This window comes from Enterobacter sp. SES19, from assembly GCF_011765665.1.
Classification (GTDB): Bacteria; Pseudomonadota; Gammaproteobacteria; order Enterobacterales; family Enterobacteriaceae; genus Enterobacter; species Enterobacter pseudoroggenkampii.
In genome coordinates this window covers 3,784,499-4,241,136 of record NZ_CP050320.1, presented here as the reverse complement: position 1 = coordinate 4,241,136, position 456,638 = coordinate 3,784,499, and the positions used below count along the sequence as shown (strand labels likewise).

The 456,638-nt window shown below is 56.5% G+C and carries 439 protein-coding genes, 6 tRNA genes, 2 other RNA genes, 6 pseudogenes and 1 riboswitch (2 of these 454 running past the window's edge); of the genes and pseudogenes, 265 read left to right on the top strand and 188 right to left on the bottom strand.

Features of this window, described 5'->3' with window-relative positions:
- From mlaF to murA, 7 genes are all read left to right on the top strand, one after another.
- On the top strand, nt 1-789 hold the 3' portion of the coding sequence (mlaF, locus tag GXP72_RS20250) for a phospholipid ABC transporter ATP-binding protein MlaF (RefSeq protein ID WP_024906354.1). 24 nt of this gene lie to the left of the window's left edge; only the last 789 of its 813 coding nucleotides appear in the window; its start codon lies off the left edge, out of view; the stop codon is at nt 787-789.
- 7 nt (nt 790-796) lie between these two features.
- A complete protein-coding gene (gene mlaE / locus GXP72_RS20245; RefSeq protein WP_010436044.1) occupies nt 797-1,579 on the top strand; it encodes a lipid asymmetry maintenance ABC transporter permease subunit MlaE in 783 nt (260 codons plus the stop codon).
- A 4-nt stretch (nt 1,580-1,583) separates the two neighbouring features.
- Nucleotides 1,584-2,132 carry an outer membrane lipid asymmetry maintenance protein MlaD gene (mlaD, locus tag GXP72_RS20240; RefSeq protein WP_208763297.1) on the top strand — a complete coding sequence of 183 codons (549 nt, stop codon included), beginning with the start codon at nt 1,584-1,586 and terminating at the stop codon, nt 2,130-2,132.
- 18 nt (nt 2,133-2,150) lie between these two features.
- Nucleotides 2,151-2,786 (top strand): phospholipid-binding protein MlaC, encoded by a 636-nt coding sequence (gene mlaC, locus GXP72_RS20235; protein ID WP_024906356.1) that lies wholly within the window; start codon nt 2,151-2,153, stop codon nt 2,784-2,786.
- Nucleotides 2,786-3,079: a lipid asymmetry maintenance protein MlaB gene (gene mlaB, locus GXP72_RS20230; protein ID WP_024906357.1), complete on the top strand. Its 294-nt coding sequence runs from the start codon at nt 2,786-2,788 to the stop codon at nt 3,077-3,079. Before mlaC ends, mlaB begins: the two co-directional genes overlap by 1 nt.
- A gap of 126 nt (nt 3,080-3,205) precedes the next feature.
- Entirely contained in the window at nt 3,206-3,460 is a 255-nt protein-coding gene (gene ibaG / locus GXP72_RS20225) for a BolA family iron metabolism protein IbaG (protein ID WP_008501458.1), read from the top strand.
- A gap of 50 nt (nt 3,461-3,510) precedes the next feature.
- Complete coding sequence (gene murA, locus GXP72_RS20220; protein WP_024906358.1) at nt 3,511-4,770, top strand: UDP-N-acetylglucosamine 1-carboxyvinyltransferase; 1,260 nt, start codon at nt 3,511-3,513, stop codon at nt 4,768-4,770.
- A gap of 60 nt (nt 4,771-4,830) precedes the next feature.
- On the opposite strand, the gene sfsB is transcribed toward murA, so the two are convergent.
- Both sfsB and ispB read right to left on the bottom strand, forming a co-directional pair.
- Complete coding sequence (sfsB, locus tag GXP72_RS20215) at nt 4,831-5,118, bottom strand: DNA-binding transcriptional regulator SfsB (protein ID WP_024906359.1); 288 nt, start codon at nt 5,116-5,118, stop codon at nt 4,831-4,833.
- A gap of 230 nt (nt 5,119-5,348) precedes the next feature.
- Complete coding sequence (gene ispB / locus GXP72_RS20210) at nt 5,349-6,320, bottom strand: octaprenyl diphosphate synthase (RefSeq protein ID WP_208763296.1); 972 nt, start codon at nt 6,318-6,320, stop codon at nt 5,349-5,351.
- A 257-nt stretch (nt 6,321-6,577) separates the two neighbouring features.
- Between ispB and rplU the strand changes: the two genes are divergently transcribed.
- The 4 genes from rplU to cgtA all read left to right on the top strand — a co-directional run bounded on the left by rplU (nt 6,578) and on the right by cgtA (nt 9,419).
- Entirely contained in the window at nt 6,578-6,889 is a 312-nt protein-coding gene (gene rplU, locus GXP72_RS20205) for a 50S ribosomal protein L21 (RefSeq protein ID WP_003025032.1), read from the top strand.
- A gap of 19 nt (nt 6,890-6,908) precedes the next feature.
- Complete coding sequence (gene rpmA / locus GXP72_RS20200; protein ID WP_004385076.1) at nt 6,909-7,166, top strand: 50S ribosomal protein L27; 258 nt, start codon at nt 6,909-6,911, stop codon at nt 7,164-7,166.
- Between the two features lie 96 nt (nt 7,167-7,262).
- Entirely contained in the window at nt 7,263-8,228 is a 966-nt protein-coding gene (locus tag GXP72_RS20195) for a DMT family transporter (protein ID WP_014833443.1), read from the top strand.
- A 15-nt stretch (nt 8,229-8,243) separates the two neighbouring features.
- The gene (gene cgtA, locus GXP72_RS20190; protein WP_023333597.1) at nt 8,244-9,419 is read left to right on the top strand and encodes an Obg family GTPase CgtA; all 1,176 of its coding nucleotides are present in this window, start codon (nt 8,244-8,246) and stop codon (nt 9,417-9,419) included.
- Between the two features lie 34 nt (nt 9,420-9,453).
- Here cgtA and pmrB read toward each other — a convergent pair whose 3' ends face one another.
- From pmrB to dacB, 3 genes are read right to left on the bottom strand one after another with little or no spacing between them, the layout of a single operon-like run.
- Nucleotides 9,454-10,497, bottom strand: coding sequence for a two-component system sensor histidine kinase PmrB (pmrB, locus tag GXP72_RS20185; RefSeq protein WP_208763295.1), 1,044 nt, complete (start codon nt 10,495-10,497; stop codon nt 9,454-9,456).
- A complete protein-coding gene (gene pmrA / locus GXP72_RS20180; protein WP_024906362.1) occupies nt 10,494-11,156 on the bottom strand; it encodes a two-component system response regulator PmrA in 663 nt (220 codons plus the stop codon). The genes pmrB and pmrA overlap by 4 nt, the downstream gene beginning before the upstream one ends.
- Before the next feature lie 2 nt (nt 11,157-11,158).
- Nucleotides 11,159-12,592, bottom strand: a complete 1,434-nt coding sequence (gene dacB, locus GXP72_RS20175; protein ID WP_032650378.1) for a serine-type D-Ala-D-Ala carboxypeptidase — start codon at nt 12,590-12,592, stop codon at nt 11,159-11,161.
- A gap of 228 nt (nt 12,593-12,820) precedes the next feature.
- On the opposite strand from dacB, the gene greA reads away from it, so the two are divergent.
- The gene (gene greA / locus GXP72_RS20170) at nt 12,821-13,297 is read left to right on the top strand and encodes a transcription elongation factor GreA (RefSeq protein ID WP_014171793.1); all 477 of its coding nucleotides are present in this window, start codon (nt 12,821-12,823) and stop codon (nt 13,295-13,297) included.
- A 151-nt stretch (nt 13,298-13,448) separates the two neighbouring features.
- Here the strand turns inward: greA and yhbY are convergent, their stop codons facing one another.
- Nucleotides 13,449-13,742 (bottom strand): ribosome assembly RNA-binding protein YhbY, encoded by a 294-nt coding sequence (gene yhbY, locus GXP72_RS20165; protein ID WP_003861814.1) that lies wholly within the window; start codon nt 13,740-13,742, stop codon nt 13,449-13,451.
- A gap of 127 nt (nt 13,743-13,869) precedes the next feature.
- On the opposite strand from yhbY, the gene rlmE reads away from it, so the two are divergent.
- The 6 genes from rlmE to GXP72_RS20135 all read left to right on the top strand — a co-directional run bounded on the left by rlmE (nt 13,870) and on the right by GXP72_RS20135 (nt 19,462).
- Nucleotides 13,870-14,496, top strand: coding sequence for a 23S rRNA (uridine(2552)-2'-O)-methyltransferase RlmE (gene rlmE / locus GXP72_RS20160; RefSeq protein WP_003861812.1), 627 nt, complete (start codon nt 13,870-13,872; stop codon nt 14,494-14,496).
- A gap of 102 nt (nt 14,497-14,598) precedes the next feature.
- Entirely contained in the window at nt 14,599-16,533 is a 1,935-nt protein-coding gene (gene ftsH / locus GXP72_RS20155) for an ATP-dependent zinc metalloprotease FtsH (RefSeq protein ID WP_208763294.1), read from the top strand.
- Nucleotides 16,534-16,631: 98 nt separating this feature from the next.
- Entirely contained in the window at nt 16,632-17,480 is an 849-nt protein-coding gene (gene folP / locus GXP72_RS20150) for a dihydropteroate synthase (protein WP_024906364.1), read from the top strand.
- A complete protein-coding gene (glmM, locus tag GXP72_RS20145; RefSeq protein ID WP_024906365.1) occupies nt 17,473-18,810 on the top strand; it encodes a phosphoglucosamine mutase in 1,338 nt (445 codons plus the stop codon). Before folP ends, glmM begins: the two co-directional genes overlap by 8 nt.
- Before the next feature lie 223 nt (nt 18,811-19,033).
- Nucleotides 19,034-19,366, top strand: a complete 333-nt coding sequence (gene secG, locus GXP72_RS20140; protein WP_023309338.1) for a preprotein translocase subunit SecG — start codon at nt 19,034-19,036, stop codon at nt 19,364-19,366.
- Nucleotides 19,367-19,375: 9 nt separating this feature from the next.
- Nucleotides 19,376-19,462 (top strand) — tRNA-Leu (locus GXP72_RS20135).
- A gap of 153 nt (nt 19,463-19,615) precedes the next feature.
- Here the strand turns inward: GXP72_RS20135 and argG are convergent.
- The gene (gene argG, locus GXP72_RS20130; protein ID WP_208763293.1) at nt 19,616-20,962 is read right to left on the bottom strand and encodes an argininosuccinate synthase; all 1,347 of its coding nucleotides are present in this window, start codon (nt 20,960-20,962) and stop codon (nt 19,616-19,618) included.
- A 287-nt stretch (nt 20,963-21,249) separates the two neighbouring features.
- On the opposite strand from argG, the gene GXP72_RS20125 reads away from it, so the two are divergent.
- The 11 genes and pseudogenes from GXP72_RS20125 (at nt 21,250) to mtr (ending at nt 34,934) form a co-directional block, all read left to right on the top strand.
- A tRNA-Met gene (locus tag GXP72_RS20125) sits at nt 21,250-21,326 on the top strand.
- Nucleotides 21,327-21,533: 207 nt separating this feature from the next.
- Nucleotides 21,534-21,986: a ribosome maturation factor RimP gene (gene rimP / locus GXP72_RS20120; protein WP_014833432.1), complete on the top strand. Its 453-nt coding sequence runs from the start codon at nt 21,534-21,536 to the stop codon at nt 21,984-21,986.
- A 28-nt stretch (nt 21,987-22,014) separates the two neighbouring features.
- Complete coding sequence (gene nusA, locus GXP72_RS20115; protein WP_003861798.1) at nt 22,015-23,517, top strand: transcription termination factor NusA; 1,503 nt, start codon at nt 22,015-22,017, stop codon at nt 23,515-23,517.
- Nucleotides 23,518-23,541: 24 nt separating this feature from the next.
- Entirely contained in the window at nt 23,542-26,229 is a 2,688-nt protein-coding gene (gene infB, locus GXP72_RS20110; protein ID WP_048992084.1) for a translation initiation factor IF-2, read from the top strand.
- A gap of 89 nt (nt 26,230-26,318) precedes the next feature.
- Nucleotides 26,319-26,723, top strand: a complete 405-nt coding sequence (gene rbfA, locus GXP72_RS20105; protein WP_003024988.1) for a 30S ribosome-binding factor RbfA — start codon at nt 26,319-26,321, stop codon at nt 26,721-26,723.
- Nucleotides 26,723-27,673 carry a tRNA pseudouridine(55) synthase TruB gene (gene truB, locus GXP72_RS20100; protein ID WP_148770242.1) on the top strand — a complete coding sequence of 317 codons (951 nt, stop codon included), beginning with the start codon at nt 26,723-26,725 and terminating at the stop codon, nt 27,671-27,673. Before rbfA ends, truB begins: the two co-directional genes overlap by 1 nt.
- Nucleotides 27,674-27,827: 154 nt before the next feature.
- Nucleotides 27,828-28,097 carry a 30S ribosomal protein S15 gene (gene rpsO, locus GXP72_RS20095; RefSeq protein ID WP_003861789.1) on the top strand — a complete coding sequence of 90 codons (270 nt, stop codon included), beginning with the start codon at nt 27,828-27,830 and terminating at the stop codon, nt 28,095-28,097.
- A gap of 242 nt (nt 28,098-28,339) precedes the next feature.
- Nucleotides 28,340-30,536: pseudogene (gene pnp, locus GXP72_RS20090) on the top strand (polyribonucleotide nucleotidyltransferase).
- A gap of 50 nt (nt 30,537-30,586) precedes the next feature.
- Nucleotides 30,587-31,471 (top strand): lipoprotein NlpI, encoded by an 885-nt coding sequence (nlpI, locus tag GXP72_RS20085; protein ID WP_023309331.1) that lies wholly within the window; start codon nt 30,587-30,589, stop codon nt 31,469-31,471.
- Between the two features lie 180 nt (nt 31,472-31,651).
- Complete coding sequence (locus GXP72_RS20075) at nt 31,652-33,547, top strand: DEAD/DEAH family ATP-dependent RNA helicase (RefSeq protein ID WP_024906370.1); 1,896 nt, start codon at nt 31,652-31,654, stop codon at nt 33,545-33,547.
- Between the two features lie 142 nt (nt 33,548-33,689).
- The gene (mtr, locus tag GXP72_RS20070) at nt 33,690-34,934 is read left to right on the top strand and encodes a tryptophan permease (protein WP_032650487.1); all 1,245 of its coding nucleotides are present in this window, start codon (nt 33,690-33,692) and stop codon (nt 34,932-34,934) included.
- Between the two features lie 84 nt (nt 34,935-35,018).
- Here mtr and GXP72_RS20065 read toward each other — a convergent pair whose 3' ends face one another.
- The 3 genes from GXP72_RS20065 to GXP72_RS20055 form a co-directional block, all read right to left on the bottom strand.
- On the bottom strand, nt 35,019-36,026 hold the full coding sequence (locus GXP72_RS20065) for an LLM class flavin-dependent oxidoreductase (RefSeq protein WP_047959535.1): 1,008 nt from the start codon (nt 36,024-36,026) through the stop codon (nt 35,019-35,021).
- Nucleotides 36,027-36,104: 78 nt separating this feature from the next.
- The gene (locus GXP72_RS20060) at nt 36,105-36,983 is read right to left on the bottom strand and encodes a U32 family peptidase (RefSeq protein ID WP_208763292.1); all 879 of its coding nucleotides are present in this window, start codon (nt 36,981-36,983) and stop codon (nt 36,105-36,107) included.
- A gap of 7 nt (nt 36,984-36,990) precedes the next feature.
- Nucleotides 36,991-37,986: a peptidase U32 family protein gene (locus GXP72_RS20055; RefSeq protein ID WP_023309326.1), complete on the bottom strand. Its 996-nt coding sequence runs from the start codon at nt 37,984-37,986 to the stop codon at nt 36,991-36,993.
- A 211-nt stretch (nt 37,987-38,197) separates the two neighbouring features.
- On the opposite strand from GXP72_RS20055, the gene GXP72_RS20050 reads away from it, so the two are divergent.
- Nucleotides 38,198-38,722: an SCP2 domain-containing protein gene (locus GXP72_RS20050; protein ID WP_024906374.1), complete on the top strand. Its 525-nt coding sequence runs from the start codon at nt 38,198-38,200 to the stop codon at nt 38,720-38,722.
- On the top strand, nt 38,716-39,219 hold the full coding sequence (locus tag GXP72_RS20045; RefSeq protein ID WP_023309324.1) for an N-acetyltransferase: 504 nt from the start codon (nt 38,716-38,718) through the stop codon (nt 39,217-39,219). Before GXP72_RS20050 ends, GXP72_RS20045 begins: the two co-directional genes overlap by 7 nt.
- On the opposite strand, the gene GXP72_RS20040 is transcribed toward GXP72_RS20045, so the two are convergent.
- Nucleotides 39,206-39,535, bottom strand: coding sequence for a GIY-YIG nuclease family protein (locus tag GXP72_RS20040; protein WP_155267914.1), 330 nt, complete (start codon nt 39,533-39,535; stop codon nt 39,206-39,208). The two genes, GXP72_RS20045 and GXP72_RS20040, sit on opposite strands and share 14 nt — an antisense overlap.
- Nucleotides 39,536-39,549: 14 nt before the next feature.
- Between GXP72_RS20040 and GXP72_RS20035 the strand changes: the two genes are divergently transcribed.
- A complete protein-coding gene (locus tag GXP72_RS20035) occupies nt 39,550-39,984 on the top strand; it encodes a YhbP family protein (RefSeq protein WP_024906376.1) in 435 nt (144 codons plus the stop codon).
- On the opposite strand, the gene GXP72_RS20030 is transcribed toward GXP72_RS20035, so the two are convergent.
- Nucleotides 39,964-40,482 (bottom strand): type 1 glutamine amidotransferase domain-containing protein, encoded by a 519-nt coding sequence (locus tag GXP72_RS20030; RefSeq protein WP_023333577.1) that lies wholly within the window; start codon nt 40,480-40,482, stop codon nt 39,964-39,966. The two genes, GXP72_RS20035 and GXP72_RS20030, sit on opposite strands and share 21 nt — an antisense overlap.
- 128 nt (nt 40,483-40,610) lie before the next feature.
- On the opposite strand from GXP72_RS20030, the gene GXP72_RS20025 reads away from it, so the two are divergent.
- Together GXP72_RS20025 and GXP72_RS20020 are read left to right on the top strand one after the other, a co-directional pair.
- Nucleotides 40,611-41,255 carry an NAD(P)H-binding protein gene (locus tag GXP72_RS20025; RefSeq protein WP_024906377.1) on the top strand — a complete coding sequence of 215 codons (645 nt, stop codon included), beginning with the start codon at nt 40,611-40,613 and terminating at the stop codon, nt 41,253-41,255.
- A gap of 40 nt (nt 41,256-41,295) precedes the next feature.
- Complete coding sequence (locus GXP72_RS20020) at nt 41,296-42,333, top strand: permease (RefSeq protein WP_090418856.1); 1,038 nt, start codon at nt 41,296-41,298, stop codon at nt 42,331-42,333.
- A 66-nt stretch (nt 42,334-42,399) separates the two neighbouring features.
- On the opposite strand, the gene dolP is transcribed toward GXP72_RS20020, so the two are convergent.
- Genes dolP through GXP72_RS20000 form a run of 4 tightly spaced genes read right to left on the bottom strand, consistent with a single transcriptional unit; the run spans nt 42,400 to nt 46,112 of the window.
- The gene (dolP, locus tag GXP72_RS20015; protein ID WP_024906379.1) at nt 42,400-42,975 is read right to left on the bottom strand and encodes a division/outer membrane stress-associated lipid-binding lipoprotein; all 576 of its coding nucleotides are present in this window, start codon (nt 42,973-42,975) and stop codon (nt 42,400-42,402) included.
- A 9-nt stretch (nt 42,976-42,984) separates the two neighbouring features.
- Nucleotides 42,985-43,575, bottom strand: coding sequence for a DnaA initiator-associating protein DiaA (diaA, locus tag GXP72_RS20010; protein WP_003861754.1), 591 nt, complete (start codon nt 43,573-43,575; stop codon nt 42,985-42,987).
- 21 nt (nt 43,576-43,596) lie between these two features.
- A complete protein-coding gene (locus GXP72_RS20005; protein ID WP_090418853.1) occupies nt 43,597-43,992 on the bottom strand; it encodes a YraN family protein in 396 nt (131 codons plus the stop codon).
- Nucleotides 43,950-46,112, bottom strand: coding sequence for a penicillin-binding protein activator (locus GXP72_RS20000; protein ID WP_090418850.1), 2,163 nt, complete (start codon nt 46,110-46,112; stop codon nt 43,950-43,952). The genes GXP72_RS20005 and GXP72_RS20000 overlap by 43 nt, the downstream gene beginning before the upstream one ends.
- A 62-nt stretch (nt 46,113-46,174) precedes the next feature.
- Between GXP72_RS20000 and rsmI the strand changes: the two genes are divergently transcribed.
- Complete coding sequence (gene rsmI, locus GXP72_RS19995; protein ID WP_045331026.1) at nt 46,175-47,038, top strand: 16S rRNA (cytidine(1402)-2'-O)-methyltransferase; 864 nt, start codon at nt 46,175-46,177, stop codon at nt 47,036-47,038.
- A gap of 67 nt (nt 47,039-47,105) precedes the next feature.
- On the opposite strand, the gene GXP72_RS19990 is transcribed toward rsmI, so the two are convergent.
- The 9 genes from GXP72_RS19990 to kbaZ all read right to left on the bottom strand — a co-directional run bounded on the left by GXP72_RS19990 (nt 47,106) and on the right by kbaZ (nt 56,319).
- Entirely contained in the window at nt 47,106-48,995 is a 1,890-nt protein-coding gene (locus tag GXP72_RS19990; RefSeq protein WP_208763291.1) for an enterotoxin, read from the bottom strand.
- Between the two features lie 20 nt (nt 48,996-49,015).
- Nucleotides 49,016-49,888, bottom strand: a complete 873-nt coding sequence (gene kbaY / locus GXP72_RS19985; protein ID WP_048992574.1) for a tagatose-bisphosphate aldolase subunit KbaY — start codon at nt 49,886-49,888, stop codon at nt 49,016-49,018.
- 12 nt (nt 49,889-49,900) lie between these two features.
- Nucleotides 49,901-51,046: an SIS domain-containing protein gene (locus tag GXP72_RS19980; protein WP_208763290.1), complete on the bottom strand. Its 1,146-nt coding sequence runs from the start codon at nt 51,044-51,046 to the stop codon at nt 49,901-49,903.
- Nucleotides 51,047-51,292: 246 nt separating this feature from the next.
- On the bottom strand, nt 51,293-52,426 hold the full coding sequence (nagA, locus tag GXP72_RS19975) for an N-acetylglucosamine-6-phosphate deacetylase (RefSeq protein WP_208763289.1): 1,134 nt from the start codon (nt 52,424-52,426) through the stop codon (nt 51,293-51,295).
- A complete protein-coding gene (agaF, locus tag GXP72_RS19970; protein ID WP_208763288.1) occupies nt 52,423-52,857 on the bottom strand; it encodes a PTS galactosamine/N-acetylgalactosamine transporter subunit IIA in 435 nt (144 codons plus the stop codon). The genes nagA and agaF overlap by 4 nt, the downstream gene beginning before the upstream one ends.
- A gap of 16 nt (nt 52,858-52,873) precedes the next feature.
- On the bottom strand, nt 52,874-53,752 hold the full coding sequence (gene agaE / locus GXP72_RS19965) for a PTS N-acetylgalactosamine transporter subunit IID (protein WP_061716429.1): 879 nt from the start codon (nt 53,750-53,752) through the stop codon (nt 52,874-52,876).
- Nucleotides 53,742-54,521, bottom strand: coding sequence for a PTS N-acetylgalactosamine transporter subunit IIC (agaW, locus tag GXP72_RS19960; protein ID WP_061716430.1), 780 nt, complete (start codon nt 54,519-54,521; stop codon nt 53,742-53,744). The genes agaE and agaW overlap by 11 nt, the downstream gene beginning before the upstream one ends.
- A 10-nt stretch (nt 54,522-54,531) precedes the next feature.
- Entirely contained in the window at nt 54,532-55,005 is a 474-nt protein-coding gene (gene agaV, locus GXP72_RS19955; RefSeq protein ID WP_023333561.1) for a PTS N-acetylgalactosamine transporter subunit IIB, read from the bottom strand.
- A gap of 18 nt (nt 55,006-55,023) precedes the next feature.
- A complete protein-coding gene (gene kbaZ / locus GXP72_RS19950; protein WP_194266163.1) occupies nt 55,024-56,319 on the bottom strand; it encodes a tagatose-bisphosphate aldolase subunit KbaZ in 1,296 nt (431 codons plus the stop codon).
- 251 nt (nt 56,320-56,570) lie between these two features.
- Here kbaZ and GXP72_RS19945 point away from each other — a divergent pair, with 251 nt between their 5' ends.
- Nucleotides 56,571-57,374, top strand: coding sequence for a DeoR family transcriptional regulator (locus GXP72_RS19945; RefSeq protein ID WP_208763287.1), 804 nt, complete (start codon nt 56,571-56,573; stop codon nt 57,372-57,374).
- A gap of 45 nt (nt 57,375-57,419) precedes the next feature.
- Here GXP72_RS19945 and garD read toward each other — a convergent pair whose 3' ends face one another.
- Nucleotides 57,420-58,991, bottom strand: coding sequence for a galactarate dehydratase (gene garD, locus GXP72_RS19940; RefSeq protein WP_208763286.1), 1,572 nt, complete (start codon nt 58,989-58,991; stop codon nt 57,420-57,422).
- Between the two features lie 377 nt (nt 58,992-59,368).
- Between garD and garL the strand changes: the two genes are divergently transcribed.
- The 11 genes from garL (at nt 59,369) to GXP72_RS19885 (ending at nt 72,554) form a co-directional block, all read left to right on the top strand.
- Complete coding sequence (garL, locus tag GXP72_RS19935) at nt 59,369-60,139, top strand: 2-dehydro-3-deoxyglucarate aldolase (protein WP_024906391.1); 771 nt, start codon at nt 59,369-59,371, stop codon at nt 60,137-60,139.
- 21 nt (nt 60,140-60,160) lie between these two features.
- The gene (gene garR, locus GXP72_RS19930) at nt 60,161-61,051 is read left to right on the top strand and encodes a 2-hydroxy-3-oxopropionate reductase (RefSeq protein ID WP_024906392.1); all 891 of its coding nucleotides are present in this window, start codon (nt 60,161-60,163) and stop codon (nt 61,049-61,051) included.
- A 59-nt stretch (nt 61,052-61,110) separates the two neighbouring features.
- Nucleotides 61,111-61,488: RNase P RNA component class A (gene rnpB / locus GXP72_RS19925), an RNA gene on the top strand.
- A gap of 686 nt (nt 61,489-62,174) precedes the next feature.
- The gene (tdcA, locus tag GXP72_RS19920; RefSeq protein WP_008501504.1) at nt 62,175-63,095 is read left to right on the top strand and encodes a transcriptional regulator TdcA; all 921 of its coding nucleotides are present in this window, start codon (nt 62,175-62,177) and stop codon (nt 63,093-63,095) included.
- A 101-nt stretch (nt 63,096-63,196) separates the two neighbouring features.
- The gene (gene tdcB / locus GXP72_RS19915) at nt 63,197-64,186 is read left to right on the top strand and encodes a bifunctional threonine ammonia-lyase/L-serine ammonia-lyase TdcB (protein ID WP_024906393.1); all 990 of its coding nucleotides are present in this window, start codon (nt 63,197-63,199) and stop codon (nt 64,184-64,186) included.
- A gap of 9 nt (nt 64,187-64,195) precedes the next feature.
- Nucleotides 64,196-65,527, top strand: a complete 1,332-nt coding sequence (tdcC, locus tag GXP72_RS19910; RefSeq protein ID WP_024906394.1) for a threonine/serine transporter TdcC — start codon at nt 64,196-64,198, stop codon at nt 65,525-65,527.
- A 30-nt stretch (nt 65,528-65,557) separates the two neighbouring features.
- Nucleotides 65,558-66,766, top strand: coding sequence for a propionate kinase (tdcD, locus tag GXP72_RS19905; protein ID WP_048992631.1), 1,209 nt, complete (start codon nt 65,558-65,560; stop codon nt 66,764-66,766).
- A 15-nt stretch (nt 66,767-66,781) separates the two neighbouring features.
- Nucleotides 66,782-69,076, top strand: coding sequence for a formate C-acetyltransferase (gene pflB, locus GXP72_RS19900; protein WP_208763285.1), 2,295 nt, complete (start codon nt 66,782-66,784; stop codon nt 69,074-69,076).
- Nucleotides 69,077-69,225: 149 nt separating this feature from the next.
- Nucleotides 69,226-69,636 carry a hypothetical protein gene (locus GXP72_RS19895; RefSeq protein ID WP_024906397.1) on the top strand — a complete coding sequence of 137 codons (411 nt, stop codon included), beginning with the start codon at nt 69,226-69,228 and terminating at the stop codon, nt 69,634-69,636.
- Nucleotides 69,637-69,897: 261 nt separating this feature from the next.
- Nucleotides 69,898-71,229: an amino acid permease gene (locus GXP72_RS19890; RefSeq protein ID WP_208763284.1), complete on the top strand. Its 1,332-nt coding sequence runs from the start codon at nt 69,898-69,900 to the stop codon at nt 71,227-71,229.
- 20 nt (nt 71,230-71,249) lie between these two features.
- Nucleotides 71,250-72,554, top strand: a complete 1,305-nt coding sequence (locus tag GXP72_RS19885; protein ID WP_208763283.1) for a serine dehydratase subunit alpha family protein — start codon at nt 71,250-71,252, stop codon at nt 72,552-72,554.
- A gap of 72 nt (nt 72,555-72,626) precedes the next feature.
- Here GXP72_RS19885 and GXP72_RS19880 read toward each other — a convergent pair whose 3' ends face one another.
- Nucleotides 72,627-73,328 carry a pirin family protein gene (locus tag GXP72_RS19880; protein ID WP_023309295.1) on the bottom strand — a complete coding sequence of 234 codons (702 nt, stop codon included), beginning with the start codon at nt 73,326-73,328 and terminating at the stop codon, nt 72,627-72,629.
- A 104-nt stretch (nt 73,329-73,432) separates the two neighbouring features.
- On the opposite strand from GXP72_RS19880, the gene GXP72_RS19875 reads away from it, so the two are divergent.
- Nucleotides 73,433-74,335 (top strand): LysR family transcriptional regulator, encoded by a 903-nt coding sequence (locus tag GXP72_RS19875; protein WP_208763282.1) that lies wholly within the window; start codon nt 73,433-73,435, stop codon nt 74,333-74,335.
- Between the two features lie 41 nt (nt 74,336-74,376).
- Here GXP72_RS19875 and GXP72_RS19870 read toward each other — a convergent pair whose 3' ends face one another.
- The 11 genes from GXP72_RS19870 to GXP72_RS19820 all read right to left on the bottom strand — a co-directional run bounded on the left by GXP72_RS19870 (nt 74,377) and on the right by GXP72_RS19820 (nt 81,635).
- Complete coding sequence (locus GXP72_RS19870; protein WP_024906401.1) at nt 74,377-74,742, bottom strand: DUF805 domain-containing protein; 366 nt, start codon at nt 74,740-74,742, stop codon at nt 74,377-74,379.
- A 107-nt stretch (nt 74,743-74,849) separates the two neighbouring features.
- Nucleotides 74,850-75,836, bottom strand: coding sequence for a glutathione S-transferase family protein (locus GXP72_RS19865; RefSeq protein ID WP_024906402.1), 987 nt, complete (start codon nt 75,834-75,836; stop codon nt 74,850-74,852).
- A gap of 71 nt (nt 75,837-75,907) precedes the next feature.
- A complete protein-coding gene (locus tag GXP72_RS19860) occupies nt 75,908-76,300 on the bottom strand; it encodes a DoxX family protein (RefSeq protein WP_023309292.1) in 393 nt (130 codons plus the stop codon).
- Between the two features lie 210 nt (nt 76,301-76,510).
- Nucleotides 76,511-76,807 carry a YqjK-like family protein gene (locus tag GXP72_RS19855; protein ID WP_024906403.1) on the bottom strand — a complete coding sequence of 99 codons (297 nt, stop codon included), beginning with the start codon at nt 76,805-76,807 and terminating at the stop codon, nt 76,511-76,513.
- Nucleotides 76,808-76,809: 2 nt separating this feature from the next.
- Nucleotides 76,810-77,202, bottom strand: coding sequence for a phage holin family protein (locus GXP72_RS19850; protein WP_023333540.1), 393 nt, complete (start codon nt 77,200-77,202; stop codon nt 76,810-76,812).
- 1 nt (nt 77,203) lies between these two features.
- Nucleotides 77,204-77,509 carry a YqjD family protein gene (locus GXP72_RS19845; RefSeq protein ID WP_008503141.1) on the bottom strand — a complete coding sequence of 102 codons (306 nt, stop codon included), beginning with the start codon at nt 77,507-77,509 and terminating at the stop codon, nt 77,204-77,206.
- A gap of 31 nt (nt 77,510-77,540) precedes the next feature.
- Entirely contained in the window at nt 77,541-77,909 is a 369-nt protein-coding gene (locus tag GXP72_RS19840) for a DUF1090 domain-containing protein (protein ID WP_048992595.1), read from the bottom strand.
- A 142-nt stretch (nt 77,910-78,051) separates the two neighbouring features.
- Complete coding sequence (gene mzrA / locus GXP72_RS19835; RefSeq protein ID WP_208763281.1) at nt 78,052-78,435, bottom strand: EnvZ/OmpR regulon moderator MzrA; 384 nt, start codon at nt 78,433-78,435, stop codon at nt 78,052-78,054.
- Between the two features lie 2 nt (nt 78,436-78,437).
- On the bottom strand, nt 78,438-79,100 hold the full coding sequence (gene yqjA / locus GXP72_RS19830) for a DedA family general envelope maintenance protein YqjA (RefSeq protein WP_024906405.1): 663 nt from the start codon (nt 79,098-79,100) through the stop codon (nt 78,438-78,440).
- A gap of 344 nt (nt 79,101-79,444) precedes the next feature.
- The gene (gene exuR, locus GXP72_RS19825) at nt 79,445-80,221 is read right to left on the bottom strand and encodes a transcriptional regulator ExuR (protein ID WP_023309288.1); all 777 of its coding nucleotides are present in this window, start codon (nt 80,219-80,221) and stop codon (nt 79,445-79,447) included.
- Nucleotides 80,222-80,336: 115 nt separating this feature from the next.
- Nucleotides 80,337-81,635: an MFS transporter gene (locus GXP72_RS19820; protein ID WP_024906406.1), complete on the bottom strand. Its 1,299-nt coding sequence runs from the start codon at nt 81,633-81,635 to the stop codon at nt 80,337-80,339.
- 475 nt (nt 81,636-82,110) lie between these two features.
- Between GXP72_RS19820 and uxaC the strand changes: the two genes are divergently transcribed.
- Together uxaC and GXP72_RS19810 are read left to right on the top strand one after the other, a co-directional pair.
- Nucleotides 82,111-83,523 (top strand): glucuronate isomerase, encoded by a 1,413-nt coding sequence (gene uxaC / locus GXP72_RS19815; protein WP_208763280.1) that lies wholly within the window; start codon nt 82,111-82,113, stop codon nt 83,521-83,523.
- Nucleotides 83,524-83,540: 17 nt separating this feature from the next.
- Nucleotides 83,541-85,028: an altronate dehydratase family protein gene (locus GXP72_RS19810; RefSeq protein WP_208763279.1), complete on the top strand. Its 1,488-nt coding sequence runs from the start codon at nt 83,541-83,543 to the stop codon at nt 85,026-85,028.
- A 92-nt stretch (nt 85,029-85,120) separates the two neighbouring features.
- Here the strand turns inward: GXP72_RS19810 and sstT are convergent, their stop codons facing one another.
- The 4 genes from sstT to GXP72_RS19790 form a co-directional block, all read right to left on the bottom strand.
- Nucleotides 85,121-86,362, bottom strand: a complete 1,242-nt coding sequence (gene sstT / locus GXP72_RS19805) for a serine/threonine transporter SstT (RefSeq protein WP_061716439.1) — start codon at nt 86,360-86,362, stop codon at nt 85,121-85,123.
- A 237-nt stretch (nt 86,363-86,599) separates the two neighbouring features.
- The gene (locus GXP72_RS19800; RefSeq protein WP_148770286.1) at nt 86,600-87,568 is read right to left on the bottom strand and encodes a TerC family protein; all 969 of its coding nucleotides are present in this window, start codon (nt 87,566-87,568) and stop codon (nt 86,600-86,602) included.
- 251 nt (nt 87,569-87,819) lie between these two features.
- Nucleotides 87,820-88,818 carry a Gfo/Idh/MocA family oxidoreductase gene (locus tag GXP72_RS19795; protein ID WP_208763278.1) on the bottom strand — a complete coding sequence of 333 codons (999 nt, stop codon included), beginning with the start codon at nt 88,816-88,818 and terminating at the stop codon, nt 87,820-87,822.
- 70 nt (nt 88,819-88,888) lie between these two features.
- Nucleotides 88,889-89,392 (bottom strand): M48 family metallopeptidase, encoded by a 504-nt coding sequence (locus GXP72_RS19790; protein ID WP_047347756.1) that lies wholly within the window; start codon nt 89,390-89,392, stop codon nt 88,889-88,891.
- A gap of 208 nt (nt 89,393-89,600) precedes the next feature.
- On the opposite strand from GXP72_RS19790, the gene rlmG reads away from it, so the two are divergent.
- Nucleotides 89,601-90,737, top strand: coding sequence for a 23S rRNA (guanine(1835)-N(2))-methyltransferase RlmG (rlmG, locus tag GXP72_RS19785; protein WP_208763277.1), 1,137 nt, complete (start codon nt 89,601-89,603; stop codon nt 90,735-90,737).
- Nucleotides 90,738-90,856: 119 nt separating this feature from the next.
- On the opposite strand, the gene GXP72_RS19780 is transcribed toward rlmG, so the two are convergent.
- The 3 genes from GXP72_RS19780 to lsrR all read right to left on the bottom strand — a co-directional run bounded on the left by GXP72_RS19780 (nt 90,857) and on the right by lsrR (nt 95,649).
- Nucleotides 90,857-92,878, bottom strand: coding sequence for an NADPH-dependent 2,4-dienoyl-CoA reductase (locus GXP72_RS19780; RefSeq protein WP_090418805.1), 2,022 nt, complete (start codon nt 92,876-92,878; stop codon nt 90,857-90,859).
- A 185-nt stretch (nt 92,879-93,063) separates the two neighbouring features.
- Nucleotides 93,064-94,644, bottom strand: a complete 1,581-nt coding sequence (gene lsrK, locus GXP72_RS19775; protein ID WP_090418802.1) for an autoinducer-2 kinase — start codon at nt 94,642-94,644, stop codon at nt 93,064-93,066.
- 33 nt (nt 94,645-94,677) lie between these two features.
- Nucleotides 94,678-95,649, bottom strand: a complete 972-nt coding sequence (gene lsrR, locus GXP72_RS19770) for a transcriptional regulator LsrR (protein ID WP_003862617.1) — start codon at nt 95,647-95,649, stop codon at nt 94,678-94,680.
- Nucleotides 95,650-95,864: 215 nt separating this feature from the next.
- Between lsrR and lsrA the strand changes: the two genes are divergently transcribed.
- From lsrA to lsrG, 6 genes are read left to right on the top strand one after another with little or no spacing between them, the layout of a single operon-like run.
- Nucleotides 95,865-97,352 carry an autoinducer 2 ABC transporter ATP-binding protein LsrA gene (gene lsrA / locus GXP72_RS19765; protein WP_090418800.1) on the top strand — a complete coding sequence of 496 codons (1,488 nt, stop codon included), beginning with the start codon at nt 95,865-95,867 and terminating at the stop codon, nt 97,350-97,352.
- Nucleotides 97,349-98,380, top strand: a complete 1,032-nt coding sequence (gene lsrC, locus GXP72_RS19760; RefSeq protein WP_048992614.1) for an autoinducer 2 ABC transporter permease LsrC — start codon at nt 97,349-97,351, stop codon at nt 98,378-98,380. Before lsrA ends, lsrC begins: the two co-directional genes overlap by 4 nt.
- On the top strand, nt 98,381-99,358 hold the full coding sequence (gene lsrD / locus GXP72_RS19755) for an autoinducer 2 ABC transporter permease LsrD (protein WP_208763276.1): 978 nt from the start codon (nt 98,381-98,383) through the stop codon (nt 99,356-99,358). It abuts the gene before it with no gap.
- A 1-nt stretch (nt 99,359) separates the two neighbouring features.
- On the top strand, nt 99,360-100,361 hold the full coding sequence (gene lsrB / locus GXP72_RS19750) for an autoinducer 2 ABC transporter substrate-binding protein LsrB (RefSeq protein ID WP_023333523.1): 1,002 nt from the start codon (nt 99,360-99,362) through the stop codon (nt 100,359-100,361).
- Between the two features lie 11 nt (nt 100,362-100,372).
- Complete coding sequence (lsrF, locus tag GXP72_RS19745; RefSeq protein WP_048992618.1) at nt 100,373-101,260, top strand: 3-hydroxy-5-phosphonooxypentane-2,4-dione thiolase; 888 nt, start codon at nt 100,373-100,375, stop codon at nt 101,258-101,260.
- Nucleotides 101,257-101,550 (top strand): (4S)-4-hydroxy-5-phosphonooxypentane-2,3-dione isomerase, encoded by a 294-nt coding sequence (lsrG, locus tag GXP72_RS19740; protein WP_003862606.1) that lies wholly within the window; start codon nt 101,257-101,259, stop codon nt 101,548-101,550. Before lsrF ends, lsrG begins: the two co-directional genes overlap by 4 nt.
- Before the next feature lie 65 nt (nt 101,551-101,615).
- Here the strand turns inward: lsrG and GXP72_RS19735 are convergent, their stop codons facing one another.
- Together GXP72_RS19735 and GXP72_RS19730 are read right to left on the bottom strand one after the other, a co-directional pair.
- Complete coding sequence (locus tag GXP72_RS19735; RefSeq protein WP_208763275.1) at nt 101,616-102,464, bottom strand: dihydrodipicolinate synthase family protein; 849 nt, start codon at nt 102,462-102,464, stop codon at nt 101,616-101,618.
- 12 nt (nt 102,465-102,476) lie between these two features.
- Nucleotides 102,477-103,163, bottom strand: a complete 687-nt coding sequence (locus GXP72_RS19730) for a B3/4 domain-containing protein (RefSeq protein ID WP_090418788.1) — start codon at nt 103,161-103,163, stop codon at nt 102,477-102,479.
- A gap of 42 nt (nt 103,164-103,205) precedes the next feature.
- On the opposite strand from GXP72_RS19730, the gene GXP72_RS19725 reads away from it, so the two are divergent.
- A complete protein-coding gene (locus tag GXP72_RS19725) occupies nt 103,206-103,808 on the top strand; it encodes a helix-turn-helix domain-containing protein (RefSeq protein WP_048992625.1) in 603 nt (200 codons plus the stop codon).
- A 36-nt stretch (nt 103,809-103,844) separates the two neighbouring features.
- On the opposite strand, the gene ygjG is transcribed toward GXP72_RS19725, so the two are convergent.
- Nucleotides 103,845-105,224 carry a putrescine aminotransferase gene (gene ygjG / locus GXP72_RS19720; RefSeq protein ID WP_032650311.1) on the bottom strand — a complete coding sequence of 460 codons (1,380 nt, stop codon included), beginning with the start codon at nt 105,222-105,224 and terminating at the stop codon, nt 103,845-103,847.
- A gap of 435 nt (nt 105,225-105,659) precedes the next feature.
- On the opposite strand from ygjG, the gene GXP72_RS19715 reads away from it, so the two are divergent.
- Both GXP72_RS19715 and GXP72_RS19710 read left to right on the top strand, forming a co-directional pair.
- Nucleotides 105,660-107,180, top strand: coding sequence for a PAS domain-containing methyl-accepting chemotaxis protein (locus GXP72_RS19715; protein ID WP_090418784.1), 1,521 nt, complete (start codon nt 105,660-105,662; stop codon nt 107,178-107,180).
- A gap of 336 nt (nt 107,181-107,516) precedes the next feature.
- Nucleotides 107,517-109,076, top strand: a complete 1,560-nt coding sequence (locus tag GXP72_RS19710; protein WP_024906426.1) for a methyl-accepting chemotaxis protein — start codon at nt 107,517-107,519, stop codon at nt 109,074-109,076.
- Here GXP72_RS19710 and GXP72_RS19705 read toward each other — a convergent pair.
- Nucleotides 109,073-109,567 carry a PadR family transcriptional regulator gene (locus GXP72_RS19705; RefSeq protein ID WP_090418780.1) on the bottom strand — a complete coding sequence of 165 codons (495 nt, stop codon included), beginning with the start codon at nt 109,565-109,567 and terminating at the stop codon, nt 109,073-109,075. The genes GXP72_RS19710 and GXP72_RS19705 overlap by 4 nt on opposite strands.
- A 146-nt stretch (nt 109,568-109,713) precedes the next feature.
- On the opposite strand from GXP72_RS19705, the gene GXP72_RS19700 reads away from it, so the two are divergent.
- Nucleotides 109,714-110,478: a siderophore-interacting protein gene (locus GXP72_RS19700; protein WP_090418776.1), complete on the top strand. Its 765-nt coding sequence runs from the start codon at nt 109,714-109,716 to the stop codon at nt 110,476-110,478.
- On the opposite strand, the gene GXP72_RS19695 is transcribed toward GXP72_RS19700, so the two are convergent.
- From GXP72_RS19695 to GXP72_RS19670, 6 genes are all read right to left on the bottom strand, one after another.
- A complete protein-coding gene (locus tag GXP72_RS19695; protein WP_024906429.1) occupies nt 110,479-111,648 on the bottom strand; it encodes a DNA repair protein in 1,170 nt (389 codons plus the stop codon). It abuts the gene before it with no gap.
- 205 nt (nt 111,649-111,853) lie between these two features.
- A complete protein-coding gene (locus GXP72_RS19690) occupies nt 111,854-112,288 on the bottom strand; it encodes a hypothetical protein (protein ID WP_061716449.1) in 435 nt (144 codons plus the stop codon).
- Between the two features lie 211 nt (nt 112,289-112,499).
- Complete coding sequence (locus tag GXP72_RS19685) at nt 112,500-112,862, bottom strand: hypothetical protein (RefSeq protein ID WP_231103412.1); 363 nt, start codon at nt 112,860-112,862, stop codon at nt 112,500-112,502.
- Nucleotides 112,863-112,963: 101 nt separating this feature from the next.
- Nucleotides 112,964-113,326: a tlde1 domain-containing protein gene (locus tag GXP72_RS19680; RefSeq protein WP_071994439.1), complete on the bottom strand. Its 363-nt coding sequence runs from the start codon at nt 113,324-113,326 to the stop codon at nt 112,964-112,966.
- Nucleotides 113,327-113,338: 12 nt separating this feature from the next.
- Nucleotides 113,339-113,830 carry a type VI secretion system tube protein TssD gene (gene tssD / locus GXP72_RS19675; RefSeq protein ID WP_090418947.1) on the bottom strand — a complete coding sequence of 164 codons (492 nt, stop codon included), beginning with the start codon at nt 113,828-113,830 and terminating at the stop codon, nt 113,339-113,341.
- Nucleotides 113,831-114,101: 271 nt separating this feature from the next.
- Entirely contained in the window at nt 114,102-114,677 is a 576-nt protein-coding gene (locus GXP72_RS19670) for a phage repressor protein CI (RefSeq protein WP_024906433.1), read from the bottom strand.
- A 227-nt stretch (nt 114,678-114,904) separates the two neighbouring features.
- Between GXP72_RS19670 and GXP72_RS19665 the strand changes: the two genes are divergently transcribed.
- From GXP72_RS19665 to GXP72_RS19535, 26 genes are all read left to right on the top strand, one after another.
- Nucleotides 114,905-115,243, top strand: coding sequence for a DUF5347 domain-containing protein (locus tag GXP72_RS19665; RefSeq protein WP_024906434.1), 339 nt, complete (start codon nt 114,905-114,907; stop codon nt 115,241-115,243).
- Nucleotides 115,244-115,311: 68 nt separating this feature from the next.
- Nucleotides 115,312-115,539, top strand: coding sequence for a DUF2732 family protein (locus tag GXP72_RS19660; RefSeq protein WP_023309252.1), 228 nt, complete (start codon nt 115,312-115,314; stop codon nt 115,537-115,539).
- Complete coding sequence (locus GXP72_RS19655) at nt 115,539-115,760, top strand: TraR/DksA family transcriptional regulator (RefSeq protein WP_048028939.1); 222 nt, start codon at nt 115,539-115,541, stop codon at nt 115,758-115,760. Before GXP72_RS19660 ends, GXP72_RS19655 begins: the two co-directional genes overlap by 1 nt.
- 1 nt (nt 115,761) lies before the next feature.
- Nucleotides 115,762-117,951: a replication endonuclease gene (locus GXP72_RS19650; RefSeq protein ID WP_208763274.1), complete on the top strand. Its 2,190-nt coding sequence runs from the start codon at nt 115,762-115,764 to the stop codon at nt 117,949-117,951.
- Between the two features lie 109 nt (nt 117,952-118,060).
- Nucleotides 118,061-118,501 (top strand): DinI-like family protein, encoded by a 441-nt coding sequence (locus GXP72_RS19645; RefSeq protein WP_024906437.1) that lies wholly within the window; start codon nt 118,061-118,063, stop codon nt 118,499-118,501.
- A 178-nt stretch (nt 118,502-118,679) separates the two neighbouring features.
- Nucleotides 118,680-118,883, top strand: coding sequence for a tail protein X (locus GXP72_RS19640; RefSeq protein WP_024906438.1), 204 nt, complete (start codon nt 118,680-118,682; stop codon nt 118,881-118,883).
- A complete protein-coding gene (locus GXP72_RS19635; RefSeq protein ID WP_023309247.1) occupies nt 118,874-119,095 on the top strand; it encodes an HP1 family phage holin in 222 nt (73 codons plus the stop codon). The genes GXP72_RS19640 and GXP72_RS19635 overlap by 10 nt, the downstream gene beginning before the upstream one ends.
- Nucleotides 119,079-119,588, top strand: a complete 510-nt coding sequence (locus GXP72_RS19630) for a lysozyme (RefSeq protein WP_148768955.1) — start codon at nt 119,079-119,081, stop codon at nt 119,586-119,588. Before GXP72_RS19635 ends, GXP72_RS19630 begins: the two co-directional genes overlap by 17 nt.
- The gene (gene lysB / locus GXP72_RS19625; protein ID WP_208763273.1) at nt 119,585-120,010 is read left to right on the top strand and encodes an Rz-like lysis system protein LysB; all 426 of its coding nucleotides are present in this window, start codon (nt 119,585-119,587) and stop codon (nt 120,008-120,010) included. The genes GXP72_RS19630 and lysB overlap by 4 nt, the downstream gene beginning before the upstream one ends.
- Nucleotides 119,898-120,143: an Rz1-like lysis system protein LysC gene (gene lysC, locus GXP72_RS22755; protein WP_230581841.1), complete on the top strand. Its 246-nt coding sequence runs from the start codon at nt 119,898-119,900 to the stop codon at nt 120,141-120,143. The genes lysB and lysC overlap by 113 nt, the downstream gene beginning before the upstream one ends.
- Nucleotides 120,106-120,573, top strand: a complete 468-nt coding sequence (locus GXP72_RS19615) for a phage tail protein (RefSeq protein WP_208763272.1) — start codon at nt 120,106-120,108, stop codon at nt 120,571-120,573. Before lysC ends, GXP72_RS19615 begins: the two co-directional genes overlap by 38 nt.
- Before the next feature lie 112 nt (nt 120,574-120,685).
- Complete coding sequence (locus GXP72_RS19610) at nt 120,686-121,327, top strand: phage baseplate assembly protein V (protein WP_208763271.1); 642 nt, start codon at nt 120,686-120,688, stop codon at nt 121,325-121,327.
- On the top strand, nt 121,324-121,674 hold the full coding sequence (locus GXP72_RS19605; protein ID WP_090418761.1) for a GPW/gp25 family protein: 351 nt from the start codon (nt 121,324-121,326) through the stop codon (nt 121,672-121,674). The genes GXP72_RS19610 and GXP72_RS19605 overlap by 4 nt, the downstream gene beginning before the upstream one ends.
- A gap of 5 nt (nt 121,675-121,679) precedes the next feature.
- Nucleotides 121,680-122,588, top strand: coding sequence for a baseplate assembly protein (locus GXP72_RS19600; RefSeq protein ID WP_024906443.1), 909 nt, complete (start codon nt 121,680-121,682; stop codon nt 122,586-122,588).
- Nucleotides 122,581-123,111, top strand: a complete 531-nt coding sequence (locus GXP72_RS19595) for a phage tail protein I (RefSeq protein WP_090418755.1) — start codon at nt 122,581-122,583, stop codon at nt 123,109-123,111. Before GXP72_RS19600 ends, GXP72_RS19595 begins: the two co-directional genes overlap by 8 nt.
- Nucleotides 123,112-123,122: 11 nt before the next feature.
- Entirely contained in the window at nt 123,123-124,880 is a 1,758-nt protein-coding gene (locus tag GXP72_RS22750; RefSeq protein WP_244319931.1) for a phage tail protein, read from the top strand.
- Nucleotides 124,880-125,488, top strand: a complete 609-nt coding sequence (locus GXP72_RS19585) for a tail fiber assembly protein (protein WP_244319930.1) — start codon at nt 124,880-124,882, stop codon at nt 125,486-125,488. Before GXP72_RS22750 ends, GXP72_RS19585 begins: the two co-directional genes overlap by 1 nt.
- Before the next feature lie 154 nt (nt 125,489-125,642).
- Nucleotides 125,643-126,830: a phage tail sheath protein gene (locus GXP72_RS19580; RefSeq protein WP_090418752.1), complete on the top strand. Its 1,188-nt coding sequence runs from the start codon at nt 125,643-125,645 to the stop codon at nt 126,828-126,830.
- Between the two features lie 11 nt (nt 126,831-126,841).
- Nucleotides 126,842-127,360: a phage major tail tube protein gene (locus GXP72_RS19575; RefSeq protein WP_023309235.1), complete on the top strand. Its 519-nt coding sequence runs from the start codon at nt 126,842-126,844 to the stop codon at nt 127,358-127,360.
- 56 nt (nt 127,361-127,416) lie between these two features.
- Entirely contained in the window at nt 127,417-127,725 is a 309-nt protein-coding gene (locus GXP72_RS19570; protein WP_024906448.1) for a phage tail assembly protein, read from the top strand.
- 32 nt (nt 127,726-127,757) lie between these two features.
- Nucleotides 127,758-127,877, top strand: a complete 120-nt coding sequence (locus tag GXP72_RS19565) for a GpE family phage tail protein (RefSeq protein WP_023616176.1) — start codon at nt 127,758-127,760, stop codon at nt 127,875-127,877.
- The gene (locus tag GXP72_RS19560; RefSeq protein ID WP_208763270.1) at nt 127,870-130,143 is read left to right on the top strand and encodes a phage tail tape measure protein; all 2,274 of its coding nucleotides are present in this window, start codon (nt 127,870-127,872) and stop codon (nt 130,141-130,143) included. Before GXP72_RS19565 ends, GXP72_RS19560 begins: the two co-directional genes overlap by 8 nt.
- Before the next feature lie 17 nt (nt 130,144-130,160).
- Entirely contained in the window at nt 130,161-130,625 is a 465-nt protein-coding gene (locus GXP72_RS19555) for a phage tail protein (RefSeq protein WP_208763269.1), read from the top strand.
- A complete protein-coding gene (locus GXP72_RS19550) occupies nt 130,622-131,776 on the top strand; it encodes a phage late control D family protein (RefSeq protein ID WP_208763268.1) in 1,155 nt (384 codons plus the stop codon). Before GXP72_RS19555 ends, GXP72_RS19550 begins: the two co-directional genes overlap by 4 nt.
- Before the next feature lie 67 nt (nt 131,777-131,843).
- The gene (locus GXP72_RS19545) at nt 131,844-132,044 is read left to right on the top strand and encodes an ogr/Delta-like zinc finger family protein (protein WP_029741756.1); all 201 of its coding nucleotides are present in this window, start codon (nt 131,844-131,846) and stop codon (nt 132,042-132,044) included.
- Nucleotides 132,045-132,583: 539 nt separating this feature from the next.
- Entirely contained in the window at nt 132,584-132,757 is a 174-nt protein-coding gene (locus GXP72_RS19535; protein WP_081112021.1) for a PerC family transcriptional regulator, read from the top strand.
- A gap of 150 nt (nt 132,758-132,907) precedes the next feature.
- On the opposite strand, the gene GXP72_RS19530 is transcribed toward GXP72_RS19535, so the two are convergent.
- Nucleotides 132,908-133,399 (bottom strand): Hcp family type VI secretion system effector, encoded by a 492-nt coding sequence (locus GXP72_RS19530; protein WP_024906453.1) that lies wholly within the window; start codon nt 133,397-133,399, stop codon nt 132,908-132,910.
- A 293-nt stretch (nt 133,400-133,692) separates the two neighbouring features.
- Here GXP72_RS19530 and GXP72_RS19525 point away from each other — a divergent pair, with 293 nt between their 5' ends.
- Together GXP72_RS19525 and GXP72_RS19520 are read left to right on the top strand one after the other, a co-directional pair.
- A complete protein-coding gene (locus GXP72_RS19525; protein ID WP_244319929.1) occupies nt 133,693-133,995 on the top strand; it encodes a polymorphic toxin type 44 domain-containing protein in 303 nt (100 codons plus the stop codon).
- The gene (locus tag GXP72_RS19520; RefSeq protein ID WP_208763267.1) at nt 133,973-134,446 is read left to right on the top strand and encodes a hypothetical protein; all 474 of its coding nucleotides are present in this window, start codon (nt 133,973-133,975) and stop codon (nt 134,444-134,446) included. Before GXP72_RS19525 ends, GXP72_RS19520 begins: the two co-directional genes overlap by 23 nt.
- Before the next feature lie 355 nt (nt 134,447-134,801).
- Here the strand turns inward: GXP72_RS19520 and GXP72_RS19515 are convergent, their stop codons facing one another.
- The gene (locus tag GXP72_RS19515; protein WP_024906456.1) at nt 134,802-135,428 is read right to left on the bottom strand and encodes a DUF6338 family protein; all 627 of its coding nucleotides are present in this window, start codon (nt 135,426-135,428) and stop codon (nt 134,802-134,804) included.
- 313 nt (nt 135,429-135,741) lie between these two features.
- Nucleotides 135,742-135,817 (bottom strand) — tRNA-Ile (locus tag GXP72_RS19510).
- 125 nt (nt 135,818-135,942) lie between these two features.
- Between GXP72_RS19510 and mug the strand changes: the two genes are divergently transcribed.
- Nucleotides 135,943-136,449 carry a G/U mismatch-specific DNA glycosylase gene (gene mug, locus GXP72_RS19505; protein WP_024906471.1) on the top strand — a complete coding sequence of 169 codons (507 nt, stop codon included), beginning with the start codon at nt 135,943-135,945 and terminating at the stop codon, nt 136,447-136,449.
- Between the two features lie 96 nt (nt 136,450-136,545).
- On the opposite strand, the gene rpoD is transcribed toward mug, so the two are convergent.
- From rpoD to rpsU, 3 genes and pseudogenes are all read right to left on the bottom strand, one after another.
- Nucleotides 136,546-138,393: an RNA polymerase sigma factor RpoD gene (rpoD, locus tag GXP72_RS19500; protein WP_023309228.1), complete on the bottom strand. Its 1,848-nt coding sequence runs from the start codon at nt 138,391-138,393 to the stop codon at nt 136,546-136,548.
- A gap of 95 nt (nt 138,394-138,488) precedes the next feature.
- A pseudogene (dnaG, locus tag GXP72_RS19495) lies at nt 138,489-140,293 on the bottom strand (DNA primase).
- Between the two features lie 114 nt (nt 140,294-140,407).
- Complete coding sequence (gene rpsU, locus GXP72_RS19490; protein ID WP_001144069.1) at nt 140,408-140,623, bottom strand: 30S ribosomal protein S21; 216 nt, start codon at nt 140,621-140,623, stop codon at nt 140,408-140,410.
- A 236-nt stretch (nt 140,624-140,859) separates the two neighbouring features.
- On the opposite strand from rpsU, the gene tsaD reads away from it, so the two are divergent.
- Nucleotides 140,860-141,873: a tRNA (adenosine(37)-N6)-threonylcarbamoyltransferase complex transferase subunit TsaD gene (gene tsaD / locus GXP72_RS19485; RefSeq protein ID WP_032650276.1), complete on the top strand. Its 1,014-nt coding sequence runs from the start codon at nt 140,860-140,862 to the stop codon at nt 141,871-141,873.
- Nucleotides 141,874-141,960: 87 nt separating this feature from the next.
- On the opposite strand, the gene ureG is transcribed toward tsaD, so the two are convergent.
- The 10 genes from ureG to plsY all read right to left on the bottom strand — a co-directional run bounded on the left by ureG (nt 141,961) and on the right by plsY (nt 149,734).
- A complete protein-coding gene (gene ureG / locus GXP72_RS19480) occupies nt 141,961-142,578 on the bottom strand; it encodes an urease accessory protein UreG (protein ID WP_024906473.1) in 618 nt (205 codons plus the stop codon).
- Between the two features lie 9 nt (nt 142,579-142,587).
- Nucleotides 142,588-143,262, bottom strand: coding sequence for an urease accessory protein UreF (locus GXP72_RS19475; protein WP_090418741.1), 675 nt, complete (start codon nt 143,260-143,262; stop codon nt 142,588-142,590).
- Nucleotides 143,262-143,801, bottom strand: coding sequence for a HupE/UreJ family protein (locus GXP72_RS19470; RefSeq protein WP_090418738.1), 540 nt, complete (start codon nt 143,799-143,801; stop codon nt 143,262-143,264). Before GXP72_RS19470 ends, GXP72_RS19475 begins: the two co-directional genes overlap by 1 nt.
- A gap of 9 nt (nt 143,802-143,810) precedes the next feature.
- Complete coding sequence (gene ureE, locus GXP72_RS19465; RefSeq protein WP_090418735.1) at nt 143,811-144,275, bottom strand: urease accessory protein UreE; 465 nt, start codon at nt 144,273-144,275, stop codon at nt 143,811-143,813.
- A 9-nt stretch (nt 144,276-144,284) separates the two neighbouring features.
- Complete coding sequence (gene ureC / locus GXP72_RS19460; protein ID WP_208763266.1) at nt 144,285-145,988, bottom strand: urease subunit alpha; 1,704 nt, start codon at nt 145,986-145,988, stop codon at nt 144,285-144,287.
- Nucleotides 145,981-146,295, bottom strand: a complete 315-nt coding sequence (locus GXP72_RS19455; RefSeq protein ID WP_032650271.1) for an urease subunit beta — start codon at nt 146,293-146,295, stop codon at nt 145,981-145,983. The genes ureC and GXP72_RS19455 overlap by 8 nt, the downstream gene beginning before the upstream one ends.
- Nucleotides 146,296-146,305: 10 nt before the next feature.
- Complete coding sequence (locus GXP72_RS19450) at nt 146,306-146,608, bottom strand: urease subunit gamma (protein ID WP_025758533.1); 303 nt, start codon at nt 146,606-146,608, stop codon at nt 146,306-146,308.
- Nucleotides 146,609-146,618: 10 nt separating this feature from the next.
- A complete protein-coding gene (locus GXP72_RS19445; RefSeq protein WP_157189738.1) occupies nt 146,619-147,446 on the bottom strand; it encodes an urease accessory protein UreD in 828 nt (275 codons plus the stop codon).
- A gap of 116 nt (nt 147,447-147,562) precedes the next feature.
- A complete protein-coding gene (locus GXP72_RS19440) occupies nt 147,563-149,029 on the bottom strand; it encodes an MFS transporter (RefSeq protein WP_048990527.1) in 1,467 nt (488 codons plus the stop codon).
- 84 nt (nt 149,030-149,113) lie between these two features.
- A complete protein-coding gene (gene plsY, locus GXP72_RS19435; protein ID WP_023309216.1) occupies nt 149,114-149,734 on the bottom strand; it encodes a glycerol-3-phosphate 1-O-acyltransferase PlsY in 621 nt (206 codons plus the stop codon).
- A 107-nt stretch (nt 149,735-149,841) separates the two neighbouring features.
- Here plsY and folB point away from each other — a divergent pair, with 107 nt between their 5' ends.
- Nucleotides 149,842-150,210 carry a bifunctional dihydroneopterin aldolase/7,8-dihydroneopterin epimerase gene (gene folB / locus GXP72_RS19430; RefSeq protein WP_032645073.1) on the top strand — a complete coding sequence of 123 codons (369 nt, stop codon included), beginning with the start codon at nt 149,842-149,844 and terminating at the stop codon, nt 150,208-150,210.
- Nucleotides 150,211-150,315: 105 nt separating this feature from the next.
- A complete protein-coding gene (bacA, locus tag GXP72_RS19425; RefSeq protein ID WP_024906482.1) occupies nt 150,316-151,137 on the top strand; it encodes an undecaprenyl-diphosphate phosphatase in 822 nt (273 codons plus the stop codon).
- Between the two features lie 10 nt (nt 151,138-151,147).
- Here the strand turns inward: bacA and GXP72_RS19420 are convergent, their stop codons facing one another.
- The gene (locus tag GXP72_RS19420; protein WP_208763265.1) at nt 151,148-152,389 is read right to left on the bottom strand and encodes a multifunctional CCA addition/repair protein; all 1,242 of its coding nucleotides are present in this window, start codon (nt 152,387-152,389) and stop codon (nt 151,148-151,150) included.
- A gap of 60 nt (nt 152,390-152,449) precedes the next feature.
- Nucleotides 152,450-153,070 carry a TIGR04211 family SH3 domain-containing protein gene (locus tag GXP72_RS19415; RefSeq protein WP_024906484.1) on the bottom strand — a complete coding sequence of 207 codons (621 nt, stop codon included), beginning with the start codon at nt 153,068-153,070 and terminating at the stop codon, nt 152,450-152,452.
- Between the two features lie 229 nt (nt 153,071-153,299).
- Here GXP72_RS19415 and GXP72_RS19410 point away from each other — a divergent pair, with 229 nt between their 5' ends.
- The 3 genes from GXP72_RS19410 to hldE are packed head-to-tail and all read left to right on the top strand — an operon-like array spanning nt 153,300 to nt 158,949.
- Nucleotides 153,300-154,601: an inorganic triphosphatase gene (locus GXP72_RS19410; protein WP_208763264.1), complete on the top strand. Its 1,302-nt coding sequence runs from the start codon at nt 153,300-153,302 to the stop codon at nt 154,599-154,601.
- Nucleotides 154,602-154,622: 21 nt separating this feature from the next.
- Nucleotides 154,623-157,478 carry a bifunctional [glutamate--ammonia ligase]-adenylyl-L-tyrosine phosphorylase/[glutamate--ammonia-ligase] adenylyltransferase gene (gene glnE, locus GXP72_RS19405; protein WP_208763263.1) on the top strand — a complete coding sequence of 952 codons (2,856 nt, stop codon included), beginning with the start codon at nt 154,623-154,625 and terminating at the stop codon, nt 157,476-157,478.
- A 40-nt stretch (nt 157,479-157,518) separates the two neighbouring features.
- The gene (gene hldE / locus GXP72_RS19400; protein ID WP_048990517.1) at nt 157,519-158,949 is read left to right on the top strand and encodes a bifunctional D-glycero-beta-D-manno-heptose-7-phosphate kinase/D-glycero-beta-D-manno-heptose 1-phosphate adenylyltransferase HldE; all 1,431 of its coding nucleotides are present in this window, start codon (nt 157,519-157,521) and stop codon (nt 158,947-158,949) included.
- Nucleotides 158,950-159,028: 79 nt separating this feature from the next.
- Here the strand turns inward: hldE and ubiK are convergent, their stop codons facing one another.
- Entirely contained in the window at nt 159,029-159,325 is a 297-nt protein-coding gene (gene ubiK, locus GXP72_RS19395) for a ubiquinone biosynthesis accessory factor UbiK (RefSeq protein ID WP_008502963.1), read from the bottom strand.
- A 119-nt stretch (nt 159,326-159,444) separates the two neighbouring features.
- A riboswitch (FMN riboswitch) is annotated at nt 159,445-159,595 on the top strand.
- 106 nt (nt 159,596-159,701) lie between these two features.
- Between ubiK and ribB the strand changes: the two genes are divergently transcribed.
- Nucleotides 159,702-160,355, top strand: a complete 654-nt coding sequence (gene ribB / locus GXP72_RS19390; protein ID WP_010435670.1) for a 3,4-dihydroxy-2-butanone-4-phosphate synthase — start codon at nt 159,702-159,704, stop codon at nt 160,353-160,355.
- A gap of 32 nt (nt 160,356-160,387) precedes the next feature.
- Here the strand turns inward: ribB and zupT are convergent, their stop codons facing one another.
- Nucleotides 160,388-161,161, bottom strand: a complete 774-nt coding sequence (gene zupT / locus GXP72_RS19385; protein WP_024906487.1) for a zinc transporter ZupT — start codon at nt 161,159-161,161, stop codon at nt 160,388-160,390.
- 196 nt (nt 161,162-161,357) lie between these two features.
- Between zupT and ygiD the strand changes: the two genes are divergently transcribed.
- The gene (gene ygiD, locus GXP72_RS19380; protein ID WP_090418712.1) at nt 161,358-162,146 is read left to right on the top strand and encodes a 4,5-DOPA dioxygenase extradiol; all 789 of its coding nucleotides are present in this window, start codon (nt 161,358-161,360) and stop codon (nt 162,144-162,146) included.
- A gap of 93 nt (nt 162,147-162,239) precedes the next feature.
- On the opposite strand, the gene GXP72_RS19375 is transcribed toward ygiD, so the two are convergent.
- From GXP72_RS19375 to tolC, 3 genes are all read right to left on the bottom strand, one after another.
- Nucleotides 162,240-163,400, bottom strand: a complete 1,161-nt coding sequence (locus GXP72_RS19375; RefSeq protein WP_208763262.1) for a glutathionylspermidine synthase family protein — start codon at nt 163,398-163,400, stop codon at nt 162,240-162,242.
- A gap of 2 nt (nt 163,401-163,402) precedes the next feature.
- On the bottom strand, nt 163,403-164,071 hold the full coding sequence (locus tag GXP72_RS19370; protein WP_024906490.1) for a DUF1190 family protein: 669 nt from the start codon (nt 164,069-164,071) through the stop codon (nt 163,403-163,405).
- 194 nt (nt 164,072-164,265) lie between these two features.
- Nucleotides 164,266-165,753, bottom strand: coding sequence for an outer membrane channel protein TolC (gene tolC, locus GXP72_RS19365; protein ID WP_024906491.1), 1,488 nt, complete (start codon nt 165,751-165,753; stop codon nt 164,266-164,268).
- 204 nt (nt 165,754-165,957) lie between these two features.
- Between tolC and nudF the strand changes: the two genes are divergently transcribed.
- Genes nudF through parE form a run of 5 tightly spaced genes read left to right on the top strand, consistent with a single transcriptional unit; the run spans nt 165,958 to nt 170,366 of the window.
- Nucleotides 165,958-166,590 carry an ADP-ribose diphosphatase gene (nudF, locus tag GXP72_RS19360; protein ID WP_024906492.1) on the top strand — a complete coding sequence of 211 codons (633 nt, stop codon included), beginning with the start codon at nt 165,958-165,960 and terminating at the stop codon, nt 166,588-166,590.
- The gene (locus tag GXP72_RS19355) at nt 166,587-167,009 is read left to right on the top strand and encodes a DUF1249 family protein (protein ID WP_014833293.1); all 423 of its coding nucleotides are present in this window, start codon (nt 166,587-166,589) and stop codon (nt 167,007-167,009) included. The genes nudF and GXP72_RS19355 overlap by 4 nt, the downstream gene beginning before the upstream one ends.
- 27 nt (nt 167,010-167,036) lie before the next feature.
- Nucleotides 167,037-167,864 (top strand): 3',5'-cyclic-AMP phosphodiesterase, encoded by an 828-nt coding sequence (gene cpdA / locus GXP72_RS19350; RefSeq protein WP_024906493.1) that lies wholly within the window; start codon nt 167,037-167,039, stop codon nt 167,862-167,864.
- On the top strand, nt 167,864-168,445 hold the full coding sequence (gene yqiA / locus GXP72_RS19345; RefSeq protein WP_008502976.1) for an esterase YqiA: 582 nt from the start codon (nt 167,864-167,866) through the stop codon (nt 168,443-168,445). Before cpdA ends, yqiA begins: the two co-directional genes overlap by 1 nt.
- Nucleotides 168,446-168,473: 28 nt before the next feature.
- Nucleotides 168,474-170,366 carry a DNA topoisomerase IV subunit B gene (gene parE / locus GXP72_RS19340; RefSeq protein WP_032650257.1) on the top strand — a complete coding sequence of 631 codons (1,893 nt, stop codon included), beginning with the start codon at nt 168,474-168,476 and terminating at the stop codon, nt 170,364-170,366.
- Between the two features lie 83 nt (nt 170,367-170,449).
- Here the strand turns inward: parE and GXP72_RS19335 are convergent, their stop codons facing one another.
- Nucleotides 170,450-172,591: a TonB-dependent siderophore receptor gene (locus GXP72_RS19335; RefSeq protein WP_208763261.1), complete on the bottom strand. Its 2,142-nt coding sequence runs from the start codon at nt 172,589-172,591 to the stop codon at nt 170,450-170,452.
- 382 nt (nt 172,592-172,973) lie between these two features.
- Here GXP72_RS19335 and GXP72_RS19330 point away from each other — a divergent pair, with 382 nt between their 5' ends.
- Genes GXP72_RS19330 through GXP72_RS19310 form a run of 5 tightly spaced genes read left to right on the top strand, consistent with a single transcriptional unit; the run spans nt 172,974 to nt 177,635 of the window.
- Nucleotides 172,974-173,786, top strand: a complete 813-nt coding sequence (locus tag GXP72_RS19330) for an ABC transporter ATP-binding protein (protein WP_061714608.1) — start codon at nt 172,974-172,976, stop codon at nt 173,784-173,786.
- A complete protein-coding gene (locus GXP72_RS19325) occupies nt 173,783-174,766 on the top strand; it encodes an iron ABC transporter permease (RefSeq protein ID WP_208763260.1) in 984 nt (327 codons plus the stop codon). Before GXP72_RS19330 ends, GXP72_RS19325 begins: the two co-directional genes overlap by 4 nt.
- Nucleotides 174,763-175,803 (top strand): iron ABC transporter permease, encoded by a 1,041-nt coding sequence (locus GXP72_RS19320; protein WP_208763259.1) that lies wholly within the window; start codon nt 174,763-174,765, stop codon nt 175,801-175,803. Before GXP72_RS19325 ends, GXP72_RS19320 begins: the two co-directional genes overlap by 4 nt.
- 9 nt (nt 175,804-175,812) lie before the next feature.
- Nucleotides 175,813-176,763 carry an iron-siderophore ABC transporter substrate-binding protein gene (locus GXP72_RS19315; RefSeq protein ID WP_208763930.1) on the top strand — a complete coding sequence of 317 codons (951 nt, stop codon included), beginning with the start codon at nt 175,813-175,815 and terminating at the stop codon, nt 176,761-176,763.
- Nucleotides 176,760-177,635 (top strand): MurR/RpiR family transcriptional regulator, encoded by an 876-nt coding sequence (locus GXP72_RS19310; RefSeq protein ID WP_048990494.1) that lies wholly within the window; start codon nt 176,760-176,762, stop codon nt 177,633-177,635. Before GXP72_RS19315 ends, GXP72_RS19310 begins: the two co-directional genes overlap by 4 nt.
- Before the next feature lie 88 nt (nt 177,636-177,723).
- Here GXP72_RS19310 and GXP72_RS19305 read toward each other — a convergent pair whose 3' ends face one another.
- The 4 genes from GXP72_RS19305 to qseB form a co-directional block, all read right to left on the bottom strand.
- Nucleotides 177,724-178,038: a putative quinol monooxygenase gene (locus tag GXP72_RS19305; protein ID WP_008502984.1), complete on the bottom strand. Its 315-nt coding sequence runs from the start codon at nt 178,036-178,038 to the stop codon at nt 177,724-177,726.
- 31 nt (nt 178,039-178,069) lie between these two features.
- On the bottom strand, nt 178,070-178,651 hold the full coding sequence (locus tag GXP72_RS19300; protein WP_047650114.1) for an NAD(P)H-dependent oxidoreductase: 582 nt from the start codon (nt 178,649-178,651) through the stop codon (nt 178,070-178,072).
- A 105-nt stretch (nt 178,652-178,756) separates the two neighbouring features.
- Nucleotides 178,757-180,106, bottom strand: coding sequence for a quorum sensing histidine kinase QseC (gene qseC / locus GXP72_RS19295; RefSeq protein WP_208763258.1), 1,350 nt, complete (start codon nt 180,104-180,106; stop codon nt 178,757-178,759).
- On the bottom strand, nt 180,103-180,762 hold the full coding sequence (gene qseB / locus GXP72_RS19290; protein ID WP_061714467.1) for a quorum sensing response regulator transcription factor QseB: 660 nt from the start codon (nt 180,760-180,762) through the stop codon (nt 180,103-180,105). The genes qseC and qseB overlap by 4 nt, the downstream gene beginning before the upstream one ends.
- A gap of 138 nt (nt 180,763-180,900) precedes the next feature.
- On the opposite strand from qseB, the gene GXP72_RS19285 reads away from it, so the two are divergent.
- From GXP72_RS19285 to GXP72_RS19260, 6 genes are all read left to right on the top strand, one after another.
- On the top strand, nt 180,901-181,302 hold the full coding sequence (locus GXP72_RS19285) for a NirD/YgiW/YdeI family stress tolerance protein (protein ID WP_061714468.1): 402 nt from the start codon (nt 180,901-180,903) through the stop codon (nt 181,300-181,302).
- A gap of 118 nt (nt 181,303-181,420) precedes the next feature.
- Nucleotides 181,421-183,679: a DNA topoisomerase IV subunit A gene (parC, locus tag GXP72_RS19280; protein WP_024906504.1), complete on the top strand. Its 2,259-nt coding sequence runs from the start codon at nt 181,421-181,423 to the stop codon at nt 183,677-183,679.
- Between the two features lie 163 nt (nt 183,680-183,842).
- Nucleotides 183,843-184,580, top strand: a complete 738-nt coding sequence (plsC, locus tag GXP72_RS19275; protein WP_024906505.1) for a 1-acylglycerol-3-phosphate O-acyltransferase — start codon at nt 183,843-183,845, stop codon at nt 184,578-184,580.
- Nucleotides 184,581-184,638: 58 nt separating this feature from the next.
- On the top strand, nt 184,639-186,051 hold the full coding sequence (gene ftsP, locus GXP72_RS19270; RefSeq protein WP_208763257.1) for a cell division protein FtsP: 1,413 nt from the start codon (nt 184,639-184,641) through the stop codon (nt 186,049-186,051).
- Nucleotides 186,052-186,182: 131 nt separating this feature from the next.
- Nucleotides 186,183-188,357: a YgiQ family radical SAM protein gene (locus GXP72_RS19265; protein ID WP_032650245.1), complete on the top strand. Its 2,175-nt coding sequence runs from the start codon at nt 186,183-186,185 to the stop codon at nt 188,355-188,357.
- Nucleotides 188,358-188,466: 109 nt separating this feature from the next.
- The gene (locus tag GXP72_RS19260) at nt 188,467-188,868 is read left to right on the top strand and encodes a carboxypeptidase-like regulatory domain-containing protein (RefSeq protein WP_048990484.1); all 402 of its coding nucleotides are present in this window, start codon (nt 188,467-188,469) and stop codon (nt 188,866-188,868) included.
- 41 nt (nt 188,869-188,909) lie between these two features.
- On the opposite strand, the gene dkgA is transcribed toward GXP72_RS19260, so the two are convergent.
- Together dkgA and yqhD are read right to left on the bottom strand one after the other, a co-directional pair.
- Nucleotides 188,910-189,737 (bottom strand): 2,5-didehydrogluconate reductase DkgA, encoded by an 828-nt coding sequence (gene dkgA, locus GXP72_RS19255; RefSeq protein WP_061714471.1) that lies wholly within the window; start codon nt 189,735-189,737, stop codon nt 188,910-188,912.
- 105 nt (nt 189,738-189,842) lie between these two features.
- Nucleotides 189,843-191,006: an alcohol dehydrogenase gene (gene yqhD / locus GXP72_RS19250; protein ID WP_024906510.1), complete on the bottom strand. Its 1,164-nt coding sequence runs from the start codon at nt 191,004-191,006 to the stop codon at nt 189,843-189,845.
- A gap of 195 nt (nt 191,007-191,201) precedes the next feature.
- Here yqhD and GXP72_RS19245 point away from each other — a divergent pair, with 195 nt between their 5' ends.
- Entirely contained in the window at nt 191,202-192,101 is a 900-nt protein-coding gene (locus GXP72_RS19245) for an AraC family transcriptional regulator (RefSeq protein ID WP_032650243.1), read from the top strand.
- Between the two features lie 48 nt (nt 192,102-192,149).
- On the opposite strand, the gene yghB is transcribed toward GXP72_RS19245, so the two are convergent.
- Both yghB and metC read right to left on the bottom strand, forming a co-directional pair.
- Complete coding sequence (gene yghB / locus GXP72_RS19240; RefSeq protein ID WP_024906512.1) at nt 192,150-192,809, bottom strand: DedA family general envelope maintenance protein YghB; 660 nt, start codon at nt 192,807-192,809, stop codon at nt 192,150-192,152.
- Nucleotides 192,810-192,952: 143 nt separating this feature from the next.
- Nucleotides 192,953-194,140 carry a cystathionine beta-lyase gene (gene metC / locus GXP72_RS19235; protein ID WP_061714473.1) on the bottom strand — a complete coding sequence of 396 codons (1,188 nt, stop codon included), beginning with the start codon at nt 194,138-194,140 and terminating at the stop codon, nt 192,953-192,955.
- A gap of 251 nt (nt 194,141-194,391) precedes the next feature.
- On the opposite strand from metC, the gene exbB reads away from it, so the two are divergent.
- From exbB to GXP72_RS19220, 3 genes are all read left to right on the top strand, one after another.
- Nucleotides 194,392-195,123, top strand: coding sequence for a tol-pal system-associated acyl-CoA thioesterase (gene exbB / locus GXP72_RS19230; RefSeq protein WP_024906514.1), 732 nt, complete (start codon nt 194,392-194,394; stop codon nt 195,121-195,123).
- Nucleotides 195,124-195,127: 4 nt separating this feature from the next.
- The gene (exbD, locus tag GXP72_RS19225; RefSeq protein WP_024906515.1) at nt 195,128-195,553 is read left to right on the top strand and encodes a TonB system transport protein ExbD; all 426 of its coding nucleotides are present in this window, start codon (nt 195,128-195,130) and stop codon (nt 195,551-195,553) included.
- A gap of 273 nt (nt 195,554-195,826) precedes the next feature.
- Nucleotides 195,827-197,278, top strand: a complete 1,452-nt coding sequence (locus GXP72_RS19220) for a methyl-accepting chemotaxis protein (protein WP_061714474.1) — start codon at nt 195,827-195,829, stop codon at nt 197,276-197,278.
- Here GXP72_RS19220 and GXP72_RS19215 read toward each other — a convergent pair.
- Together GXP72_RS19215 and GXP72_RS19210 are read right to left on the bottom strand one after the other, a co-directional pair.
- The gene (locus tag GXP72_RS19215) at nt 197,275-197,721 is read right to left on the bottom strand and encodes a hypothetical protein (RefSeq protein WP_061714475.1); all 447 of its coding nucleotides are present in this window, start codon (nt 197,719-197,721) and stop codon (nt 197,275-197,277) included. The genes GXP72_RS19220 and GXP72_RS19215 overlap by 4 nt on opposite strands.
- A gap of 1 nt (nt 197,722) precedes the next feature.
- On the bottom strand, nt 197,723-198,127 hold the full coding sequence (locus tag GXP72_RS19210; RefSeq protein ID WP_048990472.1) for a hypothetical protein: 405 nt from the start codon (nt 198,125-198,127) through the stop codon (nt 197,723-197,725).
- A 103-nt stretch (nt 198,128-198,230) separates the two neighbouring features.
- On the opposite strand from GXP72_RS19210, the gene GXP72_RS19205 reads away from it, so the two are divergent.
- Both GXP72_RS19205 and GXP72_RS19200 read left to right on the top strand, forming a co-directional pair.
- The gene (locus tag GXP72_RS19205) at nt 198,231-198,734 is read left to right on the top strand and encodes a hypothetical protein (RefSeq protein WP_023309170.1); all 504 of its coding nucleotides are present in this window, start codon (nt 198,231-198,233) and stop codon (nt 198,732-198,734) included.
- Nucleotides 198,735-198,815: 81 nt separating this feature from the next.
- Entirely contained in the window at nt 198,816-199,304 is a 489-nt protein-coding gene (locus tag GXP72_RS19200; RefSeq protein WP_023333400.1) for a TIGR00645 family protein, read from the top strand.
- Nucleotides 199,305-199,365: 61 nt separating this feature from the next.
- Here GXP72_RS19200 and GXP72_RS19195 read toward each other — a convergent pair whose 3' ends face one another.
- Nucleotides 199,366-200,406: an aldo/keto reductase gene (locus GXP72_RS19195; protein ID WP_157189722.1), complete on the bottom strand. Its 1,041-nt coding sequence runs from the start codon at nt 200,404-200,406 to the stop codon at nt 199,366-199,368.
- 219 nt (nt 200,407-200,625) lie between these two features.
- On the opposite strand from GXP72_RS19195, the gene GXP72_RS19190 reads away from it, so the two are divergent.
- From GXP72_RS19190 to GXP72_RS19180, 3 genes are all read left to right on the top strand, one after another.
- The gene (locus GXP72_RS19190) at nt 200,626-202,173 is read left to right on the top strand and encodes a methyl-accepting chemotaxis protein (protein ID WP_208763256.1); all 1,548 of its coding nucleotides are present in this window, start codon (nt 200,626-200,628) and stop codon (nt 202,171-202,173) included.
- Between the two features lie 126 nt (nt 202,174-202,299).
- On the top strand, nt 202,300-202,554 hold the full coding sequence (locus GXP72_RS19185) for a hypothetical protein (protein ID WP_061714477.1): 255 nt from the start codon (nt 202,300-202,302) through the stop codon (nt 202,552-202,554).
- 202 nt (nt 202,555-202,756) lie between these two features.
- Nucleotides 202,757-203,029, top strand: coding sequence for a hypothetical protein (locus GXP72_RS19180; RefSeq protein ID WP_024906522.1), 273 nt, complete (start codon nt 202,757-202,759; stop codon nt 203,027-203,029).
- Nucleotides 203,030-203,148: 119 nt separating this feature from the next.
- Here the strand turns inward: GXP72_RS19180 and GXP72_RS19175 are convergent, their stop codons facing one another.
- Both GXP72_RS19175 and yghU read right to left on the bottom strand, forming a co-directional pair.
- Nucleotides 203,149-203,481, bottom strand: coding sequence for a glycine zipper domain-containing protein (locus GXP72_RS19175; RefSeq protein WP_008499797.1), 333 nt, complete (start codon nt 203,479-203,481; stop codon nt 203,149-203,151).
- Nucleotides 203,482-203,639: 158 nt separating this feature from the next.
- The gene (gene yghU / locus GXP72_RS19170; protein WP_008499796.1) at nt 203,640-204,506 is read right to left on the bottom strand and encodes a glutathione-dependent disulfide-bond oxidoreductase; all 867 of its coding nucleotides are present in this window, start codon (nt 204,504-204,506) and stop codon (nt 203,640-203,642) included.
- Nucleotides 204,507-204,751: 245 nt separating this feature from the next.
- Between yghU and GXP72_RS19165 the strand changes: the two genes are divergently transcribed.
- The 6 genes from GXP72_RS19165 (at nt 204,752) to gss (ending at nt 212,109) form a co-directional block, all read left to right on the top strand.
- On the top strand, nt 204,752-206,341 hold the full coding sequence (locus GXP72_RS19165) for an ABC transporter substrate-binding protein (RefSeq protein ID WP_208763255.1): 1,590 nt from the start codon (nt 204,752-204,754) through the stop codon (nt 206,339-206,341).
- A gap of 45 nt (nt 206,342-206,386) precedes the next feature.
- A complete protein-coding gene (locus GXP72_RS19160) occupies nt 206,387-207,340 on the top strand; it encodes an ABC transporter permease (protein ID WP_090418657.1) in 954 nt (317 codons plus the stop codon).
- 5 nt (nt 207,341-207,345) lie between these two features.
- Nucleotides 207,346-208,191, top strand: coding sequence for an ABC transporter permease (locus GXP72_RS19155; RefSeq protein WP_208763254.1), 846 nt, complete (start codon nt 207,346-207,348; stop codon nt 208,189-208,191).
- Nucleotides 208,184-209,161 (top strand): ABC transporter ATP-binding protein, encoded by a 978-nt coding sequence (locus GXP72_RS19150; protein WP_208763253.1) that lies wholly within the window; start codon nt 208,184-208,186, stop codon nt 209,159-209,161. Before GXP72_RS19155 ends, GXP72_RS19150 begins: the two co-directional genes overlap by 8 nt.
- Nucleotides 209,158-210,135 carry an ABC transporter ATP-binding protein gene (locus tag GXP72_RS19145; RefSeq protein ID WP_208763252.1) on the top strand — a complete coding sequence of 326 codons (978 nt, stop codon included), beginning with the start codon at nt 209,158-209,160 and terminating at the stop codon, nt 210,133-210,135. The genes GXP72_RS19150 and GXP72_RS19145 overlap by 4 nt, the downstream gene beginning before the upstream one ends.
- A 111-nt stretch (nt 210,136-210,246) precedes the next feature.
- Nucleotides 210,247-212,109, top strand: a complete 1,863-nt coding sequence (gene gss, locus GXP72_RS19140; protein ID WP_090418652.1) for a bifunctional glutathionylspermidine amidase/synthase — start codon at nt 210,247-210,249, stop codon at nt 212,107-212,109.
- A gap of 52 nt (nt 212,110-212,161) precedes the next feature.
- Here the strand turns inward: gss and pgaD are convergent, their stop codons facing one another.
- From pgaD to pgaA, 4 genes are read right to left on the bottom strand one after another with little or no spacing between them, the layout of a single operon-like run.
- Complete coding sequence (pgaD, locus tag GXP72_RS19135; protein WP_090418649.1) at nt 212,162-212,593, bottom strand: poly-beta-1,6-N-acetyl-D-glucosamine biosynthesis protein PgaD; 432 nt, start codon at nt 212,591-212,593, stop codon at nt 212,162-212,164.
- Nucleotides 212,590-213,921, bottom strand: coding sequence for a poly-beta-1,6-N-acetyl-D-glucosamine synthase (gene pgaC, locus GXP72_RS19130; RefSeq protein WP_208763251.1), 1,332 nt, complete (start codon nt 213,919-213,921; stop codon nt 212,590-212,592). Before pgaC ends, pgaD begins: the two co-directional genes overlap by 4 nt.
- Nucleotides 213,914-215,851 carry a poly-beta-1,6-N-acetyl-D-glucosamine N-deacetylase PgaB gene (gene pgaB / locus GXP72_RS19125; protein ID WP_208763250.1) on the bottom strand — a complete coding sequence of 646 codons (1,938 nt, stop codon included), beginning with the start codon at nt 215,849-215,851 and terminating at the stop codon, nt 213,914-213,916. The genes pgaC and pgaB overlap by 8 nt, the downstream gene beginning before the upstream one ends.
- Before the next feature lie 8 nt (nt 215,852-215,859).
- Nucleotides 215,860-218,298 carry a poly-beta-1,6 N-acetyl-D-glucosamine export porin PgaA gene (gene pgaA / locus GXP72_RS19120; protein WP_208763249.1) on the bottom strand — a complete coding sequence of 813 codons (2,439 nt, stop codon included), beginning with the start codon at nt 218,296-218,298 and terminating at the stop codon, nt 215,860-215,862.
- A 672-nt stretch (nt 218,299-218,970) separates the two neighbouring features.
- On the opposite strand from pgaA, the gene GXP72_RS19115 reads away from it, so the two are divergent.
- Together GXP72_RS19115 and GXP72_RS19110 are read left to right on the top strand one after the other, a co-directional pair.
- Complete coding sequence (locus GXP72_RS19115; protein ID WP_048990453.1) at nt 218,971-219,498, top strand: helix-turn-helix domain-containing protein; 528 nt, start codon at nt 218,971-218,973, stop codon at nt 219,496-219,498.
- Nucleotides 219,499-219,782: 284 nt separating this feature from the next.
- Complete coding sequence (locus tag GXP72_RS19110; protein ID WP_071994442.1) at nt 219,783-220,109, top strand: hypothetical protein; 327 nt, start codon at nt 219,783-219,785, stop codon at nt 220,107-220,109.
- Here the strand turns inward: GXP72_RS19110 and GXP72_RS19105 are convergent.
- Complete coding sequence (locus tag GXP72_RS19105) at nt 220,087-220,905, bottom strand: DUF4225 domain-containing protein (RefSeq protein ID WP_024906534.1); 819 nt, start codon at nt 220,903-220,905, stop codon at nt 220,087-220,089. The genes GXP72_RS19110 and GXP72_RS19105 overlap by 23 nt on opposite strands.
- A 321-nt stretch (nt 220,906-221,226) precedes the next feature.
- Between GXP72_RS19105 and GXP72_RS19100 the strand changes: the two are divergent.
- The 3 genes and pseudogenes from GXP72_RS19100 to GXP72_RS19090 all read left to right on the top strand — a co-directional run.
- A pseudogene (locus GXP72_RS19100) lies at nt 221,227-221,427 on the top strand (hypothetical protein); the annotation flags it as partial.
- Nucleotides 221,428-221,535: 108 nt separating this feature from the next.
- Nucleotides 221,536-221,988, top strand: a complete 453-nt coding sequence (locus GXP72_RS19095; protein ID WP_208763248.1) for an STM2901 family protein — start codon at nt 221,536-221,538, stop codon at nt 221,986-221,988.
- Nucleotides 221,988-222,305, top strand: coding sequence for a DUF1493 family protein (locus GXP72_RS19090; protein ID WP_024906537.1), 318 nt, complete (start codon nt 221,988-221,990; stop codon nt 222,303-222,305). The genes GXP72_RS19095 and GXP72_RS19090 overlap by 1 nt, the downstream gene beginning before the upstream one ends.
- 24 nt (nt 222,306-222,329) lie before the next feature.
- Here GXP72_RS19090 and tssD (GXP72_RS19085) read toward each other — a convergent pair.
- The 3 genes and pseudogenes from tssD (GXP72_RS19085) to GXP72_RS19075 form a co-directional block, all read right to left on the bottom strand.
- Nucleotides 222,330-222,810 (bottom strand): annotated as a pseudogene (tssD, locus tag GXP72_RS19085) (type VI secretion system tube protein TssD).
- 272 nt (nt 222,811-223,082) lie between these two features.
- Nucleotides 223,083-223,158, bottom strand: a tRNA-Phe gene (locus tag GXP72_RS19080).
- Nucleotides 223,159-223,253: 95 nt separating this feature from the next.
- Complete coding sequence (locus GXP72_RS19075) at nt 223,254-223,970, bottom strand: DUF554 domain-containing protein (RefSeq protein WP_090418639.1); 717 nt, start codon at nt 223,968-223,970, stop codon at nt 223,254-223,256.
- Between the two features lie 181 nt (nt 223,971-224,151).
- On the opposite strand from GXP72_RS19075, the gene GXP72_RS19070 reads away from it, so the two are divergent.
- Nucleotides 224,152-226,287 carry an ornithine decarboxylase gene (locus GXP72_RS19070; protein WP_208763247.1) on the top strand — a complete coding sequence of 712 codons (2,136 nt, stop codon included), beginning with the start codon at nt 224,152-224,154 and terminating at the stop codon, nt 226,285-226,287.
- A gap of 54 nt (nt 226,288-226,341) precedes the next feature.
- Here GXP72_RS19070 and GXP72_RS19065 read toward each other — a convergent pair whose 3' ends face one another.
- Nucleotides 226,342-227,034: a response regulator gene (locus tag GXP72_RS19065; RefSeq protein ID WP_090418633.1), complete on the bottom strand. Its 693-nt coding sequence runs from the start codon at nt 227,032-227,034 to the stop codon at nt 226,342-226,344.
- Nucleotides 227,024-228,649 carry a sensor histidine kinase gene (locus GXP72_RS19060; RefSeq protein ID WP_208763246.1) on the bottom strand — a complete coding sequence of 542 codons (1,626 nt, stop codon included), beginning with the start codon at nt 228,647-228,649 and terminating at the stop codon, nt 227,024-227,026. Before GXP72_RS19060 ends, GXP72_RS19065 begins: the two co-directional genes overlap by 11 nt.
- Before the next feature lie 345 nt (nt 228,650-228,994).
- Between GXP72_RS19060 and GXP72_RS19055 the strand changes: the two genes are divergently transcribed.
- The 8 genes from GXP72_RS19055 to citG are packed head-to-tail and all read left to right on the top strand — an operon-like array spanning nt 228,995 to nt 236,303.
- On the top strand, nt 228,995-230,356 hold the full coding sequence (locus GXP72_RS19055) for a 2-hydroxycarboxylate transporter family protein (RefSeq protein ID WP_032650157.1): 1,362 nt from the start codon (nt 228,995-228,997) through the stop codon (nt 230,354-230,356).
- Between the two features lie 17 nt (nt 230,357-230,373).
- Nucleotides 230,374-231,237 carry a fumarylacetoacetate hydrolase family protein gene (locus GXP72_RS19050; RefSeq protein ID WP_032650155.1) on the top strand — a complete coding sequence of 288 codons (864 nt, stop codon included), beginning with the start codon at nt 230,374-230,376 and terminating at the stop codon, nt 231,235-231,237.
- Nucleotides 231,238-231,247: 10 nt separating this feature from the next.
- A complete protein-coding gene (gene citC / locus GXP72_RS19045; protein ID WP_024906545.1) occupies nt 231,248-232,270 on the top strand; it encodes a [citrate (pro-3S)-lyase] ligase in 1,023 nt (340 codons plus the stop codon).
- Nucleotides 232,271-232,286: 16 nt separating this feature from the next.
- Nucleotides 232,287-232,580: a citrate lyase acyl carrier protein gene (gene citD, locus GXP72_RS19040; protein ID WP_090418625.1), complete on the top strand. Its 294-nt coding sequence runs from the start codon at nt 232,287-232,289 to the stop codon at nt 232,578-232,580.
- The gene (citE, locus tag GXP72_RS19035; RefSeq protein ID WP_029740740.1) at nt 232,577-233,452 is read left to right on the top strand and encodes a citrate (pro-3S)-lyase subunit beta; all 876 of its coding nucleotides are present in this window, start codon (nt 232,577-232,579) and stop codon (nt 233,450-233,452) included. The genes citD and citE overlap by 4 nt, the downstream gene beginning before the upstream one ends.
- Before the next feature lie 10 nt (nt 233,453-233,462).
- Nucleotides 233,463-234,986 carry a citrate lyase subunit alpha gene (gene citF, locus GXP72_RS19030; protein WP_208763245.1) on the top strand — a complete coding sequence of 508 codons (1,524 nt, stop codon included), beginning with the start codon at nt 233,463-233,465 and terminating at the stop codon, nt 234,984-234,986.
- The gene (citX, locus tag GXP72_RS19025) at nt 234,983-235,522 is read left to right on the top strand and encodes a citrate lyase holo-[acyl-carrier protein] synthase (RefSeq protein WP_024906547.1); all 540 of its coding nucleotides are present in this window, start codon (nt 234,983-234,985) and stop codon (nt 235,520-235,522) included. Before citF ends, citX begins: the two co-directional genes overlap by 4 nt.
- Nucleotides 235,500-236,303, top strand: coding sequence for a triphosphoribosyl-dephospho-CoA synthase CitG (citG, locus tag GXP72_RS19020; protein WP_090418622.1), 804 nt, complete (start codon nt 235,500-235,502; stop codon nt 236,301-236,303). Before citX ends, citG begins: the two co-directional genes overlap by 23 nt.
- 80 nt (nt 236,304-236,383) lie before the next feature.
- Here citG and GXP72_RS19015 read toward each other — a convergent pair whose 3' ends face one another.
- The 4 genes from GXP72_RS19015 to mutY all read right to left on the bottom strand — a co-directional run bounded on the left by GXP72_RS19015 (nt 236,384) and on the right by mutY (nt 240,343).
- A complete protein-coding gene (locus GXP72_RS19015; RefSeq protein ID WP_008499767.1) occupies nt 236,384-237,640 on the bottom strand; it encodes a nucleoside permease in 1,257 nt (418 codons plus the stop codon).
- Between the two features lie 218 nt (nt 237,641-237,858).
- Nucleotides 237,859-238,935 carry a membrane-bound lytic murein transglycosylase MltC gene (gene mltC, locus GXP72_RS19010; RefSeq protein WP_024906549.1) on the bottom strand — a complete coding sequence of 359 codons (1,077 nt, stop codon included), beginning with the start codon at nt 238,933-238,935 and terminating at the stop codon, nt 237,859-237,861.
- A gap of 56 nt (nt 238,936-238,991) precedes the next feature.
- Nucleotides 238,992-239,264: an oxidative damage protection protein gene (locus tag GXP72_RS19005; RefSeq protein WP_023309138.1), complete on the bottom strand. Its 273-nt coding sequence runs from the start codon at nt 239,262-239,264 to the stop codon at nt 238,992-238,994.
- 26 nt (nt 239,265-239,290) lie between these two features.
- Nucleotides 239,291-240,343, bottom strand: coding sequence for an A/G-specific adenine glycosylase (gene mutY, locus GXP72_RS19000; RefSeq protein WP_175557797.1), 1,053 nt, complete (start codon nt 240,341-240,343; stop codon nt 239,291-239,293).
- Nucleotides 240,344-240,487: 144 nt separating this feature from the next.
- Here mutY and trmB point away from each other — a divergent pair, with 144 nt between their 5' ends.
- From trmB to GXP72_RS18985, 3 genes are read left to right on the top strand one after another with little or no spacing between them, the layout of a single operon-like run.
- Nucleotides 240,488-241,207: a tRNA (guanosine(46)-N7)-methyltransferase TrmB gene (trmB, locus tag GXP72_RS18995; protein ID WP_023333355.1), complete on the top strand. Its 720-nt coding sequence runs from the start codon at nt 240,488-240,490 to the stop codon at nt 241,205-241,207.
- Nucleotides 241,207-241,533, top strand: a complete 327-nt coding sequence (locus GXP72_RS18990; protein WP_014885198.1) for a YggL family protein — start codon at nt 241,207-241,209, stop codon at nt 241,531-241,533. The genes trmB and GXP72_RS18990 overlap by 1 nt, the downstream gene beginning before the upstream one ends.
- A 56-nt stretch (nt 241,534-241,589) precedes the next feature.
- On the top strand, nt 241,590-242,306 hold the full coding sequence (locus GXP72_RS18985) for a DUF2884 domain-containing protein (RefSeq protein WP_024906551.1): 717 nt from the start codon (nt 241,590-241,592) through the stop codon (nt 242,304-242,306).
- Between the two features lie 61 nt (nt 242,307-242,367).
- On the opposite strand, the gene GXP72_RS18980 is transcribed toward GXP72_RS18985, so the two are convergent.
- From GXP72_RS18980 to GXP72_RS18955, 6 genes are all read right to left on the bottom strand, one after another.
- Nucleotides 242,368-242,730 carry an endonuclease domain-containing protein gene (locus tag GXP72_RS18980; protein ID WP_048029070.1) on the bottom strand — a complete coding sequence of 121 codons (363 nt, stop codon included), beginning with the start codon at nt 242,728-242,730 and terminating at the stop codon, nt 242,368-242,370.
- A gap of 64 nt (nt 242,731-242,794) precedes the next feature.
- Nucleotides 242,795-243,937, bottom strand: a complete 1,143-nt coding sequence (gene hemW, locus GXP72_RS18975) for a radical SAM family heme chaperone HemW (protein ID WP_090418619.1) — start codon at nt 243,935-243,937, stop codon at nt 242,795-242,797.
- Nucleotides 243,930-244,523: an XTP/dITP diphosphatase gene (locus GXP72_RS18970; protein ID WP_048991669.1), complete on the bottom strand. Its 594-nt coding sequence runs from the start codon at nt 244,521-244,523 to the stop codon at nt 243,930-243,932. The genes hemW and GXP72_RS18970 overlap by 8 nt, the downstream gene beginning before the upstream one ends.
- Before the next feature lie 3 nt (nt 244,524-244,526).
- Entirely contained in the window at nt 244,527-244,823 is a 297-nt protein-coding gene (gene yggU / locus GXP72_RS18965) for a DUF167 family protein YggU (RefSeq protein ID WP_090418616.1), read from the bottom strand.
- The gene (locus GXP72_RS18960) at nt 244,820-245,386 is read right to left on the bottom strand and encodes a YggT family protein (RefSeq protein WP_090418613.1); all 567 of its coding nucleotides are present in this window, start codon (nt 245,384-245,386) and stop codon (nt 244,820-244,822) included. Before GXP72_RS18960 ends, yggU begins: the two co-directional genes overlap by 4 nt.
- 21 nt (nt 245,387-245,407) lie before the next feature.
- Nucleotides 245,408-246,109 (bottom strand): YggS family pyridoxal phosphate-dependent enzyme, encoded by a 702-nt coding sequence (locus tag GXP72_RS18955; RefSeq protein WP_024906555.1) that lies wholly within the window; start codon nt 246,107-246,109, stop codon nt 245,408-245,410.
- A 17-nt stretch (nt 246,110-246,126) separates the two neighbouring features.
- Between GXP72_RS18955 and GXP72_RS18950 the strand changes: the two genes are divergently transcribed.
- Complete coding sequence (locus GXP72_RS18950; RefSeq protein WP_061714497.1) at nt 246,127-247,107, top strand: type IV pilus twitching motility protein PilT; 981 nt, start codon at nt 246,127-246,129, stop codon at nt 247,105-247,107.
- 10 nt (nt 247,108-247,117) lie between these two features.
- Here GXP72_RS18950 and ruvX read toward each other — a convergent pair whose 3' ends face one another.
- The 8 genes from ruvX to metK all read right to left on the bottom strand — a co-directional run bounded on the left by ruvX (nt 247,118) and on the right by metK (nt 254,177).
- Nucleotides 247,118-247,534: a Holliday junction resolvase RuvX gene (gene ruvX / locus GXP72_RS18945; RefSeq protein WP_021242076.1), complete on the bottom strand. Its 417-nt coding sequence runs from the start codon at nt 247,532-247,534 to the stop codon at nt 247,118-247,120.
- The gene (locus tag GXP72_RS18940; RefSeq protein WP_032645077.1) at nt 247,534-248,094 is read right to left on the bottom strand and encodes a YqgE/AlgH family protein; all 561 of its coding nucleotides are present in this window, start codon (nt 248,092-248,094) and stop codon (nt 247,534-247,536) included. Before GXP72_RS18940 ends, ruvX begins: the two co-directional genes overlap by 1 nt.
- Before the next feature lie 87 nt (nt 248,095-248,181).
- Complete coding sequence (gene gshB, locus GXP72_RS18935) at nt 248,182-249,129, bottom strand: glutathione synthase (RefSeq protein WP_024906557.1); 948 nt, start codon at nt 249,127-249,129, stop codon at nt 248,182-248,184.
- Between the two features lie 19 nt (nt 249,130-249,148).
- Nucleotides 249,149-249,880 (bottom strand): 16S rRNA (uracil(1498)-N(3))-methyltransferase, encoded by a 732-nt coding sequence (rsmE, locus tag GXP72_RS18930; RefSeq protein WP_024906558.1) that lies wholly within the window; start codon nt 249,878-249,880, stop codon nt 249,149-249,151.
- Nucleotides 249,881-249,931: 51 nt separating this feature from the next.
- Entirely contained in the window at nt 249,932-250,639 is a 708-nt protein-coding gene (endA, locus tag GXP72_RS18925) for a deoxyribonuclease I (protein ID WP_024906559.1), read from the bottom strand.
- Between the two features lie 94 nt (nt 250,640-250,733).
- A complete protein-coding gene (locus GXP72_RS18920) occupies nt 250,734-251,231 on the bottom strand; it encodes a SprT family zinc-dependent metalloprotease (protein WP_021242073.1) in 498 nt (165 codons plus the stop codon).
- Nucleotides 251,232-251,289: 58 nt separating this feature from the next.
- Nucleotides 251,290-252,687 carry a galactose/proton symporter gene (gene galP, locus GXP72_RS18915; RefSeq protein WP_024906560.1) on the bottom strand — a complete coding sequence of 466 codons (1,398 nt, stop codon included), beginning with the start codon at nt 252,685-252,687 and terminating at the stop codon, nt 251,290-251,292.
- 335 nt (nt 252,688-253,022) lie between these two features.
- Nucleotides 253,023-254,177 (bottom strand): methionine adenosyltransferase, encoded by a 1,155-nt coding sequence (metK, locus tag GXP72_RS18910; RefSeq protein ID WP_010435443.1) that lies wholly within the window; start codon nt 254,175-254,177, stop codon nt 253,023-253,025.
- A 479-nt stretch (nt 254,178-254,656) separates the two neighbouring features.
- On the opposite strand from metK, the pseudogene GXP72_RS22795 reads away from it, so the two are divergent.
- The 4 genes and pseudogenes from GXP72_RS22795 to speB all read left to right on the top strand — a co-directional run.
- Nucleotides 254,657-254,746: pseudogene (locus GXP72_RS22795) on the top strand (hypothetical protein); the annotation flags it as partial.
- A gap of 94 nt (nt 254,747-254,840) precedes the next feature.
- Nucleotides 254,841-254,972: an acid stress response protein YqgB gene (yqgB, locus tag GXP72_RS18895; protein ID WP_127312443.1), complete on the top strand. Its 132-nt coding sequence runs from the start codon at nt 254,841-254,843 to the stop codon at nt 254,970-254,972.
- 8 nt (nt 254,973-254,980) lie between these two features.
- A complete protein-coding gene (gene speA / locus GXP72_RS18890; RefSeq protein WP_024906561.1) occupies nt 254,981-256,957 on the top strand; it encodes a biosynthetic arginine decarboxylase in 1,977 nt (658 codons plus the stop codon).
- A 210-nt stretch (nt 256,958-257,167) separates the two neighbouring features.
- A complete protein-coding gene (gene speB, locus GXP72_RS18885) occupies nt 257,168-258,088 on the top strand; it encodes an agmatinase (protein ID WP_008499737.1) in 921 nt (306 codons plus the stop codon).
- A 51-nt stretch (nt 258,089-258,139) separates the two neighbouring features.
- Here speB and GXP72_RS18880 read toward each other — a convergent pair whose 3' ends face one another.
- Together GXP72_RS18880 and GXP72_RS18875 are read right to left on the bottom strand one after the other, a co-directional pair.
- Nucleotides 258,140-259,408: an OprD family outer membrane porin gene (locus tag GXP72_RS18880; protein ID WP_148769683.1), complete on the bottom strand. Its 1,269-nt coding sequence runs from the start codon at nt 259,406-259,408 to the stop codon at nt 258,140-258,142.
- A 210-nt stretch (nt 259,409-259,618) separates the two neighbouring features.
- A complete protein-coding gene (locus GXP72_RS18875) occupies nt 259,619-260,377 on the bottom strand; it encodes a M48 family metallopeptidase (RefSeq protein ID WP_021242066.1) in 759 nt (252 codons plus the stop codon).
- A gap of 272 nt (nt 260,378-260,649) precedes the next feature.
- On the opposite strand from GXP72_RS18875, the gene tkt reads away from it, so the two are divergent.
- The 7 genes from tkt (at nt 260,650) to GXP72_RS18840 (ending at nt 269,032) form a co-directional block, all read left to right on the top strand.
- Nucleotides 260,650-262,641 carry a transketolase gene (gene tkt / locus GXP72_RS18870; protein WP_032650139.1) on the top strand — a complete coding sequence of 664 codons (1,992 nt, stop codon included), beginning with the start codon at nt 260,650-260,652 and terminating at the stop codon, nt 262,639-262,641.
- Between the two features lie 341 nt (nt 262,642-262,982).
- Complete coding sequence (gene epd, locus GXP72_RS18865) at nt 262,983-264,002, top strand: erythrose-4-phosphate dehydrogenase (protein WP_023333324.1); 1,020 nt, start codon at nt 262,983-262,985, stop codon at nt 264,000-264,002.
- Between the two features lie 49 nt (nt 264,003-264,051).
- Nucleotides 264,052-265,215, top strand: a complete 1,164-nt coding sequence (gene pgk, locus GXP72_RS18860; protein ID WP_024906565.1) for a phosphoglycerate kinase — start codon at nt 264,052-264,054, stop codon at nt 265,213-265,215.
- A 92-nt stretch (nt 265,216-265,307) separates the two neighbouring features.
- Nucleotides 265,308-266,387: a class II fructose-bisphosphate aldolase gene (gene fbaA / locus GXP72_RS18855; protein WP_008499731.1), complete on the top strand. Its 1,080-nt coding sequence runs from the start codon at nt 265,308-265,310 to the stop codon at nt 266,385-266,387.
- A gap of 186 nt (nt 266,388-266,573) precedes the next feature.
- On the top strand, nt 266,574-267,428 hold the full coding sequence (gene mscS / locus GXP72_RS18850; RefSeq protein WP_024906566.1) for a small-conductance mechanosensitive channel MscS: 855 nt from the start codon (nt 266,574-266,576) through the stop codon (nt 267,426-267,428).
- Nucleotides 267,429-267,573: 145 nt separating this feature from the next.
- On the top strand, nt 267,574-268,209 hold the full coding sequence (gene argO, locus GXP72_RS18845) for an arginine exporter ArgO (protein WP_021242063.1): 636 nt from the start codon (nt 267,574-267,576) through the stop codon (nt 268,207-268,209).
- A 91-nt stretch (nt 268,210-268,300) separates the two neighbouring features.
- Entirely contained in the window at nt 268,301-269,032 is a 732-nt protein-coding gene (locus GXP72_RS18840; RefSeq protein WP_090418596.1) for an oxidative stress defense protein, read from the top strand.
- Nucleotides 269,033-269,074: 42 nt separating this feature from the next.
- Here GXP72_RS18840 and argP read toward each other — a convergent pair whose 3' ends face one another.
- Complete coding sequence (argP, locus tag GXP72_RS18835) at nt 269,075-269,968, bottom strand: DNA-binding transcriptional regulator ArgP (protein WP_008499727.1); 894 nt, start codon at nt 269,966-269,968, stop codon at nt 269,075-269,077.
- Between the two features lie 127 nt (nt 269,969-270,095).
- Here argP and rpiA point away from each other — a divergent pair, with 127 nt between their 5' ends.
- The gene (rpiA, locus tag GXP72_RS18830; protein ID WP_014885151.1) at nt 270,096-270,755 is read left to right on the top strand and encodes a ribose-5-phosphate isomerase RpiA; all 660 of its coding nucleotides are present in this window, start codon (nt 270,096-270,098) and stop codon (nt 270,753-270,755) included.
- A 266-nt stretch (nt 270,756-271,021) separates the two neighbouring features.
- Nucleotides 271,022-272,254, top strand: a complete 1,233-nt coding sequence (serA, locus tag GXP72_RS18825) for a phosphoglycerate dehydrogenase (RefSeq protein ID WP_024906569.1) — start codon at nt 271,022-271,024, stop codon at nt 272,252-272,254.
- Between the two features lie 103 nt (nt 272,255-272,357).
- On the opposite strand, the gene GXP72_RS18820 is transcribed toward serA, so the two are convergent.
- The 3 genes from GXP72_RS18820 to zapA form a co-directional block, all read right to left on the bottom strand.
- On the bottom strand, nt 272,358-272,954 hold the full coding sequence (locus tag GXP72_RS18820) for a 5-formyltetrahydrofolate cyclo-ligase (protein WP_090418593.1): 597 nt from the start codon (nt 272,952-272,954) through the stop codon (nt 272,358-272,360).
- A 24-nt stretch (nt 272,955-272,978) separates the two neighbouring features.
- Nucleotides 272,979-273,162: non-coding RNA, 6S RNA (gene ssrS / locus GXP72_RS18815), on the bottom strand.
- A 41-nt stretch (nt 273,163-273,203) separates the two neighbouring features.
- A complete protein-coding gene (gene zapA, locus GXP72_RS18810; RefSeq protein WP_006811891.1) occupies nt 273,204-273,533 on the bottom strand; it encodes a cell division protein ZapA in 330 nt (109 codons plus the stop codon).
- A gap of 168 nt (nt 273,534-273,701) precedes the next feature.
- On the opposite strand from zapA, the gene GXP72_RS18805 reads away from it, so the two are divergent.
- The 8 genes from GXP72_RS18805 (at nt 273,702) to GXP72_RS18770 (ending at nt 283,678) form a co-directional block, all read left to right on the top strand.
- Nucleotides 273,702-274,280: a YecA family protein gene (locus GXP72_RS18805; protein ID WP_024906571.1), complete on the top strand. Its 579-nt coding sequence runs from the start codon at nt 273,702-273,704 to the stop codon at nt 274,278-274,280.
- Between the two features lie 31 nt (nt 274,281-274,311).
- A complete protein-coding gene (gene pepP, locus GXP72_RS18800) occupies nt 274,312-275,625 on the top strand; it encodes a Xaa-Pro aminopeptidase (RefSeq protein WP_090418935.1) in 1,314 nt (437 codons plus the stop codon).
- Nucleotides 275,622-276,800 carry a 2-octaprenyl-6-methoxyphenyl hydroxylase gene (gene ubiH / locus GXP72_RS18795; RefSeq protein ID WP_090418590.1) on the top strand — a complete coding sequence of 393 codons (1,179 nt, stop codon included), beginning with the start codon at nt 275,622-275,624 and terminating at the stop codon, nt 276,798-276,800. The genes pepP and ubiH overlap by 4 nt, the downstream gene beginning before the upstream one ends.
- A gap of 12 nt (nt 276,801-276,812) precedes the next feature.
- Nucleotides 276,813-278,015 (top strand): FAD-dependent 2-octaprenylphenol hydroxylase, encoded by a 1,203-nt coding sequence (gene ubiI / locus GXP72_RS18790; RefSeq protein WP_024906574.1) that lies wholly within the window; start codon nt 276,813-276,815, stop codon nt 278,013-278,015.
- A gap of 397 nt (nt 278,016-278,412) precedes the next feature.
- Nucleotides 278,413-279,507, top strand: coding sequence for a glycine cleavage system aminomethyltransferase GcvT (gene gcvT / locus GXP72_RS18785; RefSeq protein ID WP_024906575.1), 1,095 nt, complete (start codon nt 278,413-278,415; stop codon nt 279,505-279,507).
- Nucleotides 279,508-279,530: 23 nt separating this feature from the next.
- A complete protein-coding gene (gcvH, locus tag GXP72_RS18780; RefSeq protein WP_008499718.1) occupies nt 279,531-279,920 on the top strand; it encodes a glycine cleavage system protein GcvH in 390 nt (129 codons plus the stop codon).
- A gap of 70 nt (nt 279,921-279,990) precedes the next feature.
- Nucleotides 279,991-282,864: an aminomethyl-transferring glycine dehydrogenase gene (gene gcvP, locus GXP72_RS18775; protein ID WP_024906576.1), complete on the top strand. Its 2,874-nt coding sequence runs from the start codon at nt 279,991-279,993 to the stop codon at nt 282,862-282,864.
- A gap of 70 nt (nt 282,865-282,934) precedes the next feature.
- Entirely contained in the window at nt 282,935-283,678 is a 744-nt protein-coding gene (locus tag GXP72_RS18770; protein WP_024906577.1) for an SDR family oxidoreductase, read from the top strand.
- Nucleotides 283,679-283,753: 75 nt separating this feature from the next.
- Here GXP72_RS18770 and GXP72_RS18765 read toward each other — a convergent pair whose 3' ends face one another.
- Nucleotides 283,754-285,187 carry a 6-phospho-beta-glucosidase gene (locus GXP72_RS18765; RefSeq protein WP_208763244.1) on the bottom strand — a complete coding sequence of 478 codons (1,434 nt, stop codon included), beginning with the start codon at nt 285,185-285,187 and terminating at the stop codon, nt 283,754-283,756.
- A 116-nt stretch (nt 285,188-285,303) separates the two neighbouring features.
- Nucleotides 285,304-286,035, bottom strand: coding sequence for a MurR/RpiR family transcriptional regulator (locus GXP72_RS18760; RefSeq protein ID WP_208763929.1), 732 nt, complete (start codon nt 286,033-286,035; stop codon nt 285,304-285,306).
- Nucleotides 286,036-286,300: 265 nt separating this feature from the next.
- Between GXP72_RS18760 and GXP72_RS18755 the strand changes: the two genes are divergently transcribed.
- Complete coding sequence (locus tag GXP72_RS18755) at nt 286,301-286,960, top strand: hemolysin III family protein (RefSeq protein ID WP_024906580.1); 660 nt, start codon at nt 286,301-286,303, stop codon at nt 286,958-286,960.
- A 99-nt stretch (nt 286,961-287,059) separates the two neighbouring features.
- Here the strand turns inward: GXP72_RS18755 and ygfZ are convergent, their stop codons facing one another.
- Entirely contained in the window at nt 287,060-288,040 is a 981-nt protein-coding gene (gene ygfZ / locus GXP72_RS18750) for a tRNA-modifying protein YgfZ (protein WP_157189698.1), read from the bottom strand.
- A 294-nt stretch (nt 288,041-288,334) separates the two neighbouring features.
- Here ygfZ and sdhE point away from each other — a divergent pair, with 294 nt between their 5' ends.
- Together sdhE and GXP72_RS18740 are read left to right on the top strand one after the other, a co-directional pair.
- The gene (gene sdhE, locus GXP72_RS18745; RefSeq protein WP_006178375.1) at nt 288,335-288,601 is read left to right on the top strand and encodes an FAD assembly factor SdhE; all 267 of its coding nucleotides are present in this window, start codon (nt 288,335-288,337) and stop codon (nt 288,599-288,601) included.
- A complete protein-coding gene (locus GXP72_RS18740; protein ID WP_023326024.1) occupies nt 288,582-288,992 on the top strand; it encodes a protein YgfX in 411 nt (136 codons plus the stop codon). The genes sdhE and GXP72_RS18740 overlap by 20 nt, the downstream gene beginning before the upstream one ends.
- A gap of 6 nt (nt 288,993-288,998) precedes the next feature.
- Here GXP72_RS18740 and fldB read toward each other — a convergent pair whose 3' ends face one another.
- Nucleotides 288,999-289,520 carry a flavodoxin FldB gene (gene fldB, locus GXP72_RS18735; RefSeq protein WP_023309099.1) on the bottom strand — a complete coding sequence of 174 codons (522 nt, stop codon included), beginning with the start codon at nt 289,518-289,520 and terminating at the stop codon, nt 288,999-289,001.
- A gap of 101 nt (nt 289,521-289,621) precedes the next feature.
- Between fldB and xerD the strand changes: the two genes are divergently transcribed.
- From xerD to lysS, 5 genes are all read left to right on the top strand, one after another.
- On the top strand, nt 289,622-290,518 hold the full coding sequence (gene xerD / locus GXP72_RS18730; protein WP_023309098.1) for a site-specific tyrosine recombinase XerD: 897 nt from the start codon (nt 289,622-289,624) through the stop codon (nt 290,516-290,518).
- 28 nt (nt 290,519-290,546) lie between these two features.
- The gene (dsbC, locus tag GXP72_RS18725; protein WP_090418572.1) at nt 290,547-291,260 is read left to right on the top strand and encodes a bifunctional protein-disulfide isomerase/oxidoreductase DsbC; all 714 of its coding nucleotides are present in this window, start codon (nt 290,547-290,549) and stop codon (nt 291,258-291,260) included.
- A gap of 5 nt (nt 291,261-291,265) precedes the next feature.
- Nucleotides 291,266-292,999, top strand: a complete 1,734-nt coding sequence (gene recJ, locus GXP72_RS18720; RefSeq protein WP_090418569.1) for a single-stranded-DNA-specific exonuclease RecJ — start codon at nt 291,266-291,268, stop codon at nt 292,997-292,999.
- 90 nt (nt 293,000-293,089) lie between these two features.
- Nucleotides 293,090-294,188 (top strand): peptide chain release factor 2 gene (gene prfB, locus GXP72_RS18715; protein WP_096059326.1). Its coding sequence is split into 2 segments (ribosomal slippage): nt 293,090-293,164 and nt 293,166-294,188, totalling 1,098 coding nucleotides; the frame shifts between segments, so codons are not numbered across the junction.
- Between the two features lie 9 nt (nt 294,189-294,197).
- Complete coding sequence (gene lysS / locus GXP72_RS18710; RefSeq protein WP_090418566.1) at nt 294,198-295,715, top strand: lysine--tRNA ligase; 1,518 nt, start codon at nt 294,198-294,200, stop codon at nt 295,713-295,715.
- A gap of 38 nt (nt 295,716-295,753) precedes the next feature.
- On the opposite strand, the gene idi is transcribed toward lysS, so the two are convergent.
- Entirely contained in the window at nt 295,754-296,296 is a 543-nt protein-coding gene (idi, locus tag GXP72_RS18705; protein ID WP_090418563.1) for an isopentenyl-diphosphate Delta-isomerase, read from the bottom strand.
- A gap of 163 nt (nt 296,297-296,459) precedes the next feature.
- Here idi and actS point away from each other — a divergent pair, with 163 nt between their 5' ends.
- The 3 genes from actS to GXP72_RS18690 all read left to right on the top strand — a co-directional run bounded on the left by actS (nt 296,460) and on the right by GXP72_RS18690 (nt 298,268).
- Nucleotides 296,460-297,203 carry an amidase activator ActS gene (gene actS / locus GXP72_RS18700; RefSeq protein WP_208763243.1) on the top strand — a complete coding sequence of 248 codons (744 nt, stop codon included), beginning with the start codon at nt 296,460-296,462 and terminating at the stop codon, nt 297,201-297,203.
- Between the two features lie 80 nt (nt 297,204-297,283).
- Nucleotides 297,284-297,357: transfer RNA gene (locus GXP72_RS18695), tRNA-Gly, on the top strand.
- 596 nt (nt 297,358-297,953) lie between these two features.
- Nucleotides 297,954-298,268, top strand: a complete 315-nt coding sequence (locus GXP72_RS18690; RefSeq protein ID WP_090418557.1) for a hypothetical protein — start codon at nt 297,954-297,956, stop codon at nt 298,266-298,268.
- On the opposite strand, the gene GXP72_RS18685 is transcribed toward GXP72_RS18690, so the two are convergent.
- From GXP72_RS18685 to GXP72_RS18670, 4 genes are all read right to left on the bottom strand, one after another.
- The gene (locus GXP72_RS18685) at nt 298,265-299,071 is read right to left on the bottom strand and encodes a DUF4225 domain-containing protein (protein WP_090418554.1); all 807 of its coding nucleotides are present in this window, start codon (nt 299,069-299,071) and stop codon (nt 298,265-298,267) included. The two genes, GXP72_RS18690 and GXP72_RS18685, sit on opposite strands and share 4 nt — an antisense overlap.
- A gap of 573 nt (nt 299,072-299,644) precedes the next feature.
- On the bottom strand, nt 299,645-300,652 hold the full coding sequence (locus tag GXP72_RS18680; RefSeq protein WP_139210902.1) for a hypothetical protein: 1,008 nt from the start codon (nt 300,650-300,652) through the stop codon (nt 299,645-299,647).
- Nucleotide 300,653: 1 nt separating this feature from the next.
- Nucleotides 300,654-301,751, bottom strand: a complete 1,098-nt coding sequence (locus GXP72_RS18675) for a DUF3696 domain-containing protein (protein WP_208763242.1) — start codon at nt 301,749-301,751, stop codon at nt 300,654-300,656.
- Complete coding sequence (locus GXP72_RS18670; RefSeq protein WP_090418551.1) at nt 301,744-302,946, bottom strand: DUF262 domain-containing protein; 1,203 nt, start codon at nt 302,944-302,946, stop codon at nt 301,744-301,746. Before GXP72_RS18670 ends, GXP72_RS18675 begins: the two co-directional genes overlap by 8 nt.
- Nucleotides 302,947-303,208: 262 nt before the next feature.
- Between GXP72_RS18670 and GXP72_RS22745 the strand changes: the two are divergent.
- Nucleotides 303,209-303,465, top strand: a pseudogene (locus GXP72_RS22745) (integrase); the annotation flags it as partial.
- A gap of 147 nt (nt 303,466-303,612) precedes the next feature.
- On the opposite strand, the gene GXP72_RS18665 reads toward GXP72_RS22745, so the two are convergent.
- From GXP72_RS18665 to GXP72_RS18645, 5 genes are all read right to left on the bottom strand, one after another.
- Complete coding sequence (locus GXP72_RS18665; protein ID WP_032648170.1) at nt 303,613-304,683, bottom strand: ABC transporter ATP-binding protein; 1,071 nt, start codon at nt 304,681-304,683, stop codon at nt 303,613-303,615.
- Nucleotides 304,676-306,445: an iron ABC transporter permease gene (locus GXP72_RS18660; RefSeq protein WP_023294491.1), complete on the bottom strand. Its 1,770-nt coding sequence runs from the start codon at nt 306,443-306,445 to the stop codon at nt 304,676-304,678. Before GXP72_RS18660 ends, GXP72_RS18665 begins: the two co-directional genes overlap by 8 nt.
- Nucleotides 306,446-306,525: 80 nt before the next feature.
- Nucleotides 306,526-307,614, bottom strand: coding sequence for an ABC transporter substrate-binding protein (locus GXP72_RS18655; RefSeq protein WP_090418548.1), 1,089 nt, complete (start codon nt 307,612-307,614; stop codon nt 306,526-306,528).
- A 168-nt stretch (nt 307,615-307,782) separates the two neighbouring features.
- Nucleotides 307,783-308,478 carry a response regulator gene (locus GXP72_RS18650; protein WP_024909323.1) on the bottom strand — a complete coding sequence of 232 codons (696 nt, stop codon included), beginning with the start codon at nt 308,476-308,478 and terminating at the stop codon, nt 307,783-307,785.
- Nucleotides 308,462-310,102, bottom strand: a complete 1,641-nt coding sequence (locus GXP72_RS18645) for a sensor histidine kinase (RefSeq protein WP_090418546.1) — start codon at nt 310,100-310,102, stop codon at nt 308,462-308,464. The genes GXP72_RS18650 and GXP72_RS18645 overlap by 17 nt, the downstream gene beginning before the upstream one ends.
- A 250-nt stretch (nt 310,103-310,352) precedes the next feature.
- Between GXP72_RS18645 and yjdI the strand changes: the two genes are divergently transcribed.
- Complete coding sequence (gene yjdI, locus GXP72_RS18640) at nt 310,353-310,583, top strand: 4Fe-4S mono-cluster protein YjdI (RefSeq protein WP_008499689.1); 231 nt, start codon at nt 310,353-310,355, stop codon at nt 310,581-310,583.
- Nucleotides 310,584-310,593: 10 nt separating this feature from the next.
- The gene (locus GXP72_RS18635; protein ID WP_008499687.1) at nt 310,594-310,866 is read left to right on the top strand and encodes a GNAT family N-acetyltransferase; all 273 of its coding nucleotides are present in this window, start codon (nt 310,594-310,596) and stop codon (nt 310,864-310,866) included.
- Between the two features lie 27 nt (nt 310,867-310,893).
- Here GXP72_RS18635 and GXP72_RS18630 read toward each other — a convergent pair whose 3' ends face one another.
- Nucleotides 310,894-311,505, bottom strand: coding sequence for a LysE family translocator (locus GXP72_RS18630; RefSeq protein WP_090418543.1), 612 nt, complete (start codon nt 311,503-311,505; stop codon nt 310,894-310,896).
- 115 nt (nt 311,506-311,620) lie between these two features.
- Between GXP72_RS18630 and GXP72_RS18625 the strand changes: the two genes are divergently transcribed.
- Nucleotides 311,621-312,091: an Lrp/AsnC family transcriptional regulator gene (locus GXP72_RS18625; RefSeq protein ID WP_090418540.1), complete on the top strand. Its 471-nt coding sequence runs from the start codon at nt 311,621-311,623 to the stop codon at nt 312,089-312,091.
- Between the two features lie 37 nt (nt 312,092-312,128).
- Here the strand turns inward: GXP72_RS18625 and GXP72_RS18620 are convergent, their stop codons facing one another.
- The gene (locus GXP72_RS18620; protein WP_024909319.1) at nt 312,129-313,358 is read right to left on the bottom strand and encodes an amino acid permease; all 1,230 of its coding nucleotides are present in this window, start codon (nt 313,356-313,358) and stop codon (nt 312,129-312,131) included.
- 119 nt (nt 313,359-313,477) lie between these two features.
- Nucleotides 313,478-313,939: a multidrug/biocide efflux PACE transporter gene (locus GXP72_RS18615; protein WP_090418932.1), complete on the bottom strand. Its 462-nt coding sequence runs from the start codon at nt 313,937-313,939 to the stop codon at nt 313,478-313,480.
- A gap of 105 nt (nt 313,940-314,044) precedes the next feature.
- Here GXP72_RS18615 and GXP72_RS18610 point away from each other — a divergent pair, with 105 nt between their 5' ends.
- The 7 genes from GXP72_RS18610 to GXP72_RS18580 all read left to right on the top strand — a co-directional run bounded on the left by GXP72_RS18610 (nt 314,045) and on the right by GXP72_RS18580 (nt 321,931).
- Nucleotides 314,045-314,911: a LysR family transcriptional regulator gene (locus tag GXP72_RS18610; protein ID WP_061714517.1), complete on the top strand. Its 867-nt coding sequence runs from the start codon at nt 314,045-314,047 to the stop codon at nt 314,909-314,911.
- A gap of 93 nt (nt 314,912-315,004) precedes the next feature.
- On the top strand, nt 315,005-316,183 hold the full coding sequence (locus GXP72_RS18605) for an acetyl-CoA C-acetyltransferase (protein WP_024909316.1): 1,179 nt from the start codon (nt 315,005-315,007) through the stop codon (nt 316,181-316,183).
- Nucleotides 316,184-316,418: 235 nt separating this feature from the next.
- Nucleotides 316,419-317,255 (top strand): 5-dehydro-4-deoxy-D-glucuronate isomerase, encoded by an 837-nt coding sequence (gene kduI, locus GXP72_RS18600; RefSeq protein WP_024909315.1) that lies wholly within the window; start codon nt 316,419-316,421, stop codon nt 317,253-317,255.
- Between the two features lie 63 nt (nt 317,256-317,318).
- On the top strand, nt 317,319-318,080 hold the full coding sequence (gene kduD, locus GXP72_RS18595; protein ID WP_024909314.1) for a 2-dehydro-3-deoxy-D-gluconate 5-dehydrogenase KduD: 762 nt from the start codon (nt 317,319-317,321) through the stop codon (nt 318,078-318,080).
- Between the two features lie 312 nt (nt 318,081-318,392).
- Entirely contained in the window at nt 318,393-319,808 is a 1,416-nt protein-coding gene (locus GXP72_RS18590; RefSeq protein ID WP_024909313.1) for a sugar porter family MFS transporter, read from the top strand.
- Nucleotides 319,809-320,023: 215 nt separating this feature from the next.
- Nucleotides 320,024-321,148, top strand: a complete 1,125-nt coding sequence (wzz(fepE), locus tag GXP72_RS18585) for an LPS O-antigen length regulator Wzz(fepE) (RefSeq protein WP_048990712.1) — start codon at nt 320,024-320,026, stop codon at nt 321,146-321,148.
- A 90-nt stretch (nt 321,149-321,238) separates the two neighbouring features.
- Nucleotides 321,239-321,931, top strand: coding sequence for an aspartate/glutamate racemase (locus tag GXP72_RS18580; protein WP_090418537.1), 693 nt, complete (start codon nt 321,239-321,241; stop codon nt 321,929-321,931).
- A 15-nt stretch (nt 321,932-321,946) separates the two neighbouring features.
- On the opposite strand, the gene GXP72_RS18575 is transcribed toward GXP72_RS18580, so the two are convergent.
- The gene (locus GXP72_RS18575; RefSeq protein ID WP_081758216.1) at nt 321,947-322,339 is read right to left on the bottom strand and encodes a helix-turn-helix domain-containing protein; all 393 of its coding nucleotides are present in this window, start codon (nt 322,337-322,339) and stop codon (nt 321,947-321,949) included.
- A 187-nt stretch (nt 322,340-322,526) separates the two neighbouring features.
- On the opposite strand from GXP72_RS18575, the gene GXP72_RS18570 reads away from it, so the two are divergent.
- Nucleotides 322,527-323,078, top strand: coding sequence for a flavodoxin family protein (locus GXP72_RS18570; protein ID WP_024909309.1), 552 nt, complete (start codon nt 322,527-322,529; stop codon nt 323,076-323,078).
- A gap of 19 nt (nt 323,079-323,097) precedes the next feature.
- Here the strand turns inward: GXP72_RS18570 and GXP72_RS18565 are convergent, their stop codons facing one another.
- A complete protein-coding gene (locus GXP72_RS18565; RefSeq protein WP_090418534.1) occupies nt 323,098-324,030 on the bottom strand; it encodes a LysR family transcriptional regulator in 933 nt (310 codons plus the stop codon).
- Between the two features lie 121 nt (nt 324,031-324,151).
- Here GXP72_RS18565 and lysA point away from each other — a divergent pair, with 121 nt between their 5' ends.
- Nucleotides 324,152-325,414: a diaminopimelate decarboxylase gene (gene lysA, locus GXP72_RS18560; protein ID WP_208763241.1), complete on the top strand. Its 1,263-nt coding sequence runs from the start codon at nt 324,152-324,154 to the stop codon at nt 325,412-325,414.
- On the opposite strand, the gene GXP72_RS18555 is transcribed toward lysA, so the two are convergent.
- Nucleotides 325,384-326,421 carry a LacI family DNA-binding transcriptional regulator gene (locus tag GXP72_RS18555; protein ID WP_032648146.1) on the bottom strand — a complete coding sequence of 346 codons (1,038 nt, stop codon included), beginning with the start codon at nt 326,419-326,421 and terminating at the stop codon, nt 325,384-325,386. The two genes, lysA and GXP72_RS18555, sit on opposite strands and share 31 nt — an antisense overlap.
- A 221-nt stretch (nt 326,422-326,642) precedes the next feature.
- Here GXP72_RS18555 and GXP72_RS18550 point away from each other — a divergent pair, with 221 nt between their 5' ends.
- The gene (locus tag GXP72_RS18550; RefSeq protein WP_090418525.1) at nt 326,643-327,128 is read left to right on the top strand and encodes a GNAT family N-acetyltransferase; all 486 of its coding nucleotides are present in this window, start codon (nt 326,643-326,645) and stop codon (nt 327,126-327,128) included.
- On the opposite strand, the gene galR is transcribed toward GXP72_RS18550, so the two are convergent.
- Nucleotides 327,089-328,105, bottom strand: a complete 1,017-nt coding sequence (galR, locus tag GXP72_RS18545) for an HTH-type transcriptional regulator GalR (RefSeq protein ID WP_090418523.1) — start codon at nt 328,103-328,105, stop codon at nt 327,089-327,091. The genes GXP72_RS18550 and galR overlap by 40 nt on opposite strands.
- 425 nt (nt 328,106-328,530) lie before the next feature.
- On the opposite strand from galR, the gene aas reads away from it, so the two are divergent.
- Both aas and lplT read left to right on the top strand, forming a co-directional pair.
- Nucleotides 328,531-330,690 (top strand): bifunctional acyl-ACP--phospholipid O-acyltransferase/long-chain-fatty-acid--ACP ligase, encoded by a 2,160-nt coding sequence (aas, locus tag GXP72_RS18540; RefSeq protein ID WP_090418521.1) that lies wholly within the window; start codon nt 328,531-328,533, stop codon nt 330,688-330,690.
- Nucleotides 330,683-331,876 carry a lysophospholipid transporter LplT gene (lplT, locus tag GXP72_RS18535; RefSeq protein ID WP_032648138.1) on the top strand — a complete coding sequence of 398 codons (1,194 nt, stop codon included), beginning with the start codon at nt 330,683-330,685 and terminating at the stop codon, nt 331,874-331,876. Before aas ends, lplT begins: the two co-directional genes overlap by 8 nt.
- A 93-nt stretch (nt 331,877-331,969) precedes the next feature.
- Here the strand turns inward: lplT and GXP72_RS18530 are convergent, their stop codons facing one another.
- The 3 genes from GXP72_RS18530 to mutH all read right to left on the bottom strand — a co-directional run bounded on the left by GXP72_RS18530 (nt 331,970) and on the right by mutH (nt 334,181).
- Nucleotides 331,970-333,010 carry an NADP(H)-dependent aldo-keto reductase gene (locus tag GXP72_RS18530; RefSeq protein ID WP_090418518.1) on the bottom strand — a complete coding sequence of 347 codons (1,041 nt, stop codon included), beginning with the start codon at nt 333,008-333,010 and terminating at the stop codon, nt 331,970-331,972.
- A gap of 131 nt (nt 333,011-333,141) precedes the next feature.
- Nucleotides 333,142-333,360, bottom strand: a complete 219-nt coding sequence (locus GXP72_RS18525; protein ID WP_008499668.1) for a YgdI/YgdR family lipoprotein — start codon at nt 333,358-333,360, stop codon at nt 333,142-333,144.
- Between the two features lie 128 nt (nt 333,361-333,488).
- Nucleotides 333,489-334,181 carry a DNA mismatch repair endonuclease MutH gene (mutH, locus tag GXP72_RS18520; RefSeq protein WP_032648136.1) on the bottom strand — a complete coding sequence of 231 codons (693 nt, stop codon included), beginning with the start codon at nt 334,179-334,181 and terminating at the stop codon, nt 333,489-333,491.
- 683 nt (nt 334,182-334,864) lie between these two features.
- Here mutH and rppH point away from each other — a divergent pair.
- From rppH to recD, 12 genes are all read left to right on the top strand, one after another.
- Nucleotides 334,865-335,395, top strand: coding sequence for an RNA pyrophosphohydrolase (rppH, locus tag GXP72_RS18515; RefSeq protein ID WP_013098553.1), 531 nt, complete (start codon nt 334,865-334,867; stop codon nt 335,393-335,395).
- Nucleotides 335,396-335,407: 12 nt separating this feature from the next.
- Entirely contained in the window at nt 335,408-337,654 is a 2,247-nt protein-coding gene (ptsP, locus tag GXP72_RS18510; protein WP_024909296.1) for a phosphoenolpyruvate--protein phosphotransferase, read from the top strand.
- A 193-nt stretch (nt 337,655-337,847) separates the two neighbouring features.
- Nucleotides 337,848-338,723 carry a prolipoprotein diacylglyceryl transferase gene (gene lgt / locus GXP72_RS18505; protein WP_023309046.1) on the top strand — a complete coding sequence of 292 codons (876 nt, stop codon included), beginning with the start codon at nt 337,848-337,850 and terminating at the stop codon, nt 338,721-338,723.
- A gap of 6 nt (nt 338,724-338,729) precedes the next feature.
- Nucleotides 338,730-339,524, top strand: a complete 795-nt coding sequence (gene thyA / locus GXP72_RS18500) for a thymidylate synthase (RefSeq protein ID WP_014885081.1) — start codon at nt 338,730-338,732, stop codon at nt 339,522-339,524.
- A gap of 183 nt (nt 339,525-339,707) precedes the next feature.
- Nucleotides 339,708-340,169 carry a prepilin peptidase-dependent protein gene (locus tag GXP72_RS18495; RefSeq protein WP_090418516.1) on the top strand — a complete coding sequence of 154 codons (462 nt, stop codon included), beginning with the start codon at nt 339,708-339,710 and terminating at the stop codon, nt 340,167-340,169.
- Nucleotides 340,163-340,723: a prepilin peptidase-dependent protein gene (locus tag GXP72_RS18490; RefSeq protein WP_048990556.1), complete on the top strand. Its 561-nt coding sequence runs from the start codon at nt 340,163-340,165 to the stop codon at nt 340,721-340,723. Before GXP72_RS18495 ends, GXP72_RS18490 begins: the two co-directional genes overlap by 7 nt.
- Complete coding sequence (locus tag GXP72_RS18485; RefSeq protein WP_024909293.1) at nt 340,720-341,121, top strand: DUF2509 family protein; 402 nt, start codon at nt 340,720-340,722, stop codon at nt 341,119-341,121. Before GXP72_RS18490 ends, GXP72_RS18485 begins: the two co-directional genes overlap by 4 nt.
- Entirely contained in the window at nt 341,106-341,429 is a 324-nt protein-coding gene (locus tag GXP72_RS18480) for a prepilin-type N-terminal cleavage/methylation domain-containing protein (RefSeq protein ID WP_024909292.1), read from the top strand. Before GXP72_RS18485 ends, GXP72_RS18480 begins: the two co-directional genes overlap by 16 nt.
- 12 nt (nt 341,430-341,441) lie before the next feature.
- Nucleotides 341,442-344,816, top strand: a complete 3,375-nt coding sequence (recC, locus tag GXP72_RS18475; RefSeq protein WP_090418513.1) for an exodeoxyribonuclease V subunit gamma — start codon at nt 341,442-341,444, stop codon at nt 344,814-344,816.
- A 140-nt stretch (nt 344,817-344,956) separates the two neighbouring features.
- Entirely contained in the window at nt 344,957-347,824 is a 2,868-nt protein-coding gene (gene ptrA / locus GXP72_RS18470) for a pitrilysin (protein ID WP_090418510.1), read from the top strand.
- Complete coding sequence (recB, locus tag GXP72_RS18465; RefSeq protein ID WP_090418507.1) at nt 347,821-351,363, top strand: exodeoxyribonuclease V subunit beta; 3,543 nt, start codon at nt 347,821-347,823, stop codon at nt 351,361-351,363. The genes ptrA and recB overlap by 4 nt, the downstream gene beginning before the upstream one ends.
- A complete protein-coding gene (gene recD, locus GXP72_RS18460; protein WP_208763240.1) occupies nt 351,360-353,180 on the top strand; it encodes an exodeoxyribonuclease V subunit alpha in 1,821 nt (606 codons plus the stop codon). The genes recB and recD overlap by 4 nt, the downstream gene beginning before the upstream one ends.
- Before the next feature lie 33 nt (nt 353,181-353,213).
- Here recD and argA read toward each other — a convergent pair whose 3' ends face one another.
- Nucleotides 353,214-354,545 carry an amino-acid N-acetyltransferase gene (gene argA, locus GXP72_RS18455; RefSeq protein ID WP_008499655.1) on the bottom strand — a complete coding sequence of 444 codons (1,332 nt, stop codon included), beginning with the start codon at nt 354,543-354,545 and terminating at the stop codon, nt 353,214-353,216.
- Nucleotides 354,546-354,772: 227 nt separating this feature from the next.
- Between argA and amiC the strand changes: the two genes are divergently transcribed.
- Nucleotides 354,773-356,026: an N-acetylmuramoyl-L-alanine amidase AmiC gene (amiC, locus tag GXP72_RS18450; RefSeq protein ID WP_032648118.1), complete on the top strand. Its 1,254-nt coding sequence runs from the start codon at nt 354,773-354,775 to the stop codon at nt 356,024-356,026.
- Nucleotides 356,027-356,113: 87 nt separating this feature from the next.
- Here the strand turns inward: amiC and GXP72_RS18445 are convergent.
- A tRNA-Met gene (locus GXP72_RS18445) sits at nt 356,114-356,190 on the bottom strand.
- A gap of 208 nt (nt 356,191-356,398) precedes the next feature.
- Between GXP72_RS18445 and mltA the strand changes: the two genes are divergently transcribed.
- Both mltA and tcdA read left to right on the top strand, forming a co-directional pair.
- Nucleotides 356,399-357,496 carry a murein transglycosylase A gene (mltA, locus tag GXP72_RS18440; protein ID WP_023309035.1) on the top strand — a complete coding sequence of 366 codons (1,098 nt, stop codon included), beginning with the start codon at nt 356,399-356,401 and terminating at the stop codon, nt 357,494-357,496.
- Nucleotides 357,497-357,571: 75 nt separating this feature from the next.
- On the top strand, nt 357,572-358,378 hold the full coding sequence (gene tcdA / locus GXP72_RS18435; protein WP_006811804.1) for a tRNA cyclic N6-threonylcarbamoyladenosine(37) synthase TcdA: 807 nt from the start codon (nt 357,572-357,574) through the stop codon (nt 358,376-358,378).
- Here tcdA and csdE read toward each other — a convergent pair.
- Together csdE and csdA are read right to left on the bottom strand one after the other, a co-directional pair.
- Nucleotides 358,369-358,815, bottom strand: coding sequence for a cysteine desulfurase sulfur acceptor subunit CsdE (csdE, locus tag GXP72_RS18430; protein ID WP_090418500.1), 447 nt, complete (start codon nt 358,813-358,815; stop codon nt 358,369-358,371). The genes tcdA and csdE overlap by 10 nt on opposite strands.
- A complete protein-coding gene (gene csdA, locus GXP72_RS18425; protein WP_208763239.1) occupies nt 358,815-360,020 on the bottom strand; it encodes a cysteine desulfurase CsdA in 1,206 nt (401 codons plus the stop codon). The genes csdE and csdA overlap by 1 nt, the downstream gene beginning before the upstream one ends.
- A gap of 192 nt (nt 360,021-360,212) precedes the next feature.
- On the opposite strand from csdA, the gene GXP72_RS18420 reads away from it, so the two are divergent.
- The 4 genes from GXP72_RS18420 (at nt 360,213) to rlmM (ending at nt 363,235) form a co-directional block, all read left to right on the top strand.
- Complete coding sequence (locus tag GXP72_RS18420; RefSeq protein ID WP_008499648.1) at nt 360,213-360,440, top strand: YgdI/YgdR family lipoprotein; 228 nt, start codon at nt 360,213-360,215, stop codon at nt 360,438-360,440.
- Between the two features lie 349 nt (nt 360,441-360,789).
- Nucleotides 360,790-361,707 (top strand): glycine cleavage system transcriptional regulator GcvA, encoded by a 918-nt coding sequence (gene gcvA, locus GXP72_RS18415; RefSeq protein ID WP_024909282.1) that lies wholly within the window; start codon nt 360,790-360,792, stop codon nt 361,705-361,707.
- Nucleotides 361,708-361,746: 39 nt separating this feature from the next.
- Nucleotides 361,747-362,142: a DUF423 domain-containing protein gene (locus GXP72_RS18410; RefSeq protein WP_023309031.1), complete on the top strand. Its 396-nt coding sequence runs from the start codon at nt 361,747-361,749 to the stop codon at nt 362,140-362,142.
- A complete protein-coding gene (rlmM, locus tag GXP72_RS18405; RefSeq protein ID WP_023309030.1) occupies nt 362,135-363,235 on the top strand; it encodes a 23S rRNA (cytidine(2498)-2'-O)-methyltransferase RlmM in 1,101 nt (366 codons plus the stop codon). The genes GXP72_RS18410 and rlmM overlap by 8 nt, the downstream gene beginning before the upstream one ends.
- 62 nt (nt 363,236-363,297) lie before the next feature.
- Here the strand turns inward: rlmM and xni are convergent, their stop codons facing one another.
- From xni to queF, 5 genes are all read right to left on the bottom strand, one after another.
- Complete coding sequence (gene xni, locus GXP72_RS18400) at nt 363,298-364,053, bottom strand: flap endonuclease Xni (protein ID WP_021241892.1); 756 nt, start codon at nt 364,051-364,053, stop codon at nt 363,298-363,300.
- Between the two features lie 112 nt (nt 364,054-364,165).
- Complete coding sequence (gene sdaB / locus GXP72_RS18395; protein ID WP_032648113.1) at nt 364,166-365,533, bottom strand: L-serine ammonia-lyase II; 1,368 nt, start codon at nt 365,531-365,533, stop codon at nt 364,166-364,168.
- Nucleotides 365,534-365,598: 65 nt separating this feature from the next.
- A complete protein-coding gene (locus GXP72_RS18390) occupies nt 365,599-366,894 on the bottom strand; it encodes an HAAAP family serine/threonine permease (protein WP_024909280.1) in 1,296 nt (431 codons plus the stop codon).
- 515 nt (nt 366,895-367,409) lie between these two features.
- Nucleotides 367,410-368,774, bottom strand: a complete 1,365-nt coding sequence (gene ppnN / locus GXP72_RS18385; RefSeq protein WP_008499641.1) for a nucleotide 5'-monophosphate nucleosidase PpnN — start codon at nt 368,772-368,774, stop codon at nt 367,410-367,412.
- A gap of 116 nt (nt 368,775-368,890) precedes the next feature.
- Nucleotides 368,891-369,733 carry an NADPH-dependent 7-cyano-7-deazaguanine reductase QueF gene (gene queF / locus GXP72_RS18380; protein ID WP_021241894.1) on the bottom strand — a complete coding sequence of 281 codons (843 nt, stop codon included), beginning with the start codon at nt 369,731-369,733 and terminating at the stop codon, nt 368,891-368,893.
- Between the two features lie 69 nt (nt 369,734-369,802).
- Here queF and syd point away from each other — a divergent pair, with 69 nt between their 5' ends.
- The 8 genes from syd to GXP72_RS18340 all read left to right on the top strand — a co-directional run bounded on the left by syd (nt 369,803) and on the right by GXP72_RS18340 (nt 378,129).
- Nucleotides 369,803-370,348: a SecY-interacting protein gene (syd, locus tag GXP72_RS18375; RefSeq protein ID WP_061714532.1), complete on the top strand. Its 546-nt coding sequence runs from the start codon at nt 369,803-369,805 to the stop codon at nt 370,346-370,348.
- Nucleotides 370,349-370,979: 631 nt separating this feature from the next.
- The gene (locus GXP72_RS18370; protein ID WP_023309024.1) at nt 370,980-371,309 is read left to right on the top strand and encodes a YqcC family protein; all 330 of its coding nucleotides are present in this window, start codon (nt 370,980-370,982) and stop codon (nt 371,307-371,309) included.
- A complete protein-coding gene (gene truC, locus GXP72_RS18365) occupies nt 371,306-372,082 on the top strand; it encodes a tRNA pseudouridine(65) synthase TruC (RefSeq protein WP_061714533.1) in 777 nt (258 codons plus the stop codon). The genes GXP72_RS18370 and truC overlap by 4 nt, the downstream gene beginning before the upstream one ends.
- Before the next feature lie 24 nt (nt 372,083-372,106).
- A complete protein-coding gene (locus GXP72_RS18360; protein WP_090418494.1) occupies nt 372,107-372,556 on the top strand; it encodes a flavodoxin in 450 nt (149 codons plus the stop codon).
- Nucleotides 372,557-372,863: 307 nt separating this feature from the next.
- Nucleotides 372,864-374,219, top strand: coding sequence for a galactarate/glucarate/glycerate transporter GudP (gene gudP, locus GXP72_RS18355; RefSeq protein WP_090418491.1), 1,356 nt, complete (start codon nt 372,864-372,866; stop codon nt 374,217-374,219).
- A complete protein-coding gene (locus GXP72_RS18350) occupies nt 374,219-375,559 on the top strand; it encodes an enolase C-terminal domain-like protein (RefSeq protein WP_061714534.1) in 1,341 nt (446 codons plus the stop codon). Before gudP ends, GXP72_RS18350 begins: the two co-directional genes overlap by 1 nt.
- Nucleotides 375,560-375,574: 15 nt before the next feature.
- On the top strand, nt 375,575-376,912 hold the full coding sequence (gene gudD, locus GXP72_RS18345; protein WP_208763238.1) for a glucarate dehydratase: 1,338 nt from the start codon (nt 375,575-375,577) through the stop codon (nt 376,910-376,912).
- A 77-nt stretch (nt 376,913-376,989) separates the two neighbouring features.
- A complete protein-coding gene (locus GXP72_RS18340; RefSeq protein WP_048990140.1) occupies nt 376,990-378,129 on the top strand; it encodes a glycerate kinase in 1,140 nt (379 codons plus the stop codon).
- 103 nt (nt 378,130-378,232) lie between these two features.
- Here GXP72_RS18340 and barA read toward each other — a convergent pair whose 3' ends face one another.
- Nucleotides 378,233-380,986 carry a two-component sensor histidine kinase BarA gene (gene barA / locus GXP72_RS18335; protein WP_208763237.1) on the bottom strand — a complete coding sequence of 918 codons (2,754 nt, stop codon included), beginning with the start codon at nt 380,984-380,986 and terminating at the stop codon, nt 378,233-378,235.
- Between the two features lie 57 nt (nt 380,987-381,043).
- Here barA and rlmD point away from each other — a divergent pair, with 57 nt between their 5' ends.
- The 5 genes from rlmD (at nt 381,044) to eno (ending at nt 388,725) form a co-directional block, all read left to right on the top strand.
- Complete coding sequence (gene rlmD / locus GXP72_RS18330) at nt 381,044-382,342, top strand: 23S rRNA (uracil(1939)-C(5))-methyltransferase RlmD (protein ID WP_032648099.1); 1,299 nt, start codon at nt 381,044-381,046, stop codon at nt 382,340-382,342.
- Between the two features lie 51 nt (nt 382,343-382,393).
- On the top strand, nt 382,394-384,625 hold the full coding sequence (gene relA, locus GXP72_RS18325) for a GTP diphosphokinase (RefSeq protein WP_024909268.1): 2,232 nt from the start codon (nt 382,394-382,396) through the stop codon (nt 384,623-384,625).
- Nucleotides 384,626-384,691: 66 nt separating this feature from the next.
- Nucleotides 384,692-385,483, top strand: a complete 792-nt coding sequence (gene mazG / locus GXP72_RS18320) for a nucleoside triphosphate pyrophosphohydrolase (RefSeq protein ID WP_208763236.1) — start codon at nt 384,692-384,694, stop codon at nt 385,481-385,483.
- Nucleotides 385,484-385,706: 223 nt separating this feature from the next.
- A complete protein-coding gene (gene pyrG, locus GXP72_RS18315) occupies nt 385,707-387,344 on the top strand; it encodes a CTP synthase (glutamine hydrolyzing) (RefSeq protein WP_023309013.1) in 1,638 nt (545 codons plus the stop codon).
- Between the two features lie 82 nt (nt 387,345-387,426).
- Nucleotides 387,427-388,725, top strand: a complete 1,299-nt coding sequence (gene eno, locus GXP72_RS18310; protein ID WP_024909267.1) for a phosphopyruvate hydratase — start codon at nt 387,427-387,429, stop codon at nt 388,723-388,725.
- A gap of 53 nt (nt 388,726-388,778) precedes the next feature.
- Here the strand turns inward: eno and GXP72_RS18305 are convergent, their stop codons facing one another.
- A complete protein-coding gene (locus tag GXP72_RS18305) occupies nt 388,779-389,888 on the bottom strand; it encodes an SDR family oxidoreductase (RefSeq protein ID WP_032648092.1) in 1,110 nt (369 codons plus the stop codon).
- Between the two features lie 358 nt (nt 389,889-390,246).
- Nucleotides 390,247-391,071 carry a MurR/RpiR family transcriptional regulator gene (locus tag GXP72_RS18300; protein WP_024909265.1) on the bottom strand — a complete coding sequence of 275 codons (825 nt, stop codon included), beginning with the start codon at nt 391,069-391,071 and terminating at the stop codon, nt 390,247-390,249.
- 165 nt (nt 391,072-391,236) lie between these two features.
- Between GXP72_RS18300 and GXP72_RS18295 the strand changes: the two genes are divergently transcribed.
- Genes GXP72_RS18295 through queE form a run of 3 tightly spaced genes read left to right on the top strand, consistent with a single transcriptional unit; the run spans nt 391,237 to nt 394,229 of the window.
- Nucleotides 391,237-392,796, top strand: a complete 1,560-nt coding sequence (locus GXP72_RS18295; RefSeq protein ID WP_208763235.1) for a maltose/glucose-specific PTS transporter subunit IIC — start codon at nt 391,237-391,239, stop codon at nt 392,794-392,796.
- Nucleotides 392,796-393,503: an N-acetylmannosamine-6-phosphate 2-epimerase gene (locus GXP72_RS18290; protein ID WP_024909263.1), complete on the top strand. Its 708-nt coding sequence runs from the start codon at nt 392,796-392,798 to the stop codon at nt 393,501-393,503. Before GXP72_RS18295 ends, GXP72_RS18290 begins: the two co-directional genes overlap by 1 nt.
- A gap of 54 nt (nt 393,504-393,557) precedes the next feature.
- Nucleotides 393,558-394,229, top strand: coding sequence for a 7-carboxy-7-deazaguanine synthase QueE (gene queE / locus GXP72_RS18285; protein ID WP_023333236.1), 672 nt, complete (start codon nt 393,558-393,560; stop codon nt 394,227-394,229).
- An 86-nt stretch (nt 394,230-394,315) separates the two neighbouring features.
- On the opposite strand, the gene queD is transcribed toward queE, so the two are convergent.
- Nucleotides 394,316-394,678: a 6-carboxytetrahydropterin synthase QueD gene (gene queD, locus GXP72_RS18280; RefSeq protein ID WP_014885039.1), complete on the bottom strand. Its 363-nt coding sequence runs from the start codon at nt 394,676-394,678 to the stop codon at nt 394,316-394,318.
- Between the two features lie 306 nt (nt 394,679-394,984).
- Between queD and cysJ the strand changes: the two genes are divergently transcribed.
- The 3 genes from cysJ to cysH are packed head-to-tail and all read left to right on the top strand — an operon-like array spanning nt 394,985 to nt 399,252.
- Nucleotides 394,985-396,790 carry an NADPH-dependent assimilatory sulfite reductase flavoprotein subunit gene (gene cysJ / locus GXP72_RS18275; RefSeq protein WP_208763234.1) on the top strand — a complete coding sequence of 602 codons (1,806 nt, stop codon included), beginning with the start codon at nt 394,985-394,987 and terminating at the stop codon, nt 396,788-396,790.
- Nucleotides 396,790-398,502: an assimilatory sulfite reductase (NADPH) hemoprotein subunit gene (gene cysI / locus GXP72_RS18270; RefSeq protein ID WP_032648087.1), complete on the top strand. Its 1,713-nt coding sequence runs from the start codon at nt 396,790-396,792 to the stop codon at nt 398,500-398,502. Before cysJ ends, cysI begins: the two co-directional genes overlap by 1 nt.
- 15 nt (nt 398,503-398,517) lie before the next feature.
- Nucleotides 398,518-399,252: a phosphoadenosine phosphosulfate reductase gene (cysH, locus tag GXP72_RS18265; protein WP_024909260.1), complete on the top strand. Its 735-nt coding sequence runs from the start codon at nt 398,518-398,520 to the stop codon at nt 399,250-399,252.
- A 117-nt stretch (nt 399,253-399,369) separates the two neighbouring features.
- Here the strand turns inward: cysH and GXP72_RS18260 are convergent, their stop codons facing one another.
- Complete coding sequence (locus GXP72_RS18260) at nt 399,370-400,413, bottom strand: aminopeptidase (protein WP_208763233.1); 1,044 nt, start codon at nt 400,411-400,413, stop codon at nt 399,370-399,372.
- 246 nt (nt 400,414-400,659) lie between these two features.
- Between GXP72_RS18260 and cysG the strand changes: the two genes are divergently transcribed.
- From cysG to rpoS, 13 genes are all read left to right on the top strand, one after another.
- Nucleotides 400,660-402,009, top strand: a complete 1,350-nt coding sequence (gene cysG / locus GXP72_RS18255; protein WP_175557799.1) for a siroheme synthase CysG — start codon at nt 400,660-400,662, stop codon at nt 402,007-402,009.
- A gap of 9 nt (nt 402,010-402,018) precedes the next feature.
- The gene (gene cysD / locus GXP72_RS18250) at nt 402,019-402,927 is read left to right on the top strand and encodes a sulfate adenylyltransferase subunit CysD (protein WP_006811770.1); all 909 of its coding nucleotides are present in this window, start codon (nt 402,019-402,021) and stop codon (nt 402,925-402,927) included.
- A gap of 9 nt (nt 402,928-402,936) precedes the next feature.
- Nucleotides 402,937-404,361, top strand: a complete 1,425-nt coding sequence (gene cysN / locus GXP72_RS18245; RefSeq protein WP_032648081.1) for a sulfate adenylyltransferase subunit CysN — start codon at nt 402,937-402,939, stop codon at nt 404,359-404,361.
- Nucleotides 404,361-404,966 carry an adenylyl-sulfate kinase gene (gene cysC / locus GXP72_RS18240; RefSeq protein ID WP_010434543.1) on the top strand — a complete coding sequence of 202 codons (606 nt, stop codon included), beginning with the start codon at nt 404,361-404,363 and terminating at the stop codon, nt 404,964-404,966. Before cysN ends, cysC begins: the two co-directional genes overlap by 1 nt.
- 58 nt (nt 404,967-405,024) lie before the next feature.
- Complete coding sequence (locus tag GXP72_RS18235) at nt 405,025-405,351, top strand: DUF3561 family protein (RefSeq protein WP_008499610.1); 327 nt, start codon at nt 405,025-405,027, stop codon at nt 405,349-405,351.
- A 166-nt stretch (nt 405,352-405,517) separates the two neighbouring features.
- Nucleotides 405,518-405,829: a cell division protein FtsB gene (ftsB, locus tag GXP72_RS18230; RefSeq protein ID WP_008499609.1), complete on the top strand. Its 312-nt coding sequence runs from the start codon at nt 405,518-405,520 to the stop codon at nt 405,827-405,829.
- Nucleotides 405,830-405,848: 19 nt separating this feature from the next.
- A complete protein-coding gene (gene ispD, locus GXP72_RS18225) occupies nt 405,849-406,559 on the top strand; it encodes a 2-C-methyl-D-erythritol 4-phosphate cytidylyltransferase (RefSeq protein ID WP_024909255.1) in 711 nt (236 codons plus the stop codon).
- Nucleotides 406,559-407,038 (top strand): 2-C-methyl-D-erythritol 2,4-cyclodiphosphate synthase, encoded by a 480-nt coding sequence (ispF, locus tag GXP72_RS18220; RefSeq protein ID WP_008499607.1) that lies wholly within the window; start codon nt 406,559-406,561, stop codon nt 407,036-407,038. Before ispD ends, ispF begins: the two co-directional genes overlap by 1 nt.
- Nucleotides 407,035-408,084: a tRNA pseudouridine(13) synthase TruD gene (gene truD, locus GXP72_RS18215; protein WP_048990162.1), complete on the top strand. Its 1,050-nt coding sequence runs from the start codon at nt 407,035-407,037 to the stop codon at nt 408,082-408,084. Before ispF ends, truD begins: the two co-directional genes overlap by 4 nt.
- The gene (gene surE / locus GXP72_RS18210; RefSeq protein ID WP_021241911.1) at nt 408,065-408,826 is read left to right on the top strand and encodes a 5'/3'-nucleotidase SurE; all 762 of its coding nucleotides are present in this window, start codon (nt 408,065-408,067) and stop codon (nt 408,824-408,826) included. Before truD ends, surE begins: the two co-directional genes overlap by 20 nt.
- Nucleotides 408,820-409,446, top strand: coding sequence for a protein-L-isoaspartate(D-aspartate) O-methyltransferase (locus GXP72_RS18205; RefSeq protein WP_157189659.1), 627 nt, complete (start codon nt 408,820-408,822; stop codon nt 409,444-409,446). Before surE ends, GXP72_RS18205 begins: the two co-directional genes overlap by 7 nt.
- Nucleotides 409,447-409,562: 116 nt before the next feature.
- Entirely contained in the window at nt 409,563-410,687 is a 1,125-nt protein-coding gene (gene nlpD, locus GXP72_RS18200) for a murein hydrolase activator NlpD (RefSeq protein WP_061714543.1), read from the top strand.
- A gap of 59 nt (nt 410,688-410,746) precedes the next feature.
- Nucleotides 410,747-411,739, top strand: coding sequence for an RNA polymerase sigma factor RpoS (gene rpoS / locus GXP72_RS18195; RefSeq protein ID WP_008499600.1), 993 nt, complete (start codon nt 410,747-410,749; stop codon nt 411,737-411,739).
- 52 nt (nt 411,740-411,791) lie between these two features.
- Here the strand turns inward: rpoS and GXP72_RS18190 are convergent, their stop codons facing one another.
- Nucleotides 411,792-412,172 (bottom strand): DUF4440 domain-containing protein, encoded by a 381-nt coding sequence (locus GXP72_RS18190; RefSeq protein WP_024909252.1) that lies wholly within the window; start codon nt 412,170-412,172, stop codon nt 411,792-411,794.
- Entirely contained in the window at nt 412,169-413,371 is a 1,203-nt protein-coding gene (locus GXP72_RS18185) for an MFS transporter (RefSeq protein WP_048990168.1), read from the bottom strand. Before GXP72_RS18185 ends, GXP72_RS18190 begins: the two co-directional genes overlap by 4 nt.
- Nucleotides 413,372-413,479: 108 nt before the next feature.
- On the opposite strand from GXP72_RS18185, the gene GXP72_RS18180 reads away from it, so the two are divergent.
- A complete protein-coding gene (locus GXP72_RS18180) occupies nt 413,480-414,367 on the top strand; it encodes a LysR family transcriptional regulator (RefSeq protein ID WP_208763928.1) in 888 nt (295 codons plus the stop codon).
- Here the strand turns inward: GXP72_RS18180 and GXP72_RS18175 are convergent.
- The gene (locus GXP72_RS18175; protein ID WP_024909249.1) at nt 414,364-414,771 is read right to left on the bottom strand and encodes a MarR family transcriptional regulator; all 408 of its coding nucleotides are present in this window, start codon (nt 414,769-414,771) and stop codon (nt 414,364-414,366) included. The two genes, GXP72_RS18180 and GXP72_RS18175, sit on opposite strands and share 4 nt — an antisense overlap.
- 171 nt (nt 414,772-414,942) lie before the next feature.
- On the opposite strand from GXP72_RS18175, the gene GXP72_RS18170 reads away from it, so the two are divergent.
- Genes GXP72_RS18170 through GXP72_RS18160 form a run of 3 tightly spaced genes read left to right on the top strand, consistent with a single transcriptional unit; the run spans nt 414,943 to nt 417,194 of the window.
- The gene (locus GXP72_RS18170) at nt 414,943-415,545 is read left to right on the top strand and encodes a non-oxidative hydroxyarylic acid decarboxylases subunit B (RefSeq protein WP_024909248.1); all 603 of its coding nucleotides are present in this window, start codon (nt 414,943-414,945) and stop codon (nt 415,543-415,545) included.
- Complete coding sequence (locus GXP72_RS18165; RefSeq protein ID WP_208763232.1) at nt 415,535-416,962, top strand: non-oxidative hydroxyarylic acid decarboxylases subunit C; 1,428 nt, start codon at nt 415,535-415,537, stop codon at nt 416,960-416,962. Before GXP72_RS18170 ends, GXP72_RS18165 begins: the two co-directional genes overlap by 11 nt.
- A 10-nt stretch (nt 416,963-416,972) precedes the next feature.
- Nucleotides 416,973-417,194, top strand: a complete 222-nt coding sequence (locus GXP72_RS18160; RefSeq protein WP_003862116.1) for a non-oxidative hydroxyarylic acid decarboxylases subunit D — start codon at nt 416,973-416,975, stop codon at nt 417,192-417,194.
- 139 nt (nt 417,195-417,333) lie between these two features.
- Here GXP72_RS18160 and mutS read toward each other — a convergent pair whose 3' ends face one another.
- Both mutS and GXP72_RS18150 read right to left on the bottom strand, forming a co-directional pair.
- Nucleotides 417,334-419,895, bottom strand: a complete 2,562-nt coding sequence (gene mutS / locus GXP72_RS18155) for a DNA mismatch repair protein MutS (protein WP_024909246.1) — start codon at nt 419,893-419,895, stop codon at nt 417,334-417,336.
- A gap of 113 nt (nt 419,896-420,008) precedes the next feature.
- A complete protein-coding gene (locus tag GXP72_RS18150) occupies nt 420,009-420,239 on the bottom strand; it encodes a SymE family type I addiction module toxin (protein WP_024909245.1) in 231 nt (76 codons plus the stop codon).
- Nucleotides 420,240-420,414: 175 nt separating this feature from the next.
- Here GXP72_RS18150 and GXP72_RS18145 point away from each other — a divergent pair, with 175 nt between their 5' ends.
- A complete protein-coding gene (locus GXP72_RS18145; protein ID WP_024909244.1) occupies nt 420,415-420,759 on the top strand; it encodes a nitrous oxide-stimulated promoter family protein in 345 nt (114 codons plus the stop codon).
- A 5-nt stretch (nt 420,760-420,764) separates the two neighbouring features.
- Here GXP72_RS18145 and GXP72_RS18140 read toward each other — a convergent pair whose 3' ends face one another.
- The 10 genes from GXP72_RS18140 to hypA form a co-directional block, all read right to left on the bottom strand.
- Nucleotides 420,765-421,985 carry an MFS transporter gene (locus tag GXP72_RS18140; protein WP_048993022.1) on the bottom strand — a complete coding sequence of 407 codons (1,221 nt, stop codon included), beginning with the start codon at nt 421,983-421,985 and terminating at the stop codon, nt 420,765-420,767.
- Between the two features lie 16 nt (nt 421,986-422,001).
- Nucleotides 422,002-422,763 carry an ABC transporter ATP-binding protein gene (locus GXP72_RS18135; protein WP_048993021.1) on the bottom strand — a complete coding sequence of 254 codons (762 nt, stop codon included), beginning with the start codon at nt 422,761-422,763 and terminating at the stop codon, nt 422,002-422,004.
- Complete coding sequence (locus GXP72_RS18130; protein ID WP_048993019.1) at nt 422,763-423,800, bottom strand: iron chelate uptake ABC transporter family permease subunit; 1,038 nt, start codon at nt 423,798-423,800, stop codon at nt 422,763-422,765. The genes GXP72_RS18135 and GXP72_RS18130 overlap by 1 nt, the downstream gene beginning before the upstream one ends.
- Nucleotides 423,800-424,798 (bottom strand): ABC transporter substrate-binding protein, encoded by a 999-nt coding sequence (locus GXP72_RS18125; protein ID WP_208763231.1) that lies wholly within the window; start codon nt 424,796-424,798, stop codon nt 423,800-423,802. The genes GXP72_RS18130 and GXP72_RS18125 overlap by 1 nt, the downstream gene beginning before the upstream one ends.
- Nucleotides 424,799-424,952: 154 nt before the next feature.
- Nucleotides 424,953-427,025, bottom strand: coding sequence for a formate hydrogenlyase transcriptional activator FlhA (gene flhA, locus GXP72_RS18120; protein ID WP_208763230.1), 2,073 nt, complete (start codon nt 427,023-427,025; stop codon nt 424,953-424,955).
- Nucleotides 427,026-427,082: 57 nt separating this feature from the next.
- Entirely contained in the window at nt 427,083-428,093 is a 1,011-nt protein-coding gene (gene hypE / locus GXP72_RS18115) for a hydrogenase expression/formation protein HypE (protein WP_208763229.1), read from the bottom strand.
- The gene (gene hypD / locus GXP72_RS18110) at nt 428,090-429,211 is read right to left on the bottom strand and encodes a hydrogenase formation protein HypD (RefSeq protein ID WP_208763228.1); all 1,122 of its coding nucleotides are present in this window, start codon (nt 429,209-429,211) and stop codon (nt 428,090-428,092) included. The genes hypE and hypD overlap by 4 nt, the downstream gene beginning before the upstream one ends.
- 2 nt (nt 429,212-429,213) lie before the next feature.
- On the bottom strand, nt 429,214-429,486 hold the full coding sequence (locus GXP72_RS18105) for a HypC/HybG/HupF family hydrogenase formation chaperone (protein WP_024909236.1): 273 nt from the start codon (nt 429,484-429,486) through the stop codon (nt 429,214-429,216).
- The gene (gene hypB / locus GXP72_RS18100) at nt 429,477-430,340 is read right to left on the bottom strand and encodes a hydrogenase nickel incorporation protein HypB (protein ID WP_208763227.1); all 864 of its coding nucleotides are present in this window, start codon (nt 430,338-430,340) and stop codon (nt 429,477-429,479) included. The genes GXP72_RS18105 and hypB overlap by 10 nt, the downstream gene beginning before the upstream one ends.
- A 3-nt stretch (nt 430,341-430,343) precedes the next feature.
- Complete coding sequence (hypA, locus tag GXP72_RS18095; protein WP_208763226.1) at nt 430,344-430,694, bottom strand: hydrogenase maturation nickel metallochaperone HypA; 351 nt, start codon at nt 430,692-430,694, stop codon at nt 430,344-430,346.
- 211 nt (nt 430,695-430,905) lie between these two features.
- On the opposite strand from hypA, the gene hycA reads away from it, so the two are divergent.
- From hycA to hycI, 9 genes are all read left to right on the top strand, one after another.
- On the top strand, nt 430,906-431,370 hold the full coding sequence (hycA, locus tag GXP72_RS18090) for a formate hydrogenlyase regulator HycA (RefSeq protein WP_208763225.1): 465 nt from the start codon (nt 430,906-430,908) through the stop codon (nt 431,368-431,370).
- A gap of 70 nt (nt 431,371-431,440) precedes the next feature.
- Nucleotides 431,441-432,049 (top strand): 4Fe-4S dicluster domain-containing protein, encoded by a 609-nt coding sequence (locus tag GXP72_RS18085; protein WP_023308971.1) that lies wholly within the window; start codon nt 431,441-431,443, stop codon nt 432,047-432,049.
- On the top strand, nt 432,046-433,860 hold the full coding sequence (hycC, locus tag GXP72_RS18080; protein ID WP_208763224.1) for a formate hydrogenlyase subunit 3: 1,815 nt from the start codon (nt 432,046-432,048) through the stop codon (nt 433,858-433,860). Before GXP72_RS18085 ends, hycC begins: the two co-directional genes overlap by 4 nt.
- A gap of 1 nt (nt 433,861) precedes the next feature.
- Entirely contained in the window at nt 433,862-434,785 is a 924-nt protein-coding gene (locus GXP72_RS18075) for a respiratory chain complex I subunit 1 family protein (protein ID WP_032648046.1), read from the top strand.
- A gap of 15 nt (nt 434,786-434,800) precedes the next feature.
- Nucleotides 434,801-436,510: a formate hydrogenlyase subunit HycE gene (gene hycE, locus GXP72_RS18070; protein ID WP_148769288.1), complete on the top strand. Its 1,710-nt coding sequence runs from the start codon at nt 434,801-434,803 to the stop codon at nt 436,508-436,510.
- Nucleotides 436,511-436,519: 9 nt separating this feature from the next.
- Entirely contained in the window at nt 436,520-437,062 is a 543-nt protein-coding gene (locus GXP72_RS18065; RefSeq protein WP_024909228.1) for a formate hydrogenlyase complex iron-sulfur subunit, read from the top strand.
- Complete coding sequence (locus tag GXP72_RS18060; protein WP_208763223.1) at nt 437,062-437,829, top strand: NADH-quinone oxidoreductase subunit B family protein; 768 nt, start codon at nt 437,062-437,064, stop codon at nt 437,827-437,829. The genes GXP72_RS18065 and GXP72_RS18060 overlap by 1 nt, the downstream gene beginning before the upstream one ends.
- A complete protein-coding gene (locus tag GXP72_RS18055; protein ID WP_208763222.1) occupies nt 437,826-438,236 on the top strand; it encodes a formate hydrogenlyase maturation HycH family protein in 411 nt (136 codons plus the stop codon). The genes GXP72_RS18060 and GXP72_RS18055 overlap by 4 nt, the downstream gene beginning before the upstream one ends.
- On the top strand, nt 438,229-438,684 hold the full coding sequence (gene hycI / locus GXP72_RS18050) for a hydrogenase maturation peptidase HycI (RefSeq protein ID WP_148769290.1): 456 nt from the start codon (nt 438,229-438,231) through the stop codon (nt 438,682-438,684). The genes GXP72_RS18055 and hycI overlap by 8 nt, the downstream gene beginning before the upstream one ends.
- 88 nt (nt 438,685-438,772) lie before the next feature.
- Here the strand turns inward: hycI and GXP72_RS18045 are convergent, their stop codons facing one another.
- Both GXP72_RS18045 and ascF read right to left on the bottom strand, forming a co-directional pair.
- Entirely contained in the window at nt 438,773-440,197 is a 1,425-nt protein-coding gene (locus GXP72_RS18045; protein ID WP_208763221.1) for a 6-phospho-beta-glucosidase, read from the bottom strand.
- An 18-nt stretch (nt 440,198-440,215) separates the two neighbouring features.
- Nucleotides 440,216-441,667, bottom strand: coding sequence for a PTS cellobiose/arbutin/salicin transporter subunit IIBC (ascF, locus tag GXP72_RS18040; RefSeq protein ID WP_061714559.1), 1,452 nt, complete (start codon nt 441,665-441,667; stop codon nt 440,216-440,218).
- Between the two features lie 214 nt (nt 441,668-441,881).
- Between ascF and GXP72_RS18035 the strand changes: the two genes are divergently transcribed.
- From GXP72_RS18035 to GXP72_RS18020, 4 genes are all read left to right on the top strand, one after another.
- Nucleotides 441,882-442,895 (top strand): LacI family DNA-binding transcriptional regulator, encoded by a 1,014-nt coding sequence (locus GXP72_RS18035; RefSeq protein WP_032648032.1) that lies wholly within the window; start codon nt 441,882-441,884, stop codon nt 442,893-442,895.
- 134 nt (nt 442,896-443,029) lie between these two features.
- Nucleotides 443,030-443,575 carry an electron transport protein HydN gene (hydN, locus tag GXP72_RS18030; protein ID WP_029739520.1) on the top strand — a complete coding sequence of 182 codons (546 nt, stop codon included), beginning with the start codon at nt 443,030-443,032 and terminating at the stop codon, nt 443,573-443,575.
- A gap of 5 nt (nt 443,576-443,580) precedes the next feature.
- Nucleotides 443,581-445,821 carry a carbamoyltransferase HypF gene (hypF, locus tag GXP72_RS18025; RefSeq protein ID WP_208763220.1) on the top strand — a complete coding sequence of 747 codons (2,241 nt, stop codon included), beginning with the start codon at nt 443,581-443,583 and terminating at the stop codon, nt 445,819-445,821.
- Complete coding sequence (locus GXP72_RS18020) at nt 445,799-446,821, top strand: HoxN/HupN/NixA family nickel/cobalt transporter (RefSeq protein ID WP_032648029.1); 1,023 nt, start codon at nt 445,799-445,801, stop codon at nt 446,819-446,821. The genes hypF and GXP72_RS18020 overlap by 23 nt, the downstream gene beginning before the upstream one ends.
- On the opposite strand, the gene GXP72_RS18015 is transcribed toward GXP72_RS18020, so the two are convergent.
- The 5 genes from GXP72_RS18015 to norV all read right to left on the bottom strand — a co-directional run bounded on the left by GXP72_RS18015 (nt 446,794) and on the right by norV (nt 453,253).
- Nucleotides 446,794-448,461, bottom strand: a complete 1,668-nt coding sequence (locus GXP72_RS18015) for an SgrR family transcriptional regulator (RefSeq protein WP_208763219.1) — start codon at nt 448,459-448,461, stop codon at nt 446,794-446,796. The genes GXP72_RS18020 and GXP72_RS18015 overlap by 28 nt on opposite strands.
- 132 nt (nt 448,462-448,593) lie before the next feature.
- Nucleotides 448,594-450,084, bottom strand: coding sequence for an N-acetylglucosamine-specific PTS transporter subunit IIBC (gene nagE, locus GXP72_RS18010; RefSeq protein WP_208763218.1), 1,491 nt, complete (start codon nt 450,082-450,084; stop codon nt 448,594-448,596).
- A 187-nt stretch (nt 450,085-450,271) separates the two neighbouring features.
- Nucleotides 450,272-450,430 carry a hypothetical protein gene (locus GXP72_RS18005; RefSeq protein ID WP_162837374.1) on the bottom strand — a complete coding sequence of 53 codons (159 nt, stop codon included), beginning with the start codon at nt 450,428-450,430 and terminating at the stop codon, nt 450,272-450,274.
- A gap of 244 nt (nt 450,431-450,674) precedes the next feature.
- On the bottom strand, nt 450,675-451,808 hold the full coding sequence (gene norW / locus GXP72_RS18000) for an NADH:flavorubredoxin reductase NorW (protein WP_208763217.1): 1,134 nt from the start codon (nt 451,806-451,808) through the stop codon (nt 450,675-450,677).
- Nucleotides 451,805-453,253, bottom strand: a complete 1,449-nt coding sequence (gene norV, locus GXP72_RS17995; RefSeq protein ID WP_208763216.1) for an anaerobic nitric oxide reductase flavorubredoxin — start codon at nt 453,251-453,253, stop codon at nt 451,805-451,807. The genes norW and norV overlap by 4 nt, the downstream gene beginning before the upstream one ends.
- Nucleotides 453,254-453,439: 186 nt before the next feature.
- Here norV and norR point away from each other — a divergent pair, with 186 nt between their 5' ends.
- Nucleotides 453,440-454,954, top strand: coding sequence for a nitric oxide reductase transcriptional regulator NorR (gene norR, locus GXP72_RS17990; protein ID WP_208763215.1), 1,515 nt, complete (start codon nt 453,440-453,442; stop codon nt 454,952-454,954).
- On the opposite strand, the gene gutQ is transcribed toward norR, so the two are convergent.
- Both gutQ and GXP72_RS17980 read right to left on the bottom strand, forming a co-directional pair.
- A complete protein-coding gene (gene gutQ, locus GXP72_RS17985; RefSeq protein ID WP_024907709.1) occupies nt 454,951-455,916 on the bottom strand; it encodes an arabinose-5-phosphate isomerase GutQ in 966 nt (321 codons plus the stop codon). The two genes, norR and gutQ, sit on opposite strands and share 4 nt — an antisense overlap.
- On the bottom strand, nt 455,909-456,638 hold the 3' portion of the coding sequence (locus GXP72_RS17980) for a DNA-binding transcriptional repressor (protein ID WP_024907708.1). The gene runs 44 nt beyond the window's last position; 730 of the gene's 774 nt are visible here — the last part of the coding sequence; its start codon lies beyond the right edge, outside the window; the stop codon is at nt 455,909-455,911. The genes gutQ and GXP72_RS17980 overlap by 8 nt, the downstream gene beginning before the upstream one ends.

Genomic DNA, 456,638 nt, shown 5'->3' with positions numbered 1-456,638 from the left:
GTCGATGTTCGCGGTGTGAGTTTTTCTCGCGCCAACAGATTGATATTTGATGATATTTCGTTGACCGTACCGCGTGGCAAGATCACTGCCATCATGGGGCCGTCCGGGATCGGTAAAACGACCCTGTTGCGCCTTATTGGTGGGCAGATCCCACCGGATAGCGGTGAAATTCTCTTTGATGGCGAAAACATCCCGGAGATGTCACGCTCGCGCCTGTATACTGTCCGCAAACGCATGAGCATGCTCTTTCAGTCTGGAGCCTTGTTCACCGACATGAATGTCTTTGATAACGTGGCCTATCCGCTGCGCGAGCATACCAGCTTGCCGCCTGAACTGCTGAAAAGCACGGTGATGATGAAGCTTGAAGCCGTCGGTTTGCGGGGCGCCGCGAAACTGATGCCTTCAGAGCTATCCGGGGGGATGGCGCGCCGCGCCGCGCTGGCGCGAGCCATTGCACTCGAACCTGATTTAATCATGTTTGACGAACCGTTCGTTGGACAGGATCCCATCACGATGGGCGTGCTGGTGAAGCTCATCTCTGAACTGAACAGTGCGCTTGGCGTCACCTGCATTGTGGTATCTCACGATGTACCGGAAGTATTGAGCATTGCCGATTACGCCTATATCGTGGCGGACAAAAAGATCGTCGCGCACGGTAGCGCCCAGGCGCTGCAGGAGAATTGCGATCCGCGCGTGCGGCAGTTCCTCGACGGTATTGCCGATGGCCCTGTGCCGTTCCGCTACCCGGCGGGCGACTATCGTGACGATTTACTGGGAATAGGGAGTTAAGCCACTCATGCTGTTAAATGCGTTGGCCGCTCTCGGACACCGTGGCATAAAAACCATCAGGACGTTCGGGCGTGCCGGATTGATGTTATTCAACGCGCTGGTCGGCAAGCCGGAATTCCGTAAGCACGCACCGCTGCTGGTGCGGCAGCTTTATAATGTCGGCGTGCTGTCGATGCTCATCATCATTGTCTCCGGTCTTTTTATCGGTATGGTGCTTGGGCTACAGGGCTATCTTGTTCTGACAACCTACAGTGCGGAAACCAGCCTCGGGATGCTGGTGGCGCTCTCGCTGCTGCGAGAACTGGGGCCGGTTGTGGCGGCGCTGTTGTTCGCCGGGCGTGCGGGGTCAGCATTAACGGCAGAAATTGGCCTGATGCGTGCGACCGAGCAGCTCTCCAGCATGGAGATGATGGCGGTCGATCCGCTACGTCGCGTGATCTCGCCGCGTTTCTGGGCTGGGGTGATCTCTTTACCGTTACTGACTATTCTGTTTGTCGCCGTGGGTATCTGGGGCGGTTCGCTGGTTGGCGTGCACTGGAAAGGCATTGACGCCGGTTTCTTCTGGTCCGCGATGCAGGACGCCATTGACCTGCGAATGGATCTGGTTAACTGCCTGATTAAAAGCGTGGTATTTGCCATTACGGTCACGTGGATTGCATTGTTCAATGGTTACGATGCCATCCCGACGTCGGCGGGCATTAGCCGTGCAACTACACGTACCGTCGTACATTCGTCGCTGGCCGTACTGGGTCTGGATTTTGTGCTCACCGCACTGATGTTTGGGAATTGAGTTCATGCAAACGAGAAAAAATGAAATTTGGGTCGGTGTATTCCTGCTTCTGGCGCTGCTGGCCGCGCTGTTCATCTGCCTGAGAGCGGCGGATATTACGTCTGTGCGCACCGAGCCGACGTATCGCATCTATGCCACCTTCGATAACATCGGCGGGCTGAAGGCGCGTTCACCGGTCCGTATTGGCGGCGTGGTGATCGGACGCGTAACGGACATTACGCTCGATGAGAAAACCTATCTGCCACGCGTCGCGATGGATATCGAAGAGCGTTATAACCATATCCCGGACACCAGTTCCCTTTCTATCCGTACTTCCGGCCTGCTGGGTGAACAATATCTGGCGCTTAACGTCGGTTTTGAAGACCCCGAGCTGGGAACGACTATCCTTAAAGACGGTAGCGTCATTCAGGATACGAAATCCGCGATGGTTCTGGAGGATATGATTGGTCAGTTCCTTTACAACAGCAAAGGGGATGAGAAAAAATCCGATGCATCCCCTGCGCAGAGCGAAGAGCATACCGACGCCGCACCGGCACCTGGTGCTGCGAATTAATTTCAGGAGAAGTCATTCATGTTTAAACGACTGTTAATGGTTGCCATGCTGGTCATCGCCCCTCTTACCGCTGCCCACGCTGCGGATCAGAGTAACCCGTACAAACTGATGGACGAGGCCGCGAAGAAGACCTTCGACCGCCTTACAAACGAACAGCCTAAAATTCGTGCTAATCCTGATTATCTGCGTGATGTCGTTGACCAGGAACTGCTGCCGTATGTGCAGATCAAATATGCGGGTGCGCTGGTGCTGGGACGTTATTACAAAGACGCGACCCCTGCGCAGCGTGAGGCCTACTTTGCCGCGTTCCGTGAATACCTGAAACAGGCTTATGGCCAGGCGCTGGCGATGTACCACGGTCAGACCTATCAGATTGCGCCTGAGCAGCCGCTGGGTGATGCGACCATCGTGCCTATCCGCGTAACGATCAACGATCCTAACGGCCGTCCGCCGGTTCGTCTGGATTTCCAGTGGCGTAAAAACAGCCAGACCGGCCACTGGCAGGCGTATGACATGATCGCCGAAGGCGTAAGCATGATCACCACCAAACAGAACGAGTGGAGTGACCTGCTGCGCACCAAGGGGATTGATGGCCTGACCGCGCAGCTGCAGTCCATTGCTCGTCAGAAAATCACGCTGGACGAGAAGAAGTAATGTCACAGCAACTCAGCTGGTCGCGTGAAGGCGAGACATTAAAGCTGTCCGGTGAGCTGGATCAGGATCTGCTGAACCCCTTATGGGATAAACGCCATGAGGCTATGCAGGGCGTGACGCTTATCGACTTAACCGACATCACACGGGTCGATACGGCAGGCGTTGCGCTGCTTGCCCATCTGGTTGCGGTAGGGAAAAAGCAGGGGGCGAGCGTCACGCTTCGCGGCGCGAGCGATAATGTCGTTACCCTGGCGCAGCTCTACAATCTGCCTCAGGACGTATTGCCTCGTTAATATTTTCAGTGCGTTACTTCCGAAAGCCCTGACAGTTTCATCGTCGGGGCTTTTTGCTTGTTTAAGACGACGCCACTTTGCTCTAAGATGTTGGGCTTGTTTTCACTATCAGATGATTAAGAACCCATGGAAAATCATGAAATCCAGACAGTGCTGATGAATGCACTCTCCCTTCAGGAAGCCCACGTCACTGGCGATGGCAGTCACTTCCAGGTTATTGCTGTGGGTGAGATGTTCGACGGTATGAGCCGTGTGAAGAAACAGCAGGCTGTGTACGCGCCGCTGATGGAATATATTGCGGATAACCGCATCCACGCCCTGTCGATTAAAGCGTTCACCCCGCAAGAGTGGGCACGCGATCGCAAACTAAACGGTTTTTGAGCTGAGGGCGACAGGCCCGCAGCACGGTTGAATTTATAAGAGAGCACACAATGGATAAATTTCGTGTACAGGGGCCAACGCGTCTCCAGGGCGAAGTCACAATTTCTGGCGCGAAAAACGCCGCGCTGCCAATCCTCTTTGCTGCGCTGCTCGCGGAAGAGCCGGTAGAAATTCAGAACGTACCGAAGCTGAAAGATATCGATACCACCATGAAGCTGCTCACCCAGTTGGGCACGAAAGTCGAGCGTAACGGTTCCGTCTGGATCGACGCCAGCAAGGTGAACAACTTCTCTGCCCCTTACGATCTGGTGAAAACCATGCGTGCATCCATCTGGGCGCTTGGCCCACTGGTGGCGCGTTTTGGTCAGGGGCAGGTCTCTCTGCCGGGCGGCTGCGCTATCGGTGCGCGTCCGGTTGACCTGCACATCTTTGGTCTGGAAAAACTGGGCGCAGAGATCAAGCTGGAAGAAGGCTACGTTAAAGCGTCCGTCAATGGTCGTCTGAAAGGCGCGCACATTGTCATGGACAAAGTGAGCGTGGGCGCAACGGTGACCATTATGTCTGCGGCGACGCTGGCAGAAGGGACCACTATCATCGAAAACGCCGCGCGCGAACCGGAAATTGTGGATACCGCCAACTTCCTCGTGGCGCTGGGTGCGAAGATCACCGGTCAGGGTACCGACCGTATCACCATCGAAGGCGTTGAGCGTCTGGGCGGTGGTGTTTATCGCGTTCTGCCGGACCGTATCGAAACCGGTACCTTCCTGGTCGCTGCCGCGATCTCTGGCGGTAAGATTGTTTGTCGCAACGCGCAGCCCGATACCCTGGATGCGGTGCTGGCGAAACTGCGCGATGCGGGTGCGGATATCGAAATCGGTGAAGACTGGATCAGCCTTGATATGCACGGCCAGCGTCCAAAAGCGGTCAATGTGCGGACGGCACCGCATCCGGCGTTCCCAACGGACATGCAGGCGCAGTTCACCCTGTTGAACCTGGTCGCCGAAGGTACTGGCTTCATCACAGAAACCATTTTCGAAAACCGCTTTATGCATGTACCGGAGCTGATCCGTATGGGTGCGCATGCTGAGATCGAAAGTAATACCGTGATTTGCCATGGCGTTGAGAAACTGTCAGGTGCTCAGGTGATGGCAACCGATCTGCGTGCGTCTGCAAGCCTGGTGCTGGCGGGTTGTATCGCGGAAGGCACAACGATCGTGGATCGTATTTATCACATCGATCGTGGTTATGAGCGTATCGAAGATAAACTGCGCGCGCTGGGTGCCAATATCGAGCGTGTGAAGGGCGAGTAATCGTTCCGGCAGCCCCCTGCCAGCAATGACCGGGGGGTTGCTGTTCCTGTCAAAAACGCATTACTTCTGCGGTTCTCTTTTTGCCTTTCTTTGGCGAATCATGCGCGTTCTGTCGATAAATTCATGGGTGATGGGATCGTGGTAGCGCGAAGGCCAAATCACCCACGGATGCGTATCCAGCGCCGTCGCGATGATTAATTCTCCCTTGGGCCAGGGGCGGGTGAGGGCGTTTGCCAGAGTTGAAGAACTCAGTCCATGGCGGCGGGACTCTGCTGCCAGTGAAGTGCCTCTTTTGCGCAGTGCGGCAATAATATCAGCCGTGTGCCAGTCGATAAATTTCGTATCCATAACACCGTCCTTAAGTTCGGATTCACCTACGCCGTTTCTTCTGAAACGACGGGGTTAATATACCCATTTCAAGCTTTTGTTCTAAAAAGTTCGCGTTACTTGAAGGGATATTCAGAATAAGACATGGCTTTATTCATGCGGTCTCTAAACCGATGGATTTACAGGAATACGTAATTTACAGGATTTTTCTGGAATCCCCCCGCCATGGTCGCGGGGAGAAACAAGGAGGGTTAACGGTCGCGCTGAACGGCGATGTGGGCAAGACCTATCAATGCCTCGCGCCAAAGGCTGTCGGGAATGACCTGGAGAGCTTCGATGGCTTTGTCGGCTTCTTCTTCCGCACGCTGCCGCGTCCATTCCAGCGATCCGCAGATAGCCATGGTTTCCAGCACAGGTTCCAGAAGATGGCGGCCATTTCCCTGCTCAATCGCTTCACGGATCATTTTCGCCTGTTCGGCTGTTCCGTTACGCATGGCATGAAGCAGCGGCAGGGTCGGTTTGCCTTCGTTCAGGTCATCTCCCACGTTTTTGCCGAGCGTCTCGCCGTCCGCACTGTAGTCCAGCAAATCATCAATCAGCTGGAATGCCGTACCCAGATAGCGACCATAGTCCTGCAGGCCTTTTTCCTGTGCTTCGGTACAGCCAGCCAGAATGCCGGAACACTGGGCCGCCGCTTCAAACAGGCGCGCGGTTTTGCTGTAGATCACGCGCATGTAGTTTTCTTCGGTGATGTCCGGGTCGTTGACGTTCATCAGCTGCAGCACTTCGCCTTCAGCAATGACGTTTACGGCTTCGGACATCACTTCCAGCACTTTCAGGGAGCCCAGACTGGTCATCATCTGGAAGGCGCGGGTGTAGATAAAGTCCCCCACCAGTACGCTGGCTGCGTTCCCGAACGCGGCGTTAGCCGTGGCTTTGCCACGACGCATATCCGATTCATCCACCACATCGTCGTGCAGAAGCGTCGCCGTGTGGATAAATTCGATGAGCGCTGCGATAGTGATGTGGGCATTTCCCTGATAACCAACGGCTCTGGCAGCCAGAATGGCGATCATCGGACGAATGCGTTTACCACCGCCGCTGACAATGTAATAGCCCAACTGATTGATCAGCTGGACGTCAGAGTTGAGTTGCTCCAGGATTGCTGCATTCACACCCGCCATATCTTGCGCGGTTAACTCGTTGATTTTTTCTAAATTCATCGCAAAAGCCGGGCTTTTTATCCTGTTGATCCCATCTTCAATGGGGTAACGAAGGGTTTCGGTTTATCAATAGTAGTGCTGATTGTACTGAAAAAACGGCTCAGATAAACGTTACCGTACGTGTTGTGTTTTTTTTCTTCATGTATTGACGGTAGCACTTGTCAAAGGCTCGCGTTTTGCGTAATATTCGCGCCCTATTGTGAATATTTATAGCGCACTCTGAATCATACGAGGATGTGCGCGGAAGCGGAGTTTATATGTACGCGGTTTTCCAAAGTGGTGGTAAACAACACCGAGTAAGCGAAGGTCAGACCGTTCGCCTGGAAAAGCTGGACATCGCAACTGGCGAATCTGTTGAGTTCGCAGAAGTTCTGATGATCGCAAACGGTGAAGAAGTCAAAATCGGCGTTCCTTTCGTTGATGGCGGCGTTATCAAAGCTGAAGTTGTTGCACACGGTCGTGGCGAGAAAGTTAAAATCGTTAAGTTTCGTCGTCGTAAGCACTACCGTAAGCAGCAGGGCCACCGTCAGTGGTTCACTGATGTGAAAATTACTGGCATCAGCGCCTAAGACCTGAGGAGAGATTTAAATGGCACATAAAAAGGCTGGCGGCTCCACACGTAACGGTCGCGATTCAGAAGCTAAACGCCTGGGCGTTAAGCGTTTCGGTGGCGAATCCGTTCTGGCGGGTAGCATCATCGTTCGTCAACGTGGTACCAAATTCCACGCTGGCAACAACGTAGGTTGCGGTCGTGACCACACTCTGTTTGCTAAAGCAGACGGTAAAGTGAAATTTGAAGTTAAAGGCCCGAACAACCGTAAATACATCAGCATCGTTGCTGAGTAAGGTTTTCTCGGTCCGGTAACGGATTAAAGCCCCGCACCCTGTTGCGGGGCTTTTTACATTGGAAACCCGGTAATTTTTTCTGTAGGGAAAACGGGCATGAAGCAGCAGGCCGGCATAGGAATTCTTTTGGCGCTCACCACCGCAATGTGCTGGGGTGCGTTGCCAATTGCAATGAAGCAGGTGCTGGAAGTGATGGAGCCGCCTACGGTGGTCTTTTATCGCTTTCTGATGGCCAGCATCGGCCTCGGGGCGATTCTGGCCGTCAAAGGTAAGCTTCCACCCTTGCGGCTCTTCCGTAAACCGCGCTGGCTGGTGCTGCTGGCTATCGCGACGGGCGGTCTGTTCGGTAACTTCATCCTGTTCAGCTCTTCCCTGCAATATCTCAGCCCCACGGCGTCGCAGGTGATTGGTCAGCTTTCACCGGTGGGCATGATGGTCGCCAGCGTCTTTATCCTCAAGGAGAAGATGCGCGGTACGCAGATTATCGGGGCGAGCATGCTGCTGTGCGGTCTGGTGATGTTCTTCAACACCAGTCTGATCGAGATTTTTACCCGCCTGACGGATTACACATGGGGTGTCATTTTCGGTGTGGGGGCAGCAACGGTCTGGGTGAGCTATGGCGTCGCGCAAAAGGTGTTATTGCGTCGACTTGCCTCACAGCAGATCCTCTTTTTGCTGTACACTTTGTGTACAATAGCATTGCTGCCATTAGCGAAGCCGGGTGTGATTACTCAGCTTAGCGACTGGCAACTGGCGTGCCTCATTTTTTGTGGGCTGAACACGCTGGTCGGTTATGGCGCGCTGGCCGAAGCGATGGCGCGCTGGCAGGCAGCACAGGTGAGCGCGTTGATCACGCTTACCCCGCTGTTTACGCTGTTATTTTCAGATTTGTTATCAATGGCCTGGCCCGATGTCTTCGTCAGACCGATGCTCAACCTGTTGGGTTATCTCGGTGCGTTTGTCGTGGTTGCGGGCGCGATGTATTCCGCCATTGGTCATCGTCTTTGGGGACGTTGGCGCAAAAATGAAGCGGTTGTAGTAGTCCCCCGCTCAGGCGAATGAGTTACGGAGAGTAAAATGAAGTTTGTTGATGAAGCGACGATCCTGGTCGTGGCTGGTGATGGCGGCAACGGTTGCGTGAGCTTCCGCCGTGAAAAGTATATCCCTCGTGGCGGTCCTGATGGCGGCGACGGTGGGGATGGTGGTGACGTGTGGCTGGAGGCGGATGAGAACCTCAACACGCTGATCGACTACCGTTTCGAAAAATCCTTCCGCGCTGAACGTGGCCAGAACGGCCAGAGCCGTGACTGTACCGGGAAACGCGGTAAAGACGTCACCATTAAGGTTCCGGTCGGTACGCGTGTGATTGACCAGGGAACCGGTGAAACCATGGGTGACATGACCAAACACGGTCAGCGCCTGATGGTAGCGAAAGGCGGCTGGCACGGTCTGGGTAACAGCCGTTTCAAATCTTCCGTTAACCGTACGCCGCGTCAGAAAACGATGGGTACCCCGGGCGATAAGCGCGACCTGCAGCTGGAGCTGATGCTTCTGGCTGACGTGGGCATGCTGGGTATGCCAAACGCCGGTAAATCAACGTTCATTCGTGCCGTCTCTGCGGCGAAACCGAAAGTGGCGGACTATCCGTTTACCACGCTGGTACCAAGCCTGGGCGTTGTCCGCATGGATAACGAGAAGAGCTTTGTGGTTGCCGATATTCCGGGTCTGATTGAAGGCGCTGCGGAAGGCGCGGGTCTGGGTATTCGCTTCCTGAAACACCTTGAGCGTTGCCGCGTACTGCTGCACCTCATTGATATCGATCCTATCGATGGTTCCGATCCGGTTGAAAACGCCCGCATCATCATCGGTGAGCTGGAAAAATACAGCGAAAAACTGGCGAATAAACCACGCTGGCTGGTCTTCAACAAGATCGACCTGATGGACAAAGCCGAAGCGGAAGCAAAAGCGAAAGCCATTGCTGAAGCGATGGGTTGGGAAGATAAATACTACCTGATCTCTGCGGCAAGCCAGGTTGGCGTGAAAGATCTGTGCTGGGATGTGATGACCTTCATCATTGAGAACCCAATCGTTCAGGCGGAAGAAGCCAAACAGCCTGAAAAAGTCGAATTCATGTGGGATGACTACCACCGCCAGCAGCTCGAAGAGCTGGAAGCGGAAGAAGACGATGAAGACTGGGACGATGACTGGGATGAAGACGACGAAGAAGGCGTCGAGTTCATCTACAAGCACTAATATCTGTCCAAAGCCCCCATTATGGGGGCTTTTTTTATTCCAGCGTCGCAGGCAGCCAGCAGCTGGCGATTAAACCGCCTTCAGCGCCATTCTCAAGCGTGAGCCTGCCGTGGTGAAGCTGGACGATGCGCTGCACGATGCTCAGCCCCAGACCGCTGCCGCCGTAGCGCTGGTCAAGACGGCGGAATGGCTCGGTAATGGACTGCCGGTGCGCTTCATCAATCCCTGGGCCCTGATCGATAACGCTGATCTGCGTCCCCCCGTCGACCTCGGTTAACGTCACTGTAATCGTTGTCCCTGCCGGGCTGTAGCGTCCTGCATTTTCCAGCAGGTTGCGCAGCATCAGGCGCAGGAGCACGGCGTCTCCCTGAACCGTGAGCGCGCTTTTAGCGGGCCAAATTATCGTATGCTCTTTGGCTTCATGACCCAGGCCGAGAGGTTCAATGATATTTTCCGTCCAGCTTACGGTTTCGTAGTGGCCGCTCGCCATTGCCTGTCCGGCCCGGGCCAGCATCAGCAGCTGTTCGACGGTATGCATGAGCTGATCGATACGGCTAATCAGCGTTGCCGCCTGTGGCGCACCAGACTGCGACATCAGCTCCAGATGGAGCCGGATACCGGCAAGAGGCGTTCGAAGCTCGTGCGCGGCGTCTGCAGTGAAGAGACGCTCCTGTTGAATGGTATTGTCCAGCCGGGCGAGGAGCTGGTTCAGGGAGGTCGTCACCGCGCCGATCTCTTCCATATCGGAATACATAGGAAGCGGGGTTAAGTTATCCGCCGAACGGTTAGCCAGGCTGACACGCAGTTTATTCAGGGGCCGGGTGATCCAGGTGACCGCCCAGAAGGAGAAGAGCAGGGTAAAACCGACCATCACCAGAGAAGGGACCAGCAGCGAGGCAATCGCCTCGCGGATCTCTTTCTCGACATGGTTATTACGCGCTTTTGCTGACAGCGTTTCACTGACCAGGAAACTAATCTGCTCACGGCTTTCATGCCACAGCCAGATGACGCTTATCAGCTGGAAAAATAACAGAATGACCGCCAGCAGCACCATCAAACGCCGACGCATGCTGTTCATTTCTGGCTCTCCAGGCGATAGCCAACGCCACGGACGGTTTTGATTCTGTCCTTGCCGAGCTTACGACGCAGGTTGTGAATGTGGACTTCAAGGGTATTTGACCCCGGATCGTCCTGCCAGGAGTAGATATCCTGCTGGAGCGTTTCTCTGTGCACCGTTTGCCCGCTGCGCATGATCAGACGCGTAAGCAAGGCGAACTCTTTTGGTGTTACCTCGACCGCCTGATCCTGGCGCAGTACCTGCTGGGTTTGCAGATTCAGCGTAATATCGCCGTCGGTCAGTAAGTTATCACTATGTCCCTGATAGCGGCGAATCAACGCTCGCACCCGAGCCTGCAGCTCCGCAAGCGCAAAAGGCTTCACCAGGTAATCATCTGCGCCTGCATCGAGACCGGTGATACGGTCTTCAATGGCATCGCGTGCCGTCAGGATCAACACCGGGTTGGCGATACCGCGGCGTCGCCACTGGCTGAGCAGCGTAGCGCCGTCTTTATCAGGCAAGCCCAAATCGAGGATCACCAGACTGTATTCGCCGCTCTGAATCAGGGCGTCCGCCTCCGCTGCGGTGCCGGCACAGTCGAGGGCATACCCTTCATTGGCCAGCCCCAGCGCCAGCCCTTCCTGCAATAACAGATCGTCTTCAACTATAAGTAGTTTCATCGCTAGTTATTCTGGTAGATGTCCTTATAAAGCCTGCTTTCGAAGCGAACAAGCGGAATACGACGATTGCGCTGGTCGGTCGGTTCGACGGCATAGCCGGAAAGATACTGCACGAATGCCATGCGTTGTCCGCTGGCGGTAGTGATGAAGCCTGCAAGGTTGTAAACCCCCTGCAGTGAGCCTGTTTTAGCGGATACTTTGCCATCCACACCGGCAGCGTGAAGCCCGGCGCGGTACTGCAGTGAACCGTCATGCCCGGCCAGCGGCAGCATTGAAATAAAGTTTAGCTCAGTGTCATGCTGTGCAATGTACTGAAGCACCTGCATCATCGTGGCCGGAGAGATCAAATTATGGCGCGATAGTCCGGAGCCATCGACAGCGATGGTATTACCCAGATCGATCCCCGCCTGCTGGCGCAGGATCTGCCGAACCGCGTCTGAACCCGCGCGCCAGGTTCCCGGCACGCCGAAACGGGCGTGACCAATCATGCGAAACACCGTATCGGCAATCATGTTGTCCGACTTTTTCAGCATAATTCGCAATAAATCGTGCAGCGGTGGAGACTGTTTGCTGGCGATGACCGTACCGGGCTGGTTGACCTGCGTCTGACGAAGCAGCGTGCCCGAGTAGGTTATTCCCGCTTGTTTCAGTTCATCTTTCAGGATGGCGCCCGCATAGCTTGCACCATCCTGTATCGCAAAGGCCAGCGGCAGCGGATCGGCGCGCTGGGTCAGGCAGCCGGTCAGCGTGAAGCGGTTAAGATCGCCTGGCACGACGTCCAGCTCACAATATTGCGCATCCGGGGAGCCTTTCGCCAGCGTGCGGACCTGGCTAAACATCGTGACCGGGTAGTAGGACGCTATGCGGATAAACGCTAAATCATCCGGCTTTGGCGCGCTGTAAAGCGAAACCGAAAAGCAGTTACGGTCGACAATCGCGGCGGCGGGCGGGGCGCTAAAGCACTGGGTCATGTCGTTCCACGGCCAGCCTGGGGCTTTATCGTGGCTGGCAAAGATGGACGTGTCGATCAGCACATTGCCATCAATTTTCTGCACGCCAGATTTTTTCAGCACCGCAACCATATTGCGGATATCCTGGCGCTTAAAGGTCGGATCGCCGCCAAAACGGGCGATAAGATCGCCTTTCAGTTCGCCACCCTCAACGTTACCTTTGGTTTCAAGAGTGGTCGTAAAACGGAAGTCAGGCCCGAGCTGGAGCAGGGCGGCGAGGGCGGTGATCACCTTTTGGGTACTGGCAGGCAGCGCCATCTGTTGACTGTGATAGTCAATCTCGGGAGCCTGTGCGCCAACCTTCTGCACCATCAGGGCAAGGTTCGCGCCTGCGGGGAGCTGATTAATGTACTCATCAACATTCGCGGCCTGGGCGGTGAACGTTATACTGGTAGTCAATCCGATGATAAATCTGGAAAATCGCATAATCTCGCGCTAACAACCCGAAAACAAACCGTCATACTACGGTGCATGGCACTGCAAAGTAAACGATGACCCATAGTGAACTTCGCGGTAAAATGCATATCAAATTGAAAAATTGCTGCTGACCTGGGGCATTGCACCCGGGTCGGTTTTCTTTTTGCTTCTTGCCCGCTTAGGGGGGCAGGAGCAGGGAACACTGCTCCCAACAGGAATGTTTAAGAGGTATAACAAATGCAAGCTATTCCGATGACCTTACGTGGTGCCGAAAAACTGCGCGAAGAGCTGGATTTCCTGAAATCCGTGCGTCGTCCTGAAATCATCGCCGCTATCGCGGATGCGCGCGAGCATGGCGACCTGAAAGAGAATGCTGAATACCACGCCGCGCGTGAGCAGCAGGGCTTCTGTGAAGGGCGTATTAAAGATATCGAAGCAAAACTGTCCAATGCACAGGTTATCGACATCACCAAAATGCCTAACAACGGGCGTGTGATCTTTGGTTCTACCGTGACCGTGCTGAACCTGGACAACGACGAAGAGCAGACCTATCGCATCGTGGGTGATGATGAAGCTGATTTCAAACAGAACCTGATTTCGGTGAACTCGCCGATTGCTCGCGGCCTGATTGGCAAAGAGCAGGACGATGTTGTCACCATCCGCACCCCTGGCGGTGAAGTAGAATACGAAATTATTAAGGTTGAATACCTGTAATTCGCTTCTCTACTAAGATGTTGATACATTGTAAAGAAAAGAAAAAGGCCGCGTAGCGGCCTTTTATCAACTCAAGGAGCATGGCATTTTGCTCGCCTGCTGACAGAAATCCCTCGTTTCACACAGAAAATGTGTTTAATTCAGGATATCCTTAACGTGGCAGCGAGATTTTACGCTCTTTAGACGGGCGGTAGAGCACCAGCGTTTTACCGATGACCTGTACATTACAGGCGCCGGTTTCGCGCACGATGGCTTCCACGATCAGGTTTTTAGTGTCTCTGTCTTCAGAGGCGATTTTCACCTTGATCAGCTCGTGGTGTTCCAGCGCTTGTTCAATCTCGGCAAGCACCCCTTCGGTCAAACCATTGTTGCCAAGCATCACTACAGGCTTGAGCGGATGTGCCAGACCTTTAAGGTGCTGTTTTTGTTTAGTACTCAGATTCATCGTATATTTTTGCTTACGTTGGGATTGAAAACGGTTCATTCTACCGCCATCTCCCTTATATCGCCAAATAGCTGCGTAGAAATTTACGTCACAGGCAAGCAACGATGAACCAGGACGGAAATGTTAAATGACAGGTAAAAAGCGTTCTGCCAGCTCCAGCCGCTGGCTCCAGGAACACTTTAGCGATAAATATGTTCAACAGGCACAGAAAAAGGGGTTGCGTTCCCGTGCCTGGTTTAAACTTGATGAAATACAGCAAAGTGACAAACTTTTTAAGCCGGGGATGACGGTTGTTGACCTCGGCGCGGCACCTGGCGGATGGTCCCAGTATGCGGTCACGCAGATCGGCGGAACGGGCCGAATCATCGCGTGCGATCTTTTACCAATGGATCCCATCGTCGGTGTCGACTTCCTTCAGGGCGACTTTCGTGATGAATTAGTGCTGAAAGCGTTACTTGATCGTGTAGGTGACAGTAAGGTCCAGGTTGTCATGTCAGATATGGCACCAAATATGTGCGGAACACCGGCGGTGGATATCCCCCGCGCCATGTATCTGGTGGAGCTAGCGTTAGAAATGTGTCGTGATGTACTAGCGCCTGGTGGTAGTTTTGTTGTGAAGGTGTTTCAGGGCGAAGGTTTCGAGGAGTATCTTAAGGAAATTCGCTCCCTGTTTGCGAAGGTAAAAGTTCGTAAGCCGGACTCTTCCCGGGCCCGTTCCCGTGAAGTGTATATTGTAGCGACCGGGCGAAAATGATAACCGGGAGATTTCAGACGAAAGTTTGAATGAAACTGGATATAGAGTATCCTGACGCTGTTTTTAACACAGTTGTAATATGAGGTTAATCCCTTGAGTGACATGGCGAAAAACCTAATACTCTGGCTGGTCATTGCCGTTGTGCTGATGTCAGTATTCCAGAGCTTTGGGCCCAGCGAGTCGAATGGCCGCAAGGTGGATTATTCTACCTTCCTGCAGGAGGTCAATCAGGACCAGGTTCGCGAAGCGCGTATCAACGGACGTGAGATCAACGTTACCAAGAAAGATAGTAACCGTTACACGACTTACATCCCGGTGAACGATCCTAAGCTGCTTGATAACCTTCTGACCAAAAACGTCAAGGTAGTTGGCGAGCCGCCAGAAGAACCAAGCCTGCTGGCTTCTATCTTCATTTCCTGGTTCCCGATGCTGCTTCTTATCGGCGTCTGGATCTTCTTTATGCGCCAGATGCAGGGCGGCGGTGGCAAAGGTGCCATGTCGTTCGGTAAGAGCAAGGCGCGTATGTTAACGGAAGATCAGATCAAGACCACTTTTGCAGACGTTGCCGGGTGTGACGAAGCGAAAGAAGAGGTCGGCGAACTGGTTGAATACCTGCGTGAACCGAGCCGTTTCCAGAAGCTGGGCGGTAAGATCCCGAAAGGCGTGCTGATGGTTGGCCCTCCGGGTACCGGTAAAACCCTGCTGGCGAAAGCCATCGCGGGCGAAGCGAAGGTGCCGTTCTTTACTATTTCAGGTTCTGACTTCGTTGAAATGTTCGTGGGTGTCGGTGCATCTCGTGTGCGTGACATGTTCGAGCAGGCCAAGAAGGCAGCACCGTGCATTATCTTCATCGATGAAATCGACGCCGTAGGCCGCCAGCGTGGCGCAGGTCTGGGCGGTGGTCATGATGAACGTGAACAGACGCTGAACCAGATGCTGGTTGAGATGGACGGCTTCGAAGGTAACGAAGGTATCATCGTTATCGCGGCGACTAACCGTCCGGACGTACTTGACCCTGCGCTGCTGCGTCCAGGCCGTTTCGACCGTCAGGTTGTTGTGGGTCTGCCGGACGTTCGCGGTCGTGAACAGATTCTGAAAGTTCACATGCGTCGCGTACCGCTGGCACCAGATATCGACGCGGCAATCATTGCGCGCGGTACTCCTGGCTTCTCCGGTGCGGACCTGGCTAACCTGGTCAACGAAGCAGCTCTGTTTGCCGCTCGCGGTAACAAGCGTGTCGTATCGATGGTCGAGTTTGAGAAAGCGAAAGACAAAATCATGATGGGTGCGGAACGTCGCTCCATGGTGATGACGGAAGCGCAGAAAGAGTCCACGGCATACCACGAAGCGGGTCACGCGATTATCGGTCGCCTCGTGCCGGAACACGATCCGGTGCATAAAGTGACGATTATTCCGCGCGGTCGTGCGCTGGGTGTGACCTTCTTCCTGCCTGAAGGCGACGCGATCAGCGCCAGCCGTCAGAAACTGGAAAGTCAGATTTCTACCCTCTACGGTGGTCGCCTGGCAGAAGAGATTATCTACGGTGTGGAACATGTTTCTACCGGTGCGTCCAACGACATCAAAGTCGCGACAAACCTGGCGCGTAACATGGTGACGCAGTGGGGCTTCTCCGACAAACTCGGTCCGCTGCTGTATGCAGAGGAAGAGGGTGAAGTCTTCCTGGGCCGTTCTGTGGCGAAAGCGAAACATATGTCCGATGAGACGGCACGTATCATCGACCAGGAAGTAAAATCTCTGGTAGAGCGTAACTATGCACGTGCTCGCCAGATCCTGAACGACAATATGGACATCCTGCATTCGATGAAAGATGCGCTCATGAAGTATGAGACCATCGATGCACCGCAGATTGACGACCTGATGGCGCGCCGTGAAGTGCGTCCGCCAGCAGGCTGGGAAGACCCAGGCGCTTCCAATAATTCTGACAACAATGGCACCCCGCGTGCGCCGCGTCCGGTTGATGAACCGCGTACGTCAAACCCGGGCAACACCATGTCAGAACAGTTGGGCGATAAGTAAGTTACTGCTGTTGACGCGTTTGTCTGTACCTCAAACCCTGGAGCTTGCTCCGGGGTTTTTCATTTCTGTTTAACCATATAGATATCAGGGATTTCGCCATGAAATTATTCGCTCAGGACTCGCATCTCGATCTCTCACATCCCCATGTGATGGGGATCCTGAATGTTACCCCTGACTCCTTCTCTGACGGCGGCACGCATAACACGCTTATCGAGGCGGTTAAGCACGCGAATTTAATGATTAATGCGGGTGCCACCATCATTGACGTTGGCGGCGAATCGACGCGTCCTGGTGCGGCTGACGTGTCTGTGGAAGAAGAGCTGGCGCGCGTCGTGCCGGTCGTTGAAGCCATCGCGCAGCGGTTTGAAGTGTGGATCTCCGTTGATACCTCCAAACCCGAAGTGATTCGTGAAGTGGCGAGAGTAGGCGCTCACATTATTAATGATATTCGCTCACTCACCGAGCCTGGCGCACTTGAAGCCGCGGCAGAGACGGGGTTACCGGTATGCCTGATGCACATGCAGGGCCAACCGAAAACCATGCAGGAAGCACCGAAGTATGACGATGTCTTTGCCGACGTGAATCGCTTCTTTATTGAGCATATTGCACGCTGTGAACGTGCAGGTATCCCAAAAGAGAAATTGCTGCTCGACCCGGGGTTCGGTTTCGGTAAAAATCTCTCCCACAACTATGCGTTGCTTGCGCGCCTGTCGGAATTCCATCATTTTGGCCTGCCGTTACTGGTGGGGATGTCGAGAAAGTCGATGATTGGGCAGTTGCTGAACGTGGGGCCGAGCGAACGCCTGAGCGGCAGCCTGGCCTGCGCAGTGATTGCGGCGATGCAGGGTGCGCACATTATTCGTGTCCATGACGTCAAAGAAACAGTAGAAGCCATGCGTGTGGTGGAAGCCACACTGGCAGCGAAGGAAAACAAACGCTATGAGTAATCGTAAATATTTTGGTACCGACGGTATCCGTGGGCGTGTAGGCGATGCTCCCATCACCCCTGATTTTGTCCTGAAGCTCGGCTGGGCTGCTGGCAAGGTACTGGCGCGTCATGGTTCACGTAAAATTATCATCGGTAAAGACACCCGTATTTCGGGCTATATGCTGGAGTCCGCGCTTGAAGCGGGTCTGGCAGCTGCCGGACTGTCCGCCTCCTTTACGGGCCCAATGCCAACGCCTGCAGTCGCGTATCTGACGCGCACCTTCCGTGCGGAAGCGGGGATTGTCATCTCGGCTTCTCACAACCCGTTCTACGACAACGGCATTAAATTCTTCTCCATTGACGGCACCAAGCTGCCGGATGACGTGGAAGAGGCGATTGAAGCCGAAATGGAAAAAGAGATCACCTGTGTTGATTCCGCAGAGCTGGGTAAAGCGAACCGTATCGTCGATGCGGCGGGGCGTTACATCGAATTCTGTAAAGGTACCTTCCCGAATGAGCTGAGCCTGGCTCATCTGAAAATTGTGGTGGACTGTGCAAACGGTGCGACCTACCACATCGCCCCGAATGTTTTCCGCGAACTGGGTGCGAAAGTGATCGCCATTGGCTGCGAGCCGGATGGTCTGAACATTAACGAGCAGGTGGGTGCAACTGACGTTCGTGCTCTGCAGGCGCGTGTTCTGGCGGAGAAAGCCGATCTCGGTATTGCGCTGGACGGCGACGGTGACCGCGTGATCATGGTCGACCACGAAGGTAACAAGGTCGACGGCGATCAGATCCTCTACATCATTGCACGTGAAGGTCTGCGTCAGGGCCAGCTGCGCGGCGGTGCGGTAGGTACGCTGATGAGTAACATGGGCCTGGAACTGGCGCTGAAACAGCTCGGTATTCCGTTCGTTCGCGCGAAAGTGGGTGACCGCTACGTGCTGGAAAAACTGCAGGAGAAGGGCTGGCGCATCGGTGCAGAAAACTCGGGTCACGTCATCCTGCTCGACAAAACTACCACTGGTGACGGTATCGTGGCCGCGCTGCAGGTGGTTGCCGCGATGGCGCGCAACCATATGAGCCTGCACGATCTGTGCAGCGGGATGAAAATGTTCCCACAGATCCTGGTGAACGTGCGCTTTACTGCTGGCAAAGGCGATCCGCTGGAAAATGAGAACGTCAAAGCGGTGATGGCTGATGTTGAAGCGGCTCTGGGCAGCCGTGGACGCGTGCTGCTGCGTAAGTCCGGTACCGAACCGCTGATCCGCGTGATGGTGGAAGGCGAAGACGAAGCGCAGGTCACCGAATTTGCGCACCGTATTGCGGATGCCGTGAAAGCTGCATAATCTTGCACGCTAAATGTTTAAAAAGGCGGCGTTTGCCGCCTTTGTTTTAAGCAATTCATGGCTTTTTGCTGTTTTTTTCCGCAGTTGATACAATGCGTCGAAAATGCCCTTGCGAAGGTGATTCGCTTTGGTTAGTATTCACACCCGCTTCAGTGGGAAACAAAAATCCTGCTAATTGGTCGAAGCATTGGTATGCGGCAAATCCGCAAGGAACAGGTTGATTATGTACGAAGCTCTTTTAGTTGTTTTCCTTATTGTAGCCATCGCTCTCGTAGCGCTGATTATGCTGCAGCAAGGTAAAGGCGCTGATATGGGAGCCTCCTTCGGAGCAGGCGCTTCCGGTACGCTGTTCGGTTCAAGTGGTTCTGCGAACTTCATGACCCGCACAACGGCGATTCTGGCTACGCTGTTCTTCATCATCAGTCTGGTGCTTGGCAATATCAACAGCAATAAGACCAGCAAAGGAAGCGAGTGGGAAAACCTGAGCGCGCCAGCGAAAACTGAGCAGACTCAGCCAGCTGCACCGGCTAAGCCAACCAGCGATATCCCGCACTAAGTATTCTGTACCGAGGTGGTGGAATTGGTAGACACGCTACCTTGAGGTGGTAGTGCCCTAACGGGCTTGTGGGTTCGAGTCCCATCCTCGGTACCAATATTCCAGAAGAAAGACGTCGAAAGACGTCTTTTTTTTCGTCTGTATATTGTGGTAGCGGGCAAAATGGCGGGTGGCGCTGCGCTTACCCGCCCTACAAATACCAAATAAAAAAGGCGCCTGTTGGGCGCCTTTTGCATGTCGTGCTGTCGATTACTTCTTATCGTTGTGTTCCAGATTTTCAACCTGCGGCAGGCCGTTACCGGAGCTGGCGGAGAGCAGGCCATTCTCAACATAGTTGAACAGCTTCTCACGTGTATCGGTGATGTCCAGGTTACGCATGGTCAGCTGACCAATACGATCGTCTGGTGAGAACACAGATTCACCTTTCTCCATAGTCAGACGCTCTGCTTTATAGGTCAGGTTGTCAGACACGGTGTTCAGGATTGAGTAGTCGTTACCGCGACGCAGTTCGAGGGTCACTTCACCGGTGATCGCGCTTGCCACCCAACGCTGCAGCGCATCACGCAGCATCAGCGCCTGTGGATCGAACCAGCGGCCCTGATACAGCAGTTTGCCCAGCTGACGGCCATGAGAGTGATACTGCTCAATGGTGTCTTCGTTGTGAATGCCGGTCAGCAGACGCTCGTAAGCGATGTGCAGCAGCGCCATTCCCGGGGCTTCATAAATGCCACGGCTTTTCGCTTCGATGATACGGTTTTCAATCTGATCGCTCATGCCCAGACCGTGACGACCGCCAATACGGTTAGCTTCCAGCATCAGCTCAACATCGTCAGAGAAGGTTTTACCGTTCAGCGCAACCGGATGGCCGCGTTCGAAACGCACGGTCACTTCTTCTGCCTGGATTTTGACGTTCTCGTCCCAGAACTTCACGCCCATGATCGGGTTAACGATCTTCACGCTGGAGTTCAGGAATTCCAGGTCTTTCGCTTCGTGCGTCGCACCCAGCATGTTGGAGTCGGTGGAATAGGCTTTCTCGACTGACATCTTATAGTCGAAACCGCAGGCGATCATAAACTCGGACATCTCATGACGACCACCCAGCTCGTCGATGAAGTCGGTGTCCAGCCACGGTTTGTAAATCTGCAGTTCGGCGTTGGTCAGCAGGCCATAGCGATAGAAGCGTTCGATATCGTTTCCTTTATAGGTGCTGCCGTCACCCCAGATGTTGACGCCGTCTTCTTTCATCGCCGCAACCAGCATGGTGCCGGTGACCGCACGGCCCAGCGGGGTGGTGTTGAAATAGGTCAGACCGCCGGTGGTGTTATGGAATGCACCACACTGAATAGCCGCGATACCTTCCGCGACAAGTTGCTTACGGCAGTCAATCAGGCGCGCGTTCTCTGCACCATACTCTTTAGCGCGACGAGGAATGGCATCATAGTCGTCCTCATCCGGCTGACCCAGGTTCGCAGTATAGGCATACGGAACCGCTCCCTTCTGGCGCATCCACAGCAGTGCAGCGCTGGTATCCAGGCCACCTGAGAAAGCGATGCCAATACGTTGTCCTACCGGAAGATGCTTGAGAATCGTCGTCATAGAATAAAACCCTGCTTGATTGACTGATTAGAGACCGCTTTCGCTCTCTTGTGCATTTTTATGCAAAATAAGTGAGTATTCATTTAATCATCTTTTGGCGAAGACCGGAAGAGAGTCATGCGTTTTTTGTAAAAATTTTGGTCTGATCGATCTGGCGGAAGTCGCCTTGACAGGTGGGGTCAACTATCAATATACTAAACGCCGATTTTACGTCCCGTCTTCGGTACCAAATCCCAGCATTATTTGCAAATTCTGTCCAAAACGCGTAGAATTTGCCACGTTTCAGGCGCGGGGTGGAGCAGCCTGGTAGCTCGTCGGGCTCATAACCCGAAGGTCGTCGGTTCAAATCCGGCCCCCGCAACCACTTTCCCATAAAGTTCTTTTTCAAATATACTGTGAAGACTTAGAGCCTTCGTAGCTGGATTTGAAAAAATTCTTTCGGAAAGTGCTCCAGGCCACAGTTGTGGCTATAGGGTTCAGTTATCTAAAGCCCCGATTTATCGGGGTTTTTTGTTATCTGACTACAGAATAACTGGGCTTTACGCCCTTTTTTTATGTCTTGGGGGTGGGCTTGTCCACATTAGAGCAAAAATTAACAGAGATGATTACTGCACCGGTCGAAGCACTGGGCTACGAACTGGTCGGCATCGAATTCGTTCGCGGCCGTACATCGACGCTGCGCATCTATATTGATAGTGAAGATGGCATCAATGTTGATGATTGTGCTGATGTCAGCCACCAGGTGAGTGCGGTTCTTGATGTTGAAGACCCGATTACCGTTGCGTACAACCTGGAAGTTTCCTCACCTGGCCTCGATCGCCCGATGTTCACGGCCGAGCACTATGTGCGCTTTACCGGTGAAGAAGTGGCTCTCGTTCTGCGTATGGCCGTACAGAACCGCCGTAAATGGCAGGGAATTATCAAAGCCGTTGATGGTGAAATGATCACGGTGACAGTCGAAGGCAAAGATGAAGTGTTCGCGCTGAGTAATATCCAGAAGGCGAACCTGGTTCCCCACTTTTAACAGTCTGGATTGAGGTGAAAAGCCCGCGATGAACAAAGAAATTTTGGCTGTTGTTGAAGCCGTCTCCAACGAGAAATCACTGCCGCGTGAAAAGATTTTTGAAGCGCTGGAAAGTGCACTGGCTACAGCAACCAAGAAAAAATACGAACAAGAGATCGATGTTCGCGTAGAAATCGATCGTAAAAGCGGTGACTTCGATACATTCCGTCGTTGGGTAATCGTAGAAGAAGTGACCCAGCCGACCAAAGAGATCACCCTGGAAGCCGCCCGTTTTGAAGACGAAAGTCTGAACGTGGGTGACTACGTTGAAGATCAGATTGAATCTGTGACCTTCGACCGTATCACCACCCAGACCGCTAAACAGGTTATCGTGCAGAAAGTGCGCGAAGCCGAGCGCGCGCTGGTTGTCGATCAGTTCCGCGATCAGGAAGGCGAAATCATCACCGGCGTGGTGAAGAAAGTGAACCGCGACAATATCTCCCTGGAGATCAAATCCGAAGGGTTGCCGGGTAACGCTGAAGCCGTGATCCTGCGTGAAGATATGCTGCCGCGTGAAAACTTCCGTCCAGGCGACCGTATTCGCGGCGTTCTGTACGCCGTTCGCCCTGAAGCGCGTGGCGCACAGCTGTTCGTGACCCGTTCTAAACCAGAAATGCTGGTAGAACTGTTCCGTATCGAAGTACCGGAAATCGGTGAAGAAGTTATCGAGATTAAAGCGGCGGCTCGCGATCCGGGCTCCCGTGCGAAAATTGCGGTGAAAACCAACGACAAGCGTATCGACCCGGTCGGTGCTTGCGTCGGTATGCGCGGTGCGCGTGTCCAGGCAGTGTCTACTGAGCTGGGCGGCGAACGTATTGATATCGTTCTGTGGGATGACAACCCGGCGCAGTTCGTGATCAACGCAATGGCTCCAGCTGATGTGGCGTCTATCGTTGTTGACGAAGACAAACACACCATGGATATCGCTGTTGAAGCGGGCAACCTGGCGCAGGCAATCGGCCGTAACGGCCAGAACGTACGCCTGGCGTCACAGCTGAGCGGCTGGGAACTCAACGTGATGACCGTTGATGACCTGCAGGCTAAGCATCAGGCTGAAGCCCATGCGGCGATCGATACCTTCACGAAATACCTGGATATTGACGAAGACTTCGCCACTGTTCTGGTTGAAGAAGGTTTCTCTACGCTGGAAGAACTGGCCTATGTGCCAATGAAAGAGCTGCTGGAAATTGACGGTCTGGATGAACCAACCGTTGAAGCCCTGCGTGAACGCGCTAAAAACGCACTGACCACCCTGGCACTGGCTCAGGAAGAAAGCCTTGGCGATAAGAAGCCGGCTGATGACCTGCTGAATCTGGAAGGTCTTGATCGTGCGATTGCGTTCAAGCTGGCTGCCCGTGGTGTTTGTACGCTGGAAGATCTCGCTGAGCAAGGCGTTGATGACCTGGCTGATATCGAAGGTTTAACCGACGAGAAAGCCGGCGAGCTCATCATGGCCGCACGTAATATTTGCTGGTTCGGCGACGAAGCGTAATAAACTGTAGCAGGAAGGAACAGCATGACTGATGTAACTGTAAAATCGCTGGCTGCTGAGATTCAGACCTCCGTGGACCGCCTGGTACAGCAATTTGCTGATGCAGGGATCCCGAAGTCCGCTGATGACTCGGTGACCGCGCAAGAAAAACAAACCTTGTTAACGCACCTGAACCGTGAACACGGCTCTACGCCTGACAAGTTAACGCTGCAGCGCAAAACGCGTAGCACGTTAAACATCCCTGGTACCGGTGGCAAAAGCAAATCGGTACAAATTGAAGTCCGCAAGACGCGCACCTTTGTAAAACGTGATCCGCAAGAGGCAGAACGCCTTGCCGCGGAAGAGCAGGCACAGCGTGAAGCGGAAGAACAAGCTCAGCGTGAGGCGGAAGCAGCCGCCAAACGTGAAGCAGAATTAAAAGCTGAACGTGAGGCCGCAGAAAAAGCGAAACGCGACGCAAGTGATAAAGTGAAGCGTGACGCTGCGGAAAAAGACAAAGTGAGCAATCAACAGACAGACGAAATGACCAAAACCGCCCAGGCTGAAAAAGCCCGCCGTGAAAATGAAGCTGCCGAGCTGAAGCGTAAAGCGGAAGAAGAAGCCCGCCGTAAGCTGGAAGAAGAAGCTCGCCGCGTCGCCGAAGAAGCGCGCCGTATGGCAGAAGAAAACGAGAAGAATGGTGTGAATACCGTTGAGCCGACTGAAGACACCAGCGACTATCACGTGACCACTTCTCAGCATGCGCGTCAGGCTGAAGATGATAACGACCGTGAAGTGGAAGGCGGTCGTGGCCGTGGCCGTAATGCAAAAGCTGCGCGTCCGGCGAAAAAAGGCAACAAGCACGCTGAATCCAAAGCTGATCGTGAAGAAGCACGCGCGGCTGTTCGCGGTGGTAAAGGCGGCAAGCGTAAAGGTTCCGCTCTGCAGCAGGGCTTCCAGAAGCCTGCTCAGGCCGTTAACCGTGACGTTGTGATCGGCGAAACCATTACCGTTGGCGAACTGGCGAACAAGATGGCGGTTAAAGGCTCTCAGGTCATCAAAGCGATGATGAAACTGGGCGCCATGGCGACCATCAACCAGGTGATCGATCAGGAAACCGCACAGCTGGTTGCTGAAGAGATGGGCCACAAAGTAATCCTGCGTCGTGAAAACGAGCTGGAAGAAGCAGTAATGAGCGACCGTGATACTGGCGCTGCGGCTGAACCGCGTGCACCGGTTGTGACCATCATGGGTCACGTTGACCACGGTAAAACCTCTCTGCTTGACTACATTCGTTCTACTAAGGTTGCCTCGGGTGAAGCGGGTGGCATTACCCAGCACATCGGTGCATACCACGTAGAAACTGACAACGGTATGATCACCTTCCTGGATACCCCAGGCCACGCCGCGTTTACCTCAATGCGTGCTCGTGGTGCTCAGGCGACGGATATCGTTGTTCTGGTTGTTGCCGCAGACGACGGCGTGATGCCACAGACCATCGAAGCTATCCAGCACGCGAAGGCTGCAGGTGTGCCAGTTGTGGTTGCAGTGAACAAGATCGATAAGCCAGAAGCGGATCCCGATCGTGTTAAAAACGAACTTTCCCAGTACGGTATCCTGCCGGAAGAGTGGGGCGGTGAAAGCCAGTTCGTACACGTGTCTGCGAAAGCGGGTACCGGTATCGACGAACTGCTGGACGCGATCCTGCTGCAGGCCGAAGTTCTGGAGCTGAAGGCCATCCGTAACGGTATGGCGAGCGGCGCGGTGATCGAATCCTTCCTGGATAAAGGTCGTGGCCCGGTTGCTACCGTTCTGGTTCGTGAAGGTACACTGCATAAAGGCGATATCGTTCTGTGCGGTTTCGAATACGGCCGCGTTCGTGCGATGCGTAACGAACTGGGTCAGGAAGTGCTGGAAGCGGGTCCGTCCATTCCAGTGGAAATCCTGGGTCTGTCCGGTGTTCCGGCTGCCGGTGACGAAGTGACCGTTGTGCGTGACGAGAAGAAAGCGCGTGAAGTGGCACTGTACCGCCAGGGCAAATTCCGTGAAGTTAAACTGGCTCGTCAGCAGAAATCTAAACTCGAGAACATGTTTGCCAACATGACCGAGGGCGAAGTTCACGAAGTGAACATCGTTCTGAAAGCCGACGTTCAGGGTTCTGTGGAAGCGATCTCCGACTCCTTGCTGAAACTGTCTACTGACGAAGTGAAAGTGAAGATCATCGGTTCGGGCGTAGGTGGTATCACCGAGACCGACGCTACCCTGGCTGCTGCCTCTAACGCTATCCTGGTTGGCTTCAACGTTCGTGCGGATGCGTCTGCGCGTAAAGTGATTGAATCCGAAAGCCTGGATCTGCGTTACTACTCCGTCATCTATAACCTGATCGACGAAGTGAAGGCCGCGATGAGCGGTATGCTGTCTCCTGAGCTGAAACAGCAGATCATCGGTCTGGCTGAAGTACGTGACGTGTTCAAATCACCGAAATTCGGTGCGATCGCGGGCTGTATGGTTACCGAAGGTAACATCAAGCGTCACAACCCAATCCGCGTACTGCGTGACAACGTGGTTATCTACGAAGGCGAGCTGGAATCCCTGCGCCGCTTCAAAGATGACGTTAACGAAGTCCGTAACGGCATGGAATGTGGTATCGGCGTGAAGAACTACAACGACGTTCGCGTTGGCGATATGATCGAAGTGTTCGAGATCATCGAAATTCAGCGTACCATCGCTTAATTACCGATTGTAAGCCGGGATCGCCTCGCGCCACCCGGCAATAATTTCAAAAAGGGGCTTTAGCCCCTTTTTTGTCTGGAGAATTTATTATGGCGAAAGAATTTGGTCGCCCTCAGCGCGTAGCGCAGGAAATGCAGAAAGAGATCGCACTCATTCTGCAACGTGAAATTAAAGACCCGCGCGTCGGCATGATGACCACCGTTTCCGGTGTCGAAATGTCCCGTGATTTGGCCTATGCCAAAGTGTTCGTCACCTTCCTGAACGATCAGGACGAAGCGGCAGTGAAAAACGGCATTAAAGCGCTGCAGGAAGCCTCTGGTTTCATCCGCTCCCTGCTTGGCAAAGCGATGCGCCTGCGTATCGTGCCTGAACTGACCTTCTTCTACGACAACTCGCTGGTCGAAGGTATGCGTATGTCCAACCTGGTGACCAGCGTGGTTAAACATGACGATGAGCGTCGTGTTAACCCGGCGGACGACAGCAAGGAGGACTGATGAGTCGTCCTCGTCGTCGTGGTCGCGACGTGCATGGTGTGCTGCTGCTGGATAAACCCCAGGGCGCTTCCAGCAACGACGTGCTGCAGAAAGTTAAGCGTATTTATAACGCCAACCGTGCGGGCCACACCGGCGCGCTCGACCCGCTGGCAACCGGCATGCTGCCGGTCTGTCTGGGAGAGGCGACAAAGTTTTCCCAGTACCTGCTCGACTCCGATAAGCGCTACCGCGTTATCGCTAAACTGGGCCAGCGCACGGATACCTCCGACGCGGATGGCCAGGTGGTAGAAGAGCGTCCGGTGACCTTCAGCGCGGAGCAGCTTGATGCGGCGCTGGAGAGCTTCCGTGGGGATACGATGCAGGTACCGTCGATGTATTCGGCGCTGAAGTATCAGGGGAAAAAACTCTACGAATATGCGCGCCAGGGCATTGACGTCCCGCGTGAAGCCCGTCCGATAACCGTGTATGAGCTGCTGTTTATTCGCCACGAAGGTGATGAGCTGGAGCTGGAGGTGCACTGTTCGAAAGGGACCTATATTCGCACCATCATCGACGACCTCGGTGAAAAGCTGGGCTGCGGCGCACATGTGATTTACCTGCGCCGTCTGGCGGTGAGCAAGTACCCGGTAGAGCGGATGGTGACCCTGGAGCAACTGCGCGAGCTGGTAGAACAGGCGGAAGCGCAGGGGATCGCGCCGGCAGATTTGCTGGATCCTTTGCTGATGCCGATGGACAGTCCGGCAGCGGACTTCCCGGTTGTTAATCTTCCTTTAACATCCTCCGTTTACTTTAAGAACGGCAACCCGGTTCGTACGGCGGAAGCGCCGCTGGAAGGACTGGTACGCGTGACCGAAGGCGACGAAGGGAAATTCATCGGTATGGGCGAAATGGATGGTGAGGGGCGCGTTGCGCCGCGTCGTCTGGTCGTCGAGTATCCGATCGAAGCATGACGGTGATGACGGCTCACCTTGCGATAAGCAGGGGAGACGAGTAGAATATCGCCGCTTAACGCCTGGTAAATTGTTTAACAATCTGCGGGGCGTACATGGGGTCGCTGAATTAGAGATCGGCATCCTTACATTCTTTATACTTTGGAGTTTGAAAATGTCTCTAAGCGTTGAAGCTAAAGCTAAAATCGTTTCTGAGTTTGGTCGTGGTACTAACGACAGCGGTTCTACCGAAGTTCAGGTTGCACTGCTGACTGCACAGATTAACCACCTGCAGGGTCACTTTGCAGAGCACAAAAAAGATCACCACAGCCGTCGTGGTCTGCTGCGTATGGTTTCTCAGCGTCGTAAACTGCTCGACTACCTGAAACGTAAAGATGTTGCACGCTACACCGCGCTGATCGAGCGTCTGGGTCTGCGTCGCTAAGTCTTGCGAGTTTCAGAAAAGGGGGCCTGATGGCCCCTTTTTTCAACCAGACGGCAGCAATTCACTGGAAACTATTGTATTGTTGCTATAAATGATCTTCATTGCAGAGGTTCGCGCGGCTAATGAGAGGCTTCACCCATGGGGGTGTTGGTTGTCATTAGTCGCGAGGATGCGAAGAAGGTCGGGTTAAATCGACAGCACACCGGTGGTGTGCTGTCAAACATTTAAGAAAGGACAGAACTTTGCTGAATCCGATCGTTCGTAAATTCCAGTATGGTCAACATACCGTCACGCTGGAAACCGGCATGATGGCTCGTCAGGCTACTGCTGCCGTTATGGTAAGCATGGATGACACTGCGGTATTCGTTACCGTTGTTGGCCAGAAAAAAGCTAAACCAGGTCAGGACTTCTTCCCGCTGACCGTTAACTACCAGGAGCGTACCTACGCTGCCGGTAAAATCCCGGGTGGTTTCTTCCGTCGTGAAGGCCGTCCAAGCGAAGGCGAAACCCTGATCGCGCGTCTGATTGACCGCCCGGTTCGTCCACTGTTCCCGGAAGGCTTCGTTAACGAAGTACAGGTTATCGCGACCGTTGTTTCCGTTAACCCGCAGGTTAACCCGGACATCGTAGCGATGATCGGTGCGTCCGCTGCCCTGTCACTGTCTGGTATTCCATTCAATGGTCCAATCGGTGCCGCGCGCGTTGGCTACATCAACGACCAGTACGTGCTGAACCCAACCCAGGAAGAGCTGAAAGAAAGTAAGCTGGACCTGGTGGTTGCGGGTACTGAAGCGGCTGTACTGATGGTTGAATCCGAAGCTGAACTGCTGAGCGAAGACCAGATGCTGGGCGCTGTGGTATTTGGCCACGACCAGCAGCAGATCGTTATCCAGAACATCAACGACCTGGTGAAAGAAGCCGGTAAACCACGTTGGGACTGGCAGCCAGAAGCGGCAAACGACGCGCTGAACGCACGCGTTGCTGCACTGGCAGAATCTCGTCTGAGCGATGCGTACCGCATCACTGACAAACAGGAGCGTTACGCTCAGGTTGACGTGATCAAGTCTGAAACTATCGCGACCCTGGTTGCGGAAGATGAAACGCTGGACGCTAATGAACTGAGCGACATCCTGCACGCTATCGAGAAAAACGTTGTTCGTAGCCGCGTACTGGCAGGCGAGCCGCGTATCGATGGCCGCGAAAAAGACATGATCCGTGGTCTGGATGTGCGTACTGGCGTTCTGCCACGTACTCACGGTTCCGCGCTGTTCACCCGTGGCGAAACGCAGGCGCTGGTTACCGCGACCCTGGGTACTGCACGTGATGCGCAGATCATCGACGAACTGATGGGCGAGCGCACTGACAGCTTCCTGTTCCACTACAACTTCCCTCCGTACTCCGTAGGCGAAACCGGTATGGTTGGCTCGCCGAAGCGTCGTGAAATTGGTCACGGTCGTCTGGCGAAGCGCGGCGTACTGGCCGTCATGCCAGAAGCAGACAAATTCCCGTACACCGTACGTGTAGTGTCTGAAATCACCGAATCCAACGGTTCCTCTTCCATGGCTTCCGTGTGTGGTGCCTCTCTGGCGCTGATGGATGCAGGCGTGCCAATCAAAGCCGCCGTTGCGGGTATCGCAATGGGCCTGGTGAAAGAAGGCGACAACTTCGTTGTTCTGTCTGACATTCTGGGTGACGAAGACCACCTGGGCGATATGGACTTCAAAGTAGCGGGTTCCCGCGAAGGTATCTCTGCACTGCAGATGGATATCAAAATTGAAGGTATCACCAAAGAGATCATGCAGGTTGCTCTGAACCAGGCTAAAGGTGCGCGTCTGCACATCCTGGGCGTGATGGAACAGGCGATTAACGCGCCGCGTGGCGACATTTCTCAGTTCGCTCCACGTATCCACACCATCAAGATCAATCCAGACAAGATCAAAGATGTTATCGGTAAGGGCGGTTCCGTAATCCGTGCGCTGACCGAAGAGACTGGCACCACCATCGAAATCGAAGATGACGGTACTGTGAAGATCGCAGCAACCGACGGCGAGAAAGCGAAATTCGCGATCCGTCGCATCGAAGAAATTACTGCAGAAATCGAAGTGGGCCGTGTCTACGCAGGTAAAGTGACCCGTATCGTTGACTTTGGCGCGTTCGTTGCCATCGGTGGCGGTAAAGAAGGTCTGGTTCACATCTCTCAGATCGCTGACAAGCGCGTTGAGAAAGTGACTGATTACCTGCAGATGGGTCAGGAAGTACCGGTGAAAGTTCTGGAAGTTGATCGCCAGGGCCGTATCCGTCTGAGCATTAAAGAAGCAACCGAGCAGTCTCAGCCAGCTGCTGCGCCAGAAGCACAGGCAGCAGAACAGCAAGGCGAGTAAGTTGCCATTTGCCCTCCGCTTTGCGGAGGGCCTATTATCAGGCAGGACGCCTTGTTAAGCCGCCGGGGGACAGGACGTTCATCCAATAGTTGTCTTCGGGAGTGGGAAATGAAGCCTTTTTTGCGCTGGTGTTTCGTTGCGACAGCTTTAACGCTGGCAGGATGCAGCAACTCTGCCTGGCGTAAGAGCGAAGTCCTCGCAGTGCCATTGCAACCGACTTTGCAGCAGGAAGTGATCCTGGCACGCATGGAACAAATACTTGCCAGTCGGGCTTTAACCGATGAAGAACGCGCACAGCTTTTATATGAGCGCGGAGTGTTGTATGATAGTCTCGGTCTGAGGGCATTGGCGCGAAATGATTTTTCACAAGCGCTGGCTATCCGACCTGATATGCCTGAAGTATTCAATTACTTAGGCATTTATTTAACGCAGGCAGGCAATTTTGATGCTGCCTATGAAGCGTTTGATTCTGTACTTGAGCTTGATCCAACTTACAACTACGCGCACTTGAATCGCGGTATCGCATTGTATTACGGCGGTCGTGACAAGTTAGCGCAAGATGATCTGCTGGCGTTTTATCAAGACGATCCTAATGATCCTTTCCGTAGCCTGTGGCTTTACATCGTTGAGCGTAAGCTCGATGAGAAGCAGGCAAAAGAGGCACTGAAACAGCGCTTCGATAAATCGGACAAGGAACAGTGGGGATGGAACATTGTCGAGTTCTACCTGGGCAACATTAGCGAAGCAACGCTGATGGAACGCCTCAAGGCGGACGCAACGGATAACACCTCGCTCGCTGAGCATCTCAGTGAAACCAACTTCTATTTAGGTAAGTACTACCTAAGTCTGGGGGATATGGACAGCGCTACGGCACTGTTCAAATTAGCGGTTGCTAACAACGTACACAACTTCGTTGAGCACCGTTATGCATTGTTGGAATTATCGCTCTTGGGCCAGGAGCATGACGACCTGGCAGAATCGGACCAGCAATAGCTGACGACATAAACATCAGCCCGTAATCTTTTGATTGCCATCACCTTAACTGGTGAGGGCGTTGTTGTTCGTCAATACACCTACTTTGAGCCGGTTCACACTTTTCAATGAAAATTGCTAATCATTTTCACGATGAGCTAAGTAGACTGGCCGCCATTGACATTGAGGCACTCGTACTACATGGCTGAATTCGAAACCACTTTTGCAGATCTGGGCCTGAAGGCTCCTATCCTTGAAGCCCTTAACGATCTGGGTTACGAAAAACCATCTCCGATCCAGGCTGAGTGTATCCCACACCTGCTTTCTGGTCGTGACGTGCTGGGCATGGCCCAGACTGGTAGCGGTAAAACTGCAGCATTCTCGCTGCCGCTGCTGAACAACATTGATCCGGACCTGCGTGCACCGCAGATCCTCGTTCTGGCCCCAACCCGTGAACTGGCTGTTCAGGTTGCAGAAGCCATGACGGAATTCTCTAAACATATGCGCGGCGTAAACGTGGTTGCCCTGTACGGCGGCCAGCGTTATGACGTGCAGTTACGCGCCCTGCGCCAGGGCCCACAGATTGTTGTCGGTACGCCGGGCCGTCTGCTGGATCACCTGAAGCGCGGTACCCTGGACCTCTCTAAACTGAGCGGTCTGGTACTGGATGAAGCAGATGAGATGCTGCGTATGGGCTTCATCGAAGACGTTGAAACCATTATGGCGCAGATCCCGGACGGTCATCAGACCGCGCTGTTCTCTGCAACCATGCCGGAAGCTATCCGTCGCATTACCCGCCGCTTCATGAAAGAGCCGCAGGAAGTGCGTATTCAGTCCAGCGTAACCACTCGCCCGGACATCAGCCAGAGCTACTGGTCTGTGTACGGCATGCGTAAAAACGAAGCGCTGGTACGTTTCCTGGAAGCGGAAGATTTTGATGCGGCGATTATCTTCGTTCGTACCAAAAACGCGACCCTGGAAGTGGCTGAAGCCCTGGAGCGTAGCGGCTACAACAGCGCAGCGCTGAACGGTGACATGAACCAGGCCCTGCGTGAGCAGACTCTGGAGCGTCTGAAAGACGGTCGTCTGGATATCCTGATTGCAACCGACGTGGCAGCACGTGGTCTGGACGTTGAGCGTATCAGCCTGGTTGTTAACTACGACATCCCGATGGATTCCGAGTCTTATGTTCACCGTATCGGCCGTACCGGTCGTGCGGGTCGTGCTGGCCGTGCGCTGCTGTTCGTTGAGAACCGCGAGCGTCGTCTGCTGCGTAACATCGAACGTACCATGAAGCTGACCATTCCAGAAGCGGACCTGCCAAACGCAGAGCTGCTGGGCAAACGCCGTCTGGAAAAATTCGCCGCCAAAGTACAGCAGCAGCTGGAAAGCAGCGATCTGGATCAGTACCGCGCGCTGCTGTCGCAGATTCAGCCTGTTGCTGAAGGCGAAGAGCTGGACATGGAAACCCTGGCTGCAGCACTGCTGAAAATGGCTCAGGGCGAACGTAGCCTGATCGTGCCGCCAGATGCGCCGATGCGTCCTAAGCGTGAATTCCGTGACCGTGACGATCGTTTCGAACGTCGTGGCGACCGTAACGATCGTGGCCCACGTGGTGACCGTCCAGAGCGTGGTGGTGAAGACCGTCCACGTCGTGAACGCCGTGACGCGGGTGACATGGAACTGTACCGCATTGAAGTGGGCCGTGATGATGGCGTTGAAGTTCGTCACATCGTTGGCGCGATCGCTAACGAAGGCGACATCAGCAGCCGTTACATTGGTAACATCAAGCTGTTCGCTTCCCACTCTACCATCGAACTGCCAAAAGGCATGCCGGGCGAAGTGCTGCAGCACTTTACGCGTACCCGCATCCTGAACAAGCCGATGAACATGCAGCTGCTGGGCGATGCACAGCCACGTCCTGACCGTGGCGGCGAACGTCGTGGCGGTGGTCGCAGCTTCGGCGGCGAGCGTCGTGAAGGCGGTCGCAGCGAAGGTCGCGGTGGTGAAGGTCGTCGTTTCTCCGGCGAGCGCCGCGAAAGCCGTGGCCCGCGTCGTGAAGAAGGCACCAGCCGTCGTCGTTTCGGTGACGCATAAGCCTTACGCTTCTGACGTAAAGTAAAATATACAGCCCCGATACATGCTATCGGGGCTTTTTTTATTCCCTTTGTACTCTTGTACTGGTACAGTGCGTCACATTAAAATGCAGAACCGCATGATTGACTGGAGAAAAGGCTGTATGGCGACACTAACCACCACCCAAACGTCACCTTCGCTGCTTGGCGGCGTGGTGATCATCGGCGGAACCATTATAGGTGCCGGGATGTTCTCCCTGCCCGTGGTTATGTCCGGTGCGTGGTTCTTCTGGTCGCTGGCTGCGCTGGTCTTTACCTGGTTCTGTATGCTCCATTCCGGGCTGATGATCCTCGAAGCCAACCTGAACTACCGCATTGGCTCCAGCTTCGACACCATCACCAAAGATCTGCTGGGCAAAGGCTGGAACCTGGTTAACGGGCTGTCCATCGCCTTTGTGCTCTATATCCTGACCTACGCGTATATCTCGGCGAGCGGTTCGATTCTGCATCACACCTTCTCTGAGATGTCGCTGAACGTTCCGGCGCGTCTGGCCGGGCTGTGCTTTGCGCTGGGCGTGGCGTTTATCGTCTGGATGAGTACCAAAGCGGTAAGCCGGATGACGGCGATCGTACTGGGTGCGAAGGTCATCACCTTCTTCCTGACCTTCGGCAGCCTGCTGGGGCACGTGACGCCCGCCACGCTGTTTAACGTTGCCGAAGTGAATACCTCCTACACGCCGTACCTGCTGATGACGCTACCGTTCTGTCTGGCGTCGTTCGGCTACCACGGCAACGTGCCGAGCCTGATGAAGTACTACGGCAAAGATCCGCGCACGATTGTGAAGTGTCTGGTCTACGGCACGCTGCTGGCGCTGGGGCTGTATGTGATCTGGCTGCTGGGGACGATGGGCAACATCCCGCGTCCGGAGTTTATCGGCATTGCCCAGAAGGGCGGTAACATTGACGTGCTGGTACAGGCCCTGAGCGGCGTGCTGAACAGCCGCAGCCTGGATCTGTTGCTGGTTATCTTCTCTAACTTCGCAGTGGCGAGCTCTTTCCTCGGCGTAACCCTGGGCCTGTTTGACTACCTGGCGGATCTGTTTGGCTTTGATGATTCTGCGATGGGGCGTTTCAAAACCGCGCTGCTGACCTTCCTGCCGCCGATTGTGGGTGGCCTGCTGTGGCCGAACGGCTTCCTGTACGCCATCGGCTATGCCGGACTGGCGGCAACAATCTGGGCGGCGATTGTGCCAGCGCTGCTGGCACGTAAATCACGTAAACGCTTCGGCAGCCCGAAATTCCGCGTCTGGGGCGGCAAGCCGATGATTGCGCTGATTCTGGTGTTCGGTGCTGGCAATGCGCTGGTCCACGTGCTGTCGAGTTTTAACCTGCTGCCTGTGTATCAATAAACAGAAAGCCCGGTGGCGCTGCGCTTACCGGGCCTACAGGGATCGCGTAGGCCGGATAAGGCGAAGCCGCCATCCGGCAAAAAACTACCCCACCAGCTCCTCTTTCACCTGCATCGCCAGCTCAAACGAATGCAATCGCGCCTGGTGATCGAAAATCTGGCCGTTAACCATAATTTCATCCGCCTGCGTTTCGCGCAGCACCGCCTCCAGCCCGTGACGCACTTTCGCCTTATCGCCTACCAGCGACATGCTCAGCGCCTGCTGAACGCCATACTGCTCTGACGCTGACCACAGCTGATGCATATTCTCCACCGGCGGCGGAAGCTGGCCCGTCTCACCGCGGCGCAGCTTCACAAACGCCTGCTGCATAGAGGTAAACAGGAATTCCGCGTCGCGATTGCTGTCGGCAGCAATGATGTTGATACACACCATCGCGTACGGCTTCTCCAGACGCTCGGACGGTTTGAAGTGCGTGCGGTAAAGATGCAGCGCCTGATGCAGCATATCCGGCGCGAAGTGCGAGGCAAACGCAAACGGCAGCCCCAGCTGTGCGGCCAGCTGTGCGCTGTAGAGGCTTGATCCCAACAGCCATACCGGGATCTTCTCACCGTAGCCCGGTACCGGGCGCACGTGCGGGTTCGGATCGCGCGCGTCGAACCAGTCCACCAGTTCGGCCACGTCGCGCGGGAAGTTATCGATATCGCCGCTCATATGGCGGCGCAGGGCGCGCATCGTTGGCTGGTCGCTGCCGGGCGCACGACCAAGGCCCAAATCGATACGGCCCGGATAGAGGGTATTCAGGGTGCCAAACTGCTCGGCAATCACCAGCGGGGCGTGGTTTGGCAGCATCACGCCGCCGGAGCCCAGGTGCAGAGTGGTAGTATTTGCCGCCAGATAACCAATCAGTACCGAGGTGGCGGCGCTGGCAATGCCCACCATGTTGTGGTGCTCGGCCAGCCAGTAGCGGTGATAGCCACGCTTTTCGGCCAGCTGAGCGAGATCGAGGGAGTGCGAAAAGGCTTCTCTTGCCGAGGAGCCTTGTGGGATCGGCGCCAGATCCAGCACCGAAAACGGAAGGGTTTTGTCAGTCATAACAGCTCACTTTGTCGACGGTCAATCTTTAATACTGCATTAAAAAATGATAACCATTGTTAACAAAGTGAGCCTTTTTTAGGCCTGCAGTTCCAGCCCGGCCAGACGCTTCCAGTAGCCGTTACAGTCGCTGTTTGCCGTCAGCGGCAGCGGAGCGGCGCCGTTTTCGTTGGCGCGGAAGGCATCCAGCATCGCAAACACGCCGGTATCCAGCGGCGACAGGCGCACCATATCCACCAGCCCGTCCATCGACGCCAGCTCGTTGCCGAGGTTATAGACATAGCCGCTCATGGTCTGAATGCCGTTGAGGACAAACACCTGCTGATTCTCCTGCGACAGCATGCTGCGCCCGTTCGGGTACTTAATGCAGCAGGTTTCGCACTCGTCTTTCGGACGGTCTTCCGAGCGCGCGGTAAAGCAGCGGGCAGAATAGGCCAGCGGCAGATGCCCATAGCTCAGCACTTCCACTTCAAACTGATTGCGAATGCCCAGCTCGTCGCACTGGTTAAGCAGGTTAGCCAGCCAGTCGCGGGAGAGCTCCACCGGCATGCACCAGCGCGTCATCCCCTGTTTGAGCAGCAGGCGCAGGGTCACGGCGTTATAGCAGTTCAGAGCATGCCCCGCGACAAACGGTAGCTTGCGTTCGGCGCACATATTCACCACGCCGAGATCGCTCGCTTCCAGCAGGAACTCGCCGTTTTCGACATAGCGCTTCAGCTCGCCCAGTTCAGAAGAGGCCTGCACCAGCGCAAGCGTCGAGAGCACCACCTGCTTGCCGCTGCCGGCCAGGCTTTTCGCCATGTCCAGCCAGTCGCCCACTTTGGTGGCGCGGCGCTTGCTGCACACCGCCTCGCCGAGATAAATCACATCGGCGCTGCTGGTGGCGGCCTGTTGGTAAAAATCTTCCAGCGTCTCTTTTGACCAGTAGTAGAGCACCGGTCCTAATGAATATTTCATGGTTATCTCACTGCCATTTACGGTGATACGCGCCAAGCGTGGTTTGCGTGCCTTCGGACATCGATCCGAGCGTCTCCATCCAGGCCTGCTGCGGAGCATAGTTCTGCGGGTCCGCCATGCAGCGGTCGATGGCCTGACGCCACACTTTCGCCACCTGGCTCACATAGGCCGGGCTGCGCTGACGACCTTCGATTTTCACCGAGGCAATATTGGCCGCCAGCAGTTCCGGCAGCAGCTCCAGCGTGTTGAGGCTGGTCGGCTCCTCCAGCGCGTGGTAGCGCTCGCCGTCGACCAGATAGCGGCCTTTACACAGGGTTGGATAACCGGCGTTTTCACCGTCCTGATAGCGGTCAATCAGCACCTCATTCAGGCGGGATTCCAGCCCCTGAGGGGTCTGCTGCCAGCGGACAAAGCGGGCAGGGGAGCAGGCTCCGACGGTATTCGGCGATTCACCGGTTAAATAAGAGGAAAGATAGCAACGGCCTTCGGCCATGATGCACAGGCTGCCAAAGGCAAAAACTTCCAGCGGCACTGGCGTGACGCGCGCGAGTTGCTTAACCTGATGAATAGAGAGCACGCGCGGCAGCACCACGCGAGCCACGTCAAAGTGTTGATGGTAAAAACGCACAGCTTCTTCGTTGGTGGCAGATGCCTGAACAGAGACGTGGCGCTCAATATGGGGATAGCGTTCTGCCGCATACTCAAGCATGGCGAGGTCGGCCAGGATCAGCGCATCGGCACCCAGCTGTGCCGCCATATCCACCGCGCGCTGCCAGCGGGCGTAGCCGTCAGGATGAGCAAAGGTATTGATGGCGATATGCAATTTGCGGCGGTGCTGGTGAACGAAGTTAACGGCTTCCTGAAGCTTTTTCTCCGTAAAGTTGAGGCCAGCAAAATGGCGGGCGTTGGTGTCATCTTTTAGCCCGATATAGACCGCATCGGCCCCATTTTCGATGGCCGCCTTAAGCGCCGGAAGATTTCCGGCAGGGCAGAGCAGCTCCATAATTTATCCTGATGTAGTCGATCGCAAAATTGTTAACGAGCTGGGATTTTAATTAACCCATAGGCGACAATTTTTGATTTAAGGCAGCTAATGGCGTATTGATGACACCAATAATGAGGTACGGCGGACGACGGTTTGTTGATTTACGCCGCTATGTTGCGCTTCGGATATGGCAAAATAGCAGGACTATAGATATCAGGGAGTAAAGCTCGTGCTGGATAAACTGCGTTCACGTCTCGTACAATTTGGTCCATCAATGCTGAGCGTGCCGGTAAAGCTGGCGCCGTTCGCGCTTAAACGTCAGGTGCTGGAGCAGGTCCTGAGCTGGCAGTTCCGCCAGGCGCTGCAGGATGGCGAGCTGGAATTCCTGGAAGGGCGCTGGTTGAGCATTGAGGTGCGTGATATCGGGCTGCGCTGGTTTACCTCCGTTGAGAATGACCAGCTAATCGTCCGCGAAACCGCCGAGGCGGATGTGAGCTTTAGCGCCAACGCCAGCGATCTGCTGATGATCGCCGCGCGTAAGCAGGATCCGGATACGCTCTTCTTCCAGCGCCGTCTGGTGATTGAAGGCGACACGGAGCTCGGTCTGTACGTGAAGAATTTAATGGATGCCATTGAGCTGGAGCAGATGCCGAAAGCGCTGCGCGTGATGTTAATGCAAATGGCAGATTTCGTTGAGGCCGGGCTGAAAACCCCGCCGGACGGTAAACACACTTCAGTAGGTGAGCCATGCTGATTCGAGTCGAAATTGGGATTGATGCGCCGGGGATCGATGCGTTGTTACGCCGCGCCTTTGCGAGCGATGCCGAAGCCCAACTGGTCCACGACCTTCGCGAAGACGGCCTGATTACGCTGGGGCTGGTTGCCACCGATGACGAAGGTCAGGTGGTGGGCTATGTTGCCTTCAGTCCGGTCATCGTTCAGGGCGAAGAGCTGCAGTGGGTAGGCATGGCACCGCTGGCGGTAGATGAAAGCTATCGCGGGCAGGGGCTGGCACGCCAGCTGGTCTATGAAGGCCTGGATTCGCTCAATGAGTTCGGTTATGCGGCCGTTGTCACGCTGGGCGATCCGGCGTTCTATGGCCGTTTAGGCTTTGAGCAGGCCGCGCATTACGATCTGCGCTGCCGCTGGCCGGGTACGGAATCCGCTTTCCAGGTGCACCGTCTGGCGGACGACGCGCTGAACGGCGTCAATGGTCTGGTCGAGTACCACGACCATTTCAATCGCTTTTAATCAGGCTCTCGCGTAGCGCCTCAAAGGAGCCGTCTCCGGTCACGAGGCGCTCTTTCTGGCGCTTCGTCAGCTGTTTGATGCGGTATTCCAGCCTGAGCGCCAGCGATCGGTCACCGACGGGCGCCGAAAAGGCGAGCTTTAATTCCCCTTTCCCCCGCAGCGCCTTTGCCCCTTTTCCCGTTTGATGTTGTAAAAAACGCCGCGCCACATCGGTGGTGATCCCGGTGTAGAGTGCGTTATCAGCGGTTCGGACAAGATAGAGAAACCAGCACACGGTAAACAGATTCAGTATGTTAAGGTGAACGCACCATAGCATGAGAGAGAACGAAAATGGAAACACTGGCCGCCATTAACCGCTGGCTGGCGAAGCAGCATGTTGTCACCTGGTGCGTCTATGACGAGGGGGAGATGTGGTGCGCTAACGCGTTTTACTACTACGATCCGGAGCGCGTCGCGTTTTATGTCATGAGCGAAGACAAAACGCGTCATGCGCAGATGACTGGCCTGCAGGCGAAGGTCGCGGGCACGGTGAATGGCCAGCCGAAAACGGTCGCGCTGATCCGCGGCGTGCAGTTCAAAGGGGAGATCCGTCGTCTGGATGGCGAAGAGAGCGACGCGCGCCGTAAGCTCTACACGCGCCGCTTTCCCGTTGCCGCTGCGCTAAAAGCCCCGGTGTGGGAAATCCGCCTCGATGAGCTGAAATTTACCGACAACACCCTGGGCTTTGGCAAGAAGCTGCACTGGTTACGCGCCGAGCAGGCGTAGCGCTTCGCGGTTAAACGCCGGGAGATCGTCCGGAGTACGGCTGGTGATCAGCTGATCTTTGTCGTTGACCACTTCCTGATCGTAAAACTCGGCGCCCGCATTTTTCAGATCGATAACGATCGGTTTCACCGCCGTGAGCTTACGCCCGCGTACAACCTCCGCGCTGATAAGGAGCTGCGGACCGTGACAGATGGCAAAGACCGGTTTGCCGGTAGAAACAAAGTCCCGGGTAAAGGTCACGAAGCGTTCGTCCCCGCGCAGGGAATCCGGGGAATGGCCACCGGGTAACAGCAGGGCGTCGAAATCTGAGGGGCTAACGTTATCGATAGTCTCATCAATAGTTACGGTCGCCTCGCCCTTATGGCCTGTCACCGTTTTGCCCGCCTCTTTCTCAATGGTGATGACCTCATGTCCCGCCTTGCGGAACGCCTCTGCAGGCGAGGTGAATTCTGAATCTTCAAACTCGTCGGTAATCAAGACTGCGATTTTCTTGCCCATGCTTCCTCCGTTGTTTTGGCTTCAGACTGATTTTTCTCCGCTTGTGGTAAATACTTACCTGTAACAGACTTCTAAGTGTGGTCGACGACGCTGAGTTCGCAAACGGACAATTCTGTAAAGGGGATACGATGAGTCAGGTATTGATTACCGGGGCTACCGGGTTAGTGGGCGATCATCTGCTGCGGCTGCTGATTCAGGATCGCCGCGTGAACTATATCGCCGCCCCGACGCGTCGACCGCTGGCAGATTTATCTGGCGTCTTTAATCCGCACGATCCTCAGCTGACGGACGCGCTGGCGCAGGTCCAGGATCCTATTGATATCGCCTTTTGCTGTCTGGGCACCACGCGACGGGAGGCGGGCAGCAAAGAGGCATTTATCCACGCCGACTATACGCTGGTGGTGGACACCGCGCTTACGGCGAAAAAACTGGGGGCCAGACATTTTCTGGTGGTCAGCGCGCTGGGCGCCAGTGCCGGATCGCCTTTCTTCTACAACAAGGTGAAGGGCAAGATGGAGGATGCGCTGATTGCGCAGAAATGGGAGCAGCTGACGATTGTGCGCCCTTCGATGCTGATCGGCCACCGGGACGAACGCCGCTTTAACGAGTCGATCCTGGCCCCGCTGTTTCGCATCCTTCCCGGCAACTGGAAGGCCATCGAGGCGCGGGACGTCGCGCGGGCGATGTTAAAAGAGGGACTGGCCCCGTCGAAAGCGGGCGTAAACATTATCCCTTCGGCAAAACTGCGTGAAATCGCGCAGGGCGAGGCGTAAACTCCCCCGGCTAATAACCTAATACTCTCCGGGGAATGCTATGACTGGTCAGTCTTCATCTCAGGCGGCAACACCTGTTCAATGGTGGAAGCCCGCACTCTTCTTTCTCGTGGTCATTATTGGCCTCTGGTACGTGAAATGGCAGCCGTACTACGGCAAAGCCTTCACCGCCGCCGAAACGCACAGCATCGGTAAATCTATTCTCGCTCAGGCTGAGTCCAGCCCGCTGCAGGCGGCGTGGGACTATGCCATGGTCTACTTCCTTGCCGTCTGGAAAGCCGCCGTTTTAGGCGTCATTCTGGGGTCGCTGATTCAGGTGCTGATCCCGCGTAACTGGCTGGTGAAAACCCTCGGTCAGCCGCGCTTTCAGGGCACGCTTCTGGGGACGATTTTCTCCCTGCCAGGCATGATGTGCTCCTGCTGTGCCGCGCCTGTGGCGGCAGGGATGCGCCGCCAGCGCGTGTCGATGGGCGGCGCGCTGGCGTTCTGGATGGGCAACCCGCTGCTCAATCCGGCGACGCTGGTGTTTATGGGCTTTGTGCTGGGCTGGCATTTCGCGTTCATCCGTCTGGTCGCCGGGCTGCTGACCGTGCTGGTGGTGGCGACGCTGGTGCAAAAACTGGTGAAGGATACTGCTGAAGAACCCGCAGCCGTTGAGCTGGACGTCAGCGAGCCGCAGGGCGGGTTCTTTGCGCGCTGGGGCAGGGCGCTATGGCAACTTTTCTGGAGCACCATCCCGGTCTATATCCTGGCGGTACTGGTTCTGGGGGCGGCGCGCGTCTGGCTCTTCCCGCATGCGGATGGTGCTATCGACAACACGCTGATGTGGGTCATTGCGATGGCCGTTGCAGGCTGCCTGTTTGTGATCCCAACGGCGGCGGAGATCCCGATTGTTCAGACCATGATGCTGGCCGGCATGGGCACCGCGCCGGCGCTGGCGCTGCTGATTACGCTGCCGGCGATCAGCCTGCCGTCGCTGATTATGCTGCGTAAGTCATTCCCGGCGAAAGCGCTCTGGCTGACCGCGGGGCTGGTGGCGTTGAGCGGGGTGATGGTGGGAAGTATTGCGCTTCTGTGAAAAACGCCCGGTGGCGCTACGCTTACCGGGCCTATAAAAAATCCCCTCAAGTGAGGGGATTTTTTTTTATTTAATGTAAGTAAACGCGGTGGTGACGTGCTTCACGCCGCTCACCCGGCTGGCGATATCGGCCGCCGCTTTCCCTTCACGGTCGGTCACCAGACCCAGCAGGAACACTTCACCGTTTTCAGTCGTCACTTTCACGTTGGAGGATTTCACTTGGTCCGAGCCCAGCAGCTGGGAACGCACTTTGGTGGTGATCCAGGTATCGGAAGAGGCATCACCCAGGCCAATTGGCTTGCCCTGACGCACTTCGTTAAACACCTCTGTGGTTCCTTCAACACCCATTGCGATTTGTTTCGCACGAGAGGCGAGTTCCATATTCGGCGCCTGGCCTGCCAGCAGCACTTTGCCCTGGTAAGCCGTCACGTTAATACGCGCCTCTTTCTTGATCTGTTCGTCTTTCGACAGCGCACTGTTGACGCGCAGCTCCAGCGTACCGTCATCCACCTGTGTCCCCACAGAGCGCGGATCGGTTGCCGCTTTGGTGCCTACTGCGGCGGTACCCACAACGGCCGCAGCGATACATCCCTGAAGCAGTAATGCAGACATAAGGACTGCGAGGGTCGATAAAGCCTTCATAAGAACTCCTTAATCATCCTGGTGAGGGAAAAGCGTGTTATCGATCAAGTCACATAAGCAGTTCACCGTGAGCATATGCATTTCCTGAATACGCGCGCTCCGGTGAGACGGAATGCGGATTTCCACATCCTGCGGCCCAAGCAGACCCGCCAGCTCACCCCCGTCATAGCCGGTTAAGGCCACGATGGTCATGTCGCGGGTGACGGCGGCTTCAACGGCTTTGACAATATCCCGGCTATTGCCGCGCGTAGAGATGGCCAGCAGCACATCTCCGGCATGACCCAGGGCTCGCACCTGCTTTGCGTAAATTTCGTCATGCAGACGATCGTTAGCAATCGCCGTTAAGACCACATTATCGGTATTAAGTGCAATGGCGGGTAAACTCGGGCGTTCTGTTTCAAAGCGATTGATCATGCTGGCAGCAAAATGCTGTGCGTTGGCGGCTGACGTGCCGTTGCCACAACAGAGGATTTTGTTGCCATTAAGCAGGGATTGCACCAGCGTCATTGCGGCACGCGAGATAGCATCCGGAAGGGCTTCCGCCGCGGCAATCTGAGTCTGGATGCTTTCTGTGAAGCACACTTTAATTCTTTCGAGCACGTTATCCCTTTTAAATCTTAATTATGCGTCTTCGCCAAAAGCGTTTTTAAGCCATTCGATTTCATTTCCGGTGAAGGCTATCACATCGAACCGGCAATCCACAGTATCAAAGCTCCCATTATGGCGGGCAAGCCACAAGTGGGCAGTCTGTAATAATTTATGTTGTTTGGCGAGCGTCACGCTGGCGGCAGCACCGCCAAAACGGGAGGACTGTCGAAAGCGCACTTCTACAAACACGATGACCTGACCGTCTTTCATGATCAGGTCGATTTCGCCGCCGCGCCCGCGGACGTTGGCGGCGATGAAATGCAGTCCTTTGCCTTCAAGCCAGCGACGCGCCCTTAACTCCCACGCATCGCCGGTCTGTTTGCGGCTTAACTGGCCGGGACGATCTGCCCCTGCTGGTATTTGAGCCATGATAACTTCCTGTTAATCACACAATCCTGAGTGGCGGTCAGATCGCCAGTGTTGCCGTTAAGCTCGAAGCCCGGCACCTGACGCATCTGGGTAAAGTGGTTCGCCAGCGCCCACGCATCAACCCCCATCGCATACAGACGGGCCAGCGAATAATCGTTACGTACGGTACTCAGCGCCTGCTGCATCAGCGCCGGGTTGCTGCCTGCCAGCATCGGGATTTCGCTGTACTGCAGACCGTCCATTTCCAGACGGAAATCCGGTCCCGCGGTGCCCTGCGCGCTGCGGGAGCTGGCGTAGAGCGTTGCGCCGCTCTGGCTGCCGTTACGCATCGCAATCATCGGTTTGATAAAGGCGATCTCCTGCGGCGTGGCAACGATATAAGCCGCATCCACTTTACCGCCACCGCTGATCTGCGCGTCGGTAGGTGGGGCAGGGATCGTCAGGCCGCCAATCGTCACGCCCTGCTGCTGTGGCAGGCTCGCGGTGACAGGACTGCCGTTAAGCGCGATGCCCGCCCCGCCGTTTACGCCAGCCCGCAGTTCAGAGACGGAACCGAATTTCTGCTGCAGCACCACGCCGCCGCCCAGCTTCTGCCACTCATCGGCAAAGGCATTGGCCACGCGATCGCCCAGCGCGCTGCGTGGGATGAGCAGCAGCGGAGCCTGCTTACCCTGCTCGTGAATATGACGCGCCGCATCGCGGGCTTCATCTTCAGGAGAGAGCGCGAAGTAGCAAATATTGGCCCGGTTCTGAACCTGCTCCGGCTGGTTGAGCGCCAGTACGTTCAGCGTGGTATTGCTCTTCATCAGCTCTTCCACGTTGTTTTTCAGCAGCGGACCGACAACGATGCTCGCCCCGTCCTGTTGAACCTGCGCCAGCACCTGATCAAGCGGCTGCGAACTGGTGTCGTAGATTTTCAACTCAGCGCCCGGATTGGCGCTGGTGGTTGCCACGGCCTGCGGCTGCGCGGCAGGTTGGGCCGCGGGTTGCGCAGGCTGCTGTTGAGGTTGTTCTGCTGTTGTGACAGGTGCAGGTGCCGCTTGCGTCTCGGCCGGAGCCTGGGTCGCAGGTGCTGTAGTAGCCGGTGCCGCTGTAGCTGGCGGCGTCGTCGGAGCCGTCACCGGGTTTTGCATCGTGCCCTGCGCCGACGCTTGCGCCGTGGTCAGGTCGCTGGTCTCTGCGGCAGATGGGCTGACAACATCATTCACGTTAGCCGCCTGGGCCGCCTGCGCGGGAACCGCGCTGCCGGTTACCGACGTCGTGCCGTTTTTCGCCGCTTCAAAGCCCTGCTGAATGGTGCGGCCAAACACCGCCGCCTGGCCGTTGAGCGGCAGCAGCAGAGCGATTTTGCTGGTAGACGCAGGCTTAAAGTTCTGCACGTTCACTAGCTGGGTTGGCAGCATTTTCGCGCCCGGGTTTTGCGGGTAGCGCGTCTGCCAATCCGTAATACCGGCTTTCAGCATCTTTGGATCGCTGCGGTTGTTAAACCACATCTGCTGCAGATCCAGCCAGCCCTGCAGGACGTTTTCATCGGCGTTGATGACCAGCGCCTGCGCCTGTTCCTGCGTCATCGACGCCAGCGCTTGCCAGGTGGCATCGATATTTTTCTGCTTATCGGCACCGCCAAGCAGTGGCTCTTGCGCGACGAGCGCGCGGAGCAAGGTCAGCGAAGGGCGTCCCTGCTCAGCGGTAATGCCCGCCTGCCAGAAGCGCGCCTGCTGATTTTTATCCAGCGCGCTCACGTCAATATCCCCGAGGATCTTCTTCGCGGCGGCGTAATCTTTCAGCGCGACTTTCAGCTCGGCAGAGAGCAGGCTCTGCTCACGACGCTGGGCGTCGTTAAGATCTTTTGGCAACTGGTTAAACAGCTCGGCTGCCCGCTGGGTTTTACCCTCTTTCAGCAGTGCACGAATGGCGAGTAATTGCCAGTTGGTCTTGGTATCATTTGAACTCTGCGACATTTGTTGCAGATAAAAGCCAGAATCAGCCTGAGCAGAACCCTGGAGATGGGCGGTGCTCTGGTCAGGTGCCTGGGTGCCACAGCCTGCAAAGATCAGGGCTGCCAGCAGAAGCGGCACGCTGCGCGTGGCTTTTTTTCGAAGAAACGTTAACGGTACCATACTGTATCCAGTGATTTTTTTTACGCAATGCTCAATATTAAATCGGCAATACGGACGAAACAATGAAACAACACGAAACGGCAGATAATTCTCAAGGCCAGCTTTATATTGTACCTACTCCTATCGGGAATTTGTCTGATATTACCCAACGTGCGCTCACCGTACTGCAAGCTGTTGATTTAATTGCTGCTGAAGATACCCGCCACACTGGCCTGCTGCTGCAACATTTCGCGATTAACGCCCGTTTGTTCGCTCTGCACGATCACAATGAGCAACAAAAAGCCGAAACGCTGGTGGCGAAGCTGAAAGAGGGGCAGAACATCGCCCTGGTCTCCGACGCCGGTACGCCGCTGATCAACGATCCTGGCTATCACCTGGTGCGTACCTGTCGCGAAGCCGGTATTCGCGTTGTGCCCCTGCCGGGTCCATGCGCTGCCATTGCTGCGCTGAGCGCCGCAGGTCTGCCGTCTGACCGTTTCTGCTATGAAGGCTTCCTGCCTGCCAAATCCAAAGGCCGCCGCGACGTCTTAAAAGACCTGGAAGCGGAACCGCGCACCCTGATTTTCTACGAATCCACACACCGCCTGCTGGAGAGCCTGGAAGATATGGTGACCGTCTGGGGAGAAGCCCGCTACGTGGTGCTGGCGCGCGAGCTGACCAAAACCTGGGAAACGATCCACGGCGCGCCGGTGGGTGAACTGCTGGCGTGGGTGAAGGAAGACGAAAACCGCCGCAAGGGCGAAATGGTGCTGATTGTCGAAGGGCACAAGGCGGAAGAAGACGCGCTTCCTGCCGACGCGCTGCGTACGCTGGCGCTGCTGCAGGCGGAACTGCCGCTGAAGAAAGCCGCTGCGCTGGCGGCAGAAATTCACGGCGTGAAGAAAAATGCGCTGTATAAGTATGCGCTGGAGCAGCAGGGGGAGTAAGTCCCTGACGCCTGTTTTGCCGGGTGGCGGCTGCGCCTTACCCGGCCTACAGAGCTTGATACACCTTTTAGTTAACTGGCATCGCCTCAAACACCAGCGTTTCCAGCGGCTGCAGTGTAATCACCACCGCATTTTTGTACGCCTCCGGTACGGTTGAATTACGGCCATACACCGCCTTCAGACTAAACTGCGCCGCGTTTCCTGTCGGGACTTCGAAATCTTTCGCCAAATCCAGGAAGTAGCTTTGCGGCTTATCCGACGGGTTACGCAAGCCGAGAATCGCTTTGTCCTTGCTCCAGGATGCCCAGCCGTAAACCTGCAGTGCGGTTGGATCACCACCAATCCAGTGCGTATCCACCAGCACGCTGGCGTTATCCCGCGACCACTTCGCCGCCTGTGCCAGGGTATCCCACTTCGCCTTGTTCAGCATTGACGGGGTGATATACAGCTCCTGCAACTGCGTGCCGGTGGCGAAGTAGCTCCAGACCTGGTCGGCAAAATCGCTGTCCGTTTGCACTTTCTCCAGCCCGTAATAGGCGTTTTCCGCGCTGACGATCCCGTGGTACATCAGCGAGTTCAGCGGGAACAGCGGGCCTTTGCGCACAATGGAGCGGTACGTTTCCGCATCGCGGTAGGTCATCCACTGCTGCACCGGCGTGCCGGGGCCGTACAGGTTGATGTCATCGCCCTGGCGCCAGATAGAATCGGCATAGAACAGCCAGGACGGGCTGGCGTTGGTACCTGTCGTCAGGTTGATAAACAGATTCGGGTTGGCGCTGCGCATGTTGTGCAGCAGGGCGATGGAGGCGTCAAAATCCGAGGCATACGGGCTGCCCTGGATATGCGCGTTGGCATTACCCATCCCGTCCAGTTTGAACGAGGTAATGCGTTCGTTTTTGATTAGCTTAACGATCTGCTCATTGAAGTTCTTAAAGTAGTTCGGCCCTGACAGCGCCAGCTTCCCGTCGACGGTTTCGAACCCATACTCTTTTGCATGCGAGACGCGAACGTCGCGCGGCTTGTTGTAGCCTCCCCACGGTGAGAGCCACAGTCCAACCGAGCTGTGCAGGCTGTCGGCTTTTTCCCGAACCTTGCCAAAACCGTTGCTGAATGCCGGGCCAAATAGCCAGCGCCCGGTAAGATCGTCCCATCCGTCGTCCAGCAGGAAGGCGTCCAGCGCCACGCCGCGTCCGGTAATAAACTCCTTATTCCACTCGTCCATCCGCCCCAGCACATCCTGCTCGGTGTAGGGATTGAAAAAGCCGATATCCATCCAGCTGTTGTAGTGCAGATAAGGCTTGTACGGTCGCGGACGAACGGCATCAATAAACTGGTTCACGCTGCGGCGCAGCTGGCTGATTTCCGGGAAAGTGCCGAACCAGGTGGTAAAGCTGACCGGCGACTCTGGCTGGATCGGCGTTTTCAGTTCTACGTTGAGATTGGTGGTCGCTTCATAGGCGTAAGTGTTAACGATGGGCTTGTCCGGCAAAATAAAGAATGAATCAGCAACGATCGGCGAGCTGTTAATCGCCCCGTCGACATAGGGGGCCTGAGACTGTTTTTTAGTCGGGAAGAAGGTAATTTTCGCCACGTCTCGCGGCTGGCCGACTGCGGCAATGGTGTAGTCGATGCTGGCGTATTTTCCCTTCACCAGGTTTAGCTTCACCGTCACGTTAAAGTCCGGATGGGTAAAGTCGATGACAATTGCGTTGTCCTGCTTTTCGACGTGCTTGATGGTGAAATCAGCGGTGTGGATTTTTGTTTCATCCGGCAGCGTCAGAAAGAACAGCTCCTGCGGCGTGAGCGGATGGTTAGCCTTATTGTCCTTAACCACTACCGTTGAGTTTGCGTCATCAAACGAGAGGGCAATATTGTCGTTATTGAGCGCGTAGTTCGCCGCCGCCGCGCTATGGGAAACGCACAGGGCCAGCACTGAGAGTGCGAAGATTTTTTTCATCAGCGTAAGCTCCTTTTTAATCAGGCTTCTGCCGGAAGCAGCAGCCGGTTTGCCGAGCCGCAAACGGCGATCTTGCTTCTGACCACCTCTTTCATGGCGTCCATGCCGACCCGCATATAGAAGCGCGGATCGTTACCCTGCGGGTTTTCGGCAAACCAGGCTTTAACCGCGTCAGAGAAGGCAATTTTCAGTTCGGTGGCCACGTTGACTTTGCACACGCCCAGTTCGATGGTGCGGCGCACATCCTCATCCGGCACATCGCTTGCGCCGTGCAGCACCAGCGGAACCGTGACCACTTCGCGAATTTCCGCCAGCCGCTGGAAGTCGATTTTTGGGCGCTTGGTATACAGGCCGTGCGCGGTGCCGATGGCGACGGCAAGGCTATCGACGCCGGTCAGTTCGACGAAGCGTTTCGCCTCCTGCGGATCGGTAAGGAACGCGCTTTCGGCGTCCACGCTCATGTCATCTTCCACGCCGCCCAGGCGGCCCAGCTCGGCTTCGACGCTGCAGTCGTTGAGGTGGCAGAAATCGACCACCGACTTCACCAGCTTCACGTTTTGTTCAAACGGATAGTGGCTGCCGTCGATCATCGCGCTGCGCACGCCCGCGTTGACCTTGCGGCGAATATCGTCCAGCGATTCGTGGTGATCGAGGTGCAGCGCCAGCGGCATGTCGTAGGTGTGGGAGTACGCGCTGCACAGGGCGTAGATCTCTTCCAGCGCAATATGCTTGAAGGTGCCCGGCGTGCCCGCGAGGATCACCGGCGATCGCATTTCGCTGCACACTTCGAGGATCGCCTGGATCGTCTCCGCGTTGTGGATGTTGAACGCCGGAACGGCGTAGCCTTTTGCCTGCGCGTCCAGCAGAAGATATTTCGTCGAGATAATACTCATAATCAGATCCTCTTAAGCCTGCCACGGATGAATAACAACGCCCTGCACCACGCGGTTGACCGTTCCGCTGGCGGATGGCGTATCGGGCGTATTGCCTACGCTGAGCGACTGGGTGAGTGCAAAGACCTGGGCATAGATCAGGAAGCAGAACGCCTGTTCCATATCGATAAACGGACGTGAAGGCGGCAGCAGAATGTGCGGACCCGCTTCAATGACCGGATCGTTTTCAGCGGCGATGGCGACGACGCGCATAGCCTGGCGATCGCGGCGCAGCTCGGCCAGCAGATCCAGATCGTACTGACGCGTATACGGATGGCTCGAGATAAACACCACCACCAGCGTTTCGTTATCCACCAGAGACTTCGGCCCGTGACGGAAGCCCGTCGGGGAATCGTAGAATGCCGCCAGCTTGCCCGCCGTCAGCTCCAGCACCTTCAGCGCCGATTCGCGCGCCGCGCCCTGCAGGCCGCCGCTTCCCAGATAGACGACGCGTTTCCACGGCTCGTTGCCAAAAACATCGTGGCTGAAATCGCCGAGCGAGGTGAGGATCGCCTGACAGCGATCGGCGACGTCGCGGAAGGTTTTACTGTTGATCGTCTCAGGGGCGAATACGGCCAGACAGCTCGCCATCATGGTAGTGATGCTGCTGGTCATCGCGAACCCTCGGTCGTGCGTTTCGGCAGGCATCAGCAGGGCATAAGCGTTATCGCTGTTAACGGCGTTCTGGTAGAGGCTCCCCGCCTCGTTGCAGGTAATCGACAGGTGGTAGCACTCTGGTACGAACTGGTTTGCCAGCTCGACGGCTGCGACGCTTTCCGGGCTGTTGCCGGAGCGGGCAAACGAAACCAGCAGCAGCGGATGCGCAGGGCTGAAGTAGTCCATCGGGTTCGTGACTAGATCGGTTGTTGGGACGGCAGTGAAGTTTTTCCCGGTGTAGCTCGCGAGCCAGGGAGAAACGATATCGCCGATAAAGGCGGACGTGCCCGCGCCGGTAAGGACGATCCGCAGATCGTGCTTGCGCAGCAGCGGCGTCAGGAAGCTGTCGATCGAAGCACGCAGGCTATCGATATTGTTGAGCGAGCGGATCCAGCTGGCAGGCTGCTGGCGGATCTCTTCCTCGGTCCAGGTGCCGGTTGCGGCGGTGGTAGTTTGTGGCATAACTCAGTCCTTAGTCGTGTGAATTCCACATCAGACGCTGGCAATCGTGTCGCTATCTTTCGTTTCGTTTCACTTGTTCACTTTAGCAGTTAAATAAAATCTATAGAAAAGAAATCGAAACTTCAATGAAAGAAAAGAAATAAAACGAAAAGTGTGATCGTGAAAGGAAAGGGAAAATTTAAGGAAAGGAAAAGAAAGGCCTTACGATCGGGTGCCGTAAGGCCAACAGGAGACACAATGAAAGGGCTAAAGGGGGAGAGCCTGGCCCTGAATCCAGATCTGCTGGAGGTACAAACCCCCGTCCAGCGCAATGATATTGGCGTGTTTACCCGGGGCTAAGGATCCGAGCTGACCGTCAACGCCAAGCAGCCGGGCAGGGTGTAGCGAGGCCATATGGATAGCGTCTTCGGCGGTTACGCCCGCATACTCCACCATATTCCTGACCGCGGCATCCAGCGACAGCGTGCTACCTGCCAGCCCGCCGGAGCCGGTTCGAACCACGCCGTTTTGCATTGAGACCTCTTCACCACAGAGCGTGTACCGTCCGTCCGGCATACCTGCCGCCTGCATGGCATCGGTAATCAGCACCACGCGATCCTTCGCGCAGCAACAGCATAAGCGCATCGCCCCAGGATGGACGTGGTGGCCGTCGGCAATTAGCTCCAGCCACGCCCGTTTGTCCGTCAGCCCTGCACCGACCATGCCGGGCTCTCTGTGGTGCAGCCCCGTCATGCCGTTGTAGCAGTGAACCAGCCCGTCGGCACCCGCATCAAACGCGGCGAGTGTTTGCCGGTACGTGGCAGCGCTGTGGCCCAGCATCACGCGTAAACCGCGCTGTTTAAGATGGTGGATCGCCTGCAGCGCGCCGGGTTTTTCTGGCGCGAGCGCCACTACCCGCAACGTGTTATGCGAGACGTCGATCAGTGCATCCAGCTCCATGATATTCAGTTCCCGGAATAACTCGGGCGGGTGCGCCCCTTTGTTCTGCGGCGTAAAGTACGGTCCTTCCAGGTAGCTGCCCAGGATCTGCGCCCCGGGGCCGCCCGACTGAGCGCGCCGGGCGATTCGCGCGAGCGCGCCGTGGATAGTCTCCAGCGGCGCGGTCACGGTGGTGGGTAAAAAGGCGCCCACGCCTTCGCGCGCTTTATGCATCGCGAGAATATCCAGCACGTCAGGCGCATCATCCATCACGTCCACGCCCGCGCCGCCGTGGACGTGCGTATCGATATACGCCGGGCAGAGCAGCTCTGCATCGCGCGACGTCACGCCTGCCGGGACAGGCTCAATAGCCGCAATCACGCCGTTTTCAATGCGTAGCTGGTGGTCATCCAGCCAGCCCTGTTCGGTAAGCACCCGCCTCGCGCGCAGCAGCTGGCTCATATCCCTTCCTCGGCAGGGGCTTCCTCGCGACAGCGTCCCAGCTCGTCTACGAGGCTCGTCAGGCCGCGGTGCCCGCACTCCAGTGCCTGCAGACGAAATGCTTCACTGCTTAATCCGTCGCGCTCCAGCACCATCTCCAGCAGCAGCTGCAGGTTGGTGCCGGTGATCACTTCACTGTCCGGCCGTTGCATGGCGAGCGTCGATGCCACGCGAAACGGCGTGCCGCCGAGCAAATCGGTGAGAAACACAATATCGTGCTCTGCATCGAGTTCGCTCACCGCCTGCTCAAGCTGAGCGGTCAGCCGCGCGGTGGTGGACGTTTCAGGAAAATCGATGGCGATAAACTGCGGCTGTTCGCCGAGGATCTGCTTCATCGCCTGCTCAAGCCCGCTGGCAAACCCGCCGTGACCCGTCAAAATAATGCCTAACATCGCAACCTCTTTGCTTTTACAGGAAGTGACAGAATTTACCGACAACGCCCAGCAGCACGGTGATACCAATCAGCCGCAGCGGGCTCCAGCCGCGACGCACCAGCCAGAACATGGTCAGGGTGTAGACCAGCGGCAGGAACGCGGGCATCAGCTTGTCGATAACGTCGGCCTGCAGTTTGACAACGGCATCACCTGCCTTGATTTCAAGCGTCGTATTGAGGCGGACGTAGGTTGCCACCAGCGCGCCGATCACCGTCATCCCGACGATAGACGCCGCGTGGCCGACCTTTTTGGTGTTGGCTTTAATCAGCGGGATGGCCGCCACGCCCATCCGGTAAGCGTAGTGCGCCAGGCCAAAACGCAGGCCGAGGTGCACCACGTTAAACAGCACGATAAAGACCACGGCCCCCAGAATCGACCCTTGCAGCGCCAGGCTGGCGCCGATACCACCGCAGATGGGCAGCAGGGTTAGCCAGAACATGGCGTCGCCAATACCGCCGAGCGGCGCGCCGACGGCAATTTTGGTGCTCTGGATACTGTTCACATCCTGCTTGGAGCGCTCCATCGCCAGAATGATGCCGATTACAAAGGTCACCAGGAACGGGTGGGTGTTAAAGAAACCCATATGGCCTTTCATTGCCCGCGCCAGGTCCCGCTTGTTGGTGTGGATCTTTTTCAACGCGGGTAGCAACCCGTACAGCCAGCCGGAGGCCTGCATACGTTCGTAGTTAAACGAGGCCTGCAGTAGCATGGAACGCCAGGCCACGCGGTTAATATCCTTTTTAGTTAACTCGGCACCGATGCTCTGGTCTTCGTAGACGTTTTCATTCACGCCGGTCAGCAGCGTCTCTTCGCGTTCAGACACGTCCGGCAGGGTGGTTTGGTTAGATGCCATCTTCGAATTCCTCTTTCTGGGCTACTGGAGCCGTCGGCTCAGGTGATTTACGCATCAGGTCGATCAGCGCCATCGCCAGCGCGGCCGCCGCAATCGCCAGCACCGGAAGCTTGAGCCAGGCGGCGGCGACAAAACCGATAATGAAGTAAGGGATGTAGACGTTTTTCATCATGATCTTCAGCAGCACGGCGAAGCCGATGGCTGGCATGATGCCGCCCGCGACGCCGAGGCCGTCAATCAACCGTGCCGGCAGAACATCAATGGCGGTTTTCGCATGTTCCGCACCGAAGTAGATCGGCAGGAACGCGCACAGAAAATAGAAGATGCCGAGCGCCAGCAGCGCAAGATAGTTAACCCGTTCAATACCGTGAGTATCAGCATTGGCCGCCATGCGATCGCAGCGTGACATCACGCCGGACATCACCGAGAAGAGGAACGTAATCCCCATTTGAACCGCAACGGCAAACGGGACGGCGACGCCAACGGCAACTTCTGGCTTCACCCCGGTGCTGATGGCAAATGCGGTACCCACGATGGTGCCGATAATGACGTTCGGCGGCTGGGCACCGGCGAGCGGGGCCAGCCCCATCCAGACCAGCTCTAACGTACCGCCGGTCAAAATACCGGTATGCAGGTCGCCCAGAATCAGGCCGACCAGCGGCCCGAGCACCACCGGGCGGTGCATGTGTGTTAACCCGTTAAACATATCCAGACCGGCGATAAAGGCGAGTATGCCCAACCCCAGCGCCTGCAACAGACTGATTTCCATTGTGAATCCCTCAGAGCAGTTTAAAGAGGTCCAAAGCAGTTTCTGTTGGAACGCCCTGAACGAAGCATTCCACACCGGCCGCTTTCAGGCCGTTGAACGCGGCGATATCGTTCGCGTCGACAGAGACCGTTTTGGCAATTTGTTGTTTGCCACTGGCGTAGTGCATGTTTCCGACGTTGATACGGGTGATGGGCACGCCGCCCTCAACCAGCTTCAGAAAATCGGCGGGTGATTTGCAGACCAGCAGGATTTTCTGGCGGTCAGCGGCGCGGTGAATGTTGTCGATCACTTTTTGCAGCGACCAGAAGCGCACGGCGATCCCTTCCGCGAGCACCATTTCCATCAGGTTCTGTTGAACCGGATCTTCAGCCACCTCATCGTTGGCGACGAGTACCAGGTTTGCCCCCGCAAACCCCACCCACTGCACGCCCACCTGACCGTGGATCAGGCGTTCATCAATGCGGCATAAGACAATGTTTGGCATAGCGCTTTCCTCTTTTTATTATGCGTTTTGCGTTGTTACGCCTTCGCAGGCGGCGTGGTACTGCTGGAGTATGTCCTGAATGTGGTCAATGATGAGTTCCCGTGGCGTTGACTTGAGAGCGCCCTCGCGAACTTTCCCGTACTGCAGCGGCAGGTACTGGCTGATCAGCGGCAGCGGAATGGGCTCGTCTGCCAGGTTACGCACCAGGCGTTCAAAGGCGTCGTCAATCTGACCGTCCGGCCAGTAGTAGCGCACGCGGTCAGAGTAGCTGTAGCCGCGCGCCAGGCGACGCGCGTTGCCGTCACCGTGGTAATGGCTTTGCCAGTATTCCGGGCGGTCGAGCATGACGTTTTCCAGTACGTGACGCAGGCCGGAGCTGGCTTTTGCCGGCAGCAGCTCCTCTTCTATGGCGGCCAGCGAGAACAGCGCTTCGCGCAGGGCGAAGGTCAGGGCAGGACCAACTTTCAGAATCGCAAAGTGATCGTTGACCAGCTTTCGCAGCGCCTGCGGCGTCTGGTAGTCGGTGGAGTGTGCTTCAAACACCAGCGTGTCGTAGGCTTCAACCATTTTGCTCAGGGCAACGGCTTTCTGCGGCTGATAGTCGCAGACGTGCGCATGGTCGAACTCCACGCCAGGCTGGACCACCAGGCCAATAATGCGCGGCCAGATGTTGCTTAAGCCTTCCTTTTCGAACGCGTGGCGGTGCGCTTCAAGCGTGGCGCGGGCCGCGTCTGGCGTGGTGACGGCAAGTTCGGTGAGCGTCTCGTGCGCGCCACCGGGAACCGGCACTTCCGTGCCGATAACGTAGACCAGATCGGATTCACCAAACTGCTCGCAACAGGTCGCTTCGGCAATCTTCGCCAGGCGTGCGGCGCGTCCGGCAACGATCGCGTCGGTCAGGGGAACCGGGTCGTCCGCGCAGGACATGCTGCAGTCGAGGTGGATCTTTTTGAATCCGGCAGAAACATAGCTTTTGATCAGATCGTCGGCATTTGCCATCGCCTGTTGCGCAGGCAGGTTTTGCCAGCGGTTAGGGCCCAGGTGATCGCCGCCGAGGATCAGCTGTGACGTCGGGAAACCGAGCGACTCGGCCAGCTGGCAGACAAACCCGTGAAAATCAGCGGGCGTCATGCCGGTATAGCCACCAAACTGATCCACCTGGTTGGAGGTGGCCTCGATCAACAGCGGGGATCGATGTGAATGCGCGTAACGAATTGCAGCTTCCAGTACCAGCGGATGTGCGGAGCAGACGGCGTAAATCCCGTTTGAATTCCCCCGTTTATGGTGTTCCACCATTTCTGTCAGATGTTTCACTTTCCTCTCCATTTCGGATGGTAATGATATTTATCTTTCGTTTTGTTTCATTTAATCCTGCATCATGGTGATCTAAAAATAAAACGAAAGATAATAGTTTTCCGATCTGTTTCACAAAAGAAACATAATGAAAGGTTTCAGCGCGGTGCCAGCTTGCGTATCGTCACTATGCAGGGCTTGCATTCCCGTAAAGGAAAGGCCTTAATAGGCAAAACGAAATGAAACGAAAGAATTTTGATTAAGGAGCTCGTATGAGCAGCACCGATTCATCCGCGGAAAAGCGCATCACCAGCACCAGTGAAAGGCGGGAGCAGATCATTCAGCGGTTGCGGGCGCAGGGAAGCGTACAGGTTAACGATCTGTCTCATCTGTACGGCGTATCGACGGTAACAATCCGCAACGACCTGGCGTTCCTGGAGAAGCAGGGCATTGCCGTTCGCGCTTACGGTGGGGCATTGATTTGCGAAGGCAACATGCCGGGCGCTGAGCCTTCCGTGGAGGATAAAAGCTCGCTGAATACGGCGGTGAAGCGCAGTATCGCGCAGGCTGCTGCCGCGCTGGTCAAACCCGGGCACCGTATTATTCTGGACTCCGGCACCACGACGTTTGAAATCGCCCGCATGCTGCGTCAGCACACGGATGTGATTGCGATGACTAACGGCATGAACGTGGCGAACGCGCTGCTGGAAGCTGATGGGGTGGAGTTGCTGATGACCGGCGGACATTTGCGTCGTCAGTCGCAATCCTTCTACGGTGACCAGGCCGAGCAGTCGCTACAGAATTACCATTTTGACCTGCTGTTCCTGGGCGTCGATGCCATTGATCTCGATCGTGGCGTGAGTACGCATAACGAAGATGAAGCCCGTCTGAATCGCAAAATGTGCGAGGTGGCGGAGCGTATTATCGTTGTCACTGACTCCAGCAAATTTAATCGCTCAAGCCTGCATAAAATCATCGATACGCAACGGATTGATATGATTATTGTCGATGAAGGTATTCCGGCGGAAAGTCTTGAAGGATTACGGAAAAGCGGGATTGAGGTGGTGTTGGTTTAAATTATTTTACCCTCTCCCTGGGGGAGAGGGCAGAGTGAGGGGAAGTCACGTCACCGGTGCCGGGTTAAACACCGCCAGCTGATTATGTAATCCCCACTGATCCGAAAAGGTTTTCTTCCGCCCGCTGGCGACATCCAGAATGAAGTGGAACAGCTTCCAGCCCACGTCTTCAATGCTCTCTTCTCCGGTGGCGATGGTTCCCGCGTTGATATCCATTAAGTCATACCAGCGGTTCGCCAGCGCGGTGCGGGTCGCCATTTTAATCACCGGCACCGCCATCAGGCCGTACGGCGTGCCGCGCCCGGTGGTAAAGACCTGCACCGTAATGCCGGATGCGACCTGCTGCGTGCCGCACACAAAATCGCTGGCCGGCGTTGCCGCGTAGATCAGTCCGCGTTTCGTCGGGCGCTGTCCCGGAGAGAGCACCTCTGCAATGGCGCTCTGCCCGGATTTGGCAATGGAGCCGAGGGCTTTTTCCACCACGTTCGCCAGGCCGCCTTTTTTGTTCCCCGGAGACGGGTTGGCGCTGCGGTCGGTTTTGCCCATATCGAGATAGCTATCGTACCAGGCCATCTCCTCAAGCAGGCGCTTGCCGACCTCTTCATTAACGGCGCGTGGCGTAAGCAGATGGATGGCGTCACGCACTTCGGTCACCTCGGAGAACATCACCGTGGCGCCGCAGCGAACAAGCAGATCGGACGCATAGCCTACCGCCGGGTTGGCCGTCACGCCGGAGAAGGCATCGCTGCCGCCGCATTGGGTGCCCACGACCAGTTCCGAGGCCGGACACGTTTCGCGCTGGCGGCGGTTGAGTTTGTCCAGATGTCGCTCTGCCACCTGCAGAATGTCATCGACCATTGAGCGGAAACCAACGTGGCGTTCGTCCTGCAGGCGCACGATACTGGCCTCGTCTGCCGGGATGGCTTTGACATCCTCGGTACCCTGCAGCAGGCGTTCTGGCTGCAATTTTTCACAGCCGAGGCCGATGACCATCACCTCGCCGCCAAAGTTCGGGTTGAGGGCGATATTGTGGATGGTCCGGATCGGCACCACGGCAGCGGGCGCGTTAATCGCCACGCCGCAGCCGTAGAGGTGGTTCAGGCCCACCACGCCGTCGACGTTCGGGTATTTTGGCAGCAGATCGCGTTCGATAATTTTCACCACGTAATCCACTACGCCCGCCACGCAGTGCACGCTGGTGGTAATGCCGAGCAGATTCTTGGTGCCGACGCTGCCGTCCGCATTGCGGTAGCCTTCGAAGGTATAGCCCTCCAGCGGAGGAAGCGGTTCCGGCACGCGGGTTGCCAGCGGAAGCGTGTTCAGCGGCGGCGCTTCTGGAAGTGCCACCAGCGACTCCTCAACCCAGCTACCCTGTGGTATAGCGCGAACGGCATAGCCGATGACTTCACCGTAACGTACGATTTCGCTATTAGCAGGGATATCCACCAGGGCGACTTTATGTCCCTGTGGAATATGCTCAATCAGTTCCAGCCCGTCCGGGAATCGAGTGCCCGCTTTTAAGCCATTGTCGTTGACAATAATCGCCACATTATCGATGTCGTGTACTTTGATATAAAACGCCGTCGGCGATGCCTGTCGAATTTCAATGTCGGCCATTGTTCACTATTCTCCAGCAAAGTGTCTGATAATAAATTCAGCCAATTTTCTAATGGTAGAAATAAATACGCGTCTTTCAGAAATAAAGCATGTCAGCATAGGGGATATTAAAATGTGATCTCGCTCGCTCCCGAACCCGTAATCCTTGATTCTGTGCATTAGCGCCCAGTGCTTTGTGCATATGCAAAAATTTTTATCAAAATATGCCGTAATACCTGAGCATTAAAACAATGTGCGGTCGCGGATGGCGTCTTATACTGAATGACGATTTTATCACGCCAGAATACGTCAGAATAATAAATATCATGCTGGCACGGTGTCTGAATGAATAAATAAAATGACACTGAAAAAGGCTGCGGAATAAAAAGGTAAATACGATGAGTAACGATATCTTCCCGAATAAATTTAAAGCGGCCCTCGCGGCGCACCAGATTCAGATTGGCTGTTGGTCCGCGCTGGCAAACCCAATCAGCACCGAAGTGCTGGGCCTGGCCGGTTTCGACTGGCTGGTGCTGGACGGCGAACATGCGCCGAACGATATCAGCACGTTTATTCCGCAGCTGATGGCGCTGAAAGGCAGCCACAGCGCCCCGGTGGTGCGTGTACCCACCAACGAGCCGGTGATTATCAAGCGTCTGCTGGATATCGGCTTCTACAACTTTCTGATCCCGTTTGTGGAGACGGAAGAACAAGCGGCGCTGGCCGTAGCCTCAACGCGCTACCCCCCGGAAGGGATCCGCGGCGTCTCCGTTTCGCACCGCGCCAATATGTTTGGCACCGTGCCGGACTATTTCGCGCAGTCCAACAGCAACATCACCATTCTGGTTCAGATCGAGAGCCAGCAGGGCGTTGATAACGTCGACGCGATTGCCGCCACAAACGGCGTGGACGGTATCTTCGTCGGCCCAAGCGATCTGGCTGCCGCCTTTGGCCATCTGGGCAACGCCAGCCACCCTGACGTGCAGCGCGCGATCCAGCATATCTTTGCCCGCGCCAAAGCACACGGCAAACCGTGCGGCATTCTGGCGCCGGTTGAGGCGGACGCCCGTCGCTATCTGGAGTGGGGAGCCACGTTTGTTGCCGTCGGCAGCGACCTCGGCGTATTCCGCTCGGCCACGCATAAATTAGCGGACGCTTTTAAAAAATAACCATCATTGAGGATACAGATTATGACGCTGAAAGTGGGTTTTATTGGCCTGGGGATCATGGGTAAACCAATGAGTAAGAACCTCATCAAAGCGGGTTACTCACTGGTGGTATCCGATCATAATCCACAGGCCGTGGCGGAGGTGATGGCGGCGGGCGCAGAAACGGCCACCACAGCCAAAGCGATTGCTGAGCAGTGCGACGTCATCATCACCATGCTGCCAAACTCACCGCATGTTAAAGAGGTCGCGCTGGGTGAAAATGGCATTATCGATGGCGCGAAGCCGGGCCTGGTGCTGATTGATATGAGCTCTATTGCGCCGCTCGCAAGTCGTGAAATCAGCGAGGCGCTAAAAGCAAAGGGCGTCGATATGCTGGACGCGCCGGTCAGCGGCGGTGAGCCGAAAGCGATAGACGGTACGCTGTCGGTGATGGTCGGCGGTGATAAAGCGGTTTTCGAGAGATTTTACGACCTGATGAAAGCAATGGCGGGCTCCGTGGTGCACACCGGGGAGATCGGGGCGGGTAACGTGACCAAGCTGGCAAACCAGGTGATTGTGGCGCTGAACATTGCCGCCATGTCCGAAGCGCTGACGCTGGCAACCAAAGCGGGCGTCAACCCGGACCTGGTCTATCAGGCCATTCGCGGTGGCCTGGCGGGCAGTACCGTGCTGGAGGCCAAAGCGCCGATGGTCATGGATCGTAATTTCAAACCCGGTTTCCGCATCGACCTGCATATCAAAGATCTGGCCAACGCGCTGGATACGTCACACGGCGTGGGCGCGCAGCTGCCGCTGACCGCGGCGGTCATGGAGATGATGCAGGCGCTGCGTGCCGATGGCCTGGGCACGGCCGATCACAGCGCGATTGCATGCTACTACGAAAAACTGGCGAAGGTGGAAGTGGCGCGTTAATCACGCCTTGCCCATACCTGAGGGTGACAGCGGCGCGCAAACCCTCTATACTGCGCGCCGAAGCTGACCAGACAGTCGCCGCTTCGTCGTCGTCCCTTTCGGGGGAGACGGGCGGAGGGGAGGAAAGTCCGGGCTCCATAGGGCAGGGTGCCAGGTAACGCCTGGGGGGGAAACCCACGACCAGTGCAACAGAGAGCAAACCGCCGATGGCCCGCGCAAGCGGGATCAGGTAAGGGTGAAAGGGTGCGGTAAGAGCGCACCGCGCGGCTGGTAACAGTCCGTGGCACGGTAAACTCCACCCGGAGCAAGGCCAAATAGGGGTTCACATGGTACGGCCCGTACTGAACCCGGGTAGGCTGCTTGAGCCAGTGAGCGATTGCTGGCCTAGATGAATGACTGTCCAACGACAGAACCCGGCTTATCGGTCAGCTTCAACTTCTTAGAAAACCCCGCTTCGGCGGGGTTTTTGCTTTCAGGGGGGGTAGGCTGGGTAAGCGCAGCGCCACCCGGCACCAGACAAACGACATCAATTCTCATATTTGCGACATTAAGCACATTTCACTGTTTTTACCCCTTCCGTATCGCTCCTGTGTCTGCGGACGATCGTCATCACAAAATTTCACGCTAAAAAACTCGCGATTTTCAGTATTGATAATTTGTTATGATTGTTATCTTAATGATCGCGAAACTTTTCTCGTTTGATATGCATACATTGAAATCAAATACATTTCTCCTGTGAATATGTGACGTATTCCACTCTTTTCCGCCAGCCTGAAAATTCGCGTCGGAAAAATTTGATAAATTGAAAGAATGTTTCAAACAAATAGCGGTTATTTATTGGTCTTTAATTGCCTGAAATATCGCCTTTATTGATTTTTTCCGGATGGTAAAATTTATCCGGGTTATCGCCATAAAATAAATTTATTACCGCTATTTTTGTTGATCAATATCAGCGTAGTAGCATATTTGTCTCTATTTATTCCTTTGATAAGTAAGCGTTTTTATGGTTTTTCGCTGTGCGTGATAAAGGGCCTGGAAAGCAAATTGTGAGTAACAGCACATACCCCTTCAAACATTATTGAGTAGAATTCACCCCGTCATAGGGAAATAAGTGCAGAATATTATGAACACTATTATTCTACCGAAAACACAGCACCTCGTGGTATTTCAGGAAGTCATTAAAAGTGGCTCCATAGGTTCTGCAGCAAGACAGCTGGGTCTGACGCAACCCGCCGTCAGCAAAATCATCAGCGATATTGAGTCCTACTTCGGTGTGGAAGTGATGGTGCGTAAAAACACCGGCGTAAAACTCACTGCTGCGGGCCAGGTTCTGCTCTCGTACTCAGAGTCCATCACCCGCGAAATGAAAAACATGGTGAGTGAGATTAACAGCCTGAGTTTCAGCACCGTTATGGACGTCTCCTTTGGTTACCCGTCGCTGATCGGTTTCACCTTCCTGTCCGAAATGATCAAAAAATTTAAGGAAGTGTTCCCGAAAGCACGCGTCTCGATGTATGAAGCCCAGCTCTCCTCTTTCCTGCCGGCCATTCGCGACGGTCGTCTGGATTTCGCTATCGGCACGCTGAGTGATGAAATGCTGCTGCAGGATCTGCACGTCGAACCGCTGTTTGAGTCCGAGTTTGTGCTGGTCGCCAGCAAAACGCGAACGTGCACCGGCCCGACGACACTGGCATCGCTCACGCACGAGCAGTGGGTGATGCCGCAAACCGATATGGGCTACTACAAAGAACTTCTGACCACCCTGCAAGACAATCACATCAGCATCGAAAACATCGTCCAGACCGATTCCGTCGTCACCATTTATAACCTTGTGCTGAATGCCGATTATCTGACGGTTATTCCCCGCGACATGATTGCACCGTTCGGTTCTGACCAATTTATTGTGCTGCCAGTGGAAGATGAATTACCCGTGGCGCGTTATGCCGCCGTGTGGTCAAAAAATTACAGGATTAAAAAATCGGCGTCAGTATTAGTTGAGCTGGCAAAACAATATTCGTCGATGAATATCGAAAGACGACGATGAATAATTAGTACCCATTTTAAAAACACCCAGAGCGTTAACGTCTTAACGCGCTGATACCCTGACTTTGCCTGAAAAGAATGAATTATTATAACGAGGATATTATGCATATTACCTACGATCTCCCGGTAACCATTGAAGATATTCAGGACGCCAGAAAACGACTGGCAGGAAAAATATATAAAACCGGTATGCCACGTTCGAATTATCTCAGCGAACGTTGTAAGGGCGAAATATTCCTGAAATTTGAGAATATGCAGCGTACCGGCTCGTTTAAGATCCGCGGCGCGTTTAACAAGTTAAGCTCGCTGACCGACGCTGAAAAACGCAAAGGCGTTGTCGCCTGCTCCGCGGGAAACCACGCGCAGGGTGTGTCCCTCTCCTGCGCCATGCTCGGCATCGACGGCAAAGTGGTGATGCCGAAGGGGGCACCGAAATCCAAGGTTGCCGCCACCCGCGACTACTCCGCCGAAGTGGTGCTGCACGGCGAGAACTTCAACGATACCATCGCGAAAGTGAGCGAAATCGTTGAGACGGAGGGGCGCATTTTTATTCCGCCTTATGATGACCCAAAAGTGATTGCCGGGCAGGGCACCATCGGCCTGGAAATTCTCGAAGATTTATACGACGTGGATAACGTCATTGTGCCTATCGGCGGCGGCGGATTAATTGCCGGGATTGCGACGGCAATTAAATCCATCAACCCGACCATTAATATTATCGGCGTACAGTCTGAAAACGTGCACGGAATGGCAGCCTCCTGGCAGGCAGGAGAAATAACCAATCATCGCGTTACCGGCACGTTAGCCGACGGCTGCGACGTCTCTCGTCCGGGGAAATTAACCTTCGAAATCGTTCGTGAACTGGTCGATGACATTGTGCTGGTGAGCGAAGACGATATTCGCAACAGCATGGTTGCCCTTATTCAGCGAAATAAAGTGGTGACGGAAGGCGCTGGCGCACTGGCTTGTGCTGCGTTATTAAGCGGCAAACTTGACCACTATATTCAGGGCCGCAAAACCGTCTGCATTATTTCCGGCGGCAATATCGACCTCTCCCGTGTTTCCCAAATTACCGGCTTCGTTGACGCATAAAGGTGACCTATGAGCAACACAGAAAGCATTATCGTTGGCCAGACAAAAACGTCCTCCTGGCGTAAGTCTGATACCACCTGGACGCTTGGCCTGTTTGGTACCGCCATTGGCGCAGGCGTGCTGTTCTTCCCCATTCGCGCAGGCTTTGGCGGATTAATCCCTATCCTGCTGATGCTGGTTCTCGCATTCCCGATTGCGTTTTACTGCCACCGCGCGCTGGCGCGTTTGTGTTTGTCCGGCAGCAACGTCTCCGGCAACATCACCGAAACGGTGGAAGAGCATTTCGGTAAAACCGGCGGGGTGGTGATCACGTTCCTCTACTTCTTCGCCATTTGCCCGCTGCTGTGGATTTATGGCGTCACCATTACCAACACCTTTATGACCTTCTGGGAAAACCAGCTCCAGCTGCCCGCGCTGAACCGCGGCGTGGTGGCGCTGTTCCTGCTGCTGCTGATGGCCTTTGTTATCTGGTTTGGTAAAGACCTGATGGTGAAGGTCATGAGCTTCCTGGTGTTCCCGTTTATCGCCAGCCTGGTGCTGATTTCCCTGTCGCTGATCCCTTACTGGAACTCGGCGGTGATCGACCAGGTCAACCTGAGCGATATCGCCTTCACCGGTCATGACGGCATTCTGGTCACCGTGTGGCTGGGTATCTCCATCATGGTCTTCTCCTTCAACTTCTCGCCTATCGTCTCCTCGTTTGTGGTCTCCAAGCGCGAAGAGTACGAGCCAACGTTCGGTAAAGAGTTCACCGAGCAGAAATGTTCCAAAATCATCGGTCGCGCCAGCCTGCTGATGGTGGCTGTGGTGATGTTCTTCGCCTTTAGCTGTCTGTTTACGCTCTCTCCGCAGAACATGGCGGACGCCAAGGCGCAGAATATTCCGGTGCTCTCTTACCTGGCGAACCACTTTGCGTCAATGTCCGGAACCAAATCGACGTTCGCGACGGTACTGGAATACGGCGCGTCTATCATCGCGCTGGTTGCTATCTTCAAATCCTTCTTCGGGCACTACCTGGGCACGCTGGAAGGTCTGAATGGCCTGATCCTTAAGTTCGGCTACAAGGGCGATAAGAAGAAAGTTTCTGTTGGCAAACTGAACACCATCAGCATGGTGTTCATCATGGGCTCCACCTGGGTTGTGGCCTACGCCAACCCGAACATTCTCGACCTTATTGAAGCCATGGGCGCACCAATCATCGCCTCTCTGCTGTGCCTGCTGCCGATGTACGCCATCCGCAAAGCCCCGGCTCTGGCGAAATACAAAGGGCGTACCGAGAACATTTTCGTTACCGCGGTCGGCCTGCTGACCATTCTGAATATCGTTTACAAACTGTTCTAACCCATTGCTCAGGAAGAGCGGAGTCACATGATGATTGAGTTTCCGGTTGTACTGGTAATTAACTGCGGTTCGTCCTCTGTTAAGTTTTCGGTGCTCGACGCCAGCAGCTGCGACGCCCTGATGACGGGCATTGCAGACGGCATCAACACCGAGAAGGCCTTTATTTCCGTGAACGGGGGTGAGCCGGCCAGACTGGCTCACCAGGACTACGAAGGGGCGCTGGCTGCCATCGCCCTGGAGCTGGAGAAGCGTGACCTGATGAGCAGCGTGGCCTTAATTGGCCACCGCATTGCGCACGGCGGCGACCTCTTCAGCGAGTCGACCCTGATTACGGAAGCGGTGATTGAGCAGATCCGCCAGGTCTCTCCGCTGGCGCCGCTGCATAACTACGCTAACCTGAGCGGCGTGGAAGCCGCAGAGCGCTTGTTCCCGGGCGTGCAGCAGGTCGCGGTATTTGATACCAGCTTCCACCAGACGCTGCCGCCGCAGGCGTATCTGTACGGATTGCCGTACCGCTATTTTGAAGAGCTGGGCGTGCGCCGCTACGGCTTCCACGGCACCTCTCACCGCTACGTGGCCGCGCAGGCGCATACGCTTCTCGGGCTGTCCCCCGATGACAGCGGCCTGGTGATTGCCCACCTCGGCAACGGAGCGTCCATCTGCGCGGTGCGCAACGGCGAAAGCGTGGATACTTCCATGGGGATGACGCCGCTGGAAGGGCTGGTAATGGGTACGCGCTGCGGCGATGTGGACTTCGGCGCGATGGCGTGGATTGCCCAGCAGACCGGGCAGTCGTTCGAGGATCTGGAGCGCGTGGTCAACAAAGAGTCCGGGTTGCTTGGGATTTCCGGCATCTCCTCCGATTTACGCACGCTGGAGAAAGCCTGGCACGCTGGCAACGAGCGGGCGCAGCTGGCTATCCAGACCTTCGTTCACCGTATAGCGCGACACATTGCCGGGCACGCTGCGTCACTGCACCGCCTCGATGGGGTGGTCTTTACCGGCGGTATTGGCGAAAACTCGACGCTTGTCCGCGCGCTGGTGGCGGAACATCTGAACGTGTTCGGCATCCGCCTCGACGACGCCAAAAATGCCCTGCCGGGCAGCGCGGGTGAGCGCGTGATCTCCACCGAGTCGTCCCGCGTTGCCTGCGCGGTGATCCCTACCAACGAAGAAAAAATGATCGCGCTGGACGCCCTCCGTCTTGGGAAGGTTACCCCGGCTGCGGCTTACGCCTGATAAAGCGAGAAACACATGAAAGTAACAATCGATACGGGCGTCGCGCCCTACAGCGACGCATGGGCCGGGTTTCGCGGTGAAGAATGGAAAAACGCCGTCAACGTCCGCGATTTTATTCAGCATAACTACACCCCTTATGAAGGCGATGAAGCTTTCCTCGCGCAGGCGACGCCAGCAACGACGGCGCTGTGGCAGAAGGTGATGGTCGGCATTCGCCAGGAGAATGCCACCCACGCTCCGGTGGATTTTGACACCAACATTGCCACCACCATTACGGCCCACGGGCCGGGCTATATCGACCAGGATCTGGAGACGATCGTCGGCCTGCAAACCGATAAGCCTCTCAAGCGTGCGCTCCATCCGTACGGCGGGATCAACATGATCCGCAGCTCGTTCGAAGCCTATGGCCGGGAGATGGATCCGCAGTTTGAATATCTCTTTACCGGCCTGCGCAAAACCCACAACCAGGGCGTGTTTGACGTCTATTCGCCAGAGATGATGCGCTGCCGTAAGTCCGGCGTGCTGACCGGCTTGCCAGACGGCTACGGGCGCGGACGTATCATTGGCGACTATCGCCGCGTGGCGCTGTACGGGATTGCTTATCTGGTGCGCGAGCGTGAACTCCAGTTTACGGATCTGCAGGGCAGGCTGGAGCGCGGTGAGGATCTGGAGGCGACGATCCGCCTGCGTGAAGAGCTGGCGGAGCATAAGCGCGCGCTGCTGCAGATCCAGCAGATGGCGGCGAACTATGGCTTCGATATCGCACGCCCGGCGATGAACGCCCAGGAAGCGGTGCAGTGGCTCTATTTTGCCTACCTTGCCGCGGTGAAATCCCAGAACGGCGGGGCGATGTCGCTGGGGCGCACGGCCTCGTTCCTCGATATCTACATTGAACGTGACATGCAGGCAGGAAGGCTGAATGAAGTCCAGGCGCAGGAGCTGATCGACCACTTCATCATGAAGATCCGCATGGTGCGCTTCCTGCGCACGCCGGAGTTCGACACGCTCTTCTCCGGCGATCCGATCTGGGCGACGGAAGTGATCGGCGGCATGGGGCTGGACGGGCGCACGCTGGTGACCAAGAACAGCTTCCGCTATCTGCACACGCTGCACACCATGGGGCCAGCACCTGAGCCGAACCTGACGATCCTCTGGTCTGAACAACTGCCGATCGCGTTCAAGAAATACGCCGCGCAGGTGTCGATCGTCACCTCTTCGCTGCAGTATGAGAACGACGATCTGATGCGCGCGGACTTCAACAGCGACGACTACGCCATTGCCTGCTGCGTCAGCCCGATGGTGATCGGCAAGCAGATGCAGTTCTTTGGCGCGCGCGCCAACCTCGCCAAAACGCTGCTGTACGCGATCAACGGCGGGGTGGACGAGAAGCTGAAGATCCAGGTCGGTCCTAAAACCGAGCCGCTGCTGGACGACGTGCTGGATTACGACACCGTGATGGCGAGCCTCGATCACTTTATGGACTGGCTGGCGGTGCAGTACATTAGCGCCCTGAATCTCATTCACTACATGCATGATAAGTACAGCTACGAAGCCTCGCTGATGGCGCTGCACGACCGGGACGTCTATCGCACCATGGCCTGCGGCATTGCCGGGCTGTCGGTAGCCGCGGATTCCCTGTCGGCCATTAAATATGCCACGGTGAAGCCGGTGCGCGACCATACGGGACTGGCAGTCGATTTCGTGATTGAAGGGGATTATCCGCAGTACGGCAACAACGACGACCGCGTGGACAGCATTGCCTGCGACCTGGTGGAGCGCTTTATGAAGAAAATTCAGGCGCTGCGGACCTACCGCAACGCGGTGCCAACTCAGTCGATCCTGACCATCACCTCCAACGTGGTTTATGGTCAGAAGACCGGGAACACGCCGGACGGACGACGCGGCGGCACGCCGTTTGCCCCAGGCGCGAACCCAATGCACGGGCGCGACAGAAAAGGGGCGGTGGCCTCGCTAACGTCGGTTGCCAAACTGCCGTTCACCTACGCGAAAGACGGGATTTCCTACACCTTCTCCATCGTGCCGCAGGCGCTTGGCAAGGACGAGCTGGTGCGCAAAACCAACCTGGTGGGGCTACTGGACGGGTATTTCCATCACGAAGCCTCTATTGAGGGAGGGCAGCATCTGAACGTCAACGTCATGAACCGGGAAATGCTCCTCGATGCCATCGCGCACCCGGAGAATTACCCGAACCTGACCATCCGCGTTTCAGGTTATGCGGTGCGGTTTAATGCGCTGACGCGCGAGCAGCAGCAGGATGTGATTTCGCGAACCTTTACCCACTCTATCTAAACGTGAGCTCTCATGCCCCCTCAATGCAGGGGGCCTTTTTTTGTCCGCTAAACATACAAAATTGTTTATATAATTACTCACACATATTCATCCGCTCTTGAAAAACAATACCCCTGCTTTTCCCTATAACAGCATGTAAGGACAGTAAGATGATGAAAATGACCCGTATTGCGCTGGTCGCCGCCTCGCTGGCAGTGTGTAGTTTTACGGCACAGGCCGCGAACGTTGAGGCTGCTCCGTCTCCATCGCAGGATCCGCTGGTGCAGCACCTGAAGCTCAGCAATGAGCAGGTTACGAAGATTGAAGGTCTGCATAAGCAGCTGGAACAAAATGTCAGCAAGATCCCGATGACGGGCGTGAAGGACGGCGCGCTGATCGACATGTTCCAGGCGGGCAAATGGGACGAAAGCACGGTGAAAAGCCAGCTTGCTGCCTTTAGCAAAATTGAAGAGCAGACCCGTTATTACCGCGTGAAATATTACTTCGACGTCAGCCAGGTTTTGACGCCGGAACAGCGTAAACAGATTAGAACGGATATGGCTAACGCGCTGGCTAACTGATTTCCTACCCGCGCATGGCGCGGGTTTTTATTTCTTGATCGGCGTCACTTTTAGAAAATTAGCTTTTAATATCCCACTTCAGAAGCAAAATTTCCTCCAGAAGCAGAATATCCTTATTAATGTTGTGACCTTTTTCTCCCGCTCTCCGGATATGATCTTCCCACACCAATAACACTCACCTGCAACCATCTGAATCGCAATCGCTGGCGATCGGAAACTAATAAAAACAACTGTTTACCCTACAAAATAAGCGAGTGCCCAATGGATACGGCAACAAACAGCAGTATGATTGTGAGTGATTCCCCCGCGGCAAGGCGGGCGGGAATGAGTGAAAGCGAGTGGCGAGAGGCGATTAAATTCGACAGCACCGACACGGGCTGGGTCATCATGAGTATTGGGATGGCTATCGGCGCGGGGATAGTTTTTCTCCCCGTGCAGGTCGGATTAATGGGGCTGTGGGTATTTTTGCTCTCATCAATAATCGGCTATCCGGCCATGTATTTATTCCAGCGTCTGTTTATTAATACGCTGGCGGAATCACCGGAGTGCAAAGATTACCCGAGCGTAATTAGCGGTTATTTGGGTAAGAACTGGGGCATCTTATTAGGCGCGCTCTATTTCGTGATGCTGGTGATCTGGATGTTTGTCTATTCCACGGCCATTACCAACGACAGCGCCTCGTATTTGCACACCTTCGGCGTGACCGACGGTTTGTTATCAGATAATCCGTTTTACGGTTTATGCCTGATCTGCATTCTGGTGGCCATTTCGTCGCGCGGAGAAAAGCTGCTGTTTAAAGTCTCCAGCCTGATGGTGCTGACCAAATTATTCGTGGTAGCCGCGCTGGGGCTGTCAATGATTGGCCTCTGGCATTTAGCCAACGTGGGCATGCTGCCGCCGCTGGGACTGTTGATTAAAAACGCCATCATTACGCTGCCCTTTACCTTAACCTCCATTCTGTTTATTCAGACCCTGAGTCCGATGGTGATCTCATACCGTTCACGGGAAAAATCGGTGGAGGTGGCGCGCCACAAAGCGCTGCGGGCGATGAATATTGCCTTTGGCATCCTGTTTGTGACGGTCTTTTTCTACGCCGTCTCCTTCACGCTGGCGATGGGGCACGATGAGGCGGTTAAAGCCTACGAGCAGAACATTTCGGCTCTGGCGATTGCGGCGCAGTTTATCAGCGGTGATGGCGCGGGCTGGGTCAAAATCGTCAGCGTGATCCTCAATATCTTCGCCGTGATGACCGCGTTCTTCGGCGTCTATCTCGGCTTTCGCGAGGCGACGCAGGGTATCGTCATGAACATCCTGCGCCGCAGAATGCCGGCTGAGAAAATCAATGAAAACGCCGTCCAGCGCGGGATTATGCTGTTCGCCATCCTGCTGGCCTGGAGCGCGATAGTCCTGAACGCGCCGGTGCTGAGCTTCACCTCCATTTGCAGCCCCATCTTCGGCATGGTGGGCTGCCTGATACCTGCATGGCTGGTCTACAAGGTGCCAGCCCTGCATAAATATAAAGGCGTATCGCTGGTGATTATCGTCATCACCGGACTACTGCTTTGTGTTTCTCCTTTCCTCGCATTCTCCTGAGGGTAATTAAGGTTGTAACGATGTCTGAGCAAACTCATCCTTTATGGAATCAATTTATTCGCGCGGTGCAGGAAGAAGTGAAGCCTGCCCTTGGGTGTACCGAACCCGTCTCTCTGGCACTGGCCTGTGCGATGGCCGCAGACTTTCTGCCGGGGGAGGTCACACGGATTGAGGCGTGGGTCTCGCCGAACCTGATGAAAAACGGGCTGGGCGTGACGGTACCGGGTACCGGTATGGTCGGGTTACCGATTGCGGCGGCGCTGGGCGCGATTGGCGGTAACGCGCACGCCGGACTGGAGGTGTTGAAAGATGCCACCGCCGATGCACTGGTCCGCGGCAAAGCCCTGCTTGAGGCAGGGCAAGTGCAGGTAAAACTGCAGGAGCCCTGTGATGAGATCCTCTATTCCCGCGCCTGCGTTCATGCCGGGGATCACTCGGCGATGGTGACCATCGCGGGCGGGCATACCCGGGTGGTGGAAGTGGTTTGCCAGGGGGAAACGCGCTTTACGCTTGACGATCAACGGTGCCAGACGAATGACGATCCGCTGGCGGTGCTTTCAACTACTACACTGTCGCAGATCCTGGAATTTGTTGAGCAGGTGCCGTTTGAGGCGATCCGCTTTATCCTGCAGGCAGGGCGGCTGAACGATGCGCTCTCCCGCGAAGGGCTCAGCGGGAAGTGGGGGCTGCATATTGGCGCAACGCTTGATAAGCAGCGCGCGCGCGGATGGATGGCGCAGGATCTGGGGTCAGATATTGTAATTCGTACCAGCGCAGCCTCGGATGCCCGCATGGGCGGCGCGACGCTGCCCGCGATGAGCAATTCGGGCTCTGGCAATCAGGGGATCACCGCCACTATGCCGGTTGTGGTCGTGGCTGAACACGTTCAGGCTGACGACGAAAGGCTCGCGCGGGCGCTGATGCTGTCGCATCTGTCGGCGATCTATATCCATTATCAGCTTCCGCGCCTGTCCGCACTGTGTGCGGCGACAACGGCGGCGATGGGCGCTGCGGCGGGTATGGCGTGGCTGATGGGTGGCACTTACCAGACCATCGCGATGGCGATTGGAAGCATGATCGGCGACGTCAGCGGGATGATCTGCGACGGGGCGTCAAACAGCTGCGCCATGAAGGTCTCAACCAGCGTCAGTAGCGCCTGGAAAGCGGTGATGATGGCGCTGGATGAGTCGGGCGTAACGGGCAACGAGGGGATTGTGGCGCACGATGTGGAGCAGTCAATCGCAAACCTGTGCGCGCTGGCGTGCCGCTCGATGCAGGCCACGGACCGGCAGATTATTGAGATTATGGCGAGTAAGGTGTCGTGAATTAATCCAACCCGTTACCCCTCACCCCGGCCCTCTCCCCAAAGGGGAGAGGGGTTGGGGTGAGGGGGATTTTTAAACCGGCAAATCAATCAGCAGCGCGCGCAGCGGCGTATCCGCCACCAGGGTGATATTCGCTTCATCACGAATAAACGCCCCGTCGCCGCAGGTTAGCGCTTCTTTCTCTTCCGTATGCGTCACCGCATGCACCGTACCGTGAATAGACTGCAAATAGGCGCGCGGGCCATGAAGCTGGAAGCTCGCCTGTTCACCTTTCTTCAGTTCGATATGGTGCAGCCACACCTGCTGACGCAGCTGCAGGCTACCTTTACTGCCATCCGGCGATGCAATCAGCTGTTGCTTATCGCCCGTTAAATCTAACTTCTGTACCAGCGGATTTTCCCGCTCAGGGCAGGCGTCCAGCCACAGCTGCATGCGGGTCAGCGTTTTGTCTTTGCTGAGGTTATGCTCGCTGTAGCTGATGCCCGGCTGCGTGGAAATTAACAATGCTTCGCCAGCCTTTGCCTGGACATGATTGCCCTCGCTATCGCGGTATTCTGCCTCGCCTTCCAGGATCAGGTTCAGGATATCGACTTTCGGGTACGTACGCGGCTGGAAGGAGGCGCCCGGGGCGAGCACTTCCTGGTTCAACACGCGCAATGAAGCGTAACCGAGGAGTTTAGGGTCAAAGTAGTGTCCAAAGGAAAAGGTGTAGCGGGCCTGCAGCCAACCGAAATCGGCTTGTCCGCACTGTTTAGCTGTTCTTGTCGTAATCATAAACTTGACCTCTCTTTACACTAAAACAATGGTAAAGGTATGGACGCTGCATTGTTAGCCAGATATTCTGCCTGGTATGTTCAAATTTCCTGAATGAGAACGAGATGGCTAAAGAGAGAGCATTGACGCTTGAGGCGCTTCGCGTCATGGACGCGATTGACCGGCGCGGCAGTTTTGCGGCGGCGGCCGATGAACTGGGGCGCGTTCCGTCTGCGCTGAGCTACACCATGCAGAAGCTGGAGGAAGAGCTGGACGTGGTGCTGTTTGACCGCTCCGGCCATCGAACAAAATTCACCAACGTCGGGCGGATGCTGCTGGAGCGTGGCCGCGTGCTGCTGGAGGCGGCGGACAAGCTCACGACGGACGCCGAAGCGCTGGCGCGCGGCTGGGAAACCCATCTGACGTTAGTTACCGAAGCGCTGGTGCCGTCAGAAGCGCTGTTCCCGCTGGTGGACCGCCTGGCAGCGAAGGCCAATACGCAGCTGTCGATCATCACCGAGGTGCTGGCAGGGGCGTGGGAGCGTCTGGAGACGGGCAGGGCGGATATCGTCATTGCGCCGGACATGCACTTCCGCTCATCGTCAGAAATAAACTCGCGCAAGCTCTACAGCGTGATGAACGTCTACGTTGCCGCCCCCAACCACCCGATTCACCTGGAGCCGGAGCCGCTCTCTGAAGTCACGCGCGTGAAGTATCGCGGCGTGGCGGTCGCGGATACCGCGCGCGAGCGTCCGGTGCTGACGGTGCAACTTCTGGATAAACAGCCTCGTCTGACGGTGACCTCACTGGAAGACAAACGGCAGGCGCTGCTGGCAGGTCTGGGCGTGGCGACGATGCCGTACCCGTTTGTGGAAAAAGATATTGCAGAAGGGCGACTGCGGGTCGTGAGCCCGGAGTATACCAGCGAAGTGGATATCATTATGGCGTGGCGTCGCGACAGCATGGGCGAAGCCAAATCATGGTGCCTGCGCGAAATACCCAAACTTTTCGCCCACCACAATAAATGAACGAGTAGGCCCGGTAAGCGTAAGCGCCACCGGGCGTTATTTTACGCGCCGACCTTAGGATCGGGGCCAAAGCGGTTTTCGCCCGGCGTCCCGCTCTGGCAGTTGAAAATCAAAATCACGATCCAGCCCACAATCGGGATCAACAGCAGCAATAGCCACCACGCTGAACGATCGGTGTCGTGCAGTCGACGGAACAGCACCGCCCATGATGGCAGCAGGACCAACAGGCCATAAATGGTGGTCAGCACGCCTTCACCGCCAGCCCGCTCCCAGCCGAGAATTTTATCCACAATGCCCAGCACCATGACGAGGATGAAGTTCACCAGAACGAACATCCAGTACTCTTTGCGGCGGGCGCGGCCACCAAATCCAATGTAGTTGCGCAGTACTTTTAAATACCAGTCCATTTTTCCTTGCCTCAATAGTCGGTCAATCACTTGTTTTTTAAGCAATCAAAGTAAGGATAGATGGAGATTGTGAATTAAAAAAGGGCATCTATTGATGCCCTTAATATTTATCCAAAACGGACGTCGCGCCCGTGAGGTTCATTCAGATCCTGCCACGGCCCAATGGAGATAATGCCCGTCGGGTTGATGGTTTTGTGGCTGCGGAAATAGTGGGTGCGAATATGGTCGAAGTCGACCGTCTCCGCGATGCCCGGCATCTGGTAGATGTCGCGCAGGAAACCATACAGGTTCAGGTAATCGCTGATGCGGTGCTTGTCGCACTTAAAGTGGGTGACATAGACCGGATCAAAGCGAACCAGCGTGGTCCACAGGCGAATGTCCGCTTCCGTGAGGCGATCGCCCGTCAGGTAGCGATGCTTGCCCAGGAGCTGTTCCAGGCGTTCAAGCGATTCAAACACTTTTCCAACCGCTTCGTCATACGCTTCCTGGCTGGTGGCGAAACCGGCCTTATAGACACCGTTGTTGACGTTGTCGTAAATCCAGCTGTTCAGCTCATCAATCTTATCGCGCAATTCAACCGGGTAGTAATCCCCGGCGCGGGCGCCGTGGGCATCAAATGCGGTATTGAACATGCGGATGATTTCCGCAGACTCATTGCTGACAATCGTCTGGTTTTTCTTGTCCCACAGCACCGGCACGGTCACGCGACCGGTGTAATGCGGATCGGCGCGCAGATAGAGCTGGTACAGGAAATCGTGGTGATACAGTTCGTCGCCGGTCGCCGCAGGGAAATCACTGTCAAACGTCCAGCCGTTTTCCAGCATCAACGGGTTGACGACGGAAACCGGAATGAAGGATTCAAGACCTTTAAGCTTGCGCACGATCAGCGTGCGGTGGGCCCACGGACAGGCAAGGGAAACATAAAGATGATAACGGTCTTTCTCAGCCGCGAAGCCGCCTTCACCGCTAGGGCCTGGCGCACCATCGGCGGTCAGCCAGTTACGGAAGGCCGAAACAGAGCGTTTAAAGCGACCTCCGGTGGATTTGGTGTCATACCAGACATCCTGCCAGACGCCGTCTACGAGTTGTCCCATTTTTTCTCCTCCGTCAGATAGCAAAAGCGAGGAGATGTCTCCTCGCTTTGTGTTCATTCAGTATAGCGTGCTTACCATTTCTTATTCAGAACGCGGTCGATGCTGTATGCGCCCGGGCCAGTGACGGCCAGCAGCAGGAAGCCACCCGCGATGGTCAGGTTTTTCATGAACATCAGAGAGTTCACGCCTTCCGCAAAGTTGCTGTGGAAGATGAACGCCGTCAGCACGGTGAAGCCTGCAGTAAACAGCGCGGTGGTGCGGGTCAGGAAGCCGAACAGGACTGCCAGGCCGCCGCCGAACTCAAGAAGAATGGTCAGTGGCAACAGGAACCCCGGAACGCCCATGGCTTCCATATACTGCTGGGTACCCGCATAACCAGTGATTTTTCCCCAACCTGCCACGATGAACAGAATTGGCATCAGAATACGCGCTACCAGTACACCAACATCTTCTAATTTTTTCATTTTACTCTCCAGGAAACCACATCAGCGGCTGAACGTTATTTGTCTGCAATTCCGGGTAGATACCGCGTCGTTGCTGTCGATGGAGAGGATAATAAACGGGGCGGGTGGCAATTGTTAGCAAGGAAAACTGTCAATCTTCTTCAAAGATATTGAGTAAGGGAGGGGGAGAGAATTTTGCCGGGTAAGGCGTAGCGCCACCCGGCGAGAAGGCTAGCGTAATTGCTGCTGCCGCAACGTTGCTTTCACCAGACGCCAGGCGCTCCATGCACCAAATCCACGACGCGCCCAGCGGATCAGCATATTTGGATGACGAACGGACCAGATAGCCATCACGCTGCTGCCGACCAGCGCCCATGAACGCAGGCTCAGGACGGTATTCCAGCCCCGGTCAAACCGTCGCGTCGCGTCAATCCAGTCGCGACGGCTGGCAGACAGGTCCAGCCGTTGCTGCTGGATCTGGCTTAGCAGGTACGCTTTTCGCTTTTGACGTTCGGCTTTACCGCTCACGGCTAGTCATCCTCCAGCAGGGCGCGATCGTTCGCCAGCTCCTGACGCGTATGGCGCAGGAATGTGGACTTGCGCGCTTTACGCAGCGTCCAGATACCGCCGATCAACGCGGCGACCAGCAGAACGACGGTGGTGGCAATCATCGCGTTAAGACGATACTGCGGGTCAATGGCCCAGATGATTAACACCATCAGGCTCATCAGGCCAAACGCGGCGAAGAGCATGGTCAGCCCGAGCATCAGCAGCATCTGGAAGAGGTTCGCTTTCTCCTCTTCCAGCTCGACCACTGCCAGCCGGACGCGCGTTTCGGCAATCCCGACCAGCGTCGTTAAAATACGCTGGCCGATGCCGAGGACGTTGTTAGCAGGCCCTTGTGCGTGACGAGGATCTTCCATATCAACGACGCGTCAGCAGGACACCCAGTACCACACCCACTGCGGCACCAATCCCTACACCCGTCCATGGATTATCACGCACATATTCGTCCGCGCGGGCAGCCGCTTCACGGGTTTGTTTCGCCAGTGCATCACCGGTTTCACCCAGGCGATAACGGCTCTCCTTCAGCGCTTGCTCCGCCTTGCTGCGCAGCTTGCTGACCTCTTCTTTTGACTTGTCAGCAGAGGAGTTCAGCACCTCTTCAAGGGTATCGGCCAGGGATTTCAGTTCAGCGCGCAGATGTTCAGACGTCGTATCTTTTGACATGATTCTCTCTCCTGTTGAGATTTCCGTTAACTCAATAATCGCGAGCTTCCAGCGCTTTCAGGTCGTCCTGCGCTTCTTTCAACTTCTTCTCGCGCTTAGCAATTTTTTCCGCATCCCCTTTCTCTTTCGCTTCCTGCAGGTCGCGACGGCGCTCGGCTATCTCGTCCTTCTGTTCAGCGATTTTCTTCTGGTGGTCGGCACGAAGCTTGCTGTCTGAACAGTTCGCTTTCACTTCGCTCAGCGCTTTTTTAAGACCATCAACACGGTGCTGATTGTTATGCTTTTCGGCATAACCGATCTCACGCTGAATATCCTGTTCTTTCTCCTGACAGAGAGAGTTTGCGAAGGATGCTGTGCTTAAAGAAAAAAGGGCCAGAGCCAGAGTAATGCGGAATTTCATTATCGAAACCTTCCATTGTGTTGCGGCTTGAGCCGCTATCCAAAGTTATGCGGAGTACATCGAGGGGTGCTCCGCGTACTTAAGCATAGTAAGTAAACGGGGGATTCACCAAAGTGAGTGAAAAGATTCGGAATCCTGGAAGTTATCCAAACCGATGCGACGTATCGCGAATCAATGAGAGCCAGGCAGCTGGCTGGCTCTCATCTTCCTGCTGAGCAATGATATACCCGCGCGGCAGCGTACGATCGAGAACCACTTTCGCGGCGGCACTTTGCGCACGGGAATCAAACTTGATCAGTAAAACATCGTCCTGCGGGGTGATGCTCTTAAAGCGGATCCCGTTCGCATCCAGATGATGCCAGACAGAAAAACCGTCAGGCACGCTGGCACCCTGGTTTACCGGGCGGATGGCCAGCGTCGATTCCTGATGCGAAAGCGCGCTCCAGGCCAGCAGCAGGGCGCTGAGCACCACCAGCGTAATCATGGCAAAGGCAAAACGGCGCAGAGCGAGCGGTGAGATAACCATCGTCAGCCTCTGGCTCCGTATTTCTTTTTCCACAGGACGACCAGGGAGCCGATCAGGCCGAAGACCAACAGAACCACAGGCAGCAGCATCAGGCAGGACATCAGCTGGTCTTCATATTTCATAAAGACCGGCGTTTTACCCAATGCATAGCCCAGCGTCGTCAGAATAAGCACCCATAACAGACCGCTCATCCAGTTGAAGAACTGGAAGCGCGTGCTGCTCAATCCCGACAGCCCGGCAATGGTGGGCAACAGGGTGCGAACAAAGGCAATAAAGCGGCCAATCAGCAGCGCGGAAAGCCCGTGCTTATGGAAAAGGTGGTGCGCCCGCTGGTGATAATGTGCAGGCAGGTGCGAGAGCCAGTTCTGGACGATTCGGGTATTGCCCAGCCATCTTCCCTGGATATAGCTCACCCAGCAGCCGAGGCTGGCCGCGACGGTCAGTAATAAAATGGTGTGTGGAAACGCCATCGCCCCTTTGGCACACAGCACGCCGACAAGCACCAGCAAACTATCACCGGGCAGGAAGGCAGCAGGCAGCAAACCGTTCTCAAGGAACAGGATCATAAACAAGACGAAATAGAGCATGCCAATCATGGAAGGGTTGGCCAGCGTTTCAAAATCCTGCGCCCAGAGGGCATGCAGTAGTTGGGTCAAAAGTTCCATTCAGTGTTCCTGGAAATCGGTTAACGTCACGCCTGTTATCCGGGACAAACAGCACGGCGACATTGTTGTGATTTCATTATGGTCGCTCGCGGACACATTGCGGTGTGGCCAACACTGTTCCCTGTTTATTGGCTGGTTAGCAAGCACTAACTTACAAAATAAGGAATTGAATCCAATTGTAACAAAGCCCAACGTTCTGCGTCACAGAATTTGCAGGGGTGAGTTGATTTTGGCGTAAGCCCAGGAAGTGAGCGAGGGGATTTACAAAGGCTGACACTATATATGTTTTGCTTACCCATGTAAGCCGGAAGGCGCAACGTAGCGCCTGCCAGCAGAAAGGTCATCTATTTTGCGGCACTGGATGCCGTATCGAGATGAACAACGGGATTGTCGGCGAAAAGATAGCGGTCAGCGTTAAATTCGAAGTCATCGCTGGTTTCGTTGAACAGCATCTGCTTGGTGTTTTCCAGGTGCTGCCACATCGCCAGCTTAGCGGCATGCGGGTCTTTACGAATCAGAGCCTTAAGGATTTGATCGTGATCGTCACACCAGTTGTCGACGGTACGGGAATCGATATGGTCGTGCAGTTTTTTCCAGTACGGGTTGTGAACGCGCTGAGTCCACATTTTTTCTACGATTGCCGCCAGCGCCGTATTTTGGGTTGCCAGGGCGACCTGAACGTGGAACTGCAGATCCCACTCTGAATCGCGGAAACATTTTTCCTTACGGGCATTCTCCTGGATCTCCATCAACTTCATGATGTCCTGCTTGGTCACCTGCGTCGCCGCAAACTCGGCAATATTGCTTTCGATCAGCTGGCGAGCCTGGAGCAGCTCAAACGGGCCATAGCTGGCGAATTCCAGACTTTCGTCCGCGACGGGAGAGTGTTTCGGCAGATTAGAAATCACGTGAATGCCGGAGCCTTTGCGTACCTCAACGTAACCTTCCACTTCGAGCATGATAATCGCTTCACGCACCACGGTGCGGCTCACACTTTTTTCATCCGCGATAAAGCGCTCGGCGGGAAGTTTATCACCGACAAGATAGACCCCTTGCTCGATGCGATCTTTCAGCTCGGCAGCAAGTTGTTGATATAAACGACGTGGTTCGGTGATTTCCATATGCGCTCCAGGCAGGGTACGGCAGATGATTTGTTATACCACTTTTGCGTGCCACTCTCCAGATTTTGCCATTAAAAAAGCCGCCCGGAGGCGGCTTCGGTGAAACGCATTTTCGCTAACTCTGCGTCGCCGGTTTCCCGAGGGACTCTTTCGCCAGCTCTTCTGCCGATTTGCTTTTCAACACCGTCCAGATCACTACCGCCCCCAGCAGGTCGAAAATAGCCAGCACGGCGAACAGCGGGCTGAAGCCGATGGTATCCGCCAGCGCGCCGACCACCAGCGCAAACATCGTACTCGCGGTCCAGGCGGCCATCCCGGTCAGGCCGTTGGCGGTGGCCACTTCGTTGCGGCCGAAGACGTCAGACGAGAGCGTAATCAGCGCGCCGGACAGGGACTGGTGCGCAAAGCCACCGATGCACAGCAGGGCAATGGCGACGTACGGGCTGGTGAACAGGCCGATCATACCGGGGCCAATCATCAGCAGCGCGCCCATGGTGACGACCATCTTACGGGAAACAATCAGGTTCACCCCAAACCAGCGCTGGAACAGCGGTGGCAGGTAGCCGCCCACGATACAGCCCAGGTCAGCGAACAGCATTGGCATCCAGGCGAACATCGCGATCTCTTTCAGGTTAAAGCCGTAGACTTTAAACATGAACAGGGGGATCCACGCGTTAAAGGTGCCCCAGGCCGGTTCAGCCAGGAAACGCGGCAGGGCGATACCCCAGAACTGACGGGTGCCCAGGATCTGCCAGACGGTCATTTTTTTGCCGTTGTTGGTCTGATGCTGCGCTTCCTGACCACCAATGATGTATTCGCGTTCTTCTTCGGAGAGCTTTTTCTGATCGCGCGGGTGTTTATAGAAAATCAGCCACGCCATTGCCCAGGCAAAGCTCAGCACGCCAGAGATGATGAACGCCATCTGCCAGCTGTGCATCACAATGGCCCACACCACCAGCGGCGGTGCAATCATTGCCCCGATGGACGAGCCCACGTTGAAGTAGCCGACCGCAATGGAGCGCTCTTTTGCCGGGAACCACTCGGAGCTGGCCTTCAGGCCTGCCGGGATCATTGCGGCTTCTGCCGCACCGACCGCACCACGCGCCAGCGCCAGTCCACCCCAGCTGCCTGCCAGCGCGGTGGCACCGCAGAACACCGCCCAGGCGATGGCGAAGAAGGCATAACCGATTTTGGTACCGAGAATGTCCAGCACATAGCCAGCAACAGGCTGCATGATGGTATACGCCGCGGAATAGGCGGCAATGATGTAGGAGTATTGCTGCGTGGAGATATGCAGCTCTTCCATCAACGTTGGCGCTGCAGCTGCCACGGTGTTACGCGTCAGGTAACCCAGCACGGTGCCTAACGTCACCAGTGCGATCATATACCAACGTAACCCTTTAATTTTACGCATCTAAAACCTCATCGTTATGTTATGTCCGCGCCAGAGCACGGCAACCTCTCAACCGTTTCCGGGAGCAGTTGTGTAACGGGAGGGGCGTAGCGGGAGCATGTCCCGGAACGGCCCGAACCTTGCCATAAGTAAGCGTGCATAAGTCGGTATCCGTACCGTTAAACCCGATGCCTCTCACACCGGTAATGCATTCCGTCGGCTTAGCGTTTGCGACGGCGAAAAGATAACTTGTCATACAACTTTAAAAGGTGAGTGACATCACAAATGTATGATTCTTTGTAGGGACATTAATCGCTGCGCACAAAGCCAGTAATGGCGCGGCCTGTAGAAGGGTTTACGCCATTGAGGGTAATTTATTTGTTGGTGTTTATTGATCTCACTCACGAAAAAAGCTTCGGTGGGTGGAAATTGGTGTGATAACTTTGCAGCATATGAACATACGCTTTCTGACGCTCCCGTAATGAGGAAGACGATAATGACGCCGTTTATGACCGAAGATTTTCTGTTGGATACCGAATTTGCTCGCCGCCTGTATCATGACTACGCAAAAGACCAGCCGATTTTCGACTACCACTGCCATTTACCGCCGCAGCAGGTTGCCGAAAATTACCGTTTCAAAAACCTGTATGACATCTGGCTGAAGGGTGACCACTACAAATGGCGTGCCATGCGCACCAACGGCGTCGCTGAGCGCCTGTGCACCGGCGATGCGACCGACCGCGAGAAGTTTGACGCCTGGGCGGCGACCGTTCCGCACACCATCGGCAACCCGCTTTATCACTGGACGCACCTTGAGCTGCGTCGTCCGTTTGGCATCACCGGCAAACTGCTCTCCCCAACGACCGCCGATGAAATCTGGGATCGCTGCAATGCGCTGCTGGCGCAGGATAACTTCTCCGCGCGCGGCATCATGAAGCAGATGAACGTGAAGATGGTGGGTACCACCGACGATCCGATTGATTCCCTGGAACATCATGCCGTCGTCGCCAAAGAAACCTCTTTTGATATCAAAGTGCTCCCAAGCTGGCGCCCGGACAAAGCCTTCAACATTGAGCAGGCCACGTTTAACGACTACATGGCGAAGCTGGCGGAAGTGTCCGATACCGACATTCGCCGTTTCGCCGATCTGCAAACCGCGCTGACCAAACGTCTGGATCACTTCGCGGCGCACGGCTGTAAAGTCTCTGACCACGCGCTGGACGTCGTGCTGTTCGCGGAATCAAACGAAGCCGAGCTGGACAGCATCCTTGCGCGTCGTTTGTCCGGTGAATCGCTTAGCGAGCACGAAGTGGCGCAGTTCAAAACGGCGGTGCTGGTGTTCCTCGGCGCGGAATACGCGCGTCGCGGCTGGGTACAGCAGTACCACATCGGCGCGCTGCGCAATAATAACCAGCGCCAGTTCAAACTGATCGGCGCGGACGTGGGCTTTGACTCCATCAACGACCGTCCGCTGGCGGAAGAGCTGTCCAAACTGCTGAGCAAACAGAATGAACAAAACCTGCTGCCAAAAACCATCCTGTACTGCCTGAACCCGCGCGATAACGAAGTGCTGGGCACCATGGTCGGCAACTTCCAGGGCGAAGGGATGCCGGGCAAGATGCAGTTTGGTTCCGGCTGGTGGTTCAACGATCAGAAAGACGGCATGGAGCGTCAGATGACGCAGCTGGCGCAGCTTGGTCTGTTGAGCCGCTTTGTCGGCATGCTGACCGACAGCCGCAGCTTCCTGTCCTATACCCGTCATGAATATTTCCGCCGCATTCTGTGCCAGATGATTGGCCGCTGGGTGCACGCAGGCGAAGCGCCGGCGGATATCCAGCTGCTGGGCGACATGGTGAGAAACATCTGCTTTAACAATGCGCGTGACTACTTCGGCATTGAACTGAACTAAGGCCGTTTGAGGTTGATATGCAATACATCAAAATCCATTCGCTGGATAACGTGGCCGTCGCGCTGACGGATCTCGCTGAAGGCGACGTGGTGACCGTTGATAACCAGAGCGTCACCCTGCGTCAGGCGATTGCTCGCGGACACAAGTTTGCCGTGAAGCCTCTCGCGAAAGGGGACAACGTCATTAAGTACGGTCTTCCGATTGGGCATGCGCTGGCGGATATCGTGCCGGGTGAACATCTTCATTCCCATAATACCCGCACCAATCTGAGCGATCTGGACGAGTACAGCTATCAACCTGATTTACCTGGGGCACAAGAGCAGGCGGCGGATCGTGACGTGCAGATCTACCGCCGCGCCAGCGGCGACGTGGGGATCCGCAACGAGCTGTGGATCCTCCCGACCGTCGGCTGCGTGAACGGGATTGCGCGTCAGATCCAGACGCGCTTCCTGAAAGAGACCAACAATGCCGAAGGCACCGACGGCGTGCATCTGTTCAGCCACACCTACGGCTGCTCTCAGTTGGGGGATGACCACATTAACACCCGCACCATGCTGCAAAACATGGTGCGTCACCCGAACGCAGGCGCGGTGCTGGTGATTGGCCTGGGCTGCGAGAACAACCAGGTGGACGCCTTCCGCGAAACGCTGGGCGAGTTTGACCCTGAGCGCGTGCATTTTATGGTGTGCCAGCATCAGGACGATGAGGTGGAAGCGGGCGTTGAGCAGCTTCATCAGCTGTATAACGTGATGCGCCACGACAAGCGCGAGCCGGGCAAGCTGAGCGAGCTGAAGTTTGGGCTGGAGTGCGGCGGGTCTGACGGCCTGTCCGGTATCACCGCCAACCCGATGCTGGGCCGCTTCTCGGACTATGTGATCGCTAACGGCGGCACGACGGTGCTGACCGAAGTGCCGGAAATGTTCGGCGCGGAACGTATTCTGATGAGCCACTGCCGCGACGAAGAGACGTTTGAGAAAACCGTCACCATGGTGAACGACTTCAAACAGTACTTCATTGCTCACAATCAGCCGATTTATGAAAACCCGTCTCCGGGTAACAAAGCGGGCGGGATCACCACGCTGGAAGAGAAATCCCTCGGCTGCACCCAGAAAGCGGGCGCGAGCCAGGTGGTTGACGTTCTGCGCTACGGCGAGCGCCTGAAAACCCACGGTCTGAACCTGCTGAGCGCACCGGGCAACGATGCGGTCGCCACCAGCGCGCTGGCGGGTGCCGGCTGCCACATGGTGCTGTTCAGCACCGGGCGCGGCACGCCGTACGGCGGTTTTGTGCCGACGGTGAAAATCGCCACCAACAGCGAGCTGGCGGCGAAGAAAAAGCACTGGATCGACTTTGATGCGGGCCAGCTGATCCACGGCAAGGCGATGCCGCAGCTGCTGACGGAATTCGTGGACGCGATTGTGGAATTTGCAAACGGCAGGCAGACCTGCAACGAGAAGAATGACTTCCGCGAGCTGGCGATCTTTAAGAGTGGTGTGACGCTTTAATCGGTGCGGCCTGATGCCCTCACCCTGGCCCTCTCCCACGGGGAGAGGGTACAAACACTAAAAACGGCAACCTCAGGGTTGCCGTTTTGCTGTTAACCTCGCAGGGCGTTCTTCGCTAAACGCGCGTCTTCCGCCTGGCACACGGCGGCGGTAAACATCACGTCGGTGGAGGAGTTGATCGCGGTTTCGCAGGAATCCTGCAGCACGCCGATGATAAAGCCCACCGCAACCACCTGCATGGCGATCTCGTTCGGGATGCCGAACATATTACAAGCCAGCGGGATCAGCAGCAGGGAACCGCCCGCCACGCCGGATGCGCCGCAGGCACACAGCGAGGCTACCACGCTCAGCAGCAGCGCGGTTGGCAGATCCACCGGAATACCCAGCGTATGCACCGCGGCCAGCGTCAGCACCGTGATGGTGATGGCCGCTCCCGCCATATTGACGGTCGCACCCAGCGGAATGGATACGGAGTAGGTATCGCGGTCCAGATTCAGCTTCTCACACAGCGACATGTTGACCGGAATGTTTGCCGCCGAGCTGCGGGTGAAGAAGGCGGTCACGCCGCTTTCGCGCAGGCACATCAGCACTAGCGGGTACGGGTTACGACGGGTCTGCAGAAACACCAGCAGCGGATTAATCACCAGTGCCACGACGGCCATACAGCCAATCAGCACCAGCAGCAGCTGCGCATAGCCCCACAGCGCGCCGAAACCGGTGGTAGCCAGCGTGGATGCCACGAGGCCAAAAATACCAATCGGCGCAAAGCGGATGACCACCGTCACGATAAAGGTCACGGCGTGAGAAAGGTCGTTAACCAGGTTTTTGGTCGTATCGTTGCTGTGGCGCAGAGCGAAGCCCAGGCCGACGGCCCATACCAGAATCCCGATGTAGTTCGCGTTGATAAGCGCGTGGATCGGGTTGGCAACAATGCTCATCAGCAGGCCGTGCATCACCTCAACAATGCCCGCAGGTGGGGTAATGTCGGTAGCGCCGGTGGTCAGCTGCAGCGTGGACGGGAAGATAAAGCTCACCACCACGGCCGTCAGGGCCGCAGAGAAAGTCCCCAGCAGGTACATCCACAGAATCGGGCGAATATTGGTTTTTTGCCCTTGCTGGTGGTTGGCGATTGAGGCCATCACCAGGGTCAAAACCAGAACCGGCGCGACCGCTTTCAGCGCGCCGACGAACAGCGTGCCGAGCAGGCCAGTGGCCTCGGCGGCAGGTTTTGAGATCAGTGCCAGCGCGACGCCGAGCACCAGTCCAACCAGTATTTGCTTAACAAGGCTGCCGCGCGACAGGCGCGCAAGCAGGCCCGATGAGGTTGTCGTCATGAGTGTTCCTTAAGTGAAATTGCGTTCCATCCCGGATGTGCTCTTAGTCACATTTATGTCCGGATGTAAGTAAATGTTTGCCTGGTCGAGTATAGGGAAAGTGTCTTGGGAGGGAAGCGTAAAATGCTGGATTTTACGTGGTGCGTCATGTTTTTTAACTACTGCGTTACAAATGTGTGTTCACCCTCTCCCTGTGGGAGAGGGCCGGGGTGAGGGCATCACCCCGCACCGAACGTTTTACTCCACCTGCTGCTTCTTATCGTGCTGGCGGTTAACCCAGGTATTGATAATCAGCGTCACGATCAGAATGCCAAACACCACGCCGAGCGAAATGGCGATCGGGATATGGTAGAAATCGACGATCAGCATCTTGATACCGATAAACACCAGGATCACCGACAGACCGTACTTCAGCATCGAGAAGCGCTCCGCCGCGCCCGCCAGCAGGAAGTACATCGCACGCAGGCCGAGAATGGCGAACAGGTTTGAGGTCAGGACGATGAACGGGTCGGTGGTCACCGCGAAGATAGCCGGGATGCTGTCTACGGCGAAAATCACGTCGCTCAGCTCAACCAGAATCAGCACCAGCAGCAGCGGGGTGGCAAACAGCAGGCCATTCTTGCGCACGAAGAAGTGCTCGCTCTCAATCTTGTCGGTCATGCGCAGGTGTCCACGGAGCCACTTCACCAGCGGGCGATCGCCAATCGCAGAGCCGTCCTCTTTCGCCAGCGCCATTTTGACCCCGGTGAACAGCAGGAACGCGCCGAAGACGTACAGCAGCCATTCGAACTGGGTAATCAGCCAGCTGCCGGCGAAGATCATTATGGTACGCAGGATAATCGCCCCCAGCACGCCGTAGACCAGCACGCGGCGCTGCAGGGCAGCAGGCACGGCGAAGTAGCTGAACAGCATCAGCCAGACGAAGACGTTATCCACCGCCAGGGCTTTTTCAATCAGATAACCGGTGAGGAAGGCGAGGGCCTGAGGATCGGCAACCGCGCGGCCTTCGGTCGAGGCCAGATACCACCAGAAGGCGGCACAGAACAGCAGGGAGAGGGTGACCCACACCAGAGACCAGGCCGCAGCCTGTTTGATGCTCATGCCGTGTGCGCCGCGACGCCCCTGCAAAAAGAGGTCGATCGCCAGCATGATGAGCACGACAACCGCGAATCCGCCCCACAACATTGGAGTGCCGACAGAATGCATACTATTTTCCTTACACATAAAAAACAAAAACGGCCATGGTCAGAAGACGATAGCCGTTAGCTTTTTATGCATAGACCTCGCCTTCCGGCAAGGTCTCACTTACAACCACGAGGGTTGCCCGGCGACCGGATGCGGTATTGCACGCATCGTAATGACGATCCACCGGCGAAGAAGTTACTCCCCTTTGCAGGTAACAAAATATGTCAGACCATCGGTTTCGTCAATGGTCTGCACCGTTTCATTACACAGCTTTACGCGATCGCTTCCGCGCTGATGCCGTCTGCCGGGAACACCACGCCGGTCTGGCGGCGGATCTCCGTTTGCAGCTTCGCCGTGGTGCGGCTCACCGCCAGGCCAGGGTGATTCACTTCGTTGTCTTCCACCAGACGGGCGAAGACCTCTGCCTCATAGAGCATAGTGTTAATATGCTGAGGCTGCGTCAGCTCCTGCGCTTTGCCGCCGCGCGGCACAAAGCTCACTTTCTGACACTCGGAGATCTTCTCGATAACCAGCGAGCCCGCCTCGCCCTGAATTTCGCTCGGCAGCACGGAATCGCTCACCTTGGAGTGCTGCAGCGTGACGCTGAAATCACCGTAATCCAGCACTACGAGTCCGTGCGCATCCACGCCACTCTCCAGCAGGCTGGCGGTGGCCGTTACGCCGTGCGGTTCGCCCCACAGGGCCACGGCAGAGGCCAGACAGTAGAAGCCGATATCCATAATCGAACCGTTAGAGAAGGCCGGGTTAAAGGTATTCGGGTTCTCGCCGTCCAGATAGCGCTGGTAGCGCGACGAGTACTGGCAGTAGTTGATAAAGGCTTTACGCACTTTGCCAATTTTCGGCAGGGACTGCTGCAGCAGCAGGAAATTCGGCAGGCTGGCGGTTTTGAACGCTTCGAACAGCACCACCTGATTTTCGCGGGCAAGCGCAATGGCCGCTTCCACTTCCTGGATATTCGACGCCAGCGGCTTCTCGCAAATTACATGCTTTTTGTAGCTGAGAAACAGCTTTGTCTGCGGGAAGTGCAGGGAGTTTGGGCTGGCGATATAGACCGCGTCAATGGCGTCGCTTTGCGCCATCTCATCAAGCGAAGTGAAGAGATGCTCAACGAGGTAGTCGTTAGCAAAACTCTGCGCCTGCTCAAGGCTGCGGGAATAGACTGCGGTAAGTTTAAGTTTGCCGGTTTCGTGGGCGGCGTCGACGAACTGGCGCGTGATCCAGTTCGTACCAATGACTGCGAAACGTATCATAAACGTTTACGTACTCCGTAGCGGGGAACCTTTAGCCACTGTAGCACGTCATCATGACAATTCGCGTGCGCTATTCCGCATTACTATTTAACGATAAATGCGTAAGCCACAGGCGGGTATCAAACTCCAGCTGATGGTACTGCGGCTCCATGTGGCAGCACAGGGAATAGAACGCTTTGTCGTGCTCTTTCTCTTTCAGATGCGCCAGCTCATGGACGACGATCATCCGCAGGAACGCTTCCGGCGCGTTACGGAACACCGTCGCGACGCGGATTTCGGCCTTCGCCTTCAGCTTGCCGCCCTGCACGCGGGAGATGGCGGTGTGCAGGCCGAGCGCGTTTTTCAGCACGTGGATCTTGTTGTCGTACATCACCTTGTTGATCGGCGGCGCGCTCTTCAGATACCGGCTTTTCAGATCCTGCGTATACTGCCAGAGGGCCTTATCGGTCGCGAAATCGTGCGTGCCGGGATAGCGTTTTTCCAGCACCGCACCGAGCTTCTGCTCGGCAATCAGGCTGCGAACCTGAGTCAGTAAATGCTCCGGATAGCCCTGGAGATAAGTAAGTTGGTTCATCAAGAGCCCAAATTAATGCGAAAACGGGTATACCCTTCATCCTTCACGTTGTCTCTGCGTTGGCTGCGTCTGCTCACCCCAGTCACTTACTTGTGTAAGCTCCTGGGGATTCTCAGACTTGCCGCCTTGATACAACTTGAATGATTTTGGGTATATACTCACGCACCCTTTTCAGGGATACGCCAAATTTTACCATTCAGGAGGGCCGATGAGCCACTTAGACAACGGTTTCCGTTCACTCAACCTTAAACGTTTCCCGGAAACGGACGACGTTAACCCGCTTCAGGCGTGGGAAGCGGCGGATGAATATCTGCTGCAGCAGTTGGATGAGACTGAAATCCGCGGCCCGGTTTTGATCCTGAATGACGCGTTTGGCGCGCTGGGATGCGCCCTGGCGGAGCACACGCCATACAGCATCGGCGATTCCTACCTGAGCGAGCTGGCGACGCGTGAAAACCTGCGCCATAACGACATCGAAGAGTCCAGCGTGAAGTTTCTCGACAGCACCGCGGACTACCCGCAGGCGCCCGGCGTGGTGCTGATCAAAGTGCCAAAAACCATGGCGCTGCTGGAGCAGCAGCTGCGCGCGCTGCGTAAGGTCGTGACGCCGGATACGCGCATCATCGCGGGTGCCAAAGCGCGCGATATCCACACTTCGACGCTCGAGCTGTTCGAGAAAGTCCTCGGCCCGACCACCACGACGCTGGCCTGGAAAAAAGCGCGCCTGATCAACTGCACCTTCAGCGCACCGGAGCTGGCCGACGCGCCAGAAACGCTGAGCTGGAAGCTGGAAGGGACAGACTGGACCATCCATAACCACGCGAACGTCTTCTCCCGCACCGGTCTGGATATCGGCGCGCGCTTCTTTATGGAACATCTGCCGGAAAATCTGGAAGGTGAGATTGTCGACCTGGGCTGCGGCAACGGTGTGATCGGCCTGACGCTGCTGGCGAAGAACCCGGAAGCCAGCGTGGTGTTCAGCGACGAGTCGCCGATGGCGGTGGCCTCCAGCCGTCTGAACGTGGAAACCAACATGCCGGACGCGCTGGACCGCTGCGAGTTTATGATCAACAACGCGCTGTCTGGCGTAGAGCCGTTCCGCTTCAACGCGGTGTTCTGTAACCCGCCGTTCCACCAGAAGCACGCCCTGACGGATAACGTTGCGTGGGAAATGTTCCACCACGCGCGCCGCTGCCTGAAAATCAACGGCGAGCTGTACATCGTGGCGAACCGCCACCTGGACTACTTCCACAAGCTGAAGAAGATTTTCGGCAACTGCGTCACCATTGCGACGAACAATAAGTTTGTGGTGCTGAAGTCGGTGAAGCTGGGACGTCGTCGTTAAGATTGGGTATGTGCGGCCTGATGCCCTCACCCCGACCCTCTCCCACAGGGAGAGGGAGCAAACATTAAAAACGGCAACTGGGTTGCCGTTTTGCTTTTACCCCGCTGCCCGGCAATGTTCTAGATCATCAGAGCTAATTTCGTCCCCTGCGCAATCGCGCGCCGCGCGTCCAGCTCCATCGCCACGTCGCACCCGCCAATCAGATGCACCGTTTTACCGGCTTCGCGCAGCGGATCCGCCAGATCGCGCTTTGGCTCCTGCCCGGCACATAAAATGACATGATCCACGCGCAGCAGCTGCGGTTCGCCGCCGATCGTGACGTGCAGACCCTCGTCGTCGATCTTCTCATAGCTCACCGCCGGGATCATCTTCACCCCGCGCGAGAGCAGGGTGGCGCGGTGGATCCAGCCCGTGGTTTTACCCAGCCCTTCGCCCGGCTTGCTGGCTTTACGCTGCAGCATCACGATCTGGCGCGGGCTTTTCGGCAGCTGCGGTCCTTCCGGGCGAAGCCCGCCGGACTGGTTCAGACTGGTGTCGATCCCCCATTCCACGCAAAATTCAGCAATGTTCTGGCTGGTGGCCTCGCCCGGCTGGCTTAAGTACATAGCGGTATCAAAACCGATCCCGCCGCAGCCGATAATCGCCACCTTCTCGCCAACCGGCGTTTTGTCTCGCAATACATCCAGATAGCTCAACACCTTCGGATGATCGATACCCTCGATCGCAGGCGTGCGCGGTACGATCCCGCTCGCCAGGATCACCTCATCGAAATCAGTCAGATCCGCTGCGTGGACAAACTGGTTAAGCCGCAGCTCGACGCCCGTCAGCTCGATCATCCGGCGGTAGTAGCGCAGCGTTTCGTAGAACTCCTCTTTGCCGGGGATCTGTTTGGCGATATTAAACTGCCCGCCAATCTCCCCCAGCGCATCAAACAGCGTTACGCTGTGCCCGCGCGAGGCGGCATTGACCGCAAACGCCAGCCCCGCCGGGCCTGCGCCCACCACGGCCAGGCGTTTTTTATTGACTGCCGGAACGACCGGCATTTTGGTTTCATGGCAGGCGCGTGGGTTAACCAGGCATGAGGTGACCTTGCCGACGAAGATCTGATCCAGGCAGGCCTGGTTACAGCCGATGCAGGTGTTGATTTCATCCGCACGGCCGCTTTGCGCTTTGGACAGCAGCTCGGCATCGGCAAGGAACGGCCGCGCCATTGAGACCATGTCGGCGTCGCCGCGTGAAATCACATCGTCCGCCACCTGCGGATCGTTAATGCGGTTGGTGGTGACCAGCGGAACAGACACTTTCCCTTTCAGCCTGCGCGTCACCCAGCTGAACGCCGCGCGCGGCACCGGCGTGGCGATGGTCGGGATGCGCGCCTCGTGCCAGCCGATGCCGGTGTTGATAATGGTGGCACCTGCGGCTTCAATCGCCTGCGCCAGCTGCACGGTTTCATCGAACGTTCCGCCGCCTTCCACCAGGTCGAGCATCGACAGGCGGAAGACGATAATAAAATCAGCCCCTGCACGTTCGCGCACCGCGCGCACCACCTCCACGGCAAAGCGCATCCGGCGGGCATAGTCGCCGCCCCATTCGTCTTCACGGTGGTTGGTGCGGGCGGCGAGAAACTCGTTGATCAGGTAGCCTTCTGAGCCCATCACCTCAACGCCGTCGTAGCCCGCCTCGCGCGCCAGCGCCGCGCAGCGGGCGAAGTCGTCAATCAACGCCAGGATCTCGTCGTGGGTGAGGGCGTGAGGTTTAAAACGGTTAATCGGTGCCTGAAGAGCCGATGGCGCGACCAGATTCGGCTGATAGCTGTAGCGTCCGGTGTGCAGAATTTGCAGGGCGATTTTGCCGCCCTCGCGGTGTACCGCGTCGGTCACAATGCGGTGGTGCGGCAGCTGTGACGCATCGTTCAGGACCGCGCCGCCCTCCATGCCCACGCCGGAAGGGGCAGGGGCCACGCCGCCGGTGACGATCAGCGCCACCCCGTGGCGTGCGCGCTCGGCATAGAAGGCTGCCAGACGCTCGGCCCCGTCCGGGTGCTCCTCCAGCCCGGTGTGCATCGACCCCATCAGCACGCGGTTTTTGAGTGTGGTGAACCCCAGATCGAGGGGGGCGAATAACGACGGGTAGCGGCTCATAGTCTCTTCCAGTGTAAAATTATTGTTATGTGGTCGGATGAGTTACTAATTTAGCCAGCGGCAGCAGAAAGGTAAAAGCGGGATCGAATGATTGTGATAGATCTCAAAGAACTTCCCCGGTGGCGCTGCGCTTATCGGGGCTACAAAACCCCAGGACAGATAAGCGTAGCGCCATCCGGCGTTATTTACGGCGCCGCTGCCCGCACCAGCCCCGGTGCCTGCCACATCGATGTCGTCAGCCCGCTGTCCACCAACCCAAGCTGGTCCGCATATACCGCCTGCCATTTCTGCATCATGCCGTCGTACAGCTCGCGATGTATCGGGTTTGGCGTGAATTCGCGGCTCCATTTCACCAGCCGCTCGCCCGTCGAGGCCATATCGGCAAACAGCCCTGCGCCAACGCCTGCCGCAATGGCGCAGCCCAGCGCCGTCGCCTCCTTCACTTCCGGCACGCGCACCGGCAGGCCGGTGACGTCGCTGAGGATCTGGCTCCACAGCGCGCCTTTCGAACCGCCACCGGCAAACACCAGGCTCTCAAACGTCACGCCGGAGAAGCGCGAAATCTGCGCCAGGTTGCAGGCCGAGACGATCGCCGCGTTCTCCTCCAGTGCGCGGAACAGCGTCGCTTTATTGCATTTTTCCGGGTCGATGGAGAGGTTAATAAACGACGGCGCGGCGTGGTACCACTGCTTAAAATGCATGGCGTCGGAGAAGATCGGCATCACCCCGTGTGAACCCGCCGGCACGCGGCTGGCCATCTCTTCCAGCAGGGAGTAGGTGTCCATCCCCATCCGCTCGGCAATCAGCTTTTCCTCCGCGCAGAAGGCGTCGCGGAACCAGCGCATGGTCAGCCCGGTAAAGAAGCTGATCGACTCCGCCTGCGCCATGCCGGGGATAACGTGCGGGTTGACGCGGATGTTCATCTCGGGGTCGGTGCGCACCTGCGGCAGATTCACCACCTGCTGCCAGAAGGTGCCGCCCAGCACCGCCGTCTGCCCGGCGCGAACCACGCCCAGCCCCAGACAGCCCAGTTGCACGTCGCCGCCGCCCATGACGACCGGCGTGCCTTCGCGCAGGCCGCTTTGCTGCGCGGCCTCTTTGGTGATAGCGCCCAGCACGGTGCCGGTCTCTTTCACCGGGGAGAGAATATCGGCGCGCAGCCCGGCCATGTCGAGCAGCGCCGGACGCCAGTCGCGGGAGAAGAGATCCAGCATGCCGGTGGTGCCCGCGTTAGACGGGTCGACCGCCAGCTCGCCGGAGAGCTTCGCCGCCAGCCAGTCGCTGATCATGGTGATGGTCGCGGCCTTGCGGTAAATATCCGGACGATGGTGTGCCAGCCACAGCAGGCGCGGCATGGCGCTCAGCGCCAGCGTCTGCCCGGAAACGTCATACACTTCGGATTCAAAACGATAGTCGTGGATCTCTTTGAGTTCGGCCACCTCGCGGCTGGCGCGGGCGTCAACGTTGGCGCAGGCCCAGATGGCCTCGCCGTTGCGGTCGTAAAGCACGATCCCTTCGCGCATGGAGCAGCATGCAACGGACTGAATGTCCGCCGCGCCCAGATTCGCGCGCGACAGCGCCTGATGAATGCACTGGCAGGCCAGCTGCCAGTTGGTCTCGAGGTCGAACTCCATCGACCCCGGCACGTTCTCTACGTTCAGATGCTTCCACTCGGCCTGGCCGACGGCAATCTGGTTGCCCTGCAAATCGAAAATCACGGCGCGAACGCTACCGGTCCCTGCATCTAACGCTAAAAGGTAACTCATGAGCTTGCCTCGTTGTTAGCGCAGGGCGGGCTCTCATTTGGCCAGAGCCAGCACCGCGCGGGCTGTCGTCTCCTCCGTCACCAGGCCATTGATACGGCGACCCTTCAGTGCGGCATAAATCGCATCGGCTTTCTCTTCCCCTCCGGCCACGCCAACGATGGTGGGCAGCTGCGCCAGCTCATCAAGCGAGACGCCGAGTAATTCTTTATGGATCTCCAGCTCCTCGACGCACTCCCCTTCGGCATTGAGGAAATAGCCGAGAATGTCGCCGACCGCGCCTTTGCGGGCGTACATCAGCTGTTCACCTTCGCTGATATAGCCGGATCGCAAGATCGTGGCGTCACGGCGCTGGTTCACCGACCCAATGCCGACCACCGCCACGTCGGCAGCGGTGGCGGCGAGGATTACGTCCCGCACGCTGGTCTCGCGTTTTAAGATCCCGGCCACCTCGGCGGATGACACGCGAAGCGGGGCGGGGATCATGCTGACGCTGCATGCCGCGTCCAACTGGCCGATACCGGTCATATACGGCCCGACGCCGCCGGAGAGCGTCACCAGGCGGATCTGCTGCGAGCTGATAAAGCCGCTCAGGTGCTGCAGGCTGCTCATGGTGGTTTCACCAAACCCCACCGCCAGCAGCTGGCCGGGCTCCAGTACGCCCATCAGCGACTGCGCCGCGCCAATGCCGAGCCGCACGTTCATCGGCGGCGTATTCAGGGCGGGCATCACGCGCACCAGCTTCAGGCCAAAGCGCTGCTGTAGCTCGGTCTCCAGCGCCAGGCAGCCCTCGTAGCGGGAGTTGATCTGCACGCGGATCACCCCGGACTGACGGCCCTTCTCCAGCAGGCGGGAGATTTTTAATCGCGGCAGCCCGAGCCGCTCGCCGATATCGTTTTGGGTCAGCCCGTCGTGGTAGTAGCACCAGGCCACGCGCGCCACCAGCTCCTCTTCCGCCAGTGCCAGCCCGGCAAACCGTCCTTCTTCCGCAGTGCGTTTATCGCTCATAGTTGAACTCTTATAAAAATTTAGATCATATGTTCGTGATGGCGCGAAGGGAAAGTGTGAGCCACGCGACAAAACGGATCATTTCGATCGGTTCTGGTTTATCTGAATCTCAATCGGTAAAACTGTGATCCCTGCACGGTTGTAAATATAGTTCACCGTCTACGCTTTTGAACATTATTAAATCTAAAAATCATTTGTTCAATAGCGGAGCGATGATGAACTCACTTCTCGACGCGCGGAATATCAGCAAGCAGTTCTCAGGCGTGCCGGTTCTTAAAGGCATTGATTTCACGCTGCTTGCGGGCCAGGTGCACGCCCTGATGGGCGGAAACGGCGCGGGAAAATCGACGCTGATGAAAATCATCGCCGGGGTCGAGACGCCGGACGGCGGTGAACTTTCCGTCGAGGGGCAGTCATATGCGCGGCTGACGCCCGTACAGGCGCACAGGCTTGGCATTTACCTCGTGCCGCAGGAGCCTCTGCTGTTCCCCAACCTGACGGTGCGGGAAAACATCCTGTTCCGCCTGCCGCGCGAGCGCGATCTAGAAAAGTGCCTGGCGGAAAAACTCCAGCAGCTGCAGTGCCAGCTTAACCTCGACGCTACCGCCAGCACGCTGGAAGTGGCGGATCAGCAGATGGTGGAAATCCTGCGGGGCCTGATGCGCAACGCCAGGATCCTGATCCTCGACGAACCCACAGCCTCCCTCACGCCGGGTGAAACCGAACGGCTGTTCCGCCAGATCCGCGCCCTGCAGGCACTCGGCGTCGGGATTGTTTTTATCTCCCATAAGCTGCCGGAAATTCGCGTGCTTTCGAGCCACGTCTCGGTGATGCGCGACGGCGCGGTGGTGCTGAGCGGCGAAACCGCGCAGTTTGACGACAGCGCCCTGATTGCCGCCATGACGCCGGTAAGCCGGGAGAAATCCCTCAGCGATACGCAAAAGCTGTGGCTGGCGCTGCCGGGCAACCGCCGCACCCAGCCGCAGGATTTCCCGGTGCTGCGCGTTGACGATCTTACCGGGGAAGGCTTTATCGATCTCAGCCTTGAGATCTATGCCGGGGAGATCGTCGGCCTGGCCGGGCTGGTGGGATCCGGGCGCACCGAGTTTGCGGAAACGCTCTACGGCCTGCGGCCGGTACGTGGCGGCCGCATCTGGCTGGAGAACCAGGAGATTGCCGGCGATCCGGTAAGTTCACGCCTGGAAAAAGGGCTGGTCTACCTGCCGGAAGACAGGCAGGTGTCCGGCCTGTTCCTCGACGCGCCGATCCGCTGGAACACCGTGGCGCTGAACGAGCCGTCGCTCTGGCAGCAGCGCAAGCGGGAGTCTGCGGTCGTGGAGCGCTATCACCGGGCGCTGGGGATCAAGCTCAACCATGCGGATCAAACCGTGCGCACGCTCTCCGGCGGCAACCAGCAGAAGGTGCTGCTGGCGCGCTGTCTGGAGGCCAATCCTTTATTACTGATCGTCGATGAACCGACGCGCGGCGTGGACGTCTCGGCGCGCGCCGATATCTACCAGCTCATCAAAAGCGTGGCGGCGCAGAACGTGGCGGTACTGATGATCTCAAGCGATCTCGATGAGTTTCCGGGCCTCGCGGACCGCGTGCTGGTGATGCATCAGGGCGTACTCAGCGGCGAGCTGCCGCGCCATGCCGTCAGCCTCGACAGAATGATGGCGCTGGCGTTCGGAGGGCAAGCATGAAGACCTTACTGAAAAACCGCGAGCTGAGCGCGTTTCTCGCCATTCTGGCGCTGTTCGCCGTGCTGGTGGCGCTCAATCCGTCCTACCTGAGTTTGCAGACGCTGGGGATGATCTTCGCCAGCTCGCAGATCCTGATCCTGCTGGCGATCGGCGCGGCGCTGGTGATGCTGACCCGCAATATCGACGTCTCCGTGGGTTCAACCGTCGGGCTCTCCGCCATCGCCGTCGGCGTGGCGCTGAACGGCGGCTACAGCCTGCCCGTTTCCATCCTCTTCGCGCTCACGGTTGGCGCGCTGGCCGGGTTATTCAACGGGTTTCTGGTGGTGGGGCTGCGCATCCCGGCGATTGTCGCCACCCTCGGCACGCTGGGGCTGTACCGTGGAGCGATGCTGCTCTGGACGGGCGGAAAGTGGATTGAAGGGCTGCCGCCGGGGTTGAAATCGCTCTCTGAGCCTGCGGCCATCGGCGTGTCGCCCCTTGGTATGGTGGTGTTGATTATCGTGGTCACCGGCGCGTGGACGCTGTCGCGCACCGCGTTCGGGCGTGATTTTTACGCGGTGGGGGATAACCTCGCTGCCGCGCGGCAGCTGGGCGTGGCGGTGAACCGCACCCGCATGATCGCCTTTACCCTCAACGGCGTGCTGGCGGCCTGCGCCGGGATCGTCTTTGCCGCGCAGATTGGTTTTGTGCCCAACCAGACCGGCAGCGGGCTGGAGATGAAGGCCATCGCCGCCTGCGTGCTCGGGGGGATTTCGCTGCTGGGCGGCACGGGCACGCTGGTTGGCGCGCTGCTCGGCGCCTTCTTCCTGACCCAAATCGACACCGTGCTGGTGCTATTCAGGCTCCCGGCCTGGTGGAACGACTTTATCGCCGGGCTGGTGCTGCTGGGCGTCCTGGTGCTCGACGGGCGTCTGCGCCAGGCGCTGGCGCGCCATCAGCGGGCGCTGAAGTACGGTCGCTTCCAGCCGGGTAACAGAGGGGGGAAGCACGTCACCCCGTTTCCCAAACGCAAAAAAGAGGTGGCGTAAATGAGGCTTAACTGGGAAAGCGCGCTGCTCATTTTGCTGGTGCTGGAGATCCTGCTCTTCGGCGCCATCAACCCGCGCATGCTCGACATCAACATGCTGCTGTTCAGCACCAGCGACTTCATCTGCATCGGCATTGTGGCGCTGCCGCTGACGCTGGTGATCATCAGCGGCGGGATCGACATCTCCCTCGGCTCGACCATCGGCCTGTGCGCGATTGCGCTGGGGGTGATGATGCAGGCTGGGTGGCCGATGGCGGTCGCCGTTCCGCTGACGCTGCTGCTGGGACTGCTGTGCGGGCTGGTAAACGCGGCGCTGATCCACTACACCGGCATCAGCCCGCTGGTGATTACCCTCGGCACGCTCTACCTCTACGGCGGCGGGGCGCTGCTGCTCTCCGGCATGGCGGGAGCCACGGGCTACGAGGGCATCGGCGGCTTCCCGGACAGCTTCACGGCATTGGCTAACCTCACGGTGTTTGGCCTGCCGATCCCGCTGGTGCTGTTCGCGGTGATTACCGTCTTCTTCTGGCTGATTACCCACCGCGGGCGCTTTGGTCGTCATCTGTTTTTGATTGGGCAGAATCCTCGCGCGGCACGCTATGCGGCGCTGTCGGTGAACGGCATGCCCTACGCGCTGTACGGCCTGGTGGGCGTAGCCTCCGCGGTTGCCGCGCTGGTGATGGTCTCCTATTTCGGCTCCGCGCGTTCGGATCTGGGGCGCGATTTACTGATGCCCGCGCTCACCGCCGCCGTGCTCGGCGGGGCCAATATCTACGGTGGTTCAGGTTCGGTTGTCGGTACGGCGCTGGCGGCGCTGTTGGTGGGGTATCTGCAGCAGGGTTTACAGATGGTCGGCATCCCCAACCAGGTGTCGAGCGCGCTGTCAGGGGCGCTGCTGGTTGTGGTGGTGATGGGACGTTCGCTGAGTCTGCACCGCGAGTGGGTGCGTTCTCTCTTTAGAAAACTATCCGGAGCGTAAGATGAAAACAAAACTGTTCGTCCTGGCAATGGCCCTCAGCTTCGCTTCGGCGCAGGCGGCGGACCGCATTGCCTTTATCCCGAAGCTGGTGGGCGTGGGCTTCTTCACCAGCGGCGGCAACGGCGCGAAAGAGGCGGGGAAAGACCTCGGTGTGGACGTCACCTACGACGGCCCGACCGAGCCGAGCGTCTCCGGCCAGGTGCAGCTGATCAATAACTTCGTCAACCAGGGCTATAACGCCATCATCGTCTCCGCCGTGTCGCCGGACGGCCTCTGCCCGGCGCTCAAGCGCGCGATGCAGCGCGGCGTCAAGGTTCTGACCTGGGACTCCGACACCAAACCGGAGTGCCGCAGCATCTATATCAACCAGGGAACGCCGGAACAGCTGGGCGGCCTGCTGGTGGAGATGGCGGGCAAGCAGGTCACCAAACCGAATGCCAAAGTGGCGTTCTTCTACTCCAGCCCCACCGTCACCGACCAGAACCAGTGGGTGAAAGAGGCGAAGGCCAAAATCGAGAAAGATCATCCCCAGTGGCAGGTCGTCACTACCCAGTTTGGCTATAACGACGCCACCAAATCGTTGCAAACCGCCGAAGGGATCTTAAAAGCGTATCCGGATCTGGATGCGATCATCGCCCCGGATGCCAACGCGCTGCCGGCCGCTGCGCAGGCGGCGGAAAACCTGAAGCGCGAAGGGGTGGCGATTGTCGGGTTCAGTACGCCGAACGTGATGCGTCCGTACGTTGAGCGCGGCACGGTAAAAGCTTTCGGCCTGTGGGATGTCGTACAACAGGGCAAAATTGCGGTCAATGTCGCCGATCGTTTGCTGAAAAAAGGCGATCTTAACGTCGGCGACAGCGTGGACGTAAAAAATATCGGGGCGCTGAAGGTCGAGCCGAACAGCGTGCAGGGTTACCAGTATGAGGCGAAGGGCAACGGCATCGTGCTGCTGCCGGAGCGGGTGGTGTTCACCAAAGAGAACATCAGCAAATACGATTTCTGACGGGGGAGCAAATGGCTGATTTAGACGATATCAAAGACGGTAAGGATTTTGGCATCGGCACGCCGCAGGTCAACGTGCCGTTCACGCTGAAGGGCTGCGGCTCGCTGGACTGGGGCATGCAGTCCCGCCTGGCACGCATCTTCAACCCTAAGAGCAACCGTACGGTGATGCTGGCCTTTGACCACGGCTACTTTCAGGGGCCGACCACCGGCCTTGAGCGTATCGATCTCTCCATCGCGCCGCTGTTTGGTGAAACCGACGTGCTGATGTGCACCCGCGGCATCCTCAGGAGCCAGGTGCCAGCCGCCACGAACAAACCGGTGGTGCTGCGCGCCTCCGGCGGTAATTCGATTCTGGGCGAGCTGTCGAACGAGTGCGTGGCGGTGGCGATGGAGGACGCGCTGCGCCTGAACGTCTGCGCGGTGGCGGCGCAGGTGTACATCGGCAGTGAGTTTGAGCATCAGTCGATCAACAACATCATCAAGCTTGTCGATGCGGGCGCGCGCTACGGCATGCCGACGCTGGCGGTGACGGGGGTCGGTAAAGAGATGGCGCGTGACGCGCGCTATTTCTCGCTCGCCAGCCGCATCGCCGCCGAAATGGGGGCGCAGTTCGTCAAAACCTACTACGTGGACGAGGGCTTTGAAAAAGTGACCGCCAGCTGCCCGGTGCCGATTGTGATCGCCGGGGGCAAAAAGCTGCCGGAGCACGAGGCGCTGGAGATGTGCTGGCGTGCGATAGATCAGGGGGCATCCGGCGTGGACATGGGGCGCAACATCTTCCAGTCCAGCGCGCCGCTCGCCATGCTGAAGGCGGTGAAAAAAGTGGTTCACGAGAACTGGAATGCCCGCGATGCGTTCCAGTTCTGGCAGGAAGAGAAACAGGGAGAAGCAAAATGAACGTGACGCTGGTTGAAATCAACATTAAGCCCGAGCGGGTGGACGAGTTTCTGGAGGTATTCCGCGCCAACCACGAGGGGGCAATCAAGGAGCCGGGAAACCTGCGCTTTGACGTCTTGCAGGATCCGCGGGTGAAAACCCGGTTCTTTATCTACGAAGCCTACAAAGACGAAGAGGCGGTGCTGGCGCATAAGCAAACGCCGCACTATCTGGCGTGCGTGGATAAGCTTGAGGAATTGATGTCGGAGCCGCGCAAGAAACGCAGTTTTGTGGGGTTGTTGCCGGAGTAGCGGTACGGGTAAGAGGTTGTGTTGATTTTGTAGGCCGGGTAAGCGTTAGCGCCACCCGGCATTGTTCAGGCCAGCGCCAGATCCGCAAGTATCGCAGCAAGCGCTTCGCGCGGCTCACCCTGAATAGCCTGAAGCGGGAAGGGGAGCGCGGGTGTTTCCACTTTCCCCAGCATTTCTGCCGCTGCCGCTACCACCCGCAAGCTGCCGTATCGACGGAACAATTCCCACAGCGGCTCCAGCCGCTCGGATTGTGCCGCCTCTTTCGAACGGGCAATCGCCAGCGCTGTTTGCGGAAACAACCCGCCGACCACCGAGTACCAGACGTCAAACCCGGCCTGCAGGGCGGAGGCCGCTCGCCAGTCGCCGGCGATACCCAGCGTGACGGTATCAGGAAGACGAGCCCGTACCTGCGACAGGTCCTCCGCCACGCGGCCAAGCTTTATGGAGCCTATATTCGGCAGGGCCGCGGCGGCAAATAACAATTCATCGCTAAACGAAAAACCGGTCGTGGCGGGATTATCGTAAATGCACAGCGGTACGGAGATCTGGCGGGTCACCGTTTCATAGAGATTAAACACTTCGTCTTCCGTTAATCGCTGGTACGACACGGGCGCCAGCAGCAAGCCGGAGACACCTGCCGATTGCGCGTCGTCAGCCAGACGCAGAATATCGTCCAGCCGTAATGCGCCAATGCTGACGATGACCGGAATGTCATCAGCATGCGCCGCCGCGCAGCGTGCGATCCGACCGCGCTCTTCTACGGTCAGATAGGCATAGCTTCCCGTTGAGCCGAGAATGCCCAGAGAATCCACGCCAGCGTCGACCAGGGGGCGCAGAAGATTGATGGAGGACTGCTCGTCAAACGTCCCCTCTTTCAGGGGGGTTAACGGAAAAGCGCTTAATCCGTGAAACATCGTGTTGTCCTCTTACAGCGTCAGCATCTTAACCTGAGCCGTGGCCCCCGGCATCAGCCGCTGCAGGTTGTTGACCAGCTCTTCTCCCGCCTCTTCCAGTGCCGCAAGCGGCATCGACGGCAGGCTTTCAAGAATAAACCACATAGATTGCGCCTGGCTGTCCAGACGGGTACGCACCCCCTGTCGCCAGTTCCAGCGGCGGCAGGTGACGCCGAGGTTGTCGCGCCAGATAACCTCGTCAGGTTCCGGATGTTCTACCACTGGTTGTCCCTCTTTTAAAGTATCAAACGGCTCGCTGCCGTCGGCCAGCGTCAGACGCGGCGCACCCGAGTACGCCGCGAGATTTTCCCCACCCACCGGAATGGCATAGCGAATGCTCACCGCGTTATAGATATCCACCACCGGATCCAGCGACGGCAGCGAACCGTCTTTCAGTACCCGCTTGCGCAGGGCCGCGGCGGAACAGGGCGTGCGTTTCGGTTTCGCGCCGAAGGCTTTAAACACCTCATCCCAGTCTGAAAGGTGTGCATCAGCCCACGGCACATCATCATTCAACATCTGCTGACAGGCCTGCGCCAGCGCGGCGGGCGCTACCTCCGGGTGGGTAATCGGCCCAGCTTCAACCAGAATGCTCAGCGCCCGAAAGCCTGGGGCAATCCCGGCAAGACGCGAATCTATTGACGGCGTAACGAGAGACATAAATAATCCTGTATTGACTGTTTTATACCATGGTAGTGACCAATGACTGATAAAGTCAATATAATGACTGATTCGGGTGCCGATGTTGCCCAGGTAAGCCTGGCCGTGGCGAACCGCATTCGCAACTGGCGTAAAGAGAAAAAGCTGTCGCTGGACGAGCTGTCCCGCCGCGCCAGCGTCAGCAAAGGGATGCTGGTGGAGATCGAAAAGGGCGCAGCCAATCCCAGCATCGCCATTTTGTGCAAGCTGGCCGCCGCGCTCGGCATCTCCGTGGCGGATATCGTCAACGTCTCCAGCGAGCCGCTGGTACATGTTATCGAAGAAGAGGCGATTCCGGTGCTGTGGCAGGGCGCGCTGGGTGGACGCGCCAGACTGCTGGCGGGTACCGCGGGACCTGACATGATTGAGTTATGGCAGTGGGAGATGCAGCCGGGAGAACGGTTTACCTCTCCGGGGCACCCGGCGGGAACCTTTGAGCTGCTGCACGTAAACGAGGGCGTGTTAACGCTGACGGTGGATGAGACGGTGACCCAGGTTAACGCTGGTGCGTCGGCGGTGGCGAAAACGGAAGCGTCGCACGGCTACGCCAATGAAAGCGATACCGTGCTTCGCTTCACCATGACGGTGGCGGAGTTTCACCGATAAAAAACTGCCGGGTAGCGTAACGCCACCCGGCGTTGATTACGCCTCTTCCACGCTCACCCGCAGCGCTGCCAGCGCTTTACGCGCCGCTTTCAGCACCTGCTCACACTGCTCAATCGTCAGCGTCAGCGGCGGTTCAATGCGGATGGTTTTCGAGTTGTTGAGCGTTCCGGCCACCAGCACCCGCTGGCGGAACATCTCGCTCGCGAAGCTGTAGCCGGTTTCGTTATCAACAAACTCAATCGCCATCAGCATCCCTTTCCCACGCGCGTCCTGCACCAGGTCCGGATACTCCCGGCCTAGCTGACGGAAGCCGTCCAGCAGCATGTCGCCTTTCTGCTCCGCCTGCGCGGGCAGGTTTTGCTCCAGCAGCACGTTAATGGTCGCCAGAGCGGCCGCACAGGCCAGCGGGTTACCGCCAAAGGTGGTGGTATGCAGGAACGGATTGTCGAACAGCACCGAGAAGACCTCCTCGGTGGCCACCGTCGCGCCAATCGGCATCACGCCGCCGCCGAGCGCCTTCGCCAGGCACAGGATGTCCGGCTGCACGTTCTCGTGCTCGCAGGCAAACATCTTGCCGGTGCGCCCCATCCCGGTCTGGACTTCGTCGAGGATCAGCAGCGCGCCAAACTCATCGCACAGCTGACGCACGGCGGGCAGATAGCCCTGCGGAGGGAGGATCACGCCGCCTTCGCCCTGAATCGGCTCCAGGATCACCGCCGCCACGTCATCGCCGGTTTTGCGGCATTCGCTCAGCGCGGTGCGCATGGCGTTGATGTCGCCAAACGGCACGTGGCGGAAGCCCGGCAGCAGCGGCATAAACGGTTTGCGGAAGGTGGATTTGGCGGTAGCAGACAGTGCGCCCAGGGATTTCCCGTGGAACGCGCCGCTGGTGGCGATAAAGGTGAATTTCCCGCGCGGCGACTGGTACGCTTTGGCGAGTTTAATCGCCGCTTCGACCGATTCCGTGCCGCTGTTGCTAAAGAAGCTGTACTTCAGTTTGCCGGGCGTTAAGGCCGCCAGCGTTTTCGCGAGCATGGCGCGAAGCGGGTCGAGCAGTTCCTGGCTATGGAGAGGTTGTTTCGCAAGTTGATTCTGTACGGCGGAAACCACAACTGGATTACGGTGCCCCACGTTGAAAATTCCAAAACCTCCCAGGCAATCGATAAACTCCTGTCCCTGGGTGTCGACAAGCGTGTTCAGACTTCCCGCTTGCCACTCTACGGCTCCGTAATCCCCGCCGGCGGTAACAGATTTGCGATACTCCAGAAACCCTGGATTGACGTGCTCTTTAAAGTAATCGATGACCTCTCGGTTAAGTTGTTTCATCTCCTCATGATCGAGCGTTCGCTTCTCAATGAGATTCAGTGCGTGCGCGGTACAGGCAAGAGCCGAGGCGCTGGAAGGTAACCTGTTCAAAATGTGCTCCCGGGGATCGCGTATCACATGATACTGAGTTAAGTATTGCAGGGATTACGCCACTTCAGATGACTTAACGAAAATCGGGATAAACGCCAGGTTAAAATAATGTTGCACAATATTTAATCATGCCGGAGCAACCGAAACGGGTTTTAGCGGTACAGGAAAGAGAGGATAAATGAGGACGGAAACGCGCAGCTGCACTAAAGAAGTGCATTCGCTGCAACTTAAGTGGGCGTTAACGGGTCATGCTTTACAGGTAATTTCTTTACGAAAGTATTTGAAATCAATGAATTAAAAAATCGTACAAAAAGTATGGTTTAAGTCAAATCTGCGATCTCCATCAAGTTTAACAACTAAAGATAAATTGTTTACCGCCGAAAAAACATTGACCCACAAAATTAACATTCAAATAACCTGCAAGGGATGCCCACGATGTCCTCTCCAACCTATGTCACCCAGAATGAATATCCTCTGGACGATGACACCACCTTAATGTCTACAACAGACGTCCACAGCTACATCACCCACGCCAACGACACCTTTGTGCAGGTGAGCGGCTACCAGCTCGATGAGCTGACGGGCCAGCCGCACAATATGGTACGCCATCCCGATATGCCAAAAGCCGCGTTTGCCGATATGTGGTACACGCTGCAGCAGGGCGAGCCGTGGAGCGGGATTGTTAAAAACCGGCGCAAAAACGGCGACCACTACTGGGTGCGTGCGAATGCGGTACCGATGGTGCGCCGCGGGCAGGTGACGGGCTATATGTCCATTCGCACCAAAGCCACAGCGGAAGAGATTGCCACCGTGGAGCCGCTCTACCGGGCGCTGAACGACGGGCGCTGTAAAAAACGTATTCATAAAGGGCTGGTGGTCGGAAAGGGCTGGCTGGGCAAACTGCCGGCAATGCCGCTGCGCTGGCGCGTGCGCAGCGTGATGGCGGTGCTTTTTGCCGTACTCGCCGCCACGCTGGTCGCGACCTCCGCCGGGTGGATGCCGCTTGCCGCAGCCGCGCTGGTAATGCTGCTGGGGACGCTGCTGTTTGAGCAACAGATTGTCCGCCCGGTAGAGAATGTGGCGCAACAGGCGCTGAAGGTCGCAACCGGCGAGCGCAACAGCGTGCAGCACCTGAACCGCAGCGACGAGCTGGGGCTGACGCTGCGTGCGGTCGGGCAACTGGGCCTGATGTGCCGCTGGTTAATCAATGACGTGTCGAGCCAGGTGGTGAGCGTCCGTGACGGCAGCGACAGGCTGGCGCAGGGGAATGAAGATCTGAACGATCGGACGCGTCAGACCGTGGCGAACGTGCAGCAGACCGTCGCAACAATGAACCAGATGGCCGCGTCCGTTCAGAGTAACTCCGAAACCGCCGCCGAGGTGGACAAACTCTCGGTGGCCGCGAGCAGCGCGGCAACGAAAGGGGGCAACGCGATGCAGACTGTCGTTAAAACCATGGATGACATTGCCGACAGCACGCAGCGAATTGGCTCGATTACCTCCCTGATTAACGATATCGCTTTCCAGACCAATATTCTGGCGCTAAACGCGGCGGTTGAAGCAGCAAGGGCAGGGGAGCAGGGTAAAGGGTTTGCCGTGGTCGCGGGTGAAGTCCGTCATCTCGCCAGCCGCAGCGCCAGTGCGGCTAATGATATTCGTAAACTCATTGATGCCAGCGCCAGCAAGGTGCAGTCCGGCTCTGAGCAGGTACACGCCGCAGGCCGTACGATGGATGATATCGTTGTGCAGGTGAAAAACGTGACGCAGCTTATCGCCCAGATCAGCCACGCGACCTCCGAGCAGGCAACCGGACTGTCAGAGTTGACCCGCGCGGTGGCTGAACTCGACAGCATCACGCAGAAAAACGCCGACCTGGTCGAGGAGAGCGCCCACATTTCTGCGATGGTGAAGCATCGCGCCGGACGCCTTAAGGATGCGGTGACTGTGCTCCATTGAGTCAATAATGTTCCGGAAAAGCCGTTTATTCCGTAAGGAATAAGCGGCTTTTTATTTTCTGGTTGTGACTATTAATGTATTTTATTGTTAAGTTCATATTAAATAACTAAAGAAAGTGCCTCAGTTATTTATTCCTGCCTAAGTCAGTTCTTCAGAATCCTGTTTCAAAAATACCTCGTTTGACGGTCTGGTAACGATCGATGAAGCAATATTAATAGCCTACACCTATGCATTGTGAGGGTTATGAAATAAAAAAACGATCAAAGTCATAAAGTTAGCAAATTCGTTACCGATAACAGCGATCGTCTGAGAAATAATCACATCGATGGAGAAAATATGTTCTTACATGACGTAAAGATCGGCACGAAATTATTTCTGGCGTTTGGATTCTTTATTGTCCTGATGGCGATCAGCGCGAGCCTGTCTCTGCTGAGTCTGAACCGGGCTAATAACGGGATGCAATCCATTATTACCAGTGATTATCCGACCACGGTAAAAGCGAACCAGTTAATCGATAACTTCCAGGAATTTATTAGCACGCAACAGCTGATGCTGCTGGATGAGCAGGGTACCTACACGGGGCAATCGCAGCAGCGCCTGAAAGAGATCAGCGAGCACATCACGGTGATCCTCGGCGAGCTGAACAACGCGCTGCAGGATCAAAAGTCTCAGCAGGTGCTGGCGGATATCCGCAGCGTGCGCCAGCAGTATCTGGACTCGCGCTACCGCATTTTGCAGGCGGTGCAGAACAACAATCGTGCGGGCGCTATTCAGGAGATGATGACCACCACCCTCGCCGTGCAGCAGGCTTATAAAGCGAAGGTGAAGGAGCTGATTACGATTCAAAACAGCGAGATGCAGAGTGCAGGGGCGCAGGTAGAAGGAGATTTCAGGTCTAACCGCCTGCTGCTGATCCTGATCACGCTCTTTAGCGTCGTGGCAGGCAGCCTGATTGGCTGGTTTATCGTGCGCGCTATCACACGTCCGCTCGGCGAGGCGGTGCATTTTGCAAAAGCCATTTCAGAGGGCGATCTGACGGGAAGCATCACGCCGCACGGCAAAGACGAAACGGGTCTGCTGCTGCATGCGCTGATGGAGATGAAGACGCGACTGTTGGACATTGTGCAGCAGGTGCAAACCGGCTCGGAGAATATCTCCAGCGCAGCCGCGCAGATTGTCGCCGGGAACCAGGATTTGGCCGCGCGCACGGAAGAGCAGGCAAGTTCTGTCGAACAGACCGCTGCCTCGATGGAGCAGATCACCGCGACGGTGAAAAATACTGCCTCGCATACCGGGGAAGCGACCAACCTTTCGGCCGATGCCGCCACGGTGGTCAAAAACAACGGTGAGATGATGAAGCAGGTGACCAGCAAAATGCGCCTGATTAACGAAACATCGAACCGGATGTCCGACATTATCGACCTGATCGACGCCATTGCGTTCCAGACCAACATTCTGGCGCTGAACGCGGCGGTGGAAGCGGCGCGCGCCGGCGAGCACGGACGCGGCTTTGCGGTGGTGGCCGGTGAGGTTCGCCAGCTTGCCCAGAAGAGCGCGTCGTCTGCCAGCGAAATCCGGGAGCTGATTGAGAGCTCCACCAGCCAGACCCAGGACGGGATGAACCTTGTCGAAAAAGCGAGTGGGCTGATCAACGGGATGGTGGGTAACGTGGAGGAGATGGACGTGATTCTGCGGGAAATTCGCCAGGCCAGCCACGAGCAGACGGAAGGTATCTCGCAGATTAACAGCGCGATTGGCCTGATTGATGCCACCACCCAGCAGAACTCCGCGCTGGTGGAGGAGTCTGTAGCTGCAGCGGCATCGCTTAACGAACAGGCGATGCACCTGAAAGAGCTGGTACGCGTCTTCCGCGTGAGCGAGCACGCGCCGGCTTAATCCAGCTGGGAGATCTCCAGCGCCGCGCGGTCAATCACGCCGATAATCTGCTTAAGCTGCGCGTCGCTGAGCTCTCCCTGATTCACCTTCAGGTCTAACACCGCTTTGAAGTTATCCAGCGCCCGCTTCATCTGCGGGTTTTTGCGCAGCTGAAAACCGACGCTGCGCGCTTTGATACGCACCTGGATCTGTTCCAGCTGTTCCCGGTTTTCATCCAGCCAGCGCTGTCCTTCAGCGGTAATCGCAATGCGCTTACGCCCGCTCTCTTCTTCCGTAATGGTGATAAAGGTCTGATCCTGAAGATAATCCAGGGTTGGATAGATGACGCCCGGGCTCGGGGTGTAATTCCCCTGGGTCAGGTTTTCAATCTCTTTGATCAGTTCGTAGCCGTGGCTCGCGCTACGGGTCAGGATATCCAGAATCACCAGCCGCAGATCGCCGTGGCCGAAAAAGCGCGGTCGGCGCCCGCCGCTGTCGTGTTCGTGTCGCATAACAGGTCCTTTAATTGATATATCTAAACTATATCTAAGATATATTCAGATGCAATCTAAAAGATCTTGCATTTTTCCTTATTAGTAATCATTATCATTTGAAAATTGATTTAGATATATCGTATTAACCAGCAAAGGGTCTAAAAATGGCATCTACCCGTTATCCACAGCGTGTTCGTAATGACCTGCGTTTTCGCGAGCTGACGGTGCTCCGCGCTGAGCGCGCCAGCGCGGGTTTCCAGCGCATTGTTTTAGGCGGCGAGGCGCTGGAGGGCTTTAGCTCCCGCGGTTTCGACGACCATACCAAAGTCTTTTTCCCGGCACCCGGGACGACGTTTACGCCGCCGGTGGTCACCGATGAAGGCATCGACTGGGGCGACGGCGTGCGTCCGCAGGCGCGCGACTATACGCCGCTCTACGATGAGGCAAATCATGAACTGGTTCTCGATTTCTTCATTCATGACGGCGGCATTGCCAGCAGCTGGGCGGTCGAGGCGAAAGCGGGCGACAGGCTGACCATCGGCGGCCCGCGCGGTTCGCTGGTGGCGCCGGAGGATTACGCCTGGCAGCTGTACGTGTGCGATGAATCCGGCATGCCCGCGCTGCGTCGACGTTTAGAAAGCATTGCTAAACTGCCGGTTCGCCCGGAGGTTCATGCGGTCGTGACGGTCGGGGACGAATCTTATAAAGACTATCTGGCGCACCTGAGCGGGTTCAATATCACCTGGGTGGTGGGCCATAGCGAGCAGGCGGTCGCAGAACATCTGACGGCGCTGACCGTTCCGGGGGAAGACTACTTCATCTGGCTGACCGGGGAAGGGAAGGTGGTGAAAACGCTGAGCCGTCAGTTTGAAACCGACGCGATTGATCCGCAGCTGGTGCGTGCCAGCGCATACTGGCACGCCAAATAATCAGGCGGCGGAATCCAGCTGCGCTTCGTTCACCTGATGTTCGAGCGAGGCGCGGACCTCGTGCAGCGCTTTCTCCTGCTGAGCGAAGTACGCTTCCATATTATTGAGCGACGAGACCAGCAGCCAGGACTCCTCTTTCTCCAGTTCCGCCAGCTCGTTCACTAAAATGTCGATTTGCTCGCGGACCTGCGCCATTTTTTTGCGGATACGTTCCAGATCGTTCAGCCTGTCGCTGGCCATCAATGGCTCGAAGCCCTGTTGCAGGCGGGCCACCAGCGAGCGAATGGCTTTCACATCGCCGCGCTGCTTCGCCTGGTTAAGCTGCACCATCATGCTGTTGGCTTCTTCTTTCAAATCGTCCGCCACGAGGTCCGGGTGGCAGAGCTTGCTCGCCTGCCGCCAGAGGCGCTTGAGCTCGTTCTGGTCTTCTTCCGAAAGATGCTTACCTTTGCGCAGCCGCACTTCGGCATCGTGATGCTGTTCGCGATACTTCTCGTACTCTTCGTTCGCCTCGTCGCGCGCCTGACGCGCAGGCTCCTCTTCGCGCGTTAAGCCGCTCTCCAGCTCCAGCGCTTCGGCCAGCAGGTTGGCAATCAGATTGCTTTGCTGTTCCAGATGCTTACGCGCCTCAGCGGCCTGGACGGAGTCGGCCGGGAGATCGCGCCAGCGCTGGGTGAGCGTCGCCAGCACCTCTACCGCCTGCGCCATATAGTGCTGGCAGCGACGGTAATCTTCCTCGCGACGACGCGCTTCCGCCTGCTGACGACGCAGGTTTAGCTCCGCCAGGGTTTTACGCAGGGCGAGGATCTGCTGCATCAGCGGCCCAAGGCGGGAAAAATAGAGATCGTTAAACTCATCAAGCTGCTGCACGCGGGCGTTGCGGCGGTCAATCAGATCGCGCAGACGCTCTTCCAGCGCCTTCAGCTCCAGCTTGCTGGCGGCCACCTGCGGGTCGCGCCACGGGGTGACGGCGCGCTGGCCCTGCAGCCAGGCGGTAATGGCCGCCATGGCCGCGGTGTAGTTCTTCTCCTCAAGCGCCACGACGATTGCCTGTAGCTCATCGTCAAACGCTTCATTTTTCAGGCGTGTCAGCTGGCTCTGGATGATGTCGTCATCTTCCAGTTCAATGGCATTTTTAATGATTTCTAGCCGTTTGATCGGTGTGCTCATGATGCCTTTCGCTTTGGCGCTTAAGTATTTGAGTTAAGGTTAGTTGTTGTAAAAGCTACAGGAAATAATACACACGGATGATGATCGGCGCGATGGGGGATTTCTTTAGTTTTGCAGTTTGTGAGGTGGGGAAGTGAGCAGGAGCCTGTAAGGTGGAGGGTGAGGATAGCTCCGTTTCCTGCTCTACCTGTGAAACCATTCTTGGCTATGGGCTTTGCAATTCCTTCAACGCGCCTTGTGCGGCATTCTCAATCTGATTGCAGAACGCTTTACCGCCTTCGGGACAGCTATCCGTGGCGTTTCTCACGACTTTATCGAGCTCGCGATCGTTCGTGGTCGTATCGATGTGATTAATCATCCATGACTCAAAAGCGCGATCGTTTACAGATAGCTGCATGAGTTGATGGGAGGTTTTCCAGTTGTCGGCTAACAGCCCGACAATAGTCGCTGATATCCCTTCTGCGATATATCCCTCATCACACTGTCTGTAATTTTTGTAAAAAGAATGGATGCCTTGCCAGTCCTGAATGGCAGAGGCTGCGTTATCTGCCTTGTCCATTTCTTCAACAGAAGTACAGTCATTTGCATAAGCCACGTGCGATATCACTAACATAATCAAAAACAGCTGCATCGTTTTCATATCAAGTTCATTCCCGGTGGGATATAGATATTTTCAAATTTCTGCGTCGCACTCATAGCCGAGCAGCCGCTGTTATTTGATACGGTGATGGTTGAAAGGGAGGATTTAGCCATGTGCTCTTTTATTTTTGGATAAACTGGAGTGATATGTAGTTTATTATTTAATGGTTCAAAGATTAAGCGCTCAGAAAAACGCTTGTTATAATATGATGCTAACGTTTTGAGTCCTTATCCTTTTCTTGCTTAACCTCATTGATTACATCGAGCATATTGCTTAAGCATTCTCTTGCTGGGGAGCCCGCTTTCTCCAATGCTGGTTTAGCCTTTGCTAAATAGGTTTCAACCTCCGCATTAGTGCTGTGTATCATCATCGGTATGCTACATATCAAAGTGGTTCCAAACCGTTGCTGTAAAGGGTCTGGGTTCAACTCAAATTGATTGGTGACATTCAGCACTAATTCTGGGGCGCGGATAAGCGCCATGCTGATGGCGGTCGCCAACTGTTCAGCATGCTCGTCATCCAGATTATCACCAGTGCTTTTAATCTTCGCTGGTAATGCCTGAATAGCTGCCATGTCAGCGCTGGACACCAGCTTAATATAGGTTATCCAGTCACTCTCTGACGCTATACAGGAAGCCGTAAGAATGCAGGTAATTAGAGAAAACACGTACTTTTTCAACGAACTACCTCAAGCGTACGATCTGACGAAAGAATTATTTTAGAGCGAATGTGAGGTCCCATGATAATGCAGCCCTCTGATGCAAAACCAGGAATGGCTGGTGCCTTTTTCTCACCATGGATGCGAAACAGCGATCGCCCATAGCTCTCACCAGAGGTTTGTTTGAGGTTAATTGTCATTGGCCCCCTTGAGGATGTATGGCCTCCTATGCGATACGTTCCGCGTGGTAATGGTCCCATCCCCTTAACGTGCTGACGGTCTGGATTATTTTTGTTTGTCAGGTTTCCGGAATACCCTGTGCCAATAAGTTTACCTTTATGCCACAGTTCACCGGTACTTTGGTAGTAGGTCCATGCCATGAGCTATTCCCCTTATGCCGCGCTGCGTTCTTTCCAGCTATCGGAATGGACAATGTTACCGTCCAGATATTTCCATGTTATTTTTTCATATGTCATTTCTATGGCTTCCATATGATCATAATGTGTGAAGTCGGGATCCTTCACATCTTCCATATAAGGCACAATGCAGGTAATACGTGCATTTTCCATAAAAATATTAAAATATTCTTCTTCCTGCCCTGCGTGGTTGATTCGATAAATTTTTAGCTCAGCAGATTTAAGAACACTCCCCGTACTAACGATCTGATAAAGGTAAGGACTTGAGACGTCTTGCGCTTTTGTAAAAACAAAGGGAGAATGTTGGCGTGTGGCTGTTATTTTTCCGGAGTAATCATCTGTAGGTATCTCTACGCCGTGTGACAGTCCGGTTATTTCAATGCTACCTTCGCGTCTATGTACATCAACGCTACCTTTTAACTGTTTCCCTTCTTCGCTGTAAAGCCAGAGATAAACTGGTATAGCCATTCTGGTTAACTCCATTTATTTAATTAATTTCTCTGACCTTACTCCTTCATGATTTTTCTGTTTGTAATATTTCGTGTCACTACAGTTACATGCATTCATTGGTTGAATGAAGTAATAAAAAATATAATTTAAAAACATATATTTTTTTATGAGTGTTATAAGCCTGATTAAACAAGAACAGAGAAGCGAATTATACGGACATATAATTCGCTTCTCTGTATCGGTTTATCTTGCGGCAGATCCACAGCCACGAGGGGGGGATGAAACATCCTCAGCTTACTTCGCTATAGATCCCCACCACACGCCCTACCGTTTTAATCTCGTCGATACCGCACTCAAACGGAACCTTGCCGCCCGCCACGTGAAGTTTTTTACCCGGCAGCAGCGTCAGGTCGCGGATGCTGGCGGTGCCTTCAATCTCAACCAGCCACAGGCCGTCGGTTAACGATGCGTCTTTTTCGATAAAGTGCAGCTTCCCCTCCGCCCGGACGGCGATGCCGCGCGCCAGCGGTTTGCTAAAGAAAGCAGAGTCTATACTCAAAATGGAATTTTCTTCCAGTCTCCCGTCACTGAGTGTGAATGTCGAAACTGAAACGGGATCGCCCGGCACGGGGTGACCTTCAAACTGCGCCCCTTGGCCGGTCATCAGCCAGCGAAGGCTGGCGCCGGTGTCCAGCGCGCACTGAACCGCAAAGTCGTAAGAGACGGTACCGCGCGCGTAGCGGTTCTGAAGCGAGCTGGCGGCGATATTAAAGTGCCGGGCCAGCTGGATTTTCTGCGTGAAACCATATACCTGACAGATTCTATCGAGTAACTCTTCATTATTCACTTGAGAATCTAAGATCAAAATATATTCCTTTGGGTGTTTACTAATACTCAATTGGGTATTAATATCATTGCAAATTCGGGCAATCAGCGGCAGACGTTGGCAAACAGAGGCTAATGATTGCAGACAGTATCAAAATGGGAATCATGCAGCATGGCTTCTGAAATCGCAATCATCAAACGGTGGAAAAAACCGTGCTGTACCCGTTTTCAGCACATTAGCGTGCGTGAATTTATGCGAGGGGTGATATGGCGATAGAAGCTGCCCGTGCAAGGGTTCCACTTAGCGTGGGAGCGCGTCTTAACGGGCTTAACCACGTCGCTGAACTGCGCGCCCGATACGGGAGCGATAGCGGAAAAGAGCTGGCGCGGTTTATGGCCGAGCTGCGCGATAAGCGCGATCCCTGTTTTGAGGAGAACTGCAGGGCGCTGGCCGCCCTCTTTTTCCTTGCGAGATTACCCGTCGCCCGTCATGAGTGCGATATCAGCGAGCTGACGACCGAAGAGAAACGGGCGCTGATTAACGCCATGAACCATTTTCGTGCTGTTGTGAGTTTATTTCCTGAACGGCTGACCATGCCGATATAACCCAACCCAAAAACTAATGGCGTAAACCCGCCGGGCATCCTTTTGCCTGAATTTAAGGAGAACGCGTGATGCGAAACAGTGAAAACCGCCCTTATCCGATCGGAAGTGAAGAACTGAAACGCCTGCTGGCAGAGGCAAAAACGGAGGAACGATGCGCGCGAGCCCTCGCGGTCTCCCTGCGCCTGGAGGCGCTGGCGAGCCATATCTACAAAACCGGTATGAGCGGAGAGGACGTTGCCGAACTGCTGTGCCACGAAGCGGCTCGCTACGAGCGTGAATCACAGGAGCTGCACTGATGGCCGATTTTATCGATCTTGCCCAGGCGCGCGAACAGGAAGACAGAGAGCGCCACATTAATAGCGCCCGCAGACGACCCGCATCGCCTTCGCGTTTCTTCTGCGAGGAGTGTGAGGCTCCAATACCGCAGGCGCGCCGTATGGCGGTGCCCGGTGTGGCCCTGTGCGTAACCTGCCAGGAGATCGCAGAGATGAAAAATAAACACGTCCGGGGAGGATGAGTTGGCGACGTCATTTGCTTATCCGTGGAATGCCCCACGGTCGGCCATTGCCAGCCCTTATCTCACCCATGCCCAACAGCAGCGCCGCGATCGCCTTTTCGCGGAGCTGAAGCAGGCAAGAATGGCTCTTTCACAGCAGCCTGACTGCGTGCGTTTTGAGGTCTGGCGCGCGGTTGACGCCCTCGAACAGCATCGTGGCAGCCCGCAGGCTAACGCCTTTTTGATCCGCTTCTGCAAAAGAATGTTACCTCGCCTGCGGCGGGTCTCTGAACGCTATGCCTGCGCAGGTTTGCATGAAGCAGTCTCCCGAGCCGTGTTTGACGGCCATTTCGATACCCAGCTTCTGCAGTACCTTGCCTCGCGAATGGTCGAACTGGTTGCCCGCTATAACCGTCTGCCGGATATGTCCCGCGCGGACATCGACCTGCTGGCCGCCGATATCGCCAGCTTTATTCGCGGCGAGCTGGCGAATATTAACGATGCTGAGATGGGCGAATACCAGACGCTGTACGTCTGGTATCAGCGCGCCGGACTGATCGCCCGCCAGTTCAACGTGTCGCCTCCGCACTGGGAGCGCGTGTCGAAGATGTGTTTCGACAAAGATGACGTTGCCGCGGCGGTGATCCGCATGTTTTCCGAGGCGTGGTGGCGCGGGCGTCTGCGTCGGGTCGCGGCGGCCTGGCGCGAGCATTTGCAGATTGCCCTCGGCAACGTCAGCAAACGGAGAACGGCGTATGCGAGCAAACGCTGCGTGACCGAGTGGCGCGAGCAGAAGCGCCGCACCCGCGAATTTCTCAAGGGCATGGAGCTGGAAGATGAAGAGGGCAACCGCATTAGCCTGATTGAAAAATTCGATAGCTCGGTGGCCAACCCGGCGATACGACGCTGTGAACTGATGACCCGCATTCGCGGGTTTGAAAATATCTGTGAGGCGCTGGGCTATGTGGGCGAGTTCTATACCTTAACCGCGCCCGCGCAGTATCACGCGACGCTGAAATCAGGTTACCCCAACGCGAAGTGGAACGGGGCCAGTCCGGCGGAGACGCAAGGCTACCTCACCCGGCTGTGGGCGCGCATCCGCGCAAAGCTCCACCGTGATGGGATCCGTATTTTCGGTATCCGCGTTGCGGAACCCCATCATGACGGTACGCCCCACTGGCACATGCTGATGTTTATGCTGCCGGAAGATGTCGAATGCGTTCGTCGGATTATCGGAGACTACGCGCGGCAGGAGGATGCCGTTGAGCTGCAGAGCGAAAGCGCCAGACAGGCGCGCTTTCACGCGGACGCGATCGATCCGCAGAAAGGCAGTGCTACCGGCTATATTGCCAAATACATCTCAAAGAATATCGACGGCTATGCGCTCGATGGCGAGACCGATAGCGAAAGCGGTGGGCTGCTGAAGGAGACGGCGTCCGCCGTGTCGGCCTGGGCGGGGCGCTGGCACATTCGCCAGTTTCAGTTTATCGGCGGCGCGCCGGTAACGGTCTACCGCGAGCTGCGACGTCTGGCGGATCCCGAGGCCGCGAGCGGTCTGAGCGTTGAGTTTGCTGCCGTCCAGGAGGCTGCCGACGCCGGCGACTGGGCGGGATACGTTACTGCACAGGGCGGCCCGTTTGTGCGTCGCGATGATTTACAGGTGCGCACCCTGTATGAGCCGGGCGCCGGGTTTAACCAGTACGGCGAAGAAACGGTTCGCATCCGCGGCGTGTACGATTCTGCCGTTGGCGCGGGCAGCCCAATTATAACCCGACTCACGCAGTGGAAAATTGTGCCGAAGCGGGCCGCGGATCTTAAGGACGCACCTGTATCCTCTCGGAGTTCTGTCAATAACTGTACGCAGACCGATCTTTCTCAACCCCTCAGCAGGCGTGCGAGGCGGGCGTTAACCGAACGCATCAAATTCATCCGCCCTGGCGCGTCGTCGCCCATCGTCTTCGCGAGCGACCCGCAGAACGGGGTTCCGGAGAAGGTGATCGATGAGATACGGCTCGCCACCGGAATCGCCATCAGCCGTGGAGAGGCCCTGCATCTTATGGCTGGCGGCGTTAGCCGCTTTAACGACAAATGGTGCAGAGGCGCAGCTGACGGATCGCTCTTTCCGGCAGCGCGTTCTTATCAGCACAAGGCGCGGAAAATCCTTGAACGTATTGGCTATTTAACGGATCTCTTTGCTCAGAGAGCCCGCTAATCTCCATCCATATCATGTACATACCGTGAAGGGTTCTGATTTTTCGCTTCACTCTTTTTATGAATACGTGCTACTGTATGTTTATACAGTATCTCGTGGTGGAGGTTGTGTGGACAGAGAGTTGAACGAGCAGGTCATGATTGAACGCGTCGAGATGATTGCGCGACTGACGACAGAAGGAACATGTCAGGAAAGAGATCGTGAGATTGCCCTGAATTTGATTGCTGAGATTGCGCGGGGAAATTTAATCAAGAACAACGCATTTACCGTTGTTTTCTCAGCATCGCCTGTTCCGGAACGAATCAAAAAAGAGGGTAACGTTCGGGTGAACATTACGCTCGATAAAGATCAGCAGATTGGCCATGCCGTCGTTGAAGCCTTTCAGTGCGAACTGACCCGCAGAATACGATCCCTGTTTCCGTCATCGCGGGTGAGCGTGAAAATAGGATCGGTGACGGGAGTCGAGCTCCAGGGGCTTGAAGGAGAGGCCGATCGCGAAATGCTGGATAATATTCTCCGGGAAGTCTGGGAAGACGAGAGCTGGCGTTAGCCCAGCGTCATAGCCCGAACGTACACCCTCATTCAGATTTTGCGCTTTCGTCGACCCACGCTTCGCTGCTTGTGGACGGTCTGTTGTGTCCGAGATTGTCCATCCGTCAGCGATAGCGAAAAGACCGCCGGCCCGGGAAACTCTACAGTACCTGGTAACCGGATGTTGGGAGCGTCTGATGAAGATCTATGCAATGCAGGGGGACACGCTTGATGCCGTTTGCGCCCGCTATTATGGGCGCACGGCTGGCGTCGTAGAAGCCGTTCTGAAGGCCAATCCTGGCCTCGCGGAGTCAGGCGTTATTTTGCCTCACGGCACGCCGGTAGAGATGCCGGAGGTGAATAGCGCCCCCACCAAAGAATCCGTAAACCTATGGGACTGAGCCTGGAGAAAATCACCACGGTTATCGCCTACTGGCTGGCCGTGGCGCTGGCCTGGTTCGGGGCGATGTCTCCTGAAAAGGTTGCGCTGTACGTGGGGAGCCTTTGCGCCATTTTTACCGCGCTGACGAATTACTGGTTTAAGCGCAAAACCTGGCGCTACCTCCAGTCTCTGGGCCTCGATAAGAAGAGCATTCGTGAACTCAATCATTAAGCGTTGCAGCGTCGCCGGCGTGCTGGCCCTGGCGGTGCTGATGCCTGACTTTCGATTACTGAAAACCTCCCCGGAGGGGCTGGCGCTGATTGCCGATCTCGAAGGATGTCGCCTCTCGCCCTACCGGTGCAGCGCTGGCGTATGGACGTCAGGCATTGGCCACACGGCAAACGTCGTGCCGACGCGGGACATTACCGAGCGTGAGGCCGCGGTAAATCTGGTCGCTGATGTGCTCAACGTTGAGCGTCGTCTGGCGGCGTGCGCGCCGGTGGAGATGCCGCCGCGGGTCTACGACGCGCTGGTGAGTTTTTCCTTTAACGTCGGCGCAGGCGCCGCCTGCCGTTCGACTCTGGTCTCCTTTATCAAACGTAAACAGTGGTCACAGGCGTGCGGGCAGCTTACCCGCTGGGTGTACGTCAACGGCGTCAAAAATACCGGGCTGGAAAACCGTCGTGTCCGCGAGCAGGCCTGGTGCATGAAGGGGCTGCCATGAGAGTCCTCATGCTGATGCTGGCCGGACTGCTGGCGATCGCGCTGTGGCTTCGTCATGACAACCAGACCCTGTCCCGTTCTTTAGCCACGGCCAACCGGGTCGCCAGCGAGCAAAAAACGGCCCTCGCCACGCTTAACCAGCAGCTGTCCCTGTCGCAGCGGATGGCCAGAGCAAATGAAAACGCCCAGGTCAGGCTCCGTGAGGAGCTTGTTACTGCGGGCGAGGAGAGGGCAAGACGGGAAGCGACTATCGGGAGATTACTCAATGAAAATGAAGCGTTACGCCGCTGGTATACCGCTCAGCTGCCTGATGCTGTCCGCAGGTTGCACACCCGCACCGCCTGTGCCTCCGCAGCCCATTGTTTACAACGCCTGCCCGAAGGTGAGCCGCTGCCCGATGCCGGGAAGCGAACCCGCCACTAACGGCGATCTCAGCGCGGATATTCGCAGGCTGGAATACGCCCTTATCGCCTGCGCGCTGCAGGTTGAAACCATTAAAGACTGTCAGGATAAACTCGATGCACAAACTCAAGAGCCTGCGTCAGGCATTAATTGACGCGATCCCCCAACTGAATGCCAACCCGGAGCGCCTGCAGATGTCGGTCGGCAGCGGCAATATTGACGCCCGACTGGCCTCCTCGCTCTCCTTTGAAAAGCGTTATGCGCTAAACGCGAAGGCTAGCGGTTTCACCGGCGACAGCGAGGGATTTTTTGTCCCGGTGCTGGCCTGGCTGCGGGAAAACCAGCCGGACATTTTTACCCTCGATGACGGACGCAAAAACGGATACACCTTCACGATCGTCTTAAACGATGACGATACGATGGATATCACCATCAGCGTGCAATTGACCGAGCGCATTCTTGTTTCCCAGGATCAGGGCGCTCTGCACGCGACCTATTCCCCGGAGCCGCCGCTGCCGGAGCCCGTCACGCGTCCGAAGGCGTTGTACATCAACGGTGAGCTGGTCAGCCAGTGGGAGGACTAAGCTCCCCACGCTGAAGGCCGCCAGCCGCCTGTTGTCTGGACCGCTTGTTGTATCATCCCGCAGAAAACCCCGTCTCGTTGCTGCCGTTCGTCCTGAACGGCATTCTCTTCTCATGAATACATTAACTTCCATGAACGGTATCGCTCGCGCGATCCGCAACCTGATTCGTATCGGTGTTGTGACCGACGTTGACCTCAACAGAGGGCTTTGTCGTGTCCAGACCGGCGGGATGAAAACCACCTGGCTGAACTGGCTAACCTGCCGTGCGGGACGTTCGCGCGTGTGGTGGGCCCCTTCCGAGGGAGAGCAGGTGCTGCTGCTGGCCATCGGCGGTGAGCTGGATACCGCCTTTGTGCTGCCCGGCATTTTCTCTGACGACCATCCGGCGCCGTCCGGGTCGCCTGACGCGTTCCACGTCGCGTTTCCGGACGGCGCGGTGATCGAGTACGAACCCGGACGCGGGGCGCTGACGGTTTCAGGCATTAAAACGGCCGACATTACCGCCTCTGAATCGCTGACCGCCACCGTGCCGGAGGTACGGGTGACGTCAACGTCCCGCATCACGCTGGATACGCCTGAAGTGGTGTGTACCAACAAGTTAATTACCGCCTCGCTGGAAGTGCAGAAGGGCGGGGTGATGACCGGAAATATTGAGCATTCCGGCGGTAAATTCACCTCCAACGGGGTGCAGGTGGACAACCACGCGCACGGCAGTGTGCAAAGCGGCGGAAGCTGGACTAAGGGGACACAATGACGGTGCGTTACAGGGGGATGAACAGGCAGACCGGGCTGAGCATTTCAGAGGCTGAACACATTCGGCAAAGCGTGCGCGACATCCTGGTCACGCCGATTGGTTCGCGGGTCATGCGGCGGGATTACGGCTCGCTGCTGGCGGAGATGATTGACAGGCCGCAGAGCCCGGCGCTGCGCCTGCAGATCATGGCCGCATGCTATTCCGCCATCCAGAAATGGGAGCCGCGGATAAGCCTGACGGCCATCACTTTCGAGCGTTCGGAGAACGACGGGACGTTGTATGTCGATATCACCGGCACGCGCCCGATCTCCGGACAATCCTTTTCTATCACCATTTCACTGAGTTAAACGCTATGGCTATTGTTGATCTGAGCCAGCTCGCCGCGCCTGATGTCGTGGAGGAGGTGGATTATGAAACGCTGTTGGCAGAACGAAAGGCCACCTTTGTCTCCCTCTATCCGGAAGAGGAGCGAGAGGCGATTGCACGGACGCTGACCCTGGAGTCAGAGCCGATTGTGAAGCTGCTGCAGGAGAACGCCTACCGGGAAGTCATCTGGCGCCAGCGGGTTAACGAGGCTGCACGGGCGGTCATGTTGGCCTACGCGGCGGGCAGCGATCTGGACCAGATTGGGGCAAACGCGAACCTTGCGCGTCTGACTATTACCCCTGCCGACGACACCACGTTACCGCCCACTCCGGCTGTGATGGAGTCCGATACCGACTTTCGTCTGCGCATCCAGCAGGCGCCGGAAGGGCTGAGCGTGGCCGGTTCGACGGGCGCGTATCAGTTCCATGGCCGCAGTGCAGATGGCCGGGTGGCAGACATTTCCGTCATTAGCCCACAGCCGGCAAACGTCACGGTCTCCGTACTCTCCCGGGAGAATAACGGCATAGCGTCTGAGGAACTGCTCGCCATTGTTCGCAATGCGCTGAACGATGAGGATGTCAGGCCCGTCGCCGACCGGGTGACCGTCCAGTCGGCCAATATTGTCGACTACAGCATTGAAGCATCGCTTTTCCTTTTTCCCGGCCCCGAAAGTGAACCGGTACTCAATGCGGCAAGAGCCCGGTTACAGGCCTACATCACGGCTCAGCATCGGCTGGGACGCGATATCCGCAAGTCCGCCATTTACGCGGCCCTTCATGTGGAAGGGGTGCAGCGGGTGGAACTGACCGCACCCGCGGCTGACATCGTGCTTGATGAAACGCAGGCCTCATGGTGCAGCCACTACAGCGTAATCGTGGGGGGAAACGATGAGTAATACACGCCTGTTACCGGTTGGCTCATCGGCGCTTGAGGTCGCTGCGGCGCGCGCCTGCGCGGACATCGAAAATACGCCGGTTCCGCTGCGCCATCTCTGGAGTGCGGATACCTGTCCGGCGAATTTGCTTCCCTGGCTGGCGTGGGCGTTTTCCGTTGACCGCTGGGATGAGAACTGGCCGGAGGCCACCAAACGGGAGGTGATCCGCGCCGCGTGGTTTATTCATGCCCACAAGGGAACGATAGGCGCTGTACGTCGCGTGGTGGAGCCGCTTGGCTATCTGATTAACGTTACCGAGTGGTGGCAAACCAACGATCCGCCCGGCACCTTCCGCCTTGATATCGGCGTACTGGACACGGGCATCACTGAGGAAATGTATTACGAAATGGAGAGGCTTATTGCCGATGCGAAGCCTGCCAGCCGCCACCTTATTGGCCTGAATATCATCCAGGACATACCGGGTTATCTCTATACCGGCGCCCTGAGCTATGACGGCGACATCATCACGGTTTATCCCGGATAAGTGAGAGCACTATGACAGTGAAATATAAAACGGTTATCACCAAAGCCGGTGCCGAAAAACTGGCTGCCGCGACCGTCCCGAACAAGAAGAAAGTGAATTTTACCACGATGGCCGTGGGTGATGGTGGGGGGACATTACCTGTTCCCGATGCCAGTCAGACGAAACTCGTCAATGAGGTTTGGCGTCATGAACTGAACAGAATCAGCCAGGACAACAAGAATCAAAATTATGTGATCGCGGAATTGCTCATCCCACCAGAAACTGGTGGTTTCTGGGTGCGAGAAATGGGACTCTATGACGACACCGGCACACTGATTGCTGTCGGTAACATGGCGGAAAGCTATAAGCCACTGCTGGCCGAGGGGTCAGGCCGAGCACAAACCGTGCGTATGGTGGTTATGGTGAGCAATATCGACTCGATCGAGCTTTCGATAGATACCTCACTGGTCATGGCAACCCAGGATTATGTCGACGATAAGCTCGCAGAGCATGAGGCGTCACGCAGGCATCCTGATGCCACGACTAAGGAAAAAGGGTTTACACAGCTCAGTAACGCAACCGACAGTGCGTCTGAGTTGCTCGCAGCAACGTCGAAAGCGGTCAAGGCGGCATATGATCTTGCAGCCGGAAAATATACGGCTCAGGACGCGACCACGGCGCAAAAGGGTATCGTTCAGCTCAGTAGCGCAACCGACAGCGCGTTTGAGTCTCTTGCGGCCACACCAAAGGCCGTGAAGGCGGTCAGCGATGATATTAAAACGCTGAAAAACAGCCTCGGCGATGCTGCTTTTAGGAATATAGCTGATAATGCTTCAGGGGCATTAATTCCAGTGGGATATAAGGGGAATTTTAAATCCGAATGTAACCACGGAGTGCTTGATTTTGCGACATACCCATTTGTTGTAGGGGAGTCATTGTTTATTGATGTGCGTGGATGCACTAACATCCCGCCGTTTCTGAATCAAGACTTTTATTATATTGAGGTTATTTGTGCGACTAGCCCGGCGCAGGGGGGAAGGGTTAACAGACCTTTAATTCAATTTGTAAGCTACACAAATTCGACGCAGGTTCTAGCCATTCGCGAAGATGATGGTACTAACATTGGATGGCGATATTTTAGCACTGTGCAATATGATTCTAGCGGTAAAACAGTTACGACGCCCGGTTCAATAAGAGCATTTAATGGCGCGACTGAGCTTTCTCAAAATGCAATCTTTATCCGTGGCGAAAACAATAAGCATCTTTGGTTCTTTAGAACTGATAATCAAGAGGCGGGACTTGTTTACGCTGGTGATGATAAAGTGCTTCGCTTGCGCGGTGGAGGTGGCCCGTCACTTAATATCTCTCCTGACGGAAGTGTTGTTGCAGGTGGTTACTTAGGTGCGCTCGCTGATATTCACTCAAATCGCAATATTAGCAGTGATGGATTTATTCAATCTGCTGCAGGGTTATATGACACTCCCGGTGTGCGCGTATATTCACCTAACAATCCGCCACCGAAACAGGACTTGAGCCCTTATGCAACAACCGCATGGGTTCAGGGAGGTTTTGCGACGCCTGCGTGGACTATAGCAAGCTTCCTTCAAGGAGGGCTCAGGCTTGCATCGGCGGGAGTTGCTACAAACGGCAATAATGATAATGAATTTGCATATGCACCAAATGGAACTGTAGTGACTGCTGTGCAGCAAAAAACGAATTACACAGCGGTACAATATCGCTCCCTTCAATATAACATCGGTGGAAACTGGTACACAGCGTGGGTGGCTTAATGACAATGCAATCAGGTGTATTCGAAAAATATAATCCGTTAGACAAATGGGGAGAGTATACTGCTGCGAAAGTGGCTAAACTTTCACAGGAGGAACTTGAGCTATATTATATTGCGAAATCTCCAGTTATGAATGTTATTTTTCTGAAAGATGAGAATGGCAATGACTGGTATCAGTGGCTAAAGAGACTTTCAAAAGAAACGCTTAAGATATCTTTTAATCCAGAATCAAAAGAAATTATTCACTTCTCTTACGATGCTAGCGCTATTTTTCCTATTAATCAGATTGTCGTGGAAGTTGAACCAGACAATGTGCCTGATGAATTTACTAATGCTGGAAATAATGCGCTAGGTGGCGCGTTTATTTTTGATGATGGGAAGATAACCCTTGCTCCAGTGGAGCATCGGGTAGAAGCACAACGCAAAAAACTGGAACTGTTAAAACAGGCAAATAATGCGATTGCCATGCTTCAGGATGCGATTGAGCTGGATATGGCGACCGAGGAAGAAGCTGCGAAACTGCAGAAGTGGAAAAAATTCCGTGTGTTATTGAACCGCGTTGACGTGAGTAAACCGGACTGGCCTCCATTACCAGATACAGAGATATGAGTCAGCAAGATCGTGCCATTGCCTGACTAAACCCAAACCCTCCATCCGGAGGGTTTTTCGTTTGTTGTGTAATCCTTTCCCCAACCCCAATACGTCGCATCAATCACGCACTCCACAGACAATAGCCTCACCACTAAACGAAGGAGTTAACCGGATGGGCGACTATCACCACGGCGTGGAAGTTATCGAAATCAACGATGGCACCCGCACCATTTCCACCGTCTCGACGGCAATCATCGGTATGGTCTGTACGGCCAGCGATGCTGACGACAAGACATTTCCTTTAAACGAGCCCGTGCTCATTACCAACGTGCAAAATGCGATTGCGAAAGCCGGTAAGGCGGGGACGCTGTCCGCTTCTCTGCAGGCGATCGCTGACCAGTGTAAACCGGTTGTCGTTGTTGTTCGCGTGGCTGAAGGCACCGCTGAAACACCGGAAGAGGCGCGCAAGCAGACCGTTTCCAACATCATCGGTACCACCGATGAAAACGGTAAATATACCGGCCTGAAGGCGCTTCTGACTGCGAAAACGGTAACCGGCGTTAAGCCACGTATTCTCGGCGTCCCGGGGCTGGATTCTCAGGAAGTGGCGACCGCACTGGCCGCGATGTGCCAGAGCCTGCGCGCGTTCGGCTACGTCAGCGCATGGGGCTGTAAAACCATCTCTGACGCGATCAACTACCGCAAAAACTTCAGCCAGCGCGAGCTGATGGTTATCCATCCTGATTTTCTGGCATGGGATACCACCACGAACGCAACGACGACGGCCTGGGCAACCGCCCGCGCGCTTGGCCTGCGCGCCAAAATCGACCAGACAATCGGCTGGCATAAAACCCTGTCAAACGTTGGCGTCAACGGCGTTACGGGCGTAAGCGCCTCTGTCTCCTGGGATCTGCAGGAACAGGCTACCGATGCGAACCTGCTTAACCAGGCGGGCGTCACCACGCTGATTCGCAACGACGGCTTCAAATTCTGGGGTAACCGTACCTGCTCAGACGATCCGTTATTCGTCTTTGAAAACTACACCCGTACCGCGCAGGTGCTGGCCGATACCATGGCGGAAGCGCACGCGTGGGCGATGGATAAACCCATCACGCCAACGCTTATCCGCGACATCGTTTCCGGTATTAATGCCAAGTTCCGCGAGCTGAAAACCAACGGCTATATCGTCGACGGCTCCTGCTGGTATGACCCTGAGTCTAACGATGCATCAACCCTGAAAGCGGGGAAACTGTATATCGATTACGACTACACCCCTGTCCCGCCGCTGGAAAATCTGACCCTGCGCCAGCGCATCACCGATACCTATCTGGCAGACCTGTCTGATTCGGTTAATAGCTAAGGAGCTGCAGCATGGCGTTACCACGCAAACTTAAATACCTGAATATGTTCAACGATGGCCTGAGCTATATGGGCGTTGTTGAGTCTGTGACCCTACCGAAGCTTACCCGCAAGCTGGAGAAGTATCGCGGCGGCGGTATGCCAGGCTCGGTCTCTGTCGACCTCGGTCTGGACGATGATGCCCTGGCGCTGGAGTGGACCGTTGGCGGTCTGCCGGACGCCGCGCTGTGGGCGCAGTATGCCTCTCCGGGCGCGGACAGCGTGCCGCTGCGCTTTACCGGCTCTTATCAGCGCGATGATACCGGCGAAATCTCCGCCGTCGAAATCGTCATGCGCGGCCGTCATAAAGAGTTCGATGGCGGTGAAAACAAGCAGGGCGAGAGCGGCACCACCAAGATGTCCACCGAGTGCGCGTACTACCAGCTGACCATTGATGGCAAAGAGATCATCGAGATCGACATCATCAACATGGTGCTGAAAGTCGACGGCGTCGATCGTCTGGCAGAACACCGTAAGGCCATCGGCCTGTAACCCTTTAACCGGCCGGGATTACCGGCCGGTGAGTTAACTTTCTGAAGAGTAAAGAAATGGAAAATATCAACGAGACCGCCATGCACGAAAGTGAAAACCCACATATCGTCACGCTTGATAGCCCCGTTCAGCGCGGTGAGCAGAAAATTGAACAGGTGACGGTTTCTAAACCCAATGCGGGAACCCTGCGCGGGGTATCGCTGGCGTCGCTGGCGCAATCTGACGTCGATGCGCTGATTAAGGTGCTGCCGCGAATGACCTCTCCGGCGCTGACCGAGCATGAGGTTGCGCGCCTGGATGCCTGCGATCTGCTCTCTTTTGCCGGTAAGGTGATCGGTTTTTTGTCACCGGCTTCGGCTCGCTGAAATTTCCCGAAAATCTGTCGGTCGACGATCTGATGGCGGATATCGCGGTGATCTTTCACTGGCCGCCGTCAGAACTGTACTCCCTTAGCGTGACCGAACTCCTCTTATGGCGCGAAAAAGCGCTGCAGCGAAGCGGAAACCACCATGAGTAATAATGTCAGTCTTCAGGAGCTGCTTAAGGCAGTCGACCGGGCAACCCGACCGCTTAACGCTCTCCAGAACGCCAGCGTCACTCTCGCAAGCGATATCCACGATTCGCAGACGGCTTTGGGGGCGCTTGATGAGCAGGCGGGGCGTATTAACGGCTTCAGGAAAGCAAACGCCCAGCTCTCCGTGACGGAGCAGTCGCTTGCTCAGGCGAAACAACAGGCAGCGGCGCTGGCGGTGCAGCTTAAAAACACGCAAAACCCTACCCAGGCACAGGCTGATGCGCTGTCCGCAGCCCGAAAATCGGCGGCCGACCTTAAGCTTGAGTACAACAGCTTACGCTATTCGGTACAGCGGCAGCGCACTGAACTTGCCCAGGCGGGAGTCAACACGCGTACGCTCTCGTCGGATGAGCGTCGTTTACGAACTCACATCAGCGAAAAAACGCAGCAGCTTAACCGACAGCGGGATGCGCTGGCCCGCGTCAACCAGCAGCAGGAGCGGCTGAGTACCGTTCAGAATCGCTACGAGTCAGGCAAACGCGTTACCGCGCGGGTGCGCCAGCTTGCGAATGCGGGTGTGGGCATGGCCAAAGCGGGCTTTGACCAGACGTCCCGCTTTATGGCGCCAGGCATCAGCGTTGAAAAGCAGATGTCGGCCATTCAGGCAAACCTTGGCCTGGCGAAGGGGGATTCCCGGCTTGAGGCGATTCGCCAGCAGGCGCGGGAGGTCAGTGCCAGGACCGGAGTACCTGCAGATACGGTCCTTCGGGCACAAACCGAACTTACTCGTTCAGGCTATGACGCCGATGGGCTGCTTGCGGCCACCGCGCCAACGGTCAACCTCAGCCTGGCGGGGAATGTCGACGCGGCTAACGCGGCCGATATGATCGCCAGCACGCAGGCCGCGTATAGCCTGGCCGATGCGGATGCGGGACGCATCGCAGATGTGCTTACACGCGGTTTTACCTCTTCGAATACCAGCCTCGCTGAGATGGTGGCGGCCGTCACCTCTGCAGCGCCCGCTGCGGATGCCGCCGGTATGGGGCTTGAAGAGACCACCGCGCTGCTGGGCGTTCTGGCGGAAAAAGGGATGAAAGGCGCCGCCGCCGGGGACGCGCTCAGCGCGATGTTGCGCCATGTTCAGTCTCCGGATGCCATAAAAGCCTCGGGGGCGCTGGCTTCCGCCGCGGGTGATGGATCGCTTGATGAAAAACGCCAGCAGTTGCAAGGGGCGAAGGGCAGTACCGCGCTCGCGGCTTCCGTGCAGACCGATAATCTTGACGGCGATATCAACCGATTCCAGGCCGCGTGGAACGGGTTGAAGATTGATGTATTTGATAAAGCGGATGGCGCTCTGCGTAACCTGATAACAACCGCAACCGGCTGGCTTGGCACGGCCTCCCTTTGGGTGAATGCCAACCCTGAGCTGACGCAGACCCTCGCCAGCGTTGTTGTCGGCGCGCAGGCGTTTGCTGGCGTACTGGGTGGCGTAGGCACGGTTCTCGGCCCGGTTCTGACGGGCGTCAATATGGTTATCACCGCGGCCGGGATGTTAGGAACGGTATTCAGCGTGGTGGGCGGCGCCATCATGACGGTGCTGGGCGCACTTAGCTGGCCGGTGATTGCCCTTGGCGCGGCGATTGCCGCCGGCGCCTTACTGATTTTCAAATACTGGGAGCCCATCAGCGCCTTCTTTGGCGGAGTGATGGAAGGGCTTTCAACGGCTTTCGCACCGCTGGGTGCGCTGTTCTCACCAGTGATGACGGTATTTGACGCTATCTCGGAGAAGCTGGGCGGTATCTGGCAATGGTTCACCGACTTAATCACGCCGATCAAGGCGACGCAGGAAACGCTGGATGGCTGTAAAAACGCTGGCGTGATTTTTGGTCAGGCGCTGGGCGATGCGTTAATGGCACCGCTTGATCTCTTTAACAGCCTGAGCGGCAAGGCCAGCTGGCTGCTGGAGAAACTCGGTCTTATCAAAAACGAGTCGGGCGATCTCGACGCCGCTGCGGCAAAAGCAGAAGCGGCATCTTCACCGGCGGGCAGCGCTTATATTCCGGGCACGGGGATCTCTGGCGTCGGCCTGGGGTATCAGCCAACCCTCGTGCCGGGAGGACGCTCTTACGTCGATCAGAGTAAAAGCGAATACAACATCACGCTGCAGGGGGGCACGGCTTCAGGAACGGATCTGACGCGTCAAATCCGGGAGACAATAGATAGCATTGAACAGGATAAAGCGAGACGGCAGCAAGCCAGCTTTATGTAAGGTTGAGGAGAGAGAAAATGTTAATGGTGCTGGGTCTGTTTGTCTTTGAACGACGAACCTTACCCTATCAGACAATGCAGTTTACAAAGGATTATCGCTGGGTGTCCAACAATCGGATCGGGAAACCTAAAGCCTGGCAGTACCTTGGCGAAGGCGAGACATCTTTTACCCTCTCCGGACTGCTTTACCCTGAGCTCACGGGAGGGCGGCTTTCCCTCAAGGCGGTTGAGCTGATGGCGAATGAGGGGCGGGCATGGCCGTTGATAGACGGTACCGGCATCATTCACGGCATGTTTATCATTGAAAAAGTCACGCATACGCATTCGGATTTTTACAGTGACGGTACCGCCCGAAAAATTAATTTTACGCTGGAACTGAAACGCGTGGACGAATCGCTGATGACGATGTTTGGCGATCTGAGAACCCCGGTCGAAGAGCTGGTGACGAGCGCACGTAATAGCATTGGAGGGCTGGTGGGATGATTACGGAAATGAATATCCGGGCGGGTGGGAAAATCGCCCCTGATTTTATGCTTAAGCTTGACGATCGCGATATCACACAAAATTTCAGCCATCGTCTTATCAGTCTGAGCATGATCGACAAACGTGGACTGGAAGCCGATCAGCTGGATATTCAACTGGATGATTCCGACGGGCTGTTAGACTTGCCGGCCCGGGGGGCAAAGCTCTCCTTATGGCTGGGATGGGAGGGAACCCCGCTCCAGCCGAAAGGGAACTTTACGATCGATACAATTGAATTTCGGGGCGCGCCGGACACGCTGACCATTCGGGGATGCAGCGCTGATTTTCGTGGAAAGCTAAACGTGCGGCGCGAACAGTCGTGGCATGACACGACGATCGGCGCGATAGTCAATACTATCGCTCAGCGTAACCAGTTAACTGCCAGCGTTGCGGCGGGACTTTCATCGATTGCTATTTCTCATATCGATCAGTCTCAGGAGACCGATGCTGCGTTTCTCACCCGCCTGGCCGAACGTAATGGTGCCTTTGTTTCAATCAAAGCCGGCAAGGTTATTTTTATGAAAGCGGGGCACGCCGTGACGGCCAGCGGCACGCCGATCCCCTTAATGATGATTGAGCGTGGGGACGGCGATAAGCACCTTTTTTACGTTGCCGATCGTGAAAACTATTCCGGCGTGACGGCCAAATGGCTGCAAACGCGCGACCCAAAACAGCAAAATACTCAATTGAGTATTAATCGTCTGCCTGAGGGGCAAGCGACAGAGGGGCTGCAGCACCCGGAAGCCGCCGTGCCGATTGCAGAACCAGGAGGCAAGGAGCAGAAGCCGCAAGAGAGGCTGGTAGGATCGGCGGAAAACGTATTTGAGCTCACCACGGTGTATGCCTCTGAAGAGCAGGCTCTCAGGGCCGCAGAGGCGAATTGGCGCGCGCTGCAGCGGGGTACCGTGAATTTTTCTATCCAACTGGCGCTGGGGCGAGCCGATCTGTACCCCGAAACGCCGGTATTGGTAAACGGTTTTAAACGCGTCATTGACGAGCAGGCGTGGATCATCAGCGAGGTGGTGCATACCCTCAACGATAGCGGATTTACCACGCAGCTTAAGCTTGAACTGAATGCCACTGACGAAAAATTTATTGTTGATAGTGAGTAATACAGTTGCTATTGGTTTTATTTTGGGTATTATTGATTCACAAAATGTGAATCAAGTGGAGGGGTACATGTTTCATTGTCCTAAGTGCAAGCATTCAGCGCATGCGCGTACCAGTCGCTATCTAAGTGAAAATACCAAAGAGCGCTATCACCAGTGCACCAATGTGGACTGCAGCTGTACGTTCGTGACGATGGAGTCCGTGGAGCGCCTGATTGCGACTCCCGGTGCCTCTGAACGTGTCCGCACGGCTTCGCTGAACCACGGTTAGCGACTGCGTCACCGGCTCAAAAAAGCCACTCAATCGAGTGGCTTAATCATATGATTCTACAGCTAAAATTTGGTGGCTCCTGCTGGACTTGAACCAGCAACCTGGCGATTATGAGTCCCAATTTAAAGTCTTATAAAACAATACTTTACTTTTTAAATTTGTTGTTGCATCGAATAATTTCAAATATGAAAGCATAGTGAATAGGTCTGCTGCCATTTTGCTGCCAATGATGCCTATAAAAAAAGATAATCGCCAAAACCAATCATAAAGGAGCCGAACAGCGAAAACACAGTGTTATACCAGTAGAAGTAGATAGGTGTTTCGGATCGGTAGATGTAGTAATTTTCATATGTGCCTTTATACCAGCCGACGAAGACCCCACTTCTAAGAGCTTTTGCTGAATGAAAAATCATCCACAATCCGCAAAGAAGTACACAGGTCAATACTAATAATGTATCCCATTCCATAGCTTGTCTTATAAAAATAACGCCTTAAAAAAGTGTTAGTGGGTTGAGCAATGTCGCTTCATTCAGGTGGTCATGTGCAAAGTGAGCGTAGCCGAGAAACTCGAAAATTTGGAGCTATGGAGACGCGCTGCAACGCGCTGGCTTGAGGTGATGTATTTGCCAGACCAGACCGATAAAACGCGCGCAGCGGCAGCGGTACGCCGCAATAACTGCCAGAGAATGCTTAACAGCATAAAGCATGATTAAAATACCCCAAACGTATAAGAAGTGCGGAGAGCCGGCACCGGGTGATCGAGCGGGGTATTGCTATCGAGGGAGGCTACGTGCTGGCAGACCCAGGGGGCGAGAGAATTGGCACTAAAAACAATATAGGGCGGATTAACCGCCCCCTTTTTTTTACGCTGTTACACGCTCGTTCCATGCGTCTGAATATTGGACGTTCCCATCGCAATACTTCCAGGTGATCCGCTCATAGCGCAGCTGTACGCCCTCATTATGATTATGCATCTGTAAACCTGGCTCTTTGCAGTTATGCATAACTGGGTTAATGCTGACTACCCGCACATTCTCAAGCAGCATGTTGAAATACTCGACCTCTTGCCCCGCGTCGTTGATTCTGTACCACTTAATTTCAACGCTTTTAAGCGTCTGGCCGGTTGCTACCGCTTTATAGAGATACGGGCTGGAGCTATCAAATTCTTTCTCGATCATAAGCGGCGCATGTAAGCGTGTACCCGTGATTTTGCCCGTGTTGCTATCGGTTGGAACAAGCAAGCCGTGACTAAAAGAGAGAATTTCTACGCTACTTTCACGATCCTGAACATCTACAGACCCCCTGATCAGGTTGCCGCCATCGTCTTTAAGCCACATGTAAGCTGGAATAGCCATTTTTAAAACTCCATTTTATGAGGGTAAACCCTCATTAAACGGCTAAAACCGGATCGCAGGTGATACAAATTATGTTATCGGTATGAGTGATTAAAACGCGTTAATTATTGATATTAATAATAAAAATGATTGATTGATCTCAAACAGTACCGTGCAGCGCCGTTGCTCTTATGTTGCTGGTTTTGCCAGGCAAAAGGGAATAACGATGGCATGTATACCGATTTACCCGCCCCGCGGGCTGGAAATTTTGCGCGAACATTAGGCTCGCGCGGGCGCGTCACGGAGTCCAGGATATGGCTACCCCGCTTACGTATACGTGGTTTTATGAGCGAGTAAGAAACGGCGGGATGTGGGATTACAAACAACAAAAACGGGCTTACGCTGACTTCGGGAATTTTCATTACGGCGCAGTGGGTTATGCAGCGTGCATACCTGCAAAGATTTTGCTTATTGCCGCCGGCGCGGCGCAGTGGAAAGCCGGCACATCAAGACCAGAGTGGGGGAATTTCACGGGGGCCCCGCCGTTTGGTGATGATCCGATGGACCAATTTTGGATAAAGCAAGGCATAGACTATGTTAAGCAGCACCACTATTAGGGCGTTTAAGGCGTTGCATTGGGTGGCTACAATTACGATGGCCATCGTGATCGCTGGGTACTGTTATTTCCAGCATATACAGCGTTTAACTGTTAGTGATCGGCTTTATGAAGTTCGCCAGCTCACGTCCCGGACCTGGTTATACATTACTGAGTATGACGGCTCGAACATGACCACGGGGGAAGTGTATCGTTATTTTTTAGCGAGCAAGATTGACGGCGATCCGCTGGTAGCTCTCGAAAAACAACATATCGCGCCCACGCTTACAGCGAACACCGCCCGCGCGAAAGTTGACGGCATAGGCAACAATATCTCATTTACTGTTTATGGCACCGTGTACAGCTTTACAACGTCCGCATTTTTTTATGATGCTGAAGGAATAGCGGCCGCGCCGTCAATCGACTTAACGGCCCGTGGCGAGGGCTGGGACAAGGGGAAATTTAGTCGATAGATAAATATTTATTTAAAAATCCCTTGCGGTCGGGTCAATGACCCGATGAGCCGAGTGTAGTGAAGATCTAACTGCGCACAAGTAAAGGGTAACTTGAAAAGCCCGCTCAACCAGTTGGTCTGCGGGCTGTGTAGTATTACCGGGTTCATTGCTGACTGAAATTATTTGACTAACTAATGACTAGCAGTTGAATCAACGCTTTTTAGGTGGTGGAGAAACCTGTTGTGTCTGTTGAGTTTGGCTTGGTGGTTGATACCCGTTATTTTGCTGGTTTGGTCTACTAGTTGGTTGGTGACCCTTGTTCACTGGTTGCCAGCCGTCATTGGCAAACCCTGGTTTGTTGACTGGTTTTTCTTCAGACATTTTTCGTCTCTTTATTACTGGTTGTAGGTACTTGCAACTTAATAAACTCAACACTTTCGATTTCATTAGTCAATATTATAATGCCTAATGTATCGGTCAGTTCATGATCGAAGTCGCCATCGCTATCCAAAGCCCAATGTTTTTCTAAGTAGAGTTGCTCTGGTTCAGGCCTGCTTGATGCAAAAGAGTTGTAGCTATATAAACCGCCATATTTTTTCCCATTTTTAAGTGTTACTAAAACCCAGCAACATTGGTTCGTTGAGAAAAAATAGTCCCAGGCACGCCCCATGGGATGAGGGAGTATCTGCCTGATTCGATTGTTCTGTCGAATCTTCAGCAGGAGTATGGGTAAAAGAACAGGAATAATCACTAGGACTGAGAGATAAAAAATATAATACCAAAATGGATGCGAATCGATAATCTTATTTGTTTCAATGAAATAAATGGGTATCAGCAAAAAGGAATAGTTAATGCAACTGTATGAAACTACATCAATAAGCATTTTGGAAGTGTCGTTATCTGCGGCTGGATGGAAGAGCCGATAAACTCTCATGCTGATGAAGCCTGGCATAATAAAAAGTACGAATAAAAGTAGTTTACCTTTTTCAAGTACGTCCACAGTCGTTCCTTCAGGAGGTAAAATTTCTTGAATGGCTAAAAGTAAGGATTATAGCCTTTCTTCTGAAGCTCTAGCATCAACACTCTGCTTGTTTTTTAGACAGTGTAAGCAGGTTTCTAAATGATGTTGAGACTTTTTTTTACATTCTTTGCACTTGATGAAGACCATGTAAATCACTTTTTGTGTATCTGAGCCGTGAGCCATTCCCTGGTAAGGGAGAATGTAAGGGGACAAAAAGGGGACAATGGGTGCAGAAATAAAAAAACCACTCAGTGGGTGAGTGGCTTAATCATATGATTCTAAAACTAAAATTTGGTGGCCCCTGCTGGACTTGAACCAGCGACCAAGCGATTATGAGTCGCCTGCTCTAACCACTGAGCTAAGGGGCCGTGGCGGTGAATTATAAAGTAACTCCCCGCAGCAATCCAGCCATTCACACCTGCCTGCTGTTTTTATAAACAACGCATAATCAATCCTTTATACTTCCCTGACGATGTATCGAGCGGGAGTAAAGATGATCAACGATATTCTGGCCCCTGGCCTGCGGGTGGTGTTCTGCGGAATTAACCCGGGCAAGTCCTCGGCGCACACCGGTTTTCACTTCGCCCATCCGGGGAATCGCTTCTGGAAGGTGATCTACCAGGCCGGGTTTACCGACAGGTTACTCAAGCCTGAAGAGGAGCAGCATCTGCTGGATACGCGCTGCGGCATTACCATGCTGGTCGAGCGGCCGACGGTACAGGCGAGTGAGGTCAACCTGCATGAGCTGCGCAGCGGCGGGCGGGAGCTGATCAAGAAGATAGAGGATTATCAGCCGGCCGCGCTGGCGATCCTCGGCAAGCAGGCCTACGAGCAGGCGTTTAGCCAGCGCGGGGCTAAGTGGGGTAAGCAGAGCATCATGATTGGCGTTACGCAGGTGTGGGTGCTGCCAAATCCAAGCGGGCTCAACAGGGCGACGCTGGATAAGCTGGTAGAGGCGTATCGGGAGCTGGATGAGGCCCTGATGGTTCGGGGGCTTTAATCCTCTGCGGCCTGATGCCCTCACCCTGGCCCTCTCCCACAGGGAGAGGGAATAAAAAAAGCTCCCCGAAGGGAGCTTTTTCACGGTCAGGACAGGTTAGTCGTCCAGGAAGCTACGCAGCACTTCAGAGCGGCTTGGATGACGCAGCTTACGCAGCGCCTTCGCTTCGATCTGACGGATACGTTCGCGGGTAACGTCGAACTGTTTACCCACTTCTTCCAGCGTGTGGTCGGTGTTCATATCAATACCGAAACGCATACGCAGGACTTTCGCTTCACGGGCGGTCAGGCCGGCCAGGACGTCGTGCGTTGCGGCACGCAGGCTCTCGGTGGTGGCAGAGTCCAGCGGCAGCTCGAGGGTGGTATCCTCGATGAAATCACCCAGATGCGAATCTTCATCATCACCGATTGGTGTTTCCATGGAGATTGGCTCTTTGGCGATCTTCAGCACTTTACGGATCTTGTCTTCCGGCATCAGCATGCGCTCGGCCAGCTCTTCCGGCGTCGGCTCGCGGCCCATCTCCTGCAGCATCTGGCGGGAAATACGGTTGAGCTTGTTGATGGTCTCAATCATATGCACCGGAATACGGATGGTGCGCGCCTGATCCGCGATAGAGCGGGTGATCGCCTGACGGATCCACCAGGTTGCGTAGGTGGAGAACTTGTAACCACGACGGTATTCAAACTTATCTACCGCTTTCATCAGACCGATGTTGCCTTCCTGAATCAGATCCAGGAACTGCAGACCGCGGTTGGTGTATTTCTTGGCGATAGAGATAACCAGACGCAAGTTCGCTTCAACCATCTCTTTCTTCGCACGGCGGGCTTTTGCTTCACCGATGGACATACGACGGTTGATATCTTTAACCTGCTCGATGGTCAGGCCGGTTTCTTCTTCAATCTGATGCAGTTTCTGCAGGCCGCGATGCACATCGTCCTTCACGTCGTGCAGTTTTTCAGACCATGGCTTGTTCATCGCGATAGCCGCGTTGAACCAGGTTTCGCTGGTTTCGTTGCCGGTGAAGAGGGTGATGAAGTTCTTCTTCGGCATTTTGCACTGCTCAACACACAGCTTCATGATGATGCGTTCCTGGGTACGTACGCGATCCATCATCACGCGCATGCTGTTTACCAGGTAGTCGAACTGTTTTGGCACCAGGCGGAACTGTTTGAATACTTCAGACAGTTTCAGGATCTCTTCCTGTGCGGCAGCATGGCTGCGGCCTTTCGCTTTGATGGTGTCACGCGTCACTTCGTACTGGGTACGCAGCTCGGCAAACTTCTCACGCGCCAGCTCCGGGTCGATGCTGTTGTCATCATCCGCGGTGTCGTCGTCGCTCTCTTCCTCATCTTCGTCTTCGTCATCATCCATCTCTTCCTGAGACAGTTCAGAACCGACGTGAGTGGCGGTAGGCGCCATATCTTCTTCAGCGTTCGGGTCGACAAAACCGGTGATCAGGTCAGACAGGCGCGCTTCTTCCGCTTCAACGCGATCGTACTGCTCCAGCAGATAGGTAATCGCTTCCGGGTACTCGGCAACAGAGCACTGAACCTGGTTGATCCCGTCTTCGATGCGTTTTGCGATGTCAATTTCGCCTTCGCGGGTCAACAGTTCAACGGTACCCATTTCGCGCATGTACATGCGGACCGGGTCAGTGGTACGCCCGATTTCAGATTCCACGCTGGACAGTACCTGTGCAGCAGCTTCTTCCGCATCTTCGTCAGTGTTGTTGGAGGTTTCAGCAAGCAACAGATCATCGGCATCCGGTGCTTCTTCCATCACCTGAATGCCCATGTCATTGATCATTTGGATGATGTCTTCGATTTGATCTGAATCGACGATATCTTCCGGCAGATGGTCATTGACCTCGGCATAGGTCAGATAGCCTTGCTCCTTACCACGTTGGACAAGAAGTTTCAGCTGTGACTGCGGGTTTTGCTCCATAAGACGGTATCCACACTTAATTCGTTTGATTGGTGTCGGCGATGGGGCTGCCAACCTTTAAAGCGAGGGCGTACTTATATTTTTGCCGCTGCCTCTCAGTGCGGCTGCCGGGGGCTTCCCGATCGATATTCGGCACTTAAGCCGTTAAATTTCTTTATTTCTTCGCCAGTTCCTGGTTAATCATCCAGAGCTCCCGGCGTTCTTCGCTGCTTAAACCGTGTGTGCGCTCGCGAGCTATCAACTCTTCCTGGCGCAGCTCAAGCATCGAATCAAACATATGGTTGAGTGAGTCGGTGAACGTTTTTTCTGCAATATCCTTATCTGCTATATCGTCCCACATCGACAATTTTTCAAGGGTAGCGGCCTCTTTTGTGCCGCGATAATGTTCTAAAAGTTGTCCGGTGGTCAGACCTGGCTGTGATAAACACGTGTTGACCAGTTCTGAAAATAAGCCAAGCCCGGGCAATTTTTCGTGGTTCAAACCCGCCAGCGACGGCACCTGTGGCGCCAGTTCGGGGTTTTGCACCAGTAACCCTATCAGTATACGCATGGTTGTGCGTTTTAGCTGAGGCGCGGGGCGAACCGCGCCGTTTTCAGCCTGTTTAGGCATTAAACGTTCAAGCTGGCTGTCATCCAGAATGCCGAGCTTGTTGCCTAACTCCTGACGCAGATAGATGCGCAGCGTTTCGCCGGGCACCTGACTGATTAACGGCAGCGCCAGCGTGCTGAGCTGCGCGCGCCCGTCAGGGGTACTCAAATCGACCTGCGGCATCAGGCTGTTAAACAAAAACGTGGAGAGCGGCTGAGCCTGCTCCATCCGCGCTTCAAACGCCGCTTTACCCTCTTTACGCACCAGCGTATCCGGGTCTTCACCGTCGGGCAGGAACATAAAGCGCAGCTGACGCCCGTCGGTCATATAGGGTAGCGCGGTTTCCAGCGCGCGCCAGGCGGCGTCGCGTCCGGCGCGGTCTCCGTCGTAACAACAAATCACGTTGTTGGTCACGCGGAACAGCAACTGAATGTGATCCGCTGTCGTGGACGTTCCTAACGACGCCACCGCGTAGTTGATGTCGTACTGCGCCAGCGCAACGACGTCCATATAGCCTTCGACGACCAGAAGACGCGGAGGTTCCGCGTTATCCTGCTGCGCCTCATAAAGACCGTAAAGCTGGCGGCCTTTATGGAAAATATCGGTTTCCGGGGAGTTGAGGTACTTCGGCAGGGCATCACCCAGCACGCGACCACCAAAACCAATTACCCGGCCTCGCTTGTCGCGGATTGGGAACATCACCCGTTCGCGGAAGCGGTCGTAGCTTCGTCCCTGGTCGTTGGTGACCAGCATGCCTGCATCGATGAGAGATTTACGATCTTCGCTATTGCCGCCAAAACGCTTTAACACGTTGTCCCAGCCGGGAGGGGCGTAGCCAATAGCGAAACGCGCAATGACATCGTCGCTCAGTCCGCGCTTGTTCAGATACTGACGCGCAGGCTCAGCCGCAGAGTGCTTAAGAGACTGTTGGTAAAACGAATTCAGGCCATCCATCAGTTGATACAGCGTTTGCCGTTGATGGCGCTCGATCTGACTTGGCCCACTGCCTGCTTCATACGGCACTTCAAGGTTATGCATCGCCGCCAGCTCTTCGACGGTTTCAACGAACTCGAGCTTGTCGTAGTTCATCAAAAAATCAACGGCATTACCGTGTGCGCCACAGCCGAAGCAATGGTAAAACTGCTTTTCACCGTTTACGGTGAAGGAGGGGGTTTTTTCGTTATGGAACGGACAGCACGCATGGTAATTCTTGCCCTGCTTTTTCAGCTTTACCCGCGCGTCGATGAGATCGACGATGTCGGTTCTGGCGAGCAGGTCATTGATGAAAACGCGTGGGATTCTTCCGGCCATATGCCCCAAAATTTAAGCGACTTATAAACGAAAACAAGCCGCGCATTCCTTCCGGAAGCACGGCCTTACGACTATTACTCTGTCTGTCAATTGAGGGCTGAGGCCCTCAACCAATTAGTACAGACGAGTACGGCGTGCGTTTTCGCGAGCCAGTTTCTTCGCGTGACGTTTCACAGCGGAAGCTTTAGCGCGCTTACGTTCGGTCGTTGGTTTTTCATAAAACTCACGACGACGAACTTCAGCCAGAACACCTGCTTTCTCGCATGAACGTTTGAAGCGACGCAGTGCTACGTCGAACGGCTCGTTTTCACGTACTTTAATTACCGGCATGTAACTCTCACCTTTAATAAATTCGGTTTGCCGCTGGCATCAACGCCAGCTTATTTCAAAATGGTGCGGAATTTTACTGCAAATGCTGCTGCTTTGTAAAGCACCGATGCGATTTTGAAAGGGACTTTAATAAGGGTGAGGAGTATACACGAGCCTTCTTCCTGGGGCGAACAAAGTTTTACATCAACCCGCCCAGGCTCTACACTGCGCGGTATTGAAACGAGGTAAAACAAGTCATGCGTGTACTGGGTATTGAAACATCCTGCGATGAAACCGGCATCGCCATTTACGACGACGAAAAAGGGCTTCTGGCCAACCAACTGTATAGTCAGGTGAAATTGCACGCTGACTACGGCGGCGTCGTGCCTGAACTGGCCTCTCGTGACCACGTGCGTAAAACGGTTCCCCTGATTCAGGCGGCGCTGAAAGAAGCAGGATTAACGGCAAAAGAGATTGATGCAGTGGCGTATACCGCAGGCCCGGGCCTGGTCGGTGCGCTGCTGGTTGGCGCAACGGTTGGCCGTTCGCTGGCGTTCGCGTGGGATGTGCCAGCGATCCCGGTTCACCATATGGAAGGGCACCTTCTGGCGCCGATGCTGGAAGAGAATCCGCCTGAATTTCCGTTTGTGGCGCTGCTGGTCTCCGGCGGTCACACGCAGCTGATTAGCGTAACGGGCATTGGCAAATACGAGCTGCTGGGCGAGTCAATCGACGATGCCGCCGGTGAAGCGTTCGACAAAACCGCCAAGCTGCTGGGACTCGATTACCCTGGCGGGCCGATGCTGTCGAAAATGGCGTCACAGGGAACGGAAGGGCGCTTTGTCTTCCCGCGCCCGATGACAGACCGTCCGGGGCTGGACTTCAGCTTCTCCGGGCTGAAAACCTTCGCGGCCAATACGATCCGCAATAACGATGACAGCGAGCAGACCCGCGCCGATATCGCCCGCGCGTTTGAAGACGCAGTGGTGGATACGCTGATGATCAAGTGCAAGCGCGCGCTGGATCAGACCGGCTTCAAGCGTCTGGTGATGGCGGGCGGCGTGAGTGCCAACCGTACGCTGCGCGCGAAGCTCGCCGAGATGATGCAAAAGCGTCGCGGGGAAGTGTTCTATGCCCGTCCGGAATTCTGTACCGATAACGGGGCAATGATCGCCTACGCGGGTATGGTGCGCCTGAACGCTGGCGCAACGTCCGACCTGAGCGTGTCCGTGCGTCCGCGCTGGCCGCTGGCGGAACTGCCTGAGGCGTGAGTTTTTTTGTCCGGTGGCGCTGCGCTTACCGGGCCTACGGTTTTGTAGGCCGGGTCAGGCGAAGCCGCCACCCGGCAACAAACCGCACTACACCCGCAGCATCCCTTTCTCTTCCAGAAACGCAATAATCGTCGCTAAACCGTCCCCCGCCTTCAGGTTGGTAAAGGTCCATGGACGCTCGCCGCGCATGCGGTTGGTATCGCGCTCCATCACCTCCAGCGACGCACCGACGTACGGCGCGAGATCGGTTTTGTTGATCACCAGAAAATCGGATTTGGTGATCCCCGGCCCGCCCTTGCGCGGGATTTTTTCCCCTTCGGCCACGTCGATCACGTAAATAGTCAAATCCGCCAGCTCCGGGCTGAACGTCGCGCTCAGGTTATCCCCGCCGCTTTCAACGAAGATCAGATCCAGATTGCCGAACTTCTCGCTGAGCGCTTCCACCGCCGCCAGGTTCATTGAGGCGTCTTCGCGGATAGCGGTATGCGGACAGCCGCCCGTCTCCACGCCCACGATGCGCTCCGGCGCCAGCGCGCCCGCCTCGGTCAGAATGCGCTGATCCTCTTTGGTGTAGATATCGTTGGTCACCACCGCAAGATGATAGGTATCGCGCATCGCCTTGCAGAGCGCTTCCAGCAGCGCGGTTTTGCCCGACCCTACCGGGCCGCCTACGCCCACGCGCAGGGGATGTTTGTAATCAGCCATATTGACTCCTCAGGAACGGAATAGTCGAGAATATTGGGTTTCGTGGCGCGCGGAGGCGATGGCGGACAGCGGCGTTGCTGCCCCCAGCGCGTCGTCGCGACGTAAAAATGCCTGTTCAAAACCAGCGGCGTAGCGATCGCTCAGTTCGATAATCAGCTGCTGTGCGGCCTGCTGCCCAAACGGCACCAGCTTGACGCCTGCCATCACCGCGCTCTCAATCCAGCTGTAGCCAAGGCTCAGCGCCAGCTCGCGCACGCTAATGCCCCAGCGTACGCCGAGCCAGGCCATGCCGCAGAGCTGGCTTTGCATAAACAGCGGCAGCCATTCGGGCGGACAGTCAGGTTCCCAGCTCTTAATCAGTCGCGTAAAGGCCGCCCCACGGTTGCGCTCCTCTTCGCGCAGCTCGCGCGTTTCACGGCAGGCGAGAAGGTATGCCGTCCAGCGTTTTGCATTTGTAAGAGAGGATTGCTCACAGGCCTGATAAAGACGGATAAACAGCGGCAGATCGACGCAGAAAAAGCTCTGCTCAATCTGCTGTATTTGCCAGCGTTTAAAGGCCCCGGCGTCCGTGACCCAGCCCGCCTCAACGGCCCACTCCAGCCCCTGCGACCAGGTAAACGACCCGACCGGCAGGCTGCTGCTGGAGAGCTGCATCAGGCGCAGCCTCTGGCGGGCGTGCTCCATCAGCTCATCAGCGCCAGCAGGGCGGAGACAATCAGCCCGCCGCCGAAGGTTTTACGCAGACCGTCGTGACGGCGCAGCAGCAGCCCTGCGGCAAAGCTGGCGCACAGCACCGCGGCGCTGGCCAGCATAAAGCCGCTGGTGAAGAGCCAGAAGCTGTGGCCGGACATCTCCACGCCGTGCGCCCAGCCGTGGAACATCGCCAGGGCAGGCACCGCCAGCAGCAGACGATTTTCCGTTTTAAACATCATCACGCCGCTGACCGCCAGCGAGGCGATAATCAGCATCTCCATGCCGCTGAAGCCGCCGAGCAGGCTGCCCGCAATAGCGCCGACAAGCATCATCCCGAGGGTGGCAAACGGCAGCAGGAGCTTGCGGCCGCTCAGCGCCGAGAGCACGCCTGCACCGGTCAGCATCAGGAGATGATCGAGCCCGGTCAGCGGGTGGAGAAAACCGGCCTGAAAGCTGTCGGCGCCGTGGCCGGGATGCGCGAGCGCGGGAACGGAAAAAGCCAGCAGTAACAGCGGTAAATACTTGCGCATGATGGATCCTTAATGTGAATGAGCGTGAGAATGGCCGTGGCTGTGGGCACCGCTGGTATAAGCGCCCGCTTCCGGTTCAAACGGCAGGCTGGCGTAGCCCACGTCCAGCCCGAACTGGCGCAGCATGTCGTCGAGAACGTGGTCGTGGTGATAGCGCAGCTCGCCGGGCATGATCTGCAGCGGCACGTGGCGGTTGCCCAGGTGGTAGCAGGCGCGGGCGAGCAGGAACGGATCGGCGCAGCGCACCACGGAGACCGACTCCGGGGCGGCGATCACTTCGATCACCTCGCTGCCGTCGTCGGTAGTCAGCAGGTCGCCCCCGCGCAGCAGCAGGCCGCGCGGCAGCATCAGCCCGGCTTCGCGGCCGTCGTTCAGCGCCACGCGGGCGCGGCTTTTCACCCGCACGTCAATCGGCAGCGTGACGCTGGCGGTAGTCTGATGCGCATGGTCCAGGCGTTGGGTTAAATAGATCATCATCACTCCTCAAAACAGGAAATAGCGTTGCGCCATCGGCAGAACGTCAGCCGGTTCGCTGGTAATCAGTTCGCCGTCAACACGCACCTCGTAGGTTTGCGAGTCGACGGTGATATTCGGCTGCAGGCCGTTGTGGATCATGTCCGCCTTTTTCACCGTCCGGCAGCCTTTTACCACCGCGGTGGCGCTTTGCAGGTTGAGCTGCTGCGGGATGCCGTTCGCACTGGCCGCCTGCGAGACAAACGTCAGTCGGGTGGCGTGGCGCGCGGCGCCCAGCGCACCAAACATCGGGCGGTAATGCACCGGCTGCGGCGTGGGGATTGAAGCGTTGATATCCCCCATTGGCGCGCAGGCGATCATCCCGCCCTTGACGATGGTGGCGGGTTTGACGCCGAAGAACGCCGGGGACCAGACCACCAGATCCGCCAGCTTGCCCGCCTCAATCGAACCCACTTCATGGGCGATACCGTGGGTCAACGCCGGGTTAATGGTGTACTTGGCGACATAGCGCTTCACGCGGAAGTTATCGTTCTCGCCTGTCTCTTCCGGCAGCGCGCCGCGCTGGACCTTCATGCGGTGCGCGACCTGCCAGGTGCGGATAATCACTTCCCCGACGCGGCCCATGGCCTGAGAGTCTGACGAGGTGAGCGAGAACGCGCCGATATCGTGCAGCACGTCTTCAGCGGCGATGGTCTCCCGGCGAATGCGGGATTCTGCAAACGCCACGTCCTCGGCGATATCCGGGTCGAGGTGATGGCAAACCATCAGCATGTCGAGATGCTCGTCGATGGTATTGACCGTGTAGGGCAGCGTCGGGTTGGTGGAAGAGGGCAGAATATTCGGGTGCGCGCAGGCAGTGATGATATCCGGCGCGTGGCCACCGCCCGCCCCTTCGGTGTGGAAGGTGTGGATGGTGCGCCCGCCAATGGCGGCCAGCGTATCTTCGACAAACCCGGACTCGTTCAGCGTGTCGCTGTGCAGCGCCACCTGAATGTCCATCTCTTCGGCCACCTCCAGCGAGCAGTTGATCGCCGCAGGCGTCGCGCCCCAGTCTTCGTGGATTTTCAGCCCGATAGCGCCCGCGGCAATCTGCTCGCGCAGGGCGTCCGGACTGGAGCCGTTACCTTTGCCGAGCAGGCCGATATTCACCGGCAGCGTATCGGCAGCCTGCAGCATGCGGGCGATATACCACGGTCCCGGCGTGCAGGTAGTGGCGTTGGTGCCCGCCGCGGGTCCGGTGCCGCCGCCGATCATGGTGGTGACGCCGGAGACCAGCGCCTCTTCCGCCTGCTGCGGGCAGATCCAGTGGATGTGGGTGTCGATCCCGCCTGCGGTGACGATCTTCCCTTCGGCAGCGATGACTTCGGTTGCGGCACCAATCGGGATCGTCACGCCGGGCTGAATGTCGGGGTTGCCGGCTTTGCCGACGGCAAAAATCCGCCCGTTCTTGACGCCGATATCGGCTTTCACGATCCCCCAGTGATCGACGATCAGCGCGTTGGTCAGCACCAGATCCACGCAGTCGTCTGCGGTCATCTGCCCCTGGCCCATGCCGTCGCGGATCACCTTCCCGCCGCCGAACTTGACCTCTTCGCCGTAGATCGTGAGATCGTCTTCCACTTCGATCCACAGCTCGCTGTCGGCCAGCCGCACTTTATCCCCGGTGGTGGGGCCAAACATATCGGCATAGGCCTGGCGTGAAATCTCAGCCATGTTTCACCTCGCCCATCACCTCGCCGCGAAAGCCGACAATGCGCTGCGCACCTGCGACCTGAACCAGCGTCACTTCCCGCTTCTGGCCGGGCTCGAAGCGCACGGCGGTGCCCGCTGGGATGTTCAGCCGGTAGCCTTTGGTGGCTTCCCGATCGAACTTCAGCGCCGGGTTGACCTCGTAAAAGTGGTAGTGCGATCCGACCTGGATCGGCCTGTCGCCGTGGTTTTCGACAATCACGGCTTGGGTTTCGCGCCCGACGTTGATCGCAATCGCGCCGGGCTGGATCTGATATTCGCCAGGGATCATCATGTGCTCCTTAGACGATCGGGTTATGGACGGTGACGAGCTTCGATCCGTCCGGGAAGGTGGCTTCGACCTGAATATCCGGGATCATCTCCGGGACGCCCTCCATTACCTGGTCGCGCCTCAGGACGTGGCGGCCTGCCTCCATCAGCGCGGCGACGGTTTCACCATCGCGCGCGCCTTCCATGATGAAGGCGCTGATCAACGCGACCGATTCCGGGTAATTGAGCTTTACCCCGCGCGCAAGGCGGCGTTCGGCAACCAGCGCAGCGGTGAACAGCAACAGCTTGTCTTTTTCTCTGGGGGTCAGTTCCATAACGTTTCTCTTATGTCTGCCAGATACGCGGCGAACAGGCGGTTTTGGTGGTGAGAAGCGGGCGAAGCGACTGCCAGACGTCGCGCATCACCCGCTGACAAATCAGGTTGTCGTGGGAGAGAAAACGCACCGACAGCAGGTCATCGGTGAGCGTTGCACCTGCATAATTTTCCAGCGGTGCGAGGCGTTCACGCACCGCCTCGAGATGTTCTTCCTGGGCAGGGTAGAACAGCAGCGTGCCGAGCCACGGATGCCCGGCGACGGGCGTGAGATCGCCGTCGCTAAGGTGCTGACGCTCAATCAGGCGCGGCTCGTCATCTACCCACACCTCAAGACGGCTCTCCAGCGTGCCGTGGCTGAAGGTTTCGTTTATCACCGGGCGGCCCAGGCAGTACAGCTCCCACGTCAGCAGCGTGCTGGAGGCCTTCAGGTGGAAAACGGAGCGCAGCGCGGCATTCGCGCCGGGAAAAATAATCGTGTCCTGCGGCAGCCACTCCAGGGTGGAATCTTCCTCGAGATAAAAATGCTGATTCAGGCGAGCCTGTGGGCCGCTGCTGCGATAGAACTTGCTGGCGCCGGGCATGGTGATAAGCGCATGGCTTTTGGCGTCCAGACGCACGGTGATATCCAGCGTATCGCCGCCCACAACCCCGCCTGGCGGGTGCAGCAGATAAAGGTGGCAGGTTTCCCCTTCGGGGTAAAACGGACGTTGAACGGTGAGCGGCCCGACGTGGTGGGCGGAGTGCAGGAGGGTTTTCTCAGGGGTGTGACAAAACTGCAGGGCAAGCGATGCCTGCCAGCCTTTGTACGAATTATCAGTGACCTGAGCTGCTAACATGCTGCATCCATTTCCACACCATCGGGATATGTTTCAGTATGCCCTGGCGGAAATGAAGGCTGTCATATGAGTCGCTTATGGATAAAAAACCGGCTCTTATGAGCCGGTTTGCGGGACTAGCGGTAATCCTCCGCATCCACATCATACCCGGAAGGCTCCCAGCGGATTGCCAGCAGCGAGGCCAGGCCGATAAACGGCGCCAGCGCAATCACCCAGAACACGGCGGTATCCAGCGAGGCGACCAGCAGCGGGAACAGGAACAGCGACAGCGTCGAGCTGCTGCGCATCAGCGTCTGGTTGAGACCCACACCCACGCCGCGCAGCGAGGTCGGGTAGCTCAGCGAGGCGAACGTCATGGTATGCGCGCCCGGGCCAAAGCCCTGACCGAACAGGAAGAGCGCCAGCATCGCCACGGCAAGCACGCCTTCTGTGGCGCCTTCAGGGCGGCCAATCAGCGCCAGTCCCAGCAGCGCGACCAGCTGGCAGGCATAACCCGCCAGCGACATCCGCCAGGCGCCGAAGCGCGGCACGTAGCGTACCGCCAGCAGTCCGCCAACGAAGGCAAACAGCAGGTTAAGCGCCAGAGAAATGAGAATGGTGGTGAGCATCGACTGGACAAAGAAGCTGGAGATGATCACCGGCAGACCAAACGCCACCGCGTTATAGGCAAACGAGGAGACGACGGACAGCAGCGTGGCGAGCGTCGTGCGGCGTAAGTAGATCCCGCGGAACAGGTTCAGATAGTTTGACCATTTCGCTTTATTCACGACAGGTGCGGGCTGGCTGAGCGCGTCCTGCGGCACGTGGGCATTGATGTTATACGACTGGCGTAAAATGGACGCCGCCTCTTTCAGGTTACCCTGATTCGCCGCCCAGACCGGCGATTCGCTCATATAGCGGCTGCGGATGGCGATAATCACCAGCGCGGGCACCGCGCCAAAGCCGAGAATCAAACGCCACAGCCAGTCGCTGTGGCTTTCCGGCAGCACGGCGTAGAAGAAAAGCACCAGCAGGTAGGAGATACTGATGGCGGCATACCAGGTGGGGCACCACATCGCGACGCTGGAGGCCTTATTGCCGGGCCCTTTCAGCCTGGCGAACTCGCTTAAAAACGCCATCGCTACGGGAAGATCGATCCCGACCCCGAGCCCCATCACAAAGCGGGCGCCCGCGAGCACATATTCGTTCGGAGCCAGTGCACAGGCGATAGCGGCCACCACGAAGAACACCATATCAGCCATAAACACGCGGTAGCGCCCGATTTTATCCGTGAGATAGCCGCCAAGCAGCGCCCCGACAATGGCGCCAAAGGTAATGGCCGAGGCCACCATACCGGTACCGGCGGGCGTCAGGTTAAATTCGCGGGTGATGTCTTTAATGCCGAATGCCAGCGCGCCCAGATCGTAGGCATCGAGGAAAATGCCGCCCAGCGCGATACCGACTACGATACGGGCGTTTGCCCGGCCCTGGGAACCGTCATTAACGAGGCGTGATACATCCGATGCACTGCGCACCCACTGGATGTCGCCATCAGGGGGAATACCTGCCGTTGAAAGGGGAGTAGATTCTGTGATTTCAGCCATTTTCTTCTTATGCGGTTGTGTTGTGTCCCTAACAGTTACCACAGGCAGAAGGTGACCAAAATCACATTTGGCTATAAGGCATAACTAACCCTTCGGAGCGTCTTTTTTCTTTCTCTTGAGCTTCGTCCAGATTTTGGTCTCCTGACGACGCCACAGGCGCTGGATATTGTCGTGATGACGCAGCAGGATAAGACAGGAGAGCATCGACACCGGGAAGGTAAACTGGGGTTTGAACCACCAGACGTAGAACGGGGCGATCAGCGCGCTGACGATGGCGCCCAGCGACGAATAGCCGCTCAGCAGAATGGTCAGAAGCCAGGTCCCGGCCATGACGCCGGTTAAGTCCCAGCCGATGGGGGCAATGGCACCAAAGGCGGTCGCCACACCTTTGCCGCCTTTAAAGCCGAAGAATACGGGCCAGATGTGGCCGACGCAGGCAGCAATAGCAATGAGCCCCAGCCAGAACGGCGTGACGCCCAGCGCATACGCGCCCCAGACGGGTAGCATCCCTTTCAGAACATCAAAAATCAAAACCGCTACGGCTGCTCCCTTGCCGCCAATTCGTAGTACGTTGGTCGCCCCCGGATTCCCGGAACCATTTTCACGCGGGTCAGGTAACCCGGCAATGCGGCAGACCAGAATGGCGCTGGAGATTGAGCCGCAAAGATAGGCGAGGAGGATCATTCCAGGCGCGATTGCACTCATAACGCTGTTCCGTTTTGAAAATGTATCTGTATTCTCAGCATCTGTGGATAATACGCATAATTCGCCGGAAGTGGTATCCGGTTTAGCCAAAAAGCAGGCAGGTCGTGATGGATATTGTATTTATAGAGCAACTTTCGGTAATCACCACTATTGGTGTTTACGACTGGGAACAGACCATCGAGCAGAAACTGGTGTTCGATATCGAAATGGGCTGGGATAACCGCAAATCGGCAAAAAGCGATGACGTGAACGACTGTCTGAGCTATGCCGACATCAGTGAAACGGTCATCAACCATGTGGAAGGGCAACGTTTTGCGCTGGTCGAACGGGTGGCTGAAGAAGTCGCAGAATTGCTGCTGAAAAAATTTAACTCACCGTGGGTGCGCATCAAGCTGAGCAAGCCGGGCGCGGTGGCGCGCGCCGCCAACGTTGGCGTCATCATTGAGCGTGGCACAAATCTGAAAGGCAAGAATTAACGTCATAATTGCTAAACCAATTTAGGTTATACCGGTCTCAGGACTGTATCTTATCGGTTGTCCGTATGGGACACCGTTTTTTTATATCTTTTTAGGGGTTTATAGATGAGCGATATGCACTCGCTGCTGGTGGCGGCAATACTGGGTGTGGTCGAAGGATTGACGGAGTTTTTGCCGGTGTCCAGTACGGGCCATATGATTATCGTTGGCCATCTGCTGGGCTTTGAAGGCGATACCGCCAAAACGTTCGAAGTGGTGATCCAGCTGGGTTCGATTCTGGCGGTGGTGGTGATGTTCTGGCGCCGTCTGTTTGGCCTGATCGGCATCCATTTTGGCCGTCCGCCGCAGCACGAAGGGATGAGTAAAGGTCGCCTGTCGCTGATCCATATTCTGCTCGGGATGATCCCTGCGGTGGTGCTGGGCCTGGTTTTCCACGACGCCATCAAATCGCTGTTTAACCCAATTAACGTGATGTACGCGCTGGTGGTGGGGGGCTTCCTGCTGATCGCCGCGGAAGTGCTGAAGCCAAAAACGCCGCGCGCGGAAGGTCTGGACGATATGACGTATCGTCAGGCGTTTATCATTGGCTGCTTCCAGTGTCTGGCGCTGTGGCCGGGCTTCTCGCGTTCAGGCGCAACCATCTCCGGCGGGATGCTGATGGGCGTAAGCCGTTACGCCGCGTCAGAGTTCTCGTTCCTGCTGGCGGTGCCGATGATGATGGGCGCCACTGTACTCGACGTCTATAAGAGCTATCACTTCCTGACGGCTGGCGACATTCCGATGTTCGCCGTCGGCTTCATCACCGCGTTTATCGTGGCGCTGATTGCCATCAAAACCTTCCTGCAGCTGATTAAGCGTATCTCGTTTATTCCGTTCGCGATCTATCGCTTTATCGTCGCGGCTGCAGTGTACGTGGTCTTCTTCTGACCGATGGCCCTCAGTCTTTTGGCTGAGGGCAATGCTTTTCTTTCCAGTCAGACACCGCCTGAATTCGCCGTTTCGTGAGTTCTTCACGAATTTCCGGTCCTTTGAATCCCGCCTCGACAACGTCCTTCGTGGGCACCGCTTTCGCCACCTCCCAGGCTTTACGCAGTAAACGTCCCTGCGGGTAATCGCACGCTTCAAACCCGGTACGCCCGCGCACGTCAGCTTCGCTGGTCAGCGCGATTTGCTCTACGCGCTGGGGTTTGCGCCAGGCGTCGATATTATCGAAAAGCTTAACGATGGTGGCCGGTTTCAGGATGGGGAAGGTGTGGATCAGATCGTGGAATTCGGCCACCAGTTTCGCCAGATCGCGGATCTCGTTCGGCACGCGCAGACGCTGGCACAGCCCCTCGACCAGCTTCACCCCTGCCGGACCGTGCCCGTGGTGGCGAGGCCAGAATTCTTTTGGCGTTAAGCCTTTGCCGAGATCGTGGCACAGGGTGGAAAAGCGCACGTCCACGTCAGGGCTGAGCATGGCCGCCATGCTCAGGGTCATCAGGATGTGTACGCCGGTATCAATTTCCGGGTGCCATTTTGCCGGGGCAGGTACGCCAAACAGCGCGTCTATTTCCGGGAACAGCACCTTCAGCGCGCCGCAGTCGCGCAGGACCTGGAAAAAGACCTGCGGGTTACGCGTGGTGAGCGCATTTTCCGTCTCTTTCCAGACGCGCTCTGGCGTCAGGTGTTCAAGCTCGCCCGCCTCGGTCATGGCGGTCATCAGCGCCATTGTCTCATCGGCAATACGGAAACTGAGATGGGCGTAACGCGCGGCAAAGCGCGCCACGCGCAGCACGCGGAGCGGATCTTCAGAAAACGCCGGGGAGACGTGACGTAAAAGACGGTTGCGCAGATCGTCCTGACCGCCATAGGCGTCAACGATCTGCCCGTGCTCGTCCTGCGCCAGCGCGTTGATGGTGAGATCGCGGCGCAGGAGATCTTGCTCCAGCGTCACGTCCGGCGCGGCATAGCAGGTGAAGCCCGTATAGCCCGAGCCCGATTTCCGCTCGGTACGCGCCAGAGCATACTCTTCACGGCTTTTCGGGTGCAGGAACACGGGAAAATCGCGGCCTACCTGCTGGTAGCCCGCGTCGAGCATCTCTTCAGGGGTGGCGCCAACCACCACCCAGTCTTTATCTTTGACCGGCAGACCTAACAACGCATCACGTACCGCACCACCGACCAGATAACTCTTCACGCCCAACTCTCCCGTTTTCTCTTTTCCAGAATGATACGTAAGTCTGGCAGAGAAGACGAATTAGTTCATCCAGCGGTCTTTACGCTTACGGCTTGGGATCAGATGCGGCAGGACCAGACCCAGTACCAGACCCACGCCCAGCACGCCACCGCCATACATAAACCACTGCATGATAATGGTGCGCTGTTTGTCGTCGAGCTGCAGGTTGGCGGCATTCACTTTCTTCTGCGCGACAATCAGCTCGTTTTTCAGTTTCTGGTTCTCTTCTTTCAGGCCGTTAATCACACCGTCGCTTTGCGCCACTTTCTGCTGCATTTCAGCGGTGCGCTGGTTCCAGGTGCCGTCGATGTTGTTCAGCTTGTCGGTCAGGGTCTTCACCTGGTTTTCCAGATCCGGCACGCGCGTGCGCAGGCTTGGCACGGTGCTCAGCTCTTTCAGCGGGATCCAGGAAGTACGACCGGTACTGTCGCGAACCTGACCGTAGTTGGTGTCCGCATTGGTTTGTAACAGGGTGACTTCCTCGCCGGCATTTACCGTGCCCACGAGGCGATAATTATCTCCGGGGCCACTGCGTACCCAGGTGTTCAGTTCGTCAGAAACGTAACGCTTTTCTTCAGCGTGCACGGCGGTTGCGGCGCTAAAAGCGAGTAAAGTAAGTCCAATCAGGCGTAATTTAAGCATCATTAGTCGTTATTTTCATAAATAGTGGAACGATAGTAGTGGCAACAGTGTCTCTACGCAAAGCATTCGTCAGCAATCAGAATCATCTGTGTCACGACTCTACACATTTACGCCCGACAAATTGCTCATTGCATGGCAATTTGGCGCAAAATACTATGTACTGACAAACAAATGGCGAGGAAGTTCGCCCTCATTGACGCGTCTGTGACGCACGCAAAAGTACAAGGCTATGGCACAAGAAATCGAATTAAAGTTTATCGTCGAAAAAGACAGCGTTGACGCACTCCGCCAGCATCTGCATACGCTTTCCGGCGAACACCATGCACCGGTACAGCTGCTTAATATCTATTACGAAACGCCAGACAACTGGCTGCGCCGCCACGATATGGGGCTGCGTATCCGCGGCGCGGTCGGGCGCTACGAGATGACGATGAAAATTGCCGGTCGCGTGGTCGGCGGTTTACATCAGCGCCCGGAATACAATATCGACATCAGCAAGCCAGAACTTGAGCTGGAACGTTTCCCGGCGGAGGTCTGGCCGGAAGGCGAACTGCCTTCCACGCTGGCGGAACAGGTACAGCCGCTGTTCAGCACCGATTTCTGGCGCGAAAAATGGCTGGTGACGGAAGGCAAAAGCCGCATCGAAATCGCCCTCGATCTGGGGGACGTGAAGGCGGGTGAGTTCCATGAACCGATTTGCGAACTGGAGCTTGAGCTGCTGGAAGGTGACGCAAATGACGTGCTGAAGCTGGCGCGCAGGCTGGTAAACCAGTCCGGATTACGTCAGGGAAGCCTGAGTAAAGCCGCGCGAGGTTACCATCTGGCCGCCGGAAATGCGCCGCGCGTGCTGAAAGAGACGACCATTTTGCACGTTGCGCCGAAAGCCAGCGTTGAACAGGGTCTGGAAGCCGCGCTGGAGCTGGCGCTTTCTCAGTGGCAATACCATGAAGAGCTGTGGGTGCGGAATGTGAAAAACGCCAAATCCCACGTGCTGGCGGCGATTGCTCTGGTGCGCCATACCCTTGCGCTGTTCGGCGGTATTGTTCCTCGCAAAGCGAGCGCTCACTTACGTGACCTGCTGACGCAGACCGAAACGCTGATGCTCTCCGATGTCTCGGCGCAAACGGCGATCTACAGCCCGCAAACCGCCACGGCAAAACTGGCGCTGACCGAGTTTCTGGTGACGCGCGGCTGGCGCGCCTTCCTGGATGCGAAAGCAGAGGCCAAAATCGCGGAAAACTTTAAGCGTTTCGCGGATATTCATCTTTCCCGTCATGCCGCTGAACTGAAGAGCACCTTTGCCTATCCGCTCGGCGATAAGTATGGCGATCAGCTTCCCCGTCTGTCGCGCAACATCGACAGCATGCTGCTCCTTTCCGGTGCCTACGACGGGCCACAGGCGCAGGCGTGGCTGGAAAACTGGCAGGGGCTGAAGCATGCCATCGAAACCCGCCAGCATATTGAGATTGAGCATTTCCGTAACGAGGCCATTTCGCAGGAGCCGTTCTGGCTGCACAGCGGAAAACGTTAACTCTGGCAAGGAACCCCTAAAATGCCGCTTTCTTCACCGTTACAGCAGCAGTGGCAGACCGTGTGCGAACGTCTGCCTGAGTCATTACCGGCGTCATCGTTAAGCGAGCAGGCGAAAAGCGTGCTCGCCTTCAGTGATTTTGTGCAGGAAAGCATCACCGCCTACCCGGACTGGCTGATGGAGCTTGAGAACGCACCGCCGCAGGCGGACGAGTGGCGGCACTATGCCGGCTGGCTGCATGCCGCACTCGAAGACGTAGCGGATGAGACGACGCTGATGCGCGTCCTGCGTCAGTTCCGCCGTCGGGTGATGGTGCGCATTGCCTGGGCTCAGGCGCTGGAGCTGGTGAGCGAAGAGAGTACGCTGCAGCAGCTAAGCGAGCTGGCGCAAACGCTGATTGTCGCCGCGCGCGACTGGCTCTACGCCGCCTGCTGTAAAGAGTGGGGCACGCCGTGCAGCGAGGAAGGGGTTCCTCAGCCGCTGTTGATTCTGGGGATGGGCAAGCTGGGCGGCTGCGAGCTGAACTTCTCCTCCGATATCGACCTGATTTTTGCCTGGCCTGAGAACGGCTCCACGCGCGGCGGCCGTCGCGAGCTGGACAACGCCCAGTTCTTTACCCGTCTCGGTCAGCGTCTGATTAAGGCGCTGGATCAGCCCACGCAGGACGGTTTTGTTTACCGTGTGGACATGCGCCTGCGTCCGTTTGGCGACAGCGGCCCGCTGGTGCTGAGCTTTGCCGCGCTGGAAGATTATTACCAGGAGCAGGGGCGCGACTGGGAGCGTTATGCGATGGTTAAAGCGCGGATCATGGGCGACAGCGACGACGCCTACGCCAACGAGCTGCGCGCCATGCTGCGCCCGTTCGTGTTCCGTCGCTATATCGACTTCAGCGTCATCCAGTCCCTGCGCAATATGAAAGGGATGATCGCCCGTGAGGTTCGCCGTCGTGGGCTGAAGGACAACATCAAGCTTGGCGCGGGCGGCATTCGCGAAATCGAATTTATCGTCCAGGTCTTCCAGCTGATTCGCGGCGGGCGTGAGCCGTCGTTACAGTCCCGTTCACTGCTACCGACGCTGAGCGCCATCGAGCAGCTGCACCTGCTGCCGGACGGCGACGCGCAAACCTTGCGCGAGGCCTATCTGTTCCTGCGTCGTCTGGAAAACCTGCTGCAAAGCATCAACGACGAACAGACCCAGACCCTGCCGGGGGATGACCTTAACCGGGCGCGTCTGGCCTGGGGGATGCGCGTGGACGACTGGTCAACGCTGACCGAACGGCTCGATGCCCATATGGCAGGCGTGCGCCGCATCTTTAACGAACTGATCGGTGATGACGAAAGCGAATCGCAGGACGATGCGCTCTCCGAGCACTGGCGCGAGCTGTGGCAGGATGCGCTCCAGGAAGATGACACCACGCCGGTGCTGACGCACTTAACCGACGACGCGCGCCATCGCGTGGTGGCGCTGATCGCCGATTTCCGTCTTGAGCTGAACAAACGCGCCATCGGCCCGCGCGGCCGTCAGGTGCTGGATCACCTGATGCCGCACCTGCTGAGCGAGGTCTGCTCGCGGGCGGATGCGCCGGTGCCGCTGTCGCGCATGATGCCGTTGCTGAGCGGGATCATCACGCGTACCACGTACCTTGAGCTTTTGAGCGAGTTTCCGGGGGCGCTGAAGCATCTGATTACGCTCTGCGCCGCCTCGCCGATGGTGGCCAACAAGCTGGCGCGCTATCCGCTTCTGCTGGATGAACTGCTCGACCCGAACACCCTGTATCAACCCACGGCGACGGATGCCTACCGGGACGAGCTGCGTCAGTATCTGCTGCGCGTGCCGGAAGAAGACGAAGAGCAGCAGCTGGAGGCGCTGCGCCAGTTTAAGCAGGCCCAGATGCTGCGCGTGGCGGCGGCAGACATCGCCGGAACGCTGCCGGTGATGAAAGTGAGCGATCACTTAACCTGGCTCGCGGAGGCGATCATCGACGCGGTAGTGCAGCAGGCGTGGGTGCAGATGGTGGCCCGCTACGGCCAGCCGAAGCACCTTGCTGACCGTGAGGGGCGAGGGTTTGCCGTGGTCGGTTACGGCAAGCTTGGCGGCTGGGAGCTGGGATACAGCTCCGATCTGGATTTAATCTTCCTGCACGACTGCCCGGTTGACGTGATGACCGACGGCGAGCGCGAGATTGACGGGCGTCAGTTCTACCTGCGCCTGGCGCAGCGCATCATGCACCTGTTCAGCACCCGCACCTCGTCGGGCATTTTGTATGAAGTCGATGCGCGCCTGCGTCCGTCCGGCGCGGCGGGCATGCTGGTGACCTCAACGGAATCCTTCGCCGATTACCAGAAGAATGAAGCCTGGACGTGGGAGCATCAGGCGCTGGTGCGCGCCCGCGTGGTGTATGGCGATCCGCAGCTCAAAACGCAGTTCGATGCCATCCGTAAGGACGTCATGACCACCTCACGCGAGGGCAGTACGCTGCAGACCGAAGTGCGCGAGATGCGCGAGAAAATGCGCGCGCATCTCGGCAATAAACACCGCGATCGTTTTGATATCAAAGCCGACGAGGGCGGGATCACCGATATTGAGTTCATTACCCAGTATCTGGTGCTGCTCCACGCCCACGACAAGCCGAAGCTGACCCGCTGGTCTGATAACGTGCGCATTCTGGAACTGCTGGCGCAAAACGACATCATGCACGAACAGGAGGCGCAGGCCTTAACCCGCGCCTACACGACGCTGCGCGACGAGCTTCATCACCTGGCGCTGCAGGAGGAACCGGGGCACGTGGCGCTGGACTGTTTCACTGCTGAACGCGCTCAGGTAACGGCCAGCTGGCAGAAGTGGCTGGTGGAACCGTGCGTAACAAATCAAGTGTGATATTATCGCGCGCAAATTGTGAATCTTTCTGGAGTCAGGAATGAAAGTAACACTGCCAGAGTTTGAACGTGCTGGGGTAATGGTTGTTGGGGATGTGATGCTGGATCGCTACTGGTATGGACCGACCAGCCGCATCTCTCCGGAAGCACCGGTACCGGTGGTAAAGGTCGACACCATTGAAGAGCGTCCCGGCGGCGCGGCAAACGTGGCGATGAACATTGCCTCTCTGGGCGCGCACTCGCGTCTGGTGGGCTTGACCGGCATCGACGATGCGGCGCGCGCGCTGAGTAAGTCGCTGGCGGACGTGAACGTGAAGTGCGACTTCGTTTCGGTTCCGACCCACCCGACCATCACCAAGCTGCGCGTGCTGTCTCGCAACCAGCAGCTGATCCGCCTCGACTTTGAAGAAGGGTTCGAAGGCGTTGATCCCGAGCCGCTGCACGAGCGCATTAACCAGGCGCTGGGCAATATCGGCGCGCTGGTGCTGTCCGACTACGCGAAAGGCGCGCTGGCGAGCGTGCAGACGATGATCCAGCTGGCGCGTAAAGCCAGCGTGCCGGTGCTGATCGACCCGAAAGGCACCGACTTTGAGCGCTATCGCGGCGCGACGCTGCTGACGCCAAACCTCTCCGAGTTTGAGGCGGTGGCGGGCAAGTGCAAAACCGAGGAAGAGCTGGTTGAGCGCGGCATGAAGATCATTGCTGACTTTGAGCTGTCCGCGCTGCTGGTGACCCGCTCCGAGCAGGGGATGACGCTGTTGCAGCCGGGCAAGGCGCCGCTGCATATGCCAACCCAGGCGCAGGAAGTGTACGATGTGACCGGTGCCGGTGATACGGTGATCGGCGTGCTGGCGGCGACGCTGGCCGCAGGAAACTCCCTGGAAGAGGCGTGCTACTTCGCTAACGCCGCGGCGGGTGTGGTCGTTGGTAAGCTCGGTACCTCAACCGTTTCCCCAATCGAGCTGGAAAACGCGGTGCGCGGCCGTGCGGACACCGGTTTTGGCGTCATGACCGAAGACGAGCTTAAAGTGGCCGTCGCCTCCGCGCGCAAGCGCGGTGAGAAAGTGGTGATGACCAACGGCGTGTTTGACATCCTGCACGCGGGTCACGTCTCCTATCTGGCGAATGCGCGCAAGCTGGGCGATCGCCTGATTGTGGCGGTCAACAGCGATGCGTCGACGAAACGCCTGAAGGGTGAAACGCGTCCGGTGAACCCGCTTGAGCAGCGGATGATCGTGCTCGGCGCGCTGGAAGCGGTGGACTGGGTGGTGTCGTTTGAAGAAGACACGCCGCAGCGCCTGATTGCCGGTATTCTGCCGGACCTGCTGGTGAAAGGCGGGGATTACAAGCCGGAGCAAATCGCGGGCAGCGAAGAGGTCTGGGCCAACGGCGGCGAGGTGATGGTGCTCAACTTTGAGGACGGGTGTTCCACCACCAACATCATCAGGAAGATCCAGAAAGACAGTCAGTAAAAAAAACGGGCCAGTTGGCCCGTTTTTTTTTCACCCTCTCCCTGTGGGAGAGGGCTGGGGTGAGGGCATCAGGCCGCACTTACTCCTGGTTATCCACCGGCGGAATAGCCGGTGCCGGTTTCACTTCTTCCGGCGCATTGCGGTTTTCCAGCTCGGTCAGACGCTGTTCCAGCAGCGCCAGCTTCTCGCGGGTGCGCAGCAGAACCTGGGTCTGCACGTCAAATTCTTCACGGCTGACTAAATCAAGGCGAACCAACTGCGCCTGCAGCGTCTGGCGGATTTTCTTCTCAACGTCATCACCAAATTCACGAATGCCTTTTGGCATAGATTCATGAACCTGACGCGCGATCTGCTCAATTTTTTTCGGGTCAATCATTGTCGTTTCCCTTGATGGAAAGGTGTTAGTGTCCATTGTAGCGCGTCATGCCCGGGGTAAACAAAATTGTTTGATGCTTATGCATTGCCCAGGATAATCAATAGCGTTATAGTTATCTCGCTTATTCTCAGGGCGGGGCGAAATTCCCCACCGGCGGTAAATCAGCGTGACGCTGAAAGCCCGCGAGCGCTTTGGGTTAATTCTCAAAGGTCAGCAGATCCGGTGTAATTCCGGGGCCGACGGTTAGAGTCCGGATGGGAGAGAGTAACGATCCAGTCGGGCATGGGCCCGCTCACGTTATCTTTTTGCCGCTTATACGGCGCTCCTAAGACTGCCCTGATTCTGGTAACCATAATGTTAATGAGGTTTTTTTACCATGAATCAGACGCTACTTTCCTCTTTTGGCACTTCAACTCAACGTGTTGAACATGCACTGGATGCACTGCGCGAAGGCCGCGGTGTGATGGTGCTTGACGATGAAAACCGTGAAAACGAAGGCGACATGATTTTCGCCGCCGAAAACATGACCGTTGAACAGATGGCGCTGACCATCCGTCACGGCAGCGGCATCGTATGCCTGTGTATTACCGAAGATCGTCGTAAGCAGCTCGAGCTGCCGATGATGGTCGAAAACAACACCAGCGCCTTTGGTACCGGTTTTACCGTGACTATTGAAGCGGCGCATGGCGTGACCACCGGTGTGTCTGCGGCTGACCGTCTGACCACCGTACGTGCCGCGATTGCTGATGGTGCGAAGCCATCCGATCTGCATCGTCCAGGCCACGTCTTCCCACTGCGCGCGCAGGCGGGCGGCGTCCTGACCCGCGGCGGTCACACCGAAGCGACCATCGACCTGGTGACGCTGGCGGGCTTCAAACCTGCGGGCGTGCTGTGTGAACTGACCAACGATGACGGCACCATGGCGCGCGCGCCGGAGTGCATCACCTTTGCGCGTCTGCACAACATGCCGGTGGTCACGATTGAAGATCTGGTGGAGTATCGCCAGGCGCACGAGCGCAAAGCCAGCTGATAATAAAAACGCCGGGATATCCCGGCGTTTTTTTACCCGATTCCTGCGGTCTGCAGCAGAACCAGGCTTAATCCCATCACCGACATTCCGCACAGCACGCCATAGCTGGGGTTGTTGTTAGGATCTATCTCCTTCGCCAGCGGCATCAGTTCATCCACCGAAAGTGCAACCATGATCCCGGCTACCGCTGCCATAATCGCCGCCATCACTACCGGGGAGACCAGGCTACCAAGGATCAGCCAGGCCAGCACGCCGCCAAGGATTTCGGCCATCCCGGAAATACCTGCCCAGAACACTGCGGTGCGTTTCGAGCCCGTGGCGGCGTAGACCGGACCGGCGACGGCCAGTCCTTCAGGAATATTGTGTAAGGCGACCGCCAGCGCGATGCCAAAGCCCATTTCCAGATTGCTGCTGGCCGTCACGTAGGTGGCGACCCCTTCCGGGAAGTTATGCAGGCTGATGCCCAGCGTCAGCAGAACCGCCGTTCGCTTAATATTCCGCGGCATGGGCGTTACGTTTTTCTGCATTAAATCCTGCGGATGCGCGTGCGGCAGCATCCGGTCGAGGGCAAAGTACCCCAGCAGGCCAAAAACAAACATGCCGTAACCCAGCAGCGGAGACATGCCTTCTGTGCCCAGCGCGGCAGGCAGCATCTCCATCAGGGAGATGAGCAGCATGATCCCGGCAGCAAAGCCCAGCGAGAAGGCCAGCACGCGGTTAGAGGGCTTTTGACCAAGTACGCCGAGGATCGCACCGATAAAGGTCGCAGCGCCCGCGAGTATGGTCAGGATCAAGGGGACTGACATGCATAACTCCTTGTGATAATGATTCTCATTAATATAAATGATTCATTTCTGGCAAAGCGAGGGGCGAACCACGGCTTTACACATTCCTTACATTCAAATTTCCTGATGATGATCTTCACGCTTATCTGCGTTCATCTTTGCCGGATTGCGCGTAATGTAGCACCATTAAATTGACACCTTCTGTAAGGATATCACCATGACTTCTTCCCGTATGCCAGCCCTGTTTTTAGGTCACGGCAGCCCTATGAACGTTCTGGAAGACAACGTCTATACCCGCGCATGGCGTAGCCTGGGCGAGACGTTGCCGCGTCCAAAAGCGATTGTGGTGGTATCCGCGCACTGGTTCACCCGTGGAACGGGCGTGACCGCCATGGAAGCGCCAAAGACCATTCATGATTTTGGCGGCTTCCCGCAGGCGCTGTATGACACGCACTATCCAGCCCCCGGCTCGCCTGAGCTGGCACAAAGGCTGGTGGATCTGCTGGCGCCTGTCCCTGTAACGCTGGATAAAGAAGCCTGGGGTTTTGACCACGGCTCGTGGGGCGTGCTGATTAAAATGTATCCTGATGCGGATATCCCGATGGTGCAGCTGAGCATCGACAGCACCAAACCGGCCGCCTGGCATCTGGAGATGGGCCGCAAGCTGGCAACGCTTCGTGATGAAGGCATCATGCTGGTGGCAAGCGGCAACGTGGTGCACAACCTTCGTACGGCGCGCTGGCACGGTGAAAACACGCCATATCCATGGGCGACCGCTTTTAACGACTACGTTAAAGCGAACCTGACCTGGCAGGGTTCGGCTGAGGAGCATCCGCTGGTGAACTATCTGGATCATGAGGGCGGTTCGCTCTCTAACCCGACGCCGGAACACTTCCTGCCGCTGCTGTACGTGCTTGGCGCGTGGGATGGTCAGGAGCCGGTTACGATCCCGGTCGACGGGATTGAGATGGGGAGTCTGAGTATGCTGTCGGTGCAGGTGGGGTAATAAAAGCAAAACGGCAACTTCAGGTTGCCGTTTTTAGTGTGTGCACCCTCTCCCTGTGGGAGAGGGCTGGGGTGAGGGCATCAGGCCGCAGTCTTACTCCACAAAAATATGCGGATAGAACCGCGACAGATCCTGCGTGATCAGCGCGCGATCTTCGCGAATGCCAATTCCGGCCGGTTGATCGTTGATGAGCCAGCTGCCAATCAGCGTATAGCTGTCGCCAAACTTCGGCAGCGGATAGAATTCCTGGACGATCATCCCTTCTTCGCCGTACGGCCCTTCAACCGCTTCCAGCGTCTTACCGTTTTCGATAATCGACACGTTCGCGCCTTCGCGGGAGAAGATCGGCTTAACGACGTATTTCTCCATTTGCGGGTAATTATCTTCCGCAAAATACGCGGGCAGCAGGTTCGGATGGTTCGGGAACATCTCCCAGAGCATCGGCAGCAGGGCTTTGTTAGAGATAATGCTCTTCCAGGCCGGTTCCAGCCAGCGCACGCCAGCATCTTCCAGCTTGGTGGAGAACATCTCGCGCAGCATATACTCCCACGGGTAGAGCTTGAACAGGTTGCTGATCACCTGGTCCTGCGTATCCGTAAACTGACCTTTTTCACCCAGGCCGATATCCTCGATATAGAGGAACTCGGTCGCCACCTCCGCTTCGGCAGCGCAGTCCTGCAGATACTGAACCGTGCCACGGTCTTCTTCCGTGTCGCGGCAGCAGGCAAGATGCAGCAGGTTGAAGCCAAACTGCTCGCGCAGCTCGGCGAAGCGCTCGATCAGCTTCTCCTGCAGGCTGTTGAACTGGTCGCTGCCTTCCGGCAGGTTTCCGGCATTGGCCTGGTCTTCCAGCCAGATCCACTGGAAGAACGCCGCTTCGTACAGGGACGTTGGGGTATCGGCGTTGTTTTCCAGCAGCTTAGGCTCGCCTTTGCCGTCCCATGCCAGATCCAGGCGAGAGTAAAGCGAAGGCTGATTCGTTTTCCACGACTGGCGGACAAAGCTCCAGGTGTGCTTCGGAATGCGGAACTTTGCCATCAGCTCGTCGCTGTCGATGACCTTTTCCACGACCTTCAGGCACATCTGATGCAGCTCGGCCGTCACCTCTTCCAGCTTCTCAACCTGGGCCAGCGTGAGCTTGTAGTAAGCGTCTTCACACCAGTACGGCTCGCCGTACATGGTGTGGAAGTTAAAGCCGTACTCGGTGGCTTTCTCGCGCCAGTCCGGGCGTTCGGTGATACTGACTCGTTCCATGATCAGCCGCCCATTGAGCGAGTAGAGGAGGTGCCTGTCGCACTGCGCTGCATGCTGGTCTGCTTCGCCACCGATTCACCAAACCCGCCGCGGGTGATGGTGCTGGTCGTCGCAGGTTTCGGCGCCATTGCCGTTTTCGGTACCGTCACGGTGCGGCCAGGCGTCGCTGCGCCGTAGCCTTTACCGCTGGCATCGGTATATTGACCGTAAGCCGGACTGGCCGGGTTTTTCGAGCTAAACAGCGGCTGCTGCTGGTAGCCTGCACCGCCGCCCATCAGGCGACCCATCATGTAGCCTGCCATCAGCGGCATCCAGAAGCTGCCGCTGGACTGCGCCTGCGCCTGATTTTCAGGTGCGGTGCTGGCCTGGGCCGGTGCCTGCTGGCACTGACCTTCACCGAATTCCGCCACGCAGTCTTCGCGTGAGGCATATTTCGGCGCGGTACGTTCTGCTTCTTTCAGCGCGCTCGTATAAGCCGTTTTACACTCGGCGGCTTTGCCGGTTGCGGCAGAGCAGTCGTCTGCGTTTTGATACAGCGAAACCGTTTCGTCATTTTTCTCACAGCCTGCCAGCATAAAGACAGCCGTGACCGCCAGCGCAACAGGGGTGAGGTGACGCGCGTTCCAGCTCTTGCGGAACGAAGCGTGATTTATAGATTTTGTCCGTTTCATCTTTGTCTTCCAGGACCCAGTGGTAATAACGCTCAGGATAGAGGATGAGTGGTTGAAAATGAAGCGAAGAGGGGCGGAATCAGGGGGATCTTTACGTTGGCTTACGTTCGGATGTGATTTTGCGCCGGGTGGCGCTGCGCTTACCCGGCCTACGATTCAGTAGGCCCGATAAGCGAAGCGCCATCTGGCAATGCTTAATTACGGAACGGATTATTGCCCTTGCTGGCAGGCGCTGTGGTGCGTGCGGCAGCGGGCTGTGCAGCAGGGGTGTTGCTGTTAGCGTTGAAGTTATCAACCGCGGCAACCTGATCAGGATTCTCTGGTGCAACGCTCTCCGGAGAGGTGGAGACCGGCTTGCCCAGTGCGCTGTTCAGCATCTGCAGGTCTTGCTCGTTCAGCGTACCCAGAGCCTGCTTAATGTTCAGCTGGTTAATCAGGTACTGATAACGCGCGCTGGAGAGCTGCTGTTTCGCGTTGTACAGCGTGGTGGTCGCATCGAGCACGTCAACGATAGTACGTGTACCGACCGAGTAACCCGCTTCCATCGCGTCCAGAGAGCTCTGTGCAGACACAACGGCCTGTTTATAGGCGTTGATGCTGCTGATTGAGGCGTTCACGTTGTTGAAGGATGAACGTACGGTCTGCACCACGTTACGATGCGCGCTTTCCAGCTGCTCGCTCGCGCCAACAAAGTTGTACTGCGCCTGTTTCACCTGAGAGTTGACCTGACCGCCCTGGTACAGCGGCAGAGAGAAGCTCAGGCCCACCTTGTTCTGGCCCATATTGCTGTCATTATAACCCTGCGAATTGGCACCATTCGTTTTAGAACCACTGTAGGTGGTGTCAGAGATGCCGGTAGAGGCGCTCAGGCTCAGGGTTGGCAGATGACCGTCCTGCGCCTGACGAATTTGCTCGCGGGCCAGGTCCTGGCTCAGACGCGCCTGCAGCAACGTCAGGTTGCGGTTTTCCGCCTCTTTCAGCAGGGCGTTAACGGCCTGCGGCTTATCCGTTTTGAAGCTGTCGACGTTCAGAGACGCCAGCTCAGGATAATAATTCCCGGTGACCTGACGCAGGGATTCCAGCGCGTTATCGAGGTTGTTACGCGCGGTCACTTCGTTGGCCAGCACGGTGTCGTACTGTGAACGGGCGTTCTGCACGTCGGTGATCGCCACCAGGCCCACGTTGAAGCGCTGGGTAGTTTGATCTAACTGGCGGTAAATCGCCTGTTTCTGCGCTTCGGTGTAGGAGAGTGCGTCAATCGCGCTCAGCACGTTGAAGTACGCCGTGGCCGTGTTCAGGATCAGCGTCTGCTGGTCGGTCTGATAGGTCACATCCTGGATGCCTGCGCTTTTTTCCTGCAGGGTCAGGGCACGCCATTTGGACATATCAAACAGCGTCTGTGTTAATTGCAGTGAGGCGCTGGTAGCATTGGAGTTTACGCCGTTAGCGTCGCGGAAACCGTTGCTGTAGGTATAATCTGCACCTAACCCTAACTGTGGCAGCAAGGGGCTACGCGCTTCGTTAATCTTTTCAAACGCAGCATCACGATCGGCCGCTGATTTACGTAAATCAGGGTTGCCCAGACGTGCCTGCTGGTAGACCTGTAACAGGTTTTCCGCCTGGCTCATTGCACTGAAGCCCGTCAGGCTCAGGCCGATAAGGATGGGGAGCAATTTCTTCATTTGCATTCCTTGTTGTGAAGCAGTATTAGCGCTGATCTAATTAAAAAATAATTGCCGATTCTAACAGAATCTTCCATACCAAAAGGTTGGCGTTACGTGCCATCTGGCGGTAATTTGCACCAATCTACCATATAGCCTTACAAACGGCAGCCAAACAGCCTTGAAATTCACAATTTCATCACCATTGCTACCAGGACTCGACTCATGCAAAAACCAGATAAGTTGCCCGTGACTTTCGCCAAAAACGATGTAGAAATTATTGCACGAGAAACGCTTTATAGCGGTTTTTTTTCAATGGATCTTTACCGTTTCAGGCATCGCCTGTTTAACGGGGAAATGAGCGGCGAAATCAGACGCGAAATTTTTGAGCGCGGGCATGCGGCAGTCTTGCTACCCTTTGACCCAGTGCGTGACGAAGTTGTGCTGGTGGAGCAGATCCGCATCGCCGCTTATGACGTCAGTGAGAGCCCGTGGCTGCTGGAGATGGTGGCCGGGATGATCGAAGAAGGCGAGTCGGTCGAGGACGTCGCCCGGCGCGAGGCGCTGGAAGAGGCGGGGCTGGTGGTCGGCCGCACAAAACCGGTGCTGAGCTATCTGGCAAGCCCGGGAGGCACCAGCGAACGCTTATCCATAATGGTGGGCGAAGTGGACGCCACGACCGCAGAAGGCATTCACGGTCTGGCTGATGAAAACGAAGATATTCGGGTTCATGTGGTAAGCCGGGAACAGGCTTACCAGTGGGTAGAAGAGGGGAAAATCGACAACGCAGCATCTGTCATCGCCCTGCAATGGCTACAGCTGCATTATCAGACATTACGAAACGAGTGGAAAAAATGAAGCGCTATACGCCTGACTTCCCAGAAATGATGCGCCTGTGCGAAACCAATTTCGCACAATTGCGCCGCCTGCTGCCGAAAAACGACGCACCCGGCGAAACGGTAAGCTATCAGGTGAGCAACGCGCAGTATCGATTAACGATAACAGAATCAACGCGCTACACTACGCTGGTGGAGATTGAGCAAACGGCACCCAGCATTAGCTACTGGAGCCTGCCGTCGATGACGGTACGTCTCTATCACGACGCGATGGTCGCTGAAGTGTGTTCAAGCCAGCAGATCTTTCGCTTCAAGGCGCGGTATGATTACCCGAATAAAAAGTTGCATCAACGCGACGAAAAGCATCAAATTAACCAGTTTTTAGCCGACTGGCTAAGATATTGTTTAGCACATGGAGCAATGGCGATTCCGGTTTGTTAGCGTCATAAACCTACCTAAGGACACCATTTGGAAAGCCTGTTGAACCTGACTGTTGCTGGTGGGGCGCCAGTCAGGATATTACAAATCACCGATACCCACCTTTTTGCCGAAAAGCATGAAACGCTGCTGGGGGTGAACACCTGGGAGAGTTATCAGGCGGTACTGAGCGCCATTCACGCTGAAAACCGTGCATGCGATCTGATTGTCGCAACGGGCGATCTGGCGCAGGACCAATCTTCCGCGGCCTACCAGCATTTTGCTGAAGGCATCGCGAGCTTTAGCGTGCCTTGCGTCTGGCTGCCAGGCAACCACGATTTCCAGCCCGCCATGTACAGTTCTCTTCAGGATGCGGGTATTTCTCCGGCGAAATGTGTTTTTGCGGGTGAACAGTGGCAGATCCTGCTGCTGGACAGTCAGGTGTTTGGCGTCCCGCACGGTGAATTAAGCGAGTTTCAGCTCGACTGGCTTGAGACCAAACTGGCTGCTGAACCTGAACGTCATACGCTGCTGTTGCTTCATCATCACCCTCTGCCGGCGGGCTGCAGCTGGCTCGATCAGCACAGCCTGCGCAACTCCGCGGCGCTGGATCGCGTGCTGGCGAAGTTCCCGCGGGTGAAAAATCTGCTGTGTGGGCATATTCACCAGGAACAGGATCTCGACTGGAACGGGCGCCGCATGCTGGCGACGCCGTCGACCTGCGTTCAGTTTAAGCCGCACTGCGCCAACTTTACGCTGGATACCATCGCGCCAGGCTGGCGCTGGCTGGAACTGCATGCCGACGGCACGCTGACCACGGAAGTCTGCCGTTTGACCGGTGCAAAATTCCGCCCGGATACCGCTTCAGAAGGCTATTGATGTCTACGCTCCTTTATCTGCACGGATTCAACAGCTCGCCACGCTCCGCAAAAGCGACACAGTTTCGCCAGTGGCTGAGCGAGCATCACCCCGACGTTGAGATGATTATCCCTCAGCTGCCGCCTTACCCGGCAGAGGCCGCGGAGATGCTGGAATCCATTGTGCTTGCGCACGGCGGCGAAACCTTTGGTGTGGTCGGTTCATCCCTGGGCGGGTATTACGCCACCTGGCTCTCGCAATGCTTTATGCTGCCCGCCGTTGTGGTTAATCCGGCGGTTCGGCCATTTGAGCTGCTGCGGGACTTTCTTGGCGAAAACGAGAACCCCTACACGGGCCAGCAATATGTGCTAGAGTCACGCCATATTTACGATCTCAAAGTTATGCAGGTCGACCCGCTCGAGGCGCCGGATCTCATCTGGCTGCTCCAGCAGACGGGAGATGAAGTGCTGGATTACCGCCAGGCAGTGGCGTATTACGCCTCCTGCCGCCAGACTATAGAAGAGGGCGGAAACCATGCTTTCACGGGCTTTGAGAATCATTTCACCCAGATTGTCGATTTTCTTGGACTGCACAGCCACTGACAATCAATGCGAATTGCTAGTTTAAATCATGACGCAAACCTATAACGCTGATGCCATTGAGGTCCTCACCGGGCTTGAGCCGGTTCGCCGCCGCCCGGGGATGTACACCGATACGACGCGCCCAAACCATCTGGGCCAGGAAGTTATTGATAACAGTGTGGACGAAGCGCTGGCGGGCCATGCCAAACGCGTTGACGTCATCCTGCACGCCGATCAGTCGCTGGAAGTCATTGACGACGGGCGCGGCATGCCGGTGGATATCCACCCGGAAGAGGGCGTCCCGGCCGTTGAGCTGATCCTCTGTCGTCTGCATGCGGGCGGCAAGTTCTCCAACAAAAACTACCAGTTCTCCGGCGGCCTGCACGGCGTGGGGATTTCCGTCGTCAACGCCCTATCAAAACGCGTGGAAGTAAACGTCCGTCGCGACGGTCAGGTGTACAACATCGCGTTTGAGAACGGCGAGAAGGTGCAGGATCTGCAGGTTGTCGGGACGTGCGGCAAACGCAACACCGGCACCAGCGTTCACTTCTGGCCTGACGAAAGCTTCTTCGACAGCCCGCGCTTTTCCGTTTCCCGCCTGACGCACCTGCTGAAAGCCAAAGCGGTGCTGTGTCCGGGCGTGGAAATCACGTTTAAGGACAACGTCAACAACACCGAGCAGACCTGGCGTTACGAAGATGGCCTTAATGACTATCTGTGCGAAGCGGTAAACGGCCTGCCGACGCTGCCGGAAAAACCGTTCGTCGGCAATTTCACCGGCGATACCGAAGCGGTGGACTGGGCGCTGCTGTGGCTACCGGAAGGCGGCGAGCTGCTGACCGAAAGCTACGTTAACCTGATCCCGACCATGCTGGGCGGTACCCACGTCAACGGCCTGCGTCAGGGGCTGCTGGACGCGATGCGCGAATTCTGCGAATACCGTAACATCCTGCCGCGCGGCGTGAAGCTGTCGGCGGAAGATATCTGGGATCGCTGTGCCTACGTGCTCTCCGTGAAGATGCAGGATCCGCAGTTTGCCGGTCAGACCAAAGAGCGCCTGTCGTCACGCCAGTGCGCGGCGTTCGTTTCCGGCGTGGTGAAAGATGCGTTTACCCTGTGGCTGAACCAGAACGTGCAGGCGGCAGAAATGCTGGCGGAAATGGCCATTTCCAGCGCCCAGCGTCGTCTGCGCGCCGCCAAGAAAGTGGTGCGTAAAAAGCTGACCAGCGGCCCTGCGCTGCCGGGCAAGCTGGCAGACTGTACCGCGCAGGATCTCAACCGTACCGAGCTGTTCCTCGTGGAAGGGGACTCGGCGGGTGGATCGGCCAAGCAGGCGCGCGATCGTGAATATCAGGCGATCATGCCGCTCAAGGGTAAGATCCTGAACACCTGGGAGGTCTCGTCTGATGAAGTGCTGGCCTCGCAGGAAGTCCACGATATCTCGGTGGCGATCGGCATCGATCCGGACAGCGACGATCTGAGCCAGCTGCGCTACGGCAAGATCTGTATCCTCGCGGATGCGGACTCCGATGGTCTGCACATCGCCACGCTGCTGTGCGCGCTGTTTGTGAAGCACTTCCGCACGCTGGTGAAAAACGGTCACGTCCACGTGGCGCTGCCGCCGCTCTACCGTATCGACCTCGGCAAAGAGGTTTACTACGCGCTGACGGAAGAAGAGAAAGCGGGCGTGCTGGAACAGCTGAAGCGTAAGAAGGGCAAGCCTAACGTGCAGCGCTTTAAAGGGCTGGGCGAGATGAACCCGATGCAGCTGCGCGAAACCACGCTGGATCCGAACACGCGCCGCCTGGTGCAGCTGACGATCAGCGACGAAGACGAACAGCAGACCAACGCTATGATGGATATGCTCCTTGCCAAGAAACGTTCGGAAGACCGACGTAACTGGCTACAGGAGAAAGGCGATATGGCGGATATTGAGGCCTGATGCCCTCACCCTAACCCTCTCCCACAGGGAGAGGGAATGGATCGTAGGCCCGGTAAGCGTTAGCGCCACCGGGCTTTTTTACGTCAAAACTCCATCTTCACCGTCAGCTGCACTTCGCGCGGGTCGCCAATCTGGTTACCCAGATTGTTGGTTGCGATAGATGAGGTGTAGTAAGTCTTATCAAACAGGTTCTTCACGTTCACCTGCAGCGTCACCGGATACTGCAGCTTCATCTTATACGCCGCAAACGCATCCGCCACGAAATAGCCCGGCAGATAGTAATCCGCACCGTTGGTTGCGGAACGACGACTCACGCCGTGCCCGCCGCCGCCCAGCGTCAGGGTATTCCCGGCAAACGCATTATGAATGTCGTAGGTCAGGAACAGGGAGCCGGTATGGCGCGGCACGTTCGGCAGCGGTTTTCCCGCATAGTCCGGGTCTTCCAGCACCTTCGCGTCGGTATAGCCATAGCTGGCGATGATATTGGTGTTCTCGGTCAGCGATCCGGCAAGATCCACCTCCACGCCCTGGGAGCGCACGCGGCCCGCCGTTTTGGCGATGGTTTCACCCCCCACGCTTTCGTTGTACAGCACGTTGCGTTTATGAATATCAAACAGCGCGATATTGGCGGTAACCCCGTCGAACAGGTCGAACTTTGCGCCCACTTCGTAAGCATTCGACGTTTCCGGCGGCAGGTCGCCGATGTAGCTCGCAATGGACGACTGCGGCATAAACGTCTGCGAGTAGTTGGCAAACAGCGAGACCGCTGGCGTGAGCTTATAGACCAGCCCCAGCTTCGGCGTCCACTGTTCGTCACGGCTGTCGGTGTTGACGTTGAACGGGCGGCCTTTGCCCGCGTACTGGGTGTAATACTGATAGCGCATCCCGGCGACGGCGATCCACTTATCGGTCAGGTACAGGGCATCCTGCGCGTACGCAGAGTAGCTTTCCTGCTTGAGCGTCTGGTCGCTGTCGGACGCCGACACGGTGGTGCATTTGCCGAGATTGCCATACGTCGGGTGATAGATATTGAAATCCTTCACGTTTTTACAGCGCATCATATCTGTGCGCAGCAGATCGTAATTCTCATACGACACGCCGGTCAGGATCTCATTGTAAAAGCCCGCAATATCGACATTCCCCTGCAGATCCGCACGGGTGCTGTGCATGCGCTGGGTCGAGCCCTGGGTCGCATCCACGCGGCGGGTCAGGTTGCCGGTTTTTGAATCGTAGGCCATCACGCGGGCCTGGTTATCGCTGTATTTGTCCTGGCTGTAGCTGTAGTCAAACTTCGCGGTCCACTGGCTGTTGAGGCGATATTCCGCGTTGAGCTGAGCGAGGTCGGACTGGCCGTCGGTGATGTTAAACGGCTCGTCAAAGCGGGTTTTGCGATCGACATCGACGGCCTTTTTAGTGTTGAGATCGAAGATCGTTCCGCGATCGAACGGCGTCTTATAGTCACGATGCGAATAGAGCACGGTCACGGTGGCATCGTCGCCAAACCAGGTGAGCGACGGAGCGATAAAGGTGCTGCGTTCGGTGCCGAAATTACGCCAGTAATCCTCGTCCTGATATTCGCCCGTGAGGCGATACGCCAGGCGCGTGCCGTCAATCGGGCCTGTCACATCGACCTGTCCGGTGCCGCCGCCAAAGCTGGAAGAGGTGGCAGAAATCGAGCCGCCGAAGGTTTTCTCCGGGCGTTTGGTGACGACGTTGATCAGGCCGCCCGGGTCGAGAATGCCGTACAGGGTCGAGGCCGGGCCTTTCAGCACCTCCACGCGCTCCGTTGCGGCATTGAAGCTGCGCGGCAGGACGGTGCGCAGACCGTTGGTCATGATTGACCCGTCGCGGTTCGCGCCAAACCCGCGGCGCACAAAGGCATCCTGCGTGCCGCCCAGGGTGTTGGTCTGCACCACGTTGCTGACGTTATAGAGCGCTTCGTCCAGCGTGGTGGCGTGCTGATCCTCCAGCACTTTATCGCTGACGGTATTCACCACCTGCGGGATATCCAGCATCGGCATGTTGGTTAACGTCGCGGTGGAGGTATTCAGCGGCTGGTAGCCGTTGGTGGCTTCCGCGGCAGTATTTGGATCGGCGGTGACGGTAAGCGTTTCGCCGTCTTTAGCCGCGGTGGTGTCTGCTGCCTGCACCAGCGGCGCCATAAACAGCAGTGAAAAGAGCGCGCGCCCTTTTACCCCAGAGAGTGAAGGTGTGAACGTAGCCATTACATCTGTTATCCCGAAATATACCGCGAATGCGTTCGCGGCAAACTGTGTGAGTCATTGCCCTTTACGGTCTGTCCGTTAGCCGGAAGTGGCATCGGACATGTAATTGAGAATCATTCAACCATGCGGGAATGTAGTAGTAAATGGAAAAAAGAAAAAATCGACTACAGCGTTTAAACGTGCGGATAAGCGCAGAGGGATGTTAATTAACTTATTGAAATTAATGTTTTTATAAACCTTAATGCGTTCATCTTTACTCTGGGTTACCCCTGATTTATTCAGGGTGTTTCTTCGCTTGACTACTACATGGCGCAGCGTCAAACTCTCAAAAGAGAATGAGTTTTATTTTTATTTGTTGGTTTTTCATTACGTTGGCGTTCACGTGGCTCACAACACACACAAACCGGGTCTGGTTCTGGAGAACCTCTCTGCGGGCTATCAGAAAAAAATCATCGTTGATGATATCTCCCTTGCCATCCCGCAGCAGAAAATGACGGTGCTGGTAGGGGCGAACGGCTGTGGGAAATCCACGCTGTTGAGCACTATCGCGCGGCTGCTGCAGCCGCTGGGGGGAACCGCGCTGCTGGACGGTAAAGCCATTCATGAGCAGCCCACCAAAGCGGTCGCCCGTCAGCTTGGCATTCTCCCGCAGTCTCCGCTGCTGCCGGAAGGGTTAACCGTTTTTGAACTGGTCTCGCGCGGGCGCTTTCCCTGGCAAAACGTTATGCGCCAGTGGAGCGACGAGGACGAACTGGCGGTGGAAGAGGCCCTGCGCCTGACCGGCACGGCAGAGTTTGCCCATATGCCGGTGGAAAGCTTGTCCGGCGGCCAGCGTCAGCGCTGCTGGATCGCCATGGCGCTGGCGCAGCAAACGCCGTATATCCTGCTTGACGAGCCGACGACGTATCTCGATCTCCGCTACCAGGTGGAGATCCTGGAGCTGCTGCACGCCCTGACCCGCCAGCACGGGCGTACGGTGGTGGTGGTGCTGCACGATCTCAACTTCGCCGTGAACTACGGCGATTCGCTGGTCTTTTTACGCCAGGGAAAAGTTGAGGGCGTATTGCATGAGGGCGATGCCTGCACGCCGGAGCTGATCAAAGCGGTGTTTGATGTGGACGTGCATATGTCCCTAAACCCGTTGACCGGCAAGCCGTTCTTTATGCCGTTTCGGCAGGGCGCTGTTCAACCATGATGCGCTCCTCTCTGGCCTTCCTGATTTTTACATTGCTGCTGGCGCTGGGCGCGATTGTGCATCTTGGCATCGGGGCGCGGTTTATTTCTCCCCGAACGGTGGTGGAGGCATTCTTCCATTTCGAACCGCGCAATTTCGACCATAACGTCATCATCAGACTACGACTGCTGCGCCTCTGCGCCGCGATGGTGACGGGCGCCGCGCTCGGCGTGGCGGGCGTGCTGCTGCAGTCCGTGATCCGCAACCCGCTCGGCGAGCCGCATATTCTGGGACTCAACGCCGGGGCTGCGCTGGCGGTGGTGATTACCAGCGCGCTTGGGCTGTCGCTGCCGTTTGGTCGCCCGCTGATTGCCGCCGCCGGTGCCGCCGCGCTGTTTCTGCTGGTGCTGATGTTTTCCTCGTCCGGTCGCACCGGACTTACTCCGATGAAGGTCACGCTGTGCGGCGTGGCGATGTCGGCGTTTGCCTCGTCGATTACCGCCGCGGTGTTAATCCTCGATGAACAGACGCTGCTCGCCATGCGCACCTGGCTGGCGGGTGATATCGCCGGAGTCAATGCGCAGACGCTCCAGAGCGCCCTGTGGGCGGCATCCGCCGGTTTTGTTCTCGCTATCGGGCTGTCGCCCTCGCTCAACATGCTGGCGCTGGGAGACCGGATGGCGCAGGGGCTTGGCGTGTCGCTGCTGAAAACCCGCCTGCTCGCCCTGCTGGCCATCGCGCTGCTCTGCGGCGCGGCCGTCTCTGTCGCCGGGCCGATTGGCTTTATCGGCCTTGTGGTGCCGCAGCTCATCCGCCGTCTGGTGTCGGTCGATTTGCGCGTGATGGTGCCGCTGTCGGCCCTGTGCGGCGCGCTGGCGTTGCTGCTGGCGGATATCGCTGCCCGCACGCTGTTTACCCCCTGGGAGCTGGCAACCGGCATCATGACGGCCCTGGTCGGCGCACCCGTGTTCATCTTTATGGCGTCGAGGATGTTCAAATGAACCGGGCCGGACTCCGCGCGATCCGCGTTGGCTACCTGTCGGCGCTGGTTCGTCCGAAGGCGCTGGCGTACCTGTCGCTTTTCGCGCTGGCGGCGCTAAGTCTGCTGGGCTTTGGCCTGACGCACGGTTCTCTACCCATTCCCGCCTCTGCCATCGGGCGCGCGCTTTTTTCGCCTGAAAGTCTGACGGCCGAGACGCGCTACGTCGTGATGGACATCCGCCTGCCGCGCCTGCTGATGGCGATACTGTGCGGCGCCATGCTCGGCATGGCAGGGGCGACAATGCAGTCCATCACCCGCAACGGTCTGGCTGACCCCGGGCTTATCGGCGTGAAGGAGGGCTGTAGCGCGGCGGTACTGCTGCTGATTTTTCAGTTCCCGGCGCTGGGCCTGGCCTGGCGTCCGCTGGTCGGCATGGCCGGCGGGCTGCTCACCGCGCTGCTGGTCATCGCCCTGGCGCGCGATATCTCGCGTCCGCGGTTCATCCTGATCGGTATCGGCGTGTCATGGGCGTTTGCCGCGGCAATGGGCGTCTTTATCACCACCGCCGACGTGCGCGACGTGCAGACGGCGATGCTGTGGCTGGCGGGAAGCCTGCACGCGGCCAACTGGACGCTGGTAGGGCTGGCCGCGCTCTGGACGGCTCCCGCGTTTGCGCTGCTGCTGTTTACCGCGCGGGCCGCGGACGTGGCGTTGCTTGGCAATCAGGCCGCCGCAGGTCTTGGCGTGCGCACAACCCGGCTGGCGCTGCTGCGGGTTCTCGCCCCGGTGGTGCTGACGGCGGCCTGCGTCTCCTGCGTGGGCAGTATTGGCTTCGTGGGGCTGATTGCTCCGCACATGGCGCGCCTGCTGCTGCGCGGTGGGCAAACCGCGCTCCTGACGGGAAGCGCCGTGCTGGGCGCGCTGCTGGTGCTGCTGGCGGATAACGTCGGACGTCTGGCATTCCTCCCGCTGCAGCTGCCGGCGGGGATTGTAATTTCATTGATTGGCGGACCGTTTTTCCTGCTGCTGCTCTGGCAGCGTCGGGACAGATTTTAGGGGACTATGATGCGCATACTGTTTTCGATGCTGTTGCTGGTGGGGTTCGCGGTGAGCGCGGCGGAGCCGACGCAGGTATTTACCGACGATTTGGGACGCAAGGTCGCTGTGCCGGTTCATCCGAAGCGGATTGTTTCATTACACGATCTGGATATCACCATTCCGCTGATTGAGCTTGGCGTGCCGCCGGTGGCGAGCCATGGCCGCACGCGGCCGGACGGCAGCCACTTTCTGCGCTCCAGCGGCATGCTGACCGGCGTCGACTTCGATAATTCCGATATCAAATTTATCGGCACGGCCGATATCGACATCGAAGCCATCGCCGCCGCAAAGCCTGACCTGATCGTTACCGAGCCGACCCGCAACACCCCGGTGGAACAGCTGGAAAAAATTGCCCCGACGGTAAGCATCGATCATCTCGACGGCGGCGCGCCGGAGATCTACCGCAAGCTGGCTCAGCTGACGGGAACGCAGGCGCGGCTCAAGGTTCTGGAACGGCGCTATCAGGAGCAGATTAAGGCGCTGAAGGCGACAATTGATACCAGCAAGGTGACCGTGTCCGTGATCCAGGCTAATCAGGGGAAAATCAACGCCATGCACAGCTACCACTCGCTGGGCCGCGTGCTGCGTGACGCCGGATTCAAATTCCCGCCGCTGATTGAGTCTATTCCGGAAGGGGGGCGGATTGACGTCAGCGCCGAGCGCCTGCCGGAGCTGGATGCCGATTTCGTCTTCGCCACCTGGCGCGGGGATACGGGCGGTAAACCGCAGGACGAGCTGGCGGCGATGGATGCGGTCATGCCGGGCTGGTGTCAGTTCCTGAATGCCTGCCGAACCGGGCGCTACGTGCTGATCTCGCGTGAAGAGGCGATCTCGAATTCGTTCGCGTCATTAGGGCTGATGGCCGCGCAGGTGCAGTCGCAGATTGCCGGGCGTCCGCTGCCGGAGGCGTCACGGTGATCCGAAGAGTCGATGTTTACGGTGAGCGATTCCGCTCGCGGGCGCATCAGCTGACGCCGCGTCTGCTGCAGGTCGCACGCTATATCCATGACAACCGCGAGGCGGTGATGGAGCAGACCGCCATGGAGATTGCCGCCGTATTGAAAACCTCGGACGCCACGGTAGTCCGCGCCATTCAGGCGCTGGGGTTCGCCGGGCTGCGCGATCTCAAGCAGACGCTGGAGCAGTGGTTTGGCCCAGTGGTCACCTCCAGCGAAAAGATGTCCACCACGGTGAACACGCTCGCCAGCGACGTTAACGCGAGCATTGATTTCGTGCTTGAGGGGCATCAGCACACCTGCGAGGTGTTATCCGAGCCCCACAACCGCTACGCGATGGCGCAGGCGGTCTCTCTGCTGGCGCAGGCGAGGCAGGTCGCCATATTTGGCATTGGTGCATCCGGCATTCTGGCCGAGTACACAGCCAGGCTTTTCAGCCGTATGGGGTTACCCGCCACGCCGCTTAACCGTACCGGGATCGGGCTTGCCGAACAGCTGATTGCGCTTCAGCGCGGCGACGTGCTGGTAATGATGGCGCAGAAATCCGCGCACCGGGAGGGGCAAACCACCCTGCGTGAAGCAAAACGTCTGGGCATTCCCACCATCCTGCTGACCAACGCCCTTGATTCGCGTTTCAGTAAGGAGGCCAGCGTGGTGATCCACGTTCCGCGCGGCGGCGAAAAGGGCAAAATCCCGCTCCACGGCACGGTGCTGCTGTGTCTGGAGATGATCATTTTATCCGTCGCCTCCACCGAGCCGCAGCGCACCATTAAGTCAATGAAGCGCATCAATGAGCTCCATCGCGGGTTAAAGCCGGGGAAGAAAAGCAGCTAAAAACAACAAAGCCCGGTGGCGCTAGCGCTTACCGGGCCTGGATCTGTTCTCCCTCTCCCTTGGGGAGAGGGCCGGGGTGAGGGGAAACTTAAACCCCTTGCTCCAGAATACGGATGTGGGTTTCCAGCACGTCACCCTTCACCGCGTCGCTCCATGCTTTCATGTGCGCGGTCTGCAGATGCGCTTCAAGATGCGCGACGGTTTCCCACTGCTCAACCATGATGATCGAGTCTGGCGCGGTCGCCTGGAAGCTGGCGTCAGTGGCGGCATCCACCATCGGCGCGTAGCCGTGGCAGCCTTCTTCTTTCAGTACGGTCGGGATAATTTTCGCGAACTGATCCAGCACCGCCTGGCGGTGATGTTGACCTGGACGAGTACGGATTTCTGCGATAACGGTAAGCATGTTTACTACTCCTTTAATTCCAGGCTACCAGTTAAGCAAAAATTTCCGCGAGATGCTTGCGATATTCTGCGATATAGCTCGGGACATCAGGCATTTTAATCACGTCGTTGACGATAAACGTCGGCAGCGGATCCATGCCCAGGAACTGATTCGCCTTGTGGAACGGCAGGTACGCACCGTCCACGCCCACGCCTTCGAAGAACTGATCTTTCTCGGTGAAGGCTTCCAGCGGCGCGTTCCAGGTCAGTGACAGCATATATTTTTTGCCCTGAATCAGACCGCCTGAACCGTATTTTTTGGACGCGTCAGAGCGGGTGCGACCGTCGCTTGCATACAGTGAGCCGTGACCTTCGGTGAACACGTCGTCCATGTATTTTTTTACGGTCCACGGCGCGCCCATCCACCAGCCTGGCATCTGCCAGATCACCACGTCAGCCCACAGGAAGTTCTGCACTTCGGCTTTCACATCGTAGTTGCTGTCTGCACGCACGACCTTAACATCATGCCCGGCGTCACGCAGGAAACCATCCGCGACCTCGGTCAGGGTGTCATTTAGCTGGCCTTTAGAGTGCGCAAATTCTTTTGCACCGTTAATAATCAGAATGTTGCTCATTATTTGTCCTCGACGATGAGAGTATGCCGGGTATTCTACGCGCGAGGACGGAGCGGAAAAATGAGCAAAATGTGCAAAGTCTTTTGCGTTAAACGCAATAATTCCTTACCAGATGACCTTCGCTTCAAAACCACCTTCAGGGGCATTGCTCAGCGAGACGCGCATCCCGTGCAGGGCGGCGATGCGTTTTACGATGGATAATCCCAACCCGCTGCCCGTGGCATCCTGACCCGGCGGACGATAAAAGCGCTCGCCGATGCGCGCCAGCGCGTCCGGTGAAATCCCGGGACCGTTGTCGCGCACGCTAAAGCTACGCGCGTCCAGCGTCACGTCCACCACGCTGCCGTGCGGGCTGTAGCGAATCGCGTTATCCAGCAGGTTGCGCACCAGCAGGCTCAGGAGCAGCGGCTGGCCCGTACGTGTAACCTCTGGTGCATGGATATTCAGGCGAACATCAATGCCCGCCTGCTGCGCCGGATGCCAGATATCCAGCACCGCCGACTGCAGTAGATCGGCAAGCGTTATCGGTTCGACATCGTCCAGGTTGTCCAGCGAGTCCAGACGCGACAGCGTGAGGAGCTGATCCACCAGCCGGGAAGCGCGGTCGATTCCCGCATGCAGCTGCGCCAGCGCTCTTTCCCGCGCCTGCGGATCGTCCTGCGAGAGCTGCGCCACGTCAGTTTGCACCTTCAGGGCCGCCAGCGGGCTGCGCAGCTCGTGGGCGGCATCGGACGTGAAGCGGCGCTCGCGGGTCATCATCTCCTGGGTGCGCGCGAAGAGATGATTCAGCGCGTCGAGCAGGGGGCGTACTTCTGTTGGTACGCCCTCCGTCGGCAGGTTATCTGTGGCATCCGGCGAGCGGGAGCGCAAGGTCTGCGCCAGTTTTTTCAGTGGCTTCAACTCCCGACTGAGGAGGAGAACCAGCAGCAGCAACATCACGGGCAGCGCCACCAGCCAGGGGGTCAGCTGTGAGCTGACCACGTCCAGCGCCATATCCTGGCGGTACTCCCACTCCTGACCGACCACCACGCGGTACTTCCCGTCGGGTGAGGTCAGCCACAGGAAACGCCATTCGTCGTTGTCGTCCTGGAGCTGCCCGTTAGCAAACCCGTCGCGGCGATAGTGGTACGGAATATCGCGCCCGTTCTCGCCGTCGTTGAGGAGCATTTTGCCGTCGACAGCGTAAATGGCGAAAGCCAGCGCGTCGTCATCCAGACGACCATGCTTCACTTTTTTGGGGATCTCACGCATGCGTTCGGGGGCGCGGATCTCGTCAAGATCCATCGTCAGCAGCCGTTTGGCAAACAGCATCTGCTGCGTGTCGAAGAGCTTATCCAGCTTGTGGGTGGTCTGCTGCCAGGCCACCAGGCTGGCGGCAAACCATGCCGTCAGGGAAAGCGCTAAAAAAAGGAGCGTCAGGCGCAGCTTCAGGCTCAGGCGTTGCGTCAGCTTCATGCGTCACCCAGGATATAGCCGATGCCGTGCACGGTGCGGATAAACTCGCTGCCAAGCTTGCGGCGCAGATGATGAACGTGCACTTCGATGGCGTTGCTGGAGACGTCGTCGTCCCATGTATACAGTTTTTCCTCGATAAGCTTTCGCGGCAGCACCCGACCCGCGTTACGCATTAACAGCTCCAGCAGCGCGAACTCTTTCGGCTTGAGCGTCAGCGGCTCACCGTCCAGCGTGGCGACGAGTCGGGTCGGATCGAGCGTGACCTTACCGTGGCGTAGCTCGCTACGCGTCTGGCCGTGACTGCGGCGGACTAGCGCCTCGAGGCGGGCACCCACTTCAATCAGCGCGAACGGCTTGCAGAGATAATCATCCGCGCCAAGACGCAGCCCTTCCACGCGCTGGTTAAGCGCATCCCGCGCAGTCAGGATCAATACCGGCTCGCTGCGCCCGCTTTCGCGCCACGCGCGCAGGATGTCCAGACCGTCGATTTCCGGCAGCGTCAGATCCAGCACCACGGCATCATAGGGCGCAGAAGCGAGCGCGGCCTGACCGGTTTTACCGTCGGTAAACCAGTCCACGCTAAAGCCCATTTTGCTTAACCCCGCCTTGATACCGTCACCGATTAACCTGTCGTCTTCTACCAGTAAAATGCGCATGTTCCCTCCTTGATGCCGTCAGTAAACCCTCTGTAAGCGCCTGCTGTACAGCAATAATAAATAAATTTTTCCCTTAAGAAGTTGTTAAGGATTACCCTGTTTAATGGACTGCGAAACCAGATTAAAGGGAGAGTTAATATGAAAAAATTCGCTGCTATTGCCGCCATCATGATGATGACCACTGCCCCCCTTTTTGCCGCGCAGGGCGGATTTAACGGCCCGTCTGCCGCACAGACCCAGACCCAAACGCAGGCAGGCGGTTTTGTCGATAATGACGCCAACCTCACCACCGCGGTGAAGGTGAAAGAGATGAAGGACGACAGTTGGGTGAAGCTGCGCGGGAACATCACCCAGCGCCTGTCCGATGACCGCTACACCTTCCGCGATGAGACCGGCACGGTGAACGTGGAAATTGACCACAAGCGCTGGAACGGCGTGACCGTCACCCCTCAGGATAAAGTGGAAATCCAGGGCAAGGTCGATAAAGAGTGGAACGATTTTGAAATCGACGTGAAGCAGGTCATTAAGCTGAACAAATAACCCGGAAAGGGCCGCATAAGCGGCCCTTTTTCTTTGTGACTCAACTCGCCAGATAAGGTAGTATCTGCGGCAATATTGCCTGAAACCCTTCGGTTTCTGAGTTGAGGAATCACACGTAATGAGCGATATGGCAGAGCGCCTCGCGCTACATGAATTCACGGAAAACGCCTACCTGAACTACTCCATGTACGTCATCATGGACAGGGCGTTGCCGTTTATCGGGGATGGCCTGAAGCCCGTTCAGCGCCGCATCGTCTATGCGATGTCCGAGCTGGGGCTGAACGCCACCGCCAAGTTCAAGAAATCCGCCCGTACCGTCGGTGACGTGCTGGGTAAATATCATCCGCACGGCGACAGCGCCTGCTATGAAGCGATGGTGCTGATGGCCCAGCCGTTCTCTTACCGCTACCCGCTGGTGGATGGCCAGGGGAACTGGGGTGCGCCGGACGATCCGAAATCCTTCGCGGCGATGCGTTATACCGAATCCCGTCTGTCTAAATATGCCGAAGTGCTGCTGGGCGAACTGGGTCAGGGAACCGTTGACTGGGTACCGAACTTCGACGGTACGCTGCAGGAGCCGAAGATGCTGCCTGCGCGTCTGCCGAATATCCTGCTGAACGGCACCACCGGTATTGCGGTCGGTATGGCGACGGACATTCCGCCGCACAACCTGCGTGAAGTGGCGAAAGCCGCCATCACCCTGATTGAGCAGCCGAAAGCCTCGCTCGACGATCTGCTGGATATCGTGCAGGGTCCGGATTTCCCCACCGAAGCCGAAATCATTACCTCGCGTGCGGAAATCCGCAAAATCTACCAGAACGGTCGCGGCTCCGTGCGCATGCGCGCGGTGTGGAATAAAGAAGACGGCGCCGTGGTGATCACCGCGCTGCCGCATCAGGTTTCCGGTGCCAAAGTGCTGGAGCAGATCGCCTCCCAGATGCGCAATAAAAAGCTGCCGATGGTGGACGACCTGCGCGACGAGTCTGACCACGAGAACCCGACCCGTCTGGTGATTGTGCCGCGCTCCAACCGCGTGGACATGGAGCAGGTGATGAACCACCTGTTTGCCACCACCGATCTGGAAAAAAGCTACCGCATCAACCTGAACATGATCGGCCTCGACGGACGCCCGGCGGTGAAAAACCTGCTGGAGATCCTCACCGAATGGCTGACGTTCCGCCGCGATACGGTACGCCGTCGTCTGAACCATCGTCTGGAGAAAGTGCTTAAGCGCCTGCATATCCTTGAAGGTTTGCTGGTGGCGTTCCTCAATATCGACGAGGTGATTGAGATCATCCGTACCGAGGACGAGCCGAAGCCCGCCCTGATGTCGCGCTTTGGCATCAGCGAAACCCAGGCCGAAGCGATCCTCGAGCTGAAGCTGCGCCATCTCGCCAAACTGGAAGAGATGAAGATCCGCGGCGAGCAGAACGAGCTGGAAAAAGAGCGCGATCAGCTGCAGGCGATCCTCGCGTCCGAACGCAAGATGAACACCCTGCTGAAGAAAGAGCTGCAGGCCGATGCCGACGCCTTCGGCGACGACCGTCGTTCTCCGCTGCACGAGCGCGAAGAAGCGAAGGCGATGAACGAGCACGACATGCAACCGTCCGAGCCGGTGACCATTGTCCTGTCGCAGAGCGGCTGGGTGCGCAGCGCCAAAGGCCACGATATCGACGCGCCGGGGCTGAGCTACAAAGCGGGCGACAGCTTCAAAGCGGCGGTGAAAGGGAAGAGCAACCAGCCGGTGGCGTTTATCGACTCCACCGGCCGCAGCTACGCCATCGACCCGATCACGCTGCCTTCCGCGCGCGGGCAGGGCGAGCCGCTCACCGGCAAGCTGACGCTGCCGCCGGGCGCGACGGTTGACCATATGCTGATGGAAGCCGATGACCAGAAGCTGCTGCTGGCGTCCGATGCGGGCTACGGCTTTATCTGTACCTTTAACGATCTGGTTTCCCGCAACCGTGCCGGTAAGGCGCTGATTAGCCTGCCGGACAACGCTCACGTGATGGCGCCGCTGGTGATTGAGAACGAAAGCGACATGCTGCTGGCGATCACCACCGCCGGACGTATGCTGATGTTCCCGGTCAGCGATCTGCCGGAGCTGTCGAAAGGCAAGGGCAACAAGATCATCAACATCCCGTCGGCGGAGGCCGCGAAAGGCGAAGATGGCCTGGCGCACCTCTTCCTCCTGCCGCCGCAGAGCACGCTGACCATTCACGTCGGCAAGCGCAAAATCAAGCTTCGTCCGGAAGAGTTACAGAAAGTGGTGGGTGAGCGCGGTCGCCGCGGCTCGCTGATGCGCGGTCTGCAGCGCATCGACCGCGTGGAGATTGACTCTCCTGCACGCAGCACCGCGGGTGACAGCGAAGAGTAATGTCGTGATACCCCCCTCTGTCCGGAGGGGGAATTTCAATAAAATTTCCCGTAAAATCGTTGTTAATTCGTGCGTTGCGATTAACAATACGCGCTCGTAATAAAGTCCTTACCTGGCCACAGGTGAAGTATAATTGTCAGCTGTTGGGGCTTCAGAGGTCGCTATGCTATATATTGTTCGTCTTATTCTTACCGTTATCTACTGTATTCTGGTCTGTATTTTCGGCTCTATTTACTGCCTGTTCAGCCCGCGTAATCCGAAGCATGTCGCCACCTTTGGCCATATGTTCGGGCGCCTTGCACCGCTGTTTGGTCTGAAGGTTGAAAAACGTCTGCCGGAAGGGGCGGAGAATTTCGGTAACGCCATCTATATCGCCAACCATCAGAACAACTACGATATGGTGACGGCCTCTAATATCGTGCTTCCACCGACCGTGACGGTGGGCAAAAAAAGCCTGCTGTGGATCCCGTTTTTTGGTCAGCTGTACTGGCTTACCGGTAACCTGCTGATCGACCGTAACAACCGTGCAAAAGCGCATAGCACCATTGCGGAAGTGGTGAATCATTTTAAAAAGCGCAAAATTTCAATCTGGATGTTCCCGGAAGGGACGCGTAGCCGCGGCCGCGGCCTGCTGCCGTTTAAAACCGGTGCGTTTCATGCCGCAATTGCGGCAGGTGTTCCAATTATTCCTGTGTGCGTTTCCAATACTTCGAATAAGATTAATCTTAACCGCCTGAATAACGGGCTGGTGATTGTCGAAATGCTGCCACCCGTCGATACCAGCAAATACGGTAAAGATCAGGTGCGCGAGCTGGCCGCGCACTGCCGTGATCTGATGGCTGAGCATATTGCGCTGCTCGACAAAGAAGTCGCAGAGAGAGAAGCCGCCGGTAAGATTTAATCCGGCGTTGAAGGGAAAACGAATTCCCGCGTTGTTAGTCGTTTCAGATGGAGCTTATATGTCACTCAGTCGGCGTCAGTTTATTCAGGCTTCGGGGATCGCCCTTTGTGCGGGTGCGATGCCGCTGACAGCCAGCGCCGCCGGGCAGCAACAGCCGCTGCCTATTCCGCCACTCATTGAATCCCGTCGCGGTCAGCCGCTTTTTCTGACGCTGCAGCGCAGCCACTGGTCCTTTACCCAGGGGACGCGTGCACCCGTCTGGGGCATTAACGGACGTTACCTTGGGCCGACCATTCGCGTGTGGAATGGCGATGACGTAAAGCTCATCTACAGTAACCGCACCCCTGAAAATGTCGCCATGACCATCAGCGGCCTGCAGGTGCCTGGCCCGCTGATTGGCGGCGCGGCGCGAATGATGTCCCCCAGCGCCGACTGGGCGCCCGTTCTGCCGATTCGCCAGAGCGCGGCAAGCCTGTGGTATCACGCCAACACGCCTAACCGCACGGCGCAGCAGGTCTATAACGGCCTGGCCGGAATGTGGCTGGTGGAAGATGAGGTCAGCAAATCCCTGCCGATCCCGAACCACTACGGCGTGGATGACTTCCCGATTATCATACAGGACAAACGTCTGGATAATTTCGGTACCCCGGAATACAGCGAACCGGGCAGCGGCGGCTTCGTTGGCGATACGCTGCTGGTAAACGGCGCGCAGAGCCCGTTTGTCGAAGTGTCCCGTGGCTGGGTGCGCCTGCGTCTGCTCAACGCGTCTAACTCGCGCCGCTATCAGCTGAAAATGAGTGATGGCCGTCCACTGCACGTAATTTCCGGCGATCAGGGCTTTTTACCGGCGCCGGTTTCCGTCAAACAGCTGGCGCTCTCGCCGGGTGAACGTCGCGAAGTGCTTATTGATATGACCAATGGGGATGAAGTGTCTGTCACCTGTGGCGAAGCGGCCAGCATTGTTGACCGTATTCGCGGGTTCTTTGAACCGTCGAGCATACTTGTCTCGACCCTGGTGCTGACCCTGCGTCCAACCGGTCTGCTGCCGCTGGTGACCGACAGCCTGCCAATGCGTCTGCTGCCGCAGGAGATCATGAGCGGCTCGCCGGTGCGCAGCCGTGATATCAGCCTGGGCGACGATCCGGGGATCAACGGCGCGCTGTGGGACGTCAACCGCATCGACATCACCGCGCAGCAGGGCGCCTGGGAGCGCTGGACGGTTCGTTCGGATATGCCGCAGTCGTTCCATATTGAAGGGGTGTCATTCCTGATCCGCAACGTCAACGGCGCGATGCCGTTCCCGGAAGATCGCGGCTGGAAAGATACCGTCTGGGTGGACGGTCAGGTCGAACTGCTCGTCTACTACGGTCAGCCTTCGTGGCCGCACTTCCCGTTCCTGTTCCACAGCCAGACGCTGGAGATGATGGACAGGGGCTCGGTAGGGCAGATGCTGATCAATCCGGCGCCGTAAATTGCTTTTCTCCCTCTCCCTGTGGGAGAGGGCTGGGGTGAGGGCAACAGCCCGCATAATACCCCTTCATTTCCCACATTGATCCAGCGTATAATCCCGCTCCTTTTGTCTATTTTTTCTTCGGAAGCATTATGAGCGCAATTTCCCTGATCCAGCCGGATCGTGACCTCTTCTCCTGGCCCCAGTACTGGGCGGCCTGCTTTGGACCGGCGCCGTTCCTGCCGATGTCCCGGGAAGAGATGGACCAACTGGGCTGGGACAGCTGCGACATTATTCTGGTCACGGGCGATGCCTACGTTGACCACCCGAGCTTCGGCATGGCCATCTGTGGCCGCATGCTTGAGGCGCAAGGTTTCCGCGTGGGGATCATCTCCCAGCCTGACTGGAACAGCAAAGACGACTTTATGCGTCTGGGTAAACCCAACCTGTTCTTCGGCGTGACCGCAGGCAACATGGACTCGATGATCAACCGCTATACCGCCGACCGTAAGCTGCGTCATGACGACGCCTACACGCCGGATAACGTGGCGGGTAAACGCCCCGACCGCGCGACCCTGGTCTATACCCAGCGCTGCAAAGAAGCCTGGAAAGACGTCCCGGTGATCCTGGGCGGCATCGAGGCGAGCCTGCGCCGTACCGCGCACTACGATTACTGGTCTGATACCGTTCGCCGCTCGGTGCTGGTGGACTCCAAAGCCGACATGCTGATTTACGGCAACGGCGAGCGTCCGCTGGTGGAAGTGGCGCACCGTCTGTCGCAGGGTGAGCCGGTGAGCAGCATCCGTGACGTGCGCAATACCGCCATCATGGTGAAAGAGGCGCTGCCGGGCTGGCGCGGTGTGGATTCCCGCATCATTGATATGCCGGGCAAAATCGACCCGATCCCACACCCGTACGGTGAAGATCTGCCGTGTGCCGATAACAAGCCGGTTGAGCCGAAAAAAGCGGAAGCGAAGGCTATCGTCGTGCAGCCGCCGCGCCCGAAACCGTGGGAAAAGACCTACGTGTTGCTGCCGTCCTACGAGAAGGTGAAAGCCGACAAGGTGCTCTACGCGCACGCGTCCCGTATTCTGCACCATGAAACCAACCCAGGCTGCGCCCGCGCGCTGATGCAGAAGCACGGCGAGCGTTTTATCTGGATCAACCCGCCGGCCATCCCGCTCTCCACCGAAGAGATGGACAGCGTCTTTGCGCTGCCGTACAAGCGCGTGCCGCACCCGGCGTACGGCAACGCCCGCATCCCGGCGTATGAGATGATCCGCTTCTCGATCAACATCATGCGCGGCTGCTTCGGCGGATGCTCCTTCTGCTCCATTACCGAGCACGAAGGGCGTATTATTCAGAGCCGTTCGGAAGAGTCGATTATCAATGAGATCGAAGCGATTCGCGACACGGTGCCGGGCTTTACCGGTGTGATTTCTGACCTCGGTGGCCCAACCGCCAACATGTACATGCTGCGCTGCAAGTCGCCGCGCGCGGAGCAAACCTGTCGTCGCCTCTCCTGCGTCTATCCGAGCATTTGCGAGCACATGGACACCAACCACGAGCCGACGATTAACCTCTACCGCCGCGCGCGCGATCTGAAGGGCATCAAGAAGATCCTGATCGCTTCCGGGGTACGTTACGACATCGCCGTGGAAGATCCTCGCTACATCAAAGAGCTGGCGACGCATCACGTCGGCGGCTATCTGAAGATTGCGCCGGAGCATACCGAAGAAGGCCCGCTGTCGAAGATGATGAAGCCGGGCATGGGCAGCTATGACCGCTTTAAAGAGCTGTTCGACACCTACTCGAAGCAGGCGGGCAAAGAGCAGTATCTGATCCCGTACTTCATCTCCGCCCACCCGGGCACGCGCGATGAGGACATGGTGAACCTGGCCCTGTGGCTGAAGCAGCGTCGCTTCCGTCTGGATCAGGTGCAGAACTTCTATCCATCACCGCTCGCCAACTCGACGACTATGTATTACACCGGCAAGAACCCGCTGAGTAAGATTGGCTATAAGAGTGAAGAGGTGGTGGTGCCGAAAGGGGATAAACAGCGTCGTCTGCACAAGGCGCTGCTGCGTTACCACGATCCGAAAAACTGGCCGCTGATCCGCCAGGCGCTGGAAGAGATGGGTAAAAAACATCTGATCGGCTCGCGCCGCGACTGCCTGGTACCGGCCCCGACGCTGGAGGAGATGCGCGAAGCGCGTCGCCAGAACCGCAATACGCGCCCGGCGCTGACCAAGCACACGCCAATTGTGCATCAGCGTTCGAACGGTGGGGCGGGAACGAAGAAGAACGTAAAACGTAAGATCGGTTAAACCTGTAACAATGCCCGGTAGCGCTGCGCTTACCGGGCCTACAGGTCAGCGCGTAGGCCGGGTAAGGCCCGCCACCCGGCTTTTTCTGCATAAGGATAGGAGGCCCAAAATGAAAATAAGGAAGTTAACAGGAACGATGCTGATTGGCCTGACGTTATGCGGTTGTGTAATGCACCGCCAGACACAGCCAGAAGTGGAAGGACGTCTAATCGACAGCGCAGGTAAGCCAGTCTCTGGCGCTAAAATAACATTAGAGAGGGAGCAAACGCTTTCTGACGACAACGGTCGTTTTGCTTTTCAGAGCCAGCATGAGTGGATCTTTTTTCTGCCAATAGGTCCGATGGACTGGATTTATCACACCCCGCTCCAGATAAGTGTCAACGGAAAGGAATATGATGCAGAAGCAGGCGGAGGTCTCGGTGGGCCACATAAACTTGAAGGGAAAGCGTATAACGTTATTTGCACATTGCCTGATCTTCCCGGAGAAGCGAGATGTCAGTCCGGTTTATAGATTAAAACGAGCCCGGCGGAAGACCAGGCTCGTTTTAGGTATTACCCGCCAAACTGATCCGGGTCCGGCCCAAGCCGCTTACCCTTATCCAGCTTCGCAATCTCACCCAGCTCGTCTTTGTCCAGACGGAAATCCCAGACGTCGAAGTTCTCGGCGATGCGTGACGGCGTGACTGATTTCGGTATCACCACCAGGCCGTTGTCCAGATGCCAGCGAATGACGATCTGCGCCGGACTTTTGCCGTATTTATCCGCCAGTTCGCGAATAATTTTTTGATCGAACACGCCCTGGCCACCCTGCGCCAGCGGGCTCCAGGACTCGGTCTGGATTTTATGCGTGGCGTTCCAGGCGTGAAGCTGACGCTGCTGCAGCAGCGGGTGCAGCTCGATCTGGTTAATGACAGGCGCGACGCCCGTCTCGTCAATCAGCCGCTGCAGGTGATGAACCTGGAAATTACAGACGCCGATGCTTTTCACCAGCCCCTCTTTCTGCAGTTCAATCATCCCTTTCCAGGCATCAACGTAGTGATCGATAGCCGGAACCGGCCAGTGCATCAGCCAGAGATCGACGAAGTCGAGCTGGAGTTTTTCCAGGCTCTGTTCCAGGGCTTCGCGGGGACGTTTTTGGTCGTCGTTCCAGAGTTTAGTGGTGATGAACAACTCATCGCGAGGGACACCGGCGCTGGCCAGTGCGGTACCCACGCCGTCCTCGTTTTTGTACGCGGCGGCAGTGTCAATCGACCGGTAGCCGACTTCCAGGGCTTTATGAATGGCGGAGACGACCTCGTCGTTACCGGCTTTCCATACACCTAGCCCCAACTGGGGCATCACGTTGCCGTCCTGCAGCTTGATTACGGTTTGGTTTGCCATTTTTCCTCCTTCAGGTGCGCATCGCCGGAGGGTTCCTCCGGCGATGGGGTGTGCATTAAGTCTGGACGAAATGTCAAAAAACGAAAGTCGGGGGGACAAAAACGCTTAGCGTGCCGCCTCGTAAATACGACGGCTGACGTCCAGCGTGATGTCGCCGTGCTCGCCCAGATGGGTCATACCGTGCTCTTCGAGTTTCGCCAGCAGGGCAGGGATAGAGCTGCCGTCCAGGCCGTAGCCAGACAGACGCGTTGGCACGCCCAGACCTTCAAAGAAGCTGCGGGTCGCTTCGATGGCGGCATCAATACGCGCATCGTCAGAACCCTCGGTGATGTTCCACACGCGTTCAGCGTACTGCAGCAGCTTGGCGCGTTTGGTGTCGCGTTTTTCGTTCCACAGGGCAGGCAGCACAACGGCCAGCGTCTGAGCGTGGTCCAGACCGTGCATTGCCGTCAGCTCGTGGCCCAGCATGTGGGTTGCCCAGTCCTGCGGCACGCCAGCCCCGATCAGGCCGTTTAGCGCCTGCGTGGCGGCCCACATTACGTTGGCGCGAACGTCGTAGTTTTCCGGCTCTTTCAGCGCTTTCGGACCTTCTTCGACGAGAGTCAGCAGAATGCCTTCCGCGAAGCGATCCTGAATTTTGGCATTTACCGGATACGTGACGTACTGCTCAACGGTATGAACAAAGGCGTCGACCACGCCGTTCGCTACCTGACGCGCAGGCAGGGTGTAGGTGTAAACCGGGTCCAGAATGGCGAACACAGGCTGAACGTGTTCGTTCATGAATGCTTGTTTGTCACCGGTGGTTTTACGGGAGATCACCGCGCCCTTGTTGGATTCAGAACCGGTGGCCGGCAGGGTCAGCACGGAGCCCATCGGGATAGCGCTTTTGATGTCGCTGCCGCGGGTTTCCAGAATGTGCCATGGATCGATGCCGTCAGCGTAGTGCGCTGCCGCCGCGATGAATTTGGTACCGTCCAGCACGGAGCCGCCGCCGACCGCCAGCAGGAAGGTGATGTTTTCTTCGCGGGCGATTTTCACCGCGTTCATCAGCGTTTCGTAAGACGGGTTTGGCTCGATGCCGCCGAACTCACGCACGTCCAGACCGTCCAGCGCGCTGTAAACCTGATCCAATACGCCGGTTTTTTTCACGCTGCCGCCACCGTAGGTGATCAGCACGCGGGCGTCAGCAGGGATCTGCGCGCGCAGATCGGCGATAGCGTCTTTACCAAACAGAATGCGGGTTGGGGTGTGAAGATTAAAGTTGTTCATTGCTCGTTCCCTTTAGTGGGTGAAAAACCGTGGTGGCGCAGAGGGCGACCTGATGCTGCTCATTGTGGCCGCCCGGGGCTACGCCCTCAATGCACATTCCTGCCGATGTCTTGCCCATTTCTACAGAGCGCTGGAGAAAGCGCGGAAAACAACGCACACTGTCAACGTCGAAAACCGCACCCGGAGTAATGCAAGATGAACCGTGAGGCTATCTGCCAGCAGCTCACTGCGCAGATTAAAAGACTGATAGATAACGAAAATGGCGTCAGTGGCCTGCTTCCTGACATTCGCCTGCTTTATGGCACGCAGCCAGGGACGCGCACGCCGGTCATGTATCAGCCGGGCATCGTTTTTCTCTTCTCGGGCCATAAAATTGGCTATATCAACGAGCGCGTGTTCCGCTACGACACCAACGAATATCTGCTTCTGACGGTACCTTTACCCTTCGAATGTGAAACCTTCGCGACAGAGGCGGTTCCGCTGGCCGGTATTCGCGTCAACGTCGATATTCTTCAGCTGCAGGAGCTGCTGATGGAGATAGGTGAAGACGAGTTCTTCCAGCCTTCGATGGCGTCAAGCGGGATTAACTCGGCGACGCTGTCGGAAGAGATCCTCTGCGCCATTGAGCGTCTGCTGGACGTGATGGAGAGGCCGCTGGACGCGCGCATTCTGGGCAAGCAGATTATCCGCGAAATTCTCTACCACGTGCTGCTGGGCCCGGGGGGCGGAGCGTTACTGGCCCTGGTGAGCCGACAGACCCACTTCAGCCTGATAAGCCGCGTGCTCAAGCGTATCGAGAGCCAGTACACCGAAAACCTCAGCGTCGACCAGCTGGCGGCGGAAGCGAACATGAGCGTCTCGGCGTTTCACCATAATTTTAAATCGGTGACCAGCACCTCGCCGCTGCAGTACCTTAAAACCTACCGGCTGCATAAGGCGCGGATGCTGATGATCCACGACGGCATGAAGGCCAGCGCGGCGGCGATGCGGGTGGGCTACGAAAGTGCGTCGCAGTTCAGTCGGGAGTTTAAGCGCTATTTCGGCGTTACGCCGGGAGAGGATGCGTCACGTATAAGAACGATGCAGGGAGTCTGACGAAAAACGTAGGCCGGGTAAGCGATAGCGCCACCCGGCTTTGTTGAATTATGCGCTGCAGTACTTCTTCTTAATCACCACCGCGATAGTCCCCACCAGACCCGCCACCAGCAGGAACATCGGCAGCACCATCAGGAAGGTCATCACCTGATCTTCGTGGTGTTTCACGAAGGGGATCATATTCAGCGCGTAGCCGAGCGTCGTCACCACGCCAACCCACAGCAGGGCGCTCAGCCAGTTGAAGAACTGGAAGCGGCGGTTCGACAGGCCGGAAATGCCCGCCATCGTCGGCAGAAGGGTGCGAACGAACGCCAGGAAACGCCCCGCCAGCAGCGCCAGCAGGCCGTGCCGGTCAAACATGCAGGTCGCACGCTGATGATATTTATGCGGCAGCTGCGCCAGCCAGCTTTTGACGACGCGCGTGTTCCCCAGCCAGCGGCCCTGCAGATAGCTCAGCCAGCAGCCCAGGCTGGCTGCGGAGGTAAGGATAACCATCGTTGGCGTGAAGTCCATGACGCCTTTACCGATTAACGCCCCGGCAAGTAAAAGCAGGCTGTCACCGGGTAAAAACGAGGCTGGCAGTAATCCATTTTCCAGAAACAGAGTTGCGAACATCACGAAATAGACGATACCGACGACGTGAGGATCCGCCAGCGCGGCAAAATCGTGGTGCCAGAGCGCCGCGATAATATCTTGAATAACAGCCATGGACTTTCCTGTGGAACAGCAGATATAGCGCTATTGTACTCCCTTATTCGCCCGTCGGGTTTGATCCCGGGCGCAACTCATGCAGACTTTTCCGCTTGCGGTGTCCACAAAAGCGTCCAGGGAGTACATTTTCAGCCAGCACTCTACACGATACGCTCGAACCCTGCTGCTAAATCCGCAATCAGATCGTCAACATTTTCTAAACCGATATGCAGTCGAATCAGGGTACCGCTGAAGTCCACGTCGCCACCGGGGCGCAGGGCCGCAATCTGTTCCGGCTGGTTAGCCAGGATGAGGGATTCAAAACCGCCCCACGAGTAGGCCATGCTGAAGAGGGTAAAATTATCCAGATAGCTTGCCAGCTCGTCATTATTCAGCCGTTTTTTCAGCACAAACGAGAACAACCCGCTGCTGCCTGTAAAGTCACGCTGCCAGAACTCATGGCCTTTACTGCCGGGTAGCGCGGGGTGATTCACGCGCTCAACCTGCGGATGCTGCGCCAGCCATTCGGCCACCTTCAGGCTGCTTTCATGGTGCTGACGCAGGCGAACCCCCAGCGTGCGGATGCCCCGGCTGGTCATGTAGGCCGTGTCTGCGTCCACCATTTGCCCCATCAGGTAGGCGTTTTCACGCAGCTGATCCCAGCAGCGCGCGTTGGAGACCGCCGTGCCGATCATGCCGTCAGAGTGGCCAATCAGGTACTTCGTCGCCGCCTGAATCGAGATATCAATGTCGAAGTCCAGCGCTTTGAACAGCACGCCTGCCGCCCAGGTGTTGTCGATCATAACGATCGCCTCTGGCGCTTTGCTGCGCACGGCCTTCACGATAGCCGGCACGTCGTGAACTTCCATGGTGAGCGACCCCGGCGATTCCAGGAACACAATGCGCGTGTTGGGCTGAATAAGTTCGGCAATACCTTCACCAATCAGCGGGTCGAACCAGCCGGTGGTCACGCCGAGCTTGCTGAGAATTTTGGTACAGAAGTCCTGGCTGGGTTCGTAGGCGGTGTTGGTCATCAGGATGTGATCGCCCTGTTCCACGAACGCCAGAATGGTGTTGGCGACCGCAGCCGCTCCGCACGGGAACAGCGCGCAGCCTGCGCCGCCTTCCAGCTCGCACATCGCCTCCTGCAGAGAAAAATGGGTTAGCGTGCCGCGACGGCCATAAAACAGACCGCCTTTCGCGCGGTTGCGCGTGGCGATTTTTTTCTCCTCAACGGTATCAAACACCAGCGAGGAGGCGCGTTGAATCACGCTGTTGACCGATCCCTGAGTATATTTTTTGCTGCGTCCTGCCTGTACCAGCGTGGTATCAAGATGCTTCTTTGTCATGTTCGCTAACCCTGTTTTTATACGTCTGGACGTCCAGACTACCACGATTGGAAAAAACTGCACCCGCAGGCTTATCGAATAAGCAGAAAATATTAGCAAAAAAACGCATAAGAAATTTTTACTGCGTAAGCGCAAGGAAAGTGAACGAAAATTGCGGCACTATGCAAATACTAATGAGAACTACTATCAATTCGACGACGTTTTGATATTATTACGTTCAGATTTTGTGATTTGCGTCCTGGAGATACAGAGTGGGTAATAATTTGATGCAGGCGGATCTCTCCGTTTGGGGCATGTATCAGCATGCTGACATCGTGGTTAAGATTGTGATGATCGGCCTGATTCTGGCGTCCGTTGTCACCTGGGCTATCTTCTTCAGCAAGAGCGCCGAGCTGCTTTCGCAGAAGCGTCGTCTCAAGCGGGAACAGCAGCAGCTGGCTGAAGCCCGCTCTCTGGATCAGGCTTCAGACATGACCTCATCCTTCCACGCGAAAAGCCTTACCACCCTGCTCGTGAATGAAGCGCAGAACGAGCTGGAACTCTCCGCGGGCAGTGAAGATAACGAAGGCATCAAAGAACGTACCGGTTTCCGCCTGGAGCGTCGCGTGGCGGCCGTTGGCCGACACATGGGGCGCGGCAATGGTTATCTGGCGACCATCGGGGCGATCTCACCGTTTATCGGCCTTTTCGGTACGGTCTGGGGCATCATGAACAGCTTTATCGGTATCGCGCAGACCCAAACCACCAACCTGGCGGTTGTGGCCCCGGGTATCGCAGAAGCGCTGCTGGCGACGGCGATTGGTCTGGTCGCGGCGATTCCGGCGGTGGTTATCTATAACATCTTCGCGCGCATGATTGGCAGCTACAAAGCCACGCTGGGTGACGTTGCCGCGCAGGTTCTGCTGCTGCAAAGTCGCGATCTCGACCTGAATGCCAGCTCGGTTAAGCCGGTGCACGCGGCGTCCAAACTGCGCGTGGGTTGATAGTATGGCGATGCGTCTAAACGAAAATCTGGACGATAACGGTGAAATGCATGAGATCAACGTGACGCCGTTTATCGACGTTATGCTGGTTCTGCTGATTATCTTCATGGTGGCTGCGCCGCTGGCGACGGTGGATGTGAAGGTAAATCTGCCTGCCTCATCCAGCCAGCCCCAGCCGCGCCCGGAGAAGCCTATCTACCTGTCGGTGAAGGCGGATAAATCCATGTTCCTCGGCAATGACCCGGTGACGGCCGACTCTGTCATCCCGGCCCTGGATCAGCTTACGGGCGGTAAGAAAGACACCACGGTCTTCTTCCGTGCGGATAAAACCGTTGATTATGAAACCATGATGAAGGTAATGGACACGCTGCATCAGGCGGGTTACCTGAAGATTGGGCTGGTCGGCGAAGAAAAAGCGGCCAAAAAATAGAACGAAAGCTGGCGAAAGCCAGCTTTTTTGTTTTCTGCCACGCAACATCGTTATTATTTTCTGCTGTATATCCCCATTCTTCATATTTCCTTATCAATAAAGCAATAATTAATAATCCATTGATAGTTAAGAAAATATCAGTATTCGGCTGAGCCATTAAAATATATCGTTGGCTGAAATGGCGTCGGGGAATATCCCCACTACGCTTAAAAAAGATAATAAAAACAAACCTTCTTCGAAGGCTCTTTTCACCTGCACAGCAAGAGACTCCCTATGGCTACGATGACATGGCTGTATCCGCACGCGCCTCAAAACGATCTGTTTTCGCTTTCTGCCATTCGACGACGCGCCGACAGGCTAATACTGGTGCTCATCTGGTCGCTGTGGGCCATCTCGCTGGGGGTGGGCTATATCAACGAGAATATCGTGCAGGGGGCGATTATTGGCACCTCTCTGGCCTGTTTATCGACGCTGCTGACGCTGTTGTTTCCCGGCGCGCTGTTGCTCCGCCTGAGCTCTGCGTTTGTGCTAATGGCATTTTCCGCGCTGCTGATTCATCTGGGCGAAGGCGAAACTGAATACCATTTTTCGGTTTTTGTCCTGCTCTCCGCGCTCCTTGCCTGGCGAGACTGGCGCCCGCTGGTGATGGGGGCGGCGGTCATCGCGTTACATCATCTGGTGTTTAACTATCTGCAGGAGAACGACCTTTACGGCGTCGTGGTGTTCATGCACACCGGCTTTCATATGGTGGTTTTCCACGGGCTGTTTGTGGTGGTCCAGACCGCAATTCTGGTTCTGCTGGCGATACGAATGGAGCAGGACGCCCGCTCGGCGAGCGAGGTGGCAAGGCTGGCGGGGGTGATCAACCGTGAACCGGGGTACCTCACGCTGGCCGTCGATGCGGTCCCCGCAGAGTCTTCCTTTGCCCGCACGTTCAGCCTGACGCTGGGCACCATGCGCGCCACGCTTGAGCAGGTTAGCGCCAATATTGGGCAACTGCTGGAGGCATCCCGCGCGTTGGGACAGCGCAACAGCGCGCTGTCGGAACGTACCGATCACCAGGCAAGTTCGCTGGCGACGGCGGCCAGTGCGATGGAACAGTTAAGGGCTGTCGCCACCCTGACCAGTGAAAAAGCAAGCCAGGTCAGGGAGGTGGCGTTCAGCACCAGTAACGTGGCGGAGCAGGGGGGCCATAACGTACGGCAGGCGATTGCGGCGATGGAGCACATTCGCGAGGAGTCGCAGCGCATTTACGCCATTCTGGAGTTGATCGACGGGATTGCGTTCCAGACCAATATTCTGTCGCTCAACGCCTCGGTCGAGGCTGCCAGAGCGGGCGAACATGGCAAAGGCTTCGCGGTGGTTGCCTCGGAAGTGCGCGTGTTGGCCCAGCGCAGCGAGGGGGCTGCAAAAGATATCCGCCAGCTTCTGACCGCATCGCAGGCAACCACGCTGCAGGGCGTCGAGCAGGTTGAACAGGCGGGTATGACAATGAAGTCGATCATTGAGAGTATCGAAGGGCTTCGCTCTCTGCTGGAGGAGCTGTCGCAGATGAGCGAGCAGCAGCGGGCGAGCATTGCGCAGATGAACGACAGCATTGCCAGCATCGATGCCAGCGTGCAGGAGAACGTGCGTCACGTAGCGCAAACAGTGCAGGTGGCTGAAGCGCAGCGCCAGCAGACGGGTCAGTTAAAAGAGGCGATTGCCGTATTCAGATTTAATTAGCGTTGCGGTTCGGAAGGGGCGCTGGCACCAGACGCCAGCGCGTCTTCATCAAGCGCCACGCAGGTGACGTTTGAGGTACGGAACTCACCGTCTGACAGCTTGCGCGTCAGGCGCAGGGTGGCGATTTCTCTGGCAAGCAGATACTGGTAATTGGCCTCGAGGCGACCCAGAAGCTTCTCTTTCAGCTCTGGCCGCTGTTCCATGATGGTGTTCATCACGGCACCGTAAATTTCTTCTTTGACCTGTAGCGGATAAATTTCACGGCGATTCTGCCATTTCAGCCGCACCAGCGTTGCCGGGATCGATACCAGGTCCTGGGTAATACGCGTCATCTCGTCATTTTTTGTGTTTCGCAGCGCATCGAGATTTTGCTTTAAGATAAATTCATCACTTTTCTTATCATCTAAAGTCAAATAAACGTCGTTGTTTTTAACTTCCTTCACGTTAATCCTCCCCAAGGCTATAAAAAATTGGGTTGTTTTTTTCGCGCGTAATTAAGTTAAGCCAAATTTCATTGCCCGCTTTGTTAATTTCTTCGGTTTTCTCGGCCAATATTTGACTTAGTTTCTGGGCATCTATTTCACCCTCGGCCTGCAGGTCATTCAGCAGGTGGACAAAGGCTTCAATTTTTATGGCGCGAAATAAGCGGTCTTTTATATGGCGATCGTGCTCTTCCAGCAACATATTTCGGGATTTGCCAGTTCGGGAAACACCAATTAATATATCGGGCTCGAAATCAGAGAGCTTTCTTTTCCCCTGAGTGAAACTGGCCTCTTTTTCTGCTTCCGTCGGTTGCTGTTCCACAGGCGTGATGTGGTACTTAGCCGGGACGAGATAGTCGGGCAGCATTTTCAATTTCCTTTAATTTCAACAGGGTGGGGTTGGTAAAGGCGTGAGATTCGTTGACAATATCATGAGGCAAATTTAAAATCAAAAAAAATGGAGCCTACCCATGAACAGCATCTTTTTTACGGTCATCACATTACTATTACTGACCGCTGGTGTTCTTTTATTGATGCAGGAGTTCAATAAAACGAAAGTGTCGAAAGACACCAGTGAACCCCCGCAACCTGAACTGATGACAAAAGAGGAAGGTGAAGACCATTTCTCTGTATTGATGAACTCCGTTACGCCGGTCTGGTACTGGCGGGTGAACCACGAATATATCGACTTTTTACACGCGACAATTAAGCGCATGAAAATGTCGGAAATTAATGATACGCCCGGACTGTTTGAGGCGCAGCGTCGCTGTAGCGACCTGAATTCAGCCGTGTATAAATATTATGACAATATCAAAAAACGCTGCCTTAACGGCGAGAAGGTCTCTTATTCCGATCTGGACGTATTAAATTTGCGGCAGTGTTTTCGCGAGTTCAGTCTGGAAGCCTATCCTGAGCTGGTGGCGCTTGTCTGGCCGGAGTACGCCCGTCCCGAGGTTAACCCGGACAACGTCTGAGTGGCGTACTGTTGAGTTATTGCAAACAGTCAGCGCCGTTGAGATATACTGGGCGCTGGTTTCTTTTGCAAACAGGACTTTATGGAACGCTTTTTTGAAAATGCCATGTACGCCTCTCGCTGGATACTGGCCCCCGTCTATTTTGGCCTTTCGCTGGCGCTTGTCGCGCTGACGATTAAGTTCTTTCAGGAAATCCTGCATGTTCTGCCGAACATTTTTTCCATTGCCGAAGCGGATTTGATTCTGGTTCTGCTGTCGCTGGTGGATATGACCCTGGTGGGCGGGCTGCTGGTGATGGTGATGTTCTCCGGCTACGAGAATTTTGTCTCCCAGCTTGATATCGACGAGCGTAAAGAGAAGCTCAGCTGGCTGGGCAAAATGGATGCGTCATCGCTGAAGAATAAAGTGGCCGCGTCGATTGTGGCGATCTCCTCTATCCACCTGCTACGCGTGTTTATGGACGCGAAGAACGTGCCGGATAACAAACTGATGTGGTACGTCATTATCCACCTGACGTTTGTGCTCTCTGCGTTTGTGATGGGGTATCTGGATAAGATCAGTAAGAAGTAATTCCCCCTCACCCTAACCCTCTCCCACAGGGAGAGGGCCGGGGTGAGGGCATCAGACCGCACTATTTATCCGACGACGCCTGCCACAGATTCAACTCCCCATCCGCAACATGCTGGTCAATCCGCTTGAGTTCGTCCTCCGTAAAGCGCAGGTTTTCCAGCGCCTGAACATTCTCTTCCAGCTGTTCCGGGCGGCTTGCGCCAATCAGCACGGACGTCACGCGCGCATCTTTCAGCAGCCAGCTTAGCGCCATCTGCGCCATGGTCTGACCGCGCGCCTGCGCCATTTCACTCAGTAAACGCAGGCTGTTCAGGTTGGCTTCGGTCAGCATTTTTTCGTTCAGACCACGGACTTTCTTGCCTTCACGCTGCATGCGTGAATCTTCAGGAATACCGTTCAGGTATTTTCCGGTCAGCAAACCCTGCGCCAGCGGGGTAAAGGCGATACACCCCGTACCGTTTGCTTCCAGCGCATCCAGCAAACCGGTCTTATCGACCCAGCGGTTGAGCAGGTTATAGGACGGCTGGTGGATCAGCAGAGGGATCTTCCACTCGCGCAGCAGCTCGGCCATTTTTTGTGTGCGCCCGGTTGAGTAGGAGGAAATGCCCACATACAGCGCTTTCCCACTCTGCACGGCGTGGGCCAGCGCGGCGGCCGTCTCTTCCATCGGCGTGTTTTCATCCACGCGGTGGGAATAGAAAATATCCACATACTCGACGCCCAGGCGCTTCAGGCTCTGATCGAGGCTGGCGAGCAGATATTTGCGGGAACCGCCCGAGCCGTACGGCCCTGGCCACATGTCGTAACCCGCCTTGGTGGAGATAATCACCTCGTCGCGGTACGCGGCGAAGTCCTCACGCAGCAGGCGGCCGAAATTCTCTTCCGCGCTACCCGCCGGAGGTCCGTAGTTATTGGCGAGATCGAAATGGGTGATGCCGAGGTCGAAGGCTTTGCGCAGCAGCGCGCGCTGGGCATCAAGAGGCTGAACGTGGCCGAAGCTGTGCCACAGTCCCAGCGACAGCGCAGGAAGGCGCAGACCGCTCTTTCCACAGTAGCGGTACTGCATATGTTCATAGCGGGTAGCGTCAGGGTACCAGGACATGATGTCTCCTTTTCTTATCGATAATTTTTTGAAACGTCGTTTTCATTCTGAACTTATCACATCACTAAGCGCGAAGATAATGGTTAACGGCGGCTGTGCGACCAGTGAAGCCACGCTAATTAAAAATGATCACAAAACGTTATAATTTCCCTCGTTCCTGCCGATAACGAGAGTAGTACTCGCCTCTGGGCGAACTCACCCTCACGGCAAGGAAGACTTATGAATATGCTCCGTAATTTCACGATCCGTTTCGTCATGCTGGCGATTCTCGGGATCTTTTGTTTAATGTGGGCGGGTGTGGGGCTGTACAGCACCTGGTCCCTGTCTCGCGTGACTGATGGCAATGAAGTCGATCGCCAGCTGGTTAAACAGATGACGGTACTCAGCCAGGGTAACGATCAGTATTTCCGCTTTGTGACCCGTCTGAGCCGCGCAATGGAAGTTAAAGCCGCAGGCGGCACGCCGGATTTGGCCTCTGCCCAGCAGGCGCTGGATAACATGGGCAAGAAGCTGGCCGAGATGAAAGCCATTTCTCCAGGCCCAATGGATGAGCAGATCTCTTCCCGGGTGATCGGCACCTGGCAGGCGCTGCTTGAACAGGGCGTGACGCCGCAAATGCAGCAGGCGAAGCTGGGCGCGCTGGACGGCTATCGTCAGCAGGCCAACAACGTCACCCCACCGCTGAGCCGCGCGTTCGGCGCGGCGGCTGAAGAGTTCAACAATGCTGCCGCGAAGTCGCTCGACAGCACCCGCGTGGTGGTGGATAGCCTGACCAGCATGACCCGCACGGTGATTATCGTCGCCACGATTCTCGGCCTGCTGATCCTGCTCTTCACCGACCGCTACCTGGTGGCGATGCTGGTCAAACCGCTGGATCGCATTCGCCAGCAGTTCCGCCAGATTGCCCAGGGCGATCTCAGCCAGCCCATTGAGCCGTTCGGCCGCAACTGCGTGGGGCAGCTGGTGCCGCTGCTGAGCGCCATGCAGGACAGCCTGCGCGAAGCGGTCAGCACGATCCGCTCCGGCAGTGAGAATATCTGGCGCGGCGCGACGGAGATCTCCAGCGGTAACAACGATCTCTCGTCTCGTACCGAAGAGCAGGCGGCTGCGCTGGAAGAGACGGCAGCCAGCATGGAACAGCTGACCGCCACGGTGAAGCTGAACGCGGAAAGCGCGCGTCAGGCAAGCCAGCTGGCCGATGTGGCCTCTACCACTGCCAGCCGCGGCGGCTCGCTGGTGGAAGAGGTGGTGACCACCATGAGCGGGATTTCGGAAAGCTCGAAGAAAATTGCTGAAATCACCAACGTCATTAACAGCATTGCCTTCCAGACCAATATTCTGGCACTCAATGCGGCGGTTGAAGCGGCGCGCGCGGGTGAACAGGGCCGTGGTTTCGCGGTAGTGGCAGGCGAAGTCCGCAACCTGGCAAGCCGCAGCGCCAATGCGGCCAAAGAGATTGAGGGGCTGATTACCGACTCCGTTTCCCGCGTGGAGCAGGGGGCGAAGCTGGTGGGCGACACCGGCACCACCATGGATGCGATTTTGCGTGACGTGACGGAAGTGACGACCATTATGAAGCAAATTGCCTCTGCCTCTGAGGAGCAAAGCAAGGGCATTTCGCAGGTCGGGGTTGCCATTACCCAGATGGACGGCGTTACCCAGCAAAACGCCTCGCTGGTGGAGGAGGTCTCCGCGGCGGCGGCGGCGCTGGAGCGCCAGACCGAAGATCTTCAGCGCTCGGTGCAGAAGTTCCGCCTGACGGCATAACGCAGCGTTGCAAGGCCGTCTTGTGCGGCCTTGCATTATTAACGTCTTCCTCTCCAGCTCGCGCTGAAACTGCTATTCTTTTGCTAACCCCCTGACGTTCTGGGCTCTCTTCTATGAGGTGTTGCTATGAACAGATCGTTATCTGTCGTCCCTGTTCTCTCTTTCATTTTTCTGATGCTGTTTTCGGTTTTTGCCAGTGCGACCCAGCAGGCGCAGGAACGGCGCGTGGCGCGTGATGTCAGGCAGGAAACCCGCGATGCGTCACGGCAGGTGAAGCAGACCTGCGTGGCAAACAATAACCAGAGTAATCACGACTGCCGCCAGGACAAGCGTCAGATGAAACAGTCCGGACGGCAAAAAGCGCGGGATATTAAGTATTAACATAACAGGTGAGGCGGCATGCAAGCGTATTTCTTGCCGCCTTTTTAAAAAACGTAAGTCAATATTTTTTAAATATTAAAGTATTTGCTTGTAACAATATATTTGGCATTTTCTGCACATTCCAGAACATGAAAATTAATATTGTCTTAAGATTCAGTCGACATAATGAATTATCTTCTTGATACCGGAAATAATTCAATTTATGAAAAACCGTATTATTTTATTTGCTGCCCTGGCAGGTTTTGCCGTGTTCAATACAGCGATGGCCCAGAGCGTCACGGTCGATGTCCCTGCCGGGTATAAGGTCGTGATTGTTCCGCAGTCAGCCACGGTTCCTGAGGCGGTAAGCGTTGCGCCTGCACCTGCACAAACAACGTATGCCGCCCCTGCACCGGTCTATCATCCGCGTGCACGCCATGTGGCGAGCGTGGCGGAAGGGATGGTGATTGAGCATCAGTATGACGATCACCATTGATGTATTCCGGGTGACATTTCTGGCCATAAGTTGAGGGCAAATAGTCGTGATTGGGTGCAGGGAGTTATTACTGAACAGTCATGAGGCCGGGCACGCGCTGCGACGCCCGGCGAAGTTTATCAGTGCGTCGCTTCACCAATCAGCGCGCCCGTTCCCGCGCCAACGGCCGCACCTTTCAGCACGCTCTTGCCGGTAACCGCTGCGGCACCTGCGCCCACGGCAGCACCTACCGCACCACCTTTACGCGCGGCTTTACCTTTGTCGCCGTTTTTGAACATGGCACCGGTGCCTGCGCCAACAACGGCACCGCCAACGGTCGATTTCAGATCTTTACCCGTCGCCGCGCCAATGGCTGCGCCTGCTACCGCGCCAGCGGCGGTTTTGTCGATGGCCATTCCCGAGGTGGAAAAAATGAGGGCGCTGATAACCAGCGTTGTTTTAATAAGTTTCATAACAGATCCTTTGTGACTGCTGTCGGTTGATACGTTGCTTCTCACTCTGAGGTGAGAAAAACGCACAGATAGTGCCAGCAATACCGGCTCAACCTTTAGGCCAATCATGCCCTGAGCAAGGATCTCTGTTGCCGGGCGGCGAACCGCCCGGCTAGTCGTCACGCCTGACGTTTGTCTTCTGTATTGGTCTCGAAGTCGCTCGCCGCGTGGCGTTCGTGGAGCTGCTCGTTCAGCTCGCCGCTGGTGCGGTTAACGATACGTCCGCGCTTAACGGCATGGCGGTTCGCCACGTCTTTCGCCCAGCGCTGCACGTTGGTGTACTTTTCTGCGTCGAGGAACTCGGCGGCGTTGTACACGCTGCCCAGCGCCACGCAGCCGAACCACGGCCAGATGGCGATATCCGCGATGGTGTACTCCTCACCCGCCACGTAGCGGCCGCGCGCCAGCTGTTTATCCAGCACGTCGAACAGGCGTTTGGCTTCCATGGTGAAGCGGTCAATCGCGTACTCGATTTTCACCGGGGCGTAGTTGTAGAAGTGGCCAAAACCGCCGCCGAGGAACGGCGCCGCACCCTGGAGCCAGAACAGCCAGTTCAGCGTCTCGGTGCGTCCCGCCGGATCTTTCGGCAGGAAGTGGCCGAACTTCTCCGCCAGATAGAGCAGAATATTGCCGGATTCAAATACGCGCGTTGGCGGGTTCGTGGAGTGGTCACGAAGCGCCGGTATTTTCGAGTTCGGGTTCACCTCAACGAAGCCGCTGGAGAACTGATCGCCCTCGCCGATGCGGATCAACCACGCGTCGTACTCCGCGCCCGTCACGCCCAGCGCCAGCAGCTCTTCGAGCATGATCGTCACTTTCTGGCCGTTCGGTGTTCCCAGCGAGTAGAGCTGCAGCGGGTGCGAACCGACAGGTAGATCTTTCTCATGGGTCGCGCCGGAAATGGGGCGGTTGATGTTGGCGAACGCGCCGCCGTTGTTCTTTTTCCATTCCCACACTTTTGGTGGCTGATACGTGTTGTCTGACATGTTGGCCTGCCTTTTGAGTGATGTGTTGAGGCAGTGTAGCAGGAGATTTGTGAAGCGTTTAACCAACTGAGCGTAATCGATCTGCCGCTATTCCTTCCGGCGCTTATATATATCAAATCTGGCATAAGCTTAATCGAAAATCGCATTTTCATAATTAATGCGTAAACGGATAAAGCTGCATATGATGCTTCAACATAAATAAAAGATGCAGTAATAAACACTTTATAAGGCAAGGAGTTAGTGAGATGCGCAAGCTTCTGTTATCGGCAGTGGTCGTTTCGCTCGCGTTAGGCCTGGCGGGCTGTGATGATGCGAAAAATAAAGAGACCAATACCCCCCCTGCGGCAAAAAGCGACGCGCCAAAAGAGGGCGGTTCGCTGATTATCGGTATTACCTCCGGCGACCCGTTAGCCGTTAATCCGCTCTATGCCAGTGACCGTACGACGTTAACGATCATGCAGGCGCTCTATGCCCCGCTCTATAGCTTCAACAACGGTAAGATCGAGTGGGGCCTGGCGGAAAGCCTGACGCCCTCCGCCGACAACCTGAGCTATACCCTGATGTTAAAACCCAACCTCAAATGGCAGGACGGACAGCCGCTGACGGCGGACGACGTGGTCTTTACGTTCAATAAGCTGCTGGATGCCAAACAGCACAGCTTCTTCCGCAGCATGTTCACCTACGGCGATAAGCCGGTACAGGTAAGCAAGGTTGACGAGCGCACCGTTAAGTTCACCTTACCGCAGGTCAGCGCGGCCTTTACCGGCACGCTGGTTCAGATCTACCCGATTCCGCAGCACGTGTTCGCAGGTGAAGGTGACCTGGAAAAGAGCAGCAAAAACGATGCGCCGGTAGGCTCCGGGCCGTTCAAATTTAAAGAGTACCGCGCCGGGCAGTATTACGCCCTGACCCGTTTTGACGATTACTGGAACGGCAAAGCGAAGCTTGATTCGGTTACCTACCGTTTCGCCAAAGACAGCAACGCCGCCAACCTTGCGCTGCAAAACGGTGAAATCAACCTCAAGATGGTTGACCCGCAGGACGTGAATCGCCTGAAAAATACCGGTAAGTTTGACTTCGTGGTCTATCCGGAAGGCCGCCTGGCCTATATGACGTTCAACCAGAACGTGCCGGTGATGAAGAGCAAAGCGCTGCGTCAGGCCATCGCGTATGCCATCAACAAAGACGAGCTCACCCAGACCGCGTTTACCTCGCTGGACTACGCTAAACCGGCGACCTCGTTCCTGACGCCCGATACGCTTTACAAGACGGATGACGTTGAACAGTACAAATTCAATCTGCAAAAAGCCAAAGAGCTGCTTAAAGCGTCCGGCGCGCCGGACAACCTCAAGCTGCGCCTGGCGTATGTGAACACCAACAAAACCCAGGAGAGCATGGCACTCTATATTCAGCAGGCGCTGAAGGCGATTGGGGTGAACGTGGAGCTGATGCCGCTGGACTCCAACGCCATGTCTCAGCGCAGCCTTGATATGAACAACACCGCGTGGGAGCTGAACCTGGGCGGCTACATCATGGGCTCCGAGCCGGACGGTTACAAATCGCTGTTCATGAGCAACGAAGCCTATAACTACGCGCACTACAAAAATCCGCAGTTTGATGCCCTGTGGGATAAAGGCGCCGTGGAAACCGACGCCGCGAAACGTGCCGATATCTACAAGCAAATTCAGCAGACCGTGGCGAACGACATGACGTACTACCCGATTGCCTATACCAATGCGACCGTCGCGGTGGACAAGCGCTTCGGCGGCACCCAGGAGGCAGAGCCGAAACCGGTCTATCTGTTCCAGGATCTGTCAAAAATCTATCAGAAATAAGTGATTGCCCCGGCCGTCAGGTCGGGGATTTTGTAAGGGCATGTCGTGAACACACTCCTCACGCGTCGGCTGCTGCAGCTGCTGCCGATGCTGTTCTTTATTTCACTGGTGGCGTTTTTGCTGGTCAAACTTGCGCCCGGCGATCCGGTGGCGGCGTACATTACGCCGCGCATGGCCCCGGAAGATATCGAACGTATTCGCCAGAGCCTGGGGCTGGATAAGCCCCTGGTCACGCAGTACGTCCTGTGGCTGAAAAACGTCCTGCAGGGCGATCTCGGCTATTCGCTTATCTACCACCGCCCGGTGCTGGAGATGATCGGCGAACGCATTCCTGCCACGCTGGGGCTGATGGGCGCGTCGCTGCTGATGGCGATCGTGCTGGCGATCCCGCTGGGCCTGCTGGCGGGGGCATTTAAGCACCGCTGGCTGGATCACGTGCTTAACTTGTTCGCCTATATCGGCATCTCGGTGCCGATTTTTTGGTTCGGCATCTTGCTCATTACGGTCTTTGCCGTGCAGCTTAACTGGTTCCCCAGCATGGGTATGCGCACCATCGGCATGGAAGATAACGCGCTGGACGTGCTGCGTCACGGCGTGCTGCCGTGTATTGCCCTCACGTTCTACAACCTTTCCAGCTACGTGCGCTACATCCGCTCCAACACCATCTCGCAGCTCTCGGCCGACTACGTGCAGACCCAGCTGGCCTACGGCGCCACGCGTTCCGGCATTCTGTTCCGCCACGTGCTGAAAAATGTGCTGCTGCCGGTGATTACCCTGTTCGGCCTGTCGTTCGGTGAGCTGATTGTGGGGGCCTATGTGACGGAAAGCGTCTTCTCGTGGCCGGGGATGGGGCTGCTCGGGATCCAGTCGATCGCCTCGCTGGACTACCCGCTGATCATGGCGATCATCATGCTCTCGTCGATGATGCTGATCGTCGGTAACCTGATCGCCGATCTGCTTTATCGCTTCGCCGATCCCCGCATTCGTACGCTGAGGTAACCCGGATGAGCAGACGCTGGCAGCAGGTTCGTCACCAGCTGCGCCGCAACCGTCCGGCGCAGTTCTCCCTGTTTGTGCTTTTTATTTTCGTTGTCGCCGCGCTCTGTGCGGGCCTAAGTCCGTACGATCCGGATCGGATGGCGCTCGGCGCACGCACGCTACCGCCGGATCCCGCACACTGGTTCGGCACCGACGAGTATGGCCGCGACTACTTCACCCGCGCGCTGTATGGCGGCCAGATCTCCCTGATGGTCGGTTTTCTCGCCATGCTCTTTTCCACGCTTATCGGCACGGTGGTAGGAACGGTGAGCGGCTATTTTGGAGGCTGGCTGGATAACCTGATGATGCGCGCCGTGGATATCCTGATGGCCATTCCGGCCTTCTTCCTGCTGCTGGTGGTGAATGCTTACCTCAAGCCGGGCGTGGATAACATCATTCTGATCATCAGCCTGCTGACGTGGATGAACATGTCGCGGCTGGTGCGCGCAGAAACCTTATCGGTGAAAGAGCGCGAGTATGTGCTTTATGCCCGCGCGTCGGGGGAAAACCCGCTGCGCATTATCGTGCGCCACATTATTCCCGGCGTGCTGCCGACCATTATCGTGGCCGCCACGCTCAATATCGCCTCGGCCATTCTGATGGAGTCGACGCTCAGCTTCTTAGGGCTGGGCGTGCAGGCACCGGCGGCATCGTGGGGAAGCATGCTCAACAACGCGCAGTCTTATATTGGCGAAGCGTCGTGGCTGGCGATGTTCCCCGGCATTTTGATCCTGCTGACGGTGTTCAGCTTTAACGTGCTGGGCGATGTGTTCCGTACCGCCTTTGAGCCAGGAGCGAATCGCGATGAGTAACTTATTAGCGCTTGAGAACCTGCAAACCACCTTCCGCACACGCGAGGGCGAGGTTCACGCGGTGCGCGGCGTGAGCTTTCAGGTGCAGCCGGGAGAACTTGTCGGCATCGTCGGCGAGTCGGGCTGCGGGAAAAGCGTCACCTGTAAGTCGATCATTCAGCTTCTGGGGAATAACGGACGGATAACCGGCGGCAGCATTCGCTTCCAGAATGACGATCTGGCGCAGAAAACCCCGGAGCAGATGCGCGCCATTCGCGGCAACGAGATCGCGATGATTTTCCAGGATCCGATGACCGCCCTGAACCCGGTGCTGACCATCGGCAAACAGATGGCGGAGATCCTGATGCGCAATAAAGGACTGACCAAAAAAGCGGCCAAAGCGGCGGCTATCGCCATGCTGGAACAGGTGGGCATTACTGAGGCTGAACGCCGATACGACCAGTATCCCCACGAGTTCAGCGGCGGGATGCGCCAGCGGGTGATGATCGCGATTGCGCTCTCCTGCAACCCGAAGCTTCTTATTGCCGATGAGCCAACCACCGCGCTGGACGTGACCATTCAGGCGCAGATCCTGCGCCTGCTGAAAAGCCTGCAACAGCAGACCCAAACCGCGATTCTGCTGATCACCCACGATCTCGGCGTGGTGGCGCAGGTCTGCAGCCGCGTGGTGGTGATGTACGGCGGGCTGGTGATGGAGGAGGGTAGCGTGGAGGACATTTTTTATCGCCCTGCGCATCCTTACACCCAGGGGCTGCTGGCCTCGCTGCCGCGCCCGGATGAGGTTAACCAACGCTTATCGCCCATCGAAGGCGCGCCGCCCGGCCTGCTTAACCCGCCGCCGGGCTGTCCGTTCGCGGAACGCTGCCCGAAACGCATGCCCCAGTGTGAACGGCAGCCCGCATTTTACACCGCCGGAGAGGGGCATCGCGCCGCCTGCTGGCTATGGGCCGATAAGGAGATTCAGGCATGAGTGAACAACAGGCGCCATTAGTGAGCGTTCGTGATCTGCGCAAACATTATCAGCTTAACGGTGGTTTGCTGCGTAAAGGCGTGGCCGTGAAGGCGGTTGATGGCGTGAGCTTTGATATTCAGCCCGGCGAGACGTTTGGCCTGGTGGGAGAGTCCGGCTGTGGGAAATCCACCCTCGGGCGCGCCATCCTGCGCCTTTTCGATATTACCTCTGGCGAGATCCACTTTGCCGGGCAGGCGATCGCTCACGCCCGCGAAAGAGAGCTCAAGCCGCTGCGTAAGCGGATGCAGGCGATTTTTCAGGATCCTTACTCCTCGCTCAACCCCGGTATGACGGTGCGACAGCTGGTAGCCGAGCCGATGCAGATCCACGGCTACAGCCGCGAAGAACAGCGGGAACGTACGGAAACGCTGCTCTACAAAGTGGGGCTTAAGCAGGAGCACCTTGAGCGGTTCCCGCATGAGTTCAGCGGCGGGCAGCGCCAGCGCATCAGCATTGCCCGCGCGTTGTCCGTGCGTCCTGAATTTGTGCTGTGCGATGAGCCGCTTTCGGCGCTGGACGTCTCGGTGCAGGCGCAGGTGGTGAATATTTTGCAGGATCTGCAGCAGGAGCTGGGGCTGACCTATCTGTTCATCGCCCACGATCTCTCCATGGTGCGCCATATCTCCAGCCGCATTGGGGTGATGTATCTCGGTAAACTGGTGGAGGTGGCCCCGGCCAATGAACTGTATCAGCGTCCGGCGCACCCCTACACCCGCGCGCTGCTGGCGGCGGTTCCCCGGCCCGATCCGCGCATCCGCAATCTCGAAGACGCCACCCTGCGCGGCGACATTCCAGGCCCCACGTCCGCGCTGCCGGGCTGTAAGTTCTGCAGCCGCTGCCCGCACGCCATGCCGGTTTGCCAGACGCAGGAGCCTGCCATGCGGGAGATTGCGCCAGGGCATTTCGCGGCGTGCTGGTTGTTTAACGTGTAATTAATGCCCCACGCAGGTGTATGATAAATGCCCCTCTGTCAGGTTAATTACAACGTGCAGACGACGACAACCCTTAAAAAAATTGCCGCCTGCCTGTTTTAGGTTGGATACATGCGTAAAGGAAAGTTAAGCAGTGATGCGCCATTCGGGACATTGTTAGGCTATGCGCCCGGTGGCGTGGCGATTTACTCTTCAAATTACGGCAGTCTGGACCCGCGCAACTACCCGCAAGACGCGGATTTTCGCAGCTATATTGGCAACGAATACATGGGCCACAAGTGGCAGTGCGTTGAGTTTGCCCGCCGTTTCCTGTTTCTCAACTATGGCTTCGTGTTTACCGACGTCGGCATGGCGTGGGAGATCTTCTCCCTGCGCTTTTTGCGTCAGGTGGTGAACGATAACATCCTGCCCCTTCAGGCTTTTGCTAATGGCTCAAAACGCGCGCCGCGCGCCGGGGCGCTGCTGATCTGGCAAAAGGGCGGCGAGTTTCACGAGACCGGCCACGTGGCGGTGATCACCCAGCTTCTGGACGATAAGGTGCGTATCGCCGAGCAGAACGTGATTCACTCTCCGCTGCCGCTCGGGCAGCAATGGACGCGCGAGCTGCGTCTGAGCGTGGAGAACGGGTGTTATACGATCCATGACACTTTCAACGACACGGAGATCCTCGGCTGGATGATCCAGACCGACGACACGGAACACAGCATTCCCCAGCCGGAAATCGACGGCGAACTGCTGAAAATCAGCGGCGCGCGGCTGAAAAACAGGCGTCAGTTCGACGGAAAATGGCTTAACGAAAATGACGCATTGCAGCAGGCGTATATCCGCGCCAACGGCCATGTGATCAACAAAGATCCCTGCCAGTACTTCACCATTACCAAAAGCGCCGAGCAGGAGCTGATCAAGGCCACCAACGAACTGCACCTGATGTACCTGCACGCGACGGACAAGGTGCTGAAAGACGACAGTCTGCTGGCGCTTTTCGACATCCCGAAAATCCTCTGGCCGCGCCTGCGCCTCTCCTGGCAGTGGCGTCGTCACCATATGATCACCGGTCGTATGGATTTCTGCATGGATGAGCGCGGGATCAAGGTCTACGAGTACAACGCGGATTCCGCCTCCTGCCATACCGAGGGCGGGCTGATTCTCGAAGAGTGGGTGAAAAACGGCTATCGCGGCAACGGGCATAACCCGGCGGAAGGGCTGCTGGAAGAGCTGACCGGCGCCTGGAAGCACAGCCACGCGCGGCCGTTTGTCCACATCATGCAGGACAACGATGTCGAAGAGGACTATCACGCGCTCTTTATCCAGCGTTCGCTGATGCAGGCCGGGTTTGAAACCAAAATCCTGCACGGGCTGGGGGCGCTGAGCTGGGATGCCGCCGGACAGCTGATTGACGACGAAGGTCGCCACGTCAACTGCGTGTGGAAAACCTGGGCGTGGGAGACGGCGATAGAGCAGATCCGCGAGGTCAGCGAAACCGAATACGCCGCCGTGCCGATCCGGACCGGACATCCTGAAGGCGAGGTGCGCCTGATTGACGTCCTGCTGCGCCCGGAGGTGCTGGTCTTTGAACCGCTGTGGACCGTCATTCCCGGCAACAAGGCGATTCTCCCGGTACTGTGGCAGCTGTTCCCGAACCACCGTTACCTGCTCGACACCGATTTTGAGGTTAACGATCTGCTGAAGCAGACCGGCTATGCCGTCAAGCCGATTGCCGGACGCTGCGGCAGCAATATCGACCTGATTAGCGCCCAGGACGAACTGCTGGATAAATCCAGCGGCAAGTTTGTCGACCGTAAAAACATCTACCAGCAGCTGTGGTGCCTGCCGAAGGTCGACGGCAAGTACATTCAGGTCTGCACCTTCACCGTGGGCGGGAACTACGGGGGTACCTGCCTGCGCGGCGATGACTCGCTGGTGGTGAAGAAAGAGAGCGATATCGAGCCGCTGATTGTGGTGAAAGATAAGTAGTTGACTCCCGCGAGAAAAAAGCCCCCGCTGGGTATCCTGCGGGGGCTTTTCGTTACTGTTCTTCCTCTTCCTGTCCGTTGATCTTCAGATCGATGATGCGGCCAATCTGGTCATGATAGACCGTCAGCAGGTTGTACTGGCTCATCTCGGAGATGATCTGCGGTGAGACATTAAAGCTGCGGGCCAGCTCCTCCTGGTGAAAATAGCCCGGCTGACGCCGCCTCACGTGGGCGCGGCGGCGGTTGTACTGATACCACAAAATCAGCAGCCAGCCGTTGAGCGCGGCGAACAGTAAATAGATCAACACCGTATTAAAGGACGCAATAATGACGCCCCAGCGGTGGTCGCTCTCATCGGTGAGCTGCATCCAGAGCCGGGCATACAGGAAAAACAGAAAGCCTCCCCACGCCACCAGCGTTAACGCGGCATCGAAAACACGTGGCAATAGCCGATGTTCGGTCAAAATTAAGGTATTTTCGTTCATTGAATGCTTCCTTTTCCCCGGTCCGGACTGATCCAGCGCGCGCGGGCACGCTGGCGTTTAAGCATGACTTTTGGAAATGCGACGAGGGTGGTGAACAGGCCAATCATCCAGTACACCATCGGGAACCAGATCACCCAGAAAAGCGAGCTGGCTACCTTCCGTTCATAGCGCCTCTCGATGTACAAACTGACCAGGAACTGCAGGAGGCACATCACGCCCAGCAGCAGCCCGGTAAACTCCGGTGGAAAAAGGCTCTCCACGGTCAGCCTGGCAGGAACAGGGGCGATATGGCTGAGGATAAATAACAGCACCGTCATCGCGTACGCGAAGGCCCACAGCGTTGACAGGGCATACTCAAGAAACAGGGGCCACATGCGGTGATGCTCCCAGCGCACAATCCTGCGCAGGTTGACCAGAAACACCTCCGCGCCGCCCTGGGCCCAGCGCAGACGCTGTTTCCACAGACCCTTGAGCGTCTCCGGCATCAGGATCCAGCACAGCGCCCGCGGCTCGAAAAAGATATCCCAGTGGCGCAGCTGGAGCTTCCAGCTGATGTCGATGTCTTCGGTGATCATGTCCGGGCTCCAGTACCCGACGTCCGCCAGCGCCTGTCGGCGAAAGGCGGCAATAACGCCCGAGACGGTAAAGACCCGGCCATAGATCCGCTGCGTCCGCTTGATGAGCCCAATAATCGATGAGAACTCGCCCACCTGGATGCGACCAATCAGCGTGGAGCGCGTGCGAATACGTGGATTGCCGGTGACTGCCCCAACGTGGGGATACTGAATCAGCGGTGCCACCAGATACGCTGCCGTATCGCGATCGAGCAGGGCGTCACCGTCAATGCAGACCAGCAGATCGCCCCGGGCCGCCGCTGCCCCGGCTTTGAGCGCCAGCGCCTTCCCCTGGTTCTCCGCGAGGTTAATCACCCGCAGGCGCGGATGTTCCTGCGCCAGAGCCTGCAATACCTCCGCCGTGTTGTCAGACGAACCGTCGTTGATGGCGATAACTTCTATATTTTCATACCGCTGATCCAGCGCGGCGCTGATGGTCTCCCGGGCATTTCGTCCCTCGTTAAAGCAGGGGATCAGAATGGAGATGAGCGGCTCACCGGCGAGCGTCGGCGCGGGCGTGTCTTTATCCCACGACCAGTGGCGTTCAAGCTGAAACCAGAAATAGAGGCCGCCGGTTATCCAGAGCACCGACATGAACAGCGGCCAGAAGAACACAAAATCCAGAATCAGCTCACCGGTAAAGAGGGCGGCCACGCCTAACGGCAACCCGAATACCAGACATAAAATAGAAAAGGCGATAATGCGATCAGTCATTGTCAGGATACCAGTACGAAGAAAATACAGGCCTGATACGTGAGATATCAGGTTGGTTGTTGATGAAATCATCGGGGTAGTAGCCGTAGTTTTTGACGCCGTTCAGCTGGAGCACGCGCATCCACTGTGCCAGCTGGCTGTCGGAAACGGCGCGCGGCGGTTGCTTATCCCAGTCTCTGGCCTGCAGCTCGAAAATGGTTTTATCGAGCGCGCCGGGACGCGTGGCGACCGCTTTAACCAGACGCGTCAGCCAGGCATCGCTTTCGTCTACCGGGACGGACTCCATCAACGGCATGGCCATCGGCACCGTCCAGTCATACTCCGCCAGAAAATCGTCAAGATTCTGCGCGAACCACGCCTCGCTTTCGGGCTGCAGAATGGGTAAGGCGAACATATTGCGCGCGGTTTTTATCTGCGGGCCACGGATATGCTTCACCGCCAGGCTCAGGGCGTGGGTAAACCCGATAAGCAGTTGGCTCTTCTGGCGAGTCGTGTCCTGCCCGGCATCGTCCACGTCCGTCAGCACCGCATCGTCATGAAACAAAATCCCATTGAAGCTGGCATAGCGGGACAGATCTTCATAGATGTCCGTCACCTGCTGGCGCACCTGCGGGTCCCACGGGGAGAGCCGGATATAGGGCTCGGTGGCCTCGCTCAGTTGGCCTGTCTGGCGATCCCGGCGCTGCACGCGCGGCAGAGCAGGATCGAGATCGAACGAGAGCACCGGCATCCACGCGAAGACTTTCACGCCCGCGCGGGTTTGCAGCTGCCAGGAGACAAAATTAAAGAGATCGGCCCGGACCGGCAGCTGGCGGTTGGGAAAATAGAGCGCCTTGATCCTGCCGTCGCCCTGCGGGTCGGCAAACGCCTGCAGGAAAACATGGCTGATTTTCATGTCGTAGACCCGCTGGATCAGCCTGTTGATATTTTGAGTCTGCTGGGCCGGATCGGGATCGTAAACGTAGTCGAGATCGACGTGCATGACGCGCACGGGCTCGCGCTCCTGAACCTGGCTTACCGTACTGGCAAACGCCTTGAGGGAGGGATTACCGGCGATCAGCAGACGAGGGATGTTCCCCAGCTCCTGAACGTTCCCCAGCCCGTCCTCAAGGGTAAAGGCCAGCTGGTAACCCTGCTGTCTGGCGATCGCAAGCGACGTACCGTTAGCAGCGCCGTAGGGCCAGACCCAGGCGCGCGGCGCCTTGCCCGTCACCTGCGTGATTTTTTCGGTCACTTTACGAACGTCATCGCCGATCCGCTGGTTGAACTGTTGGTCGGTTTCATAGCGGCCCGTTGCTTTATCATAAAAGCGATTGGCGATGGCCGGTTCGCGGCTGCCCTGCGGGTTGGCCGGAATGCCGTAATGCGAGGCCCAGGTATGCGATCCAATCTCAATCAGCGGGGACTGGCTGAGTTCGCGCACCATGTCCCACGTCGCGAAGCGATCGCGGGGCGTCATCAGGCCGCCGAAGTTAACTTTTTGATTTTCCGGCGTATCCACCCAGCTGCCCACCGGCGCCCACAGCGCAGGAACGTTCCACGCCTGAAGCAGCGGCCAGACGCGGGTGTAAAAGCTGCTGTAGCCGTCGTCAAAGCTGAGCAGAACGGCTTTGGGCGGCAGCGTTTTTTTCCCGTCATGGGCATCCAGGATGTCCTGCACGCTGATGACGTGATAGCCGTTGTGCAGCAGCCAGCTTATCTGCTCGTTTAACGCGCTGGTACGCACGGAGAGGTAGCGCTGATCGGCGGCATCGTCTTCGACGTCGTGGTAGGCCAGTACCAGAAACTGGTTCTGCGGCCAGGGTTTGCTCGCCTCCAGCTGTGGCCGCGCGTTGGGCGCAATAAACGTAAATGCCTGCGCGCAGACGCTCGCGCTGAGGCAGAGCCAGCCGATGAGTATCAGGCTCACGGAAAAACGTGTGTTCATCATCATCATCCTTAAAAGCGTAAAGTCGCATCAAACGTGACGGAGAGGTTGCTCTCGCGTTTGCCGTCGTAAGGGCGCTTGTCCCAGTTCAGCATCACGCCGGTGTCCATGACGTTGTTCCACTGAACGCGTTGTCCGTAACCCAGCAGGGTGATGGCGCCAGCGGACTGATTTTTCTGCCAGTAGCCGCCGCCACCCGCCACGAACTGCTGGCTCCAGAGGGTGTCGTAATGGCGATACATTTCATGGTCGATGGACAGGGCGGCCGTCACGGACAGGTCCCGCGCCGGGTTGTAATAGAGCGTGTCGTGCAGGCTGTTTTTACTGGCGGCGATCCCTGGTTCGAGATCCAGCGTCAGGGACGGGGTCTGCCAGAGACGCTCCTTACCCATGAGGGTGTATTCCTGACGGCGGTTATGGTCTGAGAAGCGGCTGAGGGCGGCGCTGAACTGGTACTCACGGCGCTCGTTTTGATACCAGCGCACCCCGCCTTCACCCCGGTTGGCGCTAATTCCGTTGCGTAACGCCCGCAGGGGCGTGGTGCGCGACAGGCGTTCAAGGCTGCCGCTGACCTGCCAGTTATCCGTCAGAACGTACGAGGTTGAGAGGCGAGCGCCCGGCTTGTTTGCCCCGTGATAGCGGTTGCTGGAGAGCTCGGCTTCGAGCTGGAGGTCGCGTGGTCGCCATTCGACGCCGCCCAACAGGTGACGGCTGGTGCCTTTGCCTTCTTCGAAATTACTCTGCGCATAGCGGGTGCCGGCAAACAGCCGCCAGTTATCCGCTACGGGCGGGCCATAGAGCGTGGCGTCCCAGTTGAGGTCGTGCGTCCCGCTGACGGGGTTATCGGAGTGCAAGCCCTTGCTCGCGTTGAGGCGCAGTTCGGACATGTGGTGGACGGTGCGTAGCCTGTCCAGACGCCTTGCGCTGCGATCGACGGGCGTGCGGGTGATGACGTCGTCGGCCAGTAAATCCATCTGCCGCCACTCCTGCAGATCCATGGCGACGTAAGCCTGCTGCTGCTCAAGTTCCAGATTCGAGGGCTCCAGCGCCTCGGCCATTTTCAGCGTTTGCTCGGCCGCGCGCGGCAGACCCCGCGCCTGAAGCAGCGTGGCGTAGTCAATCTGTAAGCCCTGATTGCCCGGCGCCGTTGTCGCCAGATGGTGCGCCAGCTTTTCGGCTTCCGGCAGGGCATTCGTCGCCAGCAAATAGTTAAAACGGAGCGACTGCCCGGTAAGCCACAGATCGTTAGGCTGAGGGGTAGGTGAGCCGAAATCGTAACGGGTCCAGGGGACGTTGCGGGTCTGGCGCTCTGCATACCGGCGGGCGGACGGATACTCTCCCGTATCCAGCCAGGCGTAGAAAAGCGCGTGCTCCTCGTCCTGCGGGTCGGAAGCGTATTGCGGATAGCGTTGCAGAAGCGAGAAGGCGGCAGCCGCGTTTTTCTCCTGCAGGTACGCGGAGATCACCCAGCCGATTGCCCAGCCCGGCACCGGATGCTGGGCTGCCGTCAGATCCTGATATTCGCTGATGACCCGCGGGTAATCACCATGGGCGTACAGCGCGCCGAGCCGGTCGATACGCGCAAGGATGATGTCTTCCGCCGCCTGCGGCTCGCGTTGCCAGCGAGCAAGCAGCGCGCCGTAACGATTCAGCGCAGATTGCGCAAGCTGCAGGCGCTCCTTTTCTGTTCGGCCAGGCACATCGGCAAGGCGAACGCTTTCGGCTGCGGCATTCAGCTCAAGGCGACGACGCTCTGCGGGGGACAGCGCCACCTTTTGTGAAAGAAGGAGCGCGGGGGTATTGACCCGGTTATCCGTTAGCGCATCAATCAGCTCCCTGAGGAGCGTTTTATTCTCAGGTGCGATATTCAGCGCGCGCGTGTCTGCTAAGAGCCGATCCCAGCTTTTTCCCTGGCGTAACCAGACATACGCCAGCGTCTGAAGATGCGCCTGAGAGGGATTTTCCGCCACCAGCCGCCGGGCTTCCTGCAGGGCAAGCGTATCTTTGCGGGCATCGGCCAGGGTTTTGATATAGCCGATACGATAATCGTCGTTATCCGGCGCAAGGCTGCGCGCCTTTTCCCAGAGCGCCAGGGCGGGCTGCCACGCCTTTTGATTTCGCCTGGATTGCGCGACAGCCGCAACGCCACGGGCGGGTAGCGGCATATAAATGCTGTAGCGCTGCCAGACCTGAATAACCTCGTCATCATGACCTGCCCAGGCCGCCACCTGTAACCAGTCCGCGACGTGTTCAGGCGTCAGGGCATGCTGCTGCTGATAACGCTGAAGATAATCGAGAAACGACGTGTAATTACCGTTACGCGCCTGTTGAATCTGTTGCTCATAAACGGATTCCGTAGCCTGAACCAGAACAGGAAAGAGTAATAACAGAAACAATAATGTTGGGGTGCGATAAAAGAATAATGTACTGAAGCTAAGTGATCTTTCCATATCTATTTGCCATTTGTTTATCATGAATCCATTGCATAACACGGCCGCCTTTAAGCTCAGCGTAAAAGGCCATAAATGAGAACATTAAATCTGAATGCAGTGATGTTACGGGGTACTTACTTAAAGGTAATTATGGATCCTCATCTCAGTAGACTGGATGGGAGGTAATGTACACCTGATATGTTGCCGGATAAATATGCTGAAAAGCGGCTGAGTAGTTTTGAGATAATTCTGGAATGAGCAGGTTTTAATGATTATTTTGAATTGAGAGCTTAATCGTAACTATCTGAAATAAAATGATTTTATTTTTATTGTGACAGTTTTGTATATATTTTTAGTGACGTTTATCCGCCTCAATTAAAGTACTTTCTGGTGCATGTTTGGGAAGTTTCATGACAAAAATTCTTAATGTTTAGAGAAGTGACTTTTCTGCGATTGTTTTTTATTTATAATTAATGGCAGACATTGAATGATAGTCTACAGGAAGTCTTACTCATCAATGTCTGTATTGAGGGATGTCCAAAGCCAGAATACATTTATCGTTAATATAACAGCGCTATAAAACGAAGGCGGCCTTCTTTCTGAAGGATCGTTCTTGCTTTAATCTAAAAGGGATGGTTAGTGGCAACTTCAATAGTGTTAGTGACTCAGGATCGCTACCTTGTCAGAGGAATGCGGATATTTTTTCCGGATATTATCCTGCTCGACTCGATTGACAGAAACATATTTGATAACGGTGCAGATGAATATTCTGTATTGATTGATAGTCGTTGTCCGCTCCGTTTATATGATTACCTGATACGCCATCCGGCCAGAACGAAAAAAACAATCTGCTGCGTTATGCTTGATATGCGTCACCGCGAGGAGAATCTGCTCAGTATGAAGCTGTTTATGAACACGTCGCTCACTGCGCCGGATATGGCCTCGCTGTTTAATCTGGTGCTCAATATGAAGGGCAGGCGCCTGACCACGAAGTGGCTGCTGAATTTACGGCTTAGCACGCACGAAGCGATCATGCTGCGCTTGCTGAGGGCAGGGATGTCGATGGAAGCCATTGCCGATGAGCTGAATACGTCGGTGAAAAGCCTCTACCGCAAACGAACGGCGCTCTCGGAACGCCTGGGGGCGGAGAACTTCAACGAGGCGTGTTTGTTTATTTTTAAAAACAAACTGCTGGACGCAGGTGGGAACGATCCCTAGGTTGGGGAGAGATCAAAAGCAAAATTGCGGGCGGTATTCTGAGCTTTGAGAATGCTGGATGAGGACAACTTCCTGGCCTTGGGTTTGGATTTACTCTGGCTCAAAACGACACAAGGACGTTGTCATGGACACGATTGAAGAGTCTGGTCACCGCTACTGTGTAGCATATCTTCAAATATTTGATTTAAATAAAAATTTTACAAATATCGTCAAGGAGCGATTTATCCGTCAAATTAAGTTAAACTTCGTCACAGGTTTCAGTGAGTTATGGGACGGATGGCAGAATGACGAGCGAAGAAGCACTTTTAAAATCAGGTTTTAGTAAACGAGATCTTCAAAAGCTAAAAAACAATATCGAGAATTACGGTGGTTCGTTTGATAGCGTAACTCATGATCTGGCCAATCGTTTTAAGGCAATGAAGTGGATAACTATTATTGCCTTTATCATACTGGCTTTAACTCTTTTACTTGCATCCAGGGATACAAGTCTGACACTTGCGCTCACGTTATTGATTGTACTCCCTTTTATCTGGTATATAACGCCAGCAAAACTTGGCTACAAATCCTGGCGTTATCGTAAAATGCTGACTAATTCTGGGACGGATCGCTGACGGACAACAGATCAAAAATAATCTTAGCTTTGACCCCATAACCAGCAATTTTCATTGTAAGCTGCGGGCGGCTCAGTGTGCTCACCTTTCGGTAATAGTCTGTGGGCATATAACGAAACAGTCGCCAGGTACCTGGTCGCCGCAACAAGCCAAAAATGGTATAAGCGTTAGCGGCCAGTGAAATTGATTTGTAGACACCTAACCCGTTCTCACGACTAAAGCCCATAAACTCAGCTGTAGACATCGCGGCATCCGCGACCAGCCCTTCACTGGTAGTGTTGTTCGTTGCGTAGCGAGCCACTTCTTTACTGATGCTGTTTGCCCCGTCAGTAACCAGAACCGCACCAGCAAGGACCCCGAGAGGGGTCATAGTGCCAATAAGGGTAAATCCTGCGGCTATTTCAGCACCGGCCAGGACAACACTAACTGCCGAGATAACATACCCAACAATTTTGTTATTCTCTCGGATGAACTCGACTTTAGCGTAAAGCTTCGCTGCCTTAGTTCGTAATAAACGAGCTTGTTCCAGAAGGTTATAGTTTTCTTCTCTAAGTTTTTTAACGCATTCCATGCATTCTTCATCTGATTTAGCCCGACGAGCTAACGTAAACTGTTGTTCTATGAGGTCCCGAATTTCCTGAATAAACTTCATTCGAGTCAGACCATCGCTGAGATGAAAAGCCGACAGAGTGTTGGCTGTATTTACCAGTTTTCTGGCTTCCATATTCACCATCGTTTCCGCCCAGGCTTTATTTCTTCCACCTGATTGCATCATGTTAAGCAATGCTGCATCCATTGTAATTCCTCTCAATTGCTTTACCGGCATTTGTTTAGACTGATAAACGGCTCCCTCTGACAGCCATGCGTGCCAACGCATGGACAATATAGTAGCAATGTAGTTACGGGGTCTGAAGCAGAAGTCGCTTTTTACAGCTTCGCTCCTCGGCCTGATTTGTTGCTGGTGCTCACATATGTTGTGCCACTCCTGCTCCAGTGAATAGCTGTCCTACATATCTGAAAGCAATCTTTGCACTTTCGATAAAGCCGGATGACGGGGAGAGCCCCTATCCTGTTGAGTAATTTACTCATTTCGCTGAGTGGTTGGCGGGGTCAGTCCATGTTGAGGGCAGGGATGTTAATGGAGGAGGTTGCAGGCGAGCTGAATACGTCGGTGAAAAGTCTCTATCGTAAACGGACGGCGCTCTCGGAACGGCTGGGGGCGGAGAATTTTAATGAGGCGTGTTTGTTTATCTTCAAAAACAAACTGCTGGGCGCAGGTAGGAACGATCCCTGGGTTGGGGAGAGACCAAAAGCATAAAACTGTCTTGCGGGCGCTATTCTGAGTTTTAAGAAAAATGGACGGTGACAGCATCCTTGTTTCAGATATGGATTTACTCTGGCTCAAAACGAGAGAAAGGACGCTGTAATGGACACGGTTGAAGAGTCTGGTGGAACATATTTCTATCACGGTAATGCTAACGTAACAGCGCAGGAGCTATTTTTGCTCATATTTGCTGAAGGTCTTGCAAATCATATAGGGGTGACGGTTGAGACTGCTGCAACCATTTTGGCTGGGCAACCCCTTCTGCCTAAGCGAAAGGTCCTGGGTGCATCCGGATCACGGACAAGTATTGCCTCGAAAGTGGCGCGGCGTATTTTAAAGGGAGCACGTTTCCCCGATGGCATAAGGGTCGAAACCACCATTGGTATGGGTAAGACACGTCTAACAAACAAGGTCGGGGCAGCAGTAGGGCGGGCGGTTCCGTATGTTGGCTATACTCAGGCGGTGATTATTTTTATTAAGGTTGCCAGAGAAACGAGAAGCAAGTACAACCTCATCGCGCGACCTAAAGATCGTATTGCCTGGACATACTTCTGATGTTGCTTCCTGATGAGCAAGAATTACTAGATTACATCACTGAGAATTATAGTGACCGTAAAACTCCGGCAAGGAAAGAATGGACCTTCCAGGAGCATTTCAATCTCGTACCAGAAGATCTTGAGGACATGCTGCTTGACCTTTTCACCCGGTATGGAATTGAATATAGCAACTTTGTGATGGACCATTATTTTGAACCGGAGCTGTATTGGTTTCAGTTTCGGCTCAGAAAAAAATTCCGCGATCGGCAGTACAAGCCGCTAAATCTCGAAATGATTATTGAGTCGGCAAAAGCGGGGCGCTGGCTATATGACTAAGGGGCTGAAAGCCCCTTATGATGTTTACGCCGATTGACGCTCGTTCCATGCATCACTAAAGATGATGTTCCCATCGTTATGCTTCCAGGTGATTTCTCATACTTGAGTTCGAAGGTTTCCATAGGGTTTTCGTTAGGGTTATCGCCTGTAGTCATCGCAGGGAAATCGATACTATCCTGACGTCTTCAGACAACATGTTGAAATACTCTTCTCCAAGGCCAGAGTAATTTATCCGATACTACTTTATCTCAGCTGATGACAGGTTTTGACCTGTCGCAACGGCTTTGTAGAGGTATGGGCTTGAACAATCGAATTCCTTAATGATCAACATAGGTGAGTGCATTCGCGTACCGGTTATTTTACCGGTTGCGTTATCTGTTGGGATAACAAGGTTATGATGAAAACCTTTCACTTCAATGCTGCATTCTCTGTGTTGAACATCAACTCCGCCTTTAATCAACGCGCCACCATCGTCCTTCAGCCATAGATAAGCCGGTATAGCCATTCGAATATTCCTTCCTTTTTGCGTGTGGATCTCCATCCTGCTTTCGCAGACCATTCGGGCAAGCGTATACGCGTAGCTGGTATAGAAGTTCAAAACAGATCATGTTTACGGCCTGTCTTTGTTTTTTTAAGACAATGACTTGTTATTTTTTAATCAAAAATTAAAAGGAAGTCTGACGCTGGAAGCGTAATACTATGTCAGTGATTGGCTGTATGAGCTGCTGGACTAGCGCAAAAGCAAAAACCCGCCACGAGGGCGGGTTCTTTAAATAGTGGTGCCCGGACTCGGAATCGAACCAAGGACACGGGGATTTTCAATCCCCTGCTCTACCGACTGAGCTATCCGGGCAACGGGGCGCATTAAACCCGATCTGCCCCCTGCCGTCAACGAAAAATGTTGTTTTCGTTACAGACTGCGCAATCTCTCACCATTTCGCCGCATCCTTAAGCGAAAAAGTGCGTCCAGAGCGCGGAGAGCGGCATGGCGAGCAGCAATGCGGGCAGCATGTTCACCACGGCAAACATCTTAATCCCACAGATACGCAGCCCGGTAGCCAGCAGCAGCAGGCCGCCGACGGCGGTAAAGTCTGCCATCATCGCCGGCGTAGTGAGCGGGAGAATTAACGTGGCGCAGGTAGCCAGTGCCAGCTGGATAAGCAGCATCGGGACGCAAATCGCCGCCACGGCGACGCCAAGAGTAGTGGCGAAAATGGTGGCGGTGAAGAAATCAAGAAACGCCTTCGCAATCAATATGCTCGGGTCGCCCGTCATCCCTTCCTGCATCGAACCGAAAATCCCGGTGCCGCTGGCGCAAAACAGAATGATGATGGCGACATAGTTTTGAATAAACGACTCGTGCGTGCCGTGTTTCGCCTTGCCGCCGGGTCGGGCAATCAGGTTTTTGGCTTTACTCACCGCGCTGTTAATGCCTTTTTCCAGATAGCAGAACTCGCCAATCAGCGCGCCGAGCAGGGTGGCCAGCACCATCACCGGCAGGTTGGCGCATTTGACCACCAACAGAATACCGATCCCTAGCGATGCCAGGCCGAATATCGAGGGCATGGAGGTGCGAATCCGCTCCGGCAACCGCTGGCTCAGCACGGCGCCGAGTACGCCGCCCAGCAATACTGCTCCTGCGTTGATAAATGGCCCGATAACCAAAGTTAACTCCTGTTATTTAATCATTGATATTGCATTATTATGGCACGTCAGGCCTGCGCGAGCCTTAGCTTTGGGTGGTTTCGTGCATACTGATTCCTTCTTGCACCTCAAAATAAAAGGTGACATTATTGCGCGAATTTTCTCCTCCCTGTCTCACCGCTCGGTGAGGGTAACTGCGCCTATGAAAACCATGAAAATTGCCGTCAGCCGCGAGCTGGTCTCCACCGTGTCTACGCACCGCGAAAAGGTGACGCTGGACAGCACTGATTTTACCGATGTGGCGGCCGTCGTCATCACAACAGCTGAAAGTCGCAGCGGCATTCTTGCACTGCTGAAACGTACGGGCTTTCAGCTACCGGTGTTTATTTTCTCTCAGGAGCCAACGGACGTACCTGACGGTGCCACCGCGGTCATCTCGGGTAAAGCTCAGGAGTTTCTGGAACTGGAAACTGCTGCCAGTCGTTATGAAGAGAATTTGCTGCCGCCGTTTTTCGACACCTTGAGCCAGTATGTGGAGATGGGCAACAGCACTTTCGCCTGCCCGGGACACCAGCACGGCGCCTTTTTCAAAAAACACCCGGCAGGGCGGCAGTTCTATGATTTCTTCGGTGAGAATGTGTTTCGTGCCGACATGTGCAATGCCGACGTGAAGCTGGGCGATCTGCTGATCCACGAAGGGTCCGCCAAGCACGCGCAAAAGTTCGCGGCGAAAGTGTTCAACGCGGATAAAACCTACTTCGTGCTGAACGGAACGTCGGCGGCCAACAAGGTAGTGACCAACGCGCTGCTCACCCGCGGCGACCTGGTGCTGTTCGACCGCAACAACCATAAATCTAACCACCACGGGGCGCTGATCCAGGCGGGTGCCACGCCGGTTTATCTGGAGGCTGCACGTAACCCGTTTGGCTTTATTGGCGGGATTGACGAGCACTGCTTTGACGACGCGTATCTGCGGGACCTGATCCGCGAGGCGGCGCCGGAGAAAGCCGACGAGGCGCGTCCGTTCCGCCTGGCGATCATTCAGCTCGGCACCTACGACGGGACGATCTACAACGCACGTCAGGTGATCGACAAGATCGGCCATCTGTGCGACTACATCCTCTTTGACTCCGCCTGGGTGGGCTACGAGCAGTTTATTCCGATGATGGCGGCAACGTCCCCGCTGTTGCTGGAGCTGAACGAGAACGATCCTGGGATTTTCGTGACCCAGTCGGTGCACAAACAGCAGGCCGGGTTCTCACAAACGTCGCAGATCCATAAAAAGGATAACCACATTCGTGGTCAGGCGCGTTTCTGCCCGCACAAGCGGCTGAACAACGCCTTTATGCTGCATGCCTCCACCAGCCCGTTTTACCAGCTGTTTGCGGCACTGGATGTCAACGCGAAAATACATGAAGGGGAGAGCGGACGCAGGCTGTGGGCGGAGTGCGTCGAGCTGGGCATTGAGGCGCGCAAGGCGATCATCGCCAACTGCCATATGATCAAACCGTTTATCCCACCGGTGGTGGCGGGGCGGCCGTGGCAGGATCATCCGACGCACGCCATCGCCAGCGAGCTGCGCTTCTTCAGCTTTGAGCCGGGGGCCAAATGGCACGGGTTTGAGGGCTATGCTCACGAGCAGTACTTTGTCGACCCGTGCAAGCTGCTGCTGACCACGCCGGGCATCGATGCCGAAACCGGGGAGTACACTGATTTCGGGATCCCGGCGACGATTCTGGCGCACTACCTGCGCGAAAACGGCATCGTGCCGGAGAAATGCGACCTCAACTCGATCCTGTTCCTGCTGACGCCTGCCGAAAGCAGCGAGAAGCTGGCGCAGCTGGTGGCGATGCTGGGCCAGTTTGAACAGCATATTGAAGACGACACGCCGCTGGCGGACGTGCTGCCGACGATCTTCCAGAAATACCCGGTGCGCTACCGGGATTACACGCTTCGCCAGCTGTGCCAGGAGATGCACGATCTCTACGTCAGCTTTGACGTCAAGGATCTGCAGAAGGCGATGTTCCGCAAGGAGAGCCTGCCGGAGGTGGTGATGAACCCACAGGATGCCAATCAGGCGTATATTCGCGGAGAGGTGGAGCTGGTTCGCATACGGGATGCCGAAGGGCGAATTGCGGCCGAAGGGGCGCTGCCCTATCCGCCGGGCGTGCTGTGCGTGGTGCCGGGTGAAGTCTGGGGCGGGGCGGTACAGCGTTACTTCCTGGCGCTGGAGGAGGGGATCAACCTGCTGCCGGGCTTCTCGCCGGAGCTGCAGGGGGTTTACAGCGAGAAGGATGCCGACGGGATCAAGCGGCTGTATGGGTATGTGTTGAGATAGTGCAGGCTGCTGCCCTCACCCTAACCCTCTCCCACAGGGAGAGGGAACCTTTCATCAAACCGCACTACGCTTGTACATCCTCCTCGGATGCCCAATCTTGCCGTACAGCATCTCCACCGTCAGAAAACCCGCCTCCACGCAGTGTTCCAGATAGCGCCGGGTGGTGGTTTTGCTTAATCCCGTTTCGCTCACCACTTCATCCACGGTAAAGCAGTGCGTTGCCTTGTCGTTAAACAGCGACTGCACCCGCGCCAGCGTATTTTCCTCAATGCCCTTGCTGCCGTTGTCCAGGCGGTAGTTTTTCGCCTGTAGCTGATACAGCGAATCCACGTTCTGCTGGTCGACAATCTTCCAGACCCGCTGCTGTTCGGCAAACTGCACAAACCGCTCCAGCGACTGGCTGAGCCGCTTCCAGGAGACGGGTTTGAGGATGTAGTCGAACGCGCCGTTGCGAATCGCCTGGCTGCAGGTGTCCATATCGCTGGCGGCGGTAATAAAAATCACCGAGCAGTTGGCGCGGGCCAGCATGGGGTTATTGATCAACGAGATCCCTTTGCCGTCCGGCAGATAGTTATCCAGCAGCACCAGCTGCGGCTGTTTGTTTGCAAGTTCTGCCTGAGCCGCAGCCAGCGACGAGGCAATGCCCACCAGCCTCAGTCGCGGATGTTTGCTTATCAGCTCCGCGTGCAGTTGCGCCAGCTCGTTCTCGTCTTCAACAATCAGTACGTCGATAAGTTCATGTTGCATAGTCGGTGTCTTCCAGTTGCCGGGCGGTTCCCGTGGCCGGGATAAACAAGGAGAAAATGGCGCCGCGCGGGGTATTATCGGCAACTTCTATCGCGCCGCCAGCCTGTGTGACATAGCTTTCGATCAGATACAGGCCAATCCCATGATCGCCGCGTGTTTTGGTGGTGATGCCGCGTTCAAAGATCCGGTCACGGATCCCCGGTGTAATGCCAACGCCCTGGTCGGCCACTTCAATAATCAGCTCCTGGTCGCTGAGTTTTATCAGCACTTCTACCGGCGCATGGGGAAGCGGCGACCGCTGCGTCGCTTCGATGGCGTTATCCAGCAGGTTGCCAATAATTGAAATCAGCTCTTGTTCCCCTAACGGCAGGAACGGCCTGTCCAGCCGACATGCCGGGTCGAAACTCAGTTCGACGCCTTTCTCCCGCGCGCGGGCGGCTTTGCCCAGCAGCAGGCCACACAGGGTCGGGGAGCTGAAGCGCGAAGAGATAAAGTCCAGCAGCTCCTGGGCATGCTCCGACTGCGCCTGAATGTAGCCAATGGCTTCCTCATAGCGGCCCATATGCAGCAGGCCGGAGAGCGTGGTCATTCGGTTTAACTGCTCATGGCGCATAATACGCAGGTTATCGACATAGCGTTTTACCTGGCTGAGCTGGGCGCTCAGCGAGTCGATTTCGTTGCGATCGCGGAAGGTGATCACCCACCCCTGCAGCGACCCCTCAAGCATGATGTGCACTCGGCTGGCAATCACCGTGAGATCGTTAAAGCGGCAAATCTCGTCATGGGTATCTTTCGCCAGCATCGTCTGCGTGTCGAAGAACGGGACCGGATCGATAACCTGGCTTATCAGCTGCCCGCGCAGCTCACGGGCCGGCTGGCTCAGACCCAGCAGCTTGCGCGCCGCCTGGTTGATCACTTCAATCCGCCGCCGATCGTCAATGGCAATCACCCCTTCATAAATAGACTCCATCATCGCCTTCTGCTGGCGCACCAGCAGCCCGATTTCTCGCGGCTCAAGAGAGAAGATCTGCTTCTTGATGCTGCGGGTAAAGAACCAGGAGAAGATAAAGAGAGCGATCAGCAGCAGCACGGCGGCAATCAGGATATTGACCACCTTACTGACGGTAATGGTGTCCAGGTAGCTGGTGAGATAGCCGACAGAAACAATGCCGACCACCTGTCCGGCAGCGTTGAAAATGGGGGCCTTACTGCGCAGCGAAATACCCAACCCGCCTTTGCGAATGGTGGTGGTGCTTTTACCCTGCAATACGGCGTCGTTGTCACCGCCTACCAGGGTTGTGCCCACTCTGTCGGCAAAGACGGAGTGAAAAAGATGCTGACCCTTATTATCACCAATCACAATAAAGCTGGCGTCACTGTGCGCAGAAATCTTCTGCATAAAATCATGGATGGCGCTGATATTTTTTTGTTCAACTTCATTACGCAATGTCGGAATAAGTGCAATTTCTTCAGCCTGTATTTTGGCTCGCGTACTCATTTCCTGATATAGCTGTTTCCCGACGTCGGCATAATAATATCCGCCCAGTAACGCAAAAAGTACTGAGAAAAAGGCAACCAGCGAAATAAACAACTTGATCTGGAAAGAGACTTTCATAACTATCACGCAAGGTAGCAGCAAAGATCGCCAATATATCATCTTTTTTCATGCGGACGCCCGCTTTGCCGAAAACTTGTGATCCCTTGCACAGCGGGCGCTGTAAAAGCGTTATCCTAAAGTCTGCCGTGCCTCTGGCTGCATGAACAAATGTTATTTGTTTGTTCGATTCGGAAAAGAAACCATAAAAACCACGCTAATAAATAAGGTATAAATCACATTAAATAAAAGAAACCATTAAAACCATAGCTGCCATTAAAACTTCGCTTTTAATATGCCATTCCTCACATAAAGTAAGCCTTTGTGACTCTAAGCTGAACGCACAAAATAACCAAGGGGCTTATTATGAGCACAACTGACGATTCTTTCTCTGTTACCCACGACCCGATTGAAATTCAGCGACCTTCGCTCAAAGAGCGCTGGTGGCATATTATGGATACCTGGAAAATTGGGATTATTCCTCTGCCGCTGTTCGTTCTGGCGGGTGCACTGATCGCGATTGATTGCCTGGGCGGAAAACTGCCGAGCGATATCGTGGTGATGGTGGCAACGCTGGCCTTCTTCGGCTTTGCCTGCGGCGAGTTTGGCAAACGCCTGCCGATTGTCGGCAAGCTCGGCGCGGCGGCGATTTGCGCCACCTTTATTCCTTCCGCGCTGGTCTACTATGGCCTGCTGCCGGACGTGGTGGTCGAGTCCACCACCAAGTTCTACAAATCCACCAACATTCTCTATCTCTATATCTGCTGCATTATTGTCGGCAGCATCATGAGCATGAACCGCACGGTGCTGATTCAGGGCTTCCTGCGCATCTTCTTCCCGATGCTGTGCGGCGAAATCGTCGGCATGCTGGTGGGGATGGGCGTCGGCCTGGCGCTGGGTCTTGAGCCGTTCCAGATCTTCTTCTTTATCATTCTGCCTATTATGGCGGGCGGCGTCGGGGAAGGGGCGATCCCGCTTTCCATCGGCTATGCCACCTTACTGCACATGGACCAGGGCGTGGCGCTCGGCCGCGTGTTGCCGATGGTGATGCTCGGCGGTCTGACGGCGATCATCATCTCCGGCTGCCTGAACCAGCTCGGTAAACGTTTCCCGCACCTGACCGGTGAAGGCCAGCTGATGCCTAACCGCGCCAATGCCGATACCACCGTCTCTCAGCCTGCGTTCTCCGGCAAAGCGGATGTGACCACTATCGCCTCTGGCGCGCTGCTGGCGGTGCTGCTCTACATGCTGGGCATGCTCGGCCACAAGCTGATTGGCCTGCCTGCTCCGGTCGGCATGCTGTTTATGGCGGTGCTGGTGAAGCTCTGCAACGGCGCTTCTCCACGCCTGCTGGAAGGTTCTCAGGTGGTGTACAAATTCTTCCAGACTTCTGTGACCTACCCGATCCTCTTCGCCGTTGGCGTGGCCATCACCCCATGGCATGAACTGGTGGCGGCGTTCACCGTCAGCAACCTGCTGGTGATTGTCAGCACCGTTTCTGCACTGGTCGCCACCGGCTTCTTCGTCGGCAAAAAGATTGGTATGCACCCGATTGATGTCGCCATCGTCTCCTGCTGCCAGAGCGGCCAGGGCGGTACCGGCGACGTGGCGATCCTGACCGCAGGCAACCGCATGAGCCTGATGCCGTTCGCCCAGATTGCTACCCGTATCGGCGGCGCGATTAACGTCTCTGTCTCACTGCTGATTCTGGGCAACTTCCTCGTTTAAGTTTTCAGGAAAGAACAATGAAACTCGCAAGCTTTTTATACCAGGGAAAACGCAGCTACGGCATCGTCCAGGCCGACGGCGTGATTGATTTAGGCCGCCGTCTGGGCGACCGCTACAGCGACCTCAAGGCGCTGCTGCAGGGCAACGGGCTGGCACAGGCCACCCGCTACCTGAACGATGCCGTGGACGTGCCGATGAGCGCCATCACCTTCTTACCGGTGATTGAGCAGCCGGAAAAAATCCTCTGCGTGGGCATGAACTACGCCGACAAGCGCAAAGAGTTTGACCAGCACAACCCGGCCCCAACGCTGTTTGTCCGCTTCCCGGATTCACAGACCGGCCACAACGAGCCGGTGCTGAAGCCGCGCCACTCCAGCGAATTCGACTACGAAGGCGAGCTGGCGGTGATCATCGGTAAAGGCGGGGAGAACATCAGCCGTGATGACGCCCTGCGCCACGTGGCGGGCTACAGCTGCTATATGGACGGCTCCGCCCGCGACTGGCAGCACACCTGGTTTACCGCAGGTAAAAACTGGCGTCAGACCGGCGCGTTCGGCCCGTGGATGGCAACGGCGGATGAGATCCCGGATCCGCACAGGCTTGCAATCCGCACCTGGCTGAACGGCCGCATGGTGCAGGAAGACAACACCAGCAGCATGATCCACAAGGTTGCGGAGCTGATTGAGTACATCAGCACCTTTACCCGCTTAAGCCCGGGCGATGTGATCATCACCGGATCCCCGGGCGGCGTGGGTAAAAAGCGTAACCCACCGCTGTTTATGAAAGAGGGCGACCGCATTGAGGTGGAGATCGAGCATATCGGTCATCTGAGCAACGTGATCGTGGAAGCGCCAGCCGTCGGGCTTGCGGCGGCACACTGAGTAAGGCGGCATGAACAGTCAACCCATCGATTTTCGCCACACCCTCGTGGCGAAGCATCCGGAACGCTTAAGCCAGATCCGCTACCTGCTGGCAGACAGCGGCCTGGGCCTGGACAACGACATCACGCTGTTCGTCGAAGCCTGGTCCGGCCCGCAGCTGGTGGGTTGCGCAGGGCTTGCCGCCAACGTCATTAAGTGCGTGGCGGTCAACGAGCAGCTTCGCGGCGAGAACCTCAGCGCGCGGCTGCTGGCAGAGGTGGAACATGCGGCGCTGGAGCGCGGCCATTTTCACCTCTTCCTCTGCACCCGTCCGTGCAACCGGGAGCGCTTTGCCCGCAGCGGCTTCTGGCCGATTGCCCAGAGCGGGAACAACGCCGTGCTGATGGAGAACACCCCGCAGGGGATCGAGCGCTACTGCCGCTCTCTGCGCGCGAACCGCAGGTGCGGGGAGAAGATTGGCGCCATCGTGATGAACGCCAATCCGTTCACCCTCGGCCACCGCCATCTGGTGGAGCAGGCGGCGGCGCAGTGCGACGCCCTGCACCTGTTCGTGGTGCGTGAAGACGCGTCGTTCTTCCCGTTCAGCGCGCGCCTTGAGATGGTGCGCGCGGGCGTGGCGCATCTGCCCAACGTGGTGGTGCATGAAGGCTCGCAGTACATCATCTCTCGCGCCACGTTTCCGGCCTACTTCCTGAAGGAGACCGGCAAAGTGCAGCAGGCGTGGAGCGAGATTGACGTGCTGATCTTCCGGGACTTTATCGCCCCGGCGCTCGGCATCACGCACCGCTTCATCGGCTCGGAGCCGTTCTGCGATATCACCCGCCAGTACAACCAGACGCTGCACGACCTGCTGGCCTCGCATATCGAGGTGGTGGAGATGCCGCGCATCAAGGCCACCGGCAACGCCATATCGGCGTCCGAAGTGCGCCGATTACTGAAGACACAGCAGTTTTCCCGGATCCGGGAGATTGTCCCGGACTCCACCTTCGCGCATCTCGAAACGCATTACCGTGCGAGTGCGGAAGTCGCTTAACTACCAGGAATTTATCATGAAAATTGTAAGGGAGGCGCTGGCCGGAACGCAGGAGTCCAGCGACCTGATGGTGAAAATCGCTCCCGCTCACGGCGAGCTGGAGATCGTCATCCACAGCGAAGTGATTAAGCAGTTTGGCGAGCAGATTCGCCAGGTGGTCAACGACACGTTGCGCGCCATGAACGTGCACCAGGGATTAATCATTATTGAAGACAAAGGGGCGCTGGACTGTGTGATCCGCGCCCGCCTGCAAAGCGCGCTGATGCGTGCCGCCGACGAACAGACCATCAACTGGGGGGCGCTGAAATGAGCAAACTCCGCCGCAGTATGCTGTTCCTGCCGGGCGCCAACGCCGCCATGCTCTCCACCGCCTTTATCTACCGTCCCGACTCCATCATGTTTGACCTTGAGGACGCCGTTGCCCTGCGCGAGAAGGATACCGCGCGCATGCTGGTGTTTCACGCGCTGCAGCACCCGATGTATCAGGATATCGAAACCGTGGTGCGCATTAACCCGCTCAGCACGCCGTTTGGCCTGTTGGATCTGGAGGCCGCCGTGCGGGCCGGCGTGGACGTGATCCGCCTGCCGAAAACCGACACGCCGGACGACATCTACGAGCTGGAGGGCCACCTTGAGCGTATCGAGCGCGAGTGCGGCCGCGAGGTCGGCTCCACCCGCGTGATGGCGGCGATTGAGTCGGCCATTGGCGTCATCAACGCCGTGGCGATTGCCCGCAGCTCTCCGCGCCTCATCGGCATCGCGCTGGCCGCCTTTGACTACGTGATGGACATGCAGACCGAGCGCGGCGACGGCACCGAGCTGTTCTACGCCCGCTGCGCCGTGCTGCACGCCGCCCGCGCGGCGGGTATCGACGCCTTCGACGTGGTGTGGTCAGACGTTAACGACGAGGCCGGGTTCCTGCGTGAGGTCGATCTGATCCGCAAGATGGGCTTCAACGGCAAATCGCTGATCAACCCGCGCCAGATTGATCTGCTGCACAACGCCTACGCCCCGACGCAGGAAGAGGTGGATCACGCCAGAAGGGTGATTGAGGCGGCGGAAGAGGGAGAGCGTAACGGCCTGGGCGTGGTGTCGCTCAACGGCAAAATGGTGGATGCACCGATTATTAACCACGCGCAGGTGGTGCTGGAGCGCGCGGCAGCCTCCGGCGTGCGTCGGTAAGGATAAGACAATGAATCAGACAGAACTTCTTCACGTGAATTTCCCCCATCTGCGGGACTTAAAACCCTTCGATACCGCCCACAGCGCCACGCCGTGGCTGGCGGACAGCGACGCGAAGCACAGCCGTAAGCTCTGCGCCTCTATTGAAGAGGCGGTTAAGCGCTGCGGCCTGCAGGACGGGATGACCATCTCCTTCCACCATGCGTTTCGCGAAGGCGACCGGGTGATCAACACCGTCGTGGCGCTGCTGGCGCGGATGGGTTTTAAAAACCTGACGCTGGCCTCCAGCTCGCTGATGACCTGCAACGACGCGCTGATCGAGCATATCGAAAGCGGCGTCATCACCCGGATTTACACCTCTGGGATGCGCGGCAGGCTGGCGGATGCCATTTCCCACGGGCTGATGGACGAACCGGTGCAAATTCACTCCCACGGCGGGCGCGTGAAGCTGCTCCAGGACGGCGAGCTGAATATCGACGTGGCGTTTCTCGGCGTGCCGTGCAGCGATGAGTTTGGCAACGCCAACGGGACGCACGGAAAATCGTGCTGCGGTTCGCTCGGCTACGCGATGGTGGACGCGCACTTTGCCCGCAAGGTGGTGCTGCTGACTGAAGAGCTGGTGCCGTTCCCCAATATGCCCGCCAGCCTGGTGCAGGACCAGGTGGACTACATCGTGCAGGTTGAAAGCGTGGGCGACCCGGCGAAAATCAGCGTCGGCGCGGCCCGTGTCACCAGCAACCCGCGCGAGCTGATGATCGCCCGCTATGCGGCGGACGTCATTGAACACTCCGGCTACTTCAAACCGGGCTTCTCGATGCAGACCGGCTCCGGCGCGGCGGCCACGGCCTGCACCCGCTTTATGGAAGAGAAGATGGAGCGCAGCGGCGTGAAGGCGCGCTTTGCGCTCGGCGGCATCACCGGCAGCCTAGTGGATCTGCACGAGAAGGGGCTCATCGAAAAGCTGCTCGATACCCAGTGCTTTGACGGCCAGGCGGCGGCCTCGCTGGCGCGTAACCCGAACCACGTGGAGATCTCCACCAACGTTTACGCTAACCCAGGCAGCAAGGCGGCAAGCTGCGACCAGCTCGACGTGGTGATCCTCAGCGCGCTGGAAATCGACGTCGAGTTCAACGTCAACGTCATCACCGGCTCCGACGGAGTGATGCGCGGCGCGTCCGGCGGGCACTGCGACGTGGCCGCCGCGGCGAACCTGACCATCGTCGTTGCCCCTCTGCTGCGCAGCCGCATTCCGACGGTGGTGAAGCGGGTTACCACGCGCCTCACGCCGGGCGAAAGCATCGACGTGCTGGTTACCGATCACGGCATCGCGGTCAACCCGGCGCGCACGGAAATCCGCGAGCGGCTGCTGGAGGCCGGGCTGAAGGTTGTGGATATCAACGCGCTGTATGAGCGGGCGATCTCCCTGACCGGCGTCCCGAAACCGATTGAATTTACCGACAAAATCGTCGGGGTGATCCGCTACCGCGACGGCAGCGTGATCGACACCGTGCGACAGGTGAAGGAGGAAGTATGACTTTAGCGACACCCGTGCGGGCGGGTGTCAGCCTTGACGAACTGCTGGCGGCGAAAGAGCGCCGCGCAGCGCGCCAGGCTGACATGCTCGAGCACTATCAACAACCGGTGATTTCCCTCACGCTGGTCACGCCCGGGGAAATCAAGGACAGCCTGCGCTATCGCAATACCATGGGCGTGGCGCTGCAGATGTGCGACCAGCTGCTGTGGGAGAACCGCTGGCAGGTGCTGGACCGTCAGGTGCTGTGGCTCCCGACCGGGCCAGAAGCCCTCTGGTGCGTGGCCCATCCGGCGGTGGAAATCAAAGCGCACTGTACGGATCTGGAGCAGACGCACCCGCTCGGCAGGCTGTGGGATCTGGACGTGATCTGCCCTCAGCATGGCCACGTCGGGCGTCAGTCGCTGGGGGCGAATCTCAGGCGCTGCCTGATCTGCGACGCGCCCGCTCATGCCTGTTCCCGTTCGCGCAATCACCCCGTTGAGCAGGTGGTTTCCCGCGTGGAGAAGACGATCGATGACTGGTTTGCTCGCGACTAAACCGCGCCCGGCTGACGTGCCCGCGCTTGCCGAGGCGGCGCTGTGGCAGGAGCTGGAGCTGACGCCCAAGCCGGGACTGGTGGACACGCTCAACAACGGTTCCCATCGCGATATGGACCACGCGCTGTTTGTCCGCAGCATCGCGGCGATTACGCCGTGGTTTTCGCGCTTTGCCGAGCTGGGCAGCGCGCATGCGGATAAACCCGCTGGCGAACAGCTACGCGTTCTCCGCCCGATGGGGCTGGCCTGCGAGCAGGCGATGTATGCCGCGACGAACGGGGTGAACACCCACAAAGGCGGGGTTTTTGCCCTGGGTTTACTGTGCTTCGCCGCCGGTCGTGTGAAAAATATCTCCGCAGAGAGCCTCTGCTGTGAGGTGAGTAACATCTGCCGCGGGCTGGTGTCGCGGGAGCTGGCCGCACGCAGCGGACAGACGACGGCTGGCGAGCGACAGTTCCAGCAGTACGGCTTAACCGGTGCGCGCGGTGAGGCGGAGAGCGGCTTTGCGACGGTGCGTAAGGCGCTGGCGCAGTGGAACGGACATTCACTTCACGGCCTGCTGTTACGCCTGATGGCCGTCAATCAGGACAGTAATCTGGTATCTCGCGGCGGCATGGAAGGGCTGCGCTACGTTCAGGGCTACGCGCGGGAACTGCTGGCTAACGGCTGGGACCGCGAGGCGTTGCTTAGGATGGATAACGCATTGATTGAACGCAATCTGAGTCCGGGCGGCAGTGCGGATTTGCTGTCGGTGGGATGGGTGCTGTCTGCAATAAAATAGCCGGGTGGCGGCTTCGCCTTACCCGGCCTATGGTCTGGTTTTGTAGGCCCGGTAAGCGCTAGCGCCACCGGGCACAACAATCAATGCGCGATCGGCTGCGCACCGTGTGGTTCACGTACGTGCTTGTACTTGAACAGCGCGATGAACGCGAAGAACAGCACCAGCGAGTACGCCGCGAAGATCAGCCATACAGGCTGCCAGTTGGTGATACCGTTGGTGGTGTACATCTCCACCACTTTACCGCTCACCACGCCGCCAAGAATACAGCCGAAGCCGTTGGTCATCATCAGGAACATACCCTGCGCGCTGGCGCGGATTTCAGGCTTCACCTCTTTTTCCACAAACACCGAACCGGAGATGTTGAAGAAGTCGAAGGCGCAGCCGTAAACGATCATCGACAGCACCAGCAGCACGGTGCCGAACGGGCTTGGGTCGCCGTAGGCGAACAGACCGAAGCGCAACATCCATGCCGCGATACTGATCAGCATGACGTTCTTGATGCCATAGCGGCTCAGGAAGAACGGGATGGTCAGGATAAACAGCGTCTCAGAGATCTGAGAGATGGACATCATCACCGACGCATGTTCAACGATAAAGCTGCCGGAGAACAGCGGATTGTTATCGAAGCTGTGCAGGAAGGTGTTGCCGAACATGTTGGTGATCTGCAGCTCCGCGCCCAGCAGCATGGAGAAGATGAAGAAGATCGCCATGCGTTTGTTTTTAAACAGCGCGAAGGCGTCCAGGCCGAGCATGGTGCTCCAGCTCTGGTTTTTCTGCTGGTTAGACACCGGGATGGTTGGCAGCGTCAGGGTGAAGATCGCCAGCAGCACGGAGAGCGCTGCACCGATATAGAGCTGCATATGGCTCAGTTCGAAGCCCGCGAAGCTCACGCCCCACATCGCCATGATAAAGCCGATGGTGCCCCAGATACGGATTGGCGGGAAATCGGTCACGATATCCATATCCGCGGATTTCAGGCGGTAGTAGGAGATGGTGTTGATCAGCCCAAGCGTTGGCATATAGGCCAGCGAGTTAAGCAGGATCACCATGAACATTGCCCCCGGCGTGGTCACCTGGGCTGCCATAAACAGCGTCCCCGCGCCCACCAGATGGCAAAGCATGTACAGCCATTTGGCGCTTAGCCATTTATCCGCCACGATCCCCAGCAGCGTTGGCATGAAGACAGCCGCAATACCGAGCGAGCTGTATACGGCACCGATTGACGCACCATCGAACTTGAGCGTCACAAACATATAGGAGCCGAGTGTAGTCAGCCAGCTACCCCACAGGCAGAACTGCAGAAACGACAATATTTTAAGCTGCAGCTTAAGGTTCATGTTACTTTCCTCACAAGTGAGCGGGAGATATGTTGTTATAGGAACATTCAGGGTTGTTATTTGATGCAATTCTATCAGTTGGCAACGATATGTTTTGTTACCTCCCGCAAAAAAATGCAATCCACATTAATTTGCAGTTTGGATTGTGATGCAAATAACATTTTCGTATGGGTGGGGGGAAGGAGAACACCTTCTCCTTGCAGGAGAAGGTGTGCCGATCACCGACGACGATAGTTTTTCTGCGCCGTATTCACCTTATACAGGTACCGGCGGGATTCCGCAGAAGGGTGGCGGGTGGTGAGGGTGGAGTAAACATCCCCCGGCGCCATGCTGTTGATGATGTTCGCGGCCTGCACTTTGTCATTCGAGAAGACGCGCAGCACGCTGCCCGCGCCGCCGTTATAGGCGGTGATCACCGCATAGCGGCGCGACGTTGGGTTATCAATTCCGCCCAGATACACATTGTTCAGCATCGCCAGATAGGCGGTACCGGTATCAATGTTGCTCTGCGGGTCGAACAGATAGCTGCGGCTCGGCGTGCCGGATTTCCCCTGCGCGCGGAAGACGTCTTTCCCGGCGCTGTGCTGCACCACCTGCATCAGCCCCAGGGCGTCGGAACGGCTTACCGCATACGGGTTAAACGAGGATTCGGTCTGCATAATCGCCAGGATCAGCGACTCATCCACGCCGTACTTACGTGAGGCCTGACGCACCATCCCAATGTACTTATGCGCACGCTTGTCGAGGTGGTTCGGGACGAGGTTTATGGTGACGCTGTAGATGATCTTCAGACCGTTAGAGCGGCTTTTCAGGCGCGTCTGCAGTAGGTAGTCGGCAAATTTCGTGGCGCGACCTTCCCAGCGGATCGGCTGGCCGGTCTGATCGACAACCTGACCGTACAGGAACGGCTCTTTCGAGATCGTAATATCGTCGGCATCGGAGTAGAGATCGATAGATCCCGGATCGTCACCCATCAGCAGGGTTTTGATAATGGCCTGACGTAAGCGCGCTGCAGGGTCAGTGCCTGCAATGGTCTCAATCGTGATCGTACCCTCATCAAAGTTGATGTGGCTACGGGTCAAATAGGCGTCGGTGTACTTAACGTAGTCCTTGGGTCCGGCAATAAGAACTTCGTTAAATCCCCATATGTTCTCGATGTTGTGGGCAAACTGCCCCATCAAAATGTCAAAACCGTTGGTGTCCTTGATCCAGGCTTCGTTGTAATCTTCGCCTTTTTTTGACGAACACGAGACAAGCAACGGCGCAACAAGGGCTAGCGCTAAAAGTTTTTTCATCATTCCGGGAGTGCGTGTTGTGTTTGCTTTAACGGCGGGGTTTCCCCCGCACGCTGTTATTTTTCCGGTGGCGTATAGCCTTCGATGTGCACGTCTTTACCTTCGAACAGGAAGCTTACCATCTCCTGCTCCAGCAGCTTGCGGTGTTCCGGGTTCATCATGCTGAGTTTCTTCTCGTTGATCAGCATGGTCTGCTTTTTCTGCCACTGTCCCCAGGCTTCTTTGGAGATTTCATTGTAGATGCGTTTACCCAGGTCGCCCGGATAAAGCTGGAAATCCTGGCCCTCAGCGTCACGCTGCAGGAAAGTACAAAAAATCGTTCTGGCCATACACATTCCTCTTTTTCTTGTCGATGCTAAACCATTGCACCGGCACGTAATTGCTGTAACAGGCGCTCCACGGGAGCCGCCAGTCCGACTGATGGCGGTTGCGCTAAGTTATACCAGAGAGCGGTGCCTTCATCCATGCACGAGGCAAATGACGACACGGGAAGCCACATGGGTACAATATCCAGGTGGAAATGGCTGAAGGTATGGCGAAACGCGGTCAACTGCGTCAGGTTATCGGCAGCAATCCCGCGCTTTTTAAGCCATTCACGCAGCAAGTCTTCATCTTCAAACTGTGGGAAGCAGTATAGACCACCCCACAGGCCGCTCGGCGGACGCTGGGCCAGGAAGACCTCGTCGCCGTGCTGCATCAGCAGCATATAGCCTGTGCGCTCCGGCAGCGTCTGTTTGGGTTTCTTACCCGGATACTGCGCCCAGGAATGGTTGGCATACGCCACGCAGAGAGTATTCACCGGGCAGAGTTCGCATTTTGGTTTTGAGCGCGTGCAGACCATGGCGCCGAGATCCATCATCGCCTGGTTGAAACGCTCGACGCCGTTGGCCGGGGTGACCGCTTCACTAATTTCCCAAAGACGTTTTTCAACGTCCTTCTTCCCCGGCCAGCCGTCGACGGCATAGCAGCGTGCCAGCACGCGCTTTACGTTGCCGTCGAGGATCGGGAAATGCTTGCCTAACGACAGGGAAAGAATCGCACCTGCGGTTGAGCGTCCGACGCCGGGGAGATCGGCCACCTCGTCGAAGGTTTCCGGGAATTTCCCGTTGTGGCGCGTCGCGACCTGCTGTGCGGCCTTGTGAAGGTTACGCGCGCGGGCGTAATAGCCAAGACCGGTCCACAGGTGCAGGACCTCGTCCAGCGGGGCGTTGGCCAGATCGGTCACCGTCGGGAAGCGCGCCATAAAACGCTCGAAGTAAGGGATCACCGTGGCGACCTGCGTTTGTTGCAACATCACCTCGGAGAGCCATACTTTGTAAGGCGTTTTTTCAATTTGCCAGGGCAGGGTTTTACGCCCGTATTTGTCGTACCAGTCCAGCACCTGGGCTGAAAATTGAGAGGCTTGCATGGTCATCGATTCGCATAATCAGGGACGCAGATTGCAGCACAGCGTCAATCTGCTGTAAACCGGATCTTTCCCATGCTTGCATAGAAGCCTTAACTTTGGATAATGCCCGTTTCCCGAACATTCTCACAAGCAGACAACTCTTTTATGAAAAACGACGTCATTTCACCGGAATTTGATGAAAACGGTCGCCCGCTGCGCCGTATTCGCAGCTTTGTCCGTCGTCAGGGCCGCCTGACAAAAGGTCAGCAACACGCGCTGGACAACTACTGGCCGGTGATGGGCGTTGAGTTCAGCGAGCAGCCTCTGGACTTTACTGAACTGTTCGGCCGCGAAGCACCCGTCACGCTGGAGATCGGTTTTGGTATGGGCACCTCGCTGGTGACCATGGCGAAAGCCCGCCCGGAGCAGAACTTCCTCGGTATTGAAGTCCACTCCCCGGGCGTGGGTGCATGCCTGGCAACGGCCCATGAAGAGGGCGTTGAGAACCTGCGCGTGATGTGTCACGACGCGGTGGAAGTGCTGCACAAAATGATTCCTGACAATTCTTTAACCATGGTTCAGCTCTTTTTCCCTGACCCGTGGCACAAAGCACGTCATAATAAACGCCGTATCGTTCAGGCACCGTTTGCCGAGCTGGTGAAAAGCAAGCTGAAGCTGGGCGGTGTCTTCCATATGGCGACCGACTGGGAACCGTATGCGGAACATATGCTGGAAGTGATGTCGTCGCTGGACGGTTACAAAAACCAGTCTGCGAGCAACGACTATGTACCGCGTCCGGAATCGCGTCCGGTAACGAAATTTGAACAGCGTGGCCATCGTCTTGGTCACGGTGTATGGGACTTAATGTTCGAGAGGGTGAAATAATGGCAAAGAATCGTAGCCGTCGTCTGCGTAAAAAGATGCACATCGAAGAATTCCAGGAAGTGGGCTTCTCCGTTGCGTGGCGTTTCCCGGAAGGCACCAGTGTAGAACAGATCGATCAGGACGTGGATGCGTTCATCAACGACGTGATTGAGCCAAACAAGCTGGCCTTCGACGGTAGCGGCTACCTGGCATGGGAAGGTCTGATCTGCACCCAGGAAGTGGGTAAATGCACCGAAGAACATCAGGCGCTGGTGCGTAAATGGCTTGAGGACCACAAGCTGGAAGATGTCCGCGTCAGCGAACTTTTCGACGTTTGGTGGGACTAATAAAGAAGTCAGGGGCCAGCATTAGCTGGCCCATTTTGTCTGAGGGAGTGTTTAAGATGCGCAAAACGTTGCTGGCTGTTGCTTTGATGGCAACTGGATTCACCGCCCATGCGGATTATCAGTGTAGCGTCACCCCGCGTGATGACGTGGTGTTAAGCCCGCAAACCGTGCAGGTCAAAGGCGAGAACGGCAATCTGGTGATTACGCCGCAGGGGAACGTCACCTTTAACGGCAAGCAGTACAACCTGACTGCCGCACAGCGTGAGCAGGCGAAAGACTATCAGGCCGATTTGCGTACCGCGCTGCCGTGGATTAATGAAGGTGCCCTGACGCGCGTCGAAAAGAGCCGCGTGGCGCTGGATAAGATCATCACTAAAGAGGTGGGGGAGAGCAGCAATATGCGCACCCGCCTGACGAAGCTTGATAAGCAGCTTAAAGAACAGATGAACCGGATTATCGAGACGCGTTCCGACGGCCTGACTTTCCACTACAAGGCGATTGATCAGGTCCGTGCCGACGGGCAGCAGCTGGTGAACCAGGCGATGGGCGGCATCCTGCAGGACAGCATCAACGAGATGGGCGCCAAAGCGGTGCTGAAAGGCGGCGGTAACCCGCTGCAGGGCGTGCTGGGCAGTCTGGGCGGCCTGCAAACCTCTATTCAGAACGAGTGGAAGAACCAGGAAGATGATTTCCAGCAGTTCGGCAAAGACGTGTGTAAACGCGTGGTGTCGCTGGAAGATAGTAGGAAGGCGCTGGTGGGGACGCTGAAGTAAGTTCCCCTCACCCTAACCCTCTCCCCAAAGGGGCGAGGGGATGGTTTGCTCCCTCTCCCTTTCAGGGAGAGGGCCGGGGTGAGGGTTGCAGCATTTGCAGTGTCTCAAGGATCTTTTCCAACACAGCCTCTTCATTATTCCAGAGTTCGTTGTTCCAGAATCGAATAACGTGCCAGCCCTTTTGGTTTAACCACAACGTCCTTTGACGATCGTATTCCTGATTTTCATCATGCTGTCCGCCATCCAGCTCAACTGCCAGACGTGCTTCGCAGCAGGCGAAATCGAGTATGTAATTTCCTACCGGATGCTGTCGGCGAAATTTATAATTTTCGAAACGGCGGCTGCGCAGTAGATACCAAAGTCGCCTTTCTTCCGTTGTCAGCTCGCGTCTGAGCTGTTTTGCATATGAACGAGTAATTTCCATCCCCTACACTCTGCCAGCCTTTCCCTCAGCCGGCAGAACGGGATGCAAAATCCTGAATCAGCCTTCAGGATTCTTCGGCGAGGAACAGCTCAAGAAGGGAGTTTAAGAACAGTTTGCCGTGCTCGGTGATCTGCCAGTATTCATCACACTCGGTGAGATACCCCTGGGCCAGCGCCTCGTCGATCTGCGGGCGAATCACCGACTCCGGCAGCCCGGTGTAACGTGTAAATTCCGCGCGCGGCGCGGCCTCCAGCAGGCGGAAGCGGTTCATAAAGAACTCAAACGGCTTATCCGCCGCCTCGACGTCGTGCTGACGCTCCAGGTAGCGGCCTTCCATATATCCGCGCGGGTGGCGGGTTTTGGCGGTGCGCAGAATGCGCCCGTCCGGGAAGGTCACCTTGCCGTGCGCGCCGCAGCCAATACCGAGATAGTCGCCAAAGCGCCAGTAGTTCAGGTTGTGCTGACACTGGTAGCCCGGCTTCGCGTACGCGGACGTTTCATACTGCTGATAGCCCGCAGCGGTTAACAACTGGTGACCCTGCTCGAAGATATCCCACAGCGCGTCGTCGTCCGGCAGCACCGGCGGGCGGGAACCGAACAGCGTGTTTGGCTCGATGGTGAGCTGGTACCACGACAGGTGCGGCGGGTTCAGTGCAATGGCCTGGCGCAGGTCGTCCAGCGCCTCGTCCAGCGACTGATCCGGCAGGCCGTGCATCAAATCGAGGTTGAAGCTGCGAAGATTAAGCCCGGTCGCCAGGTTTGCCGCGCGCTTCGCCTCTTCCGGGCCGTGAATGCGCCCCAGACGTTTTAGCTTCGGTTCGCTAAAGCTCTGCACGCCGATTGAGATGCGGTTTACGCCCGCGCGCTGATAGTCGACAAAACGGTCGGCCTCAACGGTGCCGGGGTTGGCTTCCATCGTAATTTCAGCATCCGCTGCCAGGTTCAGGCGCGCACGCACGCCGTCCAGCAGGGTCTGCATAGCCGGACCGGACAGCAGGCTCGGCGTACCGCCACCAATGAAAATGGTCTTAACTTCACGTCCCTGTGCGTAAGGTACATCGGCGTCCAGGTCGGCCAGCAGATGCGCAACGTAATCATCGTGCGGCACTTCGCCCTTCAGCGCGTGCGAGTTGAAATCGCAGTACGGGCATTTCTGCACGCACCACGGGATGTGAATATAAAGACTCAGAGGCGGCAAATTAGCCATTACGCAGTGCTTCCAGTAACAGTTTCAGCGCGCGTCCACGGTGGGAAATCGCGCTTTTCTCTTCGCGGGTCAGTTCCGCAGCGGTTTTGCCCTCGGTCGGGACAAAGAAAATCGGGTCGTAGCCAAAGCCGCCGTTACCAGCCGCTTCACGGGTGATCACGCCCGGCCAGCTGCCGTGGCAGACGATAGGCGTAGGGTCTTCCGCGTGACGCATATAAACCAGTACGCAGTGGAACTGCGCGGTACGCTGTTCGTCCGGTACGTCTTTCAGGGCGACAAGCAGCTTTTCCAGATTCTGCTGGTCGGTAGCGTCAGCGCCGGAATAGCGCGCGGAGTAAATCCCCGGCGCGCCGCCGAGAAAATCCACGGCCAGGCCGGAGTCGTCGGCAATCGCGGGCAGGCCCGTAATCTGCGCGGCGTGGCGCGCTTTCAGGATCGCGTTTTCGATAAACGTCAGCCCCGTCTCTTCGGCGGAATCCACGCCAAGATCGGTCTGGGCGACCACGTCCAGCCCAAAATCATTTAATAGCGAGGCCAGCTCGCGCACTTTACCAGCGTTGCCGGTCGCGAGAACAACTTTCTGCATGGTTTAGTCCTGTTCTTTCAGTGCCGCGACTTCCGTCGGGATAGATTGCGGATTAAGGATTTTTACCTGTTTATGTCGCCCAAGTTCACCTTTTTCAATGATGACCTGGCTTTTGGCGACGCGAAACTGTTTTGCCAGATATTTAGTCAGATGCGCGTTCGCCTGGCCGTCAACCGGCGGGGCGGTGATGGCGACTTTTAACTCGTCGCCATGCAGCCCAACAATAACGTCACGGCTGGCTTTTGGCTGAATATACAGCCGCAAAACCAGCCCGTCAGCGCAGGTGCTTACGGCACTCATGGCGCCATCCACAGCCCCGGCAGCAGCATATTGCCCGTGGACTGTAACAGCTCAGCGATCCCCATGTTGACCACATAGAGCAGCAGAACCAGGATCATCGGGGAAAAATCGATGCCGCCCATAGACGGAAGCAGGTTACGGATTGGACGCAGCAGCGGCTCTGCCAGCTGAATCAAAGCATACTCCACCGGGCTACGCCCCTGGCTGACCCAGCTCATGATGGCCATCACCAGCAGCACCCAGAAAATAAGCAGACCGATGGTTTTGACCAGAATCAGGACCGCAGCAATCCATATAATCGGCTGGAAGGTGATGACCATAAACAGCACGATCGCTTTGATAACGCTCAGAATAAACGCCACCAGCAGAGACGAACTGTCGATGGGGCCCATGGCCGGGATAATACGGCGCAATGGTCCGACAACAGGCTGCGTGATTTTCACGACAAACTGCGAGAACGGATTGTAAAAATCACAGCGGGCCCACTGCATCCAGACGCGCAGCAAAAGCGCCATCGTATACAGCTCAAGCACAGTTGAGAGCAGGAAAGTCAACGTCTTCATGGCGTTCCTCAGGTTTCCTTATTATTTTGAGTAGTCGCGCGCACCGAAAATTGCCGTGCCGATGCGCACCATAGTGCTGCCTGCCGCGATGGCGGCTTCCATATCATCCGACATGCCCAGAGAAAGCGTGTCTACCGTGTTATAGCGCGCTTTAAGCGCCTCAAATGCTACAGCCATTTGCTGTGCCACGGCAAACTGCCTTTCATAACTTGACTCAGGCGCCGGAATGGCCATCAGCCCGCGCAGGGTTAAGCGCGGCAGTTCGGCCACCTCTGCGGCCAGCGCGTCCAGCTCGCTCAGCGCAATGCCGGACTTGCTGTTTTCGTCGCTGATGTTGACCTGAATCAGCACGTTAAGCGCTGGCATCTCTGCCGGACGCTGGTCGTTCAGACGTGTCGCAATACGCAGACGGTCGATGGTGTGACACCAGTCGAAGTGCTCTGCCACCAGACGGCTTTTGTTCGACTGCAGCGGGCCAATAAAGTGCCACTGCAGATCCGTCTTCCCCTGTTCCTGGAAGTAGCGAATTTTATCCACGCCTTCCTGCACGTAATTTTCACCAAACGCCCGGTGGCCTGCCGCTATCGCTTCTGCGATGGCGCTCGCAGGCTTGGTTTTGCTGACTGCAAGCAGGGTAATTTCTTCTGAAGCCCGGCCGCAACGCGTTGCTGCGGCTGAGATTTTGTCCCGGACCTGTGCCAGGTTATGCGCAATGTCGTTCATTTTCCGAGGAGTAGTCTATGGATGTGGAAGAAATTGTGGCCCTTAGTGTAAAGCATAACGTCTCCGATCTACACCTGTGCAGTGATTCGCCACCCCGCTGGCGCAGAACAGGCCGCCTTGAGCCGGCACCGTTTCCTCCTCCCGACGTCGGGGCGTTGTTAAAAGCGTGGCTCAACGACGAGCAGCAGGGGATATGGTGGGCCAGCGGGCAGGTGGATTTTGCCGTGACGGTGGCGGGAGGCCAGCGTCTGCGCGGCAGTGCCTTTAAGCAGATGAGCGGTATCTCTGTAACGCTCCGGCTGTTGCCGCGTACCTGCCCGCAGCTCGCTTCGCTGGGCGCGCCGCGGGCAATCCCGGAACTGTTGTCCAATGACGCCGGACTGATTCTGGTGACAGGAGCAACCGGCAGCGGTAAATCAACTACGCTGGCGGCGATGGTCGATTTTCTTAACCGCCATGCTGATGGCCATATCCTCACGCTTGAAGATCCGGTGGAGTTTATCTACCGGAGCGAACGTTGTCTGATCCAGCAGCGGGAGATAGGTCAGCACAGCCCGTCATTTGCAGAAGCGCTGCGCGGTGCCTTACGCCAGGATCCGGACGTGATTCTGCTTGGAGAGTTGCGCGACAGCGAAACGATCCGCCTTGCGCTAACTGCGGCGGAAACCGGGCATCTGGTGCTGGCGACCCTGCATACGCGCGGAGCATCGCAGGCGATTGAACGGCTGGTCGATACGTTCCCGGCGCAGGAGAAAGATCCGGTGCGTAACCAGCTGGCCGGCAGCCTGCGGGCGGTGCTGGCGCAAAAGCTGCTTCCCGATCTCCAGGGCGGGCGCGTCGCGCTGTATGAGCTGCTGGTGAATACCGCCGCGGCGGCGAATCTCATTCGTGAAGGGAAAACGTGGCAACTGCCCGGCATCATTCAAACCGGTCAGCAGGCAGGTATGCAGAACTTTGACCAGAGCCTGGCGGAGAGACGGGCGCAGGGGCGGCTGTAGGCCCCTGTGCTTAAAAGCCCTGCTCGAAATAGCTTTCGAGGATGATGACGGCAGAAGCGGAGTCGACGCTGCCTTTGTTCAGCGCCCGGAAGCCACCGTGCTCAAACAGACCCGCGCGCGCTTCGACGGTGCTCAGACGCTCGTCGTGCAGCTTCACGGAGACGCCAAAGCGGCCATGGATTTTGTTGGCGAACTTACGCGCCCGGGCGGTCAGCGGCTGTTCGGTACCGTCCATGTTCAGCGGCAGCCCAACAATCACGTCATCCGGTTGCCACTCCTTGAGCAGGCGCTCAATGAGGTTCCAGTCCGGCGTGCCGTCGTTGGCCTTCAGGGCCGTAAGCGGACGCGCGGTACCGGTGATGCGCTGCCCCACGGCGACGCCAATGCTTTTAGTACCAAAATCGAAGGCAAGAAGCGTTCCGCTCATCAGGCGTGCCCCGCTACGCCAGGCATGGTCAGGATATCAATGCCAATCAGCTTTGCCGCGTCGCGCCAGCGATCGGCGATAGGGGTTTTAAACAGGATATTCATGTCCGCAGGGGCGGTGAGCCAGGCGTTATCGAGGATCTCTTGCTCAAGCTGGCCTTTCTCCCACGACGAATAGCCCAGCGCCACCAGCACTTCAGAAGGCTGCTCTGCGGTGCCCAGCGTTTCGAGTACGTCACGCGAGGTCGTGATAACGGTCTTGTCGGAGATGCGAATGCTGGAAGAGAATACCGGCGGCGTATGCAGGATAAAACCGCGATCTTCTGCAAGAGGTCCACCCAGCATCACGGGCTTATCAAGCCGGATTTCCGGCAGTCGCGCTTCAGCCGGGATTTTCAGCTTGTCCAGAATCCCTTCAACCTGAAGATTTTCCAGCGGTTTATTGATGATAATGCCCATCGCGCCGTCTTCATTGTATTCACAAATATAAACCACGGCGCGGCGAAAAATCGGGTCCTGGAGAGCAGGCATGGCAATAAGAAAGTGATGCTGTAAATTCATTGTCAGAGGTACTGTTTCCTGGTTTAAAAAGCGACAGCGCCCAGTATGGGGACAAACTCAGGCGCTGTCACTAATAGTATTGTTAGGTTATTTTTGTAAACGCTTTTCGATAGCGTCCATCAGCATACCGGTGATTGAGACAGGGAATTCCGCTTCAATTTCACGAATGCAGGTCGGGCTGGTGACGTTCACTTCGGTAAGACGATCGCCGATGATATCCAGTCCGACGAAGATCAGACCTTTGGCTTTCAGCGTCGGGCCAACGCGGCGGGCAATTTCCCAGTCGCTTTCGGTTAGCGGACGCGGTTCGCCGCGGCCACCGGCGGCCAGATTACCGCGGGTTTCGCCACCCTGCGGGATTCGTGCCAGGCAGTAAGGAACCGGTTCGCCATCCACCACCAGAACGCGTTTGTCGCCGTCTTTGATCGCCGGAATATAGTTCTGCGCCATGCAGTAACGCGTGCCCAGTTCGGTCAGCGTTTCGGCAATCACGCCAATGTTCGGATCGCTCTCTTTCACGCGGAAAATCGATGCGCCGCCCATGCCGTCCAGCGGCTTCATGATGATATCGCCGTGCTTCTGCCAGAATTCTTTCAGCTGCGCTTTGCTGCGGGTCACCAGGGTTTCCGGCGTCAGGTCAGAGAACCAGGCGGTGTAGAGCTTCTCGTTGCAGTCGCGCAGGCTCTGGGGCTTGTTGACGATCAGCGTGCCTTTCTCTTCAGCGCGTTCGAGAATATAGGTGCAGTAGATGTATTCGGTGTCGAACGGCGGATCTTTACGCATCAGGATGACGTTGAGATCGGCCAGGGCAATGTCCTGCTCGGTGCCGAATTCGTACCATTTGTCGTAGTTCTGCTCGACGTTAACGATGCGGGTGCGGGCGCGGGCTTCACCGTTAATCAGGTAAAGATCGTTCATCTCCATATAGTGGAGTTCATAGCCGCGACGCTGCGCTTCCAGCAGCATGGCGAAGCTGGAATCTTTCTTGATGTTAATGTTTGCGATGGGGTCCATCACGATGCCGAGCTTGATCATGTTCTTCTCCGTTAATGCTTCAACCCAGATCGCCAAACCGTACCTGTAGCGCGGTAATGGCCGTGAGTGCCGTTGTCTCAGTGCGCAGAACGCGAGGTCCCAACAGAATATCAGTAAACTGGTAACGTGCCGTCATCGCAATTTCGTCCGCCGACAGGCCGCCTTCGGGGCCAATCAGCAGGCGTACGCGCTCAACGGGCAGGGGCAGCGTATTGATGCTGGCGCTGGCGCGCGGATGAAGATTGAGCTTCAGCCCACTGTCCTCTTCTGCACACCACTCCTCCAGATCCATCGCCGGGCGGATCTCCGGAATACGGTTGCGGCCACTCTGTTCGCAAGCCGCAATGGCAATTTTCTGCCACTGCTGGATCTTTTTGTTCAGACGTTCCGCATCCAGTTTAACGCCACAGCGCTCAGAAAAAAGTGGCGTAATGAGGCTTACACCCAGTTCAATGGATTTCTGAATGGTGAACTCCATTTTCTCGCCGCGCGACATCACCTGGCCCAGATGAATGTGCAGCGGTGATTCCCGGTCGTCCACTTCGCCACGCAGGACGTTAACATGTACGCTTTTTTTATCAGACCGCGTGATTTCCGCGTCGAAAACCTGGTTCGAGCCGTCGAACAGCTGTATTGCCTGACCTGCGCCCATGCGCAGCACGCGGCCAACGTGGTTGGCAGCGTCATCAGACAGGGCGATTTCGCGGCCTGCGGTAATCAGTTCAGGATGGTAAATGCGGGGAATGCGCATAGTCAGAAATTCCATGTGTCATGCGATATAAGCGAATTGCCGTAGTGTAGGTTAGCTCTTTTGCGCCTGGCAAGCCCGCTGGACGTAAGGGTTGTGATTCCCCTGGACTCTGGCGATACGTTCGTCGCGCTGGCATTCCCACTCCGTCACCGGGTACTGCTTGTCCCAGGCGTTGAACAGCTGCGTCTGCTGGCGGGAAAGGTTGAGGTCGTAACGGTCACGCATATAGAAGTAGGTGCGGGCAATGCTGCCGCGCGCGCGGGCAGGGGGCTCGGCGACTTTCTCTTTAAAATCAACCTTCATACCGCACTGGCCGTACTGGCCTTCACCACCGTTCCACTGGCTGTACATGAAATTACCCCGGTCGCCGTTCACTTCACCCACGGCAGGCTGCAGGTTATGCATATCGCTTTCCATCTGGCGATACACCGGATCTTTGGCGCAGTTTTTACGTCCGCCATCCTGCCAGCACTGGCGCTGGTGGCCAAACTGCCAGGCCGGAACGACATGCTCCCATTCAATACGGCTGGCGCGGTTTTCGTTTTTACGCACCTTGTAGCCGCAGGACTCAAGGTCAACGACCCCTTTTTTACCCTGCCAGTTAATTTTACAGCCGCAGTAGAAATCGCCCGGCACATCGGCGTTCACCTTCACGCCTGCGGCCTTGGCCTGGGAAAAACTGTTGATACCGTCGGCCAGAGCATGGCCTGAGAGCGCCGTCGTCAGAAAGGCGACCGCGAAAGAAAAATTACGGGACATCTTACACTCCGTGTCAAAACGAGCCCGCAACGTAACGAATGTTGTTCCTGTATGCAATCAGTCAGATCAGGAAAGTTCCTGAAAGTTCAGATGATTATTCCGCAACCAGCGGCTCGCCGCATTTGACGCAGCGGTAGGTCGCCTCACCGCGCACCACGCGATTATGGCGACGGACGGTAAGCTGGTGCTGCTGACACTGGCAGCGGTAGGGGAAGGTATTGCGGCGCACCGATTCCAGCTCGAACTGATGGGTACGGCGTGCCGGAACGCCGAGCACCGCCTCCATCATCCACTTCCACTCTTTTCCATGCGGCGCGACGCGGCCAAAGTGTTTCCACACCAGCAGATGCGCCAGCTCGTGCGGCACCACTTCATCGATAAACGCCTGCTGGTTTTCCATCATCAGCACCGGGTTAAGGCGGATCTCATACGACTCAAGCCAGGCTGTACCGGCCGAGGTGCCACGCTGCTGGTATACTAGTTTGGGTTCAGGGTAGTTGCGACCGAGCTTCAGGTTCGCCTGGGCGAGTTTTTCCCGCAGGCTGCGCATAACGGCCTGCTGAATGGCGATGGGGAGACGGGGTGCTTTCATAGGGGCAGAGCATAAAGCGCGAAGCGGGGAGGCGCAAGAGGCGCCTCCCGTAAGAGGATCAGTCGTGGGCGCCGATTTCGCGCAGAGGACGACCTTTCATCAGGTTACGTTCAATATGTTCCAGCGAAACGTGTTTGGTTTCTGGAACCAGCCAGATGGTCAGCACAATAAAGAAGATGTTCAGACCGGCGTATACCCAGAAGGTGTTCGCGTTGCCCAGGGTATTGAGCATGGTCAGGAACGTTGCGCCGACGATCATGTTGGCAACCCAGTTGGTTGCGGTAGAGCAGGTGATACCAAAATCACGCCCTTTCAGCGGCTGAATCTCCGAGCACAGTACCCAGATCAGCGGACCGGCGCTCATCGCAAACCCGACGATAAACATCAGCAGCATGCCTACCGCAAAGTACTGGGCGGTTGGGGAGTGAATGCCCACATGCATCATGGTACCGAGGACGCCCATACCGGCCGCCATCACCAGGAAGCCCAGCGTCAGGGTTGGCTTACGTCCCCAGCGGTCCACCAGACCGATGGCGATAAAGGTCGCCAGCACGTTGGTCAGACCCACGATGACGGTCCCCCACATCTGCTCGGTGGTGTTGGTATAACCCGCCAGCTCAAAGATTTTTGGCGCGTAGTACATGATGACGTTCATCCCGGTGAACTGCTGCATGACCTGCAGCAGCACGCCAAGGAACACCGCACGGCGGAAGTTGCTGTTCTCTTTAAACAGCGCCCAGCCGGACTGTTTGACCTTCAGGCTTTCGCGGATCTCTTCCAGCTCGTTTTTTGCCTCCGCGCTGGTATCGCGCAGGCGAAGCAGCACGCGTTCAGCATCGTGGAATCGACGTTTTGCAGCGAACCAGCGCGGGCTGTCCGGCAGGAAGAAGACGCCAATCAGCAGCAGGATGGCCGGGATGATGATCACGCCGAGCATCCAGCGCCATGCGCCGCTGTAGCTAAACGCGGTATCGGAAAGGTACGCGCCCAGGATACCGATGGTGATCATGAGCTGGTACATCGAAATCATACTGCCGCGGATTTTCTCCGGCGCGATTTCAGACAGGTAGAGCGGGGCGGTATAGGACGCCACGCCCACGGCAAGGCCGAGCAGCACGCGTGAAACCAGCAGAACCTCAACGTTAGGCGCAGCGGCAGAGAAGAGTGAACCGGCAACGAACAGGATCGCGCCGATCATCAGGCTCTTTTTACGCCCGAGCTTGAAGGAGAGCCAGCCGCTGCCGACGGCCCCGACGGCAGCGCCAAACATCATGGAGCTGACCACCCATTCCTGGGTGTGAGCGCTGATCTGGAACTCGTCAGTGATGAAAGGTAATGCACCGGCAATCACGCCGATATCCAGGCCAAAAAGTAATCCTGCCAGGGCGGCGAGGAAACAGACGAAGAATGTCATCGCCTTGTTGGACGTACGCCCCTGTTTTTTATTGTCAGGCATTATGCCCTCCAGTTGGGTTATCAGTTTTATTGAAGTAAAGGGTAGGTGAGTGACTAGTAAAAATATGTGAGATTAATCACATAGGTGTAATCGGTTACACTAACGTGGAACCGTAAAAATAATTAAAGCTTTGAAAATATAGAGGTAAACGAGGTGATGCGCATCGCGTTTGTTAGAATTTCGGACTTAACTGAAATGAAATGTAACAGCAGAAGAAAGGCGATCAGGCAAAGAGATTATTCTGAAAGCGGGATATATTTGGCATGGTGTAATCGGTTTCAAACATAAAAAAAGGCCAGCCCGAAGGCTGGCCTTTTAAAAGCGATGTCAGTCGATTACTTCAGACCGGCAGCTTCACGCAGCAGGGCGGCTTTGTCGGTTTTTTCCCATGGGAAATGTTCACGACCAAAGTGACCGTATGCCGCGGTTTCTTTGTAGATCGGGTGCAGCAGATCCAGCATCTGAATCAGGCCGTATGGACGCAGGTCGAAGAACTCGCGCACCAGCAGCGTCAGCTGTTCTGAAGGCACTTTCTCGGTACCGAAGGTTTCAACCATGATGGAGGTTGGTTCAGCCACGCCGATAGCGTAGGAAACCTGGATCTCACAGCGGTCAGCCAGGCCGGCGGCAACGATGTTTTTTGCCACATAACGTGCCGCGTACGCCGCAGAACGGTCAACTTTAGACGGATCTTTACCGGAGAACGCACCACCACCGTGACGCGCCATGCCGCCGTAGGTATCAACGATGATTTTACGACCGGTCAGACCGCAGTCACCCATTGGGCCGCCGATAACGAAGCGTCCGGTTGGGTTGATGAAGAATTTGGTTGCAGAGCTCAGCCATTCGGTCGGCAGAACCGGCTTGATGATCTCTTCCATCACCGCTTCCTGCAGGGATTTCTGATCGATATCTTCGGAGTGCTGGGTAGACAGCACTACCGCGTCAATACCGACGATTTTACCGTCGTCGTACTGGAAAGTGACCTGGCTTTTCGCATCCGGGCGCAGCCACGGCAGGGTGCCGTTTTTACGCACTTCAGCCTGACGCTGCACCAGACGGTGTGCGTAGGTGACCGGTGCTGGCATCAGCACGTCAGTTTCGTTGGTTGCATAGCCGAACATCAGACCCTGGTCGCCCGCGCCCTGTTCCAGCGGATCGGCACGGTCAACGCCCTGGTTGATGTCTGGAGACTGTTTGCCAATCGCGCTCAGTACCGCGCAGGAGTTGGCATCAAAGCCCATATCAGAATGCACATAGCCGATCTCACGCACCGTGTTACGGGTGATCTCTTCGATATCAACCCATGCGCTGGTGGTAATCTCACCGCCAACCAGAACCATGCCGGTTTTGACATAGGTTTCACACGCTACGCGCGCTTTTGGATCCTGCGCCAGGATCGCATCCAGCACCGCATCGGAGATTTGGTCAGCAATTTTATCAGGATGTCCTTCTGATACGGACTCGGACGTAAACAGGTGTTTTGCCATGTTTTATTTCACCTAAGAGGAATTTGGTTAGCTCAAGCTGCTGTGTGGAATAGCCAAAGGAGATAATTCTACCAAGGCCTGCAGGTTTTTGACACTGGCAGTATGAGTGTTAATCAGTATAGATGGATTAACATCTGGATGGCTATTTTAGGTCACTTCTTCGCCCGATTTCCAGTTTTTTTTGACTAACCTCTCACTCAGTTGAAATTGCTGCTGGCAATAATTCCTGACGGCCCCGGCAACACGCGCATTTTTGTTTTGCTTTTTAGCCCCCTTCTCGGTATAAAACGCGGCGCGCGGCTCATATAAAATAAGCGCTCGATGAACTCATCGTGTCGCCACTTCCAGCCGGGTTAAGCAGTGAACTTTTAGCTTTGGCTTGGGGTCCGTTTCAGCAGAGGCGGCCGTGGAGGTGATACGAGATAATGAACCATCGTTTTCCGCTAATTCAGCGCAGCCGTTCTGGCGCGTATTTGATTCCCGCAACCCGCATTTCTAGTCTGCAAACCTGCCGATGTTATACCCATCTCGGCGCTTCTCAGGATTCCAGGGCCGGTCACGCTTTGTGAAAACTGAACAAGGGCGCTCTTGTTAATACAAGAGTTTTCTCGTGGTTTCGCCGAACCTTGTCATACAGAGTTCGGATACGTGTTTTACAATGATATGAATAAGAAACCGGTCGCACGGTCTGGATTTCAGCATACTCTGCTGGGAAACGGAGCCGTTTATGGGTTGTTATCGCCGTATAACGCTGCGATAGTAGTCAACTGTTTTACACTTAATACAAAGAGTTGAGGTTCGCTATGTCTGACGACATGTCTTCTTTTTCGCCTTCGTCAGCGGGCGAACAGGGTGTACTACGTTCTATGCAGGAGGTTGCGATGAGCTCCGAGGAAGCCAGCAAGATGCTGCGCACTTACAATATTGCCTGGTGGGGCAATAACTACTACGACGTCAACGAACTGGGCCACATCAGCGTCTGCCCGGATCCGGACGTCCCTGAAGCGCGCGTGGACCTTGCTAAACTGGTGAAAGCCCGTGAAGCTCAGGGCCAGCGTTTGCCTGCACTGTTCTGCTTCCCGCAGATCCTGCAACATCGCCTGCGTTCTATTAACGCCGCCTTCAAGCGTGCGCGTGAGTCCTACGGCTATAAAGGCGACTACTTCCTGGTTTACCCGATCAAGGTGAACCAGCACCGCCGCGTGATTGAATCCCTGATCCACTCCGGCGAGCCGCTGGGGCTGGAAGCTGGCTCCAAAGCGGAGCTGATGGCGGTTCTGGCGCATGCGGGCATGACCCGTTCGGTGATCGTCTGTAACGGCTATAAAGACCGTGAATACATTCGTCTGGCGCTGATTGGCGAGAAGATGGGCCACAAGGTCTATCTGGTTATCGAAAAGATGACCGAAATCGCCATTGTGCTGGAAGAGGCCGAGCGTCTGAACGTGGTGCCGCGCCTTGGCGTGCGTGCGCGTCTGGCGTCACAGGGTTCCGGTAAATGGCAGTCCTCCGGCGGCGAAAAATCCAAGTTCGGCCTGGCGGCGAACCAGGTGCTGCAGCTGGTGGAAATCCTGCGCGAGCGCGGTCGTCTCGACAGCATTCAGCTGCTGCACTTCCACCTCGGCTCGCAGATGGCCAACATTCGCGACATCGCCACCGGCGTGCGTGAGTCAGCGCGTTTCTACGTTGAGCTGCACAAGCTTGGCGTGAACATTCAGTGCTTCGACGTGGGCGGCGGCCTGGGCGTGGACTACGAAGGGACCCGCTCGCAGTCGGACTGCTCCGTGAACTACGGCCTGAACGAATACGCGAACAATATCATCTGGGCGATCGGCGATGCCTGTGAAGAGAACGGCCTGCCGCACCCGACGGTAATCACCGAATCCGGCCGCGCGGTCACCGCGCACCATACGGTGCTGGTCTCTAACATCATCGGCGTTGAGCGTAGCGAAATCACCGAAGCGACGCCTCCGGCAGACGATGCCCCGCGCTCCCTGCAAAGCATGTGGGAAACCTGGCAGGAAATGCACGAGCCGGGCACGCGTCGTTCCCTGCGCGAATGGCTGCACGACAGCCAGATGGACCTGCATGACATCCACGTGGGGTATTCCTCAGGCACCTTCAGCCTGCAGGAGCGCGCGTGGGCGGAGCAGCTCTATCTGAACATGTGCCATGAAGTGCAGAAACAGCTCGACCCGAGCAACCGTGCGCACCGTCCGATTATCGACGAGCTGCAGGAGCGTATGGCGGATAAGATTTACGTCAACTTCTCGCTGTTCCAGTCAATGCCGGATGCCTGGGGTATCGACCAGCTGTTCCCGGTTCTGCCGCTGGAAGGGCTGAACCACGCCCCGGAACGTCGCGCGGTGCTGCTGGACATCACCTGTGACTCCGACGGTGCTATCGACCACTACGTTGACGGCGACGGTATCGCAACGACGATGCCAATGCCGGAGTACGACCCGGAGAACCCGCCGATGCTGGGCTTCTTTATGGTCGGCGCGTATCAGGAGATCCTCGGCAACATGCACAACCTGTTCGGTGATACCGAGGCGGTTGACGTGTTTGTCTTCCCTGACGGCAGCGTGGAAGTTGAGCTGTCTGACGAAGGGGATACCGTGGCGGACATGCTGGAATACGTTCAGCTGGATCCGAAAACCCTGCTGACGCAGTTCCGCGACCAGGTGAAAAACACCGGGCTGGACGATGCGCTGCAGCAGCAATTCCTGGAAGAGTTTGAAGCGGGTCTGTACGGGTACACCTACCTGGAAGACGAGTAGGAAAACCTCCCTCTCCCTGTGGGAGAGGGGCGGGGTGAGGGCATCAGCCCGCACAATGCCCTATACTCACTTGAACCCGTATGCATTACCGGCGATAATTCGCCCCAATAAGCGATTTACGAATCAATCCCTTCCTCGTCGGGTTTAACGACGCGGAGGGGATTTTTTTTCATCTGTTTTTAATGTATCGACTTTAAAAGAGGTCAGGACATGAGCACTTTAGGTCATCAGTACGATAACTCTCTGGTATCTAACGCGTTTGGTTTTTTACGCCTTCCGATGAACTTCCAGCCGTACGACAGCGACGCGGACTGGGTGATCACTGGCGTGCCGTTCGATATGGCAACATCTGGCCGTGCGGGTGGTCGTCACGGACCGGCGGCGATTCGTCAGGTTTCCACTAACCTGGCCTGGGAGCATAACCGCTTCCCGTGGAACTTCGACATGCGCGAGCGCCTGAACGTGGTGGACTGCGGTGACCTGGTGTATGCCTTTGGTGACGCGCGTGAGATGAGCGAAAAGCTGCAGGCGCACGCCGAGAAGCTGCTGGCTGCCGGTAAGCGCATGCTCTCCTTCGGCGGCGACCATTTCGTGACCCTGCCGCTGCTGCGCGCCCACGCGAAGCACTTCGGTAAAATGGCGCTGGTACACTTTGATGCGCATACCGACACCTACGCGAACGGCTGTGAGTTTGACCACGGTACCATGTTCTTCACCGCGCCGAACGAAGGTCTGATCGACCCGAACCACTCCGTGCAGATCGGTATTCGCACCGAGTTCGACAAAGATAACGGCTTCACCGTGCTGGATGCGGGTCAGGTTAACGATCGCGGCGTAGATGACATCCTCGCGCAGGTGAAGCAGATCGTGGGTGATATGCCTGTGTATCTGACCTTCGACATCGACTGCCTGGATCCGGCATTTGCACCGGGTACCGGTACGCCGGTGATCGGCGGCCTGACCTCAGACCGCGCTATCAAGCTGGTGCGCGGCCTGAAGGACCTGAACATTGTCGGGATGGACGTGGTGGAAGTGGCACCTGCGTATGACCAGTCCGAAATCACTGCGCTTGCCGCAGCGACCCTGGCACTGGAAATGCTCTACATCCAGGCTGCCAAAAAAGGCGAATAAGCCTCGCCTGACGTGAAAAAAACCTCTCCATGGAGAGGTTTTTTATTGCCTTTAGAACACGTTAAACGGGTATTCCACGTAAGCGCGGATCTCGTCCCCGCCCACGTTATAGTCGCTGGCGTTGCTGGAGACGCGCAGCACGGAATAGCGCAGTTTCAGTTTCAGATCCTTTGCCGGACCATCCTGCACCTGGTACTGGATCTGGTTAAACCACTCGTGCTCTTTACCGTTGCTGGTTTCAGCGGTTTTGATGTTATCGCCGCGCACGTAGGCGGTGGTCCAGCTCAGGCCCGGTAAGCCAAGGCCGCCAAAGTCCAGACCGTAGGATGCCTGCCAGGAACGTTCATCTTCGCCGTTAAAATCAGACCAGTAGGAGTTCGCCAGCCAGATGGTGTTACCGCCATCACCCACGCCGCCCTGGTCGCGGTAGCCGCCATAGTTGTAGCCGGTGCTGCCGCTGCTCTGCTGGTAGGCCACTTTGAACGTGTGAATATCCCAGATGTAGCTCGCCGCCAGGCTCCAGATGGTGTTGCTGCGGCCCGTGTCGAGGCTGTCAGCGTAACCCTGGTCCAGACGGGAGTTATAGCCGTTGAAGTCGAGCACCAGCTGCTGCCCGGTGCTGAACGGCTGTTTGAAGTTCAGGCCCAGATACTGCTTGTTCATCACCTCTTCATTATGAGAAGCGTAAAGCGCGCCGCTGAACTGGTCGTTGAACTGGTAGCTTGCGCCGCCGAAGGAGAGGCTCTTCAGCCCGCTGTCGTGGCGGTCATCGCTTTTACGCTGCTCGTCGGTGAAGTAACCGGCGTTGATTTCCAGACCGTCGATCTCTTTTGAGGTCAACATAGCGCCGGTGTAGCTTTCAAACAGCAGGCGGGAGCTGTCGGCATTGATGATAGGCAGCTCAGGACGCTGATTCCCGTAGCTCAGCACGGTGTTCGATATGCGCATTTTGGCGGTAGCGCCAAACTTTGCCAGATCGGATTTTGCCCGGCCATCATCTTCCTGTTTAAAGAAGTCGATGCCGCCTGCGCCGCTTTTGCCCCGGCCGCCGTCCAGGCGCACGCCGTATTGAGCAATACCGTCCACACCAAAGCCCACCAGCCCTTCGGTATAGCCGGATGCAAACGTGGCGATGATCCCCTGACCCCATTCGGCTTTGTCCTGCTGGCCCTGATGGTAGTCGCGGCTGATATAGGCATTGCGTAAAAACAGATCCAGATGGCTGTCGTCAATAAAACCCTGACTGTCGGATTGCTGGCTTGCAGCGGCAGGTAATGCGGCAAATAAACTTAAAGCAATTAATGATAATTCTTTTTTCACGGAGGGAACGTCTCTGTCTGGATATATTAATTTGAATAACTGCGGAAGTGATAATTACCGGAAAAAGTGACCTTTGCAATAATTATGTGACCAGACATTTCAATATGATAACGTTGATTTGGCGGGGCTTTCAGGGGTGTTATCGATACGTGCTGTTAAGTTAACAATTCATGCGAAATAAAAGGGAGGCAAATATGCCTCCCGGTAAAATTATTTAATTCCGTCTGCAGCCATACGGTCGCGAATATGCTGTGCGCGCTCTTCTGAGGCAGGGTGATCGTCAAACATGGAGCTTTGACGTCCCGCTTCCAGTTTGGCCAGTTTTTCAAAGCTGGTGGCTAAACCTGATGGATTAATGCCGCGTTTGCGCAACAGATCGTAAGAGTAATCATCCGCTTCGGACTCCTGGCGCTGGGAGAACTGGGAGTTAACCAGCTTTTCACCCACGTCGCCAAGCTGCGACTGCGACAGGCTGCCAACGATACCGCCCGCTGAGGCCGCCGCAGCGCGGATGGCGTTGGTGCCTAAAGCAACCTGCATCCCTTTCTTCACGTGGCCCAGGGCAACGTGGCCCATTTCATGGCCGATGACCGCTTCCACTTCGTTGTCGGTCATCATGTCCATCAGCCCGCTATAGACGCGGATGCAGCCGTTCGCCATCGCGAAGGCGTTCACGTCTTTCGCCATGTACACCTTGTAGTTCACCGGCTGGCCGTTGATGTTGTCGCCCAGCGCAGAAGCAATCTTATTCAGACGCTGCGTGTAGGTACTGTTAGCCGGCGCAAGCGTGGCTTTTCCGTCCATATCTTTACAGGCCTGGTCGCTCAGCGCTTTCACCTGCGCATCGCTCAGGGAATAGGCCTGGAAGGCCTCTGCGCCTGACGTCATCAGACCGTTAGAATCCATATTCTGACAGCCGCTCAGCAGGAGCGTTGTACCCAGGGCCAGCACTATTGCACGCATTTTCATGAGGTTGCTTCCGTACTCGTTAATCTGAATAAAATCCGAAAAGTGCACCGTCAGCGAAGCCGGTGTCGGGCTAAGTATAAGGAATATCGACAGAGCCGGGCGAGTAGATTGCGCAACATGCGAGCATGATCCAGAGATTTCTTAACAAGCAAAAGAATGCTCCATGTACATGACTTGCGGCTTGGGTTACATTGTTGGCACTTTTTTCCGGCGTAGCCCAAAACGCGCTGTCGTCAAGGGCATGGCCTTTAACAGTCCGATCTGGAGTTAAAATGTCCTCACGTAAAGAGCTTGCTAATGCTATTCGTGCGCTGAGCATGGACGCAGTACAGAAAGCCAAATCCGGCCACCCAGGGGCCCCTATGGGTATGGCTGATATCGCCGAAGTCCTGTGGCGCGATTTCCTGAACCACAACCCACAGAACCCGTCATGGGCTGACCGCGACCGTTTCGTACTGTCTAACGGCCACGGCTCTATGCTGATCTATAGCCTGCTGCACCTCACCGGCTACGATCTGCCAATTGAAGAGCTGAAAAACTTCCGTCAGCTGCACTCTAAAACTCCAGGTCACCCGGAAGTGGGCTACACCGCTGGCGTTGAAACCACCACCGGCCCGCTGGGTCAGGGTATTGCTAACGCTGTGGGTATGGCGATTGCTGAGAAGACGCTGGCGGCGCAGTTCAACCGTCCTGGTCACGACATCGTTGACCACTTCACCTACGCGTTCATGGGCGACGGCTGCATGATGGAAGGCATTTCTCACGAAGTGTGCTCCCTGGCAGGTACCCTGAAGCTGGGCAAACTGGTTGCGTTCTATGACGACAACGGTATCTCCATCGACGGTCACGTTGAAGGCTGGTTCACCGACGACACCGCTAAACGTTTCGAAGCCTACGGCTGGCACGTTGTGCGTGGCGTTGATGGCCACGATGCTGACTCGATTAAACGTGCAGTAGAAGAAGCGCGCGCGGTGACGGACAAGCCGTCCCTGCTGATGTGCAAAACCATCATCGGCTTCGGTTCGCCGAACAAAGCGGGTACGCACGACTCCCACGGCGCGCCGCTGGGCGACGCGGAAATCGCACTGACCCGCGAAGCGCTGGGCTGGAAACACCCTGCATTCGAAATCCCATCTGAGATCTACGCTCAGTGGGATGCAAAAGAAGTAGGCCAGGCGAAAGAAGCGGCCTGGAACGAGAAGTTCGCTGCTTACGCGAAAGCGTTCCCGCAGGAAGCGGCTGAATTCACCCGTCGTATGAAAGGCGACATGCCGTCTGACTTCGACGCGAAAGCGAACGAGTTCATCGCTAAGCTGCAGGCGAACCCGTCTAAAATCGCGAGCCGTAAAGCGTCTCAGAATGCGATTGAAGCGTTCGGTCCTCTGCTGCCTGAATTCCTCGGCGGCTCCGCTGACCTGGCGCCATCTAACCTGACCCTGTGGTCCGGTTCTAAGCCAATCAACGAAGATACTGCCGGTAACTACATCCATTACGGTGTACGTGAATTCGGTATGACTGCGATTGCCAACGGTATCTCCCTGCACGGTGGTTTCCTGCCGTACACCTCTACCTTCCTGATGTTCGTTGAATATGCACGTAACGCCGTGCGTATGGCCGCGCTGATGAAACAGCGTCAGGTGATGGTCTACACCCACGACTCCATCGGTCTGGGCGAAGACGGTCCAACTCACCAGCCGGTAGAGCAGGTGGCTTCCCTGCGCGTGACCCCGAATATGAGCACATGGCGTCCGTGTGACCAGGTTGAATCCGCGGTGGCGTGGAAATACGGCGTTGAGCGTCAGGACGGTCCAACCGCGCTGATCCTCTCCCGTCAGAACCTGGCGCAGCAGGAGCGTACCCCTGAGCAGCTGGCGAACATCGCTCGCGGTGGTTACGTGCTGAAAGATAGCGCGGGCCAGCCAGAGCTGATCTTCATCGCCACCGGTTCTGAAGTTGAACTGGCTGTGGCAGCGTGGGAAAAACTGACTGCCGAAGGCGTGAAGGCGCGCGTGGTTTCCATGCCGTCTACCGACGCGTTCGACAAGCAGGATGCCGCATACCGTGAATCCGTTCTGCCTAAAGCGGTTTCCGCTCGCGTGGCAGTGGAAGCGGGTATCGCTGACTACTGGTTCAAATACGTGGGCCTGAACGGCGCTATCGTCGGTATGACCACCTTCGGTGAGTCTGCTCCGGCAGAGCAGCTGTTCGAAGAATTCGGCTTCACCGTTGAGAACGTTGTCGCGAAAGCGAAAGAACTGCTGTAATCGTTTGTACGGTGCGGGCTGATGCCCTCACCCCAGCCCTCTCCCACCGGGAGAGGGTGCAAACACTAAAAACGGTAACCTCTCGGTTACCGTTTTGCTTTTACCTCGCCGTAAATTATTCCACCTAAAATGTGACGCAAGTCATATAGCTCGCTTATTCATCTGGACAGACATTCCTTTTATTCCCCGATTCGCTTATTCTTGCTGAAGCGTTTCAGTCGATTAAATGTTCGACAATTGACCAATCAATCGCAGTTTGTGACAGCAAGGATTCCCCTTCGGGCGTAGCTGGATTACTCTTTCAGCCACCTCAAACTCAGGGATTGCTTTGCAGGAGATCTATGACCGTACGCGTAGCGATTAATGGCTTCGGTCGCATCGGACGTAATGTGGTTCGTGCTTTGTATGAATCCGGACGTCGGGCGGAAATAACCGTGGTGGCAATCAATGAACTGGCGGATGCTACGGGCATGGCGCATTTGTTGAAATACGACACCAGCCACGGACGATTTGCCTGGGATGTGCGCCAGGAAAGAGATCAGCTCTTTGTGGGTGACGACGCTATTCGTGTGCTGCATGAGAACAGCATCTCCGGGCTACCCTGGCGTGAACTGGGTGTGGATGTGGTGCTTGACTGTACCGGTGTCTACGGCAACCGCGAACATGGCGAAGCGCATCTGGCTGCCGGCGCGAAAAAAGTCCTGTTTTCTCATCCCGGCAGTAACGACCTCGACGCGACCGTCGTGTTTGGCGTCAACCAGCATGAGCTGCAGGCCGAACACCGCATTGTTTCCAACGCCTCCTGTACCACCAACTGCATTATTCCGGTCATCAAACTGTTAGACGATGCGTATGGCATTGAATCCGGCACCGTGACCACGATTCACTCCGCCATGCACGATCAGCAGGTTATCGACGCCTACCATCCGGATTTACGACGCACTCGCGCGGCGAGCCAGTCAATCATTCCGGTGGATACGAAACTGGCGGCAGGGATCACCCGAATTTTTCCGCAGTTTAATGACCGGTTTGAAGCGATTGCCGTGCGTGTTCCAACGATCAACGTCACCGCGATCGACCTCAGCGTGACGGTGAAAAAACCGGTAAAAGCCTGTGAAGTCAACCTGTTGCTGCAAAAAGCGGCACAGGGGGCATTTCATGGTATAGTTGACTATACGGAATTACCGTTGGTCTCAGTAGATTTTAACCACGACCCGCACAGCGCCATCGTTGATGGCACGCAAACGAGGGTTAGTGGTGCACACCTTATCAAGACGCTGGTCTGGTGTGATAACGAATGGGGCTTTGCTAACCGAATGCTCGACACCACGTTAGCAATGGCCGCTCAAGGTTTCAGGTAAGACGCATTGTGCGTCTGCAAAACTTTAAGAATCAACGAGAGGATTCACCATGTCTGTAATTAAGATGACCGATCTGGATCTGGCTGGTAAACGCGTTTTCATCCGTGCCGATCTGAACGTACCGGTTAAAGATGGCAAAGTGACCAGCGACGCGCGTATCCGTGCATCTCTGCCAACCATCGAACTGGCTCTGAAGCAGGGCGCGAAAGTGATGGTCACCTCCCACCTGGGTCGTCCAACTGAAGGCGAGTACAACGAAGAGTTCTCTCTGCTGCCAGTGGTTAATTACCTGAAAGACAAACTGTCCAACCCGGTTCGCCTGGTGAAAGATTACCTGGACGGTGTTGACGTTGCAGCCGGTGAACTGGTTGTTCTGGAAAACGTCCGCTTCAATAAAGGCGAAAAGAAAGACGACGAAACCCTGTCCAAAAAATACGCTGCACTGTGCGACGTATTCGTAATGGATGCCTTCGGTACGGCTCACCGCGCGCAGGCGTCAACCCACGGTATCGGTAAATTCGCAGACGTAGCGTGTGCCGGTCCTCTGCTGGCTGACGAACTGGAAGCGCTGGGTAAAGCACTGAAAGAACCTGCTCGTCCAATGGTGGCTATCGTTGGTGGTTCTAAAGTTTCTACCAAACTGACCGTTCTGGATTCCCTGTCTAAAATCGCTGACCAGCTGATCGTTGGCGGTGGTATCGCGAACACCTTCGTTGCCGCTCAGGGCCACAACGTGGGTAAATCCCTGTACGAAGCAGACCTGGTTGACGAAGCCAAACGCCTGCTGAGCACCTGCGATATCCCGGTTCCAACTGACGTTCGCGTCGCGACCGAGTTCTCCGAAACCGCAACCGCGACTCTGAAGTCTGTAAACGACATCAAAGATGAAGAGCAGATTCTGGACCTGGGCGACGTTTCTGCACAGAAACTGGCTGAAATCCTCAAAAACGCAAAAACTATCCTGTGGAACGGTCCGGTAGGCGTGTTCGAATTCCCGAACTTCCGCAAAGGGACTGAAATCGTTGCTAACGCTATCGCAGACAGCGAAGCGTTCTCTATCGCAGGCGGTGGTGACACCCTGGCAGCAATCGACCTGTTCGGTATCGCTGACAAGATCTCCTACATCTCCACTGGTGGCGGCGCATTCCTCGAATTCGTGGAAGGCAAAGTACTGCCAGCAGTAGCAATGCTCGAAGAGCGCGCTAAGAAGTAAGCCATTCAAGGGCAGGGAAACCTGCCCAATTTTCAGCGCGCTTTTAAGAGCTCGCACCTTTTCTAACGGCCGAAGATACAGGACTAAGCAACATGTCTAAAATTTTTGATTTCGTAAAACCTGGCGTTATCACTGGTGATGACGTACAGAAAGTGTTCCAGGTAGCTAAAGAAAACAACTTCGCTCTGCCAGCAGTTAACTGCGTGGGTACCGACTCCATCAACGCCGTACTGGAAACTGCTGCTAAAGTTAAAGCACCGGTTATCGTTCAGTTCTCTAACGGCGGCGCTGCGTTCATCGCAGGTAAAGGCGTGAAAACTGATATTCCTCAGGGTGCTGCAATCCTGGGCGCTATCTCTGGTGCGCACCACGTACACCAGATGGCTGAACACTACGGTGTTCCAGTTATCCTGCACACTGACCACTGCGCGAAGAAACTGCTGCCGTGGATCGACGGTCTGCTGGACGCGGGTGAAAAACACTTCGCGGCAACCGGTAAGCCACTGTTCTCTTCTCACATGATCGACCTGTCTGAAGAGTCACTGCACGAAAACATCGAAATCTGCTCTAAGTACCTGGCGCGCATGGCCAAAATGGACATGACCCTGGAAATCGAACTGGGTTGCACCGGTGGTGAAGAAGACGGCGTGGACAACAGCCACATGGACGCTTCTGCACTGTACACCCAGCCAGAAGACGTTGATTACGCTTACACCGAGCTGAGCAAAATCAGCCCACGCTTCACCATTGCAGCGTCCTTCGGTAACGTACACGGCGTTTACAAACCAGGCAACGTGGTTCTGACCCCAACCATCCTGCGTGATTCTCAGGAATACGTTTCCAAGAAACACAACCTGCCGCACAACAGCCTGAACTTCGTCTTCCACGGCGGTTCCGGTTCTTCTGCTCAGGAAATCAAAGACTCCGTAAGCTACGGCGTAGTGAAAATGAACATCGATACCGACACCCAGTGGGCAACCTGGGACGGTATTCTGCAGTACTACAAAGCGAACGAAGCTTACCTGCAGGGCCAGCTGGGCAACCCGAAAGGCGAAGACCAGCCGAACAAGAAATACTACGATCCACGCGTATGGCTGCGCGCTGCCCAGACGTCCATGGTGACCCGTCTGGAGCAGGCTTTCAAAGAACTGAACGCGATCGACGTTCTGTAATTTGAGCTGCTAACAGCATCAGAAGGCCCGCAAATGCGGGCCTTTTTTTATGCTTTTTCAATACCCTGCCGGACCGGTTTTTGTGATCTGTTTGGCAATACTTGCGCTTTTTGTTTACCCTTTACGGACCTGCCTGTCTCCATGGGGGATGGATTTTGTGTTTTGGTTTAACAAAAGGAAGAATAAATGGAACAACTCGATGTTGTAGACAGCATCAATAACGCCGGTAACTGGCTGGTGCGTAACCAGGCGCTGCTGCTGAGCTATGCCGTGAACATCGTCGCGGCGATTGCCATCATCATCGTCGGGATGATCGTGGCGCGTATCGTATCTAACGCGGTTAACCGCGTAATGCTGGCCCGTCACATTGACGCCACGGTGGCTGACTTTCTCTCCGCACTGGTGCGCTACGGCATTATCGCCTTTACGCTGATTGCGGCGCTGGGCCGCGTGGGCGTGCAGACCGCCTCCGTTATTGCCGTTCTCGGTGCCGCCGGTCTGGCCATTGGTCTGGCGCTGCAGGGCTCACTTTCAAACCTGGCGGCAGGCGTTCTGCTGGTGACCTTCCGTCCGTTCCGTTCCGGCGAATACGTTGATCTTGGCGGCATTGCCGGGACCGTGCTGCAGGTGCAGATTTTCTCAACGACCATGCGTACCGTCGATGGTCGCATCGTGGTCGTACCTAACGGGAAAATCATCGCGGGCAACATCATTAACTTCTCCCGTGAGCCGGTGCGTCGTAATGAGCTGATTATCAGCGTGGCGTACGATTCCGATATCGATCAGGTGAAGTCGCTGATTAGCAACATCATTGCTTCAGACGATCGCATTCTGAAAGACAAAGAGCAGACGGTTCGCCTGAACGAACTGGGCGCGTCCTCCATTAACTTCGTGGTGCGCATCTGGAGCAAGAGCAGCGATCTGCAAAACGTGTACTGGGACGTGCTGGAACGCATTAAGCGCGACTTCGACGCCAACGGCATCAGCTTCCCGTACCCGCAGATGGACGTAAACGTCAAAAAAGTTAAAGAAGCAGAATAACGTCACCCGTAGGCCCGGTAAGCGCTAGCGCCACCGGGCTTTATTTTTATAAGCCCCGCTAATCCCCAATTAAAATTATCCATTTCCTCTAATGTGATTTGCGCAGTATAGTCGGCTTCCAGAACAACTCTGCGAGAAAATCGTCATGCTATCTTATTATTTTCAAGGGCTTGCATTAGGCGCGGCCATGATCCTTCCGCTCGGCCCGCAAAATGCGTTCGTGATGAACCAGGGCATCCGCCGCCAGTATCATCTGATGATTGCCCTGCTGTGCGCGGTAAGCGATTTACTGCTGATCTGTGCCGGGATTTTTGGCGGCAGTGCATTGCTGATGCAGTCTCCCTGGCTGCTGGCGCTGGTCACCTGGGGCGGCGTGGCGTTTCTGCTATGGTATGGTTTTGGTGCCCTGAAAACGGCGATGAGCAGCAACCTCGAGCTGGCGAGCGCGGAGGTCATGAAGCAGGGCCGCTGGAAGATTATCGTCACCATGCTGGCGGTCACCTGGCTTAATCCGCATGTTTATCTGGACACCTTTGTGGTGCTGGGTAGCCTGGGCGGTCAACTGGACGTAGAGCCGAAACGCTGGTTTGCTCTCGGTACGGTCAGCGCCTCGTTCCTCTGGTTCTTCGGTCTCGCCATTCTGGCGGCATGGCTGGCACCCCGTCTGCGTACGGCCAAAGCCCAGCGCATCATTAATACCCTGGTGGGGCTGGTGATGTGGTTTATTGCCTTTCAGCTGGCAAAAGAGGGGATTCACCACGTTCAGGAATTGTTCAACTAATCCTTGTCTTATGGACAACTGAACAAGACCCGCTAAGCTTGCTGGCATGCGCCCTGTTAATGGGCACTCTTCGCAACATGGAGGAATAACAGTGAAGTTTAAGGTGATGGCCCTGGCGGCATTAGTAAGTTTTGGTGCGGTGTCGGCGCAGGCAAGTGAACTGCCGGATGGCCCGCACATCGTCACTTCTGGCACCGCAAGCGTGGACGCGGTACCCGATGTTGCAACCCTGGCAATTGAGGTGAATGTGGCGGCGAAAGATGCGGCAACGGCCAAGAAGCAGGCTGACGATCGTGTTGCGCAATATCTCTCTTTCCTCGAGCAGAACGGCGTCGGTAAAAAAGATATCAACTCTGCGAACCTGCGTACTCAACCCGATTACGACTACCAGAATGGCAAAAGCATCCTGAAAGGCTACCGTGCCGTGCGTACCGTTGAAGTGACCGTGCGTCAGCTGGATAAGCTTAACTCGCTGCTGGACGGTGCGCTGAAGGCAGGCCTGAACGAGATCCGTTCCGTGTCGCTGGGCGTTGCGCAACCGGAGAAATACAAAGACGAAGCGCGTAAGGCGGCGATTGATGATGCCATTCACCAGGCGGAACAGCTGGCTTCTGGCTTTAAGAGCAAGCTCGGCCCGGTTTACAGCGTGCGTTACCACGTCTCTAACTACCAGCCAAGCCCGATGGTACGGATGATGAAGGCTGATGCAGCCCCGGTGTCCGCTCAGGAAACTTACGAGCAGCCAACCATTCAGTTCGACGATCAGGTGGATGTGGTCTTCCAGCTGGAACCCGTTGCAGCACAGCCGAAACCTGCACAATAAGCAACAGGCCGGGTAAGGCGTAGCCGCCACCCGGCTTATTTTTTAATCCTGCCTCAACACCTTGTGCCCGTACGCCAGCAGCGCGTCGGTGACGTTGCGCATCATCCGGCTTTCCGGCGCAAAACGGTGCCAGTAGAGCATCCGACGCTGATACAGCCCCGGCGTTAAGTCAATCAGCTCACCGCTTTTCAGCTCTTTCTCAATCTGCAGATGCGGAATCATGCAGCAGGTGGTGCCCTGGCGCGCAAGCTGCACGAAGGCTTCAGACGAGTTGACGATATGGCAAGGCACGCTGCCCGGCGGAAGATCGAAGTTTTGCTGCAGGAACGCCTGATGCATATCATCCAGATGGTCGAACGCCACGGCAGGGGCTTTCAGCAGCGCCGCGCGGGTCACCCCGTTGGGGAAGTAGCGCTCGGCAAAGGCTTTTGAACCCACAAACAGGTAATCCAGTGCGCCTAACTGATCGACAAGGCAACTCGGCAACGCCTGAGGCTGGATACTGACCGCCCCAACTACCTCACCGCGACGCAGGCGCTCCTGGGTACGGGTTTCATCTTCAACCTGTAAATTCAGGCGGATAGGGGAGTCAGCTAATACCGGCGCCAGGGCTGGCAGCAGCCAGGTCGCCAGACTGTCGGCGTTGACCGCCAGAGAGAGCAGCAGCGGCGTAGAGCCCGTTTGTTCGTCACCCAGCCACTCGTCTTCCAGCAGTTCAACCTGGCGCAGCAGGGCGAGGAGCTTTTGTCCCTGCTCGGTTGGCCGTGGCGGCACGGTACGCACCAGCAGCGGCTGGCCGAACATGTTTTCAAGCTGTTTGATACGCTGTGATACGGCGGACTGCGTGATGCAAAGCTTTTGCGCCGCGCGCTCAAAACCTCGTTCACGAATAACTGCATCAAGTGCCTGTAGTGTTCTGTAGTCCGGACGTTTCATTGCTCTGGCTGGCTCCTTAATTTTGCTTATTCTGCACTATGACACAATTTTCCCTTTGTGGCAGACGAATTCCATTCGACGTGTTCTATAATGCGCCCTGAGTTTTCACACCACAGGCAAAACGATCATGACGCAGGATGAACTGAAAAAAGCAGTAGGATGGGCCGCTCTCCAGTACGTACAGCCGGGTACCATTGTCGGTGTCGGTACGGGATCAACCGCGGCACACTTTATCGATGCGCTGGGCACGATGAAGGGGCAGATCGAGGGCGCGGTTTCCAGCTCTGATGCTTCCACGGAAAAGCTGAAAAGCCTCGGCATTACCGTTTTCGATCTCAACGAAGTGGATCGTCTGGGGATTTACGTTGATGGCGCGGATGAAATCAACGGCCACATGCAGATGATCAAAGGCGGCGGCGCGGCGCTGACGCGCGAAAAAATCATCGCCTCCGTTGCGGACAAGTTTATCTGCATCGCAGACGCCTCCAAGCAGGTTGACATTCTGGGCAATTTCCCGCTGCCGGTCGAAGTGATCCCGATGGCGCGCAGCGCGGTTGCCCGTCAGCTGGTGAAGCTGGGCGGTCGTCCGGAATATCGTCAGGGCGTAGTCACCGACAACGGTAACGTGATCCTCGACGTTCACGGTCTGGAAATTCTCGACGCGATTGCGCTGGAAAATGCCATCAACGCTATCCCAGGCGTAGTGACCGTAGGGCTATTCGCCAACCGTGGCGCGGATGTGGCGCTGATCGGCACCGCTGACGGCGTGAAAACCATCGTAAAATGATCTGACGGGGGGAGTCCTCCCCCCGCTAAAAAATTTTTGAAAAGCTAAATTCGGTGACTTGTGTCACGTTTTTGAGCCTCTTTTGCCGATCCTGCCGCGTTTGTAAATTTCCATAGCATTTTCCTCTGACATTTTGCTCTGTATGACTTTTCTTCAGAGTGCCGACGCAAACGTTCATATTGCTGCAATAGTTTTTTTTGATATGTTGGCTACAGCGGATTCATATCCAGCACAACATCAGTTCAGACAAAAACAGGGTCGGGTAAATGGCAAAGGTATCACTGGAGAAAGACAAGATTAAATTCCTGCTGGTCGAGGGCGTGCATCAAAAAGCAATCGATAGCCTTCGTGCGGCAGGTTACACCAACATCGAATTTCACAAAGGGGCGCTCGATACCGAAGAGCTGAAAGCGTCCATCCGTGATGCCCACTTCATTGGCCTGCGATCCCGTACTCACCTGACTGAAGACGTTATTGCTGCGGCGGAAAAGCTGGTGGCTATCGGCTGCTTCTGCATCGGTACCAACCAGGTTGACCTGAATGCTGCCGCCAGACGCGGTATTCCCGTCTTCAACGCCCCGTTCTCCAACACCCGTTCCGTGGCGGAGCTGGTGATTGGCGAACTGCTGCTGCTGCTGCGCGGCATTCCTGAAGCGAACGCCAAGGCGCACCGCGGCGTGTGGAACAAGCTGGCGTCTGGCTCCTATGAAGCGCGTGGTAAAAAGCTGGGGATTATCGGCTACGGCCACATCGGTACGCAGCTCGGTATTCTGGCTGAATCCCTGGGCATGCACGTGTTTTTCTACGATATCGAAAGCAAGCTGCCGCTGGGTAACGCCACCCAGGTTCAACACCTCTCTGATCTGCTGAACATGAGCGACGTGGTGAGCCTCCACGTGCCGGAAAATGCGTCCACCAAAAACATGATGGGCGCGGAAGAGCTGGCGCTGATGAAGCCGGGCTCACTGCTGATTAACGCCGCGCGCGGCACGGTTGTCGATATCCCGGCACTGGCGGATGCGCTGAAGCGTAAGCACCTGGCGGGCGCGGCCATCGACGTGTTCCCGACGGAGCCTGCCACCAACAGCGATCCGTTTACCTCTCCGCTGTGCGAGTTCGACAACGTGATCCTGACGCCACACATTGGCGGTTCTACCCAGGAAGCGCAGGAGAATATCGGTCTGGAAGTAGCGGGTAAACTGAGCAAATACTCCGACAACGGTTCTACGCTCTCTGCGGTGAACTTCCCGGAAGTGTCGCTGCCGCTGCACGGTGGCCGTCGTCTGCTGCACATCCACGAAAACCGTCCGGGCGTGCTGACCGCCATCAACCAGATCTTTGCCGAGCAGGGCGTCAACATCGCCGCGCAGTATCTGCAAACGAACTCGCAGATGGGTTACGTGGTCATTGATATCGAAGCGGATGACGATGTTGCCGAGAAAGCGTTGCTGAGCATGAAGTCTATTGCGGGGACGATTCGCGCGCGTCTGCTGTACTGATGGTGCGAGGTAAATGCAAAACGGTAACGATAGTTACCGTTTTTTATGTTTTCACCCTCTCCCTTTGGGGGAGGGCTGGGGTGAGGGCCTCAGGCTGCCTGTTTCACCACTCCCACAACTTCGATGGCGTCACTACCGCCGGCAACGGCACATCCCACTTCTCTACCGGCAACGCCTCCACGCCCTGACAATCATGCGCGTAACCCACCGGCTGCACCCCGTACTGCTGCCAGTTTTGCAGCGTCCTGTCATAAAAACCGCCGCCCATCCCTAAACGCTGGCCCTGTTCATCAAACGCCACCAGCGGCGCGATCAGCACGTCCAGTTCAGAGAGCGGCAGCACGTCGCGGACGTCGAGTTTCGGCTCCGTGATTTTCAGGCGATTCACCACCAGCTCGCTGTGCGGGTGGTAGTGCAGAAACAGCAGATTACCGTCGCTAAACGGATGCAGCACCGGCAGATACACCTTCTTCCCGGCGCGCCAGAGCTGTTCTATCAGCGGCTGGGTATCCAGCTCTCCGTCAAATGACAGAAACAGCGCAACGGTGTGCGCCATTACGACAGGGGGATACGCCATCATACGGGCGGCGGCCTGCTGGGCAAAATGCGCTTGCTGAACGGCGGTTAACGCACGGCGGCGCTGACGAATGAGCTGACGAATGTCCTGGCGTGAAGCCGAAACTTCAGGGAATTGAGTCATGGTAGTCGGTAGAAGAAAAGAGAGGGAATCTCCGAGATGCCGCCGCAGGCTGTAACCCTTGAACCCTTGGTTCAAGGTGAATGTGTCGTCATAGTTTTAAGGCTTCTCGGACGGACCGAGCATGCTCACCAACCATGGAGCGCCACATTCTTGTGGTATGAAATATCGGCTCAGGGGACTGGCCCGCTTGCGAACATCTCAGAGAAATTTTGTCTTCACAGTTACTCTACCATAGTCAACTGAGAAGTGTTATTCAAACTTTGGTCCCGGTCTTTCGGGATTGCGACCTTGATCAAGCAATGCCTGTTCTATGGTCTGCTGGAGCATTTTAATGCGCTGCTCCATGCTTGCCGCGTAGTCGCGGGTCTTCGCTTTTTCCTGAGTCAGTTCATAGCTGATGTTCAACGCGGCGATGAAAACCAGCTGCTCAGTATTTGTGACTCTAGTGCGTTCTTTTAGATCTTGCAACCGCTGATTCAAATCGTCCGCTGCCTGATTCAAAGCATCCCTTTGTTCAGGCGGACAATTCACTCGCAGTGAACGGCCAAAAATCTGGAGATCGACGGGTTGTGCAGACATGCCACCTTCCTGCTGATTGACTGCGCTGCCTTCGCTTACTGCCCCGGGGGCTGCGAAGGGGCGACACTATAGCTACCCTGATGTGAAGATACAAGCCCTTTTCTGGTATCACCAGGGTCCAAAGTGGTAGCATATCATGAAACTTCCCCCCTTTGACGACGAATGCTCATGTCTATACAGAACGAAATGCCTGGTTACAAGGATTTAAACCAGTTACTGAACCAGCAGGGAGTCGGTTTAACCCCTGCCGAAATGCACGGTCTGATCAGTGGCATGCTGTGCGGCGGAAACAGCGACAGCTCATGGCAGCCGCTGATCCACGACCTCACGAATGAAGGGCTGGCGTTTGGTCACGAGCTGGCGGAAGCGCTGCGTAAAATGCATGCCGCCATCAGTGATTCGCTGGAAGACGATGGCTTCCTTTTTCAGCTTTATCTGCCTGAAGGCGATGACGTCAGCGTGTTCGATCGCGCCGATGCGCTGGCCGGCTGGGTAAACCACTATCTGCTGGGGCTGGGCGTGACGCAGCCTAAACTGGATAAAGTCACCGGCGAAGCGGGTGAAGCGATCGACGACCTGCGTAACATCGCCCAGCTTGGCTACGATGAAGACGAAGACCAGGAAGAGCTGGAAATGTCGCTTGAAGAGATCATCGAGTACGTGCGCGTGGCGGCACTGCTGTGCCACGACAACTTCACGCGCTCACAGCCGACCGCGCCGGAAGTCCGCAAGCCAACCTTACATTAAGAAAAATAACGCACAGGAGGGTGTCATGGTTATCTCAAGTCAAGAGTATTCGCGCCGCCGTCAGGCGCTGCTGGCAACAATGCAGCCGGGCAGCGCCGCGCTGATTTTTGCTGCGCCCGAAGTGACGCGCAGCGCCGACAGCGAATATCCCTATCGCCAGAGCAGCGATTTCTGGTACTTCACCGGCTTTAACGAGCCGGAAGCGGTACTGGTGCTGATTAAGAGCAATGACACCCACAACCACAGCGTGATTTTCAACCGCGTGCGCGATCTGACGGCCGAAATCTGGTTTGGCCGCCGCTTAGGGCAAGAGGCCGCACCGGAAAAGCTGGGCGTTGACCGCGCGCTGGCGTTTAGCGAAATCAACCAGCAGCTCTATCAGTTGCTTAACGGCCTCGACGTGCTCTATCACGCGCAGGGCGAATATGCGTACGCCGATGAGATTGTCTTCACCGCGCTGGATAAGCTGCGCAAAGGCTCGCGGCAGAACCTGTCCGCACCGGCCACGCTGACGGACTGGCGTCCGGTGGTGCATGAGATGCGCCTGTTCAAGTCTGAAGAAGAGCTGAATTTGATGCGTCGTGCGGGCGAAATCAGCGCGCTGGCGCACACCCGCGCGATGGAGAAATGCCGTCCCGGGATGTTCGAATACCAGCTGGAAGGCGAAATTCACCACGAATTTAACCGTCACGGCGCACGTTATCCTTCCTACAACACCATCGTTGGCGGCGGGGAAAACGGCTGCATTCTGCACTACACCGAAAACGAAAGCGCGCTGCGCGACGGCGATCTGGTGCTGATTGACGCCGGTTGCGAATATCAGGGCTACGCGGGGGATATCACCCGAACCTTCCCGGTGAACGGTAAATTCTCGCCGGCACAGCGCGCGATTTACGACATCGTTCTCGAATCCCTTGAGACGGCGCTCAGGCTGTATCGTCCCGGAACCTCCATGCAGGAAGTGACCGGTGAAGTGGTGCGCATCATGATTACCGGTCTGGTCAGGCTCGGGATCCTGAAAGGGGATGTCGACACCCTGATTGCTGAAAATGCGCATCGACCGTATTTCATGCACGGCCTAAGCCACTGGCTGGGGCTGGACGTGCATGACGTTGGCGCATACGGCACCGACCGTTCGCGCGTGCTGGAGCCGGGCATGGTGTTAACCGTGGAGCCGGGTCTGTATATCGCGCCGGATGCCGACGTGCCTGAAGAGTACCGCGGGATTGGCATTCGTATTGAAGACGACATCGTGATTACCGAAACCGGTAACGAAAATCTGACCGCGAGTGTCGTGAAAAACGCTGACGATATTGAGGCGCTGATGGCAGCGGCACGCGCATGAGCGTGATTATCGTTGGCGGCGGCATGACCGGGGCCACGCTGGCGCTGGCCATTTCACATTTGACGAAAGGCCAGCTTGCGGTGCACCTGGTGGAAGCCGTTGCGCCAGAGGCGTCCAACCACCCCGGTTTTGATGCCCGCGCCATTGCGCTCGCGCAGGGCACCTGCCAGCAGCTTTCCCGCATTGGCATCTGGCAGGCCATTGCCGACTGCGCCACGGCAATTAAAACCGTTCACGTCAGCGATCGCGGCCATGCTGGCTTTGTCACCCTGGACGCGCAGGATTATCGTATTGATGCTCTTGGGCAGGTTGTTGAGCTGCATGACGTCGGATTGCGTCTGTTCCGCCTGCTTCAGGACGCGCCGGGCGTTACGCTGCATTGTCCGGCGCGTGTGGCCAGCGTGAGCCGTAGTGAGGCGTCGGTTAGCGTGACGCTGGAAAACGGCACCGTCCTTGAAGGCCAGCTTCTGGTCGCCGCGGACGGTTCGCGCTCGTCGCTCGGCGCCCAGTGTGGCGTGAAGTGGCGCCAGCAGCCTTACGGCCAGGTGGCGGTCATTGCGAACGTCGCTACCGCAGCTGACCACGACGGCAGGGCGTTTGAGCGCTTTACGCAGCATGGTCCGCTGGCGATGCTGCCGATGTCGGACGGGCGCTGTTCCCTGGTGTGGTGTCATTCGCAGGATAAGGCTGAAGAGGTGAAGGCCTGGTCAGACGAACGTTTTTGTACCGAGCTGCAAAAAGCCTTTGGCTGGCGGCTGGGGCGTATCACCCATGCCGGCCAGCGGGCGGTCTATCCGCTTGCGCTGACTACGGCGTCTCAGTCCATCTCTCATCGTCTGGCGCTTGTCGGTAACGCCGCGCAGACGCTGCATCCCATCGCGGGGCAAGGCTTTAACCTGGGCTTACGCGACGTCATGAGCCTGGCCGAATCACTGGCGCAGGCATGGGGTGAGCAAAAAGACTGTGGGGCGTATTCAGTGCTTAGCCATTACCAGAAGCGCCGCAAGGCGGATAAAGAGGCCACCATCGGTGTGACCGATGGTCTGGTCCATCTTTTTGCCAATCGCTGGGCACCGCTGGTTGTGGGCCGCAACCTCGGGCTTATGGCGATGGAACTATTCATTCCGGCACGTGACGTGCTGGCGCAGCGGACCCTGGGTTGGGTCGCGCGTTAAGGAGTTATCACCGTGCAAAATGTTGATGTCGCCATCGTTGGCGGCGGTATGGTCGGACTGGCATTGGCCTGTGGTTTACAGGGCAGCGGCCTGCGCGTGGCGGTGCTGGAGCAAAAGCAGCCTCAGCCCGTTGCCCCGGATGCCCCGCCGGAACTCCGCGTCTCGGCGATCAATGCCGCCAGCGAGAAATTGCTGACGCACCTTGGCGTCTGGTCAGATATTGTGGCGCAGCGCGCCAGCTGCTATCACGGCATGGAAGTGTGGGATAAAGACAGCTTTGGTCATATTGCTTTTGATGATGAAAGCATGGGCTATAGCCATCTGGGTCACATTGTTGAAAACGCGGTGATCCACCACGCGCTGTGGCAGAAAGCACAGCAGTGCAGCGACGTGACCCTGATTGCGCCTGCGCAGATCCAGCAGGTGGCGTGGGGCGAAAACGAGGCGTTTATCACCCTGCAGAGCGGCGACATGCTGACCGCGCGTCTGGTGGTCGGTGCTGACGGTGCCAACTCCTGGCTGCGTAATAAAGCCGATATCCCGCTGACCTTCTGGGACTATCGTCATCACGCGCTGGTGGCAACGATCCGCACCGAAGAGCCGCACGGCGGCGTGGCGCGCCAGATTTTCCACAACGACGGCATACTGGCGTTCCTGCCGCTTGCCGATCCGCACCTGTGCTCGATTGTCTGGTCCCTGGTGCCGGAGAAAGCCCAGCAGATGCAGGAGGCAACGCCGGACGCCTTTAACCAGGCGCTGTGCGTGGCCTTTGATAACCGCCTTGGCCTGTGCACGCTTGAAAGCGAGCGTCAGGTGTTCCCGTTAACCGGCCGCTACGCGCGTCAGTTTGCCGCGCACCGTCTGGCGCTGGTGGGGGATGCGGCGCATACCATTCATCCGCTGGCCGGGCAGGGCGTTAACCTTGGCTTTATGGACGCGGCGGAGCTGGTCGAGGAGCTGCGTCGCCTGCATCGCGAAGGGAAGGACATCGGGCAGCATCTCTATCTGCGCCGCTACGAGCGCAGCCGCAAGCACAGTGCGGCGATGATGCTGGCGGGCATGCAGGGCTTCCGCGAGCTGTTTGCTGGGGCGAATCCGGCGAAAAAACTGCTGCGCGACATCGGACTCAAGCTTGCTGACACCCTTCCGGGCGTTAAACCCCAACTCCTCCGTCAGGCGATGGGTCTTAACGACCTGCCGGACTGGCTACGTTAATTTAGACCCCTGTCACACTTTCTTTTCCCGGCCTCTGCGCCGGGGAAATTCCCTCGTTTGAAATATTCTAATTTCACGTCATTTTTCGCATTAGATAATCTAATGTCGCGTTTTTCTCGTTACGGAAATTCGGCCCGATTTTCCGCACGAAATATCACCATGTGCTAAATCCTGTTAGATCATTGTTAATTTTGTGCGGGGTTAATCGCATTTTTCCAGTGAATAACTCTGTAGGCTTTTTAGCGTTTTTTGGTCATAAGCTAATGTGATGACCCATTTTGCCTTATGGTTAACCGCCGGTTTCGGTGGTAAGTTCAGGTAAAAGAGAACGTTTGCGTCGGTGCCCGAACGCGGTGCCGATACCGGGTTTCACGGTGAATTTTTCAACGAGGACAAGATGGCTCAACAGACTCCTTTGTACGAACAACACGTGTTATGCGGCGCCCGCATGGTGGACTTCCATGGCTGGATGATGCCGCTGCACTACGGCTCGCAGATTGATGAGCACCACGCGGTGCGCACCGATGCCGGTATGTTCGACGTGTCCCACATGACGATTGTCGATCTGCACGGTAGCCGCACCCGGGAGTTTTTGCGTTATCTGCTGGCAAACGACGTCGCCAAACTGAAGACGCCGGGTAAAGCGCTCTATACCGGCATGCTGAATGCCTCGGGCGGCGTGATTGATGACCTTATCGTCTATTACTTCACTGAAGATTTCTTCCGCCTCGTTGTAAACTCCGCCACCCGCGAAAAAGACCTCTCCTGGATCACCCAACACGCCGAACCTTATGCCATCGACATCACCGTCCGTGACGATCTGTCGCTGATCGCCGTGCAGGGGCCGAACGCGCAGGCGAAAGCCGCCTCTCTGTTTAACGACGAGCAGCGCAACGCCACCGCTGGCATGAAGCCGTTCTTCGGCGTGCAGGCGGGCGATCTGTTTATCGCCACCACCGGCTACACCGGTGAAGCGGGCTACGAAATTGCGATGCCAAACGAGAAGGCCGCTGATTTCTGGCGTGCGCTGGTGGAAGCGGGCGTGAAGCCTGCGGGTCTGGGCGCGCGCGATACGCTGCGTCTGGAAGCGGGGATGAACCTCTACGGTCAGGAGATGGATGAAGGTGTTTCTCCGCTCGCCGCCAACATGGGCTGGACCATCGCATGGGAACCGGCTGACCGTGACTTTATTGGTCGTGAAGCGCTGGAGATGCAGCGCGAGAAGGGCACCGAACAGCTGGTGGGCCTGGTGATGACCGAGAAGGGCGTGCTGCGCGGCGAACTGCCGGTGCGCTTTACCGATGCTGACGGCAATCCTCGTGAAGGCGTGATCACCAGCGGAACCTTCTCACCGACGCTGGGCTACAGTATTGCACTGGCACGCGTGCCGGCGGGAATTGGCGAAACGGCGGTGGTGCAAATCCGCAACCGTGAAATGCCGGTCAACGTAACCAAACCGATTTTTGTTCGCGCCGGTAAGCCGGTCGCCTAATCATTTTTATCAGGAGAACTTCAATGAGCAATGTGCCAGCAGAACTGAAATACAGCAAAGAACACGAGTGGCTGCGCAAAGAGGCGGACGGCACTTACACCGTAGGGATCACCGAGCACGCGCAAGAGCTGCTGGGCGACATGGTGTTTGTTGACCTGCCTGACGTGGGCACGACCGTTAGCGCGGGCGACGACTGCGCCGTGGCGGAGTCCGTAAAAGCGGCCTCTGACATCTACGCCCCTGTGAGCGGCGAAATCGTTGCCGTCAACGACGCGCTGAGCGATTCGCCAGAGCTGGTGAACAGCGAGCCTTATGAAGGCGGCTGGATCTTCAAGATCAAAGCCAGCGACGAATCCCAGGTTGCCGCTCTGCTGGATGCGACCGCGTACGAAGCACTGTTAGAAGACGAGTAAGTCATTAACCCTCTCCCCTTTGGGGAGAGGGAGAAAACACATTCACTGCACGTTTCAGGAACCATCGCTCATGACACAGACTTTAAGCCAGCTTGAAAACCGTGGCGCCTTCATTGAACGTCACATTGGGCCGGATGCTCAGCAACAGCAGGAGATGCTGAAGACGGTTGGCGCGGATTCATTAAACGCACTGATCGGCCAGATTGTGCCAAAAGACATCCAGCTTGCCACGCCACCTCAGGTGGGGGAAGCCACTACGGAATTCGCCGCGCTGGCGGAGCTGAAGGCTATTGCCGGCCTGAATAAGCGCTATAAGTCTTACATTGGCATGGGCTACACCAACGTGCAGCTGCCGCCGGTTATCCTGCGCAACATGCTGGAAAACCCGGGCTGGTACACCGCTTACACCCCGTATCAGCCAGAGGTTTCCCAGGGCCGTCTGGAAGCGCTGCTGAACTTCCAGCAGGTGACGCTGGACCTGACCGGCATGGATATCGCCTCTGCTTCTCTGCTGGATGAAGCGACCGCCGCCGCCGAAGCGATGGCGATGGCAAAACGCGTGAGCAAGCTGAAAAATGCCAACCGCTTCTTCGTCGCGGCGGACGTGCATCCGCAGACGCTGGACGTGGTGCGTACTCGCGCAGAGACCTTCGGCTTTGACGTGATCGTCGACGACGCTGACAAAGTGCTGGATCATCAGGACGTCTTCGGCGTGCTGCTGCAGCAGGTAGGTACGACGGGTGAAGTACACGACTACGGCGCGCTGATTGCCGAGCTGAAATCCCGCAAAGTGGTTGTCAGCGTTGCCGCCGATTTTATGGCGCTGGTGCTGCTGACGGCGCCGGGTAAACAGGGCGCAGATATCGTATTCGGCTCCGCACAACGCTTCGGCGTACCGATGGGCTACGGCGGCCCGCACGCGGCGTTCTTCGGCGCGAAAGATGAATTCAAACGCTCCATGCCTGGCCGTATTATCGGCGTCTCAAAAGATGCTGCCGGTAACACCGCGCTGCGCATGGCGATGCAGACCCGCGAGCAGCACATCCGCCGCGAGAAAGCGAACTCCAACATCTGTACCTCACAGGTGCTGCTGGCAAACATCGCCAGCCTGTACGCCGTGTTCCACGGCCCGGCTGGCCTGAAACGCATTGCCAGCCGCATTCACCGCCTGGCCGATATTCTGGCCTGCGGTCTGCAGCAGAAAGGCCTTAAGCTGCGCCACGCCCACTACTTCGACACCCTGTGCGTGGACGTGGCGGACAAAGCGGCCGTGCTGGCGCGCGCGAATGCGGCAGAGATTAACCTGCGCAGCGACATTCACAACGCCGTCGGCATTACGCTGGATGAAAGCACCACCCGCGACGATATCCTGAACCTGTTCAGCGTGCTGCTGGGTGATGCGCACGGTCTGGACATTGATGCGCTCGACAAAGAAGTTGCGCTCGACAGCCGCTCCATTCAGGACAGCATGCTGCGTAACGACGCCATCCTGACGCACCCGGTCTTTAATCGCTACCACAGCGAGACCGAGATGATGCGTTACATGCACTCCCTGGAGCGCAAGGATCTGGCGCTGAACCAGGCGATGATCCCGCTGGGCTCCTGCACCATGAAGCTGAACGCCGCGGCAGAGATGATCCCGATCACCTGGCCAGAATTCTCCGAGCTGCACCCGTTCTGCCCGCCAGAGCAGGCGGAAGGTTATCACATGATGATCAACCAGCTTTCCGACTGGCTGGTGAAGCTGACCGGTTACGACGCGCTCTGCATGCAGCCGAACTCCGGCGCGCAGGGTGAATATGCGGGCCTGCTGGCGATCCGTCACTATCACGAAAGCCGCAACGAAGGCCACCGCGATATCTGCCTGATCCCAAGCTCCGCCCACGGTACCAACCCGGCCTCTGCCCAGATGGCGGGCATGGAAGTTGTGGTGGTGGCGTGCGATAAGAACGGCAACATCGATCTGGCCGACCTGCGTGCGAAAGCCGAGCAGGCGGGCGACAAGCTCTCCTGCATCATGGTGACCTACCCGTCTACCCACGGTGTGTACGAAGAAACCATCCGTGAAGTGTGCGAAGTCGTGCACCAGTTCGGCGGTCAGGTTTACCTCGACGGTGCAAACATGAACGCTCAGGTGGGCATTACCTCGCCGGGCTTTATCGGCGCGGACGTGTCGCACCTGAACCTGCACAAAACCTTCTGCATCCCGCACGGCGGTGGCGGCCCGGGCATGGGGCCAATCGGCGTGAAAGCGCATCTGGCGCCGTTTGTGCCGGGCCACAGCGTGGTGCAGATTGAAGGCATGCTGACCCGTCAGGGAGCGGTCTCAGCGGCACCGTTCGGTAGCGCCTCTATCCTGCCAATCAGCTGGATGTATATCCGCATGATGGGCGCGGAAGGGCTGAAGCAGGCGAGCCAGGTGGCGATCCTGAACGCCAACTATATTGCGACTCGCCTGAAGTCCGCCTTCCCGGTGCTCTATACCGGCCGCGACGGTCGCGTGGCGCACGAGTGCATTCTGGATATTCGTCCGCTGAAAGAGCAGACCGGCATCAGCGAGCTGGATATCGCCAAGCGTCTGATCGACTACGGCTTCCACGCGCCAACCATGTCGTTCCCGGTTGCGGGCACGCTGATGGTGGAGCCAACGGAATCTGAAAGCAAAGCCGAGCTGGACCGCTTTATCGACGCGATGCTGGCCATCCGCATGGAGATCGACCGCGTGCAGGACGGCGAGTGGACGCTGGAAGATAACCCGCTGGTTAACGCCCCGCACACCCAGCACGAAATGGTGGCAGAGTGGAACCACGGCTATTCCCGCGAGCTGGCGGTCTTCCCGGCAGGCGTGGCGAACAAATACTGGCCGACCGTGAAGCGTCTTGATGACGTCTACGGCGACCGTAACCTGTTCTGCTCCTGCGTGCCGATGAGCGAATACCAGTAACATTGCTGCTGTAGTAACGTAGGCCGGGTAAGGCGAAGCCGCTACCCGGCTTTTTTATTGGGAGAAGATAATGGCAATTGCACTGGTCACCGGCGCCAGCCGCGGCATCGGTAAAGCCACCGCGCTGCAGCTGGCTCGCGAAGGCTACACCGTGGCGGTGAACTATCATCACAACATTAACGCCGCGACGGACGTCATCAGGCAGATTGTGGATGCAGGCGGTAAAGCCTTTGCCGTCCGTGCAGACATCAGCGATGAAGCTCAGGTGCTGGCGATGTTTAACAGCCTCGATCGTGAAGGCGAGCCGCTGACCGCGCTGGTGAATAATGCGGGGATTCTATTTGAGCAATCCACTATCGAGAATCTCTCCGCTGAGCGCATTAACCGCGTCCTGGCGACCAACGTCACGGGCTACTTCCTCTGCTGCCGGGAAGCGGTAAAGCGCATGTCCTTCAAACACGGCGGCAAGGGCGGGGCGATAGTGAATGTCTCTTCCGCGGCGTCACGTCTGGGCGCGCCGGGTGAATATGTGGATTATGCCGCGTCGAAGGGGGCGGTGGATTCGCTGACAACGGGTTTATCGCTGGAGGTGGCGGCGCAGGGCATTCGCGTTAACTGCGTCCGTCCGGGTCTGATCTATACCGATATTCATGCGTCCGGCGGAGAGCCGGGGCGGGTGGATCGCGTGAAATCATTGCTGCCGATGCAGCGCGGCGGCCAGCCGGAAGAGGTCGCCCAGGCGATTGTCTGGCTGCTGAGCGAAAAGGCGTCGTACGTCACGGGCAGTTTTATAGAGCTGGCGGGCGGGAAATAAGCCGGGTGGCGGCTTCGCCTTACCCGGCCTACTATTCGTGTAGGCCCGGTAAGCGCAGCGCCACCGGGCAAAAAATCACAGCGCCTCGCCGTTGCTGGCAATCACGCCTTTATACCACTCGAAGCTCTTCTTACGGGAACGCGACATGTCGCCCGTGCCGTCGTCGTGCTTGTTCACGTAGATAAAGCCGTAGCGCTTGCTGTACTGGCCGGTGGTGAACGACACGCAGTCGATACAGCCCCATGGCGTATAGCCCATCAGAGCCACGCCATCGTGCGTCACGGCTTTGATCATCTCTTCCACGTGGGCACGCAGGTAGTCGATACGATAGTCGTCGTTGATGCTGCCGTCCTCTTCGACTTTATCGTAGGCGCCGAAGCCGTTTTCCACGATAAACAGCGGTTTCTGGTAACGCTCGTACAGTTCGCACAGGGAATAGCGCAGGCCTACCGGGTCAATCTGCCATCCCCAGTCGGAGGCCTTCACGTGCGGGTTCGGTACGCTGCCTTCGAAACCGGAAATGGCATCGCCGGTACCGCCTTCCGCCTTCACCGCGTTGGTCATGTAGTAGCTGAAGCCCAGGTAGTCGCAGGTGCCTTCACGCAGGATCTGCTCGTCGCCCGCTTCCATTTTGATAGAGAAGCCGCGGCGTTCCCATTCGTTCAGCACGTAGGACGGGTAGTAGCCGCGCAGCTGGACGTCGGTAAAGACGTAGCGCTCGCGCATTGATTCCTGGGCGAACATCACGTCTTCCGGTTTGCAGGAGAACGGATAGAGCGCCACCATCGCCAGCATGCAGCCGACTTTCATCTCAGGGTTGATGCGGCGCGCGGCTTTCACCGCCAGGGCGCTGGCCACAAACTGGTGGTGCAGGACCTGATACATGGTCTCTTCCGGATTTTCATGTTCGGTATAGACCACGCCCGAGCAGCAGTAACCGAACAGCGGCGCGCGCCAGTTGCGCTGGTTGTTGATTTCGTTGAAGGTCATCCAGTATTTGACCTTGTTTTTGTAGCGCTCAAAGACCACTTCCGCGAAGCGCACAAAGAAATCGACCACTTTACGGTTGGTCCAGCTACCGTACTCCTTCACCAGGTGCAGCGGCATTTCGAAGTGGGAGAGGGTGATCACCGGTTCAATGTTGTACTTCAGCAGCTCATCGAACATGTCGTCGTAAAATTTCAGACCCTCTTCGTTTGGCTGCGTTTCGTCACCGTTCGGGAAGATACGCGTCCAGGCAATAGAGGTGCGGAAACACTTGAAGCCCATCTCGGCAAACAGCTTGATGTCTTCTTTATAATGGCCGTGGAAATCGATAGCTTCATGATTGGGATAATATTTCCCCAGCACCACGTCCTGCGTGATTTCGCGCGGCACGCCGTGTGCGCCGCCGGTTAATACGTCGCAAATGCTTGGCCCTTTACCGCCTTTGTTCCAGCCGCCTTCTACCTGGTGAGCCGCAACCGCGCCGCCCCATAAAAAATCTTTTGGTAAGGTCAGTTTTTTCATCGCTGCTATTCTCAATAAATGGCTTATTGGCATCGAGTCTAGCAAAGCGAAATTAAATGTCACGATATAACAAGGTGTGCATAATGTGATTTGTCACATCAAAAAAACAGGGTGTTTTATTCTGTGAGTTTCTTCGCCAGTTTACGTCCCAGAGACTCCAGAATATAAATGACGGGAATTTGCGTGGTGATGTCGTAGACGCCTGCAATACGCGTCTGAGGAACATGCCAGGAGAGATTAAAGTCCGCCAGTTTTGCGAGACGCGAGTGCTCGTGGCTGGTAATGGAGAGCACTTTGCAGTGATGCAGGCTGAACTGGCTGGCGAAGCGCAGGATCTCCTCGGTCTCGCCCGAGACGGAGAGCACGATCGCCAGCGCATTTTTCGCCATATCATTGGTGACCGGGAAATAAGGGTCATCAATATGGTTGCTGAATTTTCCGATATTAGAAAAGAAACGTGCGCCATATTTTGCCAGCGAGCCTGACGTGCCTGCGCCGACAAATATAATACGTTCCGACGATAAAATAATATCGACCGCACTATCTAATAACGCGTCGAATTCTTCATTATTTACGCTTTTAAAGAAGCTGATAATTTCGCTGGCGCCGAAATTCGCCTGCTGGGGCTCGTTTTGTTCAAGATAAAGCTTAAAGCGTACGCGAAACTCCGAGTAGCCTTCGCAGTTAAGCTTGCGGCAAAAGCGCAGGATAGTGGTGGTTGAGACGCCTGCCGCATCCGCCAGCTCGCGGATGGTCATGTACATGACTTTGTCACGATTTTTTATGACATAGTTGTAGACCATCATCTCCAGGTTATTGAGACTGGCAATGGCGGAGTGGGTGAACATACTCACAATGGCATAACTCTTATTCTGACCTCATCGTCACATCATAACATGCACCCGGACGGCAGGATCCATTTTTATGCTCTTGATTCATAATGATTAAATTTTTATGTGAACAATTGTTAGGTGAAAGGTTTCTTTATATCTATGATTTTTAGGTATAAATTTTGAAATGAAATTATTTTAGCTAACAGGTGTTCACTGGAATCATTCTCAGTTAGCATAGTTATGCGATGAATAATCATCTTTTGTTTTCCCGGAGTTTTGTATGGTGAGCAGACCATTAATCGCACAGGGATATTCGCTGGCTGAGGAAGTAGCCAACAGCATCAGCCACGGCATTGGCCTGGTGTTTGGGATTGTCGGTTTAGTGTTATTGCTGGTGCAGGCGGTGGACACCAATGCCAGCGCGATGGCCATTACCAGCTACAGCCTGTATGGCGGGAGTATGATCCTGCTGTTCCTGGCGTCGACGCTGTATCACGCGATCCCGCATCAGCGGGCCAAGACGTGGCTCAAGAAATTTGACCACTGCGCTATCTATCTTCTGATTGCAGGCACCTACACACCGTTTTTGCTGGTGGGGCTTAACTCCCCGCTGTCGCGTGGCCTGATGATTGTTATCTGGAGCCTGGCACTGCTGGGGATCCTGTTTAAGCTGACTATAGCGCACCGGTTTAAGGTGCTGTCACTGGTCACCTATCTGACGATGGGCTGGCTGTCGCTGATTGTGGTGTATCAACTGGCAGTCAAACTGTCGGTAGGGGGCGTGACGCTTCTGGCCTTAGGCGGTGTGGTGTACTCGCTCGGCGTGATTTTCTACGTCTGCAAGCGCATCCCGTACAACCATGCCATCTGGCACGGCTTTGTGCTGGGCGGCAGCGTGTGCCACTTTTTGGCTATTTATCTGTATGTGGGGCAGGCGTAGTTTTTTCCACCGTGCCTCACCCCGGCCCTCTCCCACAGGGAGAGGGAGGACACCAAAACCGTAGGCCCGGTAAGCGCAGCGCCACCGGGCGATACAGCATCACTCTTCCAGAGAATACGGCAGCGGCTCGATGCTCAGTGTGTTCGCATCGTCACGCACGCGGAACACGCTGTCAGCCTCCATGTCGTTGTTCATGACGGCTTGAACCAAAAGACGTCCATCATCCAGCTGTACAGCGGCTAATACGGTGCCGGTGCGGCGCCAGTTATCACCCATCTTCAGCTCTAAGTCTTCACCCGCTTCAGGTACACGGCTGGCATGGCCCGCCAGCGTCCACAGCGCACGTTTGTTTGCTCCGCGGAATTTCGCACGGGCGACCATCTCCTGGCCGGTGTAACAGCCCTTTTTAAAGCTGATGCCTCCCAGCGCCTGCAGGTTGGTTGCCTGAGGAATAAACTGCGCGCTGTTTGCGGCGTCAATGATCGGCAGACCCGCCTCGATGTTCAGCGCCAGCCACTGCTGACTGTTGTTGAGCTGCGCTTCGCCGCGCAGCGCCTCGGTGACGCGTTCGGCAGTTGCCGCATCCGTGACTAACAGGAAACGCTCCGCCGGGTGTTCAAACCACAGGATGGATGTCGCGCCTTCGCTGACCACCTGCTTTTCCGCATCCGGCAGTTCGCTGAACAGATTTTTCAGCGCCGCACGCGCCTGGAAACCGGCCACACCCAGCAGGACATGTTCGTCGTCCGGGGTGATAGTAACTTTGGAAAAGACCGCGTACTTTTTCAGCTCCTTGAGCTGGGCCTCTTGCAGGCTGCGGCGCTCAATAAAGGCAAAGCCGTCCTGGCGGCGGAAGATACGCAGATTGCTCCACATTTTGCCTTTTGGGTCGCAATGCGCGGCCAGCAGGTGCTGGTGTTCGGTCATCTGGCTGACGTCGGCGGTCACCTGGCCCTGCAGGTATTTTTCGGCGTCGGCACCGGTGAGCGTTGCCAGCGCCCAGTCATCAAGAGAAATAAGCGTCAGCGGCAGACGCGCAGAGGCGGCGGGCTGGCGAGGAGAAAATGGTGTAAAGGCCATAACGATATCCTGAATTGCTTAACGCTTTGATAATGCCTAATGGTAAAAGAGCCTGCAGGCAATGCAAGCGCTTTCAGCAGACCATTTGTGCCTTAAACCGGTTATGCGTAGCGCTACGCAAAATAATGTAATCCGCTGTCTTTGTGGGGATTATTCTGGAAGCCTGCTCGGCGAATGCAATATTCCAGTAATGAAACGGTCAAAAACACGTTACACTAGCTGGTGTCCCCGTAGAGAAATAAAGAACACTGAAGGGGGTACCGACTGTGCCAAACGTAATGCAGGAAACTGAACATGGATATTAACAACAAGGCCCGTATTCACTGGGCGTGCCGCCGCGGCATGCGTGAACTTGATATTTCCATCATGCCTTTCTTCGAATATGAGTATGACACCTTAAGCGACGATGATAAGCGTCTGTTTGTTCGACTGCTTGAGTCTGACGATCCGGATTTATTCAACTGGCTGATGAACCACGGCAAACCCGCCGACACCGAGTTGCAACGGATGGTGCAATTAATTCAAACACGGAATCGGGAACGTGGTCCTGTGGCAATCTGATCTTCGCGTCTCGTGGCGCTCGCAGTGGATGTCTTTATTGCTCCACGGCCTGGTTGCGGCCATTGTGTTACTGATGCCGTGGCCGCTGAGCTATACGCCGCTGTGGCTGCTGTTACTGTCGTTTGTCGTTTTTGACAGCGTACGCAGCCAGCGTCGCATTAATGCCCGCCAGGGAGAGATTAAATTACTGATGGATTCCCGCCTGCGCTGGCAGGGTAAAGAGTGGGATATCCTCGGTATGCCCTGGATGCTCAACTGCGGCATGATGTTACGGTTACGCAAGGTGGACGGCGGGCGTTGCCAGCATTTGTGGCTGGCGGCTGACAGTATGGATGCTGCCGAGTGGCGAGACCTGCGCCGGATGTTGCTACAACAGACGACGCAGGGGTAACGCGCGTTAGCTAAACTTTTCTGCCATCTCGCCCAGGATCTGCTCGCACCAGCTTTGCAGGCGTTCATCGCTGAGATCGTACTGGTTGGTTTCATCCAGCGCGAGCCCAACAAACAGCTCGCCGTCGGCAATAATCGGCTTTTTACTGGTGAACTCGTAACCTTCGGTTGGCCAGTAGCCGATGAACGACACCCCTTTCGGCGCCAGCTTGTCGTGCAACATGCCGAGCGCGTCCAGGAACCACTCCCCGTACCCCAGCTGATCCCCCATGCCGTACATGGCAATGATCTTGCCGTCGAGATTGACTGAATCGAGTTGATCCCAGATGGCTTCCCAGTCTTCCTGTATCTCACCAAAATCCCAGGTTGGGATGCCGAGGATCAGCACATCGTACTGTTCCATCAGAGCGACCGCGTCATCTTTCAGGTTATGCAACGTCACCAGTTCCGGACCAATGATGTCGCGAATTTTCTCTGCCGCCATTTCGGTGTAGCAGGTGCTGGAACCATAGAACAGACCAATATTCATCGCGTAACTATCTCAATTCTTGCTTTGACTTTGCGCGTAGTGTACCAGAAACCGGTCGCAATCAGGCATAATGGCCTGACTGCAGAATCAAAGGGGCTGATGTGGAAAAGGATCTCGCACTGATCGAACAGTTTCTCGACGCGCTGTGGCTGGAGAAAAACCTGGCCGAGAATACCCTTAGCGCCTACCGTCGCGATCTCACCATGCTGGTGGAGTGGCTTGCGCACCGGGGTTTATCCCTTGCGAGCGCACAGCGTGACGACCTGCAGGCGCTGCTTGGGGAACGTATCGCAGGGGGCTACAAAGCCACCAGTTCCGCACGTTTACTCAGCGCCATGCGTCGGCTGTTCCAGCATCTCTATCGTGAGAAGATCCGCGAGGACGATCCCAGCGCGCTGCTGGCATCCCCTAAACTCCCGCAGCGGCTGCCGAAAGATCTCAGCGAAGCACAAGTTGAGAGATTATTACAGTCACCGGCAGTTGACCTGCCGCTGGAGTTACGCGATAAAGCCATGCTTGAGCTATTGTATGCTACCGGCCTGCGCGTTTCGGAACTGGTTGGTCTGACGATGAGCGACATCAGCCTGCGTCAGGGCGTGGTGCGCGTCATCGGTAAAGGAAACAAGGAAAGGCTGGTTCCGCTGGGTGAAGAGGCGGTTTACTGGCTGGAAACGTACCTGGAGCATGGTCGTCCGTGGCTGCTCAATGGTACGTCTATCGACGTCCTGTTTCCAAGCCAGCGCGCGCAGCAGATGACGCGGCAAACGTTCTGGCATCGCATCAAGCATTACGCCACACTGGCGGGTATCGACAGTGAAAAGCTTTCGCCGCACGTATTGCGTCACGCCTTCGCGACGCATCTGTTAAACCACGGCGCTGATTTACGCGTAGTGCAGATGCTGCTGGGGCACAGCGATCTTTCCACGACGCAAATTTACACCCATGTCGCGACGGAACGCCTGCGGCAGCTACACCAACAGCACCACCCTCGTGCGTGAGTGCCGACGAATTGTAACAGGATCACTTATGAAAAAGTCTTTCGCGCTGTTCACCCTGCTGGCAGCCTCATTTACCGGTTTCGCCCATGCGGACGACGCCGCCATCAAACAGTCGCTGGCTAAGCTTGGCGTCACCGGCAGCGATATTCAGCCTGCACCGGTTGCCGGCATGAAAACGGTGCTGACGAGCAGCGGCGTGTTGTACGTCACCGAAGACGGCAAACACATTATTCAGGGGCCAATGTACGACGTGAGCGGCGCGCAGCCGGTGAACGTCACCAACCAGCTGCTGATGAAAAACCTGAACGCGCTCGAAAAAGAGATGATCGTCTATAAGGCGGCGCAGGAAAAACACGTCATTACCGTCTTCACCGACATCACCTGCGGCTACTGCCACAAGCTGCATGAAGAGATGAAAGATTACAACGCGCTGGGTATTACCGTGCGTTACCTGGCCTTCCCGCGCGCGGGCGTGCAGAGCCAGCCAGAGCAGGACATGAAGGCCATCTGGTGTGCGAAAGACCGCAACAAAGCGTTTGACGACGCGATGAGCGGCAAAGGCGTTAAGCCGGCCTCCTGCGACATTGATATTGCTAACCACTACGCGCTTGGCGTGCAGTTTGGCGTTAACGGTACGCCAGCGATTGTCCTGAGCAACGGCTATGTCGTTCCAGGCTATCAGGGACCGAAAGAGATGAAAGAGTTCCTCGACGCGCACCAGAAACAGTTTGGTGGTAAATAATCCGCGTGAAAGCCCCAATAAAATTGCGCCGCCGCGAGGCGGTTGAACCGGTTGATTTGCCAGACGAACTCCCGGCGCTGCTTAAGCGCCTCTACGCCAGCCGCGGCGTGCGTAGCGCTGAGGATCTTGAACGCAGCGTGAAAGGGATGCTGCCCTGGCAGCAGCTGAGCGGTATCGAAAAAGCCACTGAAATGCTCTACAACGCGCTTCGTGAGGAAACGCGGATTGTGGTGGTAGGGGATTTCGATGCCGACGGCGCAACCAGCACCGCGCTGAGCGTGCTCAGCCTGCGCGCGCTGGGCTGCGATAACGTCACGTATCTGGTGCCGAACCGTTTTGAAGATGGCTATGGCCTCAGCCCGGAAGTGGTCGATCAGGCCCACGCCCGTGGTGCACAGATGATCATGACCGTCGATAACGGGATCTCTTCCCATGCGGGCGTCGATCATGCTCACGCTTTGGGGATCCCGGTGCTGGTCACCGATCACCACCTGCCGGGCGAAACGCTGCCGGATGCGGAAGCGATTATTAATCCCAACCTGCGCGACTGCGATTTCCCGTCGAAATCCCTCGCAGGCGTGGGCGTGGCGTTTTATCTGATGCTGGCGTTACGTACCCTGTTACGCGACAAGGGCTGGTTCGACTCCCGCGGTATTGCCGTACCGAACCTGGCCGAATATCTCGATCTGGTGGCGCTGGGTACCGTCGCGGACGTGGTGCCGCTTGATACTAATAACCGCATTTTGACCTGGCAGGGCTTAAGCCGCATCCGGGCAGGCAAGTGCCGTCCGGGGATCAAGGCGCTGCTGGAAATCGCCAACCGCGACCCGCTCAAGCTGGCGGCAAGCGATTTGGGCTTTGCCCTCGGGCCGCGTCTTAACGCCGCCGGAAGGCTGGACGATATGTCCGTCGGCGTGGCGCTGCTGCTGTGCGACAACATCGGTGAAGCGCGCGTGCTGGCCAACGAGCTGGACGCGCTGAACCAGACCCGTAAAGAGATTGAGCAGGGGATGCAGGCCGAGGCGCTGACCCTGTGCGAAAAACTTGAGCGCAGCGGAGATACGCTGCCGGGCGGTCTGGCGATGTACCATCCAGAGTGGCATCAGGGCGTCGTCGGCATTCTGGCGTCGCGCATTAAAGAGCGCTTCCACCGTCCGGTGATCGCGTTCGCCCCCGCGGGCGACGGCACGCTCAAAGGCTCTGGCCGCTCAATCCAGGGTCTGCACATGCGTGATGCCCTGGAGCGTCTTGATACGCTATATCCGGGCCTGATGCTCAAGTTTGGCGGCCATGCGATGGCGGCGGGCCTGTCGCTGGAAGAGGCGAAATTCGACGAGTTCCAGCGGCTGTTTGGTGAACTGGTCACCGACTGGATCGACCCGGCCCTGTTGCAGGGGGAAGTTGTGTCCGATGGCGAGCTTTCACCGCTTGAGATGACGATGGACGTGGCGCAAATGCTCCGCGATGCCGGTCCATGGGGGCAGATGTTCCCGGAACCGCTGTTCGACGGCCGTTTCCGCCTGCTGCAACAGCGTATCGTCGGTGAACGTCATCTGAAGGTGATGGTTGAACCGGTCGGCGGCGGCCCGCTGCTGGACGGTATTGCCTTTAACGTTGACACGGCGGTATGGCCGGACAACGGCGTGCGCGAGGTCGAGCTGGCGTACAAACTGGACATCAACGAGTTTCGCGGTAACCGCACCCTTCAGATCATCATCGACAATATCTGGCCAATTTAGCGGCAGTAATCTCTATAAAAAAGGGCGTGGATTCGGTACAATCCCGCTCTTATCACCGCATTTTGACAAGTCCATAAAAGAAAACAGACCATGTTTGAAATTAATCCGGTAAAAAACCGTATTCAGGACCTCACGGAGCGCTCTGACGTTCTTAGGGGGTATCTTTGACTACGATGCCAAGAAAGAGCGTCTTGAAGAAGTAAACGCCGAGCTGGAACAGCCGGACGTCTGGAACGAGCCTGAACGCGCACAGGCGCTGGGTAAAGAGCGTTCCTCTCTCGAAGCTATCGTAGATACGCTGGATCAAATGGCCCAGGGGCTGGAAGATGTTTCCGGTTTGCTGGAGCTGGCCGTCGAAGCCGACGACGAAGAAACCTTTAACGAAGCCGTGGCAGAACTCGACGTGCTGGAAGAGAAGCTGGCGCAGCTTGAATTCCGTCGCATGTTCTCCGGCGAATACGACAGTGCTGACTGCTATCTTGATATTCAGGCAGGTTCTGGCGGTACTGAAGCGCAGGACTGGGCCAGCATGCTGACGCGCATGTACCTGCGTTGGGCAGAAGCGCGCGGCTTCAAAACTGAAATTATCGAAGAGTCTGAAGGTGAAGTGGCCGGTATTAAATCCGTCACCATCAAGATCATCGGTGACTACGCCTACGGCTGGCTGCGTACTGAAACCGGCGTTCACCGCCTGGTGCGTAAGAGCCCGTTCGACTCCGGCGGCCGTCGTCATACCTCCTTCAGCTCCGCGTTCGTTTACCCGGAAGTTGACGAAGATATCGATATCGAAATTAACCCGGCGGACCTGCGTATCGACGTTTATCGCGCATCCGGCGCGGGCGGCCAGCACGTTAACCGTACGGAATCGGCGGTGCGTATTACCCACATTCCAACCGGGCTGGTCACGCAATGCCAGAACGACCGTTCCCAGCATAAGAACAAAGACCAGGCCATGAAGCAGATGAAAGCGAAGCTTTATGAGCTGGAGATGCAGAAGAAAAATGCTGAGAAACAGGCGATGGAAGACAACAAGTCCGACATCGGCTGGGGCAGCCAGATCCGTTCTTACGTCCTAGATGACTCCCGCATCAAAGACCTGCGTACCGGGGTTGAAACCCGCAACACGCAGGCGGTGCTGGACGGCAGCCTGGACCAATTTATCGAAGCAAGTTTGAAAGCAGGGTTATGAGGAACCAACATGTCTGAACAACAAGCACAGGGCGCTGACGCGGTAGTCGATCTTAACAACGAACTGAAAACCCGCCGCGAGAAGCTGGCAGCGCTGCGCGAGCAGGGCGTGCCGTTCCCGAACGATTTTCGTCGTGACCATACCTCAGACCAACTGCACGCTGACTTCGACGGCAAAGAAAACGAAGAGCTGGAAGCGCTGAACGTTGAAGTGTCCGTTGCTGGCCGTATGATGACCCGCCGCATTATGGGTAAAGCCTCTTTCGTGACGCTGCAGGACGTGGGTGGCCGCATTCAGCTGTACGTTTCTCGTGACGACCTGCCGGAAGGCATCTACAACGAGCAGTTCAAGAAATGGGACCTGGGCGATATCCTGGGCGCGAAAGGTAAGCTGTTCAAAACCAAGACCGGCGAGCTGTCCATTCACTGCACCGAACTGCGTCTGCTGACCAAAGCTCTGCGCCCGCTGCCGGACAAATTCCACGGCCTGCAGGATCAGGAAGCGCGCTATCGTCAGCGTTACCTGGATCTCATCTCTAACGATGAATCCCGTAAGACCTTCAAAATTCGCTCCCAGATCATGGCGGGTATCCGCCAGTTCATGGTGAACCGCGACTTTATGGAAGTGGAAACCCCGATGATGCAGGTGATCCCTGGCGGCGCGTCTGCGCGTCCGTTCATCACCCATCACAACGCCCTGGACCTGGACATGTACCTGCGTATCGCGCCGGAACTGTACCTGAAGCGTCTGGTGGTTGGTGGTTTTGACCGCGTGTTCGAAATCAACCGTAACTTCCGTAACGAAGGTATCTCCGTTCGTCATAACCCAGAGTTCACCATGATGGAACTCTATATGGCGTATGCGGATTACAAAGATCTGATCGAGCTGACCGAATCCCTGTTCCGCACCCTGGCGCAGGACATTCTGGGCACCACCGAAGTGCCTTACGGTGAAGAAGTCTTCGACTTCGGTAAGCCTTTCGAAAAACTGACCATGCGCGAAGCGATCAAGAAATACCGTCCTGAAACCAACATGGCGGATCTGGATAACTTCGATTCTGCGAAAGCGATCGCCGACAGCATCGGTATCAAGGTTGAGAAGAGCTGGGGTCTGGGCCGTATCGTGACCGAGATCTTCGAAGAAGTGGCCGAAGCGCACCTGATTCAGCCGACCTTCATCACCGAATACCCGGCTGAAGTCTCTCCGCTGGCACGTCGTAATGACCAGAACCCGGAGATCACTGACCGCTTCGAATTCTTCATCGGCGGCCGTGAGATCGGCAACGGCTTTAGCGAGCTGAACGATGCGGAAGACCAGGCTCAGCGCTTCCAGGATCAGGTTGACGCGAAAGCGGCAGGCGACGACGAAGCGATGTTCTTCGACGAAGACTACGTGACCGCGCTGGAGCACGGTCTGCCACCAACGGCGGGTCTGGGGATTGGTATCGACCGTATGGTAATGCTGTTCACTAACAGCCACACCATCCGCGACGTGATCCTGTTCCCGGCGATGCGCCCGGTGAAATAAGACATTAAGATGTAAAAAAAGCCCCGAAAGGGGCTTTTTTATTGCGCCGCGAAGGCTTTGAGTTTTTCGCGGGCGGTCGTCGCTTCCATGACCATCCACGGGCTAAAGGCCCAGGGCGTCGCGTCCAGCGCGCGGAATAGCGCGTCCAGCTCAACCCACTGATAGTCCATCACTTCATCTTCGTTTATCGTCACGTCATTGGTGATGCGGGCGGCGAATACCGGGCAAATTTCGTTTTCCACGATCCCGGACGGGTCGGTTTCCCGATAGCGAAATTCAGGGGCGACGGCGGTGATATCGGTCAGTTCCGCGCCCACTTCAAAGCGGCAGCGGCGGATTATCGCCTGTATCGTCTCTTCGCCGGACTGTGGGTGGCCGCAGACGGAGTTGGTCCAGACGCCGGGCCAGGCTTTTTTGCTTAAGGCGCGCCGGGTGATCAGACATTCGCCTTTTGCGTTAAAAAGCCAGGAAGAGAAAGCCAGATGCAGCGGGGTATGTAACGTGTGCGCGGCATATTTTTCCTGAGTGCCAATCACCATTCCCTGGTCGTTTACCAAAATAACGTGTTCTTGAATACTCATTGATGCTCCAGTGCCAAAATGCCGAGTGGTTCAGCACCATCAGCCGAAGCATTATACTGCATTCTTATACGAACGGTTTGGCTCGTAGAGCGGAAAAGGGCATGACCCCTGTTCGTTTTGGCTGTTATCATAGGGCGCCATTCACGCTGACCGAGGATCTGTTTTGTTTGCAGGAAGCCTGACGAAAAATCCCATTACCGCTGTTTTTTGCCTGACGTTGACGCTATTCCTGGCGGGCTGTTCAGGGAGCAAATCTTCGGATACGGGAAGCTATTCCGGTTCGGTCTACACCGTCAAACGCGGGGACACCCTGTACCGGATTTCGCGCGCAACGGGGAGCAGCGTGAAGGATCTGGCGCGGCTGAATAACCTCTCGCCGCCCTACACCATCGAGGTGGGGCAGCAGCTGAAGGTGAGCGGCGGAACGTCCTCGGGTAAAAAGTCCTCTTCGAAAGGCAAAACCGCCAAAGTGACGCCGTCCTATCAGGTGCCGCAATCGTCATGGCCGCCGGTTGGACAGCGCTGCTGGATTTGGCCTGCCAGCGGTAAAGTGGTCGCCCCTTACTCACTCTCTGAAGGTGGTAACAAGGGTATTGATATCGCCGCTGCGCGCGGTACGCCGGTTTATGCCTCCGGGGCCGGGAAGGTGGTTTACGTGGGTAACCAGCTGCGCGGCTACGGTAACCTGATCATGATTAAGCATGGCGAAGACTACATCACGGCCTATGCGCACAACGACACGATGCTGGTCAACAACGGGCAGAACGTCAAAGCAGGGCAGAAGATTGCCACCATGGGCAGCACCGGTACGGATGCGGTGAAGCTGCATTTCCAGATTCGCTATAAGGCGACGGCCATCGATCCGCAGCGTTATCTTCCTGCGCCTGGCAGCAAACCGAAGTGCTAAGTGATTATTTAATCGCCGGTTAGTTGTGAAGAGGCTTGTATGAAGGTGCGTAAGGTCTATAATGCCTTACGCACCTCAAAGCGGGCGTAGTTCAATGGTAGAACGAGAGCTTCCCAAGCTCTATACGAGGGTTCGATTCCCTTCGCCCGCTCCAATCTCCTGATAAATCAATAAGTTATGATTTAGCAGTTAGTTACGTTGCCCCGCTTTAGCAGGTACAACTTAAACTACCCATTGTTCTACACCCGCACCTGTCGCGTGATTGGTCTGTGGTACAAGGGAGCATATCATCACGCTGGCGGTGGTTCCAAGTTCTTACCGCGACAGCAAAACAACGAACAAAAAGCCGCATACCTGGCATAACTCCCGAACAGATTGATCATACGCATTTAAGCCCGATGTGCGGCCTTGTGGCTGCGTAAACAGGTGTATAGTGGTAAACGTACCTGCACACGATATGCAGGCCCTGCCAGCGCTTCGCTCACTCTCCGAAAGGTACACGAGCACCCTGATAAGGTGTGATCCCTCTGACAATCTGATTTGGTCACTGGTGACTTTCGCAAAGCGAAACCAACCAGGTTGGCCTGATGCAGTCGCTATGCTCCGCTTGTTGCTTGTACCACTAACGGGGCTTTATGGCTTCTATTGTCTGAAATCTGATACATTGCACAAACATCATGTGGATTACTGTAAAGTTCATCACTATGATTATGTGTGCCATTGCCAGTTAAGAAATGCGGAGAGGACAATATGGATGTTACTGATGAGGCTTTGTTGGGTTCTGGCTTTACACCGTCGGATTTGAAGAAGATAAAGAACAACGTTGAAAGCTATGGTGGAACGTTGGGGAATGCAATCAGGGACCTGGCCAGGCGATTTATTCTTGCCGTGTGGGTTGTATCCGGTTGCCTTGCTGTATTCATTTTTCTTGTGATGTTCGCATCTGAGCAGAGTGTTTTCTCTGGTGCTATTGGCCTTTCTTGTGGCGCAGCGGTTGCAATTTTTATACAACCGCCTGTACTTGCTTATAAATCTTGGCGATTCTGTAGAGCGAACAAATCTTAATTAGTACTGTTATCAGTAGCCAGAAGATCAAAAATGACTTTCGCTTTGACACCATATCCAGCGATTTTCATGGTTAGCTTAGGCTTGCTCATTGTGTCAACTTTTCGGTAGTAATCACGCGGCAGCCAACGGAATAATCGCCAAGCTCCGGGTTTCCTTGCTAAGCCGAAGATACTATATACACTCGCCCCTAGAGTCACCGTATTATAAAGAGCTAATCCACTTTTTGGGCTAAACCCCATAAATTGTGCGGTCTCCATTGCGCCATCAGCAAAAATTCCTTCCGATTTGGATTGTTCACCATAGCGAAGATGGCTTGCTTCTTTTGTTATACCGTTAATACCATCAACAAATAAAACTGCTCCTGCAAGAACTCCAATAGGGGTCATAGTGGACATCATAACCATCCCACCAAATAATGCTGCTCCAGATACCACTATATGGATTGCCGAAATCACGTATCCGACGATTTTATTGTTTTCCCTGACAAACTCGACCTTTGCATAAAGTTGGGCGGCTCTGGTTCTTAACAAGCGTTCTTGTTCTTGCAGATTATCTGTTTCGGCACGCAGATTTTTGATGCATGCAATGCATTCTTCATCGGTTTTGGCCCGTCGTGCAGTTTCAAATTCTTTCTCTACAACCTGCCTTATCTCTTCGACAAACTTGATACGTGTTATCCCATCTTGCAAATAGAATGCTGATAGCCGATTGGCAGTTTCGACGAGTTTCCGGGCTTCCAGATTTACCATGGTATCTGACCATGTTCTGTTCCAGCCCCTGTTGAGCAGCGCAATATCCATTAAAGACTCCTTCCCAAAATGTGTCTGGTCATTTTACGTGCAATAAGGTCGAAGACAACAGGAAACACTTTCACAACCCGCCCCCGTGGGTGTCCCGTTGCTTTATCCTTCCAGTTTACATTCTCCTGTTCAAAATATCCCCGGCTCTATTGGTGATCTGCTAGACCGTCAGCCCAGGCCCTCGGTGAAAAGCGCTTTTCTTCGACAAATATCGCTACGTGATGCCTTCAGCGACACGCCTCACTGCAACAAGCAGGGCAGTTACACAATGCTGCTTTGGGCTGACGCAAGGGAGATAACTTGATGTTTTGAAGTGCGTCTGTTCACTAATTGCTCGGTTATTTAACATATTCTTTGTTATGCGAACTGATAATGTGGTAGCTAAATTGAGATGTCCGCATCTGACCATATACATGTCCGTGCTATAGCCTCACTCCAGCGATCATTGCTTTCAAAGGATAAGACGCGGAATGGAGTTTTTCTCGATGAACGATGTGAACCGACTCGGGATCCTTCAGGACGTGATTGACCGTTGTCTTACTACACGTCCCGCGGCCAGCCGGCTCGGTACATTTACTTATGCTTGGGCAATGATAGATGCTTACAAAAAATAGCAATAATAAATTTTCCTGCAGAATGTGATGTTGGGCCATGTACATGAATTCTGTTTTGATGTGGCTCAAACTTACCATGCCATTCACAATAATGCGTGGTTTTGTTAATAACTATCTCTCTTTCTTTTCGACATTTTTCATTTTTTCTAACATCTGGTTTTTCAGGCGCTACACATAATCCTAAGGCTTGGAATCGTTCTTCAATTAGTTCATTGGTTGGCTTCTGACCTATTGTTGAATTAATTGTATCGGTAATATGTATCGCAGGAGGTGGAGCGGAATAAATCCAATTACCATAATCGTTGAATACTTCTAAATATTTTTTTAGTTTTTGATAAACAGAAGAATAGCCGCCCTCAAACGAGTCTATTCCGTCCCATACACCTTTGAAGAAATATAAATCAGGATAAAGATGGCTTGAAAGAATATGTAAGTTTTCCTGGGTATCCCTTACTGTCGATAATGCACACTCTCTCCAGAATGTTAAATTGCTTTTTTCAGAATTAACAAAGTAAATTTCTAATTGTCCATATGTTGACGAAACCGGAAGCTTTGATTTATCCCTGAGTGATATACAGGCGAAAGGGGTATTGTTAATCAAGTTATGATAAGCATAAGCATAATCAAGTCCGACAATTGCACCAGAACTATCAGTGACATCACTTTTTAGAAAGGTAGGGGGCCATAAATTTTCCATATCCTCATAAAAACATCCACGATTTATATATGACGCTAATTCATCTTTGATTCCCTTGTCGATTTCAGCAGATTCTGGAGAGCAAAGGAATGTCCAAAGATCCATTCCCCTACATACATTTTTGCTCTGAAATTCATTACCGAAAAAGAATTCTTCTCCACGTTCCTTAGCGATATATAGCCTATCTAGGAAGTTTTCTAAAATATTAGCAATTTCTGGACATGAGAGATTTATAAAATCCCAGTCAGATGAATCAATAACGAATGACATTTTATATTCTGCTCCGTCTAAATTTACCGAGAGTAGCTGTATCTAGTTGGTATTGATCGAAGAAAGAGTTTGGCCATCCAGATAAACCGCCATATTCAGTAAAATGTAACTCAGTAATTGATGGTTCTTTTTCGTTATTATCAAAAAATAAAACATTTGCATCTTTATGTGAAATGTTATTTTTAGCTGCTATAGATTTTCTTATACCATTAAGGACATGATCTGAGTGAGTCTCCACTAAAACCTGAACCCCTTTCGCAGATAACCAACCAATATACTCTCCAATTTTTGATTGGCCAGCAGGATGCAAATGAGCTTCTGGGTTTTCAATTGTAAGCAGACCATTCTCTTTAATTACTAAACCTGCAAGAATTATTGGTAAAACATATGTTACCCCAAACCCCATGTTTGAAGCTTTAACCCACTCTCCATTTTCAACTTTGAATTGTAGTGAGGAAGATGTATTTGATCCATATTTTTCTGAGCGTACTTTAATAGGTCTAAAAATTTCAGAAAGCCATCTTTCCAATTGGTAGTTCAAAAAAACAGCTTCATTTTCTGGAGTGTCAGGATGAGTTCTGGAGGCGTGATTAATAGGCATTAAACCAATGCTATCTATAAGCTGTGCACAATATTCCCCTCTAATTCCAAGCTCTAGTTCTTGATGATGCTTTGACGTGAATTTATATTCCGCTTTTGGGCCAAATCGTTCCGCTGACAAATATATAAACGATCTGTTTTCTGTATTAAAATACTCTCCAGAGTAAAAATACTTCACATCCAAATATAAAGAAAATAAATTTGAAGATGTAAATTTGAACTCACCATGCACTCCATTATTAAATTCAAGGGAGATATCAATCTCTTCCTTTCCATTACGCCAGTTCATTATATCTTGTACTGTCCCAAGATCAACGCCATAAGCGGTGTCTAATGGTACTGTATTGTGACCTTTAGAGGCTTCATGAGATAACAAAATTGCTTGAATAAGTGATGATTTACCTGCACCATTTACTCCAGCTAAAATTGTTAGATTTTTTAGTGGAAAGGTTTCACAAATGAATCGCTTGAAACCTTCAATCTTAACTGTTTTAATCATTAAGTATACTCTTTAATTCATTTATTGGTTTGGTTAATCTTGCTATTACCGCGCTAGGTGAACCGGTGCTCACAGTTACAGACTTCAGATAGTTCTCATCTTTGAATAGCTCAAGTAAGGATTGTTTTACTTCCTCTTTCTTATCTATAAGTTTGTTATAAGGAAATAAAGACAAAGCGATACTTTGAGATTCAAAAATAGCTCTATTTATAGGCCCTCGTTTTTTACCTTCTTCTATTCTTCGAAATGCGTTATCGCCAAGAATATCATATGCACTTCTCATCGACGATATGAAGCTTTGATAAAGTAAATCTAACTCATCGTCACTAATAGGGGCTAGATCCGACTCCTCAGATTTTCTTCCATCAAGCCGACGTGTAAAATCGATCAAAAAACGGTCTAAGCTTGCATAATTTCTATACTCATCAATAGAAGTCATTTTGAATGCGCAATACCGTAAGACCAACTCCTGATTAGTCATACGTCCGCTATCGCGTACTTTTATACCATCAACTGAATTCCAAAAATTCCAGCCGGTAGCATTATCAAAAAAGTCATTCTCTGAAAGTAATTTCAAATATTCTCTTGCACGTGATGTGCTCATAGCATGTCTTATTTCTTGCGGCTTGAGCGGGCTACCTAAAGTATTTACCCTGCTAAATATATCGTATTTAATACCATTGGGTGTTGATGGCTCGATTACATGAACTACAATTTGAGTAGCCCTGAAACGCCTCAATTCTAGAGAAGGGAGGTTTTCAAAATTAATTCCATCTAAATGCTTAAGATACTCTAAATGTTGGGATTGCAATGAATATAAATTATTCATGAAAGAAGATATAGTACTTAATCTTTGCACTCCATCGACTATCTGAAATGATCCGTCAGATTCCTGATTGAAATAGAAAGCTGGCAAAGGAATGCCTAATAATACTGATTCAATCAATCTAATCTTTTGTTGAGTGCTCCAGACGTAATCACGCTGGAAGTCGGGTGAGAGATCAATATCCTTATCGTTTATTTGGTCCACTACTTCACGTAGGGAAAAATGCTTTGTTGTAATTCTTATTTTTTCAGGATCCCAAGGATGTGCAGATGGAGAATCATCAAATTTCTCCATTTCGACTTTCAGTTCCTTGTCTATGGTTACTACAACATTAGCGTTCGCTTCGTCAAATTCTTCATCAGCAATCATTTTTCATCTCACATAACTAAGCTTGTATTTTACATTATATCTTTAAAAATTTGCTCTGGAAAACCCGTGTATGATTTTGTTCTAAAACATCTAAAATTTTGTTTTCTACTTACTAAAATGTACCTTTGAAAAGTAGACTCTCTGCGGTACGCTTTTCGGAATCATTCACCTCGATTTTTCACGCAGCGCGCCGGAGGACTTCCGCCCCGGACGGGCCCTGAATGTCCTGATACCCGATGATGATCCTGAGCTTAACCTGTCGCTGGCTGTCATTCTGCCCAATGAGAATTTCATGCCGATGCTGCCCGGAGGTAAAGACCCGGTTAATCCTGCCCAGTCCTACCTGCTTTCCCTCAACTTTGCCCGCAGTTGGCTGACCAGGGCCTCGTTCCTTGGCATTGTTGCCGGCATGCTCGGGGCCGCTTCCCTGAGTCCTACAGCTGGGGCAGCCTGCGGCGCCATTACGTAATGGCCGTCACGAAACTTCTGCGCGATACCGGCCGTGCCACTGCCACCATCTGCGGCAGTCCAGGGCATTCCGCAATTTCAGTAAGTCGGGCAAGTGCAGACGTTGTTGACATCGGAAAAGTAACATTTGAGAGGTAGATTGCATGCTCTCACCTGTCAAAGCAAAAAGGCTGCATCCCGCAGCCTTTTCTTTTCAAATTACCCTTTCGGGAACACCCAAACATGCTTCTCAGGCAGCGAAAGATGGCAGTGCTGCGGATCCCGAACCTCATGCCCATACGCGCGGATCACAAAATCATCCCCCACCGTGCGGAACAGGTACTCCCAGCGGTCGCCAAGGTACATGCTGGTGAGCAGCGGTAGCTCAAGCTGATTTTCCCCTGGTCCCTCGACCACCGCCACGCGCTCGACGCGGATCACCGCCGTGGCGTCATTACCGCTCTGCACCCCTTCGCCCGCCTGGCCCCACAGCACCCAGCCTTTCCCTTCAATACGCGCTTTGCCGTCGCGTACTTCGGTGACCTTGCCGTGCAGGCGGTTGTTGCTGCCCATAAACTCGGCGGTAAACAGCGTCTTCGGCGAGCCGTACATCTCCTGCGGCGTGCCTTGCTGTTCGATCTTGCCGTTGTTCAGCAGCAGGATGCGGTCGGAAATGGACATCGCTTCGTTCTGGTCGTGCGTCACCATCAACGCGGACAGCCCGAGCTTGATAATCAGCTCGCGCAGGAACACGCGGGCTTCTTCGCGCAGCTTGGCGTCGAGGTTGGAAAGCGGCTCGTCCAGCAAAATCACCGGCGGGTTGTACACCAGCGCGCGGCCAATCGCCACGCGCTGCTGCTGCCCACCGGAGAGCTGGTGCGGGTGACGTTTGCCAAGATGGCCCAGACCAAGCTGGTCCAGCACGTCCTGCACGCGCTGCTGGATCTCTTTGGCCGGGACTTTGCGCAGCTTGAGCGGATAGGCCACGTTCTCAAACACGGTTTTGTGCGGCCACAGGGCATAGGACTGAAATACCAGCCCCAGGTTACGCTCTTCCGCCGGGACCTCACTGCGCGGCGTGCCGTCGTAAACTTTATTGTTGCCAATCACAATCGAGCCCTGGGTCGGTTTTTCCAGACCCGCGACGGCGCGGAGCAGGGTGGTTTTGCCGCTGCCGGAGGGGCCTAACAGGGAGACCACTTCGCCGCGCTTCAGGTTCATGGAGACACCTTTTAAAACAGGATTGTCGCCGTAGGTTAAGTGCAGATCGTCAACCGCTAATTCAATCATGTATTTTCACTCCGAAACGAAGGGCAATGCCCAGACCTACCACGACCAGCAGGATATTAATGAAAGAGAGCGCCGCCACGATATCAATGGCACCCGCGGCCCAGAGGGAAACCAGCATCGAGCCGATGGTCTCCGTGCCGGGCGAAAGCAGATACACACCCGTTGAGTATTCGCGCTCAAAGATCAGGAACATCAGCAGCCACGAACCGATAAGGCCGTAGCGGGAGAGCGGAATGGTGACGTGGCGGGTGATCTGCCCGCGCGTCGCCCCGGTGCTGCGCGCCGCCTCTTCAAGCTCCGGCCCTACCTGCAGCAGCGTGGAAGAGATGAGCCTCAGCCCGTAAGCCATCCACACCACGGTATAGGCCAGCCAGACGCTGAAAATAGTGCTGCGCAGCGAGCGTAGCCAGACGATGACGTTTTCACGCATCCAGTCGGTCCAGGCGAACCCGGAAAGCCAGCCGGATTTCAGCGAGTTATCCAGCCACATCGGCAGGAACAGGAACACCCACAGGAAGGCCAGACCCGCCAGCAGGCCAGGCACGGCGCGCGGCACCAGCACGCTGTAGTCCAGGAAACGCGTGGTGTTATCAGGCTTGCGGTGCATGGCAATGCCGACAAACAGGTAGCACACCACGGCCAGCGCGCCGCCAATGACGCCAATCGCCATGGAGTTGACGATGGCGCGCAGCAGGTTGGGCTGCGCCCAGATGGTGCGGAAGGTGTTCAGAGAAAGCTCGTCCCACAGCGAAACGCCCACGCCCCAGTTGGAGATAAACGCGCGCAGCACCACGCCGAGCAATGGAACGCCAATGGTGACGGTGAGCCAGAAGGCAATCACCGCGCCAGCCACCCAGCGCCATTTACCCAGCGGCAGCGCGCGTGCCTGCGAGGCCTTGCCCTTCATGGTGACGAAGCGGTTGGCGGTACGCATCAGTCGACGCTGGAGCATCACCAGCGGGATGGTGATGCAGATCAGCACCACGGCAACCGCTGCCATCAGGTTATAAGATGGGGTGCCCATCTTGTTCGTAAGCTTATAGAGATAGGTCGCCAGCACCATGTTGCCTTCCGGGTCGCCGAGGACCAGCATCAGGCCGAACACCTCCAGCCCCAGGAAGAACAGCAGCACGGTGGCGTACAGAATAGATGGGCGCACCATCGGCAGGCTGACGGAGGTCATCACCTGCCAGGGCGACGCGCCCGCGGTGCGCGCGGCTTCTTCCACATCGGACCCCACGCTGCGCAGTGCAGACGAGATATACAGATAGGCGTGCGGGACGTGCGTCAGGCCGGCGATGACCACAATGCTCGACATGTCGTAGATGTTCCACGGCACAAAGCCAATCAGCGCCTCTGCCCACTGGGAGAGAAAGCCCACCGGACCGGCGGCCACCACGTAGCCGAAGCCCAGCACCATCGGTGAAACGAAAATCGGCACCAGGATCAGCGGCTCAATCAACCGGCGGCCGGGCAGGTCGGTACGCACCATCAGAAACGCCAGCACGCCGCCCAGCGGAATAGAGATAAAGACCAGCCCGAAAGCCAGAATAAAGCCGCTTTTCAGGGCCTTATAAAAATCAGGGTCGGTGAAAATAAAATCAAATGATTCAAAGCTCCACTCTTTTGACGGCGAAAAGAACGGCGCGGACAGGAAGCTCTGTATCACGATAAACGACAGCGGCGTGTAGATAACCAGGGCGGTTATCAGCACGACGATGCCTCGCGGCAGGCTTTGCCACTTTCTGCGTAATGTATTCATGGGGTATCCCTGGTGTTGCAGCCCAGAAAAACGAACTCAGTCGATAAGGAAGCGCGGCGACCAGCGCCGCGCTCAGACGCTTATTTACCGGCGGCGGTACGCCACTCTTTGATGTACTCGAGGCGTTTTTTCGGCTGCAGGTATTCCAGCAGGGTTTCATCAACCGGGATCGGCTTCAGCGCGTTGCCGAGGATTTTTGTCAGGCCGTCGATATCATTCTTGCCTTCGATATCGTTACGAATGGAGGGGATGTCCGCCTGATTGGCCAGAATGTTTTGCCCTTGTTCAGAGAGCACGTAGTCCAGCCACAGTTTTGCGGCATTGCCGTTTTGCGCCTGCTGGCTGATGAACGAAACGCGCGACAGCACCAGGGTGTAATCCTTCGGATAGGAGATGCCGAGTGACGGATCGTTCTTCGCACGCGCTTCCGCATAAGAACCGAGGATGTTGAAGCCGATCAGGTTTTCACCGGAGGAGACGCGCTCCATCATGGTGCCGGTAGACGACTGCACCGACAGGCCCCCTTTGGCGACGTCGGCCAGGGTCTTAAAGTAGTTTGGATCGGCGTTGTGATCCTGCACCGAGAGCATAAAGCCCAGACCCGATTTTTCGATATCGTAGGTAGTGACTTTGTTCTTGAATTTGTCCGTCTGGCTGGCAATCAGCTTCGCCAGCGCGGCGTGAGAATCCGGCACGTCACCGGCCGGGATCAGACGCTTGTTGTAGATAAAGACCACCGGCTCATAGGTGGTGCCGTAGGCCTTATCTTTCCAGACCGCCCATTTCGGCAGCTGGCTTTGCTCCGGAGATTTATACTCCATGGCGTAGTCGGTGGCGAGCTTCAGGCCGGTGTCCATCGAGGAGCTCCAGACCACGTCGCCGCTCACGCCGCCGGAAGCCTGTTCGCTGATGAAACGGTTGTACAGCTCGGTGCTGTTCATGTCGTTGTATTCAACTTTAATGCCCGGGTAGGTTTTTTCGAAGCCCTGGATCAGCGGTCCGGCAGCTTTGATGTCGGTGGTGGAATAGATGACAACCTTGCCCTCTTTCGTGGCGGCATCAACCACTTTTTGATACTCAGCAGGATAGCCCTGCGGCAGGGCAGAGAGTGCAGAAGCAGAGAACAGTACAGTAGCGGTAAGCAGAGAAATTCGGAACGTGTTCGACATTATAGTTAACCTTTTAGTTACATTTGAGGAACTAATTGTCAACATAGCGTATCGGGCTCCACCCACAATAGGGGGGAGCGGATAATGATACCGAAGTGTGATTGTCGCCGTCGTTTCAGCAATTAACACCATAAAATCCGCGAACGTTAGCTTACGAACGGTTCTGGATTACGGTTTATCGGGGGCTTTGCGGTATAACCGGCGTGGATGACCAATATTGCCATACAGCATTTCGACGCTGATTAATCCGCTCTCCACGCAATATTCAAGATAGCGACGCCCCGTGGTTTTGCTGATCCCCACGTTTTCCACCACCTCCTCAACCGACATCGCATTGTCGGGATGTTCGGCGAACAGGCGTTTAATGCGTTCCAGCGTCTGGGGCTCAATACCCTTCGTGGACGGCGTAGCTGAGGATTCCGCGGCAGGCAGATTAAACAGGCGATCCAGCGCATGCTGGTCGACAACCTTCACCTGCTGCACGGTATGGATGAAGCGCATAAACCGCTCCAGCGAGGCGTGCAGGCGCTGGAAAAAGACGGGCTTGATGAGGTAGTCAAACGCGCCGCTGCGCATGGCGTGGCTGCAGGTTTGCATATCGCTGGCGGCGGTGATGAAGATCACCGAGCATTCGTAGCTTTTCAGCAGCGGGTTATCGATGAGCTCCACGCCTTTACCGTCCGGAAGATAGTTGTCTAGCAGGATAAGCCGCGGCTGATGCTGACGAATCAGGCTGCATGCCTGCTCAATCGACGCGGCGATGCCCACCACGCGCAAATGAAAATTCTGCTCGATATACTCGCGATGCAGCTCCGCCAGGTGCGGCTCATCTTCAACGATCACAACATCAAGTGCTCGGGTCATGCTTTTGCCCATTCGGAATAAACACAGAAAAAATAGTACCCTGCGGCGTGTTGTCGGCAATCTCAATACTGCCGCCAGCCTTGTCGATATATCCTGCCACCAGAAACAGGCCAATACCGTGCTCGGTGCCCACAATGTCGTTTTCGCTGTCCGGTTTGCTGCTGAACCCCTGGCGGAAGATATGCGGCTTCATCGCATCCTCCACCCCGCAGCCCCGGTCGGCCACCTCGATCAGCAGATCCTGGTTACGGTCAGAAATGTAAAGCTCCACCGGCGCGGGTACCGGTGCCTTAAGGGTCGCGTCCACCGCGTTATCCAGCAGATTACCAATAACCGACATCAGCTCCGTTTCGTTGAGCGTGGCAGGCATGCGGGTGAGCTGGCAGGCGGGATCAAACAGCAGCTCGATCCCTTTCTCGCGCGCGCTGACGTATTTCCCGAGCAGCAGCCCACACAGTGCAGGAGAGGAAAAGCGAGCGGAGACAAAATCCAGCACCCGCTGCGCGCCTTCAGACTGTACCTGGATGTAACGGAGCGCCTCGTCATAGTGTTTCATCTGCAGTAATCCTACCAGCGTGGCGGTCCAGTTCAGCTGCTCGTGGCGCATAATGCGCAGGTTATCCGCATAGCGCTTGATCTGACTGAGCTGGCTGCTGAGGGTGTTGATGTCATTTTTGTCGCGAAAGCTGTAGACCCAGCCGCTTTCAACGCCGGGGTCGACCTCAATCGCCACGCGGTTGACGATCACCTCGCGCTGGTTAAGAACGGCAATCTGGTCGTGGCGGCCAGCGCTCACCGAGGCGTAGCGCTGAGATAAAAAGCCCGGTGACGTCTGCAGAACGTCTTCCAGCGGTTTGCCGATAAGTTCTTTCTCACTTTGCCGAATATCCAGCATTTCTCGTGCGGCGCGGTTAATTAAAATCAGCTGCTTCTCTTCATTGACGGCAAATACCCCCTCATACATGGCTTCTAATAGCGCGCGCTGCTGTAAAACCAGCTGAGCGATATCTTTCGGCTCCAGTCGGAACATCTGTTTTTTAAGATTGCGGGTAAACAGCCAGGAGAACATAAACAGCAGCAGAAGAAGACCCGCGCCGTAAAGCCCGGACTGCCAGAGAATGCGGGCATTAATATTGGCAATATAGGATGTCAGATAGCCGACCGAGACAATGCCAATCACCTGGTGCTGCGCGTTAAAGATCGGCGCTTTGCTGCGTAGCGACACGCCAATCCCACCCTGACGCACGGAAATAATGGTTTTGCCCTTTAACACCTCCGCATTGTCCCCGCCGATCATCGGTAAATTAATACGCTCCGGGGATTCCGAATGATAAAGGTGCTGTTCCTCGGTATCGCCAATCACAATGTAGCTGGCATCGCTTTCGGCGCGCAGGGGCTGAATTAACCGGGCGATGCCGGGGATATCTCTGGCCGCAACCATTGCCGCCAGACCCGGCATCAGCGCGATCTGGCTGGCCTGAACCCGGGCGCGCTGGCCGAGATCGTGATGGAGCTGTCGGTCAATAAAATGAAACAGGATTGTTCCCAGCAGAACTAACAGCAGGCAGGAGAAGCACACCAGCGCTAAAAACAGCTTTACCTGAAAAGAGAGTCTGCGTTTCATTCAACCTGCGGAAGTTATGTAAAAGTGACATTTGCCGAGCCTGACATGCGCCAGTAGTGGACGCAATCTGGCGAGAAAAGAGTTGTGACCTGGCTTTTCGTTTTCGGCGTTATACCCTAAATAATTCGAGTTGCAGGACAAAACGGCTTGCCGTTTTGTCCTGCAGCTTGAAGTATGACGGGTATATAGCCATCAGGATCCCGTAAGGCTATGCTTCATTCAGCACGATAATAATTACAGAGGCAATGTCATGGATAAAGAACTACTGGATGCGGGTTACCGGGCCTATACCGGCGAGAAAATTGACGTTTACTTCAATACCGGGATCTGCAAACACTCCGGTAACTGCGTGCGTGGGAGCGCAAAGCTGTTTAATCTGAAACGTAAACCGTGGATTATTCCCGATGAAGTGGACGTTGAAACGGTTGTCCGCGTGATTGATACCTGCCCGAGCGGTGCGCTGAAGTATCGCCAAAAATAAGCGAGGAACCATGGATATTCTGGAAGGCCATAACAAGTTTTACGTGAATGATGCGAACGGTAATCAGGTCGCGGAGATTGTCTTCGTGCCGACCGGCGAGCACCTGAGCATCATTGAGCATACCGATGTGGATGAGAGCCTGAAAGGGCAGGGGGTCGGTAAACAGTTGGTGGCAAAAGTGGTGGAGAAGATGCGCGGTGAGAACCGCAAAATTATTCCGCTGTGCCCGTTCGCGAAGCATGAGTTTGATAAAACGCGGGAATATGACGATATTCGCGCGTAAATAACACCGGCGATGGCCGGTGTTTTTTTATCTCACCTGCTCATACAGCAATACCAGCGCTATCAGCACCATCAACCCTCCCGATGCCCTGCTCACCAGACGCGCCGCCTGTGGTCGGGTCGCCAGCACCGCTTTCGAACCATACCCCACCAGCAGATAGACCAGCGTACAGGTGATAAGGTGCATCATCCCAAGCGCAGACATCTGCATCGCTATCGACCAGCTTCCGGTCGGGTCTGTAAACTGCGGAAGCAGGGCCAGGAACAGCAAAAAAACCTTCGGGTTTAGGCCGCTAATGCAGAGCCCTTTCACCGCCCACTGCGTCCAGTTTCCCGCGTGTTGGGTGGTCTTTTCCGGTGCGGCCGGGTGACGCAGCAACGTTATGCCAAGCCACAGGAGATACAGCGCTCCCGCCACGGTCAGCCCGGCTAACGCCAGCGGATGTTGGGCAATCAGTACCCCCACGCCTGCCACCACAATCAACGTGGCTAACAGATGCCCTGACATCAGCCCCAGCACCGCCGGTACCACGCGTCGCCCGTTAATCCCGGCGCTAATGGCGTAGGCCCAGTCGGCGCCTGGCGTCATGATGAGCAGAAACGAAACCACCCAAAAGCCGGCCACAATACTCATTTCCATCGTTCTGAAAACTCCCGCAGTGCGTTAAACGTTGCGAAAAAGAATATCGTTAACCCTGCGAAATAGGCTTTCAATGTTATGCTGATAACACGGTGAAATTGAGAAAATCTTCCAAATGGACAGCATCGATCGAAAAATTCTTGCGGCGCTCCAGTCTGATGGACGCCTGTCGCTTACCGAGCTGGCTGAGCGGGTTAATCTGAGCCTCTCACCCTGCCATCGTCGCGTGCGGGCGCTGGAGCAAAGCGGGGCCATAACGGGATACCGTGCCAGCCTGGATCCGGCTAAAATGGGGTTTAACTTCCTGGCGATCGTCTTTGCGACGCTGAAAGAGGGGGACCGAAAGGCGGTTAGCGCGTTTGAAGCGGCGGTGGAGGAAATTCCGCAGATCGTGCTGGCGCAGCGTCTGTTTGGCGATCCCGATTATCTGATGCACGTCGTGACCCGCGACCTCTCCGCTTTCCAGAAGCTCTATGACGAGAAGCTTTCCGCCATGCCTGGCGTGCAGCATCTTCGCTCTACGCTGGTGATGAAAACGGTGGTGCAGGACAGACCTTTTCCGCTGGACGTCACGGGACGAGACTGAATGACATGCCCGGCAGAGCGCCGGGCATCAAAGGAGATTAGCCGACAAACATCACCGACACGCACAGCACCCCGACGATCAGCGTCAGCAGGTTGCCAATGGAACGGTACTGTTTCAGGGAAGGGATCAGATACGTCGACAGCGTCGGCATGATAAACAGGATCATGGCGATAAGCGGGCCGCTGATGGCGTAAATCATCGAAATGGCGTTCGGGTTAATGCAGCAGACGGCAAAGGTGATTAACGACACCCCCATAATGGATATCGCGCGGTTAAAGGCGCGGCTCTTTTTCACGCCCACCTGATTGAGCGACGACTTCACGATTTCCGTTGCCCCTTCAATCACCCCAAAATAGGTGCCGAGGAACGATTTCGACATCGCAATAATCGCCACGATAATCCCGGAAATCCCCAACCACGCCGGTGAAGAAGGCATCATCGACAGCGCGGACAGGATCGTCACCCCTTGCTCTTTGGCGGTCACAATGTACGACGGTGGAATAGAGAGCAGGCAGCTGAAGACAAAGAACAGCACGCTCAGGCAGATAATCAGGTACGCCACCTTCATGATTTTCTTGCATTTATCCATTGCGCCGTCGGCAAATTTCTCGCGACGGTCAACGGCAAATGTGGAGATAATCGGGGTATGGCTGAACGCAAACACCATCACCGGAATCGAAATCCAGACCTGGTGCAGCGTATGGCGATCGACGGCCATCTGGCTGGTCAGCAGCGAAGGTTGCCAGCTGCCGATCAGATAGAGCGAGACAAAAAGGAAGTAGGCAATCAGCGGAAACACCAGGAAGCCCATCACTTTTATCGTGATATGCCGTCCCATCAGGAAGATCAGATTCAGGACCAGCACCACCCCCAGGCTGACCAGCACGCGAACGGCGGTATCCACCGTCAGGTGTTTTGCCAGCTGTTCCGTGAGTGAGTTGGTGATGGCCACCGCATAAATCTGCACCACCACAAAGAAGGCGATGAAATAGAGCGTGGTGATCAGATTGCCAATCTTCCTGCCGTAGTAGTGCGACACGGCGCCGGTGATCCCTTCGTTGCCTTTTGTTTTGGACGACAGGATAAATTGCGCCAGCGCCCGGTGCGGCCAGTAGGTTAAGGGATAGGCCACGAGGGCAGTAATAAACAGGACGATAGCGCCTGCTGAGCCCAGCTGAATGGGCAAAAACAGCGTTCCTGCGCCCACGGCCGTGCCGTAGAGAGCGAAACTCCAGAGAGTCTCATCTTTTGACCAAATTTTCGACATTAGAGCAACGTATCAACTATCAAACCATCGGAATGGAGTGCAATTTACCATAGTTATGCACGGAGAGCGCAGTTGCTTCGAAGGAGTTTGGCCGGAACGGGCGTCCGGCCAGAGGCGGTTTAGCCTGCCAGGGCGCGCCGTTGCTGGCGACGCTTAAGAAATTTATCGCGAAGGCAATCGTATGCCCAGTTGTAGAACATGGTGTACGGCAGGAAGAACAGGAAGAAACCTATTTCCAGCGTGAATGCCTGAAGCAGGGTGACGCCCAGCACGGCGGCGACAATCGACACGCCAATCACAATAAACCCGCATTCAAACCCCAGCGCATGCAGCGCACGCACTTTTGCCGTACGTTTGACGCGCTGAACCGGCCAGAAACGGTCGAAGCCGAAGTTATAAATAATGTTCCACAGCATGGCGATGGTGGCCAGAATAATGGTCAACCCCCCCATCTCCACCACGGAACGTTGCATGAGCCACGCCGCCGTAGGGGCGAGGATCGCCGTCGCAATCCCTTCAAAACAGACAGCATGAAAGATCCGCTCCGGCAGTTTACGTTGGAGTGCATCCTGATGTTGCATAATCACAGACCTCATTAATTCGCCGGTATAGGCGTTGATGTGGCCTATTTTCATCGCTAAAGCTGATATATTAAAGATAGTATCCATCGCTAAAACAGATAGGTTATGCGCTATTCACCCGAAGCCCTTAATGCATTTGTCGAGACCGTTGCGGCGGGCTCTTTTTCTGCGGCCGCCCGCCGGCTGCGTAAAAGCCAGTCGACGATCAGCACGTCCATTGCCAATCTTGAAGCCGATCTCGGTTTCGAGCTGTTTGACCGCTCGGCGCGCCAGCCGGTGTTAACGGTCCAGGGAGAACAGGTGTTGGGCTACGTGCAGGCTATCCTGGCCGCCAGCACGCGGCTGGACGAGCTGGCGGTGTCGTTAACGGCGCAAACGGAGGCGCGTCTGACGTTTGTCCTTTCCGATACCCTTAACCCGGACGTGCTGGAAGAGATGATGAAACAGTTTGACGCGCGCTTTCCCCATACGGAATTCGAATGTCTGATTGGCGAGGAGGAGGACGTGATCGATCTGCTGCAAAAGGAGCGCGCGCAGGTTGGCCTCACCGAAGCGCGAGACGGTTATCCTACGGATATCGGCGCTATACGGCTGCCGATGCAGACCCGCATGGCGATCTATGTCGCAACCACGCATCCGCTGGCCGGACAACATGACGTTCAGCGTGACGAGCTCCACGGCTGGCGAGAGCTGCGGCTGAGCACCTATCTGGAGCGCGAGGCGGAGATCGCGCGCGGGCCCGTCTGGTCAGCCCCGAATTACCTGTTACTCTTGAGTATGGCGGTTCAGGGATTTGGCTGGTGCGTCTTGCCGTGCGCGCTGGTAGATGAGTTTGCCGCCGCGAAATCCCTGGTACAGCTCAATGTTCCCGGCTGGCCGCGGGCGATCGGCATCGATCTGCTGTGGAATAAGCGATCCCCTCCCGGCGTTGCCGGAAGCTGGCTGCGGCAGTATCTGCAGGATGCACGCTGATCCTTGTGATTAAACTCACTATTTTTAAACAATTAAGATAATTGCCAGTAACAATCCTCTACTATCGTCATGTCATTTAACACAGAGGTCGTGATGAAAGATGTCGTAATAGTGGGTGCGTTGCGTACAGCTATCGGCTGTTTTCAGGGAGCGCTTGCGCGTCACTCGGCGGTTGACCTGGGGAGCGTGGTGGTGAAAGCGCTGGTGGAACGTAGCGGGATCGCAGCACATGAAGTTGATGAGGTGATCCTGGGACAGGTCCTCACGGCCGGTGCCGGGCAAAACCCTGCGCGTCAGGCGGCGCTGAAGGGCGGGCTGCCCAATACCGTCTCCGCCATCACCATTAACGACGTCTGTGGCTCAGGATTAAAAGCGCTGCATCTCGCGACGCAGGCCATTCAGTGTGGTGAAGCGGACGTGATCATTGCGGGCGGGCAGGAGAATATGAGCCGCGCGCCGCACGTGTTGACCGACAGCCGTACCGGCGCACAGCTGGGCAACAGTCAGCTGCTCGACAGCCTGGTGCATGACGGGCTGTGGGATGCGTTCAATGACTATCATATGGGCGTGACGGCGGAAAACCTGGCGCGCGAGTACGGCATCAGCCGTGAAGTGCAGGATGCCTACGCGCTGAGCTCGCAGCAAAAAGCGCGTGCGGCGATTGATTCCGGTCGTTTTCGTGACGAAATTGTCCCTGTCAGCACGCAGCGTCAGAGCGGTGAGTTTATTGTCGTGGATACCGATGAACAGCCGCGCACCGACGCCAGTGCTGAAGGGCTGGCGAGGCTGAATCCTGCGTTTGAAATGCAGGGATCGGTGACGGCGGGAAATGCCTCTTCCATTAACGACGGCGCTGCCGCCGTCATGATGATGAGCGAAAGCAAAGCCCTCGAACTCGATCTTCCCGTGCTGGCCCGCATTAAGGCGTTCGCCAGCGTGGGGGTTGATCCTGCGTTAATGGGGATCGCACCGGTCTACGCGACCCGCCGCTGTCTGGAGCGTGCCGGGTGGCAGCTTTCGGATGTGGATCTGATCGAAGTGAACGAAGCCTACGCCGCGCAGGCGATCTCCGTCGGAAAAATGCTGGAGTGGGATCCCCTTCGGGTCAACGTTAACGGCGGCGCGATCGCGCTGGGGCACCCGATCGGGGCGTCCGGCTGCCGGATCCTGGTTTCGCTGGTCCACGAAATGAAAAAGCGCAATGCCCGCAAAGGGATTGCCACACTATGTATAGGCGGCGGGCAAGGGGTGGCACTGGCCATCGAACGCTAACTTCTCCTTATTGAAAATGACCTCCTCCGGGAGGTTTTTTTTCGCGCCCTTTTTCTCCCGACGGTTTAATTGTGATCCGAATATCATTTTCGTCATAAACAAAAATAAAAATGAAACGTTGTTTTAAATATAATTGAAAAGCCCGCTTTATGCCGATAGTATGTGTTCAATATGAAAAACGGAACGCTGTTTCGTTTATTTCCGCCTTCGGGCATGACCACATCTGGAGGTTACCGTGGACGTCAGAGAAAGCATCCACAGCGCGCACGCCAAAACGCTGGATACTCAGGGGCTGCGCAAGGCATTTTTAGTCGAGCAGATATTCGAGGCCGACAGGTACACCATGGTTTACAGCCATATCGACCGTATTATTGTGGGCGGCATTATGCCCGTCACGAAAACCGTCTCCGTGGGCGGCGAGGTCGGTAAACAGCTGGGCGTGAGCTATTTCCTCGAGCGTCGCGAGCTGGGGGTGATCAACATCGGCGGGCCGGGCACCATCACCGTAGACGGACACTGCTATGAGATTGGCCATCGCGAGGCACTGTACGTGGGTAAAGGGGCGAAAGACGTGGTCTTTGCCAGCATCGACGCCAGCAAGCCTGCGAAGTTTTACTACAACTGCGCGCCGGCTCACACCACCTGTCCAACCAAAAAAGTGACCCCGGCAGACGTCGCACCCGTGACGCTGGGCGACAACCTCACCAGCAACCGCCGCACCATCAATAAATACTTCGTGCCGGACGTGCTGGAGACCTGCCAGCTCAGCATGGGATTGACCGAGCTTGCGCCAGGTAACCTGTGGAACACCATGCCGTGCCATACCCACGAGCGCCGAATGGAGGTCTACTTCTACTTCAACATGGAGGAAGACGCCTGCGTGTTCCACATGATGGGACAGCCGCAGGAAACGCGCCATATCGTGATGCACAACGAGCAGGCGGTGATTTCACCGAGCTGGTCTATTCACTCCGGCGTAGGGACGAAAGCCTACACCTTTATCTGGGGAATGGTGGGCGAAAATCAGGTCTTCGATGATATGGACCATGTTGCGGTCAGCGATTTGCGCTAGTCGCGGGCAGTGAAGCATAAACCTGCCTGTGAGTGACAGGCTCTGAAAGAGTAAGGAATAAACATGATTCTGGATGCATTCTCTCTGCAGGGGAAAGTGGCTGTGGTTTCCGGCTGTGACACCGGGCTGGGGCAGGGGATGGCGCTAGGCCTGGCGGAAGCGGGCTGCGATATCGTCGGAATTAATATCGTTGAACCGACTGAAACCCTCGAACGCGTGACGGCGCTGGGGCGCCGTTTCCTGAGCCTGACCGCCGACCTGCGTAAAATCGATGCCATTCCTGAACTGCTGGATCGCGCGGTGGCGGAATTCGGTCATATCGACATTCTGGTCAACAATGCCGGGCTGATTCGCCGCGAAGATGCGATCAGCTTCAGCGAGCGCGACTGGGACGACGTGATGGATTTGAACATCAAGAGCGTATTTTTTATGTCCCAGGCGGCGGCAAAGCACTTTATCGCGCAGGGGAACGGCGGCAAGATCGTGAATATTGCCTCCATGCTCTCGTTCCAGGGCGGTATCCGCGTGCCGTCTTACACCGCGTCCAAAAGCGCCGTGATGGGCGTGACCCGCCTTCTGGCAAACGAGTGGGCGAAACACAACATCAATGTGAATGCGATTGCGCCGGGCTACATGGCGACCAACAATACGCAGCAGCTGCGTGCTGACGAGCAGCGTAGCGCGGAAATCCTCGACCGCATTCCGGCGGGGCGCTGGGGGCTTCCGCGCGATCTGATGGGGCCGGTGGTCTTTCTGGCCTCGTCGGCATCGGATTACATCAACGGCTACACCGTGGCGGTCGATGGCGGATGGCTGGCGCGCTAATTCCACCTGCATGACGAACCTCTGCCCTCGGGTGGAGGTTTTTTTGGCTAAAAATTACCATTATCCATATGACATAAGATGAAAAATCCATACTGAGAATTCACAAATGACGCGTATCACATTTTTATTGCTTAAATATTAGGTAATTAATAAAAAACGTGGCTATTTCAGCATTAGTTGAAATTGTAATGTCCATCACAGATCGCGATGCCATAGCGAAATAATCCATATCTTCACGAATTCCCGCCTGACACTTTTCCTCGCTTTCTCGTAATTTCAGTTAACGAATTTTGCTGTTGAGGCAGGAAAAATATGACATCTATCAATGACTCTACCCTAATGCCCGCTGCGCTGCGTGATACCCGGCGCATGAACCAGTTTGTCTCCATTGCCGCTGCCGTGGCGGGCCTGTTATTTGGACTGGATATCGGCGTCATTGCCGGAGCGCTGCCGTTTATTACCGATCACTTTACCCTCAGTAACCGTCTGCAGGAGTGGGTGGTGAGCAGCATGATGCTCGGCGCGGCCATCGGGGCGCTGTTTAACGGCTGGCTGTCGTTCCGCCTGGGGCGCAAATACAGCCTGATGGTCGGGGCGATCCTGTTCGTCGCGGGTTCGATCGGCTCCGCGTTTGCGACAAACGTAGAAGTGCTGCTGCTTTCCCGCGTGCTGCTGGGCGTGGCGGTAGGGATTGCCTCCTACACCGCGCCGCTTTATCTCTCCGAAATGGCGAGTGAGAACGTGCGCGGCAAGATGATCAGCATGTATCAACTGATGGTCACGCTGGGTATTGTGCTGGCGTTCCTGTCTGACACCTACTTCAGCTACAGCGGCAACTGGCGCGCAATGCTCGGCGTGCTGGCGCTGCCAGCGGTGGTGCTGATTGTCTTAGTGATTTTCCTGCCGAACAGTCCGCGCTGGCTGGCGCAAAAAGGGCGCCACGTGGAGGCAGAAGAGGTCCTGCGCATGCTGCGCGATACCTCGGAGAAAGCGCGCGAAGAGCTGAATGAGATCCGCGAAAGCCTGAAGCTGAAGCAGGGTGGCTGGGCGCTATTTAAGATCAACCGCAACGTGCGCCGGGCGGTCTTCCTCGGCATGTTGCTGCAGGCGATGCAGCAGTTCACCGGCATGAACATCATCATGTACTACGCGCCGCGTATTTTTAAAATGGCCGGGTTCACCACCACGGAACAGCAGATGATCGCCACCCTGGTGGTCGGGCTGACCTTCATGTTCGCCACCTTTATTGCCGTATTCACCGTGGACAAAGCCGGCCGTAAACCTGCGCTGAAGATTGGCTTTAGCGTGATGGCGCTCGGCACGCTGATCCTCGGTTACTGCCTGATGCAATTTGATAACGGCACGGCGTCAAGCGGACTTTCCTGGCTTTCTGTCGGGATGACCATGATGTGCATCGCTGGCTACGCGATGAGCGCCGCGCCCGTGGTGTGGATCCTGTGCTCCGAAATTCAGCCGCTCAAATGCCGTGACTTTGGCATCACCTGTTCCACGACAACCAACTGGGTGTCGAACATGATCATCGGCGCGACGTTCCTGACGCTGCTGGACGCGATTGGCGCAGCGGGGACGTTCTGGCTCTATACGGTACTGAATGTGGCATTTATTGGCGTCACGTTCTGGCTGATCCCGGAAACCAAAGGCGTGACGCTGGAACACATCGAGCGCAAGCTGATGGCTGGAGAGAAACTGCGGAACATCGGCGGATGATTTTTTGCCCCTCCGAAGGTTTTAATACGTGCCGCAACTGGAAAGGGAAAGGTGGCTTAATCACAATAAAAATGTGACTAAGATCACCACTAACTCTGGTAGGGAGTAGACACAGAGAGGGAACAGGCATTAGGATTTTTCTTATGTTGATGTATTATCGGACCACCGCCATCAATGTTAAGAGATGCGTTGCATCCGGAAAAAGAAGAATCACTATGTCAGAAATGGATTTCAAAAAAAGCACGGACCTCGACTTTCCCCGTTATGCCGGCCCGGCTGTAAGCGCAAAAGAGATCGATCTTCTGGGACTTTTTGAGGTCCTTCTGGCGGCGAAAAAACGTATCGTCGCCATCGTCTTTGCTTTCGCGCTGGTGGGGCTGGCCGTTTCATTTTTACTGCCGCAGAAATGGACCAGTAAAGCGGTGATCACCCCGGCAGAACAGTCGCAGTGGAATCCGCTGCGCCAGATGCTGGTTGCGCTGCAGGTGCTTGACGTGGACGTGAAAATTACCCGTCCAGAAATTTTTGATCTCTTTATTAAAAAGTTTCAGTCGCAGTCATTGCTCGAAGAGTACATGAAATCCTCTCCTTATGTGATATCGCAGCTTAAAGGTGTTGAGGTGGATCCGCTCGATCTGCATCGCGCGATAGTCAACATCTCAGACAGAATGAAAGCGGTGAATGACGATCAGGGAAAAGGCGCGGATAAAGTGCCCTTTGTCTCCTGGACATTGAGCTTCACTGCGCCAACAGCAGGCGATGCGCAAACCGTTTTGGAGGGGTATATCAATTATATCGTGGCTATCGTCGAAAAAGAGACGGTGCAGAATATCCGCAACCAGATCGCCCTGAAAACGAACGTTGTTGAGCAGCAGCTGGAACTGGATCGTGTTCGTCTGACCAATGTTCACAATACCAACCTGCAGCGACTGAATTATTCCCTGGAAGTGGCGAATGCCGCCGGTATCAAGAAGCCGGTCTACAGCAACGGGCAGGCCGTAAAGGATGACCCGGATTATTCCGTTGCGCTCGGTGCTGACGGTATCGCGCAAAAACTGAAGATTGAAAAAAATCTGAAGGACGTGACTGAACTGAATGCGGACTTTCAGAACCGGGAATACTACCTGGCACAGCTGAAAAATCTCTCCTTTGCCGATGTTAAACTTGAGCCATTCAGGTACCAGCTTTCACCCTCCATGCCGGTGAAAAAGGATGGCCCGGGTAAGGCTCTGATTGTCGTTCTGGCGGCGCTTCTTGGGGGCCTGTTTGCCTGCGGTAGCGTGTTACTGCGCGAGGCGATGCACACCCGTACTTCGCCGCCAGAGCCGGTGGCGAAATAAAATCTGCAGTTTAAAAAGGCGCTCAATAGAGCGCCTTTTTTTATGTGCATCGGTTGTGTTAAAAAAAGAGACCAAAGATAAGGAGGGATGATGAAAACGATCGGCCTGTTAGGTGGTATGAGCTGGGAATCGACAATCCCTTATTACCGCCTGATTAATGAAGGGGTAAAGCAGCGTCTGGGTGGTCTGCACTCCGCAAGTCTGCTGCTGCACAGCATTGATTTCCATGAAATCGAAGCCTGCCAGTCGAGCGGTGAGTGGGATAAAGCCGGAGAGATCCTGGCCCAGGCGGCGCTGGGACTGGAGCGTGCCGGCGCCAGGGGGATAGTCCTGTGTACCAATACCATGCACAAAGTGGCGTCGCATATTGAAGACCGCTGCTCGCTGCCGTTTCTGCATATCGCGGACGCGACCGGGCGTGCGATTGCGGCATCCGGAATGCGCCGCGTAGCGCTTTTGGGTACACGCTACACCATGGAACAGGATTTTTATCGCGGACGTTTACACAGTGAATTTGGGATAGAAAGCCTGATCCCGGATGAAGAAGATCGGGCGCGCATCAATCAGATTATCTTTGACGAGCTCTGCCTCGGTACCTTCAGCGAAGCTTCCCGCGCGTATTACGTCAGCGTTATCGATAAACTTAGGCAGCAGGGGGCCGAAGGGGTGATCTTCGGCTGCACTGAGATTGGTTTGCTGGTACCCGTCGAGCGAAGCCCTCTCCCGGTATTTGATACCACTGCAATTCATGCCGCCGATGCCGTGGCGTTTATGTTGTCCTGAGCACCCGGTTTAGGTTTACGTGTTGGCGGCGTCATAAGCGGATTGCGCCGCCACAATGGCATCAATATTATTTTCCACCCAGTGCGCAAGCACAGTCACCGTTTCGGTTAACGTCTGGCCAAGCGGCGTCAGGCTGTACTCGACGGTTACAGGTACCGTGGCGAATATCTTTCGCGACACCAGCCCATCACGTTCCAGTTTGCGTAAAGACTGGGTCAGCACCTTTTTGGTGATTCGCTGAATATCACGTTGAAGATGACTAAAGCGCATCGGCCCATTCTCAAGGCGCGCAAGAATTAACAGTGCCCACTTATCGGCGATACGCGTCAGCACGCCGCGGGTCGGGCAGCGTTCATCGAACACGTTGTAAGGAGGCATCTCCTTTTTCAGAACTGCTGTTTGGGTCATGGTGGTTCCCTCGAGGTAACCAGGTGAGATAAAGGTGCCTTCTTACGCCCGTGAATGTTTGCGTGTATAAAACGACGTAAGGTTTCTATTTGATACCAGGGAACCGAAAATGGCAACGGGCTCGCAGAGCAATTTTAAAGTCGTCTTAATCGTTTGACTCACAAGGCAATATTGCATCAGGAGATCTATCATGAGCGTTGTAGTTATCTATTATTCTGGCTACGGCCACACCAAACGCGTTGCTGAAACAGTCGCCGAGGGCGCGCAGGCTGAGCTGATCGCCATTGACAGCAATGGCGATATTCAGGAAAGCGACTGGCAAAAACTTAACGATGCCAGAGCGATTATTTTTGGCGCGCCAACCTACATGGGAAGCGTACCGTGGCAGTTTAAGAAATTCGCTGATGCGACCTCAAAAGCCTGGTTCGTGCGTAGCTGGCAGGACAAAGTTTTCGCGGGCTTCAGCAACAGCGCCAGCCTGAACGGTGATAAGCAGGTGTCGTTGCAATACCTGCAAACGCTGGCCTCTCAGCACGGTGGGATATGGGTGAGCCTGGGGCTGCCGCCGTCAAATACTCTCGCGGCAACCCGTCAGGACATTAATAATCTGGGCGGTTCAGTCGGTTTGCTGGTGCAGTCTCCATCAGATGCTGATGCTGGCGCCATTGCCAGCGGCGATCTGCAAACCGCTGTGAAATTCGGCGAGCGTGTTGCGGCCATCGCGAAACGTTTTAACTGAGTTTTCAGACGCCCTCTGTTCAGTGGGGCGTCTGATTCAACATCTTATTTAGCTGGCCAGCCAATAGACTTAACCCTCCTTGCAGATGCTCACTGAACGCCTCCACCAGCGCCGATGCCGGACGATGCAGTGGGCGGATTAGGCTAACGGTGAAAGGAACTGAGACACTAAACCGACGTACAACAATCCCACTTTCCGCATAATCCAACGCCGTGAGCGGATTCACCACCGCGACGCCGACGCCTGCGCGTACCATCGCACAAATCGAGGCCGCGCTGTGCGTTTCTACCACCATTCGGCGTTTGACCTGGTGCTCGGAAAACAGCGTATCCAGCAGCTGTCGATAACTGTCGGTCTGCGACAGGCTGATGTAGTTTTCCCCGTGGAAATCCTCCGGTGTAAGCACCGCCTTACCGGCAAGCCGATGCCCGGCGGGCAGAACGCACACTTCATCTAACGAGAGCAACTCCGTGCGCGCCGTTCCCGCTGGCGTGGAGAGGGTTTCGGTCAGGCCTAAATCATGGCGCTGAGCCGAAAGCCACTCTTCAAGCAGAGGTGATTCCTGAGGCACGATGGTGAGGCTGACCTCCGGGTATCGGGCCAGAAAGGGTTGCAGCAGCATCGGCAAAAAGGATTGCGAAAAGACGGGCAGGCAGACGATCGACAGCTCGCCCTGACGAAACTCGCGCAGGCTTTCCGCGGCACTCACTATTCTATCCAGCCCGTACCAGGAGCGCTGAACTTCCTCGAACAGGCGTAACCCTTGTACCGTCGGGTGAAGCCTGCCCCGGGTGCGTTCGAACAGCTTCAACCCCAGCACTTTCTCGAAGCGCGCCAGCTCGCGGCTCACCGTCGGCTGCGAGGTATGCAGCATCTGTGCGGCTTCGGTGAGATTACCGGTGGTCATCACGGCGTGAAAAATCTCGATATGGCGCAAATTGACGGCGGGCATAGGGCACCTGAAAGCAGAGAACTGACCATATCATTTTTGCATAGACTCGCGATAAAACGATATTTTTTATTCTCTTTGTGCTGTGGCGTAATCATGAAAACGCATTTACCCGGAGAAGACCATGCCACGCCCGCTGAACCAGACTGATACCGATTTGAACGCCGACAACCTGCTGCGCCTGCCCGCCGAGTTTGGCTGCCCGGTGTGGGTCTACGACGCGCAGATCGTTCGCGAGAAGATCGCCGCTCTGCATCAGTTTGACGTCGTGCGTTTTGCCCAGAAGGCCTGCTCCAATATCCACATTCTGCGCCTGATGCGTGAGCAGGGCGTGAAGGTGGACTCCGTTTCACTCGGCGAAATCGAGCGCGCGCTGGCGGCCGGATACGATCCGAAAGCCGACGGTGACGCGATCGTCTTTACCGCCGATGTGATCGACGATGCGACGCTGGCGCGCGTCCACGAGCTGCAGATCCCGGTGAATGCCGGCTCTGTGGATATGCTGGAGCAGCTGGGCGAGGTTTCACCCGGCCATCGCGTCTGGCTGCGCGTGAACCCGGGCTTTGGTCATGGCCACAGCCAAAAAACTAATACCGGCGGCGAAAACAGCAAGCACGGGATCTGGTATGCCGATATGCCTGCCGCGCTGGCGGTATTACAGCGCTACGGCCTGAAGCTGGTGGGGATTCATATGCACATTGGCTCTGGCGTCGATTACGGCCACCTGGAGCAGGTGTGCGGCGCGATGGTGCGCCAGGTTGTCGACTTCGGTCAGAATCTGGAGGCGATCTCTGCCGGCGGCGGTCTCTCCATTCCTTATCGCGAGGGCGAAGAGGCGATCGATACCGATCACTATTACGGTCTGTGGAGCGCCGCGCGCGATCAAATCGCCGCGCATTTGGGCCATGCGGTAAAACTGGAAATTGAGCCGGGCCGTTTCCTGGTGGCGGAAGCCGGCGTGCTGGTTTCGCAGGTGCGCAGCGTGAAAGAGATGGGGTCTCGCCACTTTGTATTGATTGACGCAGGCTTTAACGATCTGATGCGTCCGTCCATGTACGGTAGCTATCACCACATTACCGCCCTGGCTGCCGACGGCCGCGATTTATCGCAGGCACCACGCGTTGAGACGGTCGTTGCGGGGCCGCTGTGCGAATCGGGTGACGTGTTTACCCAGCAGGAGGGCGGCAAAGTGGAGACCCGCGCGCTGCCAGAGGTCAAACCGGGTGATTATCTTGTGCTGCACGACACCGGTGCTTACGGGGCGTCTATGTCATCTAACTACAATAGCCGCCCGCTGCTGCCGGAAGTGCTGTTTGATAACGGCAAGGCGCGGCTGATCCGCCGCCGCCAGACCATTCAGGAACTGCTGGCGTTAGAGCTCATCTGATGAAAGTACGGCCCCGTCGTGACCGAATCGCGTAAGACCAGCGTGCCGGTAAACGGTGGGATGGCATCGACCGGCTGGTTTTTTGCCAGCCGGATCGCCTGATCGATGGCCGTGACAATCATATTGTCGATGGGCAGATAAACCGATGAGAGCGCAGGCTCCAGCCATTTTGCGCTTGGGGCGTCGTCAAAGCCGAACAGTGAAATATCCTGCGGGATTTTACGCCCCGCCTGGTGTAACGCTTTGGACGCGCCCAGCGCCATATCGTCGTTACAGGCAAACAGGGCGCTAAACGATACACCGTCGGCAATCAATTCCTTGCACAGCTCATATCCCCCGGTCATTCCCGCATCGCCGTACTTTATCCGACGCTCGTCCAGACGGATGCCGTGCTTTTCCAGCGCCTTACGATAGCCCATCAGCCTCGCTTTTCCGGTTGGGGTATGGATCGGGACGGTGATACAGGCGATCTCCCGATGGCCCTGTTCGATCAGATAATCCACGGCCTTAAACGCGGCATCCTGCTGTTCGAAGAACACGCAGCGATCCGGCGCCTGGCTCACTTCACGGTTAATGACCACCAGAGGTGTTTTTACGGTGTTCATCAGTTTGATGATCGCTTTTTCGCTCATGTAGCGCGTATAAAGCACGATGGCATCGCACTGGCGATCGGCGAGCATCTGCACCGCCTGTTCTTCCTGTTCCGGCGCGTCGTGACCGTCGGTGACGATAAGCTGTTTTCCGTGGGTTTCGGTCTGCCGCGACGCCTGCTGGAGAAGGCGGCCAAAGTAAAAGCCGTCGAAGGTCGAGACGACCAGACCAATGCTGTTGCTGGTCTGGTTAGCCAGCGAGCGCGCGAGAAAGTTCGGCCGATAGCCCAGCTCTTCCATCGCCGCAAACACCTGCTGACGCGTACTCTCTTTAACCTGACCCGTGCCGTTCAGCACGCGCGATACCGTGGCCTTAGACACGCCCGCGCGCAGTGAGACATCCAGCATTGTTACCATTCTACATTCCTGCTTTCACGTAATGATCTGCAGTTTAACACAGAGCTTACGCCGTATAAGCGATGCGGGAAGCGCAAAAATTCCGCCACGATCACGCTTTTCGGTAACGATTTGTCTGGCCTGCCTGAAGTAAAACTAAATAGTCTGACTCTGGTAAAATAATCGCCAAAACGAGCTGGAGGCGTCAGGCCAGCCCATTAATGAGAATACGCAGGTGAAACGTGAAAAAGACTGTTATCCTCCCGCTTTACGATGCACCGCAGTATGCTGAGCAGGTAACCGACTGGATCTGGCAGGCGTTTGGCGAAGGGCTTCCCCGGGAATTTTTCCACAGCATCGTTGAGCACAGCCAGACGCCGGGAAAATTACCGCTGACGTTTATTGCTGTTGAGGACGAAAAGCTTCTTGGTACGGTGGGGCTCTGGCGCTGCGATTTGATCACCCGTCAGGATCTCTTTCCGTGGCTGGCGGCGCTGTACGTTGACGACGCGGCGCGAGGCAAGGGGCTGGCAGGAAAGTTACAGCAGCATGTTATTACCTGGGCCGCGCAAGCGAGATATGAAGAACTGTACCTCTGGTCTGCCTGCCGCGACTTCTACGAACGTTACGGCTGGCAGTATATCGGCGATGGGCTGGAATACCCCAACACGCGGGTTCACCTCTACCGTTATTCGCTCTGCGTTTCCGCAGGCGACGCAACGGAGTGACGACGAACCAGCGTCGGGCTAAACAGATGCGTAATATCCGGCGGCTGGCGCTGTTCCGCCAGCGCTAACGCCAGCTCGGCGGCCTGTGTGGCCATGGTGATAATCGGGTAGCGCACGGTGGTCAGGCGCGGGCGAACGTAGCGGGAGACCAGCACGTCGTCGAAGCCAATCAGCGAAATTTCTGCCGGTACCTCAATCCCGTTGTCGTTCAACACCCCCATTGCCCCTGCGGCCATCGAGTCGTTATAGCTGGCAACCGCCGTGAAATTCCGTCCGCGACCCAGCAGCTCGGTCATGGCCTGTTCACCGCCGCTCTCATCCGGTTCGCCATAGGCCACCAGGCGGTCATTGCACGGCAGTCCGTTTTCGCGCAGGGCATCGTAGTAGCCCTGCAGACGGTCTTCTGCATCAGAAATCGGGTGGTTTGAACAGAGATAGCCAATCCGGGTGTGGCCCTGCTGAATCAGATGACGGGTCGCAAGCCACGCGCCGTAGCGGTCGTCGAGCGCCACGCAGCGTTTCTCAAAGCCGGGAATAATGCGGTTGATGATGACCATCCCGGGGATCTGCTTCATCAGATGAATCAGTTCGGCATCCGGGATCATTTTGGCGTGTACTACCAGCGCCGCGCAGCGGTGGCGGATCAGCTGCTCGATGGCCTGGCGTTCTTTTTGTTCATTATGATAGCCATTGCCGATCAGCAAAAAATTGCCTGTCTGATAAGAAACCTGCTCAACGGCTTTCACCATCGCGCCGAAAAAGGGATCGGAGACATCTCCTACCACCAGACCAATGGTTTCTGTGGACTGCTGGGCGAGCGCGCGGGCATTGGCATTGGGATGATAGTTCAGGGATTCCATGGCGCTTTGTACCGCCTGGCGTGATGCGTCACTGGCTTTTGGGGAGTCGTTAATCACGCGGGAGACGGTTGCCACCGACACACCTGCCAGACGGGCCACATCCTTTATTGTCGCCATTCATTACCTTCTTATTGGGGGTAAGCGTTTACACACCAAATAGTGTTGCGGAAAAGCGGCGCGCATTCAAGGGGAGCGGATTTCCGCTCTCCACAAACGTGACGCAGAACAACCCTGGCGGTGTAATCGTTACACGCGCAGTCATGTCTGAAGAATGTCAATCTGAACCTTTGGTTACACTTTGCCTCAGGCTGTTGCGATTGTCCGATGGCGAGGATGTTAATGAGATTGATACAGTTGAGATCCCAGAGGTATTGATTGGTGAGAATTCTTAGTACGGTTTCGTACTCATCTCTTGCACCAACCTGCGCGGATGCGCAGGTTTTTTTTCGCCTCCACTTTTGCTGTCGCTCCCGTATCACTTCTCGTGTAATCTGCCACCATTTACTATCAACCCTCCACACTGGCTGGCAAAGGGAGTTGAGATGCTATTTGGGTTCTTCCGTACACTGTTCCGTATTCTCTTTCGCATCCGCGTCACTGGCGATGCCCAGGCGCTTCGTGGCGAACGCGTTCTTATCACACCAAATCATGTTTCCTTTATAGACGGCATCCTGCTGGCGCTGTTTCTGCCCGTGCGCCCGGTATTTGCGGTCTATACCTCCATCAGCCAGCAGTGGTACATGCGCTGGCTCACGCCGCTGATTGATTTTGTGCCGCTTGACCCGACAAAGCCGATGATGATTAAGCATCTGGTGCGTCTGGTCGAGCAGGGGCGTCCGGTGGTCATTTTCCCGGAAGGGCGTATCTCCGTGACCGGTTCGCTGATGAAAATCTACGACGGTGCGGGGTTTGTCGCGGCGAAGTCAAAAGCGACCGTGGTGCCGCTGCGAATTGAAGGCGCAGAGCTGAGCCATTTCAGCCGTCTGAAGGGACTGGTGAAGCAGCGTCTGTTCCCCAAAATCACGCTGCATATTCTGCCGCCAACGTCGTTACCGATGCCCGACGCGCCGCGTGCCCGCGATCGCCGTAAAATCGCCGGGGAAATGCTGCACCAGATTATGATGGAAGCGCGCATGGCCGTGCGTCCGCGCGAAACGCTGTACGAATCTCTACTTTCCGCGCAGCACCGCTATGGCGCGAAGAAAAACTGCATCGAAGACATCAACTTTACCCCGGATACCTATCGCAAACTGCTGACCAAGACCCTGTTTGTGGGGCGCATTCTTGAGAAGTACAGCAAAAAGGGGGAAAAGATTGGCCTGATGCTGCCTAATGCGGGCATCAGCGCGGCGGTGATTTTCGGCGCGGTTTCCCGGGGCCGGATCCCGGCGATGATGAACTACACGGCGGGTGTGAAAGGGCTGACCAGCGCCATCACCGCTGCCCAGATTAATACCGTCTTTACCTCTCGTCAGTTCCTGGACAAAGGCAAGCTCTGGCATCTTCCCGAGCAGCTCACCCAGGTGCGCTGGGTCTTCCTGGAGGATCTGAAAGCCGACGTGACCACCGGCGACAAGCTGTGGATTTTTGCTCACCTGCTGATGCCGCGTCTGGCACAGGTCAAACAGCAGCCGGAAGATGACGCCATTATCCTCTTCACGTCGGGATCGGAGGGCAACCCGAAAGGCGTCGTCCACAGCCACAAGAGCATTCTGGCGAACGTTGAGCAGATCAAAAGCATTGCTGACTTTACCGCGGATGACCGTTTTATGTCGGCGCTGCCGCTGTTCCACTCCTTTGGCCTGACGGTGGGGCTGTTTACGCCGCTGCTGACCGGCGCAGAAGTGTTCCTTTATCCAAGCCCGCTGCATTACCGGATTGTGCCGGAGCTGGTGTATGACCGTAACTGCACCGTCCTGTTCGGCACCTCAACCTTCCTCGGCAACTATGCGCGTTTCGCCAATCCGTATGACTTCTATCGCGTGCGGTATGTGGTGGCCGGTGCGGAAAAACTGCAGGAGAGCACGCGTCAGATCTGGCAGGACAAGTTTGGCCTGCGCATTCTCGAAGGCTATGGCGTGACCGAGTGTGCGCCCGTGGTCTCGATTAACGTGCCGATGGCGGCGAAACCGGGTACGGTTGGCCGAATTCTGCCGGGAATGGATGCGCGTCTGCTGGCCGTGCCGGGCATTGAGGACGGTGGCCGTCTGCAGCTGAAAGGGCCAAACGTGATGAACGGGTATCTGCGCGTGGAAAACCCGGGCGTGCTGGAGGTGCCCACAGCGGAAAACGTCAACGGCGAGGTTGAAACCGGCTGGTACGACACCGGGGATATCGTCCGTTTCGATGAACAGGGCTTTGTACAGATTCAGGGACGCGCGAAACGCTTCGCCAAAATCGCCGGTGAAATGGTCTCTCTGGAAATGGTTGAGCAGCTGGCGACGGCCGTGTCCACGGATAAGATGCATGCGACGGTGGTGAAGAGTGACGCCAGCAAAGGCGAGGCGCTGGTGCTGTTTACGACCGACGGTGAGCTTAAGCGCGACAGGTTACTGAGCTATGCGCGTGAACACGGTATTCCTGAACTGGCCGTGCCGCGCGATATTCGCTACCTGAAACAGCTCCCTGTGCTGGGTAGCGGGAAGCCCGATTTCGTGACCCTGAAAGGCATGGTTGAAGAGGCGGAACAGCAAAATGCGTGAGTCAGTACACACTAACACATCGCTCAGATCGAAAGGCATGATGGCCGTCATCGCCGCACAGTTTCTCTCTGCGTTCGGTGATAACGCGCTGCTGTTTGCCACGCTGGCGCTGCTGAAAGCCGAGTTTTACCCCGACTGGAGTCAGCCGATCCTGCAGATGGTGTTTGTGGGCGCTTACATTATCTTTGCTCCGTTCGTCGGGCAGGTGGCGGACAGCTTCCCGAAAGGTCGGGTGATGATGTTTGCCAATGGCCTCAAGCTGCTGGGTGCGGCCAGCATTTGTTTTGGCTTTAATCCGTTTATTGGCTATACGCTGGTGGGCATTGGCGCCGCCGCCTACTCCCCGGCGAAGTATGGCATTCTCGGCGAGCTGACCACCGGAGATAAGCTGGTGAAAGCCAATGGTCTGATGGAGTCGTCAACCATTGCCGCTATCCTGCTCGGATCCGTTGCGGGCGGCGTGCTGGCCGACTGGCATGTCCTGGCGGCACTGGGCGTATGCGCGGCGGTGTATGGTGGGGCGGTCGTGGCGAACCTGTTTATTCCTAAACTGCCGGTGGCTCGCCCGGGACAATCCTGGCGCTTTAAACCGATGACCGGCAGTTTCTTTACCGCCTGCCGCGTGCTGTGGCGTAACGGTGAAACGCGTTTTTCCCTCATGGGGACCAGTATGTTCTGGGGGGCGGGCGTCACGCTGCGCTTCCTGCTGGTCCTGTGGGTGCCGGTGGCGCTGGGGATTACTGACAACGCGACGCCGACCTATCTGAATGCGATGGTGGCCATCGGCATTGTGGTGGGGGCTGGCGCGGCGGCGAAGCTGGTAACGCTCGAGACGGTAGCACGCTGCATGCCCGCAGGGATCCTGATTGGCGTCGTGGTGCTGATCTTCTCGCTGCAGCATGCGTTATTGCCCGCGTATGTCCTCCTCATCCTGATTGGTATTCTGGGGGGCTTCTTCGTGGTGCCACTGAACGCGTTACTGCAGGAGCGGGGCAAGCAGACCGTCGGGGCAGGCAATGCCATCGCGGTACAAAACCTGGGGGAAAACCTGGCAATGCTGTTAATGCTGGGGCTCTACTCGCTGGCGGTAAAAGTGGGCGTGCCGGTGGTGGGGATTGGCGTCGGGTTTGGTGGGCTGTTTGCGCTGGCGATTGCGGGCTTGTGGATGTGGCAACGTCGCCGCTGATAAGTGCGGCCTGATGCCCTCACCCCGGCCCTCTCCCACAGGGAGAGGGAGCAAACCCTAAAAACGGCAACGTGCGTTGCCGTTTTGCTTTTATTACGGTGCAGGATAAGTATAAACCTGATGCACCGCTTCAATCTCCGCTAACACCTCTTCACTCAGGTTCAGATTGAAACTCGCAATATTGGTTTTCAACTGCTCCATCGTGGTCGCGCCCAGCAGGGTGCTGGCAACAAACGGCTGACGATGCACGAAGGCCAGCGCCATCTGCGCAGGGTCAAGACCGTGACGCTTCGCGATATCCACATAGGCGGCAACGGCTTTCTGCGTCTGCTCGCCGCTGTAACGGGTAAAGCGGCTAAAGAGGGTGTTACGCGCCCCGGCCGGTTTCGCGCCGTTCAGGTATTTCCCCGTCAGCGTGCCGAAGCCGAGACAGGAGTAGGCGAGCAGTTCCACTTCTTCATACTGCGTCACTTCGGCCAGACCCACTTCATAGCTGCGGTTAAGCAGGCTGTACGGGTTCTGAATAGTCACGATACGCGGCAGATCGTGTTTATCCGCCAGGTGCAGATAGCGCATGACCCCAAAGGCTGTTTCGTTAGAGACGCCAATATAGCGGATTTTTCCCGCGCGCTGGCATTCGGTCAGCGCTTCCAGCGTTTCCAGCAGCGTCACGGCGGGGGCGCTCTCATTCCAGCTGTAGCCGAGCTTACCAAAGCAGTTGGTTGGGCGCTGAGGCCAGTGCACCTGATACAGATCGAGATAGTCGGTTTGCAGGCGCTTCAGGCTGGCGTCCAGTGCGGCGCGGATATTCTTGCGATCGAGGATCTGATTCGGGCGGATCCCGGTATCGTTGTTGCGCGCGGGGCCGCTGACTTTGGAGGCAATCACCAGCTTTTCACGGTTGCCGTGTTTTGCCAGCCAGTTACCGACGTAGGTTTCGGTAAGTCCCTGCGTTTCCGGACGTGGCGGAACAGGGTACATCTCCGCGACATCAATCAGGTTAATCCCCTGGCTGACGGCGTAATCGAGTTGTGCATGGGCATCGGCTTCGCTGTTTTGTTCACCAAATGTCATCGTGCCCAACCCCAGTTGGCTTATTTCCAGAGCGCTGTGGGGGATACGGTGATAATGCATAGCCGGCTTCCTCAGTAGACTTATAGACCGCGTCAGGGCGTGCCCGACAAAGGAATATAAACATGGCAGAGGGGAAGCAAAAGGGGAAGAAAAAAATCAAAAAGGTCAGCAAGCGACTGACCTCTCTCTGTTTATCGCTCGATAATTTGCGATACTTCGTCGCGATTGATCTGCATTTTATTGCCTTCCTGGTCGCGGTAGCTGACCAGCCCGGTATCATCGTCAACTTCGGGTTTGCCGTCGGTCAGGATCATTCGACCGTCTTTTGTCGCCATGACGTAATCGCTGCTACAGCCCGATACGGCAAACGCTAAACCGACTGCTGAAACTAACACTGCCCATTTTTTCATCGTTATCGTCCTCATCTGGCACGTATCAAATCATAATCTAGTATTAACTCGATATGGCGACTTGAGGAAGCAGTAAAATCTTAAAAAGCAGTCGATTATGTTTGAGAGCTCGCAAAATAAGTAAAAAACTATGTTTTTAACAGGAAATGACGTGCCAGGAGCGCGCCGGTGAAATTCTTTTTGAGATAAAAACCGCGCGGCAACGTCAGTATCGGCTCACCCTGTGCGCCGATGGCCTCGGTAAGCGCTTTACTGTTGGCCGCTTTCGGACGCAGTTGTAACACTTCTCCGTGTCGGGCGGTGATGCGCTCTACCTGCCCAAGAACGATCATGTCCATCAGCTCCTCCCAGTCCAGCCGAAGCTGATGCTCTTCATCCTCGTTCGGGCTCCAGAGCAGCGGCGCGCCAACGCGACGGTCAGCCAGGGGGATCTGTCGCTCGCCTTCAACCGGTACCCACAACACGCGCTTCAGCTTGTGGCGAACGTGGCTGGTTTCCCACGTCACGCCGGTGTTGCCGGTTAATGGCGCAACGCAGACAAAGGTGGTCTCAAGCGGCTTGCCCTGGCTATCTATTGGGATGGTTTTTAACTCCACGCCAAGTGCTGCAAAATCCTGCTCGGGTTTGCTCCCAGCGCTCGCACCCAGCCACAGCTCAAGCAGCATGCCGATCCAGCCTTTATCCCGCTTAAGATCCTTCGGGATCGGAAGCCCTGCCATTGCCGCCAGCTCGCCAAGCGAAAAGCCCGCAAGACGCTGTGCCTGCTGGAGCAACTGGCCCTCGCTGGACGGCGGTGAGAGCAAGGGTGTAAGCGGATGCATGACGGTAACCTTTTGATTAAAAAATAAACGAAGAAATTGTCCCCTGTGGATAGAGTTTAACTATTTCTGTACCAATATTCCATGTATATGATTTATAGGTTTTTTTATCGGTTTGAAATCGTTTCACCCGAGTCAGAAAACCGGTTGTTCAAATCTGGTCACTGACAATGAACAGGATCTTACACCATGTTATCCACAGAAAAATGGGATAACTGGGCATAACCCTGACTACTGTTTCAATTTACAGCCTTGACGTGCGATGAAAATCGAATTTTCAAACAAATTGTGACTAACTTATTGGCACAATCTGTGGATAAAACCGACGCTGTTCGATCTTTCATCAGCACGACGATCCCTGATGTGACGATCGTCACGCTATTCTGTTTTGTGTTCATGGAAATACATTTAACTCTATGAAAATAATTGCATTATTGAATTCAGGTGAAAGAGGGGATATGGCAGCGTTTAAGGTTGTTCATCGGTAATCAGACACTTCTTCACAACTATATCCACAGAAAAGGTGAATAAAATTCCCTTCACTGCCACTCATCTGTTTATAACTCAGCACTTATTTGTGAGTTATTCAAATGTTATTAGGTTGCAGCCCTGTAAGAGAGTGGTTTACCGCCTCCCTGTAGTGTGAAACAATCATTCATATATAAGGTTTAGTTTGGGGTAGTCCGGTGATTGATGACGATGGCTACCGCCCGAACGTAGGAATAGTAATTTGTAATCGTCAGGGCCAGGTGATGTGGGCCCGGCGATATGGTCAGCACTCCTGGCAGTTCCCGCAAGGCGGGATCAATCCGGGAGAGTCCCCAGAACAAGCGATGTACCGGGAGCTTTTTGAAGAGGTCGGTTTAAGCCGAAAAGATGTTCGCATCCTGGCTTCGACCCGCAACTGGTTGCGTTACAAGTTACCGAAACGTTTGGTGCGTTGGGACACAAAGCCGGTTTGTATCGGCCAGAAACAAAAGTGGTTTCTGTTGCAGTTGGTGGGCAACGATTCAGACATCAATATGCAAACCAGCAGTACGCCGGAGTTCGATGGCTGGCGCTGGGTGAGCTATTGGTATCCTGTTCGTCAGGTCGTGTCATTTAAACGCGATGTTTACCGTAGGGTGATGAAAGAGTTTGCAAGTGTGGTAATGCAGCTTCAGGAGATCCCGCCTAAGCCGCAGAGCGCACCTGCCTGGCGACGTAAAAGAGGTTAAGCTACGCAAATCATGCTCACCCGCTTGCGAGAAATAGTCGAGAAGGTGGCCAGCGCGCCGCGTCTGAACGAGGCGCTGAATATTCTGGTCACCGACATCTGCCTTGCGATGGAGACCGAGGTCTGTTCGGTGTATCTGGCCGACCACGATCGGCGCTGCTATTACCTGATGGCAACCCGTGGTTTGAAAAAACCACGCGGACGCACCGTAACGCTCGCATTTGATGAAGGTATCGTGGGTCTGGTCGGGCGGCTGGCTGAACCCATCAACCTTGCTGACGCACAAAAACACCCCAGCTTTAAGTACATCCCTTCCGTAAAAGAAGAGCGCTTCCGCGCTTTCCTTGGCGTGCCGATTATCCAGCGTCGCCAGCTGCTCGGCGTGCTGGTCGTCCAGCAGCGTGAGCTACGTCAGTACGACGAAAGCGAGGAGTCTTTCCTCGTCACGCTGGCCACGCAGATGGCGGCGATCCTCTCCCAGTCCCAGCTTGCCGCGCTTTTTGGTCAGTATCGCCATACGCGCATTCGTGCCCTTCCGGCATCACCAGGCGTGGCGATAGCTGAAGGCTGGATGGACGCTACGCTGCCGCTGATGGAGCAGGTTTACGAAGCCTCAACGCTTGATGAAGCGCTGGAGCGCGAGCGTCTCACCGCCGCGCTGGAAGAGGCGGCGAATGAATTTCGTCGTTACAGCAAACGTTTTGCCGCAGGCGCGCAAAAAGAGACGGCGGCGATCTTTGACCTCTATTCGCACCTGCTCTCCGATGCGCGCCTGCGTCGTGAGCTTTTTGCGGAAGTGGATAAAGGCTCGGTCGCGGAGTGGGCGGTTAAGAAGGTTATCGAAAAATTTGCCGACCAGTTTGCGGCACTGACCGACGGTTACCTGAAAGAGCGGGCAGGGGATCTGCGCGCGCTGGGGCAGCGCCTGCTTTTCCATCTTGATGACACCATTCAGGGCCCGAATGCATGGCCAAAACGGTTTGTTCTGGTTGCCGACGAACTTTCGGCAACGACGCTGGCTGAACTGCCCCAGGACAGGCTGGCCGGCGTGGTGGTGCGCGATGGTGCCGCCAACTCACACGCCGCCATTATGGTGCGCGCGCTGGGTATCCCTACCGTTATGGGGGCGGACATTCAGCCGTCGGTACTGCACCGACGTACGCTGGTGGTCGACGGCTATCGCGGTGAGCTGCTGGTCGATCCTGAGCCGGTTCTGCTCCAGGAGTACCAGCGTCTTATCAGCGAAGAGAATGAATTAAGCAAGCTGGCTGAAGATGACGTTAACCTGCCCGCACAGCTGAAGAGCGGTGAGCGGATCAAAGTCATGCTCAACGCCGGTTTAAGCCCTGAACATGAAGAAAAGCTTGGCAGCCGCATCGACGGTATTGGCCTATATCGTACTGAAATCCCGTTCATGCTGCAGAGCGGTTTCCCCTCCGAAGAGGAGCAGGTGGCACAGTATCAGGGGATGCTGCAGATGTTTAACGACAAACCTGTCACCCTGCGTACCCTGGATGTCGGGGCGGATAAACAGCTGCCCTATATGCCGATCAGCGAAGAAAACCCGTGCCTGGGCTGGCGTGGGATCCGCATTACGCTCGATCAGCCGGAGATCTTCCTGATCCAGGTACGTGCGATGCTGCGCGCCAACGCGGCGACGGGCAATCTCAGCATCCTGCTGCCGATGGTCACCAGCATCGATGAGATCGACGAGTCCCGGCGGCTGATCGAACGTGCTGGCCGCGAAGTGGAAGAGATGATCGGCTATGCGATCCCGAAACCGCGGATTGGGGTGATGCTTGAAGTGCCGTCTATGGTCTTTATGCTGCCGCAACTGGCAAACCGTGTTGATTTTATCTCTGTCGGCACGAACGACCTGACGCAATATATCCTGGCCGTCGACCGTAACAATACTCGCGTCGCCAGTATCTACGACAGCCTGCATCCGGCGATCATTCGCGCGTTAGCGATGATCGCCCGTGAAGCGGAGCAGTACGGTATTGATTTACGCCTGTGCGGTGAAATGGCCGGTGATTCCATGTGCGTTGCGATCCTGATTGGTCTGGGATTCCGCCATCTGTCGATGAACGGTCGCGCCGTCGCCCGCGTGAAATACCTGCTGCGGCATATCGACATCAATGATGCCCGCGAGCTGGCTGAACGCAGCCTTGAGGCGCAGCTGGCAACGGAAGTCCGCCACCAGGTCGCGGCGTTTATGGAACGACGCGGTATGGGCGGTCTGATCCGCGGCGGCCGCTAATCGTTTTTCGCCCTCTCCCTGTGGGTGAGGGCGCCAGCGCGCATAAAACCCTATACACATCTTTTACATCTCTGGCGCATCCTCCGCGCCCGCCTTGTGCTATGATTCGCAACTTTGGAGCCTCTGCTTACAGCAGAATCGCATTTCTACCGCTGTCCACTTTCAGCGGAATAACAACATCTTGTGGTGACAGATGAACAGTGGTTATCTGCATTTTCCGGAATTTGATCCGGTCATTTTCTCAGTAGGACCTGTTTCGCTTCACTGGTACGGTCTGATGTACCTGGTGGGCTTCATTTTTGCCATGTGGCTCGCTGGCCGTCGCGCCAGCCGTCCTGGCAGCGGCTGGACCAAAAACGAAGTTGAAAACCTGCTGTATGCGGGCTTCCTCGGCGTGTTCCTCGGTGGCCGTATCGGGTATGTGCTGTTCTATAACTTCCCGGTATTCCTGAACGATCCGCTCTATCTGTTCCGCGTCTGGGACGGAGGCATGTCCTTCCACGGCGGCCTGATTGGTGTGATTCTGGTGATGGTGATTTTTGCCAAACGCACCAAACGCAACTTCTTCCAGGTTTCAGATTTTATCGCACCGCTGATCCCGTTTGGTCTCGGCGCTGGTCGTCTGGGCAACTTTATCAACGGTGAACTGTGGGGCCGCGTCGACCCGAGCGTGCCGTACACGATGCTCTTCCCGGGCTCCCGCGCAGAAGACATCGCGCTGCTGCCATCGCATCCGGAGTGGCAGTCCATTTTCGATACCTACGGCGTTCTGCCGCGCCATATGTCTCAGCTGTATGAGCTGGCGCTGGAAGGCGTGGTGCTGTTTATCATCCTCAACCTGTTTATTCGCAAGCCGCGCCCGATGGGGGCTGTTTCCGGGCTGTTCCTGATTGGCTATGGCGCGTTCCGCATCATCGTCGAATTCTTCCGCCAGCCTGACGCACAGTTTACCGGCGAGTGGGTACAGTACATCAGCATGGGGCAGATCCTCTCCATTCCGATGATTGTCGCGGGTGCCATTATGATGATTTGGGCGTATCGTCGTCGTCCACAGCAACAAATTTCCTGAGGAACCATGAAACAGTATCTTGAATTGATGAAAAAAGTGCTCGATGAGGGCACGCCGAAAAACGACCGCACCGGTACCGGTACGCTCTCCATTTTTGGCCACCAGATGCGCTTCAATCTGCAAGAAGGCTTCCCGCTGGTGACGACAAAGCGCTGCCACCTGCGCTCGATCATTCATGAACTGCTCTGGTTCCTGCAAGGTGATACCAACGTTGCGTATCTGCACGAAAATAACGTCTCAATCTGGGACGAGTGGGCAGATGAAAACGGCAACCTGGGCCCGGTTTACGGTAAGCAGTGGCGCGCATGGCCAACGCCTGATGGCCGCCATATTGACCAGATCACCACCGTGATGAACCAGCTGAAAAACGATCCGGACTCGCGCCGAATCATTGTTTCCGCCTGGAACGTCGGCGAGCTGGATAAAATGGCGCTGGCACCGTGCCACGCGTTCTTCCAGTTCTATGTGGCGGATGGAAAGCTTTCCTGCCAGCTCTACCAGCGCTCCTGTGACGTGTTCCTCGGCCTGCCGTTTAACATTGCCAGCTATGCGCTGTTAGTTCACATGATGGCGCAGCAGTGCGACCTGGAAGTGGGTGATTTTGTCTGGACCGGTGGGGATACCCATCTTTACAGCAACCATATGGAACAGACGCATCTCCAGCTGACCCGCGAACCGCGTGCGCTGCCGAAGCTGATTATCAAACGCAAACCGGCATCAATATTTGATTACCGCTTTGATGATTTCGAGATTGAGGGTTACGACCCGCATCCGGGCATCAAAGCGCCCGTCGCTATCTGATGCGATAAAGCGTGACACAACCGGTGCTATTTAGCGCCGGTTTTTTTCGCCTTTATCCCGTTTCCCGAGGCGCTATCCAGAAAGCGTGCAACGCGCTGCAACTCTCCCAATTCTCCGGACAACACCTCGTAAAACGAGGATCCGTCGCTCGTCATCTTCACGGCGCTTCGCCACACTCCCGGTATGAAAAAAGAGAACGGTTTTACGCTTATCGAAACGCTTGTCGCCGTTTCGCTTGTCGTTATCCTCAGCGCCTCAGGTCTGTACGGCTGGGACAGCTGGCAACGACAGCAGCGGCTGTGGCAAACCGCCAGTCAGGTGCGAGATTACCTGCTTTTTCTGCGCAACCATGCCAACCGGCACAACAGCGACCATCTTATTACCCTTCAGCGGGCGGGAGGCGGGGACTGTCTGGTGAGCTCTGCCGTGCAGGGCTGTAAGAAGGAGAGTCCCTTTGTGCTGATTCCGCCCTGGCCTGAGGTCGAGGTCAGTGAGGTCACGCCGTCGCTGGGGTTTTATGGATTAAGGGATACAGCGTGGGCAGGGCGGATACGCGTTCAAAGCCGTGCCGGAGCATGGCTGATTATTGTCTCAAATGGAGGACGCATCAGGATGTGTCAGGTCTCTGAGGGAGGTTCATGTTGATGAGGCAGCGCGGTTTCTCACTGACTGAAGTGCTGATTGCCACGGCGATTAGCAGCCTTTTGCTGATAAGCGCGTCGCGTTTTTTACCCGGCTTGCAGCGGGCAGTCTTACTACAATCCGGCCAGAGAGAGCTGGAGGAAGAGGTCTGGCAACACCTGTTTGCCCTGGGCAAACAGCTTCAGCGTGCGGGGTACTGTGCGGGAAACTGTCAGGGACAGGCGCTGGTGACCGCGAGGCTTGGAGGCTGCGTCATTGTACGCTGGGATGCCAACAGTAACGGCAACTGGGATAGCAGCGCATCAGAAAATGACAGCACCGGTTTTCGTCTGGAATCCGGCGCGCTGGAAACCCAGCGTGGGGCGACGTCGTGTGAAGGAAAAGGGTGGGAAAAGCTCACGGACCCGGACAGGCTGGTAATCACGCGCTTTGTGGTGAGCAAAGTTGAACATGCCGGTTTTGCGCCAGAGGTAAATATCGAACTGGCCGCGATGCGTAAAGGCGGGCAGGGAGAGCCCTGGGAGGCGTTGTATACGGTCACGGGGTACAACCTGTGAATCGTCAACGCGGAATGTCTTCACTGGCCCTGGTTCTGCTTTTACTGGTGCTCGGTACCCTGATCCTGTCGGGTCTCAATCAGCAGCTGACAACATTTAGCGCGCTCGTTGGCGGCGAGAGCCGCTCGCTTCAGCAGCAGGCGAAGGTACAGTCCGCGCTTGAGTGGGGACGGGTTCAGGGCTGGTCATCAGAGCTGCAGGTTCAGTGCAAAAAGACATCGGCGTGGCGAGTCTGTTTGCGCCAGCTGAGTGAGGCGCGTGTGCTGCTGATTGCCGGAGACAGTGACCTGCTGCTCTGGCGCGCAGGAGAGATTGTCGACGGGAAAATTCGCTTTTCGCCTCACGGCTGGAGTGATTTTTGTCCACTAAAGGAGAGCGCGTTATGTCAGCTGCCGTGAGCAGAGAAAAAGGGTTTAGCATGGTTGAGGTCCTGCTGGCGATGATGCTGCTGGTAATCGTCGTGACGGCTCTGTCGGGTTATCACCGGGCGCTGGCGGCGCGGTTTAGCGTGTTTAACCAGTATCGCCAGCTCTGGCACCATGCCTGGAATCAGTCTCAGCTCTCAACAAATGTTCTCCCCGCAGGCTGGCAGGCCAGTCGGGGGCAGACAACGCTCGCAGGATGTGTCAGCATCACGGTTACACTAATTTCTCCTCTGGGGCGGCGCGGTGAGATAACGCGTCTGCATTGCCCGGTTAGCCAGTAGTCGGGAGCGTCTATGTTAAGGGTCTACCACTCAAATCGTCTGGATGTGCTGGAAGCACTGATGGAGTTTATCGTTGAGCGCGAGCGGCTTGACGATCCTTTTGAGCCTGAAATGGTGCTGGTGCAGAGCACCGGTATGGCACAGTGGCTGCAAATGTCGCTTTCCCGTAAATTTGGCATAGCCGCGAATATTGATTTCCCGCTGCCCGCGAGCTTTATCTGGGAGATGTTTGTTCGCGTGTTGCCGGACATCCCCGAGCAGAGCGCCTTCAACAAGCAGGCCATGAGCTGGAAGCTGATGGCGCTGCTGCCGGACATGCTGCAGCGTGATGAATTCGCCATGCTGCGCCACTACCTCAATGACGATACCGACAAGCGCAAGCTGTTCCAGCTGGCATCGCGCACCGCCGATCTTTATGACCAATACCTTGTTTACCGTTCTGACTGGTTAATTCGTTGGGAAGCGGGCGAGTTGGTTGAAGGCCTGCCGGAGGCGCAAATATGGCAGGCCCCGCTGTGGAAAGCGCTGGTAGAGCATACGGAGAAACTGGGCCAGCCTAAGTGGCACCGTGCCAATCTCTACGAGCGGTTTATCTCGATACTTGAAAATGCGTCGGAGCGCCCGGCCCGACTGCCGTCACGCGTTTTTATCTGCGGAATATCCGCATTACCCCCTGTCTATCTAAAGGCGTTGAATGCGCTGGGTAAGCATATTGATATCCATATTTTGTTCACCAACCCCTGCCGACAATACTGGGGGGATATCCTCGACGAACGCTGGCTTGCGCGGCTGGTGAGCCGCCAAAGAAAGCGCCTTTTTGAAGAGCGTGCCGTCCCGCTGTTTAAAAACGGCTCGACTGCCGGGCAGCTTTTCGATAAAGACGGTATCCAGAACCTGCCCAATCCGCTGCTTGCCTCATGGGGGAAGCTGGGGCGTGACTACATTCATATGCTTTCAGACATCACTTCCTCAGGGGAAGGTGACGTGGATGCCTTTGTTGAGATCGCCCCGGACAGCCTGCTGCATAATATTCAGTTAGATATTCTGGATCTGGAAAACCGTGCCGTCATGGGCGTGACGGCGAACGAGTTCGAACGCAGCGATAATAAGCGAAAACTGGATCCTGACGATCGCAGCGTCACGATCCACGTTTGCCACAGCCCGCAGCGTGAGGTCGAAGTGCTTCACGACCAACTGCTGGCGATGCTGCAGGAGGACCCCGATCTGACGCCACGCGATATCGTGGTGATGGTGGCGGATATCGACAGCTACAGTCCCTTTATTCAGGCCGTCTTTGGCAGCGCGACGGGCGAGCGATACCTGCCTTACGCTATCTCTGACCGTCGTGCCCGTCAGTCGCATCCGGTATTGCAGGCGTTTATCACTCTTCTGTCACTGCCGGATAGCCGGTTTATCTCCGAAGATGTCCTGGCATTGCTGGATGTTCCCGTGCTGGCTGCACGCTTCAACATCAATGAAGAGGGCCTGCGCTATCTTCGTCAGTGGGTGAATGAGTCTGGCGTTCGCTGGGGGATCGATGACGATAACGTTCAGGAGTTCGAGCTTCCCCCAACCGGGCAGCACACCTGGCGATTTGGCCTGACGCGTATGCTGCTGGGCTACGCCATGGAGAGCAGCCAGGGCGAGTGGAATGAGGTGCTGCCTTACGATGAGTCCAGCGGGTTAATTGCTGAACTGGTGGGGCATTTAGCGTCGCTATTAATGCAGCTTAACCGCTGGCGATATGCGCTGTTGCAGCCGCGTCCACTTGAAGAATGGCTCCCGGTTTGCAGGGCGTTGCTTAATGATTTCTTCCTGCCAGACAGTGACACCGAAGCGGCCATGGCGCTCATTGAAACCCAGTGGCAGGCAATCATCGACGAAGGCGTGAATTCCCACTATCAGGAGGCCATCCCGCTGTCGCTGTTGCGGGATGAGCTGACGCAGCGGCTTGACCAGGAGCGAATCAGCCAGCGTTTCCTGGCGGGTCCTGTCAATATCTGTACCCTGATGCCCATGCGCTCTATCCCGTTCAGGGTGGTCTGCCTGCTTGGTATGAACGACGGTGTGTATCCGCGGGCGCTGCCGCCGCTGGGGTTCGACTTGATGAGCGCAAACCCAAAACGGGGGGATCGTAGCCGCCGTGATGATGACCGCTACCTCTTCCTTGAAGCGCTCATTTCCGCTCAGAGTAAGCTCTATATCAGCTATATCGGTCGTTCCATTCAGGACAACAGTGAGCGTTTCCCCTCTGTACTGGTGCAGGAGCTGGTGGACTATATCGGCCAGAGCCACTACCTGCCGGGAGATGAAGCGCGCAACTGCGATGAAAGCGAGCAGAGGGTGAAAGCCCATATCACCTGTTTCCACAGCCGCATGCCGTTTGACCCGGTGAACTACACAGCCAGCGAGCGCCAGAGCTATGCACAGGAGTGGCTACCGGCGGCGAAAAAGGAGGGGAATGCGCATACCGATTTCATTCAGGAACTTGATCCGCGCCCAATCGACACTCTGACCTTCGAACAGCTTCAGCGGTTTTGGGCGCATCCAGTGCGCGCCTTCTTCCAGCAACGACTGCAGGTCAACTTCCGCTCTGAAGAGAGCGAAATTCCTGAGGCAGAGCCGTTTACGCTGGAAGGTCTGGAACGCTACCAGTTAAACCTGCAGCTGCTGAATGCGCTGGTTGAAGAGGAAGATGCGGACAAGCTTTACCGTCGCTACCGCGCTGCGGGTCAGCTGCCTTACGGCGCGTTCGGGGAAATTGTCTGGGAGGCGCAGTGCCAGGAGATGACCGCTCTGGCGGAGCGCGTGAGAGCGTGCCGACAGCCGGGGAAAAGTATTGAAATCGATCTCAACTGCAACGGGGTACAGCTCACGGGCTGGTTAACCCAGGTTCAGCCGGACGGGCTGCTGCGCTGGCGGCCCTCAATGCTGAGCGTTTCGCAGGGATTGCAACTCTGGCTGGAACATCTTGTCTACAGTGCGGGTGGGCATAAAGGCGAAAGCCGGATTTTCGTGCGCAAAGAGGGCGAATGGCGCTTCCCACCGATGGAGTCTGAACAGGCGTTACGGTACCTGTCTTTGTACATTGAGGGCTACCGTCAGGGAATGAACAAACCGCTCCTGTTACTGCCGGAAAGTGGCGGAGCGTGGATAAAAGCCTGTTATGACGCGCAGAATGATGCGATGTTAACGGATGAGGCTTCGCTGCAGAAAGCACGCAGTAAATTTATGCAGGCCTATGAAGGTAACATGATGGTGCGTGGCGAAGGTGAAGATGTCTGGTATCAGCGCTTATGGCGAACCCTTGAGCCAGAGTACTTCGAGGCTATCACGGAAGAGGCGCAGCGCTACCTGCTGCCGTTGTTTAAATTTAATCAGTCCTGAGTGCTGTATAAAAATTGCGCAGCACGGGGTGTTCATTTATGATGCACTTCTTATCACGGACTGATGTACCCAATAAAGAGATGTTGGCGTGTCCAGCACGCAATGTGTTAATGATGTAGCCGTGATAAAGAGGTAGCACCTTGTTTAAAGCGTTTGTTTTGTTTTTCGCCCTCTGGGTACCCGTCACTCAGGCAGACTCCGGTTGGCAACCCGTTCAGGAAACTATTCGTAAAAGCGAAAAAGATACCCGTCAATATCAGGCTATTCGTCTTGATAACGGCATGACCGTACTGCTGGTTTCCGATCCGCAGGCGGTGAAATCCCTTTCGGCATTAGTGGTGCCGGTTGGATCGCTGGAAGATCCTGACGCTCATCCTGGGCTTGCACACTATCTGGAACATATGACGCTGATGGGGTCAAAAAAATACCCGCAGCCAGATAGCCTGTCCGAATTTCTGAAAATGCATGGCGGCAGCCACAATGCCAGCACGGCACCGTACCGCACGGCCTTTTATCTTGAAGTCGAAAATGATGCGCTGGAAGGGGCGGTCGATCGCCTTGCTGATTCCATCGCCGCGCCGTTGCTGGATAAAAAATATGCCGATCGTGAACGCAATGCGGTGAATGCCGAGCTGACCATGGCCCGCACGCGAGACGGTATGCGCATGGCCCAGGTCAGTGCCGAAACCATCAACCCTGCACACCCGGGTTCGCGTTTCTCCGGCGGTAACCTTGAGACGTTAAGCGACAAACCGAACAGCCCGGTGCTGGATGCCCTGCACACGTTTCGCGATAAATACTACTCCGCCAACCTGATGAAAGCGGTCATCTACAGCAATAAACCGTTGCCGGAGCTGGCAGACATGGCGGCTAAAACGTTTGGCCGGGTGCCGAATAAAAATATCGACCTGCCGCAAATAAACGTCCCGGTGGTTACGGACGCGCAAAAAGGCATCGTTATCCACTACGTGCCGGCGCTGCCGCGCAAAGTGCTGCGCGTGGAATTCCGCATCGATAACAACACCGCACAGTTCCGCAGTAAAACCGATGAGCTGGTCACCTACCTGATAGGTAACCGTAGCCCGGGTACGCTGTCTGACTGGCTGCAAAAACAGGGGCTGGTGGAAGGCATTCGCGCCGACTCCGATCCGGTTGTGAACGGCAATAGCGGCGTGCTGGCGATCTCCGCCACCCTGACCGACAAAGGACAGGCCAACCGTGATGAAGTCGTGGCGGCTATCTTCAGCTACCTCGCTTTACTGCGCGAGAAAGGCGTCGATAAGCGCTATTTTGATGAACTTGCCCACGTGCTGGATCTCGATTTCCGCTACCCGTCCATCACCCGCGACATGGATTACGTTGAGTGGCTGGCGGATACCATGATCCGCGTGCCGGTGGAACATACCCTCGATGCGGTCAATATTGCCGACCGGTATGATGCCGGGGCGGTAAAAGCTCGCCTGGCGATGATGACGCCGGAGAATGCCCGCATCTGGTACATCAGCCCGAACGAACCGCATAACAAGACGGCGTACTTTGTCGATGCCCCTTATCAGGTAGATAAAATCAGCGCACAGACCTTCGCCGACTGGCAGAAAAAGGCCGGGGAGATTGCGTTGAAGCTGCCGGAGCTGAACCCCTATATTCCGGATGACTTCTCGCTGACCAAAACGACTAAAGATTACCCGCACCCGGCGCTGATCATTGATGAGCCAACGCTGCGCGTCGTGTATACCCCAAGCCGCTATTTCGCCAGCGAGCCAAAGGCCGATGTCAGCGTGGTGCTGCGTAACCCGAAAGCGATGAACAGCGCCAAAAATCAGGTGATGTTCGCGCTCAATGACTATCTCGCCGGGATTGCGCTCGATCAGCTCAGCAACCAGGCGGCCGTGGGCGGCATCAGCTTTTCCACCAACGCCAACAACGGTTTGATGCTCAATGCAAACGGCTATACCCAGCGTTTGCCTCAGTTGTTCCAGGCACTGCTGGAAGGGTATTTCAGCTACACGCCGACGGAAGAGCAGCTTGAGCAGGCCAAATCGTGGTACGCCCAGATGATGGATTCTGCCGAGAAGGGCAAAGCTTACGATCTGGCGCTTATGCCGGCGCAAATGCTGTCGCAGGTTCCTTATTTCCAGCGAGAAGACCGCCGCGCGCTGCTGCCTTCGATCTCCTTAAAAGACGTGCTGGCGTACCGTGACGCGCTGAAAACCAACACGCGCCCGGAGTTCCTGATCGTCGGCAACATGAGTGAGGATCAGGCCAAAACCCTGGCGGAGAATGTGCGCACTCAGCTCGGTTCGAAAGGCGACGAGTGGTGCCGCAACCAGGACGTGCTGGTTGAGAAAAAGCAGAATGTGATTTTTGAAAAGACGGGTAACAGCACGGATTCCGCGCTGGCCGCGGTCTTTGTGCCAACGGGGTATGATGAATTCGCCAGCTCAGCGCAGAGCGCCGTGCTGGGACAAATTATTCAGCCGTGGTTCTATAACCAGTTACGCACAGAAGAGCAGCTTGGCTACGCGGTATTTGCCTTCTCCATGAACGTCGGCCGACAGTGGGGGCTGGGCTTCCTGCTGCAAAGCAGCGACAAACAGCCGGCGTATCTCTGGCAGCGTTACCAGGCCTTCTTCCCTCAGGTGGAAGCAAAGCTGCGCACGATGAAGCCGGAAGAGTTTGCTCAGATCCAGCAGGCCGTCATCGCGCAGGTGATGCAGCCGCCGCAGACGCTGGGTGAAGAAGCCTCGCAGCTGAGCAAAGATTTCGATCGCGGTAATCTGAATTTTGATTCGCGTGATAAAGTAGTGGCCGAGATAAAACAGCTGACGCCGCAGAAGGTTGCCGACTTCTTCCATCAGGCGGTCATTAAGCCGCAGGGTATCACCATCCTGTCCCAGGTTTCCGGTAGCCAGAACGGGAAAACGGAGTACGTGAACCCGAAAGGCTGGAAAGTCTGGAAAAGCGTCAGCGCGCTGCAGCAATCTATGCCCTGGAGTAAGAAAGAATGACCGATACCGCTGAGACCCTTGATCCCTTACGTTTACCTCTGCAGGGTGAACGATTGATTGAAGCCTCAGCGGGAACGGGAAAAACCTTCACCATCGCCGCCCTCTATCTGCGTCTGCTGCTGGGGCTTGGCGGCAACGCCGCTTTTCCACGCCCTTTGAGCGTGGAAGAGCTGCTGGTGGTGACCTTCACCGAGGCTGCTACCGCTGAGCTGCGGGGCCGTATTCGTACCAATATCCACGAGCTACGCATCGCCTGTCTGCGTCAGAGCACGGATAACCCTCTCTACGCGAGCCTTCTGGAAGAGATTGCCGATAAGCAACAGGCAGCACAGTGGCTGCTCCTCGCCGAACGGCAGATGGATGAAGCGTCCGTCTTCACCATTCACGGTTTTTGCCAGCGCATGCTGAGCCTGAATGCGTTTGAATCCGGCATGCTGTTCGAACAGCAGCTTATTGAAGATGAATCCGTGCTTCGCTATCAGGCCTGCGCGGATTTCTGGCGTCGCCATTGCTACCCGTTACCGCGCGATATCGCCGAAGCCGTACACGCGTTGTGGAAGGGCCCGGAGGCGCTGCTGCGCGCTATCGATCGTTATCTGCAGGGGGAAGCGCCAGTCATCAAATCCCCGCCGCCGGCAGATGAAACGCTGGCCTCACGGCATGAAAAAATCATCGCGCAGATTGCCGACATCAAGCAAAAATGGCTTGAGTCCGTTGGCGAGATTGACGCAATCATCGAAAATTCCGGGATTGACCGACGCAAGTTTAACCGTGGCAATCAGGGGAAATGGATCGACAAGATCGGCGCCTGGGCGCAGGAAGAGACGCGAGGCTACCAGCTCCCGGACGCGCTGGAGAAATTCTCCCAACGTTTCCTGGTTGAGCGGACCAAAGCCGACGGCATTGTCCCTGAGCATCCCCTGTTTGTGGCGATTGAATCCCTGCTGGCGGAGCCCTTAACGCTCAACGATCTGATGATTACCCGCGCCATGACGGAAATTCGCGAAGCCGTCGCGCGTGAGAAACGCCGCCGGGGTGAACTGGGTTTCGACGATATGCTGAGCCGCCTTGATGCGGCGCTGTGCAGTGAAAACGGTGAAGCGCTTGCCGCCGCGATCCGCACCCGTTTCCCGGTGGCGATGATCGACGAATTTCAGGATACCGACCCGCAGCAGTACCGCATTTTCCGCCGTATCTGGCGCCAGCAGCCCGACACCGCGCTGCTGTTAATCGGCGATCCGAAACAGGCTATCTACGCCTTCCGCGGTGCGGATATTTTCACCTACATGAAAGCCCGCAGTGAGGTTGACGCGCACTACACGCTCGATACCAACTGGCGCTCCTCTCCCGGCATGGTGGAAAGCGTCAACGGGCTCTTCAGCCGCATGGATACGGCGTTTATGTTCCGGGAGATCCAGTTTCAGCCGGTAAAGTTTGCTGAGAAAAATGCCTCGTTGCGCTTCGAGTTCAACGGCGAGACGCAGCCTGCCATGAACTTCTGGCTGCTGGATGGGGAAGGCTGCGGCGTTGCCGACTATCAAAATGCCATGGCCCAGCACTGTGCCGCGCAAATCCGTGACTGGCTCAGTGCGGGCGCGCGCGGTGACGCGCTGCTGTGGAAGGGGGATAACCCCACCCCGGTAAAGGCATCGGATATTACGGTACTGGTGCGTAGCCGTCAGGAGGCCGCACTCATCCGCGACGCCCTGACGTTACTGAATATCCCCTCCGTCTATCTCTCAAACCGCGACAGCGTCTTTGAAACGCTGGAAGCGCAGGAGATGCTATGGCTGCTGCAGGCCGTGCTGGCCCCGGAGCGGGAAAGCACGCTGCGCAGCGCACTGGCGAGCGCGATGCTCGGGCTGAACGCGCGGGATATTGATGCGCTCAACAATGACGAAGCCGCATGGGATGCCGTGGTCGAAGAGTTTGTTCGCTACCGCGAAAAATGGCAGAAGCGCGGGGTAATGGCGATGGTGCGCGAGCTCATGGCGCAGCGCCACATTGCGGAGAATATGCTGGCGACAGCAGGCGGCGAGCGCCGTTTAACCGATATTTTACATATCAGCGAACTGTTGCAGGAAGCGGGTACGCAGCTGGAGAGCGAGCACGCTCTGGTGCGCTGGCTGGCGCAGCAGATTGCCGATCCGAACAGCAATTCGTCCAGCCAGCAGATGCGCCTCGAGAGTGATAAACATCTGGTGCAGATCGTCACCATTCACAAATCGAAAGGCCTGGAATATCCGCTGGTCTGGCTGCCGTTTATCGCCAATTACCGCGTGCAGGATCAGGCTTTTTACCACGATCGCGAATCGTTTGAGGCGGTGCTCGATCTCAGCAACGCGGAGTCCAGCGTTGAGCTGGCAGAGGCTGAACGTCTGGCGGAAGATTTGCGCCTGCTCTACGTGGCGCTGACCCGTTCGATCTGGCACTGCAGCCTGGGCGTTGCGCCTCTGTTCCGGCGTCGGGGCGAAAAGAGCGGGGAGAGCGATTTTCATCTGAGCGCGCTGGGGCGGCTTATTCAGCAGGGTGAACCCAAAGACGCGGCTGGCCTGCGCCAGTGCATCGAATCCCTTTGCTCTGAGCATGTTGCCCTGCATATTCCTTCGCTGCCCGACAACAGCCGCTGGCAGATGCCGGAGCTGCGTGATTCTGCGCTCCATGCCCGCCAGGTTGTGCGTACGATAGCCGACGACTGGCGCGTCACCAGCTACTCCGGTTTACAACAGCACGGGCAGAGTATCGCTCAGGATCTGATGCCAAAACTGGACGTGGATGCCGCGGGGGCCGGTAGCGTACCCGCTGAGCCGGTGCTCACGCCGCACCAGTTCCCGCGCGGCGCTTCTCCAGGCACGTTTTTGCACAGCCTGTTTGAAGAGCTGGATTTTACCCAGCCGGTTTCCGAAGAGTGGGTGCTGAAGATGTTACAGAGCGGTGGTTACGACGCGCATTGGCAGCCGGTTCTCACCGACTGGATCCGCGCGGTTCTGCATGCTCCGCTCACCGCGCAGGGGATCTCGCTTAGCCAGTTGACTACCAAAGATAAGCAGGTGGAGATGGAGTTTTATCTCCCCATCGCCAGCCCGCTCAGGGCTGAGGCGCTTGATGCGGTGATCCGCGAGTACGATCCGTTATCCGCCGGGTGCCCGCCGCTGAACTTCCGCCAGGTGCAGGGGATGCTCAAAGGTTTTATCGACCTGGTTTTCCGCCACGAAGGGCGCTACTACCTGCTGGATTACAAATCGAACTGGCTGGGTGAAAGCAGCGAAGCCTACACGCAAGACGCGATGGCCGCGGCCATGCAGATGCATCGCTACGATCTGCAGTACCAGCTTTATACCCTGGCGCTGCACCGTTACCTGCGCCATCGCATGGCTGATTACCGCTACGAAGCGCATTTTGGCGGCGTAATTTACCTGTTCCTGCGCGGAGTGGATGCTAACGACCCGCGTTCCGGCGTCTTTAGCACGCGTCCGGCTGCGGAACTGATTGAAAAAATGGATAACCTGTTTGCTGCAGGCACGGAGGAGGTGGCATGACGATGCAGGCACTACTGCTGGACGCGGTAGAACAACGATTACTGCGCCACCTGGATGTGCAGTTCGCCATGATGGTGGCAGGTGAGGAGCCTGCCGTCATGCTTGCCGCCGCCATTATGAGCAAAGACGCGGGGGAGGGGCACGTGTGTCTGCCGCTGTCGCGTCTGGCGGTGGATGAGAAGATGCCTCCGGTTTTACAGGCGTGCTTCGCGCTGCTGGGTGACGCAGTGGACTGGCAGGCGATATTACTCGGCTCGCCTGCCGTGAGCGGAGCCGATACCGGGACGCCGATGATCCTGGTCGGCGAGCGTTTGTATCTTAACCGGCTCTGGCGTAACGAACTGACGGTAGCGCGCTTTTTCAGCGAGACCAACGCCCCGCTTCCCTGCGATGAAGCACAGCTCCGGCAAACGCTGGATGCGCTGTTTACCTCTGACGACGAGACAGACTGGCAGAAAGTGGCGGCTGCCGTAGCCTTAACGCGACGGATCTCAGTGATTTCTGGCGGCCCGGGTACCGGGAAAACGACCACCGTGGCAAAACTGCTTGCCGCGTTGATTCAGTTATCGGGTGAGCAAAAGTGCCGTATTCGCCTGGCGGCCCCCACCGGTAAAGCGGCGGCACGTCTGACGGAGTCGTTAGGCGGCGCGCTGCAAAAGCTGCCGCTAACCGGGGAGCAGCTTGCGCTTTTCCCTAATGAAGCCAGCACGCTGCACCGTTTGCTTGGCGCACAGCCGGGTAGCCAGCGTCTGCGCTATCATGCCGGTAATCCGCTGCACCTTGACGTGCTGGTGGTGGATGAAGCCTCAATGATTGACCTGACGATGATGTCGCGTTTGATCGATGCGCTCCCGCCGCACGCGCGCGTCATTTTCCTCGGCGATCGTGACCAGCTTGCCTCCGTTGAGGCGGGGGCGGTACTGGGTGATATCTGTACCTATGCCAGCCTGGGATATACCGCTGAACGCGCTCAGGAGTTAGCCCGTCTCACCGGATGCTCGCTCACCTCTGAAAATCATTCGCTAGCAGGGGCGCTGCGCGACAGCCTGTGTCTGCTGCAAAAAAGCTACCGTTTCGGCAGCGACTCCGGCATCGGCCAGCTTGCGGCAGCGGTGAACCGGGGCGACCGGCGCGCCACCACGGCGGTATTTGACGGAACCTTTACGGATATTGAGAAAAAATCGCTGCAAAGCGCGGAAGAGTATCAGGCGATGCTTGACGACGCCCTGCAGGGGTACCAGCGCTTTCTGACGGACGTACAACAGCAAAGTACGCCGGAGCAGGTCATTGCCGCGTTTGGCGAATATCAGTTGCTCTGTGCGCTGAGGGAAGGCCCCTTTGGTGTCCGGGGTCTTAACGACAGGCTGGAACAGCTGCTGGCGCAAAAACGCAAAATTAACCGTACCCCGCACTCGCGCTGGTATGAAGGGCGACCGGTGATGATCTCCCGTAACGACAGCGCGCTGGGATTGTTTAACGGGGATATCGGGATTGCGCTCGACTGCGGTCAGGGACTGCGCGTCTGGTTCCAGATGCCGGACGGGAGCGTGAAGTCTTTCCAGCCCAGCCGTTTGCCCGAGCATGAAACCGCCTGGGCGATGACGGTGCATAAATCCCAGGGCTCCGAATTTAACCACGCGGCGCTGATCCTGCCCACGCAGCTTTCCCCCGTCATTACCCGAGAGCTGATCTATACCGCCATAACGCGTGCGCGTCAGCGCCTGTCGCTGTATACCGATGAATGCGTGCTGGTGCAGGCGATTGCCACCCGTACGGAACGTCGAAGCGGGCTGGGCGCGATATTTGAGTCCCTCTGAACGAAGCCCTCGCCGGACGGTGAGGGCGTCGTATTATCCCAGGTCAGCCATCAGCACTTTTGAGCGGCGCTGATAGTTGTACATCTCTTTCTTCGTTTCCGGCAGAGAATCGATATCCACCGGCGTGAACCCGCGCTCCTGGAACCAGTGAATGCTGCGCGTCGTCAGGACGAACAGCTTGCTCAGCCCCATCTGGCGCGCCTGTGCCGCCACGCGCTCAAGCAGCATTTCACCGCGAGAAGAGCTGCGGTAATCAGGATGCACCGCCACGCAGGCCATTTCACCGATCTTCTCTTCCGGGAACGGATAGAGCGCGGCGCAGGCAATAGTCAGGTTATCGCGCTGAATAATGGTGAATTTGTCGATCTCCATCTCCAGCTGTTCGCGTGAGCGACGCACCAGAATACCCTGCTGTTCCAGCGGGCGGATCAGTTCCAGAATGCCGCCGATATCGTTGATGGTGGCGCGGCGGATCTGCTCCGCACTCTCCATCACAATCTGCGTACCAATACCGTCGCGGGAGAACAGCTCCTGCAGCAATGCCCCGTCTTCCTGATAGCTGATCAGGTGGCTGCGGCGCACACCGCTGCGGCAGGCCTTCACGGCGCCACGCAGGAAGCGGACGGTGCCGGAGTGGTAATCGCCTTCGGCTTCCAGCGCCTCCACGCGGGCCTGGGCTTCGTTCGGGAAGAGTTCCGGCACGATTGTTCCTTCATCGTTCACCACGCCCTGGGAGGAGCAGAACCCAATCATTTTTTCCGCCTTCAGCTTGATCGCCAGCTGCGTGGCAATCTCTTCAGACGTCAGGTTAAAGCTTTCGCCGGTCACGGAAACGGCGACCGGGCCCATCAGCACGATGGCACCGCTGTCCAGCTGGCGATGAATGGCTTCTTCATCAATACGACGAATACGGCCGCTGTGACAGTAATCCACGCCATCGTCCACGCCAAGCGGCTGGGCAATGATAAAGTTGCCGCTCACGACGTTGATATGCGCCCCCTGCAGCGGCGTGTTGTTCAGGCTCATGGACAGGCGAGCGGTAATATCCAGCTGCAGCAGACCCGCCGCCTGTTTCACCAGCTCCAGGGTTTTGGCATCGGTGACGCGGGTATGTTTGTGGTAAATCGGCTCGTGGTGGTGAGCGGCCAGGTTGGCGTCGATCTGCGGACGCGCGCCATACACCACCACCAGGCGGATCCCCAGGCTGTGCAGCAGGCCAATGTCATTGACGATGCTGGAAAAATTTTCATGCTCAATGGCTTCGCCGCCAAGCATGATGACAAACGTTTTTCCCCGATGGGCGTTGATATAGGGAACAGAATGGCGGAATCCCTGGACCAGTTCGGTTCTACGTTCCTTCACCATGGCACAACCCTTAATGAATGTTTATTCGTAATTTCTGTATTTTTATTCGATTGTGGTCGCGTGTGCAAGCGCAAATTTTCCGCGACCCACAGAAATTGGTAAGTAATCCGTGCGTTAGCGTATGATTGTTTACCCTTTTATAGATGACAGTTTATGCGTCATTCGTTAAAGTTTTCGGTCAATCTGGACATTTTGTGTATCAGTCAGTGTTCTTGCTCGGGAGAAGCATGTCGGGATCCAATTCAGCAATAAGCCGCCGCCGTTTGTTAAAAGGGGCCGGGGCAATGTGGTTGCTTAGCGTCAGTCAGGTCGGTCTTGCCGCCACCAGCCAGGTCGTGGCGGTGCGCGTCTGGCCATCGTCGACCTATACGCGCGTGACGGTCGAATCCAATCGCGTGCTGAAATATAAGCAATTTGCCCTCAGCAACCCGGAGCGTGTGGTGGTGGATCTCGAAGGCGTTAACCTCAACTCCGTGCTGAAAGGAATGGCGGCGCAGATCCGCGGTGACGATCCGTTTATTAAATCGGCGCGCGTCGGGCAGTTTGATCCGCAAACCGTGCGCATGGTGTTTGAACTGAAGCAGAACGTTAAGCCGCAGCTATTTGCCCTGGCGCCTGTTGCGACCTTCAAAGAGCGCCTGGTGATGGATCTCTACCCGGCCAATGCGACGGATATTCAGGATCCGCTTCTTGCCCTGCTGGAGGATTACAACAAGGGCGATTTGGAGCGTCAGGTGCCCCCTGCGCAAAGCGGTCCGCAGCCGGGGAAAGCAGGGCGCGATCGTCCGATTGTGATCATGCTCGATCCAGGCCACGGTGGCGAAGACTCTGGCGCGGTGGGGAAATACCGTACGCGTGAAAAAGACGTGGTGCTGCAAATTGCGCGCCGCCTGAAAGCGTTGATTGATAAAGAAGGCAATATGCGCGCCTATATGACGCGTAATGAGGACGTCTTCATTCCGCTGAAGGTCCGGGTGGCGAAAGCGCAGAAGCAGCGTGCCGATTTGTTCGTGTCGATCCATGCGGATGCGTTTACCAGCCGTCAGCCAAGCGGCTCGTCGGTGTTTGCGCTCTCGACCAAAGGCGCGACCAGTACCGCCGCGAGATACCTTGCGGACACCCAGAACGCCTCTGACCTGATTGGTGGCGTGGGTAAAAGCGGCGATCGCTACGTCGACCACACCATGTTTGATATGGTGCAGTCGCTGACCATTAACGACAGCCTGAAGTTTGGTAAAGCGGTGCTGGGCAAGCTGGGCAACATCAATAAGCTGCATAAAAACAGCGTTGAACAGGCCGGGTTTGCGGTACTCAAGGCGCCGGATATCCCGTCCATTCTGGTAGAAACCGCGTTTATCAGTAACGTGGAAGAGGAGCGTAAGCTCAAGACGGCAAAATTCCAGCAGGAGGTTGCGGAGTCGATTCTTGCAGGGATTCGTGCGTATTTCTCTGACGGGGCGACGCTGGCGCGGCGCGGGTAGATCTTTTGGCCGGGTTCACACCCGGCAAATTCACAAACGACAGATACAAAAAAACACCCTTAAGGGTGTTTATTGTTTTAGAAGTGTTGGTTGCGGGGGCCGGATTTGAACCGACGACCTTCGGGTTATGAGCCCGACGAGCTACCAGGCTGCTCCACCCCGCGTCCGTGGATGCGCACTATACTCGGATAGGTTTGTGATGCAACCCCTTTTTCACATTTATCATGATTTTGTATGCAAATTGAACGACATGGCGTTGTTTGGACTACTTTTTGCGCAAAATTTGCCAAAGGGCATGCGATCGCATTTCATTAGCCCTGGCGGTTTGTTATCTTCATCACGCGGAAATGGGCAACTTAAAGACGAGATATAATGAAAGGACGTTGGGCGAAGTATCTGATGGCGGGCGCAATGGTAGCGATTCTTGCGGCCTGTTCTTCCAAACCGACCGATCGCGGTCAACAGTATAAAGACGGGAAGTTATCCCAGCCTTTCTCTTTAGTTAATCAGCCTGATGCGGTCGGCGCACCGATTAATGCCGGTGATTTCTCCGAGCAGGTCTACCAGATCCGCAACGCGTCGCCGCGTCTGTATGGCACCCAGAGTAGCGTGTATAACGCGGTCCAGGACTGGCTGAAAGCAGGCGGCGATACGCGCAACATGCGCCAGTTTGGTATCGACGCCTGGCAGATGGAAGGGGCCGATAACTACGGCAACGTTCAGTTTACCGGCTATTACACCCCGGTTATCCAGGCACGACACTCGCGTCAGGGCGAGTTCCAGTATCCTATCTACCGTATGCCGCCAAAACGCGGTCGTCTGCCGTCTCGCGCTGAGATCTACGCCGGTGCGCTGAGCGAAAACTACGTTCTGGCCTACAGCAACTCCCTGATGGATAACTTCATCATGGACGTTCAGGGCAGCGGCTACATTGATTTTGGCGACGGTTCACCGCTTAACTTCTTTAGCTATTCCGGTAAAAACGGCCACGCCTATCGCAGTATTGGCAAGGTGCTGATCGACCGTGGCGAAGTGAAGAAAGAAGACATGTCGATGCAGGCGATCCGCGAGTGGGGCGAGAAACACAGCGAAGCCGAGGTGCGTGAGCTGCTGGAGCAGAACCCGTCGTTCGTCTTCTTCAAACCGCAAAACTTCGCCCCGGTGAAAGGGGCGAGTGCCGTTCCGCTGATTGGCCGCGCGTCGGTAGCATCGGATCGCTCGATTATTCCTGCAGGTACCACGCTGCTGGCTGAAGTTCCTCTGCTGGACAACAACGGCAAGTTCAACGGCCAGTATGAGCTGCGTCTGATGGTGGCGCTGGACGTCGGCGGGGCGATCAAAGGCCAGCACTTCGATATCTATCAGGGCATTGGCCCTGACGCTGGCCACCGCGCGGGCTGGTATAACCACTACGGACGCGTGTGGGTACTGAAGGCGGCGCCGGGCGCTGGAAACGTATTCAGCGGCTGATTGTGGTATTCTGAGCGCAATACGGATTACTGTTCAGGGTGAGGAAAACCTCACCCTTTTTACATCTGAGGTTTTATGTCTGTGGTAATCAGCGACGCCTGGCGCCAGCGTTTTGGCGGGACGGCACGTTTATATGGTGAAAAAGCCCTGCAGCTGTTTGCGGATGCGCATGTCTGCGTCGTGGGCATTGGTGGTGTGGGATCGTGGGCGGCAGAAGCGCTGGCGAGAACCGGTATTGGCGCAATCACGCTGATTGATATGGATGACGTGTGCGTCACCAACACCAACCGTCAAATCCACGCTCTGCGTGATAACGTCGGCCTGGCGAAGTCTGAGGTCATGGCGGAGCGCATCCGTTTGATCAACCCGGAGTGCCGCGTGACGGTGATCGACGACTTTGTGACGGCAGATAACGTCGCGGAGTATATGAGTAAAGGCTACAGCTATGTGATTGACGCCATCGACAGCGTGCGGCCAAAAGCCGCGCTGATCGCATACTGCCGCCGCTACAAGGTGCCGCTGGTCACGACGGGCGGCGCGGGCGGGCAAATCGATCCGACGCAGATCCAGGTGGCCGATCTGGCGAAAACGATCCAAGATCCGCTGGCTGCCAAGCTGCGTGAGCGCCTGAAGAGCGACTTTAACGTGGTGAAGAACAGCAAAGGCAAGCTGGGCGTCGACTGCGTGTTCTCGACCGAAGCGCTGGTCTACCCGCAGGCGGACGGTTCCGTGTGTGCGATGAAAAGCACGGCGGAAGGGCCAAAGAGAATGGATTGTGCCTCAGGCTTTGGCGCGGCCACCATGGTGACCGCCTCCTTCGGCTTTGTGGCGGTGTCTCACGCCCTTAAGAAAATGATGGCGAAGGCGGAACGTCAGGCCTGAGCCTGACGTGCGGCATCCAGTACCGCGTCGCTGAGCGCGATCAACCCCTGACCGCGCGAGGCGCTGAGCTGCGCGCGCAGCCCAAGCTCATCAAATAACGCCAGCGGCGAATGTGCCAGCAGTTCCGCCGCGCTTTTCCCTTCCACAGCGGTCAACAATACGGCCAACAGGCCCCGGACAATGCGGCCTTCGCTGTCGCCGAAGAAGTGCAGCTTCTCGCCGGAGACGGTCACGCCCAGCCAGACGCGGTTTTCACAGCCTGCGATCTCTTTCGCCTGCGCTTTGAGATCGTCTGAAAGCGCAGGAAGCTGTTTACCCAGCAGGATCAGCTGACGATATTTATCTTCCCACTGTTGGAGCGGGGCGAAGGTCTGTTTTAAGGTCTCTTCTGTGATGACCGTGCCAAACGGATGTCCGGCTAAAGCAGCGCTAGTCATTAATCCACCAGTATTTCAAGGGCGCGGTCAACGGCGGCAACCAGCGCGTCGACATCGCTTTGGGTATTATACGGCGCAAACGAGGCGCGCAGCGTACCGTTAACGCCGAGCGCCGCCAGCAGCGGCTGGGCGCAGTGCTGTCCGGCACGCAGGGCAATGCCATATCCGGCCAGCAGCGTCACCATGTCGCTATGATGAACGCCCGCAAAATCAAAGGCGAGCAGGCTGGAGTCCTGAACGCGGAACGAGCGGAAACCCGGGCGCTTTTTGAGTTCTTCCTCTGCCAGCGTCGCCAGTCCCCGGCTCCAGCTTTCAGCCTGGACAATGTCGGTTTCTGCCAGCCACTCTAGCGCCGCGCTTAAGCCAATCACCCCCGCCACGTTCGGCGTACCGGCTTCCAGACGATAGGGAACATCCTGAGTTTTGAAGCCATCGAACGACACTTCGGTAATCATTTTGCCGCCACCGAGCCACGGCGTCATTTTTGCCAGCAGATCTGGCTTGCCATATAACGCCCCTATACCGGTTGGCCCGTAGAGCTTATGTCCTGAGAAGGCATAGAAGTCGATATCAAGCGCCTGCACATCAGCGGGGAAGTGCACCACGCCCTGCGCGCCGTCGACCATTACCACCATCCCGCTGGCATGGGCTATGCGAATGGCCTGAGCCAGGTCCGGGCAGCCTCCCGTGACGTTCGACATCTGTCCGAGCGCCAGAATACGGCTGCGGGAGGTAATCAGCTCGGGGAGACGGGTCACATCGGGCAGAAGGTCTGCACCCAGTGGAAGCTTCACCACGCGTGCACCCGTTTGCTCGGCCACCATCAGCCACGGCACCAGGTTGGCGTGATGTTCCGCCTCGCTAACGACGATCTCATCGCCCGGCTGAAGCAGCGGGCGCGCGTAGCACTGGGCCACCATGTTGATGGCCTCGGTCGTACCGCGCGTCCAGACGATGTTTTTCCCGCTTTCGGCATTGATCAGGTGTGCGACCTGATCGCGTGCCGCTTCATAGCGCGCGGTTAAACGCTGCGCTTCGGCAAACTGGCTGCGATGCACGTTCCCGGCGCTCAGGCTGTAGAACTGCTGCGTGGCCTCAATCACCGCCTGTGGCTTAAGGGCGGTGGCGGCGCTGTCCAGATAAATACCGGCATCGGCCAGGGCCGGAAACTGTGCGCGGAACTGCGCAGGGCTGAAAGCGTTCATGGGATTCCTCATTTCAATATAGCGATCGTCGCGCAATTTCAGCGGCAGGGCAAGGAGGTTGATATCTATCAGAATTGTCTGCTTATCCTGATGACCCTAAAAAAGCAGGTTATGCTAAATAGTGTTAGGCGGATGTTTTAGCCTGTTATAAATCGAGGTTTGAATAGCATTAATTGCTAAAGGAGAATAATCATGAATAAGACAGCTGCAATCATTTCTGCCTGTGCGTTTACTTTTGCCCTGAGCGCGTGTTCCGGTAACAACTACGTGATGCACACCAACGATGGTCGTTCTATCGTATCGGAAGGGAAACCGACTACTGATAACGATACCGGGATGATTTCATACAAAGATGCTAACGGGAACAAGCAGCAGATCAACCGCACGGACGTGAAAGAGATGAAAGAGATCGAGCATTAACAGATCGCAGGCGAAAAAAAAGCACCGCAAATTGGCGGTGCTACATTAATCACTATGGACAGACAGGGTAAATGTACAGGAAGTGAAAAATTGGTAGCGTTGCTACCGTGGTCTGAATCGCAGACCAATTGCAAACACAACAACACAACATCACAACCGTAAGCCAAAAGCCCTTCAGAACACGCATTCCGAAAAAAGCTCTTCGTTCCGGCTCAGGAAGTGCCGCCACTATAGGTATTTGCTGGTAGTTCCTCAACGGACAAATTATAATGGCTCAGATAAAAAAAACTAATAGGTTAAACGTTGTTTCCTGTTTGTTAAAATCCGTTAACATCTAAGCCAGATAACCATGTCAAAGCGATTGCCACCCCTCAATGCATTACGTGTTTTTGATGCAGCAGCACGTCACCTGAGCTTCACCCGCGCAGCCGATGAGCTTTTTGTGACACAGGCCGCAGTAAGTCATCAAATCAAGTCTCTGGAGGATTTTCTGGGCCTTAAGCTGTTTCGTCGACGCAACCGTTCGTTGCTGTTGACCGAAGAGGGGCAGAGCTATTTTCAGGATATTAAAGAGATTTTTTCACAGCTTACGGAAGCCACGCGTAAGCTGCAGGCTCGCAGTGCAAAAGGTGCCCTGACCGTTAGTTTATTGCCCAGTTTTGCCATTCAATGGCTGGTGCCAAGACTTTCAAGCTTTAACTCAGCTTATCCGGGGATCGACGTTCGAATCCAGGCCGTAGATCGTCAGGAAGATAAGCTGGCGGATGACGTGGACGTTGCCATTTTTTATGGTCGCGGTAACTGGCCGGGCTTGCGTGTTGAGAAATTATACGCAGAATATCTCCTGCCGGTCTGCTCTCCCCTGCTGTTAACAGGTGAAAAGGCGCTGAAGTCACCCGCTGACCTGGCTCAGCATACGCTTTTGCATGATGCCTCTCGACGCGACTGGCAAACTTATACCCGTCAATTAGGTCTTACTCATATAAACGTGCAGCAGGGACCCATCTTTAGCCACAGTGCGATGGTGTTACAGGCTGCCATTCACGGGCAGGGCGTGGCCTTGGCGAACAACGTCATGGCGCAGTCCGAAATTGAGGCAGGCCGCCTGGTTTGCCCTTTTAATGATGTACTGGTCAGCAAGAATGCGTTTTATCTGGTTTGTCATGACAGTCAGGCAGAACTGGGTAAAATAGCCGCCTTCCGGCAGTGGATACTGGCGAAAGCGGCAACCGAGCAAGAAAAATTCCGCTTCAGGTATGAACAATAACGTTTGTGTGCCGGGCACGCATCAATTCAGGACTTAAACATGACCAGCCGATTCATGCTGATTTTTGCCGCGGTGAGTGGCTTTATTTTTGTAGCACTGGGCGCCTTTGGCGCACATGTCTTAAGCAAATCTTTAGGCGCAGTAGAGATGGGCTGGATCCAGACCGGCCTTGAATATCAGGCGTTCCATACGCTGGCTATTTTTGGGCTGGCAGTGGCGATGCAGCGCCGTATCAGTATCTGGTTTTACTGGAGCAGCGTGTTCATGGCGCTGGGTACCGTGTTGTTCAGCGGTAGCCTGTACTGCCTTGCGCTCTCACATCTGCGCCTGTGGGCGTTCGTTACACCTGTCGGCGGCTTCAGCTTCCTGGCGGGTTGGGTATTAATGTTTATCGGAGCTATCCGTCTGAAACGCAAGGGCGTTGTTCATGAATAAGGTTGTTTTATATTGTCGCCCGGGGTTTGAGAAAGAGTGCGCCGCGGAAATTACCGATAAAGCGGCGAAGCGCGAAGTCTTCGGCTTTGCCCGCGTAAAAGAGAACGCGGGCTATGTGGTATTTGAATGCTATCAGCCTGAAGACGCAGACAAGCTGGCACGCGAGCTGCCGTTCAGCTCGCTGATCTTTGCTCGCCAGATGTTTGTTGCGGGTGAGCTGCTGAAGGATCTTCCGCCGGAAGACCGCATCACGCCAATTGTCGGCATGCTGCAGGGCGTGGTGGAGAAGGGCGGCGATCTGCGCGTTGAAGTGGCGGATACCAACGAAAGTAAAGAGCTGATGAAGTTCTGCCGTAAGTTCACCGTGCCGCTGCGTGCGGCGCTGCGTGATGCGGGCGTGCTGACGAACTACGAAACGCCGAAGCGTCCGGTGGTGCATATCTTCTTTATCGCACCGGGCTGCTGCTATACAGGCTATTCATACACTACCAACAACTCTCCCTTCTTTATGGGCATCCCGCGTTTGCGCTTCCCGTCTGATGCGCCAAGTCGTTCCACGCTCAAGCTGGAAGAGGCGTTCCACGTCTTTATTCCGGCGGATGAGTGGGATGAGCGTCTGGCAAACGGCATGTACGCCGTTGACCTTGGCGCGTGCCCGGGCGGCTGGACCTATCAGCTGGTGAAACGCAATATGTGGGTATCGTCCGTTGATAACGGTCCAATGGCGCAAAGCCTGATGGACACCGGGCAGGTCACGTGGCTGCGTGAAGATGGTTTCCGCTATCGCCCGAACCGTAACAACATCTCGTGGATGGTGTGCGATATGGTTGAGAAGCCGGCAAAAGTCGCCGCGCTGATGGCCTCCTGGCTGGTGAACGGCTGGTGTCGTGAGACCATTTTCAACCTCAAGCTGCCGATGAAAAAGCGCTATGAGGAAGTGTCGCAGAACCTGGCGTACATTCAGGAGCAGATGGACGAACACGGTATTAACGTGGAGATCCAGGCGCGTCAGCTGTATCACGACCGCGAAGAGGTGACGGTGCATATTCGTCGCTGGTGGGCCGCGGTCGGCGGACGTCGCGACGAGCGATAGTGCGTGCTTTGTTTTGCCCGGTGGCGCTGCGCTTACCGGGCCTACAAACCCGTGTCGTCGTTTTAACGTTCTAACCGCAACTGCTGTAAATTCCCGTCCAGCTGTAAATCCGTCTGGAGCGTTGCGATTTCCCGGCAGATAAACGCCATCTCTTTATGCGCCTCCAGCTTTTTGCGCCACTTTTCTGGCACCTCATCCAGACGGGCGTAAATTCCTTCCAGACTCTGAAAATCGGTCAGCAGCTGTGCGGCGCTCTTCGGCCCAATCCCGGCCACACCCGGAACTTTAGAACTGCTGATGCCTGCCAGCCCCCAGTAGTCCGGCAGTTGCTCAGGCGATACGCCAAACTCGCTGGCAATAAACGGCGCGTCCAGCCAGCGTTTTTGAAAATAGTCGCGAATGCGGATAGTGGGGGAGAGCAGCTGGCAGTAGCCTTTGTCCGTTGAAACGATCGTGGCCTGATGCCCGGCACTCGCCACCTTTACGGCCAGGGTGGCCGCGAGATCGTCGGCTTCATTTCCCTGTGCCCCCCAGCAGGGGACGCCCCGCTGTTCAAATGCGGCGCGCAGCATGGGCAATTCGGCGTGAAGATCGTCCGGCATCGGTGCGCGTCCGGCTTTGTAGTCGGGCAGACGCTGGTGCCGCCAGCCCGTATTGCGGGCTTCGTCATCAAATACCGCGACCGCATGGGTGGGTTCACTGTGGCGGATAAGCTGTTCCAGCGCGTGCAGACAGGTGTCTTTACAAGGCGTCCCCTGCACCGCATGGATACGGCGAATCAGGTTAAGTGCATCGACGATAAGTAAATGAACGGCCACAGATAATCTCCCTTCTATCTAATGCAGGAAGGGTAACACTGTCAGCAGCATGAAACTATGAATGGTGGGGAAAACAGGAAGAAGCCTCGCAAAACGAGGCTTCCTGAGAGGCTTAATCGCAGGTCACGATCTTCATCGCCAGGCCGCCGCGAGAGGTTTCGCGGTATTTGGCGTTCATATCTTTACCCGTTTCGTACATGGTTTCGATAACCTTATCGAGACAGACGCGCGGCTCGCTGGTGCGGCGCAGCGCCATACGTGCCGCGTTCACCGCCTTCACGGAGGCAATCGCGTTACGTTCGATGCACGGCACCTGTACCTGCCCGGCAACCGGGTCACAGGTCAGTCCCAGGTTATGTTCCATGCCGATTTCTGCAGCAATGCACACCTGGGTCGGGCTTGCACCCAACAGTTCGGCCAGACCCGCCGCCGCCATGGAGCACGCCACGCCGACTTCACCCTGACAGCCCACTTCCGCACCGGAAATGGACGCGTTCATCTTATACAGCGAACCAATCGCACTGGCGACCAGCAGGTAGCGTGCCAGTGAGTTGGCGTTTACTTCACGGATAAACTTGTCGTAGTACGCCAGCACCGCCGGAACGATACCGCAGGCACCGTTAGTCGGCGCGGTGACCACACGGCCCCCTGCGGCGTTCTCTTCGTTCACCGCCAGGGCGAACATGTTGATCCAGTCAACGACGGCCATTGGGTCCGTTGTCGTTTTGTCAGTGCTCACCAGCATACGGCGCAGCGCTGCAGCACGACGCGGCACGCGAAGCTTGCCAGGCAGAACGCCTTCGGTGGTGATCCCGCGCTCAATACCGCCGCGCATCACGTCCCAGACGTTGGTGAAGTGCTGTTCGAGTTCTTCTTTGCTGTGAAGTGCCAGCTCGTTTTTCATCATCAGGCCGGAGAGGGAAAGGCCCGTCTCCTGGCAGTGACGCTGAAGATCCGCCGCCGTTTTGTACGGATACGGCACCTCGACAGAAGCGTTATCGGTTTGACCAAAGTGGTCTTCGTCGACGATAAAACCTCCGCCGATAGAGTAATACGTCTGGCTGTATACCGCTTTGTCGCCGGCCAGTGCGGTAATGCGCATGCCGTTTTCGTGCAGCGACAGGTTGTCCGCATGGAAATTCATGCAGTGGTCAACCGGGAATTCAACCTCATGCTCACCGTTCGCCAGCAGCAGGCGACCGTGGGTATTCACATCCTGGATGAAGCCAGGGATCGCATCAATATCAACGGTATCCGGCAGGTTTCCCGCCAGGCCCATGATAATGGCGATATCGGTATGGTGGCCTTTCCCGGTCAGGGAAAGCGAGCCGTATACATCGACAACCACGCGTGTAACGTCATGCAAGATGCCGCGTGCAATCAAGTCATCCGTGAACTGCTTACCGGCTTTCATTGGTCCGACGGTGTGAGAGCTGGAAGGACCAATACCGATTTTGAAAATATCGAATACGCTAATCATGATGCGTCCATTGCTTTCAGTCAGAGAGGGAGGAGTGCGCCGTCCGAAGACGGCGCGGGTGATAATCAGAACATGGTGTACAGGGAGTAGAAGATCGCAGAGATTGCGATAAGACCCATGATAACCACAAAGACGTTGCTCACATGACCGCTGTACTTGCGCATAGCAGGGACTTTCTGAATCGCGTACATCGGCATCAGGAACAGAATCATCGCGATGACCGGGCCGCCCAGGGTTTCAATCATGCCCAGGATGCTTGGGTTCAGCGTTGCTACCGCCCAGGTGGTGAGCAGCATGAACAGTGCAGTGATTTTGTTCAGCTTGTTGATTTCAATGCTCTTGCCTTTACCGCGCAGAGATTTAATCACCATACCGTTGAAGCCTTCACGTGCGCCGAGGTAGTGGCCCAGGAAGGATTTGGTGATGGCGATAATCGCGATGATAGGTGCCATCCACGCAATGACAGGTGCGTTAAAGTGGTTTGCCAGGTAAGACAGAATAGAGATGTTCTGCTCTTTCGCTGCCGCCAGGTCCGCCGGGGAGAGGCTCAGTACGCAGCTGAAGACGAAGAACATAACGGTCAGTACCATCATGATGTGAGCGCGTGCCAGGATGCTGGAGCACTTCTTCTCTGCACCATTACCGTACTCTTCACGTTTCGCAACAGCGAAAGAGGAGATGATTGGGGAGTGGTTGAAAGAGAACACCATTACCGGAATCGCCAGCCAGAGTGTCATCAGCAGGCCGTTACCGGTTGCCGATGCGCTGCTCAGGGACAGGGTTTCCAGCGCTGCACCGTTCCACTGTGGGATCAGGTAGCAAGCCAGCACCATCAGAGCAATAACGAACGGGAAGACCAGTACGCTCATTGCTTTCACAATCATCTGCTCACCGAAGCGCACGATGGTCATCATGCCCACAATCAGGATCAGAGACAGAATCGCACGCGGCGGCGGCGTCATGTGCAGCTGGTGCATCATGAAGCTTTCAACGGTGTTAGTGATCGCCACGCTGTAGACCAGCAGAATAGGGTAAATCGCGAAGAAGTAGAGCAGGGTAATCAATTTACCTGCGCCAACGCCGAAATGCTCTTCAACCACTTCAGTGATGTCTTCGCCCGGGTTTTTACCGGACAGCACGAAGCGGGTCAGACCGCGGTGTGCAAAGAAGGTCATCGGGAAAGCAATGATAGCCATAATGATCAGCGGGATCAGACCGCCGACGCCTGCGTTGATAGGAAGGAACAGTACACCAGCGCCGATTGCTGTGCCGTAAAGGCCAAGCATCCACATGGTATCCGTTTTGCGCCAACCACTTCGGGATTCAATCGAAGCAACGGTGCTGGTTTGAGTGGTTTCCATCTGTATCTCCTGGAGGAAGCGAATTGTCAGGTTTTTAGTCAAATCCGATGAAAAAGTGCCTGACGGTAATATGAAATTCGTTCAGTGACGGTTTTTTAATAATTTTTGCCCGTAACTATTGGCGGGCGGAAAGATACATTCTAGTTATGAATCTATCAGTGATCGTGATCCCAAATGCAATAATCCACTTATGATGTGGGCATCTTTAGACCATTTATCTGTTAAAAAAACATCAAAGAGAATTTACGGGCGCGAAGGCTACCACCAACGACATGTGCGCTGAAAGACCGCCCCGTGATATAGGTGTCTTTCGCTGTAAAGAAATGGGTTTTTAGTATTTTCTGGCAGGTAATTTGGATTAAGGCTGATAATTTACGGTTGCAAAATGCAGGTAATCGTTTGCGTATGTGACAACTTTGTAAAAGATATAAGTGATGCCTATGAATTACATCAGGAATAAAAAAAGCCGGGACGCGCAACAGGGCGACCCGGCTTTGATGAGATATCGCTAAGCGTCAGGTGCAGATTTCGTAGCAAGGAATATAGGCAGAGCCCGGCAGCTTCATGCGGTGCTGGGCGACAAAGCCCTGCAGCATGTCATCCATGCGGCGCATCATCTCCGGATCGCCGTGGATCTTGTACGGACCGTACTGTTCAATGGCGCGGATGCCCACCTCTTTGACGTTGCCCGCCACAATACCGGAGAAGGCGCGACGCAGATCGGCGGCCAGAACTTCCACCGGCTGATCCGGGTAGAGTTTCAGGTTCGCCATGTTCTCGTGTGAAGGCTCGAACGGGATCTGCAGGTCCGGCGCAATTCGGATTGACCAGTTAAAGCTGTACGCATCACCGGTATCGCGACGGTTTTCTTTCACCAATGGCATTGCTTTCTTCATCTGGCGGGCCACTTCTGCGGCATCGTCGATGATGATGCGATAGTGACGACGCGCGGCTTCACCCAGCGTGTGCACGATAAACTCGTCCAGCACGCGGAAGTAGTCGGCGCTCTCTTTTGGCCCGGTCAGGATCAGCGGCAGAACCTGATCTTTGTTGGCCGGGTTCATCAGAATACCCAGCAGGTAGAGCAGCTCCTCCGCTGTCCCGACGCCGCCCGGGAAGATGATAATGCCGTGGGCGATACGGACAAACGCCTCAAGACGTTTCTCGATATCCGGCATGATAATCAGCTCATTAACCAGCGGGTTAGGTGGCTCAGCGGCGATAATTGACGGCTCGGTCATGCCGATGAAACGTCCCTCTTTATAACGCTGCTGCGCGTGCCCAACCGCCGCACCTTTCATTGGCGCTTCCATCGCACCCGGACCGCAGCCGGTACAGATGTTCAGCTCGCGCAGGCCAAGCTGGGTGCCCACCCGACGGGCATAAAGGTATTCGGTTTCGTTAATGGAGTGACCGCCCCAGCACACGACCATGTTCGGCGCTTCGCCAACGTGCAGGGCACGGGCGTTACGCAAAATGGAGAACACCAGGTTGGTAATATGGACCGAGCTTTCCAGGTCGAGATGCTGGAAACGGCCTGCGTTGTGGATCTGCCCGTTAACAAACAGGATGTCACGCAGCACGGCAAACAGGTTAGCCTGAAGTGAACGAATGATGCGCCCGTCGACAAAGGCCTCTTCCGGCGGGTTGATGACTTCAAGCTTCACGCCACGCTCGCGGCGCAGCACGTTGATATCAAAGCTTTCGAAGCGGGACAGCAGTTCTTTACTGTTATCTGTCAGGCTTCCGGAGTTCAGTACGGCAAGTGAACAGTTACGAAACAGTTGATAAAGATCGCTGCTGGCCGTGCGCTTAAGCATGTCCACTTCCAGCTGCGACAACATATCCATTGAGCCAAGCGGGCTAATATGTGTAATCAAGTGAGCTCCTTACGGGACGATTATCGTCTTTCCCTGTTGATTACAATAGCCCTGGCGCGTGACGTTTCACAACCTAAAGCGCGGAAGATACCGCGCATATTGTGAAAATATTTATATTACTGACGCACCAGCCGTCCCGTCGCCGGCACAAAATCGGTGTTGGTGCGCCACGGGTTAATGTCCAGACCGCCGCGGCGGGTGTAGCGCGCGTAAACGCTCAGCTTCTCCGGCTGACAAAAACGCTGAATATCGCTAAAGATGCGCTCCACGCACTGCTCGTGGAATTCGTTGTGATGGCGGAACGACACCAGGTAGCGCAGCAATTTTTCCCGGTCGATTTTTGGGCCGCGGTACTGGATCTGCACCGAGCCCCAGTCCGGCTGGTGGGTGATCAGGCAGTTGGATTTCAGCAGATGGCTGACCAGCGTCTCTTCGACCACTTTTCCGCTCGCCGCGTTTTCGAGGTAATCGGCGCTGAATTCATAATTCTCCACCTCAATATCCTGATCGTCGATGCAGGTCCCGTTGAAGTGGGCGACAGGCTGCCCTTCCAGCTCGTGCAGGCGATACAGTGAAACGCTTACCTTACCCTGCGCGCAGGCGCTTAAGTCACGTTCCAGGGTGTGCTGAACGTCGTCCCAGCTGTTGAATTTTGTCTGGTTAAAACTGTTGAGATACAGCTTAAAGCTTTTGGACTCGACGAGATTAACGCTGGCGTAATCCAGCTCGACGTGGCCCACCGCCACCTGCGGCAGACCGCGTGCGTTGAGCCAGGAGAGTTCGTACAGCGTCCAGATATCACCGCCGACAAACGGCAATGCGTCCGCATGCAGACCCAAAGGATCGCGATTCAGGCTGCGCGGTACGCCCTGCAGCAGGCTTGCATCGTAGGTATCGCGGTAATCGGTCGATTTACCCAGCGTTAAGCCGGTTAACGCCTGATGATTTTCGTAAGACATGTTTCATAGCCACTTTACAGGTACACTTATGGGCTGAGTTTATCCTGTCTGACAAGAAGAGAGAAATCGGTGGACATCGAAACTGCAAATGCCCTCACTACCTTCACGACCCGCTATTGCGACGCATGGCATGAAAAGCAGGGCTCGTGGCCGCAAAGTGCTGATTTATATGGCGTACCCTCGCCGTGCATTATCTCTTCGCTTGAGGATTACGTTATCTGGCAGCCGAAGCCCAATACCGGCGAGCAAAATGTAAATGCGGTTGAACGGGCAATGGACATTGTGGTACAACCAGCGGTTCATGCGTTTTATACCACGCAGTTCGCAGGGGATATGCCCGCGCGCTTTGCTGATATCACGCTGATGCTGTTGCAGACCTGGAGCGGAGACGATCTGCAGCGTGTTCAGGAAAACCTGATTGGTCATCTGGTCACGCAAAAGCGCCTTAAGCTTTCTCCGACGCTCTTTATTGCTACGCTGGACAGTGAACTGGATGTGTTATCCGTCTGTAACCTGTCAGGTGAAGTGGTTAAAGAGACTATCGGTACCCGCAATCGCGAGACTCTCGCCCCCTCTCTTGCGGATTTCCTCACCCGACTTGAGCCACTTCTGTAATCCATGATGCTATAGCGCGTGTGAGAGATCTCTTACAAGGTTTGTGAGAGATCGCTGGAACATTCAGTATTACCTCATTTAGTTCAGATTAATATTACTCTGTTTTTCAATAGATTACGGGTTTATTGCACCTTTTTTAGGGATTTCTTACGGCTTACACACCCGAAAGGGTGGGTTGTAAGACGAAGCGGAATAGCGGATTCTATCTCCGTCGACAGGATGCCGACACGAGAAACGAACATCAGGATGATGGCGTATCTCACTCAGGACTCGTCAGGATGGCGCTGCAGGAAGGCTTCAGGATGAAGCGAAGTGGATTACGCAGGATGCGTAAGGGACACCTCCAGGAAGGAGAACGAGAGCCGGTCAGGATGGTCGGTGGGTCTGGAAGGCCAGGACGTTTCAGGATGAAACAAACACGTCAGGAAGATGTGTGCAGGATGCATCGGTTTACGGATGACCAGGCCTTCGGGCTTCAGGAAAAGTTGTCACGGATGAGCAGGGAGCACGAATTGTAGCTGGAATGCTGCGGAACGAACCGGGAGCACTGTTTTTACAGTGCTCCCTTTTTTTATTTCTGTCTTCCGCAATGCTATGCTGCGCGCCGTTCACTTTTTCAGTTGAGGTTACTATGACGCAACACGATAGCGTTCGTGCTCAGTTGCACGCCATCGAAGCCCTTTTGCGCCAACATCAGCTGTGGCAGGAGACCGCGCCGCAGCCAGAAGCGTTCGCGAGCACCCAGCCCTTCTGCCTGGATACGCTGGCCCCGTTTGAGTGGCTGCAGTGGGTGTTAATTCCGCGCATGCACGCCCTGCTTGAGGGCGGTCACCCGCTGCCGCAGGCGTTTGCTGTCTCTCCCTACTATGAAATGGCGCTCGAGGCGACGCACCCTGCGCGTGACGTGATGCTGGTCGAACTGGAAAAACTGGATGCCCTGTTTGCCGGTGAAGATGCATGACGCTTGAGATCCTCTATCAGGACGAGTGGCTGGTGGCGGTGAATAAACCGTCAGGCTGGCTGGTGCACCGCAGCTGGCTGGATCGCGACGAGAAAGTGGTGGTGATGCAGACCGTTCGCGACCAGATTGGTCAGCATGTTTTTACCGCCCATCGTCTCGACAGACCGACCTCCGGCGTGCTGCTGATGGGGCTGTCCAGCGAAGCTGGCCGTCTGCTGGCGCAGCAGTTTGAACAGCACCAGATCCAGAAGCGCTACCACGCGATCGTGCGTGGCTGGCTGACCGAGTCCGCCACCCTGGACTACCCGCTGGTGGAGGAGCTGGACAAAATTGCCGATAAATTTGCCCGCGATGACAAAGGTCCGCAGCCTGCGGTGACGGATTATCGCAGCATGGCGACGACGGAAATGCCGGTGGCCACCAGCAAATTTCCGACCACGCGCTACAGCCTGGTTGAGCTTCTGCCCAAAACCGGGCGTAAGCACCAGCTGCGACGCCATCTTGCACATCTGCGCCACCCGATTATTGGCGACAGCAAACACGGTGATTTGCGCCAGAACCGCAGCGCGGCCGAACACTTTGGCTGCCATCGTCTGATGCTGCACGCGAGCGAGCTCAGCATGACGCACCCGTTTACCGGCGAACCGCTGACTATCCGCGCGGGGCTGGACGATGTCTGGATGCAGGCGCTGTCACAGTTTGGCTGGCTGGGACAACTCCCCGAAAATGAAAGGGTTGAGTTTGTATCGGGCAACGTTCAGGATGAACAGTAAACGCATTCATTATGGGAAAATATCATGGCTGAAGTAGGCATTTTTGTCGGCACAATGTACGGCAATTCGCTGCTGGTCGCGGAAGAGGCTGAGGCGATTCTGGTAAGCCTGGGCCATAAAGCCACGGTCTATGAAGACCCGGAGCTGGCAGACTGGGAAAAGTATAAAGACAAATACATTCTGGTGGTGACCTCCACCACCGGGCAGGGCGATCTGCCGGACAGCATCGTGCCGCTGTTCCAGGGCATTAAAGACCAGCTTGGCTATCAGCCGGACGTGCACTACGGCATCATTGCCCTGGGCGACAGCTCTTACGCCAACTTCTGCGGCGGTGGCAAGCAGTTCGATGCGCTCCTGCAGGAGCAGAGTGCCCAGCGCGTCGGCGAGATGCTGCTGATTGATGCGGGTGAGCACCCGGAGCCAGAAAGCGAATCAAACCCATGGGTCGAGCACTGGGCAACGCTGCTTAAATAACCCTGCGCTATACCAATGGTAGGCCGGGTCAGGCGCAGCCGCCACCCGGCAGTACACCCCGCACCAAACGTCATTTCCGTGAACCACCTTCCACTATCCTGGGCTTATGCCATAAACAAGCTCTCATACACCCTTAAATACTGTGTTTCTGCACGGTGAGGTGAAGAGGCACTCCTTCATATACTTTCCTGGTCACGATAAAACGGCTTCAGGCCGTACCAAAACGACAAAACAAATCTCATTCTGATTACCCTACCGGTGCTGTACAGAATGAACCTGGCGAAAGCTATGTTTCAGGAGTGCAACAATGAGTACATTAAGCCACGCGGCGAGCAGCGCTGAAAAGCGCACCAACGCCCGCTACTGGATAGTGGTGATGCTGTTTATCGTCACGTCCTTTAACTATGGTGACCGCGCCACGCTGTCGATTGCCGGTTCGGAAATGGCAAAAGATATCGGCCTTGATCCCGTGGGTATGGGTTACGTTTTCTCCGCATTCTCATGGGCCTACGTCATCGGGCAAATTCCTGGCGGCTGGCTGCTGGACCGTTTTGGATCTAAACGCGTCTATTTCTGGTCCATCTTTATCTGGTCTGCCTTTACCCTGCTGCAGGGCTTCGTCGATATCTTCAGCGGCTTCGGCATTATCGTGGCACTCTTCACGCTGCGCTTCCTGGTGGGCTTAGCGGAAGCGCCTTCCTTCCCGGGCAACAGCCGCATTGTCGCTGCCTGGTTCCCGGCGCAGGAGAGGGGGACGGCGGTGGCGATTTTCAACTCCGCACAGTACTTCGCAACGGTGATCTTCGCGCCAATCATGGGCTGGCTGACCCATGAGGTGGGCTGGTCGCACGTCTTCTTCTTTATGGGTGGGCTTGGGATCGTCATCAGCTTTATCTGGCTGAAAGTGATCCACGAACCCAACCAGCATCCTGGCGTAAACAAAAAGGAGCTGGAGTACATCGCGGAAGGCGGCGCGCTGATCAACATGGATCAGAAATCCTCGACGGCGAAAGTCCCGTTCAGCCAGAAATGGGCGCAGATCAGGCAGCTCGTCGGTTCGCGCATGATGATCGGCATCTATCTGGGCCAGTATTGTATCAACGCCTTAACCTACTTTTTCATCACCTGGTTCCCGGTATATCTGGTTCAGGCCCGTGGTATGTCGATTCTGAAAGCGGGATTCGTCGCCTCGGTCCCGGCAATCTGCGGTTTCGTGGGGGGCGTGCTCGGCGGGGTGATTTCCGACTGGCTGATGCGCCGCACGGGGTCACTGAACATCGCGCGTAAAACGCCTATCGTGCTCGGCATGCTGCTCTCCATGACCATGGTGTTCTGTAACTACGTCAATGCCGAGTGGATGATCATCGGCTTTATGGCGATGGCCTTCTTCGGCAAAGGCATTGGCGCGCTGGGCTGGGCGGTGATGGCGGATACTGCCCCGAAAGAGATCAGCGGCCTGAGCGGCGGTCTGTTCAACATGTTCGGCAACATCTCCGGGATTGTTACGCCCATCGCGATCGGTTACATCGTCGGCACCACCGGATCGTTCAACGGTGCGCTGATCTACGTGGGTGTGCATGCGCTGGTGGCGGTATTGAGTTACCTGGTGCTGGTGGGGGATATCAAACGCGTCGAACTTAAACCTGTTGCGGAGCGTGGCTGATGACAACGCAATCGAGTCCAATCGTCACGGAGATGAAGGTCATCCCGGTGGCCGGGCAGGACAGCATGCTGCTCAATATTGGCGGTGCGCATAACGCCTGGTTTACCCGTAATATCGTCGTACTGAAAGACAGCGCAGGAAATACCGGCGTGGGCGAGGCCCCTGGCGGAGAGGTGATTTACCAGACGCTGGTCAATGCCATTCCGCAGGTCGTGGGCCAGGAAGTGGCCCGTCTGAACAAGGTGGTTCAGCGAGTGCATAAGGGCAATCAGTCGGCAGACTTTGAGACGTTCGGTAAAGGTGCCTGGACGTTTGAACTGCGCGTCAACGCGGTCGCCGCCCTGGAGGCCGCCCTGCTCGATTTACTGGGTAAGGCGCTCAATGTCCCGGTCTGCGAGCTGCTGGGGCCCGGTAAACAGCGCGATGCGGTCACCGTGCTGGGCTATCTGTTCTACGTTGGCGATCGCAATAAAACCGATCTCCCCTATCTGGCCCGAACCGCGGGCGACCACGACTGGTATCAGCTGCGCCATCAGGAAGCGCTCTCCAGCGACGCGGTGGTGCGGCTGGCCGAGGCGGCGCAGGATCGCTACGGCTTTAAGGATTTCAAGCTGAAGGGCGGCGTGCTGCCCGGCGAGCAGGAGATTGACACGGCCCGGGCGCTGAAAAAGCGCTTTCCGGATGCACGGATCACCGTCGATCCCAACGGCGCATGGCTGCTGGATGAAGCGATTAGCCTGTGCAAAGGGCTAGGGGATGTCCTGACCTATGCGGAAGATCCCTGCGGCGCGGAGCAGGGTTTTTCGGGCCGTGAAGTCATGGCTGAGTTCCGTCGCGCCACCGGGCTGCCTGTCGCGACCAATATGATTGCTACCAACTGGCGCGAAATGGGTCACGCGGTGATGCTAAACGCCGTCGACATACCGCTGGCGGATCCGCACTTCTGGACGCTTTCAGGCGCAGTGCGCGTGGCGCAGCTGTGCGACGACTGGGGGCTGACTTGGGGCTGTCACTCGAACAATCACTTTGATATTTCGCTGGCGATGTTTACCCACGTTGGCGCGGCGGCGCCGGGTAACCCGACCGCCATCGACACCCACTGGATTTGGCAGGAAGGGGAAGCCCGCCTGACGAAAAATCCGCTGGAAATCATAGAGGGCAAAATTGCCGTACCGGATGCGCCGGGCCTGGGCGTGGAGATTGACTGGGATCAGATCCATAAAGCCCATGAGGCGTATAAAAAATTGCCGGGCGGCGCGCGTAACGACGCGGGCCCGATGCAGTACCTTATTCCCGGCTGGACATTTGACCGTAAGCGCCCTGTTTTCGGACGTCACTGATAAAAGGATTGAACGATGAGTACTTTTTCTACCCCTGTAGTTACCGCCATGCAGATCGTTCCGGTTGCGGGCCATGACAGCATGTTGATGAACCTGAGCGGCGCGCATGCGCCATTCTTTACCCGCAACATTGTCATTATCAAAGACAATTCCGGCCATACGGGCGTGGGCGAAATTCCGGGCGGGGAGAAGATCCGCCAGACGCTGGAAGATGCCATTCCGCTGGTGGTGGGCAAAACGCTGGGTGAGTACAAAAATGTCCTCAACACTGTGCGCAACACCTTTGCCGATCGCGATGCCGGTGGGCGTGGCCTGCAGACCTTCGATCTGCGCACCACCATTCACGTGGTGACCGGGATTGAATCCGCCCTGTTGGATCTGCTGGGTCAGCATCTGGGCGTCAACGTTGCGTCGCTGCTGGGCGAGGGTCAGCAGCGCAGCGAAGTGGAAATGCTGGGCTATCTGTTCTTTGTTGGCGACCGCAAGCTGACGCCTTTGCCGTACCAGGGCCAGCCGGACGAACAATGCGACTGGTACCGGCTCCGCCACGACGAGGCGATGACTCCGGATGCGGTGGTGCGCCTGGCGGAAGCCGCTTATGAAAAATATGGCTTCAATGATTTCAAACTGAAGGGCGGCGTGCTGGCTGGTGAGGAAGAGGCGGAAGCCGTGACCGCGCTGGCAAAACGCTTCCCGCAGGCGCGCGTGACGCTGGATCCGAACGGCGCATGGTCGCTTAATGAGGCCATTGCGATCGGTAAACAGCTGAAAGGTGTGCTGGCGTATGCGGAAGATCCGTGTGGGGCAGAGCAAGGCTTCTCAGGACGTGAAGTGATGGCGGAATTCCGTCGCGCTACGGGACTGCCGACCGCGACCAATATGATTGCGACCGACTGGCGTCAGATGGGACACACCCTGTCATTGCAGTCTGTTGATATTCCGCTGGCGGACCCGCACTTCTGGACGATGCAGGGGTCGGTGCGCGTGGCGCAGATGTGCCATGAGTTTGGCCTGACCTGGGGCTCGCACTCTAACAACCACTTCGATATCTCTCTGGCGATGTTCACTCACGTCGCCGCCGCCGCGCCGGGGACGATTACCGCTATCGACACCCACTGGATCTGGCAGGAAGGTAACCAGCGTCTGACTAAGCAGCCGTTTGAGATCAAAGGTGGCATGGTGCAGGTGCCTTCCACCCCGGGGCTGGGGGTTGAGCTGGATATGGATCAGGTCATGAAGGCCCATGAGCTGTATCAGAAACACGGTCTGGGCGCGCGCGACGACGCGATGGCGATGCAGTATCTGATCCCGGACTGGACATTCGACACTAAACGCCCGTGCATGGTACGATAAACGCATTGGGACCGCTCCCATGAGCGGTCTTTTACGTGGTGTATGCTTAACGTAACGACTATGCGTAAGGATGGCTTATGAAAATTGTTATCGCACCGGACTCGTATAAGGAAAGTTTGAGTGCGCTTGAGGTTGCGACAGCGATAGAACGTGGTTTTCGCGAGATCTTTCCCGAGGCGGTTTACGTCAAACTGCCGGTCGCGGACGGTGGCGAAGGGACGGTTGAGGCGATGATCGCGGCAACGCAGGGACGCATTGTACATGTTCCGGTAACCGGCCCGCTGGGTGAGCGCGTGGACGGGTTTTATGGCTTATCCGGTGACGAGCAGAGTGCCTTTATTGAAATGGCGGCGGCAAGCGGCCTGGAGCTGGTTGCGCCTTCGCAGCGTAATCCGCTGAAAACCACCTCCTGGGGCACGGGCGAACTGATTCGTCACGCGCTGAATGCGGGCGTTAAGCATATCATCATTGGCATTGGCGGCAGCGCCACCAATGACGGCGGCGCAGGGATGGTGCAGGCGCTGGGCGCTAGATTGCTCGACGCCAGCGAACAGCCTCTTGGGCAAGGCGGGGGCGAGCTGGGAAAACTCGCGCGTATCGACCTGAGCGGGCTGGACAGACGTCTGGCAGAATGCCGGATAGAAGTCGCCTGTGATGTGACGAATCCGCTTACCGGAAAGGATGGCGCGTCAGCCGTATTTGGCCCGCAAAAGGGGGCCACTCCCGAGATGATCGTTACCCTGGACAACGCGCTGGCGCACTATGCGAGCGTGATTGCCCGGGATCTGGATATCGATGTGCTAAACCTTGCTGGAGGAGGCGCGGCGGGTGGCATGGGGGCCGCGCTGTACGCCTTTTGCGGCGCGCAGCTGCGCCAGGGCATCGAGATCGTGACCGATGCGCTACACCTGGCCGATCAGGTAGCCGATGCGGATCTGGTGATCACGGGAGAAGGTCGCATCGACAGCCAGACGATCCACGGCAAAGTCCCGGTGGGCGTGGCGAAAGTGGCAAAACGCTTTAACAAACCCGTCATCGGCATTGCAGGCAGCCTGACGGCGGACGTTGGTGTGGTTCACGATCACGGCATTGATGCGGTGTTTAGCGTGATCTACACCATCTGCTCGCTGGAAGATGCGCTGGAAAATGCCGGCGAGAACGTCAGGATGGCCGCAAGGAATATCGCGGCGGTGCTGAAAGTCGGGCAGGGGATGTAGTTCTCCCTCTCCCCGTGGGAGAGGGGCGGGGTGAGGGCATCAGGCCGCACCCGCACCCGCAATCGTAGGTCCGGTAAGGCGAAGCCGCCACCGGGCTTCTACCTCAGCTCCCCAACACCTTCATCGCTTCCCGCGTCACGTTATCCATTTCATCCAGCAGCTCCAGGAACTCCGGTTCAAGCTCCGATTCCGGCGTACCGGCACGCAGCTGCTGCTCCAGCAGCTGGCAGAGGTTTTTCAGCCGCGGTACGCCGCTGTACCCGCAGCTACCGTGCAGCTTGTGGATTGCTTCCAGCAGATCTTCCGGGTTTTCACCCACCAGCTGCTCTTCCACCTTATTGCGAATTTCCGGCAGAAACGCGACCAGCATTTGCAGCATTTCGCGGGCCAGATCGGGTTTACCTGCCGCCTGGCGCAGAGCAAGCTGCCAGTCAAGGGTCGCGTTCTGGTTGACGGTTATTTCAACCGGCTCGCTGGATACCGTATACGTCCCGCCAATATGACCCGGCTTATAGCGTAACAACAGGTTATGAAGTTTCTCTTCATCGATTGGCTTCGCCAGATAGTCATTCATTCCGGCGCTCAGCAGCTTCTCTTTTTGACCGGCCATTGCGTGTGCGGTGACTGCAATGACTGGCGTTTGTTGCTGATGCGGCAGCTGGTGGATCAGCTCGCAGGCCCGAATGCCATCCATGCCCGGCATCTGAATATCCATCAGGATTAAATCGAACTGCATCTGCTTAGCCTGTTCAACCGCCTGCGCGCCGCTGGTGCACAGCTCAACGTGCTGAACCTGGTCTTCAAGCAATGCGCCAATGAGCTTCAGGTTGGCCGGATTATCATCCACCGCCATGACGCTCATCGGCAATTTTTGCTCATCGTCAATCATCGGGAGGGCATGCTGGCTGAGACGGCAATACTCCGTGAGCGCGGGCAGCAGGCGGGTCGCGGTGAGCGGTTTCAGCAGACACGCGGCGGCCCCGTCATTTTTCAACTCTTCTGCATTGAGCTGCGCGTGGCAAGGCAGCGCCAGCAGCAGGTAGTCGGTCATCGACGCGGCTTTCGCCAGTCGCTCCTGCTGCATGGTCAGCTCGCCGGTGAAGGTGACCGGGATCCCCATCAGCAGGATGTCGTAATGCTCAACGGCCAGAGCGGAGAAGGTTGGGCTGTAGACCACCTCCAGCGGCGTGGTGCTTAAAATGTCGAGCGCGCACTGTGCTGCCGCCGCGTTAGGTTCGACGTAGGCCAGACGCTTGCCTTTCAGGCAGTCCGTCACCGGGCCATCGGTCAATACGTTTGGATTGAGGTCCAGATTAATGTGGAACCAGAAGGTTGAACCGCGATTTGGCTGGCTGTGGAAAGAGATATCGCCGCCCATCTCGTTCACCAGACGCTGGGTGATCACCAGACCGGTGCCGCCATGACGGCGGGAGATACTGGCATCCGCCTGACGGAACGCCTGGAACAGACGCGACTGGTCGCGCTCCGGAATCCCGATGCCGGTATCGCGGATCTGGACTTCAATCTGCACCTTATTGCTGCTGATCGAGCGTTTTTCTACCAGAATGTCGATGTTACCGCTTTCGGTGAATTTAATGGCATTCCCGACAAGGTTAGTAATGACCTGCTGCAGACGCAGCGGATCGCCAATGACGTTATCCGGCACGTCGTTTTTAATGTTGAGCGTCAGCTCAAGGCCTTTGTCGTGCGACGAGTGCGCGAGCAGCGTCACCACCTCATCGAGCGTACTGCGCAGCGGGAACGGAATACTTTCCAGGATAAGTTTGCCCGCTTCCAGCTTGGAGAAGTCCAGCACGTCGTTGATGATCGCCAGCAGGTTGTTGGCCGAGCGCTCAATGGTGTGCAGGTGATCGCGCTGAGTCGGGTTGAGCTCGCTTTTCAGGGTCAGGCGGGTGAAGCCGATCACGCCATTGAGCGGCGTACGCAGCTCGTGCGACATATTGGCCAGGAATTCCGACTTAATACGTGCCGCTTCCTGAGCGCGCTTTTTCGCCAGATCCAGCTCAACGTTCTGGATCTCCATCTGCTCCAGCGTTTCGCGCAGGTCGGACGTCGCCTGGTCAACGTTGTGCTGCATCTCTTCGTGGTACGCCGCCAGCGACATCGCCATCGAGTTGATGCCGTTCTTCAGCATATCCAGCTCGCCCAGCATAAACCCTTCCACCCGGCTGTCGAGCTGCCCCCGGCGGATGCGGTCAACCGTGTTAACCATGTTACGGATGGGGCCCGTCACGTCGCGCATCAGGCGCCAGCCGAAGATCAGCGCAATGCCGATGCAGAACAGCATCATCACGCCAGAGATGAAGATTTCTTTGTACTGCTGTAGCCGGACCGACTTGAGATCCAGCTCCAGCGCCACATATCCCAGCATATTATTGCTGGATTTGGCGTCAGATTGCGCAGACTCATCGGGTGAATAGCTTTCCGACATGATCGGCGTGCGCAGGATCATGATATCGCCGCGCCGCAATACGGTGAGGTGGCGCGGGAACGGCGTACCGTCCGGGATCTTCAGGGCCGCCGGATCGAGATGAAAATTCGAGGTGACAAACAGGCGGTTATGTTCGTCGTAAACGGAAATGGCGCGTACGATGTCCGAGTGGCGCCGGTGGAGTACGCTGATTAACTGCCCAATGGATTCGCGGTTTTGCAGGTTCATGCCGTACTCGCTGGAAACGGCAAGCGGTTCGATAATGCTGGCGCCTGCATCCTCCAGCTGTCGCTGCAAATCGTTATAGCGGTGCACCACAAAGAAGATACTCAGCAGCAAACCGATGAGAACGGTGGGGGCGAGGATCAAAATCATCATGCGCGCGCGCAGGCTGTAGTTGGTCATGGCGTTCCGTTATGGGACAATTAAGATAATTATGTTTATGTGAGAAAAATCTCGGCGATGGCGCAATTCTACTCTGCAAAGCGACGCGTGACGACGCGTCAAATCATCACTGTTGAAGCCACGGACCTCGATCCGTTTGGTCAGGGAGTGGCACGTCACAATGGTAAGGCTCTGTTTATAACAGGTTTACTGCCAACAGAACGAGCAGAAATTACGCTGACGGAAGATAAACGCCAGTTCGCGCGCGGGCAGGTTAAGCGTCGCCTCAACGATAGCCCGGAGCGCGTGAATCCCCGCTGCCCACATTTTGGCGTTTGTGGGGGCTGCCAGCAACAGCACGCGAGCACAGAATTACAGCAAAAAAGCAAAAGCCGCGCGCTGGCGCGTCTGCTTAAACATGACGTTAATGAAATTCTCGCCGATGAGCCCTGGGGCTATCGTCGGCGCGCACGCCTGAGCCTCAGCTATCAGCCAAAAACGGATCGGCTGGAGATGGGGTTTCGCAAGGCCGGCTCCAGCGACATCGTTGATGTGAAGCAGTGCCCCATTTTGGTGCCCCATCTTGAGGCATTGCTTCCGGATGTGCGCACCTGCCTCTCCGGGCTGGACGGCATTCGCCATCTCGGGCATGTCGAACTGGTCATGGCCAACAATGGGCCGCTGATGGTCCTGCGCCATACCGCGCCGTTGTCGAAAAAAGATCGCGAAAAACTGGAACGCTTTTCGCATTCACACGACCTGGCGCTTTTCCTTGCACCACAAAGCGAGATACTTGAGCAGGTTACCGGTGAGGTGCCCTGGTATGCGTCAAACGGACTACGCTTAACGTTCAGCCCGCGGGATTTCATTCAGGTGAATGACGGTGTTAACCAGCAGATGGTTGAGAAAGCGCTGGCGTGGCTGGATGTTCAGAAAAGCGATCGGGTGCTCGATCTGTTCTGCGGAATGGGCAACTTCACGCTGCCGCTGGCGCGAAAAGCGGCCAGCGTCGTCGGCGTGGAAGGCGTTGAGGCGCTGGTGGCGAAAGGGCAGGAGAACGCACAGCAGAACGGCTTGCAAAATGTGACATTCTTTCATCAAAATCTTGAGGAAGATGTCACCCAACAGCCGTGGGCAAAACAGGGCTTTGATAAAATCCTGCTTGACCCGGCGCGTGCCGGTGCCCCTGGTGTGATGGCACATATTATTAAACTCGCGCCAAAGCGTGTGGTCTATGTTTCCTGTAACCCGGCAACGCTTGCCCGGGACAGTGAGGCATTAATTAGCGCGGGTTACCAGATTCAGCGTCTGGCAATGCTGGACATGTTCCCGCACACTGGTCATCTGGAATCGATGGTGTTGTTCGAGCACATCTAATTTGTTTGGCTTGTCGACTTCGACAGGCCCTGGTCCCTAAAGGAGAGGACAATGGTTGCGGTAAGAAGTGCACATCTCAATAAAGCTGGGGAGTTTGACCCACAAAAATGGATCGCAAGTCTGGGAATTTCCAGCCAGCAGTCGTGTGAACGCTTAACCGAAACCTGGGCCTATTGTCTGCGCACCACGCAGGGGCATCCCGACGCCGATCTTCTCCTGTGGCGCGGTGTGGAGATGGTTGAAATCCTGTCCATGCTGAACATGGATATCGAAACGCTGCAGGCCGCGCTGCTGTTCCCTCTCGCGGATGCGGACGTGGTCAGCGAGGACGTGCTGCGCGACAGCGTCGGGAAATCCGTCGTCGCGCTGATCCACGGCGTGCGCGATATGGCGGCCATCCGCCAGCTCAAAGCCGCGCACACCGATTCCGTCTCCTCGGAACAGGTTGATAACGTTCGCCGGATGCTGCTGGCCATGGTGGATGATTTCCGCTGCGTGGTCATCAAGCTGGCCGAGCGTATTGCCCACCTGCGCGAGGTGAAGGATGCGCCGGAAGACGAGCGCGTGCTCGCCGCCAAAGAGTGTACAAACATCTATGCGCCGCTGGCGAACCGCTTAGGGATTGGTCAGCTGAAATGGGAGCTGGAAGATTACTGCTTCCGCTATCTGCACCCGGCGGAATATAAACGTATTGCCAAACTCCTGCACGAGCGCCGCATCGACCGCGAGCACTATATCGAGGAATTTGTAGGTGGCTTGCGCCAGTCGATGAAAGAAGAGAACGTGCGCGCCGAAGTCTACGGGCGGCCTAAGCATATCTACAGCATCTGGCGCAAAATGCAGAAGAAACACCTCGCCTTTGACGAACTGTTTGACGTGCGCGCCGTGCGTATCGTGGCGGAGCGTCTGCAGGACTGCTACGCCGCGCTGGGGATAGTGCACACTCACTTCCGTCATCTGCCCGATGAGTTCGATGACTATGTCGCCAACCCCAAACCGAACGGCTATCAGTCTATCCATACCGTGGTGCTTGGCCCAGGCGGCAAAACGGTCGAGATTCAGATCCGCACCAAACAGATGCACGAGGACGCCGAGCTGGGCGTCGCCGCGCACTGGAAATACAAAGAAGGCACGTCCGGCGGGGCGCGTTCAGGCCACGAAGACCGCATTGCCTGGCTGCGCAAGCTGATTGCGTGGCAGGAAGAGATGGCCGACTCCGGCGAGATGCTCGACGAAGTGCGCAGCCAGGTCTTTGATGACCGGGTCTATGTCTTTACCCCGAAAGGGGACGTTGTCGACCTGCCTGCGGGCTCTACGCCGCTCGATTTTGCCTACCACATCCACAGCGATGTGGGGCACCGCTGCATCGGGGCGAAAATCGGCGGACGAATCGTACCGTTCACCTATCAGCTGCAGATGGGTGACCAGATTGAAATCATTACCCAGAAGCAGCCCAACCCGAGCCGGGACTGGCTTAACCCGAACCTGGGATATGTCACCACCAGCCGCGGACGCTCGAAAATTCACGCCTGGTTCCGTAAACAGGATCGTGACAAGAACATCCTTGCTGGTCGTCAGATCCTCGACGACGAGCTGGAGCATATCGGGATAAGCCTGAAAGAGGCGGAGAAATTCCTGCTGCCGCGCTACAACTTCAACGAGCTTGACGAGCTGTTAGCGGCGATTGGCGGCGGTGATATCCGTCTGAATCAGATGGTGAACTTCCTGCAGGCGCAGTTCAATAAGCCAAGCGCGGCAGAGCAGGACGCGGCGGCGCTGAAGCAGCTGCAGCAGAAAACCTACGCACCGCAGCAGCGCAGCAAAGACAATGGCCGCGTGGTGGTCGAGGGCGTGGGCAATCTGATGCACCACATTGCCCGCTGCTGCCAGCCTATTCCGGGCGACGATATCGTCGGCTTTATCACCCAGGGGAGAGGGATTTCGATTCACCGTTCCGACTGCGACCAGCTTGCCGAGCTTCAGTCGCATGCGCCGGAGCGCATCGTGGAAGCAGTCTGGGGTGAGAGCTATTCCGCCGGCTATTCGCTGGTGGTGCGCGTTACCGCCAACGACCGCAGCGGCCTGCTGCGCGACATCACGACTATTCTCGCCAACGAGAAGGTCAACGTGCTGGGTGTCGCCAGCCGCAGCGATACCCGCGAGCAGCTTGCCACCATCGATATGACCATCGAAATCTACAACCTGCAGGTGCTGGGCCGCGTGCTCGGCAAGCTGAACCAGGTGCCGGATGTGATTGACGCGCGTCGTCTGCACGGCGGCTAAACATCCTCTTACGTAGGCCGGGTAAGGCAACGCCGCCACCCGGCATTTTTTCATCAGGACAGTACTATGACTCAAATCGACCGCGTGCTCGGCATCATGAAACGCCTGCGCGACCCGGAAAACGGCTGCCCGTGGGACAAAGAGCAGACTTTCGCCACCATCGCCCCGTACACCCTTGAAGAGACCTACGAGGTGCTGGACGCCATTTCCCGTGAAGATTTTGACGACCTGCGCGGCGAGCTGGGCGATCTGCTGTTCCAGGTGGTGTTCTACGCGCAGATGGCGCAGGAAGAAGGACGCTTTAACTTTGACGATATCTGCGCTGCCATCAGCGACAAGCTTGAGCGCCGTCATCCCCATATTTTTGGCGATGCCACCGCAGGGAACAGCGCCGAGGTGCTGGCCCGCTGGGAGCAGATCAAAAGCGCCGAGCGGGCGGAAAAATCTCAGCACTCGGCGCTGGATGATATTCCGCTGAGCCTGCCCGCGCTGATGCGTGCGCATAAAATCCAGAAACGCTGCTCCGCCGTCGGTTTTGACTGGACCTCCCTCGGCCCGGTGCTGGATAAAGTGCACGAAGAGATTGACGAAGTCATGCACGAAGCGCAGCAGGTGGTGGTGGATGAAGCAAAGCTTGAGGAAGAGATGGGCGACCTGCTGTTTGCGACCGTCAACCTTTCTCGCCACCTGGGTGTAAAAGCGGAAACCGCCCTGCAAAAAGCCAACATAAAATTCGAACGACGCTTTCGCGAAGTTGAGCGGATTGTCGCCTCGCGCGGCCTGGAAATGAGCGGTATTGGCCTCGAAGCGATGGAAGAAGTCTGGCAGGAAGTAAAGCGCCAGGAATCTGATCTCTAACGAAATTTTGCGATCAAGCGCAATTTGTGTGATTTTTTAAATGACAAGCGCTTGATTTGCGTCAAAAACATTTACCCAAAAGGGGCTATTTTCTCACTCCTTATGTTTGTCATGGCCTGGAATGGAGACGGAGAATGAAAGTTTGTGGCGCTCGCCGTGTTCGGGTATACTACTTTCCCGTCCTGGTTATTCCATCGTTTCACCCTAACTTCTCAGGTTCAGCATGACAACGAACTATATTTTTGTGACCGGCGGGGTCGTATCCTCTCTGGGTAAAGGCATTGCCGCAGCCTCCCTCGCAGCCATTCTTGAAGCCCGTGGCCTCAATGTGACCATGATGAAACTGGATCCGTACATCAACGTCGATCCGGGCACCATGAGCCCAATCCAACACGGGGAAGTGTTCGTTACTGAAGACGGCGCTGAAACCGATCTGGATCTTGGCCACTACGAGCGTTTCATCCGCACCAAAATGACCCGTCGTAACAACTTCACGACTGGCCGTATCTACTCCGACGTTCTGCGTAAAGAGCGTCGTGGTGATTATCTGGGTGCCACCGTTCAGGTTATCCCGCACATCACTAACGCCATCAAAGAACGCATTGTTGCGGGTGGCGAAGGCCACGACGTGGTGCTGGTTGAAATCGGCGGTACCGTGGGTGATATCGAATCTCTGCCATTCCTGGAAGCGATTCGTCAGCTGGCGGTAGATATTGGCCGTGAACACGCGCTGTTCATGCACCTGACCCTGGTGCCGTACATGGCCGCTGCAGGTGAAGTGAAAACCAAACCGACTCAGCACTCTGTTAAAGAACTGCTCTCCATTGGTATTCAGCCAGACATCCTGGTTTGCCGCTCCGATCGCGCGGTTCCGGCGAACGAACGTGCGAAAATTGCATTGTTCTGTAACGTGCCTGAAAAAGCCGTTATTTCAATGAAAGATGTCGATTCCATTTATAAAATCCCGGGCCTGTTGAAATCGCAGGGCCTGGACGATTATATTTGTAAACGATTCAGCTTGAACTGTCCGGAAGCTAACCTGTCTGAATGGGAACAGGTTATTTATGAAGAAGCCAACCCGGCAGGCGAAGTGACTATCGGTATGGTCGGCAAGTACATTGAACTGCCGGATGCCTATAAGTCAGTGATCGAAGCGCTGAAACACGGTGGTCTGAAGAACCGTGTCTCCGTGAACATCAAGCTGATTGATTCTCAGGATGTTGAAACGCGTGGCGTTGAAATCCTGAAAGATCTGGATGCTATCCTTATCCCTGGCGGCTTCGGCTACCGTGGTGTAGAAGGCAAGATCGCCACCGCGCGCTATGCGCGTGAAAACAATATTCCATACCTCGGCATCTGCCTGGGTATGCAGGTTGCGCTGATCGAATTTGCGCGCAACGTAGCGGGAATGGAAAACGCGAACTCTACGGAATTTGTGCCAGACTGTAAGTACCCTGTGGTGGCGCTTATCACTGAATGGCGTGACGAAGAAGGTAACGTCGAAGTCCGTACCGAGAAGAGCGATCTGGGTGGCACCATGCGTCTTGGCGCACAGGCCTGCCAGCTGTCTGACGATAGCGTGGTTCGCAAGCTGTATGGCGAGCCGGTCATCACCGAGCGCCATCGTCACCGCTATGAAGTCAACAACATGTTGTTGAAACCTATTGAAGCCGCGGGCCTGCGTGTTGCGGGACGCTCCGGGGATGATCAGTTAGTCGAGATCATTGAAGTGCCAAACCATCCGTGGTTTGTCGCCTGCCAGTTCCACCCGGAATTTACTTCAACGCCACGCGACGGGCATCCGCTGTTTGCAGGCTTCGTGAAGGCCGCCAGCGACTACCAGAAGCGTCAGGCGAAGTAAAAAAAGTTAGAACGGCAACGCGTACCTTTGGTACGCGTTGTTTGTCTGGAGTTTTAGTTTAACTTGTACTGAGGAAAATCTAATGTCCAAAATCGTTAAAGTCATCGGTCGTGAAATCATCGACTCCCGTGGTAACCCGACCGTTGAAGCCGAAGTTCACCTGGAAGGTGGTTTCGTTGGTATGGCTGCTGCTCCATCAGGTGCTTCTACCGGTTCCCGCGAAGCGCTGGAACTGCGCGATGGCGACAAATCTCGCTTCCTGGGTAAAGGCGTACTGAAAGCGGTTGGCGCTGTAAACGGTCCTATTGCTCAGGCAATCATTGGCAAAGACGCCAAAGACCAGGCTGGCATCGACAAGATCATGATCGATCTGGACGGTACTGAAAACAAATCTAACTTTGGTGCGAACGCAATCCTGGCAGTTTCCCTGGCGAACGCCAAAGCGGCTGCGGCTGCTAAAGGTATGCCACTGTTCGAGCACATCGCAGAACTGAACGGCACCCCAGGCAAATACTCCATGCCTGTACCAATGATGAACATCATCAACGGTGGTGAGCACGCAGACAACAACGTTGATATTCAGGAATTCATGATTCAGCCAGTTGGCGCGAAATCCCTGAAAGAAGCGGTACGTATGGGTTCTGAAGTGTTCCACAACCTGGCTAAAGTTCTGAAAGCCAAAGGTATGAACACGGCTGTTGGTGACGAAGGTGGCTATGCGCCAAACCTGGGTTCTAACGCAGAAGCACTGGCTGTTATCGCAGAAGCAGTAAAAGCTGCAGGCTACGAGCTGGGCAAAGACATCACCCTGGCGATGGACTGCGCAGCATCTGAATTCTACAAAGACGGTAAATACGTTCTGGCTGGCGAAGGCAACAAAGCGTTCACCTCCGAAGAGTTCACTCACTTCCTGGAAGACCTGACCAAACAGTACCCAATCGTGTCTATCGAAGACGGTCTGGACGAGTCTGACTGGGCTGGCTTCGCATACCAGACTAAAGTACTGGGCGACAAAATCCAGCTGGTTGGTGACGACCTGTTCGTAACCAACACCAAGATCCTGAAAGAAGGCATCGAGAAAGGCATCGTTAACTCCATCCTGATCAAATTCAACCAGATCGGTTCTCTGACCGAAACTCTGGCTGCGATCAAAATGGCGAAAGACGCTGGCTACACCGCTGTTATCTCTCACCGTTCTGGCGAAACTGAAGACGCTACCATTGCCGACCTGGCTGTGGGTACCGCTGCAGGCCAGATCAAAACTGGTTCTATGAGCCGTTCTGACCGTGTTGCTAAATACAACCAGCTGATTCGTATCGAAGAAGCGCTGGGCGAAAAAGCACCATACAACGGTCGTAAAGAGATCAAAGGCCAGGCATAATCGCCTAAGCCTTAAAACGAAAATGCCAGTCGAATGACTGGCATTTTTTTTTGCTATTTAAAATCAACCGCCATTTGCTCCGGAATGGTCAGCCCCTGAGTGGTTTGCACGCAGCGGGCGATATAATCCGTAAACCGGGGTGGCTTCGGCATCCCCATGCTCAGCAGCTTATCGTTGCTGAAGCGCACGTTAAGCGTGGCAAACGCACCGTATAACCGCATGGCTTTCAGCATCAGACGTTCGTTGCACGGCCCAAAAATATGTTTCAGCTCGCGACGCATTCTGACCAGCGTTTCGTAGCTGACCTGCGCATACTTATCACCGACGGGGGCTTTCTCCAGCGCCTGCGCCATTGCCTGATCGATATCCGCAAAGCGAACGCTGTTCTCTTCTCCCGCAGAAATGTGTACCACTTCTCCCGGACGCGCGTTGCTGTTGAGCAGCATTAACATCGCGTCGGCGCAATAATCCACCGGAACAACGTCGATCCGGTCTTCCATTGAGCACATAAACTTCTGCAGCATCAGGCCCATGCTAAAGACCCAGAAAATGCTGCTCGACGGTGTGCAGCCGTGACGGGTATGGCCGACGACGATGGACGGACGGGCGATGAGCAGCGGCAGGTTCGGACACTCCTGGCGCATCAGCTGTTCGATGGTTGACTTCGAAAACGTGTATTCCACCAGGTGTTCAGCATTCTCTCTGAATTCAGCGCTTTCGGCGACCAGGGAATCCTGCTCCGGCGTGCATGACATCGCGGTGCCGACATGGAGGAAACGCTGCAGTCCTGTGACCTGCTCCATACGGCGTGCCAGCGCGAGCGTACCTTCAACGTTGACCTTCCAGATCAGCGGGTTGTTACCAAATGAGGCGACGGCCGCACAGTTCACGACATGCGTGACCCGATCCAGACGGGGATCGTTCAGGAAGGCTTCAGGCTGGCTGAGGTCGCCAATCAGGATATTATCCACCGTCAGGGAGGCCAGTTTGTCCTCAGGAACGTTGAACTTGCGCATATTCTCCAGCACGCGCTCCAGCCCGCTCTGCGGATCGCCGGCACGCGCGAGCAAAAGGAGTTCTACGGATTGATCGTTGGTCAGGATTTTTTCAAGAACTGCACCGCCCAGAAATCCGGTCACGCCTGTAATCAATAACATCTTCATTAATACCGTCTCATTATGATTGATGAGGCGGATTGTAGGCGCGCAAAAGTAAACGGCATTTAAATAATAAATCGCCGAAACCGACAGCATCTTAAGCTTATTTTAAGGAAAGGAAATCGGGCGGATATTTTGGACATTAGCGGAAGGGTAAAAATTCACTCTATTAAAATTTAAATTTTAACTTATTGAATTTAATGTTTTTTATAGAGGTGCTCCCGAACGGTAAACTTAATTCAAAATGTAATAAATATAATAATTTGTTACACCAAACATTTATCAAATAAATGATTTAAACGCCACTTAACTAAAATCAGACGGCATAAATCGCAGGCTATTTTATTTAGCCTGCGAAGGATTTTTAGAGTAACAGAGGAAGCGTAGCGCTGGCTGTTTGTTGGCTAACGTCGCCGTAATGACCATCCAGCGCAATCATGGACGTGGTCAGCAGCTCGACCAGCAGCATCACCCCAACCTTAGCATTGAGTGCGCCTGCGCTAAGGGGGCCCTCTGGTTTGGCAGCCACCAGCAGCATGTCGCTCAGGGACGCCAGCGGGCTGCGGGGCGTATTGCTGAGTGCCAGAACTTTAACGCCGCGCTTGCGGGCAAGCTTCACCACGTGGAGTAAATCCCGCGTTGAACCCGAACTGGAGATGGCCACAACCAGCGTCTCTTTCGAAAGCGTTGTCGCATTCATGGCCGCGCGGTGCATATCGCTAAACAGCTGTGCGGGTTTGCCCAGACGCAACAGCTTGTAGTGCAGATACTCCCCAAGGATCGCGCTGGCCGCGACGCCATAAATTTGCACGGATTGTGCCTGGTGCAGCGCCAGCGCCGCCTTTTCAAGCAGCGTGCGGTCGAGGAGCCTGGCGGTATCCTGCAAAGCCTGCACCGACTCATCCACGACGTTATCAATCTCATCTCCCGCCTGACGCGCGGGCTGGCCCTGCTGAATATCCAGCGCAAGCGCCATTTTAAATTCGTTATAGCCTTTGCAGCCCAGCGTGCGGCAAAGACGCGTGACGCTGGCCTCGCTGGTGTGGCTCTCGCGCGCCAGCTCGGTGATCGTCAGGTAGAGCACCCGGGCAGGATCGCTGAGGACAAATTCACCGAGTTTTTGTTGTGTTGGGCTGTACCCGGAAGCCTCCTGGCGTAGCTTCAGCAGCAGGTTTTCATGGTCTGACATGCTCGATCCTTAATGCGTTTCTCTGCGACTAGTGTGGCGGAAAGCGGGGGAAAGATGCCAGTCATTTTGAAAAAGTATGATCGTCGTCCTGGTTTTTGATGATAATTTTCACTATTAAATATTTATATGGTAAAAATTTTCATCGTTTAATGGGGGGATGAAAAAATGATGCAAATATTCAGTGGGGCTTCTTCAGGGGGATGGTTTGAAAAAGCGCAGCGCTTTGGCAAATCCTTTATGTTGCCGATTGCAGTGTTGCCTGCGGCGGGTCTGCTGCTGGGGATAGGCGGCGCGTTATCGAATCCCAATACGCTGGCGGCTTATCCGTTTTTAGACGTGGGCTGGCTTCAGGCCATTTTCACCATCATGAGCAGCGCAGGATCCATTGTGTTTGCGAACCTCTCGGTGCTGTTTGCCGTTGGGGTGGCCGTAGGGCTGGCAAAAAGCGATAAGGGCACGGCCGGGCTGGCGGCATTACTCGCGTTTCTGGTGATGAATGCCACCATTAACGCGCTGCTGATCCTCACCGGCAAACTGGCGCACGACAACCTGGGCGCCGTGGGGCAGGGCATGACGCTGGGCATTCAGACGCTGGAAACCGGTGTGTTTGGCGGCGTGGTGATTGGTCTGGTGACCTGCACGCTCCATCATCGGTTTAATAAAATAGCGCTTCCGCAGTTCCTCGGATTCTTTGGCGGCTCGCGCTTTGTTCCTATTATCAGCTCGCTGGCGGCGATCCTCGTCGGTGCACTCATGACCGTGGTCTGGCCGCATTTCCAGAAGCTGATTTTTGGTCTGGGCGGGCTGGTGGATGCCACCGGCTATCTGGGCACCCTGCTGTACGGCTTTATTCTCCGCATGCTGGGCCCGTTTGGTTTGCACCACATCTTCTATCTGCCGTTCTGGACCACCGCGCTTGGCGGCAGTGAAATCGTCAACGGTCATCTGGTGGAAGGCACGCAGCGGATCTTCTTCGCCCAACTGGCCGATCCTACCACGCGTCAGTTTTACGAAGGCACGTCACGCTTCATGTCCGGGCGCTTTATTACGATGATGTTTGGCCTGCTCGGGGCGTGCCTGGCGATGTACCACACGGCAAAACCCGAGAACAAAAAACGCGTTGCCGGACTGCTGCTTTCTGCCGCGTTAACCTCGTTCCTGACGGGGATTACCGAGCCTATCGAATTCTCGTTCCTGTTTATTGCGCCGGTGCTCTACGTCATCCATGCGCTGTTTGACGGGCTGGCATTCATGGTCGCGCACATGCTGCATATCACCATCGGGCAAACCTTCTCCGGCGGTTTCATCGACTTCGTGCTGTTCGGCATTTTGCAGGGGGAGGCCAAAACCAACTGGATGTTCGTTCCGCTGGTCGGCGTGCCGTGGTTCTTCCTTTACTACTTCACCTTCCGCTACCTGATTAACCGCTTTGATTTTGCTACGCCGGGTCGGGAAAAGGAGGCGATGGCTGACGACGTCAGTCTGCCGCAAAACGAACGCGCTGCTGCGGTGATCGCCGGATTAGGCGGAAAAGACAATCTTGAAGAGGTGGACTGCTGCGCCACGCGTCTTCGCGTCACGGTGAAGGACGGCAGCAAGGTGAATGACGCGGCGCTGAAAGCCACCGGGGCGCGCGGCGTTATCGTGCGCGGTAACGGTGTTCAGGTCATTTATGGCCCGCATGTCACGATTATCAAAAACGAAGTGGAAGAGATCTTATCGTAATGAAAACTGTACTGGATAACCTGAAGGGAAAACTGGTCGTCTCCTGTCAGGCGCTGGAGAATGAACCGCTGCATAGCCCGTTTATTATGTCGCGGATGGCGCTGGCGGCGGCGCAGGGCGGGGCCGCTGCAATTCGTGCCAACAGCGTGGTAGATATCGAGGCCATTAAGCAGCAGGTCTCTTTGCCGGTCATCGGCATCATCAAACGGGATTACCCGGAAAGCGAGGTGTTTATCACCGCCACGATGAAAGAGGTGGATGAGCTCATGAGCGTCTCTCCGGAAATCATTGCGCTTGATGCGACGGCGCGGGAGCGTCCCGGCGGAGAATCCCTGGAAACGCTGGTCTCGCGCATCCGCTCACGCTATCCCGCGGTGCTGCTGATGGCGGATATCTCCTCCGTGGACGAAGCCGTGACGGCGCAGGCGCTGGGCTTTGACTGCGTCGGCACCACGCTTTACGGCTACACGGCGGAAACCGAGGGTCATACATTGCCTGACAACGACTGCACGTTCCTGAAAGCGGTGCTGGCGGCCGTGACGGTTCCCGTGGTTGCCGAAGGCAACGTGGATACGCCTGAACGCGCGGCCAGATGCCTGGCGCTGGGCGCGCATACGGTCGTCGTCGGCGGTGCGATCACCCGCCCACAGCAAATCACGGAACGGTTTATGGCGGCGATTGGCGCGCAAAGCACCGATGGAGCATGACCATCCGGCGGGGATCTGCGATACTTATCGTTTATCCCCTTTACTGAGATGACTATGCAGTACCCGATTAACGAGATGTTCCAGACCCTGCAAGGCGAGGGTTACTTTACCGGCGTTCCCGCTATTTTCATTCGTTTACAGGGATGCCCGGTTGGCTGTGCCTGGTGTGATACCAAACATACGTGGGATAAGCTCGCAGATCGGGAAGTGTCGCTGTTTAGCATTCTGGCGAAAACCAAAGAGAGCGATAAGTGGGGCGCGGGCAGTTCCGAAGATCTGCTGGCCATTATTGGTCGTCAGGGCTGGACGGCGCGCCACGTTGTGATCACCGGCGGTGAACCCTGCATCCACGATCTGACGCCGCTGACCGAGCTGCTCGAAAAGAACGGCTACAGCTGCCAGATTGAAACCAGCGGCACCCATGAAGTGCGCTGTTCACACACGACCTGGGTGACGGTATCGCCAAAAGTGAATATGCGCGGCGGGTATGACGTGCTGTCTCAGGCGCTGGAACGCGCGGATGAGATTAAGCACCCGGTAGGGCGCGTGCGTGATATCGAAGCGCTGGATGAACTGCTGGCCACGCTGACGGATGAAAAGCAGCGCGTCATTGCGCTTCAGCCGATCAGCCAGAAAGATGACGCGACGCGCCTGTGCATTGAAACCTGTATTGCGCGCAACTGGCGCCTGTCGATGCAGACGCACAAGTATCTGAATATTGCATAAAAAAAGCCCGGTGGCGCGAGCGCTTACCGGGCCTATGGTTCGATGCTCTTGTCGACCGGGCAGGCGTCAGCGCCACCCGGCAAGCATCACTCTCCGCGATACACGCAGCCTGCCGTGCAGGTCTCTTTGATCATCACCGCGCTCAGCAGCGGTACCAGCGGCTTCATCTGATCCCAAATCCATTTTGCCAGCACTTCACTGGTCGGGTTTTCAAGGCCCGGGATCTCATTCAGGTAGTAGTGATCCAGACGATCGTAGGTCGGCTTAAACGCCGCCTTCAGCTCGGCAAAATCCATGATCCAACCGGTATGCGGATCAACTTCACCGGTGATCTCAAGACGCACCATGAACGAATGCCCGTGCAGACGGCCGCATTTATGTCCTTCTGGAACATGCGGAAGGTGGTGGGCGGCTTCGAAGGTGAAATCTTTAAACAGTGTGGTGGACATGATCGCTCTCAGTAATGCGGAAAAAACCGCCGCATAGTACCGGAAAGCACAATTTTTAGCATTAACTAAAACGGCTCTGAAGCCAGGCGTCTCATTAAGAGGCGTTTTTTGTTGTTTTTATCGATAATTTTCAGAGGGTTAATTAATCGGTTTTATCGCTAAGCATGACAACCAAAACAGGTTAGTCCATTTGGTTATTTATTATTTCCATCCCTTCTTTAATTGTTATTATCCTCGCCGTTAACCTTATCTTCAGTTTGGATTTATTCGCTTAAAGTCCGCTTGGCTACTGGAACATAACGACGCATGACAACACAGGCCCCACCTTCAAATTTGCTTCCCCTGAACCCGGAGCAACTGGCGCGCCTTCAGGCTGCCACCTCTGATTTTTCTCCCACTCAGCTTGCCTGGGTCTCCGGTTATTTCTGGGGAATGCTCAATCAGCAGCCTGGCGCCGTGGCAGGTGCACCGGTAACGGCCGTTGAAATTCCGGCCATTACCCTGATTTCCGCCTCGCAGACGGGCAATGCCCGCCGCGTGGCCGAGGCGCTGCGTGACGACCTGCTGGCCGCCAAACTGAACGTGAACCTGGTCAATGCCGGGGATTATAAATTCAAACAAATCGCGTCAGAAAAACTGCTGGTGGTTGTGGCCTCAACGCAGGGTGAAGGTGAACCCGCAGAAGAAGCGGTGGCCCTGCACAAGTTCCTGTTCTCGAAAAAAGCGCCGAAGCTGGATGGCACGGCGTTTGCCGTGTTTGGCCTGGGCGATACCTCCTATGAATTCTTCTGCCAGTCCGGCAAAGACTTCGACAGCAAGCTGGCGGAGCTGGGCGCGGAGCGTCTGCTGGACCGCGTTGACGCGGATGTCGAATACCAGACCGCCGCCGCCGAATGGCGTGCACGCATCGTTGAGGTGTTAAAAGCGCGCGTGCCGAAAGAGACGTCGACGCAGGCCGCGTTCACCGCGACGGGTGCTGTTAACGACATCCACACCAGCCCGTACACCAAAGAGGCGCCGCTGACGGCGAGCCTGTCGGTGAACCAGAAAATTACCGGCCGCGACTCGGAAAAAGACGTGCGCCATATCGAAATCGATCTGGGAGACTCGGGCCTGCGCTATCAGCCGGGCGATGCGCTGGGTATCTGGTATCAGAACGCTCCGGCGCTGGTGAAAGAACTGGTTGAGCTGCTGTGGCTGAAAGGCGACGAGCCTGTCACCGTTGACGGCAAAACCCAGCCGCTTTCAGAGGCGCTGCAGTGGCATTTCGAACTGACGGTGAACACCCCGAATATCGTCGAAAACTATGCCACCTTGACGCGCAGCGAATCCCTGCTGCCGCTGGTGGGCGATAAAGCGAAGCTTCAGCATTACGCCGCGACGACGCCGATTGTCGATATGGTGCGCTTCTCTCCGGCTCAGCTGGATGCCGATGCGCTGATCGGTCTGCTGCGCCCGCTCACCCCGCGCCTGTACTCTATCGCCTCTTCCCAGGCTGAAGTGGAGAGTGAAGTGCATGTTACCGTCGGCGTGGTGCGCTACGATATCGAAGGCCGCGCCCGCACGGGTGGGGCATCAGGCTTCCTGGCGGATCGCGTGGAAGAAGAGGGCGAAGTGCGCGTCTTTATCGAGCACAACGACAACTTCCGCCTGCCGGCAAACCCGGAAACCCCGGTCATCATGATTGGCCCTGGCACCGGCATTGCGCCGTTCCGCGCCTTCATGCAGCAGCGCGCGGCAGATGAAGCGCCGGGTAAAAACTGGCTCTTCTTCGGCAACCCGCACTTTACCGAAGATTTCCTCTACCAGGTTGAGTGGCAGCGCTATGTGAAAGAAGGCGTTCTGACCCGCATCGACCTGGCCTGGTCCCGCGACCAGAAAGAAAAAGTATACGTACAAGACAAGCTGCGCGAACAGGGCGCAGAGCTGTGGCGCTGGATCAATGACGGTGCCCACATTTATGTCTGCGGCGACGCCAATCGTATGGCGAAAGACGTTGAGCAGACTTTGCTGGAAGTGATTGCCGAATTCGGCGGTATGGATGCCGAAGCGGCAGACGAATTTTTAAGTGAGCTGCGCGTTGAGCGCCGTTATCAGCGAGATGTCTACTAATGAGCGAAAAACATCCAGGGCCACTGGTGGTCGAAGGTAAACTGACAGACGCCGAGCGCATGAAGCTGGAAAGCAACTATCTGCGCGGCACCATTGCTGAAGATCTGAATGACGGTCTCACCGGCGGTTTCAAAGGCGACAACTTCCTGCTGATCCGTTTTCACGGCATGTACCAGCAGGACGACCGCGACATCCGCGCCGAGCGTGCAGAACAGAAGCTGGAGCCGCGTCACGCGATGCTGCTGCGCTGCCGTCTGCCGGGCGGGGTGATTACCACCAAACAGTGGCAGGCGATCGACAAGTTTGCCGGTGAAAACACGATCTATGGCAGCATCCGTCTGACTAACCGTCAGACCTTCCAGTTCCACGGTATTCTGAAGAAGAACGTCAAGCCGGTGCACCAGATGCTGCACTCCGTTGGGCTGGACGCGCTGGCGACCGCCAACGACATGAACCGTAACGTGCTTTGCACCTCGAATCCGTATGAATCCGAGCTGCATGCCGAAGCGTACGAGTGGGCGAAGAAGATCTCCGAGCACCTGCTGCCGCGCACGCGCGCCTACGCAGAGATTTGGCTCGATCAGGAAAAAGTCGCCACCACCGACGAAGAGCCGATCCTTGGCCAGACCTACCTGCCGCGTAAGTTTAAAACCACGGTCGTTATTCCACCGCAGAACGATATCGACCTGCACGCCAACGACATGAACTTCGTGGCGATTGCCGAAAACGGCAAGCTGATTGGCTTTAACCTGCTGGTGGGCGGCGGCCTGTCCATTGAGCACGGTAACAAGAAAACCTACGCCCGCACCGCAAGCGAGTTCGGCTTCCTGCCGCTGGAGCACACGCTGGCCGTGGCGGAAGCGGTAGTGACCACCCAGCGCGACTGGGGCAACCGTACAGACCGTAAAAACGCGAAAACCAAATACACCCTGGAGCGCGTGGGCGTTGAGACGTTCAAAGCGGAAGTGGAGCGTCGTGCGGGCATCAAATTCGAGCCGATCCGCCCTTACGAATTCACCGGTCGCGGCGATCGCATCGGCTGGGTGAAAGGCATCGATAATAAATGGCACCTGACGCTGTTTATCGAAAACGGCCGTATTCTGGATTATCCGGGCCGTCCGCTGAAAACCGGTCTGCTGGAAATTGCTAAGATCCATAAAGGCGAGTTCCGCATTACCGCTAACCAGAATCTCATTATTGCCGGCGTGCCGGAGAGCCAGAAGGCGAAGATCGAGAAGCTGGCGCGCGATCACGGGTTAATGGATGCGGTGAAGCCGCAGCGTGAAAACTCAATGGCCTGCGTGTCGTTCCCGACCTGTCCGCTGGCGATGGCCGAAGCGGAGCGTTTCCTGCCGTCATTTACTGACAAGGTAGAAGCGATTCTGGAAAAACACGGTATTCCGGACGAGCATATTGTTATGCGCGTCACCGGCTGCCCGAACGGCTGCGGCCGCGCGATGCTGGCCGAGCTGGGTCTGGTGGGGAAAGCGCCGGGGCGTTATAACCTGCACCTGGGCGGTAACCGAATCGGTACGCGCATCCCGCGTATGTTCCGCGAGAACATCACCGAGCCGGAAATTCTTGATTCCATCGACGAGCTTGTCGGGCGCTGGGCGAAAGAGCGCGAAGCGGGTGAAGGCTTCGGCGACTTTACGGTGCGTGCGGGCATCATTCGCCCGGTGCTCGATCCCGCAAGGGATTTCTGGGAGTAACCACGAGAGGTAATTATGTCCGTACTCGATCTAAACGCGCTTAACGCATTGCCAAAAGTCGAACGCATTCTGGCACTCGCAGAAACCAATGCCCACCTTGAAAAGCTGGACGCCGAAGGGCGCGTGGCGTGGGCGCTGGAAAACCTGCCGGGAGACTATGTGCTGTCGTCGAGCTTTGGTATTCAGGCGGCGGTCAGCCTGCATCTGGTGAATCAGATCCGTCCGGACATTCCGGTGATCCTCACCGATACCGGCTACCTGTTCCCGGAAACCTACCAGTTTATTGACGAGCTGACGGACAAGCTCAAGCTGAACCTCAAAGTTTACCGCGCGACGGAAAGCGCGGCCTGGCAGGAGGCGCGCTACGGTAAGCTGTGGGAACAGGGCGTTGAGGGCATTGAGAAATACAATGAGATCAACAAAGTTGAGCCGATGAACCGGGCGCTGAAAGAGCTCAATGCGCAGACGTGGTTTGCTGGCCTGCGCCGCGAGCAGTCCGGCAGCCGGGCAACCTTGCCGGTGCTGGCGGTCCAGCGCGGGGTGTTTAAAGTGCTGCCGATTATCGACTGGGATAACCGGACGGTGTATCAGTATCTGCAAAAGCACGGGCTGAAGTACCATCCGCTGTGGGACCAGGGCTATCTGTCGGTGGGTGACACCCACACCACGCGCAAATGGGAACCGGGAATGGCGGAAGAAGAGACGCGATTCTTTGGGCTGAAGCGCGAGTGCGGGCTGCACGAAGGGTGATCCTTTATCCTCCCCCTCACCCTAACCCTCTCCCCAAAGGGGAGAGGGGATTGCCCGGAGCCGTCTTTTCTCCCTCGCCCCTTTGGTGAGAGGGCAGGGGTGAGGGGAAAATAAGCACTAGGCTTTCCCCGCTTTCGCCAGCTCCTTCACCAGCGGCAGCATCACCTTCACCACATCACGACTGCGGTGTTCAATCCGCTGCGGCAGCGCGCGATCGATGTGCTGCTGATTATCCAGCATCACGTTGTGCCAGCTTGTCCCGTCCGGGAAGGCTTTCGATTTAGCCCGCTGCTGGTAGCCATCTTTTTTGCCCAGCGCCCAGTTTGTCGCTTCGACATACAGCACCGGAATACCCGCCTTATCGAACACTTCCCCGTCGTTGCAGCAGCCCGTTCCTCGCGGATAATCCGGGTTACCGCCGGCGTTGCTGGTAGCATAAACCCCGTGGCTGCGGGCAATCGCCAGCGCACGGTCTCGCGTCAGTTTCCGCACGGTACCCGGCGTACTTTGCCCGCTGTTGAAATAGAGCTTGTCGCCGACGATCAGGTTATCGAGGTTGATCACCAGCAACGTATTTTTCCTCTCCTCAGCGCTCATGCGTTTAAGGAGATTCTCAGCGCCGAGTTTGCCCTCTTCTTCACCGCTGGTGGCCACGAAACGGATACCATACTGGGTTGGAATATCCTTCATCCGCTCGGCCAGTTCGAGCATCACGCCCAGGCCTGCCGCGTTGTCGTCCATGCCCTGCAGCGTTAGCCCGCCGAGGTTGTTATCCGTATCGGCGTCACTCATCGGGGCGTAGGTATCAAGGTGCGCCATAATAATAATTTGCTCTTTTGCGCTACCTTCATGCGCCGCGATAACCGTACTGCCGGTCACGTTATGCCAGTTTTTCGTTTTGTTTCGTGAGGTATAGACGTAGCGGCTGTGAAACGACCGGATGTCGCTCTGGTAGCCCATCCCGGCAAACTGCTGGCGAAGATAGTCCGCGGAGAGCATTTCCGCAGGCGAACCGGTCATACGGCCAGGAAAGACGGTGGCAATATGCCGCGCCTGCATAGTGGCGATTTCACCATAAGGTTGGTTTTTTGCCTGGGCAGGAAGAATAAAGCAAACGCCGAGCGCCAGGGCAGCAATACGGTGGCGCGTTGCGGAGAACATAGTGAGTCCTTAAAAACTGAGCAAAATAATAACCCGCTTAGTATGAAACTGTGATCGTCCATACACAATTTGAATTGCTCTTAAATGCCCGAAATTTCGCGTGTTAAGCACTTTTTGGTATTAGCTTTTTCACGGCGTTATTCCATTGAGTAACTACTCATTCCAATTCGTAATTTCATTCGGTCTAAGCCGCCCCCTATAGTCCCTCTATTCCTCGTTGTTAGTGAGTTGTTGCTTGTGGACTATCTGCCCTTATTTGCCGCGATAAAAGAGAAGCCGGTGCTGGTTGTTGGCACGGGTGAAATTGCCGATCGCAAAATTGCGTTTCTGCAGCGCGCAGGGGCGCAGGTGCGGGTAGTAGCAGAAGCGGATTTCGACGAATCCCAAATCGACAGCGTCGTGCTGGTGATTGCGGCGACCGAAGATCGCGACCTGAACCGGCGGATTTCCGAGGCCGCTCAGGCCCGCTACCGCCTGGTGAACGTGGTGGACGACCAGCCTTTATGCTCGTTTATCTTCCCGTCGATCGTTGACCGTTCGCCGCTGCTGGTGGCGATCTCCTCCGGCGGTACCGCACCGGTGCTGGCGCGCGTGCTGCGGGAAAAAATCGAAGCGCTGCTGCCGACCAGCCTCGGGCGCATGGCGGAAAAAGCCAGCTACTGGCGCAACCATCTGAAAACCCGCCTGACCAGCGTGACGGAACGCCGTCGCTTCTGGGAACGCGTGTTTCGCGGCCGCTTTGCCAGCCTGATGCATGCCGGCAATGAGACGGCGGCGCAGAAAATTCTTGAAGACGAACTGGATAACCCCGGCAGCACCGGCGGGGAGATCATTCTGGTAGGCGCAGGACCGGGCGATGCCGGGCTCCTGACGCTGCGCGGACTGCAGGTGCTGCAGGACGCGGACGTGGTGTTTTACGACCATCTGGTTACCGACGGCGTGCGCGAGCTGATCCGTCGCGACGCGGAGCAAATCTGCGTCGGCAAACGGGCTGGCGAGCACTCGGTGCCGCAGCACGACACCAACCAGATGCTGATTGACGCCGCCAAAGCGGGTAAAACCGTGGTGCGCCTGAAAGGGGGCGATCCGTTTATCTTTGGTCGCGGCGGCGAAGAGCTGCAGGCGGCAGCCGAAGCGGGTGTACCGTTCCAGGTGGTGCCGGGCATTACGGCGGCCTCTGCGGTAACGGCCTACGCCGGTATCCCGCTGACCCACCGCGATTACGCCCAGAGCGTGACCTTTGTGACCGGCCACTACAAGGCCGACAGCACACCGTTCGACTGGTCGCATCTCGCCCAGAGCCGCCAGACGCTGGCGATTTACATGGGCACGATGAAGGCGGCAGATATCAGCGAACAGCTTATTCAGCACGGTCGCGAGGCGACGACGCCCGTTGCCGTCATTTCTCGCGGCACGCGCGTCGATCAGCACGTTGCGACGGGCACCCTGGAACATCTTGCAACCCTGGCGAAAGACGCCCCGATGCCCGCCCTGATCGTGGTGGGAGAAGTGGTGCAGCTGCACAGCACGCTCGCCTGGTTCCAACACACAACCGATACAGAAGGCTTTGGTTCTTCTGTCGTAAATTTGGCTTAAGGAACGGTTATGGACCAAAAACGTCTTACACACCTGCGGCAGCTCGAAGCGGAGAGTATCCATATCATCCGCGAAGTGGCCGCCGAGTTTTCTAACCCGGTGATGATGTACTCCATCGGTAAAGATTCCAGCGTCATGCTGCATCTGGCGCGTAAAGCGTTTTATCCGGGCACGCTGCCTTTCCCGCTGTTGCACGTGGATACCGGCTGGAAATTCCGCGAGATGTATGAGTTTCGCGACCGTACCGCCAAAGCCTACGGCTGCGAGCTGCTGGTGCATAAAAACCCGGAAGGGGTGGCGATGGGCATTAACCCGTTCGTGCACGGCAGCGCCAAGCATACCGATATCATGAAAACCGAAGGGCTGAAGCAGGCGCTGAATAAATACGGTTTTGACGCTGCTTTTGGCGGCGCGCGCCGTGACGAAGAGAAATCCCGCGCCAAAGAGCGTATCTACTCCTTCCGCGACCGCTTCCACCGCTGGGACCCCAAAAACCAGCGCCCGGAGCTGTGGCACAACTACAATGGTCAGATCAACAAAGGCGAAAGCATTCGCGTCTTCCCGCTCTCTAACTGGACCGAGCTGGATATCTGGCAGTACATCTATCTGGAAAACATCGAAATCGTTCCGCTGTATCTGGCCGCCGAGCGCCCGGTGCTGGAGCGTGACGGCATGCTGATGATGATCGACGACGATCGCATCGACCTGCAGCCGGGCGAAGTGATTAAAAAACAGATGGTCCGTTTCCGCACCCTCGGCTGCTGGCCGCTGACCGGCGCGGTGGAATCCAGCGCGCAGACGCTGCCGGAGATCATCGAAGAGATGCTGGTATCGACCACCAGCGAGCGACAGGGGCGCGTGATTGACCGCGACCAGGCAGGCTCCATGGAGCTGAAGAAACGTCAGGGTTATTTCTAAGGAGCCGCCATGAACACCACTATTGCTCAACAAATTGCCAACGAAGGCGGCGTGGAAGCCTATCTGCACGCGCAGCAACATAAAAGCCTGCTGCGTTTTCTGACCTGCGGTAGCGTGGATGACGGGAAAAGTACCCTGATTGGCCGCCTGCTGCACGATACGCGCCAGATTTACGAAGATCAGCTCTCTTCCCTGCATAACGACAGTAAACGTCACGGCACCCAGGGTGAAAAACTCGACCTGGCCCTGCTGGTGGACGGCCTGCAGGCCGAGCGCGAGCAGGGCATCACCATCGACGTGGCCTACCGCTATTTCTCTACCGAGAAACGCAAATTTATTATCGCCGACACCCCGGGGCACGAACAGTACACCCGCAATATGGCGACCGGCGCGTCGACCTGCGACCTGGCGATCCTGCTGATGGACGCGCGTAAAGGCGTGCTGGATCAGACCCGTCGTCACAGCTTTATCTCCACGCTGCTGGGGATCAAACACCTGGTGGTGGCGGTCAACAAGATGGATCTGGTGAACTTCAGCGAAGAGAAGTTCGAGGAGATCCGCCAGAGCTACCTGACCTTTGCCGAGCAGCTGCCGGGCAACCTGGATATCCGCTTTGTGCCGCTCTCGGCGCTGGAAGGGGATAACGTCGCCTCCCAGAGCGCGAACATGCCGTGGTACAGCGGCCCGACGCTACTGGAGGTGCTGGAAACCGTTGAAATTCAGCGCGTGGTCGACACCCAGCCGATGCGCTTCCCGGTGCAGTACGTTAACCGTCCTAACCTCGATTTCCGCGGTTTCTCAGGTACCCTCGCGTCAGGCTCCGTGAAGGTCGGCCAGCGCGTTAAGGTGCTGCCATCCGGCGTGGAATCCACCATCGCCCGCATCGTCACCTTCGACGGTGACCTGCAGGAAGCGGGCGCCGGTGAAGCCGTAACGCTGGTGCTGAAAGACGAGATTGATATCAGCCGGGGCGATCTGCTGGTGGATGCCCAGGAAACGCTGGCGGCCGTACAGGGGGCTTCCGTGGATGTGGTGTGGATGGCGGAGCAACCGCTGACGCCGGGCCAGAGCTACGACATCAAAATTGCCGGCAAGAAAACCCGCGCCCGCGTGGACGGTATTCAGTTCCAGGTGGACATCAACAATCTCACCCAGCGCGAGGTTACCGAACTGCCGCTGAACGGCATTGGTCTGGTCGATCTGACCTTCGACGAACCGCTGGTGCTGGATCCGTATCAGCAGAACCCGGTGACGGGGGGGCTTATCTTTATCGACAGGCTGACCAACGTTACCGTCGGGGCCGGTATGGTCCGCGAACCGATTAAACAGTCTGTCGTGGCGTCTGAATTCAGTGCCTTCGAGCTGGAACTGAACGCGCTGGTGCGTAAACACTTCCCGCACTGGGGCGCACGCGATCTGCTGGGAGGCAAGTAATGGCCGCCCATGATGAGAACGTCGTCTGGCATCCTCATCCGGTCACCGTCGCCCAGCGCGAACAGCTCCACGGTCACCGTGGGGTTGTGCTGTGGTTTACCGGGCTGTCCGGCTCGGGTAAATCGACGGTGGCGGGCGCGCTGGAAGAGGCATTGCATCAGCAGGGCGTAAGCACGTACCTGCTGGATGGTGACAACGTGCGTCACGGCCTGTGCAGCGATTTAGGGTTTAGCGACGACGACCGTAAAGAGAACATCCGCCGGGTAGGCGAAGTGGCCAGCCTGATGGCGGACGCCGGGCTGGTGGTGCTGACCGCGTTTATCTCACCGCACCGCGCCGAGCGCCAGATGGTGCGTGAACGCGTGGGCCAGGATCGCTTTATCGAGGTGTTTGTTGATACGCCGCTGGAGATTTGCGAAGCGCGCGACCCGAAAGGGCTGTACAAAAAAGCGCGTGCCGGAGAACTGCGAAACTTCACCGGAATTGACGCGGTATACGAAGCGCCTGAATCGCCTGAAATTCACCTGGAGGGTCAACAATTGGTAACAAATTTAGTAAGCCAATTATTAGACCTGCTCAGACGGGACGATATTATCAGATCCTGAGACGGTATCGTTCGGGAGCTGTCTTCCCGAACGATGAGTCACGGTCACAGGATTAGCTATGCGCAACAGTGAACATTACATCACCACCACCGGGTCGGAGCCGCTCGCGACCGACGACGAAACGACCTGGTCATTTCCTGGGGCCATCATCGGCTTCGTCTCATGGTTGCTGGCGCTGGGTATCCCGTTTCTCATCTACGGCGGTAACACGCTGTTCTTCTTTCTCTACACCTGGCCTTTCTTTCTGGCGCTGATGCCCGTGGCGGTTGTCGTCGGCATTGCGCTGCACTCGTTGCTCAATGGCAAGCTCCTGTACAGCACCGTGGTCACGATTGTGACGGTGGTTCTGATGTTTGGTCTGTTATTTTTGTGGCTCATGGGCTAACTTCAGCCATAATTCAAACCGTAACCAACTGTGTAACGATATTGTGCAGGACGATTCTGCGGAAAAAATGTGGTACATTTGCCCGCGATGTTGCGGCATCTCTGTTACCCCGGCGTAGTGCTCTGGGGAAGTCTTGGGATGATGATGCCGTTTTTCAGGGGGCAGGATGGGTAAACTAACGCTGCTGTTGCTGGCTTTGCTAATCTGGCTGCAATATTCGCTGTGGTTCGGTAAGAACGGACTGCACGACTATAGCCGGGTGAGCGATGACGTCGCGGCTCAGCAGGCAACAAACGCCAAACTTAAGGCGCGAAACGATCAACTCTTTGCTGAAATTGATGACCTCAATGGCGGGCAAGAGGCGATTGAGGAACGCGCACGCAATGAACTCAGTATGACTAAGCCGGGCGAAACCTTTTATCGTCTGGTTCCGGATGCGTCTAAACGCAATCAGGGCTCAGCACAAAACAATCGATAATCAGGCCCAGGATTACGACATGGCAGTAACTTTTTCGGACGTATGCGCCGTGGTGCCGGCCGCAGGTTTTGGCCGGCGCATGCAGACAGAATGTCCCAAGCAGTACCTCTCTATTGGCGATAAAACGATCCTCGAGCACGCCGTGGCGGCGCTGCTGGCGCACCCACGGGTGACGCGGGTGATTATCGCTATCAGCCCTGGCGATGCGCGCTTTGCGCAGCTGCCGCTGGCAAATCATCCACAGATTACCGTCGTTGACGGTGGCGCCGAGCGCGCCGATTCCGTGCTGGCGGGCATTCAGGCCGCCGGTAACGCGCCGTGGGTGCTGGTGCATGACGCGGCGCGTCCGTGCCTCCATCAGGACGACCTTGCGCGTCTGCTGGCCCTGAGCGAAACAAGCAAGGTTGGCGGGATTCTGGCCGCACCGGTGCGCGACACCATGAAGCGCGCCGAGCCGGGTAAACAGGCTATCGCCCACACCGTCGATCGCGTCGATTTATGGCACGCGCTGACGCCACAATTTTTCCCCCGCGAATTACTCCACGACTGCTTAACGCGTGCGCTTAGAGAAGGTGCAACCATCACGGACGAAGCCTCTGCGCTGGAATATTGCGGTTTCCACCCTGAGCTTGTTGAAGGACGCGCTGATAATATTAAAGTGACGCGTCCGGAAGATTTACAGCTCGCGGAATTCTATCTTACCCGTTCGACCCATCAGGAGAAGGCATAATGCGAATTGGACACGGTTTTGATGTACACGCCTTTGGCGGAGAAGGCCCAATTATCATTGGCGGCGTGCGCATTCCTTATGAAAAAGGACTGCTGGCACATTCTGATGGCGACGTGGCGCTGCATGCGCTGACCGACGCGCTGCTGGGCGCTGCCGCGCTGGGTGATATCGGCAAGCTGTTCCCGGACACCGACCCGGCATTTAAAGGCGCGGACAGCCGCGAACTGCTGCGCGAAGCGTGGCGTCGCATTCAGGCGAAAGGCTACACCCTCGGCAACGTCGACGTGACGATTATTGCCCAGGCCCCGAAAATGCTGCCGCACATTCCGCAGATGCGCGTGTTTATTGCAGAAGATCTGGGCTGCCACATGGACGACGTGAACGTCAAAGCGACGACGACCGAGAAGCTGGGCTTTACCGGGCGCGGCGAAGGGATTGCCTGTGAAGCCGTGGCGCTGCTGGTGAAGGCGAGCAAATGACAGACTTCGACAACCTGACATACCTGCACGGTAAACCGCAGGGGAACGGGGTGCTGAAAGCCAGCCCTGAAGACTTCCTCGTGGTGGAGGATCTGGGCTTCGAGCCGGATGGGGAAGGCGAACATATCCTGGTGCGTATTCTGAAAAATGGCTGCAATACCCGCTTTGTGGCCGACGCGCTGGCAAAATTCCTTAAAATTCATGCCCGCGAAGTGAGCTTTGCCGGGCAGAAAGATAAACACGCCGTCACTGAACAGTGGCTCTGCGCGCGCGTTCCCGGTAATACGATGCCTGATTTAAGCAAATTTGAGCTTGAGGGCTGTAAGGTACTGGAATTCGCCCGCCACAAGCGCAAACTGCGTCTGGGGGCGTTGAAGGGTAACGACTTTACGCTGGTGCTGCGGGAAGTGACCCACCGCGAAGACGTTGAAAAACGTCTGAACGCGATCAGTGAACGCGGCGTGCCAAACTACTTTGGCGCGCAGCGCTTTGGTATTGGCGGCAGCAACCTGCAGGGCGCGCTGCGCTGGGCGCAAAGCGATGCACCGGTGCGGGACAGGAATAAACGCAGTTTTTGGTTGTCGGCGGCCCGCAGTGCGTTGTTTAATCAGATTGTGAGCGAAAGGCTGAAAAAACCGGACGCGAATCAAGTTGTTGTTGGCGATGCGCTACAATTAGCGGGACGCGGAAGCTGGTTTGTGGCAACGGCCGAAGAAATGGCCGATGTGCAGTCGCGCGTGGACGCAAAAGCGCTGATGATTACCGCCGCGCTGCCCGGTACGGGCGACTGGGGAACACAGGGCGACGCGCTGGCCGCCGAGCAAGCAGCCGTAGCGGATGCGCCAGAACTGCAATCCTTGCTGGTGCGGGAAAAAGTCGACGCGGCACGCCGCGCAATGCTGCTCTATCCGCAGCAGTTAAGCTGGAACTGGTGGGATGACGTAACCGTCGAGTTACGCTTCTGGCTGCCGGCAGGTAGCTTTGCCACCAGTGTTGTCAGGGAACTTATCAACACCTCGGGTGATTATGCGAATATTGCTGAGTAACGATGACGGGATCCACGCGCCGGGCATTCAGACCCTGGCGAAACACCTCCGTGAATTTGCGGATGTGCAGGTCGTGGCACCCGATCGTAACCGCAGTGGAGCGTCTAACTCGCTGACGCTGGAGTCGTCGCTTCGCACCTTTACCTTTGAAAATGGCGATATTGCCGTGCAGATGGGCACGCCAACCGACTGCGTTTTTCTGGGCGTGAACGCGCTGATGCGTCCGCGTCCGGATATCGTCGTCTCCGGCATTAACGCCGGGCCTAACCTCGGCGATGACGTGATTTACTCCGGTACCGTGGCGGCCGCAATGGAAGGGCGCCATCTGGGGTTCCCGGCGCTGGCGGTCTCGTTGAACGGCTACACGCACTACGACACCGCCGCTGCGGTGACCTGTTCGATCCTGCGGGCACTCGGCCGCGAGCCGTTGCGTACCGGGCGCATCCTCAACATCAACGTGCCGGATCTTCCTCTCGATGAAATTAAAGGCATTCGCGTCACCCGTTGCGGAAGCCGACATCCTGCCGATCAGGTGATCCCGCAGCAGGATCCGCGCGGCAACACGCTTTACTGGATTGGCCCTCCTGGCGATAAGTGCGATGCGGGTCCGGATACCGACTTTGCCGCCGTAGAAGAAGGCTATGTTTCGGTTACCCCGCTGCACGTAGATTTAACCGCGTATAGCGCGCATGATGTGGTGTCGGGCTGGCTGGATCGCGCAGGAGTGAACGCGCAATGGTAAACAAACGTGTACAAACTCTTCTGGAACAACTCCGCGCGCAGGGGATCCGCGACGAGCACGTGCTTGAAGCACTTGCTCAGGTTCCGCGTGAGAAATTTGTAGACGAGGCGTTTGAACACAAAGCGTGGGAAAACGTGGCGCTGCCCATCGGGCAGGGCCAGACGATTTCGCAGCCTTATATGGTAGCGCGGATGACGGAGCTGCTGGAGCTGACGCCCGACTCCCGCGTGCTGGAGATTGGCACCGGGTCGGGGTATCAGACTGCGATCCTGGCGCATCTGGTGCACCATGTATGCTCCGTTGAGCGGATTAAAGGTTTACAGTGGCAGGCGCGTCGTCGCCTGAAACAACTTGATTTACATAATGTTTCGACACGACACGGTGATGGATGGCAGGGTTGGAAAGCTCGCGCCCCGTTTGACGCCATCATCGTGACGGCGGCCCCGCCTGAAATTCCAGCTGCCCTGTTATCGCAGCTGGATGAGGGGGGTATTCTGGTTCTGCCTGTCGGGGACGAGCAGCAGCTGTTGAAGCGCGTTCGTCGGCGCGGCGGCGAGTATATTATCGACACCGTGGAAGCCGTGCGCTTTGTGCCTCTGGTGAAGGGGGAGTTGGCCTGAGACTCGGAATTATCCAGGGTTATTAAGGCAAATTCAGCGTATGGTGTGGCGCGAAAGATTCGTGCCATCACGGTAAATTTTAAGTCACTGGTAGTTAAAACATTCCTGGGGGATAAATGAGCGCGGGAAGCCCTAAATTCACCATCAGCCGTGTTGCGGCATTATCACTGGTTTCGCTCTGGCTGGCAGGTTGTACAAGTTCTAACAACGCGCCTGCGCCCGTCAGTTCCGTCGGCGGAAACAGCGGCTCCGGTAACACGTCCAGCGGAATGTTAATCACGCCGCCACCTAAAATGGGGACGGCTGCGCCGCAGAAAACACCACAAATTCAGCCTGTGCAACATCCTGTTACACAGCCAATGCAGGTTCAGCCAGTTGAACAACCTGTTCAGACCCAAAATGGCCGCATAGTCTATAACCGCCAGTATGGGAACATTCCGAAAGGCAGCTACACCGGTGGCAGCACCTATACCGTGAAACGCGGCGATACGCTGTTCTACATTGCGTGGATCACCGGGAACGATTTCCGTGACCTCGCGCAGCGCAATAACGTCCAGGCCCCATACGGTCTGGAAGTCGGGCAAACGCTCCAGGTGGGTAACGCGACGGGCACGCCGCTGACCCCTGGCAACACCGTTTCCGCGGCCGATGTGACGGCGCAGAATAACAGCGTTAAGCCTGCACAAAAATCCACCACGGTGGTTGCTTCACAACCTGTAATTACGTATTCTGAGGATTCAGGTGATCAGACTGCTAACAAAATGTTGCCGAATAATAAAGGGACTGCGACTGCTGTCACAGCACCGGTTACGGCACCTGTGGTTAGCTCTACTGAACCGACTGCCAGCAGTATGACCTCCAGTTCGCCGATTTCTGCATGGCGCTGGCCAACTGACGGCAAGGTTATCGAAAACTTCTCTTCCTCCGAAGGGGGAAATAAAGGGATCGATATCGCAGGGAGTAAAGGACAGGCTATCATCGCGACCGCAGACGGACGCGTTGTGTATGCCGGTAACGCTCTGCGCGGTTACGGTAATCTTATTATCATCAAACATAACGATGATTACCTGAGTGCCTACGCCCATAACGACACAATGCTGGTCCGGGAACAACAAGAAGTTAAGGCGGGGCAAAAAATCGCTACCATGGGTAGCACCGGAACCAGTTCTACACGCTTGCATTTTGAAATTCGTTACAAGGGGAAATCCGTAAACCCGCTGCAGTACTTGCCGCAGCGATAATTTGACGGGGCATGCCAGCCAGGGTGTCTCGTTCAGGGATCACGGGTAGGAGCCACCTTATGAGTCAGAATACGCTGAAAGTTCATGATTTAAATGAAGACGCGGAATTTGATGAGAACGGAGTAGAGGCTTTTGACGAAAAAGCCTTAGTAGAAGAGGAACCCAGTGATAACGATTTGGCTGAAGAAGAGCTGTTATCGCAGGGTGCCACACAGCGTGTACTGGACGCGACTCAGCTTTACCTTGGGGAGATTGGTTACTCCCCACTGCTAACGGCCGAAGAAGAAGTCTATTTCGCACGTCGTGCTTTGCGTGGTGATGTGGCCTCGCGTCGTCGCATGATTGAAAGTAACCTGCGACTGGTCGTGAAAATTGCCCGCCGTTACGGCAATCGTGGTCTGGCTCTGCTGGATCTGATTGAAGAGGGCAACCTGGGTCTCATCCGCGCAGTTGAGAAGTTTGACCCGGAACGCGGGTTCCGTTTCTCAACCTACGCGACCTGGTGGATTCGTCAGACCATCGAACGGGCTATTATGAACCAGACCCGTACGATCCGCCTGCCGATTCACATCGTCAAAGAGTTGAACGTTTATCTGCGCACCGCGCGCGAGTTGTCCCATAAGCTGGACCACGAGCCAAGCGCAGAAGAAATTGCCGAACAACTCGATAAACCGGTTGATGACGTAAGCCGTATGCTGCGTCTCAACGAGCGCATTACCTCCGTTGACACCCCGCTGGGTGGCGACTCCGAAAAAGCGCTGCTGGACATCCTGGCCGATGAAAAAGACAACGGCCCGGAAGACACCACGCAGGACGATGACATGAAACAGAGCATCGTCAAATGGCTGTTCGAACTGAACGCCAAACAGCGTGAAGTGCTGGCACGTCGTTTCGGTTTACTGGGGTATGAAGCTGCGACACTGGAAGACGTCGGCCGCGAAATTGGCCTGACCCGTGAACGTGTTCGTCAGATTCAGGTTGAAGGTCTGCGCCGCCTGCGTGAAATCCTGCAGGGGCAAGGTCTGAATATCGAAGCGCTGTTCCGCGAATAAGCAACCTTTCGTCAAAAAAGGCCCGTCGTGAGACGGGCCTTTTTCTTTTGTGTTACGGTTGCGTCGCCGTCTCATGCAGCAGACGCCACACTATCCGATCGCCTTCCTGATTGAGCACCGCGGTTGACCAGCGCACGTTAACGGGCTGGTCCGGCCGGGTTTGCGTCTCCCGGTAATGGAGTACCGCGCCGTGAGGCCACGCCTGGCGCGTAGTTAATTCATCAATGACGATCTTCAGTCCGGGACGGCTTCCGCGCTGTTTTTCCAGAAAGCTGACAAGGCCGTCATAGTCGATATGAACGCCGCCCGGCGGGATCATCAGAAAATCGGGACGAAAACGGGCGTGCAGGGCGTCGGAATCACCTTCACCTTTGCCTAACCAGTCTTCAAGCGCAATGTGGAGGTCGATAATGTCGTGTTCGAAAGGCGTCATGAATTCTCCTGTCGCAGCTGGGTGAGCACCTGCGAATTGTTAAGACGAAAAACATACAGTACAGGCAGCAAGGTCATGCCTGCTGCAAAAATAAACATCCCGTGCCAGGCGGCGAGCGGTGGCAGCCACGCCTGAGCCAGGTTCAGCACTTGGGCAAGCAGCAGGGCACCGGCAAAAAAGCTCAGCTGACGATTGAGATTCCACAGCGCGCTGGCATCCGGCATCTCATCCCGTCGCGTTGTCAGAAACGCGCTGCTCTGAGCCGTACTGCTGCACAGGCTTCCTCCCGCGCCCATCAAGGTAAACGCAACGGCAGGCAGCAGCGTAGCCGAACTGATGTTAATCAATAGCAGGATACCCGTGGCCTGCAACAGGCAGCCGATGACGATCAGCGGCCGGGGACCGATACGGTTAAAATAACGTCCCGTTGCCGTGATGGCGATAAACGATGCCACGGACCACGGCAGCATGAGCATCCCCGTTGCGGCTGGGCTCATGTTCGCCACGTGCTGAAGATAAAACATGCCCGTGACGCTCACCCCAATAAATACGCCAGGAACGCATAAATAAACAAGCATGGAAAAACGCAAAAGCGGGTCCGCGAGCAAGGGCAGGTTTAGCAGTCTGGCCGCTTTCATCGTGGGTTTTTCGTGTTTAAGCCACAGGCACGCTAGAGCAAAGGTCACGATAGCGACCGGTAGCGTAGCGAAAAAGATCCATCGCCAGCCCAGCGTCTGCACCAGCACGCCGCCGACAGCCGGGGAGCAGGCCGGGGCAAGCAGCGCGACCAGCATCACCGCCGAGGAGAGTCTGGCACGCTCGTGAGGGTTATACTGTTGCCAGGTCAGCGCCTGTCCGACGGGGATCAGTAAGCCTCCTCCCACGCCCTGAAGCACTCGCCAGGCGATCAGACTTTCAAGCGTTGCAGACAGGCCCGCCGCTGCGGAGGCTGCGCTAAACAGAAAAAGCGAGAGCAGGATGACGCGCTTGGGCCCGATGCGGCGCGTGAGCACGCTGCTAAACGGGATCACCAGCGTCAGGCCGGCAATGTACCCGTTACTAACCCAGGTAAGGGCCGAAGGCGTGGCGTTAAAGGCGTGGGCCATTGCCGGGAACGCGACGCTGGCAATGAACATGTTGATCAAATCAAGAAAAAAGCCCAGCAGATAAACGACGGCGACTTTGCTGCGATACGTCATGGTGGATCCTCCGGTGAGGTGGCGTATCGTATCGGCTCGGTAATCACGGATAAACCTGACAAAGCGCGATATACTGTCAAAAATATTTTGACAGTAAAGGGCGTGATGATGATTAACCTGCAGCGGACGCAGATGTTTGTCGCGGTGGCCGACACCGGCAGTTTTACGGCGGCCGCCGAGGCGATGGGGCTGACAAAAGCGGTCGTCAGCTTCAATATTCGCCAGCTTGAAGATGAGCTGGGCGTTACGCTGCTGCTGCGCTCCACCCGTCGACTGACGTTAACCGAGGCGGGCGCGCTTTTTCATCAGCGCAGCGTGGCGCTTCTGAAGGATGCCGAACGGCTGCAGGATGATGTCCGTGCGAATCATGCGGGGCTTACTGGCGAACTGCGGATCACCACTACGCCCGAGTATGGCTCACAGGTGGTGGTGCCGCTGCTGGCCAGGTTTAGCCAGCAGCACCCGGATCTTCGCGTACGACATGCTTCGTCGTCCCTGCACGCCGACCTTATCTCGGAGCGCTTTGACGTGGCCATCCGGCTGGGAACGCTTGCCGATTCGCGCAACCACGCCGCGCTGATTTCGCACTTTTCTATTCTCCCTGTGGCGACGCCCGGGTGGCTCGTTAACCATCCGATAGAAACGCTTGCGCAGCTGGCGCAAGCCGACTGGATCATCCACGAGCGCCTGGCCTCGCCGCTGCGCTGGCAGGTGAGAGATGCCAGCGGTGCGCCTGAAATACTGGAGATAAAACAAGCGCCGCGCCTGTTTGCCGACAGCGCTCAGGCCCTTATGGCTTTTGCGCTCGCAGGCGGTGGGGTGGCGTTACTGCCGGAATGGCTGGTACGGGGTGCGCTTGATGCTGGAAAACTGGCCCCGGTATTACCGGAATATACCTTTGCGCGGCAGGGTATCTATGCGGTGTATCCTGATGCCCGGCATGTGTCAGCGAAAGTGCGCACCTTTATCGATTTTATGCGCACCAGCGTGAATTAATCGTGCATCATCTTTTTGATGAGCGCCGAGAACTGCTCCCGTTCGGCCTTGCTTAGACGGCCTAAAAAGGCCTCATCAACTTCATTGCCTACCGGCTTGCAGTCTGCAAGCAGGGCTTCCCCTTCTGGCGTCAGGAAGACAAAGCGACGGCGCTTATCCGCAGGGTCGTGCTCGCGTTTAACCAGACCACGCGCCTCCATGCGGCTGAGCATCTCCGCCAGGGTCGCTTTCGTGCTGACCGCGACTTCAGTCAATGCCACCTGTTCAATGCCCGGATGCTCGGCAATGGAGCGCATCACCGCATACTGTGGCTTGGTCAGTTCCGGCAAGGCATGTTGCCACTGCGCGGTATGCTGTTGAAAAAGCTGACGTAACAGGTGGAACGCCTCTTGTCTTAGTTCCATGAACACTCCGACGGAAAAAATCTCCCCCTATGATAGCCGCTATTGCTTTCAATTTTAACGCGGCATTTTTTAGCCATTCGTGTGATCGTATGCGAACGATCTTGTCAGAAAAACAATCCTGGAGTAGCTTATTTATAATGTTCGTGTACGAACAAATTATTGAGGTGATGAATGAGATTGATAGTAGGAATGACGGGAGCAACGGGCGCGCCGCTGGGTGTGGCTTTATTGCAGGCACTGCGTGACATGCCGGAGGTGGAAACCCATCTGGTGATGTCTAAGTGGGCAAAAACCACCATTGAGCTGGAAACGCCTTACACCGCGCAGGACGTCGCTGCGCTGGCTGACGTTGTCCACAGCCCGGCTGACCAGGCCGCCACTATCTCTTCCGGCTCGTTTCGCACCGACGGCATGATCGTCATTCCCTGCAGCATGAAAACGCTGGCGGGTATCCGCGCGGGTTACGCCGAAGGGCTGGTGGGACGTGCGGCGGATGTGGTGTTGAAAGAGGGGCGCAAGCTGGTGCTGGTTCCCCGTGAAACGCCGCTCAGCACCATTCATCTTGAGAACATGCTTGCGCTCTCCCGCATGGGCGTGGCGATGGTGCCGCCTATGCCTGCGTATTACAACCACCCTCAGACCGCAGATGACATTACCCAGCATATTGTGACCCGCGTGCTCGACCAGTTCGGTCTGGAGCATAAAAAGGCGCGACGCTGGAACGGGCTGCGGGAGGCGAAACATTTTTCACAGGAGAATAAAGATGGCATTTGATGATTTGAGAAGCTTCCTCCAGGCGCTCGATGAGCAAGGGCAACTGCTGAAAATTGAGGAAGAGGTAAACGCTGAGCCCGATCTGGCAGCGGCAGCCAACGCGACCGGCCGCATTGGCGACGGTGCGCCCGCGCTGTGGTTCGACAACATTCGTGGCTTTACCGATGCCCGCGTGGTGATGAACACCATCGGCTCCTGGCAGAACCACGCCATTTCGATGGGGCTGCCGGCGAACACTCCGGTAAAAAAACAGATCGACGAGTTTATCCGCCGCTGGGATAAATTCCCCGTCACACCGGAGCGCCGCGCTAACCCGGCCTGGGCGCAGAATACGGTGGACGGTGAAGACATTAACCTGTTCGATATTCTGCCGCTGTTCCGTCTGAACGACGGTGACGGGGGCTTTTATCTCGATAAAGCGTGTGTCGTCTCGCGCGATCCGCTTGACCCGGATCACTTCGGCAAGCAAAACGTCGGGATCTACCGCATGGAAGTGAAGGGCAAGCGCAAGCTCGGCCTGCAGCCGGTACCGATGCACGATATCGCTCTGCATCTGCACAAAGCGGAAGAGCGCGGCGAAGACCTGCCGATTGCGATTACCCTCGGCAACGACCCGATCATCACCCTGATGGGCGCCACGCCGCTGAAATACGATCAGTCCGAGTATGAAATGGCCGGCACGCTGCGTGAAAGCCCGTACCCTATTGCCACCGCGCCGCTGACCGGCTTCGACGTGCCGTGGGGTTCTGAAGTGATCCTGGAAGGGGTGATTGAAGGCCGCAAGCGTGAAATCGAAGGGCCTTTCGGCGAGTTTACCGGGCACTACTCCGGTGGCCGTAACATGACGGTTGTCCGTATCGACAAAGTCTCTTACCGCACCAAACCGATTTTCGAATCCCTTTACCTTGGCATGCCGTGGACCGAGATCGACTATCTGATGGGACCGGCTACCTGCGTGCCGCTCTACCAGCAGCTGAAAGCAGAATTCCCGGAAGTGCAGGCGGTTAACGCGATGTACACCCACGGTCTGCTGGCGATTATCTCCACCAAAAAACGTTACGGCGGTTTTGCCCGCGCGGTCGGTTTACGTGCAATGACCACGCCGCACGGTCTGGGCTACGTGAAGATGGTGATCGTGGTGGATGAGGATGTCGATCCGTTCAACCTCCCGCAGGTGATGTGGGCGCTGTCATCGAAGGTCAACCCGGCAGGCGATCTGGTGCAGCTGCCGAACATGTCGGTGCTGGAACTCGATCCAGGATCCAGCCCGGCGGGCATTACCGACAAACTGATTATCGATGCCACTACGCCTGTCGCACCGGACACCCGGGGCCACTATAGCCAGCCGGTACAGGATCTGCCTGAAACTAAAGCCTGGGCTGAAAAACTGACCGCGATGCTGGCTGCACGCCAATAAGGAGGAAAAGATGATTTGTCCACGTTGTGCCGATGAGCATATTGAAGTGATGGCGACGTCACCGGTGAAAGGGGTCTGGACCGTTTACCAGTGCCAGCATTGTCTTTATACCTGGCGCGATACCGAACCGTTGCGTCGTACCAGCCGCGAACATTACCCGGAAGCGTTCCGCATGACGCAGAAGGATATCGATGAGGCGCCGCAGGTGCCGACAATCCCGCCGCTGTTGTAAAAAAAGCCCGGTGGCGCTGCGCTTACCGGGCGATAACATCGTGCGGTCTGTTTTGCCGGGTGGCGGCTTCGCCTTACCCGGCCTACAAAACCCGTAGGCCCGGTAAGCGCAGCGCCACCGGGCAAAAGACCGCAGAGAACTAAACCAGACTCTTCAAACGATAAATCCACTCCAGCGCCTGACGTGGCGTCAGTGAATCCGGATCGAGGTTTTCCAGCGCTTCCACGGCAGGCGATGTCTCTTCCGCCGGTACCAGCAGCGACATCTGCGTACCATCAATCTGCGTCGCCGCCGCATTCGGTGACAGGCTTTCCAGTTCACGCAGTTTCTGACGCGCGCGCTTGATCACCTCTTTCGGTACACCTGCCAGCGCCGCGACGGCCAGGCCATAGCTCTTGCTTGCCGCGCCATCCTGCACCGTGTGCATGAAGGCTATGGTATCACCGTGCTCCAGTGCATCCAGATGAACGTTCGCAACCCCTTCCATTTTCTCCGGCAGTTGCGTCAGCTCGAAGTAGTGGGTGGCGAACAGCGTCATGGCCTTGATTTTGTTCGCGAGGCTTTCCGCACAGGCCCATGCCAGTGACAAACCGTCATAGGTTGACGTTCCGCGTCCGACTTCGTCCATCAGCACCAGGCTGTGCTCCGTCGCGTTATGCAGAATGTTTGCCGTTTCGGTCATCTCGACCATGAAGGTAGAGCGACCGCTCGCCAGATCGTCCGCAGCCCCGACGCGGGTAAAGATACGGTCGATGGGGCCAATCTCCACGTTTTGCGCCGGAACGTAGCTGCCGATATAGGCAAGCAGGGCAATCAGCGCCGTCTGACGCATATAGGTACTCTTACCGCCCATGTTCGGACCGGTAATGATCAGCATTCTTCTCTGCGGTGACAGGCTCAGCGGGTTGGCGATGAACGGTTCATTCAGCACCTGCTCTACTACCGGATGACGACCTTCAGTGATACGAATGCCAGGCTTGTCGGTAAAGGTCGGGCAGGTGTAGTTCAGCGTTTCCGCGCGTTCTGCCAGGTTCACCAGCACGTCCAGTTCCGCCAGCGCGCTGGCGCTCAGCTGCAGGTCGGCCAGGTGCGGCATCAGCATGTCGAACAGCTCGTCATAAAGCTGTTTTTCCAGCGCCAGCGCTTTACCCTTCGAGGTAAGGACTTTATCTTCGTACTCTTTCAGTTCAGGAATGATGTAGCGTTCGGCGTTTTTCAACGTCTGGCGACGCACGTAGTGAATCGGCGCCAAATGGCTCTGCCCGCGGCTGATCTGAATATAGTAGCCGTGTACCGCGTTATAACCCACTTTCAGGGTGTCGAGCCCGAGACGTTCGCGTTCGCGGATTTCCAGCTTGTCGAGGTAGTCCGTCGCACCGTCGGCCAGCGCGCGCCATTCGTCCAGTTCCTCGTTGTAGCCAGGGGCAATCACGCCGCCATCACGCACCAGAACCGGAGGCGCATCGATAATGGCGCGCTCCAGCAGTTCGCGTAGCTCGGTAAATTCGCCCATGGTTTCGCGGAGTTTCTGTACCGGCGCGCTGTCAACGTCGCTCAGCTGTGCACGGAGTTCCGGTAACTGCTGGAAAGCATGACGCATCCGCGCGAGGTCGCGCGGTCGTGCCGTGCGCAGCGCCAGACGAGCCAGGATACGCTCCAGATCGCCCACCTGGCGCAGGACAGGCTGCAGCTCGGTATAGCGATCCTGCAGGGCGGCAATCGTCTGCTGACGGCAAACCAGCGTAGCGGTATCGCGAATCGGCATATGCAGCCAGCGTTTCAGCATGCGGCTGCCCATTGGCGTTACCGTACTGTCGAGGACCGACGCGAGCGTGTTTTCTACGCCACCCGCCAGGTTCTGCGTGATCTCCAGATTACGGCGCGTGGCGGCATCCATGATGATGCTGTCCTGCTGGCGCTCCATGGTGATAGAGCGGATATGCGGCAGGGAGGTGCGCTGGGTATCTTTCACGTACTGCAGGAGACACCCTGCCGCACACAGCCCGCGCGGGGCATTTTCAACGCCAAAGCCAATCAGGTCGCGGGTGCCAAACTGCAGATTCAGCTGCTGGCGGGCGGTATCAATTTCGAATTCCCACAGCGGACGACGACGCAACCCACGACGGCCTTCAATCAGCGCCATTTCGGCGAAATCTTCGGCATAGAGCAATTCTGCCGGGTTGGTACGCTGCAGTTCGGCTGCCATCGTTTCACGGTCAGCCGGTTCACTCAGACGAAAACGTCCGGAGCTGATATCCAGCGTCGCGTAGCCATACCCTTTACCGTCCTGCCACAGCGCTGCCAGCAGGTTATCCTGGCGCTCCTGTAACAGGGCTTCATCACTGATGGTGCCAGGCGTGACGATGCGCACGACTTTGCGTTCCACCGGGCCTTTTGAGGTCGCCGGATCGCCGATCTGTTCGCAGATGGCGACGGACTCACCCTGATTCACCAGTTTCGCCAGGTAGTTTTCTACCGCGTGGTGCGGGATACCTGCCATCGGGATGGGTTCACCTGCCGATGCGCCACGTTTGGTCAACGAGATGTCGAGCAGCTGCGATGCACGCTTAGCATCGTCATAAAACAGCTCGTAAAAATCACCCATACGGTAAAACAGCAGGATTTCCGGATGCTGTGCCTTCAGCTTCAGATACTGCTGCATCATCGGCGTATGTGCGTCGAAATTGTCGATTGTGCTCATGGAGTTATGATGTCCATTTCTTTGAATATAAACCGTTTTGATCGGCTCAGTGGCCGTTTGTTCCTTCTATTGTCGCATGAAAAAAAGGTCCGGCGCAGAAAAATGTCGTGGCTTTACGAGCCGTCTTCCGACATTAATTCAATGATAATTTTTCCATGCTCCACGCCCACTCTGACTCTGGAATGGGTCGTAAACCCCGCCTTTTCAAGCCAGTCACCTTTTAAGCTCAGCGCCGCATGTACGCTGTAACGCTTTGGTATCTTGGTATTGCGGTCTTCATGGCGCTTTCTAAAATATCCCACTTTTAAATGGCGATAGGGTTTGCCGATCGCGAGCTCTTGCATAGGGTCTCCAGACAACACGGACAAAGGTCATTTCTGATGCCTGTATAAAATACCAGTAATTATCGGTCGGTGCAGGGTGAAAACTGGAATCAGGCTTCAGGAAACGAAATGCAACCGCTGAAATACAGTGCTTAAAAGTGTATTATTAATGCACTTTATTATTCGGTAGGCCGTTATGTCCGGTAAACGCATCTCACGAGAAAAAGAGACCATCGCGAAAATGATCGCGTTGTATGAAAAGCAGTGTCCGCAGGCATCTCAGGAGGAAGGGCATTATCAGGCGCTCAACGCGTATGCCGATAAGCGCCTGGATAAGTGCGTTTTCGGTGAGGACAAGCCTGCCTGCAAGCAGTGTCCGGTACACTGCTACCAGCCTGCCAGACGTGAAGAGATGAAGCAGGTTATGCGCTGGGCAGGTCCGCGTATGTTATGGCGTCATCCTATCCTGACCGTTCGTCATCTGATTGATGATCGTCGTCCCGTACCGGAACTGCCGGAGAAGTACCGTCCGAAAAAGTGATCGGTTCAGCGTCTCAGCGGGCGGCAAATCACGTTCAGGGCCAGCGCGCTGCAGAGTGGGAAAAGGGCCAGCAGCAGCCAGGGATACATTGCCTGCGTTGAGGGCACCAGCGCGCGATCCAGCAGGCTGCCAAACAACAGATTTCCTGCCAGTACCGCAATGCCTCCTGCGGTGGCGAGAGCGCCGTAGTGCGCGCCAAGCGTGGACTCCTCCGCAAACCGAGGGATCAGATCTTTAGCCGATGGCACCAGCAGCATCTGTCCCAGCGTCAACAGCGTCACAAAGCAGACTGAGGGCAGTAAGCGCAGCCAGCCTTCCGGCGGCGTCATCGGGGCAAATATCGCCACGCTCGCAAAGGCGGAGGAGAGCAGCAAAAAACCTACCGGCAGGAGCCTCACCGCGCCCACGCGCCGGGCGAAACGCGCCAGCGGCAGCTGTAATGCAACGATCAGCAACGAGGCCAGCATAAAAAGCGGGCCGAGATCTTTCTCGTTACCGCCAGAGCGTTGGATCTCCACCGGCAGCGCCAGATAGAGCTGGTTATAGCTTAACAGCCACGAGCTGTAGGCAATGATAAAGGCGACAAAGCGCGGCTGGCGGAACGTCGTCCACCAGGGAACGAGCTTCAGCGTCCGGGGGGCGTGGCGTGACGCGGGCAGGCAAAAGTAGAGAACCACCAGCGCAACGATAAAGACCCCTGCGCCCGCCAGCGCCACCTGGCGAAAGCCCAGGCCGGTGAGCAGGGCGCCGGCAACCGGGCCCAGTACCGCACCGAGTTCCCCACAGACCGCAAAGAGCGCGAACCACTCCGCCCGACTTCGTTTTCCTTTCGCCTCGCTGTGCGTGCCCGCTTTCGCCAGCAATGCCTCAATAGACGGAGAAAACAGCGCGCCGCCCACGCCTGTCAGACACGCGCCCAGAATAATCGGCCACAGCGAGCCTCCAAACGCCAGCAGCAGATAGCCCGCAACGCGAATCATGCACCCGCTCAGGATAACGACTTTCGCGCCAAACCTGTCCGAGAGCGCACCACCGACGATAAACATCCCCTGCTGAGAGAACGTGCGCAGGCCGAGGATCAGCCCGATCAGCCCGCCGGAGAGCAGCATATCGTCGCGCAGGAATATCGCCAGGAAGGGGACAACGGCGTAAAAGCCAATGTTAAAAACAAACTGGCTACCCAGTAAGACGGGCGGCCAGAGCGTGGTGGCAGGGCGAAGGGGCATCGTTTTTCACTCGCCCCTAAACGATAAAGTGGATGTGCTTTTTGCCATGGAACGGCGAGATCTCGATTTTGGTTTTGACCCGGAAGACGTCCCAGAGCAACGACTCGGATAAGATATCCTGCGGTGTCCCCGTCGCCACAATTTGCCCTTTCTGCATCACAATCAGCGAGTCGCAGAACATCGAGGCATGGTTGAGATCGTGGATAGCGACTATGCTGGTGACCGGTAATTCGCTGATCAACTGCATCAGATGCATCTGATGATGGATGTCCAGGTGGTTGGTCGGTTCATCCAGCAGGATTTCCGTCGGAGTCTGGGCCAGCGCGCGGGCAATGTGGACGCGCTGGCGCTCGCCGCCGGAGAGGCTCAGCCAGCCCTGGTCACTTTTATCCAGCATATCCACGCGCTGCAGAGCGGCGGTGACGGTCTCGTCATCGTGGTTGCTCCAGTTGGAAAAGGCGGAGTGGTGTGGAATACGCCCAAGTTTCACCACGTCGCGCACGCGCATATTGGCGTCCGTCATGCCGTGCTGCTCCACGAAGGCGACCCGGCGGGCAAGCTGTTTTTTGGCGATGCGGGAGATGTCCTGCCCGTCCAGGGTAACGCAGCCAGCATCCGGGCGACGCAACCCCGCGAGGATCCGTAAAAGAGACGATTTCCCGCAGCCGTTAGGGCCAAGCAGTCCTACCGTTTCGCCCCGTGACACCTTCAGCGAGACGTCATTAACGATGACCTTTTTGCCGACCTTCCAGGTAATATTTTCCGCGCAGATGCTCATCACTTATTCCTTGAACGGTAGATAATCACGGCAAAGAAGGGGACGCCCACCAGCGCGGTGACCACCCCGACGGGCAGGCTTTGCGGCGCAATCAGCATGCGCGAGGCAATGTCTGCCAGCACCATTAGGATCGCCCCTGCCAGCGCGCTGGCAATCAGCAGCGTGCGGTGCAGCGGCCCGAACAGGAAGCGCATCACGTGCGGCACCACCAGCCCGACAAAGCCGATTGACCCCGCCATGCTGACGATGGTCGCGGTAATCAGCGCGGTAGTGGTAAAGAGCGTCAGGCGCACCCACGGGACGGCAATACCTAAAGAGGCGGCGGCGTCATCACCGAACGTGAAGGCATCCAGCGCCCGGGAATAGTAGAGGCAAACGGCTAATCCAATCAGTACCACGACCAGCGCCAGCTGGAATTCAGGCCAGCGTACGCCGCTGAAGCTGCCCAGCAGCCAGAACATCACGTCGCGCGCCTGCTGGGCGCTGGCGGAGGTGCTGATGGTGTAGGCGGTAATGGCGTTGAAAAGCTGCGAGGCGGCGACCCCTGCCAGAATGGTCCGTTCATTCCCGCCGCGCGCGCCGTTCGTCAGAAACGCGACAAACGCAAACGCGGCGAACGCCCCGGCAAAGGCACCGGCAGAGAGGGAGACCGCACCGGTGCCGATCCCCAATACGACGACAGAAACCGCCCCGGTCGACGCGCCCGCGGACACGCCGAGCACGTAGGGTTCCGCCAGCGCGTTCTTCAGCAGGCTCTGCAATACGGCACCGCAGATGGCCAGCCCCGCGCCGCAGCAGGCCGCCACCAGCGCGCGGCTCAGGCGAAAGTCCCAGATGACGCTCTCATAGATGCGAGTGAGCGGAACCTCGGTAAGCCCCATTTTATTGCTGATGGCGTAAAACACGTTATCCAGCGGGATGGACAGCTCGCCGACGCTGACGCTCAGGGCGATCACCAGAAATAGCAGTACCAGGGCGAGCAAAGCCGAGGTCGTCAGAACCAGGCTCTGCCGGGCCTGAAGAACGGCGGATGTCATCAGTTCAGCCCCAGTTTTCTGAGCTGTTCGCCGACCTGCTCAGCCCCGTAAATCGTGCGGATCGTCGGGTTCATCGCCTGGCCGTCCATCACCACGATGTGGCCTTTTTTCACGGCGTCCAGCTGGCTGACCGCCGGATCGCTCTTCAGGAATTTGATTTTCTCTTGTGCGTTATCCAGCGCCCAGCGGTTGCGGTCCAGGCTGGAGACCACAATCACATCCGGATTGGCGGCAATAATGCTCTCCCAACCCACGGTCGGCCATTCGGTCTCGGAGGTGATGGCGTTATGCCCGCCCATCAGGCTCGCGATAAACCCGGAGGGGCTGTTTTTACCGCCGACGTAGGCGTCCGCAGAGGGGGAGGAGCTTGAGAACCAGAAGACAAACGACAGGTCTTTTTTGTTCTTGCTGAATTCCTTACGCAGGCCGGCCTCGCGCTTTTTGAAATCGGCAATCACGGCCTGGCCGCGGTCTTCAACGTTAAAGATTTTGGCGAAATCCTCAATCTCCTGATAGAGATACGTCATATCCCACAGTTTCTGGCGGCTGCCGTACATATCGCCGGTGGCTTTTTTGGTCGCGCACATGCCCGGTGACACGTAGCTGTTCACGCCCAGGGTCATCAGGTCTTCGCGTTTTGCGACCTTGCTTTCCGGTCCCAGCAACAGCGGCGTCTGGGCGGGGACAAAGTCGGGATTTTGCGCAAGCACGGATTCAAGGGTAGGGATTTCGACCGTCAGCGTTTTGATTTTTGCGTTCTGTTCCGCCAGCTGCGGCAACACTTTAGTAGGCCAGAAGGCGCTGGCCTTCACCTTATCTTCCAGCCCCAGCAGGAGCAAAATTTCGACGGTATTCTGGCCCAGGGCCACGACGCGTTCCGGCGCTTTGGTGAATGTTTCTTTATAGCCACAGTTTTCAATGGTCAGAGGATATGTGGTTGCCAGAGCAGAACTGACCGACGCAACCGCCAGGCCTAACGCGCAGATGACCTTCTTCATGAAACGCTACCCTTGATTAATATTATTATTGATGCAAATGAAACTCATTATTAAGGCGGAATTTTATACAGAGGAAACGATTTTGTGTCAATGAGGGACAATTGCGCGGGGTAACGAAAGGCGGTGTCAGAGCAACACCGCCGGATTGGGGGGCTTAAACCAGGCTCTCTTTCTCAATCCCGAGTCGCTTCATGCGCGACAGCAGGGTGGTGCGTTTTAATCCTAAACGCTGGGCGGCACCTTTCGGTCCGGCGACTACGCCGTTGGTCTCTTTCAGCACGCGCATAATGAGCTGATATTCATCTTCTCCCTCTTTCGCTGTCTCGGCGGCGGGCAAGGTCACGTCAGGCAGCGTCACTTCAGGCAGGGAGAGCTGCAGCACATTCCCCCGCGTCAGCAACACCGCACGTTCGATGACGTTTTCCAGTTCGCGCACGTTGCCGGGCCACTCCATCGATGAAAGGGTACGTAACGTCTCGGCAGGAATGCTGTCGATATTTCGACCCATCCGACGCGCGATCTTGGCGGTAAACGCTTTGACCAGCAGGGGAATATCTTCCGGGCGCTCGCGCAGCGGCGGCAGGAAGATCGGGAAGACGTTCAGGCGATAGTAGAGATCGCTGCGAAACTCGCGGTCGGCGACCATCTTTTTCAGATCGCGGTTGGTGGCGGCAATCAGCCGCACGTCGGTCTGGATAAGCTTGTTGCTTCCCAGGCGCTCAAACTCCTGCTCCTGCAACACGCGCAGCAGTTTCGGCTGTAGCTCCAGCGGCATATCGCCCACTTCGTCGAGAAACAGCGAGCTCTTGTCCGCCAGCTCAAAACGGCCCAGCCGCTGGCTGCTTGCCCCGGTGAATGCACCGCGCTCGTGGCCGAACAGATCGCTTTCCAGCAGCCCTGCGGGCATCGCGGCGCAGTTCATCTTCACCATCCGACGGCTGTTGCGGTTGCTCAGGTTGTGAATAGCGCGGGCAATCAGCTCTTTACCCGTACCGGTTTCGCCCAGGATCAGCACCGTGCTGTCGCTTTGCGCCACCATCTCGACCTGCTTGAGCACGCTGTACATGGCATCGCTGCGCCCGATGATTTCACCAAACTCGCTGTCCACGTTGTTGAGCTGTTCGGTCAGGGCCAGGTTCTCATCCACCAGACGCTCTTTCAGACGATGAATTTCCTGATAGGCGAGGGCGTTATCCAGGGCGATGGAAATACGTTCGGCGATCTGACGCAGCAGCTTCAGGTTGGTGGTGGTGAACACGCCCTCCTCACACTGCGCCAGCTTAAGCACGCCCAGCATGGTGTTGCCGGACATCAGCGGCAGCAGGCACAGGGTCTGAATTTTGTTGCCCCAGGTGTTAAACAGCATCCGCTCGTACGGCGCTACCGGGTCCTGCTCGTTCAGGTTGAGCAGGAGGATCTCTTTGCTTTTGAAGACCCGCTCCGAAAGGGTCCCCGCTTCATCCACTTCGCTCTGCTCGTGTGCCGGGTTGGCTTCATCAAGATAATGCGTGGAGTAGATGTTCAGCTTGCCCTTGCGATGGCCGCGAAGCGCAATGCTGATGGCGTCGATTTTGAAATAGTGGTGGATCTCTTTCGAGACTTCGCTCACCAGTTCATCCATGTCGAGCCGTGACAGCACGGCGTTGGTGATGGCGACCAGAATGCGAAAGTTGTCGCGTTCGCGGCTCAGCAGGTCGTAATCCACATTATTGGTGACGCGGCTTTGGATCTGCTCCGCGACGACGGCCACAATCTGGGTAAAGGTGTGCAGGCGTTCGTATTCCGCCTCGCTCCAGGGCTGGTCGGTGGTGCGGATAAACTCGCAGCCGCCAAAAATCTGACCCTCTGCCGCCAGCGGCAACATGCAGTAATGCCCGAAAGGCTGATAGAGGTTACTCTCCGCGAGCCGCGGCCACGCCTGGCGGAACTCCTCAAAGTTGCAGTGCAGCACTTCAGGTCGGGAGAGAATGCGGCGCACCGGGCCATGCGCGAGATACGTTTCGTCTTCGTATTCAAACGTTTTGCCATTGTCACGCGTTGAGTAGTAGCTCGCGCGGTGCGTTCCGCTATGCCACAGTACAATCGCGGCGCTGTCGGCCAGCGCCGACTGCCTGACCAGCCGGGTCAGGGCATCGCTCAGCGCGCCGAGATCGGGCTGCTGTAAAAGTGTGCGCGTGATGTCAAACAGGCCCTGCTGTCCAAGATCGCTCATCGGTGTATACGGCATAGTGCTTTCCAGTAAAAACGAGCAAAAAAATCCGTGCTGACCGCTTTTGGCGCGGTTCTAGCAAATACGGGGTAAAGGTTCCGCGTGCGGCAGATCCAGCGTGCGCTTCACGCCATAAAGCCCGGTCAGGCGCACCCCTTTGCGCTCAACCACTTCACCAATCATTGCCGCCTCTTTTCCTGACGGATGAGCCCGCAGCTGTTCAAGAACGGCTTCCGCTGCCGCACGTTCAACGCCAATCACCAATTTGCCTTCGTTTGCGAAGTTAAGCGGGTCCAGCCCCAGCAGTTCGCAAAGCCCGCGAACGGCGGGCTTAACGGGCAGGCTGCGCTCGGTGAGTTCAATCCCATACCCGCAGCTTGCTGCAAATTCGTGGACCACGGCATTCACGCCGCCTCGCGTGGCGTCCCGCAGGGCTTTGACGCCGGGTACGGCACGCAGCGTCTGAATCAGCGGGGTGAGCACCGCGCAGTCGCTGCGCAGTTCCCCGTCCAGCCCCAGGCCTTCGCGCAGATTCAGGATGGTCGCCCCGTGACAGCCCAGCGTTCCGGTCACGATCAGCACGTCGCCCACGCTAAGCTGCTGCGCGCCCCAGTGAATATCGGCGGGGATCGCCCCCACGCCGGCGGTGTTGATAAACAGCTTGTCGGCCGCACCGCGCTGCACCACTTTGGTATCGCCGGTTACGATAGCTATCCCCGCCTCGCGCGCGGTCTGCGCCATGCTGTTGACCACTGTTGTGAGCGTCTCCATCGGCAGGCCCTCCTCGAGGATAAACCCGCAGGAGAGGTAGCGCGGAACGGCGCCGCTGACGGCCACGTCGTTGGCCGTGCCGCAGACGGCGAGCTTGCCGATATCGCCACCCGGGAAGAACAGCGGGTCAATGACGTAGCTGTCGGTGGAGAAGGCCAGCCTGTCGCCCTGGGCGGTGAGGGTGGCGAGGTCAATGCGCGCCTGGTCTTCCTGTTCGGCGAGCCAGGGGTTGTTAAAGGCCGCCATAAACAGCCGGTTAATGAGCTGCTGCATCGCCTGTCCGCCGCTACCGTGCGCCATTTCAACCGTATTCATGCTTCACTCTCCTGGTTGCGATACTGATACCACGCGGCACACGCCCCTTCGGAGGAGACCATCAGCGCGCCAAACGCCGTTTGCGGGTTGCAGGTATTGCCAAATAACGGGCACTGATGCGGTTTGCATTTGCCGGTGAGCACCTCGCCGCAGCGGGCCCGTGGATCGTCGCAAACCTGCTGCGGCTGCGGGCGGAAATGCGCTTCGGCGTCGAATGTGCGATAGGCTGACGTCAGGCGCACGCCGGATTCGGCAATCAGCCCCAGACCACGCCATTCGCTGTCGCCCTCAACTCTAAACACGTCGGCTATCGCCTGCTGTGCCCGTTCATTTCCCGCATCCGGCACCACGCGCCGGTACTGGTTTTCCACTGCACTCAGGGCCGCTATTTTCTGCTCAACCAGCATGGTGACACCTTGCAGTAGATCAAGTGGTTCGAAACCAGCGACCACTAACGGACGATTGTACTGTTCAGCGATAAAACCGTAGGCGTCTGTGCCAATCACCATGCTGACATGCCCCGGTGCCAGAAAGGCGTCAATGCCGTTTCCCGGCTCTTCCAGCAGGCTGCGCAGGGTGGGGATAAGCGTAATGTGCTGGCAGAAGAAGAAAAAGTTATCGACGCCGCGCGCTTTCGCCTGCTGCAGCGTGATGGCGGTGGCGGGCATGGTGGTTTCAAACCCCAGGCCGAAAAACACCACCTTGCGCGCGGGGTTATCCGCTGCCAGCGTCAGGGCATCCATCGGCGAATAGACGATCCGCACGTCCGCACCGCGCGCTTTTGCCTGCAGCAGCGAGCCGTTTTTCCCCGGCACGCGCATCGCGTCGCCAAAGGTGCAGAAAATGACGTCGGGCTGGCTGGCAATTTCAATACAGCTGTCGATGCGCCCCATCGGCAGCACGCAGACCGGGCAGCCGGGGCCGTGGATAAACTCAATGTTCTCCGGCAGCAGCTGGTCGAGGCCAAATTTGAAGATGGCGTGCGTGTGCCCGCCGCACACCTCCATGATCCGCAGCGGTCTTTCTTTCGTGTAGTCCAGACGCGCTGCGCGCGTTTTCAGGTGGCTGATAAGCTGCAGCACCTGCTCCGGCGCGCGGTATTCATCAACGTAACGCATGATTACCGCTCCTCGCCGTACAGCAGCGCGCCCACGTCCGGCTCCACGTCAAACATGTTCTGCAACGCATCCAGCGTGTCGCGGGCTTCCGCTTCGTTAATCACGCTCATGGCAAACCCCACGTGCACCAGCACCCACTGGCCGAGACGCGATGCGCCCGTTTCATCTGTGTTGCCCACCAGCGTCAGGTCCACGTCGCGCAGGATGCCGCAGACCTCGACTTTGGCCTGATTACCGTCGATGGCGTAAATTTGCCCAGGTACGCCTATGCACATCGCTCGTTCTCCAGCCACTGTAGCCAACTGTCCATGCCGTCACCGCGCGTGGCGGAGACCAGCAGGATCTCAATCTCCGGATTCACTTCACGGGCATACGCCAGGCACCTATCCACGTCGAAATTCAGGTACGGCAGCAGGTCGACTTTGTTCAGCAGCATGATGGACGCGGCGGCAAACATATGCGGGTACTTCAGCGGTTTGTCTTCGCCTTCGGTCACCGAAAGCACCGCCACCTTGTGCCGTTCGCCCAGGTCGAAGCTCGCCGGGCAGACCAGGTTGCCGACGTTTTCAATAAACAGAATGCCGTCATCCGCCAGCGGCAGACGCGGGGCGGCGTCGGCAATCATCTGCGCATCCAGGTGGCAGCCTTTGCCGGTATTAACCTGAATCGCCGGGGTGCCGGTTGCGCGAATACGCGCCGCGTCGTTAACGGTTTGCTGGTCGCCTTCAATCACCGCGCAGGAGACGCGCCCGTTCAGGCGTTTGAGCGTTTCCGTTAACAGCGTGGTTTTGCCGGAGCCGGGGCTGGAGACCAGGTTCAGCACCAGCTGTTTACGGGTGGCAAAGCGGGCGCGGTTGCGGGCGGCGATCTGATTATTTTTGTCCAGCACGTTGATTTCCACTTCCAGCATCTGGCGCTGGCTGATACCCGGCGCGTGGGTGCCCGCTTCCCCGTGGCCGTAGTGCAGATCGCCCGCAGCGGACCGTTGCGGGGTTAAGGTGATACCGGTCAGTGCCGCAGAGGGTCGTGGGACAGGAGAAAAGGGCGCGGAGCGAAACGCGGAATGGGGGCGATGTTCATCCCCTTCTATATACAGGTTGCCTTCGGCGCAACCGCAGGTACTACACATACTTTACTCCTTCTCGATTTCGAGACGTTGGATCTGCATGCCGTCATCCGCCACGATGCGAAGACCGGCGCTCTGACACTGCGGACAGCGCTGAACCTTTGATGACAGCAGGGTGACGTACTGCTGGCACTGCTCGCACCAGCACTCCGCCTGCTGCTCTTCAATATGCAGTTCGCAGCCTTCCGCCAGCGTGCCGCGGCACACCAGTTCAAAACAGAAATTCAGGGCGCTGGTCTCGACGCAGGAAAACGCCCCGACCTTCAGCCAGACGCCGGTAACGCGTTTCGCGTGGTTTTGCACTGCCTGCTGCTCGATAAGTTCCAGAGCCCGCTGGCAGAGGGTGATTTCGTGCATGACGCCTCCTCAGTGAATTGCGCCATTGAATGCAATAACGATGCCAGCTTGATTTTTGTTAAGGCGTGACGATGTCAACGCTGTCGAAATGACACGTCGACACCGCGGCGTTGACAGCGGTTTTGCAATTAAACACATTAAAAATCATAAAGATAAAAACTGGCATGGAATCTGCTTAACAGCCGCTATCTCCATTAAACGGATACCTTCTATGACTATTTGGGAAATCAGCGAAAAAGCGGATTACATCGCGCAGCGTCATCAGCAGCTGCAGGACCAGTGGCACCTTTACTGCAACTCGCTGGTTCAGGGCATTACCCTCTCGAAAGCGCGTCTTCACCACGCGATGAGCTGCGCGGCACAGGGGGATATGAGCTTTGTCCTGTTCGGCCATTTCACCATTAACGTGACCCTGGCGGATAACTTCAACAGCCACACTATTGAGTACCACCTCGAGACAAAAGACGGCGAAAAACAGTGTATTGCGAAGGCGCAGCTGATGGCCGACGGCATGGTGGACGGCCACGTCAGCAACCGCGATCGCCAGCAGGTGCTGGAGCACTATCTGGAAAAAATCGCGCCGGTCTATAACGGCCTGTACGCCGCCGTTGAACGCGATCTCCCGGTCAACCTGAAGCAGCTGATGGACGGAAATGCCTCAGCGAACGTGGCCTGACCCTTGCGTGTCGAGAAGTGTCGACAAGACAGTTTTTCGTCAAAAATGACTATCACCAGAGGATGACCCGGTGAACCGTTTTGTAATTGCCGACTCGACGGTCTGTATTGGCTGTCGAACCTGTGAGGCGGCGTGTTCGGAAACGCATCGCCTGCATGGGCTGCAGTCCATGCCGCGCCTGCACGTCATGCGTAATGAAAAAGAGTCTGCCCCGCAGCTCTGCCATCACTGTGAAGATGCTCCCTGCGCGGGTGTCTGCCCAGTGAATGCCATCACCCGTGTTGATGGCGCTGTCCAGCTGAACGAAAGCCTGTGCGTAAGCTGCAAGCTGTGCGGCATCGCCTGCCCGTTTGGCGCGATTGAATTTTCCGGCAGCCGTCCGCTGCACATTCCGGCGAACGCTAACTCGCCAAAAGCCCCGCCTGCGCCACCGGCTCCGGCACGCGTAAGCACGCTGCTGGACTGGGTGCCCGGCATCCGCGCCGTGGCGGTGAAGTGCGACCTGTGCAGCTTCGATGAGCAGGGTCCGGCCTGCGTGCGCACCTGCCCGACTAAGGCATTGATTCTGGTTAACATTCGCGACATCGCCCGTACCAGCAAGCGTAAACGCGAGCTGACCATCAACAGTGATTTTGGCGACCTTTCTCTGCTACAGGCGCTTAACGAGGGGGCGAAATGAACGCGGCAATGATGATTACCAGCGCGGTAGCCTGTTTTACTGCCGCCGCTGTTCTGGCGCTGATCTTCTCATTCCATAAAACCCTGAGCGGCGCGATCGCCGGGATTGGCGGGGCGGTCGCTAGCCTGATGACGCTGGCGGCAGGCGGCGTTGTCCTGCTCGGCGGCCAGTCCGCAGAAACCGTGATGCCGCTGATTCGGCACACCGTTGAGATCACGCCACTGAACGCCATCTGGCTGGTGACGTTTGGTCTGTGCGGGCTGTTTATCAGCCTGTTCAATATCGACTGGCACCGACACCCGCACGCTAAAGCCAACGGCCTGCTGGTCAATCTGCTGATGGCGACGGCGGTCTGTACCGTTATCGCCAGCAACCTCGGCGCGCTGGTGGTGATGGCGGAAATCATGGCGCTGTGCGGCGTGTTCCTGACGGGCTGCAGCGCCTCCGGCAAGCTGTGGTTTGCGCTGGGACGCCTGGGGACGCTGCTGCTGGCGCTGGCCTGCTGGCTGGTGTGGCAACGCTTTGGCACGCTGGATTTCTCTGCGCTCAACGGGCATCCGCTGGGGAATGACGTCTGGCTGCTGGGCGTTATCGGCTTTGGCCTGCTCGCTGGCATCATCCCGCTGCACGGCTGGGCGCCGCAGGCGCATGCGAATGCCTCCGCGCCCGCCGCCGCGCTGTTTTCGGTGGTGGTGATGAAAGTGGGTCTGTTCGGAATTTTGGCGATTACGCTGACCGGCGGACAACCGCCGCTGTGGTGGGGCGTTGTGCTGCTGATCGCCGGAATGATTACCGCGTTCGTCGGCGGCCTGTACGCGCTGATGGAGCACAATATCCAGCGTCTTCTGGCGTACCACACGCTTGAAAATATCGGCATCATCCTGCTCGGTATTGGCGCGGGCGTAACCGGGCTGGCGCTCAATCATCCGGCGCTAATCGCGGCCGGTTTTATCGGCGGTCTTTATCACCTCGTTAACCACAGCCTGTTTAAAAGCACCCTGTTCCTCGGCGCGGGAAGCGTCTGGTTCCGCACCGGCCATCGGGATATCGAAAAGCTGGGCGGGATTGGCAAAAAGATGCCGGTAATTTCACTGGCGATGCTGGTCGGGCTGATGGCGATGGCCGCGCTGCCGCCGCTGAACGGCTTTGCCGGGGAGTGGGTGATCTATCAGTCCTTCTTCGCGCTCGGTCAGAGCGATCTCTTTATCGCGCGTTTGCTCGGCCCGCTGCTGGCGGTCGGGCTGGCAATTACCGGGGCGCTGGCGGTGATGTGCATGGCGAAAGTCTACGGCGTGACCTTCCTCGGCGCGCCGCGCACACGCGAAGCTGAAAACGCCTGCTGCGCACCGTTGTTGATGGGCGTGAGCGTGGTCGCGCTGGCGCTGTGCTGCATCGCGGGCGGCGTCGCCGCACCGTGGCTGCTGCCGCTGCTGGGCAACGCCATTCCGCTGCCGCTGACCGTGGCGAATACCACCGTCTCTCAGCCTATGATCGCGCTGCTGCTGATTGGCGCACCGCTGCTGCCGCTCGTCCTGATGCTGTTCTTCAAACGCGACAGGCTCACCTCCCGCGCGCGCGGTGCGGCGTGGGCCTGTGGCTACGAACACGAACAGTCGATGGTTATCACCGCCCACGGTTTCGCCATGCCGGTGAAGGAGAACTTCGCCGCCGTGCTGAAGCTGCGCCACTGGTTGAATCCGGTGGCCTGGGTACCCGGCTGGCAGAGCGCCGCCGCGCCCGCGCTGTTCCGCCGTCTGGCGGTCATCGAGCTGGCGGTGCTGGTGGTCATTGTGATTTCACGAGGAGCCTGACATGAGTCTGTTACTGGCAATTCTTCAGGCGCTGGTGCTGTTCGCCGCCGCGCCGCTGCTGTCGGGCATCACGCGCGTGGCGCGCGCCCGGATGCACAACCGTCGCGGGCCTGGGGTGCTTCAGGAGTACCGCGATCTCTTCAAACTGCTTTCTCGTCAGAGCGTGGCGCCGGATGCCGCAGGCTGGGTCTTCCGCCTGACGCCCTTCGTGATGGTGGGCGTCATGCTGACCATCGCCACCGCGCTGCCGGTGGTGACGGTAGGATCGCCGCTGCCGGCGCTCGGGGATCTGATTACGCTTATCTACCTCTTTGCCATCGCCCGTTTCTTCTTTGCGATTGCGGGCCTCGACACCGGGAGCCCGTTTACCGGCATCGGTGCCAGCCGCGAGGCGATGCTCGGCGTGCTGGTTGAGCCGATCCTGCTGCTGGGGCTGTGGGTCGCCGCGCAGGTGGCGGGTTCCACCCACATCAGCTTTATCACCCACACCGTTTACCACTGGCCGGTGGCGCGCTCAATCCCGCTGGTGCTGGCGCTGTGCGCCTGCGCGTTCGCCACGTTTATTGAGATGGGCAAACTGCCGTTCGATCTGGCGGAAGCCGAGCAGGAGCTGCAGGAAGGGCCGCTTACCGAGTACAGCGGCTACGGCTTCGCGGTGCTGAAGTGGGGCATCAGCCTCAAACAGCTGGTGGTGCTGCAGATGTTTGTCGGCGTCTTCTTCCCGTGGGGGCAGATGACGCACTTCTCCGCGGGCGGTCTGCTGCTGGCCGTCGTGGTTGCCGTCCTCAAGCTGCTGGTTGGCGTGCTGGTGATTGCCCTGTTCGAAAACAGCATGGCGCGCCTGCGTTTTGTCGAAACGTCACGCATCACCTGGGCCGGTTTTGGTTTTGCATTTTTAGCGTTCGTCTCCTTGCTGGTGGCGTGATTAAAGAGAATTTTTATGTCTGAAGAAAAGAAAGGTCAGCAGTATCTCGCCGCATTGCATCAGGCTTTCCCCGGCGTGGTGCTGGAGGAGTCCTGGCAAACCAAAGACCAGGTAACCGTCACTATTAAGGTGAACTACCTGCCGGAAGTGGTGGAGTTTCTCTACTACCGGCAGGGCGGCTGGCTGTCGGTACTGTTCGGCAACGACGAGCGCCAGCTGTGCGGCAGCTATGCGGTGTACTACGTGATGTCGATGGAGCAGGGCGAAAAATGCTGGCTCACCGTGCGCGTCGAAGTCGACCCGAATAAGCCGGAATATCCGTCCGTCACGCCGCGCGTGCCTGCCGCCGTCTGGGGCGAGCGCGAAGTGCGCGACATGTACGGCCTGGTGCCGGTCGGCCTGCCGGACGAGCGCCGCCTGGTGCTACCGGACGACTGGCCGGACGAGCTCTATCCGCTGCGCAAAGACAGCATGGACTACCGCCAGCGCCCGGCGCCGACTACCGACAGCGAAACCTACGAATTCATCAACGAGCTGGGCAGCAAGAAGAATAACGTGGTGCCGATCGGCCCGCTGCACGTCACCTCTGACGAGCCGGGCCACTTCCGCCTGTTCGTCGACGGTGAAAACATTATCGACGCCGACTACCGCCTGTTCTACGTCCATCGCGGCATGGAAAAGCTGGCGGAAACCCGCATGGGCTACAACGAAGTGACCTTCCTCTCTGACCGCGTGTGCGGCATCTGCGGCTTTGCCCACAGCACCGCCTACACCACCTCGGTGGAGAACGGCATGGGGATCGTGGTGCCGGAGCGCGCGCAGATGATCCGCGCCATTCTGCTGGAGGTGGAGCGCCTGCACTCGCACCTGCTGAACCTCGGCCTGGCCTGCCACTTTGTCGGCTTTGATTCCGGGTTTATGCAGTTCTTCCGCGTGCGCGAGGCGTCGATGAAGATGGCGGAGATCCTCACCGGGGCGCGTAAAACCTACGGCCTGAACCTGATCGGCGGGATCCGCCGCGACCTGCTGAAGGACGACATGATCCAGACCCGCCAGCTGGCGCAGCAGATGCGCCGCGACGTGCAGGAGCTGGTGGACATGCTGCTCAGCACGCCAAACATCGAGCAGCGCACCGTCGGCATTGGCCGCCTTGACCCGGAAATTGCCCGCGACTTCAGCAACGTCGGCCCGATGGTGCGCGCCAGCGGGCACGCCCGCGACACGCGTGCCGATCATCCGTTCGTCGGCTACGGCCTGCTGCCGATGACCGTGCACAGCGAGCAGGGCTGTGACGTCATCTCGCGGCTCAAGGTGCGCATCAACGAGGTGTTCACCGCCCTGAACATGATCGACTTTGGTCTGGACAACCTGCCGGGCGGCCCGCTGATGGTGGAGGGCTTCACCTACATCCCGAACCGCTTTGCCCTTGGCTTTGCCGAAGCGCCGCGCGGGGACGATATCCACTGGAGCATGACCGGCGACAACCAGAAGCTCTACCGCTGGCGTTGCCGCGCGGCCACCTACGCCAACTGGCCAACCCTGCGCTACATGCTGCGCGGTAACACCGTCTCTGACGCGCCGCTGATCATCGGCAGCCTCGACCCGTGCTACTCCTGCACCGACCGCATGACCGTAGTCGATGTGCGCAAGAAGAAAAGCCAGGTGGTGCCGTACAAAGAGCTTGAGCGCTACAGCATCGAGCGTAAAAACTCGCCGCTGAAATAAGGACTCGCCATGTTTACCTTTATCAAAAAAGTGATCAAAACGGGCACGCAGACCAGCAGCTATCCGCTGGAGCCGATGCCGGTGGATAAAAACTTTCGCGGCAAGCCGGAGCACAATCCGCAGCAGTGCATCGGCTGCGCGGCCTGCGTCAACGCCTGTCCATCGAACGCCTTAACGGTGGAAACGGCTCTCAAAACCGGCGAGCTGGCCTGGCAGTTCAACCTCGGGCGCTGCATCTTCTGCGGCCGCTGCGAAGAGGTGTGCCCGACGGTCGCCATTCGTCTGTCGCAGGAGTACGAGCTGGCGGTATGGAAGAAAGAAGACTTCCTGCAGCAGTCGCGCTTTGACCTGTGCAACTGCCGCGTCTGCAAACGCCCGTTCGCCGTGCAGAAAGAGATCGACTACGCCATCGCGCTGCTGCAGCACAACGGCGACGCCCGCGCGGAGCATCACCGTGAAAGCTTTGAAACCTGCCCGGCGTGCAAGCGTCAGAAGTGCCTGCTGCCGTCCGACCGCATTGATATTACCCGCCATATGAGAGAGGCCAGCTGATGGAAAACCTACTGGGCCCGCGCGACGACAACGGCATTCCGGTGCCGATGACGGTGGACGAATCCATCGCCAGCATGAAGGCGTCGCTGCTGAAAAAAATCAAACGCTCGGCCTACGTCTACCGCGTGGACTGCGGCGGCTGCAACGGCTGCGAGATTGAGATCTTCGCCACCCTGTCGCCGCTGTTTGACGCCGAGCGCTTCGGCATCAAAGTGGTGCCGTCCCCGCGCCACGCGGACATCCTGCTGTTTACCGGGGCCGTCACCCGCGCCATGCGCTCGCCCGCGCTGCGCGCCTGGCAGTCCGCCCCTGACCCGAAAATCTGCATCTCGTACGGCGCCTGCGGCAACAGCGGCGGCATCTTCCATGACCTCTACTGCGTCTGGGGCGGCACCGACAAAATCGTGCCGGTGGACGTCTACATTCCGGGCTGCCCGCCGACGCCTGCCGCAACGCTGTACGGCTTTGCCATGGCGCTTGGCCTGCTGGAGCAGAAAATCCACGCGCGCGAGCCAGGCGAGCTCGACAACCAGGCTGCGGCCATTCTGCACCCGGACATGGTGCAGCCGCTGCGGGTGAAGGTCGATCGCACGGCGCGCAGGCTGGCGGGCTATCGCTACGGCCGTCAGATTGCCGACGACTATCTGCGCCTGCTGAGCCAGGGCGAGCATCAGGTCGCACGCTGGCTGGAGGCGGAAAACGATCCGCGCCTCAATGAGATTGTGGCGAACCTGAACAGCATCGTCGATGAGGCGCGTATCCGATGAGTGAAACGGTGGTGTTCAGCCAGCTGAGCCGTAAGTTTATTGATGAGAACGATGCCACGCCGGATGCGGCGCAGCAGGTGGTCTATTACAGCCTGGCGATTGGGCATCACCTCGGGGTGATTGACTGCCTGGAGGCGGCGCTGAGCTGTCCGTGGTCCGAGTATCTGGCGTGGATCGCCACGCTGGAGGAGGGCAGTACGGCGCGGCGCAAAATGGAGGGCGTGCCGAAGTACGGCGAGATCGTGATCGATGCGAACCACATTGCGATGCTCGCCAACGCCTTTGACGCGGCGCTCGGCAGGCAAACCCCAGAGCAGCAGGCGTGGAGCAAAACGTTGCTCGGCATGCTGCATGATATTCATCAGGAGAGTGCCATCTACCTGATGGTGAGGAGATTACGTGACTGACGTTTTACTGTGTGTCGGCAACAGCATGATGGGCGATGACGGCGCGGGTCCGCTGCTGGCGGAGATGTGCGCCGCGAACCCACAGGGCAGCTGGGTGGTGATTGACGGCGGCAGCGCGCCGGAAAACGACGTGGTCGCCATCCGCGAGCTGCGCCCGGACAGGCTGTTAATCGTCGATGCCACCGATATGGGACTCAACCCCGGTGAGATCCGCCTGATTGACCCGGACGACATCGCCGAGATGTTTATGATGACCACCCACAATATGCCGCTGAACTACCTGGTGGATCAGATCAAAAGTGACGTGGGCGAGGTGCTGTTTTTGGGCATTCAGCCGGACATTGTCGGGTTTTATTACCCGATGACGCCGCCGGTGAAGGAGGCGGTGGAGGTGGTGTATTCACGACTAGCCGGGTGGGTTGGGGATGGAGGTTTTTCTCAGCTCTGAGCAGTGCCGGGTGGCGGCTTCGCCTTACCCGGCCTACCAAACCCATCTCCCTCTCCCTGTGGGAGAGGGCTGGGGTGAGGGCAACAGGCTACTCGAGATCCCCCCCGTTACTCGCAATCACCTTCTTATACCACCAGAACGATTTCTTGCGTTTGCGCTCCAGCGTGCCGTTCCCGGCGTCGTCGCGGTCGACATAGACAAACCCGTAGCGCTTGCTCATCTCCCCGGTTGAGGCAGAGACAAGGTCAATACAGCCCCAGGTGGTGTAGCCCATCAGCGGCACGCCGTCCTCAATCGCGTCGCCCATCGCGCGGATATGCTCGCGCAGATAGCTGATGCGGTAGTCGTCGTTAATCTCGCCGTTTTCATCAACGACATCTTTCGCTCCCAGGCCGTTTTCCACCAGGAACAGCGGCTTCTGGTAGCGGTCGTACATCATGTTCATGGTGATGCGCAGGCCGAGCGGGTCGATGCCCCAGCCCCATTCGCTCACCTGAATGTGCGGGTTGCGCAGAGATTTGACGATGTTCGCCGCATTGGTGTTGTTCGCGTTCATATCCGCCGAGGCGCAGCGCGAGGCGTAATAGCTGAACGAGACAAAGTCGACGGTGTTTTTCAGAAGTAGATCATCGCCCGGGTCTTTAACAATCACCACGCCTTTCTCGCGGAACACGCGGGCAGAATAGGCCGGATAGCTGCCGCGCGCCTGCACGTCGATAAAGAACAGGTTCTCGCGGTCTTTCTCCAGCGCCATCCACACGTCTTCCGGCTTGCAGGAGTACGGATAGAAGTTTCCGCCCGCCAGCATGCAGCCGACCTGGTTTTCCGGGTTCACCTCGTGAGCAATTTTAGTCGCCAGCGCGCTCGCCACCAGCTCGTGGTGCGCGGCCTGGTATTTCACCTGATCTTCATTTTCGCCTTTCTCAAACACCAGCCCCGCGCCGGAGAACGGGCTGTGCAGCATGATGTTGATTTCGTTGAAGGTCAGCCAGTATTTCACCAGCCCGTTAAATTCCTCAAAGCAGGTGCGGGCATAGCGGGCAAAGAAATCGACCATCTTACGGTTGCGCCACGAGCCGTACTCCGTCACCAGGTGCATCGGCACGTCGAAGTGGCAGAGCGTTACCAGCGGCTCGATGTTGTACTTTTTGCACTCTTCGAACACAGCGCGGTAGAAGGCAATACCCTCTTTGTTCGGCAGCGGTTCGTCGCCGTTCGGGTAGAGGCGGCTCCAGGCAATCGAGGTGCGGAACACCGTAAAGCCCATCTCCGCCATCAGGGCGATGTCTTCTTTATAGCGATGGTAAAAATCAATCGCCTCGTGGCTCGGGTAGAATTCGTCGTCACGCAGCGAAAAACGCTTTTCCTTACCGAGTTTCACCGCCAGGCGGTTCGCGCCGTGGGGGATCATATCGACCGTTGTCAGCCCTTTGCCGCCCTCACGGTAAGCGCCTTCACTCTGGTTGGCGGCAAGCGCGCCGCCCCATAAAAATCCTTGTGGAAACACAGACATTCTTACCTCGCTTTCAATTTATGCTTTTGCTGCGTTGTTCTGTACCGGTGCGGTCTGCAGGGCGCGCGCTTTTTCGGCGTCGTCTTCGACCGGAATATCCTCAAAGCCCAGTATCAGGGTCAGAACAAACGACAGCACCACTGCCAGACCCATTACGCCAAACACCCAGACGATGGTCATCGGGTTCGCCGGGTCGAAGAACTGTACGCTGGTAAACAGCCCCGGTGCCGCCATCGAGTGGCTGGCGAGACCGGCCATGCCCGCCACCGCGCCGCAGATAAAGCCGCTGATCAGGCTCGCAATCAGCGGACGTTTCAGACGCACCGCCACGCCGTACAGGGCCGGTTCAGAGATCCCCGCCATAATAGCGGAGGCCGCCGCCGCCAGTGCCGTCTGGCGCAACTCCGGGTTTTTGGTTTTCCACGCCACCGCCAGTGACGAGCCGCCGAGCGACAGGTTAGCGCCGATTTCCGACGGCATGACCATCCCTTCTTTGCCCGTTTCGGCAATGGTCTGAATGATGGTTGGCGTAAACACGCGGTGCATCCCGGTCATGACCAGCAGCGGCCACAGCGCGCCCATAATGGCCACGGAGAGCCAGCCCAGATAGCCGTGAATGGTGTAAACCAGCGCGGAGATGGCGCTACCGATCCAGATGCCCAGCGGCCCAATCAGCACGATGGCGAGCGGGGCGGCAATCAGCACGATCAGCATCGGCTTGAGGAAGTTTTTGGTTACCGCCGGGGTGATGCGATCCACCCAGCGCTCGATGTATGACAGGCACCAGGTCATCACCAGAGCCGGGATGACGGTGTAGGTGTATTTCACCGCCGTCACCGGGATAAAGGCGAACTCAACGTGTTCGCCCTGCGCGGCTTTCGCCATCAGCTCGATAAAGCTCGGGTGCACCAGCACGCCCGCAATGGCGATGGCCAGCGACATGTTGGTTTTGAACTTCACCGCCGCCGAGGCCGCCACCATCAGCGGCAGGAAGAAGAACGCGCCGTCGCCGATGACGGTCAGAATAGTGAGCGTCGGCGCGCCTTTTGGCAGCACGCCGGTCATCTCAAGGATCATCGCCAGCAGCTTGACCATTGAGCCGCCGATGATCGCCGGGATCAGCGGGGACATGGTGCCGATCAGCGCGTCGAGGATCCCGGCGCCAATGCGACGCAGCGTCAGCTTTTGCGGGCCTTCCGGTACGGCAGGCTGCAGGCTGGTTGGCAGCAGGCTCACCACTTCGCGGTACGCCTGCGAAACGGTGTTGCCGATGATGACCTGGCACTGGTTGTCGGTGCGCACCACGCCGAGCACGCCGCTGATGCTTTTCAGGCGCGCGGTGTCGGTAAGGCTTTCGTCTTTCAGAACGAAACGAAGTCGCGTCATGCAGTGGGTGACGGCGACGATGTTCTCTTTGCCACCCAGCGCGCTGACAACGTCGTTCGCCAGCGCAGCGTAATTTTTGGCCATCGGATGTGATCCTGTTATCGTTGTGTGAAATGTAGGAAACCGGTTCCACATAATCATCATGAGTTTCTTTGGATGAAACAAGATCGCTTTTTGACCATTTTTTTATTTCGTGACGATGATCACCAGCAAGAACCCAAAGCGTGATTTCACCGCTGCGACAATTTTTCTGCAGTGCAGTACACTGCGCTCCATCAGATGCAGACGGAATAACAACATGACCACGATGCTTGAAGTGGCGAAGCGGGCAGGCGTTTCGAAAGCCACGGTGTCCCGGGTGCTGTCGGGCAATGGCTATGTCAGCCAGGAGACCAAAGACAGGGTTTTTCAGGCCATTGAAGAGAGCGGCTATCGCCCAAATTTGCTGGCGCGCAACCTGGCGACCAAACGTACCCAGACGCTGGGCCTGGTGGTGACGAACACCCTTTATCACGGCGTCTACTTTAGCGAGCTGCTGTTTCACGCCGCGCGCATGACGGAAGAGAAAGGGCGGCAGCTGATCCTCGCGGATGGCAAGCACAGCGCGGATGAAGAGCGTGAGGCGATCCAGTATTTGCTCGATATGCGCTGCGACGCGGTGATCATCTATCCGCGTTTTCTGAGCGTGGAGGAGATGGATGAGATTGTCGAGAAGTGCGAGCAGCCCATTATGGTGCTCAACCGCCGCCTGCGGAAAAACAGCAGCCACAGCGTCTGGTCGGATCATAAAGCCTCCAGCCAGGACGCGGTGTCACAGCTGATTGCGAAAGGGCATCGGGAGATCGCCTTTATCACCGGCTCGCTGGATTCTCCCACCGGGGTTGAGCGTCTCTCCGGCTATAAGGACGCGCTGGCGCAGCACGGTATTCCGCTGCGCGAGGGGCTGATTGCGCAGGGGAAGTGGAACCCCGCCAGCGGCGCGGCGGCGGTGTCCGAACTGCTTGCTCGCGGTGAACGCTTTACGGCGCTGGTGGCGAGTAATGACGACATGGCAATTGGCGCCATGAAGCAGCTGCACGACAGCGGCGTAGCCGCACCGGACGCGGTGTCGGTGATCGGTTTTGACGACGTGGCCATCGCGCCTTACATTGTGCCGTCGCTTTCCAGCGTACGCATCCCGGTAACGGAGATGATCAAAGAGACCATCAGCCGCCTGATCTTCATGCTCGACGGCGGTGAGTTTAAATATCAGCAAATTTTCTCCGGCGAGCTTGTCCTGCGCGACTCGGTTATTGACGGCCCGCACCGCTGATGTCGACAGCTGTCATCGTCATAAGTGACGATGACAGCACCGCTTTAATTTTTAAAATCAATTAAAATCAATAATTTAATTATTGGCACGGTTTATGAATATCTCCGGGCATAACTGTAATGCTGGAGAAGCAGATGAACCGTTTTATTATGGCCGATGCCAGTAAGTGTATTGGTTGCCGTACCTGTGAAGTGGCGTGCGTGGTTTCCCATCAGGCGGAGCAGGACTGCGCGTCGCTTACCCCTGACACGTTTTTGCCGCGCATCCACGTCATCAAAGGCGTGAATATTTCCACCGCCGCCATCTGTCGCCAGTGCGAAGACGCACCGTGCGCCAACGTCTGCCCGAACGGGGCGATTAAACGCGAGAAGGGCTTTGTGCACGTGATGCAGGAGCGCTGCATTGGCTGCAAAACCTGCGTGGTCGCCTGCCCGTACGGCGCGATGGAGGTGGTGGTCCGTCCGGTGGTACGCAACAGCGGTATGGGACTGAGCGTGCGCGCGGACAAAGCCGAAGCCAACAAATGTGACCTGTGCTACCACCGCGACGCCGGCCCGGCCTGCATGGAAGCCTGCCCGACGCACGCGCTGGTCTGCGTGGATCGCGACAAGCTTGAGCAGATGAGCGCCGAAAAGCGGCGTCGCGCGGCGTTCGACACCTCGTCATCGCTGCTGTTCTGAACCGTATGAGCAGCAACGGCGTTCAGCTGCGCGTGCGCGGCAAGGTGCAGGGCGTCGGGTTTCGTCCCTTCGTCTGGCAGCTGGCGCAGGCGCTTCAGTTGACCGGTGACGTCTGCAATGACGGAGAGGGCGTGCTGGTGCGCCTCGTGGGTAATGGGGGGGCCTTTACCGCGAGGCTGCATCAGGACTGCCCGCCGCTGGCACGCATTGACCGCGTGGAAGCGCAGCCGTTTACCTGGGCGCACGTACCGGAGGACTTTACCATCCGCCACAGCGCGGCCGGGACGATGGACACCCAGATTGTGCCGGATGCCGCCACCTGTCCGGCGTGTCTGGCTGAGATGTGCGACCCACTCGAACGCCGTTATCGCTATCCGTTTATCAACTGCACCCACTGCGGGCCGCGGTTTACCATTATCCGCGCCATGCCCTATGACCGTCCGGCCACGGCAATGGCGCCGTTCCCGCTCTGTGGGCCGTGTGAAGCCGAGTACCGCAATCCTGCCGACCGCCGTTTTCACGCCCAGCCGGTCGCCTGCCCGGACTGCGGGCCCGCGCTTATGTGGCGTGCGGGCGACATGACTGCTGAGCGCGAGGCTGCTCTGCGCGCAGCGGTAGCGATGCTGAAAAGCGGCGGTATAGTCGCGGTTAAAGGGCTGGGTGGCTTTCACCTCGTCTGTGACGCGCGTAACCCGCAGGCGGTCGCGACGCTTCGGTCACGCAAGCAGCGGCCCGCGAAGCCGCTGGCGGTGATGATCCCGCATGCGGATGACCTGCCGGAGACGGTTCAGGCGCTGCTATGCTCACCCGCCGCACCCATTGTGCTCACGCCAAAAGCCTGGCTGCCCGCGTTCCCGGAAGGTATCGCGCCCGGTCTGGATTCCGTGGGCATCATGCTTCCTGCGAACCCGCTGCAGCACCTTCTTATGATGGACTGCCAGCGACCGCTGGTGATGACTTCCGGCAACCTTAGCGGCAGGCCGCCTGCCATCACCAACCGGCAGGCGCTGGATGAGCTCAGCGGCATCGCGGACGGCTTCCTGCTGCACAATCGCGATATTCTTCAGCGGATGGACGATTCGGTGGTGGATCGGGACGGCGCGATGCTGCGCCGGGCGCGCGGTTTTGTGCCGGATGCCATCACGTTGCCTGCGGGTTTCGATAATATCCCCGCCACGTTATGCACCGGGGCGGAGATGAAAAACACCTTCTGCCTGGTGCGTGGCAACCAGGCGGTGCTGAGCCAGCATTTTGGCGATCTCGGTGACGAGGGTGTCGAAGCGCAGTGGCGCGGCGCGCTCTCGACGATGCAGGACATCTATGCCTTCCGTCCTGAGCGCGTGGTGTGCGACGCCCATCCGGGGTACCGTGCGCGCCAGTGGGCGCAGGCGCAGGGGCTGCCCGTTGAAACCGTGCTGCACCATCACGCCCACGCGGCGGCTTGCCTGGCGGAAAACGGCTGGCCGCGGGAGGGCGGAGATGTTATTGCCCTGACGCTGGACGGGATCGGCATGGGGGAAAACGGCGCGCTGTGGGGCGGGGAGTGCCTGCGTGTCAACTATCTCGAGTGCGCGCTTTTAGGTGGCCTGCCTGCCGTTGCGCTGCCGGGGGGCGATCTGGCGGCGCGGCAGCCGTGGCGCAACCTGCTCGCCCAGTGTCTGGCGTTTGTCCCTGACTGGCAGCACTATCCGGAAACGCGCGCGGTACAGCGTCAGAACTGGCCGCTGCTGGCGAAGGCTATCCAGCGCGGCGTCAACGCGCCGCGGGCGTCGTCGTGCGGTCGCCTGTTTGATGCCGTCGCCTGCGCGCTGGGTATCGAAACCCAATCCTGGGAAGGTGAAGCGGCCTGCAGGCTGGAAGCGCTGGCGGCACAGTGCAACGGCGTCGAACACCCGGTTACGCTGTCGGTGGAAGACTTCGCGCTTTTCTGGCAGCAGTGGCTGAGCTGGCAGGCAGAGCCCTGCGAGCGCGCGTGGGCGTTTCACGACGCGCTGGCAAAAGGGCTGGCGGAGCTCGCTGCGTTCCATGCCCGGCGCTTATCGCTGTCGACAATCTGTCTCAGCGGCGGTGTGTTGCACAACCGTCTGCTGCGCGCGCGCCTGCGTCATTACCTTTCTGACTTTACGCTTCTTTTTCCTTCGCGCCTGCCCGCAGGCGACGGAGCGATCTCCTTCGGGCAGGCGGTGGTCGCCGCAGCCCGGTCATGTTTACAAAGGACTAAAAATGTTACGACTGTTACGCAATGAACCTCGCGCCGCGCTCCTGCTGCTGGCTCTGGTAATGGCAAACCTGCTGGCCTGGGGATGGGCATGGCACACCTTTAGCGGCAGCACGGCGCTGATGGCGGCAAGTCTGCTGGCGTGGTGCTACGGGCTGCGTCACGCGGTGGACGCTGACCATATTGCCGCCATTGATACCGTGACGCGTAAGCTGATGCAGCAGGGCTCGCGCCCGTCCGGCGTGGGGGCGTGGTTCTCGCTGGGGCACTCCACCATCGTGGTGCTGGCCTCCATTGCCATCGCTGCTACCGCCACGGCGTTTCAGAAAAACATGGAATGGTTCCACGAAACTGGCAGCCTGATTGGTACCGCCGTTTCCGCGACCTTCCTGCTGGCGATGGCGCTGGTGAATATGGTGATCCTGCGCGGCGTCTGGCGCAGTTTTCAGGCGCTGAAACACGGCAGGCCTGTGCAGGGCGACATCACGCTCCCTGCCCAGGGCGGCGTCATGAACTGGCTGTTTGGCAAAACCTTCCGCCTGGTGAATAAAAGCTGGCAGATGTACCTGGTCGGTTTCCTGTTTGGCCTCGGCTTTGACACGGCCACCGAGATTGGCGTGCTGGGGATCTCTGCCGCCAGCGCCTCCAGCGGGATGTCGGTGTGGTCAATCATGATCTTCCCGGCGCTCTTCGCCAGCGGCATGGCGCTGGTGGATACCCTCGATAACCTGCTGATGGTCGGTGCCTACGGCTGGGCGTTTAACAAGCCGCAGCGCAAGCTCTATTACAACATGACCATCACCGGCACCTCCGTGGTGGTGGCGCTGTTTATCGGCGGGCTGGAAGCGCTGGGTCTGCTGATGGATAAATTTGCCCTCAGCGGCGGCGTCTGGGATCTGATTGGCGCGGTAAACGACAACCTGGGCAACGCCGGGTTTGTGGTGGTCGGGCTGTTCGTTGCCTGCTGGCTGATCTCCATGGTCAACTACCGCTGGCGCGGCTACGACGCGCTGGTGGTGCGATCCTGAGCAGGGGGTAGCCAGGCGCGGGTAAAATCAAGCCAGCCGCTGGCGGTCAGCACAATGTCCTGCACGTTTTCCAGGGTGTTAAGACGGTAGCGGTAGTGGAAAAGCGGCGTACAGGCGCCGCTTTCCAGCAAGGAATGAAAGAAGGAGGGCAGGTGATTATTCAGGGTCTCCTCACTTTCACAATAACCCATCAGTTTCTGCTTCTCTTCTTGCCAGATGTCCTCGCCTAAGGCCGTGGCCCACGCAGGCTCATCAAAAAACCACTCCACCAGGGCAAAGCCTGGCAGTTCACCCGCCAGATAGTCACCCAACAAAAGATCGGCCTGATCCAGCGCGTTATGACCATGCCACTCTTCGCGATCTTTCCATTTCACCGTCACGTTGCAGCTGTGCTTTTTCAGGCGCGCGCGCAGAATATCGGCCAGTTCGCACAGTTCAGGTGTGTGGTAGCAAACCAGCGAAAGCGTGGCGGGAAGCATCGCTTCCGAAGCCTGCGGGTATTGCGGTGGTGTCAGGCCTGGTAGTATTTCCGTTTGGGTTTCTAAATCATCCCGATGGAGAAACTGTTGATGCGTAATGCTCTGAATTTCCTGACGTAGCCAGGCCGCAAGCGGCTCGGGTAACCTGGCGTTTACCATTAGCCAGGCGAATCCGCCGCTGGTGGACGTTACCGCTGCCTGCGCATTTTGTCCTTTCCCGACGGTGATCCACGCCGGCTTTTGCGCCTCCGTACGGGTTCGCCAGAACTCTATCGCATGCAGTAGCGGATGGGCAGCAAAATACCAGGGCTGGCGCTCCAGGCGCAGGTAGTGAGAATGGTGATGCGCAATGGCAAAGGGCCCGGCACCGATGTCCGGTTGCTGTGGATGTGGCAGGCGGCATACGTGGTGCGCGAGACGATGCGCCAGCATCGCATCGGGGATGGTCAGCTGTATCTCCAGACACCAGGGGGCAATAAGCAACGCCTTGCAGACGTGAGTCAGACCTGCATTGCGTGCCGGATCGGCCAATACCTGTTGCAGCGCAATGAGGATATCTTCATCGCTGATAGCTTGCCCATTGTGCCAGTGCGCACCGCTGCGCAGGTAAAAACGCCAGCGGCGTTTGTCTTCGTTGAATTCCCAGTGATGGGCTAGATCAGGTACTGGATGCGGCTGACCGGGCATGTAGCGCGTTAATCCCGCGTGTACGGCACAGATAATGTGCTGCTCAGCGCGACGACGCTGAAGCGCCGGATGAAGCGACGTCAGTGGACGATACCAGGGAATGCGCAGGGTTGGCTGGTGCTTAAGCCACTTTCCGCCTAAAAAGGGTGTGATGATGTGATGCAGGCTAGCTGGATCGCCATCAGCCAGCTGCAGCGCGCTCTGGTAATCCCCCTTCTCCAGGCAGGCGTGCATCAGAGGGGCGCTGAGTTCGCTGGTGGTTGTCAGGCAGTGCAAGATGGCTCGATGTCCCCGTCCCGGCTGAGCATTCCAGCTTAACCATCCGCTCTGCGCCAGCTGGCGCAACAGGGTACGTGCATGACGTTCACTGCACAGCGCCACCTCGGCGACTTCAGCGATAGTCGTCGGCTTTGGCTCTGCGCCAAAGTGTTGATAAAGCCGTTGATACTGACGGATTTTCTGAAGCTGGCGCATGTCGACGTACCCAGGATAAAAGGTGGATGGTGAGAGTGTAGGTTTTTTTGCGGAATAATTAAGGTCTGGATTGATAAAGTGTTCCGGTTTTGTTCCCCCTCCAGGGCGGAGAGGGAACCGGATTATGCAGCGTCAGATTTCAAGCTGTGCCCGAATCTTTAGCGCAATGCTTTCTGCCTGCGGGCCCAGAATAACCTGCGCATTCTGCGTACCCATTTTGAGAATACCTTTCGCGCCCAGCGATTTCAGCACGGGCTCATCCAGCACGCTGCTATCAACGAGCGTCAGGCGCAGGCGGGTAATGCAGGCATCGACAATCCTGAGGTTGTCTTTGCCACCCAGTGCCGCGATGTATTGCGTGATGGCTTCGCTTTGATCGTCAGAATTACCCGCTACAGCCTCGTCGTCTTCGCGGCCCGGCGTTTTCAGCTTAAAGAAGCGGATCGCGAAGGTGAATACGACAAAGTATATCGCGAAGAACAGCACGATCAGTGGGATCAGGATCCACGGCTTAGTAGCCAGTCCCCAGTTGAGAACGAAGTCGATAAGCCCGGCAGAGAAACCAAAACCGTGCAGTACGCCGAGGCTGTTGGTGATCACCATGCTCACGCCCGCCAGTACCGCATGCAGCGCATACAGAGCAGGGGCAAGGAACAGGAAGGAGAACTCGATGGGCTCGGTAATGCCGGTCAGGAAAGCGGTCAGAGCCACGGAAAGCAGCATCCCCCCTACGGTAGCGCGACGTGCTTTCGGTGCGGCGAAATACATCGCCAGCGCGGCACCCGGCAGGCCTCCCATAAAGATCGGGTAAGCCCAGGCCATGTAAACGCCTGCATGCGGGTCACCGGCGAAGAAGCGGTTAAGGTCGCCACGGGTCAGGTCGGTTGCAATCTGCGTGATGCTGGAACCGTCAATACCCGGTACAGCACCGCCAACCACCAGCCCTTTCACTACGTCAGGGGCCAGACAGATATTGTGTACCGCGCTGGCGGCATCGTAAGTCACTTTCAGGCAGTCGCCGAGGCTAAACCAGAAGACGGAGTGCAGAATGTAATGCAAACCGAAGGGGATTAGCGCGCGGTTCAGGACACCATAAATAAACCATCCCGGTTCGCCGCTGCGGGAGACAAACAGGCTGAAGGTATCAATACCGTGCTGCACGGAAGGCCAGACATACCCGCAAATCCAGGCGATGAACAGGCAAATAAGCCCGGTTACGATCGGCACCAGGCGTTTGCCCGCAAAGAAGGCGAGAAAGTCCGGAAGTTTGGTGTTTGAGAAACGGTTGTAGCAGTGACCCGCGACGACACCGGCAATGATCCCGGCGAAGAAGGACATGTTAATGGATGAGTTTATGACGGCCGTGGCTTTGGTAAGCACCAGGAAACCCACCGCCCCTGCGAGGGCTGCAGCACCGGCGTTGTCTTTTGCCAGACCAATGGCGATCCCTAAGGCAAACAACAAAGGTAGACTGTCAAAGATACCGCCACCGGCGCTGGCTATAAACGGAATATTAAAAACATCAGGCTGCCCAAGGCGTAATAATATCGCTGCAACGGGCAGGGTGGCGATTGGCAACATCAGGGCTTTACCCAGACGTTGCAGATAACTAAATGCGTTCATGAGAGTGGATTCCAAAAAGGACTTAATTCACGACGAAAAATAACACCTTTTATTTTAATGCGAAAGTCCCTGTAATAAAAATGTGATGCGGAATAAATTAATTTTTATTATATTTTATCAGCGAATTGTTCATGGCATAAACAATGATGAAGTAACTAATTTGTTCCGGTTTTAAACTGGTCGTGCTTCAGTTATCACGTTTACTCACCGGCATCATCAGTTCTCGCAGGCGCTCTATGCGCGCCTCCGGGCTGAGGTAGAGCCAGCGAAACAAAATATGTTCTGATTTTTTAGCCTGTTTAAAATAGGCGGAAAGGTAGTTGAGTTCTTTGCTAAAGGTGGTCATGGGATGTCTCCGGCTAATGGGTCTATTTTTAGGGTAAGCCGAAAACAGGGAATAAAACAGGCTGGTGTTTATCAGGTGTTCCGTATTTAAATATTGATGGATGTAATGGTTAAGGGATTAATGGCGGTGATTTATCTTGTTTGTATTTATGTCCTGAATAGAATTCGCAAAAAAAAGCCCCGGGACATCGGGGCAGCGGATAATATAATCCAATGGTTAAGTGAGCGTGGCAAGAGATTACGGGTTACGCGGGCAGCGATTTCAGCAGAGCGAAAGCCTCCTTCATCCGATCTTCGCTAACCACAAAGGCGCGTACCTGACCTTCGGCGTCAGAGCCGCGTGCAACCATTCCGTGAGGTTCAATGGCAATCTGCCAGCTCAGATCCTTGCGCTGCGTCTCCCCCGCAAGATGCAACGGTAACTCTGGCGTTTTAACCTTCACCAGCATGGCGGGGAGTTTCAGCGGTGCGCTGCCGCCGAGCAGGTTTTTTGCCAGATACATGGCGCTCAGCTGTATCGGCTGCAGGAAAGGCAGCACCTGACCGTTGATTTCAGCGCAGTCGCCTAACGCGTAAATATCGGGCTGCGTGGTTTGAAGGTAGCTATTTACCTTCACGCCACGGCCTGTTTCGGCGCCTGCACGATGCGCCAGCGCAGTTTCCGGGCGCAGGCCCGTCGCCGCGATAACCACATCCACCTCAACGCTGCGGCTGCGGTCGAGCGTGGCACGAATACCGCCTTCGGTTTTGCGCAGGCTTTGCAGCTGCGATTTCAGCAGCAGATGCACCCCCATGTCGGTCAGACGATGCTGTAAGCGACTGCTTACTTCTGCGGGCATCAGCGCCGACAGAATGCTCGCCGCATGGTCGACCAGGGTCACCGATTTGCCCGCCCGGCAGAAATCCATCGCCAGCTCGGTGCCGATCAGCCCCCCGCCGACAATCATTACCCGCTGTGCGTCGCGAAGCGCCGTTTCGCTGGCCTGATACGCCTGCTGGCTGTTGAGGGTGAGCATCAGCTCGCGGCCCTCAATCGGCGGCACAAACGCGGAGGCACCCGTGGCGAGCACCAGCCTGTCGTACTGCCAGGTCTTCTCTTTTGCTTTCACCACGTGGGCGGCGGCGTCGATATCGGTGACCCAGGTGTACGGGAACAGGCGCAGGTTAAACTGCTCTGCAAACTCCCCCGCCGTCTGGCGGGTGAGGTCTTGGGCGCGCTGATTCTGGCTAATAACGTGGCTTAAATCAGGTTTGTTGTACTCGTCCATGCTGTCGGCGGCAATCACCGTCAGCGGCACGCTGGCATCCTGCTTGCGGATGTTTTTCACCAGCTGACGGGCGGCAAAGCCCGAGCCGATGATGACGATACCGTTGCTCATTTTGCCTCCGTACCCAGTTCGTCAAAGACGTCCTTACCGAGGGAACATTCCGGGCAGAGGAAATTGTCCGGCACGTCGCGCCACGGCGTGCCCGGGGCAACATCCTGCAGCGGTTCGCCCAGGTCAGGATCGTAAATCCACTGGCAGACGCTGCACTGCATGCGCGGGCCGAGATCGGCGGCTGCCGCGGCGGCACAGGCGCAGGCTTCCTGCTGTTCGGGTGCTTTTGCCGCCACTTCCGGCAGCGGAGCGAGCGCCCACTGACGGGCAATGTCGCGACCGTGCTGGCGACAGATCTCCAGGGCGTCGATATCCGGGCGCCACTTGGCCTTCAGGCTCATGGACATCTCAAAGCCCGCATCCTGTAAGCGGGTGGAGAGGCGGTCTACCGCGCCGCCGCTCCAGCCGTGGGAGCCAAAGGCGCTGGCGCGTTTGTTACGGAAGCGCAGGCCTGTCATCTCTTCTACCAGACCGGCAATTTTCGGCATCATCACGTTGTTCATGGTGGAGGTGCCCACCAGCACGCCCTTAGAGCGGAACACGTTGGTTAACACCTCATTCTTATCGCTGCGCGCCACATTGAAGATTTTCACCGCCACGTTCGGGTCCACTTCGTTGATGCCCTGGGCAATGGCGTCCGCCATCATGCGGGTGTTGTTGGACATGGTGTCGTAGAAAATAGTGATGCGGTCTTCCTGATAGTCCGCCGCCCACTTCAGGTACAGCTCGACGATCTGGGTGGGGTTTTCACGCCACACCACGCCGTGGGAGGTGGCAATCATCTCCACCGGCAGGTTGAAGCCGAGGATTTCGGTGATTTTTGGCGTGACCAGGCGGCTGAACGGGGTCAGGATGTTGGCATAGTACCGCTGGCACTGCTCGAACAGCTCTGTCTGATCCACTTCGTCATTAAACAAACGTTCGTCGCAGTAGTGCTGGCCGAAGGCGTCGTTGCTGAACAGCACCGCGTCACCGGTCATGTAGGTCATCATGCTGTCCGGCCAGTGCAGCATCGGGGTTTCCACGAAGATCAGCTGCTTGCCATTACCGATATCCAGCGCGTCGCCGGTTTTCACGGTGTGGAAGTTCCACTCCGGATGGTGGTGGTGGCCGTTGATCGAGTCGATGGCGTTGGTGGTGCAGTAGACAGGTGTGTTCGGGATGTAAGACATCAGCTCGGTCAGCGCCCCGGCGTGATCTTCTTCCGCGTGGTTGATGATGATGTAATCGATGGCGTCGAGATCGATTTCGCTGCGCAGGTTCTGCACGAACTCGCGGCTGAACTTGTGATCGACGGTATCGATCAGCACGTTTTTTCCTTCGCGGATGAGATAGCTGTTGTAGCTGCTGCCGCGCAGCGTTTTGTATTCCGTCCCGTGGAAATCGCGCACTTCCCAGTCACGTTGACCGACCCAATGAATGTTATTTTTAACCAGAATAGACATAGCAACCTCTACGTAATACAGCATTTTCAAATAAGATGTTTTGCTTATATCAAGTTGCGTGCCAAATTTTAATTTGTTGATTTTACTTAATTAATATTTTTATGATCCGTAATGGGTAGTCATTATGACTATTCAAAACAGTGTCACTATGACAACATGCATTGTCAAAATGACAGCGAGGCAGACATGAGCTTTTCCGTAGACGTGCTGGCGAAGATCGCCATTGAGCTGCAGACCGGTATTGGCCATCAGGACCGCTTTCAGCGGCTGATCTCCACGCTGCGCCACGTGCTGGCGTGCGACGCCTCGGCGCTGCTGCGCTACGAGGGGCGGCAGTTTATTCCGCTGGCTATCGACGGGCTGGCGAAGGACGTACTCGGACGGCGCTTTACCCTTGAGGGCCATCCGCGTCTGGAAACTATCGCCCGCGCGGGTGACGTGGTGCGTTTCCCGGCGGACAGCGACTTGCCCGATCCGTACGACGGGCTTATTCCCGGACAGGAGAGCCTGAAGGTACACGCCTGTATCGGCCTGCCGCTGTTTGCTGGGCAGAATCTGATTGGGGCGCTGACCCTCGACGGCATGTCGCCGGACCAGTTCGACACCTTTAGCGATGAAGAGCTGCGCCTGATTGCGGCGCTGGCCGCCGGGGCGCTTAACAACGCGCTGCTGATTGAACAGCTGGAGAGCCAGAATATTCTTCCCGGCAGCCCGGCGGCGTTTGAGCAGATAACGCACACGGAGATGATTGGCCTCTCTCCGGGCATGGCGCAGCTCAAAAAAGAGATTGAGATTGTTGCCGCCTCAGATTTGAACGTGCTGATCTTCGGCGAAACCGGCACCGGTAAGGAGCTGGTGGCGAAGTCCATTCACGAAGCCTCGCCGCGCGCGGTTAACCCGCTGGTGTACCTCAACTGCGCCGCGCTTCCGGAGAGCGTGGCGGAAAGCGAGCTGTTTGGTCACGTTAAGGGAGCGTTTACCGGGGCCATCAGCAACCGCAGCGGCAAGTTTGAAATGGCCGATAACGGCACGCTGTTTCTGGATGAGATTGGTGAGCTTTCCCTTTCGTTACAGGCCAAGCTGCTGCGCGTGCTGCAGTACGGCGACATCCAGCGCGTGGGGGATGACCGCAGTCACAGAGTGGACGTTCGCGTGCTGGCAGCGACCAACCGTGACCTGCGTGAAGCGGTGCTGGCCGGGCAGTTCCGCGCCGACCTGTTCCACCGCCTGAGCGTGTTCCCACTTACCGTGCCGCCGCTGCGCGAGCGCGGGGACGACGTGGTGCTGCTGGCGGGCTATTTCTGCGAGCAGTGCCGTCTCCGGATGGGGCTTTCCCGCGTGGTGCTGAGCCCGGGGGCGAGGGCGCATCTGTTGAGCTACGGCTGGCCGGGCAACGTGCGTGAGCTGGAGCATGCGATCCACCGTGCGGTGGTGCTGGCGCGGGCGACGCGCTCGGGTGACGAAGTGGTGATCCACGCGCGGCATTTTGCGCTGCAGGATGAAACCGCACCGGCTGTCGTGCAGGCGGCGCCAGAGATAGCGAATGAAAATCTGCGTGAAGCCACGGAGGCGTTTCAGCGTCAGATGATTACCCGCGCGCTGGAGCAGAATAACCGTAACTGGGCGGCGTGCGCCCGGGCGCTGGAGATGGACGTCGCCAACCTGCACCGGCTGGCGAAGCGTCTCGGACTGAAGGGTTAGATAATCCCGGCCTGATAGAAATCCTGCAGGTTGATGGCACCGCACAGTCTGCCGGCGTCATCCACCACCGGCGCGGCGGTGATTTTGCGCTTCATCAGCACCTCTTTGGCTTCGATGGCCCGGCTCTCGGCGTTCAGCGTCAGCCCGCCCTGGGTCATGGCGTCCGACACTTTAGTTTCCAGCTTGCCGCCGCCCACCAGCCAGCGGCGCAGGTCGCCGTCGGTGAACACGCCTTTGACGTACCCGTCGTCATCGCACACCGCTACCAGCCCCAGGCCGGTGCGGCTCAGCTCCAGCATCGCGTCCATGACGCTGGTATCGAGTTTGACCTGCGGAATAGCATCGTCGGTGCGCATCAGGTGGTGAACCTTGTTGAGCAGGCGTGCCCCGAGCGCGCCCGCCGGATGCGAGCGGGCGAAATCTTCTTCGTTAAAGCCGCGCGCCTGCATTACCGCCATCGCCAGCGCGTCGCCCATCATCAGCGTGTTGACGGTGCTGGAGGTCGGAGCGAGGTGCATCGGACAGGCTTCACGCTCAACGGAAATATCCAGCGTCGCTTTGGCGGCCAGCGCCAGCGGCGAGCGGGATTTCCCGGTCATCGCCAGCAGGGCGACCGATTTTTCCTGCAGACGCGGAATGATGAGATCCAGCTCTTTGGCCGAACCGGAGTAGGAGATAAACAGCATCACGTCGCGGCTCTCAATCATTCCCAGATCGCCGTGCAGCGCCTCTGCAGGATGCACGAAGAACGCCGGGGTGCCGGTGCTGGCGAGCGTCGCAGCAATCTTTTTGCCGATATGGCCGGATTTACCGATGCCTGCCACGATCACTTTGCCTTCGCAGTGGATAATGGTGTTGGCGGCGCGGACAAAATCCTCGCCCAGACGTTCCGGCAGGCGGCTGGCTTCCTGCAGTTCCAGCATCAGCGTCTGGCGGCCCGTTTCTAACAGAAAATCACTCATCTCTTTCTCCGGTTACGATCACGTCGATGCCTTTCTCTTCCAGCGCTTTCCTGAACGCCGGGTCGATACCCGCGTCGGTAATCAGCTTATCAACGCTTTCCAGGCTACAGACAATGTTGGGGCTTTTGCGGCCAAACTTCGACGAGTCCGCCATCAAAATCACTTCCCGCGCGGCGTTGCACATGGCTTTACTGACGCTGAACACCTCGTTGAACGTCGTAACGCCCGCGTTCAGGTCGATGCCGTCGGTGCCCATGAACAGTTTATCAAAGCTGAAATGGTCGAAGGCGTTCTCCGCCAGCTGGCCGTGAAATGAAGCGGATTTTTTGCGGAAGGTCCCGCCGGGCATCAGGATGGTCTGCTCGCAGTCGTTCTCCGACAGGGCGTTGACGATGTGCAGGCTGTTGGTCATCACCGTGATGTTGTTAAAGCGGCTGAGCAGCGGGATCATCTGCAGGACGGTGCTGCCGGCGTCAAGGATAATGGAGTCACCATCGTGGATAAATTTCACCGCCGCTTCGGCAATCAGCGCCTTCTGGTGGGTGTTGATCAGCGTTTTGTGATCGATAGGCGGGTCCGCTTCATCCTTATTGAGCACCACGCCGCCGTAGGTTCGAATGACGGCGCCAGAGTTTTCGAGCAATACCAGGTCCTTGCGTATTGTCGTGCCGGTGGTGTCAAAGTAGTGGGCCAGATCCTCTACCGAACATTTTCCCTGTTTT

Coding starts and splice junctions, on each gene's coding strand:
- lysC (WP_230581841.1), top strand. CDS start 119,898: ATGCTGTCCGCAGGTTGCACACCCGCACCGCCTGTGCCTCCGCAGCCC.
- argG (WP_208763293.1), bottom strand. CDS start 20,962: ATGACGACGATTCTCAAGCATCTTCCGGTAGGACAACGTATTGGCATC.
- GXP72_RS19475 (WP_090418741.1), bottom strand. CDS start 143,262: ATGGAGCACGCCCGCCAGAGGCTGCGCCTGATGCAGCTCTCCAGCAGC.
- GXP72_RS18555 (WP_032648146.1), bottom strand. CDS start 326,421: ATGGTAACAATGCTGGATGTCTCACTGCGCGCGGGCGTGTCTAAGGCC.
- GXP72_RS19440 (WP_048990527.1), bottom strand. CDS start 149,029: ATGGCTGAAATCACAGAATCTACTCCCCTTTCAACGGCAGGTATTCCC.
- recB (WP_090418507.1), top strand. CDS start 347,821: ATGACCGATACCGCTGAGACCCTTGATCCCTTACGTTTACCTCTGCAG.
- mutY (WP_175557797.1), bottom strand. CDS start 240,343: ATGCAAGCCTCTCAATTTTCAGCCCAGGTGCTGGACTGGTACGACAAA.
- lsrC (WP_048992614.1), top strand. CDS start 97,349: ATGAAGACCTTACTGAAAAACCGCGAGCTGAGCGCGTTTCTCGCCATT.
- GXP72_RS18805 (WP_024906571.1), top strand. CDS start 273,702: ATGTCTATACAGAACGAAATGCCTGGTTACAAGGATTTAAACCAGTTA.
- hycC (WP_208763224.1), top strand. CDS start 432,046: ATGAACGCGGCAATGATGATTACCAGCGCGGTAGCCTGTTTTACTGCC.
- truC (WP_061714533.1), top strand. CDS start 371,306: ATGACGCTTGAGATCCTCTATCAGGACGAGTGGCTGGTGGCGGTGAAT.
- GXP72_RS18495 (WP_090418516.1), top strand. CDS start 339,708: ATGAAAAAAGAGAACGGTTTTACGCTTATCGAAACGCTTGTCGCCGTT.
- relA (WP_024909268.1), top strand. CDS start 382,394: ATGGTTGCGGTAAGAAGTGCACATCTCAATAAAGCTGGGGAGTTTGAC.
- GXP72_RS18490 (WP_048990556.1), top strand. CDS start 340,163: ATGTTGATGAGGCAGCGCGGTTTCTCACTGACTGAAGTGCTGATTGCC.
- cysD (WP_006811770.1), top strand. CDS start 402,019: ATGGACCAAAAACGTCTTACACACCTGCGGCAGCTCGAAGCGGAGAGT.
- GXP72_RS19990 (WP_208763291.1), bottom strand. CDS start 48,995: ATGAAAAAAATCTTCGCACTCTCAGTGCTGGCCCTGTGCGTTTCCCAT.
- folB (WP_032645073.1), top strand. CDS start 149,842: ATGGATATTGTATTTATAGAGCAACTTTCGGTAATCACCACTATTGGT.
- GXP72_RS19245 (WP_032650243.1), top strand. CDS start 191,202: ATGAACCGTGAGGCTATCTGCCAGCAGCTCACTGCGCAGATTAAAAGA.
- GXP72_RS19610 (WP_208763271.1), top strand. CDS start 120,686: ATGAATACATTAACTTCCATGAACGGTATCGCTCGCGCGATCCGCAAC.
- barA (WP_208763237.1), bottom strand. CDS start 380,986: ATGACCAACTACAGCCTGCGCGCGCGCATGATGATTTTGATCCTCGCC.
- GXP72_RS18760 (WP_208763929.1), bottom strand. CDS start 286,035: ATGTTCACCCACTCCGCCATTGCCAGTCTCAATAACCTGGAGATGATG.
- lysA (WP_208763241.1), top strand. CDS start 324,152: ATGCCACGCCCGCTGAACCAGACTGATACCGATTTGAACGCCGACAAC.
- hypA (WP_208763226.1), bottom strand. CDS start 430,694: ATGCACGAAATCACCCTCTGCCAGCGGGCTCTGGAACTTATCGAGCAG.
- GXP72_RS19685 (WP_231103412.1), bottom strand. CDS start 112,862: ATGGCAGCTATTCAGGCATTACCAGCGAAGATTAAAAGCACTGGTGAT.
- agaE (WP_061716429.1), bottom strand. CDS start 53,752: ATGGCATCTAACCAAACCACCCTGCCGGACGTGTCTGAACGCGAAGAG.
- GXP72_RS19570 (WP_024906448.1), top strand. CDS start 127,417: ATGGAAAATATCAACGAGACCGCCATGCACGAAAGTGAAAACCCACAT.
- citX (WP_024906547.1), top strand. CDS start 234,983: ATGACTTTAGCGACACCCGTGCGGGCGGGTGTCAGCCTTGACGAACTG.
- GXP72_RS19355 (WP_014833293.1), top strand. CDS start 166,587: ATGAAGCGCTATACGCCTGACTTCCCAGAAATGATGCGCCTGTGCGAA.
- rpmA (WP_004385076.1), top strand. CDS start 6,909: ATGGCACATAAAAAGGCTGGCGGCTCCACACGTAACGGTCGCGATTCA.
- rpoS (WP_008499600.1), top strand. CDS start 410,747: ATGAGTCAGAATACGCTGAAAGTTCATGATTTAAATGAAGACGCGGAA.
- GXP72_RS18185 (WP_048990168.1), bottom strand. CDS start 413,371: ATGACGTATCGCAGCAAAGTCGCCGTCGTTTATCTGCTGGGCTTTTTT.
- rsmI (WP_045331026.1), top strand. CDS start 46,175: ATGAAACAACACGAAACGGCAGATAATTCTCAAGGCCAGCTTTATATT.
- nusA (WP_003861798.1), top strand. CDS start 22,015: ATGAACAAAGAAATTTTGGCTGTTGTTGAAGCCGTCTCCAACGAGAAA.
- csdE (WP_090418500.1), bottom strand. CDS start 358,815: ATGACTAGCGCTGCTTTAGCCGGACATCCGTTTGGCACGGTCATCACA.
- GXP72_RS19655 (WP_048028939.1), top strand. CDS start 115,539: ATGGCCGATTTTATCGATCTTGCCCAGGCGCGCGAACAGGAAGACAGA.
- GXP72_RS19155 (WP_208763254.1), top strand. CDS start 207,346: ATGAGCAGACGCTGGCAGCAGGTTCGTCACCAGCTGCGCCGCAACCGT.
- yqjA (WP_024906405.1), bottom strand. CDS start 79,100: ATGGAACTTTTGACCCAACTACTGCATGCCCTCTGGGCGCAGGATTTT.
- queF (WP_021241894.1), bottom strand. CDS start 369,733: ATGTCTTACGAAAATCATCAGGCGTTAACCGGCTTAACGCTGGGTAAA.
- GXP72_RS19145 (WP_208763252.1), top strand. CDS start 209,158: ATGAGTGAACAACAGGCGCCATTAGTGAGCGTTCGTGATCTGCGCAAA.
- GXP72_RS18680 (WP_139210902.1), bottom strand. CDS start 300,652: ATGTCATTCGTTATTGATTCATCTGACTGGGATTTTATAAATCTCTCA.
- GXP72_RS18645 (WP_090418546.1), bottom strand. CDS start 310,102: ATGAAACGCAGACTCTCTTTTCAGGTAAAGCTGTTTTTAGCGCTGGTG.
- GXP72_RS18125 (WP_208763231.1), bottom strand. CDS start 424,798: ATGAAGAAGGTCATCTGCGCGTTAGGCCTGGCGGTTGCGTCGGTCAGT.
- GXP72_RS18350 (WP_061714534.1), top strand. CDS start 374,219: ATGACAACGCAATCGAGTCCAATCGTCACGGAGATGAAGGTCATCCCG.
- nagA (WP_208763289.1), bottom strand. CDS start 52,426: ATGAGCCAGCTGCTGCGCGCGAGGCGGGTGCTTACCGAACAGGGCTGG.
- ruvX (WP_021242076.1), bottom strand. CDS start 247,534: ATGAGCGGAACGCTTCTTGCCTTCGATTTTGGTACTAAAAGCATTGGC.
- ftsH (WP_208763294.1), top strand. CDS start 14,599: ATGGCGAAAAACCTAATACTCTGGCTGGTCATTGCCGTTGTGCTGATG.
- GXP72_RS20000 (WP_090418850.1), bottom strand. CDS start 46,112: ATGGTACCGTTAACGTTTCTTCGAAAAAAAGCCACGCGCAGCGTGCCG.
- rbfA (WP_003024988.1), top strand. CDS start 26,319: ATGGCGAAAGAATTTGGTCGCCCTCAGCGCGTAGCGCAGGAAATGCAG.
- GXP72_RS18140 (WP_048993022.1), bottom strand. CDS start 421,985: ATGCCCCTTCGCCCTGCCACCACGCTCTGGCCGCCCGTCTTACTGGGT.
- exuR (WP_023309288.1), bottom strand. CDS start 80,221: ATGGAAATCACCGAACCACGTCGTTTATATCAACAACTTGCTGCCGAG.
- GXP72_RS19015 (WP_008499767.1), bottom strand. CDS start 237,640: ATGAACCTTAAGCTGCAGCTTAAAATATTGTCGTTTCTGCAGTTCTGC.
- GXP72_RS18770 (WP_024906577.1), top strand. CDS start 282,935: ATGGCAATTGCACTGGTCACCGGCGCCAGCCGCGGCATCGGTAAAGCC.
- GXP72_RS19840 (WP_048992595.1), bottom strand. CDS start 77,909: ATGAAATTCCGCATTACTCTGGCTCTGGCCCTTTTTTCTTTAAGCACA.
- ispD (WP_024909255.1), top strand. CDS start 405,849: ATGGCAGTAACTTTTTCGGACGTATGCGCCGTGGTGCCGGCCGCAGGT.
- mutH (WP_032648136.1), bottom strand. CDS start 334,181: ATGCATCCGCTTACACCCTTGCTCTCACCGCCGTCCAGCGAGGGCCAG.
- bacA (WP_024906482.1), top strand. CDS start 150,316: ATGAGCGATATGCACTCGCTGCTGGTGGCGGCAATACTGGGTGTGGTC.
- tdcB (WP_024906393.1), top strand. CDS start 63,197: ATGCATATTACCTACGATCTCCCGGTAACCATTGAAGATATTCAGGAC.
- GXP72_RS19705 (WP_090418780.1), bottom strand. CDS start 109,567: ATGCGACACGAACACGACAGCGGCGGGCGCCGACCGCGCTTTTTCGGC.
- mug (WP_024906471.1), top strand. CDS start 135,943: ATGATCAACGATATTCTGGCCCCTGGCCTGCGGGTGGTGTTCTGCGGA.
- GXP72_RS19730 (WP_090418788.1), bottom strand. CDS start 103,163: ATGTCTCTCGTTACGCCGTCAATAGATTCGCGTCTTGCCGGGATTGCC.
- GXP72_RS19165 (WP_208763255.1), top strand. CDS start 204,752: ATGCGCAAGCTTCTGTTATCGGCAGTGGTCGTTTCGCTCGCGTTAGGC.
- galP (WP_024906560.1), bottom strand. CDS start 252,687: ATGCCTGACAATAAAAAACAGGGGCGTACGTCCAACAAGGCGATGACA.
- uxaC (WP_208763280.1), top strand. CDS start 82,111: ATGACGCCGTTTATGACCGAAGATTTTCTGTTGGATACCGAATTTGCT.
- GXP72_RS20040 (WP_155267914.1), bottom strand. CDS start 39,535: ATGCTATGGTGCGTTCACCTTAACATACTGAATCTGTTTACCGTGTGC.
- yghU (WP_008499796.1), bottom strand. CDS start 204,506: ATGTCAGACAACACGTATCAGCCACCAAAAGTGTGGGAATGGAAAAAG.
- GXP72_RS19260 (WP_048990484.1), top strand. CDS start 188,467: ATGAAAATAAGGAAGTTAACAGGAACGATGCTGATTGGCCTGACGTTA.
- GXP72_RS18055 (WP_208763222.1), top strand. CDS start 437,826: ATGAGTGAAACGGTGGTGTTCAGCCAGCTGAGCCGTAAGTTTATTGAT.
- GXP72_RS18690 (WP_090418557.1), top strand. CDS start 297,954: ATGGATGTTACTGATGAGGCTTTGTTGGGTTCTGGCTTTACACCGTCG.
- norV (WP_208763216.1), bottom strand. CDS start 453,253: ATGTCTATTCTGGTTAAAAATAACATTCATTGGGTCGGTCAACGTGAC.
- agaV (WP_023333561.1), bottom strand. CDS start 55,005: ATGCCAAACATTGTCTTATGCCGCATTGATGAACGCCTGATCCACGGT.
- GXP72_RS18060 (WP_208763223.1), top strand. CDS start 437,062: ATGGAAAACCTACTGGGCCCGCGCGACGACAACGGCATTCCGGTGCCG.
- agaW (WP_061716430.1), bottom strand. CDS start 54,521: ATGGAAATCAGTCTGTTGCAGGCGCTGGGGTTGGGCATACTCGCCTTT.
- GXP72_RS18150 (WP_024909245.1), bottom strand. CDS start 420,239: ATGCAAGAGCTCGCGATCGGCAAACCCTATCGCCATTTAAAAGTGGGA.
- gss (WP_090418652.1), top strand. CDS start 210,247: ATGCGTAAAGGAAAGTTAAGCAGTGATGCGCCATTCGGGACATTGTTA.
- gcvA (WP_024909282.1), top strand. CDS start 360,790: ATGTCAAAGCGATTGCCACCCCTCAATGCATTACGTGTTTTTGATGCA.
- GXP72_RS18145 (WP_024909244.1), top strand. CDS start 420,415: ATGTCCGGTAAACGCATCTCACGAGAAAAAGAGACCATCGCGAAAATG.
- citE (WP_029740740.1), top strand. CDS start 232,577: ATGAGCAAACTCCGCCGCAGTATGCTGTTCCTGCCGGGCGCCAACGCC.
- GXP72_RS20065 (WP_047959535.1), bottom strand. CDS start 36,026: ATGACTGACAAAACCCTTCCGTTTTCGGTGCTGGATCTGGCGCCGATC.
- GXP72_RS20020 (WP_090418856.1), top strand. CDS start 41,296: ATGACTGGTCAGTCTTCATCTCAGGCGGCAACACCTGTTCAATGGTGG.
- hypE (WP_208763229.1), bottom strand. CDS start 428,093: ATGAATACGGTTGAAATGGCGCACGGTAGCGGCGGACAGGCGATGCAG.
- GXP72_RS19335 (WP_208763261.1), bottom strand. CDS start 172,591: ATGGCTACGTTCACACCTTCACTCTCTGGGGTAAAAGGGCGCGCGCTC.
- GXP72_RS18525 (WP_008499668.1), bottom strand. CDS start 333,360: ATGAAAAAATGGGCAGTGTTAGTTTCAGCAGTCGGTTTAGCGTTTGCC.
- GXP72_RS19660 (WP_023309252.1), top strand. CDS start 115,312: ATGCGAAACAGTGAAAACCGCCCTTATCCGATCGGAAGTGAAGAACTG.
- GXP72_RS18340 (WP_048990140.1), top strand. CDS start 376,990: ATGAAAATTGTTATCGCACCGGACTCGTATAAGGAAAGTTTGAGTGCG.
- parC (WP_024906504.1), top strand. CDS start 181,421: ATGAGCGATATGGCAGAGCGCCTCGCGCTACATGAATTCACGGAAAAC.
- endA (WP_024906559.1), bottom strand. CDS start 250,639: ATGTCCCGTAATTTTTCTTTCGCGGTCGCCTTTCTGACGACGGCGCTC.
- GXP72_RS18170 (WP_024909248.1), top strand. CDS start 414,943: ATGAGATTGATAGTAGGAATGACGGGAGCAACGGGCGCGCCGCTGGGT.
- hydN (WP_029739520.1), top strand. CDS start 443,030: ATGAACCGTTTTATTATGGCCGATGCCAGTAAGTGTATTGGTTGCCGT.
- pgaD (WP_090418649.1), bottom strand. CDS start 212,593: ATGAACGAAAATACCTTAATTTTGACCGAACATCGGCTATTGCCACGT.
- GXP72_RS19845 (WP_008503141.1), bottom strand. CDS start 77,509: ATGTCAAAAGATACGACGTCTGAACATCTGCGCGCTGAACTGAAATCC.
- GXP72_RS19635 (WP_023309247.1), top strand. CDS start 118,874: ATGGGACTGAGCCTGGAGAAAATCACCACGGTTATCGCCTACTGGCTG.
- GXP72_RS18135 (WP_048993021.1), bottom strand. CDS start 422,763: ATGAGCATCTGCGCGGAAAATATTACCTGGAAGGTCGGCAAAAAGGTC.
- GXP72_RS19870 (WP_024906401.1), bottom strand. CDS start 74,742: ATGGACTGGTATTTAAAAGTACTGCGCAACTACATTGGATTTGGTGGC.
- folP (WP_024906364.1), top strand. CDS start 16,632: ATGAAATTATTCGCTCAGGACTCGCATCTCGATCTCTCACATCCCCAT.
- GXP72_RS18755 (WP_024906580.1), top strand. CDS start 286,301: ATGGTGAGCAGACCATTAATCGCACAGGGATATTCGCTGGCTGAGGAA.
- GXP72_RS18045 (WP_208763221.1), bottom strand. CDS start 440,197: ATGTCTGTGTTTCCACAAGGATTTTTATGGGGCGGCGCGCTTGCCGCC.
- mtr (WP_032650487.1), top strand. CDS start 33,690: ATGGCGACACTAACCACCACCCAAACGTCACCTTCGCTGCTTGGCGGC.
- dsbC (WP_090418572.1), top strand. CDS start 290,547: ATGAAAAAGTCTTTCGCGCTGTTCACCCTGCTGGCAGCCTCATTTACC.
- GXP72_RS18260 (WP_208763233.1), bottom strand. CDS start 400,413: ATGTTCTCCGCAACGCGCCACCGTATTGCTGCCCTGGCGCTCGGCGTT.
- GXP72_RS19795 (WP_208763278.1), bottom strand. CDS start 88,818: ATGATACGTTTCGCAGTCATTGGTACGAACTGGATCACGCGCCAGTTC.
- GXP72_RS18650 (WP_024909323.1), bottom strand. CDS start 308,478: ATGACCCGAGCACTTGATGTTGTGATCGTTGAAGATGAGCCGCACCTG.
- mltC (WP_024906549.1), bottom strand. CDS start 238,935: ATGAAAAAACTTTTAGCGCTAGCCCTTGTTGCGCCGTTGCTTGTCTCG.
- pmrA (WP_024906362.1), bottom strand. CDS start 11,156: ATGAAACTACTTATAGTTGAAGACGATCTGTTATTGCAGGAAGGGCTG.
- speB (WP_008499737.1), top strand. CDS start 257,168: ATGAGCACTTTAGGTCATCAGTACGATAACTCTCTGGTATCTAACGCG.
- GXP72_RS19715 (WP_090418784.1), top strand. CDS start 105,660: ATGTCCTCTCCAACCTATGTCACCCAGAATGAATATCCTCTGGACGAT.
- GXP72_RS19315 (WP_208763930.1), top strand. CDS start 175,813: ATGCGCATACTGTTTTCGATGCTGTTGCTGGTGGGGTTCGCGGTGAGC.
- GXP72_RS19175 (WP_008499797.1), bottom strand. CDS start 203,481: ATGAAACTTATTAAAACAACGCTGGTTATCAGCGCCCTCATTTTTTCC.
- tolC (WP_024906491.1), bottom strand. CDS start 165,753: ATGAAGAAATTGCTCCCCATCCTTATCGGCCTGAGCCTGACGGGCTTC.
- hldE (WP_048990517.1), top strand. CDS start 157,519: ATGAAAGTAACACTGCCAGAGTTTGAACGTGCTGGGGTAATGGTTGTT.
- GXP72_RS20195 (WP_014833443.1), top strand. CDS start 7,263: ATGAAGCAGCAGGCCGGCATAGGAATTCTTTTGGCGCTCACCACCGCA.
- galR (WP_090418523.1), bottom strand. CDS start 328,105: ATGGCGACAATAAAGGATGTGGCCCGTCTGGCAGGTGTGTCGGTGGCA.
- yqgB (WP_127312443.1), top strand. CDS start 254,841: ATGAATAAGAAACCGGTCGCACGGTCTGGATTTCAGCATACTCTGCTG.
- garL (WP_024906391.1), top strand. CDS start 59,369: ATGAGTAACGATATCTTCCCGAATAAATTTAAAGCGGCCCTCGCGGCG.
- GXP72_RS18105 (WP_024909236.1), bottom strand. CDS start 429,486: ATGTGCATAGGCGTACCTGGGCAAATTTACGCCATCGACGGTAATCAG.
- cysN (WP_032648081.1), top strand. CDS start 402,937: ATGAACACCACTATTGCTCAACAAATTGCCAACGAAGGCGGCGTGGAA.
- GXP72_RS18765 (WP_208763244.1), bottom strand. CDS start 285,187: ATGAAAAAACTGACCTTACCAAAAGATTTTTTATGGGGCGGCGCGGTT.
- GXP72_RS19725 (WP_048992625.1), top strand. CDS start 103,206: ATGACTGATAAAGTCAATATAATGACTGATTCGGGTGCCGATGTTGCC.
- GXP72_RS19370 (WP_024906490.1), bottom strand. CDS start 164,071: ATGAAACGGACAAAATCTATAAATCACGCTTCGTTCCGCAAGAGCTGG.
- lysB (WP_208763273.1), top strand. CDS start 119,585: ATGAGAGTCCTCATGCTGATGCTGGCCGGACTGCTGGCGATCGCGCTG.
- GXP72_RS18065 (WP_024909228.1), top strand. CDS start 436,520: ATGTTTACCTTTATCAAAAAAGTGATCAAAACGGGCACGCAGACCAGC.
- lsrK (WP_090418802.1), bottom strand. CDS start 94,644: ATGAGTTACCTTTTAGCGTTAGATGCAGGGACCGGTAGCGTTCGCGCC.
- eno (WP_024909267.1), top strand. CDS start 387,427: ATGTCCAAAATCGTTAAAGTCATCGGTCGTGAAATCATCGACTCCCGT.
- GXP72_RS20075 (WP_024906370.1), top strand. CDS start 31,652: ATGGCTGAATTCGAAACCACTTTTGCAGATCTGGGCCTGAAGGCTCCT.
- ftsB (WP_008499609.1), top strand. CDS start 405,518: ATGGGTAAACTAACGCTGCTGTTGCTGGCTTTGCTAATCTGGCTGCAA.
- qseC (WP_208763258.1), bottom strand. CDS start 180,106: ATGAAGCTGACGCAACGCCTGAGCCTGAAGCTGCGCCTGACGCTCCTT.
- flhA (WP_208763230.1), bottom strand. CDS start 427,025: ATGCCGTATACACCGATGAGCGATCTTGGACAGCAGGGCCTGTTTGAC.
- GXP72_RS18635 (WP_008499687.1), top strand. CDS start 310,594: ATGGATATTCTGGAAGGCCATAACAAGTTTTACGTGAATGATGCGAAC.
- GXP72_RS19690 (WP_061716449.1), bottom strand. CDS start 112,288: ATGAAAACGATGCAGCTGTTTTTGATTATGTTAGTGATATCGCACGTG.
- GXP72_RS19090 (WP_024906537.1), top strand. CDS start 221,988: ATGTTGCTTCCTGATGAGCAAGAATTACTAGATTACATCACTGAGAAT.
- GXP72_RS18675 (WP_208763242.1), bottom strand. CDS start 301,751: ATGATTAAAACAGTTAAGATTGAAGGTTTCAAGCGATTCATTTGTGAA.
- amiC (WP_032648118.1), top strand. CDS start 354,773: ATGTCGGGATCCAATTCAGCAATAAGCCGCCGCCGTTTGTTAAAAGGG.
- glmM (WP_024906365.1), top strand. CDS start 17,473: ATGAGTAATCGTAAATATTTTGGTACCGACGGTATCCGTGGGCGTGTA.
- GXP72_RS18300 (WP_024909265.1), bottom strand. CDS start 391,071: ATGTCAGACCATGAAAACCTGCTGCTGAAGCTACGCCAGGAGGCTTCC.
- norW (WP_208763217.1), bottom strand. CDS start 451,808: ATGAGCAACGGTATCGTCATCATCGGCTCGGGCTTTGCCGCCCGTCAG.
- GXP72_RS18360 (WP_090418494.1), top strand. CDS start 372,107: ATGGCTGAAGTAGGCATTTTTGTCGGCACAATGTACGGCAATTCGCTG.
- plsC (WP_024906505.1), top strand. CDS start 183,843: ATGCTATATATTGTTCGTCTTATTCTTACCGTTATCTACTGTATTCTG.
- ispF (WP_008499607.1), top strand. CDS start 406,559: ATGCGAATTGGACACGGTTTTGATGTACACGCCTTTGGCGGAGAAGGC.
- GXP72_RS19285 (WP_061714468.1), top strand. CDS start 180,901: ATGAAAAAATTCGCTGCTATTGCCGCCATCATGATGATGACCACTGCC.
- rpsU (WP_001144069.1), bottom strand. CDS start 140,623: ATGCCGGTAATTAAAGTACGTGAAAACGAGCCGTTCGACGTAGCACTG.
- cysC (WP_010434543.1), top strand. CDS start 404,361: ATGGCCGCCCATGATGAGAACGTCGTCTGGCATCCTCATCCGGTCACC.
- ptsP (WP_024909296.1), top strand. CDS start 335,408: ATGCTCACCCGCTTGCGAGAAATAGTCGAGAAGGTGGCCAGCGCGCCG.
- citC (WP_024906545.1), top strand. CDS start 231,248: ATGAACAGTCAACCCATCGATTTTCGCCACACCCTCGTGGCGAAGCAT.
- GXP72_RS19520 (WP_208763267.1), top strand. CDS start 133,973: ATGTTAAGCAGCACCACTATTAGGGCGTTTAAGGCGTTGCATTGGGTG.
- GXP72_RS18685 (WP_090418554.1), bottom strand. CDS start 299,071: ATGGATATTGCGCTGCTCAACAGGGGCTGGAACAGAACATGGTCAGAT.
- GXP72_RS19205 (WP_023309170.1), top strand. CDS start 198,231: ATGAACAGCATCTTTTTTACGGTCATCACATTACTATTACTGACCGCT.
- GXP72_RS18480 (WP_024909292.1), top strand. CDS start 341,106: ATGTCAGCTGCCGTGAGCAGAGAAAAAGGGTTTAGCATGGTTGAGGTC.
- cgtA (WP_023333597.1), top strand. CDS start 8,244: ATGAAGTTTGTTGATGAAGCGACGATCCTGGTCGTGGCTGGTGATGGC.
- GXP72_RS19850 (WP_023333540.1), bottom strand. CDS start 77,202: ATGGAAGATCCTCGTCACGCACAAGGGCCTGCTAACAACGTCCTCGGC.
- ygfZ (WP_157189698.1), bottom strand. CDS start 288,040: ATGGCCTTTACACCATTTTCTCCTCGCCAGCCCGCCGCCTCTGCGCGT.
- yjdI (WP_008499689.1), top strand. CDS start 310,353: ATGGATAAAGAACTACTGGATGCGGGTTACCGGGCCTATACCGGCGAG.
- GXP72_RS18390 (WP_024909280.1), bottom strand. CDS start 366,894: ATGGAAACCACTCAAACCAGCACCGTTGCTTCGATTGAATCCCGAAGT.
- GXP72_RS19445 (WP_157189738.1), bottom strand. CDS start 147,446: ATGTTAGCAGCTCAGGTCACTGATAATTCGTACAAAGGCTGGCAGGCA.
- pgaB (WP_208763250.1), bottom strand. CDS start 215,851: ATGATGAACACACGTTTTTCCGTGAGCCTGATACTCATCGGCTGGCTC.
- ribB (WP_010435670.1), top strand. CDS start 159,702: ATGAATCAGACGCTACTTTCCTCTTTTGGCACTTCAACTCAACGTGTT.
- gudP (WP_090418491.1), top strand. CDS start 372,864: ATGAGTACATTAAGCCACGCGGCGAGCAGCGCTGAAAAGCGCACCAAC.
- dolP (WP_024906379.1), bottom strand. CDS start 42,975: ATGAAGGCTTTATCGACCCTCGCAGTCCTTATGTCTGCATTACTGCTT.
- GXP72_RS18655 (WP_090418548.1), bottom strand. CDS start 307,614: ATGTCGAACACGTTCCGAATTTCTCTGCTTACCGCTACTGTACTGTTC.
- sdaB (WP_032648113.1), bottom strand. CDS start 365,533: ATGATTAGCGTATTCGATATTTTCAAAATCGGTATTGGTCCTTCCAGC.
- GXP72_RS18295 (WP_208763235.1), top strand. CDS start 391,237: ATGATGCAAATATTCAGTGGGGCTTCTTCAGGGGGATGGTTTGAAAAA.
- GXP72_RS18565 (WP_090418534.1), bottom strand. CDS start 324,030: ATGCCCGCCGTCAATTTGCGCCATATCGAGATTTTTCACGCCGTGATG.
- GXP72_RS18410 (WP_023309031.1), top strand. CDS start 361,747: ATGACCAGCCGATTCATGCTGATTTTTGCCGCGGTGAGTGGCTTTATT.
- nagE (WP_208763218.1), bottom strand. CDS start 450,084: ATGAACGCATTTAGTTATCTGCAACGTCTGGGTAAAGCCCTGATGTTG.
- GXP72_RS19895 (WP_024906397.1), top strand. CDS start 69,226: ATGATGAAAATGACCCGTATTGCGCTGGTCGCCGCCTCGCTGGCAGTG.
- yqiA (WP_008502976.1), top strand. CDS start 167,864: ATGTCTACGCTCCTTTATCTGCACGGATTCAACAGCTCGCCACGCTCC.
- GXP72_RS18290 (WP_024909263.1), top strand. CDS start 392,796: ATGAAAACTGTACTGGATAACCTGAAGGGAAAACTGGTCGTCTCCTGT.
- GXP72_RS19065 (WP_090418633.1), bottom strand. CDS start 227,034: ATGCAACATGAACTTATCGACGTACTGATTGTTGAAGACGAGAACGAG.
- GXP72_RS19980 (WP_208763290.1), bottom strand. CDS start 51,046: ATGCCACAAACTACCACCGCCGCAACCGGCACCTGGACCGAGGAAGAG.
- nlpI (WP_023309331.1), top strand. CDS start 30,587: ATGAAGCCTTTTTTGCGCTGGTGTTTCGTTGCGACAGCTTTAACGCTG.
- hycE (WP_148769288.1), top strand. CDS start 434,801: ATGTCTGAAGAAAAGAAAGGTCAGCAGTATCTCGCCGCATTGCATCAG.
- zupT (WP_024906487.1), bottom strand. CDS start 161,161: ATGTCAGTCCCCTTGATCCTGACCATACTCGCGGGCGCTGCGACCTTT.
- GXP72_RS19875 (WP_208763282.1), top strand. CDS start 73,433: ATGGCTAAAGAGAGAGCATTGACGCTTGAGGCGCTTCGCGTCATGGAC.
- GXP72_RS19305 (WP_008502984.1), bottom strand. CDS start 178,038: ATGCTTACCGTTATCGCAGAAATCCGTACTCGTCCAGGTCAACATCAC.
- GXP72_RS18990 (WP_014885198.1), top strand. CDS start 241,207: ATGGCAAAGAATCGTAGCCGTCGTCTGCGTAAAAAGATGCACATCGAA.
- lsrF (WP_048992618.1), top strand. CDS start 100,373: ATGGCTGATTTAGACGATATCAAAGACGGTAAGGATTTTGGCATCGGC.
- GXP72_RS19790 (WP_047347756.1), bottom strand. CDS start 89,392: ATGAACCAACTTACTTATCTCCAGGGCTATCCGGAGCATTTACTGACT.
- GXP72_RS19820 (WP_024906406.1), bottom strand. CDS start 81,635: ATGCGTAAAATTAAAGGGTTACGTTGGTATATGATCGCACTGGTGACG.
- GXP72_RS19060 (WP_208763246.1), bottom strand. CDS start 228,649: ATGAAAGTCTCTTTCCAGATCAAGTTGTTTATTTCGCTGGTTGCCTTT.
- lsrD (WP_208763276.1), top strand. CDS start 98,381: ATGAGGCTTAACTGGGAAAGCGCGCTGCTCATTTTGCTGGTGCTGGAG.
- GXP72_RS19320 (WP_208763259.1), top strand. CDS start 174,763: ATGAACCGGGCCGGACTCCGCGCGATCCGCGTTGGCTACCTGTCGGCG.
- gutQ (WP_024907709.1), bottom strand. CDS start 455,916: ATGAGTGATTTTCTGTTAGAAACGGGCCGCCAGACGCTGATGCTGGAA.
- speA (WP_024906561.1), top strand. CDS start 254,981: ATGTCTGACGACATGTCTTCTTTTTCGCCTTCGTCAGCGGGCGAACAG.
- ygiD (WP_090418712.1), top strand. CDS start 161,358: ATGACTTCTTCCCGTATGCCAGCCCTGTTTTTAGGTCACGGCAGCCCT.
- GXP72_RS20025 (WP_024906377.1), top strand. CDS start 40,611: ATGAGTCAGGTATTGATTACCGGGGCTACCGGGTTAGTGGGCGATCAT.
- ascF (WP_061714559.1), bottom strand. CDS start 441,667: ATGGCCAAAAATTACGCTGCGCTGGCGAACGACGTTGTCAGCGCGCTG.
- trmB (WP_023333355.1), top strand. CDS start 240,488: ATGAAAAACGACGTCATTTCACCGGAATTTGATGAAAACGGTCGCCCG.
- GXP72_RS19110 (WP_071994442.1), top strand. CDS start 219,783: ATGACGAGCGAAGAAGCACTTTTAAAATCAGGTTTTAGTAAACGAGAT.
- tdcD (WP_048992631.1), top strand. CDS start 65,558: ATGATTGAGTTTCCGGTTGTACTGGTAATTAACTGCGGTTCGTCCTCT.
- greA (WP_014171793.1), top strand. CDS start 12,821: ATGCAAGCTATTCCGATGACCTTACGTGGTGCCGAAAAACTGCGCGAA.
- GXP72_RS19095 (WP_208763248.1), top strand. CDS start 221,536: ATGGACACGGTTGAAGAGTCTGGTGGAACATATTTCTATCACGGTAAT.
- pgk (WP_024906565.1), top strand. CDS start 264,052: ATGTCTGTAATTAAGATGACCGATCTGGATCTGGCTGGTAAACGCGTT.
- queE (WP_023333236.1), top strand. CDS start 393,558: ATGCAGTACCCGATTAACGAGATGTTCCAGACCCTGCAAGGCGAGGGT.
- GXP72_RS18820 (WP_090418593.1), bottom strand. CDS start 272,954: ATGACTCAATTCCCTGAAGTTTCGGCTTCACGCCAGGACATTCGTCAG.
- pgaC (WP_208763251.1), bottom strand. CDS start 213,921: ATGACTGATCGCATTATCGCCTTTTCTATTTTATGTCTGGTATTCGGG.
- lysS (WP_090418566.1), top strand. CDS start 294,198: ATGTCTGAACAACAAGCACAGGGCGCTGACGCGGTAGTCGATCTTAAC.
- GXP72_RS18630 (WP_090418543.1), bottom strand. CDS start 311,505: ATGGAAATGAGTATTGTGGCCGGCTTTTGGGTGGTTTCGTTTCTGCTC.
- GXP72_RS18590 (WP_024909313.1), top strand. CDS start 318,393: ATGACATCTATCAATGACTCTACCCTAATGCCCGCTGCGCTGCGTGAT.
- truB (WP_148770242.1), top strand. CDS start 26,723: ATGAGTCGTCCTCGTCGTCGTGGTCGCGACGTGCATGGTGTGCTGCTG.
- metK (WP_010435443.1), bottom strand. CDS start 254,177: ATGGCAAAACACCTGTTTACGTCCGAGTCCGTATCAGAAGGACATCCT.
- secG (WP_023309338.1), top strand. CDS start 19,034: ATGTACGAAGCTCTTTTAGTTGTTTTCCTTATTGTAGCCATCGCTCTC.
- GXP72_RS18970 (WP_048991669.1), bottom strand. CDS start 244,523: ATGCAGAAAGTTGTTCTCGCGACCGGCAACGCTGGTAAAGTGCGCGAG.
- ureE (WP_090418735.1), bottom strand. CDS start 144,275: ATGATCTATTTAACCCAACGCCTGGACCATGCGCATCAGACTACCGCC.
- tdcA (WP_008501504.1), top strand. CDS start 62,175: ATGAACACTATTATTCTACCGAAAACACAGCACCTCGTGGTATTTCAG.
- GXP72_RS19735 (WP_208763275.1), bottom strand. CDS start 102,464: ATGTTTCACGGATTAAGCGCTTTTCCGTTAACCCCCCTGAAAGAGGGG.
- ubiH (WP_090418590.1), top strand. CDS start 275,622: ATGAGCGTGATTATCGTTGGCGGCGGCATGACCGGGGCCACGCTGGCG.
- GXP72_RS18980 (WP_048029070.1), bottom strand. CDS start 242,730: ATGGAAATTACTCGTTCATATGCAAAACAGCTCAGACGCGAGCTGACA.
- GXP72_RS18920 (WP_021242073.1), bottom strand. CDS start 251,231: ATGAAAGCACCCCGTCTCCCCATCGCCATTCAGCAGGCCGTTATGCGC.
- GXP72_RS19055 (WP_032650157.1), top strand. CDS start 228,995: ATGAGCACAACTGACGATTCTTTCTCTGTTACCCACGACCCGATTGAA.
- GXP72_RS18530 (WP_090418518.1), bottom strand. CDS start 333,010: ATGCATTATCACCGTATCCCCCACAGCGCTCTGGAAATAAGCCAACTG.
- mlaC (WP_024906356.1), top strand. CDS start 2,151: ATGTTTAAACGACTGTTAATGGTTGCCATGCTGGTCATCGCCCCTCTT.
- lsrA (WP_090418800.1), top strand. CDS start 95,865: ATGAACTCACTTCTCGACGCGCGGAATATCAGCAAGCAGTTCTCAGGC.
- agaF (WP_208763288.1), bottom strand. CDS start 52,857: ATGTTAGGCATTATTTTGACGGGTCACGGCGGGTTTGCCAGCGGGCTT.
- lplT (WP_032648138.1), top strand. CDS start 330,683: ATGCGTGAGTCAGTACACACTAACACATCGCTCAGATCGAAAGGCATG.
- GXP72_RS19810 (WP_208763279.1), top strand. CDS start 83,541: ATGCAATACATCAAAATCCATTCGCTGGATAACGTGGCCGTCGCGCTG.
- GXP72_RS18130 (WP_048993019.1), bottom strand. CDS start 423,800: ATGACATCCGCCGTTCTTCAGGCCCGGCAGAGCCTGGTTCTGACGACC.
- GXP72_RS19560 (WP_208763270.1), top strand. CDS start 127,870: ATGAGTAATAATGTCAGTCTTCAGGAGCTGCTTAAGGCAGTCGACCGG.
- ureC (WP_208763266.1), bottom strand. CDS start 145,988: ATGGCTGAGATTTCACGCCAGGCCTATGCCGATATGTTTGGCCCCACC.
- GXP72_RS20005 (WP_090418853.1), bottom strand. CDS start 43,992: ATGGCTCAAATACCAGCAGGGGCAGATCGTCCCGGCCAGTTAAGCCGC.
- ureG (WP_024906473.1), bottom strand. CDS start 142,578: ATGGCTGATTACAAACATCCCCTGCGCGTGGGCGTAGGCGGCCCGGTA.
- fldB (WP_023309099.1), bottom strand. CDS start 289,520: ATGAATATTGGTCTGTTCTATGGTTCCAGCACCTGCTACACCGAAATG.
- nlpD (WP_061714543.1), top strand. CDS start 409,563: ATGAGCGCGGGAAGCCCTAAATTCACCATCAGCCGTGTTGCGGCATTA.
- zapA (WP_006811891.1), bottom strand. CDS start 273,533: ATGTCTGCACAACCCGTCGATCTCCAGATTTTTGGCCGTTCACTGCGA.
- GXP72_RS18305 (WP_032648092.1), bottom strand. CDS start 389,888: ATGAAGATGTTATTGATTACAGGCGTGACCGGATTTCTGGGCGGTGCA.
- GXP72_RS19550 (WP_208763268.1), top strand. CDS start 130,622: ATGATTACGGAAATGAATATCCGGGCGGGTGGGAAAATCGCCCCTGAT.
- GXP72_RS18175 (WP_024909249.1), bottom strand. CDS start 414,771: ATGGAACTAAGACAAGAGGCGTTCCACCTGTTACGTCAGCTTTTTCAA.
- murA (WP_024906358.1), top strand. CDS start 3,511: ATGGATAAATTTCGTGTACAGGGGCCAACGCGTCTCCAGGGCGAAGTC.
- GXP72_RS18165 (WP_208763232.1), top strand. CDS start 415,535: ATGGCATTTGATGATTTGAGAAGCTTCCTCCAGGCGCTCGATGAGCAA.
- argA (WP_008499655.1), bottom strand. CDS start 354,545: ATGGTGAAGGAACGTAGAACCGAACTGGTCCAGGGATTCCGCCATTCT.
- plsY (WP_023309216.1), bottom strand. CDS start 149,734: ATGAGTGCAATCGCGCCTGGAATGATCCTCCTCGCCTATCTTTGCGGC.
- surE (WP_021241911.1), top strand. CDS start 408,065: ATGCGAATATTGCTGAGTAACGATGACGGGATCCACGCGCCGGGCATT.
- GXP72_RS19470 (WP_090418738.1), bottom strand. CDS start 143,801: ATGCGCAAGTATTTACCGCTGTTACTGCTGGCTTTTTCCGTTCCCGCG.
- sdhE (WP_006178375.1), top strand. CDS start 288,335: ATGGATATTAACAACAAGGCCCGTATTCACTGGGCGTGCCGCCGCGGC.
- hypF (WP_208763220.1), top strand. CDS start 443,581: ATGAGCAGCAACGGCGTTCAGCTGCGCGTGCGCGGCAAGGTGCAGGGC.
- GXP72_RS18190 (WP_024909252.1), bottom strand. CDS start 412,172: ATGACGCCTTTCGAACACGACATTATCGACCTCCACATTGCGCTTGAA.
- GXP72_RS19680 (WP_071994439.1), bottom strand. CDS start 113,326: ATGGCATGGACCTACTACCAAAGTACCGGTGAACTGTGGCATAAAGGT.
- GXP72_RS19300 (WP_047650114.1), bottom strand. CDS start 178,651: ATGAGCAACATTCTGATTATTAACGGTGCAAAAGAATTTGCGCACTCT.
- yghB (WP_024906512.1), bottom strand. CDS start 192,809: ATGGCTGTTATTCAAGATATTATCGCGGCGCTCTGGCACCACGATTTT.
- rpoD (WP_023309228.1), bottom strand. CDS start 138,393: ATGGAGCAAAACCCGCAGTCACAGCTGAAACTTCTTGTCCAACGTGGT.
- ubiK (WP_008502963.1), bottom strand. CDS start 159,325: ATGATTGACCCGAAAAAAATTGAGCAGATCGCGCGTCAGGTTCATGAA.
- tcdA (WP_006811804.1), top strand. CDS start 357,572: ATGTCTGTGGTAATCAGCGACGCCTGGCGCCAGCGTTTTGGCGGGACG.
- rpsO (WP_003861789.1), top strand. CDS start 27,828: ATGTCTCTAAGCGTTGAAGCTAAAGCTAAAATCGTTTCTGAGTTTGGT.
- GXP72_RS19415 (WP_024906484.1), bottom strand. CDS start 153,070: ATGCTTAAATTACGCCTGATTGGACTTACTTTACTCGCTTTTAGCGCC.
- yggU (WP_090418616.1), bottom strand. CDS start 244,823: ATGAGTGCCGTAAGCACCTGCGCTGACGGGCTGGTTTTGCGGCTGTAT.
- GXP72_RS19885 (WP_208763283.1), top strand. CDS start 71,250: ATGTCTGAGCAAACTCATCCTTTATGGAATCAATTTATTCGCGCGGTG.
- qseB (WP_061714467.1), bottom strand. CDS start 180,762: ATGCGCATTTTACTGGTAGAAGACGACAGGTTAATCGGTGACGGTATC.
- GXP72_RS19450 (WP_025758533.1), bottom strand. CDS start 146,608: ATGGAACTGACCCCCAGAGAAAAAGACAAGCTGTTGCTGTTCACCGCT.
- GXP72_RS18575 (WP_081758216.1), bottom strand. CDS start 322,339: ATGACCCAAACAGCAGTTCTGAAAAAGGAGATGCCTCCTTACAACGTG.
- idi (WP_090418563.1), bottom strand. CDS start 296,296: ATGAGTATTCAAGAACACGTTATTTTGGTAAACGACCAGGGAATGGTG.
- rlmD (WP_032648099.1), top strand. CDS start 381,044: ATGGCGCAATTCTACTCTGCAAAGCGACGCGTGACGACGCGTCAAATC.
- GXP72_RS19115 (WP_048990453.1), top strand. CDS start 218,971: ATGCGGATATTTTTTCCGGATATTATCCTGCTCGACTCGATTGACAGA.
- lsrB (WP_023333523.1), top strand. CDS start 99,360: ATGAAAACAAAACTGTTCGTCCTGGCAATGGCCCTCAGCTTCGCTTCG.
- GXP72_RS19325 (WP_208763260.1), top strand. CDS start 173,783: ATGATGCGCTCCTCTCTGGCCTTCCTGATTTTTACATTGCTGCTGGCG.
- sfsB (WP_024906359.1), bottom strand. CDS start 5,118: ATGGATACGAAATTTATCGACTGGCACACGGCTGATATTATTGCCGCA.
- GXP72_RS19695 (WP_024906429.1), bottom strand. CDS start 111,648: ATGAGCACACCGATCAAACGGCTAGAAATCATTAAAAATGCCATTGAA.
- GXP72_RS19605 (WP_090418761.1), top strand. CDS start 121,324: ATGACGGTGCGTTACAGGGGGATGAACAGGCAGACCGGGCTGAGCATT.
- fbaA (WP_008499731.1), top strand. CDS start 265,308: ATGTCTAAAATTTTTGATTTCGTAAAACCTGGCGTTATCACTGGTGAT.
- gcvH (WP_008499718.1), top strand. CDS start 279,531: ATGAGCAATGTGCCAGCAGAACTGAAATACAGCAAAGAACACGAGTGG.
- argO (WP_021242063.1), top strand. CDS start 267,574: ATGCTATCTTATTATTTTCAAGGGCTTGCATTAGGCGCGGCCATGATC.
- GXP72_RS20045 (WP_023309324.1), top strand. CDS start 38,716: ATGCTGATTCGAGTCGAAATTGGGATTGATGCGCCGGGGATCGATGCG.
- rsmE (WP_024906558.1), bottom strand. CDS start 249,880: ATGCGCATTCCCCGCATTTACCATCCTGAACTGATTACCGCAGGCCGC.
- tssD (WP_090418947.1), bottom strand. CDS start 113,830: ATGGCTATACCAGTTTATCTCTGGCTTTACAGCGAAGAAGGGAAACAG.
- GXP72_RS19185 (WP_061714477.1), top strand. CDS start 202,300: ATGAACAGATCGTTATCTGTCGTCCCTGTTCTCTCTTTCATTTTTCTG.
- rpiA (WP_014885151.1), top strand. CDS start 270,096: ATGACGCAGGATGAACTGAAAAAAGCAGTAGGATGGGCCGCTCTCCAG.
- GXP72_RS19525 (WP_244319929.1), top strand. CDS start 133,693: ATGGCTACCCCGCTTACGTATACGTGGTTTTATGAGCGAGTAAGAAAC.
- GXP72_RS18955 (WP_024906555.1), bottom strand. CDS start 246,109: ATGAACGACATTGCGCATAACCTGGCACAGGTCCGGGACAAAATCTCA.
- mutS (WP_024909246.1), bottom strand. CDS start 419,895: ATGAGCACAATCGACAATTTCGACGCACATACGCCGATGATGCAGCAG.
- GXP72_RS18985 (WP_024906551.1), top strand. CDS start 241,590: ATGCGCAAAACGTTGCTGGCTGTTGCTTTGATGGCAACTGGATTCACC.
- GXP72_RS18620 (WP_024909319.1), bottom strand. CDS start 313,358: ATGTCGAAAATTTGGTCAAAAGATGAGACTCTCTGGAGTTTCGCTCTC.
- GXP72_RS19555 (WP_208763269.1), top strand. CDS start 130,161: ATGTTAATGGTGCTGGGTCTGTTTGTCTTTGAACGACGAACCTTACCC.
- argP (WP_008499727.1), bottom strand. CDS start 269,968: ATGAAACGTCCGGACTACAGAACACTACAGGCACTTGATGCAGTTATT.
- parE (WP_032650257.1), top strand. CDS start 168,474: ATGACGCAAACCTATAACGCTGATGCCATTGAGGTCCTCACCGGGCTT.
- GXP72_RS19780 (WP_090418805.1), bottom strand. CDS start 92,878: ATGAGCCGCTACCCGTCGTTATTCGCCCCCCTCGATCTGGGGTTCACC.
- GXP72_RS18960 (WP_090418613.1), bottom strand. CDS start 245,386: ATGAAGACGTTGACTTTCCTGCTCTCAACTGTGCTTGAGCTGTATACG.
- GXP72_RS19530 (WP_024906453.1), bottom strand. CDS start 133,399: ATGGCTATTCCAGCTTACATGTGGCTTAAAGACGATGGCGGCAACCTG.
- GXP72_RS18610 (WP_061714517.1), top strand. CDS start 314,045: ATGCGCTATTCACCCGAAGCCCTTAATGCATTTGTCGAGACCGTTGCG.
- GXP72_RS18370 (WP_023309024.1), top strand. CDS start 370,980: ATGACGCAACACGATAGCGTTCGTGCTCAGTTGCACGCCATCGAAGCC.
- GXP72_RS19105 (WP_024906534.1), bottom strand. CDS start 220,905: ATGGATGCAGCATTGCTTAACATGATGCAATCAGGTGGAAGAAATAAA.
- GXP72_RS19800 (WP_148770286.1), bottom strand. CDS start 87,568: ATGCATTCTGTCGGCACTCCAATGTTGTGGGGCGGATTCGCGGTTGTC.
- GXP72_RS19860 (WP_023309292.1), bottom strand. CDS start 76,300: ATGAAAAAATTAGAAGATGTTGGTGTACTGGTAGCGCGTATTCTGATG.
- serA (WP_024906569.1), top strand. CDS start 271,022: ATGGCAAAGGTATCACTGGAGAAAGACAAGATTAAATTCCTGCTGGTC.
- GXP72_RS20035 (WP_024906376.1), top strand. CDS start 39,550: ATGGAAACACTGGCCGCCATTAACCGCTGGCTGGCGAAGCAGCATGTT.
- mlaE (WP_010436044.1), top strand. CDS start 797: ATGCTGTTAAATGCGTTGGCCGCTCTCGGACACCGTGGCATAAAAACC.
- GXP72_RS18035 (WP_032648032.1), top strand. CDS start 441,882: ATGACCACGATGCTTGAAGTGGCGAAGCGGGCAGGCGTTTCGAAAGCC.
- garR (WP_024906392.1), top strand. CDS start 60,161: ATGACGCTGAAAGTGGGTTTTATTGGCCTGGGGATCATGGGTAAACCA.
- hypD (WP_208763228.1), bottom strand. CDS start 429,211: ATGCGTTACGTTGATGAATACCGCGCGCCGGAGCAGGTGCTGCAGCTT.
- GXP72_RS20055 (WP_023309326.1), bottom strand. CDS start 37,986: ATGGAGCTGCTCTGCCCTGCCGGAAATCTTCCGGCGCTTAAGGCGGCC.
- glnE (WP_208763263.1), top strand. CDS start 154,623: ATGCCGCTTTCTTCACCGTTACAGCAGCAGTGGCAGACCGTGTGCGAA.
- GXP72_RS19150 (WP_208763253.1), top strand. CDS start 208,184: ATGAGTAACTTATTAGCGCTTGAGAACCTGCAAACCACCTTCCGCACA.
- GXP72_RS19220 (WP_061714474.1), top strand. CDS start 195,827: ATGGCTACGATGACATGGCTGTATCCGCACGCGCCTCAAAACGATCTG.
- rlmM (WP_023309030.1), top strand. CDS start 362,135: ATGAATAAGGTTGTTTTATATTGTCGCCCGGGGTTTGAGAAAGAGTGC.
- sstT (WP_061716439.1), bottom strand. CDS start 86,362: ATGACGACAACCTCATCGGGCCTGCTTGCGCGCCTGTCGCGCGGCAGC.
- GXP72_RS18615 (WP_090418932.1), bottom strand. CDS start 313,939: ATGCAACATCAGGATGCACTCCAACGTAAACTGCCGGAGCGGATCTTT.
- mltA (WP_023309035.1), top strand. CDS start 356,399: ATGAAAGGACGTTGGGCGAAGTATCTGATGGCGGGCGCAATGGTAGCG.
- lgt (WP_023309046.1), top strand. CDS start 337,848: ATGAACAGTGGTTATCTGCATTTTCCGGAATTTGATCCGGTCATTTTC.
- GXP72_RS19410 (WP_208763264.1), top strand. CDS start 153,300: ATGGCACAAGAAATCGAATTAAAGTTTATCGTCGAAAAAGACAGCGTT.
- GXP72_RS18020 (WP_032648029.1), top strand. CDS start 445,799: ATGTTACGACTGTTACGCAATGAACCTCGCGCCGCGCTCCTGCTGCTG.
- gudD (WP_208763238.1), top strand. CDS start 375,575: ATGAGTACTTTTTCTACCCCTGTAGTTACCGCCATGCAGATCGTTCCG.
- GXP72_RS19575 (WP_023309235.1), top strand. CDS start 126,842: ATGGCGTTACCACGCAAACTTAAATACCTGAATATGTTCAACGATGGC.
- GXP72_RS18670 (WP_090418551.1), bottom strand. CDS start 302,946: ATGATTGCTGATGAAGAATTTGACGAAGCGAACGCTAATGTTGTAGTA.
- kbaY (WP_048992574.1), bottom strand. CDS start 49,888: ATGAGTATTATCTCGACGAAATATCTTCTGCTGGACGCGCAGGCAAAA.
- GXP72_RS19375 (WP_208763262.1), bottom strand. CDS start 163,400: ATGGAACGAGTCAGTATCACCGAACGCCCGGACTGGCGCGAGAAAGCC.
- yqhD (WP_024906510.1), bottom strand. CDS start 191,006: ATGAACAACTTTAATCTTCACACCCCAACCCGCATTCTGTTTGGTAAA.
- GXP72_RS19615 (WP_208763272.1), top strand. CDS start 120,106: ATGCACAAACTCAAGAGCCTGCGTCAGGCATTAATTGACGCGATCCCC.
- infB (WP_048992084.1), top strand. CDS start 23,542: ATGACTGATGTAACTGTAAAATCGCTGGCTGCTGAGATTCAGACCTCC.
- dkgA (WP_061714471.1), bottom strand. CDS start 189,737: ATGGCAAACCAAACCGTAATCAAGCTGCAGGACGGCAACGTGATGCCC.
- norR (WP_208763215.1), top strand. CDS start 453,440: ATGAGCTTTTCCGTAGACGTGCTGGCGAAGATCGCCATTGAGCTGCAG.
- GXP72_RS18940 (WP_032645077.1), bottom strand. CDS start 248,094: ATGAATTTACAGCATCACTTTCTTATTGCCATGCCTGCTCTCCAGGAC.
- GXP72_RS19585 (WP_244319930.1), top strand. CDS start 124,880: ATGACAATGCAATCAGGTGTATTCGAAAAATATAATCCGTTAGACAAA.
- cysH (WP_024909260.1), top strand. CDS start 398,518: ATGTCCGTACTCGATCTAAACGCGCTTAACGCATTGCCAAAAGTCGAA.
- truD (WP_048990162.1), top strand. CDS start 407,035: ATGACAGACTTCGACAACCTGACATACCTGCACGGTAAACCGCAGGGG.
- GXP72_RS19700 (WP_090418776.1), top strand. CDS start 109,714: ATGGCATCTACCCGTTATCCACAGCGTGTTCGTAATGACCTGCGTTTT.
- GXP72_RS18235 (WP_008499610.1), top strand. CDS start 405,025: ATGCGCAACAGTGAACATTACATCACCACCACCGGGTCGGAGCCGCTC.
- kduD (WP_024909314.1), top strand. CDS start 317,319: ATGATTCTGGATGCATTCTCTCTGCAGGGGAAAGTGGCTGTGGTTTCC.
- GXP72_RS19595 (WP_090418755.1), top strand. CDS start 122,581: ATGAGTAATACACGCCTGTTACCGGTTGGCTCATCGGCGCTTGAGGTC.
- GXP72_RS18005 (WP_162837374.1), bottom strand. CDS start 450,430: ATGACCACCTTTAGCAAAGAACTCAACTACCTTTCCGCCTATTTTAAA.
- mscS (WP_024906566.1), top strand. CDS start 266,574: ATGGAACAACTCGATGTTGTAGACAGCATCAATAACGCCGGTAACTGG.
- csdA (WP_208763239.1), bottom strand. CDS start 360,020: ATGAACGCTTTCAGCCCTGCGCAGTTCCGCGCACAGTTTCCGGCCCTG.
- tdcC (WP_024906394.1), top strand. CDS start 64,196: ATGAGCAACACAGAAAGCATTATCGTTGGCCAGACAAAAACGTCCTCC.
- thyA (WP_014885081.1), top strand. CDS start 338,730: ATGAAACAGTATCTTGAATTGATGAAAAAAGTGCTCGATGAGGGCACG.
- GXP72_RS18160 (WP_003862116.1), top strand. CDS start 416,973: ATGATTTGTCCACGTTGTGCCGATGAGCATATTGAAGTGATGGCGACG.
- GXP72_RS19070 (WP_208763247.1), top strand. CDS start 224,152: ATGAAAACCATGAAAATTGCCGTCAGCCGCGAGCTGGTCTCCACCGTG.
- tsaD (WP_032650276.1), top strand. CDS start 140,860: ATGCGTGTACTGGGTATTGAAACATCCTGCGATGAAACCGGCATCGCC.
- rplU (WP_003025032.1), top strand. CDS start 6,578: ATGTACGCGGTTTTCCAAAGTGGTGGTAAACAACACCGAGTAAGCGAA.
- GXP72_RS18205 (WP_157189659.1), top strand. CDS start 408,820: ATGGTAAACAAACGTGTACAAACTCTTCTGGAACAACTCCGCGCGCAG.
- epd (WP_023333324.1), top strand. CDS start 262,983: ATGACCGTACGCGTAGCGATTAATGGCTTCGGTCGCATCGGACGTAAT.
- nudF (WP_024906492.1), top strand. CDS start 165,958: ATGCAAAAACCAGATAAGTTGCCCGTGACTTTCGCCAAAAACGATGTA.
- recD (WP_208763240.1), top strand. CDS start 351,360: ATGACGATGCAGGCACTACTGCTGGACGCGGTAGAACAACGATTACTG.
- citG (WP_090418622.1), top strand. CDS start 235,500: ATGACTGGTTTGCTCGCGACTAAACCGCGCCCGGCTGACGTGCCCGCG.
- GXP72_RS20030 (WP_023333577.1), bottom strand. CDS start 40,482: ATGGGCAAGAAAATCGCAGTCTTGATTACCGACGAGTTTGAAGATTCA.
- GXP72_RS19865 (WP_024906402.1), bottom strand. CDS start 75,836: ATGGGACAACTCGTAGACGGCGTCTGGCAGGATGTCTGGTATGACACC.
- GXP72_RS19580 (WP_090418752.1), top strand. CDS start 125,643: ATGGGCGACTATCACCACGGCGTGGAAGTTATCGAAATCAACGATGGC.
- GXP72_RS19265 (WP_032650245.1), top strand. CDS start 186,183: ATGAGCGCAATTTCCCTGATCCAGCCGGATCGTGACCTCTTCTCCTGG.
- GXP72_RS18625 (WP_090418540.1), top strand. CDS start 311,621: ATGGACAGCATCGATCGAAAAATTCTTGCGGCGCTCCAGTCTGATGGA.
- mzrA (WP_208763281.1), bottom strand. CDS start 78,435: ATGGTTATCTCACCGCTCGCTCTGCGCCGTTTTGCCTTTGCCATGATT.
- dacB (WP_032650378.1), bottom strand. CDS start 12,592: ATGCGATTTTCCAGATTTATCATCGGATTGACTACCAGTATAACGTTC.
- aas (WP_090418521.1), top strand. CDS start 328,531: ATGCTATTTGGGTTCTTCCGTACACTGTTCCGTATTCTCTTTCGCATC.
- pgaA (WP_208763249.1), bottom strand. CDS start 218,298: ATGGAAAGATCACTTAGCTTCAGTACATTATTCTTTTATCGCACCCCA.
- rlmG (WP_208763277.1), top strand. CDS start 89,601: ATGAGCCACTTAGACAACGGTTTCCGTTCACTCAACCTTAAACGTTTC.
- ispB (WP_208763296.1), bottom strand. CDS start 6,320: ATGAATTTAGAAAAAATCAACGAGTTAACCGCGCAAGATATGGCGGGT.
- GXP72_RS19005 (WP_023309138.1), bottom strand. CDS start 239,264: ATGGCCAGAACGATTTTTTGTACTTTCCTGCAGCGTGACGCTGAGGGC.
- hemW (WP_090418619.1), bottom strand. CDS start 243,937: ATGGCTAATTTGCCGCCTCTGAGTCTTTATATTCACATCCCGTGGTGC.
- GXP72_RS18580 (WP_090418537.1), top strand. CDS start 321,239: ATGAAAACGATCGGCCTGTTAGGTGGTATGAGCTGGGAATCGACAATC.
- lsrR (WP_003862617.1), bottom strand. CDS start 95,649: ATGAGCGATAAACGCACTGCGGAAGAAGGACGGTTTGCCGGGCTGGCA.
- hycA (WP_208763225.1), top strand. CDS start 430,906: ATGACTATTTGGGAAATCAGCGAAAAAGCGGATTACATCGCGCAGCGT.
- GXP72_RS18665 (WP_032648170.1), bottom strand. CDS start 304,683: ATGATTGAATTAGCGGTTGACGATCTGCACTTAACCTACGGCGACAAT.
- GXP72_RS19565 (WP_023616176.1), top strand. CDS start 127,758: ATGGCGGATATCGCGGTGATCTTTCACTGGCCGCCGTCAGAACTGTAC.
- mlaD (WP_208763297.1), top strand. CDS start 1,584: ATGCAAACGAGAAAAAATGAAATTTGGGTCGGTGTATTCCTGCTTCTG.
- GXP72_RS19195 (WP_157189722.1), bottom strand. CDS start 200,406: ATGTCCTGGTACCCTGACGCTACCCGCTATGAACATATGCAGTACCGC.
- GXP72_RS19710 (WP_024906426.1), top strand. CDS start 107,517: ATGTTCTTACATGACGTAAAGATCGGCACGAAATTATTTCTGGCGTTT.
- garD (WP_208763286.1), bottom strand. CDS start 58,991: ATGGCCGACATTGAAATTCGACAGGCATCGCCGACGGCGTTTTATATC.
- GXP72_RS19050 (WP_032650155.1), top strand. CDS start 230,374: ATGAAACTCGCAAGCTTTTTATACCAGGGAAAACGCAGCTACGGCATC.
- GXP72_RS18950 (WP_061714497.1), top strand. CDS start 246,127: ATGGATGTGGAAGAAATTGTGGCCCTTAGTGTAAAGCATAACGTCTCC.
- pyrG (WP_023309013.1), top strand. CDS start 385,707: ATGACAACGAACTATATTTTTGTGACCGGCGGGGTCGTATCCTCTCTG.
- GXP72_RS19200 (WP_023333400.1), top strand. CDS start 198,816: ATGGAACGCTTTTTTGAAAATGCCATGTACGCCTCTCGCTGGATACTG.
- cysI (WP_032648087.1), top strand. CDS start 396,790: ATGAGCGAAAAACATCCAGGGCCACTGGTGGTCGAAGGTAAACTGACA.
- exbD (WP_024906515.1), top strand. CDS start 195,128: ATGGCGATGCGTCTAAACGAAAATCTGGACGATAACGGTGAAATGCAT.
- tkt (WP_032650139.1), top strand. CDS start 260,650: ATGTCCTCACGTAAAGAGCTTGCTAATGCTATTCGTGCGCTGAGCATG.
- GXP72_RS19665 (WP_024906434.1), top strand. CDS start 114,905: ATGGCGATAGAAGCTGCCCGTGCAAGGGTTCCACTTAGCGTGGGAGCG.
- mazG (WP_208763236.1), top strand. CDS start 384,692: ATGACTCAAATCGACCGCGTGCTCGGCATCATGAAACGCCTGCGCGAC.
- rlmE (WP_003861812.1), top strand. CDS start 13,870: ATGACAGGTAAAAAGCGTTCTGCCAGCTCCAGCCGCTGGCTCCAGGAA.
- GXP72_RS19545 (WP_029741756.1), top strand. CDS start 131,844: ATGTTTCATTGTCCTAAGTGCAAGCATTCAGCGCATGCGCGTACCAGT.
- pmrB (WP_208763295.1), bottom strand. CDS start 10,497: ATGAACAGCATGCGTCGGCGTTTGATGGTGCTGCTGGCGGTCATTCTG.
- gshB (WP_024906557.1), bottom strand. CDS start 249,129: ATGATCAAGCTCGGCATCGTGATGGACCCCATCGCAAACATTAACATC.
- ibaG (WP_008501458.1), top strand. CDS start 3,206: ATGGAAAATCATGAAATCCAGACAGTGCTGATGAATGCACTCTCCCTT.
- GXP72_RS18075 (WP_032648046.1), top strand. CDS start 433,862: ATGAGTCTGTTACTGGCAATTCTTCAGGCGCTGGTGCTGTTCGCCGCC.
- GXP72_RS22750 (WP_244319931.1), top strand. CDS start 123,123: ATGACAGTGAAATATAAAACGGTTATCACCAAAGCCGGTGCCGAAAAA.
- queD (WP_014885039.1), bottom strand. CDS start 394,678: ATGTCCACCACACTGTTTAAAGATTTCACCTTCGAAGCCGCCCACCAC.
- GXP72_RS19180 (WP_024906522.1), top strand. CDS start 202,757: ATGAAAAACCGTATTATTTTATTTGCTGCCCTGGCAGGTTTTGCCGTG.
- recC (WP_090418513.1), top strand. CDS start 341,442: ATGTTAAGGGTCTACCACTCAAATCGTCTGGATGTGCTGGAAGCACTG.
- gcvP (WP_024906576.1), top strand. CDS start 279,991: ATGACACAGACTTTAAGCCAGCTTGAAAACCGTGGCGCCTTCATTGAA.
- GXP72_RS19190 (WP_208763256.1), top strand. CDS start 200,626: ATGAATATGCTCCGTAATTTCACGATCCGTTTCGTCATGCTGGCGATT.
- mlaB (WP_024906357.1), top strand. CDS start 2,786: ATGTCACAGCAACTCAGCTGGTCGCGTGAAGGCGAGACATTAAAGCTG.
- GXP72_RS19880 (WP_023309295.1), bottom strand. CDS start 73,328: ATGATTACGACAAGAACAGCTAAACAGTGCGGACAAGCCGATTTCGGT.
- GXP72_RS20060 (WP_208763292.1), bottom strand. CDS start 36,983: ATGAAATATTCATTAGGACCGGTGCTCTACTACTGGTCAAAAGAGACG.
- gcvT (WP_024906575.1), top strand. CDS start 278,413: ATGGCTCAACAGACTCCTTTGTACGAACAACACGTGTTATGCGGCGCC.
- GXP72_RS19945 (WP_208763287.1), top strand. CDS start 56,571: ATGAGCAGCACCGATTCATCCGCGGAAAAGCGCATCACCAGCACCAGT.
- ftsP (WP_208763257.1), top strand. CDS start 184,639: ATGTCACTCAGTCGGCGTCAGTTTATTCAGGCTTCGGGGATCGCCCTT.
- GXP72_RS19455 (WP_032650271.1), bottom strand. CDS start 146,295: ATGATCCCTGGCGAATATCAGATCCAGCCCGGCGCGATTGCGATCAAC.
- GXP72_RS18420 (WP_008499648.1), top strand. CDS start 360,213: ATGAATAAGACAGCTGCAATCATTTCTGCCTGTGCGTTTACTTTTGCC.
- pflB (WP_208763285.1), top strand. CDS start 66,782: ATGAAAGTAACAATCGATACGGGCGTCGCGCCCTACAGCGACGCATGG.
- GXP72_RS18660 (WP_023294491.1), bottom strand. CDS start 306,445: ATGAATACATTACGCAGAAAGTGGCAAAGCCTGCCGCGAGGCATCGTC.
- hypB (WP_208763227.1), bottom strand. CDS start 430,340: ATGTGTAGTACCTGCGGTTGCGCCGAAGGCAACCTGTATATAGAAGGG.
- GXP72_RS18015 (WP_208763219.1), bottom strand. CDS start 448,461: ATGCGCCAGCTTCAGAAAATCCGTCAGTATCAACGGCTTTATCAACAC.
- GXP72_RS18180 (WP_208763928.1), top strand. CDS start 413,480: ATGATTAACCTGCAGCGGACGCAGATGTTTGTCGCGGTGGCCGACACC.
- GXP72_RS18605 (WP_024909316.1), top strand. CDS start 315,005: ATGAAAGATGTCGTAATAGTGGGTGCGTTGCGTACAGCTATCGGCTGT.
- GXP72_RS19640 (WP_024906438.1), top strand. CDS start 118,680: ATGAAGATCTATGCAATGCAGGGGGACACGCTTGATGCCGTTTGCGCC.
- GXP72_RS19535 (WP_081112021.1), top strand. CDS start 132,584: ATGTGCAAAGTGAGCGTAGCCGAGAAACTCGAAAATTTGGAGCTATGG.
- citF (WP_208763245.1), top strand. CDS start 233,463: ATGAATCAGACAGAACTTCTTCACGTGAATTTCCCCCATCTGCGGGAC.
- GXP72_RS19600 (WP_024906443.1), top strand. CDS start 121,680: ATGGCTATTGTTGATCTGAGCCAGCTCGCCGCGCCTGATGTCGTGGAG.
- citD (WP_090418625.1), top strand. CDS start 232,287: ATGAAAATTGTAAGGGAGGCGCTGGCCGGAACGCAGGAGTCCAGCGAC.
- cysJ (WP_208763234.1), top strand. CDS start 394,985: ATGACAACACAGGCCCCACCTTCAAATTTGCTTCCCCTGAACCCGGAG.
- metC (WP_061714473.1), bottom strand. CDS start 194,140: ATGACAAAGAAGCATCTTGATACCACGCTGGTACAGGCAGGACGCAGC.
- GXP72_RS18875 (WP_021242066.1), bottom strand. CDS start 260,377: ATGAAAATGCGTGCAATAGTGCTGGCCCTGGGTACAACGCTCCTGCTG.
- yhbY (WP_003861814.1), bottom strand. CDS start 13,742: ATGAATCTGAGTACTAAACAAAAACAGCACCTTAAAGGTCTGGCACAT.
- lsrG (WP_003862606.1), top strand. CDS start 101,257: ATGAACGTGACGCTGGTTGAAATCAACATTAAGCCCGAGCGGGTGGAC.
- GXP72_RS19210 (WP_048990472.1), bottom strand. CDS start 198,127: ATGCTGCCCGACTATCTCGTCCCGGCTAAGTACCACATCACGCCTGTG.
- GXP72_RS19890 (WP_208763284.1), top strand. CDS start 69,898: ATGGATACGGCAACAAACAGCAGTATGATTGTGAGTGATTCCCCCGCG.